This is a genomic window from Paenibacillus sp. FSL H3-0302 (assembly GCF_037982245.1).
Taxonomy (GTDB): Bacteria; Bacillota; Bacilli; order Paenibacillales; family Paenibacillaceae; genus Paenibacillus_AQ; species Paenibacillus_AQ odorifer.
On record NZ_CP150284.1, the window covers coordinates 3,229,598 to 3,690,970 of the forward strand.

General features: G+C 43.1%; 367 protein-coding genes, 7 pseudogenes and 1 other annotated feature (2 of these 375 only partly in view). Of the genes and pseudogenes, 286 read left to right on the top strand and 88 right to left on the bottom strand.

Annotation, left to right across the window (positions count from 1 at the left end; translation table 11 throughout):
- Window positions 1-605, bottom strand: a pseudogene (locus tag MHH50_RS14420) (DUF2935 domain-containing protein) (it extends 36 nt beyond the left edge of the window).
- A gap of 325 nt (window positions 606-930) precedes the next feature.
- Here MHH50_RS14420 and MHH50_RS14425 point away from each other — a divergent pair.
- A complete protein-coding gene (locus MHH50_RS14425) occupies window positions 931-1,482 on the top strand; it encodes a GNAT family N-acetyltransferase (protein ID WP_076125801.1) in 552 nt (183 codons plus the stop codon).
- 190 nt (window positions 1,483-1,672) lie between these two features.
- Here MHH50_RS14425 and sleB read toward each other — a convergent pair whose 3' ends face one another.
- Window positions 1,673-2,266, bottom strand: a complete 594-nt coding sequence (sleB, locus tag MHH50_RS14430; RefSeq protein ID WP_254847639.1) for a spore cortex-lytic enzyme — start codon at window positions 2,264-2,266, stop codon at window positions 1,673-1,675.
- Between the two features lie 223 nt (window positions 2,267-2,489).
- Here sleB and MHH50_RS14435 point away from each other — a divergent pair, with 223 nt between their 5' ends.
- Window positions 2,490-3,041 (top strand): YdhK family protein, encoded by a 552-nt coding sequence (locus MHH50_RS14435; RefSeq protein WP_076125797.1) that lies wholly within the window; start codon window positions 2,490-2,492, stop codon window positions 3,039-3,041.
- Window positions 3,042-3,132: 91 nt separating this feature from the next.
- On the opposite strand, the gene MHH50_RS14440 is transcribed toward MHH50_RS14435, so the two are convergent.
- Both MHH50_RS14440 and MHH50_RS14445 read right to left on the bottom strand, forming a co-directional pair.
- Window positions 3,133-4,767: an MDR family MFS transporter gene (locus MHH50_RS14440; RefSeq protein ID WP_340034509.1), complete on the bottom strand. Its 1,635-nt coding sequence runs from the start codon at window positions 4,765-4,767 to the stop codon at window positions 3,133-3,135.
- 29 nt (window positions 4,768-4,796) lie between these two features.
- A complete protein-coding gene (locus MHH50_RS14445) occupies window positions 4,797-5,225 on the bottom strand; it encodes a MarR family transcriptional regulator (protein ID WP_036678010.1) in 429 nt (142 codons plus the stop codon).
- Window positions 5,226-5,493: 268 nt separating this feature from the next.
- Between MHH50_RS14445 and MHH50_RS14450 the strand changes: the two genes are divergently transcribed.
- From MHH50_RS14450 to MHH50_RS14480, 7 genes are all read left to right on the top strand, one after another.
- Window positions 5,494-6,555, top strand: a complete 1,062-nt coding sequence (locus MHH50_RS14450) for a MoxR family ATPase (RefSeq protein WP_076125793.1) — start codon at window positions 5,494-5,496, stop codon at window positions 6,553-6,555.
- Between the two features lie 2 nt (window positions 6,556-6,557).
- Window positions 6,558-8,357, top strand: a complete 1,800-nt coding sequence (locus tag MHH50_RS14455) for a peptidase (RefSeq protein ID WP_340034511.1) — start codon at window positions 6,558-6,560, stop codon at window positions 8,355-8,357.
- Window positions 8,358-8,393: 36 nt separating this feature from the next.
- On the top strand, window positions 8,394-8,855 hold the full coding sequence (locus MHH50_RS14460; RefSeq protein WP_076125878.1) for an NUDIX hydrolase: 462 nt from the start codon (window positions 8,394-8,396) through the stop codon (window positions 8,853-8,855).
- Window positions 8,856-8,927: 72 nt separating this feature from the next.
- On the top strand, window positions 8,928-9,998 hold the full coding sequence (locus tag MHH50_RS14465; RefSeq protein WP_076305501.1) for a stalk domain-containing protein: 1,071 nt from the start codon (window positions 8,928-8,930) through the stop codon (window positions 9,996-9,998).
- A gap of 172 nt (window positions 9,999-10,170) precedes the next feature.
- Entirely contained in the window at window positions 10,171-12,036 is a 1,866-nt protein-coding gene (locus MHH50_RS14470) for an acyltransferase family protein (protein ID WP_340034512.1), read from the top strand.
- Window positions 12,037-12,126: 90 nt separating this feature from the next.
- Complete coding sequence (locus tag MHH50_RS14475) at window positions 12,127-12,633, top strand: sigma-70 family RNA polymerase sigma factor (RefSeq protein WP_076125785.1); 507 nt, start codon at window positions 12,127-12,129, stop codon at window positions 12,631-12,633.
- A gap of 1 nt (window position 12,634) precedes the next feature.
- Entirely contained in the window at window positions 12,635-13,522 is an 888-nt protein-coding gene (locus MHH50_RS14480) for an RsiV family protein (protein WP_076125783.1), read from the top strand.
- An 898-nt stretch (window positions 13,523-14,420) separates the two neighbouring features.
- Here the strand turns inward: MHH50_RS14480 and MHH50_RS14485 are convergent.
- Window positions 14,421-15,005 carry an AAA family ATPase gene (locus MHH50_RS14485; protein WP_076190412.1) on the bottom strand — a complete coding sequence of 195 codons (585 nt, stop codon included), beginning with the start codon at window positions 15,003-15,005 and terminating at the stop codon, window positions 14,421-14,423.
- Between the two features lie 231 nt (window positions 15,006-15,236).
- Here MHH50_RS14485 and MHH50_RS14490 point away from each other — a divergent pair, with 231 nt between their 5' ends.
- Window positions 15,237-16,793, top strand: a complete 1,557-nt coding sequence (locus MHH50_RS14490) for an ABC-F family ATP-binding cassette domain-containing protein (protein ID WP_036677991.1) — start codon at window positions 15,237-15,239, stop codon at window positions 16,791-16,793.
- 92 nt (window positions 16,794-16,885) lie between these two features.
- On the opposite strand, the gene MHH50_RS14495 is transcribed toward MHH50_RS14490, so the two are convergent.
- From MHH50_RS14495 to MHH50_RS14505, 3 genes are all read right to left on the bottom strand, one after another.
- Entirely contained in the window at window positions 16,886-17,014 is a 129-nt protein-coding gene (locus MHH50_RS14495; protein ID WP_340034513.1) for a hypothetical protein, read from the bottom strand.
- Between the two features lie 54 nt (window positions 17,015-17,068).
- Window positions 17,069-17,935 (bottom strand): helix-turn-helix domain-containing protein, encoded by an 867-nt coding sequence (locus tag MHH50_RS14500; protein WP_340034514.1) that lies wholly within the window; start codon window positions 17,933-17,935, stop codon window positions 17,069-17,071.
- Between the two features lie 231 nt (window positions 17,936-18,166).
- Complete coding sequence (locus MHH50_RS14505; RefSeq protein WP_076281129.1) at window positions 18,167-19,828, bottom strand: ribonuclease J; 1,662 nt, start codon at window positions 19,826-19,828, stop codon at window positions 18,167-18,169.
- A 129-nt stretch (window positions 19,829-19,957) separates the two neighbouring features.
- On the opposite strand from MHH50_RS14505, the gene MHH50_RS14510 reads away from it, so the two are divergent.
- From MHH50_RS14510 to MHH50_RS14535, 6 genes are all read left to right on the top strand, one after another.
- A complete protein-coding gene (locus MHH50_RS14510; RefSeq protein WP_312149516.1) occupies window positions 19,958-20,434 on the top strand; it encodes a GNAT family N-acetyltransferase in 477 nt (158 codons plus the stop codon).
- A gap of 117 nt (window positions 20,435-20,551) precedes the next feature.
- Complete coding sequence (locus tag MHH50_RS14515) at window positions 20,552-21,085, top strand: TetR/AcrR family transcriptional regulator (RefSeq protein ID WP_143759822.1); 534 nt, start codon at window positions 20,552-20,554, stop codon at window positions 21,083-21,085.
- Window positions 21,086-21,098: 13 nt separating this feature from the next.
- Window positions 21,099-21,425 (top strand): multidrug efflux SMR transporter, encoded by a 327-nt coding sequence (locus tag MHH50_RS14520; RefSeq protein ID WP_036677974.1) that lies wholly within the window; start codon window positions 21,099-21,101, stop codon window positions 21,423-21,425.
- A 17-nt stretch (window positions 21,426-21,442) separates the two neighbouring features.
- Window positions 21,443-21,802 carry a multidrug efflux SMR transporter gene (locus MHH50_RS14525; protein ID WP_076125771.1) on the top strand — a complete coding sequence of 120 codons (360 nt, stop codon included), beginning with the start codon at window positions 21,443-21,445 and terminating at the stop codon, window positions 21,800-21,802.
- A gap of 290 nt (window positions 21,803-22,092) precedes the next feature.
- Window positions 22,093-25,605 carry a discoidin domain-containing protein gene (locus MHH50_RS14530; protein ID WP_340034516.1) on the top strand — a complete coding sequence of 1,171 codons (3,513 nt, stop codon included), beginning with the start codon at window positions 22,093-22,095 and terminating at the stop codon, window positions 25,603-25,605.
- A gap of 292 nt (window positions 25,606-25,897) precedes the next feature.
- Complete coding sequence (locus MHH50_RS14535) at window positions 25,898-26,239, top strand: DUF1801 domain-containing protein (protein WP_076125767.1); 342 nt, start codon at window positions 25,898-25,900, stop codon at window positions 26,237-26,239.
- Window positions 26,240-26,319: 80 nt separating this feature from the next.
- Here the strand turns inward: MHH50_RS14535 and MHH50_RS14540 are convergent, their stop codons facing one another.
- Window positions 26,320-26,742 carry a MarR family transcriptional regulator gene (locus tag MHH50_RS14540; RefSeq protein WP_256715771.1) on the bottom strand — a complete coding sequence of 141 codons (423 nt, stop codon included), beginning with the start codon at window positions 26,740-26,742 and terminating at the stop codon, window positions 26,320-26,322.
- A gap of 276 nt (window positions 26,743-27,018) precedes the next feature.
- On the opposite strand from MHH50_RS14540, the gene MHH50_RS14545 reads away from it, so the two are divergent.
- Window positions 27,019-28,542, top strand: coding sequence for an MDR family MFS transporter (locus tag MHH50_RS14545; RefSeq protein ID WP_340034517.1), 1,524 nt, complete (start codon window positions 27,019-27,021; stop codon window positions 28,540-28,542).
- Between the two features lie 79 nt (window positions 28,543-28,621).
- Here the strand turns inward: MHH50_RS14545 and MHH50_RS14550 are convergent, their stop codons facing one another.
- Entirely contained in the window at window positions 28,622-29,707 is a 1,086-nt protein-coding gene (locus MHH50_RS14550) for a helix-turn-helix transcriptional regulator (RefSeq protein ID WP_076190407.1), read from the bottom strand.
- 128 nt (window positions 29,708-29,835) lie between these two features.
- Here MHH50_RS14550 and MHH50_RS14555 point away from each other — a divergent pair, with 128 nt between their 5' ends.
- The 14 genes from MHH50_RS14555 (at window position 29,836) to MHH50_RS14620 (ending at window position 45,137) form a co-directional block, all read left to right on the top strand.
- Window positions 29,836-30,915 carry a saccharopine dehydrogenase NADP-binding domain-containing protein gene (locus MHH50_RS14555; protein ID WP_340034519.1) on the top strand — a complete coding sequence of 360 codons (1,080 nt, stop codon included), beginning with the start codon at window positions 29,836-29,838 and terminating at the stop codon, window positions 30,913-30,915.
- 35 nt (window positions 30,916-30,950) lie between these two features.
- Window positions 30,951-31,517: an adenylyl-sulfate kinase gene (gene cysC, locus MHH50_RS14560; protein ID WP_076274453.1), complete on the top strand. Its 567-nt coding sequence runs from the start codon at window positions 30,951-30,953 to the stop codon at window positions 31,515-31,517.
- 165 nt (window positions 31,518-31,682) lie between these two features.
- Window positions 31,683-32,453 carry a flavodoxin family protein gene (locus MHH50_RS14565; RefSeq protein ID WP_076184551.1) on the top strand — a complete coding sequence of 257 codons (771 nt, stop codon included), beginning with the start codon at window positions 31,683-31,685 and terminating at the stop codon, window positions 32,451-32,453.
- A 76-nt stretch (window positions 32,454-32,529) separates the two neighbouring features.
- Window positions 32,530-34,914 carry a polyprenyl synthetase family protein gene (locus tag MHH50_RS14570; protein WP_340034520.1) on the top strand — a complete coding sequence of 795 codons (2,385 nt, stop codon included), beginning with the start codon at window positions 32,530-32,532 and terminating at the stop codon, window positions 34,912-34,914.
- Window positions 34,915-35,080: 166 nt separating this feature from the next.
- On the top strand, window positions 35,081-35,578 hold the full coding sequence (locus MHH50_RS14575) for an RNA polymerase sigma factor (RefSeq protein ID WP_076125874.1): 498 nt from the start codon (window positions 35,081-35,083) through the stop codon (window positions 35,576-35,578).
- A gap of 17 nt (window positions 35,579-35,595) precedes the next feature.
- Window positions 35,596-37,077 carry a DUF4179 domain-containing protein gene (locus tag MHH50_RS14580; RefSeq protein ID WP_340034521.1) on the top strand — a complete coding sequence of 494 codons (1,482 nt, stop codon included), beginning with the start codon at window positions 35,596-35,598 and terminating at the stop codon, window positions 37,075-37,077.
- Window positions 37,078-37,135: 58 nt separating this feature from the next.
- Entirely contained in the window at window positions 37,136-37,762 is a 627-nt protein-coding gene (locus tag MHH50_RS14585; RefSeq protein WP_076190403.1) for an HAD family hydrolase, read from the top strand.
- 223 nt (window positions 37,763-37,985) lie between these two features.
- Complete coding sequence (gene nhaC, locus MHH50_RS14590) at window positions 37,986-39,353, top strand: Na+/H+ antiporter NhaC (protein ID WP_076190402.1); 1,368 nt, start codon at window positions 37,986-37,988, stop codon at window positions 39,351-39,353.
- A 94-nt stretch (window positions 39,354-39,447) separates the two neighbouring features.
- A complete protein-coding gene (locus MHH50_RS14595; protein ID WP_076309392.1) occupies window positions 39,448-40,668 on the top strand; it encodes a GNAT family N-acetyltransferase in 1,221 nt (406 codons plus the stop codon).
- 84 nt (window positions 40,669-40,752) lie between these two features.
- Window positions 40,753-41,073 carry a hypothetical protein gene (locus tag MHH50_RS14600; RefSeq protein ID WP_340034522.1) on the top strand — a complete coding sequence of 107 codons (321 nt, stop codon included), beginning with the start codon at window positions 40,753-40,755 and terminating at the stop codon, window positions 41,071-41,073.
- Between the two features lie 303 nt (window positions 41,074-41,376).
- Window positions 41,377-43,410 (top strand): hypothetical protein, encoded by a 2,034-nt coding sequence (locus MHH50_RS14605; protein WP_340034523.1) that lies wholly within the window; start codon window positions 41,377-41,379, stop codon window positions 43,408-43,410.
- Window positions 43,411-43,413: 3 nt separating this feature from the next.
- Window positions 43,414-43,743, top strand: coding sequence for a hypothetical protein (locus MHH50_RS14610; RefSeq protein WP_076220658.1), 330 nt, complete (start codon window positions 43,414-43,416; stop codon window positions 43,741-43,743).
- 433 nt (window positions 43,744-44,176) lie between these two features.
- A complete protein-coding gene (locus MHH50_RS14615; protein ID WP_076307777.1) occupies window positions 44,177-44,512 on the top strand; it encodes a hypothetical protein in 336 nt (111 codons plus the stop codon).
- A 13-nt stretch (window positions 44,513-44,525) separates the two neighbouring features.
- The gene (locus MHH50_RS14620) at window positions 44,526-45,137 is read left to right on the top strand and encodes a pentapeptide repeat-containing protein (RefSeq protein ID WP_312150615.1); all 612 of its coding nucleotides are present in this window, start codon (window positions 44,526-44,528) and stop codon (window positions 45,135-45,137) included.
- A gap of 362 nt (window positions 45,138-45,499) precedes the next feature.
- Here the strand turns inward: MHH50_RS14620 and MHH50_RS14625 are convergent, their stop codons facing one another.
- Window positions 45,500-46,375: a deoxyribonuclease IV gene (locus MHH50_RS14625; RefSeq protein ID WP_076190399.1), complete on the bottom strand. Its 876-nt coding sequence runs from the start codon at window positions 46,373-46,375 to the stop codon at window positions 45,500-45,502.
- A 200-nt stretch (window positions 46,376-46,575) separates the two neighbouring features.
- Window positions 46,576-47,607 carry a M23 family metallopeptidase gene (locus MHH50_RS14630; RefSeq protein ID WP_340034524.1) on the bottom strand — a complete coding sequence of 344 codons (1,032 nt, stop codon included), beginning with the start codon at window positions 47,605-47,607 and terminating at the stop codon, window positions 46,576-46,578.
- A gap of 191 nt (window positions 47,608-47,798) precedes the next feature.
- Here MHH50_RS14630 and MHH50_RS14635 point away from each other — a divergent pair, with 191 nt between their 5' ends.
- From MHH50_RS14635 to MHH50_RS14670, 8 genes are all read left to right on the top strand, one after another.
- Window positions 47,799-48,554, top strand: a complete 756-nt coding sequence (locus tag MHH50_RS14635) for a response regulator transcription factor (protein WP_076125728.1) — start codon at window positions 47,799-47,801, stop codon at window positions 48,552-48,554.
- The gene (locus MHH50_RS14640) at window positions 48,551-50,302 is read left to right on the top strand and encodes a HAMP domain-containing sensor histidine kinase (RefSeq protein ID WP_340034525.1); all 1,752 of its coding nucleotides are present in this window, start codon (window positions 48,551-48,553) and stop codon (window positions 50,300-50,302) included. The genes MHH50_RS14635 and MHH50_RS14640 overlap by 4 nt, the downstream gene beginning before the upstream one ends.
- Window positions 50,303-50,497: 195 nt before the next feature.
- Window positions 50,498-51,364: an SDR family oxidoreductase gene (locus MHH50_RS14645; protein ID WP_340034526.1), complete on the top strand. Its 867-nt coding sequence runs from the start codon at window positions 50,498-50,500 to the stop codon at window positions 51,362-51,364.
- Window positions 51,365-51,578: 214 nt separating this feature from the next.
- Window positions 51,579-52,124 (top strand): CueP family metal-binding protein, encoded by a 546-nt coding sequence (locus MHH50_RS14650; protein WP_076278438.1) that lies wholly within the window; start codon window positions 51,579-51,581, stop codon window positions 52,122-52,124.
- Between the two features lie 414 nt (window positions 52,125-52,538).
- Window positions 52,539-53,051, top strand: a complete 513-nt coding sequence (locus MHH50_RS14655; RefSeq protein ID WP_076125721.1) for a DinB family protein — start codon at window positions 52,539-52,541, stop codon at window positions 53,049-53,051.
- A gap of 280 nt (window positions 53,052-53,331) precedes the next feature.
- Window positions 53,332-54,240 (top strand): NAD(P)/FAD-dependent oxidoreductase, encoded by a 909-nt coding sequence (locus tag MHH50_RS14660; RefSeq protein WP_340034527.1) that lies wholly within the window; start codon window positions 53,332-53,334, stop codon window positions 54,238-54,240.
- Window positions 54,241-54,541: 301 nt separating this feature from the next.
- A complete protein-coding gene (locus tag MHH50_RS14665; protein ID WP_340034528.1) occupies window positions 54,542-56,023 on the top strand; it encodes an Lsa family ABC-F type ribosomal protection protein in 1,482 nt (493 codons plus the stop codon).
- Between the two features lie 180 nt (window positions 56,024-56,203).
- A complete protein-coding gene (locus MHH50_RS14670; RefSeq protein WP_340012603.1) occupies window positions 56,204-58,993 on the top strand; it encodes a glycoside hydrolase family 3 C-terminal domain-containing protein in 2,790 nt (929 codons plus the stop codon).
- 229 nt (window positions 58,994-59,222) lie between these two features.
- Here the strand turns inward: MHH50_RS14670 and MHH50_RS14675 are convergent, their stop codons facing one another.
- The 5 genes from MHH50_RS14675 to MHH50_RS14695 form a co-directional block, all read right to left on the bottom strand.
- A complete protein-coding gene (locus MHH50_RS14675; RefSeq protein WP_076125712.1) occupies window positions 59,223-61,811 on the bottom strand; it encodes an ABC transporter permease in 2,589 nt (862 codons plus the stop codon).
- Complete coding sequence (locus MHH50_RS14680) at window positions 61,808-62,494, bottom strand: ABC transporter ATP-binding protein (RefSeq protein ID WP_076125710.1); 687 nt, start codon at window positions 62,492-62,494, stop codon at window positions 61,808-61,810. The genes MHH50_RS14675 and MHH50_RS14680 overlap by 4 nt, the downstream gene beginning before the upstream one ends.
- 82 nt (window positions 62,495-62,576) lie before the next feature.
- Window positions 62,577-63,566 (bottom strand): HAMP domain-containing sensor histidine kinase, encoded by a 990-nt coding sequence (locus MHH50_RS14685; RefSeq protein ID WP_076280659.1) that lies wholly within the window; start codon window positions 63,564-63,566, stop codon window positions 62,577-62,579.
- The gene (locus MHH50_RS14690; RefSeq protein ID WP_076278442.1) at window positions 63,553-64,239 is read right to left on the bottom strand and encodes a response regulator transcription factor; all 687 of its coding nucleotides are present in this window, start codon (window positions 64,237-64,239) and stop codon (window positions 63,553-63,555) included. Before MHH50_RS14690 ends, MHH50_RS14685 begins: the two co-directional genes overlap by 14 nt.
- A 493-nt stretch (window positions 64,240-64,732) precedes the next feature.
- On the bottom strand, window positions 64,733-68,212 hold the full coding sequence (locus MHH50_RS14695; protein WP_340034529.1) for a sugar-binding domain-containing protein: 3,480 nt from the start codon (window positions 68,210-68,212) through the stop codon (window positions 64,733-64,735).
- A 476-nt stretch (window positions 68,213-68,688) separates the two neighbouring features.
- Here MHH50_RS14695 and spoVB point away from each other — a divergent pair, with 476 nt between their 5' ends.
- Window positions 68,689-70,245, top strand: a complete 1,557-nt coding sequence (gene spoVB, locus MHH50_RS14700; RefSeq protein WP_076302059.1) for a stage V sporulation protein B — start codon at window positions 68,689-68,691, stop codon at window positions 70,243-70,245.
- 1,205 nt (window positions 70,246-71,450) lie between these two features.
- On the opposite strand, the gene shc is transcribed toward spoVB, so the two are convergent.
- Both shc and MHH50_RS14710 read right to left on the bottom strand, forming a co-directional pair.
- The gene (gene shc, locus MHH50_RS14705; RefSeq protein ID WP_076309402.1) at window positions 71,451-73,343 is read right to left on the bottom strand and encodes a squalene--hopene cyclase; all 1,893 of its coding nucleotides are present in this window, start codon (window positions 73,341-73,343) and stop codon (window positions 71,451-71,453) included.
- 135 nt (window positions 73,344-73,478) lie between these two features.
- Window positions 73,479-73,925, bottom strand: coding sequence for an OsmC family protein (locus MHH50_RS14710; protein ID WP_076125698.1), 447 nt, complete (start codon window positions 73,923-73,925; stop codon window positions 73,479-73,481).
- 190 nt (window positions 73,926-74,115) lie between these two features.
- Between MHH50_RS14710 and MHH50_RS14715 the strand changes: the two are divergent.
- The 11 genes and pseudogenes from MHH50_RS14715 to MHH50_RS14765 all read left to right on the top strand — a co-directional run.
- Window positions 74,116-74,283 (top strand): annotated as a pseudogene (locus MHH50_RS14715) (formylglycine-generating enzyme family protein); the annotation flags it as partial.
- Window positions 74,284-74,399: 116 nt separating this feature from the next.
- The gene (locus MHH50_RS14720; RefSeq protein ID WP_256717452.1) at window positions 74,400-74,729 is read left to right on the top strand and encodes a hypothetical protein; all 330 of its coding nucleotides are present in this window, start codon (window positions 74,400-74,402) and stop codon (window positions 74,727-74,729) included.
- Between the two features lie 225 nt (window positions 74,730-74,954).
- Complete coding sequence (locus tag MHH50_RS14725) at window positions 74,955-76,310, top strand: extracellular solute-binding protein (protein WP_076307788.1); 1,356 nt, start codon at window positions 74,955-74,957, stop codon at window positions 76,308-76,310.
- Between the two features lie 57 nt (window positions 76,311-76,367).
- Window positions 76,368-77,267: a sugar ABC transporter permease gene (locus tag MHH50_RS14730; protein WP_076125692.1), complete on the top strand. Its 900-nt coding sequence runs from the start codon at window positions 76,368-76,370 to the stop codon at window positions 77,265-77,267.
- Window positions 77,267-78,106: a carbohydrate ABC transporter permease gene (locus tag MHH50_RS14735; protein WP_076125690.1), complete on the top strand. Its 840-nt coding sequence runs from the start codon at window positions 77,267-77,269 to the stop codon at window positions 78,104-78,106. The genes MHH50_RS14730 and MHH50_RS14735 overlap by 1 nt, the downstream gene beginning before the upstream one ends.
- Before the next feature lie 103 nt (window positions 78,107-78,209).
- Window positions 78,210-79,976, top strand: a complete 1,767-nt coding sequence (locus tag MHH50_RS14740) for a sensor histidine kinase (RefSeq protein ID WP_340034530.1) — start codon at window positions 78,210-78,212, stop codon at window positions 79,974-79,976.
- Entirely contained in the window at window positions 79,966-81,570 is a 1,605-nt protein-coding gene (locus MHH50_RS14745; protein WP_340034532.1) for a response regulator, read from the top strand. Before MHH50_RS14740 ends, MHH50_RS14745 begins: the two co-directional genes overlap by 11 nt.
- 202 nt (window positions 81,571-81,772) lie before the next feature.
- Window positions 81,773-82,165 (top strand): hypothetical protein, encoded by a 393-nt coding sequence (locus MHH50_RS14750; RefSeq protein ID WP_076125684.1) that lies wholly within the window; start codon window positions 81,773-81,775, stop codon window positions 82,163-82,165.
- Window positions 82,152-82,637: a nitroreductase gene (locus MHH50_RS14755; protein WP_076184571.1), complete on the top strand. Its 486-nt coding sequence runs from the start codon at window positions 82,152-82,154 to the stop codon at window positions 82,635-82,637. The genes MHH50_RS14750 and MHH50_RS14755 overlap by 14 nt, the downstream gene beginning before the upstream one ends.
- Before the next feature lie 18 nt (window positions 82,638-82,655).
- A complete protein-coding gene (locus MHH50_RS14760) occupies window positions 82,656-84,395 on the top strand; it encodes an ABC transporter ATP-binding protein (protein WP_076278449.1) in 1,740 nt (579 codons plus the stop codon).
- Window positions 84,382-86,241, top strand: a complete 1,860-nt coding sequence (locus MHH50_RS14765) for an ABC transporter ATP-binding protein (RefSeq protein WP_340034533.1) — start codon at window positions 84,382-84,384, stop codon at window positions 86,239-86,241. The genes MHH50_RS14760 and MHH50_RS14765 overlap by 14 nt, the downstream gene beginning before the upstream one ends.
- A gap of 318 nt (window positions 86,242-86,559) precedes the next feature.
- Here MHH50_RS14765 and MHH50_RS14770 read toward each other — a convergent pair.
- Together MHH50_RS14770 and MHH50_RS14775 are read right to left on the bottom strand one after the other, a co-directional pair.
- Window positions 86,560-86,775 (bottom strand): annotated as a pseudogene (locus tag MHH50_RS14770) (TetR-like C-terminal domain-containing protein); the annotation flags it as partial.
- A 430-nt stretch (window positions 86,776-87,205) separates the two neighbouring features.
- Window positions 87,206-88,336 carry a glycosyltransferase family 61 protein gene (locus MHH50_RS14775; RefSeq protein WP_340034534.1) on the bottom strand — a complete coding sequence of 377 codons (1,131 nt, stop codon included), beginning with the start codon at window positions 88,334-88,336 and terminating at the stop codon, window positions 87,206-87,208.
- A 352-nt stretch (window positions 88,337-88,688) separates the two neighbouring features.
- Between MHH50_RS14775 and MHH50_RS14780 the strand changes: the two genes are divergently transcribed.
- Window positions 88,689-89,669 carry an aldo/keto reductase gene (locus tag MHH50_RS14780; RefSeq protein ID WP_076125870.1) on the top strand — a complete coding sequence of 327 codons (981 nt, stop codon included), beginning with the start codon at window positions 88,689-88,691 and terminating at the stop codon, window positions 89,667-89,669.
- A gap of 460 nt (window positions 89,670-90,129) precedes the next feature.
- Here MHH50_RS14780 and MHH50_RS14785 read toward each other — a convergent pair whose 3' ends face one another.
- Window positions 90,130-90,993 carry an AraC family transcriptional regulator gene (locus MHH50_RS14785; RefSeq protein WP_076125669.1) on the bottom strand — a complete coding sequence of 288 codons (864 nt, stop codon included), beginning with the start codon at window positions 90,991-90,993 and terminating at the stop codon, window positions 90,130-90,132.
- Between the two features lie 143 nt (window positions 90,994-91,136).
- Here MHH50_RS14785 and MHH50_RS14790 point away from each other — a divergent pair, with 143 nt between their 5' ends.
- A complete protein-coding gene (locus MHH50_RS14790) occupies window positions 91,137-92,633 on the top strand; it encodes a glycoside hydrolase family 43 protein (protein WP_340034535.1) in 1,497 nt (498 codons plus the stop codon).
- Between the two features lie 565 nt (window positions 92,634-93,198).
- On the opposite strand, the gene MHH50_RS14795 is transcribed toward MHH50_RS14790, so the two are convergent.
- Window positions 93,199-94,107, bottom strand: coding sequence for an AraC family transcriptional regulator (locus tag MHH50_RS14795; protein ID WP_076190385.1), 909 nt, complete (start codon window positions 94,105-94,107; stop codon window positions 93,199-93,201).
- Between the two features lie 156 nt (window positions 94,108-94,263).
- Between MHH50_RS14795 and MHH50_RS14800 the strand changes: the two genes are divergently transcribed.
- From MHH50_RS14800 to MHH50_RS14920, 25 genes are all read left to right on the top strand, one after another.
- A complete protein-coding gene (locus tag MHH50_RS14800; protein ID WP_076280650.1) occupies window positions 94,264-94,854 on the top strand; it encodes an SDR family oxidoreductase in 591 nt (196 codons plus the stop codon).
- 15 nt (window positions 94,855-94,869) lie between these two features.
- Complete coding sequence (locus MHH50_RS14805; protein ID WP_076184577.1) at window positions 94,870-95,853, top strand: aldo/keto reductase; 984 nt, start codon at window positions 94,870-94,872, stop codon at window positions 95,851-95,853.
- Window positions 95,854-96,142: 289 nt separating this feature from the next.
- Complete coding sequence (locus MHH50_RS14810) at window positions 96,143-97,957, top strand: hypothetical protein (protein ID WP_340034536.1); 1,815 nt, start codon at window positions 96,143-96,145, stop codon at window positions 97,955-97,957.
- 170 nt (window positions 97,958-98,127) lie between these two features.
- A complete protein-coding gene (locus MHH50_RS14815; RefSeq protein WP_081390433.1) occupies window positions 98,128-100,488 on the top strand; it encodes a glycoside hydrolase family 95 protein in 2,361 nt (786 codons plus the stop codon).
- Between the two features lie 179 nt (window positions 100,489-100,667).
- Window positions 100,668-101,561: an ABC transporter permease subunit gene (locus tag MHH50_RS14820; RefSeq protein ID WP_076190487.1), complete on the top strand. Its 894-nt coding sequence runs from the start codon at window positions 100,668-100,670 to the stop codon at window positions 101,559-101,561.
- Window positions 101,562-101,579: 18 nt separating this feature from the next.
- Window positions 101,580-102,443: a carbohydrate ABC transporter permease gene (locus tag MHH50_RS14825; protein ID WP_076125649.1), complete on the top strand. Its 864-nt coding sequence runs from the start codon at window positions 101,580-101,582 to the stop codon at window positions 102,441-102,443.
- A gap of 171 nt (window positions 102,444-102,614) precedes the next feature.
- Window positions 102,615-103,640 carry a response regulator gene (locus MHH50_RS14830; protein ID WP_076276512.1) on the top strand — a complete coding sequence of 342 codons (1,026 nt, stop codon included), beginning with the start codon at window positions 102,615-102,617 and terminating at the stop codon, window positions 103,638-103,640.
- 128 nt (window positions 103,641-103,768) lie between these two features.
- Window positions 103,769-105,466, top strand: a complete 1,698-nt coding sequence (locus MHH50_RS14835) for a histidine kinase (RefSeq protein WP_340034537.1) — start codon at window positions 103,769-103,771, stop codon at window positions 105,464-105,466.
- Between the two features lie 209 nt (window positions 105,467-105,675).
- The gene (locus tag MHH50_RS14840) at window positions 105,676-107,238 is read left to right on the top strand and encodes an extracellular solute-binding protein (RefSeq protein WP_076309414.1); all 1,563 of its coding nucleotides are present in this window, start codon (window positions 105,676-105,678) and stop codon (window positions 107,236-107,238) included.
- Window positions 107,239-107,297: 59 nt separating this feature from the next.
- A complete protein-coding gene (locus MHH50_RS14845) occupies window positions 107,298-108,497 on the top strand; it encodes a glucuronate isomerase (protein WP_076309415.1) in 1,200 nt (399 codons plus the stop codon).
- Between the two features lie 16 nt (window positions 108,498-108,513).
- On the top strand, window positions 108,514-109,545 hold the full coding sequence (locus MHH50_RS14850) for a glycoside hydrolase family protein (RefSeq protein ID WP_340034538.1): 1,032 nt from the start codon (window positions 108,514-108,516) through the stop codon (window positions 109,543-109,545).
- Window positions 109,546-109,592: 47 nt separating this feature from the next.
- Window positions 109,593-110,759 (top strand): glycoside hydrolase family 88 protein, encoded by a 1,167-nt coding sequence (locus MHH50_RS14855; RefSeq protein WP_076190378.1) that lies wholly within the window; start codon window positions 109,593-109,595, stop codon window positions 110,757-110,759.
- Window positions 110,753-112,555, top strand: coding sequence for an alpha-L-fucosidase (locus tag MHH50_RS14860; RefSeq protein ID WP_340034540.1), 1,803 nt, complete (start codon window positions 110,753-110,755; stop codon window positions 112,553-112,555). The genes MHH50_RS14855 and MHH50_RS14860 overlap by 7 nt, the downstream gene beginning before the upstream one ends.
- Before the next feature lie 238 nt (window positions 112,556-112,793).
- Window positions 112,794-113,537, top strand: coding sequence for a metal ABC transporter ATP-binding protein (locus tag MHH50_RS14865; RefSeq protein ID WP_303047199.1), 744 nt, complete (start codon window positions 112,794-112,796; stop codon window positions 113,535-113,537).
- The gene (locus MHH50_RS14870; RefSeq protein ID WP_036677866.1) at window positions 113,530-114,372 is read left to right on the top strand and encodes a metal ABC transporter permease; all 843 of its coding nucleotides are present in this window, start codon (window positions 113,530-113,532) and stop codon (window positions 114,370-114,372) included. Before MHH50_RS14865 ends, MHH50_RS14870 begins: the two co-directional genes overlap by 8 nt.
- Window positions 114,369-115,289 (top strand): metal ABC transporter substrate-binding protein, encoded by a 921-nt coding sequence (locus tag MHH50_RS14875; RefSeq protein WP_036677864.1) that lies wholly within the window; start codon window positions 114,369-114,371, stop codon window positions 115,287-115,289. The genes MHH50_RS14870 and MHH50_RS14875 overlap by 4 nt, the downstream gene beginning before the upstream one ends.
- Before the next feature lie 213 nt (window positions 115,290-115,502).
- Window positions 115,503-116,393, top strand: coding sequence for a hypothetical protein (locus tag MHH50_RS14880; protein WP_036677862.1), 891 nt, complete (start codon window positions 115,503-115,505; stop codon window positions 116,391-116,393).
- Window positions 116,394-116,614: 221 nt separating this feature from the next.
- Window positions 116,615-118,537, top strand: coding sequence for a BglG family transcription antiterminator (locus MHH50_RS14885; RefSeq protein ID WP_254847602.1), 1,923 nt, complete (start codon window positions 116,615-116,617; stop codon window positions 118,535-118,537).
- 143 nt (window positions 118,538-118,680) lie between these two features.
- Entirely contained in the window at window positions 118,681-118,998 is a 318-nt protein-coding gene (locus MHH50_RS14890) for a PTS sugar transporter subunit IIB (protein ID WP_340034541.1), read from the top strand.
- Window positions 118,999-119,021: 23 nt separating this feature from the next.
- Window positions 119,022-119,345, top strand: coding sequence for a PTS lactose/cellobiose transporter subunit IIA (locus tag MHH50_RS14895; RefSeq protein WP_051490993.1), 324 nt, complete (start codon window positions 119,022-119,024; stop codon window positions 119,343-119,345).
- A gap of 59 nt (window positions 119,346-119,404) precedes the next feature.
- Complete coding sequence (celB, locus tag MHH50_RS14900) at window positions 119,405-120,703, top strand: PTS cellobiose transporter subunit IIC (protein ID WP_340034542.1); 1,299 nt, start codon at window positions 119,405-119,407, stop codon at window positions 120,701-120,703.
- Between the two features lie 42 nt (window positions 120,704-120,745).
- Window positions 120,746-122,218 carry a 6-phospho-beta-glucosidase gene (ascB, locus tag MHH50_RS14905; protein WP_076278465.1) on the top strand — a complete coding sequence of 491 codons (1,473 nt, stop codon included), beginning with the start codon at window positions 120,746-120,748 and terminating at the stop codon, window positions 122,216-122,218.
- Between the two features lie 216 nt (window positions 122,219-122,434).
- Window positions 122,435-122,755: a metalloregulator ArsR/SmtB family transcription factor gene (locus MHH50_RS14910; RefSeq protein ID WP_038571021.1), complete on the top strand. Its 321-nt coding sequence runs from the start codon at window positions 122,435-122,437 to the stop codon at window positions 122,753-122,755.
- Between the two features lie 2 nt (window positions 122,756-122,757).
- Window positions 122,758-123,174 carry an SRPBCC domain-containing protein gene (locus MHH50_RS14915; protein WP_076184590.1) on the top strand — a complete coding sequence of 139 codons (417 nt, stop codon included), beginning with the start codon at window positions 122,758-122,760 and terminating at the stop codon, window positions 123,172-123,174.
- A gap of 103 nt (window positions 123,175-123,277) precedes the next feature.
- Complete coding sequence (locus MHH50_RS14920) at window positions 123,278-126,442, top strand: ATP-binding cassette domain-containing protein (protein WP_340034543.1); 3,165 nt, start codon at window positions 123,278-123,280, stop codon at window positions 126,440-126,442.
- A 68-nt stretch (window positions 126,443-126,510) separates the two neighbouring features.
- On the opposite strand, the gene MHH50_RS14925 is transcribed toward MHH50_RS14920, so the two are convergent.
- Together MHH50_RS14925 and MHH50_RS14930 are read right to left on the bottom strand one after the other, a co-directional pair.
- On the bottom strand, window positions 126,511-126,906 hold the full coding sequence (locus MHH50_RS14925; RefSeq protein ID WP_076184592.1) for a cupin domain-containing protein: 396 nt from the start codon (window positions 126,904-126,906) through the stop codon (window positions 126,511-126,513).
- Between the two features lie 20 nt (window positions 126,907-126,926).
- Window positions 126,927-127,247 carry a carboxymuconolactone decarboxylase family protein gene (locus MHH50_RS14930; protein WP_076125630.1) on the bottom strand — a complete coding sequence of 107 codons (321 nt, stop codon included), beginning with the start codon at window positions 127,245-127,247 and terminating at the stop codon, window positions 126,927-126,929.
- A 169-nt stretch (window positions 127,248-127,416) separates the two neighbouring features.
- Here MHH50_RS14930 and MHH50_RS14935 point away from each other — a divergent pair.
- From MHH50_RS14935 to MHH50_RS14945, 3 genes and pseudogenes are all read left to right on the top strand, one after another.
- Window positions 127,417-127,842: pseudogene (locus MHH50_RS14935) on the top strand (MerR family transcriptional regulator).
- A 208-nt stretch (window positions 127,843-128,050) separates the two neighbouring features.
- Window positions 128,051-130,009 (top strand): RICIN domain-containing protein, encoded by a 1,959-nt coding sequence (locus tag MHH50_RS14940; protein ID WP_340034545.1) that lies wholly within the window; start codon window positions 128,051-128,053, stop codon window positions 130,007-130,009.
- 158 nt (window positions 130,010-130,167) lie between these two features.
- Complete coding sequence (locus MHH50_RS14945; protein ID WP_340034546.1) at window positions 130,168-131,094, top strand: VanZ family protein; 927 nt, start codon at window positions 130,168-130,170, stop codon at window positions 131,092-131,094.
- A gap of 24 nt (window positions 131,095-131,118) precedes the next feature.
- Here the strand turns inward: MHH50_RS14945 and MHH50_RS14950 are convergent, their stop codons facing one another.
- Window positions 131,119-132,177, bottom strand: a complete 1,059-nt coding sequence (locus MHH50_RS14950; RefSeq protein ID WP_076217596.1) for a PocR ligand-binding domain-containing protein — start codon at window positions 132,175-132,177, stop codon at window positions 131,119-131,121.
- 203 nt (window positions 132,178-132,380) lie between these two features.
- Here MHH50_RS14950 and MHH50_RS14955 point away from each other — a divergent pair, with 203 nt between their 5' ends.
- Window positions 132,381-133,517: a glycerol dehydrogenase gene (locus MHH50_RS14955; RefSeq protein WP_076280637.1), complete on the top strand. Its 1,137-nt coding sequence runs from the start codon at window positions 132,381-132,383 to the stop codon at window positions 133,515-133,517.
- Window position 133,518: 1 nt separating this feature from the next.
- Window positions 133,519-135,279: a dihydroxyacetone kinase subunit DhaK gene (dhaK, locus tag MHH50_RS14960; RefSeq protein ID WP_076278470.1), complete on the top strand. Its 1,761-nt coding sequence runs from the start codon at window positions 133,519-133,521 to the stop codon at window positions 135,277-135,279.
- 70 nt (window positions 135,280-135,349) lie between these two features.
- Here dhaK and MHH50_RS14965 read toward each other — a convergent pair whose 3' ends face one another.
- On the bottom strand, window positions 135,350-136,129 hold the full coding sequence (locus MHH50_RS14965; protein ID WP_076125864.1) for a GNAT family N-acetyltransferase: 780 nt from the start codon (window positions 136,127-136,129) through the stop codon (window positions 135,350-135,352).
- 149 nt (window positions 136,130-136,278) lie between these two features.
- On the opposite strand from MHH50_RS14965, the gene MHH50_RS14970 reads away from it, so the two are divergent.
- The 7 genes from MHH50_RS14970 to MHH50_RS15000 all read left to right on the top strand — a co-directional run bounded on the left by MHH50_RS14970 (window position 136,279) and on the right by MHH50_RS15000 (window position 142,666).
- Window positions 136,279-136,980 (top strand): hypothetical protein, encoded by a 702-nt coding sequence (locus tag MHH50_RS14970; RefSeq protein WP_076125619.1) that lies wholly within the window; start codon window positions 136,279-136,281, stop codon window positions 136,978-136,980.
- Between the two features lie 74 nt (window positions 136,981-137,054).
- Window positions 137,055-137,711, top strand: a complete 657-nt coding sequence (locus tag MHH50_RS14975) for a sigma-70 family RNA polymerase sigma factor (RefSeq protein WP_249267686.1) — start codon at window positions 137,055-137,057, stop codon at window positions 137,709-137,711.
- The gene (locus MHH50_RS14980; protein WP_340034548.1) at window positions 137,708-138,613 is read left to right on the top strand and encodes a hypothetical protein; all 906 of its coding nucleotides are present in this window, start codon (window positions 137,708-137,710) and stop codon (window positions 138,611-138,613) included. The genes MHH50_RS14975 and MHH50_RS14980 overlap by 4 nt, the downstream gene beginning before the upstream one ends.
- 176 nt (window positions 138,614-138,789) lie before the next feature.
- Window positions 138,790-139,764: an AraC family transcriptional regulator gene (locus MHH50_RS14985; protein ID WP_076280634.1), complete on the top strand. Its 975-nt coding sequence runs from the start codon at window positions 138,790-138,792 to the stop codon at window positions 139,762-139,764.
- 130 nt (window positions 139,765-139,894) lie between these two features.
- Entirely contained in the window at window positions 139,895-140,884 is a 990-nt protein-coding gene (locus MHH50_RS14990) for an ABC transporter substrate-binding protein (RefSeq protein WP_076218121.1), read from the top strand.
- Window positions 140,885-140,952: 68 nt separating this feature from the next.
- Entirely contained in the window at window positions 140,953-141,546 is a 594-nt protein-coding gene (locus tag MHH50_RS14995; RefSeq protein WP_076303753.1) for an AAA family ATPase, read from the top strand.
- Window positions 141,547-141,655: 109 nt separating this feature from the next.
- The gene (locus MHH50_RS15000) at window positions 141,656-142,666 is read left to right on the top strand and encodes an AraC family transcriptional regulator (RefSeq protein WP_076280633.1); all 1,011 of its coding nucleotides are present in this window, start codon (window positions 141,656-141,658) and stop codon (window positions 142,664-142,666) included.
- Between the two features lie 99 nt (window positions 142,667-142,765).
- On the opposite strand, the gene MHH50_RS15005 is transcribed toward MHH50_RS15000, so the two are convergent.
- Window positions 142,766-143,848 carry a GntR family transcriptional regulator gene (locus MHH50_RS15005; RefSeq protein WP_076125610.1) on the bottom strand — a complete coding sequence of 361 codons (1,083 nt, stop codon included), beginning with the start codon at window positions 143,846-143,848 and terminating at the stop codon, window positions 142,766-142,768.
- 308 nt (window positions 143,849-144,156) lie between these two features.
- On the opposite strand from MHH50_RS15005, the gene MHH50_RS15010 reads away from it, so the two are divergent.
- From MHH50_RS15010 to araA, 3 genes are read left to right on the top strand one after another with little or no spacing between them, the layout of a single operon-like run.
- Window positions 144,157-145,764, top strand: coding sequence for an FGGY-family carbohydrate kinase (locus MHH50_RS15010; protein WP_076125608.1), 1,608 nt, complete (start codon window positions 144,157-144,159; stop codon window positions 145,762-145,764).
- Between the two features lie 16 nt (window positions 145,765-145,780).
- The gene (locus MHH50_RS15015; RefSeq protein WP_076278474.1) at window positions 145,781-146,476 is read left to right on the top strand and encodes an L-ribulose-5-phosphate 4-epimerase; all 696 of its coding nucleotides are present in this window, start codon (window positions 145,781-145,783) and stop codon (window positions 146,474-146,476) included.
- A 32-nt stretch (window positions 146,477-146,508) separates the two neighbouring features.
- Window positions 146,509-147,933: an L-arabinose isomerase gene (gene araA / locus MHH50_RS15020; RefSeq protein ID WP_038571054.1), complete on the top strand. Its 1,425-nt coding sequence runs from the start codon at window positions 146,509-146,511 to the stop codon at window positions 147,931-147,933.
- Between the two features lie 82 nt (window positions 147,934-148,015).
- On the opposite strand, the gene MHH50_RS15025 is transcribed toward araA, so the two are convergent.
- Together MHH50_RS15025 and MHH50_RS15030 are read right to left on the bottom strand one after the other, a co-directional pair.
- Window positions 148,016-149,158 carry a glycosyl hydrolase family 8 gene (locus MHH50_RS15025; RefSeq protein WP_076125606.1) on the bottom strand — a complete coding sequence of 381 codons (1,143 nt, stop codon included), beginning with the start codon at window positions 149,156-149,158 and terminating at the stop codon, window positions 148,016-148,018.
- Between the two features lie 49 nt (window positions 149,159-149,207).
- On the bottom strand, window positions 149,208-150,182 hold the full coding sequence (locus MHH50_RS15030; protein ID WP_340034549.1) for a glycoside hydrolase family 43 protein: 975 nt from the start codon (window positions 150,180-150,182) through the stop codon (window positions 149,208-149,210).
- 327 nt (window positions 150,183-150,509) lie between these two features.
- On the opposite strand from MHH50_RS15030, the gene MHH50_RS15035 reads away from it, so the two are divergent.
- A complete protein-coding gene (locus MHH50_RS15035; protein WP_052097044.1) occupies window positions 150,510-151,409 on the top strand; it encodes a glycerophosphodiester phosphodiesterase in 900 nt (299 codons plus the stop codon).
- Window positions 151,410-151,532: 123 nt separating this feature from the next.
- On the opposite strand, the gene MHH50_RS15040 is transcribed toward MHH50_RS15035, so the two are convergent.
- Complete coding sequence (locus MHH50_RS15040) at window positions 151,533-152,018, bottom strand: nucleoside deaminase (RefSeq protein ID WP_076190361.1); 486 nt, start codon at window positions 152,016-152,018, stop codon at window positions 151,533-151,535.
- A gap of 150 nt (window positions 152,019-152,168) precedes the next feature.
- Here MHH50_RS15040 and MHH50_RS15045 point away from each other — a divergent pair, with 150 nt between their 5' ends.
- The 5 genes from MHH50_RS15045 (at window position 152,169) to MHH50_RS15065 (ending at window position 155,951) form a co-directional block, all read left to right on the top strand.
- Window positions 152,169-152,618 (top strand): OsmC family protein, encoded by a 450-nt coding sequence (locus MHH50_RS15045; protein ID WP_038571065.1) that lies wholly within the window; start codon window positions 152,169-152,171, stop codon window positions 152,616-152,618.
- A gap of 37 nt (window positions 152,619-152,655) precedes the next feature.
- Window positions 152,656-153,018, top strand: coding sequence for a hypothetical protein (locus tag MHH50_RS15050; protein WP_340034550.1), 363 nt, complete (start codon window positions 152,656-152,658; stop codon window positions 153,016-153,018).
- Complete coding sequence (locus MHH50_RS15055) at window positions 152,999-153,946, top strand: LLM class flavin-dependent oxidoreductase (protein WP_340034551.1); 948 nt, start codon at window positions 152,999-153,001, stop codon at window positions 153,944-153,946. Before MHH50_RS15050 ends, MHH50_RS15055 begins: the two co-directional genes overlap by 20 nt.
- An 18-nt stretch (window positions 153,947-153,964) precedes the next feature.
- Window positions 153,965-154,990 carry a helix-turn-helix domain-containing protein gene (locus MHH50_RS15060; protein ID WP_340034552.1) on the top strand — a complete coding sequence of 342 codons (1,026 nt, stop codon included), beginning with the start codon at window positions 153,965-153,967 and terminating at the stop codon, window positions 154,988-154,990.
- A gap of 166 nt (window positions 154,991-155,156) precedes the next feature.
- Complete coding sequence (locus MHH50_RS15065; RefSeq protein WP_076125594.1) at window positions 155,157-155,951, top strand: SDR family NAD(P)-dependent oxidoreductase; 795 nt, start codon at window positions 155,157-155,159, stop codon at window positions 155,949-155,951.
- Between the two features lie 45 nt (window positions 155,952-155,996).
- Here the strand turns inward: MHH50_RS15065 and MHH50_RS15070 are convergent, their stop codons facing one another.
- Window positions 155,997-159,023 (bottom strand): ATP-binding protein, encoded by a 3,027-nt coding sequence (locus MHH50_RS15070; RefSeq protein WP_340034553.1) that lies wholly within the window; start codon window positions 159,021-159,023, stop codon window positions 155,997-155,999.
- Between the two features lie 806 nt (window positions 159,024-159,829).
- Between MHH50_RS15070 and MHH50_RS15075 the strand changes: the two genes are divergently transcribed.
- From MHH50_RS15075 to MHH50_RS15095, 5 genes are all read left to right on the top strand, one after another.
- Window positions 159,830-160,177, top strand: a complete 348-nt coding sequence (locus MHH50_RS15075) for a VOC family protein (RefSeq protein ID WP_076190357.1) — start codon at window positions 159,830-159,832, stop codon at window positions 160,175-160,177.
- Window positions 160,178-160,477: 300 nt separating this feature from the next.
- Window positions 160,478-161,089 carry a hypothetical protein gene (locus tag MHH50_RS15080; RefSeq protein ID WP_143764969.1) on the top strand — a complete coding sequence of 204 codons (612 nt, stop codon included), beginning with the start codon at window positions 160,478-160,480 and terminating at the stop codon, window positions 161,087-161,089.
- Window positions 161,090-161,187: 98 nt separating this feature from the next.
- Entirely contained in the window at window positions 161,188-162,069 is an 882-nt protein-coding gene (locus MHH50_RS15085) for an aminoglycoside phosphotransferase family protein (RefSeq protein ID WP_340034554.1), read from the top strand.
- A gap of 251 nt (window positions 162,070-162,320) precedes the next feature.
- A complete protein-coding gene (locus MHH50_RS15090; protein WP_076125859.1) occupies window positions 162,321-162,770 on the top strand; it encodes a DUF1569 domain-containing protein in 450 nt (149 codons plus the stop codon).
- A gap of 120 nt (window positions 162,771-162,890) precedes the next feature.
- Window positions 162,891-163,131, top strand: a binding site (T-box leader).
- A gap of 47 nt (window positions 163,132-163,178) precedes the next feature.
- Window positions 163,179-163,988: a GNAT family N-acetyltransferase gene (locus MHH50_RS15095; protein ID WP_076278482.1), complete on the top strand. Its 810-nt coding sequence runs from the start codon at window positions 163,179-163,181 to the stop codon at window positions 163,986-163,988.
- A 47-nt stretch (window positions 163,989-164,035) separates the two neighbouring features.
- On the opposite strand, the gene MHH50_RS15100 is transcribed toward MHH50_RS15095, so the two are convergent.
- Window positions 164,036-164,749, bottom strand: a complete 714-nt coding sequence (locus tag MHH50_RS15100) for a MerR family DNA-binding transcriptional regulator (RefSeq protein ID WP_076218106.1) — start codon at window positions 164,747-164,749, stop codon at window positions 164,036-164,038.
- 157 nt (window positions 164,750-164,906) lie between these two features.
- On the opposite strand from MHH50_RS15100, the gene MHH50_RS15105 reads away from it, so the two are divergent.
- The 3 genes from MHH50_RS15105 to MHH50_RS15115 all read left to right on the top strand — a co-directional run bounded on the left by MHH50_RS15105 (window position 164,907) and on the right by MHH50_RS15115 (window position 167,659).
- Window positions 164,907-165,788: an alpha/beta hydrolase gene (locus tag MHH50_RS15105; protein WP_340034555.1), complete on the top strand. Its 882-nt coding sequence runs from the start codon at window positions 164,907-164,909 to the stop codon at window positions 165,786-165,788.
- Between the two features lie 251 nt (window positions 165,789-166,039).
- Window positions 166,040-166,675 (top strand): glycoside hydrolase family 11 protein, encoded by a 636-nt coding sequence (locus MHH50_RS15110; protein ID WP_076190353.1) that lies wholly within the window; start codon window positions 166,040-166,042, stop codon window positions 166,673-166,675.
- A 153-nt stretch (window positions 166,676-166,828) separates the two neighbouring features.
- The gene (locus MHH50_RS15115; RefSeq protein ID WP_340034557.1) at window positions 166,829-167,659 is read left to right on the top strand and encodes an SUMF1/EgtB/PvdO family nonheme iron enzyme; all 831 of its coding nucleotides are present in this window, start codon (window positions 166,829-166,831) and stop codon (window positions 167,657-167,659) included.
- A 104-nt stretch (window positions 167,660-167,763) separates the two neighbouring features.
- Here MHH50_RS15115 and MHH50_RS15120 read toward each other — a convergent pair whose 3' ends face one another.
- A complete protein-coding gene (locus MHH50_RS15120; protein ID WP_340034619.1) occupies window positions 167,764-168,618 on the bottom strand; it encodes a LysR family transcriptional regulator in 855 nt (284 codons plus the stop codon).
- Window positions 168,619-168,749: 131 nt separating this feature from the next.
- On the opposite strand from MHH50_RS15120, the pseudogene MHH50_RS15125 reads away from it, so the two are divergent.
- Window positions 168,750-169,747, top strand: a pseudogene (locus tag MHH50_RS15125) (zinc-binding dehydrogenase).
- Between the two features lie 23 nt (window positions 169,748-169,770).
- Here MHH50_RS15125 and MHH50_RS15130 read toward each other — a convergent pair.
- From MHH50_RS15130 to MHH50_RS15145, 4 genes are all read right to left on the bottom strand, one after another.
- Window positions 169,771-170,340, bottom strand: coding sequence for a hypothetical protein (locus tag MHH50_RS15130; RefSeq protein WP_076125581.1), 570 nt, complete (start codon window positions 170,338-170,340; stop codon window positions 169,771-169,773).
- A 142-nt stretch (window positions 170,341-170,482) separates the two neighbouring features.
- Complete coding sequence (locus MHH50_RS15135) at window positions 170,483-171,730, bottom strand: ATP-binding protein (protein ID WP_076278484.1); 1,248 nt, start codon at window positions 171,728-171,730, stop codon at window positions 170,483-170,485.
- Window positions 171,727-172,419, bottom strand: a complete 693-nt coding sequence (locus MHH50_RS15140) for a response regulator transcription factor (RefSeq protein ID WP_076278485.1) — start codon at window positions 172,417-172,419, stop codon at window positions 171,727-171,729. Before MHH50_RS15140 ends, MHH50_RS15135 begins: the two co-directional genes overlap by 4 nt.
- Before the next feature lie 165 nt (window positions 172,420-172,584).
- On the bottom strand, window positions 172,585-174,669 hold the full coding sequence (locus MHH50_RS15145) for a subtype B tannase (protein WP_340034558.1): 2,085 nt from the start codon (window positions 174,667-174,669) through the stop codon (window positions 172,585-172,587).
- Between the two features lie 252 nt (window positions 174,670-174,921).
- Between MHH50_RS15145 and MHH50_RS15150 the strand changes: the two genes are divergently transcribed.
- Window positions 174,922-175,425, top strand: coding sequence for a DUF1572 family protein (locus MHH50_RS15150; RefSeq protein WP_036677310.1), 504 nt, complete (start codon window positions 174,922-174,924; stop codon window positions 175,423-175,425).
- A 70-nt stretch (window positions 175,426-175,495) separates the two neighbouring features.
- Here the strand turns inward: MHH50_RS15150 and MHH50_RS15155 are convergent, their stop codons facing one another.
- Complete coding sequence (locus MHH50_RS15155; RefSeq protein ID WP_076125575.1) at window positions 175,496-176,365, bottom strand: AraC family transcriptional regulator; 870 nt, start codon at window positions 176,363-176,365, stop codon at window positions 175,496-175,498.
- A gap of 123 nt (window positions 176,366-176,488) precedes the next feature.
- On the opposite strand from MHH50_RS15155, the gene MHH50_RS15160 reads away from it, so the two are divergent.
- From MHH50_RS15160 to MHH50_RS15195, 8 genes are all read left to right on the top strand, one after another.
- On the top strand, window positions 176,489-177,547 hold the full coding sequence (locus MHH50_RS15160) for a Gfo/Idh/MocA family oxidoreductase (protein WP_076125574.1): 1,059 nt from the start codon (window positions 176,489-176,491) through the stop codon (window positions 177,545-177,547).
- Window positions 177,544-178,401 (top strand): sugar phosphate isomerase/epimerase family protein, encoded by an 858-nt coding sequence (locus tag MHH50_RS15165; protein ID WP_340034559.1) that lies wholly within the window; start codon window positions 177,544-177,546, stop codon window positions 178,399-178,401. Before MHH50_RS15160 ends, MHH50_RS15165 begins: the two co-directional genes overlap by 4 nt.
- A 24-nt stretch (window positions 178,402-178,425) precedes the next feature.
- Window positions 178,426-179,319 (top strand): sugar phosphate isomerase/epimerase family protein, encoded by an 894-nt coding sequence (locus tag MHH50_RS15170; protein WP_036677301.1) that lies wholly within the window; start codon window positions 178,426-178,428, stop codon window positions 179,317-179,319.
- Window positions 179,320-179,463: 144 nt separating this feature from the next.
- Window positions 179,464-180,597 carry an amidohydrolase/deacetylase family metallohydrolase gene (locus MHH50_RS15175; protein WP_340034560.1) on the top strand — a complete coding sequence of 378 codons (1,134 nt, stop codon included), beginning with the start codon at window positions 179,464-179,466 and terminating at the stop codon, window positions 180,595-180,597.
- The gene (locus MHH50_RS15180) at window positions 180,551-181,663 is read left to right on the top strand and encodes a DgaE family pyridoxal phosphate-dependent ammonia lyase (RefSeq protein WP_340034561.1); all 1,113 of its coding nucleotides are present in this window, start codon (window positions 180,551-180,553) and stop codon (window positions 181,661-181,663) included. The genes MHH50_RS15175 and MHH50_RS15180 overlap by 47 nt, the downstream gene beginning before the upstream one ends.
- Complete coding sequence (locus MHH50_RS15185; RefSeq protein ID WP_340034562.1) at window positions 181,656-182,411, top strand: KDGP aldolase family protein; 756 nt, start codon at window positions 181,656-181,658, stop codon at window positions 182,409-182,411. The genes MHH50_RS15180 and MHH50_RS15185 overlap by 8 nt, the downstream gene beginning before the upstream one ends.
- Window positions 182,404-183,420, top strand: coding sequence for a sugar kinase (locus tag MHH50_RS15190; protein ID WP_076302086.1), 1,017 nt, complete (start codon window positions 182,404-182,406; stop codon window positions 183,418-183,420). Before MHH50_RS15185 ends, MHH50_RS15190 begins: the two co-directional genes overlap by 8 nt.
- Window positions 183,421-183,633: 213 nt before the next feature.
- Window positions 183,634-185,535: a hypothetical protein gene (locus MHH50_RS15195; protein ID WP_340034564.1), complete on the top strand. Its 1,902-nt coding sequence runs from the start codon at window positions 183,634-183,636 to the stop codon at window positions 185,533-185,535.
- Between the two features lie 139 nt (window positions 185,536-185,674).
- On the opposite strand, the gene MHH50_RS15200 is transcribed toward MHH50_RS15195, so the two are convergent.
- Window positions 185,675-186,214, bottom strand: coding sequence for a GNAT family N-acetyltransferase (locus tag MHH50_RS15200; RefSeq protein WP_076302088.1), 540 nt, complete (start codon window positions 186,212-186,214; stop codon window positions 185,675-185,677).
- Between the two features lie 294 nt (window positions 186,215-186,508).
- Between MHH50_RS15200 and MHH50_RS15205 the strand changes: the two genes are divergently transcribed.
- The 24 genes from MHH50_RS15205 to MHH50_RS15320 all read left to right on the top strand — a co-directional run bounded on the left by MHH50_RS15205 (window position 186,509) and on the right by MHH50_RS15320 (window position 219,400).
- Window positions 186,509-187,402: a LysR family transcriptional regulator gene (locus MHH50_RS15205; RefSeq protein ID WP_076278492.1), complete on the top strand. Its 894-nt coding sequence runs from the start codon at window positions 186,509-186,511 to the stop codon at window positions 187,400-187,402.
- Window positions 187,403-187,521: 119 nt separating this feature from the next.
- Window positions 187,522-188,028 carry a GNAT family N-acetyltransferase gene (locus MHH50_RS15210; protein ID WP_076133225.1) on the top strand — a complete coding sequence of 169 codons (507 nt, stop codon included), beginning with the start codon at window positions 187,522-187,524 and terminating at the stop codon, window positions 188,026-188,028.
- Window positions 188,029-188,041: 13 nt separating this feature from the next.
- On the top strand, window positions 188,042-188,899 hold the full coding sequence (locus MHH50_RS15215) for a transporter substrate-binding domain-containing protein (RefSeq protein ID WP_076125557.1): 858 nt from the start codon (window positions 188,042-188,044) through the stop codon (window positions 188,897-188,899).
- Between the two features lie 33 nt (window positions 188,900-188,932).
- Window positions 188,933-189,718 carry an amino acid ABC transporter permease gene (locus MHH50_RS15220; RefSeq protein ID WP_076125555.1) on the top strand — a complete coding sequence of 262 codons (786 nt, stop codon included), beginning with the start codon at window positions 188,933-188,935 and terminating at the stop codon, window positions 189,716-189,718.
- Window positions 189,715-190,425, top strand: coding sequence for an amino acid ABC transporter permease (locus tag MHH50_RS15225; protein WP_076125553.1), 711 nt, complete (start codon window positions 189,715-189,717; stop codon window positions 190,423-190,425). The genes MHH50_RS15220 and MHH50_RS15225 overlap by 4 nt, the downstream gene beginning before the upstream one ends.
- Entirely contained in the window at window positions 190,422-191,174 is a 753-nt protein-coding gene (locus MHH50_RS15230) for an amino acid ABC transporter ATP-binding protein (protein ID WP_076125552.1), read from the top strand. Before MHH50_RS15225 ends, MHH50_RS15230 begins: the two co-directional genes overlap by 4 nt.
- 11 nt (window positions 191,175-191,185) lie before the next feature.
- A complete protein-coding gene (locus MHH50_RS15235) occupies window positions 191,186-192,202 on the top strand; it encodes an LLM class flavin-dependent oxidoreductase (protein WP_340034565.1) in 1,017 nt (338 codons plus the stop codon).
- A 53-nt stretch (window positions 192,203-192,255) separates the two neighbouring features.
- Window positions 192,256-193,437, top strand: coding sequence for an amidohydrolase (locus MHH50_RS15240; protein WP_076190342.1), 1,182 nt, complete (start codon window positions 192,256-192,258; stop codon window positions 193,435-193,437).
- Complete coding sequence (gene solA, locus MHH50_RS15245; RefSeq protein WP_076190341.1) at window positions 193,434-194,606, top strand: N-methyl-L-tryptophan oxidase; 1,173 nt, start codon at window positions 193,434-193,436, stop codon at window positions 194,604-194,606. The genes MHH50_RS15240 and solA overlap by 4 nt, the downstream gene beginning before the upstream one ends.
- Window positions 194,606-195,085 carry a DinB family protein gene (locus MHH50_RS15250; RefSeq protein WP_076190340.1) on the top strand — a complete coding sequence of 160 codons (480 nt, stop codon included), beginning with the start codon at window positions 194,606-194,608 and terminating at the stop codon, window positions 195,083-195,085. Before solA ends, MHH50_RS15250 begins: the two co-directional genes overlap by 1 nt.
- A gap of 75 nt (window positions 195,086-195,160) precedes the next feature.
- Window positions 195,161-196,507, top strand: a complete 1,347-nt coding sequence (locus MHH50_RS15255; RefSeq protein WP_076125544.1) for an LLM class flavin-dependent oxidoreductase — start codon at window positions 195,161-195,163, stop codon at window positions 196,505-196,507.
- 207 nt (window positions 196,508-196,714) lie between these two features.
- The gene (locus MHH50_RS15260) at window positions 196,715-197,608 is read left to right on the top strand and encodes an ABC transporter permease subunit (protein ID WP_081383282.1); all 894 of its coding nucleotides are present in this window, start codon (window positions 196,715-196,717) and stop codon (window positions 197,606-197,608) included.
- A 6-nt stretch (window positions 197,609-197,614) separates the two neighbouring features.
- Complete coding sequence (locus MHH50_RS15265; RefSeq protein WP_340034566.1) at window positions 197,615-198,511, top strand: carbohydrate ABC transporter permease; 897 nt, start codon at window positions 197,615-197,617, stop codon at window positions 198,509-198,511.
- A gap of 30 nt (window positions 198,512-198,541) precedes the next feature.
- Window positions 198,542-200,227 (top strand): hypothetical protein, encoded by a 1,686-nt coding sequence (locus MHH50_RS15270; RefSeq protein ID WP_076276554.1) that lies wholly within the window; start codon window positions 198,542-198,544, stop codon window positions 200,225-200,227.
- A gap of 102 nt (window positions 200,228-200,329) precedes the next feature.
- Entirely contained in the window at window positions 200,330-202,120 is a 1,791-nt protein-coding gene (locus MHH50_RS15275; RefSeq protein WP_076190337.1) for a sensor histidine kinase, read from the top strand.
- A complete protein-coding gene (locus MHH50_RS15280; RefSeq protein WP_340034568.1) occupies window positions 202,120-203,724 on the top strand; it encodes a helix-turn-helix domain-containing protein in 1,605 nt (534 codons plus the stop codon). The genes MHH50_RS15275 and MHH50_RS15280 overlap by 1 nt, the downstream gene beginning before the upstream one ends.
- Before the next feature lie 10 nt (window positions 203,725-203,734).
- The gene (locus MHH50_RS15285; protein ID WP_340034569.1) at window positions 203,735-206,542 is read left to right on the top strand and encodes a glycoside hydrolase family 2 TIM barrel-domain containing protein; all 2,808 of its coding nucleotides are present in this window, start codon (window positions 203,735-203,737) and stop codon (window positions 206,540-206,542) included.
- Between the two features lie 840 nt (window positions 206,543-207,382).
- The gene (locus MHH50_RS15290; protein WP_340034570.1) at window positions 207,383-210,031 is read left to right on the top strand and encodes a glycoside hydrolase family 2 TIM barrel-domain containing protein; all 2,649 of its coding nucleotides are present in this window, start codon (window positions 207,383-207,385) and stop codon (window positions 210,029-210,031) included.
- Window positions 210,024-212,129 (top strand): hypothetical protein, encoded by a 2,106-nt coding sequence (locus tag MHH50_RS15295; protein WP_076125532.1) that lies wholly within the window; start codon window positions 210,024-210,026, stop codon window positions 212,127-212,129. The genes MHH50_RS15290 and MHH50_RS15295 overlap by 8 nt, the downstream gene beginning before the upstream one ends.
- A gap of 211 nt (window positions 212,130-212,340) precedes the next feature.
- Complete coding sequence (locus tag MHH50_RS15300) at window positions 212,341-213,273, top strand: sugar ABC transporter permease (protein ID WP_197740348.1); 933 nt, start codon at window positions 212,341-212,343, stop codon at window positions 213,271-213,273.
- Window positions 213,274-213,278: 5 nt separating this feature from the next.
- A complete protein-coding gene (locus tag MHH50_RS15305; RefSeq protein ID WP_051490964.1) occupies window positions 213,279-214,163 on the top strand; it encodes a carbohydrate ABC transporter permease in 885 nt (294 codons plus the stop codon).
- A gap of 142 nt (window positions 214,164-214,305) precedes the next feature.
- Window positions 214,306-215,736: an extracellular solute-binding protein gene (locus MHH50_RS15310; protein WP_081383668.1), complete on the top strand. Its 1,431-nt coding sequence runs from the start codon at window positions 214,306-214,308 to the stop codon at window positions 215,734-215,736.
- A 101-nt stretch (window positions 215,737-215,837) separates the two neighbouring features.
- A complete protein-coding gene (locus tag MHH50_RS15315) occupies window positions 215,838-218,300 on the top strand; it encodes a hypothetical protein (RefSeq protein ID WP_340034572.1) in 2,463 nt (820 codons plus the stop codon).
- A gap of 59 nt (window positions 218,301-218,359) precedes the next feature.
- The gene (locus tag MHH50_RS15320) at window positions 218,360-219,400 is read left to right on the top strand and encodes a cache domain-containing protein (RefSeq protein WP_076184644.1); all 1,041 of its coding nucleotides are present in this window, start codon (window positions 218,360-218,362) and stop codon (window positions 219,398-219,400) included.
- A gap of 356 nt (window positions 219,401-219,756) precedes the next feature.
- Here MHH50_RS15320 and MHH50_RS15325 read toward each other — a convergent pair whose 3' ends face one another.
- From MHH50_RS15325 to MHH50_RS15335, 3 genes are read right to left on the bottom strand one after another with little or no spacing between them, the layout of a single operon-like run.
- Entirely contained in the window at window positions 219,757-221,523 is a 1,767-nt protein-coding gene (locus MHH50_RS15325; protein WP_179086777.1) for a sensor histidine kinase, read from the bottom strand.
- The gene (locus tag MHH50_RS15330; protein ID WP_076307826.1) at window positions 221,516-222,799 is read right to left on the bottom strand and encodes a response regulator; all 1,284 of its coding nucleotides are present in this window, start codon (window positions 222,797-222,799) and stop codon (window positions 221,516-221,518) included. Before MHH50_RS15330 ends, MHH50_RS15325 begins: the two co-directional genes overlap by 8 nt.
- Window positions 222,800-222,816: 17 nt before the next feature.
- Complete coding sequence (locus MHH50_RS15335) at window positions 222,817-222,981, bottom strand: hypothetical protein (RefSeq protein WP_179089032.1); 165 nt, start codon at window positions 222,979-222,981, stop codon at window positions 222,817-222,819.
- 88 nt (window positions 222,982-223,069) lie between these two features.
- On the opposite strand from MHH50_RS15335, the gene MHH50_RS15340 reads away from it, so the two are divergent.
- The 5 genes from MHH50_RS15340 to MHH50_RS15360 all read left to right on the top strand — a co-directional run bounded on the left by MHH50_RS15340 (window position 223,070) and on the right by MHH50_RS15360 (window position 234,110).
- Window positions 223,070-225,244 (top strand): alpha-amylase family protein, encoded by a 2,175-nt coding sequence (locus tag MHH50_RS15340; RefSeq protein WP_076307827.1) that lies wholly within the window; start codon window positions 223,070-223,072, stop codon window positions 225,242-225,244.
- A 63-nt stretch (window positions 225,245-225,307) separates the two neighbouring features.
- A complete protein-coding gene (locus MHH50_RS15345) occupies window positions 225,308-227,473 on the top strand; it encodes a GH92 family glycosyl hydrolase (RefSeq protein WP_076307828.1) in 2,166 nt (721 codons plus the stop codon).
- A gap of 417 nt (window positions 227,474-227,890) precedes the next feature.
- Window positions 227,891-228,988: a hypothetical protein gene (locus MHH50_RS15350; RefSeq protein WP_076307829.1), complete on the top strand. Its 1,098-nt coding sequence runs from the start codon at window positions 227,891-227,893 to the stop codon at window positions 228,986-228,988.
- A gap of 25 nt (window positions 228,989-229,013) precedes the next feature.
- Window positions 229,014-233,939, top strand: coding sequence for an S-layer homology domain-containing protein (locus MHH50_RS15355; RefSeq protein WP_076307830.1), 4,926 nt, complete (start codon window positions 229,014-229,016; stop codon window positions 233,937-233,939).
- 30 nt (window positions 233,940-233,969) lie between these two features.
- Complete coding sequence (locus MHH50_RS15360) at window positions 233,970-234,110, top strand: hypothetical protein (RefSeq protein ID WP_179086778.1); 141 nt, start codon at window positions 233,970-233,972, stop codon at window positions 234,108-234,110.
- A 117-nt stretch (window positions 234,111-234,227) separates the two neighbouring features.
- Here the strand turns inward: MHH50_RS15360 and MHH50_RS15365 are convergent, their stop codons facing one another.
- Together MHH50_RS15365 and MHH50_RS15370 are read right to left on the bottom strand one after the other, a co-directional pair.
- Window positions 234,228-236,969, bottom strand: coding sequence for a hypothetical protein (locus MHH50_RS15365; protein WP_076307831.1), 2,742 nt, complete (start codon window positions 236,967-236,969; stop codon window positions 234,228-234,230).
- 68 nt (window positions 236,970-237,037) lie between these two features.
- On the bottom strand, window positions 237,038-237,934 hold the full coding sequence (locus MHH50_RS15370) for a 2-dehydropantoate 2-reductase N-terminal domain-containing protein (protein ID WP_339187013.1): 897 nt from the start codon (window positions 237,932-237,934) through the stop codon (window positions 237,038-237,040).
- 161 nt (window positions 237,935-238,095) lie between these two features.
- On the opposite strand from MHH50_RS15370, the gene MHH50_RS15375 reads away from it, so the two are divergent.
- The 11 genes from MHH50_RS15375 (at window position 238,096) to MHH50_RS15425 (ending at window position 254,669) form a co-directional block, all read left to right on the top strand.
- On the top strand, window positions 238,096-238,674 hold the full coding sequence (locus MHH50_RS15375) for a TetR/AcrR family transcriptional regulator (RefSeq protein ID WP_076278503.1): 579 nt from the start codon (window positions 238,096-238,098) through the stop codon (window positions 238,672-238,674).
- A 476-nt stretch (window positions 238,675-239,150) separates the two neighbouring features.
- The gene (locus tag MHH50_RS15380) at window positions 239,151-239,714 is read left to right on the top strand and encodes a TetR/AcrR family transcriptional regulator (RefSeq protein WP_076130598.1); all 564 of its coding nucleotides are present in this window, start codon (window positions 239,151-239,153) and stop codon (window positions 239,712-239,714) included.
- Window positions 239,715-239,787: 73 nt separating this feature from the next.
- The gene (locus MHH50_RS15385) at window positions 239,788-240,975 is read left to right on the top strand and encodes an MFS transporter (RefSeq protein ID WP_254848961.1); all 1,188 of its coding nucleotides are present in this window, start codon (window positions 239,788-239,790) and stop codon (window positions 240,973-240,975) included.
- Between the two features lie 5 nt (window positions 240,976-240,980).
- On the top strand, window positions 240,981-242,192 hold the full coding sequence (locus MHH50_RS15390) for an FAD-dependent monooxygenase (protein ID WP_340033091.1): 1,212 nt from the start codon (window positions 240,981-240,983) through the stop codon (window positions 242,190-242,192).
- 142 nt (window positions 242,193-242,334) lie between these two features.
- A complete protein-coding gene (locus MHH50_RS15395) occupies window positions 242,335-244,077 on the top strand; it encodes a histidine kinase (RefSeq protein ID WP_340033092.1) in 1,743 nt (580 codons plus the stop codon).
- Complete coding sequence (locus MHH50_RS15400) at window positions 244,032-245,669, top strand: response regulator (RefSeq protein ID WP_340033093.1); 1,638 nt, start codon at window positions 244,032-244,034, stop codon at window positions 245,667-245,669. The genes MHH50_RS15395 and MHH50_RS15400 overlap by 46 nt, the downstream gene beginning before the upstream one ends.
- Window positions 245,666-247,408, top strand: a complete 1,743-nt coding sequence (locus MHH50_RS15405) for an extracellular solute-binding protein (RefSeq protein WP_076302101.1) — start codon at window positions 245,666-245,668, stop codon at window positions 247,406-247,408. The genes MHH50_RS15400 and MHH50_RS15405 overlap by 4 nt, the downstream gene beginning before the upstream one ends.
- Before the next feature lie 227 nt (window positions 247,409-247,635).
- Entirely contained in the window at window positions 247,636-250,986 is a 3,351-nt protein-coding gene (locus tag MHH50_RS15410) for a glycoside hydrolase family 9 protein (RefSeq protein ID WP_076307835.1), read from the top strand.
- Window positions 250,987-251,161: 175 nt separating this feature from the next.
- Window positions 251,162-252,067, top strand: a complete 906-nt coding sequence (locus MHH50_RS15415) for an ABC transporter permease subunit (protein ID WP_305953568.1) — start codon at window positions 251,162-251,164, stop codon at window positions 252,065-252,067.
- A gap of 13 nt (window positions 252,068-252,080) precedes the next feature.
- The gene (locus tag MHH50_RS15420; RefSeq protein ID WP_081383287.1) at window positions 252,081-253,016 is read left to right on the top strand and encodes a carbohydrate ABC transporter permease; all 936 of its coding nucleotides are present in this window, start codon (window positions 252,081-252,083) and stop codon (window positions 253,014-253,016) included.
- Between the two features lie 90 nt (window positions 253,017-253,106).
- Window positions 253,107-254,669, top strand: coding sequence for an ABC transporter substrate-binding protein (locus MHH50_RS15425; protein ID WP_076130604.1), 1,563 nt, complete (start codon window positions 253,107-253,109; stop codon window positions 254,667-254,669).
- Between the two features lie 102 nt (window positions 254,670-254,771).
- Here MHH50_RS15425 and MHH50_RS15430 read toward each other — a convergent pair whose 3' ends face one another.
- From MHH50_RS15430 to MHH50_RS15445, 4 genes are all read right to left on the bottom strand, one after another.
- Window positions 254,772-256,532 (bottom strand): ABC transporter ATP-binding protein, encoded by a 1,761-nt coding sequence (locus tag MHH50_RS15430; RefSeq protein ID WP_076307836.1) that lies wholly within the window; start codon window positions 256,530-256,532, stop codon window positions 254,772-254,774.
- Window positions 256,532-258,283, bottom strand: a complete 1,752-nt coding sequence (locus MHH50_RS15435; RefSeq protein WP_076307837.1) for an ABC transporter ATP-binding protein — start codon at window positions 258,281-258,283, stop codon at window positions 256,532-256,534. Before MHH50_RS15435 ends, MHH50_RS15430 begins: the two co-directional genes overlap by 1 nt.
- A 119-nt stretch (window positions 258,284-258,402) precedes the next feature.
- Window positions 258,403-259,458 (bottom strand): HAMP domain-containing sensor histidine kinase, encoded by a 1,056-nt coding sequence (locus tag MHH50_RS15440; RefSeq protein WP_081383288.1) that lies wholly within the window; start codon window positions 259,456-259,458, stop codon window positions 258,403-258,405.
- A complete protein-coding gene (locus tag MHH50_RS15445) occupies window positions 259,455-260,129 on the bottom strand; it encodes a response regulator transcription factor (RefSeq protein ID WP_036677195.1) in 675 nt (224 codons plus the stop codon). Before MHH50_RS15445 ends, MHH50_RS15440 begins: the two co-directional genes overlap by 4 nt.
- 325 nt (window positions 260,130-260,454) lie before the next feature.
- On the opposite strand from MHH50_RS15445, the gene MHH50_RS15450 reads away from it, so the two are divergent.
- Window positions 260,455-261,420, top strand: coding sequence for an aldo/keto reductase (locus MHH50_RS15450; protein WP_076307838.1), 966 nt, complete (start codon window positions 260,455-260,457; stop codon window positions 261,418-261,420).
- A 36-nt stretch (window positions 261,421-261,456) separates the two neighbouring features.
- The gene (locus MHH50_RS15455; protein ID WP_076130608.1) at window positions 261,457-262,308 is read left to right on the top strand and encodes an aldo/keto reductase; all 852 of its coding nucleotides are present in this window, start codon (window positions 261,457-261,459) and stop codon (window positions 262,306-262,308) included.
- A gap of 116 nt (window positions 262,309-262,424) precedes the next feature.
- Here MHH50_RS15455 and MHH50_RS15460 read toward each other — a convergent pair whose 3' ends face one another.
- Window positions 262,425-263,921, bottom strand: coding sequence for a glycoside hydrolase family 43 protein (locus MHH50_RS15460; RefSeq protein ID WP_076190317.1), 1,497 nt, complete (start codon window positions 263,919-263,921; stop codon window positions 262,425-262,427).
- Between the two features lie 174 nt (window positions 263,922-264,095).
- Between MHH50_RS15460 and MHH50_RS15465 the strand changes: the two genes are divergently transcribed.
- The 8 genes from MHH50_RS15465 (at window position 264,096) to MHH50_RS15500 (ending at window position 276,803) form a co-directional block, all read left to right on the top strand.
- Window positions 264,096-265,010, top strand: a complete 915-nt coding sequence (locus tag MHH50_RS15465) for an ArsR family transcriptional regulator (protein WP_076130610.1) — start codon at window positions 264,096-264,098, stop codon at window positions 265,008-265,010.
- A gap of 154 nt (window positions 265,011-265,164) precedes the next feature.
- A complete protein-coding gene (locus MHH50_RS15470; RefSeq protein WP_179086782.1) occupies window positions 265,165-266,184 on the top strand; it encodes a phosphotransferase in 1,020 nt (339 codons plus the stop codon).
- Between the two features lie 71 nt (window positions 266,185-266,255).
- Entirely contained in the window at window positions 266,256-267,179 is a 924-nt protein-coding gene (locus MHH50_RS15475; protein ID WP_076278090.1) for an aminoglycoside phosphotransferase family protein, read from the top strand.
- Between the two features lie 227 nt (window positions 267,180-267,406).
- Window positions 267,407-270,058, top strand: coding sequence for a discoidin domain-containing protein (locus MHH50_RS15480; RefSeq protein WP_076307840.1), 2,652 nt, complete (start codon window positions 267,407-267,409; stop codon window positions 270,056-270,058).
- 285 nt (window positions 270,059-270,343) lie between these two features.
- A complete protein-coding gene (gene ppsA, locus MHH50_RS15485) occupies window positions 270,344-272,959 on the top strand; it encodes a phosphoenolpyruvate synthase (RefSeq protein ID WP_340033094.1) in 2,616 nt (871 codons plus the stop codon).
- Window positions 272,960-273,051: 92 nt separating this feature from the next.
- A complete protein-coding gene (locus MHH50_RS15490) occupies window positions 273,052-273,660 on the top strand; it encodes a TetR/AcrR family transcriptional regulator (RefSeq protein ID WP_076133162.1) in 609 nt (202 codons plus the stop codon).
- A gap of 172 nt (window positions 273,661-273,832) precedes the next feature.
- Window positions 273,833-275,161: an amidohydrolase family protein gene (locus MHH50_RS15495; RefSeq protein ID WP_340033095.1), complete on the top strand. Its 1,329-nt coding sequence runs from the start codon at window positions 273,833-273,835 to the stop codon at window positions 275,159-275,161.
- A gap of 205 nt (window positions 275,162-275,366) precedes the next feature.
- Entirely contained in the window at window positions 275,367-276,803 is a 1,437-nt protein-coding gene (locus tag MHH50_RS15500; RefSeq protein ID WP_340033096.1) for an amino acid permease, read from the top strand.
- Here the strand turns inward: MHH50_RS15500 and MHH50_RS15505 are convergent.
- From MHH50_RS15505 to MHH50_RS15515, 3 genes are all read right to left on the bottom strand, one after another.
- On the bottom strand, window positions 276,800-277,432 hold the full coding sequence (locus tag MHH50_RS15505; RefSeq protein ID WP_076278553.1) for a LysE family transporter: 633 nt from the start codon (window positions 277,430-277,432) through the stop codon (window positions 276,800-276,802). The genes MHH50_RS15500 and MHH50_RS15505 overlap by 4 nt on opposite strands.
- Before the next feature lie 119 nt (window positions 277,433-277,551).
- The gene (locus MHH50_RS15510; protein ID WP_036677170.1) at window positions 277,552-278,073 is read right to left on the bottom strand and encodes a DUF3231 family protein; all 522 of its coding nucleotides are present in this window, start codon (window positions 278,071-278,073) and stop codon (window positions 277,552-277,554) included.
- A 967-nt stretch (window positions 278,074-279,040) separates the two neighbouring features.
- Window positions 279,041-279,589, bottom strand: a complete 549-nt coding sequence (locus MHH50_RS15515) for a TetR/AcrR family transcriptional regulator (protein ID WP_076303704.1) — start codon at window positions 279,587-279,589, stop codon at window positions 279,041-279,043.
- Between the two features lie 184 nt (window positions 279,590-279,773).
- On the opposite strand from MHH50_RS15515, the gene MHH50_RS15520 reads away from it, so the two are divergent.
- The 3 genes from MHH50_RS15520 to MHH50_RS15530 all read left to right on the top strand — a co-directional run bounded on the left by MHH50_RS15520 (window position 279,774) and on the right by MHH50_RS15530 (window position 282,616).
- The gene (locus MHH50_RS15520; protein WP_339243553.1) at window positions 279,774-280,775 is read left to right on the top strand and encodes an NADP-dependent oxidoreductase; all 1,002 of its coding nucleotides are present in this window, start codon (window positions 279,774-279,776) and stop codon (window positions 280,773-280,775) included.
- A 231-nt stretch (window positions 280,776-281,006) separates the two neighbouring features.
- The gene (locus tag MHH50_RS15525; protein WP_339243555.1) at window positions 281,007-281,759 is read left to right on the top strand and encodes an SDR family NAD(P)-dependent oxidoreductase; all 753 of its coding nucleotides are present in this window, start codon (window positions 281,007-281,009) and stop codon (window positions 281,757-281,759) included.
- Between the two features lie 284 nt (window positions 281,760-282,043).
- Window positions 282,044-282,616 (top strand): TetR/AcrR family transcriptional regulator, encoded by a 573-nt coding sequence (locus MHH50_RS15530; protein ID WP_076184953.1) that lies wholly within the window; start codon window positions 282,044-282,046, stop codon window positions 282,614-282,616.
- Window positions 282,617-282,837: 221 nt separating this feature from the next.
- Here MHH50_RS15530 and MHH50_RS15535 read toward each other — a convergent pair whose 3' ends face one another.
- Window positions 282,838-284,547, bottom strand: a complete 1,710-nt coding sequence (locus MHH50_RS15535) for a glycoside hydrolase family 2 TIM barrel-domain containing protein (RefSeq protein WP_340033097.1) — start codon at window positions 284,545-284,547, stop codon at window positions 282,838-282,840.
- Window positions 284,548-284,696: 149 nt separating this feature from the next.
- Here MHH50_RS15535 and MHH50_RS15540 point away from each other — a divergent pair, with 149 nt between their 5' ends.
- The 9 genes from MHH50_RS15540 to MHH50_RS15580 all read left to right on the top strand — a co-directional run bounded on the left by MHH50_RS15540 (window position 284,697) and on the right by MHH50_RS15580 (window position 295,513).
- Complete coding sequence (locus tag MHH50_RS15540; protein WP_076130490.1) at window positions 284,697-285,539, top strand: AraC family transcriptional regulator; 843 nt, start codon at window positions 284,697-284,699, stop codon at window positions 285,537-285,539.
- A 113-nt stretch (window positions 285,540-285,652) separates the two neighbouring features.
- The gene (locus MHH50_RS15545; protein ID WP_076130491.1) at window positions 285,653-286,435 is read left to right on the top strand and encodes an ABC transporter ATP-binding protein; all 783 of its coding nucleotides are present in this window, start codon (window positions 285,653-285,655) and stop codon (window positions 286,433-286,435) included.
- 255 nt (window positions 286,436-286,690) lie between these two features.
- On the top strand, window positions 286,691-288,673 hold the full coding sequence (locus MHH50_RS15550; RefSeq protein WP_340033098.1) for an AraC family transcriptional regulator: 1,983 nt from the start codon (window positions 286,691-286,693) through the stop codon (window positions 288,671-288,673).
- Window positions 288,674-288,778: 105 nt separating this feature from the next.
- Window positions 288,779-289,783 (top strand): iron ABC transporter permease, encoded by a 1,005-nt coding sequence (locus MHH50_RS15555; protein ID WP_254847692.1) that lies wholly within the window; start codon window positions 288,779-288,781, stop codon window positions 289,781-289,783.
- A complete protein-coding gene (locus MHH50_RS15560) occupies window positions 289,776-290,774 on the top strand; it encodes an iron ABC transporter permease (protein WP_340033099.1) in 999 nt (332 codons plus the stop codon). Before MHH50_RS15555 ends, MHH50_RS15560 begins: the two co-directional genes overlap by 8 nt.
- A 313-nt stretch (window positions 290,775-291,087) precedes the next feature.
- Window positions 291,088-291,771: a MarR family transcriptional regulator gene (locus MHH50_RS15565; protein ID WP_340033100.1), complete on the top strand. Its 684-nt coding sequence runs from the start codon at window positions 291,088-291,090 to the stop codon at window positions 291,769-291,771.
- 234 nt (window positions 291,772-292,005) lie between these two features.
- Window positions 292,006-293,358 carry an MATE family efflux transporter gene (locus MHH50_RS15570; RefSeq protein WP_076130493.1) on the top strand — a complete coding sequence of 451 codons (1,353 nt, stop codon included), beginning with the start codon at window positions 292,006-292,008 and terminating at the stop codon, window positions 293,356-293,358.
- 208 nt (window positions 293,359-293,566) lie between these two features.
- A complete protein-coding gene (locus tag MHH50_RS15575) occupies window positions 293,567-294,445 on the top strand; it encodes a LysR family transcriptional regulator (protein WP_340033101.1) in 879 nt (292 codons plus the stop codon).
- 168 nt (window positions 294,446-294,613) lie between these two features.
- On the top strand, window positions 294,614-295,513 hold the full coding sequence (locus MHH50_RS15580) for an NAD-dependent epimerase/dehydratase family protein (protein WP_340033102.1): 900 nt from the start codon (window positions 294,614-294,616) through the stop codon (window positions 295,511-295,513).
- Between the two features lie 95 nt (window positions 295,514-295,608).
- Here the strand turns inward: MHH50_RS15580 and MHH50_RS15585 are convergent, their stop codons facing one another.
- A complete protein-coding gene (locus tag MHH50_RS15585) occupies window positions 295,609-296,586 on the bottom strand; it encodes a biotin--[acetyl-CoA-carboxylase] ligase (protein WP_076190305.1) in 978 nt (325 codons plus the stop codon).
- Window positions 296,587-296,833: 247 nt separating this feature from the next.
- On the opposite strand from MHH50_RS15585, the gene MHH50_RS15590 reads away from it, so the two are divergent.
- The 11 genes from MHH50_RS15590 (at window position 296,834) to MHH50_RS15640 (ending at window position 310,606) form a co-directional block, all read left to right on the top strand.
- On the top strand, window positions 296,834-297,385 hold the full coding sequence (locus tag MHH50_RS15590) for a biotin transporter BioY (protein ID WP_076217672.1): 552 nt from the start codon (window positions 296,834-296,836) through the stop codon (window positions 297,383-297,385).
- A 118-nt stretch (window positions 297,386-297,503) separates the two neighbouring features.
- On the top strand, window positions 297,504-298,937 hold the full coding sequence (locus MHH50_RS15595; RefSeq protein ID WP_076278529.1) for a helix-turn-helix domain-containing protein: 1,434 nt from the start codon (window positions 297,504-297,506) through the stop codon (window positions 298,935-298,937).
- Window positions 298,938-299,098: 161 nt separating this feature from the next.
- Window positions 299,099-299,806 carry a purine-nucleoside phosphorylase gene (gene deoD, locus MHH50_RS15600; RefSeq protein WP_076130497.1) on the top strand — a complete coding sequence of 236 codons (708 nt, stop codon included), beginning with the start codon at window positions 299,099-299,101 and terminating at the stop codon, window positions 299,804-299,806.
- Between the two features lie 47 nt (window positions 299,807-299,853).
- Entirely contained in the window at window positions 299,854-301,158 is a 1,305-nt protein-coding gene (locus MHH50_RS15605; RefSeq protein WP_340033103.1) for a purine/pyrimidine permease, read from the top strand.
- A 15-nt stretch (window positions 301,159-301,173) separates the two neighbouring features.
- Window positions 301,174-302,355 (top strand): NupC/NupG family nucleoside CNT transporter, encoded by a 1,182-nt coding sequence (locus MHH50_RS15610; protein WP_340033104.1) that lies wholly within the window; start codon window positions 301,174-301,176, stop codon window positions 302,353-302,355.
- A 20-nt stretch (window positions 302,356-302,375) separates the two neighbouring features.
- Window positions 302,376-303,563, top strand: a complete 1,188-nt coding sequence (gene deoB, locus MHH50_RS15615) for a phosphopentomutase (protein ID WP_076278532.1) — start codon at window positions 302,376-302,378, stop codon at window positions 303,561-303,563.
- Window positions 303,564-303,910: 347 nt separating this feature from the next.
- Window positions 303,911-305,653: an alpha,alpha-phosphotrehalase gene (gene treC / locus MHH50_RS15620; protein WP_340033105.1), complete on the top strand. Its 1,743-nt coding sequence runs from the start codon at window positions 303,911-303,913 to the stop codon at window positions 305,651-305,653.
- 50 nt (window positions 305,654-305,703) lie between these two features.
- Complete coding sequence (gene treP / locus MHH50_RS15625) at window positions 305,704-307,674, top strand: PTS system trehalose-specific EIIBC component (RefSeq protein ID WP_076130501.1); 1,971 nt, start codon at window positions 305,704-305,706, stop codon at window positions 307,672-307,674.
- A gap of 164 nt (window positions 307,675-307,838) precedes the next feature.
- Window positions 307,839-308,558 (top strand): trehalose operon repressor, encoded by a 720-nt coding sequence (gene treR, locus MHH50_RS15630; protein ID WP_076130502.1) that lies wholly within the window; start codon window positions 307,839-307,841, stop codon window positions 308,556-308,558.
- A gap of 312 nt (window positions 308,559-308,870) precedes the next feature.
- On the top strand, window positions 308,871-309,881 hold the full coding sequence (locus MHH50_RS15635; protein ID WP_076130503.1) for a phosphotransferase: 1,011 nt from the start codon (window positions 308,871-308,873) through the stop codon (window positions 309,879-309,881).
- A gap of 137 nt (window positions 309,882-310,018) precedes the next feature.
- Entirely contained in the window at window positions 310,019-310,606 is a 588-nt protein-coding gene (locus MHH50_RS15640; RefSeq protein ID WP_076184931.1) for a DUF1349 domain-containing protein, read from the top strand.
- A 351-nt stretch (window positions 310,607-310,957) separates the two neighbouring features.
- Here the strand turns inward: MHH50_RS15640 and MHH50_RS15645 are convergent, their stop codons facing one another.
- Complete coding sequence (locus MHH50_RS15645; protein ID WP_303047864.1) at window positions 310,958-311,083, bottom strand: hypothetical protein; 126 nt, start codon at window positions 311,081-311,083, stop codon at window positions 310,958-310,960.
- A gap of 70 nt (window positions 311,084-311,153) precedes the next feature.
- Between MHH50_RS15645 and MHH50_RS15650 the strand changes: the two genes are divergently transcribed.
- Window positions 311,154-311,345, top strand: coding sequence for a hypothetical protein (locus MHH50_RS15650; RefSeq protein WP_076130505.1), 192 nt, complete (start codon window positions 311,154-311,156; stop codon window positions 311,343-311,345).
- Window positions 311,346-311,437: 92 nt separating this feature from the next.
- Here MHH50_RS15650 and MHH50_RS15655 read toward each other — a convergent pair whose 3' ends face one another.
- The gene (locus MHH50_RS15655) at window positions 311,438-312,250 is read right to left on the bottom strand and encodes a class I SAM-dependent methyltransferase (RefSeq protein WP_340033106.1); all 813 of its coding nucleotides are present in this window, start codon (window positions 312,248-312,250) and stop codon (window positions 311,438-311,440) included.
- A 307-nt stretch (window positions 312,251-312,557) separates the two neighbouring features.
- Window positions 312,558-313,241 (bottom strand): metalloregulator ArsR/SmtB family transcription factor, encoded by a 684-nt coding sequence (locus MHH50_RS15660; protein ID WP_076281814.1) that lies wholly within the window; start codon window positions 313,239-313,241, stop codon window positions 312,558-312,560.
- A 166-nt stretch (window positions 313,242-313,407) separates the two neighbouring features.
- Between MHH50_RS15660 and MHH50_RS15665 the strand changes: the two genes are divergently transcribed.
- From MHH50_RS15665 to MHH50_RS15695, 7 genes are all read left to right on the top strand, one after another.
- Window positions 313,408-314,811 (top strand): MFS transporter, encoded by a 1,404-nt coding sequence (locus tag MHH50_RS15665; protein ID WP_339187058.1) that lies wholly within the window; start codon window positions 313,408-313,410, stop codon window positions 314,809-314,811.
- 18 nt (window positions 314,812-314,829) lie between these two features.
- Window positions 314,830-315,189 (top strand): iron-sulfur cluster assembly accessory protein, encoded by a 360-nt coding sequence (locus MHH50_RS15670; protein WP_340033107.1) that lies wholly within the window; start codon window positions 314,830-314,832, stop codon window positions 315,187-315,189.
- 23 nt (window positions 315,190-315,212) lie between these two features.
- A complete protein-coding gene (locus tag MHH50_RS15675; RefSeq protein WP_076217679.1) occupies window positions 315,213-315,497 on the top strand; it encodes a hypothetical protein in 285 nt (94 codons plus the stop codon).
- A gap of 155 nt (window positions 315,498-315,652) precedes the next feature.
- Window positions 315,653-316,450, top strand: coding sequence for an AraC family transcriptional regulator (locus MHH50_RS15680; RefSeq protein ID WP_254848963.1), 798 nt, complete (start codon window positions 315,653-315,655; stop codon window positions 316,448-316,450).
- A 208-nt stretch (window positions 316,451-316,658) separates the two neighbouring features.
- Window positions 316,659-317,969 carry an NtaA/DmoA family FMN-dependent monooxygenase gene (locus MHH50_RS15685; RefSeq protein ID WP_340033108.1) on the top strand — a complete coding sequence of 437 codons (1,311 nt, stop codon included), beginning with the start codon at window positions 316,659-316,661 and terminating at the stop codon, window positions 317,967-317,969.
- Window positions 317,970-317,994: 25 nt separating this feature from the next.
- Window positions 317,995-319,044 (top strand): NAD(P)/FAD-dependent oxidoreductase, encoded by a 1,050-nt coding sequence (locus MHH50_RS15690; protein WP_076307853.1) that lies wholly within the window; start codon window positions 317,995-317,997, stop codon window positions 319,042-319,044.
- Window positions 319,045-319,069: 25 nt separating this feature from the next.
- Window positions 319,070-320,017, top strand: coding sequence for an ABC transporter substrate-binding protein (locus MHH50_RS15695; RefSeq protein ID WP_340033109.1), 948 nt, complete (start codon window positions 319,070-319,072; stop codon window positions 320,015-320,017).
- A gap of 131 nt (window positions 320,018-320,148) precedes the next feature.
- On the opposite strand, the gene MHH50_RS15700 is transcribed toward MHH50_RS15695, so the two are convergent.
- Window positions 320,149-321,327, bottom strand: a complete 1,179-nt coding sequence (locus MHH50_RS15700; protein ID WP_312151162.1) for a serine hydrolase domain-containing protein — start codon at window positions 321,325-321,327, stop codon at window positions 320,149-320,151.
- Window positions 321,328-321,659: 332 nt separating this feature from the next.
- On the opposite strand from MHH50_RS15700, the gene MHH50_RS15705 reads away from it, so the two are divergent.
- Window positions 321,660-323,579 (top strand): AraC family transcriptional regulator, encoded by a 1,920-nt coding sequence (locus MHH50_RS15705; protein ID WP_340033110.1) that lies wholly within the window; start codon window positions 321,660-321,662, stop codon window positions 323,577-323,579.
- A 273-nt stretch (window positions 323,580-323,852) separates the two neighbouring features.
- Window positions 323,853-327,149 (top strand): chitinase N-terminal domain-containing protein, encoded by a 3,297-nt coding sequence (locus tag MHH50_RS15710; RefSeq protein WP_340033111.1) that lies wholly within the window; start codon window positions 323,853-323,855, stop codon window positions 327,147-327,149.
- Window positions 327,150-327,286: 137 nt separating this feature from the next.
- On the opposite strand, the gene MHH50_RS15715 is transcribed toward MHH50_RS15710, so the two are convergent.
- Window positions 327,287-327,940, bottom strand: a complete 654-nt coding sequence (locus tag MHH50_RS15715; RefSeq protein ID WP_248548635.1) for a hypothetical protein — start codon at window positions 327,938-327,940, stop codon at window positions 327,287-327,289.
- A gap of 305 nt (window positions 327,941-328,245) precedes the next feature.
- Between MHH50_RS15715 and nikB the strand changes: the two genes are divergently transcribed.
- The 8 genes from nikB (at window position 328,246) to MHH50_RS15755 (ending at window position 336,141) form a co-directional block, all read left to right on the top strand.
- Window positions 328,246-329,160 (top strand): nickel ABC transporter permease, encoded by a 915-nt coding sequence (gene nikB, locus MHH50_RS15720; RefSeq protein ID WP_340033112.1) that lies wholly within the window; start codon window positions 328,246-328,248, stop codon window positions 329,158-329,160.
- Between the two features lie 32 nt (window positions 329,161-329,192).
- Entirely contained in the window at window positions 329,193-330,029 is an 837-nt protein-coding gene (gene nikC / locus MHH50_RS15725) for a nickel transporter permease (RefSeq protein ID WP_139330157.1), read from the top strand.
- Window positions 330,026-330,811 (top strand): ABC transporter ATP-binding protein, encoded by a 786-nt coding sequence (locus MHH50_RS15730; RefSeq protein WP_076126508.1) that lies wholly within the window; start codon window positions 330,026-330,028, stop codon window positions 330,809-330,811. The genes nikC and MHH50_RS15730 overlap by 4 nt, the downstream gene beginning before the upstream one ends.
- Window positions 330,812-330,848: 37 nt before the next feature.
- A complete protein-coding gene (locus tag MHH50_RS15735) occupies window positions 330,849-331,697 on the top strand; it encodes an ATP-binding cassette domain-containing protein (RefSeq protein WP_076217688.1) in 849 nt (282 codons plus the stop codon).
- An 18-nt stretch (window positions 331,698-331,715) separates the two neighbouring features.
- Complete coding sequence (locus MHH50_RS15740; RefSeq protein WP_076277352.1) at window positions 331,716-333,389, top strand: nickel ABC transporter substrate-binding protein; 1,674 nt, start codon at window positions 331,716-331,718, stop codon at window positions 333,387-333,389.
- Window positions 333,386-334,141, top strand: a complete 756-nt coding sequence (locus tag MHH50_RS15745) for a methyltransferase domain-containing protein (RefSeq protein ID WP_340033113.1) — start codon at window positions 333,386-333,388, stop codon at window positions 334,139-334,141. The genes MHH50_RS15740 and MHH50_RS15745 overlap by 4 nt, the downstream gene beginning before the upstream one ends.
- Window positions 334,142-334,148: 7 nt before the next feature.
- Window positions 334,149-334,898, top strand: a complete 750-nt coding sequence (locus MHH50_RS15750) for a class I SAM-dependent methyltransferase (RefSeq protein ID WP_076306592.1) — start codon at window positions 334,149-334,151, stop codon at window positions 334,896-334,898.
- 253 nt (window positions 334,899-335,151) lie between these two features.
- Entirely contained in the window at window positions 335,152-336,141 is a 990-nt protein-coding gene (locus MHH50_RS15755) for an alpha/beta hydrolase (RefSeq protein WP_076277355.1), read from the top strand.
- 82 nt (window positions 336,142-336,223) lie between these two features.
- Here MHH50_RS15755 and MHH50_RS15760 read toward each other — a convergent pair whose 3' ends face one another.
- Complete coding sequence (locus tag MHH50_RS15760; protein ID WP_081386336.1) at window positions 336,224-336,832, bottom strand: TetR/AcrR family transcriptional regulator; 609 nt, start codon at window positions 336,830-336,832, stop codon at window positions 336,224-336,226.
- A 107-nt stretch (window positions 336,833-336,939) separates the two neighbouring features.
- Between MHH50_RS15760 and MHH50_RS15765 the strand changes: the two genes are divergently transcribed.
- The 5 genes from MHH50_RS15765 (at window position 336,940) to cydC (ending at window position 345,352) form a co-directional block, all read left to right on the top strand.
- On the top strand, window positions 336,940-338,787 hold the full coding sequence (locus MHH50_RS15765) for a hypothetical protein (RefSeq protein WP_340033114.1): 1,848 nt from the start codon (window positions 336,940-336,942) through the stop codon (window positions 338,785-338,787).
- A gap of 550 nt (window positions 338,788-339,337) precedes the next feature.
- The gene (locus MHH50_RS15770; protein WP_076126520.1) at window positions 339,338-340,702 is read left to right on the top strand and encodes a cytochrome ubiquinol oxidase subunit I; all 1,365 of its coding nucleotides are present in this window, start codon (window positions 339,338-339,340) and stop codon (window positions 340,700-340,702) included.
- The gene (locus MHH50_RS15775) at window positions 340,699-341,715 is read left to right on the top strand and encodes a cytochrome d ubiquinol oxidase subunit II (protein WP_076126522.1); all 1,017 of its coding nucleotides are present in this window, start codon (window positions 340,699-340,701) and stop codon (window positions 341,713-341,715) included. Before MHH50_RS15770 ends, MHH50_RS15775 begins: the two co-directional genes overlap by 4 nt.
- Window positions 341,716-341,783: 68 nt before the next feature.
- Window positions 341,784-343,628: a thiol reductant ABC exporter subunit CydD gene (gene cydD / locus MHH50_RS15780; protein ID WP_076281797.1), complete on the top strand. Its 1,845-nt coding sequence runs from the start codon at window positions 341,784-341,786 to the stop codon at window positions 343,626-343,628.
- Window positions 343,625-345,352: a thiol reductant ABC exporter subunit CydC gene (cydC, locus tag MHH50_RS15785; RefSeq protein WP_076279705.1), complete on the top strand. Its 1,728-nt coding sequence runs from the start codon at window positions 343,625-343,627 to the stop codon at window positions 345,350-345,352. Before cydD ends, cydC begins: the two co-directional genes overlap by 4 nt.
- Window positions 345,353-345,502: 150 nt before the next feature.
- Here the strand turns inward: cydC and MHH50_RS15790 are convergent, their stop codons facing one another.
- On the bottom strand, window positions 345,503-345,994 hold the full coding sequence (locus MHH50_RS15790; protein WP_076277361.1) for a DUF1036 domain-containing protein: 492 nt from the start codon (window positions 345,992-345,994) through the stop codon (window positions 345,503-345,505).
- A gap of 273 nt (window positions 345,995-346,267) precedes the next feature.
- Between MHH50_RS15790 and MHH50_RS15795 the strand changes: the two genes are divergently transcribed.
- Both MHH50_RS15795 and MHH50_RS15800 read left to right on the top strand, forming a co-directional pair.
- Window positions 346,268-346,861 carry an RNA polymerase sigma factor gene (locus tag MHH50_RS15795; protein ID WP_076277362.1) on the top strand — a complete coding sequence of 198 codons (594 nt, stop codon included), beginning with the start codon at window positions 346,268-346,270 and terminating at the stop codon, window positions 346,859-346,861.
- 85 nt (window positions 346,862-346,946) lie between these two features.
- The gene (locus MHH50_RS15800; RefSeq protein ID WP_076126537.1) at window positions 346,947-347,771 is read left to right on the top strand and encodes a hypothetical protein; all 825 of its coding nucleotides are present in this window, start codon (window positions 346,947-346,949) and stop codon (window positions 347,769-347,771) included.
- Between the two features lie 198 nt (window positions 347,772-347,969).
- On the opposite strand, the gene MHH50_RS15805 is transcribed toward MHH50_RS15800, so the two are convergent.
- The gene (locus tag MHH50_RS15805; protein WP_076279706.1) at window positions 347,970-348,992 is read right to left on the bottom strand and encodes an MBL fold metallo-hydrolase; all 1,023 of its coding nucleotides are present in this window, start codon (window positions 348,990-348,992) and stop codon (window positions 347,970-347,972) included.
- Window positions 348,993-349,147: 155 nt separating this feature from the next.
- Here MHH50_RS15805 and MHH50_RS15810 point away from each other — a divergent pair, with 155 nt between their 5' ends.
- The 33 genes from MHH50_RS15810 to MHH50_RS15970 all read left to right on the top strand — a co-directional run bounded on the left by MHH50_RS15810 (window position 349,148) and on the right by MHH50_RS15970 (window position 396,129).
- Window positions 349,148-350,158, top strand: a complete 1,011-nt coding sequence (locus tag MHH50_RS15810; RefSeq protein WP_076279707.1) for a fumarylacetoacetate hydrolase family protein — start codon at window positions 349,148-349,150, stop codon at window positions 350,156-350,158.
- A gap of 91 nt (window positions 350,159-350,249) precedes the next feature.
- Complete coding sequence (locus tag MHH50_RS15815; RefSeq protein ID WP_076279708.1) at window positions 350,250-350,831, top strand: TetR/AcrR family transcriptional regulator; 582 nt, start codon at window positions 350,250-350,252, stop codon at window positions 350,829-350,831.
- Between the two features lie 362 nt (window positions 350,832-351,193).
- Window positions 351,194-352,141, top strand: coding sequence for an ABC transporter permease subunit (locus MHH50_RS15820; RefSeq protein ID WP_036677080.1), 948 nt, complete (start codon window positions 351,194-351,196; stop codon window positions 352,139-352,141).
- A gap of 13 nt (window positions 352,142-352,154) precedes the next feature.
- Window positions 352,155-353,024: a carbohydrate ABC transporter permease gene (locus MHH50_RS15825; RefSeq protein WP_036677077.1), complete on the top strand. Its 870-nt coding sequence runs from the start codon at window positions 352,155-352,157 to the stop codon at window positions 353,022-353,024.
- A 66-nt stretch (window positions 353,025-353,090) separates the two neighbouring features.
- Window positions 353,091-354,677, top strand: coding sequence for an extracellular solute-binding protein (locus tag MHH50_RS15830; RefSeq protein WP_036677074.1), 1,587 nt, complete (start codon window positions 353,091-353,093; stop codon window positions 354,675-354,677).
- Window positions 354,678-354,867: 190 nt separating this feature from the next.
- Window positions 354,868-356,607 carry a histidine kinase gene (locus MHH50_RS15835; RefSeq protein ID WP_076217656.1) on the top strand — a complete coding sequence of 580 codons (1,740 nt, stop codon included), beginning with the start codon at window positions 354,868-354,870 and terminating at the stop codon, window positions 356,605-356,607.
- Entirely contained in the window at window positions 356,604-358,229 is a 1,626-nt protein-coding gene (locus MHH50_RS15840; RefSeq protein ID WP_340033115.1) for a response regulator, read from the top strand. Before MHH50_RS15835 ends, MHH50_RS15840 begins: the two co-directional genes overlap by 4 nt.
- A gap of 84 nt (window positions 358,230-358,313) precedes the next feature.
- Complete coding sequence (locus MHH50_RS15845) at window positions 358,314-360,545, top strand: FAD-dependent oxidoreductase (RefSeq protein ID WP_340033116.1); 2,232 nt, start codon at window positions 358,314-358,316, stop codon at window positions 360,543-360,545.
- Between the two features lie 17 nt (window positions 360,546-360,562).
- A complete protein-coding gene (locus MHH50_RS15850; RefSeq protein ID WP_076126551.1) occupies window positions 360,563-361,771 on the top strand; it encodes an SGNH/GDSL hydrolase family protein in 1,209 nt (402 codons plus the stop codon).
- A gap of 295 nt (window positions 361,772-362,066) precedes the next feature.
- A complete protein-coding gene (locus MHH50_RS15855; RefSeq protein ID WP_340033117.1) occupies window positions 362,067-367,673 on the top strand; it encodes a hypothetical protein in 5,607 nt (1,868 codons plus the stop codon).
- A 341-nt stretch (window positions 367,674-368,014) separates the two neighbouring features.
- On the top strand, window positions 368,015-368,956 hold the full coding sequence (locus MHH50_RS15860; protein ID WP_076217652.1) for a hypothetical protein: 942 nt from the start codon (window positions 368,015-368,017) through the stop codon (window positions 368,954-368,956).
- A 108-nt stretch (window positions 368,957-369,064) separates the two neighbouring features.
- Window positions 369,065-375,862: a stalk domain-containing protein gene (locus MHH50_RS15865; protein ID WP_340033118.1), complete on the top strand. Its 6,798-nt coding sequence runs from the start codon at window positions 369,065-369,067 to the stop codon at window positions 375,860-375,862.
- Window positions 375,863-376,069: 207 nt separating this feature from the next.
- The gene (locus MHH50_RS15870) at window positions 376,070-376,747 is read left to right on the top strand and encodes a response regulator transcription factor (RefSeq protein WP_076126558.1); all 678 of its coding nucleotides are present in this window, start codon (window positions 376,070-376,072) and stop codon (window positions 376,745-376,747) included.
- The gene (locus tag MHH50_RS15875) at window positions 376,744-377,751 is read left to right on the top strand and encodes a HAMP domain-containing sensor histidine kinase (protein WP_076217650.1); all 1,008 of its coding nucleotides are present in this window, start codon (window positions 376,744-376,746) and stop codon (window positions 377,749-377,751) included. The genes MHH50_RS15870 and MHH50_RS15875 overlap by 4 nt, the downstream gene beginning before the upstream one ends.
- 83 nt (window positions 377,752-377,834) lie before the next feature.
- A complete protein-coding gene (locus tag MHH50_RS15880) occupies window positions 377,835-378,557 on the top strand; it encodes an ATP-binding cassette domain-containing protein (RefSeq protein ID WP_256716027.1) in 723 nt (240 codons plus the stop codon).
- Window positions 378,554-379,327 carry an ABC transporter permease gene (locus MHH50_RS15885; RefSeq protein ID WP_076281787.1) on the top strand — a complete coding sequence of 258 codons (774 nt, stop codon included), beginning with the start codon at window positions 378,554-378,556 and terminating at the stop codon, window positions 379,325-379,327. Before MHH50_RS15880 ends, MHH50_RS15885 begins: the two co-directional genes overlap by 4 nt.
- Entirely contained in the window at window positions 379,324-380,082 is a 759-nt protein-coding gene (locus MHH50_RS15890; protein ID WP_076126564.1) for an ABC transporter permease, read from the top strand. The genes MHH50_RS15885 and MHH50_RS15890 overlap by 4 nt, the downstream gene beginning before the upstream one ends.
- A gap of 190 nt (window positions 380,083-380,272) precedes the next feature.
- Window positions 380,273-380,857, top strand: a complete 585-nt coding sequence (locus MHH50_RS15895) for a TetR/AcrR family transcriptional regulator (RefSeq protein WP_248548656.1) — start codon at window positions 380,273-380,275, stop codon at window positions 380,855-380,857.
- A 69-nt stretch (window positions 380,858-380,926) separates the two neighbouring features.
- Entirely contained in the window at window positions 380,927-381,796 is an 870-nt protein-coding gene (locus MHH50_RS15900) for an NAD(P)-dependent oxidoreductase (protein WP_076217647.1), read from the top strand.
- Window positions 381,797-381,859: 63 nt separating this feature from the next.
- The gene (locus MHH50_RS15905) at window positions 381,860-382,912 is read left to right on the top strand and encodes an LLM class flavin-dependent oxidoreductase (RefSeq protein ID WP_076281786.1); all 1,053 of its coding nucleotides are present in this window, start codon (window positions 381,860-381,862) and stop codon (window positions 382,910-382,912) included.
- Between the two features lie 60 nt (window positions 382,913-382,972).
- The gene (locus tag MHH50_RS15910) at window positions 382,973-383,914 is read left to right on the top strand and encodes an alpha/beta hydrolase (protein WP_076281785.1); all 942 of its coding nucleotides are present in this window, start codon (window positions 382,973-382,975) and stop codon (window positions 383,912-383,914) included.
- 306 nt (window positions 383,915-384,220) lie between these two features.
- Entirely contained in the window at window positions 384,221-385,147 is a 927-nt protein-coding gene (locus MHH50_RS15915) for an ADP-ribosylglycohydrolase family protein (protein WP_076281784.1), read from the top strand.
- A gap of 44 nt (window positions 385,148-385,191) precedes the next feature.
- A complete protein-coding gene (locus tag MHH50_RS15920; protein ID WP_340033119.1) occupies window positions 385,192-386,841 on the top strand; it encodes a DUF6138 family protein in 1,650 nt (549 codons plus the stop codon).
- Window positions 386,838-387,047, top strand: a complete 210-nt coding sequence (locus MHH50_RS15925; protein ID WP_340033120.1) for a hypothetical protein — start codon at window positions 386,838-386,840, stop codon at window positions 387,045-387,047. Before MHH50_RS15920 ends, MHH50_RS15925 begins: the two co-directional genes overlap by 4 nt.
- A 397-nt stretch (window positions 387,048-387,444) precedes the next feature.
- A complete protein-coding gene (pnuC, locus tag MHH50_RS15930) occupies window positions 387,445-388,125 on the top strand; it encodes a nicotinamide riboside transporter PnuC (protein WP_076217644.1) in 681 nt (226 codons plus the stop codon).
- A complete protein-coding gene (locus MHH50_RS15935; RefSeq protein ID WP_340033121.1) occupies window positions 388,122-389,132 on the top strand; it encodes an AAA family ATPase in 1,011 nt (336 codons plus the stop codon). The genes pnuC and MHH50_RS15935 overlap by 4 nt, the downstream gene beginning before the upstream one ends.
- Before the next feature lie 26 nt (window positions 389,133-389,158).
- Window positions 389,159-390,046, top strand: a complete 888-nt coding sequence (locus MHH50_RS15940; protein ID WP_076277376.1) for an NUDIX domain-containing protein — start codon at window positions 389,159-389,161, stop codon at window positions 390,044-390,046.
- A 2-nt stretch (window positions 390,047-390,048) separates the two neighbouring features.
- A complete protein-coding gene (locus MHH50_RS15945) occupies window positions 390,049-390,600 on the top strand; it encodes an NADAR family protein (protein WP_340033122.1) in 552 nt (183 codons plus the stop codon).
- A gap of 59 nt (window positions 390,601-390,659) precedes the next feature.
- Window positions 390,660-390,935 (top strand): hypothetical protein, encoded by a 276-nt coding sequence (locus MHH50_RS15950; RefSeq protein WP_340033123.1) that lies wholly within the window; start codon window positions 390,660-390,662, stop codon window positions 390,933-390,935.
- A gap of 261 nt (window positions 390,936-391,196) precedes the next feature.
- Entirely contained in the window at window positions 391,197-393,152 is a 1,956-nt protein-coding gene (locus tag MHH50_RS15955; RefSeq protein ID WP_340033124.1) for an AraC family transcriptional regulator, read from the top strand.
- Between the two features lie 122 nt (window positions 393,153-393,274).
- Complete coding sequence (locus tag MHH50_RS15960; protein WP_340033125.1) at window positions 393,275-394,252, top strand: iron ABC transporter permease; 978 nt, start codon at window positions 393,275-393,277, stop codon at window positions 394,250-394,252.
- Window positions 394,249-395,262, top strand: a complete 1,014-nt coding sequence (locus MHH50_RS15965) for an iron ABC transporter permease (RefSeq protein ID WP_076179405.1) — start codon at window positions 394,249-394,251, stop codon at window positions 395,260-395,262. Before MHH50_RS15960 ends, MHH50_RS15965 begins: the two co-directional genes overlap by 4 nt.
- A 9-nt stretch (window positions 395,263-395,271) precedes the next feature.
- On the top strand, window positions 395,272-396,129 hold the full coding sequence (locus tag MHH50_RS15970) for an ABC transporter ATP-binding protein (protein ID WP_076190254.1): 858 nt from the start codon (window positions 395,272-395,274) through the stop codon (window positions 396,127-396,129).
- A gap of 546 nt (window positions 396,130-396,675) precedes the next feature.
- On the opposite strand, the gene MHH50_RS15975 is transcribed toward MHH50_RS15970, so the two are convergent.
- Entirely contained in the window at window positions 396,676-397,587 is a 912-nt protein-coding gene (locus MHH50_RS15975) for a YafY family protein (protein ID WP_076126589.1), read from the bottom strand.
- Window positions 397,588-397,686: 99 nt separating this feature from the next.
- Between MHH50_RS15975 and MHH50_RS15980 the strand changes: the two genes are divergently transcribed.
- From MHH50_RS15980 to MHH50_RS15990, 3 genes are all read left to right on the top strand, one after another.
- Window positions 397,687-398,628, top strand: a complete 942-nt coding sequence (locus tag MHH50_RS15980) for an alpha/beta hydrolase (protein WP_340033126.1) — start codon at window positions 397,687-397,689, stop codon at window positions 398,626-398,628.
- Window positions 398,604-399,209, top strand: a complete 606-nt coding sequence (locus tag MHH50_RS15985; RefSeq protein ID WP_340033127.1) for a YdeI/OmpD-associated family protein — start codon at window positions 398,604-398,606, stop codon at window positions 399,207-399,209. The genes MHH50_RS15980 and MHH50_RS15985 overlap by 25 nt, the downstream gene beginning before the upstream one ends.
- Window positions 399,210-399,421: 212 nt before the next feature.
- The gene (locus MHH50_RS15990; RefSeq protein WP_053781983.1) at window positions 399,422-399,610 is read left to right on the top strand and encodes an alpha/beta hydrolase; all 189 of its coding nucleotides are present in this window, start codon (window positions 399,422-399,424) and stop codon (window positions 399,608-399,610) included.
- A gap of 20 nt (window positions 399,611-399,630) precedes the next feature.
- On the opposite strand, the gene MHH50_RS15995 is transcribed toward MHH50_RS15990, so the two are convergent.
- Window positions 399,631-399,948 carry a hypothetical protein gene (locus MHH50_RS15995; protein WP_076302981.1) on the bottom strand — a complete coding sequence of 106 codons (318 nt, stop codon included), beginning with the start codon at window positions 399,946-399,948 and terminating at the stop codon, window positions 399,631-399,633.
- A gap of 347 nt (window positions 399,949-400,295) precedes the next feature.
- On the opposite strand from MHH50_RS15995, the gene MHH50_RS16000 reads away from it, so the two are divergent.
- Window positions 400,296-401,789: an SMI1/KNR4 family protein gene (locus tag MHH50_RS16000; RefSeq protein WP_340033128.1), complete on the top strand. Its 1,494-nt coding sequence runs from the start codon at window positions 400,296-400,298 to the stop codon at window positions 401,787-401,789.
- Between the two features lie 366 nt (window positions 401,790-402,155).
- Entirely contained in the window at window positions 402,156-403,634 is a 1,479-nt protein-coding gene (locus MHH50_RS16005; RefSeq protein ID WP_076279728.1) for a serine hydrolase domain-containing protein, read from the top strand.
- Window positions 403,635-403,843: 209 nt separating this feature from the next.
- Here the strand turns inward: MHH50_RS16005 and MHH50_RS16010 are convergent, their stop codons facing one another.
- The 4 genes from MHH50_RS16010 to MHH50_RS16025 all read right to left on the bottom strand — a co-directional run bounded on the left by MHH50_RS16010 (window position 403,844) and on the right by MHH50_RS16025 (window position 406,343).
- Window positions 403,844-404,194: a hypothetical protein gene (locus tag MHH50_RS16010; protein WP_036677002.1), complete on the bottom strand. Its 351-nt coding sequence runs from the start codon at window positions 404,192-404,194 to the stop codon at window positions 403,844-403,846.
- A complete protein-coding gene (locus MHH50_RS16015; RefSeq protein ID WP_036677000.1) occupies window positions 404,184-404,423 on the bottom strand; it encodes a helix-turn-helix transcriptional regulator in 240 nt (79 codons plus the stop codon). The genes MHH50_RS16010 and MHH50_RS16015 overlap by 11 nt, the downstream gene beginning before the upstream one ends.
- Before the next feature lie 292 nt (window positions 404,424-404,715).
- Entirely contained in the window at window positions 404,716-405,285 is a 570-nt protein-coding gene (locus MHH50_RS16020) for an MFS transporter (protein WP_340033129.1), read from the bottom strand.
- A gap of 134 nt (window positions 405,286-405,419) precedes the next feature.
- A complete protein-coding gene (locus MHH50_RS16025) occupies window positions 405,420-406,343 on the bottom strand; it encodes a 2-dehydropantoate 2-reductase N-terminal domain-containing protein (RefSeq protein WP_340033130.1) in 924 nt (307 codons plus the stop codon).
- 148 nt (window positions 406,344-406,491) lie between these two features.
- Here MHH50_RS16025 and MHH50_RS16030 point away from each other — a divergent pair, with 148 nt between their 5' ends.
- The 3 genes from MHH50_RS16030 to MHH50_RS16040 all read left to right on the top strand — a co-directional run bounded on the left by MHH50_RS16030 (window position 406,492) and on the right by MHH50_RS16040 (window position 408,508).
- Entirely contained in the window at window positions 406,492-407,043 is a 552-nt protein-coding gene (locus MHH50_RS16030) for a TetR/AcrR family transcriptional regulator (RefSeq protein ID WP_340033131.1), read from the top strand.
- A 407-nt stretch (window positions 407,044-407,450) separates the two neighbouring features.
- A complete protein-coding gene (locus MHH50_RS16035) occupies window positions 407,451-407,684 on the top strand; it encodes a transcriptional regulator (RefSeq protein ID WP_076106729.1) in 234 nt (77 codons plus the stop codon).
- 383 nt (window positions 407,685-408,067) lie between these two features.
- Window positions 408,068-408,508: a hypothetical protein gene (locus MHH50_RS16040; RefSeq protein WP_340033132.1), complete on the top strand. Its 441-nt coding sequence runs from the start codon at window positions 408,068-408,070 to the stop codon at window positions 408,506-408,508.
- A 138-nt stretch (window positions 408,509-408,646) separates the two neighbouring features.
- Here the strand turns inward: MHH50_RS16040 and MHH50_RS16045 are convergent, their stop codons facing one another.
- Genes MHH50_RS16045 through MHH50_RS16060 form a run of 4 tightly spaced genes read right to left on the bottom strand, consistent with a single transcriptional unit; the run spans window position 408,647 to window position 410,933 of the window.
- On the bottom strand, window positions 408,647-409,114 hold the full coding sequence (locus MHH50_RS16045) for an SRPBCC family protein (protein WP_076277576.1): 468 nt from the start codon (window positions 409,112-409,114) through the stop codon (window positions 408,647-408,649).
- A 23-nt stretch (window positions 409,115-409,137) separates the two neighbouring features.
- Window positions 409,138-409,881, bottom strand: coding sequence for a pirin family protein (locus tag MHH50_RS16050; RefSeq protein WP_340033133.1), 744 nt, complete (start codon window positions 409,879-409,881; stop codon window positions 409,138-409,140).
- Between the two features lie 13 nt (window positions 409,882-409,894).
- The gene (locus tag MHH50_RS16055; RefSeq protein WP_340033134.1) at window positions 409,895-410,746 is read right to left on the bottom strand and encodes a DsbA family protein; all 852 of its coding nucleotides are present in this window, start codon (window positions 410,744-410,746) and stop codon (window positions 409,895-409,897) included.
- Window positions 410,736-410,933: a hypothetical protein gene (locus MHH50_RS16060; RefSeq protein ID WP_076279732.1), complete on the bottom strand. Its 198-nt coding sequence runs from the start codon at window positions 410,931-410,933 to the stop codon at window positions 410,736-410,738. The genes MHH50_RS16055 and MHH50_RS16060 overlap by 11 nt, the downstream gene beginning before the upstream one ends.
- Window positions 410,934-411,085: 152 nt before the next feature.
- Between MHH50_RS16060 and MHH50_RS16065 the strand changes: the two genes are divergently transcribed.
- The 3 genes from MHH50_RS16065 (at window position 411,086) to MHH50_RS16075 (ending at window position 414,008) form a co-directional block, all read left to right on the top strand.
- Complete coding sequence (locus MHH50_RS16065; protein WP_076217626.1) at window positions 411,086-411,460, top strand: helix-turn-helix domain-containing protein; 375 nt, start codon at window positions 411,086-411,088, stop codon at window positions 411,458-411,460.
- A 441-nt stretch (window positions 411,461-411,901) separates the two neighbouring features.
- Complete coding sequence (locus MHH50_RS16070; protein ID WP_076281769.1) at window positions 411,902-413,302, top strand: MFS transporter; 1,401 nt, start codon at window positions 411,902-411,904, stop codon at window positions 413,300-413,302.
- A gap of 115 nt (window positions 413,303-413,417) precedes the next feature.
- A complete protein-coding gene (locus MHH50_RS16075; protein WP_254847688.1) occupies window positions 413,418-414,008 on the top strand; it encodes a TetR/AcrR family transcriptional regulator in 591 nt (196 codons plus the stop codon).
- Between the two features lie 162 nt (window positions 414,009-414,170).
- Here MHH50_RS16075 and MHH50_RS16080 read toward each other — a convergent pair whose 3' ends face one another.
- A complete protein-coding gene (locus MHH50_RS16080) occupies window positions 414,171-415,988 on the bottom strand; it encodes a GAF domain-containing protein (protein ID WP_340033135.1) in 1,818 nt (605 codons plus the stop codon).
- Window positions 415,989-416,194: 206 nt separating this feature from the next.
- On the opposite strand from MHH50_RS16080, the gene MHH50_RS16085 reads away from it, so the two are divergent.
- The 24 genes and pseudogenes from MHH50_RS16085 (at window position 416,195) to MHH50_RS16200 (ending at window position 445,061) form a co-directional block, all read left to right on the top strand.
- Window positions 416,195-417,787, top strand: coding sequence for an ABC transporter substrate-binding protein (locus tag MHH50_RS16085; RefSeq protein ID WP_076277581.1), 1,593 nt, complete (start codon window positions 416,195-416,197; stop codon window positions 417,785-417,787).
- 25 nt (window positions 417,788-417,812) lie between these two features.
- Window positions 417,813-418,760 (top strand): ABC transporter permease, encoded by a 948-nt coding sequence (locus MHH50_RS16090; protein ID WP_076217622.1) that lies wholly within the window; start codon window positions 417,813-417,815, stop codon window positions 418,758-418,760.
- Window positions 418,761-418,776: 16 nt separating this feature from the next.
- On the top strand, window positions 418,777-419,673 hold the full coding sequence (locus tag MHH50_RS16095) for an ABC transporter permease (protein WP_076279734.1): 897 nt from the start codon (window positions 418,777-418,779) through the stop codon (window positions 419,671-419,673).
- Between the two features lie 24 nt (window positions 419,674-419,697).
- Window positions 419,698-420,681, top strand: coding sequence for an ABC transporter ATP-binding protein (locus tag MHH50_RS16100; RefSeq protein WP_076217620.1), 984 nt, complete (start codon window positions 419,698-419,700; stop codon window positions 420,679-420,681).
- Window positions 420,682-420,690: 9 nt separating this feature from the next.
- Entirely contained in the window at window positions 420,691-421,674 is a 984-nt protein-coding gene (locus tag MHH50_RS16105) for a dipeptide ABC transporter ATP-binding protein (protein WP_076217619.1), read from the top strand.
- A 30-nt stretch (window positions 421,675-421,704) separates the two neighbouring features.
- Window positions 421,705-423,000 carry a CapA family protein gene (locus MHH50_RS16110; protein ID WP_076217618.1) on the top strand — a complete coding sequence of 432 codons (1,296 nt, stop codon included), beginning with the start codon at window positions 421,705-421,707 and terminating at the stop codon, window positions 422,998-423,000.
- 20 nt (window positions 423,001-423,020) lie between these two features.
- Window positions 423,021-424,445 carry an amidohydrolase gene (locus tag MHH50_RS16115; protein WP_076217617.1) on the top strand — a complete coding sequence of 475 codons (1,425 nt, stop codon included), beginning with the start codon at window positions 423,021-423,023 and terminating at the stop codon, window positions 424,443-424,445.
- Between the two features lie 25 nt (window positions 424,446-424,470).
- Window positions 424,471-425,889 carry a M20 family metallopeptidase gene (locus tag MHH50_RS16120; protein WP_076217616.1) on the top strand — a complete coding sequence of 473 codons (1,419 nt, stop codon included), beginning with the start codon at window positions 424,471-424,473 and terminating at the stop codon, window positions 425,887-425,889.
- Window positions 425,890-425,932: 43 nt separating this feature from the next.
- Window positions 425,933-426,814, top strand: a complete 882-nt coding sequence (locus MHH50_RS16125) for a DMT family transporter (RefSeq protein ID WP_076279737.1) — start codon at window positions 425,933-425,935, stop codon at window positions 426,812-426,814.
- Window positions 426,815-426,978: 164 nt separating this feature from the next.
- Complete coding sequence (gene aspA, locus MHH50_RS16130) at window positions 426,979-428,403, top strand: aspartate ammonia-lyase (RefSeq protein ID WP_076217614.1); 1,425 nt, start codon at window positions 426,979-426,981, stop codon at window positions 428,401-428,403.
- A gap of 16 nt (window positions 428,404-428,419) precedes the next feature.
- On the top strand, window positions 428,420-429,820 hold the full coding sequence (locus tag MHH50_RS16135; RefSeq protein WP_076217613.1) for a M20 family metallopeptidase: 1,401 nt from the start codon (window positions 428,420-428,422) through the stop codon (window positions 429,818-429,820).
- Window positions 429,821-429,900: 80 nt separating this feature from the next.
- Window positions 429,901-431,091, top strand: a pseudogene (locus MHH50_RS16140) (NADP-dependent malic enzyme); the annotation flags it as partial.
- A gap of 23 nt (window positions 431,092-431,114) precedes the next feature.
- Complete coding sequence (locus MHH50_RS16145; RefSeq protein WP_305953995.1) at window positions 431,115-431,933, top strand: alpha/beta hydrolase; 819 nt, start codon at window positions 431,115-431,117, stop codon at window positions 431,931-431,933.
- 1,092 nt (window positions 431,934-433,025) lie between these two features.
- Window positions 433,026-433,877, top strand: coding sequence for an aldo/keto reductase (locus tag MHH50_RS16150; protein ID WP_076307878.1), 852 nt, complete (start codon window positions 433,026-433,028; stop codon window positions 433,875-433,877).
- Window positions 433,878-433,930: 53 nt separating this feature from the next.
- The gene (locus tag MHH50_RS16155; protein ID WP_076279739.1) at window positions 433,931-434,914 is read left to right on the top strand and encodes an aldo/keto reductase; all 984 of its coding nucleotides are present in this window, start codon (window positions 433,931-433,933) and stop codon (window positions 434,912-434,914) included.
- Window positions 434,915-434,973: 59 nt separating this feature from the next.
- Window positions 434,974-435,762 (top strand): glucose 1-dehydrogenase, encoded by a 789-nt coding sequence (locus tag MHH50_RS16160; protein ID WP_076279740.1) that lies wholly within the window; start codon window positions 434,974-434,976, stop codon window positions 435,760-435,762.
- Window positions 435,762-436,082, top strand: coding sequence for a putative quinol monooxygenase (locus MHH50_RS16165; protein ID WP_076217609.1), 321 nt, complete (start codon window positions 435,762-435,764; stop codon window positions 436,080-436,082). The genes MHH50_RS16160 and MHH50_RS16165 overlap by 1 nt, the downstream gene beginning before the upstream one ends.
- Before the next feature lie 235 nt (window positions 436,083-436,317).
- Window positions 436,318-438,150 carry a beta-glucoside-specific PTS transporter subunit IIABC gene (locus MHH50_RS16170; RefSeq protein ID WP_076279741.1) on the top strand — a complete coding sequence of 611 codons (1,833 nt, stop codon included), beginning with the start codon at window positions 436,318-436,320 and terminating at the stop codon, window positions 438,148-438,150.
- A 59-nt stretch (window positions 438,151-438,209) separates the two neighbouring features.
- Window positions 438,210-439,652, top strand: a complete 1,443-nt coding sequence (locus tag MHH50_RS16175; protein ID WP_076306613.1) for a 6-phospho-beta-glucosidase — start codon at window positions 438,210-438,212, stop codon at window positions 439,650-439,652.
- 172 nt (window positions 439,653-439,824) lie between these two features.
- The gene (locus MHH50_RS16180) at window positions 439,825-440,613 is read left to right on the top strand and encodes an SDR family oxidoreductase (protein ID WP_076217606.1); all 789 of its coding nucleotides are present in this window, start codon (window positions 439,825-439,827) and stop codon (window positions 440,611-440,613) included.
- 80 nt (window positions 440,614-440,693) lie between these two features.
- Window positions 440,694-441,401, top strand: coding sequence for an SDR family oxidoreductase (locus MHH50_RS16185; protein WP_076279743.1), 708 nt, complete (start codon window positions 440,694-440,696; stop codon window positions 441,399-441,401).
- A gap of 42 nt (window positions 441,402-441,443) precedes the next feature.
- Window positions 441,444-442,295 (top strand): aldo/keto reductase, encoded by an 852-nt coding sequence (locus tag MHH50_RS16190; RefSeq protein ID WP_076279744.1) that lies wholly within the window; start codon window positions 441,444-441,446, stop codon window positions 442,293-442,295.
- A 382-nt stretch (window positions 442,296-442,677) separates the two neighbouring features.
- On the top strand, window positions 442,678-443,847 hold the full coding sequence (locus MHH50_RS16195) for an MFS transporter (RefSeq protein ID WP_076220729.1): 1,170 nt from the start codon (window positions 442,678-442,680) through the stop codon (window positions 443,845-443,847).
- A gap of 53 nt (window positions 443,848-443,900) precedes the next feature.
- The gene (locus MHH50_RS16200; protein WP_081386221.1) at window positions 443,901-445,061 is read left to right on the top strand and encodes an FAD-dependent monooxygenase; all 1,161 of its coding nucleotides are present in this window, start codon (window positions 443,901-443,903) and stop codon (window positions 445,059-445,061) included.
- A gap of 120 nt (window positions 445,062-445,181) precedes the next feature.
- Here MHH50_RS16200 and MHH50_RS16205 read toward each other — a convergent pair whose 3' ends face one another.
- Entirely contained in the window at window positions 445,182-445,730 is a 549-nt protein-coding gene (locus MHH50_RS16205) for a TetR/AcrR family transcriptional regulator (RefSeq protein ID WP_076220730.1), read from the bottom strand.
- A 229-nt stretch (window positions 445,731-445,959) separates the two neighbouring features.
- Between MHH50_RS16205 and MHH50_RS16210 the strand changes: the two are divergent.
- Together MHH50_RS16210 and MHH50_RS16215 are read left to right on the top strand one after the other, a co-directional pair.
- Window positions 445,960-446,161, top strand: a pseudogene (locus MHH50_RS16210) (aldo/keto reductase); the annotation flags it as partial.
- 72 nt (window positions 446,162-446,233) lie between these two features.
- Window positions 446,234-447,397, top strand: coding sequence for an MFS transporter (locus MHH50_RS16215; protein WP_076280412.1), 1,164 nt, complete (start codon window positions 446,234-446,236; stop codon window positions 447,395-447,397).
- Window positions 447,398-449,097: 1,700 nt separating this feature from the next.
- On the opposite strand, the gene MHH50_RS16220 is transcribed toward MHH50_RS16215, so the two are convergent.
- From MHH50_RS16220 to MHH50_RS16275, 12 genes are all read right to left on the bottom strand, one after another.
- On the bottom strand, window positions 449,098-449,625 hold the full coding sequence (locus MHH50_RS16220) for a putative immunity protein (RefSeq protein WP_081383441.1): 528 nt from the start codon (window positions 449,623-449,625) through the stop codon (window positions 449,098-449,100).
- Window positions 449,626-449,640: 15 nt separating this feature from the next.
- Entirely contained in the window at window positions 449,641-451,518 is a 1,878-nt protein-coding gene (gene asnB, locus MHH50_RS16225) for an asparagine synthase (glutamine-hydrolyzing) (protein WP_340034621.1), read from the bottom strand.
- A gap of 147 nt (window positions 451,519-451,665) precedes the next feature.
- A complete protein-coding gene (locus MHH50_RS16230; protein WP_340033136.1) occupies window positions 451,666-452,604 on the bottom strand; it encodes an alpha/beta hydrolase in 939 nt (312 codons plus the stop codon).
- 278 nt (window positions 452,605-452,882) lie between these two features.
- Window positions 452,883-453,095: a DUF896 domain-containing protein gene (locus MHH50_RS16235; protein WP_036676956.1), complete on the bottom strand. Its 213-nt coding sequence runs from the start codon at window positions 453,093-453,095 to the stop codon at window positions 452,883-452,885.
- A gap of 62 nt (window positions 453,096-453,157) precedes the next feature.
- A complete protein-coding gene (locus MHH50_RS16240; protein ID WP_248548678.1) occupies window positions 453,158-453,574 on the bottom strand; it encodes a MarR family transcriptional regulator in 417 nt (138 codons plus the stop codon).
- A gap of 189 nt (window positions 453,575-453,763) precedes the next feature.
- Complete coding sequence (locus tag MHH50_RS16245) at window positions 453,764-454,858, bottom strand: HAMP domain-containing sensor histidine kinase (RefSeq protein ID WP_036676951.1); 1,095 nt, start codon at window positions 454,856-454,858, stop codon at window positions 453,764-453,766.
- An 81-nt stretch (window positions 454,859-454,939) separates the two neighbouring features.
- Window positions 454,940-455,578, bottom strand: coding sequence for an ABC-2 transporter permease (locus MHH50_RS16250; RefSeq protein ID WP_076126625.1), 639 nt, complete (start codon window positions 455,576-455,578; stop codon window positions 454,940-454,942).
- Between the two features lie 17 nt (window positions 455,579-455,595).
- Window positions 455,596-456,231 (bottom strand): ABC-2 transporter permease, encoded by a 636-nt coding sequence (locus MHH50_RS16255; protein WP_340033137.1) that lies wholly within the window; start codon window positions 456,229-456,231, stop codon window positions 455,596-455,598.
- Window positions 456,224-457,093, bottom strand: coding sequence for an ABC transporter ATP-binding protein (locus tag MHH50_RS16260; RefSeq protein ID WP_076126629.1), 870 nt, complete (start codon window positions 457,091-457,093; stop codon window positions 456,224-456,226). Before MHH50_RS16260 ends, MHH50_RS16255 begins: the two co-directional genes overlap by 8 nt.
- Entirely contained in the window at window positions 457,090-457,470 is a 381-nt protein-coding gene (locus MHH50_RS16265; RefSeq protein ID WP_076126630.1) for a GntR family transcriptional regulator, read from the bottom strand. The genes MHH50_RS16260 and MHH50_RS16265 overlap by 4 nt, the downstream gene beginning before the upstream one ends.
- Window positions 457,471-457,626: 156 nt before the next feature.
- Window positions 457,627-458,304: a succinylglutamate desuccinylase/aspartoacylase family protein gene (locus MHH50_RS16270; protein ID WP_076280406.1), complete on the bottom strand. Its 678-nt coding sequence runs from the start codon at window positions 458,302-458,304 to the stop codon at window positions 457,627-457,629.
- 180 nt (window positions 458,305-458,484) lie between these two features.
- Window positions 458,485-459,783 (bottom strand): alpha-glucosidase/alpha-galactosidase, encoded by a 1,299-nt coding sequence (locus tag MHH50_RS16275; protein WP_076132990.1) that lies wholly within the window; start codon window positions 459,781-459,783, stop codon window positions 458,485-458,487.
- Window positions 459,784-460,040: 257 nt separating this feature from the next.
- Between MHH50_RS16275 and MHH50_RS16280 the strand changes: the two genes are divergently transcribed.
- Complete coding sequence (locus MHH50_RS16280) at window positions 460,041-460,904, top strand: AraC family transcriptional regulator (protein WP_340033138.1); 864 nt, start codon at window positions 460,041-460,043, stop codon at window positions 460,902-460,904.
- 10 nt (window positions 460,905-460,914) lie between these two features.
- On the opposite strand, the gene MHH50_RS16285 is transcribed toward MHH50_RS16280, so the two are convergent.
- Window positions 460,915-461,373: the 3' portion of a GrpB family protein gene (locus MHH50_RS16285; RefSeq protein ID WP_076184982.1), read on the bottom strand. It continues 66 nt past the right edge of the window; only the last 459 of its 525 coding nucleotides appear in the window; the start codon falls outside the window, past its right edge — the gene reads right to left on this strand; the stop codon is at window positions 460,915-460,917.

Genomic DNA, 461,373 nt, shown 5'->3' on the forward strand with positions numbered 1-461,373 from the left:
AAATGCATCAATTATATACAGGAATCGTTCTGCTTCTCGGAATACATGATCCGCAAGCAATGGATGGATGATGCTCTTTATTCGGCATTCCTCAATAAGATCACGTGCCGTTTTCTTAAAGTCACGGAGAGATTTAACTGAGACTTTATTCTCGTCAAGTTGCTGACTGAGCAGGGGTTTGGTTTTCATTAATAATTGCGTCTGATAAAAGATCTAACCTACCCTGATTCAGTTCTTACAGTCGATTTCGAAAATAGTTGGCTTCCCTACTGACATGATCCACTAATAAGGGGAAGTTCGTTCCGCCTGGAAGCTTACATTGTAGAATTAGACCTAGTATTTTCCTTTTAAACGCCCAGATATGTGATGCTGCACTATGAACTTCCTCATTAAACTTCCATATTACTACTGGATCAGAATCCACAGTGAATCCGAGTGATTTATTCTCTATGGCTTCGAATGTGGCATAGAAATGGTTTGCTTCATTAATTAGTTGCGTGTCTTCACAACGAAACCCAAGGTTTAAGAAAAAAAGAGTGTTCTTTGATGATTCGTGACCAGAATCTTATTTCATCTAGAGGTCTCGAAACAAAAGGATCCGGCATATCTGAGTACACCCCCCATTTTCATACAATTATAATCTGCGTGAGGTTTGTACTATATCCGCAAAAGTTAAGACGAGTATATAGAAGTACAGTAGGTACGCTTAACTTAATTATCAAATATAAATGGTGACATTATATAAAAATTAATTCTAATCGAATATGGCATATATCTAGAGCGAGGTCGTAATTATACTAAAAAAGAAGTGACAATAGACAAGAAATTGTGGAGGTATGATGGAGATTAAGCTTGTTCCAGTAACCATAATATTTGAGTGATCTCCATAAATATATTCAGGAATTCGACAGAAGGTAAGGAGGGAACGACATGAATATCACAATCACCTTAACTGACAGTGCCTCGAAGTTTATTATTAACAACCTTTACCCACTATACTTACACGATCTATCAGAAATATGGGGGACGATTCCTAATCGATACGGGGTATTCGAGGAGGACGAGACACAGTCACTGCAGGAACAGAATAAAGTCTTCGACATTTGGTGGGAGAAAGCTGGCATTTTGTATCCTTATTTAATAAAAGAAAATGATATTCCAATAGGGTTTGCATTAGTTGCTACACCACCATATACTCCGTCTGCTTGTGAATTCTATTTGAATGAATTTTTTATTCTACGGCCTTTCCGTGGTAAGGGGCTCGCTGAATATGCGGCTAAGGAAGTCTTTAAGCTTCATTTGGGTAACTGGGAGCTACAAACGAATCCCACGGATACAAATAGGAGAGCACAGCATTTTTGGAGGAAAACTTTAAAAGAATACACTGGGGATAGTTATTTAGAGGAATGCGGGAAGTCATATGATGATGAATTAAAGATGATTTTTACATTCAATAACCAATCAGAATTATCGAATCCATAAAAGGGGATTTCGAAGTTATGTTTAAGAATTCATTCCTAAAAGCAAAAGCTTATAAGTACAATTCACTGCAATATTTGGTGGCTTTAGTGCTTGAAATGGATGCTAACACAACCGAATAGGTTTAATAATAAAAGCCGATCTAACTATCGTAGTTAGATCGGCTTTTGTTGATCTTAGCTATTTGATGTAATTAACTCGCAAATATATGCTTACCAATTTTTAAGTTTTGCGGACGTGACCAAATCCATGCACTAGTTGCTGTATCGGGATTGAAATAATAGATTGAATGGTTTGTGGGGTCCCAACCTCGAACAGCATCAAGAGCAGCTAAATAAGCTGTCTGATTTGGTGTAAGCCAATACTGGCCGTCAGATACGGCTGTGAAAGCTCCTTTTTGGAATACAACTTCTTTAATATTGTCAGGAAATTGACTAGATTGTATACGATTCATGACTACTGCACCCACTGCAACTTGTCCAACATAAGGCTCACCGCGAGACTCACTGTAGATAACTTTAGCCAAAATATCCATTTCATTAATATTAAGTGTGTGTTTTTTTAAAATATTCCAAGTTTTTGTCCCCGAAATTCCATCAGCGCTTATGCCATAGGCCTTTTGAAATTTAGCAACCGCTGCTTTCGTTTGTGATCCGTATACCCCATCTAAGGGCTCAGTATAGAAATCAAGGGTTTTTAATCTATATTGTAGATCCCATACATCTCCTGAAGAACTTCCTATGGTTAATAGCGGAGCTGCATTAGCAGAACCGATCATAGTAGCCATGCTCACCAGACCCAAAAGAAGCAACAAAGTGAATATTTTAGTCTTCATTATAGTAGCCTCCTTTCAGAAAACATTATAAATATAGTTTAATCATTGAGACAACACTCATTTAATGGAAAATAAATTACTGTTTTACAAACTGTAAATCCTTAGTTCCGTTTGTGATTTTCTGAAATGGGTAAAATAATACTTATAGGCAGATAAAATTTCGGAGGTCTTTTATATGAAAAAGCAATTATTTCTACTAGTCGTCGCAGCTGCTTTCAGCTTAAGTGCTTGTAGTAATGACAATAGCTATGGCAATCAGATGTCTTCTAACGATACACAAATGGAACATAACTCACATTCAAGTTCAGGTGAAGTTCCAAAAGATCTGAGGGTAGCGGAGAATCCTACTTACAAAGTAGGAAGTGAAGCTGTGATCCAAACTGACCATATGGAAGGGATGAAGGGAGCCATTGCGACAATTGTGGGAGCTTATGAGACGACAGCATATAATGTTTCCTATAGACCTACTACAGGAGGTCAACCGGTTACAAATCATAAGTGGATTATTCATGAAGAAATAAAAGAAGCAAAGGATATATCCTATCAACCAGGCTCAGAGGTTATTATGGAAGCTGATCATATGAAGGATATGAAGGGTGCAACGGCTCAGATTAACTCAGCAGAAAAAACCACTGTCTATATGATTAATTACAAACCTACTACGGGTGGAGATGAAGTGAAAAATCATAAGTGGGTAACAGAAGATGAGCTTTCACCTGTAAAATAATAGATCAACACAAAAACTGCAACTTACTCAGTTACGCATGAGTACGTTGCAGTTTTTGTTGTTTTATAGTCAGCTTCAAAATAATTTGCGGTTAGGTTTTATCCACTGCAAGTTTTGAAGATTTCATGTTTGAAAGGTCCTGTTCAGCTTCTTCAGGAACTGGCATTTGGTTAGAAGTACGAAGTGGAAGCTCCTTCAGGAAGAAGACAAGCACGAAAGCTACAACAAGCACAATGGTCCCGGTTAAGAACACGGATGACAATGTCTGTCCTAAAGCATCACGTATACCCTCAATCATTTGTAAGAAGACAGGCTGTACATCGGCTGGCAGACTAACTTGAGTCTGTTCAAGCAATGGTTTGTTCATTAATGCCTGTGGATTAGCGAAGGAGAGCATTTGCTCAGCAAGTTTTGGATCTATCTGTGTGAAATCCGGTGCTGATGACGATTGCAGAGCTTCCTTCAAGTTTTTGGTAAGACTATTGGACATAACGGTACCCATGACTGCGATACCGATCGTACCGCCTAAATTACGGAATAATTGTGAGGAGGCCGTTACTACACCCAGTTCTGTGTGTGAAACCGCATTTTGAGTAGCTAGTGAGAATACTGGCATCCCCAATCCTAACCCAAGACCAAACACAATCATACTTAGGACAGCCATCGGTACATTATTCATAAATACCATAATTGTCATACCAGCAATCATAATGGGTATTCCAATTAATGCGTAACGTTTATACTTCCCTTTTTTCGCCATCTTTTGTCCGGTAAGGGCACTGGCTACAACCATAACGATCGACATTGGCATAGTAACATACCCTGCATATGTCGCGGAGATCCCCAGAACACCTTGTACGAAGAAGGAAAGATAGATCATAGCTCCCATCATACCGAAGTTCATAATAAAACCAATAATATTAGATATGGTAACTACACTATTCTTAAATAGATGAAGCGGGAGTATTGGATTTTTAGCTTTGGATTCGACAAAAATAAAGAGAAGTGCCGAAACGACTGTTCCCGCCAACAGGCCGAGAATTTGCGAAGAACCCCAATCATATTCTGTACCTGCCCAGGTGAAGGCAAGCAGTAGAGGCACGATGGTGGTTGTCATTAGCAAGGAACCTAAATAGTCGATGCTGGTTGACTCCCCGCGTTTGCCTTTAGGAAATAAGGTAAGAATCATGACGAAGGCTACTACACCTAGCGGTAGGAAGATCCAGAACAGCCAATGCCAATCCATATTGTCGATCAAAAAGCCTCCAAGCGTTGGTCCAAGCACACTGGAGAAACCGAATACGGCCATCATCAACCCCATCCATTTACCACGTTCACGCGGAGGGAATAAGTCACCTACGGCAGTAAATGCGGTGGATTGAATAATACCTGCACCTACCCCTTGAATCCCACGATAAATGATAAATTGATAAACATCGGAAGATGTTCCTGTCAGAAAAGCCCCAACCATAAATAATAGAATACCTGCTAATAGAAAGGGTTTACGTCCGAACATATCAGATAACTTACCGACAAGAACGGTTGCTATTGTTGATGTTAATAAATAAATGTTAATAGTCCAAGTATAGTAATCCATGCCATCAAGAATTGCGATTATACGCGGCATAGCAGTACTTGTAATTGTCTGATTAATCGCTGCGAACAGCATTGCAGCCATAATAGCTATCATAATACTAAGTTTTCGTTTGCTGGATAAATGTTCCATTCGATTGTTTCCCCGCCACTTTTTAAATTTTATCTCTTGTCTAAATCAGAAATTATAACTGCGAAAATTCTTCTTAAATGCTCAATATCTTCATCGGGCAGTATCTTAAAGTAAGATTCCATAAGTTCTTGATGGCGTTCCTGCACCTCTTTAATCGTTGCTTCTCCTTTCTGCGTAATGGTGATGTGTACCACTCTTCGATCATCCTTGGCGCGTTCCTTATTTACGTAATCTTCAGCGATTAATTGGTCTGTTACGCCTGTAATTGCTGCTGAGGTAATACCAAGAGCTGCAGCAATCTGTGATACGTTTTGTGGACCGTTCTTAGATAAAGTCCTGAGGGTTTTGAACTGTGTAATATTTAGGGGGTAGTCTTGTTTGTTCCAATCTTGAGAGATTCCTTTTAAAAAGGATTTGAACATAGTAGAAATCTGAAGAAAATCTTCATTATTAGCCAAATCACGCCTCCTAAAGTTATGAAATAGGGCGGAATAAGTAATTCCATTAAATTTTAGATAACAACTAAATGATTAACTACTTAATTATTAAAGCGTGAAACAATATATCATCCTTTTTTATATCTCGTCAAGAAAAGGTTTGTTTTTTCGAATGAAATAGAGTGGGTTGATAATATTGTTGTTGAAGTTCGTTCCTGAGCTAATGAATTATTTGTTATACTGTGTATAGTTATCGTTATTATCAATACATTAAAAAAGGAGCATTTATTTGAATCTAGCAACGCCTGTAACACCTATTCAACTTATGCAAGTACTTCTAAACGTTTCTGTGATTCGCCCTGTTTTTATCTGGGGGGCGCCTGGTATTGGGAAATCTTCGCTAGTAGAAGCTTTTGCTGATCAGGTGGGTCTTCCTTGTGTGTCTCTATTAGGTTCTCAATTAGCACCTGAAGACATCATTGGAGTCCCGCAAATCGTTAACGGTAAGAGCCAATTCTGTCCTCCAAAAATGATTGCTCGGGATGAACCTTATTGTTTGTTCCTGGACGAGCTTAATGCCTGTTCTCAAGAAGTGCAAAAAGCTTTTTATAGTCTCATCCACGAACGCCGCATAGGCGATTATCACCTACCTGAGGGCTCTATAGTAATAGGAGCTGGTAACCGTGCACAAGATAGTGCAATTGTTAAACCTATGTCCTCCGCGCTTATCAATCGGATGTTCCATATACAGTTAAATGTATCGTTTCAAAATTGGATCTCTTGGGCATATGAGCATAGCATTCATCCTATGGTTATTGAATATCTGGAATTGCGTCCCGATCATTTGTGGAGTGCACCTCCAAAGACTGAAGAGCCTTTCTCCACGCCACGCTCTTGGCATATGCTTAGTGATGCACTACATGAGTTTGGCGATGATATAAATGCGGATACCGTGGGGATTTTAGCGAATGGTTCACTGACACCTGCTCACGCCACACAATTTAGGGCTTTTTATAAAAATCTAACTGGAAAATATGAACTTAATCAAATTATAGATGGTAAATCCTCATTTCCAACGGCTCCAGAAGATCGGGATCTCCTGTATTTCCTGGCGCAATCCTTGCGTGCCCAGATTATCAAAGAACTCCCTCCGATTAAAGATAACGTACGAGATGGACATCGCCAATTTGCACACACTGTTAAAAAGCTGATTAAAGACCTGTCCGTCATTAGCTTTGAAATTGCACAGCTAGTAGTTGCTAAGCAGGAGCAAAGTGATAATATTCCAGATTGGTTAATGGTTGAAATTGTACGTGATTTACCACGTCTTGCAATAAAAGAGCGGGGGTAAATATGGCTAAAAAAACAACTCCAGATAATCCCGCTTTGAAAAATTTTAATGAAGCATGTTCGTTAATCGCGGATCATCCTATTTTTGCGCCGTTATCTGTTCGAGCTTCGATTATTCATAATGAAAATAGTCCCTATCCTGAAGACGGCTGGGCAATTGTCACTAATAACGGTTATATTTACACTCATCCTAAACGGCGTGGCGAGGTTGCTGAATGGATGTACGTTTTGGCACATTGTTTTCTTCATTTAGGTCTTGGACATTTAAAGATTAAAGAGAATCAAGTGGCGTGGAACGTTGCATGTGATGTGTACATAGCAAAGTTTTTAAATGACTTGAAGCTTGGGAAAGTACCCGCAGATATGGAGTCGCGAATTGATCTTACAATTAAAGATGAACAACAGCTTTACGAGCAGTTTATGATAAAAGGAATTCCGGACACCTCCAGATATTTTGGGACTGCGGGTGTTTCAAAACTGGATATGAATGTTAGAGAAACCACCAAAAGATACTGGGGAAAAGCACCGGATTGGGAAGCCTATTTTGCTTATGGGTTATCTAATGCTGTGACGAATGCAGTAAGTGTTGCTGGAGGCCATGCTAATACTATTAGTGACCCTACACTTTCATTAACCGCTCCACAACGTGCAAAACGATGGTTTATGGACAGATATCCTTTATTAGGTGCGCTTGCCGCCGGCTTTGAGATTATAGAAGATCCAGCGATATGTCGGCGATTTGATATTTCCATAGCTGCCATTGACGTTATTGAGCGCAAAATATTTATGAACCCTGCAGCCGGACTAAACGATGAGGAGTGTATTTTCGTGATAGCGCATGAGCTTCTGCACGCGGGGCTTCAGCATCACGAGCGATGTCTTGGCCGGGATCATTATCTTTGGAATGTGGCTTGTGACTACGTAATAAATCTATGGCTAGTAGAAATGAGTGTAGGGGAGTATCCGCGAATTGGACTCTTATTAGATCCTGAGCTTAAAGGTTTATCTGCTGAAACGATTTATGATCGTATGGTCGGAGATATCCGCACTTATAAGAAACTGGCAACCTTGAGAGGGAATGGACTTGGTGACATTTTAGATAACGGTTCATCAAGTTTTTGGGATGCGAGAGAAGGACAGACACTAGATGATTTCTGTAAAAATGCTATGCAACAAGGACTTATGTATCATGTAGAGCATAGTCGCGGTCTTTTGCCATCAGGCCTAGTTGAAGAGATTAGAGCGCTGGGCCAGCCACCTATTAAATGGGATGTAGAGCTTGCTCGTTGGTTTGATCATTATTTCTCACCGCTTGAGAAGACCAGATCTTATTCACGAATTAGCAGACGTCAATCTTCTACGCCTGATATCCCTCGACCACAGTGGGTTCATAGCGGTGCTGCAGATGATGGCCGCACTTTTGGAGTTATTTTAGATACCTCAGGCTCAATGGATAAAAAGCTTCTGGCCAAAGCATTAGGGGCCATTTCAAGTTATGCGCAGGCTCGTGATGTTCCTTTTGCACGGATTATCTTTTGTGATGCTTGTCCTTATGATGCAGGTTACATGCCCCCGGAGGCTATCGCGGATCGGGTACAAGTGAAGGGAAGAGGGGGAACGATCTTACAACCAGCTATTGATTTGATTCAACAAGCTGAGGATTTTCCGAAAAAAGGACCACTTCTAATTATTACAGATGGTTATTGTGACAAGCTGACCCTTAAAAGAGACCATGCTTATATCTTGCCCAAGGGAAATGACTTGCCTTTCTCACCCAAAGGACCTGTATTCAGAATTAATTAGGGCTTAGAATAAATTTAGAGCGAGGTAACAATGGATATGAATCCCCCCAAACATATTCTTTCAGCAGCTACAGTTGTATTCAATGATCAAGAAGAAATCTTATTAATAAAAGGTCCACGTAGAGGATGGGAGATGCCAGGCGGACAGGTTGAAGAGGAGGAGTCCCTTATAGAAGCAGCAATCAGGGAAGCCAAAGAAGAATCGGGCATTGATATAGAGATTAATAAGTTCTGCGGAGTTTTTCAAAATGTTGATCGATCTATTTGTACTAACCTATTTCTAGGGAAAGCCATCGGCGGCGAACCTGCTACTAGTTCCGAGAGCTTAGAAGTTGGGTTTTTCTCGATAGAACAAGCATTGGAAATGGTCACATGGAAAAACCTCAGACTGCGGCTGGAGTATTGTCTAAATGATGAGGTGCAGCCTTTTTACGTAGAGTTACGGGGTACAGAAGTTGAGGAAATTATATTTAAATTAGAAAACCAGCAAACTTTTTAGAGGTCCTCCTGCGTCCTAGCTAATGAGTGTCATCGGAAGGCACTTATAAATAGAGATGGAGGATGACGAGATATGAACAAAAGAACAAAAAATCTATTTAAAATGAGTGCAGTTGGATGTGTAGCCATTATGGGAGTGAGTGCAGCTTCTTTACCGGTTCATGCTATGGTTTCCACACAAGTAACAGCTAATGTTTCTGCGGCTTTACCGTTGAAGGCACCAGCCCTTGCTGGCATAAAAGTGCAAGAAAAAGTACTTAACACAACAAGTAAATACCTGATTGCAGATTTAAAAGTACCACAGCTAACAGGAATGCTGGATACTCATTATCAAGATGAACTGAACGATATTATCCTCTCTCATGCTGAAAAGGATCTGGCACAGTGGGAGAAAGACGCCGCAGAAATGGGCAAAAAAGCACAGGCTGATCAAATGGAATTTCATCCTTATACTCTTTATATTACTTATGATCTGAAATCAGATGGAACAGGTTCTCCAGCAGGCGTTATCTCCTTGACTGTTACTACTGAAGGTTCTGAAGGTGGAACAAGCATGCCGCGGATCGATACTTATAATGTGAAAAATATAGCTGAGGCAGAACCTGTTGCACTAACGGATGTACTGGGCGCTAACTACAAAGAGAAGCTCGATACAGACATTCTGACAGCGATTAAAAAGGATTCAGATAAGTATTTCTTAGAAGAGTACACAGGAACTTCAACTGAGCAGTCGTTCTATATCGATAAAGGTGACTTAATAATTGTATTCCCTAAATACAGCATTGCGCCAGGTTATGTAGGTTCACCAGAGTTTCGGTTCAGCTTAAATCATAGTTCAACGGATACAACTAAGCTTGATTTGAAAAAAGTAGCTACTTTCACGAATAAGAAAGGCGTGCTCATGGTATCGCTTCGTGATGTGGCCAGTCAACTAAACTATGAATTGAAATGGAATCAGTCTACCAAAACCGCTGAGTTGATGAAAGGAGCACAGTGGACAAGTGTTACGCTTAACAAAGATTCATACTTCTTCGCAAAAATGACTCCTAAAGCTTTAGGTGCCGCACCTGTTCTGCAAGATAACAAAACCTATGTACCTGTTCAATTCGTATCAGAAATTCTTCAGGTTGAAGTTCAGAAATAACCATTTAGAAGTTTGTGAAAGTAGTTTGATTTATTAAAAACATCCCGCAGGGTAATTCTTGCGCGGGTGTTTTTTTTACTTTTGATAACAGATTAGCCAGTTTAAAGAACTTTTTGAGCTGCTCCTGCGTCCTGCCTATGAACAACAAATTAAGGGTAAGGACTGAAACAGAATGAATGACAACAAGCGTTATATGCCTGGTATTGATGGACTAAGAGCTTTTTCCGTACTCGCTGTCATAGCCTATCATTTGAATTTGAAATGGGCTGGGGGTGGACTGCTGGGAGTGGGAATCTTTTTTGTGATCTCGGGTTATCTCATCACAGACCAAATCATTAACCAATGGGAGCGTCATCGAAGATTGGACCTTCTGGACTTTTGGATACGTAGAGCACGGAGGTTGCTGCCGGCGACGATAGTCATGCTGATCGTTGTCACCATATGGCTCTTAATCATAGATCCCACGAGATTAAATGGGCTGACAGGAGATTTCATGTCATCACTATTTTACGTTAATAACTGGTGGTTAATATTTCATGATGTTTCGTACTTCGAAAGTTTTGGACCTCCTTCTCCGATCGGACATTTATGGTCACTTTCTATTGAAGAACAGTTTTATATTCTATGGCCGCTGCTGCTCGTATTAGGACTAAAGATCATACCTCGTCGAGGTAAACTTATTGCCTGGATTCTGGCTTGTGCTGCTGTCTCAGCTTTAGCCATGGCTATGTTCTATGTACCGGGCACAGATCCAAGCAGGGTCTATTATGGAACAGATACTCGCATATTTGCACTTCTAATTGGAGCGGCGCTTGCCGTTGCATGGCCTAGTCAGAAACTTAAAAATACAGTCACAGAAAGATCTCGTTATATGTTTGATATCATTGGTGCTCTGGGACTGCTGGTATTAATAGTGCTAGTTTACCGGGTTAACGAGTTTGATGAATCACTATATCGGGGTGGATTTTTGATCATCTCTATCATTACTGCAGTAGTGATTGCAGTGCTTGCTCATCCTGCCAGCTCTCTTGGACGGAAAATGGGCTGTAAACCCTTGCGATGGATAGGTGTACGTTCATATAGCTTATACCTTTGGCATTATCCCGTAATAATTCTTACCAGCCCTAATGGGAATCCAGATGAGAGCGGCGTGCTTCGAATTATCCTTCAGTTAGCAGGAAGTTTTCTACTGGCAGCCTTATCATACAAATATGTCGAGGAGCCGCTCCGGCGGGGATCATTAAGAAACATTTGGAACAATTGGAGTGCAAAACAACGCCGCAGCTACCGCCCAGTCTTTCTTATGACCATGATCTTTTTGATTCTTATTCCGATTGCCTGCAATGGATATTTATCCAACGCTGAATCTGACACACTTCCAATCGAAGTTGCAGATAAGCAGAATGTACAGCAAGAGGGAATAGCGCAAGATCCAATAGATCACAACTCATTGGCACCACCCGTAGAAAAAGATACGACTGATGTTGAAAAGCAAAAACCTGACACTGAAGAGAAACAAGTTGAACCAGAAGGAAACATAGCGGTAACCGGGAAAAATCAAACTGGAAAGAATATTACGGCCATTGGCGATTCTGTCATTTTGGATGCAGCACCATTTTTGGTAGAAAGTCTCCCTGGTATTGTTATCGATGGAAAGGTCGGCAGACAGATGATGCAGGCACAGGAGGTGGTTGATCAGCTTAGAGCACAAGGACGCTTAGGGGAGCGGATGATCATAGAGCTGGGGACGAATGGAGCTTTTAACTCCAAGCAATTACGTAAACTACTAAACTCGTTAAGCGATGCGGAGCAGATTCTTTTGGTCAATACACGTGTGCCGAGAAAGTGGGAGCAGACTGTGAATTCCACCCTTTCAAAAGTTTCCAGTGAATTCAGGAATACGACCATAGTAGACTGGTACTCAGCTAGTGAAGGAAAAGACGACTACTTCTACAAAGATGGTGTTCATTTGAAACGTGAGGGTGCCAAGTATTATGCATCAATTCTAATTAAAGCTTTGGAAAAAGAAAATAAATAATTTATTTGGAATCTCCAAACTTTTTTATACTCACCAAACGTCTTACTCCTGTTACAACACCAGATCACAAACAGAGAAGGATAATCGACCATGTTGAATAGGAAAACCGAGAAAATATTGACGCGATGTATCAAAGAAAACAAAGAAAATGTATACCGGCTTGCTTACAGTTATGTGAAAAACAAAGAGGATGCCCTCGACATTGTGCAGGATTCTATTTATAAAGCGATGACACGAATGGATTTGCTAAAGGATCACGATGCCGTGAAAAGCTGGTTTTACAGGATTGTCGTGAATACTTCCTTAGACTTTTTGCGCAGAAACAAGAAGGTTCAGACGATGGAGCCAGAGATAATAGAAACCTATAGTCCGGCTGTTGAGGATAGCTATACAGATATGGATTTGAAAAGAACACTGGAAGAGCTGCCGGCGAAATACCGAAGTGTGATTGTGCTTAGATATTTTGAGGATATGAAGATTAATGAAGTGGCTGAAGTTCTTAATGAGAACACCAATACAATAAAGACAAGGCTGTATCAGGCCCTTCAGTTATTGCGGGTGAAGCTGAATGATGAAGCCTTAAAGGAGATAAAGTAAGATGGACGAAAGAATACAAGAATTACATAAAGAGTATACCGATATTCCCATTCCGGATGAACTTGATTTGATTGTAAACCGTTCTATAAAGCAGTCACTTAAAGCCAATAGAAAAAAACACACGACAACTAAGTGGGTGGCCAGTGTTGGTGCGGCCGCAGTTATTTTTCTAGTAGCCATAAACACCAGTACAACCGTAGCTAGTGCATTATCTTCCATTCCAGGCGTAGATCGGATAATAAAAGTACTAACTATTAAAGAATACGTTGTAGAAGAAGAGAACTACGATGCAAATATCAAGGTTCCAGCCGTTACGGATATGGAAAACAAAGAACTGGAGCTTGGATTGAACAGCAAATATTTAAGTGAGAATAAAGCACTATACGAAAAGTTCCAAGCGGAGATCGAAGCGTTGAAGGAACAAGGTGGGGGCCATTTGGGGCTGGATGTAGGTTATGAAGTGAAAACGGATAATGAGCGCATTTTCTCCATTGGCAGATATGTTGAGGAAACCGCTGGTTCATCTTCAATGGAAGTTACTTTTGATACGATAGACAAAGAGAACCAGATCCTTATTACATTGCCAATGCTATTTAAAGATGATCAATACATTGAACGCATCAGCGAAAATATTAAAGAACAGATGATTGCCCAAATGAAAGCAGACTCTGAGAAAGTTTACTGGATCCCTGAGTATGGCGATGATGTACCAACGGATCAGTTTACCTCCATTACGAAGGATCAGAGCTTTTATATCAACACCGAAGGTAAGCTTGTGATTGTGTTTAACAAATACGATGTCGCACCGGGTTATATGGGCTCCGTTGAATTTGTGATACCAACCGCGGTGCTTGCTGATGATTTGGTCAGTCAGAAGTATATTCAATAAAAGAATTTTGGGAATAACGTGATCTGAGTCAGAAACCCTGCACAAAAGGTGATAAAAGTGGAAATAACGATATCTGGGTCCGATAGTCTAACCAAAACTCTTCGTCCAAGCCTCAAACATCGTTTGCTCTCATTATTTGACGCGAACGCTGCTGCTATCGGACTCAGCTGACCCTAAACGCAGCATTATCGCACTTTTGCAATTCTATCGGACCGCATCGTCGCTATTGGCACGAAAACCATCCCCCAAGCGCACTTTTCTAACGAATAGCTACACTGGGGTCCGAAACTCTGCACAAAAGCTGATAAATGTGGGAATAACGTCATCTGGGTCCGAAAGTTTAGCCAAGGCTCTTTGTCCAAACCTCAAACATCGTTTGCTCTCGCTATTTTACGGGTGACGCAGCAGCTAACGGACTCTGCTGACCCTAAGCGCAGCATTATCGCACTTTTGCAATCCTAACGGACCGCATAGTCGCTATTGGCACGGAAAACACGCCCCAAGCGCACTTTTCTAACGAATAGCTGCACTGGGGTCCGAAACTTTGCACAAAAGGGGATATAAGCGGAAATAAGGTCATCTGGGTCCGATAGTCTAACCAAAACTCTTCGTCAAAGCCTCAAACATCGTTTGCTCTCATTATTTTACGGGGGACGCAGCAGCTAACGGACTCAGCTGACCCTAAACGCAGCATTATCGCACTTTTGCAATTCTATCGGACCGCATAGTCGCAATTGGCATGAAAACCACGCCCCAAGCACACTTTTCTAACGAATAGTTGCACTGGAGTCCGAAACTCTGCACAAAAGGTGATAAATGTGGGAATAACGTCATCTGGGTCCGAAACTATGCGCAAAAGCTGATAAAAGTGGAAATAACGTCATCTGGGTCCGAAAGTTTAGCCGTATATAAATTGTTCTACTGCCGCAACAGTAGCATTAATATCCGGGTTAGAATTGTCGATCAACGCAATATTTTCAGCCGGGAGCGGCCATTCTACCGTACGGTTGCCAAGAGAAGTGCGGAATTCATTCCAATGCTGGAACTTCCATTCATCTAGTGGTGATTGTCTGTCTTGAATTCGTTCAAGGTACAATTCCTCGTTGGCTAACCCTACCAAGACAACCTTGACCTCAACATCATGAAGGGAACGCCCGATCCGAGCTAACTCATGGCTGATCCAGTCAGGATTGGCCGCCTCTTTGGTAAAGGGACCAACTACAAAAGCATCGACGTCCAAGCCTATATTATCCAGCGCAGCATCCATAGTGATTCGATAACCTAAATCGCGGCATAACCTTTTGTACTCTGCTGAGTCTCTATCTGCCGGATCCAGTCCGTGTAAAGTCATTATCGCGTCAGCAGCAGGCCGTAGTAAGATATCCATATCGAAAAAAGGTATTTTGCGCCGCGAAGCAATCGCTTTAGCTAACGTTGTTTTGCCTGCTCCAGCTGGACCAAGAAAAAATACAAGTTTATTCATTTCTAATTCTCCTTAGTTCTCAAGTCAACTCCAATGTGTATCTATGCATACTATCATATAAAAGATGACGAGCAATCGCCAGCGTAATCCCATTCTCGGCAAGTGACGGTCCACAAAACTAAAATTGCTCGCGGATTAGCCCATAAAATGATATTTTTTTGCTTCTCCATTGAGTTTTTAGCTAATCCTGCTTATAATATAGCGAGAAAAATAAGAAAAAGGTGTCCATAAATGAGCATATTAAATGTTGAAGGATTAAGTCATGGCTTTGGAGATCGTGCGATCTTTAAGGATGTTTCATTCCGTCTCCTAAAAGGCGAGCATATCGGATTATTCGGCGCTAACGGCGAAGGAAAATCCACTTTTATGAATATTGTTACAGGCAAACTGCAACCTGATGAAGGTAAAGTCGAATGGTCCAAGCGGGTGCGTGTTGGCTACCTCGATCAGCATGCAGTGTTAACCAAAGGAATGACGATTCAAGATGTACTCAGAAGTGCTTTCCAGTACCTGTTCGATCTTGAGCAAGAGATGAACGATATGTATGGCAGAATGGGTGACGTTTCACCTGAAGAGCTGGAAAAGCTGCTTGAAGAAGTAGGTACCATCCAAGATACACTTACAAATCAAGACTTTTACATGATCGATGCGAAAGTACAAGAAACCGCGCGTGGACTAGGGATCACTGACATTGGATTGGATCGCGATGTAGCCGATCTTAGTGGTGGTCAACGTACCAAAATCTTGCTTGCTAAGCTATTGCTTGAAAAACCAGATATTTTGCTCCTCGATGAGCCTACGAACTATCTGGATGAGCAGCATATTGAATGGCTGAGACGTTACCTTCAAGAGTATGATAATGCTTTTATTCTGATCTCACATGATATGCCATTCTTGAACAGTGTTATCAACCTGATCTACCATATGGAAAATCAAAAGCTGACCCGATATGTGGGTGATTATGAGCAGTTCCAACAAGTCTACGAAATGAGAAAACAACAGCTTGAATCTGCCTATAATCGCCAGAAGCAAGAAATAGCAGAGCTGAAGGATTTCGTAGCTCGTAACAAAGCCAGCGTGGCTACCCGTAACATGGCGATGTCCAGACAGAAGAAGCTCGACAAGATGGAGATCATCGAGATTGCCAAGGAGAAACCGAAACCACAGTTTAACTTTAAAGAAGGTAAAACTGCAGGCAAGATGATTTTCGAAGCAAAAGAATTGGTTATCGGCTACGACTCTCCATTGTCCAGACCGCTTAATTTGTTGATGGAGCGTGGACAGAAGATCGCGTTGGTTGGGGCAAACGGAATTGGTAAAACAACTTTGCTGCGCAGCATTTTAGGTGAAATCTCTGCTTTGTCCGGTTCGGTAGAACGTGGATATCATCAGGAGATTGGCTATTTTGAGCAAGAGATGAAAGAAGGCAATTACAAGACTTGTATTGAGGAAATCTGGGATACATTCCCGTCTCTGTCACAATTCGAAGTACGTGCTGCTCTAGCTAAATGTGGATTAACCACGAAGCATATTGAGAGTAAGATTGCTGTACTAAGTGGTGGGGAAAAAGCTAAAGTGCGTCTATGTAAGCTCATTAATAGCGAAACTAATATTCTCGTATTAGATGAGCCGACGAACCACTTGGATATCGATGCCAAAGATGAACTGAAACGCGCTCTAAAAGCATACAAAGGAAGCATTCTTATGATTTCTCACGAACCCGATTTTTATCAGGACATCGTAACCGATATCTGGAATTGCGAAGATTGGACAACGAAAGTATTCTAAGTATACGAGTTCAATTAACGAATCTTAAACAGGATACCTTACTTCGATACTCCGAAGGGTATCCTGTTTTTTATTCCGAGGCACTATCTGCATTAATTGTGGCGATTAAAATTGGCGTATGAGTAGAAATCAAGATCATCATGTGGAGTGATTCCACTTTCAATGCAGATTCCCAGATAACAAATCCGTAAAAAATTGATGGCCGCCTTAATGATTTTCATAATTAACACAAAGAATAGATCACTCCTCAAAACTTTCCGTCCGATAAGAAGACTTTAGGCTTCAAACTTCAGATTCTGTGGTTCCGTCGGAAATTCTTCTGTCCGTGCACGGGAATCAGTGACGGGAACGTCCAGGTCTACTTCTTCAAATGTGCAGTCATCTAGCCAAATCTTTCCTGATCCCGATAGGAGAATACCAATGTTGATACAATCCGCCTCTGCCGGGATATCCAGCACACAAGCGTAAAAATTCCAGGAAGCAGTTCCTTTAATACTTCTGTACTGCATGTTGTCAAAACCCAGCATATTCTGGAGCTTGTCATCAATACGCATCCATAAGCCGCACCAGTCGCTGACTTCTTCGGTCCGGATAAAGCCGGCAAACCGCATCCGCTTCCCAAGATAATTTTTTGCATCAAACTGCTGCATTAGAGTACCAAATTCGTTCTCTTCAGGTGGTTCAGTTTCTGCGCATTCCAGTGATACAGAGTTCCTTCCCTTATGGTAAATCTGCATATCTAATGATGCCTTATATTTGCTGGGGGATGTTCCGGTGATGAACCAACCTTTAATTTCGGACATGGTAAATTCCTCTCTTTCCTGAATCAATAGTTTTATCTGCGACCTGTATTGGGCTGGGGGGAGAGCATAAAGTCCTTTAAAAGCTCTTGTAAAAGCCTCTTGACTATCAAAACCATAAAGCAGTGCAATATCTAGAATGCGTTCTTCGGAATAGAGCAGCAGTTGGGCAGCAGAACTCAACCTACGGGAACGAATGTATTCAGCTACACTTTTGCCGACATATTTCTGAAAGAGCCGGTGGAAATGATATTTGGAGAATCCAGCCACTTTCGCAATTCCGTCCAGATTCAATTCTTCTTCCAAATGGTTCTCAATAAATTCAATACTATTGTGAATCATCTTGTAATACAGCCTAATCACCTCCCTGGTATTAATATACCTCACCTATTTAAAGGGATTTTGATAATTCTTGCTTAGTTGTACTTCAGTATGTAGAGATTTGCATCTGAACCTAATACTATCAGCAGAAGATATAAAAGGAGAGTATAAAACTATTAAACACAAAAAAGGCGAATTCTTACTCATAATGGAGTAAGAATTCGCCAATATCTATTCGATTGCATTCCTACATTAAACCTCAATGATGATTGGAAGAATCATTGGCCGTCGTTTCGTTTTTTCGTATAGGAACTTACTTAATGATTCTTTGATGGTCTGCTTGATGATATTCCATTGGCCGAGATCCGTTTCGTTCATTTTTTTAAGGGTCGATGTTACATGCTGGTTGATCTCGTCCATTAAATTATCGGAGTTACGGACATAAACGAATCCCCTGGAAATAGTGTCTGGCTCGTTTAATAGACGTCCATCGGTTTGGCTCAGTGTAATCACTGTAATCAGAATGCCGTCTGCTGACAGCTGGCGACGATCGCGAAGCACAACATTTCCAATATCTCCGATCCCAAGGCCATCTACTAGAATTTGCCCAGCAGTCACTCGACCGGATTGGCGGACAACACCAGACGATGACTCAACGATGTCTCCATTTTTTAGAATAAAGATATTTTCCGGTTTGACGCCTACCGCCTCCGCTAACAAGCTGTGATGATGCAGCATACGGTATTCACCATGAATCGGAATAAAGTATTCAGGTTTCATTAGAGTCAGCATTAGCTTAAGCTCCTCTTGGCTGCCATGCCCGGAGACGTGAAGCTCACTGCGTGAACCATAGATGACTTTAGCACCCAGCATATATAAATTATCGACAATCCTTGAAACATTCCGTTCATTTCCCGGGATGGGATTGGCTGCGAGCAGCACCGTGTCCCCAGCCTGGATCTCCATCAATCGATGGCTTGAGTTCGCTAAGCGGGATAGTGCGGCCATGGGCTCTCCTTGACTGCCTGTACATAAAACAGTTACCTGTGCCGGAGGGAGCTTAGCAGCTTCTGCAGGTTCGATCAGCATATCGTCCGGAATGTTCAAATAACCGAGTTCTTGGGCCACTCTGACTACATTTACCATACTTCTGCCGAGTAAGGTCAATTTACGTTCAGTTAAATGAGAAGCATCAATGATCTGCTGTAGACGATGTACATTTGAGGCGAAGGTAGAAATAAAAATTCTACGGTCTGCTTTTAAAAAGGCTTCTTCTATGTGAGCGCCAACAAGCTTTTCAGAAGGGGTGAAGCCAGGACGCTCAGCATTAGTGCTTTCTGACAGCAAGATCTTTACACCGTTTTTCCCAATATCGGCCATTTTATGTATATCTGGATACTGCTTGTTGACAGGCGTCATGTCAAATTTGAAGTCTCCTGTATGAACTACGGTACCTTCAGGTGTATCGAATACTACGCCAAGGCAATCTGGAATACTATGATTTGTATTAAAAAATGTTGTAGTAATGGCTCCCAGGGTTAACGTAGATTCTGAATTAATACAATGGAGTTTCGTTTGTCGTAAAATTCCATGTTCCCTAAGTTTATTTTCGATTAATCCTAAGGTTAAACGGGAAGCATATATTGGGATATTCAACTGTTTAAGCAGGTAAGGAATCCCGCCGATATGATCCTCATGTCCGTGAGTCACCACCAACGCTTGTACCTTATCAATATTATTTAATAAATACGAAACATCAGGAATAATTAGGTCAATCCCTAAGAGACTTTCATCTGGAAATTTAGAGCCGCAATCAATAACGACAATGTCATCTGCGTATTGCAGGATATACATATTTTTACCGATTTCATGAACCCCGCCTAATGCTGCAATCGAGAGCTGCTTAGCTGCCATTTTCATTGAAGCCCCTCCTAAATAAATTTCTCTATATTATGTTTGAATCCCATTATAATTATCCATTCTGAAGCTTGATACAATATAATAACTGAAGAAAGCTAATCGAAAGATAGGAGAACGTTACTCATGAATATCAGACTATTACAAATGAAAGATAATAGCTCCATTGAAAAGGTCATTAGGGACTGCCTAATTGAGTTTGGCGGGAATCGCTCGGGTCTAGCCTGGGAGGATGACAGCCTGCATCATTTATCAGATGATTATAATCATAGTGAGAATCGGGCTTATTGGGTTGTCGAAGAGGGAGGGGAAGTATTAGGGGGTTGTGGCATTGCTCCTTTCGGGAATGATGACAAGATATGTGAGTTGCAAAAAATGTATTTATCTCAGTCGATTAGAGGTAACGGGATAGCCAAAGAACTTTTAAATACAGCGTTGGACTTTGCTAAGCTTCATTACAACCAATGTTATTTGGAGACACTTCAAAACATGCACGCAGCTAACCGTTTCTATATGAAAAATGGATTTGAGCTTTTGGATGAACCGCTTGCGGGGTCGGAGCATTTCGCTTGTGATGTTTGGTATATTAAAAATTTAATGTGAATTGCTTTAAAAATGTTGGAGGCCTGGATTACCAGGCTTTTTTTGATCTAAGGTAATGATTTTTTATTTGACAATAAAACCGTCCAGACGGTATAGTAAATAACAGAGGTGATTATCGTGAACAGTAATTCAAAACGAAGTAGTATTTTATTAGCAGCTTCTATAGTAGTTAAAAATAATGGGGTGGAGAAGCTTACGCTTGAAGCCGTTGCCAAAGAAGCGGGGGTCAGTAAAGGTGGACTGCTGCACCATTTTCCGAATAAGGAAGCTTTAATAAAAAGTATGGTGGAAGAGTTAACAAGTGATTTTTTCAGTAATGTTCAAGAAAGAGTAGCGAATACATCTAGAGAAACGGGGAAGTGGGGACGAGCGTTTGTTCAGGCGATTGACGACGATCTTAAGGAAGAGCAAGAGATTAGCACCGCGCTTTCGGCTGCTCTTTTTACGAATCCGGATATCCTTAAGAAATTTCAAGATCAATACTCAGTATGGCAAAACAATATAGAGAACGATGGAATAGATCCTGTACGTTCCACAATTGTCAGGCTGGCAGCGGACGGTTTATGGTATTCAGAAATGTTCGGATTAGGAGCTTTAGATAAGGATTTACGAGATAAAGTAATTAAAGAATTAATAAACATGACGGAGTAAGGAGGGGCTATTGTTGAATTCATATGTGTTACTGGCAACAGCGATTATCTGCGAGGTATTTGGTAGCTCCATGCTTAAGGTTTCTAACGGGTTTAAAAAGATTTTACCTTCAATAGGAGTCGTACTCGGCATGGGTTCAGCCTTTTATTGTCTTTCTTTAGCGCTTTCAACGATTCCACTAGGGACGGCTTATGCTATTTGGTCGGGGGTAGGTACGGCTTTAACTGCGTTAATTGGAGTCATCATTTATAAAGAAAACTTCAATCTGAAGAAATTACTCGGCCTGATTCTTATCATTGGTGGAGTAGTCATTATGAAACTTTCTGGTGGATCTCATTAGAGCTTGGAGGAAATGTTATGAACAAGAATAAGGGTTTTTGGGTACTTGGGGTAGCTATTATAAGCGAAGTAATAGGTACAACTATGCTGAAAATGTCAGAAGGGTTCACACAAATATTGCCTACTATAGGTGTTATTATTGGTTTTATTATCGCATTTTATAGTTTGTCCATAAGTCTCAAAGTTTTACCTTTAAGCCTAGCTTATGCGATTTGGGCAGGTGTAGGTACAGTTCTAACCGCCATCGTTGGTATCGTAATATGGGGGGATCCATTTAGTATGCTTACACTTGCAGGCATAGTATTAATAGTTGGAGGTGTGGTTTTATTAAACTCTCCAGATTCAGCTAATGAAAAAGAACTTAAAACGACAAGTTAATCTTCATAAAAAACTAGGGCCTGAGAAATCAGGCCTTTATTTGATGGACGTGATGTTAATAGATTCCATATTTAGGGTAGTATCGCGATATTGGTATCACATATCTTTTCCGTAGAATTACATCTTATAGCTTGATCCGCTCTTTCTCTATAATGAGAGTGTCTCACATTGAAAGGAGGATCGGTTGTTATTTAATGTGCTATGAGATGAATTTGATTGTAAACGCTATCATTTGAGCACTCCGATAAGGCGACACGTTAGTGAGTATCTACATTAAGAGGAGGATTATAATGCGCAACAAGTATGTCGTATGGTCGCTTGTAGTAACCCTGTTGATTTCAAGTTTATACCTGGCAGCGGGTCCGTTCACATTTGTTAGTGCCTCTGGTGGTGCGAATTTGATGCTGGGCAAAACTGTGACGGCTAGTGGTCAATCACAAACGTATAGTCCAAACAATGTGAAAGACAGCAATCAAGAGACGTATTGGGAAAGCAGCAATAATGCATTTCCGCAATGGATCCAAGTAGATCTCGGTACAGAGACAAGTATTGACCAAATCGTATTGAAGCTGCCAACGGGCTGGGAGACGCGTACGCAAACACTCGCCGTTCAAGGCAGCACAAATGGATCTACATTCACTGACATTGTTGGTTCAGCTGATTATGTGTTCAATCCTTCAGCAGGAGGGAACACCGTTAATATTGATTTTACAGCAACCAGCACTCGTTATGTACGCCTGAATGTAACAGGCAATACGGGTTGGCCAGCAGCGCAAGTATCTGAATTCGAAATTTATGGAGCTAGTACACCAACACCGACGCCAACAGCCACACCAACGCCAACAGTTACACCAACGCCAACAGCCACATCGACGCCTACAGTCACACCAACGCCAACAGCCACACCAACGCCAACAGTCACACCAACGCCAACAGTCACACCAACGCCAACAGCCACACCAACGCCAACGGCCACACCTGTTGCGGGCAGTAATATCGCGGTTGGCAAATCGATTACCGCATCTTCTAATACGCAATCATTTGTGGCAGCAAATGCTAATGACAACAACACCAACACATACTGGGAAGGTGGCAGTAATCCTAGTTCATTGATACTTGACCTGGGGTCAAACTACAACGTTTCCTCCATCGTTCTAAAGTTAAATCCAGCCGCTGCATGGGGAGCACGTACCCAAACGATTCAAGTGCTCGGTCACAATCAAAACACAACGACATTTGGGAATCTGGTGTCAGCACAATCGTATTCGTTTAATCCAGCTTCAGGAAATACAGTAACCATTCCTGTTTCCGCAACTGTCAAACGTCTACAGCTTAATATTACTGCCAACTCGGGTGCTCCAGCTGGACAGATCGCCGAATTTGAAGTATACGGTACTCCAGCTCCGAATCCGGATTTGGTGATTACTGGCATGTCCTGGTCACCAACGAATCCGGTTGAGTCTAATGCGATTACGCTGAACGCAATCGTAAAGAATATCGGCAATGCCAGCTCTCCAGCTGCTACTGTTAATTTCTATTTAAATAATGAGCTTGTAGGCTCAGCTCCGGTAGGTGTACTAGCAACTGGAGCATCGACAACAGCATCGATGACACTTACCGCAGGAGTTAAGCCTGCCGCAACGTATTCAGTTAGTGCCAAAGTTGATGAAGACAACCTAGTTATCGAACAAAATGAAGCGAATAACAGCTACACGAACCCAGCGTCACTTATTATCGCTCCAGTGTCCAGCTCTGACTTAGTGGGAACTGTTACATGGACACCAAGTAATCCTGTTGCTAATAACAATGTAGCGTTTAATGTAAATCTTAAGAATCAAGGAACCATTGCCTCTGCAAGTGGTTCACATGGTATAAGCGTTGTTCTTAAAAACTCTGCGGGTTCCACTATTCAAACCTATAATGGATCTTATAACGGTGCCTTAGCAGCGGGGGCATCAGTTAATGTTGCGATTCCAGGGACTTGGACAGCGATTAATGGTAACTACACAGTCACCACTACTGTTGAAGTGGATGCTAATGAGATAGCTGCCAAGCAAGCGAATAATGTAAGTGTTTCTAATCTCGTTGTCTATGCTGCGCGTGGTGCAAGCGTGCCGTATAGCCGATATGATACCGAGGATGCTACTCTCGGGGGTGGCGCGACATTGAAATCCGCGCCAACCTTTGATCAAGCATTAATCGCTTCTGAAGCTTCTGGCCAGCGTTATATAGCTCTTCCTTCGAATGGTTCGAACTTAGAGTGGACGGTCAGACAGGGTCAAGGCGGCGCAGGTGTAACTATGAGATTTACAATGCCTGACTCTGCAGATGGGATGGGATTGAATGGTTCACTGGATGTGTATGTGAATGGAGCGAAAGTAAAAACAGTTTCCTTAACCTCATACTACAGCTGGCAGTATTTCTCAGGTGATATGCCTGGCGATACACCTAGTGCTGGACGTCCACTATTCCGTTTTGATGAAGTTCACTGGAAGATGGATACACCCCTCCAACCTGGGGACAAGATTCGAATCCAGAAGAACAATGGAGATAGCTTGGAATATGGTGTGGATTTCCTTGAAATTGAATCTGTTCCAACAGCAATTGCCCGCCCAGCTAACTCCGTATCTGTAACAGATTACGGTGCTGTGGCAAACGACGGACAAGATGATCTGGCAGCTTTTAAAGCTACTGTAAATGCAGCCGTGGCAAGCGGAAAGTCTATTTATATTCCAGCAGGAACCTTTAATCTTAGCAGTATGTGGGAGATTGGTTCTGCTAGTAATATGATCAATAACCTCACTATTACTGGTGCTGGTCTCTGGCACACCAATATTCAGTTCACCAATCCTAATGCTGCGGGCGGTGGTATTTCACTCCGTATTTCAGGTAAGCTAGATTTCAGTAATGTATATATGAATTCTAATTTGCGCTCACGTTATGGACAAAATGCAATTTACAAAGGTTTTATGGATAACTTTGGAACCAACTCTATTATCCATGATGTCTGGGTAGAGCATTTTGAATGCGGAATGTGGGTAGGCGACTACGCTCATACACCTGCGATTTATGCTACCGGGCTGGTAGTTGAAAACAGTCGGATTCGGAACAATCTTGCAGACGGCATCAACTTCTCGCAAGGAACTAGCAATTCAATTGTACGCAATAGCAGTGTGCGAAATAATGGTGACGATGGTCTTGCAGTATGGACCAGTAACACAAATGGTGCACCTGCTGGTGTGAATAATACCTTCTCGTATAACACCATTGAGAATAACTGGCGTGCGGCAGCGATTGCTTTCTTTGGAGGAAGTGGTCATAAGGCTGATCATAACTATATCATTGATACAGTTGGTGGTTCCGGCATACGTATGAATACCGTTTTTCCAGGTTATCATTTCCAGAATAATACGGGTGTAGTTTTCTCAGACACAACCATTATTAACAGTGGCACGAGTAAAGATCTTTATGGGGGTGAACGTGGCGCAATTGATCTTGAAGCATCAAATGATGCTATCAAGAACGTTACATTTAATAACATAGACATCATTAATACCCAGCGTGATGCGATTCAATTTGGATATGGTGGTGGATTCGAGAACATCGTGTTCAACAACATCAATATTAACGGTACAGGACTTGATGGAATAACAACTTCACGGTTCTCAGGTCCACATAAAGGTGCAGCTATTTACACCTATACAGGCAATGGTGCTGCAACCTTTAATAACCTGACAACCTCCAACATTGCTTATCCGAATCTGAATTATATTCAGAGCGGTTTTAATCTAACGATTCATTAATTTTATGTACGAGGTTAAGGGAGAAGCTCTTAGGAGCTTTTCCCTTTTTAGCTTGTAACGAGCTGGATATCTCTAAATTGCCAGAAGGATAATGACTACATGAACAAGAAATTAATATAAGGGGAATTTAAACTATTAAATTTTTGAAATTCTTTTGCGGATGTGTTGATTTCATCATCTTATGTTCGTCATAGCAGATGCGTCGGATCTCAAAGGACCTCCTGATTTTGTTAAACAACTTACTGCGCTTATTCAGGCAAACCATTTAATTACTTAAAGGGAGAGATGAAAAATGAATCAGGAAGTAATCGATTTTATTGAAGCGCTAAAAGAATCATGGCAGGTGGAGTTGTCCACCTCACTACGTGAGGTTGTTCATCAGGCTATACCGGATGTGCAGGAACGTATTCAGTATAAGAAACCTCATTTTTTGAAAAATGGAAAATACGCTGCGGCCATCTCGACATCAAAAGACGCAGTCAGCTTTGTAATCTTTAATACAACCGAGCTAACGCTTCCAGAGGGAGTATTTGAGGGACCACCTGAAAGGAAAACCCTGAAGCTTCGAAAAGGAGACACATTTGATTCTGCACAATTGGTCTCTTTAGTTGCTCAAGCTTCAGCTTCTCTTTGATCCATACTTATATTAAAAGGACGATATCTCAAAGTCATTTGACTTCATGGGATATCGTCCTTTTTGTCGATTATACAGTCTTAGTTACTCGTTGTAGTGCTGAGATAGTGAATCTGCTCTTCCAGGATGGTACTTGCTTTGCCTAAAAATGTTGTTATAAGCTCAAGCTCCTGCTCAGTAAAGGAAGACGCCAGTTTAACCATCTTAGTGTGCAAAGGAAGGTAGGCATTTCCAACCTCGTTATTCTCATATAAAGGAACAATGATCACCTTACGACGGTCATTGAGGTCATGTTCTCTGCGAACAAAGCCGTTTTTTTCAAGTCGATCAACTAATGTGGTAATGCTGCCTGTAGTAAGTCCAGTTAATTTGGATAGCTCGCCGGCGGTGATAGGACCTTTTTCATGAAGGATATCTATAGATAGAAAATCGTTATTGTATAACCCTAGAGAAGTTGCAACTTTTTGCTGATACAAAACCGTTCGGCTGCCTAGGCCCCGCATGCGTAAAGTTAAGTCTTCCTGCTGAATTGTAACTTGATTGTGTCGATCTCTTGACAAAAGAGGACCCTCCTTTTAAAATGTTTATATCTTGATGGTCGAGATAATTAATGAACAAGATGCTTGATGAACATATAATTAATTGTCTTGATTTTATCGAATTATTCACTAATTTGCAAAGGGTATAACATCACGTGGTTTGGAATGAAGCCTGTGCACAATCCTTTAACAATTAGAGTAGAACTAAACATTTGGGAAAAGTGGAGGAGAAAAAGGAGCATGGAAAAGAAAAATAAAGTTGGGGTTATTATAGTAGCTCTATTGTTGGCTACACTTATGGCATCAATGGATAATACTATACTTGCAACCGCAATGGGAACCATTGTAGGTGACCTTGGCGGCTTTGACAAATTGATGTGGGTTACGTCCGCTTATATGATAGCTGAGATGGCGGGTATGCCGATTTTCGGTAAATTATCGGATATGTATGGACGTAAGCGATTTTTTATTTTCGGTATTATTGTTTTTATGATTGGTTCAGCTTTATGTGGTACGGCAAATTCTATTGTTCAGCTTAGTATTTATCGGGCAATTCAGGGTATTGGTGGAGGGGCACTCGTTCCTATTGCATTCACGATTATGTTCGATGTAGTGGCCCCAGAAAAACGGGGGAAAATCGGTGGGTTATTCGGTGCTGCCTATGGTATTTCCAGTATTTTTGGTCCTCTTATTGGCGCTTATATAGCGGATTATATTCATTGGTCTTGGGTCTTTTATATCAATTTACCCATTGGTGTTATTGCATTCTTTATGATCGCTTTTTTCTACAAAGAATCTGTTGAGCATTCCAAAGAAAAAATTGATTATCTTGGGGCTTTTACACTTGTAGCTTCAATCCTTTGTCTCATGTTTGCGATTGAGCTCGGGGGTAAGAAATATGCTTGGGACTCGACAATGATTCTGGGATTGTTTATGGCTTTTGTTGTGTTTTTAATTGGTTTTATTGTTATCGAACGTCGTGCAGAAGAGCCAATCATTACCTTTGGCATGTTCAAGAATCGTCTCTATTCTACGAGTAATGTTATGGCGATATTTAGCGGAGCGGCATTTATTACAGCCTCGGTGTACATTCCAATTTATATTCAAGGGGTTCTTGGCGGGTCTGCCACAAATTCGGGGCTTGTTCTACTTCCGATGATGATTGGTTCTGTTATCACTGCTGCTGGCGGAGGATTCTTGCTCTCTAAATTTAATTATCGCACGATCATGATTTCTACGTTAGTACTCCTTGTAGCAGGTATGGCTCTACTTACCACACTAACACCAGACTCCTCCCGGTTTATGGTCACTATTTTTATGTTTCTGGTGGGTCTTGGCATAGGTTCATCATTTTCTGTTCTAAGCAATGCAGCGATTCATGGATTTACAGCAAGACAACGGGGTTCTGCAAGTTCGACACTTAGCTTCACACGGGAGCTGGGAATGACACTTGGCATTACGGTATTTGGTATTATTCAAAGTCACATTTTTTCGAATAAACTAGCTTCCGTGTTCAGTAAGGGAGGCGCGGCACCAGAAGGTGTTAATCTAAGTGATCCAAGTACAATTTTGACTCCCGACACACGGGCCAAAATTCCCTCTGAGGTTCTTGATAAAATCACCGAACGATTATCTTCTTCTCTTGTTCATACCTTTGCTTGGGCGATTATTCCATCAGTTATAGCTCTAATGGCAGCATTTGTGATGAGCAGGGAGAAGTTTGACCCTGCTACGGAGCTGGAAGAATTTACGGCATCGCATTAAGGAAATAAAAGATAAAAATTAAAGCCCAAGTCCTTTGTTAATAAAGGCTTGGGCTTTTTTGATAAGAAGCTCGGCGATCCTATTTCTCTGAAATGCTATAACGAGAATGTAAATGCCAGATAAGCTCTCTACGGCTGCTGACACCTGCTTTAGCAAAAATGGATTTTAAATGATCCTGAACCGTGTAAGCAGAAATATGTAATTCAGCAGCCAATTCTTTAGTAGATAATCCGCGAATTACTCCTTCAAGTAAATGCTGTTCCCGTTTCGTCAGATCATACGCTTCTGCAATGATAGGAAGCATATCTGCTGGACGTGCAGGCTCGAATGAAATGGCAATTTGCGTCTGACCGTCGTATGCATGAAGCCGGCTAGCCCGGATCACTAGATAAGGTCCGTCTGACATCCGGATACAGGACTTTGCCATCCCCGAAGATTCAGAGGGACTATTGATTGCTTGTGTGCTCACCGCCCGAATTGGTCGTGGCAGGATATGGTGATCAATTTTTTCTAATGAACGAAGTTTCTCTAACCAGCGGTCTGCTGTAGGATTGGAGGAGAGGAGCACTAGTTGATCAGAAAGGACGGCAATTCCGGAACCGTAATCTTCTTCCAGCCAAGTCTGATTTCTCTCAGGCAACTCAAGACTGAAAGCCCGCATTCTTGCGGCAATCTCAGGAAGCATTAAGGCTATCCGTACACAATCTTCCTGTGAAAATACAGGCTGACCCGACTTTCTGTAAAGTGTCAGATACCCCCAACACGCATCTCCATGAACAAGTACAGCGCGTAATTCATCCTCAAATCCTGCCGGAGACAGTACTTTTTGATAGCGGGCACTCAAATCTGGCTGCCCTTCGGTTGCTTCATATAAAGTAGCTACATGCACTTTACTATGAACCATTTGCTCATAGGGATTAATATCGTCTTCACCGTATTCGATCTGGAACAAGTGATGATGAATGGATTCCACGTTATCTTCTGTAACCGCACCTGTCGAGAGTAGTGTCTGTGGATCAACATGGGTACAGCAGGCAGCATCAAAGGGTACAGCCTCGCGTAAAATCGACAGTAATGAAGTACGGTAGCTATGTGAAGATTCAGAAACAGTACCTAACCGTATGATTTGTTGTTTAATATGATTAAGTTGTCTTATGGTTTTCATAGGTCAGCCCTCTAGTCATGGAGTATAAAAACAGGTATCCCACATTTATGGGATAGTGAATGTAAACCATATCCGTATAATTGAGAATGGTTCTTAATTATTTCTATTATATAGGATGCGGTGATAAAATGCAGAGAAAAGAAGATATTGTAGTCGTCGGTGGATATGGCCATGTAGGGCGTACCATTTGTGAAATCTTAGAGAAAAAATATCCTGGAAAAGTATATGCTGCAGGGCGAAGTCTTGTAAAAGCAAAGCAATTCAGTCAAGCAACTGATGGGAAAATTAAGCCGATGCAGTTGGATATTAATAAACCTTTACCTACTGATAAGTTAGAACGAGTGAAATTAATCATTATGTGCTTAGATCAAACGGATACGGATTTTATAAGAGCTGTGTTTCGAAGCGGTATTCATTATGTGGATGTATCTGCGAACGGTTTGTTTTTGAATGAAATTGAGAAATACAAGAGGGAGGCTGAAGACAATGGGTCAAGTGCTGTCTTAAGTGTAGGACTTGCTCCCGGCATCACTAATCTCCTGGCCCTTGAAGCAGAGCGGCAGATGAATCAGATTGAGGAGATAGAAATTGCGATTATGCTCGGATTAGGTGATTCTCATGGCAAAGCGGCGCTAGAATGGACAGTTGACAGTTTAGCAGCTAAGTTCGAAGTGAAGCAGGATAATCGCCAGGTTGAGGTGGAGAGCTTTACAGACAGAAGGTTGTATCATTTTGGTGATGAGATGGGTAACCGATATGCTTACCGTTTTCCATTCTCAGATCAACAGACACTTAGCAGAACACTAAAATCATCGTCTATCTCTACACGATTTTGTCTTGATTCAGCTGTAGTTACTAAAATACTGGCAATAACGAAAAGAACTGGAGCCGTTCGCTTACTACAAATAGGCTGGCTGAAGAATTCAATTGTTCGTGCTATGGGGCGGCTGCATTTGGGGGATGATGGGTTCGCTATTAAGGTTGAAGCACATGGAAGAAATTCAGAAGGTAAAATACTTCATGCGGATTTTTTATTACAAGGAAAGAATCAATCTATCATTACGGCAAAAGTAACAGCGGCAGTAGCAAAACATCTATATGATTCACCACCCTCAGGTGGAGTTTACCATATTGAGCAGATGACTGATATAGCGTATATACAGAAGGAATTAGGATCAGCCATTTCTCTCAAGACTGCGGTAAACTAGTATAATATTAATCATATAGAAAGGGGCGTTTTAGAATGAATAGAAAAGATTGGGAGCTGTTGAACGGTCATAAAGCGGGCGTGTTTTGGTTCACAGGATTATCAGGTTCAGGAAAAAGTACACTAGCACAACAAGCTGAAAAAGAATTGTTTAAGCAAGGCATCCGATGTGCTGTGATCGACGGCGACCAGCTAAGAAAAGGTTTGAATATTGATTTAGGCTTTTCAGAAGAGGATCGTAAAGAAAACATGCGTCGCGCAGCCGAAGTAGCATCTATGTTTTTGGAACTAGGCTTTATAGTGCTTGTCCCGATGATTTCACCTTCTTCAGCTGCTAGAGAAGCGATTAGATATCGTTTTCAGTCTGGCGAGTTTGCAGAGATTTATGTGCAATGTTCATTAGAAACCTGCGAACAACGTGATCCTAAAGGGCTGTATAAGAAAGCTAGAAAAGGTGAAATTCGTGAGTTTACAGGTATTGATGCTATTTATGAAGCCCCTGAACATGCCGAATTGACAGTTAACACAGAGATTTACGATATGGAGAGCAGTGTGAATCTGCTAGTTGATTTTGTTACACATAATTACGCTAAAAAGATATAGAGGGAAGTTAACAGAAGCCTGGTCAAGTCGGGCTTCTTTTTTTGCATTCTCAAATGGAATTATATCGCATAAAAGGGATCAAGGTGCTACAATATGAATGAATAAAAAAATATTCATTCATATTGATGAGTGTTATTCAAAATATGCATATATGGAGGGGTTCAAATGAAAAAAGTTACTGCATTTATTGGGAATCAACAAAAGCATGCGACCTTTGAAGCGGTTTGTGAATTTGGCAATAATTTAAAAGCATATGGTGATATTGAATTTGAGTATGTCTTTTTAAAAGATTATCGGCTTGAATATTGCCGGGGCTGCAAGATATGTTTCAATAAAGGTGAGGAATATTGTCCACTAAAGGATGATCGCGATGTATTGATGGAGAAAATGATCCATTCTGACGGAATTATTTTCGCCACGCCTAATTATGCATTTCATGTATCGGCACCGATGAAGAACCTCTTGGACCGGCTTGCTTTTGTATTTCATAGACCTCGATTCTTCGGGAAAACCTTCACGGCTATTGTCAATCAGGGGATCTTTGGAGGCAGCAAAATTGTGAAATACCTTAGTAATATGGGCGAGAATTTCGGATTTCAAGTTACAAAAGGCTGTGTCTTGACTACTTTGGAGCCAAGAACAGAAGTTGCGCAGAAAAAAATGACGAGAGAAATAAAGAAAGCCTCCGAAAGATTCTATAAGGACCTTATGTCGCCCAAGACTCCAGTTCCTTCTTTTCTCAGATTAATGCTGTTTCGAATGTCACGTACAAGTATAAAAACAATGCTTGATGATCATTCCAAGGATTATCGTTATTACAAAGAACAAGGCTGGTTTGAGTCGGGTTATTATTATCCTGTTTCATTGGGTCCTATAAAAAGGACAGCGGGTCTGATCTTTGACTTTATTGGGAAACGTATGGCGAAGAATTCGTAACCATAAAGACACTTCTCCGTATAAGATATGAACATGACCGACAATTAACCAAAAGAGAAGTTGAGGTAATCCACCTATGAATGTGAATGTAACCGATCATGCCGATTCAGCCTATTCGCTAGCTGAGCAGAGGGCGGCTCAGTATTTTGTTTCACTGCACATGCAGTTCAAAGAAAAAACTTATGTATCTACTCTCACTGAAGATATTCAATTATGGAAAAAACATCATATTCATCGCCGCTCATGGTTGTCATTTTTCTCTAGAGGGAAAAGGAAACCTGATTCGCAGGATTATCATAGGTATATAGGCTGGCTGAATCTTAACGGTAAATTGGATGATTATTTAGATCGCAGCGTGTCCTATTTATATATGAGGGATCTGGGCAAAGCCTTGGATTCTACTGATACACAAAACAGGATTCAGCGAATGGTTGCTGACATTAGATCTCAATTGATCCCAGACGATTCAACAACGATAAGAGATCAATCGGAATTTATGAGTTTGGCAGGAGTATATCGCTGGGCGCAGAAAGAAGGCGTCGAGACCGCCACCATCTGGGTGATCGACAAGCTAAAGAACGTATCAACCCATATTCCGCAGGAAATGAATGCCGAACAAGCGCAGCGTAAGTTAATTAAGATCATTATCGGGGTCATTCTGCATGTAATGGAGGAAATGGGGGAGAGTACCCCACCTTTGGAACGTTCTAAGAAGCTTAGTGAAGCCATTAGACTTGGTTATTCTTATGGGCTGACTTACCCTTTTATTGATGATCTTCTCGATTCCAGTGTCTTAACGGTTCAAGAAAAAGAGCAATTTTCCCTCATGATACGCGACGCTATCCTTACTAGATCTGTGCCTGAGCTTGGAGAATGGTCCGGAGAGAACATGGAATTCATTCGATACGTACATTCGGAGCTTAGTGAAGCTTTCGAATATATTAAAAGCTATCAACGTCCAGAAATGCAGAACATATTCTTCGAGCAATCCTTTGTGTTTTTTCAATCTCAGGAGCTGGACCGTGTTAAGGAACTTTCCAATGCTAAATACACCAATGAAGAGCTTTATATCCCCATTATCTTAAAATCCTCTTCTTCCCGTTTAATTGTCCGATCCGTTATTAGTGCACCTACAGATGATGGATTTGATCAACGCACTTTTTATTATGGTCTTTACAATCAACTGGCTGATGATTTTGCAGATATGTTTGACGATATGAAAGAGGGAGCGGTAACGCCGTATACCTATTTTCTGAAATACCGTGATCAACGTTCAGATTTGATAAACCCTTTTGAATTATACTGGACCGTCATCTCTCATCTAATCCATTCCGTATATCACTCCGATGCCAAAACCCGTGAAGTGATTCTAGATCGAGCAATTAACGGTTTGAAGCGTTGTAAAGTACGTGTGGGTACTGAAAAGTATAAAGAGATTATGGAGATCTTTGCTTCGGGTCAACCCGAATTTAATCGACTCGTGCAGCAAATGGTGTTGAAAGCTGATGATGTGGATTTTTTTGACAAACTACTAAGAGATCAAATGCTTACGAATTTAAAAAACAACAAGCAGGAAAAGGTGGATTTTCACAATACGATTCAAAAGGTTCGTGGTGAAATCAACAATCAATTGCCGATTAATAAACCTGTTGGGACACCAGCTATGAAAGAAATGTTAATTGATGCAGCCAATTATAGTTTAGAGGGTGATGGCAAGCGAATACGACCTATTCTGACTTGGGTTATGGGGGTGAACGAATACGGATTAGACAGCGCGGCAATTGTGCCGCTTTTGAGGTCTTTGGAATATATGCATACTGCATCCTTAATTTTCGATGATCTGCCCTCTCAGGATAATGCCCCCACTCGAAGAGGCCGTTCAACTCTACATGAGGTGTATAATAGCGCAACGGCGGAATTGACAGGACTCTTTCTAATTCAGAAGTCGATTGAGGAACAGGCATCCCTTTCTACATTCGATGCTAAATCCGTAATTGCTTTAATGCAATATTCAGCTCAAAAGGCGGAAGATACCTGCATGGGGCAAGCGATGGATTTGAATTCTAAAGGGAAAGCATTGACGCTAGAGCAATTAAATATGATTTGTTTCTATAAGACGGGCATTGCGTTCGAAGCTTCACTAGTTATGCCAGCGATTCTCGCACAGGTTAAGGAGATAGAAATTGAAGCTTTGAAGAAATTCGCTTATCATGCGGGGATTGCTTTTCAGATTAAAGATGATTTACTCGACTTGGAAGGGGATTTACAATTACTGGGTAAGCCCACAGGGCAGGATGTTGAGAATAACAATGCAACGTTTGTCTCCATTCTGGGTTCAGAAGGCGCTAGAAAAGAGATGTGGGAGCACTATTGTCTTGCCATGGAGGCGCTAAAAGAGATCCCCCGCAATATCAATTTTTTAAAACATCTATTGAATTATATGGTTAATCGTGATCGATAAATATGAAAATGGAGTATTGGCATCTTTGCCAGCACTTTTTTATGAAAAAAATCAATCGTTTTTACGTTCAACTCCGTCTTACTTATAAGAACATCAGAACGATGACTTTATCCTAATACCGACACTGACAAAAAAAGAGGGGGTGTGGTGAGTGGTGGATAGGACGATGGACGAGGTCAGAATGGTTGATTTTGCCCGAATGGATGAGGAAGTTTTCTTTAAACGCCTGTATGTGGAGCATCGGAAAATGTACACCGTCGCTTATAGTTATCTACGGACAGAAGCGGACGCGTTAGAAGTTGTACAAGAGGCTTCATGTCGAGCCTGGATGAAACGTAAGAAGCTTAAAGATGAACAGTCATTTACACCTTGGTTGATTCGAATTACGATCAATTGCTGTATGGATGAACTACGACGAAAAAAACGAGTGATTCCTACGGAGAAGCTGGCAGAGGTTGCAACTCAGGAAATGAAAAGTAACGACCGGATTGATCTGGAACGTGCTCTGAACCGATTAAAGCCCAAATATCGGCATGTGGTACTTCTTAAATATTACAATGACATGACTACAATCGAAATCGCAAAAGTGCTAAAAAAACCTGAAGGTACAATCAAAACCTGGTTACGCGAGGGACTTAAACAGCTTCGTAATGTGCTGAAGTGATATGGGAGGTGAACGGAGTGACAGATAAAGAAGATCGTATTTTGCAGAAAAATGTTGATGAAATGAATCAGAATACTGAAACTTTACAGGAAATGAAAATTTATAACGCGATGCGAAAGGGAATTAGGGAAGGAAAAAAACGTGAGAAACGCCGCGTTTATACCGCAGGTTTGGGAGTGATCGCAGCTGCAGCCGCAGCCCTTTTATTTACATACTCTTCAATCGGGTTACCGGCCAAGGAAGTGGCTGAACCTTCAGTTCAAACCGCCAGCCCTAAAAATACAGATGATTTTGCAGCTTATCGTTCATTTTCAAGGTTAGAACCAGCGCTTGCTAGTGCTCTGGAAGAGAATCTCGTGATGCCGGTGGGTCAGAGCGCGGAAAACAAGGGGTACCGAGTGGATGTAACTGGTGCAGTAACAGATGGAAGGAAGGTGTATATTCTATACAGTGTTCAGAACAATACAGACAAAGAAGTTATACATGCGAATTTTGCGCTTCAATATGAAGGCATACAGGAGTCGAATCTACATAAAGGTGCTGCACTAAGTATGCTTGCCAGCGATAACCGAATTCAACCAGGCCAGTCTAAGGATTTTATATACACTACTAGTCTTTCACCAACGGTTAAATATCCAAAGGAAGTAAACTATAATGTCATTCTCACTGAAACTTCAGATAAGGCGCTACAATCCAGTAGTAATAAGTACCGGACTAATCTGGATGTTGCTTTCGAACTTAATCCTGATATGCTCAAAGCACAGGAAAGAATTCTAAAAACGGATAAAACGCTGACAGTTGACGGGCAAAAGATTAAAGTGAATCTAGTGCAATATACACCGCTTAGTACCTATGTAGATTTGGAGTATGATCCGAACAATGATAAACAAATTTTCCAATTGATTAATCCAGTTCTGATTAGTACAAATGGGGGAGCTACCGAAAAATTATTTTACCCCGACATCATCAACTCTGACAATTCTGAAGTCTATTCGGACAACACCAAGTTTACACTGGTGTTCAGGAACAGCCAGAGCAGTCTAAACCGTCAGCCAGACACCGTTTCATTAAAAACCTTTGGTATCTCGGCAGTGGAAAAGAATAAAATGAAAATTGTTGTCGATCTCAATAAGCAGCAAATCATTGAAGCACCGGGAAGTGGCCTTGAGCTTGTTGTTCCAACGCAAGAGAATTATGCAGATGAAGGAGAGATCTTGTTGCGGCATACAATTACTGATGCCGAATATTTAAAATACTACACTAGACTTGCTGAGACTTTTACTGATGCGGAAGGAAATGTGCATAAAAGAGCAATCAAAACAACTTCGGCAGGAAACTTCGGTGGCTACATGACTTCAAAGGATGGTACAGCCGTGGATGAAATGCGTTATACTTTTGGAAAGGGAGCGAAAGATTATCCTCAACCCCTAACGATTACGCTAGAGAAATATATTAATCCGATTATGGATACGCAAGCCGTAGAGTTATTTTCTAAGTAATAGATTAAGCTTAACGATTAATAATCTTGTATTTGTTGTAATCCTATAGGAGGTAGTTATGCGTAAATATAACACTGTAATCTTTGATGTGGATGGAACCCTAATTGATACAGAAATCGCTGTTCTGAGTTCTCTGCTAAAGATGTTAAAGGTGGATCATAACAGAGAGTATGAATTGTCAGAGCTCTATTTTGTGTTAGGTATTCCCGGTTCAGCTTCATTACCACAACTTGGGATCGAAGATATTCATGAGGGCAATGAGAGATGGAATGTTTTCATGAAAGATTTCTATGATACTATTAACATCTTTGACGGAATTGTAGATGTAATGAGTTCATTACAGTCAAAAGAGATCGTTCAAGGAATTGTTACTTCCAAGACAAGAGATGAGCTAAATGACGATTTCGTTCCATTTGGCTTAACTAAATATTTATCATATACCGTTATCGCAGAAGATACAGCAAAGCATAAGCCACATCCAGACCCCTTGCTAGAATTTATTAGAGTATCAAAAGCAAACCCTGAATCATCTATTTACATAGGGGACACGATTTATGATTATGAATGTGCACGAGATGCTGGTGTCGATTTTGGATTAGCTTTATGGGGATGCAAGCAGCATGAGCATATTCCCGCGAAATATAAATTTGAAACTCCGCAGGATATTTTAAAGCTGCAATTGTAAAGTGAATAGGGTGAATATATAGCAGAGCGGCATTTTGCCCTCTGTTTTTTTAATGGAAAAACCTTCATTGTATGTTCTTAACATTGACTCTTCTCTATCTTATCGTTAATATTACCTCTGTGCTTCATTGCCCAAAAGCCTAAAAGCTTAAAAGCTTAAAAGTAAGGAAGCACCGCAATCTCCGAATTTTATCCCAATCACAATGTTAAGGAGCACTATCGTTATGGACCGTCAGCTTAGTTTTTCAAAAAGTATGATTATTATCGCTTTTATTTTTGCACTTCTTTTTGTATCTATTTTCCTATTAAAAGCAGAACCTCATATCCCTCTTCTCGCAACCACAGTTGGCACAGCAGTCTTATTGGGTTTATTTGGCGTGTCATGGAAAGATATTGAGGCAGCTATCATTAAAGGCATCCAAACAGCTATAATGCCCATTCTTATCCTCATGCTGATCGGAATATTGATCGCTGTATGGATGATGAGTGGTACGGTGCCTACACTTTTATTTTATGGTATGGATTATATTAATCCGAACTACTTTGCAGTAAGCGCGTTATATGTCACAATTGTCGTCTCTATGTTTACTGGAAGCTCATTCACCACCGTTAGCACGATCGGCGTAGCTTTGATGGGTATTGCTTTGACGACAGGGATTTCTCCCACACTTGCTGCTGGAGCGATCATTTGCGGAGCTTGTTTTGGTGATAAAATGTCACCTTTATCTGATACTACAAATTTTGCACCTGCAGTGGTAGGTATATCCTTGTTTACACATATTCGTAATATGATGTACACAACGATTCCAGCGCTTATTATAACTACTGTCTTTTTCTTGTTCGCACCAAAAGCCGATGCGATTGATTTATCGTCGATTCAGGGGATTAAGTTTGCTCTACAAGATGGATTTCATATCCACTGGTTAACGTTGATCTCACCACTTGCCGTTATTATTTGCTCAATCAAACGAATCCCAATCCTTCCTACACTGATGGTTGGCATTGTCACTGGTCTTCTGGTGACCGCTATTATTCAGCAGCAGGCAGAAATCGGTGTCTGGTTCAGTGTGATGCAGAATGGATACGAAAGTACTATTGCCAATGAAACCGTTGCTTCTATCGTTAACCGAGGTGGAATGCAATCAATGATGAGTTCCGTTTCACTTATCTTGATTGCTTTATCATTAGGCGGGCTAATACAACATTGTGGTGTCATAGAGGCTTTTTTTCGCAAAATCATTCAACCCCTCAAACGTAAAAGCAGTATCGTGCTTATGAGCGGCGCATCATCCATTGCGGTTAATGGGATGACTGGTGAACAGTATCTTTCTATTTTGTTGCCTGGTCAAATGTTCAAAGATGAATATAATCGCCGAGGCATTCCAGCAAAGACACTATCCCGTACGTTAGAGGATTGTGGAACCCTTGTTAATCCTTTAATTCCTTGGGGAGTTAGCGGTGCTTTTTTCGCTGCTACACTAGGTGTGCCGGTAATTGAATATATACCTTATGCCACCCTTCTGTGGTTAAGCCCATTCATTACGTTTGCGTATGCTTTGATCCCGCAGCTGCAAAAGAATTCGCTAGGCTAACCTTCTCTGAAAGAATGTATTTATTGAACGGATATAAAGAATAATAAGAGTGATTTCTGATTTATATCTGGGGAATTCAGCGGGGGTATTGCTAGTGAGTCGCAATAAGTTGCAGGATAGAATCAGGTTAGCAAATGTCGAGACTAAACATGCAGAGCAATTTAATAATTTATTACGTTATGTATTTCAAGTGACGAATCGTGATTTACAAATCTTTGGTTGGGAAAATCGTGAAATCACCCAAGCGAAGCTGCCAGTTCTAAAGTATGCTGATGTGGTCGGTTGGTTTGATGGTGATAAATTGATTTCACAGTTAGCAGTATACCCATTTCAAGTAAATATTTTTGGGCGAATTTATGAGATGGGTGGCCTGACGGGTGTTGGAACCTATCCCGAATATGCTAATTTAGGTTTAATGAATAAGCTGATGTTGCATGCATTAACTAAAATGCGGGGCCGCAAGCAATCAATTTCTTATCTATTTCCGTATTCTATTCCGTATTATAGGCGGAAAGGCTGGGAGATCATTACCGATAAAATCTCATTTGAAGTTCCGGATACCCAGCTGCCGAAAACTAAAAAAGTTCCTGGGAACGTGGAGCGGGTAACTATTGAACATCCAGATATCAAGGAGATATATGATCAGTTCTCCATGCAGCATCATGGAGCTATGCTTCGAAATAAGTTGGCTTGGGAAGAATATTTACGCTGGGATCTGGATGAAATGACAGTGGGCATCTACTATAACAATGAAGATTTGCCCACAGGGTATTTGTTGTATTGGGTTGCTGAGGAGATCTTTTACATCAAAGAAATGGTATATATTAACGAAGAAGCTCGCGTGGGATTATGGAACTTTATAAGTGCACATTTTTCGATGATTACTCTTGTCAAAGGGGATATTTATAAAGGGGAGCCGCTTTTCTTCGTTTTAGATGATGGTGACATCAAGGAAACCATTGCTCCTTATTTTATGGCCCGGATAGTGGATGTGCAATTATTTATCGAACAGTATCCGTTTAAAAAACAGGATAAAGATGGTTGCCTTATCTTCACCTTGAGTGATCCGATGCTGGAATGGAACCGGGGTACATTTACACTTAATGTGGATAAAGATGGAACAGGTGTTTTGCACGCAGGAGGGACTAACCCTTCCTTGTTGATTGACATTCCTACTTTAACCACGATGTTAATGGGCTATAAGCGACCTACCTATTTGGCTAGGATCGGTCGGATCCAGGCAGATGAAGCTACAGTTCAATTCCTGGAAGGGTTAATCAGGCCAGAACATCCTTATTTCTCTGATTATTTTTAAAAAGCATACTCTAATGAGTGTGCTTTTTTGTTCTTTTATAGTAGAATTGATTCTCGGCAACACTAAATGATATGGGGTGTAAGAATGGCGATTAATTTCACCAAACCAATGATCCAAAGGTTAGAACAAGAAATCATAGAGGTAGAGAGCAAGCTCAAAAACGTGAAGAACAAAAAAGAAAAATCCAAAATCAAAATTAATCAATTAGAACAGGATATGAAATTTAGCAAGTCTCACACAGATTTGAGCAGTAAAATGACGCGAATCAAAAAGCTTAACGATGAGATTAAGAACATGAATCGACTGCAAGCTGATCTTTCCAAAGAATTAACAGCAAAGAAAAACTCGTTAAAAAAACTCCAGGTAAATGCATCTATAGTGACCAGTGATCCTACTAAAGGATAATCGATCATTTAGACGCTAGAAAAGAATAACGTAAATAACGCTATAGCGTTCAGTTAACAGGTTAATTATAGGGAGCTACTACTATAATCAACCTGTTTTTTTGCTGTCTACTTATTCTTACAGCAGTGATTAGAATAAAAAATAAAAGAAAGGATTTAAAGTAAAATAATGGGAAGTTAAGCCGATATATTGGTGTGTGCTCCAAATACTTAAGTTTTTAAAGATGAAGTAGTACATAAAGACCTGAGGGGGCGAAAAAAGTAGTGCATTGGATGGTCTAAGTGTAAGAACTGGAGGTCATAAATGGCATTGGACAAAATGGTATTTAAAGAAGATGAAGTCGAACGCCTGCGGACAAAAATCAGACTGGTAAGCCAAGATACCAACCGGCTGTACTTGCAGCTGAGAGGTCAGACCAATAACTGGGGTGGTATTCCGCTAGGTTCAGATTTGATACGAGCTCAGACGCTTATCAATGAACTGACGGTAGAAGCTGAAAAGCTTGAAGATATTATTCGTCTTGCACTAAAAGGTGTTCAAGGCGCACAGGATGAGAACAAGAGGCAGGCTAATCAACTTTTTCAGCAGTTTAGCACTCTTGGAGGGATGTTCGGAAAACTTGGGGGAGGCAGTGCAAGTGGGCAGTTTCCGATCCCAACGTATGCCCAGAAGATGGTCACGAAACTGATCACCTCGGTTGCTGCTTTAATGGGACGGGATGAGTTGAATAGCGATCCTTTGGTGCAGAAACTCCAAACAACGGTTAAGAATTCCGGGCCGGGAACGGTCGACTCTATTGCAGCCCATAGCAAGCTGAAGGATATCTACCAGGCACGGGATCAAATTGCAAAAGCGCAGACCGCATATAAAGTCTATCAAGCGTTTGGAAACAAGACTCAAATGGACGCAATGCATAACCTGGCGGAAGACGCACGCCAAAAGCTGAAATATCTAGGCATAGACGAAGTCCATTACCAAGCAGGTAAGGACCTAAGTGGGTATTTCAAGAAACCAGCGGTTAAGGCGTGTGATTATGATCCGTCAATTACTACCAGCAGCGTAGCATTAGTTCAGAATGAATCGTATCTGCTGATGATCCGAATGGCGATGGAATCAGGAGAACAGGGAGCCTGGGCTAAGCGCCAACTCGTAGGGGAACGACTAAATATTCCACCGATGGAGCTGCCAGATGGGACACCGATTACCGCATATAACAATAAGAATGAGATAACACTCAACTATTTTAAAGCGCATGTATTAAAACCTAACGAAACCAATTCAATACTGGCGTATTATTCATGGTTGGAATCAACCTACGGAATGACCGAGTGGCGAAAAAAAGTGGTACAAGCGGATGCGGTTACGCGCGCATTTATGGGATCACTTATCGAGGAAACCGTTATGGGTGTTGTGGATACAGTAACGTTTACATTCCATTTTGTCATTGACCCGGAGAAGACGACACAGGAAATGGCAGATACAGCATCTTATCTCATGCAACATCCAGAAGTATTGGCAGAAGCAGCGAAGAAGATGTATCATAACTTTAATGAGGGAACGCCGGAGGAAAAGGCTTCCATGCTGGGTGCAGCTGCTTCTGTATTGGTACCGGGGCTATCTGTGACTAAGGGTACAAAGGTAGGAAAAGTGGCCGATGGGGTACAAGATTTTGCTACTAAAGCGATGGAAGGCGTGAAGGACCTTAATAAAGTCCTCCAGAATTCCGGTCACTTGGCTGAACTCCCGAAATTCAAGTCATTTTTAAGCACGCCAGAAGGTGTGCCTTTCAGTGTAGGAAAGATCCCCATGGATTCAAATTCACTGCCCAAAACATTTGTGCAGGAGCATTATATAAATGAGATGAATGGGTTTGGGGATGTGAAAGGTGGTAAGATTGAGGGGACGGGTGAAGTTCCTAAGATTAAAAGTGCTAAAGAGGTTGAGATTGTAAACCAAAGAGGAGAATCACTTGGTGAATTTGATGAAATTGATCTGGTGAAAAAGATTTTTTACGAGGACAAGTCTGCTCAAGGTCTTGACAGAGTTAATCCTAAAACGGGCTTACCTGCACAAACTCCACAGCAATTTGCTGACAAGCAAATACTGACAAAAACTCGAAATCGAATTAATGAACTTCAAAATGCAACTTCTACACGGGCAACAAAGAATGGATCGACAGAAATACCAGATCTCGATAGTATTAAGAATATTCGAGAATTTGTTTTCAGATTAGATGGAAATACACCTGAATTGAAACAGGCAGTTGAAAACAGTTTGAATCAGCTTAGAAAAGAATTTCCTGATTATAAATTCAGTGCTGTTTTTGGAGGTGAATAACAGATGGCAATTAGTGTAATGATCCTTGATCCACAAAACGATTTTGAAAAACACTTCTTTCTTCCAGTTGCTACGGAATCCTTTTTCAAAGAATGTTGGATACCTGCCATCCAATCCTTAGGATTAAGATGGGTAGATCTTTTTTCAACAGGAGTTGATGTAGAAGAGGAAGATTTGCCAAGTATTCTTGCTGAACTTGATCAATTAAAAGAGTGGGCGGATCAGAATCTAGAAGAAGAACAGAAAACCAAATTATTTGAAAGAGTAGAAGGAATCAAGGAAAAGTTACCCAATGCATTTCAACGTAAAGACGCAGTTGTATTTATAGGATAGTTTTGATGTCACAATCCTATGTTCTCTTTAATACTTAGTAAATATTGTGGGGGCTACCCAGTGCCGAATGAACTCATCATTCACGCAAGAACACATCTCACCCAAGTAATACCCGTATAATGATTTCTCGATTTCGTTTGTACGCACATCAAATGCTTTAATTTTATAACCTAAACAACGCTATTCCGTTACATTGGACAGGTCGATTATGGTCAGATACTACCATGATTGACCTGTTTTTTTGTTGTCTTCGTTTTCTTTCGGTTTTTTCAAATTTACTCGCAACTGTAGAATACGCCGCCCCGATAGAGAGAAAAAAAGGCAAAGCATCATTTGGAACAGTTAGCCCGACTATTAATATTGTCAGAACTTATCTGCAAATTGTTCGCAACAATCTGGCTACTTGCCGCGTGGTAAGATTAGGGATCAAGGTTTGAAAGAAAGAGAGACAGGAATAGATTTGGAACAACAAGGTAAACTAGGGAAAATAGTACGTGACCCACAAGGAAATGGTGGAGCGGAATTTATTGATACAACAAATAACATTAAATGGAACGTTAAAAGTTTCCTATCTTACCCAAATGGTCATACATCACCTAAAAAAGGTGCATTTACAGTAAATAATGCGATGAAAGCGATTAATAAAGAACTGGATAAAAACTACAATATAATTGTGGATAAAAGAGACATGATTCTTGAACATGTCGAGCAGTTAAAAGAAGCAATAGAGAAATCTGGAATATCAGATAGGATTATTTGGTATCCATAGCTGGAGGTTAGGTATGACAACTGAAAACAAAGATATTATGATTCGATTAGAATCACATCGTATTTGGATTGAAACTATTGGAGAACAAGGTGAGAAACTAGGTATAGACGAAATTGATTTGCGTAATGTGGAATTATCACATTATCCATTAGACCAAGCAAATATTACTGCTTGTAATTTTGATGGTATGAACTTAAATCGTAAAGATTTCTCTTTATCTTTACTTAGTTCATCAACTTTTATATCTACAAGTTTAGAGGGGGCAGACTTTTGTAAATCTAATGTCTCATATGCGGACTTTACAAATGCTAAGGTTAAAGGAGCTAGATTTGCTGATTGTGAATGTATTGAGACAGTGTTTATTAAAGCTGATTTATCAGATGCTAATTTAGTTGCTGGACTTTTTGATGAAACGGATTTTCGGAATGCAATATTATTTAATGCGGATGTACGGTTAGCTACGTTTGAAGGAGCATTGCTAAAAGGAGCTATATTAACTGGAGTTCGGGGGCTTAAAGAGGCTTTTATTAAAAGCATCAATATTGGGTCTCCTGAACAACCGAATATTCTAGTAGGTGAAGAAGCTAAAAAATGGTTAAACGATAACATTTTGAGTTATGAGTAAATTTCAAAACAATGTTAGATAAGTTAATTTTTACGGAATAATACAACCAACAAAGCAAAAACTTAACCATTCAAACACTTGATAAACTTTTAAAGCTCGTTCCCGCTTGTACCATAAGTAGAAATGAGTTTTTGTCAATTATAGGAACCCAAAAAGCTGGGATAATAAAAAAGTTTAGAATGTTTATCACATCTTGAAAACAGAATAAAAGATTAGAGTTAGTTTACTTGATCATTCTTATTACGAAGAAAAATTGCAAAAATAGAGTGTTTCATCCGAAGTTAAACCAATTTATACCCTAACTAATGGGAAGCCTAAAGTCGAATAGGTCGATTATGGTTAAACCGCGTAGCTGGCGGTTTTTATTTTTTTACCAGCTCATTTGTTTCTCCCCTTAACAAGGAAATCTCATGCTTATAGGGTGCGTTTACATATTTCTTTTCACCGATGGAGGGAGTCTCTAGGAGTTTGGGGATAGTTGTTAGTTGAGGATGGTGGACCACATATCTTAGCGCCTGAAGGCCGATATATCCGTACCCTATATTTTCGTGCCTGTCTTTATGTGAGCCCATAATATTCTTTGAATCATTGATGTGAATGACTTTTAGGCGCTCTATTCCGATCAATCGATCAAATTTATCCAATATGCCATCAAAATCTTCTTTTACGTTATAACCGGCATCATGGATATGGCAAGTATCCAAACAAATTGATAGACGCTCATTATGGGTCACTCCATCAATAATAGCTGCGAGTTCTTCAAAAGAGACTCCACATTCACTACCTTTTCCAGCCATAGTTTCTAATGAAACCTGAACATTTCGTTTATCTGTTAGCACTTCGTTTAAGCCTTCCACGATCCGAGAGATTCCAGCTTGAGAGCCAGCACCAACATGGGAGCCAGGATGTAGGACGATTTGGGTTGAACCCAAAGCTTCTGTTCTTATGATTTCTGATTGAAGAAACTCTATACTATGCTCAAAGACCTGTGCCGAAAGTGTATTTCCTAAGTTAACAATAAATGGAGCGTGTACAATAATATTAGAAATACCGTTATCTCTCATATGAGCATGTCCTGCTTCAATATTCAAAGCTTCAATGGGTTTGCGGCGTGTATTTTGTGGGGCTCCGGTATAAAAAAGGAAGGTGGTCGCTCCATAAGAGGCTGCCTCTTCACTAGCTCGAAGGAGCATTTTTGTTCCGGTCATAGACACATGAGAGCCTAGGAGTAAAGACATCGGGGTTGACACTTCCTTTCCTCTGAAAAGAGAGCCATATTTAGTCACTATATATCCTATATGTCTATTATTATTTGTGAATTACCCGGATTATATGTATTGGTATTACAAGAAAGTAGGATGTTTTTTAGGGAAGATCAAGGTTGTCTCATCTGATTTATTATTTATGAGTGACAACCTTAGCGACCCGGAATTTAGCGCTAATTAGCGGCGGAAATAGTCTCACCTTGAATTGGTTTTAAATTTTTCTCCCATTTAACTCTGATTGCCCGGGAAGTGAATAGATCAGCTCCATCTGAGATTTGGAAGTGTAGATGGGCCTCGCTCGTATTACCAGAATTACCTGTTAAGCCAATAACTTCACCTTTTTCGACTTTATCCCCCGGTTTTACAGTAACTGTCCCTTGTTTGAGATGCGCCAAATGACTATATTCCCCGCCATGATCAATGACAACGATATTTCCGGTAGCTTGATTCGGATTCATGACCCCAACTGGCTCATTGTCTTTAATGTCATTCACAACCGATACAACGGTGCCGTCCGCTGGAGCGAGAATGTTTTTGCCAAAGGCATAATAGCTTTCATTTTTTAGTGGATCTCCTGTATAGGAATAGTTATCTTTGGTTTGGATAAAATCGTAAGCGTACCGCTGGATTTCTAACTCATAATGATAATTCACAAGCACATTCTCACCACCCCAAAATACATACCAATCTCCCTCAAACGGCAGTGCGTATTCATGTTTGCTTAGTACATTGTCGGTTTCAGGAGAAGGGGTAAGCTCTTGAACTTGAATTAATGTAATCGTCCCATCCGGATCAAACATCCCGACAAGCCCCTTATTGCCAGCATCACTAACCCATGTGCGTCGATCAAATCCATTAAGCTGCATGGTCGATGCCTTTTCCAATGTATGGATACCCTTAGTGAATTCTTTTCCTGTCTCTGTTAATTCTGCTTCACTTATTTCATCTTTTAAAGGCTGATTAAAGCGGGCATACAACTCCTTGTACTTCCCGTCCAGTAGAATCTTTGATAGTTCATCTGGAGCAAATCCGCTCAGAATGGCAGCTGTGGCCGGGCTTGTTGTCTGCTCCGCCTTTTCAGTAGTCGGCACATCTGCATTCTCTCCTCCACAGGCAGCCATTAATAAAGACAATGACCCTACAGCCAAGGCAGTTCTTGTATTCAAAATAACTTTATGAATGATTTTTTTAGGTTTTTTGTTCATATATGTCGCCTCCCAGTATTACGATTGTAGCAGTCTATCCTTAGCTCTTCTGAAATTCTATATTAACACTTACATAATTTACTAGCTGTTTAATGAATACGAATTAAGCTTCCGTTAAGATTAGTAAGATTGCTAGCCAAAAAAATCATGCTATGATGTTAAAAACGTCTATTGTGAAAGGGAAAATTTATATGAATGAGGCTTCAATTTTATTGGTTGATGATGAGGTATCGCTTTTAGACATTATGGAGACAGTGCTGCGTAAGGAAGGCTACGCCAATATAGATACAGTGCAAACAGGTGAAGAAGCAGTAAGTGCCTGTGAATCCAAAAAATATGATTTAATTGTGCTGGATGTAATGCTGCCCGGACGAAGTGGTATCGAAATCTGCCCTTTTATCCGTCAGACGACAGATGCCCCTATTCTTTTTCTGACTGCTCGAACGTCTGATTTCGATAAATTAACGGGATTTGCTATAGGCGGAGATGATTATATTACCAAACCCTTTAACCCGCTTGAAGTGGTGGCTCGTATAAGAGCACAACTGCGGAGATATTTTGCTTCTGCTAACCAACAGGCTACTGGCAAGAGTGTAGAAATAGTCCCCCATAAATCTGCAAATGTATATGATTACGGAAGGTTTAAGCTAGATGAGACAGCGGGAGAACTCCTGGTAGAGGGTCAGTCTGTTGCTTGTCCGGCACTTGTATTTCAACTGCTGGTCTTCTTATGCAAACATCCCAATCAGATTTTCAGCAAAAGTGAGTTATATGAGAAAGTATGGGGCGATGAAGCACTGAGCGATGATAATACGGTTATGGTTCATATTCATCGAATTAGAGAACGTATCGAAGCAGACCCGTCCGATCCAAAATTTATTGTTAACGTTAGGGGTCTTGGTTATAAGCTGGTGAAGGTAGACCGCCAGGAGTTGTCCATGCCATGAATATCAAACGTCGGTTAACGTTAAGGTTCGTTCTACAGCTAGCAATTACGGGAATGGTTGTTCTCGCTATTGCAGCAGTAACGTTTACTTGGATGCTGTTGCGTTTTCTCGATATCAGTATTACGCGTGATTTTGCTAATGTTGGCTTAGAGCAACTGGTTGAATCCTCCAAAATCGATGAGAAGGGCATTCAATTTTCCCCGAGCTTGCTGGAGCAAGTGAAGAAGAATAAGGGCTGGCTGCAAAATATCGATGAAAATGGAAAAGTTGAAAGTGCCTACAACACTCCAAAAGATGTCCCAATTCAATATGGACCGGGTGAAGTAGTCGCCTATTGGACAGGGACTCAGCCTTTTCCGTATACTCTGGCTGTATGGATTCAAGAGAAAAATGGGAGACAATTCACACTTCTTTATGGCGCGCCAAATATACTAGATCCTCTGTTAAAAAAAATGAGCGATGGTACATTTGATGCAGTAGATGGAGATCTGGTTCTGCCTGATTCGATTGAAAGAGAAATTAAATCATCACAGGCTTTTGTTCAACTCATCGATTCATCGGGTACGGAGCTGCTCTCCTATAATAGGCCAAAGATGATTCCCACCAAGTACTCAGTGCCAGAGCTAGCACTACGCACTCTCTACAGTGAACGTTACGGCTATCATGTCCGATCTTCTTTTGATAAACAAACGGGCCAAACATGGATCGTTGGACAACCGAACGTAAAGGGTGCAGATACAGGACAAAAGGTATGGGTACCTGAAGAGGTTAAAATTGTCATTAAAGGCACATTAGCAATGCTCGCGGCTTTATTGCTTGCATTTATATTGCTATCTTTATGGCAAGCTCATAGGTTTGGAGCGCCAATGCTGCATATGCTTGTATGGCTCGATTCTATTGGAAATGCCATATATACAGAGCCTTTGGACCGTAAAGGAAATCGTCGTAGTCGAACACACGTAGGTAAATGGAGGCGGAGATACCGGGTTTTTTCTGATGTAATGGTCTCCATAGAGAAATTATCTGCTAATTTGCAAAGAGATCAGACGTTGCGGCAACAAACAGAGAATTTGAGGGAAGAATGGATCGCAGGTGTTACACATGATTTAAAAACTCCTTTATCTTCTATAACTGGTTATGCCCATTTACTGGCGGAGCCTTCGTATGATTGGTCGAAAGAGGAAGTTCGCAAGTTTACAAGGACGATGCTGGATAAATCAGCCCATATGGACATGCTGATCAGTGATCTTGCCATGACCTATCGGCTAAAAACAGGGATCAAGCCACCAGAGCTGATGGAAGTGGAATTGAACTCTTGGTTACATCAAACCCTTGATCAAGCTGCTGCAAATCCCGAATACGGGAAGCAGCGAATTATATTTGTGCCGGCACCAAACGAAGTGAGAGCCCGATTGTATACTCCATGGCTAGAGCGGGTTGTGAACAATTTGACTGCGAATGCTTTACTTCATAACCCCTCGGATACGATTTTAACGGTTTCGCTTACTATGAATGATTTGGACAGTGGATTTACTATTCAATTTTCCGATGATGGCGATGGAATGGATGAAGTCACACTTAACCGATTATTTGAACGTTATTATCGAGGAACGGACACCGTATCTAGCTCCAACGGATCCGGCCTTGGCATGGCGATCTCCAAGGGATTAATCGAATGTATGGAGGGCAGGATTGCTGTTGAGAGTAGCCCTGGACAAGGAACCATTATTAAGTTGAGTTGGAGCTAATCATAGAACCAGCGTTTTTCCTAACGGAAATGACGGTGGTTTTTTTGTTCTGAATATAATTTTTTAATTCTCCTGTTTATTATCCAGCCAGAGTTGGGATCATAAATAAGTTGACATCCAAACTGATTGTAACTACAATAGTTACAGGTAGTGGTTAAAATAAATTTATCATCCTAATTTGAGGAGGAAGTAAAAATGAAAATAGCAATAACAGGAGCAACAGGTCAATTCGGATCATTGGTGATAGAAGCTTTACTTAAAACTGTACCCGCAAGTGATCTTGTAGTTAGTGTGCGGAACCCAGAAAAAGCAAGTGATCTTCAGGCACGTGGAGTGGAAGTCCGTCATGGTGATTTTGATCAACCTGAGACGCTGGAATCAGCATTTGCCGGTGTGGATCGATTATTAATCGTATCTGCAGATGGTGATAATGAAACCCGGATTCGTCAACATAAAGCAGCTGTTGCTGCTGCGGAAAAAGCAGGCGTCGGCTTCATTGCCTACACAAGTGTAGGACAAGCAGACAAGAGTGAGCTATTTCTTGCTGAAGTTCACCGCATCACCGAAGAAGCTATTCGCGCAACAGGCATTCCTTACAGCTTCCTCCGTAATAACTGGTATTTGGAGAATGAGATCGGCTCCATTCAAGGTGCTCTAGCAGGTGCCCCATGGGTGACTTCAGCAGGGAATGGTAAAGTTGGCTGGGCTACACGCGGAGATTATGCAGAAGCTGCAGCAAATGTTCTGACAGGTGACGGACATGAGAACACAGTGTATGAATTGTCTGGCAACCCTTTAACACAAGAGAAATTGACTGAGATCATAGGCAGTGTAATCGGTAAAGAAATCAAAGTAATCCAGGTTGACGACGAGGCTTATGCCAAGACCATGTCGGAGGTGGGTGTCCCAGAAGCTGCGCTTCCAATAGTTGTAGCTATACAACGTGGGATTCGTGAAGGTTGGCTTAATATTGAAAGTAGCGATTTAGAGAAACTGCTGAAACGTTCAGCTACTCCTCTTGCGGATGTCATTCGTGTTATGGTCGGTAATTTACAAGCATAATAATATAAAAGATAAAAGGCTTCCTCGAGGTTGAAAAACCAGTGAGGAGGCCTTTTTTTCTGTGTTGATAGAGGATGAATCAAATACATAACTTTTCACTATTTTGCCTTGTTCATAATTGTGTTAGTTTAGTCTAACTAGTTATACTAAAAGAAATGGAAGATACTTTGAGTGAGTACATAATCTGGCGAATAAGCGAAGGAGATGATTACAAATGAAAAGAAATATCTTGGTGGTATCGGGAGCGGCGGTTGTTGCATTAGGTGCGTATTTGTTATTGGGAGGTATCGATAAGGATACGCCTTCAGCACAAGATACAACCGACATTAAGCAATTAGTGCAAGAATATAGTTCAAGCAGTCTGGAAAACCTGTCCGCGTCTATCACTTCTGAGCAACTTATTGTAACCGATAGTAACAATAAAGAGAAAACTTACGACTTGCCTAAAGATGAGTTTTTTGTTTCTATAGCTCCATATGTGGAGAATACGCATCCTTGCGCAACACATAGCTTGACTGGCTGCCAAGGGGAATTAACGGATGATGAGTTTAAAGTATATATCGAAGACAGCGAAGGCAATGTGATTGTGGATCAAGAAATGAAATCGCTATCTAACGGATTTATTGATCTTTGGTTGCCCCGGGACAAACAATATAACGTAACCATTGAGCAGGACGGAAAAACAGCAAAATCTGAGCTTTCCACTTTTAAGAGTGATAATACATGTGTTACCACTATGCAATTGGCAGAAAGTATCTAAAAAGTTGCAGAGAGAAGACTTGAAAAGCGAATGCTCAGCAGGATGTTTCTTAAGCGATGTCGAAGTCGTTATTGATAATCCAATTAGATCTTCCTTCTGATGTATTCTGTATTGGACTTTCGCCAAATGTCCATCGTATCGGACTCCATTGCAGCTATTTTAAATTTTCGCGGCATTTCTCAAGCTTATCGGACTGCATAGCTCTTATTGGCTTGAAATGGCGCAGAATTGGAGTGTATTTAGGGAAATAACTGCATCTGGGTCCGATAACCTCGTGAAATGTCATAAATCTACGAAATAAGTGCACCTCGGTCCGATCCACCGGAGAGTTAGAAAGTGTTTGGGTAAAAGGAATCCAAACTATCACACGAATGATCAAAAGAAATTGCTTTACAGAAGAGAGGAGAGAGATGAATGGTTAAAGAGCTGATCATTGGGGATGTTTTGCAAGAGCTGGCTGGTACACGTCGGATACTGGAGAAGCTGCCTCAGGAGAATATGACATGGAAACCACACTCTAAGTCAATGAGCCTGGGTGGGCTGGCCACACACCTCGTTAATCTTCTGAGCTGGCAATCCGCAATTCTACTTTACTCGGAGTTTGATTTGGCATCTGTGGCATATCGACGAGAAGCACTGGAGAGTCCCGACGCGGTTCTACAAGAGTTCGACCTGAAAGCTCGTGAGATTGAGGAATTAATTACTGCAAGCAATGTGGAGATGCTCGGCGCGGAGTGGACCTTGCGGAACGGGGAGCAGATCATCCGTCGTCAGACACGGGCAGCTGCGCTTCGTACCATCGGATTGAATCATATGGTTCACCACCGGGCGCAGCTTGGAGTTTATCTGCGGCTGCTTGACGTGCCGGTACCTGGTCTTTACGGACCCTCGGCTGATGATTTAGAATTAGCAAACGGTGAAGGTTGATAAGTGAGGAAGCCCTGCACTGCCAAGTAAGTTCAACATATAGCTCTTACCTGATATATTGGAGTATTAAGTTACTTCCAAACATACGGTAATGGGCTTATTTACTTTTTTCTAGTATTACACTAAATAAAATTCACGGAGGTTCGGAAAGTTTGGGTTGACACTTTAGTTAATCTAGAGATATTATAGATTCATTAAGTCTATGATGGAACGAATATTTTTTTTGGTTTAATAATAGACAAAAAGAGTCTTTAATATCTGCATATAGGAGATGATTCATATGATTTACGATTGCATTATTGTTGGTGGTGGACCCGCAGGCTTGAACGCAGCCCTTGTTCTTGGTAGGGCAAGAAGAAAAATAGCTTTAATTGATAATAATCAGCCAAGGAATGCTGTTACCCATGCATCACATGGTTTTATTACAAGAGACGGGGTTACACCAGCCGAGTTTCGTCGCATTGCGTATGAGGAGGTACTACGTTATCCGTCAGTTGAGCATATCCAGACTGAGATTATTTCGATTAACAAAATTGATTCTGGATTTGCGGTACATGATTCGTTTGGTCATCATATTGAAGCTCGCAGATTGATTTTGGCGACTGGGTTAAAAGAGGTCCTTCCTGAGATAGAGGGCTTACGACCATTATACGGAAAAAGTCTGTTTAATTGCCCGTATTGTGACGGCTGGGAATTACGAGATCAACCCCTTGTCGTTGTTTGCGAAAATCCACATGTTTTTCATATGGCTAAAATGCTGCTCAATTGGAGTAAAGATTTGGTTATCTGCACGAACGGCAAGACATTCCTTTCAGATGAACAGAAAAAAAGTCTTGAGGCTAAGGGAGTTGTAGTCAATGAACAAACAATTTCCTCTTTTATAGGGCATGACGGGCAACTTCAGGCGGTTCGTTTTGCAGATGGTACTGAGATCTTAAGAACGGGAGGGTTTATTTCTCCGAATTTGATCCAAACGGCATCAATCGTAGATCATTTGACTGTAGAGCGGAATGATTCTGGTGGGTTTAGCACGGATGGGTCGGGGAGAACCTCGATTCCAGGATTATATTCGGCTGGAGATGTTTCTTATTTTATGCCTTCTCAGTTAGTGTTTGCCGCGGCTGACGGGAGTCGGACAGCTATGAGTGTAAATATGGATCTTATAGAAGAAGAATTTGAACTTTTTTAACGAATTATGGGTAGGAAGTTGAAAATAATAAATATGCATGATAACATAATTACAAATTAATGATCGGAGTTGAAAAGTATAGTGTAGTAATTATTCTTGCGTCCCATGATGAATAAAACAACAACAATGGTTTATTTCGTTTGTTTTATTCTTTGTATGCAAGAAAGTTACTACTTCTTTTCACTCGAAAATATATCCATATCTAACTCCATTTGGGGCTGGATTTGCTGTATTTATTTGAGTCACAAGAAAGTAACTTTCTTGTGGCTTTTATTTTGTTAAAATACAGGAGGATTATTTTATGTCATTAATAAATGTCACAAATCTAACCTTTGCCTATGAAGGCAGCTACGATAACATATTTGAGAACGTAAACTTTCAAATCGATACCGATTGGAAATTAGGTTTCACAGGGAGAAATGGTCGAGGAAAGACTACATTTCTTAGCTTATTGCTTGGAAAGCATGAATACAGCGGTAATATTTCTGCTCATGTCAGCTTTGAATATTTCCCCTTTCAGGTGAATAACAAGGAGCTTAACACCATAGATGTGATCAGCGAGATTTTTCCGGATTATATTCATTGGAAGTTAATGCGTGAGCTTTCTTTGCTAAAGGTTTCTGAGGATGTGTTATATCGTCCCTTTGATTCATTGTCTAACGGAGAGCAAACGAAAGTGCTGTTAGCCACATTATTCATTAAGGAAAATAGCTTCCTGTTGATTGATGAACCTACAAATCATCTAGATATGACAGCAAGAAAGCTTGTCAGTGATTACCTCAATACGAAAAGTGGATATATTCTGGTTTCACACGACAGATCCTTTCTTGATAATTGTGTGGACCACATTTTATCAATCAACAAAACCAATATAGAGATTCAAAAGGGCAATTTTTCTAGCTGGTGGGAGAATAAAGTCAGACAAGATAACTTTGAGATAGCGGAAGACGAAAAACTTAGAAGAGATATCAAACGCTTGTCAGCCTCATCTAAACGAACAGGTAACTGGTCACATGAGGTGGAAAAAACTAAAAATGGAACTAGAAATTCTGGATCTAAGTTAGATAAAGGTTATGTTGGGCACAAGGCCGCTAAAATGATGAAACGCTCTAAAGCCATCGAGCAAAGACAGCAATCTGCTATCAACGAAAAGTCTAAGCTTCTTAAAAACATCGAAAATTCTGAGAACTTAGAGATTACGCAGCTTGCTTATCATAAACGTCATCTTGAGGAGCTGGACAATGTTTCGGTTTTTTACGGAGAGAAAAGGGTATGTTCAGAAGTAAGCTTTACCATTGAGCAGGGGGAGAGAATTGCACTCTCGGGTAAAAATGGTTCCGGCAAATCAAGTATCATCAAATTGATCTGCGGTGAGGATATAGATTATACCGGCACCTTCACTAAGGATAGCCAGCTTATCATTTCCTACGTATCACAAGACACTTCAGATCTACGGGGCGATTTAACAGATTATGCTAGAGAGAATGGGATAGATGAAAGTCTTTTTAAATCTATTCTGCGAAAGCTTGATTTCTCCAGAATTCAATTTGATAAGGATATATCCACTTACAGTGGCGGCCAAAAGAAAAAAGTCCTGATCGCCAAAAGTCTTAGTGAAAAAGCTCATTTGTATATTTGGGATGAACCGCTTAATTTTATTGATGTTATTTCACGTATGCAAATTGAGGAGCTATTGCTTGAATATACACCAACACTCGTTTTTGTGGAGCATGATCGCGAATTTTGCCATAATGTTGCCACGAAGATCATTGAACTTAGCTGATATTTTTAACATCGATTGAAAATTTCCAACTCTAACAGACCAATATTATTATATTAATAAAGATAATTATTATATATATTACAGTTATCCAATGTACTATAATGGTATAGTTAAACTTTATGATATGTAATTGATGCCTAAAGAAACAACCTATAGAATTGAACAACAGGAGGAAACAAGTTGAGTACACAGAGTGTGGGAATTCCATTAGAAGGTTTTGCAGAATTTAGCCGAACGGTAGCAGCAGAAGGTGCGGTACTGTTGAAGAATGATTATCAGGTGCTTCCGCTTGCTGAAAGTGATAATATTGCTGTTTTTGGCAGAACTCAAGTGAATTATTATCGCAGTGGTACTGGTTCGGGCGGTAGTGTTCATGTTACTTATACGACCAACCTGCTGGGCGGTCTTCGCAGTAAAAAGAACCTTACGGTCAACGAAGATTTGGCAGCAGTATATGAGAAGTGGATTGAGCAAAATCCGTTTGATAATGGTGGCGGCGTTTGGGCTGCAGAGCCATGGAACCAGAAGGAAATGCTTTTATCCGACGAATTGGTAGCTGAGGCTAGAAGTAAATCGAACAAAGCAATCATTGTAATCGGACGTACAGCAGGAGAAGATCAGGATAATGTCGATGGTTCAGGAAGCTACCAACTAACAGCTGATGAAAAGGCGATGCTGAAGCAGGTAACTACATATTTTGAGCAAACGATTGTTGTACTGAACGTCTCTAATATTATTGATATGAGCTGGCTGAACGATGAAAGCTATAAAAATCCGATTTCGTCTGTCATCTACTCTTGGCAGGGGGGAATGGAAGGTGGTAATGCAATTGCGGACGTGCTGGCTGGAGAAGTAACTCCAAGCGGAAAATTAACAGACACGATCGCATATTCCATCAACGATTACCCGTCAACACACAACTACGGTAATGAATTTACAAACCTTTATCAGGAAGATATCTATGTTGGTTATCGTTATTTCGAGACATTTTGCCCAGAAAAGGTTCAATATGAATTTGGTTATGGAATATCGTATACCACGTTTAAGCTCGAGCCAGAAGAAGCTAAACTTATTTACAAAGCTGGCGAACTTAATGTTGAAGTCGGCGTAACCGTAACTAATACAGGAACTACCTTTGCTGGAAAAGAGGTTGTTCAGGTTTATTATGAAGCTCCACAAGGAAAATTGGGACAGCCTGCTAAAGCTTTGGCAGCCTTCGTAAAAACAGAAGTCCTTCAGCCAGGCGAAGCTCAACGTCTTACCGTGAGTTTCCCTGTTCATTCAATGGCTTCCTATGATGATGCTGGTGTGTCAGGGCATGCTTCCGCTTATGTGCTAGAAGAAGGCACGTACCGCATATTTGTGGGAACGAGTGTTAAAAAAGTGGAGGAAGTCAAAGTTGAAGGGAATAGCGGCTATGTCGTGGAAACTCTTCAAGTTGTGGAACAGTTACAAGAAGCTCTTGCACCCACGCAAAGCTTTACAAGAATGCAACCTGGTGTTCAAAAAGCAGACGGTTCATATGAACTTGTTTATGCAGAGGTTCCAACACGCAAGATTTCGTTAGCAGAACGGATCGAGAGCAATCTACCAACAACGATCTCCCAGACAGGCAATCAAGGGCATAAATTAAGAGATGTATTTGAACAAAAAGTTAGTATGGAAGCTTTTATTGCCCAGCTTAGTGACGATGATTTGGCTGCCATTGTACGGGGTGAAGGCATGAGCAGCCCTTTAGTTACACCGGGTACAGCTTCTGCATTTGGAGGAGTAAGTGATAGTCTATATAACTTAGGAATCCCTGTTGCATGTACGGCAGATGGTCCTTCAGGAATTCGTATGGATAGTGGAGCGAAAGCGACTCAGGTTGCGATCGGAACGCTTCTTGCAGCTACTTGGAATGCCGCATTAGTCGAAGAGCTGTATGTGTTAGAAGGACAAGAGTTGGTAAGAAACAACATAGACACCTTGCTTGGACCAGGTCTAAATATTCGTCGCAGCCCGCTTAATGGCCGCAACTTTGAGTATTTTTCTGAAGATCCTTTGATCTCTGGGGTGTTTGCCGCTGCATGTACACGTGGGATTATGAAAGGTGGCTCTAATGCCACGCTGAAGCATTTTGCCTGCAATAATCAGGAGAAACATCGCAGTAAAGTGGACGCTGTTGTGTCGGAACGTGCGCTTCGCGAGATTTATTTGAAAGGTTTTGAAATTGCAGTGAAGCAGGGTGGAGCGAATTCAATTATGACCTCCTATAACCCTGTTAATGGACATTGGGCCGCTTCAAATTACGATTTGAACACTACAATTCTCCGCGGAGAATGGGGCTTCAAAGGTATTGTCATGACAGACTGGTGGGCCATCATGAATGATGTCGTTAATGGTGGAGCTGCAGACCGGAAATTTACAAATTGGATGGTCCGTGCACAAAATGACCTGTACATGGTTGTAGCTAACTATGGCGCCGAAATTAATGGATGGAATGACAACACCATTGAATCCTTGGAAAATGGATCTTTGACTAGAGGAGAGCTGCAACGTTCTGCAATGAATATTTGTGAGTTCATCATACATGCTCCAGTATTCTCGAGAAAACAGCAAATTGTTGAAACAGTTGAGTCCTTTAAGGCTAATCCTTCACTTACTGCAGAACAAGTACAATCCTTATCTCAAAATCCACAGGTTAAGCCAGCCGTTGAAGGATCGACTTTCTTTGAAGTTGGCCAAGCTGGACAATATCGGATCCTCGTGCATATCATGTCAACAGAGCCTGAGCTGGCTCAAAGTGCATGCAATGTTAATTTGAATGATCAATTGATGACAACCATTCAAACCAACGGGACAGAAGGTCAATGGATTAGACAAAAGCTTGTGAAAGTAGAACTCGAAGCAGGTCTTTATGAAATGAAACTGGAATTCATTAAACCAGGTTTACAGATCGACTGGATCGAATTTAATAAAGTTGACTAAGTAGCTCTAAATATAAGTTAAAGGAAAAACCCTGCGCTAATGCAAATCCTCCAATAAGGATGTTTACGATAAACATAATTGTTTAGGCACACAGCCGAACGATTACTGTTGAATTGTAAATAATCTATATTGGAGGATTTACTTTTTGGTGAAGTTTAAATTTGAATACATAGAAAGCCGTATGTCCACAATTTTGCAGTAAAACCTGATCTTAATATCGGTATTAAAATCAAGCCAAATCATCCCGAAGCGCGTCAATGATATTTTCTTTTTTTATCTTGCTAATGGCATACAACATTGTAATAAACACGATAAAGATTACGCCAAACACGCTAATTGCCATACTGCCCCACGGGAATACAAAATTAAAGTTATCTATCCTTTCTACGGCCACTAACCCTTCATAAATCAGCCACGAGATGATTCCCGCTATTGGAATTCCGAACAGCAACGTCCTCATCCCATAAAAGAAACACTCAAAACTCATCATCTTATTGAAATCGCGGTCGGACATCCCCAACGAGCGGAGCATGGCAAGTTCCCGCCTGCGCAGTCTGATATTTGTGGAAATAGTATTGAATACATTTGCAACCGCAATCAGGGAAATCATAATAACAAAAACATAGGTGAACACATCAATAACAAATATTAAACTGCGGTATTGTTCAACTATTGTATGGACATTGTAAAGGGTATAAGCAGACATCATTCCCGTGTCCTGAATGATCGCTTCCATTTCAGCCACCGATTGCGAGGGATTATTTGAAAGAAAGGCCAGGCCCATTTCCGCATGGGTATCCGGGCTTTTAAAGTTCTCTTTGAGTGAATAGGGAGCTACCACCATAAAAACGTATGGCCGCTGCTCTAAAGATTGCCTTGGAGGCGGATCCACCGGGTACGTATCGACAAACGTAATGTTTATGCTTTGCCCCTGTTCCATCATTTGCTTGTCATTTGTTTGGGGGGCGACACTAAATGTCATGGAATGATTTGCAAACATATTAAACACTTCGCTTGGCCTTTCATTATTATCAATACGCTTTTTGGCAACGGCAATCATCTTCGCGTCCTGCCCGGTATATTCATCTGCAGACAAACCCAATTCTTTGATAAAACTCAGATATTTGCTGTCCTCAATAAACTGGATGTCCATGGGTAGTTGAACCGTTTCGTCCGGCGTAGTATACCCCGCGTATTCCCGGTAACGGTCTGAAAAATCGCTTGCCTTAATTACGGATGTATACACATAAACGGTTTGGTACGAGCTTTCATAAACCCCGTCAGAGGTTTTAAGTTTGTTGTAAAGCGGGATCATTTCGCTGTCGTCCGTCACCTGAGTGGTAAAAAGAATGTCATAGTCCATGTCCATTATCAACTGTTCTGAAAGTCGTTTTAGAGTTGTTCCAAAAGCACTTCCCGATACAAACAGCACGACGCTTAAAGTGAGCGATAACACAATGCTGCGATAACGTTTTTTGTTTCTTTTAAAGTTTTTTAACGCAAGTGTACCCTCCAAACCGTAAATACGCTGTGCAAATTTTGATGTTTTTACCGCTTTCGATTCGGTTTTGACCTCGTTGGTCTGACGAATATTCTCCATCACGGGAGTATTTGCAGCTTTTCTGGCCGGGATATAGGCTGAAATCAAAATGGTAACTAAACTGACTGCTGTAGCTGCGACAATTGCGGGGACAGACAACGATAGGGTTAAAGGCACGGTGCTGTGGAAAGTTTTCCCGAAATTCTCGGCAACCATAGGAATTACAAGTCCGATACTGCCTATGCCGACCATAATGCCAATAGGTATGCCGACTGCACCAATGCAAAGTCCCTCAAATAGCACAGAATTTCGCAGTTGCCTTGCCGTTGCACCCACTGATGCGAGAATCCCGAACTGGCGTGTGCGTTCGTTCAGCGAGATGTTGAACGAGTTATAAATCAGAAAAATCGAGCCTATCATTATTATGGCAACCAAAATGCCGCCAACTGAGTACAGAAGCGTGTTGAACAGTTTATTGTCCGAAGCGCCCATGAAGCGCAGTACATCATCGTTAAAGACATAAGCTCCTGCTCCGACTGTACTGCTTGCGTAAGCCGTTACACCGTGCGGATTTTTCAGTGTGACAAATATACTGAAGTTGTCCGCTTGGTCTTTAGGATCTGCTTTCGTTATCAAGGTGTATCCCGGTGCGGAATGTTCCTCAAAACTGGGTCTTTCGCAGATACCTACAACCTTGTAGGTTCTCTCTGATTTTGGAACAAGGGTTTCTTTGTCCTCTCCCGATTCACCCCCGGTCTGATAAGGGTCGTGTTGGCCGAGATTCTTGTTTCCATTCAATCGGCTTCCAACAGAAAGTGAAAGTGTGTCGCCCAACTTAAATCTAACACCGCCCTTTGCAGTAACGTGAGACGGGACGAGAATCTCCTTGCTATTTTCAGGAAGCCTGCCGGAAATCAGGCTTGTGGGTAAGGTATCAAAGGCTTCCTCACTGAATCCGGCGATGAAAAGATAGGGCTTTTCAGGGCTTTTCCCGCCTTCAAGCGTTGCATAACCGATATTTTCAAATGCTGCGCTGTTTGCAACTTTACTGTCATGGGTTCTCTCTTGCACGAAAGAGGAATCAACATCCAAAAACTCAACGTGCCAACCGCCGTATTTCGCAATAGAACCGTTTACCAGATAATTTAACAGGGAAGTGCCAAAGGTAGCGACAGCCGTAATCATGGCGGCGGACAGAACAACTCCGATCACCGTGACAATCGTTCGGGAACGGCTTTTTTTCATACTTTGCAGTGTGACTTTGTTAAAAATATTCATGGCCGAACCACCTGTTCATCCCGCGTTACTTTGCCGTCTGTTATACCGATAATACGGTCTGCTTGCAGGGCAATATTTTCGTCATGGGTGACGAGGATCAGGGTCTGCCCATATTTTTTATTGCTTTCTTTGAGCAGCTTGATGATTTCATGTCCATTTCGGCTATCTAAGCTGCCCGTGGGTTCGTCGGCAAGCATGACCGCCGGGGCATTCATCAAAGCGCGTCCTATGGAAACACGCTGTTGCTGACCACCTGAAAGCTGATTGGGTAAATGCGTTTTTCGATCTTGCAACCCAAGCATTTCGAGCAGGTCATTTAGCCTTTCCTCGTTGACCTTGCGCTTGTCCATAAGGATAGGCAAGGTGATGTTTTCCACTACATTCAGAGTGGGAATGAGGTTGTGAAATTGGTAAATCAGTCCAACTTGCCGTCTGCGGAAGATGGCGAGTTTTTCATTGCTTTGGCTATATACATCTTGCCCGTTCAAATATACCTTTCCGCTTGTCGGTACGTCTACGCCCCCGACGCTGTGAAGCAATGTAGATTTGCCCGAGCCGGACGAACCGATGATTGCGGTGAATCCTCCCTTTTCAATTGTAAGTGAAACATGGTCAAGCGCAGTAACTTGATTATTTCCCTTACCGTAGACTTTGCATAAATTTTCAATTTTTAAAAACTCCATTATGTGAGTCTCCTTTCTGATGGGTTACCCATATAATAGAACCTTCAACTTACATCTCTGTGACTTTCAGGTGAGAGATCTGTCACTTTGAGAAACGAATGGTAAAGATTGCGCCGCCTTGCGGGTGGTTTTTTGCGGTAATCGTTCCTCCTTGCCGCGTTATAATCATCTTGCAGAGAGCCAATCCAATCCCGTATCCTGTAGCGTTTGGGTTTTTCCCGCGATAAAACCTGTCAAACAAGCAGTGCAAATCTTCTTTCTGAAAACCCGCACCGCTGTCGTGGATGGCAATCTCGGTAAATAACCGGTTATCCGTACAATCAATCTCAATCCTCCCGTGCTCGCCTGCACTTTCTATACAATTTTTGAGGATGTTTTGAATTGCTTGCGAAATCCAACCTGGATCGCCTTGAATAAGTACTACTTTCGGCACGTCTATTTGCAAATCAATATAGCGCAGTTCTATTGGGATTAGGAACGGGCGAAGGGCGGAGCGTATCAAGCTATCTACATCTATCTGCTCGTTTTGGAATACCACAATGCCCGCGTCCAAGCGAGATAATTTTAGTAGAGAAGTAATCAGCCAATCCATCCGCACAAGCAATTCTTCTGTTTCTCGTATAAATGCTTTCCGTTCGTTTTCATTAGGGCTATTCTCTAACAAAGACAGAATGAGGTTGGCTGATGTGAGTGGGGTTCGGAGTTGGTGGGCTATGTCGGCCAGCGAATCGGCAAGATGTTCTTTTTCTTTTTTCAGCGCATCGTTTTGCTCCCGAATGCGCAGTAGCATTTTTGTTATCTCGCTGTGCAGAATAGAAAGCTCGCCCTCGTCCGACTCTTCAATGTACAGAAGGTCAGCATTATGAAGCACAAGGTCGATTTGATGTGAAATCCGTGCAATGCTTATGTATCGGGCTTTGGTAAACACGAAAAACGCTATGCCAAAAGCGGCGGTAGAGGTAGTGGTAAGGATTCCCGCCGCCATATTGATTGCAAATCCCAGCGTCACAGCGGAGGTGGCAATTAAGGAGAACAAAATGACAAAATGTCGAAACTCTCTATTCCGAAGCATACTCGTTCCCCAATCTATATCCCGTCCCACGAACAGTCAGAATAATTTGCGGACTTGCTGGATCGTTCTCTATCTTCTCCCGCAAACGTTTGATGTACACGGTCAGTGTATTGTCATTGACAAACTCGCCTGCAGCGTCCCACAATTCGTCAAGCAGCCTGCCTCTCGTGATAATACTTTTCGAATTGCTAATAAACATCAGCAACAAGCGGTATTCTAATGCTGAAAGAAAGACTTCGCTACCGTTTTTCTCCACAATGCCACTTGCCATATCGACATGAAGCCCGTGAATTTTAAAATCAGATATGGAACGCCCACTTTTTCGCAAGGCGGCTCCAATTCGTGCAATCAATTCACGCGGACGAAAAGGCTTAGTGATATAGTCGTCCGCGCCCATGTTCAGCCCGGTAACAACACTTGACTCATCGCCAGAAGCCGTCAGAAAGATTATGGGAATATCTTGCGTTTTTTTGATTTCCGTGCAAACCGCAAAGCCATTTCCATCAGGCAAAGAAATATCAATCAACGCCAAGTCAAATTTATTTCCGGCAAGCGCGGTAAGGGCTTCACTCCGCGTAGGGACATGAGAGACTGTAAATCCCTCTGAGCGGAGCAGAAGCACAAGGTTTTTAGCGATTGTCTTATCGTCCTCAACCAAAAATATCTGGTTCATTTATTTGCACCGTCCTTTACTTTACTGCAACTATATCGTCCGTTAGCCGGGTTTTTAGCGTCAATTGGAACAAGGCAAGTATTTCCCATTTTTTCGCTGATTCCTTTGTCGTTATATAATCTATGCATAACACCTCCTTAGATCTATTATATTTCTTTTGACAGAAACATACAGTCCGAGGTATAAACAAAAAATAAAGGGTGTGTAAACTTATATTAAAGGCAGAGATATGAACGCTAAAATGTAATAGGGTTAAATAGTATGAAGCTAAATGTAACAGGAAGAAATCTCTCGAAAGAAAAGAGTCTGCAAATTAAGGATGAATTTCAAAAGCAATGTCTGATAAAAGGTTTAAAACAAGAAAAAAGCCGTAGGACTTGATAATCCTACGGCAAATCTCAAAAGCCGAAAACATCCTTATTGAACCGTGACAAATGCGCAGGGGATTTGTTCTGTAATAAAGCTATCCATCTAGTTTAAAGTTGAAAATACCTTACTCTGCTTGGAACTGGAACCACTTAAAATCAAACTGGCTCCCCGGTAGAAATATAAAGGTGACGGTTTGCGGACCGGTTATGCGCTCCAATACAAATTCTCTTTCGCAATAATCACTTGACTGTGTAAACTCCACAAGCTGTCTCTTTTCACCCTCTGGTCCGCTAAATAGAATATGCAGAGTATTTTTATCGATAGGCGAATGCCCGCATAAGGTTAGTTTAGTGCTTCCAGTATGACCGAAGTCCATATCTTTAAAGATGAGAGAGACGTTGTTACCAATATTTTTGATTTGTCCATCTGCCAGCGTAAAGGAATCCCCATAAATCTGATTGTATTCCAGAACGTTAAGTTGTTCGTACGCTTTTAAAGGCTTGTTAAACTGAAAGCCCTTGAGATGAATCTTTTTATGAAGAACAAAACAAAGGGTGGTGACACCTTTTATTCGCTCAGGTAATGGGTAGGTCTCCTCTTGATATACATTCCATATGGATGGTTTTTGATAGGTTACCTGTGTCAGCAGAGCTGCGTTTGGAGCATCCGGTGTACCTTTCCATATATCAATCGTATATTTATCGTTATCTAGCGCGAAGATAGGAAGGGTAAGTTCAGTAGCTCCATAATCACCGAAATCGATGTTGTCAAAACAGATCCAGCTTTCTCCTTCTCTTGCAGTAGCCACTCCGCGTTCATTCCCATTTGTTAAGTTCCGGCTCGTATTGCTATGATAACCAGCGGAAACAAACTCATAAGGATTCAAAAAGGCAGCTCCCATATCTCGAATATGGAATTCCATAAGCGAATACAGGCGCACTTGATCTGCACCGTTTTTCGTTGCACACCGTACATAGACGTCTCCGTCTCCCAAAGCCGAAATTACTGCTTCATGCCCATTTGCCTCAAGAACGGCTATATTAGCGTCAATACCGGCAGCATTCGTAACTCGCCATTCAATTTCCTGATAGGTTGCGTTCTCTGGATGAATTTGCACACGAACCGGAAGTGAACGGGTGTCCTTCGTTAGTTGATTTCCTTGCGGGCATATGATTTCCAGCTTGCGAACGGGAATTTCATCTGATAAATAGTTTTGGGATAACTCGCTCACATCCGATAGTGATTGTGATGAGTGTTGATAAAGTACAAGCTCTTCGTCCTTAGAATGATCTAGCTCTCGTGCTTCAGAAGTCAGTGTAAGCTCAGCAGACTGTAAGCCATGGGAAGATGCACGTACAACGATTGTACCTGACTCCAATGAAGAGGCAATGACCGCAAGCAATTTGCCGCTGAACATCCGGCGACTTGTTCCTTTATATGAATCGTAGTCAGTGCTGTCACCATTATCCAAACCAACAAGACGCCCCGGTCCTTCTACAGTGATTTGAATACGATTATTGGCGTTCTCCACGGGACGTCCTTCTTGATCGAGGGTCGAGATCTCCACAAATACCAAGTCCGATCCGTCAGCAGTCATCTGAGTTTTATCAGGATTCATGACCACAGTGGCCGAATCTCCGAAAGAAGTTACCGTATCATCAGCGATCTGTACTCCGTGTTCATCATAAGCGACTGCTCGGAGAGTACCTTTGCTATAGGGGAGCTGCCATTCCCCAAGCAGCTTTTTACCATGTTTATGGTCAATGTTAACCGTGCCCATGGATTGATCATTAAAGAACAATTCGATTTGTGGTGCGTTGGAGCATACTCGCACATCAATAAGCTGCCCTTCAGAAAAATCCCAGTACGGAAAAATATGAATCATCGGGGCGACCTTGTAATCCGTCCATTCTGCTTGATAAATATAATAGGAATCCTTTTTGAATCCTGCGGTATCCAGTTGACCGAAATACGAGTTTTTAGTGAAGTACGGAGTCGGCTCCCCAATATAGTCAAATCCAGTCCAAATAAATTGTCCAGGTGAGTAGGTCGCATCACGATCTGCGATGATGCAAGCTTCTGTGTTTTTGGCACCCCAGCTAGTAGAACTGTTCCCTAAGGCTGAGCATTGTTCATCATCGTCAGACAATACAGACTGAGCATAAGGGAAGTGGTAGATGCCTCTGCTCTGTACAGTAGACGAAGTTTCACTACCATAAATAATCCAGTCGGGATGTTCCTCATGATGCTGGTCATAGTATTTTTCGGCATAGTTATACCCTGCGAACTTCACTAGATCTGCGCATTTCTGTGCATTCTCCCATGGCATATAGTTGGAACCGATAGTAACCACTGCATTTCCTTTAGGGTCATGAACCTGCACCAGATCACGTAATTCTATGGTTAACTCTTGGCCGCGTTCATCGGCATGGGTGTCGTATATTTCATTTCCGATACTCCACATGAGCATGGAGGGGCGATTTCTATCCCGGCGTACCCAGCTGGCAATATCTTGTTTCCACCAATCCGGATAAAATCTGGCGTAGTCAAAAGGAGTTTTACTGCGTTCCCACATATCGAATGCTTCGGAAACTATGAGCACGCCCATCTCATCCGCTAGTTCCATCAGTTCAACGGCTGGCATATTGTGGGCCGTACGAATAGCGTTTACGCCCATCTCCTGCAGGAGGATAATCTGTCTTTTTAGAGCTGCCTTATTCACCGCAGCCCCCAAACATCCCAAATCATGATGTTGGCATACGCCATGAATCTTCACCTTTCGGCCATTCAAAAAGAAACCTTGTTGGCTGTCAAACTCCATCGTACGGAATCCGAAGGTTTGGATTTCTTCTTCTATTACCTGATCATTCTCCAGCAGTTCAGTTTTTAGGGAATAGCAGTAAGGCTGGTTAATATCCCAGAGCATTGGATTATTGACGGATAAGAGGGCAGAGCTGGATACAGCAGACCCGACTTGTACTGGACTTTCATTTTCTACATGAGAGATACAGATACCTGAAGCGTCCAGTATACTGTGACGAATTATGTAGTGTTTTTCGCTTTGCAATAGATCATTGCACAAGACTTCGGTATCTACCTCAACATTCCAGGAATCCTCTTTTTTGTGAGTAGAGATATAAATACCATCAGGCACAATATGTGTCCCCGGATACGTCTTCAGCCATACACTGCGATAGATGCCCGCACCAGAATACCAGCGTGAATTAGGAGACTCATGAACCACTTGAACATAGATTTCGTTGATACCTTCAATAATGTATGGCGTGATATCTATTTCAAAAGTGGAGTATCCATTTTTCCAGACGCCTGCGATATGGCCGTTCACATAGAGAGTGGAGTCCATGTATACGCCTTCAAAACGAAGCGAGACAAGACTATTTGGCACTTTCTCATCTATAACTATGCTTTTACGGTACCAGCCTTCTCCGCTTTGATATAGATTATGTGTATCAAAAATTAGCCAGTCATGGGGTAAGGTTACGTCGATCCACTCCGAATCAGCTGCTATCACCGATTCTAAAGTGGACTTAAGCGGCTGTTTGCTGAATAACCAGTCATTATTTAATCTTGTTTTCTGACTCATGAATGAAGTTCTCCTTTATCTTTGGAAAATTTAGAAGTGGTTATTAATGATGTGAATGATTTCCGTAAAGCCTTTTGTATTCTTTTTTATCATATCAAAGATTTTGCTAAAAGACATTCACGAAGAAGAGTGAAAAAACTGTTATAACAAAGCTATTGAAATCGCATTCAAAATGATAACATGCTATTGGTAAATTATCTATTTATTTCTTAATATATCTTTTATTGCGGAGGATGAAATTTATACAAAAACAGTACTAATGAATGATGCAAAGAAGTATCTCTGATCTATGAAAAAGATTTTCGCTACAGAAGCTAATGAAAGTGAAGTGAGGGAAATTGCCTGGTACACCGGCTAAGATGTGTTGGGCTTATCGCTGATTTAATACTTTACAAATACTTGTCTGCATGTACTTGTGTTTGTTCGAATAAGTTAGAAAGAAGGACAGGACAAACCATAGGTGGAGATGCGTATAAATGGGGATGCGTAAACAAAGTTTTATTCGTGGCACGTTCATATTAACCGTGTCGTCATTTTTCACAAAAGGGCTTGGTTTTTTGAACGGAGTCTTGCTGGCACGTTTTTTGGGAGCAGAGGGAGTAGGGCTGCTTATGATTGCTCATCCACTGCTTCCCTTATTTATTACGCTGACAGAGCTGGGGCTTCCTGTTGCGATTTCAAAGCTTGTATCGGAAGCTGAGGTTAAGCAGGATGAAGCGCGAGTAAAGCGGATTCTCACAGTATCCTTAAGCATTACGGGTACGTTGAGTATTATATTAACTTTAGTGGCTCTGTTTGGCTCCAAATGGATCGCATCGATTTTTTTGGCCGATCAGCGGGCGTATTATGCTATGGTTGCTATTACGCCGATCATTCCAATTATTGCGATGTCTGCTGTACTGAAAGGTTATTTTCGTGGAAAACAGAACATGAACCCACTTGCCTTTTCCGATATTATTGAGAATCTGGCGCAAATCATTGTCATTATCGGTGTTGTCAACGTATTGTTGCCCTACGGTATTGCCTATGCGGCTGCTGGTGCAATGGCTGCCTCCGTTGTTGGGGAAGGTTTTGGTTTGCTCTATTTATTCGCTGTTTTCAAATGGGCAAATCGAGGTAAGATCAAAACCTCTCCACCACCTACGTCAAGAATTTCAATTAAAGGAGACAGTACGTTGAGAGATTTGCTGCGCATCGGCTTACCGATGACAGGCAGCGGTTTTATTCATTCTCTCTATCATGCCTTTCTACCACTGCTGATTACGAAAAGTCTAGTACTGTTTGGTGTGGGTGTTGAGATGGCGACCAAGCAATTCGGACTTCTGGCGGGTTATGCTCTTCCCATGTTGTTTCTCCCCAGCTTCTTCACACAATCGTTGTCGACTGCATTAATTCCGGCGATCAGCGAAGCAAGTGTGAGCAACAATAGCAAGCTTATGCATAGTCGGATGGATATGGCTATGCGATCCGCGCTTATAGTAGGTTTCCCATGTACAATCATCCTGTACTTATGGGCTGTACCCTTAACAACCATGATCTATCATTCGCCAGAAGCGGGCGAGCTGTTAAAGTTAATTGCACCCTTATTTTTTCTTTATTATTTCGGAGCGCCACTGCAAGCAATTTTGCTTGGTTTGGGGAAAGCATCAACGGTTATGTGGAATCATATTCTTACGAATGTCTTTGAAGTGATTGCGATCTTTGTTCTAGGTTCTAATATTGGAATCGAAGGGGTGGCCATGGGATTCGGACTGGGGCTCTTGCTGCTGACACTGTTGAATTTTTTATCTGTGGCAGGAACGATCGGATTTTATTTTGACTTTCGTATTGTATTCAAGGTGGGAGCAGGAGGAATTGTCATGGCGCTTAGCGGGTTGGCGGCTCACGGAATTCTGGAGCGATTGGACCTGGGGCAGATTATTCAACTGTTCGGAGCGTTGCTTGTTTCGTTAATCACCTATGCAGCAACATTGCAGGTAACCCATGCGTGGGAAAGGGCACCGAAACCACCAACGATTACACCTGTTTCTTGAAAGGAGATATTTCGGTAGCATGCTCCAAAAAGTAAATTGAGTAATGATGCAACCCTCTTTGTACCAGTATGGGGGCGGATGAAGGTCATGGATGGGGAGCAGCGAGATGTTTAACTGTATTTTGTGCAGCTATAATCGTTCAAAACAGTTGTGTATTGAAAATAACTGTATTTCTTACATCTATTCTCACGAGTTAAAGCCTATTAGGTGATTTCTCTTGATTTTAATTGTATAGAATGCAGTTAAAGTCGGAGTTATTCCCTAGCAATATGGATTAAGTGTATAAAATACAGTTATCTCATTAGATTGCGTTAAAATCTTGCGCTACAAATATACGGAGTGGGGATATCAGAAGTTACAGTCATAATTTGCTCAGGCAAACCGCCAGTGATCCAAAATATCAGGCAACGATCCTTGATTATCGGAGATTGCTGCCTAATTGACCATGTGTTAACTACGCTCAATTGCCTCAAAGCAAAAATGGAGTCTATCTCATAAGTAATTTAAGTAATTCCTATTGGGATGATTCATATGGCAAGTTGGATTGATTAGGTAACATTTTGCGCACACGTATTTGCTATCGGACACAGCTGACCTTAAGAGCAGATTTAGCTTACATTTGGAATTTTATCGGACCCCATCGCAGTTATTACCATGAAAAAAACCAAAAATGGCTCTCTTTTTGAGGAATAGTTGCACTGGAGTCCGTAACCTAACTAAAAATCCTAAAAACAAGCAAATAGCGTCTTCTGAGTCCGAAAAGCTCTAAACTTGATCAAGACTGGGTGATTTAGGTAGGTGCAACGGATAAAAGCATTCGACCCCCGGTTCATAACAGCAAAGCAACAATTCTCCTATAACGGATGATCGCTGCTCTGCTGTTTTTTACTAAAAGAAATAGTAGGTGGTCTTTATGGAAAGAAAACATGTAGTATAGTTTGAACAGATGAATACGTACTGGAGCAAGTTATTGGAGAGGGTAGGGGAGCTGATATACCAATCCCATGGCATTTAATGAATGATTTGGTTGCGTTACTGGTTCGTACCCGTTTACGGACTGACTGAAATGGAGATGTATACTATTAAGTAAGTACTGATAAGGAGAGTTTGTCAAAAAGGACGGCAAAAGGTGCGATTCAAGCTTTTACGAGACAGTTAAAAAGTGGAGCAGGAGAACGCTAGTTATTACCGAGTATTACCGAGTATTATCCTTGACCGTATTTTTTTCTGTAATGAGTCAGTGTGAGTAGTGGCCAGATATACTGATAACTATGATAATTGGAATAAAAATTACCGGGGAGACCAGCGCCAGTGGGATAAGAAGTTTTCCAATCCTCTTCATGAATAGACGTGATTAGTCTTTGAATTCCTTTTTCCACCGCAGCTGTTGGCTCTGGCTGAACGGCGATAATCGCATCAAGTGCCCAGGCGGTTTGTGAAGGTGTGCTTTCTCTTAAAGGAACATATTGTAGAAGACGGTCGCTGTGACAAGACTCCCCCCAACCGCCGTCCGAGTTCTGAATGCTTAGAAGCCACTTCACTCCTTTTTGCAATGTATCATGATTTATAGGCAGCCCAACAGCCTGCAGGCCTGTTAATGATGCCCAAGTGCCATAAATATAACAAACACCCCATCTTCCATACCACGAACCATCCTTCTCCTGATGTTGAATCAGCCATTTTGTACCCCTTTTAATGAACTCGTGTTGTGTATTTAAACCAGCGAAGTTTCCGAGAAACTCCAAAGTTCGTCCGGTAAGATCTGCTTCCGAAGGATCAATGGCTGCAGATTTAGCACCATCGATAGCGAGCCATGTGAGCATTTCTTTATTGGTGTTTTTTTCGAATGCCGGCCAGCCGCCGTCGTTATTTTGCATCGATAGGACCCAATTCAGTCCGCGATTCCATGATTCCAGATATGAAGGGTGAATGGTTGATAAGCTTCGGATGGCTCGCAAGGCTGCCGTTGTATCATCTACGTCCGGATTGATTGTATTAGACTCAGAGAATCCCCATCCACCGGGAACTATATCCGGATTATGGATGCTCCAATCAGCAGTTTTATGATGCTGTTTATCCAGAAGATAAGAAGCAGCGTGTTTTATTCCTTTGTGATCAACTGGAATTTGTGCCTCTTGTAAAGCATAGGAGATTAACGCTGTATCCCATATTGTAGATGGAGAGTTTTGAATTGTAGTATTATGATTTGATTGGCATTGCAGCGCGGTGAGACCTCGAATGGCCTGTGTAATTATCGGATGCTGCCGATCATAATCGAGAGCAAGCAGGGCAAAAACCATAAGAATTGTACTGCTGGCATAGCTGTAAAAGGTACCGTCGGATTCGATTCGCTGGAGCATATATTGCTCCGCTTTGTTTTTGGCAGCTTCATGTATGTAGTGTGGACTCCCGAGTAATCTGCTCAAACCCATTTGAATAACATCCTGCATCTCCTGATATCCACGGGTAGGCGATTCATCTCTATCCAATCGTGTCTCCATAAGATCTGACAGATCAGGAGCATGGGTTGTAGTGATCGAAAATCGCCGATCGGCCATAATGAGCATAGGAGTGAGGTGTACCCTAGAGTAGCCAGAGAATTCGAAATAGTTAATTGGGAAGTAAGACGGAAACAAAAGCACCTCCAGTGGAATCGAAGAAATTGCTAAAGGCCACTTGCTTTGACCCGTTGCGGCGAGAATGACTCTAGTTAAGATACTTGTGACCTTGCCTAAACCACCTTTAGACAGTATATAACGCTTAGCCCGAAGTATTGGCTCGTCTGTTATCTTACTGTATCCAGAATAGAGCAGGGCATAATAAGCTTCGACTGATGTGGATAAGTTCCCAGCTTCTTCGTCCTTATATAACTGCCAGCAACCCTCTCGCTGTTGTGCATCAAGAATGCGATCATGTAGCTGCCGAATGAGCGTTTCATTCTGTAGGTTCAACACCCTAAAGAGAATGATCATATAAGCATCGATCACAATCCCGTTCTCAAAACAAAAATGCCATGAGCCGTCATCCTTCTGCTGTTGTAGCAAGAACGTTGACAAACGTTCGATTTCTTCATCTACTTTACTTAGTATATCCGTCATGTTTTGGGTTCCTCCGAAGGGCATCATTTTTAACATTATATGAAGTCGGAGAACAGGACATGAAAAAGAGCTGCTTAGTCGCTTTTACGCAACTTTGCAGCCCTTTTTACATTCCCTCTTAGCATTATTAAACGGTTAATTTTCAATCACAATACGATTTAGCTTGAGATTAACCGGAGCTGCAATGGTGTCACCTACAGGGCATTTGCTCTCCAGAAATTGTACGAACTGTTCGACCTTCTCAGCAGGGGATGGAGTCTTTATGTAGAATGTATACCGAATATCGGAATAGCCAGGACGTACTTCAGAGCGGTTGAAGAATCCGTCGAGATCCAAGTCACCTTCCACATCTACTCTGAAATCTTCAAGCTCCACCTCAAATTTAGAGGCGTAGACCCGAGCTACAATGGATTGGCAGGCACCCAAAGAAGCGAGCAAAGCTTCAACAGGATTCATTCCTGTATCCGTACCCCCTAGACTTGTCGGTTCATCGATGACCAGCTCGAATTGTCTTGCATTAGTAACGACCTTTACGCCGTCTTGCAAATGAGCAGTTGCTTTGAAAGTTTGAACATTTGGCATGTGTTTACACTCCTTCTTGTGGACAAACTAAGGATGATTTAATGTTTCTTATTTTTTGAAATTCATAGTATGTTTCTAGGAATTGTATAGATTATAGTTCTATTCTGTATACCCGTCAATACATGATTAAAATTATAGTTAGGAGGCAGCTAGAGTGTCGACCGAAATTGAGGGCTATTTGGACTATCCTATGGTTGCAATTCCAGGGGGAAAAATAGAATTAAGAGACGATCGGATAAAGCGTAGATGGAAAGTACAATTCAAACCGTTTCTTCTTGCACCCTATCCTGTAACTATGGATCTATCCAATGCTATAATTAATAACTCATCTCAGGGAGATCTAAAGCCGGTTGTGAATATATAGGTGAAGATGGTATACACATTACTTGGGATAAGGAGTCAGACGGCTTCCATCTTACCCGGTCTTATTAATGGGCTATGGTTTTGTAAGTGGAATTAGAGGAGGGAATAATTATGCGCGAAGGGCACATAGATAAGCACGGTTATAACGAGCATCGAGAATACGGAGAGCATGAAGAAATGAATATAAATGGAGTCAAGGAGGGTTCGGAGCATCCTCACAAAAGCGCTCAGACCTTTCGTCGTGCTAGGGCTATCGCATTTTTGGACAAGCTAATGATTAATCGTTCGGCGTTGCAGCAGCAGCTAAACGAGTCAGAGATTGAATCGGCAAAACAAGTCATTAGTGGTGAACTAAAAGCTACGGAAGCGATCATCGATGAGTTCATACATATGTTTCAGATTCATGAGATAACTTCTGATAATAGAGAAGAGAGAAGATAGAACCTAAGCCACTCAGCTATATAGAGGTGTTCATTCCCTAAGTTTTGATATGAATGAAAAAAAGACTTCTGAAGAAATCAGAGGTCTTCTTTATGTGTAGCAAATAAAGAAAAATGTCTAATGTAAAGAGAATACATCATTAAGTAAAACGCTTTCATGTTCACTCGATAAATTGATTTATATAATTAGTCCTGTAAGCAATATAAAAATGGGGGGCGAAAAAGAATGAAAAAAGTCAACAAAAAAAGGATTAACCTAACTCTAACAGTGTTGATGGCTATGTCCATGCTTATCACTGCTTGTGGTGGGAACAACGGGAATAACGTGAATTCTGAGGCTAATGTAAACGCAGGCAAAACGGGAAAAACCTCTGCGGCGGAAGAGAAGCTCAAGATTACTATGTGGTCCCAATTCGCGGATCCAAATTCTAAAGACGGCGGGTTTGTTGGTTTTTATAAAGCACTTAAAGCAACCCAGGCTAAATTTCCTAATGTTGAAATCGAGCATGTGGGTGTTGGGGGCGAATCTTATAAAACAAAAGTGAAAGCGGCTTCAGCCGCCAATGAGCTGCCCGACATTTTTTACACCTGGGGTGGCGGATTCTCTGAGCCATTTATAGCGGGGAACCGGATTTTGTCCATTGATGATCTCGCAAAAGATGGAACGCTGGACCAAATTGTACCAGGTACGACAGACAATTTCATCTTCGATAGCAAGCTTTACGGTCTGCCGATCAATATAGCTACTGCTCAAATGTACGTCAATAAAGAACTATTTGAGCAAGCAGGAGCGAAAATTCCGGAAACATGGGATGAGCTTGTTGCTGCGATTGAAGCACTAAAAGCAAAAGGCATTCAGCCGATTGCACTTGGGGCTAAAGACAGATGGCCAGCAATGCAATGGAACGCGATTCTAGCCATCCGGATGGCAGGCGTGGATGCTGTAAATGCCGCTTTAACGAAAACAGGATCATTCGACACAGCTGAATTCACAGAAGCTGCTGCGAAATACAAACAATTGATTGATGCGGACTCCTTCGGCAAACATTTTGTTGGAACTTCTTATGATGACGCGACAAATATGTTCCTATCAGGCAAAGCAGCTATGATGTTCATGGGCGCTTGGGTCAACGGACAGATTGAAGATGATAACTCTCTGGTCAAAGGTAAAGTGGTACCGATTAAATTTCCAACCATTCCAGGGGGGAAAGGAAATGCTGACGAGTGGTTCGGAGGTTCGGGTGAAACATTCGTGCTCAATGCCGATCTGAAAAACAAGGAAAGAATATGGGAAGTATACAAGTTCTTTATTGAGACCATGTCTAAAGAAGTATTTCTGGCTGGTTCAGGCTCCTCAGCATGGAAAGTTGATGTAGGTGACACTTCTCAAATGAATCCACTGGCTCTGCAAATTGGTGAATTGTCCTCATCAGCAACTGGTTTCTCCTACTGGTGGGATCAAATGCTGAATGGTAATGACACTGAATCTATGTTCGGTTCGCTGATGAAATTCGTCGCCGGAAAAACAACACCTGAAGACTACACGAAAGAACTACAGAGCAAGGTCAATCAAGGACAATAATCTGCGTCAGGCGGCGAGAATTGTTCGCCGCCTGATCGATTTAAGGTGGAGTGAAGTATGCATCAAGTATTCGGAAACAAAAAGGCTATCGCCGTATTTGTTGTTCCTGCTTTGATTTTATACATTCTTGTTGGCTTTTTCCCGATCCTTCAGTCTATGTATTACAGTCTGCTGGACTGGGATGGGATACAACCGGCTAAATTTATTGGTTTAGCTTCTTATAAGGATTTATTTTTTGCAGATACGTACGGCATGGATTTTAATCATTCGATACTTAATACGTTGTATCTGGCAGTTCTTTCTGTTTTCATGCAACTTCCGATAGCTCTGGTGCTCGCTCTGGTTCTTGCCAGAGGGGTGTGGGGTGAAAAGCTGTATCGTACTTTGTATTTCATTCCAGTCTTGGTATCTTCCTCTGTCATCGGGGTTATGTTTCTGAAAATCTATCAGCCTGAATATGGCTTGCTGAATACGATACTCAATCAACTAGGCTTGTCCTCCTGGACACATGATTGGTTAACGGAAAGCGGAACTGCACTAATAAGTGTTATGATTCCAATCGTTTGGCAATATATCGGCTACCATATGCTTCTAATGTACGCTGCCATCAAAGGGATTCCTGAAGATTTGTACGAGGCTGCGAAAATTGACGGAGCATCAAGTATAAGAACCGCCTTCTCTATCACTATTCCACTTATTTCACCGATCCTGAAGGTATGCGTCATATTTGCTGTTTTGGGATCATTGAAGTTTTTCGATTTAGTCTTCATTATGACCAATGGCTACCCTACACCGGAAACTAGTGTTCCAAGTACATTGATGTATTCGTCGATTTTTAATCGCAATATGTATGGGTACGGCAGCGCGATGGCCGTGTTTATGGTTGTGGAATGTCTCTTTTTCTACTTAGTTCTACAAAAACTGATCAGAACCTACGATGATAAGGAGGAGAGCTAATGACAACAACACATAACCGCCGCTGGCCAAAGGTTGTTTTGCAGATTGCGTTTCTAATCTTCGCAGTTATTCAACTGTATCCGCTCGTGTGGCTTGTATTTTCCTCCTTTAAAACAAACATAGAAATTACAGGCTCAAATGTGATGGGCTTGCCTAATGAGTGGCGGTGGGCGAACTACGACTACGCACTTTTTAAGGCGAATATCGCACGTAACTTTTTGAACAGCCTTATGTATACAACGGTAACTGTCATTATTTCTGCTCTGTTATCGGCAATGGTTTCTTTTGCTGTCGCAAGAATGAAGTGGAAGCTTAATAATGTGGTGCTTACTTTCTTCATGCTGGGATTGATGATCCCTGTTCATGCTACGCTGCTACCTGTCTTTCAGATGTTAAAAATGACAAGCTTGCTGAATACGCCTTGGGCCTTAATCATTCCTTATACCGTTAGTGCACTTCCTACTACAATCTTTATCATGATTGGTTTCTTTAGAGCGCTGCCAGGGGAGTTGGAAGAAGCCAGCGTTGTAGACGGCTGCAATATTTATCAGGTTTTTTTCCGTATTATGCTTCCGCTTGTAAAGCCGGCTATCGTAACCACTTCCATCTTTACTTTTTTATCCGCTTGGAACGAACTGATGTTTGCCAATACATTCATTAATGATCCTGACTTAGCAACAATTACCGTCGCCATCAATTCGTTTAAAAGTGCCTATGCCACAGAATTTGGACCTATGTTCGCAGGAATGGTTGTGGCTACACTACCCATGATCATTATCTACTTGTTCCTAAGTAATCAAGTCCAAAAAAGCATTATTGCCGGGGCAGTTAAGGGTTAAAGCAATGGGATAGGAATCTTTCGAAAAATGCTATACTAGTGTCGTATTGAAGAAGCTATAAATAAAAGTCCGTATTCGCTTAATGTCGGCCAGGAGGTTACCGATGAGGTTTGCACGTATCCGATCACAAATCGTTTTTTACTACTTGGTCTTATTAGTGGTTTCCATGATTGCAAGCGGTATTATGTACCAACGAATCAATGAGAAATTCACCGAGGAAAAGGTAGGTGAGGTATCGCTTCAAACCTTGAACGCCATGAATTCCGGAATCGAATCACTTCTTGACAGCACGAATAATTATTCCAAGATGATCGTGTCGAACAATACGGTTCAGGAAATTTTGGGCAGTGATCTGGCGGGTAACGACATCGGAATTTTAACTTACAAGCTAGAGGTTGCTCTGTCAGATTTTATGCTCGCAGAGCCCTCTATCTCTTCTGTGTATCTATTCGATAATGCAGGACGTAAGTTTGCGATTGATTTGCAGTCTGCAAAACCGATCAGAACGGATGGGATCGAGTCAGCGGAATGGTACTCCGAGGCGGTCGCCTTAGACGGAAAAGCAATTTGGAGGAAAAATGCCGGAGGTATCTTCAATTTTGAGACGAAGGAACCCCAGCAGGATCCACAATATATTTCTCTGATTCGCATCGTAAACGACATGAACACTTCCAAGAAAATAGGAGTATTAGTCGTGAACATTACGGTTCAGGAGCTGAAAAAAAGCTATGAACGTTCGATCAACGATAATAAACCTGATTTAATGATCGAAACTGGATATGAGACACTCCTTGATTTTTCACGGCCTGAATTATCGAACTATACAAACTCTTCTATGCTTGATGTGCCGCTCGGCAGTAGCAAAATCGTAAAGATCAAAGATCATAATTATCTGATCTCTTCTCTGGTTTCAATGGATCGTGGTTGGAGGTTTACTAGCGCTCAGCCTCTGGGGGAATGGGAAAGCCCCTATCGTCAATTTAATCTGATGCTGTTAATGATTATGTTGTTTAATTTCATTTCTATATTTTTAGGTTCCGTCTGGATTTCTAGATTCATTACTACACCTATTTTACATATGCTGCGATCCATGAAAAAAGTGGAGATTGGAGATTTCAGTTTGGTTCGGTACGAGGCGAGAACGGATGAGCTGAACCAGTTGAAAGATAGGTATAACAATATGATTATGACCATTGAGCAAGCGCTGAAGCGGGAGAAAGAAGAACAGAAATTGATTCGGAAACTCGAATTGGATATTTTGCAGCAGCAAATTAAACCACATTTTTTATATAACACGTTAGAATCAGCTGGCTATTTAACTTTGTCAGGAAATAATAATGAGGCGTACCAGATTATTTCTGAGCTTGCAGCCTTCTATCGTCAGAGTCTTAGTAAGGGCAGTGATGTAGTAACGTTAAGAGAAGAAGTAGAGATCACTAAAAGTTATCTGAGTATACAAAATATTCGCTATCCAGAAATTTTCATCAGTGAAATTGAGGTGTCGGAAGAAGCTGAGTATGTTCGGATACCCAAATTGACGCTTCAGCCGCTTGTAGAAAATGCGCTTTATCATGGTATTCGCCCTTTAGGGGAGTGTGGTAAGATTCGCATCCTTGCCCGTATTCAGGGGAATCGACTGAAGCTAGTCGTGGAAGATGATGGTGTGGGGATGAATGAAGACAAACGTCGGGAAATGCAAGCTGAGCCCTATGGGCAAAATGAGTCCAGTTTTGGGTTGCGCGGTACTTTGATGCGTTTGAAGCTGTACTATGGGGCGGACATGAATTGTAGTTTGGTCAGTGCACCGGGAGAAGGAACTCGGATTGAATTGGAACTACCGCTTGAGGAGGGGAATAGTCATGGAGCTTGAACTGCTCAGAGCCATTATTGTGGATGATGAAATTAATGCGAGAAAAATTGTTCCCATCATTATAGATTGGCAAGCAGTTGGTTACAGATTCGTAGGTGAGGCCTCGAATGGAAGCGAAGCGTTAGATCTGATCGAAACCATGAAACCGGATGTAGTATTTACAGATATCAGTATGCCTTTTATGGATGGACTGGAATTAAGCCGGTTGATAAAAGAAAGGTATCCGCTAGTCAAAATTGTGATCATCACTGCACATCCCGAATTCGAATATGCAAAAAGAAGCCTGGACATTGGAGTGCAAAATTTTATCTTGAAGCCGCTCCAAGCCGAGGAGGTACGAAGAGTTGCGGTAGATCTTCATGGGAAAATCCGGGAAGAGACAGAGCGGTGGAACGAATATCAGGAGCTGAATCGACAGTTAAAAGAACACGCCGTTCAACTAAAAGAAAAATTTCTAAATGATTTGCTATCAGGCCTCTGGGACCCCGATCAGTTGGATAGCCGATTCCATTACTTTTTTCCTGAATCAGCGAACAGCTTGTTTTCAATCATGCTTATTGAACTTCAAATTCCCTTAGAAGAAGGGGAGGAACAACGAATCCTGCAGTCTTTGCGTTGTAAGAGGTTTATTGATTACGCGCTTGAAGATTATGAGGGAATCGAAGTTTTTTTTGATAACAGTCAACGGATTGTCCTTCTTAATAGAAAAGATAATCAGAATCTTACGAAGATTGGAGAGTGGCTGGCCCAATCGCTCCATGAAAAGCTTGGATGTAAAGCTTGCATTGGCGTAGGTAGTACCTGTACGGATTTCAATAGGATCAAAGAATCCTATAAAGAGGCGCTGGAGGCAGTTAGATATGGTAAGTTAAAGGGCAGTAACGCCATCTATTTTTTTAATGATGAAATTCATTTCGGGGGCCGATCCTGGGAAGCTAAGACGAATGAAATTGAGGAAATTTTGTTTTTTGTAAAAGCTGGTGTCTTAGACAAGGCTGTGCAATCCATTGAGAAAATGTTTCAGGATTTGGAGAAGTCCAAGGCTTTTTCTGTGGAACGAGCTAGGCTGGTTTCGGCCCAATTTGTCTCCACATTAATCAATTCACTCGCTGAAATGGGAGTTATACTAGATAATAATCTTTCTTTCGATATTTCGCCATATAAAAGGATTTTTGAGCTCGATAGCCTGCCAGACATGCAACAGACATTACTTGAACTCACAGAGAAGATAACCTCTCAAGTAACCCGGGCACGAAGCAAAAAAACTAATAATATTATCCATGAAGTTAAAGAATTTATTCAACAGGAGATGCACATTCCGGAGATGTCTTTATCCTATGTATCGAATAAATTCCACATGAATTCCAGTTACTTTAGCCGGATCTTTAAGCAGGACACAGGGATTAGCTTTACGGATTATCTTCTCAAGTGCAGAATGGAAAAAGCGGTGAAGCTTCTGAATGAAACGGATTGGAAAGCTTATCAAATTGCTGAAAAGGTCGGCATTAAAGATCCATTTTACTTCAGTAACTGTTTTAAAAAAGTAATGGGAGTATCCGTTCAGGAGTATAAGAAAAATAGCTTTTCCCTATAAATCACTCCGTTGAATTTGATAATTTTTCTCTTTAAGCCCGCACTTTATGCGGGTTTTTTATTGTTTTTTTTAGATATAAAGTAAGCAATAATGATGTTACAAAATGGAAAAATGATCTTGACAGAAATGGTTTCTATCGTATACATTTGTATACATGAAGAGCGCGTATACAAATGTATACACCGCAAAAGGAGGAAATAAAATGCGTGAAGGACATGTCGGCAAACGTGGCGGTCATAGGGAACATGGAGAGCACAGAGATCGTGAGGGACGTGGCGAACACAGAGATCGTGGCTTTATGAAACATGGGATGACGGAATCAATGGATCCACATCCTAAAAGTGCTCAAACTTTTCGCCGTGGCAGAGCCATCGCTTTTTTAGATAAGCTTATGGTTAACCGGGCTACATTACAGCGGCAGTTAAATCAGCCTGAGCTTGAATCGATTAAACAAGTGGTTAGCGGTGAATTAAAAGCAACGGAAGCGATCATTGAAGAGTTTAAACAAATCTTTCAGATTCATGAGATCGCTCCAGAAGATACAACATCAAAAGTTAATAAAGAGGAGAGTAAAGAAAAAGATGAAAATAACTGAGCTCATTAAAACCCGTAGAAGTACAAAACAATTCAAACAGACTCCAATTCGTGAAGAGGAGTTACATTCATGGCTGGAGGCTGCAAGTTACGCTCCTAATCATCGTATGACCGAACCTTGGGAGCTTCTTTTCATCGGACCCAATACTAGAGCGAAATTAAAGCATAAGACGGATTTTGGCAACGCACCTGTTGTTTTTGCAGTTCTGTCTAAGCCTGCCGCAACTGCGTTTGAACGCGATGAGAATGTTATGGCTGCTGCTTGTTTCGTACAAAATTTCTTATTAGCTGCACATGAAGCAGGTGTAGGTACGTATTGGGCTTCGCTGGGGGCTTTGCCTCATAATCGTGAGATTCTTAGTGTTCAAGAAAATTACGATGTTATTGGGATATTTGGAATGGGGTATCCGGAGGAAGTGCCGAATGCGAAACCCAGAACACCGATTAGTTCTAAAATCACGTATTTATCTTAAACAATTGAAGGTGGCGGAATGTGGAAGCTTAAGCATTATTTGAGGCCATATTGGGTGTGGTGTGTGTTGGCACCATTGCTGATGCTGGTCGAAGTAACTATGGATTTACTGCAGCCCACGCTCATGGCGAGCATTGTGGATAAGGGTGTCATGACAAAAGACTTGTCTCACATTTTCTCGACCGGACTGATCATGCTTGGTGTAGCATTTATCGGTCTAATTGGTGGGGTGGGCTGCACTATTTTTTCGAGTATTGCTTCTCAAAACTTCGGAAATGATTTGCGGATTAGCTTGTTTGAACATATTCAGAAATTTTCTAATAAGAACCTGGATCAATTGAAGACGGGCTCACTGATTACACGATTAACAAATGATGTGGTACAGCTGCAAACCTTTGTGCAAATGATTTTGCGGAGTATTCGATCTCCCTTGCTATTAGTCGGAAGCTTGGTGATGGCGATTCGGATAAGTCCTATGCTGACCCTCATCCTAGCCGTTGCCGTGCCACTCTTGAGTTTAATTTTGTATGGGTTAATCCGACTTTCTTTTCCTTTGTTTCAGAAAATGCAGGTCAAATTAGACGGTGTGAACACAGTGTTGCAGGAAAATTTATCAGGCATTCGTGTAGTCAAAGCATTCGTCCGCGCTAACCATGAACAGAAACGCTTTAATACAGCTAACAAGGATTATACAGAAATTGCGATAAAAGCGGTACGGTTAATGTCATTAAATATGCCGCTAATGATGCTTGTACTAAATGCCAGTATTGTTGCTGTACTATGGTTTGGGGGAGTGCAAAGCTGGAACGGTGGGCTGCCAGTTGGTCAGCTGATTGCTTTTATTAACTATATAACCCAATTGTTGATGTCAATGCTGATGTTAAGCAATATGTTGACCTTCTTCTCACGAGCCAAGGTTTCTGCCGATCGGGAGAATGAAGTATTTTCCACCATTAGTGAGATTAAAGAAGTTGCCAACGCTAAAAAAGATGCCATACACAACGGTCGGATTGTATTTGACAATGTATCTTTTGCTTATGATCCTTCGGATGAAAATCTAGTGTTAGACGATATTAATTTCACTGCGGAGCCAGGAGAAACAGTGGCCATTCTTGGTGCCACCGGTACTGGTAAATCATCATTGGTCAGCCTCATTCCCCGGTTTTACGAAGTGTCCTCTGGATCCATTACAATTGATGGCTCCGACACTCGTATGATTGCTCTGGAAGATTTGCGTAGCAGAATCGGATTTGTTATGCAGCAGGCTATTCTGTTCAGCGGTACTATCCGCGATAATATCCGATACGGCAGACCGGATGCCACAGATGAGGAAGTGGAAGAAGCAGCAATAGCCGCTGAAGCTCACAGTTTCATTTTAGAACTTCCACAGGGTTACGATACAGAGCTCGGCCAGCGTGGCATTAACCTGTCCGGTGGGCAAAAGCAGCGGCTTTCGATTGCACGGGCACTTTTAATTCAGCCAACAATCCTCATTATGGATGACAGCACTAGTGCGCTCGATGCAGCGACAGAGTCACGAATCCGGCAGATGTTAAAAACACGGCTGCGCAGCAGCACGAATATTTTGATAGCTCAGCGTGTCACCTCTGTAATTGATGCTGATCGTATTCTGGTATTAGAAAATGGCCGAATTGCTGTACAAGGTACACATGATGGGCTTATGAACAGCAGTGAAATATACAGAGATATCTGGAGATCACAGATGAAGGGAGAGGAGGTGCCTTATGTCAAAGCTTAATAACGGCATGAACACCACTCCTTTTAATCGATCAGGCGGATTCGGACCTGGATCTGGGCCTGGATCTGGCCCCGGACGGGGCGGAGCTGTGCCAATCGTACGTGCTAAGAATCAAGCGAGCACTCTCAAACGCATCTGGACTTATTTGAACCGCCAGCGTTTCGGGTTAATCATTGTATATGTATTTACTGTGTTGAATGCAATCCTTTCGTTGATCGGGCCTTATCTAATCGGTAAAGCGATTGATACTGCCGTAATTCCTCACGATTATCAGGGTCTTATTCGCTTTTGTCTACTCCTAATAGGTATTTATGGGCTAAGCAGTGTGGTTGCTTGGGTGCAAGCCTATGTTATGACATCCGTTTCACAGAATACCGTGTTTGAGCTGCGTCGTGATCTGTTCAGCAAATACCAACAGCTACCTATTAAGTTTTTTGATACGCAAGCTAACGGAGAACTAATGAGCCGGGCAACCAACGACATAGAGAGCGTATCCAGTACACTTAATCAGAGTGTGACCCAGTTATTAAACAGTTTGATCACCCTAAGCGGTTCACTAGTGATCATGTTAATGATGAACGTTCCGTTGACCGTAGTTTCACTGATAACGATCCCTCTTGTGTTATTGTCCAGCCGTAAAATCATAGGTTTAAGTCGAACTTATTTTAAAAATCAGCAACGCCATCTAGGTGAGTTGGGTGGATTTATCGAAGAAACCATCAGCGGACAAAAAGTAGTCAAACAATACAGCAGGGAAGAGACAGAAGTGAAACGGTTCCGCAAAATCAGCGGAGAGTTGAATAAAGTCGGCATTAAGGCACAAATTGTTTCCGGATTAGTGGGACCGGTCATGAACATGATTAATAACCTTGGATTTGCGATCATTGCCGGGGTGGGTGGCTGGATGGCTTTTCATAACATGGCTACGGTTGGCGTAATCGTTAGCTTCCTTACGTATTCCAAACAGTTCGGACGCCCGATCTCCGATCTTGCTAACCAGTACAATCTAATTCAGTCGGCAATTGCTGGTGCGGAGCGTGTGTTTGAAGTTATGGATATGCCATCCGAATACGGTGACGGTGATGAACAAAGTGACGATCTGCCAAGGTTAAAAGGGAACGTTGTTTTCAAGGACGTTTCATTTGCTTACAAGCCGGATTCACCAATTCTGAGTGGGGTTACGTTTGAAGCAAAACCCGGAGAGAAAATTGCGCTTGTTGGCCCAACGGGAGCTGGAAAAACGACCATTGTCAACTTGCTGATCAGATTCTATGATTTAAGCGGCGGCTCCATATTCATTGATGGCCGCGATATTGGAGAGCTGGATAAAAATGCACTTCGTAGTCAATTGGGAATGGTATTGCAAGACGCGCATGTATTCTCGGGAACGATTCGGGAAAATATTCGCTTTGGACGTCTTGATGCGACAGACCAAGAGGTAGAGGAAGCGGCAAGATTGGCCAATGCAGATGCCTTTATCAATAGACTGCCGCATGGATATGAGACTATTCTCCATGCGGAAGGCAGTAATTTGAGCCACGGCCAGCGTCAGCTTTTAACGATTGCCCGCGCCATTCTAGCTGATCCAGCTATTTTGATCCTAGATGAGGCAACCAGCAGTGTGGATACGCGTACGGAAATGCATATTCAACAGGCGATGGAAAAGCTAATGAAGGGACGAACAAGCTTTGTGATCGCCCATAGGCTTAGTACCATCCAGGATGCTGATCGTATACTCGTTATTCAGGGTGGCGGAATTGCCGAGCAAGGCAGTCATAAAGAGCTTCTTGCGCTGCAAGGTGTTTATTACGAGCTGTACAATACCCAGTTCAAACGAGCGATTTAAAAGAATCTTTACTTGAACTGATAACATTTGTAAGTAGATGCTTTTATCGGACTCCTCTGACCTTAAAGGCAAGATTTTCTGATTTTCAGAAGATTAAAGGACCCCACTGCAGCTATTGGCATGAAAAACACAAAATATAAGTCACTTTCTAAGGAATAACGTCCTTGAGGTCTGAAGCCCTGTTTCAAGAGCTGAAAACTACCAAATAACGTCATCTGGGACCGAAGTCCTTAAAAAGATGTGTAATCTATTGGCGTAATTAATGCCCGATAAAAAAGAGCGGCGTTTCACCTATTATAGGAGAATCGCCGCTTTTTTTTATAAATTCCTCTCTAATAACGTTCCGAGTTGTTCATCCAAGACTTGATAGGTCACAGGTCTTTCATTCTTGAACCACCATTCCACTACCCCTGCATAAGCCGATGCAACAAAACTAATAATAACCTCTTCATGTAACCCTTCGTTTATGCCTTCGGTGGTAGTTACTTCATGTCTAAACTCATCGAGAAGAAAGCTTAAGAAACGATTTCGGAAATAAGGAGCACCTTTTCAATAACAGCCTTTTTGAGCGCATCTTGAGTTTTGAATTTCAGAAGGAAGTCACAATAGAACAGAGGATCATATTATTGAAGTACTCAATTATTCTCAATCGATAAATTGATGCTGGAGGGTGGGGGCATTTTAAACGGGTCTTTCCTGAATGAAGATTTAATTGATGAGTTGAGCCTGGTTATAGTTCCCATCGCAGATGGTGCCTCTAATTCTGTGACCTTATTTGAAATGGATGCATCTATGAAACAACAGCCCCCAGCAAATTTTAGCTTGAAGAGTGTAGAAAAACTTGCGGATGATGGGCTATGGTTGAAGTATGTAACACGGCGTGATTAAATCTATGTTTCTTAAAAAGCGCAAAGCAAAATATGCTTTGCGCTTTTTGAATTCGAGAAAGTAGTAAGCATTCTTCTCATTCCAAGCCTGCCAGATGCATCGTTTGTTTCAGACGATCTACGTTCACATAGATGTCCTCCAGTCCTGGAAAACGAATCGCAGGATCGGGTACACCTTGCCCGTACACCATATAATATTCGAGATTATTATGGTTGCTGATCATCCAATAGGTTGGAACAACATGCTGGGCATGGAAAATTTCAATGACCTGTGTTCCAGGCTGGCAAAAAGCCAGATTAGCGAGTCCAGCACCATGTGGACCTACGATTACTTTCGCTGAGGCGAATAATTGGATTTGCTGGGCAACCGTCCAGTCCTCTAGACAAATCGGTACGATATTAAAATTCTCAAGGCAGCGGATGACATCATCTTCATTAACCAACCGTCTTGAGCTTGCTTTTTTTCGTGAGATATAAAAACGTTCTGGAGTGACTAGTGTTGTTTCTCTATGCGGCAACAAAAATCTTCGCAGTGTATCCGTGGTCCAAGGAGGATAATGTGAATTCATCATTAAGGAAGGGACAAGTAGCCGGTCAGCCTGAACATATACTTCTGAATTCGTCCGGATCACCAATGACTCGGATATCCCAAGCATGGCCCACGTTTGTTCCACAAAGGGTCCATACGGATTTGGATTCATGATAATAGTGGAGTAAGTGATTCCGCTCGATTGAAGCATCGCTAATCTAGGAAGCACATCATACATCCAATGAAAATAGTTATGGTCTCCGCAAAAGGTTAACACCGCCGCGGTCCCGGCAAAATGTTGAAGCTGCGGATCATTCCACCGGCGAAACACTGGGTGCTCATCTGCTTCAAGCATCCTATATTGCTTGGCGTCATATTCTTGGGAAAGATCAAAGATCAATTTCCCTTCTGGTGTTAGAACAGCACCAGATTCTCCCCATACCTTCCCTCTGGAAATGGTGGCAACGTATCCGCCAAAGGGCTTTAAACAATAAGGTGTTAGTGCTGGAGCAATGCTCGTTTCAATGCTTTTAGGCGCTCTGAACTCAGCCGCCCGTCCGAAGTCAAAAGGAACGACATTCCCCGCTTCCTTTGTACTGTTTTCGTTGTGGGAAGTAAAGTCCCAGATGCTTTGGTAATATCCTTGGGGTGGTACCCCTTGTGCAGAAAATAACATCATGTCACCTCATATTCCCAAGTAGAAGCGCAGAAACCTTATTAAGCTATTTTATGAAATGAACAATCTTCGGACACAGACTTACACGGAAAGAGGCGGATGAACAAGATTTGATTCAAATGCTGTTATTACTTGATTAATAGGCTTGACATGGACCAGGATTGAATATAAATTCAGTTTATTCAAACGCCGTTTAAATCATCGATTAGGTGCAATGTACTGCCGGAAGTGTTAACTATTCCGCAGTTCCTTTTCATCGGTATGCGTTGGAGCTGTTTTATGAATTAATATGTAACCCTTTAAGACAGGGCAATAGGATATTACAATTTAATTGGAAAGTGTGGATTCGAGATAAATGAAGTATACAAAACTTGGAAAAACGGGGCTGGATGTATCCCAACTGTGTTTAGGTTGTATGAGCTTTGGCGTTGCCGAACGTTGGATCCATCAATGGGTGCTTGATGAGAAGCAGAGCCGTGTTATCATAAAAAAAGCGCTTGACCTGGGTATTAATTTTTTTGATACAGCGAATGTATACTCCGATGGAACGAGTGAAGAAATCGTTGGACGAGCGCTTAAGGATTATGCCAATCGAGACGAGATTGTTTTAGCAACTAAGGTCTTTAACCGTATGCATGAAGGTCCGAACGGAGCAGGATTATCCCGGAAAGCAATTATGAGTGAGATTGATAAGAGTCTCAAGAGATTGGGAACAGATTATGTAGATCTATATCAGATTCATCGCTGGGATTATCACACACCTATAGAAGAAACGATGGAAGCTCTTCATGATGTAGTGAAGGCTGGTAAGGCAAGATACATAGGTGCCTCAGCAATGTATGCTTGGCAGTTTCAAAAAGCGTTATATGTAGCGGAGAAAAACGGTTGGACCCGATTTGTATCTATGCAAAATCATCTCAATCTTATCTATCGTGAGGAAGAACGAGAGATGTTGCCGCTTTGTAAGGAAGAGAATATTGGTGTTATTCCCTATAGTCCCCTTGCATCAGGAAGACTTACGCGAGACTGGGCGGTATCAACTCATCGTTCAGAAACTGATCAGATTCAAAAATCTAAATATGATGGAACTGCCGATACCGATCAATTAGTCGTGGAGCGAGTTGCGACAATCGCCGAAAAACACGGTGTTCAACGGATTCATATCGCTCTTGCTTGGTTGCTTCAAAAAGAACCAGTTACAGCACCTATCATCGGGGCTACAAAAACATCGCATCTCGAAGATGCCGTAGGTGCGTTATCCATTACTTTAACCTCTGAAGAAATTGCGTTTTTAGAGGAGCCTTATGTACCACATTCCATCGTTGGTTTTAATTAATAAAAAATCAATGGGGGAGGATAATCCCGTAGAGCCGAAGTCAGCGTTGTTTACCAACGTTTAACTGTATTTCGTACAGCTATATTCCTTCAAATCACTCAGCTCGGGGATATAAGTGTACTTCGTACATCTATTTCCTTGATTTTCTACCCATTAGGTAGGTTTGGTTGTTTTTAGTTGTATAAAGTGCAGTTAAAGTATGAAGGTTCTTTCTGCGTACGGAATAAGTGTATAGAATGCAGTTATTTTCCAGATTCCATTAAAACGTAGAGCTACATGAATGCGGAGAGTAAATTCCGATCGCCTCAAGTTCAAGGTTTGCTATAAGCGATTAGCGACCATTAGTCTGTTTATATTCACTTGCCCATAATCTGATCAGGTAATGCGCATTAATTCAAAAACACCAGGGAGTGATTTTCCAATAATAGGAGAATCGCTGCCTGGTGTTCTTTTTTTACCCTCAAAGCTTGTTCCTATAGACCTTGGGTGACATCCCATAGATTTTAGTGAATTGGCGAGTAAAATAATTACTATCACTAAACCCGCATTCATGTGAGATTTGGGTGATACTGAGATTAGAATGCTTTAATAACCCGCAAGCCCGTTCCAGACGTAAACGATGAAGATAAGCGATCGGGGTTGTCTGATAGTAGGAGCGAAAGATCCGGTTTAAGTGTCTGACTGATATGTCCGAATGTTTGGCGATCTGATCCAGTGTTAACGGCTCAAGATAACGATCTTCCATATATGAGAGTGCATTCGCCAAATGCATCAGATGGTTCCCCTGAATCCCTTTTTCCTGTGGGTCATAATGTCTGGACAAATAGACGACCAGTTCCATAAACTTGGAGCCCAGCATGGTCTGATAACCCTGTAGCTTGTTGTGATATTCTTCAATCATACCCGCAATGAGAAAAGAGACATACTCCAGGTTAGGAATCGGCAAGCTGAGTTTGCTTGTGTAGGAATGTTTATGACGATACAGGGGTTCCAACACAAATAAGGCTTGAAAGCCGTTGGATGTCCGCAAATCCGCTCCGGCCGTCGATAGCAATTCAGGCTGAAACATAACATTGCAGATCTTGAAATCCTGAGGATCTTTAAAAGCATGCGGGGTCGAACCATTAATTACAAACACATTTCCCTTTTTGATAAAAGACTCCTCAGTATTAACAATATGTGTAGCTGTGCCACTCAATACAATTACGAGCTCTGAAAAGTCCGCATGTCTATGTAGATCGGTGTCTTCGTCGTGATAGCCGTATTGAATAAAAAATGGAAATTGACGATCAGATGTAAACCATTTTAAATAAAATTCACTCAACTCGTTACCCTCCAAAAGCTTGTCTAGATGAATGTCTATATCATGCTATTTTAGGACCGAATAATCAAGGCTTTCTATCCAGTTGAAGCAGTATAATCCTTGACATAGGTTTCAGTGATTAAGATAGAGAAGGAGAATATTACATGAAATATAACAATCCGATTATCCCGGGGTTTTATCCAGATCCAAGCATTTGCAGAGTAGACGAGGATTATTATCTGGTAAACAGTTCATTTGCCTATTCTCCGGGAATACCCATTTGGCACAGCAAGGATTTGGTGCATTGGAAGCAGCTTGGGTACTGTTTGACTCGTGAGAATCAGCTTCAATTTGATGAATCCGTGGTGTCCGGAGGTGTTTGGGCGCCGACTCTTCGTTATTATAACGGTCGTTTTTATATGGTTACGACAAATCAGGATAGCGGAGGTCATTTCTACGTTTGGGCGGATGACCCGGCAGGCGAATGGTCGAATCCACTTTATGTGGAGCAAGAAGGCATTGATCCCTCCTTGTTTTTTGACGATGGAAAGGTTTATTTCACAAGCACAGGCTCCGAGCAAGGGATGGGGATCTACCAATGTGAGATTGATATTGAAACGGGTCAAAAGCTTAGCGATACACGCTTGATCTGGACTGGTAGCGGAGGGAAATTCCCTGAGGGTCCACATCTTTACAAAATAAACGATTACTACTATTTGATGTGTGCGGAAGGTGGGACAGAATATGGACATATGGAGACTATTGCAAGAAGTAGATCGCCATATGGGCCTTATGAATCGTCTCCTCACAATCCCATTTTGACACATCGAAGTTCAGATTACCCCATTCAAGCTATAGGGCATGCCGATTTAGTTGAAGCACAGGATGGTAGCTGGTGGGCGGTATTTCTGGGGATTCGACCAGTAGGTTATCCTTACCATCATCATCTTGGCAGAGAGACATATTTGGCTCCTGTTCAGTGGACGGAGGAGGGGTGGCCAATGATTGGTGATAACGGAGTGGTTGGTTTAGAAATGGAAGCTGACCTGCCTTCACCAATGCCGTGGGAAGAAGAGCCTGAAACCGACGATTTTGATCAATCTGACCTAAGAATGAGCTGGAATTTCATACGTAATGCTAATAAGGTGGATTGGTCATTGCAGGAACGGGGAGGGTGGCTAGCTTTACGTGGATCAGATGTGAGATTAAATGAGAAGGGTACGCCTGCTTTTATTGGCTGTAGACAGCGGCATTTGAATTGTGAAATTACCACCAAAATGGAATTTCGCCCTCTTGAGGGTGACGAAGCTGGTCTTGTAGTTTTTATGGATCAGAAGTATCACTACGCAATTGGACTAACGCAGATGGAAGGTGAAAATGTTATTACGCTGCGCAGACAGGTAGGGAGCATTAGTGATGTGGCATATTCTTCGGCTTTCGAAGGAACAGGGGTAGAATTGAGAATCCAGGTATTACCTGAAAAATATATATTTTACTATCGAGGTGTGGATCAAATATGGCATCTGCTTGGCGAAGCCGAGACACACTTGATATCTACTGAAGTCGCAGGCGGATTTACTGGAGTATTCTTCGGCATGTATAACTACTCTCCTTATGGAACAACTGCTTATTATGATTGGTTTAGCTATCAAAAGAAATAAAAGGCGGTCGGCTACGTGATCGTCAGAAAAAGCAGTGTTAGCTTGTGAAAAATACAAAGCAGCGATTCTCCAAGTATGGATGAATCGCTGCTTTGTGGTTTTTGGTTGTTGGATTTAGTTGTTTATTGGTTGTTGTTGATGTTGTTTTTTGGTTGTTGTTGTTGTTGTTGTTGTTTGGATATCGTTGTTTTTTTGTCGTCGTTGGTTGTCTGCCTCAGCTTGTATTTATCAACCTCTTAGGCTTAAGGACTCAGAGGACGTTATTTGCGTATTTATCACTTTTTAAGCATAGTTTCGGACCCCAATGCAGCTATTACTTCGAAATAGATTCTTATTGAGTGTTTTTTGAGCCAATAGCGGCTATGCGGTCCTTTAGCATCCCAAATGTGAGATAATACTGCGTTTAAGGTCCCCTGGGTCCGATAGTGACCAGCAGATAGGATAAGCCTGATAGGATAAGCCTGATAGGACCAGCCCGATAGAATCAGCGTGTGCGCAAAGGTTACCTATACATGTTGGTCTTTAGCGGATAGTTCCATATTGTGAATGAAGAACACGTTCGCTTTTATCCTATGAGCATATTTTCCTTCAAACGCTTGATGTCTGCTCTAGGGGGTGAACCAAACATCCGAGAATATTCGCGGCTGAATTGTGATGCACTTTCATAGCCAACACGGAACGCGACATCCGCTGCATCCGCTGATTCAGATAATAAAAGGCGGCGAGCTTCCTGTAAGCGCAGATGCTTTTGAAACTGAATAGGACTCATGGCAGTTACCTCTTTGAAGTGTCTATGGAACGAAGAAATACTCATATTGGCTGTTTCAGCAAGCTCTTCAATCCGCAAAGGTTTATCACAGTTCTCGATAATCTGTTCGATGGCCTCCCGAATGCGGTAGGTGCTGCTACCTTCCATCGCAATTTGAGCGAGTGTAACTCCATAGGGTCCCTGCAGAAGCCGGTATAGAATTTCATCAGTATAAATCGGAGCCAAAAACGGAATGTCCTTGGGATCATCCAGCAAACGTACCAATCTCAGGATCGCATCCAATAGTGATAACTCTATCTGCCCGACATACATAGCTCGCTTAGCATTTTCTTTCGGAGCGAGTTTAAATTCGGAATCATTTAGTACTTTCAAAATCTGACTCTGCGTGAATTCTAGCTTAAAGCTTAAATAGGGTGCGTTGGGAGAAGCTTTTATAATCTGACCGATAACGGGTAAATTCATTGATGATATTAGATAATTTGCGGGACCATACTCAAAACGCTCCTTGGCCAATAAGATCTCCTTTGTTCCCTGCGCAATGAAACATAAAGAAGGTTTGTATACTCTGTATACTGGCTCGGTCACATTGGAGTTACGAATCACAAACAATGAGGGGATAGCGGTCTCATATACTCCATCCTGGCTCGAATGATGTTCAATCAATCTGGCGAGTTCTTCTTTCCGCTCTAGTAATTCTTTAGACATGTGCTCCTCCTAATGTTTTGTTCTTATTCAATTATAAAGTAAAAACATCTTTTGTGTTAGTGATAGTGAGAGGAATAGGCAATCATTTAAGATAATTGAGATAACGGCGTTCACTTCATTTATCGCATAATTAGAACTAAGAAAGGGGTTTTGAAATTGAGCAATGTTTTGATCATAGGAGCTAATGGCGGAATTGCACGACATGCGATTGATTTGTTTTTGAACGAAACCGATGCCCGCTTAACACTTTATCTCCGTAACTCGGACAGATTAAGCCATATAACATCCAGCCGTGCTCGAGTAGTTGAAGGAGATGTGTTGGATAGTGAGCAATTAAAAGAAGCGATGATCGGGCAAGATGTTGTTTATGCTAATCTGGCAGGTAATTTGGAGAAAATGTCTAAGACCATCGTTGAAGCAATGAACACCACTGGTCTTAAACGTTTGATTTTTATCAGCTCAATGGGCATTTACGATGAAGTTCCAGGAGAGAAGTACAGCAGTATATTGGATCCATATCGTAAATCTGCAGAAATTATTGAAGCTTCAAATCTTAACTATACAATTCTGAGACCTGGATGGTTTACCTATAAAGACGAGATAGACTACGAAATAACTCAGAAAGGTGAACCTTTTAAAGGGAGAGAAGTGTCGCGAAAAAGTGTGGCTGCATTAGTTGTTAAATTGGCCGAGTCACCAGATATGGAAATTCGCCGCAGTTTAGGAGTAAACAAACGCAAAATCTAAAGGAGACACAAACTAATGGAATATACAAAACTTGGTCGTACTGGTTTGGATGTATCTAGAATTTGTCTTGGTTGTATGAGTTACGGAGTACCTGAACGTGGAATGGCTCCGTGGTCGCTAAATGAGGAGCAGAGCAGACCCTTTATTAAAAGAGCACTGGAGCTTGGCATCAACTTCTTTGATACGGCTAATGTATACTCTGACGGAACAAGCGAAGAAATTGTCGGACGTGCCTTAAAAGAATTCGCTCGCCGCGATGAGGTAGTCATTGCTACAAAGGTGTTTTTCCGGATGCATCAGGGACCAAATGGAGCAGGACTTTCACGCAAAGCGATTATGACCGAAATAGACAACAGTCTAAAACGGCTGGGCACAGATTATGTGGACCTATACCAGATCCATCGTTGGGATAATGACACTCCTATCGAAGAGACCATGGAGGCCCTTCATGACGTAGTAAAGGCAGGTAAAGTTAGATATATTGGAGCGTCCTCTATGTATGCTTGGCAGTTCTTGCAGGCACAGCATGTTGCTGAGCGTAACGGTTGGACTAAATTTGTCTCTATGCAAAATTACTTGAATCTACTCTACAGGGAAGAAGAACGGGAAATGTTGCCTCTTTGCCGGGAAGAAGGAATCGGTGTGATCCCATGGAGTCCGCTTGCTAAAGGTCGACTAACCCGTGATTGGAATGAACAAACAGCTCGTTCAGAGATAGACGAAGTCGGAAAGGCATTTTATGCAAAAATGGCTGAGGCTGACCGCAAGGTTGTTGAGGTAGTTGCCGAAATTGCGGCAAAGCGCGGGATTCCACGTGCCCAAGTAGCGCTTGCTTGGGTTCTGCAAAAAGAGCAAGTAACATCGCCTATCATTGGTGCAACCAAAGCAAATCATCTGGAGGACGCCGTTGCAGCGGTATCAGTGAAGCTGGAGCCAAGTGAAATAGCGAGTCTGGAAGAGCCTTATGTGCCACACCCAGTTATAGGAAATCTAAGCTAGATAAAAAGCGTGATACCCTTGGGGATCGCGCCTTTTTTTTACCTAAGCTAAACTTTCATCTACCATTTAGTGCCTTTAGAAACTTGTCTTTAGTTTGGCTTAATCGTTGCTCAGCACCATGCGGGTGCAAGGGTTTGCATAAATAGGTGAATAAGAAAACACATTCCAATCGATAAAAATGACATGTTAATTCTTCTTAAGCCAAGGTAATATGTATCCGATATGTGAGAGTGAATATAGAAAAGGAGATGAACTCTTTATTATTAATTCCACATTGAAGCATACGCACATGAATACTGAAATTGGCCAACCAGCCATCCTCAATCCAAGTCAGGTGTACCCGACGGTTTCCTTCACACCGTGTGTTAACGGAAGGGTTGCCTGTGAATTGATTTTTGATAGAACGAAACTGGTGACTGAGTTGCCTGAGACTCCTATGGTTAAAGACTCGTTAATGGAATGGACACCGTTAGGCACGGCTGATCTACTGGGTACTTATGAACTGCGAATGACCCTCAAGCAGGACGGAAAAGCTCCTCAGTATGACTCATATTATTTTACCGTGCTGGATCCAAAGAGCATCCCCGCGGGACAGAGCACAATCGCTTTCCTTGGTAACGATGGAATGATGATGTATATCGGTGATTATCGAGGTAATCGGATCTTGGACTTTTCTAATGCGGGTTATAGGGGTGGTGGTGTTGAGATCCCGAATATTCCCGTTAAGTCGACCGTTCTACCCTTGGACGGAGACGCGACGGACCGTATTCAGGTGGCAATTGACCAGTTGGCTATGCTCCCGCTCGATAAGAACGGATTCCGCGGGGCAGTCCTTTTGAAAAAAGGCAGATATGAAGTCGGAGGCACGTTGTTCATTAAAGCAAGCGGGATCGTCCTTCGCGGTGAAGGTCAGGACAAAGAGGGCACTATTCTCTATGGTACCGGAGCGAAACTGCGAAATCTAATTGAAATTGGTGAAAATGCAGATCTTATGCTGGACAGCAACTCGAAGCAGATGATTTCAGATTTGTATGTGCCCTCAGGCTCGCGTTCTTTCCATGTAGAAGACGGGGGTGCTTACAATGTAGGCGATCAGATCATAGTCCGCAGAATAGGTAATAAAAACTGGATTCACGAAATTGGTATGGATAACATCTATAAGCGCCCGGGTGGAACCGTAACCCAATGGTCACCGTTCAATCTGGATTTTGACCGAGTCATCACTGCTATTGTAGGTAATACGATTACGGTCGATGCCCCATTGGCGAATGCTATCGAACGTCAGTGGGGCGGCGGAGAGATCTATAAATATACAGACCATGCCCGCATTCAGCAGGTGGGGGTAGAGAAAATGAGGGTAGAGTCCGATTTTGACCCAAGCATTATAGATATTAAGATGGATAACGATACAACAGATCCTTATTATGCGGACGAAAAACATGCTGAACGTTTCGTCGTGTTCAACAGTGTGAAGAATGGCTGGGTTCGAGAGGTGAGAGGTTACCATCTGTCCTATTCTCTCGTTCAAATGAAGCGTTATTCCAAATGGGTTACGGTTCAGGACTGTCAAATGTACGATATGATCAGTGTGGTTACTGGGGGTCGCCGTTATGTCATACATCAGATGGGCCAGCTAAATCTCGCTCAACGTATTTATACAGAGACGGCGCGGCATGCGTTCACCGTCGATAGCTGGGTACCGGGGCCGAATGTATTTCTGGATGGAGAAGCTGTTAAAAATTATAACACCAGTGAACCTCATCATCGCTGGTCAGTCGGAGGCCTGTTCGATAATATCAAAGCTCCCATCTCTATTCGGGATAGGGCGTGGTTAGGCAGCGGACATGGCTGGGCAGGTGCGAATTATGTGACTTGGAATACACAAGGAGAGCTAACTTTACAGCGGCCACCAACCGCTCAAAACTACGCCATTGGCCATGTTGGTAGCAAGATACCCGGACTGGTTCCTAACGATTATGATTCCCGGCCCCGTGAAGATGGATATTGGTGCAGTTGCGGTCAACATGTCGTCATTAATAGTCTCTACAAGCAGCAGCTGATGGAACGTTTAGGTCGAAATGCGCTCAGTAATATAAAAAAATAATTTACAGTAGGGTGCGGAATTTTCCGCATCCTTTTTAGTGTGGATCATAAAAAAACACAACCCCTAACAATCTATGCCATGGAGAGACATCAGGATCAAGAGTAGCATAGGAAGTGGAGTTACTGACGAATGATATGACCTGAAAATAGGAAAGGCCAGGTGAACAAGAGTTGAGTGAAAGAAGACGAGCGAAACAAGAGGTGGCATTACCGGCAACCAAGCAGGAATCAGAACGTCTTCGATTATGGTATACAAACCCGGCGTCAAATTGGAATGAGGCTCTTCCCATAGGAAATGGGCGCCTCGGGGCAATGGTGTCCGGTATGATCGGCCAAGATAAAATCCAGCTTAACGAAGATTCAATTTGGTACGGCGGCCCTGGACGTGCAGCTAATCCTGCAGCTCAGCCATATTTAACAGAGATTCGGCAAATGCTGAAAGACGGCAGGCAGGCGGAGGCAGAACATTTGGCACGAATGGCTATGACTGCTTCACCAAAATATGAGCAGCCGTACCAGCCACTTGGAGATTTGATTTTAAAGTTTCTGGATTCCAGTGAGGTTATAGAAGAATATGAGCGGGAGCTCGACTTGGAGCAAGCGGTCGTTACGGTATCGTACCGTTGTGGCGGGGTTCGCTATTACAGGCAATATTTTATAAGTGAACCGGACGGTGTATTGGTAGTCCGATTGACAGCTGACAGACTTGGCAAGATCACGTTGGCTGCGAATCTTATGCGTCGTCCGTTCGATACCGGCTGTAGCACTGGTCCTGCAAACACAGTTTTAATGAATGGGGAATGCGGAGCGGATGGCGTTCGCTTTTGCACAGCACTAAGGGCAGTTCAACAAGGGGGCCGCCAGAGGCTCATCGGGGATTTCATCTCTATTGAGGGGGCAGACTCCGTCACCCTTATGCTGGCAGCGCAGAGTACCTTCCGTGTAGATCAACCTGAAAAAGCCTGTCTAGAGCAATTGGATCAAGCTACGGCTCAGTCTTTTGCAACTCTAATAAAGCAGCATAAGGAGGAATACAAGTCCCGGTTTGCTCGATTTTCAATCGATTTAACTAGGGATGGAGACCCGTTCGCAGAGCTTCCTACCGATAAGAGATTACAGCGTTTACAGCAAGCAAAAGATGAAAGAAGCAATCCCAATGAGTCTGGTGATCCGGGACTAGTTGCACTATATGTACAGTATGGGCGCTACTTACTGCTTTCCAGTTCTCGACCAGGTACGTTGCCTGCTAATCTGCAAGGCATATGGAATGATAGCTTTACCCCGCCATGGGAATCAAAATATACAATTAATATTAACCTCCAGATGAATTACTGGCCTGCCGAAGTCCTAAATATGGCTGAATGCCATGAACCGCTGTTTGATCTGATCGAACGGATGCAGTTGAACGGTCAAGAAACGGCAAAAGAAATGTATGGCTGTCGCGGTTTTGTTGCTCATCATAACACTAACTTATGGGCGGAAACCCGACCAGAAGGCATCCTAATTACCTGCACGGTCTGGCCAATGGGTGCTGCTTGGTTATGCCTTCATTTGTGGGAACACTACCGGTTTGGACTGAACCTTTCTTTTCTCAAGGAAAGGGCCTATCCAGTGATGAAGGAAGCAGCGATTTTTCTGCTTGATTACATGGTAGAGGAAGGTGGCTTACGAATTACTGGGCCTTCTGTCTCCCCGGAAAACCGCTTCCTACTTTCGGACGGAAGCAACGGCAGCCTCTGTATGGGACCATCCATGGATTTGCAAATCGCATATACATTGCTATCCGCCTGTTCAGAAGCGGCATTAATTATCGGAGAAGAAGATACAATGTTTCTCTCTGAACTACATGAGACGCTTGAACACATTCCACAGCCGAGTGTGGGCAGTCATGGACAGATTAAGGAATGGCTGTTTGACTACGAAGAGCAAGACGCAGGTCACCGGCATATTTCTCAGTTGTTCGCATTACATCCGGGGGAACAGATTGACATGAGGCACACCCCTGAGCTTGCCGCAGCAGCCCGGCGAACGCTTGAACGCCGCCTTGACGGAGGTGGAGGTCATACCGGCTGGAGCAGGGCATGGATCGTCAACTTTTATGCCCGTCTCGGTATGGGTGCGGAAGCCTATGAGCATTTAATTAAACTGTTAGCCTCCTCCACGTATTCGAATCTTTTAGACTGCCATCCACCCTTTCAAATAGACGGCAATTTTGGTGGAGCAGCAGGGGTAGCAGAAATGCTGCTGCAATCCCACCGAGGAGAACTTCGACTATTACCTGCCCTTCCCAAGGAGTGGTCTTCAGGCAGCATAAGGGGGATGAGAGCAAGAGGTGGTTTTACCGTTGATCTTTCTTGGAGCCAAGGAAAGCTGGATGAAGCGACGATTCACTCTACGGTTACCGCTGAATATCGAATTTCGTCTGCTGTTCCGCTCGATCTGCCAGAACAATCTCTTATTAGCGATGGTCAGGGATTTGAATATACTTTTTCTTCAGTTGCAGGGAAGTCCCGCAAGATTCGTGCACAATAGTCAATCGTAATAAAACACAGGCAAGCCGAAAAATCTCCATTTTGAAGACCTGGATATTGGATTAACATTAGCCATACAACAAAACCCAAACTGCAACCAAAGGAGCGATATTTATGCCACAACAAGTGCCAGCCGCATTGCCAGCGAGCAGGCCAGATCTTTCCCCATTCCAAAGACGAATGACCAATTTGCGCAAATATAAGGCGCTATATCTCATTTCACTTCCAGGCATTATTTTTTTTATCGTATTTAAATACTTACCCTTGGCGGGTTCCATCATGGCCTTTCAAAACTACAACATATTCAAAGGTTTTACAGGCAGTCCGTGGGTTGGCCTTGATCAGTTCCGGCGGATGTTCACCTATCCAGAGTTTTTGAGAATTCTTGAAAATACTATCCTGATCGGCCTATATGATATGGTCTTTGCGTTTCCGGTTCCCATAATATTCGCCCTCCTTCTTAATGAAGTGAGAAAAGCTTTCTATAAACGGATTTTGCAGACCGTCGTTTATTTGCCCCATTTTCTCTCATGGGTCATTATTGGGGGGATTATGATTGGCATTTTGTCCCCAACGACAGGTATCGTGAACCAGATCTTAAATACTTTTGGGCTCGACTCCGTTTATTTTCTGGGCGAGGACTCGTATATTCGTACCATCCTGGTTGGAACAGGCATATGGAAAGACAGTGGATGGGGAACTATTGTTTATTTAGCCGCACTCGCTGCTGTGAATCCTGAGCTGTACGAAGCGGCTCGGATTGACGGAGCAAATCGTTGGAAACAAACCTTATCTATAACGATCCCGACGATCTTGCCCACTATCATGATTATGTTTCTGCTTCATATCGGTAACTTCCTTGATTTTGGCTTTGAGCGAGTGTTTGTATTTATCAATTCGCTTAATGAGACCAATGGAGATATTCTCGATACTTATATATACCGAGTGGGTCTTATTGATCAGCAATACAGCTATACAACAGCTATAGGCCTCTTTAAATCGGTCGTCGGACTGTTGCTAGTCATGATCGGGAATACGCTTAGTAAAAAAGCATCAGGGGATGGACTTTACTAGAAAGGAGTCGAAGAGTAAATGAAAAATAAAGGTCGCCTATTTGACGTTTTCAACTATATATTTCTGATGCTGGTCGGGTGCTTGATGGTCTTCCCTCTGCTGCATGTGCTCGCCAAATCATTTAGCAGCACTCATGCCATTAATGCAGGCGAGGTTAAGCTATTCCCTGTAGATTGGACGCTCATGAATTATCAAGTTATTCTTGGGGATACCTCCATCTGGAGAGCTTTCATGGTAAGTATATTTATTACAGTTGTCGGAACGCTTATTAATCTGATTTTAACTGCATCACTGGCCTATCCTTTATCCAGATCCGAATATTCGATGCGCAAAGGAGTTCTGATTTTAATCCTAATTACGATGATATTTCACGCTCCGCTCATACCGAACTATATGGTCATCAAAAACTTGCACTTGATCGACTCTTTATGGGTATTAATCATCCCATCGGCCATCAGTGCATATAACCTGTTCATCATGCGTTCTTTTTTCTCAGCCCTGCCTACTGAGCTGATAGACAGCGCGCGAATGGATGGAGCGGGAGAGCTGCGCACGATGTGGAGCGTCATCCTTCCTTTGTCCAAACCTGTTATGGCAACTATGGGCTTGTTTTACGCGGTATCCCATTGGAATTCTTATTCATCGGCGTTGTATTTTATCAATACACGAGCGCTTTATCCACTTCAGCTGCGGCTTCGGGAAATCGTACTGAGTAACGACCTTGGGCAAGCGGGCAGCTTATTAGAAAACGTAAATGAAGTATCTCCGGCAGGTGTGCAAATGGCAGTTATTGTCGTCTCCGTCATACCGATTATTATCGTGTATCCGTTTCTGCAAAAGTATTTTATCAAAGGGATGTTAATCGGATCTATTAAGTCTTAAATTAATCAGCTTGCATCATCCTTTAAAAGAAACAGCCATCTGCTTATCAAAATATGGTAAGATATAATCCAAACTCAAAAATGGAAGCGTTGCCAATAATCGCAACTTCAAATCAATTTCATACCACAAGACAACTGATTCTGATTCCATTCCGGAAGGGATTTGATACAAGTGCGAGTATTGATTGTAGAAGATGAGCCTGTCATTCAAAAAGGATTGGTGAAGATGGTCCAGCGTTATCCGGTCTCATTCACCGCGATTTATACAGCCGACGACGGCGAAGCAGCCTTAGAAACGATCCAAAAGCTAGAACCGCATTTAGTGCTGACAGATTTGCGCATGAAGCGGATGGATGGCCTTGATTTATGTGAACGAATTCACCGTGATTACAGTCATGTCCAGGTGGCAGTCATTTCCGGGTACAATGACTTTCAATATGCACAACGAGCAATGGCCTATGGCGTTAAACGGTATTTACTGAAGCCGGTTCTCCAGCAGGATGTGCATGATATGCTGAGAGAACTGATATCCGGCATGACAGGCAGCATTATTCCTGTTCATAAATACGTGGATTGGGCCGAACAGCTGGAACAACACATCTGGCTGCTGCAACGTGATGAGACAAACCGTCTGCTTGATGAAAGAGAAACATCGGGTTTATTTGAAGGATTGAACGTCTTTAGCATGGATGCAGTGCTGAATGATTGTCTGCAAATGATCGTAGATCGCTTGGAACGCCGAGGCTGGAAGCCTCCGTCCCGGTGCTGTGGAGATGTGAAAGCCGCCAATACGAAAAAAGAAACGATGTTAGCATTTGTCGCGATAATAAACGGTATACTTGCGGAGCTGCAGCTTACTCGCAAAGGCAACTATAAGGACCCGGTTGAAGAAGCAAAAGCTTTCATTGATAAACATCTGGCTGAGGATGTGTCGTTAGAAGAAGTAGCCAAACGGGTGGGACTTGCCCGCACCTACTTCAGCGCATTATTCAAAAAAATGACGGGGGAAACCTTCGTACACTATCGGATCCGGAGACGAATGGAGGAAGCGCGCAGACTTCTTGCCGTACCCACCATGACAATCAGTGACATCTCGATTCATGTAGGTTACGAGGATTATCCTCATTTTACGAAGACATTTAAAAATCTCGTGGGTGTGTCACCTTCGGAATACCGTGCTTCGTTTGGCATTGAATAATGAGAGCAACCCTCAGCCGGAAGCTGCTATTTTATTTTACCATTGTCATCTTACTTTCCCTGTCAGCGCTGGGGATTTCCTTTTACAGCATTTCTGCCAAGCAATTGCAGTCAAGCACTGAAAACCAAATGATTCAGATCGTAAATAATGCAGTTCATCATACCAATCTCTATATTTCATCCTATCAACGGTCGACCGTGGCGCTACTAACGGATTTGAGAGTTAAAAGATATATTGATCTATCAGCAGATCGTGAGGAATATGAAAATTACCGCTACACGACCGATATTCGCGATGCTATTGTTGAACCTGTATGGATTCGCAATCCCGAGATTGAAGCCCTATATATTATCGGGTATTCCGGGAATGCGCTTTATTATTATAATGGCGGTTCAGCGCCATCTTTTACACAGGAAGACACCGCTAGACAGATCCGGTATTTCAAAGAACATACAGATGTCAGTGGACAGTTGAATGTAATCAATTACAGTATCCGTGGGGATCAAACGCCGATGTTGACCTTAATCCGCAGCATTCGCGGTCTTCAGTCACCAGAGATGAAAGGATTTGTAGGCATCGAAGTCAAAGCGGAGGAGCTCTCTACGTTATGGAAAGGAATCGATCTTGGTCCCGAAAGCTATTTTTTTATTGTAGATGGCGAAGGCAGGATTCAATATCATAACGATCAAAACAAAGTAGGGACGTTGATTCCCGATAGTCTTGGCAAGCAAATTGAGCAAGCAGGAGAGGCGATGTTCCGCAGTTCGGCAGAGGGCGTGGAAAAATCTTATATCAGCCGTAATGCGGAATATTCCGGTTGGCATCTGGTTGTATCCATCCCAGACACTCAGCTGCAAAAGCCGCTAATTACCATCCGGAATTATATTATTGTTGTCGCGATTTTGACATTTATGATAGCGCTGTTTCTGGCAAGCCGATTTGGTAAGTCCGTTACTACACCCATCCGTATACTGATGAAAGGAATGAGCCAGACCGAAAAAGGGAATTGGGAATTAATCTCCCTTCCGAAAAGCCAGGATGAGGTCACTGGGCTTATCGTTCGTTACAATCTGATGGTAACCCGCCTGTCAGAGCTTGTGGACACCGTGTATCAGTCAGAACTGAAGAACAAGGAAATGGAAGCTGAGCGGCAGAAGGCCGAATTCCAATCCTTACAGCTGCAGATCAACCCTCATTTTTTATACAATACGCTCGAAACGGTGGTCTGCTATGCAGTAATTCAGGATTCAGATGAAATATCAGAAATCGTCGGAGCCCTGTCCTACATGCTGCATTATTCGGTGCGCACCAATCTTGAAGAGATAACCGTAGCAAATGAGCTGAAGCATGTCATCCATTATATGGTCATTATCAATCACCGGATCGGAAGGCCGTTTGAAATCGATGTGCGGATAAAGCCTGAAATGCTTCTGCGCAAAATGGTTCGCTTGACCTTACAGCCACTTGTGGAAAATGTGTTCCAGCACGCCTTTCGGTATGGTGTTGAAGATTATCACACAATTACGATTGATGCTGGAGAGGATGGCGATATCTTCTGGGTCAGCATTACGGATAATGGCAGCGGGATGACCCCGGAGCGGCTTGAAGAACTTCGCCTCAAATTGAGTGAAAATCGACTTGCCGATGTGGAGGAAGGGAAAGGAAGCCCAGGCGGCATCGGTGTGCAAAATGTTCATCGCCGGATTCAGCTTGTCTTCGGAGAAGAATTCGGCGTTGACGTAGAAAGCAGTCCAGAATGCGGAACACGCATGATCATGAGAATGCCGATTTCCGGAAGGAAGGAACATCAAGTACTTAATGCATAGGTGCTAATCACCGAAGAGAAAGAGGATCAAAAGGCTGTCCTGAGGTCCGAGCCGCGGACTTTTGGGGATGGCCTTTTTTTAAAACGATAACCGATCACAAAAAAACACATCCCACAATAATCCACCCCATGGGAGTGCTGTTGATACAGCTTTATGATGGATACAGGTAAACCAAATACCTTTTTATACTAATAAGGGGGATTATCCAGATGAAAAAATGGGTTAGTCTGATCCTATCCACGGCGCTTGTCTCAAGTCTCGTCGCAGGATGCGGAAGCAATGAAACATCGGACGGTAACGTCGATGCAGCAGGCGAATCAAAACCGCTTAAATTTAGTATTTCGTTAAACACAAGCGGAAACGCTTACACGGAAAGTTCTAAAGACATTAACACCGATAAGTGGGTCAAGGAGTTAGAGAAACGGGCGAATGTCGATTTAGACATTAAGTTAATTCCTTTGAAGGACTTTGATTCCAAAATGGCTGTTATGTTTGCCGGCGGTGATATCCCGGATGTGGTTCAAAATGTCGGAGGGGCTACGGATAAATCGATGGCTGGGTCGGTTCAGGCTGGTGTTTTTATGCCGCTGGATGATCTGCTGAAGGAGAATGCGCCCAACCTGATGAAGGTTGTCCCGCAGGAAGCATGGGATGAAGTCAGCTACGATGGAAAAATATATGGCATTCCGACTTGGCTCAGCAATCCGTCTCGACGTGCCACTTTTATCCGAACTGATTTATTGGAGAAAACAGGCCTTCCGGTACCTGTGACGATTGAGGATTTCTTGAATGTGCTACGCGCTTTTAAGAAACTCGGTGTGAGCGCTCCTTATCAGATGCGTGAGAACTTCAAGTATGCTGATATCGCATTTGGTGCATATGACGCGCTTGGCTATCAGTTTACAGAGGATAATGGAGAGATCGTACCCAAATTTTATAATTCCGAGAATATGGAAAAAGCACTGAACGTATACAAGACGATGTATGACGAAGGCCTCATTCAGAAGGATTTTGCGACAATTCAAACGGCACAGTATGGTGAAAATATTGCTGCAGGCAATGCAGGGATCTGGACAGCTAATGCGCAGAATCTTCTGGATTTCCGGACCCAGATCGCCGCATCCAATCCGGAAGCGAAAGTGGATATTATCTCGTCGCCAACCGGTGACAATGGACAAAAAGGATACGGTTTGTATAGTTCGGTCAATACCTCACTGTATATCAACAATAAAGTCAGTAAAGAAAAGGCTGCCCGGATTATCCAAATGTTTGAATGGATGCAGACCCCGGAAGCCAGTAATTTCTATAGCTTTGGGATTGAAGGCGAGAATTACACGGTAAAAGACGGAAAAGTTGATTATAAGCTGCCAGAGAACAAGGCTGCCCAAGATGAAGAGAAATTCCGCACACAGCTGCGCTGGGTAGGGGACGGAACAATCAACCGCGAACGAACTGAGCTGCTTACGGGTGGTAAAGATGTTTTGAAAGCATTGGATGAAACTCTGAGTAAAGAAGGCTTAGGGGGCATCGGATTTGTACCTGATCTGGAGTCTTTCAGCAAGTTCCCTGATCTTGCCTCCAAACGTCCCGATCAGGCACCAAAACTGATCATAGACCATATGGTCAAAATGATTTATGGCAAAGAACCGATTAGCGATTTCCCAAAAGTCATCGAGGAATATAAGCAAAAGGGCGGCGAAGAAATCTTAAAAGAAGCAACAGAACGCTACAAAAATAATGAGGGAATCCTTAATCAGCAAAGCCGGAAATAGATAGATTCTCAGGAAGCCTCTTCATTCGAAGGGCTTCCTGCCAGTTAGGAGGGAGAACAATGAGTCAAACTGCTCTGTGTGATGAAATCATGCGTCTGCCTGTAATCGATACACATACCCATCTCGTCGGCGATAAGCTAAACGCGGCTGACTTCTGGGAAATAGCCGATTATTTCTGGTTGAACCAAGAGCTTCAGTCAGCAGGATATCCGGCGGATGCGGACCAACTTTCGAAAGAGATGCGGACTGACTCTTTTGTTAGAGCTTACCACGCTTCCCGTAATACGATGATGAATCGTGCTTTTACAGCAATCATGAAAGATTTGTACGGTATCTCCATCACTGATTCAGAGTCGGTGTTCAAAGCGGATATAACGGTTAAACAGAAAAGTAACGATCCCGGCTGGGCGCAAAACGTAGCTGACCGTCTGCATGTGCAGCGGTTTATTGTAAACCGTCCGGAGCATGCCAACTTTGCACACATGAGAGAAAACGCTCTACTGATTCCTCGAATTGACTCCTGGCTGCCTGAGCTGGCAAAGGATATTACAGATGCCTCTGATCCCAGCCGGGAAGCGGCTTATACTCAAGCGGAAAAGTTTATTAGCGAGCAGTTGCACTCATATCAGACGATGGGCTGTCCGGGAATCATGACTACGTTGCCAGCCTTTGAAGCCAATGCTCATGATGTTTACAATCTTAGCAGCGTAACTGAACCGGATGAAATCATGATGCTGCTCCTTCATCATATCTGTTCGGAACTGCAAGTAAGAGGAATGTTCTTGCAGCTGTTTCTCGGCGTCGAACGGAGATGGTGTAATACATCGGCTGCGCCAGTTAACGATCCGCTACGGATTGTTAAACTGTATGGTTTGTTTGAACGGTATTCCATTCCGTTTGAGCTGGTGGTGGCTTCAGAATTAAATAACCTGGATATTGTGCAGGCTGCATGGAATTTCCCTAACGTTCATGTAGGTGGGATGTGGTGGTATAACTTCAGACCCAGTACTTATTTGCAGAGCATGCAGTATCGGTTGGAGGCACTCGCCCCGCTCAAGTGTTCGCTCATTGTCTCGGATGCGCGCTGTATCGAATGGACATATGGCAAGCTGCTGATCGTTAAAAAAATACTTGCGCGCTTTTTGGAAAGTCAAATAGCGGAAGGCTGGATCAGCCGGGAGGAGGCGCTGAATATTGCGGCGGAATGGCTACATGGCAGTGCTGCTAAACGTTATGGACTAACAGATGTAAAGCAATAAGCCGTGGAGGGAGAAAATGACTTTTTCATTGATGGACCGAATGTTGCCTGCTCCTTTGAACGGAGGGTTCCGCATGGAGGATTGGTGGGTGTGGTGCGGATCAGCTGTGCGTGGCGAGGATGGGCGTTTTCATTTATTTGCATCCCGTTGGCCGAAGTGGCTGCCGATGCATCCGGGATGGTTACTCCGCTCAGAAATTGTCCGCGCATCTGCCGATAACGCGGAAGGACCTTATACGTACGAAGAAACCGTACTACCCGCAAGGGGAGCGGAATACTGGGACGGACGAAGCACCCATAATCCGCATATCCTTCGTTATGGTGATAAGTATCTGTTGTATTATATGGGTTCAACTCATCCATTCGCTGAGCCGCAGCCTAATGAAACAGTGGAACTTGACGACTATCGGGTGATTGCCGCTCGTGCCAACAAACGTGTTGGCTTAGCTATAGCCGACAGTGTATTCGGACCATGGATAAGGATGGACGCACCTATTCTGCCTACACGTCCGGGCAGGTTTGACAGCTTTCTCACATCCAATCCGGCTCCTTGTATCCGCGAAGATGGCTCCTTGCTATTGGTATATAAAGCCCGCAAATACGAGGGCAATTCCTATGGACAGATGACGCTTGGCATTGCCGGTTCATCTAAGGACGAAGGGCCATATAAAGTAATTAACAACGCACCGCTGTTTCCACCAGAGCGGTCTCATATTGAAGATCCATTTATCTGGCGGACCACGGACGGGTACCAAATGATCGCCAAGGATATGGATGGCCGGATATGTGGAGAAAAGCACGGTGGGATATTTGCATCATCTACGAAAGGAACCGACTGGCAGCTGGCTGATTCAACGCAATCGTATTCCCGGCGGGTACTCTGGGAGGACGGCACAGAGCAGTGGATGGGCAGCTTTGAACGTCCGTTCCTATTATTTCAAGAAGGGGTCCCTACCCATTTATTCGCTGCAGTAGCAGATGGACCGGGAGGGTTTCGAAATGCGAAGCACACTTGGAATATGGTAATTCCAATACGGACAACGCTTTAAGAAATTAAATTTCATAAATATTATCAGTGTTTACAGGAGGAACTAAAATGAGTGAAGTTATACCAACTCAACAAACTCGCGGACTGGTAATTTCGGAGTCTACTCTGGAATGGGCGGATGGCGCTTGGCAACAAATTGTAAATAAAGTGGAAAAGACTAGTAAGCGAATTGGTGTTAGTTTTCCGCATGCTTCCGTGAGCGGAGTATACGACAACATGCGTCCATCGTGGTGGACAGCAGGGTTCTGGCCGGGTATTTTGTGGCAGATTGCCGCAGAAGGTAATCATCCGGCGCTGCAAGAAATCGCCGAGCAAATTGAAGAGAAATTGGATGAACCTCTTTATGCCCTTACCGTACATCATGATGCTGGTTTTATATGGACACTCTCAGCTTTGGCCAATTACCGAGTGACTGGTAATGAACGCTCCAAGCAGCGCGGGTTGATGGCTGCTGCTCAACTGGCCAGCCGCTTTAACCTGAAAGGGTCATTTATCAGAGCCTGGCATGACACGGAGAAGATAAACCGGGCGGGATGGTCCATCATTGATACTGTAATGAATCTGCCCTTACTATACTGGGCATCGGAAGTTACAGAGGATCCGCGTTTCCGGCATATCGCCGCTGCGCATGCGGAAACGGTAGTTGAGCATTTTTTACGTCCGGATGGATCAAGTTATCATATTCTGGAGTTCAACCCGGAATCAGGCGAAAAAATCGGCGCTATGGCCGGCCAAGGTTATGCGGAAGAATCCGCTTGGGCACGGGGCAGCGCATGGATGATTTACGGTCTTACTTTGTCTTTTCACTATACCGGAGAGAATAAGTTTCTAACGGGAGCTAAAAGAGCTGCGCACTTCTTCTTAGCTAATCTTCCGGAGGATCATGTACCTCACTGGGATTTCAGGGCACCTGATGCAGGCGAAAAGCCGCGTGATACCTCTGCTGGTGCATGTGCGGCATGTGGCTTGATTGAGCTGGCAAAGATCGTACCACAGGCGGAAGCCTCTTTTTACCTGCGAGCCGCAGAACAAATCGTTCGCTCACTTTATGAGAATTATGGGACTTGGGACATTCCGGAAGAGGAGGGTTTGATTCTTTCTGGAACATCCAATCTTCCAGGGGGTGTGCACATTGATACGCCACTGATCTATGGCGATTATTTCTTCGTCGAGGCTGTATCTAAACTCCGCGGAGCCGTTCTTCAGTTATGGTAAGGAACGGAAAAACAACAGAAAACCTTCTCGATGATCCGTATAGTATACAGTCGGTCGAAACTCCGATAGATAATGAGCAGGCTCGGCGTATGGAATGGTGGCAGGAAGCCAGGCTCGGCTTGTTTATTCACTGGGGCCCTTATGCCCTGCCTGCGGGTGAATGGAAGGGAAAAGAAATACAAGCTTCTTACAGTGAGCATATTATGCTACGCGCGAAGATCCCAGTGGCTGAATATGAGGAAATGGCCGCAGCGTTCAATCCATCAGCTTTTGATGCAATGAAGTGGGTACGGACTGCCAAGCGTGCTGGCCTAAAATATATCATCTTTACAGCTAAACATCACGACGGCTTCGCGATGTATGACTCAAGTGTATCCGAATATTCGATCGTCAAGCACACCTCATTGGGCCGTGATCCCCTTCGGGAACTAATGGAGGCATGTCGTGCGGAAAAAATGGTACTCGGAATTTACTACTCTCATGCGATGGATTGGCATGATCCAGACTCTCAAGGGAATACCTGGGATTATCCACTGAATATCGGCGCTTACGATGACGTTCAAACGTGGATAAATGATACCGATAAACGAACCCGCTTTGAACGATATTTGCACAGCAAATCAATCCCTCAAGTCCGTGAGCTGCTGACGGACTACGGCAAAGTTGGTTTAATGTGGTTTGATTGCGGAGGCAAACTGACCCGTGAGCAAGGAGAAGCGTTTTTGGCGGCGGTTCATGCAATTCAGCCAGAATGTTTGGTCAATAGCAGAGTATGGAAAGCACCACTTGGAGATTATTCAAATACATCTGATAATCAACTTACGACTCGTAACCTTGGTAAGTACTGGGAGAATATTATTACGTTAAACGACTCATGGGGGTATAAGAGATCCGATCACCATTGGAAATCCCCTGTAACTATCATCCGCCAGATCATCGATGTTGTAAGTAAAAATGGAAATCTGGTAATCAATATCGGCCCAACAGCAACAGGGGAATGGGATTCGGTATCCGAATCCATTTTGCTTGATGTAGGAGATTGGTTAAATACCAATGGGGATAGCATTTACGGTGCTGGAGAATCGCCCACAGCCAAACCGTCATGGGGCAGATGCACTCTGAAAGGAAACACATTATATCTGCATGTTTTCGATCTTAAGAAGAGAAATAAGCTAATCGTCCCCGGTCTGAAGACCGCTGTTCAAAAGGTATTTGCTTTAGATGGAGGGGAGGAGCTGATTTTCACAAAGCTATCTGAGCAGGATCTGGAAGTCGAACTCCCCAGCTTACCGAACTTTGCCGAAAATTCTAACAACTTGCCGCTGGTCATCGCAATTGTCTGTGCAGAACCTGTAGAAGGTAATCCAGTCCGATTATTGGACTTTGGAGAAGATACCTTACAAGAATTAGGGGTATTTGAAAGTGAGATCGTTGGTCCAACCCTCCGTTACGATACAGGAAAAAAAGACCATGATAATCTGTTGGACTGGAAGGATAGAGAGGATACCGCAATTTGGCATGTCCGGACATTAGGTCCGGTAAGATTTCAGGTTAGTATCGAATATCGCAGCGAAGAAGGAGAGAATGGTGGTGGCGGAGACTACCTCATCAAGGCAGCGGATCAAATTTTACAAGCTAAAGTTCATTCTACTGATGGGGTTAGTAATTTTCAAAGCTTTCAAGTAGGTGAGCTGTATTTCCCCACGGCAGGAGAATATACGATTCAATTGCAGGCAGAGCGTATTACAGGGGGTTATTTGATCCAGCCTAGATGTTTAAAACTACTGCAACTATGAGATTTTTATATTGAAAAATGCAAAAGAACTCAAATCACTTGGGTTCTTTTTTTTTGTTGATTTAAGGAATGTTGTTGACATATTGCCCTCGGGTAAATATATTGTATATAAGAATAAAAGTTTACCTAGGGAAACAAATTGGATCATAGGAATCATTGTTTCTATTGGGAAATAAATTAACAGGATGAACAGAACAGTGCTACATATGAACTTAACAGAGATAAGGAGTTTTTTTATGATTGAAATCAGAAACCTAAACGTAGATTATTTCGGTAATTCTGCACTAGAAAATGTAAATATTGATATCCCCTTTGGGTATACAATCGGAATTATCGGACCAAATGGTGCGGGGAAATCTACATTCATCAAGTCATTGTTAGAGGTGATAAAGAAGAGAACAGGATCAGTTATGGTGGAGGGAAAAGATGTTTCTGAGTACAAACGGAAGATCGCATATGTGCCGCAAAAGAATGACATTGATCTTTCTTTTCCAATCACGGTAAGGGATACAGTGCTGACTGGAACTTACCCTAATTTGCGAATCTTCCAGCGTCCCGGAAAAACAGAGCGGCAAAGAGTCGAGGAATGTATGGCGATGGTGGATATAAGTGATCTTGCGAATAAACAAATCAGCAATCTGTCCGGGGGACAACTCCAAAGAGTTTTTATCGCCAGGGCACTTGCACAACAAGCAAATGTATTTTTTTTAGATGAACCTTTTGTAGGCATAGATTTAGTCAGTGAGAAAATCATTGTAAAGCTGCTAAAACAACTTCGCGAAGAAGGAAAAACCATACTCATCGTTCATCACGATTTGCATGAGGTCGAAGAATATTTTGACAAAGTCATCATTCTCAATAAGAAATTAATTGCTTTTGGTGACGTTAAAGACACCTTTACGCCAGAGAATATCCTCAGCGCCTATGGTGCCTCCTTAGGTAATCTGGTGATCAAAGGGATGGGGGCGACAGATCATGATTGATTATTTCTCAGGAGTATTAAACATTCCGATATATGCACTTAACGCGGGATTATCTGCTATCATTCTTGGAATTGTATCAGGGGTTTTAGGAAGCTTTATTGTACTTAGAAAGATGTCATTAATGGGAGATGCGTTATCACATGCGGTGTTACCCGGGGTGGCGTTATCTTATATCTTAGGCATCAACATTCTTCTTGGAGCTTCACTATTTGGACTATTAGCAGCGGTTCTCATTCAATTTATTACAAGTCGCAGCAATATTAAAAGTGACACCTCTATCGGCATTATTCTCAGCTCATTTTTTGCGCTAGGTATCGTCCTAATTACTTTTGCCAAAAGCGGGCTTGATCTAACTCACATTCTGTTTGGTAATATTCTGGCCGTCCCACAGTCGGAGTTAATGCAGTCCTTTATTATTATGATTGTTGTTATTGCCATCATTTCATTGCTGTATAAAGAGCTTTTAATGAGTTCGTTTGATCCGGTTGTTTCCAAAGCCTATGGGTTAAAAACAGGGTTCTATCATTATTTATTGATGATGCTCCTATCTGTGGTTACCGTATCTTCGTTATCTCAAGTAGGAATTGTGCTTGTGATTGCAATGCTGGTTATTCCGGCTGCTACATCCTATCTCTGGACGAATAAGCTGTTCCACATGATTATCCTGGCTTCTACAATCGGCGCTGTATCAGGGATTATAGGTGTAATTGTAAGCTTTAAATTCAATTTACCTACAAGTGCCACGATTGTTCTGGTCGGCGTAAGCATGTTCGGAATTTCATTTATAATCTCACCCAAAAATAATTTTTTCAGGAAAGGGTTGAAACAAGGATGAAGACCATAAAAATACTCTCTTTGACAATGTTTATCGTACTTCTTACCGCATGCTCAAAGATTAGTGAAGGAGATGCAGACCATGATAAGCTGCAGATTGTTGCAACGTACTCCATTATCGCTGATATGACCGAAAACATTGTAGGGGAGAAAGCTGAAGTTTACAGTATGGTACCCATCGGAACAGATCCGCATATGTACGATCCATTACCCAAGGATACAAGTAAGGTTTCTAGCGCAGATTTAGTGTTTTATAACGGTTTGAACCTAGAAACAGGTAAGGGGTGGTTTCAAGATCTTCTAGATGTGACTAATAAAAAGGATGTTGCTTTTGCAGTCTCAGATGAAGTATCTCCAATGTACCTAACAGAAAAAGGAAAAGAAACACAGGTAGATCCTCATGCCTGGCTGGATATTCAGAATTCAATAAAATATGTAGATATCATCACAAAACGTGTAATCGAAAAAGATCCCGACAACAAAGAATTTTATCTTAATAATCAATCGGAATATGTTAAGAAACTGAATGAATTGGATCAATATGCAAAAGAAGCGGTCGAAAAAATTCCACAAGAGAAACGTATCCTTGTTACCAGCGAAGGAGCATTCAAATATTTTTCCAAAGCTTACGGATTTGAATCAGCTTTTATCTGGGAGATCAATACGGATAGTCAAGGAACGCCTGAACAAATGAAAAACATAATTAAGATCATTGATGAAAATCAAGTGCCTGCATTATTTCTGGAAACTAGCGTAAATCCAAAAACAATGGAAACTATCGCAAATGAAACGGGAGTACCGATACACTCTAAGATTTTCACCGATTCTTTAGCTAAGAAAGGCGAAGAGGGCGACACATACATTAAGATGATCAAATGGAATATTGATAAAGTTATAGAAGGTTTATCTCAATCCTAAATGCCGGCTCCAAGCCTATATTAACCGACCTAAGATTCAGTTTTTTAGCTGATGATTATGTCGGTTTTTTATTGAATAAAATCTACATTCGAGCCTCGAAATATTACGTTTACGCCATGGGATAACCTGCTACAGGAAATATCTTCTTGTCTACTTTTCAAAAAAATCTTGGTAAGGTAGAGGCTAACACTTAATAAGAGGTGAAGAGTTGTCATGATTAAGAAACACTGTTTGTTCTGTGATGAGATTGTTTCCATTGAACCAGAAGGCGATAACGATAGATATATAGGCTGTTCTTGTTCACCAGGCGGGTTTTATAGTCTACGTAGAGACAGCTACGAACCCATTAATTCGCTCCCGCATCAAAAGAAACGCGACATGCTTCATGTAGTATCTGCTTACATACGTGAGCTGACTGATTGTGATGAAAAGATCACTATATCTGCTGATGATTTAGAGTCCATTGTAAATTCACCCAAAATACCTGTGAGCATTGAAGATAAAGGAAACCGTCTACTGCAATATTTATATAGACATTCTGAAGGCCCGGGGGAAGCGGTTGTCATTCAACCCCTCTCTAGCAGCTATAACTTGACGTATTCTCCCAATCTGCAAGAGCTGGTATACATCATAGACAAGTTGATAAGTGATCAGCTTCTGATCAGGGAAGGCATGACCTTTAAGCTTACTGAAACCGGCTGGAATGAAGCTGCGGAAAGCGCTGGAGGTAAAAAACTAAAACCTTGTCTCGTGCTCGTGTCGGATGAAGAAAATTTGTCTACAACATGGCTGGAGAAGTTATTGCCCAAAATAGAACAGTGTGGTTTCCTGCCGCGCTTATTAACACATACGAAAACTCAAAACGGCGAAAAATACGAGTTGGATCAAATCGCAGAAAGCAAACTGATTATCGCAGATTTAACGGGGCAATCCCCAGAGGTGTATTTTTCAGCGGGATATGCACTTGGTTTAAACATACCCGTATTATGGACCGTAAACAGTATTGAGGCGGATAAACTTTTTGTACAGCTTAAGGATATTCGTCCTATTGTGTGGGATTCAGCAGAAGAGCTAGCAATTATACTGCAGCAGAAGTTGAGTTAACCCGCAAATTTCTTGCCATGACTCGTCAAACGAAGCTGAAATTTAAACAGGTGTCTTCTTAAATGAGGACGCCTGTTTCTTATGTTACTGTAAGAACACTATCAAATTTTCTTAGGAAGTGATATTGTAACCGATATAAAAAAATGAGCAAATGTATGTAAATGTATGCTTCAGTTAATATTAGCTCATATTCATACTCTGGATAAGAAAGAGGGATACAATTGTTTTCAAAACGGCAAAAAGAAATACTTTTATACTTAATTAATTCTAATCAACCTGTCACAGCTGCATGGATTGCTAAAGAACTGAATGTTAGCGATCGAACGATCCGTAATGATTTGAAAGAGTTACAAAATATATCCGCCATAGTAGGACTAAAAATAGAGTTAATTCGTGGGAAGGGCTTCGTTGTAAGAGTCTTCGATAAAGATATATTTTCCCAAAAATTAAATGAGTTAACTAATGATAAAATCAATCCTTCTACAGTAGACTTTTCTGAACAAGATAATAGGGTTCTTTATTTGTTGAGTCGGTTTTTATTAGAAAATAAGTATATCAAGTTGGCCACTATTGAAGATGAGATGTTTGTATCTAAATCGACAATCCAAAACGATCTAAAAGAAGTGCGTAAGATACTGGAAAAATACAACCTGAATTTAGTTAATCGGCCTCATTATGGCCTGTTTATAGAGGGCGATGAATTTAAGAAACGAATATGTTTGTCTAATTTTTTATACAAAAGAGAAGAAAACTCCGATCCAACTTTCGATAACTTTACTTTGTTTGACAAAGAGGTATACACGAAAATCAAAGAAATAATCATCGGCAAAGTAAATAAATACAAAATTGAGATTTCAGATATTTCCTTGGAAAACCTCGCTATTCACTTAATAATAGCTTGTAAACGTATCGAAGAGGGATTTTTAATCGAACAACCGTCGGTAAATCTTATGGAAGAGTATCCTTTTGAAAAAATTGTTGCCCATGAAATTGTTAAAGACATAGAAGATTTCACGGATCTGCTCTTTTCCGATTCAGAGATTAATTATATTATCATCCATTTGGTTGGAACAAAATTGCTGCCGAAAGAAAATCTAACGGAGTACAGTAAGTTCGATGAAGTGGACTCCATTGTCAGCTGTATTTTGAAAAGTTTACAAACTGAGTTGAATTGGGATTTTGGCCATGACCATGAATTTATTCAAGCCCTGACCCTTCACATTAGGCCTGCGATGAATAGATTAAGATACAACATGAATTTTAGAAATCCTCTGTTAAATGATATTAAGACGAGTTTTCCAGCCGCATTCGAAGGAGCACTTATTGCGAGTAAATGTATTAACTACTATTTGGATTCAGAAGTTGGAGAACATGAGGTTGCTTACATTGCCTTGCACATTGGGGTTGCTTTAGAAAGAATGAAAAATAAAAACAAAAAAATAAAACGAGTTATTCTTGTATGTGCGTCTGGTGTTGGAAGTGCCAAATTACTTTATTACCGATTGATCAATTCATTTGAGAATCTATTGCAGATTGTAGACACAATTAGTTTTTACAAATTAGCAGAAACGGACCTATCCTCGATTGATTTTATTATCAGTACAGTTCCGATCAATGAAGATATAGGTATTCCCGTCTATGTTGTAAATACCTTTCTAGAAGCTAAAGACCTCAAAAGAATCAAGGACGTCTTACTGTCTTCAGAACAGGTGGCAGAAACTCATTCTTACCTTGACGCATCTAGAGTATTCGTGAAAAAAGAATTTACCACAAAGGAAAGTGTGATTCATTTTTTAAGCAATGAGCTAACAAAACAAGGACTTGTACCAGAGCATTATGAATCCTTAGTAGTTGAAAGAGAGTCCTATGCACCCACTAGTTTTGGAAATCTTGTCGCTGTTCCACATCCTTCACTTCCTGTTACCTCGGAAACCTTTTGGACAATCTGTACGTTAAAACGTCCTATTCGTTGGAATGATAAGCAAATGGTGCAATTAATTTGTTTATTAAACATTAAAGAAGGAAACAATGTCGACCTAGATAAAATGTATAAAAAGCTAGGATCATTGATAGAGGATAAAGAGATTGTTGTGCAGATCCTTGCTAAGGACTCTGTGGAAGAAATTATACAATTACTAAACTAGAGTGAGTGAGAAATTAGGTACTGCCTTACTATTTGCAATGTAACCGTTTCCTGTTGATTTGGAAAAAGGTAAGCTTAAAAAGAAAGCGATTTAAGTTTACACTAAAGGTGTTCAATAAATGATAATTTTAGGGGGAAGTCAATATGAATACAATTATGTTAGTGTGTTCAGCAGGAATGAGTACAAGCCTTTTAGTAACAAAAATGCAGAAGGTTGTTGAAGAAAAAGGGTTGGATGTCGATGTTTTTGCTAAATCAGCATCTGAAATTGATATTACTTTGCAAGAGAAAAAGGTTGATGTCTTATTGTTAGGACCTCAGGTGAAATATATGAAAAAGCAATTAGAAACAAGATTAGCAGATAAAAACATTCCTATAGAAGCTATTGATATGTTGAATTACGGAATGATGAACGGTGAAAAAGTACTTGAACAAGCCATGCAATTAATTGAAAGTAAATAGAGATAAGAGAGGAGTAGAGAGAAATGGTAGATGAAGTGAAAGAGGAATACTATACTGTGGCTTTTAACATTATCAGTAATGTAGGCGCAGCTAAAAGCTTAGTAATGGAGGCGCTTTACGCAGCCAAAGAGGGAGAATTTAAAGAGGCACAAGAAAAATTAGAAGAATCAAAGCAATTTTTTAGAGAAGGTCATAAAATGCATAAATCATTAATCAAAAGAGAAGCAAATGGCGAACAGCTTCAATTCTCACTGATCCTTATGCATGCTGAAGACCAACTAATGAGTGTAGAGACCATTTCTTTACTTGTTACGGAAATCATTGAACTTTATAAGCTTTCAAAATAGGATCAAAAAGAAGTGGCATCGCAATAAGAAAATACTTCTTCGGGAGCGTGCAAGAAACTATGGATAAAATAACGAAATTTTTAGAAGATAAGGTAATGCCAGTTGCAGGTAAAATCTCTGGTCAGCGGCATTTACAAGCGCTTCGCGATGCAATGGTTTTAACTATCCCGTTTATTATTATCGGTTCCATTTTTTTAATCTTAGCAAACCTGCCAATTCCAGCCTATTTAGAATTCTTGGTCGCCCATCCAAATATCAAAACAGCTTTACTATATCCGTACAATGGTACATTTAACCTTGTCGCATTAGTTGCAACATTTGCCGTGGGATATAGACTAGCAGAGAGCTATAAAGTGGATCCGCTTTCTTCAGGGGCTGTGGCATTATGTTCATATTTTGTGGTCACTCCATCAACTTCTTTCACAGTAGATGATGTTGTTACAAAAGCAATGAACGTGAATTATTTTTCGAGTCAAGGTTTATTTGTAGGATTGTTAACCGCAATCTTCGCAACAGAAATATATCGCAGAATCGTACAAAAAAATATAGTTATTAAAATGCCGGATGGTGTGCCGCCAACAGTTGCTAAATCCTTTACAGCGATTATTCCTGGTTTCTTTGTTATCGTGAGTGTCTGGGGAGTTCGCCTACTTGTTGAGAACTTTACTGGTTTTGATAACGTGCATACCATTGTTGCCAAGCTTCTTCAACAACCATTAACCACTGTTGGAACAAGCTTAGCGGGAACAATTGTTGTGTTCTTGTTAATCAACTTATTATGGGCAATCGGATTACATGGTTCCACCATTGTAGGTTCTGTCATGTTGCCTATCTGGTTGCAATTGACCTCAGAAAATGCTGCAGCCTACGCAGCGGGTTCACCCGTCCATAATATTGTTACAGCAGAGTTCAGATATCTTATCTTTATCGGTGGATCTGGTGCAACTCTAGGACTAACGATTGCTATGTTATTCTTTGCGAAGAGCAAACAGCTGAAACAAATGGGTCGACTGACGATTGGACCAGGACTATTTAATATCAATGAGCCGTTAATCTTTGGGATGCCTATCGTATTAAACCCAATGATGTTAATCCCATTTCTTATAACACCGATTGTTACTGTTTTGATAACCTATCTCTCCATGGATTTTGGATTAGTAGCGTTGCCAATAGGTGTACTGCCTCCGGGAACAATGCCATTAATTATCGGCGGATATTTGATGACAGGTAGTATCTCGGGAATGATCTTACAAATTGTACTGTTTGCAGTAGCGTTTATTATTTACTATCCGTTCTTTAGAATAATGGATAATCAAAAATATAAAGAAGAACAAGATGCCCTTATCCAACAGGTTTAATCCGTAGCATATGTTTTATTTAACAACAAGGAGGGTTTACACATGTTTGAATTGAAAACGACATTTCCAGAAAACTTTTTATGGGGAGGAGCAGCAGCTGCCAATCAACTAGAAGGAGCAAGTAATGTTGGCGGTAAAGGGCTTTCTCTAGCAGATGTATATATTTTTGACGAAAACACCCCTAAAAAAAACTGGTCTGACCAGTGGCACCTCATGACTCATAAACAAATAGAAGAAGCACAAGATCCCGCAAGTGAAAAGTATTATCCCAAAAGACATGGGGTGGATTTTTATCACCACTATAAAGAAGATATTGCTTTATTGGCCGAAATGGGTTTTAAAGCCTTCCGTATGTCCATTGCTTGGACTCGTATTTTTCCAAATGGGGATGAATTAATCCCTAATGAAGAAGGTCTTGCATTTTATGATCGTGTGTTTGATGAATTGAACAAATATGGAATTGAGCCTATTGTTACTTTATCCCATTATGAAATGCCACTTCATCTAACAACTAAGTATGGAGGTTGGGTGAACCGGAAAGTTATAGATTTCTTTGTTCGCTATGCAACCACTGTAGCTGAAAGATACAAGCATAAAGTGAAATATTGGATGACTTTTAATGAAATTAACTGTGTAGTACACCACCAATATGTAAGTTTAGGGGTTATCGAAGAAAATCACCCGAATATTGAACAAGCAATGTTTCAAGGAGCGCATCATCAATTTGTCGCAAGTGCACTTGCAACCAAAGCGTGTAAAGAAAGTAATCCTCAAGCAATGGTTGGATGTATGGTTAGTTATCAACTTCTTGTTCCTTATAGTTGTGATCCTGACGACGTTCAAGCCACAGTTGATAAACAACGTACCTCTTTATTCTTTACTGATGTACAAGCGAGAGGTTACTATCCGGCTTATACCGCTCGAATGTTTGCAGAAAAAAATATAGTTCTGAAAACAGAGCCCGAGGATGAACAAATCATGAAAGACTATCCAGTGGATTATGTATCCTTTAGCTACTATATGTCTGGTGCAGTCAGTGCACATCCAGAAAAGATAGAAGGCGCAGAAGGGAATTTGCTTACAGGCGGAGTGAAAAATCCTTATTTACCATCGAGTGATTGGGGTTGGCAGATTGATCCTAAGGGTTTACGAACTGCAATAAACCAATTGTATGACCTCTATCAAAAGCCGGTACTTGTTGCAGAGAATGGCCTAGGTGCCTTAGACGTATTACAAGAAGGCGATGTTATAGAGGATGATTACCGAATTGATTATTTAAAAGAACATATTAAGCAAATAAAAGAAGCCATTGCAGATGGTGTAGATGTAATGGGCTACACAAGCTGGGGTTGCATAGATATGGTGAGTGCAGGAACAAATCAAATGTCCAAACGTTATGGTTACATTTATGTGGACCAAGATGATATGGGCAGAGGTACAAAACGTCGTATAAAGAAAAAATCATTTTATTGGTACAAAAATGTTATCGCTACTAATGGAGAACAATTAGATTAATTATTAAATCGTAAAACGAAATGATTTATCTGGAGGCATTATCAAAAGCAGTCCTAAGCTGGACTTGCTTTTGGTAATGCTTTTTTTACTGAATTGTTGACATGTGACCATTTGGTGTCTTATAATCAATTAGACACCAAATGGTGTCCTATTAGGTAATAATGATGGATACTAGGTGACATTACAGGAAATATTACGGAAAAGGTGGGGGTGGTTGTGAGCGACAATAGTCAAGTGAGGGATGTTTATGACGCTGTTGCGGATCCAACAAGACGAAAACTTCTTCAAATTCTGGCTGATGTTGATGAATTACCTCTGTATGAGATAACGATTCATTTTGAAATGGGTCGTACAGCCGTTTCGAAGCATTTAAATATACTTAAAGATGCTGGTCTCGTAATTGCTCGGAAGGTTGGCAGAGAGACGAGGTATCGGTTGAATGCCAATCCTTTGAAAGAAATTCAAGATTGGGTATCTTTTTATGAAGGATTCTGGAAACAAAGAATTGATAAATTAAAACTTATATTGGAGGAATAACTATGAAACCAGATGTATCATTAGATTTTCAATTTACAAGTTCGATCGAGAAGGTATGGAATGCTTTAACGGATTCGGATACGCTTGCGAAATGGATCTGGAGTAATGATTTTAAACCCGTCGTTGGTCATAAATTTCAATTCCGTGCTGAGCCAAATGAATGGTGGGATGGAATTGTAGATAGCGAAGTACTCGTCGTGGATGAGCCGCATACGTTATCTTATACTTGGAATAGTGCGGGAGAAAGTACTACTGTTACTTGGACTGTGAGTCAAGATTCAGAGGGGAAGGTTAACCTCCATCTAGATCAATCAGGATTTAGTGAGGAGACGAAAGCCCGCCAAGGAGCTATCGAAGGTGCTAAATATGCTTGGACAAATATGGGTGGTCAGCTCGAAAAGGCATTAGCAGAATTGTAATTTCAAGAATAGGGCGCTTTTCTGGAATAAGGAAAGTGCCCTTTTTAATGGAATAAATCATGGCAATACTAGATGAAGAGAATGGAGATGAGATGAGCTTACTATGAAAATAAATCAATTAATTGCGAACAATATTAACAGATTAGAAACGGTACTGCCAGTTGATGAGTCGTTAGGAATTGCTGGTTTGTCTGGATCTGGTAAAACAACTTTTTGTCAAACGATTGGGGAAGAATCAAAAAAACGTCTCGTTTCCTTACTGCCAAAAGCTGAATACCAGTATTTATTCCCCAATATTATGGAGACTAATTTCAGTGCGATCAAAATGGAAGCAATGCCACTTGTTCTTTTTCTTGGTAGATCATCCATATCTTCAAATCCTCGGTCAACCATTGGCACACATACAGGTGTGTTTACTGAAATCCGTGTCACTCTTGCTGAACAATATAATCTCTCTCCAGAGGTTTTTTCATTTAATAATGAGTTGGGTTGGTGTCCTGATTGTAAGGGTCGTGGAACTACAAAAAATGTCGAGTGTAAAAAGTGTCAGGGGAAACGCTATAATCAAGCAGCTGAACAATATAAAATTGAATTATTGGATCAAGCAAAGAGTATTTCTGATCTAAACGACTTAAGTATAGAGACCATTTTATCACAGGCAGATATTCTAAAAATAAGTGAAGGTAAACAACAAATTCTGAAAAATATAATCAATATGAATATTGGTTATTTAACATTAAATCGTATTATGGGTACATTATCAGGCGGAGAATTAACACGACTTTACCTGGCAGAATTCATGGCAACAAGTGAAAATACCGTGATTATCATTGATGAAATCTCCGTGGGTCTCGATCACCAAACGCTATTGAAGATTTTAGCGGAGATTAAACAATTGGGATATAAAAATCAAATTTGGCTCATTGACCATTCTGACACGGTGCTGGACACAGCGGATAAACACTTGTTCTTTGGACCTGGCAGTGGCAAATACGGCGGGAAAATAGTTGAGGAATCACCACGTCCTGAGCCCATCAATAGAGAACTAAATCAGGCAGCACCTGCAGAATATTATCAATTTCATGATCTTTATTGTCGTAATATTCAAATGGCCGAGATTCAGATTCCCCAGAATAGACTGGTAACTTTTACAGGTGAGTCCGGGTGTGGTAAATCTACACTGGTTAATGAGTGTATGGTCAAAGATTTTCTAAAGCGTTATTCCAAAGATAAGCTGGTGATCGTAGGGCAAGATCGAAATCAGTCGATTACCAGTCGCTCGACCGTTGCCACTTTTCTTGATATTAAAAGGAAACTCACAAAGTACAGTGAGGATATTGATGATATTTTTGAGCGCTCGATTGAAGATATTATTGTTGAACTGCCAAATGAGGACATTGCTCATAAAAGACTAAGCTTATTGATCAAGCTTGGACTTGGTTATTTGACGTTGGAGCGAAAAACACAGTCCTTATCCACGGGTGAATTTCAATGTGTCCATTTAGTTTCTGAGCTGTTTGCGGGCTCAAGAAATCCACATACACTTTTTATTTTTGACGAGCCTTCCAAAGGTTTATCACAAAATATTTTAAATCAATTCATTGACAGCATTAGGGACATTCTGCAGGATGAATCTGTCTCCATAATCATGATTGAACATAATTCCTATATGTTAGAGAACTCTGATTTTATCGTTGATTTTGGCAAAAGACAGCTTGCACCTGTGGAGCATCTTGATGTTCTCAGTCATGATGATTATTATCGTCAACAAAATCCTGCTGATAGTGTGGCACCTGCGCACATTTCTTCAACACTCCAGCTACAAAATGGAATTGACTATTTAAAAGAAGGTCAGATCTCCTATTTTAAAAATGCAGAGAACATCTATAAAGGTGGCATCTTAAAAAGCTTATCCTCCATGGCCCGCCTGATTTATGGTGAATATGAATCGGATACGATTGCGCCTGTCATCGCCATTGATCTGGAACGACACTTGTATAGTCAGTTTACTTTCCTTTATGAAATGGGTGGCTTGATCAACCATATTGTGGCAGCGCATCCCACTAATAAAGATACAAAAAGCTTTGATTTCTATCAATCAGACAATCATTGTCCAAGCTGTAAGGGCCGCCGTGTGATTGAAGAATTTGACTTTGATATTGTTCTTCAGGACAAGAACGTACCCTTTTGGGACGGTTCATTACATCCAGATGCGATGGAGATTCTGAAATTCTATCAATTACCAAAAATAAAATTCATCTTTGATGAGTTAAAGAATGAGCTCGGACAGGATATTAGCAAAAGTTATAATGAGATGACAGAAGCTGAAAAACACACCTTTTTATACGGGTATTGGGAAAAGTCCTTCTATGATAAAGCAGCTAAAGCCTCGAGAACTTGGGATGGCTTTAATACCATTATCGGGAACTATATGGTTATCTCGAAATCGATTATTAAAGAGCATATTAAAGCATCCAAAAAAATGATTACCTGTCCAATTTGTCAAGGAACGGTATTAAATCATCATAAAAAGCTTAAATACGGCGACACTGATATTCGTGAGATTATCGGGATGCCCCTTGATCAAGTTATTAGCACTGTTGGCGAATTACAGGTACTAGAAAAAATGAAAGCCATCGTGGGCGGCGATATGGTTTTGACAGAAGAGGTCTCTCTATTACCTAGGGAAACACAAGTCGCTCTAAAAATGCTTGAACTAGAGTTAGGAAGTTTTGCGCAATATGAAATGGTGTTACAAAATGCCATGCCATTCTGGGACAGCATTAGCGGCAGTATCGAAACCATCAGCAGGAAAAACCGGATTACGATCTGTGATTTTGCCAATATCCACGAAACAAGAGAAAATATCATAGATAAGTATTTCACTAATGGAAAATATAAAAAGCTGACTTATGTCTATGAAGCGTTTGGTTACAAAAAAATCGTCACCTTAATTAATAAGGTTAAAGCAAGCCATCCCTGTCCATTCTGTAAAGGGAAAAAAGTTATTTCGGAAGATGGACTTCATGATGGCGTATATAAATTAACGATTCCCTGTGTGAGTTGTTATGCCAGTGGAATCAATGATGAAGGGCGTAAGGAAGTCGTTGAAGGTATAGATGTTCAAACTTGGCTAACGGGTAAAGTAAGTGACGTTATTTCTGAAAGCTTAAATATTGAAGCTGTTGCTGATATTCCAATTTTCAATCGTATTCGTGAGTTGAATAAACAAGAGATGATGGCAGTTTACCAATTTCTTGAGCAATAAAGTTTAGTTTTCTCAAAAAGACGATATAGAAAAGAAACGCATCGAGTCTATAGACTCGATGCGTTTTTTTATAATTGATTATAAAGCTCATCATCAACAGGTTCTAACCATTCTGTTTCTCCGGGTGAAATGGCTAAGTGGACAAACCAACTGTCTTTTGTAGCACCATGCCAATGTTTTACGTTCGCTGGAATATTCACAACATCCCCGCTTTGGAGGAATTGAGCTGGTTTGCCTTTTTCTTGATACCAACCCTCACCACCGGTAACTAATAATACTTGTCCGATTTTATGGAAGTGCCAGTTATTGCGAGCTCCCGGGGCAAAGGTTACGTTCCCAATAGGCGCATTCAAAGGTGTCGCATCAGTATAAATCATCTGCAAGTATGCATCGCCTATAAAATTAGCTTCAACCTTTTGTCCGAGTGGAAAGATAGTACTGTTGCTTAGTTGCTCATTAGCCATAATAAAAAAACCTCTTTCGTTTAATTTTTATAAATTTCTTTGGCAATATTAAATGCCGACCAAGCTTTAGGCCACCCTATATAAAACGAAAGGTGCGTGATGATTTCCGCTACTTCATCTTTTGTGACTCCGTTTGCCTTTGCTTTATGCAGATGTGGAGTTAATTGTTCAAAGTTTCCTCCTGATATTAATGCTGAAACTGTAATCATGCTGCGGTCACGTGCAGATAATTCTTTCTCTCTTGACCACACTTCACCGAATAAGATATCATCGTTCAGTTCAGCAAATTTCGGAGCGAATTCTCCTAACAAGTCTCGTCCTGCTGTTTGTTTTTCAGCCATATAAGAACATCCCTTTCATCGATGATTAACTGCTTCAAAATGAAGTATAGACCTTAAAGTACACTTTAAGGCAAGCCATAAAAATGGATTCATACTCCGACATTTGGTTTTTTATTAATTTAAGTATATCCTTTGAATAGAAACAAAATTAGAAATGGAGGTGGGGATCATGCCTTATTCCATTGGAGAATTTGCAGAAATCGTCGGTGTTAACAAGAGCACACTCAGATATTATGAATTGGAAGGCTTACTTACTCCACATCGAAGTGACAATAATTTACGTGAATATACAGATCAGGATATAGGTTGGGTTTAATTTTTGCTTCATTTAAAAGATTCAGGAATGACGATGGCAGAATTGAAGCAATATACCGAGTGGCGGGCTATGGGGGACGAGACAATTCCTGAACGGAAAAATTTACTTGAACAGCGTAAGCAACAAGTGGAACAAGAAATTAAGGCATTGCAACAAAACTTGGATATACTGAACCGTAAAATTGTATTTTATAATGATCAACTAACGGGGAATAAATACGAATTCGTCCTTTATCACAATGAAAAGATACCACATCAAGAAGAAAAAGTAGATTCCTAACAAGTTAAGAGGCAGATGAACAACTTTTGATTATCAAAGGTTGTTCATCTGCCTCTTCTAATTTCAAAACTTGAAATCGAAGATGAGAGTCTATTTGTGTAATCATATTGCATGATCCGGTCGAGATATTACATTCTCATTTATCCGTTTATTAATTATATTGAAGCTGTATTCGTTTAAAAAAACCAGAGTAAAGGAGAAATTACTTTTGAGAAGAGAACTGAGGAAGGTTTTGTCTTTTTTGTTGGTTTTAGTGACAGTGGTTGGCACAGGGATTAGCTTTGACGGCAATATTGTAAACGCTTTCGGTCCTAATGTCTTATATGTACCACCAGCAGATTCACCATCCTATGGGGCTTTATCACCTAGGGCAATCCAGCTTAAATATAGTGGCATCAACAATAATAAAATGTATGCTACATTTGAACAAACCTCTAATACCACCCCTGTTTTCCCTATTTATGAAAGCGTTGACAATGGTGTCACTTGGAATCAGGTTGGAGAAGTGGAGGATACTCAAAACGGTTGGGGAATGTTAAATTGCCCTGAATTGTTTGAACTCCCCCAATCTATAGGTAACATGCCTGCAGGTACTATGCTTCTTGCAGGAAATTCTGTGCCAAGCAACAAAGCAGCTACCAAGTTGGAATTATATAAAAGCAATGATTTAGGTAGAACATGGACATATGTAAGCACCATTGCTGAAGGTGGACGAAACGATATTGGTTACGATCCCATTTGGGAGCCTTTCTTTTTGGTTCACAACAACAAACTCATTGTTTATTATTCAGATGAACGTGATCCTGCCCATGCCCAGAAGTTAGTTCATCAGACTACGTTGGAGGGTACGAACTGGGGACCTGTGGTAGTTGATGTGGCATTTGCAGACAGTAAATTACGTCCAGGAATGCCTACAATCGCTAAGCTGGGCAATGGTAATTACGCAATGACCTATGAGATGGTCGGATACCCGGGCGTGCCCAATTATTTGAAAATTTCAGCAGATCCTGAGAGCTGGAATCTAACTGAAGTAGGATCTCTTGTAGGGTACGGAGGAAGTCCCTATATTTCTGCTTTGGGAGATGGGAGACTCGTATTAAACGTTGCAGGAAAAAAAGAAGTGCTGATCAACTCTTCTAGAGTGGATGCATCCGGAAGCTGGGTTCCATATAATCCGCCCGTAGATGCAGGGTATAACCGCCAACTACTGCCGCTTAGCAATGGCCGCTTATTTATCCCTCAAGCCGGATTTTTTAGTGGGAAAAACACGGTGAAATATGGTGATATGTCCGTAGGTTACTACAAATTAATTAATGTGAAGAGTGGGAAGGCTTTAGGTGTATTGGAAGGTGGAACTGCGAATGGCAATCCGCTCGTCCAATGGAGCAGCGGGACTAATTCTTTGGATCAATATTGGCTTATTTCCACAGCGGAAAGTGGGTATGCTCCTAACGGTTACAAATCCATTGTGAATGCAAAGAGTGGAAAGGTCGCCGGTATATTAGAAGGATCAACAACAGAAGGAGCTAAAGCCGTTTTATGGACTGAAAACCATTCCGATGACCAGCAGTGGACTTTACAAGCCTCTGGTAACTACTACAAGATTGTTAACCGTAACAGTGGTCAGACGTTAGTTATAGCGCAGGGTTCTACTGAAGAGGGTACCCAAGTTATACAGCAGACTGATGCAGGCAGCACTGATCAGCTGTGGGAGTTGGTTCCAGATGAAGGACATATTATGGTGGACAGTTATCGAATGGTTAATGAGAACAGTGGTAAAGTGTTGGGTATCTATCAAGGTTCGATGGCGGATGGAGGGAAGGCGGTTCAGTGGACCAGCGGAATTTCATCCCATGACCAAAATTGGTTTGTAGTCAGCACAGCTGATGGTTATACGAAGCTGGTCAATACTAATAGTCGTAAAAACCTGGGCATTTTAGGAGGTTCATTAGCTAACGGTGCTCAAAGTGTACAATGGAATGATAACGGATCGAATGACCAGCAGTGGACTTTGGAGTCCTCAGGTGATTTTTACAATATTATTAATCGTAATAGTGGAAAAGCTCTGGCAGTAGATCAGGGTTCGACGACAGAGGGGGCAAATATTATTCAAGCAAATAATACAGGTTCTGCTGGCCAGCACTGGAAACTAGTCTCGAATAGATAATTTATGTAACCAAAAGTCATCGACCTTAAATTAAGGGTGATGACTTTTTGTCGATATAATCTTTGAATGACTAAATCGTCACCTTCAGTGTCACGGGAATGTCACTTTGGAGAGATATACTATTTCCATCGACATATGGAGGGAATTGTGAAGTTATTATGGGAGTGAAATTACGAAAGATTCTTATTATAGGAACTATTTTATATACACTGTTGATCTTATATTTTTTGTTTTTTGCTTTCAATAGAGTAGAGCATGCAACAAGCCAGTATGAATATACGTTTATGTTGATTCCAGAAAGTGTTCCGCTTCTTTTTCCTGATCTCTTTGACCTATCCTTTTCTTGGGTTTATGACTTTGGGAACATCGCTGCTTTTATTCCTTTTGGCGTATTATTCCCTTTGCTGTATCGTACACATTTTAAGAAGTTTATTTGTTTGTTTATCTTAACAATTTTTATGCTGGAAAGTCTTCAAGCTTTAACTTTTTTGGGTTCCTTTGATGTAGCCGATGTCATCTCCAATACGTTAGGGGCAATGATCGGATTTTGTGCATATAAGATTGGATTTTCCCCGGAAATCACCAGGAGATTACTTTTTACTTCGGCATTATCTGTTGTTGTGCTATTGGTTGGAATCATGGGAATCTCTGAGATCATTGATTTAACTCTGAAGAAAAGTGAAAGACCTGTGCAGGGATTACAAACGTTGGAAAAGCTTACGGGAAGCATGCCTATCACGCATAATCTTCCCAGTTTCACTATCGCAGGTGAAAATATAATACCAAAAATGAATTTGTACAGCAGTGAAGGTGAAGAAATTAAAAAATACACCTATACTTTGGGTGATAAAAAAGAGGTATGGTTATATTTCAGCTTTGGATTCCCGCAAAATGAAAATTCTAGCAGTGAACTAATGATTATAGCTGATGGTAACATGATCCTTCAATCCAGTGAACAATATAGTTCCCAAGCTGAACTCAACAATACGGCATTAGTTACCGTAAAAGAAATAACCTTTATCCTTAAAGGGAATGTGAAGTTATGGGATGTAGGATTTAGTGAAATGAAGCATTGGTGGGAATGAGAAACTAACCCTTCGTTAATTTTATTAACGGAGGGTTTCTTTTGCTGATCGCCTCATATACATATTCCGATATACAGCCGGGGTGAGGTTCTCGTATTTTTTGAAGGTTTTAATGAAATAGCCCGTGTCGCAAAAGCCCAAATCATCACTGACTTGATTGATCGGGGAATCCGTGGATTCCAGCAGTTGCTTAGCCCATTCAATCTTGAGTCTGGCAATGAAGATGGAGAAATTCTCTCCAGTTTCTTTAGTGAAAATACGGCTGAAATAACTGGGGCTGATATGACAAAGCTTAGCCATCTCTTTGAGGCTGAAATTCTCATTTTTGTGAGCATAAATGTAATTAAAAGCAGGCTGAAGCACAGAATTTACTGAGACGAACTTTTGTACACCATTCTTTAATTTGGTCTCGATCAAGGCCCCGGATAACTCCTGCTGTATGGATTGGATTTTTCGATACGTACGGTCTGACTCGTCCATTGCTTCAGCAGAAGCGGGTTCTTCTATATTGGTGGTCAGAACCTTTTTGTACAAATCCACAGTAGTATGCTTTTGAATGGCTTCCTCCACGATATAGGTACTTAACTGCAGCAGCAGCTCAACACACTTTGTTACTTCATCGTAGGATAAAACAGGCAGTGCCTGGTAATCCTCTTTGAGTGCTTTAAATTTCATGTTCGTCTCCACATTCGGAGGGCGAGAGACAATTTGCTCCAGTTGTGGCACGTCAGGTTCACGAAGCTTGAGCTGTCCGGCCATAATTGCACCTAGATATTGATTATCTATAATGATCGGAATCGCGATATCTATAATATTGAAATGACATAAATAAATAAACGGTTTGTTCTGGCGAACCGCTTCAATCCCAGCGCGGGCATCACATTTTTGACAATATTGAGAGAGATGGGAGTCCTGGCGCACACCTTGACAGAATGGCTGGCAATAGCTGTGCTTGGTCACGGGAACACCCTTGTAATCAACAGTAAGAATAGCCATTTTGGTTACAAGAGATAAGGAATCCTGGAGCTTTTCCCATTTCTTCAAATCAATAATTTCTTCTAGATTGAACCGGGATTTTGACATCACAAAATTCTCCTATGTAAGTTATAGAATCTTAATGAACATTATACAGAATAATTCAACACAATGACATGAAAGTTCGATTTTTCACGATTATGACAAAAAAATACGATAAGAAAACGCTTTAATAAGCTTTTATTGTTTCATGTTTCTTAAATTAGAGCAATCTATAATGATAACTATAAACAACTGAGGAGGAACGAAAAATGAGAAGAGCATTTATCAGTCCGACGAAATATGTACAAGGTGAGAATGAATTATTGAACTTAGGTTACTTCGTAAAAACATTTGGTGATTCTGCTTTGTTAATTGCCCATCCAGATGATGTAACACGTGTGAAAGACAAACTGGAGTCAACTAAACAGAAATTTAATATAACTCTTGTTGAAAGCGGCTTCCACGGGGAATGCTCAAGACAAGAAGTCGCCAGATTACAAGCGCTAGCCAAAGAACATCAATGTTCATGTACGATTGGCTTGGGTGGAGGTAAGGCGATTGATACGGCAAAATGTGTAGCTGAAGGAGAAGCGCTGATTATCGTTCCAACGATAGCAGCAACTGATGCTCCGACAAGCCACTCAGCGGTGCTCTATACTCCGGAAGGTGAATTCGATGATTATGCTTATTTCAAGCAAAGCCCGAGTGTAGTCATGATTGATACAACAGTTATTGCCAATGCACCTACAAGATTTCTTGTGGCAGGTATGGGAGATGCACTTTCAACCTATTTTGAAGCAAGAGCTACTGCAAATTCTTACTCCAATGTGAATGCAGGTTTACCTTGCGGAGTTCGTGAAGGGGTTTGCGGTGAAGCTAAAGGAACAGTAACAGCGTTGGGACTTGCGAAGCTCTGCTATGAGACATTGCTTGAGAATGGATTCAAGGCGAAGCAAGCTTGCGATCTGAATATCGTAACCCCAGCTTTGGAGAATATAATTGAGACGAATATTCTTTTATCGGGTCTTGGGTTTGAAAGTGGTGGTTTGGCAGCGATTCATGCGATTCATAATGGGTTAACTGCTTTGGAAGGAACTCATCATTATTATCATGGTGAAAAGGTTGCCTTCAGCACGATTGCTCAATTGGTTCTTGAAAATGCAGACCGGACTGAATTAAAAGAAGTGTTGGACTTCTGTCTTTCGATTGGCCTCCCAGTATGCTTAGCGGATATTGGTGTTGAGCATGTAACCTATGAGGAACTGCTTGAGGTTGCTAAAAAAGCTTGCATTGCTGAGGAATCTATCCATTCGATGCCGTTCCCAATTACGGAGGATGCGGTTGCATCAGCAATTATGGCAGCCGATCAATTAGGCCGTCAATATAAATCAAGTAAGGAGCTTTAAGATGAAAAAAATAATAAACAAGCCGGAGACTCTGGTTAGGGAAATGTGTAACGGGCTTGTCTTGGCGCATCCCGAGTTGGATTTCGATCCTAAATTCAAAGTGATTTCTAAGAAAGAGATCAATCAAAGTAAAGTTACCCTGATCAGTGGTGGCGGAAGCGGACATGAGCCGGCTCATGCCGGGTTTGTAGGAACCGGGATGCTGGATGCAGCTGTATGCGGTGATGTGTTTGCTTCTCCATCCCAAATTCAGGTTTATCAAGCGATTCGCCGCACAGCAAGCACCAAAGGTTCGCTGCTTATTATCAAGAATTATAGCGGTGACATCATGAACTTTAAAAATGCGGCCCATCTAGCAACTGAAGACGGTATCGAAGTGGATTATGTCAAAGTAGACGACGATATTGCCGTTGAAGACAGCCTTTATACAGTAGGGAGAAGAGGCGTAGCCGGAACAGTGCTTGTTCATAAGGTAGCCGGAGCAGCAGCAGAAGCTGGATTGTCCTTAGCGGAAGTGAAAGAAGCGGCGCAACATGCAATTGATCATGTGCGCAGCATAGGCTTCGCCTATACCTCTTGTACCGTGCCTGCCAAAGGTACTCCGACATTTCATATTGAAGAGAACGAGATGGAATACGGGGTTGGCATCCATGGAGAACCTGGAATACGCAGGGAGAAAATTGTACCCGCAGATGAATTAGCACAGCGAATGGTTACCTCTTTGCTAGACAACTTCCAAATGAATGATCAGAAGCAGGAGGAAGTAGCCGTATTAATTAATGGTTTTGGCGGCACCCCGCTGCAAGAGTTATATTTGCTGAACAATTCTGTCATCCGCGAATTAACCGCTAAGAATAAGCAAGTGTTTAAAGTGTTTGTTGGTAACTACATGACCAGCATTGACATGGCAGGTGCATCGGTGACGATAATGAAGCTGGATGAGACACTGAAGAAATGGTTATCTGCGCCTTGTGATACACCAGCCTTGTCGATTAAAGGCCCTTTTGAGCCTGTGAACTATACTGAAGTAATCCAAGAAGAGAAAGCAGACAGCAATGTATCCTTTAAGAATAATACGGATGCTGCTGCAGCGGTGATTAAGAACAATCGGTTTACTTTGCAAAATATCGTCTATCTGCTCGATCAAATGAGCCAGGTTATTATCGAGAATGAAGTTCCGTTCTGTGAGCTTGACTCCCACGCTGGAGACGGCGATTTCGGGATGAGTGTAGCTAAGGGCTTTAAACAGCTGAAAGTCGAGTGGGAAGATATTTTAGCTCATCATCTCACTAATATCGGTGAGTTCCTTGACGCCTGCTCCATGGTCATTATGGAATATTGCGGCGGAGCATCCGGACCGATCTGGGGATCAGGCTTCCGCGCAGCGAGCAAAAATGTTCAGCAGAAGGAAGAGCTGACCATTCAGGAGTTTGCTGATATGATGCAGGCTGTTGTCAAAGGGATTCAAGATACGGGTGAAAGATCTTTTGGCAGAGGGGCTGTCGTCGGAGACAAGACATTGATTGATGCGCTTGTACCGTTTGCAGATGCCTGGACCCAAAGTGCAGAACAAGGCGACGATATCAAAGTGGCGGCAAATAAAGCAGCGGAAGCAGCTGTCCAAGGTTCTAAAAATACTATAGAAATCGTTGCCCGTATGGGAAGAGCCGGCACAGTGGGGGAACGCAGCATCGGTTATCCAGATGCGGGTGCTCATGCGCTGGGGGTTATTTTCACAGAGCTGGCAAAAGCAATGAAATAAACAAGGTTAACTGGCGTATCACCTAAAATTTAGAAAAAACGTACTGCATTAGCTGCAGTACGTTTTTAATTTAAATCATAAATTCAACGATGTATTGTTGGCAAATGAGTTCGTATCCCAGAGATTGATATAGAGAAATGGCTCCTACATTCTCCTCAAAAACATTCAAATATACGTTAGCTGAAATGGCATGTCCTTGGCGTGTTAGCTCTGCACAGACTTTTTTACCATAACCATTTCTTCTCCAGGCCACATCTGTTCCGATATTTCCTAGTTCAACGTAATCCTCACTATATATATGGTATCCTCCTACAGCAATCAGCTCGTCTTGTGCCATCACACCATAGAACGGATTCTGTAATTCTTCTTTTGAAAAAGCCATGGTTTGCAGCTCGTTCATCTTTGCTTCAATTCGCTGGAAATGAGCAGGTCCTAAGTGCATAACATGCTTGTCCGCTGTTGGTAGAACATCTTCATGAATATGTTTCATAAGAAGCAATTTTTTGGGAGGGCTGTAGAACTCAAGCTGAGAAGCAAAGACCTGCAGCTCTTGTTCGTTAATAATAAAGCTACCTACCGCATGGTTATGTAGATGTAATTCATCTTTCATGAACGCCAACATTGAGCTGAGACAAAAGGATTGCTGAACTGGATATACAGAAAAAGCATTAAACGGAAGGCCACTTAAAAAGGCTAATACTCCAAGCAACTCGCCCTGGTCAGAATACTGACCGTAATGCACTGTGTTTTGTCTGCGAAAAGTAAGGTATGAATAATATAAAAAATGCTGTTCCTTATTAATCGAGCTTAATATAACATCTAACTCTGCTGCTGTTAATTTTCTATACATATACGACCTGCCTCCATTAACAATTGCTGTTGCTATTTCCTCTTGCCGAATTTGCACAACCTTTTCTAATATATCATAAATCAGAACTTTAATTGCTTTATTGCTGGGTTGAGTCAAGTATGATACTATTGTCCCCTTAGAAACATAAAATGAGATATGAAGGTTTTCTTGAAAGGATGATATATATTAAGGCAATCTTAGTTCGGTACTTCGGAAATCCGCAAGATCGAACCGCCATGTTCAACGCTGCTTCCTTAGTCATCGATGCTTTTATTGGTATAGGCAAGTTAATTCTTGGGTTATATCTATTGTCCGGATGGTTCATCACAAATGCACTTTATTATCTGATCCTTTGTATAGCCAAAGGACAGGTGCTTCATAAATATACATTAGCTAAAAAAGTCAGTTCAGCACAGCAAAGGTATTCCATGGAGCTTTATGTTTATAAGCGTGGCGGTGTTTTTCTTTGTCTTCTAGGGGTTTCATATCTGTTGGTCTGCCTGCGGATTTATCTAGTCGGAGACGCTTTGGTTTATGAAGGTTACATTGTATATCTGGTAGCACTGATCGCTTTTACAAAACTTGGTTTTGCCATTCATGGAAATATTGTTAACCGTCATCTCAAAAATCCCATTATATCAACATTAAAAATGATTAGCTTTACTGATGCCTTAGTCTCCATTGTTGTCACTCAAATGGCTGTGCTTACAATGAAAGGCTCACCTCAGGCATTAAACGCCAGCGCGTTGTTTGGCATGGGATGTAGTGTTTTATTTTGTCTGGGGGGGATCTGGATGATGCTCCGTAAGACAAAGGCTCCAATGAAGGAAGTAGAATTAATTAAAAATTAGATGATATCATAACTTCCCCTTATCCCTTAGGATGAGGGGTTATTTGTATTTTTATGTCATATTATCAGCGTTGAATGCCGAAGCTTATAGAAAATTATATTTTTATGCAACCTAAACACTTCTTTTCCTACTTTATAAGTGAATGCTTAATCAAATCGAACGGAAGTGATGGAGTGGAAGATAGTGAAATCATACAATTGTATTTTGCACGTAATGAAAGGGCAGTAGAAGAAACATCGAAAAAATATAGAAATTATTGTACTCGGATCGCTCATAACATTTTGTCTAATGCTGAAGATTCGGAAGAATGTGTTAACGATACCTTTCTTGGTGCATGGGAAGCAATACCGCCGAAGTCTCCTGCAAAGCTGTCCTCTTTTCTGGGGAGAATCACACGAAATATTGCTTTGAACAAATACGATTATTACATGGCTAAAAAACGGAATAAAAAATTCGATACGATTCTTAATGAATTAAACGATTGTTTATCCTCTTCAGACAACGTTGAAACCCAATACGAGGAAGCACAAATAGCCGAATCTATAAGCAAATTTCTACACAACATTAAGGAAGATCAGCGGAATGTTTTTTTGAGGCGTTACTGGTATTCTGATTCTTTGGCCGATATTGCCGCACGCTTCTCAATCAGTGAAAGTAAAACCAAATCAATTCTTTTCAGAACACGCAAAAAACTCCAAATATATCTTCAGAAAGAGGGTTATTTCCTTTGAATAATAAAGAGCTCTTCAAAACAATCGGTTACATAGACGAAAATCTGATAGAAAAAGCCAACTCCGCGAGACGCACTAATAAAAAAGCTTATGTAAAGTGGGGCTCACTCGCAGCTTGTGCTGCATTGGTGTTAGGTGTGGTCGTTTATAAATTTCCGCAGACTCCGTTGCCTAATTCACCACAAATATCACAGCAGACACCAGTCTCGTCTCCCACAGGGGTTCGCAAAATTCTGAATTACAATGGATACCGTTATGCATTCGTAGCAGATGGCGCTCAGTTTAAGTTCACAGGTATGGAGCCTGACAAATCGCTTGGTGCATTAGAGTTTGATCTCAACCAAGAGCCCGGAAAGAATGACGGGGATAAGAATGCGGAAAAAGATTATGCCGCTACGTTCGCTATGGGTGGAAAGCTGTATGAAATCCCAACATACCCATCCCATTTTCGTATTGCAGTTAAGGATGAGCAATATTATTATCTAGCTGAAATTGTGGCGAAGGTAGACGATTCTGCAATGAGCGCGAAGGAGTATCTAGATCTGGCTAATCTGAAGGAGCATGCAAAAGATATCTATATTCTGAATCATGTGGGGAATGACGTGCAAAAGACTATCACTGATCATCCTATTGTTGAGTCCATTATCGAAGGTTTGTACAGCGCAAAAAAAACAGAGCTAAGCATTAAGGAATATGAAGCTCTTGCAGCGGCGCAATCCCAAGGAAAATCATATCAATTACAGTTCAACCTCAAAGACGGGACTTATATCGCCATGTATATCATTCCCGAATTAAAGGTGGTGTCTATGGGTGATGCTTATTATTATTTGCCTGATACCTTTTTTGATCAAACCAGCGACCTCTTTTCAGGGCTGACACAAGAAGTGCTACCGCTTTACTGAGAAGGCGGAGATAAGAGATCCTTAAAAACTGTACATTGCAGGTTATCTAATATCTCGCATATAATGATCTAAATGATAATCGTTATCATTTAATAGAAGAGAAAAGGTGATCTGCTCATGATAAAACATAATATTGGGATTACGGAGTGCAGCTTACCTGCTGAGTGTATAACAGAATGACAAGTTCATCTATTCATAACATCTATAACGGGTATTTCGATGCTTTGTTTGAGGCTCCGTCTATGAGGGGCACTACAGAGAGGAAACATTTTGCACAATCCAGTACCCAAGGATACGTCGATAGAGTGATCACACCCTCCGGGATCGAAATTGTTGATAGTGATTACCGTTTTGCTGATGATCGCCTAGTTCGGGTTCAATCCGAAGCGGCGATGATTGAGTTAAGCTTTTGTCTGCAGGGAAGCGGGGAAGTTCATGTAACAGATACCAGCCATGAGTTAATGCCCGATAGTTGTTCATTGCAATTCATGCAGGATTTCCAAGCGGAATTTCACTATCGGAGTGCTGAACCTATCCGTTTATTGTCCATAGGTGTACCGGTTACACTATTCGATTCATGGATGGCGGATCAAAGCTCTTCACATGCTCGCAGCTTATCCGGGCTGTTAGATTCACGTGCTTTTCGAATGTTCCGTATGCCTATTCTTCCAGAAACCACCCGATTATTGGTGCAATTGAGAGACTGTCCATATCATACCTCCATGCGCCGGTTGTACGTAGAGGGGAAGGCATTAGAACTCCTATCTGTATATTTTGACGCATTTCTTTTTGAGCAGAAACATACTAAACGGAGTTTGCATTTATCACGTAGTGACCGAGAAAACATTCGGAAAGCCAGGGATATCATCCTTGACCACATGGCAAACCCACCTTCGCTAATCGAATTGTCCAAGCTGGCAGGCATTAACGAATACAAATTAAAAGTTGGATTTAAGGAAGAGTACGGAACAACTGTATTTGCATATTTACGGAACAAACGTTTAGAAAAAGCATGGGAAATCATAAGTACCGGGGAAATTAGTGTCAGCCAAACGGCGACGATGGTAGGTTACAACAACTTTAGTCATTTTGCCGAAGCTTTTCGGAAGCAGTATGGAATTAATCCTTCAGAAGTAATTAAAAAACGATAAAAATTAAATAAATATCCGCCAAACCGTTATTCAATCCCTCTGCCGGTAGTTCTGTCCTATCAGCAGAGTGTATGATCGGACTTGCTAGAAGTGAGAATGATTATCAATAGATTGGAGAGGGTTGGAAAAAATGTTCAGTTTAAAACGAATCTCTTTTGTCGGAATCGCCTTAATCATGATGGTGATGCTGTACGGGTGTGGGAATTCAGGTCAGGAGGCTAAGGTAGAAAATTCTCAACCTGCGGTAAATTCAGAACCCGTCGCTACTAATTCGACCGAAACACGTACCCTCAAGGATGCTAAAGGAGATGTTGTAATACCGGTGAATCCGGTTAGAATTGCCGATGTATCCGGCTCAACGGAAGAACTTCTGGTGCTTGGATATAAACCTGTTATTACTGGGAATACGGATATGGCTAATTCATTAGAAATCACTCCTATTCTCAAAAAAGAACTGCCTGATGTAACTCCCGCTGGATGGTTTCAGACGGAAGTCAACTTAGAAGCGATCATTGCAGCAAGCCCTGATTTGATACTGGCAGGACCTACCCAAGAAAAAATCTATGATCAACTAAATATGATTGCTCCAACAGTGAGGGTGCCTTATGGTTTTAACGCTTTTAGAGAGCGATTTGCATTTGTTGCGGAGGTGCTTGATAAGAAAGCGGAAATGGAAACGTGGCTGAAGGCCTATGATCAACGTGCTATACTACTACATGATCAAATCACTGAGATAACCAAGGAAGAGACGTTTGCGGTAATCGAAGCTACAGAGAAAGAAATACGCATCTATTCCCGCACAGGTATTGCGGATATGATTTTTAATGATCTAGGATTACCCCTCGCGCCAGGTACACCGGAGCCAGATCCATGGGGAGGGAAAGTGACAAGTCTAGAAGCACTGTCTACCTTTAATCCAGACCATATCATTTTATTATCCGATAATGACCAGAATGTTCTTGACCAAAGCAAGGTCTGGAGTAATCTGAAAGCTGCAAAATCGAATAATATATATCGCATGACAAGCAGACAAAATTATAATGAGGCTTTCTTTGCTTTAGGAAAAGAAGCATTGTTGGAGCAAATAGCCGAACAAATCAAGGAACATATCAAACAGTAAAGGATAATTTAATCTTTTCTCGAATATTCTCTGAGTTGCAATGATTATTATTTGAAGGGATGATTAAATTGAAGCAAGGGATATTAGTTTTTCTAAATGGAACTTCAAGTTCCGGAAAGACCTCCATATCGACTGAACTGATAAAACAGAAAGAGATTCCTTTTTATCATTTATCAATTGATGATTTTTTTAATAATTACAATGATTTTATTAATAATAAATTTCCAGATGAACCTCCAAGAGAAATAGATCATCAAGTCGTTTCCCAAATATTGGATGATTCCATATTCTCAGTGTACCACTCGACAATTACATTGTTAATAAAAATGGGTTTTAATGTAATAGTAGATACCGTAATCGACAATGATAAGAGGTTTAATGTGTTTCTTGAGCAATTTTTCGATCAGCCTACGTTATTTATAGGTGTAATATGCTCGAAAGAAGAACTCATAAGAAGAGAGCAAACAAGAGGAGATAGAAAGATTGGACTAGCAGCTTCACAGTTTAGCAAAGTATATTGCTTTGATGAATATGACCTCGAAGTAAATACGGAAGAGATGAATTCGATAGAATGTGCCGAAAAGATATTAAGTTTTATTAAGTCCAATAAGGAATACTCGGTATATAAGAAATTAAGTAAAAGAAATGTTAGTGTTTCCTAGGTGGCGTATCCAGATAACACCATATTCAAGCGGGTCAAAAAAGAGAGGATCCTTTATAATAATGAGAATTATTCTCAATATTATAAAACTTGATCGGAGAGCGGTAGCAATGACTGGAATAGATTATCATCACAATTTCAATCTTTTTTTCGATGGGCTTGAGCTGCCGCGGCAGAATAGAGATCGTACAGAGCACATGGCACTACATTCGCAAAGGGGAGAAGGGTTCGTTCGTCGATTCGTCCCACGCTTTGATATCAATGTGGTGGTATCCGATTTTACCTTTCGCCAGGATTACAGCATGCCTTTGGTAACCAAAACAGCAATGGTTGAACTTAATTATTGTTTACAAGGGAAAAGAGAAGTCTCTGTAGATGGTGTCCAGTATGAGTTTGTTCCGGGAAGCTGTACGCTACAACTCATGAATGAAGTTGGCTCTCAATTTGAGTTTCAGGGGAATGAATCTTATCTTATGTTAGGCATAGGTATTCCTGTTTCGACTTTTCATCACTTCATGGAAGAAGGCGGGGGTGGGAGATCCGCTGATTTTGACCGCATTCTTGGCCAAGCGTCTTTTCGTGTATTCCAGGAAACGATGCAGCCGTCTACTGCTATCGTGCTTGAGCGAATGCTGGCAGCTCTTCAAAACCGCAGCACCAAAAATCTGGAGATCGAATGTAGTACATTAGAGCTTTTGTCGTTGGGCTTTCAATCGATTCTAACAGAGGGTACTTCTGGGACAACAAAGCTATCGAAAAGCGACATGACAAAAATTAGTGAAGCCCGGGACATCATGTTGCAACGGATGATAGATCCGCCAAGCCTGTTGGAGCTCTCCCGATTGATTGGAATGAATGATAACAAATTAAAATCAGGCTTTAAAGAAATGTTCGGAACAACTGTATTTGGCTATTTGCGGGATATAAGGTTGGAGAAGGCTCTACACCTATTGCAACAAGGTAATTTGAACGTTAATGAGACATCCTGTGCTGTAGGTTATTCCAACTCAAGTCACTTCTCAGAGGTGTTTCGGGAGAAATACGGGATCAATCCCGGCAAGCTTGTGAAACAGTTTGCTTCTTCTGTACTGTTGACTTCAAAACACGAATCGAACCTTTAAAGAATACGGAGATAACAGTTGCAAATAACCCACCAGTCACGACTGGTGGGTTATTACATTTACATATGAAGAGAAACGCAAAATCCCTCAGAATTTATTCTATCTCTCGACTACTGTTTCTCCTTCAATTAACACAGGTTGATAATAAGTATTGTTGGGAAGATCCTTTTTTCCTTGTAATTTTTTAATGACCCAATCCGCTGCATCACGGCCCATAGTTTCTTGGGGATGTGTTAAAGTGGTCAGTTTGATGTTTGCATTTTGGGCAATATAGGAGTTGTCCTGGCCAATAATTGATAATTCCTCTGGTATAGAAATGTCTAGCTGTCTGCAAGCATTGACCACTTCCAGACCAACCTCGTCGTTGTAGCAGACAATCGCAGAGAGGGTATCTCTATTTTTATTTAGGAAATCCTTCAAGTTCGTAGCTAAGGTTTGTTTGGTCTCGGTGTTGAACGAAAATATTTGCTCTGGATAAAACCGCAATTTAGCTTCTTCGAGGGCTTTGATATAACCCTTCATTCGATATTTGCCTTGTAAATCATCCATTTTTGCGATAAGTCCAATTTGAGAGTGGCCTTTGGAGATCAATTCTTTTGTTGCCAGATAACTGGACTGCACATCGTCAAGACAAAGGAAGGGGAGCTCTATTTCCTCATAAAAAGCATTAATCATAATGAGTGGAATATCTTGCTCCTTAAACGACAGATAATACGCAATATTGGGATTATACAGATTACTTTTCGTAGGTTCAATAATTAAACCATCTACGCCGTAGGACAACATCATTTCGAGAGCTTTTTTTTCTTGCGCAACATCGTTATTGGTACTAGCCAATAGTAGTGAATAGTTATCCTCATTCATTCGGCTTTCAATCCCCCGGATAATAGAAGGGAAGATGTAGTCAGAGATATAGGTCGTAATTACACCGATCGTCTTCTTATGGGAACTCCCGCCGGTCTTTGTGCGATATTGGTTGCTGACATACGTGCCAGAACCTTTTTCGCTGCGGAGGAATCCTTCGTTGGATAGCTCTAAAATGGCTTTTCTAACAGTCTGTCTGCTAACCTCGTACAAGGACTGCAAGGCAGACTCCGTAGGAATTTGTTCGCCTACATTGTAATCTCCTGAAAGGATCTTGCTTTTTATATCCTCTATAATCACTTGATACTTTGGTTTCATGTAATTCCTCTTTCCATACTTGTTCGCTTTATAATTCGTAAATTTCGTTAAGTTGTATGTACAAATTATAGCATGACTACGAATTAAATATAAAGGGGCTCTTTTTTTATGAAAAAATGTAAATATTTCGTACCTTTAGATCATCATAAACAAACTAAGTCCGGAGTTAAATTATTATCTTCTCCATATTTGTATGTATATATAACTATTTTATTGACAAATGTACGTACAAAAATTTATACTAAAGCTGTCAATTAAGAAAGCGAATTCTTTTATATTAAAAAAGCGCTGTCAGAGAGGTGACCAACGTGATATCGAATCGATTAAGCATCGAAGAAGCAATCAATAAGGGAGAAACTTCGCTAGGGATTGAATTTGGATCCACGCGTATTAAAGCAGTACTTATTGATCATAGTTTCCAAACGATCGCTTCTGGAAGTTATGAATGGGAAAATCAGTTGAAAGACGGCTTTTGGACGTACAGCCTAGAAGATATTATCAAAGGTCTACAAGATGCTTATCGTGAGATGAAGCAAGAAGTTCAACAAAATTACGGAATCACCCTCCAAACCGTTGGTTCAATCGGGTTTTCTGCAATGATGCATGGATATATGGCTTTTGACGAACAGGATCAATTGCTCGTTCCGTTCCGGACTTGGCGTAATGCAACAACGGGTAAGGCAGCCAAAGAACTGACAGATGTATTTAAATTCAATATTCCTGAACGTTGGAGTATTGCTCATCTTTATCAGGCGATCTTAAACAAAGAAGAACATGTGCCGCAGATTCGGTTTGTTACAACGTTAGCAGGATACATTCATTGGTTATTGACCGGCAACAAAGCACTTGGTGTTGGAGATGCTTCAGGTATGTTCCCGATTGATGAATCCATAGGAAATTATAATGAATCTATGATACAACAGTTTGACGAGCTTATTGCTGGCAAAGGTTATTCGCTGAAGACCAGCGACCTTCTTCCTAAGGTGTATGTTGCCGGTGAGCAAGCAGGTCTATTAACCGAAGCAGGAGCCAAAATTCTGGATCCATCATTGCAATTACAAGCTGGGATTCCGCTTAGTCCTCCAGAAGGGGATGCAGGAACCGGTATGGTTGCTACCAATAGTGTAAGAAAACGTACCGGGAATGTCTCCGTAGGAACCTCTGTTTTTGCCATGATCGTATTGGAAAAAGAGCTTTCCAAGGTTTATCCGGAAATCGATATGGTGACTACGCCAGACGGAAGTCCAGTAGGTATGGTTCATGCTAATAACTGTTCAAGTGACCTTAACGCCTGGCTCGGATTATTCCGTGAGTTCTATGAAGCGATGGGGCAAAAGGTCGAAGCTGACAAATTGTACAGCGTACTGCTGAATAAAGCTTTGGAAGCAGACCCAGATGCCGGTGGATTGCTCAGTTACGGTTATTTCTCGGGTGAGAACATTACGGGGTTAGAAGAAGGTCGTCCGTTATTTGTACGTTCGCCTGAGAGCAAATTTAATCTGGCTAACTTTATGCGTACACATTTGTTCAGCGCCTTTGGTGCTTTGAAAATTGGAATGGACATTTTGACGAAAGAAGAGAATGTAGCTATTGATAGTATTTTAGGACACGGCGGTATATTTAAGACTCCGGTTGTTGGCCAAAGAATGATGGCAGCTTCACTGAATGTTCCTGTTTCCGTAATGTCGACAGCTGGAGAAGGCGGCGCATGGGGAATGGCTATTCTTGCCTCCTACATGATGAACAAAAATCAGGAAGAAAGCTTGGAAGACTTCCTCGATCAAAAAGTGTTCAAAGATGTAAAGGGAGAAGAAATTCATCCCGATGCAACCGACATTAAAGGTTTTGAAACCTTTATCGAACGTTATAAAAAAGGTCTGGCGATTGAGCAATCCGCTGTTGATAATTTAGTCTGAAAATGGAGGGATCAAGATGTTAGAACAACTTAAAGAAGAGGTTTTTCAAGCCAATCTGGAATTGCCGAAACATGGACTAATCAAGTATACATGGGGAAATGTGAGTGCAATTGATCGCGAAAGTGGATTATTCGTAATCAAACCTAGTGGTGTAGATTATGAAACAATGAAAGCCAGCGATATGGTAGTAGTTGATCTGGATGGCAATGTGGTTGAAGGGGAGATGAGACCTTCCTCCGATACCCCTACTCACGCAGTACTTTATAAACATTACTCCGAAATTGGCGGAATTGTGCATACACATTCCACTTGGGCGACTATCTGGGCACAAGCAGGACTTGACGTTCCTGTAATGGGAACTACGCACGCTGATACATTCTATGGCTCCATTCCTTGTGCGCGTTTCTTGACGCAAGAGGAAATTGATCGGGGTTACGAAGCGGAAACAGGTAATGTAATCATCGAAACCTTTGAACAACGCGGGATAGATATTATGGCGGTTCCCGGTGTTTTGCTTAAAGGCCACGGACCCTTTACTTGGGGGGGAAATGCAAAATCCGCTGTAATGAACAGCGTAGTGTTGGATGAAGTATCGAAAATGAATTTATTTGCTAGAGAGTTGAACCATTTTGCGGAAGAATTGCCACAACGTATTCTAGATAAACATTACTTGCGCAAACATGGGAAAGACGCTTATTACGGTCAAAAATAATCAAATCACAAAATTATGAAAAGAGGATGAATATGTCAACAGCAGTAGCAAAAGAATTTTGGTTTGTCGTAGGTTCGCAACATCTTTATGGGGAAGAAGCATTGGCTGAAGTTAAAGCGCACGCACAAACGATGACAGATGCTTTGAATAAAAGCGGAGTTTTGCCTTACCCACTAGTATTGCAGGATTTGGCTGTCAGCGCAGATAAAATCACCAACATTATGAAAGAAGTTAACTACCGTGACGAAGTTGCCGGTGTCATCACTTGGATGCATACTTTCTCACCTGCAAAAATGTGGATCCGCGGAACAAAAATGCTGCAAAAACCTTTGCTTCATCTAGCTACGCAATATAATGAAAGTATTCCATGGGCAACAATTGATATGGACTTCATGAACTTAAACCAAGCAGCTCATGGTGACCGTGAATATGGTTTTATTAACGCCCGTTTGAACAAACAAAACAAAGTGGTTGTAGGCTATTGGGAACGCCCTGAAGTTCAAAAGCAAATTGCAGAATGGATGGACGTAGCCGTTGCTTATAACGAAAGCTTCAATATCAAAGTTGCTCGTTTTGGTGACAACATGCGTAACGTGGGTGTAACTGAAGGAGATAAAGTTGAAGCCCAAATTCAATTTGGCTGGACGGTTGACTACTTTGGTATTGGTGACCTGGTTCAAGTCATTAATGAAGTTAAAGAAGAGGAAATCGATGGTTTGTTTGCTGAATATGCAGAGCTGTATGAATTCGACTATGGCACTAACAGCAAAGAAGCTTGGGAAGCTAGCGTAAGAGTTCAAGCAAGCTATGAAATTGCTATCAAACGTTTCCTTGATCAAGGTGGCTACAATGCCTTCACCTCAAACTTCGAAGATTTACATGGAATGAAACAACTTCCAGGACTTGCTGTTCAACGTTTGATGGCACAAGGATATGGTTTTGCTGGAGAAGGAGACTGGAAGACTGCAGCTCTCGACCGCTTGCTTAAAGTGATGAGCCATAACCAATCGACTGGCTTTATGGAAGATTACACTTATGAATTGACAGTTGGACAAGAATCTATTCTTCAATCCCATATGCTTGAAGTAGATCCAACTTTGGCAAGCAACAAACCAAAAATCATCGTGTCTCCACTAGGTATTGGTGGTAAAGACGATCCAGCCCGTTTAGTATTTGACGGCAAAGCAGGAGACGGTGTAGTGGTTTCCATGGCTGACTTCGGTACGCATTACAAACTTTTGATTAATGAAGTGACTGCTTTTGAACCAACTGTTCCAGCTCCAAACCTTCCAGTAGCTCGTGTGCTTTGGAATGTTAAACCAAACTTCCAAGACGGAGTTAAAGCTTGGATCGAAAATGGTGGCGGTCACCACACCGTTGTTTCATTAACTCTTACAACAGACCAAATTATTGCTTACGCAAAACTTGTGAACTTGGAATATGTAGTTATTAAATAATAGCAAAGCTTTATTACGATTAATAGGACTCCATTCCTCGGCTTTTTGAGGAATGGAGTCCTATTGTTTTGTTCGATTTACTTCAATAAATGCGATAGTTTCCACTTAGGGCCAGTAAACTAAAGAAGTACAGACAGTTATCATAATAACGACGTTGTCCAGTTCGCAAAGGTGTATCCCAAAACAAACGGACAAAATGCTCTGCCTCCGGGCCATCAGAAGCAAGCGAAGCCATAGCGTTGGTCGCCAAAAGGCCTACCGGATGCAGCGCCGGTTCGTCGAATGCCTGTCCCTCAATGGTATACCTCCGGTAATTGGAAACTTCGATATTCCTAAAAAAAGCTTGAATCCGGTTACATTGATCGACCTGCCAGCTGTCCTTTTGGAACCATGCCCAGTCCAAACCGATATTAGCCGCAACCCGGTAAGCATCACTGAAAAAATGACTGAAATCACCATGAGGCTGGGGTTCTGCCGGGGTGCCGTTAAAATTAGCATATTCGGGAGCGAGACCAGTTATAGGATTACATGTAGTGTGTAGATATGAGCGGCTGGCTTCCGCCGCTTCTCGCCAAAACATGTGGTCACCTGCATCAGCCCACAAAGCGAACAAATCATAGAAATGGGGGAGATGGTAAGATGGATCACTGAAGGTGGATTCCGGTACGAATTTAATCAGTTTCGTTTCCGCGTCCCACATTGAGTCACCAGCGCCTGTTTCAGTTTTATGTACACAAGCACGCAATATTATTCGAGCCTGCTCGGAATAATTATAAGGTTCCGGACCGTTCCCCCAACGTTTTGAGGCAAAAAACAAAGCCATGGCGAAAAACTCTTCCCCGTCCGGTGCGGGTCCTTGAGAAATTCTTGTACCGTCAGGCTTGCAGTGCCAAGCAAAGTAATCGGCATAACGGCCTTCTTTGTGCTGCATAAACGTCTTAGAGAAGTTCCATAAACGATCAAACTCATCTTTTTTATTCATTTGAACAGCCATCATCATCCCGTAGGACATTCCTTCAGACCTAACATCCAGATTACCTGTATCCAGAATATAGCTTTTATCCTCGTCCAGCGGATAGTAGATTCGTACGTTCGGATCTCCGTAAAACAAATCACTCCAAGTTTCTTCGAGTTTAGCGTTGATTTCATCTTCAGAAAAGCCGAGCTCCTTAAATAAATTGCGATATTTCCCCGTATAAAAAGCACCTTGTTGTGTTATTGGCATGATATTTCCCCTCCTATGCACTACAGCATGCACTCCATTTCAATAAAAACTAAGGATGGATGGTTTGAATGGTACCATCATCGTTGTATTTCAGCTCCGTATATTTTACAGAACGCTTGTTGTCAGCACCACCAGATAAAGAACTATCATGATAAAATAAATACCATTTCTCTTTAAACTGAACAATAGAATGGTGTGTTGTCCAGCCCAGGACGGGTGTAAGTATTTTTCCTTGATATACAAAAGGCCCAAGCGGATCTTTACTGATAGCGTATACAATATTATGGGTAGTACCCGTGGAATAAGAAAGATAATAATAACCGTTATATTTATGAACCCATGGACCTTCAAAATATCTTCTCTCTTCATCTCCAGCAAGAATCGGATTTCCGTTCGTATCGACGATGGATATTTCTCTAGGCGCACCTTCAAAGCTCAGCATGTCCTCGCTCAGCTCCGCTACGATAGGTCCTAGAGCAGGTGCCGTTTCAGCCGGTCCCTCTGCATCCGTAACAAATGAGCCGGTTTGCCATTTTTCAAGTTGACCGCCCCAAAGACCCCCAAAGTATATATATGATTTGCCACTATCATCAACGAAAACAGCGGGATCAATGCTATAACTGCCACGAATGTAGTTCGGTTCAGGTGTAAAGGGTCCGGAAGGTGACGCTGAGGTTGCAACCCCAATTCGGAAAATATCGTCATGGTCTCGGGCTGGGAAAAACAAATAGTAGGTATTGTTTTTGTATGCTGCATCCGGAGCCCACATTTGCTGTTTAGCCCATGGGACATCCTTCACATGAAGCACTTCACCGTGGTCGATACAAGGGGAGCCATCTCCATCAATAGACAGAACATGGTAATCCTCCATATTATATTGGTCACCGTTGTCATTAGAGATCATATCGTGATCCAGGTCATGAGAGGGATAAATATAAATCTTGCCTTCAAATACATGAGCAGAAGGGTCCGCAGTATAAATATGAGTTACGAGAGGTTCATTGGGTTGCACTGGCTTTGTCAAGTCATTTCCTCCTATAAAGTTAATCGCTTACAAAGTTAATGGTATAAGAACTTTAGGACTCTGTATATATAGCAACTATAGTTTATACCCCACAAAGTTTAGATGTTGCTTTCTTGACCTTGCAGACCCTTTCCCATTTATGCTGCCTCGCAATATTTTCTCTAGATAATCTGGTACAATAGAAATCTCCAAACTTTATCCTTACAAATACAATGAGGTGAGATTAACATAAGGGAATATAAATCATAATTTTACACAAGAATGAATGTTAGAGCGAAAGACACCAAGTATTCTACATTATATTTTTAAAAAGATGAGGTCAGCTTAATGCAAAAAATTCAAAATTCCAGAATCTACTTTATAGGTATACATGTGCTTTTATTAATCTTATTGTTCACCTCTTTGTATGCTTATTCCCCCTGGATTCGCATTAAAGTAAAGGAAATTATCATGCCTGCGGATAAAGTATATACCATCGCTCACCGTGGTGCTTCAGGATATGCTCCTGAGAATACAATACCTGCATTCGAGCTAGCCATTGATATGAAGACCGATTATATCGAGTTAGACATTCAGTTAACAAAAGATCATGTTCCTGTTGTTATTCACGATGGGACCGTAAACCGTACCACGAATGCTAAAGGGTATGTAAAGGATTTTACTTTAGAGCAGATCTCAAAATTAGACGCGGGTTCATGGTTTAATGAACAATATCCCATGTTCGCTAGAGATAAATATGTAGATTTACGTATTCCGACACTAAAAGAGGTATTTGAAAGGTTCGGAAAAGAAGTGGACTATATGATTGAGATTAAAGATCCCACGTCGAATTCGAACATCGAGGCATTGTTAAACGAAGAAATTTTAAATTATGATCTGTCGGCTCATGTTGCTATTCATTCATTTAGTGAAGCGAGTTTACGTAGATTCCATTCCATAAATCCAGCAGTCCCTCTTTATCAAATTGTATGGTATGATTTCCCTGTTTATAAAATATCAGAATCCTATGTGAATAGATTAAAAACTTATGCTGTAGGCATAAGTCCTAACTTTCAAAAAATAAATGCGGCATATGTCGCGCAGGCAAAAAATTCAGGGCTAAAGGTGTTTCCATATACTGTGAATTATCAAGTGAATATGGATAAAGCCGTAATTTGGGGTGTAGATGGTGTACATACAAATTTCCCTGACCGCTTTAGCGAAGTAATTAAGAATAATAAAAGGTAAAGGGATGTGAAATTACCCTTTTCTGGGCATAAATAAAGCTGTCGAGACTTTCTCGACAGCCTAAGAACCTTTATACAAAGGTTCTTTTTTTACGGAAAAATCAATTATTTTTGTTTCGTCATACTAATGAAGTCTTTTCTCGTGAAATTGTAGATGAAGCTCCCGTACTTGTTCTGCAAGATCGGGTACAGGGCCATCTACGAACGCATCGTGAATAACCTCCTGAATACTTAAATTACGGACGGGTGATGCTGCAATTCCCATATCATTTAACCACGCCGATAATTGCTTCGAGGAACTTGCATATACAATTCGTCCTAAATGAACCCACCCGTGTGCCGCTGCACACATAGGGCAATGTTCTCCGGAGGTATACACTGTTGCCTGCTTACGTTCTTCCAGTGTCATATTCTGAGCTGCCCAGCGGGCTAAAGCGAATTCGGGATGCTGAGTATGGTCACCGCTACCTACATGGTTGCGGTCTTCCGCCAGCACTTCGCCACTTGCTGATACAAGGACGGAACCAAAGGGTTCGTCCCCAGCTTCGAGTGCAATTTGGGCAAGTTCAATACAACGCTTAAGATGTTTGATATCCGTGTCGTTTATCATGATGGTAGAACCTCCTGAATTTTAATTTATAGATAAGTTTCATGAATAGTAGGCCTGAGCCTGTTTGTTCACCACATTCTTCTATGTTAGCATGTAAAGTATTCGATGAAAAATATATCATGCATATCAAGCTAGGGAGGATATATAAAAATGAAGCACCCGTTTATATTGAACGCCGTATGGAACGGTGGCCGTAACAGTGACGGAACTATTGAAGCTGGACAGCTTAAGACTCAAATTTCCATTCCGAAGGAAATGGGAGGACCCGGAGTAGGAACGAATCCGGATGAGATGCTTTTGGGAGCAGCAGCAACCTGTTATCTCATTACACTTGCAGCAATGCTGGAGCGGGCAGGGCTTACGACTTCAGAGCTGACGTTAACCTCAGAGGCGACGGTCGATGTAACGAATAACATTTTTACATATGAAGCCATCAAACATTCACCCCTAATCACCCTTACCAAAGATGCGTCACAGGACGATATCGATAAAACCATCCGAATTGCCCATAAAGCAGAAGGCTCCTGCATGATCTCCAGAGCCGTTGCAGGAAACGTAGAAATCACGACAGAGCCAACGGTGCTGACTGCAAGCCTATAAAATTGAGTCCTAGGTAATCAGAGAGGAGACGTTAACTTTGAACGTTGAGTTATATAAGGATTTGATCAAGGATGAGCGCGGAAATTATTACGTGGCTGTACAAAAAGAGGGCAACGAGCTGACTTTGGTAAACGCAATGCTAGAGCGGTCTTACCAAGAGGTGTGGGAATTTAATGAAGCTTTCAAAAAGAAGTACGCGGAATACGAGCATCAGTTCATCGGCAAAATGATTATGGATAAGCTGCGGCACGATGTTGTTTTTGCCTCCAAAGAAGACGGCCATGGCCGAATGTATGATCTGGCTACGGTGACAGTTGATTACAAGCTTATTTTTATCGATATGATCGAATTTTACCGAAACCCTCGAGTAGGACTTAACCATGACAACAACATCCATTAAGCTTAGTGTATTAGATCTCGTACCTGTTTTTAATACGGTGGATGCTAGTACCGCATTGGGACAAGCAGTGAAGCTGGCTCAGACAGCAGAAAGACTGGGATATACTCGTTATTGGGTTGCTGAGCATCATGATATGCCGGGATTAGCATGTACCTCTACGGAGGTGCTTTTATCGCATATTGGAGCGAAAACAGCGCACATTCGCCTTGGCTCAGGCGCTTTATTGCTGCCACATTATAAGCCGCTAAAGGTAGTGGAAGCATTTCATTTGCTGGCCAGCTTGTACCCGGGACGCATCGACCTTGGATTAGGGAGAGCTCCCGGCGGTACGGCTGAAGTAAGTTTAGCACTGAGTGGCAATTTTCTCGAAAATGTTTGGAAAATGCCAGAACTCCTTAAAGGAGTCACTGAATTATTGCAGGGTAACTATTCCTATGAAGGACGTTCAATAACCGCCCGTCCGGTCCCTCCCGTATCTCCAGAGCTATGGCTGCTGGGTACAAACAAGAAAAGCGCGGCATATGCTGCCGAGTTTGGAGCAGGTTATGTGTTCGGCCAGTTCATGAGCGATGTAGCAGGGGAGGAGGTTTTGCAGGCTTACCGTGAAACCTTTACTCCTTCTTCACTTTCTCCTGAACCGCAGGCCATGGTTGCTGTTGGCGTCATTTGCGCCGAGACTGAGGATGAGGCAGAGCGATTGGTCTCATCTGGTACGACATTATTCCAACAAGAAGGTTCTGCCGAAGCGAAGTCTGAGCCCTTGGAACGCAAGCTGCTGGTAGGTACTCCGGAAAGTGTTAAAGGTAAGTTGGAACGGTTATCTCTTTTGTATGGAGTTAATGAATTCATTATCGTTACCATGATTCCAGATTATGAGAAACGGTTACATTCGTTCGAACTGCTTGCCCAAGCGTGCTGGAGTTCTTAATAAAGGAGGTCCATATGTATGAAGTCTCATACCTCTGAACAAATTAAAATCCCACCAGGATTTTGGGCTGGATTAAGTCAATTAGGAATAACTGCACAAGATGTAGCCAGCAAAGCAAATCTTCCACTTAGCCAGATCACAGAGTCAGAAGTCACCACCGCCCAATATTTCGCAGTCTGGCAGGCATATTCCGATCTCATTGGGGATACAGCCGAAGGAATCATTAAGCTTGCAACCGTCTTTGAAACTACACAATATCCGCCGACGGTTTTAGCAACATACCATGCTAAGGACTATCGCGATGCTCTTAAGCGAATGGTACGATACAAACAAATGTGCCCTCCTGAAAGCTTGCGTTTTACCGAAGAAGGCGAGCTATGTACAATCGAATTGGAATGGCAGCATCCCGGGCATTTTGGTCCACCGCTGCTACTAGGCCTCACTTTGGCATTTCTTCTAGAGCTTGGGCGGCGAGGCACAGGTCTACCTTTGACAGCACAGCTTGTCGAGTTTTCACAGCCTATAGGAAATGTAAAGATTCTTGAAGCTTATTTCGGCTGCCGAATTCAGATAGGTGCTCAATATAATCGTTTGACGTTGCGTCGAAATGATTTGGATCGGCCTTTTATCTCGTACAACGAAGAGCTGCTGGAGATTCTGACTCCCGTTTTGGACCGGACGCTTGCTGAACAGAAGGGCACTCGCTCTATAACCGAGAGGGTCAAATGGATCATGAAACGCAGCTTCAGCGGAGGACGCCCTGACATTCAAGCTGTTGCGAAGGCATTAAGTATGAGTGACCGTACGTTGCAACGCAGGCTTACTGAAGAAAACACAAGCTTCAAGCAATTGCTGACACAAGCTAGACATGAGCAAGCACGAGAGTATCTGGCAGATCCATCGCTTGATATTAAAGAAGTGGCTTTCTTGATTGGATATGAAGACCAGAACTCGTTCTACCGTGCCTTCCGTCTTTGGGAAGGTGATACTCCTTCAAATTGGCGTACTGAACATTTAGGTTTAAACTTGATACCCTCTTCATAAAGACAGTATTTTCAGAGATTTATCATTGGCGTGTTAAACAAGAACTTTGGCGCAATCCGCTAGTTACTGAACAACCCCGGTACGATAATATAATCCTAGCCGGCACACAGGACTATTCTTGAAATGACAACTACTCAGCACGCCGTGATAAAAGGAGAAATGTAATATGGATATGGGATTAAATAATAAAACAGCTTTAATTACAGGATCAACAAAAGGTATTGGCAAAGCAATCGCCTTTGAACTTGCTAAAGAAGGAGTTAATGTACTAATTAATGGACGGAATTATGATCAGGTAGAACAAACTGTAAATGAAATAAAGTCAAATTTCCCGGCTACCTCTCCACAAAATGCTACAGCGGATATTGTGAATATTGAACAAAGAGAAGCCTTATTCGAAAAATACCCTAATATAGATATTTTAGTTAATAATATGGGTATCTATGAAATTATGAAATATGAGGACGTTGACGACGAAATATTCGAAAAATACTTCCGTACTAATGTCCTTGCTGCGAATGGATTAACAAAATTCTATTTACCTAAAATGTTACAAAAAGATTATGGCCGCATTCTCTTTATTGCTAGTGAAGAAGCCATTATGCCTTCAGGCCAAATGCCTCAATATGCAATGACCAAATCAATGTTATTATCATTGTCAAAAAGCTTATCTAAGTTAACGATAGGAACTGAAGTTACAGTCAATACAATCATGCCAGGACCAACACTTTCTGAAAATGTGCATCAAATTATTGATGGGATATACTCCAATGAAGATATGACTTTTTCAGAAAAAGAAAGAAAATTCATGACTACAAATCTTCCTCAATCTGAAATACAACGATTTATTAAACCTTTTGAAATAGGCAGACTAGCAGCATTTGTATGCAGTCCTTATGCCTCTGCATTTAAAGGTTCTCCAATTCGCATGGATGGGGGAATGGTGCCGACTATTTTTTAAGCTTACTCTAAAAGGATATAGATAACGATACAAAAAAGCCACTCCTTATGGAGCGGCTTTTTTGCTTGAAAAGTTATCACTGTCCTCTGGTACAACAAAGGATACCAAGGTGCCTTCTCCAGGCTTACTCTGGATCGAGAGACCTTGACCATATAATTGACTTAACCTCCTATGGGTGTTGGCCAGCCCGATGCCACCTTTGCCTTCCATCATTGGCTTCAGCAGTAAAGAGAGGGTCCCGGAATCCATACCTTGCCCATTATCCTCCACCTCAATCTTTACAGCGTTGTGCAGACGGATAATACGTATTTCAACAGTCCCACCCTGTTGGCGCTTAAGTATACCGTGCTTAACAGCATTTTCTACCAACGGTTGGATGGATAGAGGAGGAATTAGGATGTCAATATTCGGATCTACCTTCCAGACAACAGATATCCTTTCTGCAAATCGAGTCTGTTCAATATACAGATAAGATTCTACCAATTCCAGTTCATGGGAGAGGTTCACGAGCTCTCCGACATTTAAAAAGTCAAAACTGATTCTTAAGAAAGAAGTAAACGCGCCAATGAGCTCCTGCATTTTTTTAGTATCCAAATCACTGAGTGCGGCAATAGAGTTCAACGTATTGAATAAAAAATGCGGTTGTATCTGTGCTTGTAGATAGGCTGCTTCTATGCGCACCCGTTCATTGAAGGATAGCTTCATCGCAGTTAAAGCCCGAATACGGTATTTAAGCTCCACTGCATCCACAGGTTTTGTGACATAATCATTGGCACCGGACAAAAATCCAGTATAAATATCCTCAGGCTGACTACGGGCAGTAAGCAGTAGAATCGGAAGCTCATATAAGGAGTAACGAGTACGAACCTTCTGTGTTAATTCGTATCCCGACATCTGTGGCATCATAACATCGCCAATAAGTAAGTCCCAGTTCCTTTTATCCAACAATTCCAATGCTTCATGGGCTGAGTTCACGGTAGTTATGATATAAGGTTCGGTTTCAAGAATACCCTTTAGTACATTCAGATTGACAGGATCATCATCTACCACCAGAATATTTACCTTCATCTCTGTAAAAAGCGGCGGAATTTTTTCAGAGTGATTACTTGGCTGGTGTTCGGAAATTCCCCACTCAGCCATCTGTCTATGAATCTCATCTGCCATATACGAAACTGTAGGTTCCGTCTGTCTTATTATCTGTTCGCTGTAAGAATCGGCAAGAGAGAGTGTGAAACTAAAAGTTGAACCTTTACCAAGCTCAGATTGAATGCTTAGGCTGCTCCCATGCAGTCCTACCAGCTGCCGGCATATGCTTAATCCCAGCCCAATTCCACGCCCGTCATTTATTCCGTGAGGGCCTTGCTCATAGGGTAGAAATATTCGTTCCATAGTCTCTTCAGTCATGCCTACTCCGGTATCTGTCACATAGATAAGAACCTGTCCGTCCTGTTCCTCAGCCTTAACAGCTACAAGTCCTGCTTCGGTGTATTTGAGCGCGTTGTGCACCAGATTTAATAAAACCTGCACCAGTCTTTTCTCGTCCGCAAGAACTGGCGGCATAGCTTCCGGGATATCCATAGATAGCTGGACTGGCTTACCTTCAATCATATATTGAAGCATACTAATCACACCGGGAACTACCGATTGAACCGAAATAGGTTCCTGTTGTAAAATAACACGATGCTCTTGAAGACGGACCACATCCAGTAGATCACCAAGCATATGAGACATACGGCGGCTGATTGTAATCAGCAGTTCCATATCTTGACGGCTACTTTCGAAAAGTCTGTCCTTTTCTTTTGTGACAATATTTTGCGCGATATTCATGATTCCGTGAAGCGGTGTACGCAGCTCATGTGAGGTATTAGCGAGAAACTGGTCCTTAAGTTTGTCTGCTTTTTTCAGCTGCTCATTTAGTTCCATGTTCTCTTTAGCATTTTGAAAATACTTTTTAAACCAATAAGCTGAGAAGCCCACGATGGCTGCGATAATATCCAAAGGATAATAGACAATTGAATAGTGTCCGTTACTATCCCACAAATTCCATAACAAATTAGAAACGATCGCCGCACCTGATAACAGCAGAAAAACAACATCTTTATCATCTTGCTTTTTGAACAATAAGCGCCCTAAGCTATAGAGCAACCAAATGAAGGGAATATACTGGAACACTTGAATGATTCCCAAATGAATGGATGTGCTGACTAAATAAGCAGGGACAATAAATATAAACAAGGTATAAAGGAAAAGACACCATGTGTAAGCACGTAACCACTTGTTGACTTTGGTACCTGAGGTGAATTTCCTGAAAACAAGCAGAATAAAAAGGTTTTGCCATAAGAAGGCGATCAAACGGATTTTTAAGGACCAAGTATAATTAATCGGCAGTAATGAAAGCACTAAGTTGTCATTTCGAGCTAAAAGGATTACAGCTACAGATAAGGTCATTAACCCTACAAGAAACAGAGCACGTTCTTTAGGATTAAATAAGTACAGAATACAGGCATAAAGCCCATGCAGTAGTAAGATAATTGCTGTAAGCATTTGAAATCCGACAGTGTAAAAGTATGTCCGGTCAATGAGTTCCTGAGAGCCAAAGAAAATAGGGCCTTTTATACCGCCCTTATAGGGGTGATCAAAGTTAGCTACGTGAATAAATACATCTATCACTGTGGTGTTTTTTGAAAAATAAGCTGCTGTATATGAGGTGGTTTTGGGTACATATGTATCGGCATCAAGAGCTATTACCCCATTATTGAGAATAGGAGTGCCGTTAATCTCCACACTGGAAGCGGAATAAATTTGTTTGATCCAGAAAGAGACAGGTTGCTGAAGCGGGTCTACCAAAATTCGCAGACGATACGTACCATAACCATAAGAAGAATTCTGATCGCTTCCCATAACATGGCTCCAATTTCCAGGAACTTGAAGCGAGTGGGATAGCTTTAGTAGAGTAGAAGTCTTCGATGAAACGAATTGCGAAGGATAGAAGCTCCATTCACCATCCAGCCTGAATAAGTTAGCCTGCTCCAGATCCTGGCCGCGTAAATCCAGTACCCCATTGTTAATCACAGGTATAGTGTCGGAAACCTTAAATAGACTCAACCAAATGCAGCGTAGGCCAAAGAGAATGCTTATAAAAAGTAGAATGATAGCTAATTTGTTTAGGATAGTTTTATTTTTCATGAGAACATTATAGCAAATAATTCTAATCTAGAATCTAAAATGAAGATTATTTACATAAGAAGGAGAAGTAGTGAGCAACGGACACTGCGTGGGGCTAAGAGGAATGTTCTCCACATGGAAGATGCATGATGTATCTCCTTGAACATTTGCGTACTCGAACACACGAACACACGAACACTCGGATACTTGATTGGTGCTTCTCTGTTGGGCGTCTGGATTACCGGATGTGCTATTTGGCTGCTGGTTTGGCGTCTGTGATACCGGTTGTGCGACTATGCTGCTTGTTGTGCGTATTGTATTCCCACACGCTCTCTTCACCATGAGCGATCGGACTCAGATGCAGCTATTCGGCTGAATTTTGACTTTTAAGAAGTGTTTCGGACCCCAGAGGCGTTATTTGTTCCAAACATGCGCGATATGAGGGCTTTTCGAGCCAATAGCGACTATAGAGTCCGATAGGTTCTCAAATGAGCCGAATTATGGTTAATAGCGACTATAGGGCCCGATACACTTCACTCCTGCTTCCAATATCATTTTTCATAAGCTTGGCTCCTCGTTTATTGGTGAATGTGATTTTGAATACCCCGTTAGTACTAACCTTCGGTGTAATGACTGGAGGTTAACGGTGGATTCTCCTTAATCCTAAAGGGTATATTATTAGAAAATTCAATGCAGACAGGAGTGTAGATACGATGATTAAAGGTTTCGGAGGAATATTCTGGAGAACTAAAAATCTTGAAGCTACAAAAAAGTGGTACAGTGAGGTGTTGAAGCTTGACATTGAGAATTGGAATGGGACTGTGATAAAACCTCAAGTGGGAAATGAGACTATTTTTTCTTTCTTTACCGAGGATGACAGTTATTTTCCAATAGAACAACAAGTGATGTTAAATTTCCAAGTGTATGATCTAAATGAGACGATTAAGCATTTTGAACAGATTGGTGTACCTCTTGCAAAGAAAATAGAGATTAGTGAATTTGGAAAGTTTATTTGGATTGAAGACCCAGAAGGTCGACTGATCGAGCTTTGGGAGAAGTAAGGAGTTGCACATCATTGCTATTGAGCTAACAGGTGCGTTAGTTTAATAAAAACGCTCAGTTCAACATCTAATTGTAAATGTATTAGGGAATAAAGTTGTCAAATCCGTGGGGAATATTTCTTCAAAGTTTTCAGCTCCCAGGAAGAACTTTAACTTTTATATTCTGAGGTGCGGCGCTTGCGCTGCATCCACGGCCAACGAAATACTATTGTCAACCCAAATAGGGAGCATACCGTCGAGGTGTACTCCCTATTTCATTGAAGGAATTGGAAAATTAGTGCAACATTTCACCTATAACTTATGTCAATAAAGAAGTTATGTAATAAAATCATAAGAGTAGGTGGTAAATTGAAACTTCGTTTAATCACGTTAATATGTTTATTCACTTTCGCATTCTTTATTGCAAATGGACAAGATGCTAAAGCTTTATCCTGTGTCGAGTTAGGAAGTCCCCAAGAAGCCCTAGAGGTCTACGGCGGAGCTATTTACGGTGAAGTAAAACAAATAAAGGTCGATTTGAAACAAGAAGGATTTACGGGGACAAAAGAGAAAATCAGATATATATTAGTGGATGTTGAACGAAGTTGGAAAACTGAAGTTGACTCTCAAATTATTGTGAGAACAGACTACACTTGGGGTTTTGATTTCAAGGAAGGTAATAAATACTTAATATACATTAGCGAAGTGGATGGCGAATCAAGCAGTAGTCCATGCAGTTCAACAATTGAAATGAATAACCTTAACCAAGCAACAGAACTATTCGGTGAAGGACTTCGACCCAAACAGCAAGTACACCTAGAATATAAGATGTGGTTAATGTTTGAGCAGGATATTGATTTGTATATTGTAATTGCAATAGGACTAGTAGTGATTTCGGTCATTTACCTGAGAGCAAGAAGGAAAAAGGGCTAAGTGTAATTTTATTGCACTAATGGTTAGGATAGTTCAATAAAATTAAGAATAAGATAGCTGAACTAATTACTATTCATTCATAACATGTGAGGTGCGAGTTGAACTTAGTAGAAACAATCATAAAAAGATTTAACCTTAATGTATTAAGTATAGATAATGTTCCTGAGTCCTTTAGTTCACAAGTATACAAGCTGAATCTTACTAATGGAGAAACGGTGTATGCGAAGATCCCTTATAACAGGGATAAACTATATCGCGAATATCGTATGCTTGAACTGTTGAGGGAGGTATTACCGGTTCCAAAGGTGTTAGACTTCTGGAGTGGGGATGACTTAATTTCTGGTGCATTACTTTTATCTGAGATTAAAGGTATACCATGTACAGGTGCTATTGACGATGAATTAGCATTTCAAATTGGAGTACTTCACGCAAAGCTGCATGAAGTTAAAATGCCGGGATATGGTGTGGAAGGATTAGACGGTTTTCAATTTTTTAATCAGAACAATTGGAGACTTTATATAAGAAATAGCTTTGAAAAATTTATAGAACCTTGCAAGGAAGTCCTTGAGAGAGGACTTTTCGAAAAATGTATTAATTACTTTGAGGGTGCTTTCTCAGTTTTACCTCCTCCTGATGGCCCGTGTGTTGTTCATATGGATTTTCGACAAGGTAATATACTAACAAATAATAATATGGTTGTTGGAATTATTGATTTTGAGAGTGCACGGGGTGGATCCTCTGAAATTGATTTCACAAAAATTAACCGATATGTTTGGGAAGTGAATCCTCAAAGTAGAATTTCGTATAAAGAGGGATATTCAACAATTAGTCCTCTAATGGATTTGGAAACAATACTACCCTTTTATGATTTTTACGATGCTTTTGGTGCTGTTGTCTGGTGTAAAAATAGAGGGATTGAAAAGAATAGGGCGTTCCTAAAGGAAAGTATTTCTGTATTGCAGAAATCCGTAGGTTGTTGAACTAACGGGAAACGATATTTAAAGACAGTTTAAGACGAGGAGCTACCTCCATGATGGATAGCTTTATTACGTTAAAGGACATGATAGTGAATAAAGGATAGAATAATGGAAATGGCGAATATTAGATCGGCAGTATACTGTAAAATTATTATGATGCAATCATGAATACAATAGCTTATCGTGATATATGGATCATCAGAACTAATAATGAAAAAATCGAAAACCCAAAAAACGCAATGGGAAGTGTGTTTATGGAAAATATATATAACAAATTACATACAGCGGAAATACTGAGCCGTATCGAGAATTTAAGTCCAAATTCAAACCCACAGTGGGGAAAAATGAATGTTTCTCAAATGTTGGCTCACTGTTCAGCATTTCAAGACATCGCAAATGGAAACTCCTTTCCTCCTAGAAGTTGGCTAGGAATATTAATAGGAGGGTTTGTGAAATCTATTTTTTACAATGACAAGCCAGTACCACATAATATGTCAACAATTCCGACCATACTTATTTTAGATGATAGAGATTTTGGAAAAGAAAAAGAAATACTGAAACAAAAGATTATAACTTTTCAAAGTAACGGTCCGGAGAATTGTTCATCCCATCCACATCCTTTTTTCGGGAAATTCACTCCGGAGCAATGGGGTAAAGGGATTTATAAACATCTAGACCATCATTTAAGACAATTTGGTGTTTAGTATTTTTTCGCAGTGAATAATAATTGTTTAACGGAGACGAGCACTCATAATCGCCAACTCACATATTTTTTATTGACATAAAATCCCTATTACTTTATATTGTATCTAATTATATTGCAATCAAATGCGACGAAGAGGACAAGTAAATCCGGATATGTCGATCAGAGAACTGCCGGTTGGTGCGAGGCAGAGGACACCCGAATCGAACAATCGCCTCAGAGCTGGCTCCCGAAATCATAGTAGGCGGGCCCGGGATTCTGCCGTTACAAAGAAGCATCGTTGTTGGACGATGGCAGCAGAGAGGGTGTATTCATAAATACACCAATCAGGGTGGTAACGCGGAATCTACTCCGTCCCTAATGGGACGGAGTTTTTTGCGTTCTTATAAATAAATAAGGAGGAGTAACAATGTTTCAAAAAATCAATGTCTCCGATCGAATACTTAGCCAGGATATATTTATTGCTGATGAGGTTCAATACAACCTGATTCACCTTATTTGCGAGTCGAAGAGTTCTACTTGCTTAAAAGATTCTGATGAAACAATGATTTATGCCCAGTCAACGGGACATAACGCATGGCTTTGGAGTTCTAAGGATATTGTCGAGGATAAGAAGGCCGTTCTCTACGAAGAACTTATAGAATTTCTTAAAGAGACTACATTACCGGGAGTATCTGGAGAACCAAAAACAACAGAACGTTTTGCACAGCTGTATTCTCAGGCAAATCATCTTCAATATGAGTCCACGATGACTATAGAATCTTATTTCTGTACAGATCCAAAGAAACCGTTGAACGTAAAGGGTACAATGCAACAAGCAACGAGAAAAAACCTGGCCATTGTAGCAGAGTTTTTGGCGGGTTTCTCAGAGGGGGCTTATGGGGTTAGGGTGAACCCAGAAGCTAAAATTCTAGATGCCAAGAGGATGATTGAGACAGGGGACTTGTATATATGGTTTGTAGACGATAAACCTGTATCGATGGCGTACATTGCACATAGGTCGGCAAGATATTCCAGATTAAATGCGGTATACACACCACCTTCTTGCCGGAAAAAGGGTTATGCAAGTGCACTAGTAGCAGAGTTATGTTCCGTTCTTTTATCGGAGAATTTAGTGCCCATGCTTTATGCTGATTTAAAGAATCCTGACTCGAATAAGGTTTATCGAAATATTGGTTTTGTGGAAAGCGGGAAGATTGTTGACATCAAGTTCAAATAGGCACAAAAGGGCTACCGCAAGGTAGTCCATTTTCTATGATCAATATGTTACTCGGCATTACTTTTATACAATTTCACATAGTTTGTAAGTTCAGCTATCGCGAAAAATTGCTTCATTAATTGAGAATTCAATTTTTGTAAGGCAAGCTGAAAGGATATCTCCACTTTTTTGTAGTTATGTGTTTCTATTTCATTCAAAAGCTGTTTCATATTCTCGATATAATAAACAGTTTTCCTTAAACTGCTGATAAGAATAATTTTTCTTAATTCCGTTAAAGTGAAGACTCTGTAGCCATTATCTTTGTTCCTATTCGAAGAGATTAGCCCTTCTTGTTCCCAATGCCGAATAGCTGATGGATTAACTCCTGCCATTTGTGCAACTTCACCAATCGTCATTGAATCTGATACAGTTAAATCTTTGTATTTAGATAAATCAACATCCCGAAACATGCGTAAGACTTCCTCTAACCTTTCTTTTTCCACTTGGGTATTATGTTGCTCTTGATTGATTGCCCAAAGAGCAGACTCCATCTGCTGGCCTTTTATCTTCCTCATCACATCGTACACAACCGGAATTTCATATCCCTGCAATAATGCCCGAATGGTAATAAAAGCTTGCACATGGATGGAAGTGTAACATCTGCGGTTGCTGACGGTCCTTGGTACATCTGGAATTAAACCTTGATCTTCGTATCTCCTTAAAGTAGTGGTACTCACATTTAATTGCTTAGCTATCAGTGTAGGTGTATATATCTCTTCCATAAACATCATCACCCCAAAACATTAAAGTTGAACATTCAAGTGCTACAACAATATTAAATCGAATTTAGGTAGATATATCAAGGGAGGTAGAGGGATAAACCGAAAGATTGCATGAATGTTATATGATACTTTTATAGAACATAAAGGAGTGAGTTCATTGAAAAAGATAATACAATTAGCAAATCAATCAGAAATAGAAGTAGATATGGCAGGACTTCCAGATTGCCCAACCCTCATGTTACCCATCGCTAAAAAATCTGTGTACAATCAGGAAGCAGAAAACTTAAAGCTGTGGGGAGTAGATCCCGAATTAGGTAAACATTTTGTTGAAGGATTAGCGGACACTTTTCAAGTGCTTTATTTCGATTATGAAGGTCATCTATTTCAATATCCAGAGGAAAATCTAACAGCAGATCATATTGTGAAGGATCTTCTCCACATTGCGGATGAAATGAATGTTACAAGCTTTAGTTACTACGGTTATTCCTGGCTTGCGTTGATTGGATTGCAAATGGCTATAAGAACAGATCGCTTGGAGAGTTTGGTAATGGGAGGTTTTCCACCCTATAATGGCCCCTATCAAGAAATGAGGGTTGTGACCCATAAAACACATACACAAGCTTTGAGTAACCAAAATGATCCTGTGGAAAGCCCAGCAGGACCGGAGAGTCCAAACCAAATGGATTGGGACAATATAAAGGTTACCATAGATACCCGTGTTACAGCACAATTTGTCACTCTATATCAGAGCCTCACAGCCTTTGATGATCGCAGTATTCAACATTTGCTTAGTCTCCCTAAACTAGCTTTTGCAGGTGGAAATGATACGATCGTTTACGGTGAAAATTTCGGGAACGTTACCGTTGACATCGTCGGGTTGTTAAAAAGAAATAAGGAGATGCTGGCTGATTTAGGTTGGGATGTTGAAATCCTTACGGGAGCCGAGATGGACCATACAAAAGCTATGCAACCAGCAGTAGTCTTACCACTGATTAAGCCTTGGTTTATGAACGTGTTACTAAAAAATACTGGATTGTAATTGTGGCAGATACAAAAATCCAGTGAATAAGGTATCCCAAAAGAACAATACTTTTTAGGGTAAAATCTTTAATTTGAAGAGATTAAATAGTAAACGATCTATGATAAGATTCCATATGTAATCGCTTACATTAATATATATGGAAGGAAGTGGTGTTGCGAATCTGCCCCACAAGGAATTGCTTCGACTACTAGAAATACAGACAAGCAGTATGTAGGTATGTAGTGACAAAAAATTTCAGGAGGTAGATTATGTTTAAATTTAACAAGAAAATCGTGACTGTAATTATGGCAGCTACAATGAGTTTCAGCTTGTTTGCAGCAACCTCAAGTGCAGCGACAGACTATTGGCAAAATTGGACCGATGGTGGCGGAACAGTAAATGCTACTAATGGATCTGGTGGGAATTACAGCGTTACATGGTCAAATACTGGTAACTTTGTTGTTGGTAAAGGTTGGAATACTGGATCCCCATCTAGAACAATAAACTACAATGCAGGCGTCTGGGCACCATCCGGCAATGGGTATTTAACTCTGTATGGGTGGACGAGAAACTCCCTCATAGAATATTACGTCGTTGATAGCTGGGGCACTTATAGACCTACTGGAACTTATAAAGGTACCGTGACCAGTGATGGAGGCACATATGATATATATACGACTACGAGAACGAACGCCCCTTCTATTGATGGTACGGCAACCTTCACACAGTTTTGGAGTGTAAGACAATCCAAGCGAGCAACGGGAAGCAATGTTGCGATCACTTTTGCCAACCACGTTAATGCTTGGAAAAGTTACGGAATGAATCTGGGCAGCAGTTGGTCTTATCAGGTGTTAGCGACAGAAGGATATCAAAGTAGCGGGAGCTCAAACGTAACAGTATGGTAACTTGAGCATCGGACCAGCTCAGGCATCTCCAGATGATTAAAATAACTATTAATCACTATCATTGCTAAGGTTGTCGGTCCACAGCCGGCAGCCTTAGATCATTCAACAAATGATACTTAACTACATACCAGTGGTTGGAAAGGAGATATATCCATGAGAAAACTATTAATTTCTCTTTTAATAGTAGTTGTTATCAGCGCTTGTTCGCAAGAAAAGCCTGAACATAAGGATACTTATGTATTAGTCAAAGGCGGGACTTTCATTAACACAAATTCCAACTACAAAAGTACAACTATATCAAATTTCTATATTGGCCAATATGAAGTGACTCAGAAAGAGTGGGTTGAAATAATGGGAAGCAACCCTTCAGCATTCAAAGGCGACAACTTGCCAGTAGAAATGGTTAATTGGTATGACGTAATAGATTACTGTAATAAAAGAAGTATAAAAGAGGGGTTCAAACCCTATTACAATATAGATAAAAATAAAAAAGATCCGAATAATAAGAGTGATAACGATAATTTAAAATGGACAGTAACGCTCAATGCAGGAGCTAATGGTTACCGATTGCCTACTGAAGCAGAGTGGGAATATGCTGCAAGTGGAGGACAGTTGAGCAAAAGTTACACCTACAGTGGAAGCAATAAAGCAGATGAAGTAGCATGGTATTGGCAAAATGCTGGAGACAAATACTTATCAGCAGGAGATTGGAACTGGCCGATCATAGAAAACAACCACAACAAAACAAAATCTATCGGTGGCAAAAAACCTAATGAGCTAGGTCTTTACGATATGTCAGGGAATGTAAGGGAATGGTGTTGGAACTGGTACGGAGATATAGATAGTAAGAGCGGTTCTTTCCGGGTTGTAAAGGGTGGCGGGTGGATCGGCGGTATCAGCAACAACGAGATTTCTTTTCGGGGAAAGTTCGAAGCGAATGGTATGGGTCCTGATCAAGGTTTTCGAGTAATTCGTGGTGAGTAGAGGGGAATAAGACATACCAAGTATAATCGGAAAAAGCTGAAAAGGGTTTGATTAATAAACAAGCTTTGCGCTCGAATATAACCAAACCCCAATATGTATGTTTGCTATATTTCTTCGATCATTTGGATTAGTTTTGACAAAGCACTAGAAAAAACCGCGTTCCGGCGATACACAAACCATACCTGCAAATCTCGATATCCTTCAGGCAGACGGTGGGAAGTAATTACTCCCGCCTCTTCAGCCTTGGAAATCGAAGATTGGGGCAGCATAGACACGCCGAGTCCAGCGGTAACCCCACTTAGAATTACATCTAACGTTCCGTATTCCATAATCTTATAAGAGCTCATCCCGCTTTCATTTAGGAAACTCTCAGCTTTGGCGCGATGTGTACATCCAACGTCGAAAAACAACATTGGCTTTGTAAGCAATTCGCGCATATCGCTCTTACCTGGTTGCGAGATAAGCACCAGCTCCTCTTCGAAAGCAACAACATGTTCTATATCAGGCTGGTCAATGGGCCCATAAACAAAGGCTCCATCTAGTTGGTAATCAAGCACCTTTTGTAAGAGTTTATGCGTTTCTCCCGTTATAAGCGATAGATTAACCTCGGGATATCGTAAGTGATATTCGGTTAGCAGAGGCGTTAGATGAGTAGCCGCTGTTGTTTCGATGGAACCTAAACGGAGCGGACCAGCAGGGTGCTCAGAGTATTGTGTGGTTATCACAGCCTCGTCCATTAGTAATAATATTTTGTCTGTATAGGCCAGTAAGTTCTCACCTGCCGGCGTTAACGTCATCCCTCGATTGGATCGACGAAATAGGGGGATTTTCAGCTGAGCTTCTAGATACTGAATCCGGTTCGTCACATTTGATTGGACATAATTCAAGACTTGAGCAGCCTTCGTTATGCTACCCTCGCGAGCAACCGCTTGAAATATTCTCAAATCTCCACTTTCCATTTCCTTTGCACCTTCTTGGTATGATGATTTATGATAGTCACCTTCAGTTTTGATCATTTTACTGGATTACACCCACTATGTAAAATTTATTATAGATTCATTAATAACAACTTGAGGAAGGGGCTTAGATGATGAAAGCCATTATACATGCTGGAGAAGGTGGCCTGAAGGGCTTGAACTATAAAGAGATTATGGATAAAAGACCGGGGATTGGAGAAGTGAAGGTTAGGTTAAAGGCTGCAGGGCTAAACCACAGGGACTTGTTTATCATGGATGCCAGAACAAAACAGGATGTTCCTTTGATTATCGGTTCTGATGGTGCGGGGAGAATTGAAGCAATAGGTGAAGGTGTGCTTGATCATAATGTAGGTGAAGATGTCATCATTAATCCGTGCATCGGATGGGAACATACCGATAATGTTCCAAACGTTCCAGCCATTGTTGGGGGACCTTCAGAAGGCACATTCGCTGAGTCAATCATCATTCCTGCGCAAAATGCCATCAGCAAGCCAGCTTACCTGTCATGGGAAGAAGCCGGCGTGCTGCCCTTATCTGCCTTAACAGCCTATCGGGCGCTATTCACTAGAGGCCGCTTAAAGAAAGGTGAACATGTTCTTATACCTGGCATTGGTGGTGGGGTTGCGACTTATGCCATGATGATGGCTTCAGCGGTGGGTGCACGTATCAGTGTCACTTCACGCAGTGAAACGAAAAGACAAGCTGCACTCGCTCATGGAGCTGATCATGCGTTCGACAGTCATAGCAACTGGAAGGAAAGCATGAAAGGAGACACCGTTCATCTCATCCTCGACAGCATTGGGCCTGCGACGTTCCCACATTACTTTGATATTATTAAACCCAATGGACGTATTGTTACGTTTGGTGCAAGTTCAGGAGATCGAATCGAAATCCCGACGCGAGCCATATTTTTCCCGCAAATTAGTATCATAGGTAGCTCAATGGGAAGTAGTGAAGAGTTTGCGGATATGCTTCAGTTTATGGAACACCATTCGATTCGACCTATCATTGATCGAGTGTATCCTAGTATCCTTTACAAGACACAGTTCAAGCCTTTCACCGAATGCAGCAGGGAGAACAATTTGGTAATATCGCGATAAGAATAGAATGAGCGGAGTCCCTTATAACTGGAATTCAAATGCCGAATATATCAATTTCGGAGACAGGAAACCACTTTTTCGAAGCCACATCTTTAAAAAATACTTGAATAGTGTAGGTGCCCTTTGTAGTAAAGGAATATGTATACTCATTGGTTTTGAACCAAAAGTTTTCTTCGCTGTTCTTAATTTGTTGAGCATCAATGGTTTCTGTTTTATCCGCAGGATCGGTGATCACAACCTTAATATCTGAAATTTCTGTTTTTAAATGATCCACCTGTAATAGAGTCGAAAATGCAAAACGTGACGGGCTTTTTACTTTACCAAAAATCTCTCCGTTATTATCGAGCATAACCATGTTTATATTAGGCTTATAGATTCGAACGGTTTTACCTGATTCATCCAAGGCGAATAGTGCAAATAAATCTTTAGACAACTGTTCAGTCGTCAAGGAAATCGAACCTTCGGACAATATTGCGGGCTGTTTTTGAAGCACATTATTCAAATATAATGATACTTCAGATGAGCCAGCTGCAGCATAAATCACGGTTCCCGGTAAAATCATGATGCAAAATCCTAAAAGAATCAGCTTCCTTATTTTTCTCAATGATTTTCCCTCCTATAGAGCTTTATGTTAATTATACCCATAAGATGGAAGATAGTTTCTTTTACACAATTAATAAAATATAAGAAGGTCAGTAGAGGGAAATACCCTTACCTGACCTTCTTGGTGTTAAATGAGAGAGTTATTATTTGAACCGTCTAATGGTAAATTGAAAAGCTGTTCCTTTTCCCGGTTTGCTTGTAACCGATATTTTTTCTCCCAGACCATTTACAATTTCCTCGGCGATAGCAAGCCCAAGACCACTTCCTTTTTCATTATGGGACTGTTCGCTTTTGTAAAATCTTTCAAAGATATAAGGGAGGTGCTCTTTTGCAATGCCGGGTCCATTGTCTGATATCTGCACAGTTACAACCCTCGAATGCACAATAGCATCAAAAGTTATTTTCCCATCCTCCTGAACGTATTTCATGGCGTTATCCATCAAAATATTGACTAATTGCAACACTTTATCTTTATTAGAAAAAACATCTGGAAGGTTTCTGGCGTTATCTGTAATCTCAAATACAATGCCCATTTCATCGGACAAGAAAGAGTATTTAGACTCAATAAGCATGACTAATTCCTGAGTATCTATTTTTTCTTTATTCCAAGTTTCTTTTTTATTTTGCATTCTTGATAATTCCAGTACATCATAAATCAATCGTTGCAAGCGCGCACATTCGGATAAAATAATTCCATAGTATTTATTTGTTTTTTCTTCATCTTGAATCATTCCATCTGCCAGCGTCTCCGTTAAAGCTCTGATAGAGGCAATGGGAGATTTCAGCTCATGGCTAATATTCGCTATATAATCCCGACGAGTCTTTTCAAGCTGCTTCATCTCCTTTAGATAGGAGGATATAAAGAAGCTGATTATTAGTGTGCCTAACAGAAGGGTACCTGTAAAAACGTAATAGAAGCCATTCAATACCGCCTGAAATTCACTACCAGGTTCTAATAAAAAGACGACTCCGACCGCTTGTTTATCCTGAATAATAGGTGCACCTACGACAATGGATTTACTCGGAAACCCCTTAATATTTTTAATCGCAGCGAATTTATTGTACTTAATTACTTCGGGAATATAATCTATAAGGGCATCCTTGAATTCTTCCGATGTAACATTGAAAAAAAGATGCTTATTTTCGTCACCAGGTGAAAGGTCATTCCCCTCTAAATCATACACCTTCATAAGATACGGTTTAAAACCTCGAATGCTCATCTCATTTTGTGCCATTTCAGCAGCTATAGCAGAGGCCTGAGGCAGCATATCTTTTAATTTATAATTCAAAAAAAGCTGTTTAATAATCAAGGTTCCTCCAAGTTGTCCTAAAATGAAACAAAAGAGGATGGCCAGATATATCACTTTTTTGTTGGAAGTTACTTTTTTCATGTGGAAGTCTCCATTTTGTAGCCCATCCCATAAACAGATTTGATTTCAAATCCCAAATTCTTTTCAGGCAGTTTTTTTCTCATTCTTTTTATGAGATTATCAACGGCTCTAGTATCACCGAAATAATCATAACCCCAGACCTTATTTAAGATTTGTTCTCTTGAAAGCACCTTGTTTTTATTAATTGTAAAATAGATAAGCAATTCGATCTCTTTAGGTGTAAATTCCATTCGTGATCCATTAATTTTGATATTAAAAGCATTTCGGTCAATCTTCATTTCTCCCAGCGTCAGGATGGCGTCTTCACTTGGAAAGGTGTAATGAGTGCGTTTTAAAATGGTTTTTACTCTTGTGACGACCTCCCGGGGGGAGAACGGTTTTGTAATATAGTCATCTGCACCAATTTCCAAACCTAATATGCGGTCAGTTTCCTCACCTTTTGCGCTCAGCATTATAATCGGGACGTTACTAGTCAAGCGAATCTTACGGCAGACCTCTGTCCCAAAAAGTCCAGGCAGCATAATATCTAGAATTAAGAGATCAAAATGCTGATCTTCCAATTTGTAAAGAACTTCCTCACCATTGTATACGGATTCATATTCCATATTTTCCGCCTGTAAATAAGCAGATATGCTCTCATGTACAGCTATATTGTCATCACAAATTAGTATGTTCACTTTACCCTGCATAGCTACCACCTTTATTCCGATATCTTGGACCTTATTGTATGTAAATTGTCTAAAAGGAGCAAGGAAGACTGCATGTTGGTGAGGGAAATAATCGCATTCTAAATGGAATGGAAAGAGACCGATTGAAGGATCGGCCTCTTGTAACCAGAATAAGTTACTGTTCTATTATTTATTACTGTCCTTATAGATGTTAGAAGTATCTATACTTATGGTGTGCGTTCCAGCATCCCATTCCAAATTAAAATCAAGTGATTTTGCAATATCCCTCAGCTTAAAATACTCACTACCGCCGATATTATAGCCCGTTACTGAAATCTCTTGTCCGTTCAAAGTTATCTTAGTGGCTGTCATAACACCGGTCTTTGAACTAGTATTTACAGATGCTGAAAATTCAATGCCCGTCGGAGTGTACGTTTTGTCAGATGTAATGTTTAAAGTATTTGTATTTTCATCTGATGTCACTTCAAACTGTTGTGTAGTGTTGTTTACAACCATAGCAATGTCCCGTAATTTAAAATAGTTGCTGCCGTCGATATTGTACGCGTTAACAGATATCTTGTTACCATTCACCAACAATGATGATTTGGAAGGAATGGCAGCTGCGGATGCTTTTGGCGAAGTAGCACTAACCTTGTCCGCCCAAGCAAAAAGCTCATCCAGATCGTAATCTCCGCTGTGTGGAATATCCCAAGCCATTGCAAAGTCAACGTTTGAACCTTTGTTCTCAAGCTCTGTTGCCAATATAGTAGAAACAGCGAGGGAGGTATCACTATCCTTGGTTCCCATCCGAATCCGCCAATTATTTGTAGTGGTTGTTCCCTCAGTGCTGATATAGTTCATTGGATTCATCATTTTCACTAGATTCTGGTCAGCAAGTGTTCCCCCCGCTGTATCATGCTCCAAACCGAACTGAGTAAAATGCTGGGCAGCGACATTCGCTGTGCCGAATAGATCGTTTTCACCATTGCTCAGGTCTAAACCGTCAAAGGCTCCAGGCAGTTTCATTCTGCCCAAGTATGCGAGATATTGATCATAGTCGATATCCGTAACAGTGCCATTTTCAATGGTGATCCAGGTTTTGCCGGACAGATCTGTACCCGATTTTAACGCTTTTTGCGCTGAAGCGATCACAAAAGCTTTGATGTAATCTTTAAAGGTGCCATTGCCGTCCGCATCCATCTTCAAAGCTGTTCCGTCAGTATTCGTAAGTCCTAGACTATTGACGTATTCAGGGAACATAGCTTCCAGTTCGTTAGATACCTGAATCTGATCCTCCGTCAATGTTCCTTCTACCAACGTTCTTTCCATGTTAAAATCCGTATTTCCGGAGAAATCAAGTTTTTCATAAGTGTTAATTCCGTTGAATTGCCACTCATAAGCTGCATCTGCGTTATCTAGATTCGTAATCGGCGTGTAGGCCGAAACGGCAAAAACGTCGTCACGCTCATCAGCTGCTCCGATCGCTTCCAAATAAGGCTCATATTCCGCATTGTTGCCGGTAGCACCCAGTAATGCGGAGAGCGCGCCGCCAGCACTTGTGCCGTTAGAGATGATCTTCTCGGCGTCACCAGGCATAATGTCGTCGTTAAAGCGAAGGTAGCGGACAGCCGCCTTCAGATCTACGATAGCTGCGGGTGCCTTACCAGTGTAAACACCTTTTTCGTCCTTTGTAGTTCTACCGCGAGCGCCTGGAGATGCGACCACATAACCTTTGGACAGGGCAACTGCGATAGCACTGGGAGATTCAGATGAAGGTGTTCCTGCGTTTTCGTCTTTACCCGCAGCGGGTTTATTCAATTCCGTTCCTGTATCGGCGCCTGGGGCTGCTGCGGATTCCTTGTCTGTTTTCGGAGCGCCGTTCTGTGGACCTGCCCCCATACCCATTCCTTTACCTGTTTCAGTACTACCTGGCTGAGCAGGCATATACCCGCCAACCTGGTTTGGGAAGAAGATAGGTGCGGTATCGGCGGTGTAACTACCGATCGACTTACCCTGGAAGTATTCCTCAGGGACATAGACGTTCATAGTTTCATAATTAATATCTACAGGGTTCTTTACATAAACGATATTCTCATATGCCCGATAAGTGACGGATTGACCATCCACCGTTATGGTCTTTGTAGTATAGTTAGTCGCATTGAATTTCAAGCTATACTCGCTGTTAGTTGCTGCACTTGCAGATCCTGTAGCGAAAGAGAGGCTCATCAGAGAACATGTGAGGATAGGGGCAATCCATTTTTTAAGTTTCATTTCGTATCTCCTTTTTCTAAAAATAGTAGATAATCTCATCAGTCTCTTTTGTACTAATCTGAATGATCCAGTGTCATATACCAACTCCTTCTTTTAAGGCCAACAAACGTTATCAATTAACTCTACTCAGGAGCTCGGATAAGAATGTAACAAAACATTGTGGCATAAAAATAGCATTGGTACTGGATTTCATTTGACAGTAGAGATGAGTTTGGTAAAATTTACATAGGTTATATCAATAGGAGGTTAGCAATGGATATCGCCATTGAGTTAATTGAAAGTATGTTGGTTAAATTTAGATCGGAAAAGAAATGGACGCTCCAAGCAATCGAGCAATGTACCCAAGAGGATATTACATGGTCCCCAACCGTGGAAAGTAACAGTATTGCAAATTTGGTTGCTCATATTAGCGGAGCAGTACACTCACGAATTGAAACCATTCTTTTAGATATTCCTGATACAAGAGATAGAGAGAGGGAGTTTGAAAGAGGTCTAGAAATGACTAAAGAACAAGCTATAACCATGACCAGGGATGCTTTTGATATTATTATCCAATATCTTGAACGGCTCCAATCTAACCCGGAGTTATTGATGTCACAACCCTTTCTTAATTTGCCACCACTTACATATAGCCAAGTAAATAACGAGACCACTGCTCTTAATCTCATGATAGCGATGGTGAGAGAAGTCCATTATCATACAGGCCAAATCATCTATGCAGCAAAAATAAGAAAGGGACAGCTTGTATGGCAATAATAGTTTAACTAGAGGAACGTTGCATACACTAACAAAGGACTGCCAAGAGGCAGTCCTTTGTTCACTCTAACTAGAATCCCCTCACACTGCTAGGGGTTACTTTTTTATGCTTTTTGAAGGTGCGGCTGAAATAGTAGATATCGCTGAAGCCGGTAGTGGTAGCGATTTCAGAAATCGTTAGCTGGGTATGGCGGAGCAAATAATCTGCACGGTCTAAACGGACAGCATTTACATATTCCGATATCGTATGCCCAGTTAGTTCCTTAAAGAGACGGCTGAAATGGAAGCGGCTTAGCCCCGTTAGCGCCGCAAGTTCGTCAACTTGAATCGGTTCCTGGTAATGGGTATCGATATAACGCAAAACAGGTGCGAAGCGTTCAACGGTCTGAATACGCCTCTCTTGCTCAGCTTGTGAGAGTACGGTGACGATATGTCTGCGCAACAACAGCGTTAACAGGCGGTATAGCTCGGACTTGACGGCCAGCTCGTAACCAAATTCGCGACGTTCCAGTTCCCGAATAATCGCCAAAGCACAGTCAGTAATATGCTGATCCCCCCGGATATGGTTACGTAACAGCAGCTGGTTCCGCTGAATCGGGGCGATGAACTTGGTTTCGGCAGCGTCGCTTACCGCACTATGCAGCAAAGAAGTATCTGCAATAATCGCATAATACAATAAATCAGAAGAAGCGCTTACCCCATAATGCAGCTCGTTGCTGTTCACAGCAACTAAATCGCCAGCCCGAACGTTGATCGGTGTTCGTCCGCACTCAAAAACAGCCTCACCACTCTCAATAAATATAAACTCAAGATGCTCATGCCAATGATGGGGGAACAACATAACTCCTTCTTGGTGGAAACGCTGGGTATGTACTTTAATCGGAAACTCGGGATCCGGCATGTCCATGGGTTCCTGTAGATGTTTATCATAGTCCAACATTTATAGACTGCACCTCCTATAGCACAATTGTACAAATGAAACCGCAAGGCTCTGCATGGTGTTTAGGGTTGAAATCATTATAATACGAATCATAACCTATGCAAAATAAAGGAGCGAGTGTTAATGGATAAGATCAAAATTGGCGTAATAGGTACGGGCTCTATCTCCGGCATGCACTTAAGTGCTTATCGGAATAATCCGCAGACAACCATATATGCGGTATGTGATCTGAATGAAGAACGTGCACGCGAAGTGGCTACAGAATATAACGTCGAGAAAGTATACACGGATTACCGTGAATTACTGGCCAATTCCGAAATAGATGCAGTAAGCATCTGCACATGGAACAACTCTCATGCCGAGATCAGCATCGCGGCGCTTGAGGCAGGCAAGCATGTGCTTGTGGAAAAGCCGCTTTGCCGTACGGTTGAAGAAGCGCTTCAGGTCCAGCAAGCTGTGGAAAAGAGCGGCAAGATTTTGCAAGTAGGCTTTGTACGACGTTATGACTCCAATGCCCAGCTCCTTCAGACGTTGGTGGAACAAGGAGAATTCGGCGAAATTTATTATGCAAAAGCAACGACGTTCCGGAGACTAGGCAATCCCGGCGGCTGGTTCAGTGATATTGAACGCTCCGGCGGCGGACCGCTGATCGATATTGGTGTCCATGTGATTGATCTATGCTGGTATTTGATGGGCCGTCCGAATCCAGTATCGGTAAGTGCTAATACCTACCGGAAGCTCGGCAATCGTTCTAATATTAAGAATCTCTCATTCTATAAAGCCGCCGATTACGACGCAGCGAACAATACGGTGGAAGATTTAGCGAATGCACTGATTCGCTTTGAGAATGGAGCTTCGCTAATGGTCGATGTCAGCTTTACACTGCATGCCAAAGAAGACGAGCGTTCGGTACGCCTGTATGGTGACAAGGGTGGTTTTGAAATTGATCCTGAGATAGTCATTGTTAAAGAACAGGCGGATACGATCGTCAATACCTATCCGCAGACCGATAATAAGGGGTTTGAGTTCAACAGTGCATTCCAGAATGAAATTAATCATTTTGCGAGCAACATCAGTACCGGCTCTACACCAATTAGTCCTGTGCAAGACGGCGTTACAATCATGAAGATACTCGGCGCGATCTATGAATCCGCAGCCAAAGGTGAAGAGGTGAAACTATGAAGTTAGGAATCAGCACTTACAGTTTGCATTCGGCTTTTTCAACGGGTGAGCTCACGCTTGAAGGAGTCATTGAGACGATCGCCGATCTGGGCGCAGAACATGCGGAGATTGTACCTTTGGGTATCAATTTGGTTGAAAATCCTGAGCTAATAGATCAGATTGTACGAACAGCAGCGGGTCGTGGACTAGATTTATCCAATTATGCTATCGGGGCGAACTTTGCCGGGCTGGAGACAGCGGAAATGCAGCGGGAAGTCGAGCGGGTAAAGCGGGAAGTAGACGTGTGCGCGGCATTAGGCATTCAGCGGATGCGGCATGATGTAGCCTCCTCAAACGATCTATCCATCACGCATTTTTTGGAAGAGCTTCCACGTTTGGCTGAAGCCTGCCGAGAAATTGCCGATTATGCCGCAGGTTTAGGCATTACGACCAGTGTGGAGAATCATGGATACTTTATTCAGCACAGCGATCGTGTACAGGCGCTGGTTCATGCGGTGGGTAGAGACAACTTCCGTACAACACTCGACATTGGGAACTTCCTGTGCGCAGATGAGAACCCGCTAATAGCTGTACCTAACAACATCAAGCTTGCTTCAATGGTGCATTTCAAAGATTTCTATATTCGTCCGCAAGACCGCCAGCCTGGCGAAGGTTGGTTCCAATCCTCCGGTGGGAACTGGTTGAGAGGTGCCATCGTTGGTCAAGGAGACATCGATATGCCGAGTGTAATTCGAATCGTTAAGGAAAGCGGTTACGATGGATATATCTCTGTAGAATTTGAGGGAATGGAAGAGTGCCGTAAGGGAACAAGACTGGGGCTGGAATACATCAAGCGGGTTTGGAACCAAATCTAATTCATTATACTGGAGGATTATGCCATGGTTAAACCAATTATCACTAATAAAATCGGTGTTATCGTAGACAGCTTTCAGGTTGGAGTGAAAGAGGGATTGCGCAAGGCAAAAGAAGCTGGGGCAGATGGAGTTCAGATTTATGCGGTACAAGGCGAATTTGATCCCGCTACTCTCTCACAGTCAGCACGCCGTGAATGGAAGGATTACATTGCATCGCTGGGTTTAGAAATCTCTGCCCTCGTTGGAGATTTAGGCGGACATGGCTTTCAGGACCCTGCCCAGAACCGTGCCAAAATTGAAAAGTCCAAGCGCATTATGGAGCTGGCCAAGGAGCTAGGTACAGATATCGTAACTACACATATCGGTATTGTTCCTTCTAACCCTGCCAGTAAAATCTATGAAACCATGCACATTGCCTGTGAGGAACTTAGCAGATATGCACATGAGATGAATTCTTATTTTGCGATTGAGACTGGGCCAGAACCCGCTGCACGTCTGAAGACGTTCCTCGACGGTCTGGGTTCCAGAGGGGTTTCCGTTAATTTTGATCCGGCCAATATGGTCATGGTGACTGGTGATGATCCGGTGCAAGGTGTTCATACTCTAAAAGACTACATTGTACACACCCATGCTAAAGATGGTCTCAAGCTTGCCGATATCGATCCACGCGATGTTTACGGTCAATATGGTTATGAAGCACCAGCATTAGACCATGAGAAAATCGCTGAAATGGCCGAGACCGGCTCGGCATTCCGTGAAGTTCCGCTCGGAGCGGGTTCTGTTGATTGGAACAACTATCTGCAAGCATTGAACGACATCGGTTATACAGGATTCCTGACCATAGAACGGGAAGTTGGCACTAATCCGGAGGAAGATATCCGCCAGGCTGTGAATTTTTTAAAGGGTTTTCGGGTCTGAACACGGTAGTGATAAAGAATAAATAGTTCATTCAAACAGTCCCTGTGAAAAAAGATCCTACATCCATTGGGACTGTTTGTGTTATAGATTGTGCGGGAAAGACCTAGGACGGTAATGTTCTGAATTTGGAAAGAAGGTGTGACGATGACAGCAGAACGTTTGCTCCTCCGCCGGGCGAAAGTCCTGAATGGAGCGGAAGTGGACATTGTCATAGCTGATGGCAACGTAGTCCAGATTGTTCCCGGAGGCACCGCCGAAGACCATGGTTTCAAGGTCGTGGAAGCCAATGGGGCGTATGTCTCTAGCGGCTGGATCGACTTGCATGTACATGCGTTTGCAGAATTGAATCCGTATGGAGACGAGATCGATGAAATCGGAATCAAATGTGGCGTGACTACCCTCGTGGACGCAGGTAGCTGCGGAGCGGAGCGTATTGGTGAGCTGGCAGAGGCGGGGAAAAAGTCAGCAACGCAACTGCTTGCTTTTCTTAACATTTCAAAGATTGGCCTGATGCGAATTGACGAGTTGTCCCAACTAGAGTGGATTGATCATGAAAAGGTGCTTCAGGCGGTAGTTGCTTATCCTGAATTTATCGTAGGCTTGAAGGCCAGAATCAGCAAAAGCGTAGTGGGTGACAATGGCATTCAACCGCTTCAACATGCACTGGAGCTTTCGGAAAAGACCGGGCTGCCACTGATGGTACATATAGGCTCCGCACCGCCGGATATCCGTGAGGTTTTACCGCTACTTCAACGCAACGACGTGATAACCCATTATCTAAATGGTAAAAGCAACAATTTGTTCGATAAGGAGAATCGACCGCTCCAAGTGCTGAGAGATGCTATTGAGCGTGGAGTTCACTTGGATGTGGGACATGGTACGGCTAGCTTCTCGTTCGCTGTGGCCGAGGCGGCCAAACAAAACGGTATTGATCCGGATACGATCAGCACAGACATATACAGAGGCAACCGTATCAATGGTCCCGTCTACTCCATGGCGAATCTGTTGAACAAATTCCTTGCACTGGGATATTCCCTTGAAGATACAATTGCACGGGTGACAAGCAGAGCAGCCCAGTGGCTGGGACGCCCGGAACTTGGGGAGATTCGGATCAATAACAAGGCGAATCTGACCCTTTTTCGTGTGACGGATAAGAAGATTGAACTGGTAGATTCTGAGGGGGAACGCCGGGTAGCACAGCAAACCATTCAAGCAATAGGAGTGATCTTAGGTGACAAATACATGGAATGCGAAATACGGCCTGAAAAGAGTTATTAATGCAAGCGGCCGGATGAGCATCCTCGGGGTATCGGCACCGACCGATACGGTGATGGAAGCTATGCGTCAAGGCGGACAGAGTTATGTGGAAATCGCCGATTTGGTGGATAAAGCGGGAGATTACGTTGCACGTCATACAGGTTCTGAAGCAGCGGTGATCGTGAACTCGGCTTCCAGTGGAATTGCTTTATCCGTGGCGGCGCTGGTAACCCGCGGTAATATTCGTACAAGTCTACGGCTCCATCAGGATAGCATTGTTAGAAATGAAATTGTGATGCTAAAAGGTCATAACGTACAATACGGTGCACCAGTGGAAACCATGGTTTATCTCGGCGGCGGTAAAGTAGTGGAAGCAGGTTATGCCAATGAAGGACGGGCGGAGCATTTGGCTGCTGCGATCTCGGAGCAGACTGCGGCTATCTTGTATGTCAAATCTCATCATGCCGTTCAGAAGAATATGATCTCTGTAGAGGAAGCTTGGGCTGTGGCCCAAACTCATAACGTCCCGCTTATTGTAGATGCTGCAGCGGAAGAGGATCTGCAGAAATACGTGCAAATATCCGATCTGGTCATTTATAGTGGCTCCAAAGCCATAGAAGGTCCAACATCCGGACTTGTGGCGGGAAAACGTCTTTATATTGAATGGCTGAAAGTGCAGCTTCACGGCATTGGCCGCAGCATGAAGGTTGGTAAGGAAACATCCTTCGGCCTGATGCAAGCGTTGGATGAGTATGCTCACAAACAGGATACAAGCGAAAAGGAAAAAGCTACGCTCCAATTGCTGATGCCGCTCGACGGGCTTCCCGGAATTCGGGTAACTATCGTGCAGGATGAAGCAGGCCGGGCGATTTACCGTGGACGCATCCATGTGGACCCGAATCAGTGCGCAATAACAGCACTTGAGCTATCCCAGCAGCTTCAACAAGGTGAAGTGGCTATTTACACTAGAGACTATGGGGTAAGGCAAGGTTATTTTGATATTGACCCGCGTCCGCTAATGGGTGATGACATAGAAATGATTACAGCGAGGATAAGGGAATTGACAGGAGGGGCAAGCAATGTCTGAAATTAACAAGCGGTTCTATAAAGGTCGGGTGGCCTTAAACGTATTGGCTAAGGATATAGAAAATGCCAAAGAGGTATTTGCTGCTGCCGAAGGTTATGTACTGGTCGGTGTATTGTCCAAAGACTATGCAACGGTAGAAGAAGCTGTGCAGGCGATGGAGGCATATGGGCGGGAAATTGACGGTGCGGTATCAATAGGACTAGGTGCGGGTGATAATCGGCAAGCTGCTGTTGTTGCAGAGATTGTCAAATCCTATGCTGGCAGCCACATTAATCAGGTATTCCCAGCAGTTGGTGCGACCCGTGCCAACCTTGGAGCGAAAGAAAGTTGGATTAACAGTATGATCGCACCAACGGGACAACCTGGTTTTGTGAATATCTCCACCGGCCCGGCCAGTGCGGCACAATCTGTACCCGCTGTAATTCCCGTAAATGCGGCCATTGCATTGGTTCGGGATATGGGCGGAAATGCTTTAAAGTATTTTCCGATGCAGGGGCTGAGCCGTAAAGCGGAGCTAATCGCAGTGGCCAAAGCCTGTGCGGAAGAGGGGTTTGCGCTGGAGCCGACCGGCGGTATCGATCTGGACAACTTTGAAGAGATCTTGTCTATTATATTGGAAGCGGGAGTGCCGCAGGTGATTCCCCATGTCTATACATCGATCATCGATCCGCAGAGCGGAAGAACGAGAGTGGCGGACATACAACAGCTGTATCGGACAATGAAAAAGCTGGCGGATCAATATGCCTAAACATATCGCCGCTTTTGGTGAAATAATGATGCGGCTACAGGTACCGGGCTTTGAACTGTTATCTCAGGGTAACCTGCTGAAGTATTCGTTCTCCGGCACCGGAGTCAATGTACTGTCCGCATTGTCCCGATACGGACATCGGGGGACTTTGGTGTCCAGACTGCCTGCGAATCCTATTGGTGACGCAGCAACAGCCTATCTTCGGCGACTGGGCATCCAGCCGGAGCATATCCAACGCGGGGGCTCAAGTATAGGGATGTACTTTCTTGAAAACGGATTCGGGGCTCGCCCCTCCCGAGTGACTTATTCCGGTCGCCCGGAGAGCAGCTTCAATACTGCTCCTCCGGGTACTTATCCATTCGCAGAGCTGGCAGACCTCGCGGATGCTGTTCATTTCTGCGGGATAACACTGGCAATGAACGATGATGTGCGAAAAGCGATGAAAACTTATGCAAAAACGGTTAAGCAACACGGTGGTCTAGTCGTTTTTGACTGCAATTACCGCCCATCGCTCTGGGGGGAGAGAGGCTATGAGCTGGCGCGCTCCCATTACGAAGACATGCTGCATTTGGCCGACATCGTGCTGATGAATGAAAAAGACGCAATGCTAATCCTTGGTATGAAGCCCGAAGGAACTTCAAGAGAAGAACAACTTCAGGAGCTGATTCCCACAGTAGCTTCACGCTACAGTCTAAGTACGGTAGCAGGAACGCATCGGTCCATCCATGATGATAACCACCACTCGTTGCGCGGTTATATCTTCAAAGCCGGTTGCTTCGCTTATTCCGAGACCTTAACCTTTCCGGTGCTTGATAGAGTCGGGGCTGGAGATGCATATGCCAGTGGTATAATTCATGGTGAGCTGGAAGGTTTTGATCCTCAGCATACTGTAGCCTTTGCGGCCACGGCCGGTATGCTAGCCCACACAGTAGAAGGAGATTCTCCGCTGGCCTCCGAGCAAGAAGTTATTGGTGTATTGACGGGTGCTGTAAGAGATATATTGAGATAAAGAAGAAGCTGCCTTACAGGAGAACAGGCCTGTGCGGTGGCTTTTTTTATCGCTGCAAACACTGTACTTTTGTTCAGGCCAAGAATCAGATCCAATGGTTACAGGCTATATTTGGCTTAATTAGATCTTTTTAAATAGGTGTAAAATCTCATTTTTTGCAACTTTATCCTCTATCCGGCGTCAAAGAAGAGAGAATAAGAAGGGAGAGCCTATATGAAAAAGTTAAATCTACTAGCCCTTTTAGCAGTTATTTCAATAATCTTTGTTGGATGTACCAATACAGGGAATAAAGATAAAGGGAATCAAACGCTAATCGATCTGAGTTCTGTGGACTCCATTACAATCCATAATGATAGCGGCGGATTAATAACCATAACGGACCAAAAGCTAATAGAACGTTTCAATAAAGCTATACATACTGCTGAGTATGACAACGCGAAGCTTGATATTGCAGCACCTGATTATGAGGCTATTGTTGAATTGAAGAATAAAGAAAATGAAAAGTTCTCATTCTGGATTATGGGCAATAATAATGGTCTTTTCACCAAATCAGGAGTAAATGGGCATTACAAGTTATCTGAAACGGATAAGACTGCTTTGCTTACCTTATTTCAATCAAATGATCAGCATGTAGAATCCGATAATCTAAAGATAGATGAGACCATCAAGCGAATCACATTAGCAAACGCTCTAGCACATGGTTCAGTGAATGCTAACATAAAGGATGAATATACAGATCATGAAACCATAGATATTTTCGTCCGAGCCATCCGTACCGCTGAACAAATACCAGGGAATTTAAATACCGCAACGCCTAACTACGATATCGTTCTAATCTCAGATAATAATAAATATGCCTTTCATTTATGGATTAACGAGACAAGCGAGCAAGGCATGTTAATGAATGTGAACAAAACGGATACAGGCTACACACTTACTAAGGAATCAACTGCCGAGTTAAAGAAGATTCTGTTCTCGGAAGCAAAATTTAATGGTTTGGAGTTTAATACAGAACGGAACTCTATTGGAGATCTGGTGGCCAAACCGATTGGCCTATCCGAAAATAACTATCTGTTAAACGGTGGAGCAGTAGTTGAACTGCAAGGGATAGCTTATCATACCATTCATCTTTTCTATGGCGACCATAATGCTGTCAACGCTTTGTTAGCCCATGATCCTGCTTCGGATGAGGTAAAGGTGAAATGGAGCGACGAGCTCAACGATTCCAATAATCGCTGGAATAATGCTTTTATGAGCAACTATAATATGCTAATCCCGCTGGATGAGGATCATCTATTATTTCTGGAATCGGATGTGACGAAAAAAGCTGGGCAATATCATTTGTCCTCATATAATGTTCTTACAGGAAAGATTGAACGACTTCGGGAAAACTTCTGGCCGCTTTCTGATGATTATGATTACATTTATAAATTTCAATGGAAAGCTGATGAGCAAAAATTGTTTATGCAGAGTTATCTCGGCAATGTATGGATCTTTGATCTGAAAACAGGAAAGGACGATGTTCATCTTCTGAAATATCGCGTAATCCCACATTCGACGACCGGGGCGCCATCCCTGTTCCTCTCACCAACTTTTAAAAGATTTGTACATGATGATGAGAGCGGCGAATTAACCTTTTACGATAATAAAGGAGTTTCTCTTCGTACTGTTCCGTTACCACAAGAGCAATATGTACCTTCTGAGAAAATAAAGTGGAACCCGGCGGGCACGATTGCCTGGATGGATACAGCAGAAGTCAACGAAAACCGAATTCTTGACATCGATATCGATTATCTGAAAATAGCTGCACAAAAAATTAATTTTTATAATCAGGATGGTCTTTCCATCGGCTCCATTAAGACTGAAGGCAACCATGAAGATACAGCTATTGAAGTTGTGGGGTGGATGGACGCTAATGTAGCCGTGATAAAATCCTATACTGTAGAACTTATACACAAGGATAATGTAGGGCTTAATGTTAAGGATGTTTCTTATTATCTCTATGATGTAAAAAAGAAGCAGAAGGGGCAAGCTTTTCATCCATCCCTTCCCGTGCTACCGTTACTACAGATCTTCGAATGGGCGATGCCGATAATACGGGGGAGATCACTGTGAGTTTTAAAGAAATCACTTATAAAAAAGAAAAATAAAGAAGCCTCGGGAGTTTACCGTAACGATCACACAAGATCATTGGGGAAGCTTTCCGAGGCTTCTTTTTATATTTAAAAGACAAATATTTAAGAATTCTCGAATTCTATATTTGTCCCGCTGTAGAACGGACGGAGGACAGCAGGTCTAGCCGGAAGCCTTGTACTAGAGTGTCACCGTTCATAAGATCGGTCTCATATGCACGATTAAAGCCTAAGCGCTGGTACAGTTTGATGGCTGAAGACATCATTTCCGAGGTGTGTAGGTTCAAGGTGGTGGCACCCAACTGTAGTGATCTCCGTGCAGCATCGCGAATCAGAAGGGTTGCAACGCCAAGACCACGAGCGGATGGAGATACGGCTAGCAGACGTAGGATAGGGGAGTGAATCCCTAGCTCCGGTTTCCCGTAAGCCGTTTCCGAGGAGCTGAACAAGAGTGCGCTACCAACGATTTTCTTGTCGATTTCTGCGATGATCCGTACGAGCGGGGTATCACCATGAACGGAATCAAGAAGCGATTTCCGATACTCCAGCCACAACGGCTCAGGCATGATCTTCGAATATTGATGGTATGCATCTAACAGCACTTCGGCGATAGCATTACAATCTTTATTCTCAGCTTCACGGATAATGATCTTTTGTGACATGTTTTTGCTATCCCCTTTCAGACAAATGTTATGTTCATTCGAATGAAATTATTATATATGATAATTCCCAGTTGAATAAGAGGGTTTTTATAATTCTGATATAGGAATAGAAAAGTTCTATATGAAATAAACATAATGTTTGATTCAAAATCCGATTGATTTACACGGAATTAATAGTTGACAAAAAATAGGGCGATGACTAAGATATAAACAAAATCTATAGGTAAGCATCGCTATAATTCATTGTTTTTTCATCGGAATAGTAAAATTAATAAAAGCATAGGGGGATTAGGGATGAACATTGAAAATATTGAGGCCTTTGTCTACATCAATCATTATGGAAGCTTCAATAAGGCGGCCGAAGTCCTATATATCTCACAGCCGACAGTAACGGCCCGGATCCAATCGCTAGAAAGGGAACTGGATTGCAAAGTGTTTGATCGGTTGGGGAAGCAGATTAACCTGACGGATAAAGGTAAACAGTTTCTACCCTATGCCCAGCAGATTCTCCAGATTTATCAGAACGGAAAATATCAGGTTCAGGCTAAGGGGCACATTCCAAATGAACTGAGAATCGGCAGTACGGTCTCGGTTTCCAATTATTTAATGCCCCATCTGATGCTTCATTTAAAGCGCAGATATCCTCATATCACAATCAAGCTGATGACAGCTTCTACGGAAGTATTGACTGAAAAGTTAAAATCGAAGGAGCTTGATTTGGCTTTTATCCGTAAGGTCGTTAATCCGGCAATTCAAACCTTTCCTTTCTGCGAGGACCCCATCTCACTGTATGTACATGAGGGACACCGCTTTGCTAAAGCACAGCGGGCTTCACTGGAGGATATCCGCCAGGAAACGTTGGTTTTTTTTGAATGCGGATCTTTGGATTGGATGCGGCTGCATCGTGTATTTGAGAGTATGGAACAACCACCGAAGATTGAATATCAGGTAGATAACCTGGAGACAGCCAAAAAGCTGGTATTGAAAAAAGCAGGCATCTGTTTCCTTCCCGCCCTCAGTGTGCAGGAGGAAGTGGCGGTTGGGTCACTGATCCGGGTGGATATTGCGGAGACGGAAGGTATCTCCTTGCGAACCAGCCTGATTTCGCTAAATGGAGAGAACGCAGAATTCATCGAAACCCTGCTTGAACTCGGGATTGGAAAAGTGGGAGATCGACTAATTGTATAGATGTATTAAAAAACTCTATTAGCGCATGGACACATGCAGTGATAAAGTTAATTGCATATAATCACGACTATTTCGATAGGGATTATAAAGTTACTTTTCGAAAGGCTGGAGGGCATGTGATGAGTGAGGTATACAGGCTGGCAGAACTGAAGGATGCGGAGCAATTGCTAGATGTTACATATCGTGCCTATCAGCTGATTCGTGAACTCGGGCTGCATTGGCCGGCGGCCACAGCCGACTTGGCGCTTATTGAAGACAATATAGCTACGAATGAGTGTTATGTGCTTGAAGTTGACGGAACGATAGTTGCGACCATAACCCTTTCAAAGGAAGAAGAGATTAAGAAGATTAGCCCATTGCCTTTTATCAAATGGTTTGCTGCCCATCCAGATTATAGTAACAGAGGTTATGGTGGAAAACTTTTGGATTGGGTGGAAGAGAACATTATTGCTGGTCAGTTAGGTTCGGCTGCAGTCACGCTGGCAACGGCGAAGAAACATCCGTGGTTGGTTCAAATGTATGAACGCCGGGGGTACGAACGTTTTTTAGAACTGGATCAGCAGAACGGTGACGGCATTATGTATCTGATGAAAAAAACACTTACAGACAAACCACAGTTCATTTAAAGGGGATAAAACAATGAAAAAGTCCATTTCACTAGTATTTGCATCGGTATTGACACTGGCGATTGCTGGCTGCGGAAACAACAGTAACAGCGCTAGCAGCAATCAGAATGGAAATGCAGCAGAAGCTGCGGCACCGGCAAAGGATTCGGCAAAGGTAACTAAGATCATTGTGGGCACGGGTACTGCTTTTCCGAAAGTCTGCTTCATAGATGAGAATGGTAAACTCACCGGATTTGATGTGGAACTGCTCAAAGAAATCGATAAGCAGCTGCCAGAATATGAATTCGAATTTCAAACCATGGATTTCAGCAATCTGCTGCTGAGCCTGGAAACCAAAAAAATCGATTTGGTCGCCCATGTCATGGAGAAAAATCCGGAACGGGAGCTGAAATACTCTTTTAACAAAGAAGCCTATGCCCACTGGAGAAACCGCATTGTAGTGGCAAAGGATAATAATTCAATCCAATCGCTTGATGATCTCAAAGGGAAAAAGGTGCTTGTAGGTGCAACGAGTGCACAAGCACAAATACTCGAGAACTACAATAAAGAGAATGACAATGCGATTGATATCGTGTATCAGAATGGTGCAGCGAATGATACCGTCGCACAGATTAGTACTGGGCGTGTGGACGCTACGCTGGCTGCAGATTTTGTCCTGCCGATCATTGATCCGCAGAGTCAGCTAAAAGCTACGGGCGACGAGCTATCCTCCGCGGACATTCTCTATGTTTTCCGTAAGGATGATGCCGATTCACAAAAGCTGTCAGATGCGATTGACAGTGCGATTAAAGAGTTGAAGACAGACGGCACACTAGGCAAGCTTAGTACGGAATGGTTGGGTGCGGATGTTACAGCGGATTCGGTGAAATGATTGAGCCGGTGAGCACGGGAAGGGGGGGAATATATGGGCGCACAGTTTGATATCAGCTTTGTATTTTCGTTTTTGCCTAAGTTACTAGGGACTTTAAGCACCACGCTTCTGATTGTCGCCTGTTCTCTACTGACAGGAATTCTTGTCGGCTTTCTCGTAGCTCTGCCAAGACTTTATAAAGTGCCTGTGTTAAAAACCATCTCCGAAATCTATATTTCTTTTTTTCGGGGAACTCCGATTCTTATCCAGCTCTTCTTGTTTTATTATGGTCTGCCCGAAATTATGAAGCTGGTTCATGTCGATATGACCCGGACTCCGGTGCTTGTTTTTGTGATTCTTACTTACGGGCTGCATACGGGGGCATACATGTCCGAAATGATCCGGGCTTCTGTAATGGCGGTGGATAAGGGGCAGGTAGAGGCTGCTTATGCTACAGGGATGACGGGGTTTCAAGCCTTTACGCGAATCGTGCTGCCGCAGGCGCTCGGAATCGCAGTTCCGGTATTCTCCAATCTGGTGATTGCTCTACTGAAAGATACGTCATTGGCCTTTACTCTTGGGGTGATGGAAATGTCAGGTAAAGCACAGACGCTAGGCAGCTTAACTCAGCATTTTATTGAAACGTATATCGCGCTTGCGCTAATCTATCTGGTCATCAGCTTTACAATCGAGAAACTGCTGCTTATAGCAGAACGCCGGCTGCTGCGGCATGAGAAACGGAATACACCGGAGAAAAAATCGTTCAAAATCAACAAAAGCTGGTCCTACCGCCGCATCATTGCTGAACTTGGACCGGGTAAAGGAGGTAGCGGATTATGAAGCTGGACCCATCTTTTATCTGGACTGCTCTGGTGCAAATTTTAAGTGCAATTCCTGTGACCTTATCTATTACTGCTGTCTCAGTACTCATTGGATTTGTGATTGGTGTGGCTGTAGCGTTGATCCGGATATACAGAATTCCGCTGCTGTATCCGCTGGCTGTCGGTTATGTTACGTTCATCCGCGGGACACCGATGCTGACGCATCTTTTGCTTATCTATTTTGGGCTTCCCGTGTTAATCGATGGTCTGGCAGTGCAGTTCGGCTGGAGCTTCAGGTCGGTAGCCATTCCGATGATCGGTTTTGCCTATATTTCATTCTCGATTACAGCGGGAGCCTATATGTCCGAGGTCGTCCGTTCCGGTCTGCTTGCTGTGGATCGCGGTCAGCTGGAAGCGGCCCATTCTATCGGAATGACCACGCCCCAGGCACTGCGGCGGATTGTTTTTCCTCAGGCGCTGGCGGCGAGTCTACCTAATCTGTCAAATTCGGTAATTGGTATGCTGCATGGATCTACCCTTGCTTTTACCGTTTCGGTGGTGGATATCAATGCTAAGGCGCAAATTGTAGCTTCAACGAACTGGAAGTTTTTTGAGGCTTATCTGGCGGCAGCACTGATTTTCTGGGGACTTACGTTCCTGATCGAACGCGTGACGTCGCTGATTGAAAAAAGAATTAATCTGTACAATCGAGGTGGAGTAGCATGATCAAGCTTGCGCAAATTTCGAAGTCATTCGGTCGGAATCAGGTGCTCAACAATATAGATTTAACGGTGACGAAGGGTGAAGTTGTCGTCATTCTCGGTCCCAGCGGCTCAGGCAAAACGACACTTTTACGCTGTGTGAATTATCTGGAGAAGCCAAGCAGCGGAGAGATCGCCATCGGCGATTTCAAAGTGAACTGCAAACATCCCCGCAAAAAGGAGATTCATCTGCTCCGGCAAAAAACGGCAATGGTGTTCCAGCAGTACAATTTATTCCGCCATAAAACCGCGCTGGAGAACGTGATGGAGGGACTGCTGATTGTCAAAAAGCTTCCGAAGGACGAAGCGAAAAATCGGAGTATTGCCCTGCTTGAAAAGGTTGGTCTTGGCAGCAAGCTGGACGCCTATCCAAGTCAGCTGTCCGGAGGCCAGCAGCAGCGGGTTGGCATTGCCCGTGCCTTGGCGCTCGAGCCGGAGGTTATATTGTTCGACGAACCCACATCGGCGTTGGACCCAGAGTTAGTGGGTGAGGTGCTGGCCGTCATCCGTAAAATTGCCAAGGAAGGCATCACAATGATTGTGGTGACTCATGAAATGGGCTTTGCTCGCGATGTGGCGAATCATGTGGTTTTTATGGACGGAGGCGTCATTGTTGAAGAAGGGACTCCGGCAGAGCTGTTTAACCATCCGCGCGAAGAAAGAACGAAGCAGTTCCTGAAGCGGATCACACCTGAATTTAACTATTCCATATAGGAGGAAAAACAATGGTTATTACAATCAGCGTACTTGATCAAAGTCCGATCTATCCGGGAGAAACGCCGGAGGAAGCATTCCAGCATACGATCAAGCTGGCACAATTGTCCGAAGAGCTTGGATTCCACCGGTTCTGGGTTTCGGAGCATCATGACTCCGAGCAGGTAGCCGGTTCTTCCCCGGAAGTACTTATCTCACATCTTCTGGCTAAAACAGAGCGAATCCGCATTGGCTCCGGTGGCATCATGCTCCAGCATTACAGCCCATATAAGGTAGCGGAGAACTTCAATGTGCTGTCTACACTGGCTCCTGGACGAGTGGATCTCGGTGTGGGACGTGCTCCCGGTGGACTCCCACGTAGCACACAGGCACTACAGCAGGGAAAAGCTGAAACCCCAGACCTGACGGACAAAATCATCGAGCTGGAAAAGTATGTACATAACCGCCTCGAAGAAAACCATCCGCTGGCAGGGTTGAAGGCAGGTCCCCTTCCTGGTATTCCTCCTGAGTTGTATGTCCTTGGCGCGAGTGTAAGCAGCGCGGAAATTGCCGCTGAACTGGGGTTACCGTACGTATTCTCCCTGTTTATTAACAGCGATAAGGCGGTAGCGCTGGATGCCATTCGTGCTTACCGCAGCGGTTTCGCTTCTTCACAGGGCAGACAACCGCAAGCGATTATCGCTTTAGCGTTAGTGGTGGCTGAGACTGAGGAGGGAGCGAAAGAACTGGCAGGTGCGCATAAGCTGATCCGGATTCAACTGGCGAGCGGGAAGAAGCTGACAGTAGGGACCTTGGAACAGGCGGAGGAATTTGCCCGCCAGAGCAATGAGGCCTACACGATTGAAGAGCTGGAACCGGAGATTACCAAGGGAACAAAATCATCTGTCCGTGAACAGTTGTTGGAACTTTCAGAGGCATCCGGTGTCGAGGAGTTCATCATAACGACGAATGTACAGCCCTTTGACAAACGGCTCCGATCCTTTAAGCTACTGAGCGAAGCAATCGCTGAAGTGGCTGCAGAGGCATAAAGCGGGCGGGCTCGGTATCACACAGGAAATCGTGTAAAGGAGGGTGACTGTATATGACAAGTAAAGCTAAAGAGTTGAGTGCGGAAGCGCTTGAAGAAGAATTAATCGGGATACGCCGTCATCTGCACCGGCACCCGGAACTGTCCAATGAAGAATATGGCACAACAGAATATATTATTTCCTTGCTGGAGCGGGCAGGAGTCAGGATCGTAGAATACGGTCTGTCTACCGGCGTGATCGCAGAGATTGGCGGCAAAAAGCCCGGTTCGGTCATCGGACTGCGCGCAGATATTGATGCCTTGCCAATCCAGGAGGAAAGCGGAGTATCCTTCGCTTCATTATATCCCGGCAAAATGCATGCCTGCGGGCATGATTTCCATACGGCTGCCTTGATTGGTGCCGCCTATCAATTGAAACAGCGAGAGCAGCAATTACAGGGAACGGTGCGCCTGTTATTCCAACCAGCGGAGGAGAAGGCGCAGGGTGCACAGCGAATCATTGCTAGCGGGGCACTAGAAGACGTCCGGGCAGTGATCGGGCTGCATAACAAGCCAGACCTGCCAGTCGGAACCATCGGTATTAAGGGTGGTCCTTTAATGGCAGCAGCTGACGGGTTTGTGATTGAAGTGCAGGGTGGCAGTTCTCATGCTGCCGTTCCGGAAGCTGGCATAGACCCGATTGTAGCGGCTTCGCATATTGTGACGGCATTCCAGTCCATTGTAAGTCGCAATGTCAGTCCGCTGCAGAGTGCGGTGGTCAGTGTGACGCAGATTCACAGCGGCAATTCATGGAACATTATCCCCGAAAAAGCGGTGCTTGAAGGGACGATCCGCACCTTTGATGAAACGGTGCGCAGCAAAGTGCTGGAGCGGTTTCAAGAAGTGGCGGTCGGTGTAGCAGCGGCTCTTGGAGCAGAAGCTACCGTTCGCTGGATAGAAGGGCCACCTCCGGTTATCAACGATCCCTCCCTAGCAGCGCTTGGAGTTGAATCGGTCGAAGCTCTTGGCTACCGAGCGATTCAGCCAGAGCTTTCTCTGGCTGGAGAGGATTTCGCCTTCTATCAGCGCGTGGTACCCGGACTGTTCGTTTTTGTAGGTACTGAAGGAAGCCAGGAATGGCATCATCCGGCCTTCAATCTGGATGAACGTGCACTCCCTGTGGCAGCACGTTTCCTTGCGGATGTAGCTGTACGATCCCTAGTGCAGTACAGTCCCGAAGGAGGTGCAGAATTATAGCTGAACATAACAGTTACGATGTAATTATCGTCGGCGCAGGCTCGATGGGCATGAGTGCCGGTTACTATCTTGCGAAGCGCGGAGTGAAGACGCTGCTAATTGATGCCTTTGATCCTCCACATACACAGGGAAGCCATCACGGGGAAACGCGGCTGATCCGGCATGCTTACAGTGGTGATCCCGCCTACATTAATTTGGCTCTGCGGGCAGATCATTTATGGCAAGAAGCCGAGCAGTTGAGCGGAATAGAACTGCTTGTCCGCTCGGGCGTTTTGAATCTCGCAGATAGTGCAGTGTATTCCTTCAGCGGTCGTCTCGCGGAAGCAAAGAAACGGAAGGTGCAGGTCCAGCATCTGGATGCCGGAGAGATCCGGCGGCGCTGGCCGGGATTGAACATTCCGGAAACATTCGCAGCAATGTATGAACCAGATGCCGGGTATTTGTACAGCGAGCGCTGTATCTCCGCCTACCGCCAGCTTGCCCTTGGACAGGGTGCGGAACTGTTGACGAACACTTCGGTAGTAAACATCACCGCCCGCGAAAGCAGTGTAACAGTTCATACAACAAACGGCGATTATCACGGAGCGTCAGCTATCCTTAGTGCCGGAGCCTGGTTTGGTGCGTTAGCGCCTTTTGTGCATTTGCCAATCAAGGCGATCCGCAAAGTTGTGGGCTGGTTTGAGAGCTCACCTGCTTTTGCAGCCGGTAACTTCCCTGGCTTCACGCTAGGAGCTGAGGAAGGTGGCTATTATGGCTTTCCCAGCATTGCTGGAGCCGGTCTGAAGATCGGCCGGCACGATACGGGGCTGGAATGGAAACCAGGCACACTACTTGCTCCCTTTGGCAGTGAAACCAGCGATGAGCAAGACCTCCGAAGAGTACTGGAGACTTACATGCCGGGTGCAGCTGGCCGATTACTTAAAGGATCTGTATGCAAATATGAGCATACACCTGATGAAGATTTCATTATTGACCGCCATCCGCTCCACTCCAATGTGCTGGTAGCCGGAGGGTTCTCAGGGCATGGTTTTAAATTTTCTAGTGTTGTAGGTGAAATACTTGCTGATTTGGCGACAAGTGGAGCTACCAACCACAACATTCAACCTTTTGCGTTATCACGTTTTACACCTGATCATTCGCAAGCAGGCCTAATTTTGGAGGGGATTTAATGAGCAAAGTTCAAATTAGCAATTTTTTAAGTACGCACAACCAACTGGTGCATGCAACCGCAGGGTTATCAGAGGAACAGCTGAAATGGAAGGCAGCACCAACGAGTTGGAGTATTACTGAGGTGTTAGCCCATCTAGCTGATCACAGCATTGTGGTTTCGTTCCGTATACGTGATATTCTCGCTGCTACAACTGCGCAGCTGCCAGTCTTCAATCAGGACACTTGGGTCAGCGGCCAGTACGCCAATAGTGGTAGTGCTTCCGATAGTCTGGAGTTGTTCCGCAGCCTGCTTTATTATAACAGTCTATTGTTTGAACGACTCAGCGCAGAGGATTGGGAGAAAAGCGGGGTTAACTTCAAGGGGGAAAACGTTAAAATTTCCGATATCGTCCATAGCTTCACCGCACATGTAGAGAGACATCTTGGCCAGATTGAGCGAATCAAGCAGGGCGCAGCCAATGCATCGTTCGTGCAATGAATACTTTCATAGTTAGTTTTGCATGAAGTAAAACCTGGGAATCGTATGCTCACAAAACTTTTAGGAGGAATGAACATGACCAAACCAAAACAACTGAAGCTAGGCGCACTGCTGCATGGAGTAGGAGGCAGTACGTCGATGTGGCGCCATCCTGATGCTAAGCCGGATGCAAGTGTAAACTTTGAATTATACAAAGCGTGGGTACAGAAGGCAGAAGAAGGCAAGCTGGATCTGATCTTCATCGCAGACGGTTTGTACATTAATGAAAAGTCCATTCCGCATTTCCTTAACCGGTTTGAACCGCTGACCATTCTTAGCGCACTCGCCGCCGTCAGCACCAACATCGGTCTGGTTGGTACCCTTTCCACCTCCTACAGTGAACCGTTTACCGTCGCGCGTCAATTCGGCTCACTGGATGTAATCAGCGGTGGCCGGGCCGGCTGGAATGTGGTGACTTCACCGCTGGAAGGCTCTGCCTCGAATTACAGCAAAACAGAGCATCCTGACCATGGCAAGCGTTACCGTATTGCTACCGAATATTTGCAGGTGACACGCGGATTATGGGATTCCTGGGAGGATGATGCGTTTGTTCGAGATAAAGAAACAGGTGTATTCTTTGATCCGCAAAAAATGCATACCCTGGACCATCAAGGAGAGTTCTTCTCCGTGAAAGGACCGCTCAATATTGCTCGTTCGAAGCAGGGGCAGCCAGTCGTGTTTCAGGCAGGTTCCTCAGAAGTTGGTAAAAATTACGCCTCAAAGGAAGCGGATGCTATCTTCACTGGCCACGAAACGCTAGAAGATGCCCAGGCATTCTATAGCGATGTTAAGACACGGGTAGCTTCATTTGGCCGGGATCCGAATGAGGTGCTGATCTTTCCTGGTATTGCACCAATCATTGGCGACACATCAGAGGAAGCAGAGCGTAAATATCAGGAGGTTGCTGGTCTCGTGACGATTGAGAATGCACTGAACTATTTGGGCAGATTCTTCGAGCATCATGATTTCTCGCAATATCCGCTGGATGAACCGTTCCCTGAGCTTGGCGAGTTGGGGCGTAATAGTTTTCAGAGCGGCACGGATAAAATCAAAAAGGACGCGAAGGAGAGAGGCTTAACACTAAGACAGGTCGCCTTACAATCCGCTACCCCGCGCAGCAGCTTTATTGGCACACCTGAGCAAGTGGCTGATCAGATTCAAACCTGGTTTGAGGGTGGAGGAGCAGACGGATTTATGATCGCAGCTGCTGTTCCTAATGGACTGGAGGAATTCGTCGATCGGGTAGTGCCGATTCTGCAAGAGCGGGGCCTGTTCCGCACTGAATACGAAAGTAGCACCCTGCGTGGAAATCTCGGTATTCCATTGCCAGAGAACCGCTATTCCAAGGCTTCACAACCGGTAGGGCAAAAAGCCGTACATTAACAATAATAATTTGAATCGAATAATTAGCTTTCGTCATAAAAAATGTAACGCAGCCGTTTAAGGCTGCGTTTATTTGCGTGCGAGCGGAGCTTGTCTAACAACGTAAGCGCTTTAAAGAACCAATCAGAGCAATAGATAACCAATCACTGTTATATAGGCAGGGTTCCCGCTGCACCTTATGATAGAAATATCAAGGAGGGATGTAAATTGTACGCTAAGTTCTACAAGTACCGATGGCAATATTTAATGATTCTTCCGGGAGTGCTGTTGCTATTTTTGTTCAGCTATATTCCGATGGCAGGGATTCAGGTCGCCTTCCGCGACTTTCAGATTGGCACCTCGATCTGGAACAGCACATGGGTGGGATTAGACAACTTTTCTTTCCTGCAAGATCCCCAGTTTTTAACTGTCGTCAAAAATACGTTATATATATCTGTGCTTAAGTTCATCTTCGGATTCCCGGCACCGATTCTACTGGCACTGGTGATTAACGAGGTAACCCGGCCTGTATTTAAGCGATTCGTGCAATCGGTCAGCTATTTGCCTCATTTTTTCTCATGGATTGTAGTCGCTTACATCCTGCAGTCTTTTCTGACTTTGGATGGTGGGCTGGTCAATCAGTTCATCGAGAAAGCAGGTGGTGATCCTGTATTTTTTCTAGGTTCCACGGAGTGGTTCCGGCCCATGGTTATATTAAGCGGCTTGTGGAAAGAGACCGGATGGAACACGATTCTCTATTTGGCTGCGATCACAACGATTGATCCGCAATTGTATGAATCCGCCAAAGTAGAGGGTGCAGGAAAGCTAGCCCAGATTCGGCATATCACCTTCCCGGGTATTCTACCGACAATATCGATTGTGCTAATTCTGAGTATCCCAAGCCTGATTTCAGTAGGGATGGATCAGATTTATCCGCTGATGAATTCTGCTAATCAAGGGGTCGCGGATGTACTGGATACGTATATCATCCGCAACGGATTGCAGCAGGGATATTTTGGAATGGCGACCGCAGTGGGGTTGTTATCCTCAGTGATCAGCTTGATATTGGTTGTTTCGACTAATCAGTTATCTAGAAAAATAAATGGTGAAGGATTATGGTGATGGCATATGAAGCTCAGCAGAGGTGAAAAAATAGCTCAATACGTCATCGTCATAGTACTGGCAGGTCTGTGCTTGTCTGTACTATATCCATTCCTGTACATGCTGGCCATCTCACTGAATGACGGTGCAAGTGCGGTCAAAGGTGGCGTGTATCTATGGCCCAAAAATTTCACATTAATTAATTATGAGATTGTATTAGGAAATGAGATTATCCGCCAGTCTTATCTAATTACAATCGCTAGGACAGTCATTGGCACATTCGCAGGACTTATCGTCACACTTCTGGTGGCCTTTGGCTTGTCCTACCGCGGCCTTCCATTAAGAAGCACGATTCTAGGCTATATTCTTTTAACCATGCTATTCAGTGGAGGACTGGTTCCTTTCTATATTCAGCTTAATAATCTTGGGCTTATCAACACGTTCTGGGTGTATATTTTTCCCGGGCTGTTCTCGGTCTGGAACATGTTTGTCATGCTGAAGTTTATACAGGGAATCCCTGAAGCTCTGGTAGAATCCGCTGAAATAGATGGAGCCGGTCCTGTTCGTACTCTGATTCAGATTATTATTCCACTCTCTCAACCTATGCTTGCCGCACTTGGATTGTTTACCGCAGTGGGACACTGGAATGACTGGTTCGCCGGTGCTTTCTTCGTCACGAAGCAGAACCTGATTCCGGTGCAGACCTTCCTGCAGCAATTGCTCGCTGCTCAGGATTTATCCGCTGTCCTTGGCTCGAATACCAACCAGGAAGCTTTGGCGAGAAGCTCACAAATGCAGAATATTACACTGATGTCGATTAAGATGGCAGTCGTTATGGTGAGTGCAATCCCCATCCTGTGCGTGTATCCGTTCCTGCAGAAATATTTTGTGAAAGGAGTTCTTGTAGGGTCAGTAAAAGGCTGATTTTCAATAATAGAACAGGGGGAAAAATCAATGATATTCAAAAAAACGGGTCTAGCCGCTTTGGCTGCAGCAACCTTACTGATGTCTATTGCCGGATGCTCCGGATCAGGTGAGAATACTGCGAACAAGCCTGGAAGCGACAATGAAACGTCAAGTAACCTGCCCGCCAGTGGCTCGACTTCCTTTAATCTCTGGCTTGGATGGACGGCAACCATCAATAATGATAGTTTGGTCCAGAAATATTGGCGTGAACAGGAGCCTGGAGTAAATGTGAAGCTGGAAACCACTCAAGGCGACGCAATGACTGCACTTAATTTGAAGATAAACACAGGCGGCTTTGAAGATGCAGCTATCTTCAGCCGAAACGAAACGGTCAAAAGCGCGATGAACCGGTCGAAACAGCTTATGCCGCTAGAGCAGTATTTCGACATGCCTGACAAATATCCAGGACTGGCGTCTATTCCAAAGCAGTATCTGGAACTTATGAAGGATAATGAGGGTCATATCTGGTCCATTCCTACCTGGTTTGACCAAAACCCGGAAGATCCGTGGCCAGGCTGGGCATCTCAAGCCTGGATTGTCAGAAGTGATGTGCTGGAGAAAACAGGTATGACCAAAGAGGACTTAGCAACGTTAGAAGGAGTTGAGACCTTCCTTCGGAAAGCTGCAGAAGAGAAGGATGCTTCCGGCAAATCGCTTATTCCTCTATCATTCCTAATGGACACTAGTGATAATCTGGGCTGGAGCGATGAAAACGCGATTTTGACAGCATTCGGGGTGACTACAGCAGGTAATGGCGTTGACAAACGCGGCGATGATTTTGTATTCGCTTACGACGATCCCAATTATAAAGCAGCGTATCAATGGATGAACAAGATGTACCAGGAGAAGTTGATCGATCCAGAGGTCGTCACCAGCAAAAAAGAACAGTATACAGAAAAGAACAAATCAGGTCGTATTGCCTTCAATGTCGGCAGCTTCTGGAACATTCCTGCCTCAGCCTGGGAGACATTGGACGGTCCAACAGAGCCAGGGTGGTTTTACGAAGCGATCCCTTTTCCTAAAGTGGATGGTGTAGAGAAAGTCGGAATTAATCAGGTTACCAATCCGAATCCAGGCTATGATGTCTATGTTAGTGAAAAAACCAAAAATCTGGAAGCTATTCTGAAATTCTTCGATTATACCTTGCAACCAAAACCCGAGCAGCAGCAGGTCATTAATGAAGGACCGGCGGGATTATACTGGGATTGGATTGATCAACCGTTGGGCAAATGGAAATTCACAGACGAAACCTACAAGACGAGCCGCAATTCCGGAGACACCGCACAAAAAGCTAAAGTCACCCCTGAGCTTTACATGACTGCCTCTTACAGCAATGAATGGTACCCATGGTGGAACACAGAGGATGCAGGAAAAGCCGGAGCTGCTAAGACCATTAAGTTCACTGAGGCTATCGGCAAAATGGGAACGATCCGCGTGGCAGAGCCTTATGATCTATTCCAGATGAAACAGGGCGGCGCATGGGAGAAATATTCACCGGAGATCGAAAATATCCGCAAGGAATATCGAGCCAAGCTTTTAATGGCCAAAGACGAGGGGCAATTCGAAAAGAATTGGAGCGATTTCCAAGCAGCACTAGAGAAGCGTGGGCACTGGAGTGAAGTCAAGCAGGAGTGGCTGGATACGTACAAGGAGGAAGTAACAGCCTTGCAATAGACAACCGTGATGCTCTTTCAGTCGCGGATCGTAAACGATAAAAAATTAATGGAGCACCTCTCACTTGGAGGGGGCTCCCTTTGCACTTCATGGGGGGAATCTATGATTAAACAACAAATAGAGAAATGGATCATCCGTATGACCCGTTCCATGAACCTGAGGAGTAAAATTGTATTATTCTACGGACTCATTGTATTTCTCCCCACCGTACTGCTGGCTGCAGGTGCAGGGTACATGATGCTTCATACGGTGCGGGCCAATTATATGCTTACGATCAGGGAAGCCGTTCGGCAAAGTGCGCAGAGTATTGAATTCAGGAAGCAAAGCTATGATCTGCTGGCTACCCGAACGGCTACGGATGGTGAGCTGATCTCTAGATTAGCCAGGGACTATGCGGATATCGATGAACAATTGGGTACGGTCAATTATGTGGACCGATCCTTTCTGCTCACCAGCAAATACTTGCCAGGTATTGAGAATTTCCGAATCTATCATACCAACGATACACTAGTGCAAGATGGAGGGCTTCTGTGGAAGCCGGAAGAACGGAGCCTTTCGGGAATTCGAGAGCGGGATTGGTATACGAAAATGCTTCGCACAACAGACAATCTGGTATGGACTAATGCAGCTGACGACAGGACTAAGCTAGTGGTATCCCATAAAATTCTGAACGCGTATGGAGATGTTTACGGGATTGTGTACCTGTTACTGAACTATAACGGTGTCTTCATGGAATCGTTCGAACATCCTTTTGAAGGGGCCGGAGAATTGTATATCGTTGACGACAACGAACGCATTATTGCATCCTCGGAGCCCTCTGAAATTGGCAGCCGGTTATCCTCATCCTCCTTAGGTCAGTACTGGAACAACTCGTTGGAAACCTCAGCAACAAAAAGCGGGATGATGCTGATCACTCAGGAGATTAAGTCTGGCTGGACGGTTGCCGCACTTGTGCATCTTGACCGACTGGAGGAGCAGTCTACGCGGATTATGTACTATATCGGAGCAGGTATTGCATTTTTCCTGCTGCTGTCCATCTTTCTAATCATGATTGTACTTAAAAATGTGATTTGGCGGATCCGCAAGCTGGGCACCAGGATGACAGATATCTCACAGGGCTATTTCGAAGTTACAGTGAGAAACCGTGACAACGATGAGCTGGGGGAGCTTGAGGTATTGTTCAATTCCATGTCTGGCCGTTTGAGAAAACTGGTCGAAGAACATACAGAGGCCATGCTCAAAGAGCGGGAGCAATCATTCAGGGCGTTGCAGGCACAGATTAACCCTCATTTTATTTATAATTCGTTAAGCCTGATCCGTTGGCGGGCATTAGATCAGCAGGACGAATTGCAAATCCGAACCATAGATGCGCTGACGACATTCTATCGGCTGGCACTCAATAACCGGGTTAATGTGACGCTGATCCGTGACGAAATTGAGCATCTGAAAGCGTATATCGAAATTCAGCAGCTGCGTTATCCCGGTCAGGTATCCGTAGAGTGGCTGGTAGAGCCGGACGTTCTTGACCTGTACAGCATTAAGCTGATCCTACAGCCAACGGTCGAGAACTGTTATCTGCACGGGGGCATCACAACTAGAACTCATGCTTTTATACAAATTACGATCAAACGAGTGGAGAATACGGTGCAGTTTCAGATTTTTGATAATGGAAAAGGGATTGGCAGTGAGAAGCTGGAACAGATCCGTGCCGGCAGCTACACGGGTACGCAAAACGGATTCGGGATGAACAATATCCGTGAACGTCTTGCATTGTATTTTGGCACAGAGGGCCGCTTTGAGATTAAAAGTGTAGAAGACGAATGGACTTGTGTAACCATTGATATCCCTGTTTGCAAGGAAAGTCCTGAGATAAAAAAGGGGGATGGAGCTTAATGCGGGCATTAATTGTCGACGACGAGCCTATGCAGATTCAAGGGCTTCTTCGTCATATTGGCTGGAAAGCTCTGGGGTATGAGGAACCGTTAACTGCATTATCTGGTGAAGAAGCACTAACGATTCTAGGAGAAACTCCTGTGGATGTGCTGATCGCTGACGTCTCGATGCCCGGTATGACAGGGATCGAACTGCTCGCCAGATGCAGAGCGGATTATCCGTTACTCCAGTCTTTACAGACTGTGATGATCAGTGGATATGACGAGTTTGAATTTGTGCAGGAGGCTATACATCTGGGAGCTAAAGCTTACGTTCTGAAGCCCATCAAGACGGAAGAACTCGAAATGAAACTGGCTGCGTTCAGAGAAGTAGTTGAGAAGAAAAAACAGATTGAACAGGAAACCACTGTACTTAGGGAGAAAGTTACAGAGAGCTATGAGGTGCTGCAGGAACGTTTCGTCAAAGATATGGTCGAAGGCTGGATCCACAGTGATGAGCTGCTCGAATCCTGGCGGCGCCTGCTGGATCTGCCTAATGGGGAATGGCAGGCAACATTATTCCTGTTCGGATATGACCGCAGGTTCCTAGATAATCCGCATGATGCCAAGGATCGGATCCTGCTTAGCGAAGGGCTATTGAACTGCGTTAAGACTGGTCTATCTGGTTTCTCCGGTACCTATATAGGGAAGACAGGAGCGGATGAACTGGCCGTCATTGTGCTGAACGCAACGCCATTGGTGCGGGCAAGACTTGAGAAGCAGCTTGCGTTTATCCAAGATATCCTAAGAGAGCAGTATAAAGCCTCCGTCTCGGTCGGAATCAGCAGAGAGTGTTTGTTCTGGACGGAAATACCGTTGCTGTATAAGGAAGTAAGGCATATGATGAGCGGTGCCAGGCTGGCCGGCTACGGACAAATCCTCTATTTCGACCGGAACTTGATGAATGAATATCATGATTTCAGGTTGCGTGAAGAATACATTCCGGAAATCGTTAAGCTACTGGACAGAGGAGAGAGCGATAAAGCTTCCGCTTATTTCAATCATGCTTTCGAAGGGTTACTTGCACGAGAGCCTGTATCCTTTTCCTATGTGCAGGCTTTCGGAATGGGTTTGCTTAGCGAGCTAGCCAGAAAACTGAAGCGTGTACATGAGAAGGAAACAGAGATGAACATCCTCATGTGGCAGCGGTTGATCGACTGTACAGGCGTAGATGAAGTCAGGAAGGTCGTACTGGAATATTTGGCGCAATATGCTAAGCTTAATCAAAGAGAGCAGGTCGCTCAGCAGCATAACCTTATCCAGCGGGTCGCCTGCCAACTGGAGGAGCATCTGCATGAGAACATGACTGTTAAGCAGCTTGCTGAGCAGTTCCACTTGAATCACAGCTATTTAAGTGTTCTCTTCAAGAAAGAAATGGGCCGGACGATTTCCGACTTCGTGCAGGAAGCGCGTATGAACAAAGCCAAGGAACTGCTTCGTGACCCCAATATTAAGGTTTACGAGGTTGCCGAGCAGGTGGGCTTTCAGACCGCGGCTTATTTTGCCTTCCTTTTTAAGAAAACAACCGGCACTACACCTCAGGAGTTCAGAGATTATCATTATTAGGAGTGATATTTTGCAGACAAAGATCAGCCTGGAAGGCGAATGGAAGTTGCAATTGGATGAGGGAAAACAAGGACTGCTGGCATTGCCTTTTACAGATGTTATCACACTGCCCGGAACAACGTCCTACGCACGCAAAGGTCCGAAGAACGAGGATGTTTTAGTAAGCGCATTAACGGATGAGTATTTGTTTGAAGGGCAAGTCTGGTATTCAAAAGAGGTCGTCATTCCGGAAGAACTAGCCGGCAAAGTCTGCTTCCTATTTTTGGAACGTACGAGACTGACGACTCTATGGCTGGACCATCAGGAAATAGGCAGCCGTAACAGTCTAAATACCCCACATATATATGAGTTGCCGCAGCTTCAACCTGGGAATCATACGCTCACCATCCGCGTGGACAATACTGGTTACCCAACCAAAGGTGGACATTTAACGTCGCAGGATACCCAAACCAACTGGAACGGGATTACCGGACGTATGGAGCTTCAGTTCTATGGTGAGTCACGGCTCAGCGGCATCCGGCTCGATCCGGATCTCTCAGCCCGCTCAGTCCGAATCACGGCAACCTTGGACAGCAGGAATGAATCTATACTTACAGTGTCTGCTCAGAGCTTCAACAGCGACAATACACATGCTGTGGACGAGCGGGAGTACCCAGTCTCACCGGGTAGTTTTTCCGTCAACTATGAGCTAGGTCAAGACGCGCTGCTCTGGAGTGAAGGCGCTCCCAATCTTTATAACATAAACCTTGTTTTGAAAGACAGCGATGGATATATAACGGACCGACAGGAGCTCGTTTTTGGATTGAAGGAATTCCGGGCAGAGGGCGATAAGTTTACAATCAACGGAGAAAAAACCTTCCTCCGCGGCAAACATGACGGCCTGATCTTCCCGCTTACCGGTTATGCCCCGACTGACGTCGAGGAATGGGTAAGAATCCTGGGCATCTCCAAGTCTTACGGCATCAATCATTATCGCTTTCATACCTGCTGTCCGCCGGAAGCTGCTTTCACCGCAGCGGATATGCTCGGTATCTACATGCAACCAGAGCTTCCCTTCTGGGGAACAATCACAGAAGAAACCGATGAGGGCCATAATCAGGCGGAGCAGGACTATCTGATTAGCGAAGGCTATGCCATTCTTCAGGCTTTTGGCAATCACCCCTCCTTCGTGATGATGTCGCTTGGCAACGAGCTGTGGGGCAGCAAAGCCAAGATTGATTCCTTCCTAAAGGACTATAAAGCATTTGATAACCGGATTCTCTATACACAGGGGTCCAATAACCACCAATGGGTGCCAGAAATTCTGGAACATGACGATTTCTTCAGCGGCGTGCGCTTCTCCAGAGATCGGCTGTTCAGAGGCTCCTATGCGATGTGTGATGCTCCATTAGGTCATGTCCAGATTGATCTGCCAGGCACGATGAAAGACTATGACGATCAGATCGTCCCTCAGGATCTCTTCAACGGAGAGGGGATGGAAGCTGCCGCTGGCGGAGAGATCCAGATCCAGTATGGTACGGAAGCCAAGACGGTGAAGGCTGGAGACGCTTCCGCAGAATGGATACCGCACATTCCGGTAATCTCGCATGAGATCGGACAGTATGCTACCTATCCTAATTATGAGGAAATCGATAAATACAACGGTCCGCTCAAAGCTGAGAATTTCATAATTTTCCGTGAACGACTGGAAAGTAAAGGGCTGGGTCATTTGGCTGCCAAATATTTCGAATGCTCGGGGCAACTGGCAGTAGCTTGCTACAAAGAGGAACTCGAGGCGGCATTCCGCTCCCGGCGGCTTGCGGGCTTCCAACTGCTTGATTTGCAGGATTTCAGTGGCCAGGGAACGGCGCTGGTGGGTGTCCTCGACGCCTTTATGGATTCCAAAGGAATGATAAGTCCTGAGGACTGGCGAACTTTTTGTAATGATGCCGTTCTGTTGGCAAGATTCCCCAAGTATAACTATGTCTCTGGTGAATCGTTCGATGCCCATGTCGAACTGAGCTGTTTCCGCAGTGGTATGCCGAGTGCATTTGAACTGTATTGGGAGCTTACCGAGGATAACGGTATACTCGCCTCAGGTTCAACCGAGGTGGACGTACCTGCAGGAACGAATTATATCGATATCTGCGATCTGGCAATAAAACTACCTGTAGTTGACCGGATGAGTACTATCGTATTGTCCCTCTCCATACAGGGAACAGATATCCGTAAGAGCTATGACCTGTGGATTTATCCAGTGAAGAGTGGCAACATGCTGGAGGGTGTCCATGTCTTCGACAAGCTATCTGATGATGCACTTGCATTGCTGGAGCAAGGTGAGAATGTACTGCTTATGCCGAAACCGGAATCTCTCAAAAATGCTGTTGAAGGTTATTACTGCACAGATTTCTGGTGTTATCCAATGTTCCGCTCGATCTCAGAGAGCATGAACCGGCCAGTACCCATTGGTACTATGGGGCTGTTGATTGATAACAACCACCCGGCGCTGCGTGAGTTCCCGAGCGAGGAATATTCTACTTATCCTTGGTGGAGTATTGTTGAGAATTCGAAATCGCTCATCATGGATGCAACTGACCGCAACTGGAATCCCGTAGTGCAGACTATCGATAATTTTGAACGCAATCATAAGCTGAGTTTCCTAGTGGAATGCAGTGTAAGAGCAGGCAACCTGCTGATATGCGCATTGGATGCTGTTAAGGTTAGCGATACGCCGGAAGGCAGACAGTTCTTATCCAGCCTTGCGGGTTATATGAAATCAGACGATTTCAAACCACAGTACAAGGCCAATGTTGCGGAGCTACTAGAGCTGATCCAATAGGCAGAGGCAGGCGATTACTGAGCTACTTATCGCATTTCATATGGATGAACAGTCCAAGGGCGCTATACTAAAAACTACTTTTTTATTGAGTAAGACAGAAGGTTTCATCGTAAAAAACTCTAGAGCAGCGTTTCTCATAATAAAGAGAGATTCGCTGCTCTTAGTTTTTTGCTGCTTTTAGTTTATTGGTAGCCGCCAGCTTCAACTGTGTCATCGTTATCTGAGTCTCTGAGGGTTTCGGACCCAGATGACACTATTTGCTAATTTTCAGCCTTTTGAACAACATTTCGGACTCCAGTGACGCTATTGCTTAAAAAGAGGTCCATATGTGTTGTATTTCATACAGATAGTGGCTATGGGGACCGTTAGCCCACCAAAAGTACAATAATACTGCTTTTAGCGTCATCTATGTCCGATAGGTGGTGCTACATTGTTGCAATAGTTCTTAAAACTTCTATCGAACAAAAAGTAAAGGAGTTCACCAAGCAGCCTTTCGCGGCTGAAGGGAACTCCTTTTTTCGCGTTCGACGTATTACACGTATTGGTAAAGCACGGGAGTCAGAGGCTCCGAAACAAAACAAGCCTTAAAAAGTCACCTCTATAGATGATTGCTGATAACCCTCACTCCAGCCTAGAGGGGTTGTTTGTGTTTATCAGCAACTGAGCAGTTTTACAAACGATTTCACAGGGTTGGAGACCTTTGAAAACATTAACCCGGTGCTATCATTGGTAATGAAGCTACACACCTAAAGTTGTAAGCGCATTAACGAATGGCGCCAGAGCCGCTCATCGTCAGGAACAGCGCCAAATTTAGCAGGGTTTGGGGGAACGGGAGAAGACATGAATGAAATTCTATTGAACGATTTGAAGTGGGAAGTCAAAGGGTATTGGCCCTGGGTTCCGCTAAAGGGCACCAGTATGGAGCTGGGACAGGAATTGATGGGGGTTACGGACTGGATGCCTGCCACTGTGCCGGGTGGAGTTCACTATGATCTCTTCAGACAGGGCTGGATTACCAACCCTTATCAAGAGTTAAATAGCCTGAGTTGTGAATGGGTGGAGAGCCGCTGGTGGGTTTACCGTACGACCTTGAAGCAGCCTGAGCTGAGAGCAGCCAGAGTTGAACTGGTCTTTCAGGGACTGGACTATGAAGCCTCGGTATACGCTGATCATTTACTGCTGGGTGAACATAAAGGTATGTTCGAGCCGACTGTATTTGATGTTACAGACCTGCTCTCCGGGCGGGAAAGCCTTGAAATTTCAGTGCTGTTGAAGCAGGCGCCAGATGAAATGGGGCAAATCGGCAAAACCTCGGCTACCTTCACGCAGAAGAGCCGTTTTAATTATAAATGGGATTTCTCTACCCGGTTGGTCAATGTCGGAATCTGGGATGATGTGGTATTGAGGGTACATCAACAGTGCTCTTGGGATGATGTGTCGATCACTACAGATGCGGAGTTTGGCGAGAACGATAGAAATCAGATCTCGTCTGGTCGAATCACCATTCAAGCAGGAATCAAGCGAATGGCTGGCTCTGAAGATGATGGGACACTGACAGCGAGCATCACCTGTACTGATCCGGAGGGGGATCTGCTGCTGGTTCAATCGCGACCAGTTCGAGCTGGAGAGCTTCTGAACGCGGAGCTGGAAATACCCGAACCTGAGCTATGGTACCCAAACGGTTATGGAAAGCAACCACTGTACAATCTTGAACTAAAGCTACTGGATGAAGCTGGAACGGAATTGGATACCCAGACTTTTCAAACGGGCATTCGCAAGCTCGATTATATCCACAATGTAGACAGTCCAGACAACGCCCTACCATATACAGTGGTGATTAACGGAAGCAAGATCTATATGAAAGGGGTAAATATGACCCCTCTGGACCATCTCTACGGGAATGTAACGGTTGAACAATATCAACTGATGATTCGTCTGATGAAAGCAGCTCATATTAATCTCGTTCGGGTATGGGGCGGTGGAATCATTGAGAAAAAGGCTTTTTACGACTTATGTGATGTAAACGGCATTATGGTCTGGCAGGAGTTCATTCAGTCCAGTTCAGGTATTGACAATATCCCTTCGAAGCAGCCGGAGTTTTTGGAGCTGCTTCACAAGACTGCCTGCACAGCGCTCTGTGACAAACGCAATCATGTATCGCTAACGGTATGGAGCGGCGGCAATGAATTAATGAGTGAGCCAAATAAGCCTTCCGACAGCAGCGATTCCAATCTGGCGATGTTGAAAGAACTGGTAGAACAGTATGATCCGCAGCGACTCTTCCTACCGACCTCAGCTTCCGGCCCGGTAGAATATATTACGGATGCAAAAGGTCAGGGGCATGATGTGCACGGTTACTGGAAGTATATGGGAAACCCTTATCACTACGAGTTATATGGCAGCAACGATAATCTGCTGCACAGCGAATTTGGGGTGGACGGTCTGAGTTCTCTCAAAAGTCTGGAGAAATTTCTGAGTGAGACCAACCGGCGACCGGTTTCTATGGAGAACAACGCGATATGGAGACATCACGGGGAGTGGTGGGATACGCTGAGCCGTGAAGAAGAAATGTTCGGCAGCATGACAGATTTGGAGCAGTTCTCTGCCTGCAGCCAGTGGATACAGGCGGAAGGAATCCGGTTCGTGCTGGAGGCTAACCGCCGCCGTAAGTTCCGAAACAGCGGCAGCATTGTCTGGCAATTCAACGAGCCGTGGCCGAATGTGTCCTGCACTAACCTTGTCGATTATTACGGTGAAACGAAGATGGCCTACCATTGGGTGAAATCTGCCTTCCGTCCGCTACATGTTTCGCTGGACTACCGCAGTCTACTGCTTACACCAAGCACCGGATTTCAGGGAGATGTATACGTGCATGGAGGAAATGGACGCAGGGTAGAAGTCGACGCGGAAGTCTTCGATGCAGTCGGACGGTGCATCTATCAGCAATCATTTGAGGCAGAGGGAAACAAAGATCAGGCTGTCGGCGCTGGGGTGCTGAATTTCAACGTGCCAGAGCATGAGGATGCTTTATATTTCGTCAGATTGTCCTACCAGGAGGTCGATGAAGCACCACAGCAGAATTTATATGTATTCTCTACCAATAAAAAGCATCCATATGCTCCCGCGCTTGCACTTACAGGAGGCAATCTTGAGGTGCGTCAGGATAGTTTATGGCAGCCGACGGGTGCTCAGGAGAAGAGCCAGCAGGCCCGTTTCACAGTCCAAAATACCGGTAGTGAAGTTTTGCTGCATATCCATGCAGAGGAAAAGGGAGACCGCTACTGGATGGAAGCGGATGAGCAGTTCCATACCCTCTTTCCGGGTGAGACCAAAACAGTAACGGTTACTTGCACTCCTAAACTCTCAGGAGGATTCCTGTCTGGGGAAAATTATAGGATCACAGATGGCTTGCCAGAAATTAGATTCATGTCGTTCCTAACAGCACAGAGCAGAATGATACAGGTTGGAGGAGAAAAAAATCGTGAGTAAAACATTGTGTTTTGTACCGGAGGCATATGTTCCGCTAAGTCGGTTTATTCAAGCCGAGGGATCTACACCTGTCGCTATACCTGTTAGCAGAGCAGTGGCTGATTACTTAAGGCTGCACAACGCTCCACTGCTGCTTGCTTGCTTGCGAGGCGGCGAAGTAGCTTATCAGAAAGCGAATTGGTCAACCCTCCATGAAGACACTGTTGAAGCTGAAGCAGCAGAAGAGATCTCCGAGAAAGGGGAGGGGGTATTTGTATTAGTCAGTCCTTTGCTGACCAATATGCTTCCTGTAGTGTCTCACTGGGATAATAGCGTTGCTGAGGGAAAAGGCGGCTTCCGTTATGGCGGAACAGATGGCATAGGGACATTGCGGATGGACGAAGCCGGGGAAAAGGTTGTTTCCGAGCATGCGCGGCTCTACAATAGCGACCCAGATAGCCCTTATGTATACAATACGGAAGATCATCAGCTTTTCGGAGGCAACGAGGGGAATAAGAATCTTAAAACTCCGCAATTCGAGCATTATATCGGTGACCGCTACAGTCTCTATGCTGTAGATGATCTAGTTGCAGTTTCCCTGAGCGACCGCATCCTTAAGACCTTCGGATTTCCGGTGGTTTTCCGCAATGCATCCACAGACAATGCTGCACTTTTAAGCAATGCGCCTGTATTTCAGCTCATCAGCGGCAGTCTGCTAGTTATAGAGAATGACCAGCATAGCCTTGCTTCCTATATTCTGCCGCCCTTCTGGAGTGCGGCAAATGTTAAGGGATATCCACTGTTGTTCAATGGTTATTATGATGCCAATGAGAATACCTTCAGCACGGTAGGTCCCTCATTTCTGGAAATCATCGGCAAGACTCTGGCCAGCACCGGCAAAGGTGTTGTCGGCATTCTGTGGAACGGAGGAGGATATATCGGCAGCCGTTCCTTGCAAGGCTCCATCTATGCTGGCATTGGGGCGGCAATTACCAGAGGTCAAGAAAGTTATGGCGGTGATGCAGAGCAGGTAGTGGCTGTAGGTGGTTCGCGCGGCGGCTTAACTGCGCTGCTGGCTGGAGGCAATCCGCTTTGCTTACCCTATCGGGTGCGCTACACACTGTGTTATGCACCGCCGTTGATTCTGAACGGGCTCACCCGTGAGTTTGCCGAAGGAGCTTGCCCACTGATCTGGCATGTGGCGGAAGTAGACACCGGTTACCGGGAAATCTGGAAGAAAGATTGGCAGCATCCACAGAACGGCAGCACGGGAATCGAGACTCTGCTACAGACTCTGACGGGAACTATTGACTCTGCAAGTCTAAAGGAAACGACCGGACTGGAATCCGAATTTTTTCTGGAGGGTCTTAAAGCGAGTGGCACAAAGCTGCTGATTAACCATGGCACGCATGATGCCTTTACCCTTAGCCGCTTCAGCTTTTCCTTCGCGGCTTTGGTTCGGAGTCACGGGATACCGCTTCGCCATGAGATCGGATACCGCTTCGGCCATAACAACTGCACGGATCTTTACGAGCAAGCTACTCTATGTCTAATAGCTCTGCTACAGGAACAGGAGCTCGAATTCACGGGCACGGTGCATTATCGCAGACGCAGTCCGGCTGCGGGAGAGTGGGAACAGACCGAACGTTTTGTCCCAACTCATCAACCCGTTTTTCTGGAAGCACCTAAGTTCGTAGCGGTGGGTAGCCCTGTGGCTTGGACTCTTTATGGAGAGCCGGGAATGGAATACCGCCTGGATCTGGGAATCCTAGATCAGCAGGCTTGGGAACAGAAGCAGCAGGTAGTTCGAAATGAGCGCATCACACTGGCGTCCGGTGTATTGCCGGACAAACAGCATCCGCTTGAACTCTGCTCGTGGCAGGATGGCGTAAGCCAGCTCACTGACGGACAACATGCGGGCTTTTATCTTTATGAGCTGTCATACAGGCTCAAGGGTGAGCAGAAGTGGAGCGTAGTTTCTCCCTCCCGTGTGCCACAGCCCGGCGTAGAGCCTCAGTCGGTGCTTCGTATTTTGGAGGAGCAGCCCAATCCGGCGAGCGAAGCGTTTCGGGCGGAAGCGGCCGTCCTCTGCATCAGCGCAGGGTTAAGTGAGGCCTAAACGATTCACCATAACATGAACATAAGCGGTGTGCGGCCATTCCGGTGCGTGCACTGCTTTTTTTTTGCCAACAAATAAGTAGCTTTACAAACGCTTTCGCAGGGTTACCGGATTTCGGCGCTCAGTAGGAAGCGCTATCATTTAGGTATAACAACTATACAACGCCTGACCGGATTAAAGCTTGATTCCGGGAGGAAGGAAGGACAGGAGCATGATTGGAAAAACCAGTGAACTAAATCCTTTAATGACAGAGAAAAAGAAAGGTTATCCTGTACGGCGTTTATTCAAAGATTGGTCATCCTGGATATTAATTGTACCCACACTGTTTGCCTTTTTCTTTTTTTCCTGGCAGCCGCTCGTGAAGGGCATTGTGCTCTCTTTTTTCAATACTGAGGGTTATAATGCCGTAAGCTTCGCCGGACTGCAGAATTACAAGGACGTTATACAGAACTCGGCGTTTCAACAGACATTGACCAACTCTTTTGTGTATGTGTTCTGGTCACTACTGATCGGTTTTGCCGTACCCATTATTGTCGCTGTCGTGATTAATGAATTGAGACATGGGAAGTCATTTTTTCGCTTTTCGGTCTTTTTTCCGAGTATGGTTCCCGGCATTGCCGCTTCGATGTTATGGATGTTTTTGTTTGAGCCCGGAAAGGGTGGCGTGCTGAATATTATGCTGAGTGCCATGGGATTTCCGGTGCAGCAATGGCTTCAGGATCCGCAAATGACGATAATGCTGATTATCTTCACGATTACCTGGCGAAATTTCGGGGGAACAGTGCTGCTTTATCTGGCAAGTCTACAGAGTATTAATCATGATCTGTACGAAGCAGCCTCGATTGACGGTGCGAATGTATGGCGGAGATTCAAAAGTATCACCATTCCGCAAATCTCTAGCATGATCGGACTGATGATGATTTTGCAGATCAGCGGTGTATTCCAGATCTTCAATGAACCCCTGGTAATGACTGAGGGTGGACCGAACAATGCCTCAATGACCTTGATGCTGCAAAGCTATTATTATGCGTTCCGGAGTTTTGAAGCAGGCCATTCAATGGCGCTCGGGGTTATTACTTTTCTAGTCCTGATGGTGCTTACCATTATTTATTTCCGGCTGGATAAGAAATTGAACAGGGAGTAGAAGCTATGAAAACTAAAGAAGCATATGGCATTATCGGCAATATAGAATACAGATCACCTTGGGTGCGCCTGCTGTATTGGTGCATGTTCATTCTGATGATTGTGCTGGCCGCTGTCTGTATTTTGCCTCCGGTCTGGATTATGGTCTCAAGTCTGAAGGACATCAAAGAGTTTTATGCAATCCCGCCCACCCTGATCCCCCGCTCGTTCAATGTTGGCAAGCTATGGGAGACCTGGCAGGAGTTTAACTTCCTCAGTTATTATCTGAATACGGCTTATCTGGCCGCAGGTTCTGTACTGTTCTGCCTTACTTTTAACGGACTGGCCGGATATTTCTTCTCCAAGCTAAAGCCGCGGGGCAGTGCCCTGCTGTTTGCACTGATCGTGTGGACCATGATGGTGCCGAATACAGTGGGCATGGTGCCGCTGTTTAAGAATCTGATTGATTTTCCGCTGTTGCACTTGAACCTGACCAATACTTACTGGCCGATGTGGTTTATGGCTGCTGTGAATCCGGTGGTAATTCTGATCTTCAAAAACTTTTTCGATACCATCCCACAAGCGCTGCTGGAAGCCGCCAAAATTGACGGAGCGAGCACAATCGGTATTTTTATTCGAGTCATTCTCCCGCTCAGCGGACCAGTTATGGCTACAATTACAATCCTTACGATGAACAGTGTTTGGCAGGACTTCTTCTGGCCCTTTATGGTGCTGAAGGATAAATCGACCTGGTCGGTCATTGTGGCTATTTACAATCTGAAGGCGACATTGCCGCAGGACATACAGTTTATTGCGTTGACTTTTGCGATTCTGCCGCCGATTATCCTGTTTATTTTTTTCCAAAAGTACATTATGAACGGGCAATCCTTCGGCGGCAGTATTAAAGGGTAACATCACCCGATCACAAACCATTTCACAGTTTTGCCCCGTAGGGTGCTGCAGAAGGTGCATGTTAAGATGATTTCAGATTCAAAAAGAAAGCGCTTTACATGTTGCGAAGAATGCTTTAACAATAAGACTAGGGGGAATTACATTGAAAAAAGGACACACCAAGAACCTGACAGCTACACTGGCACTTACGCTGCTTTTTTCTGCCGGACTGGCTGGCTGTGGAGGCGGCTCCAATGAGAAGAATGCCGGAGGAAAGACGGAGACAGCGGGCAATCAACAGGTGACGATCAAGGTCAGTAACTGGCCAAAGCCGAATGAGGAAGCCAAAATCGCCCAGTATGAGCAGGTCATGGCGAAGATGAAAGCCAATTATCCGGAAATTATTGTGGACAAAGATGAATGGGGTTATGATGTCAGCTCATTCCTGCCAAAAGCGGCCAGCGGCCAGCTTCCGACGGTATACGAAACCTTTTTTACAGAAACAAGCAAAATCATCAAGGCAAATTACGCGGCTGACATAACGGATACGATGAAAAAATATGGCTACGACAAGGCGATCAATCCAGATCTGCTGAAAATGGTTACCAAGGACGACAAGTATTATGGGATTCCGAAGGATGGATACGTCATCGGTATGCTCTACAATATGAATCTTTTCAAGGAGGCTGGACTGCTGGACGACAAGGGGATTCCTAAATTTCCTAAAACATATGAAGAGCTAGCAGAAACTGCGCAGATTATTAAACAAAAGACCGGTAAAGCCGGAATGTTCTTGCCTACAAAAAGTGGTCAAGGCGGTTGGATGTTCATGAACATTGCCTGGGCATACGGAGCAGAATTTGAAAAACAAGTGGACGGGAAATGGCAGGCGGTGTTCAATTCGCCGGAAGCAGCAGCGGCCCTGCAATATGTGAAGGACTTAAAATGGAAATATGATGTACTGCCCGACAACAATCTGGTCGATGTTACGAACGATATGTTCCGCTTGTTCGGAACCGATCAGGTCGCTATGAGCTTCGGCACGAATGACTGGTCACCGGTCATCCAGCAACAGACTAAGATGTCCAAGGACAATGTGGCAATGTCCGCGCTTCCAGTAGGACCAATCGGGAAACCTGTAACCCTGCTCGGTGGCGGCCTATATATGTTCTCGCCGAATGTAACACCTGAGCAGATTGATGCCGGATTCAAATGGCTAAAAACCTACGGATTTACACCAGAGTCCTCTGAAGAGGCACTGACCGGTTGGGATATTGAGAAGAAGACACTGAGCGATCAAGGGCTGATCGTAGGGCCTTACGGGCTGCGGATTTGGACTGATGAGAAACGGATTGGAGAAGAACAAAAGATTCTCGACAAATACAACAACGTCAATCTGGATTTGTTCCGTGATTATATGGACAATGGCAGCAAAGGCATGCGGGCGGAAGAACCAGTCAACGCACAGGAATTGTACCAAAAGTTGGATATCGTACTGCAAACCGTACTGACGGACAAGAACGCAGATCCGCAACAGATCTTGGATAGGGCTGCCGAAGAATTCCAACGTGATTATCTCGATAAGGTTAAATAAAACGCAGACCAACGGCGACGTCGTCCTTCTGAAGGGCGGCGATGCCGTTTCTGCGTAGATTGCCTTAACTACTTAAATGAGATAAAGGAGATATGCATAACATGGCAGCAAAAGAATGGGGAGACTGGGGAGCACGCTGGATCTGGCCGCAGGAGGAGCAAGGATCAGCGGATAGGGAACAGCAGCACGAGCGTGCGTACTTTCGCAGAGTGTTCGAACTGCCAGCTGGTATCGGAAAGACCTGCACCCTGGATTTGGCCATTACCGCAGACAGCCGCTACAGGCTGTTCGTCAATGGGCAGCGTTTATGGGCCGGTCCTTGTAAAGGACATGGTCATATACAGTATTATGAAGAATTCAGTCTGGACAATGTTCTACAACCAGGTTTAAATGTGCTTGCTGTTATGGTCGTTCATTATGCAGGGACTACGCCCTTTGAACTGGGCGAAGACGGACCTTTGTCCGTCTGGCGCTCGCAAAAAGGCGGGCTGCTTGTGGAAGCGGCAGTTACACAAGGAGGGCAGCTAGTACAGGAGCTAAATACGGATAGCTCATGGAAAAGTATTAAGGATCGCAGCTATAAGTTCCAGCAGTTTCCGATCATACGCTGGATGGGTGGACTGGAAGAAGTGGAGGGTGACGCAGCGCTGCTGGATTGGACACTGCCCGAATATGATGACAGTGCCTGGCTTGCTAGCGGAATTGTGCAACCGGTGCGGGATGAATATGGCCAATTAACCCCTTGGCAGCTGGCCCGGCGTCCGATTCCGCTGTTGTATGAGCGGGAGCAATTTTTTCTGAAGCTGATGCGTAGCAGTAGCGGGGAAGGGCATGCCTTTTTTGAGGAAGGGCATAGTCTGGAGCTGCGAAATGGAGATGGCGGCGCTTCACCCAACGCAGTACTGCCTTCCGCTGGAATAACAATAGAAGCAGGGCAACATTTTTGGTTGGAGTTGGATGCTGGCGAGCTAACCGCAGGGTATTTGCAGCTTAGACTTCTTGGAGGCAAAGGTAGCCGGATTACCCTACTATGCGCTGAGTGTTATGAAGAAGAAACGGGGGATGATGAGATTCGCCGCAAAGCTGTCCGCGATAATACGAAGGAACATGTATTAAGAGGGGGCTACGACAGCTATCACCCGGCAGGTTACGGCATCTCTGCGCGGATGGAAATCTACGAACCGTTCTGGTTCCGTACCTTCCGCTATGTACGGCTGGAAGTGCAGGCTGGTGTCGAGCCTCTAACGATTTCCAGCTTTAGCTATAGGGAGACCGGATATCCACTGCAGCCGGAAGGAAACTTTCACTGCTCCGATGAACAATATAACCAACTATGGGAGCTCAGTGTACGAACACTTCAGCGCTGCATGCATGAGACCTACGAGGATACTCCGTATTATGAACAGCTGCAGTATACCATGGATACCAAACTGATGATGGAGTTTACGTACCTATTATCAGGGGACGATCGGTTAGCGCGGAGAGCTATGGAAGATTATAAGGCCTCTCAGCTACCAAACGGGATGCTGCAAAGTCGCTATCCCTCTGTGCTGCCGCAGGTCATTCCTTCCTTCTCCCTATATTGGATCGGAATGATTCATGACCACTACAGATCCTTCGGGGATATGGCCTTGGTGAATCAGTACCGGTTAGCGCTGTTATCTGTGCTGGACTGGTTCGATCAACATCTGACTCCGGAGGGTCTGGTGGACAGAACGCCCCGCCAATATTGGAATTACTTCGATTGGGTGGAGGAATGGCCGCTCGGCGCACCGGATTGTACGGATGATGCACCCGCAACCGTACTGAGCCTGATGTATGCGGCCGCGCTGGAGCAAGCGGCTGAATTGCTTGCAGCCAGCGGTTGGACACAGATTGCTGGTGAACTGCGTCAACGCAAAGCGGCGGTCAACGCTGCGGTAATGGATTGCTGCCGGCTAACGAACAGTCTGCTGTTCCGCGACAGTCCGGAGGCAACTGCGGGAACGCAGCATAGCCAGCACACGCAGGTCTGGGCGGTTTTAGCGGGCACAGTGGATGTTGTAGAAGGGGCGGCACTGCTGGAGTCAACGTTAACAGACACATCACTGGCTAAGCTTTCGTTGCCGATGAGCTACTATCTATTCCGCGCGCTAGAGAAATGCGGAATGTATGACCGCTCGTTCGGACTATGGACACGGTGGTTGAAGCAGTTGGAGCTTAATCTCACTACACTTCCAGAAATAGATTCAACTGGCACCAGAAGTGACTGCCACGCATGGAGCGCACTGCCGATCACTGAGTTCACCAGAGGGATATTGGGTGTCCAACAAGGAATAGAGGGAATAACTATAAAGCCCCACTATGGAGAACTGCGGCAGGCCAGCGGAACCGTAAGTACAAGTATCGGCCCAATAAACATCAAATGGGAGATCCGTTCAGTAACAGGACAGGAGATCTTCCACATGAAAGCTTTTTGGCAAGCCGGATCGGCAATTACAATAATTCTGCCTAATCATGAAGTGCATGAGACAGATGAGGGTTCCTTTTACAAGGAGATCGACATTAGTCACCTTAGCTGTTAGTCTGATTTCAGTTGATTTTGTTTTCATGATTCATACACCGGAGGGGATGGGGAAGTCATATGTTCAGATCGTTCGGCCGCAATATCCGCCTAATCCTGGTGTTGTTCATTACTGTCTATATTGTCGCTTCGAGCTTCATTCTGTACCGTACTATGGAGCATAGAAGCCTTGACATGCTGCGGCAGCTATCCGTTCAGTACACTGGCCAGCAGCATAAGAATACACTTCTGTTCATGAACTGGCTGGAGGAGACCTCGAAGCTTATATCCAACAACCAGGTGGTGCAGAATGCGCTGAAAAAACCAACATATGACGGGGCAATCTCTCCGATACTTGAGGGCATACGTTCTTCCAGTAGTGACATTCTCGGCATTTACATTTGGGGAGAAGCAGGGGGAACTTACTCCTCAAGCAATGTTTCCGGGTTGCTGCCCTTTGCAGAGATCAAAAAAGAACCAGGGATGGAACAATTTCTAAATAACCGAGAGCAGGCTTTGCGCTGGACGGTGCTGAACCGGGAGCATCTAATGAATGCACCTTCGGATCTGCGCGACCGTCTGTTACTTGAAGTAAAAATTCAGGGTTCGATGGGAGACATCCTTGGTCTGCTCTCGCTCGAAGTGGAGATTGACAAGCTTTACAGCTTCTACCTATCTGGCGAGAATACAATCTACGGGGGAAATGAAGTTTACCTACTGACCGGAAACGGGAAGCTATTGAGTGCTGCCGATGTCCCGAAGGAGCGCCTGCAGGAGATCAAAGCAGCACTAGTTACTTCGGAAAAAGCTACCTTGCCTGAGCCTGTGACACAGGGTATCGATCAAAAAAGTACAGGCAGAGGTGATGCAGATCTGCTGGAGCGGGAAACGGCTGACGGCCTGATTTTGCTCTATCCACTACCGGAATCGGCAGAGCGGATTGTCACCTATATCTCAGCAGATGGCATGAATGCAGAGCTGCGAACGTTTAAGTATTTAATGCTCGCCCTGAACCTCGTAGTGTTCATAGTGTTCTGGCTGCTGATCTCAGTGCTTAGCGGCAGTATAGTTAATCCACTGAAGCAGTTGTACCTGAAGATTAATTCAACAATGAAAGACTAAGATAAGATGGAGTCTGAATCATGAAAATCGCTAACCGAAGTGTATTTCATACATCTAGCGTGGGCAATAAACGGATGAAGTAAGATATAGTTGTATTCAGTACACTTATTATTCGGAAAGTTAGTTGCTTCCAACAGAATTGGAACGTATAGATGTACCAAATACACTTAAACTTCTGCTCTCTGCAAAAAAAGGGTGCTTTAGCTGTATTAAATACAACTAAAGCACCTATAATTCTCGAAAGTATCTTTAATTTGCCACTACTCAATCGTCTTTTTAAGCAAAGTAGAAGTCCCTTCTACCCACTCAAAAAGGATCGATTTCTTTGTTATGTCCGCATTTATAAACTAAATTCGCTAATTGGGCAGTTCCTTCTTCAAGTTGATCGTAACCGTGGTGCCTTGCCCCGGCGTGCTGGAGATACTTAAACCATATTGAGGACCATATTCAAGTTTAATTCGTTCGTCCACATTTCTTAGTCCATACCCGCTCTGAAACAACACATCTTCCTTGGCTTGGCTAAGCGTCGCACCGTTGGAAAATCCCACCCCGTCATCAGTCACTGTGAAGCGAATCTCATCTGCCACTAATTCGCCTTTAATCCAGATTCGGCCCATCCCGCGTTTCTCGCTGATGCCGTGTTTGATCGCATTCTCTGCAATAGGCTGAAGAATCAGCTTCAGAATGCGAACCTTGCGCAGCGATTCCTCAATCTCGTATTCAATCTCGAACTTATCCGGAAACCTCATTTGCTCAACTGTCACAAAACTCTGCACCAAGCGGATTTCTTCGTCCACGGTCACGAACTTGTCGCCTTTATGCAGGCTGATTCGAAAAAAGGTAGCTAATGAAGAAATCAGCCGTTCGATATCGGGCTGCTTCTTCAGTCGGGCAATCCAGGCAATTGCATCCAGTGTGTTGTAGAGAAAATGGGGATTGATCTGTGATTGAAGTGCGGTTAGCTCAGCTTTCCGTTGCTTTTCTTTCTCCTCATCTTTCTCCAGCATTAATTGGCTGATCCGCTCCACCATCTGATAGTAGCTGTTCTCAAGCTGAAAAATCTCATCAACCTGACCGCGCTGTTCATAAACAGCGGCCAGATCTTTTTTGCCAAACAGGCTCAGCTTCTTCTTCAAGTTCAGCAGTGGACGGGTGATTTTGGCTGCCAGATAGAAGGAAAAAATCAGTAGCACAATAAAGGTAACGCTGGCGAACAGAAGCGCATTTTGATTGCCTTTGGCGATTCCCGAGAGCAGTTTGTGATTGGAAATCACACTGGTGAATTCCCAGCTGACCCCAAGTGTCTCCAACCGGGGATTCAAAGGATAAGTAGCAATGATGTAGGAATTTTCGTTATCTGACCAGGTACGATAGCCTTCTTTTTTACCTGGGCGAAGAGGGGCGTTTTCCTCCAAAAAATTGCCCAAGAGCCGTTTGTCGGGGTGAGAAATAATCCGATTGTCGGAAGTCAGGAAGGAGTAGCCGATGCCAGTGAAGCTGGAGGAATACAGGTCCGCCAAAGCAGCCTCCCTGACATAAATGATCACGACCCCGATATTTTGTCCAGTATTGAAATTGCGGAACTGCTGGCCGAATGGAATATACGCATTGCCTTCTCCATCCCGTTTGATCTCACCGACAACAGGCATGCTGCTCTCCTGAATGCGTTTGATGAACAGGGCTTCAGGCACTTCCAGCATCTGCTCCTTAGACTGGTAAGAATAAAGCATATTATCGTTGGTGCTGATAATTACATTACCCACCAGGTCGTTCTGGGCCAGCATACCGTCGATGATAGCTCCAATTCGCGATTCCTTGTCAGCTGACGGCAGGGAATCGTTATTGATGATTTGGTAGATATCACTGTTCACCAGAAACCGCAGAAACAACATTTGAATGTCATCGACCATGAGCTCCACGCTAAGCCCAATTTGGCGCTGAGTCTGAACGACATGGCGGTACAGATCCTTTTGCAGGTAGGTATAGGAATAAAAATTGAAAATAACGAGCATCAGCACCAGATGCATAGACAGTCCTGCTAACAGAACAACAACAATCCGGCTTTTGATCTTGAACCGCCTCATCCAGGAATCCATCCGGTTGGCTAGTCTCCGCTTACCCATAGGTTTTTGCATATTCACTCGGCGGGATGCCCGTCATTTTTTTGAAGATCTGGCTAAAGTATTTGGAGTCGGTGAAGCCGACCTGATTGCCAACCTCGTACACCCGATACTTCGGATTGCGCAGCATACGTTTGGCTTCCTCGATACGGTATTCCGTCAGACATTCGTAAAAAGTTTTGTTCAGATCTTTACGGAACAGATGCATCAAATGGGTTGGACTGACGAAGACCGCCGCAGCAACCATCTCAACGGTAATGTTTCCGGCAAAGTGCTCCCGTATAAAAGCGAGTGCGTCCCTGATTTCGCGCCGGCACCGAGCTCCAGCCTCTTCTTCAGCATACAGCACACGTTCAATGCCAGAAAGGGCACGCTGCGCAGCAAGTACAGCCTGCCGGTATGAATCTACGATCCCGTTCCATTCTCCCGCAGGTTTACCTATGCCGACGCTTAAGGCCTGGCCGAAGTGCTGTTGGCTCCATTCAGATAGTTGTTTGCCCAATTTTCGTGCAGAATCTCCGGCCAGCTCTGGTTCCCCGGTCCGAAGGATCATAACCCACTCCAGATGGCTGTCCCGGAATAGACACAGTTGCTCAAAAGAATGCGCTTCCAGAATAGTCGCCGCTGCATCCTCCAGCGCTTTGCCTACAGTATTTCCTTGAAGGCCGTTATCAGGAGGAAAGGTAATGGACAGCGGTAGGATAGCTTTTCCAGGTTCCAATTGCAGTTCCAGTAATTTTATCTTATTTGAAATAAACTCTTCGTCATGCAGTTGGTCATGCAGCAAATCCTGCCAGAACTGCTTGGAGATCGAGGCCAATTCCTCATTAAGCTGTGAATACCGCTTGGAGAGTTGCTTTTTGCCAAGGATTTCATCCCCCACGCTTCGAACTGTATTTGCAAGTTCTTCTATATTAATGGGCTTTAGCAAATAGGTGGAGGCGCCATAACGCAAAGCAGCCTGAGCATATTGAAATTCGTCATAACCGCTGAGCACGACAATCCCTACGAGCATGTCCTGTTCCCGTATTTTTTCGATGAGCTCAAGACCGTTCATATACGGCATACGAATATCGGTAATGATCACATCTGGACGGTGCAGTAGGGCAAGCTCCAATCCTTCCTCGCCATTGCTGGCTTCTCCTATGATCTCGACGTTGTATTCTGCCCAGTCTATGGTCTGGGTGATGCCCATGCGGACCAGATATTCGTCATCCACTACAAGCGCTTTCAACATTGGCTTCACCTCGAAGTAGTTTCTAATATGTCTTACAGCCATTATAAACATGAAACCTCTTAAAGAGGAGGTATAATTTCTGAGGTTGTCAGGATCGCAAACGATTTCGCAGTATATTCCCCGGTGACTCTGCGCAGTGACTGCCACGTAGCGTAAGGATCAAACATTTCAACAGCTTCGCAAACCGTTTCATAGGATTCCATCCTAACTTTTGCAAAATCCACTGTGATAGACTTTAAGCGTAAAAGAGCAGTAAGCGCTTTTATAAACATAGAGAGATCGAAATTGAACGTTGTAGGAGGAGTACACTAGATGCAAGATTCATTTATTCCATTTGGGTTTCAATATTACCGTTCCCCGACCCCCTTCCGTGATCAATGGGAACAAGACCTAAGCAATATTGCCGGACAGGGCTTCAATTGTGTGAAATATTGGGTACAATGGCGCGCGAGTGTGTCCAAAGAAGGGACCTATCATTTCGATGATATTCAGGAGCTAATGGATATTGCGCAGAGGAATGGTTTGAAGGTCATTTTGAATGTAATTTTCGACGTGGCGCCGGCCTGGTTCTATAAAAAATATCCTGATTCCAAAATGGTTACAGCGGACGGTTCCATTCTGGAACCAAGGGCGATTAACTGCCGCCAGATCGGCGGAGCGCCGGGGCCCTGTTATCATCATGCAGCTGCCGCCGAAGAAAAGGCAAAGTTTCTGGCGGAGACGGTGAAGACTTTTAAGGATCATCCGGCGCTCTGGGTCTGGGATTTATGGAATGAGCCTGAACTAACCACAGGAATCAAGCGCAAGCTGTCTTTTGACAACCAGGTGTGTTATTGCGAGCAATCGCTGTTGGTGTTCCAAGAACGGCTAAAAAATAAATATGTTACTTTGGAAGCCCTCAATGAATCATGGCAGCGGACTTACGGGAGCTGGGAGGAAGTAGAGGCACCGCGTGGACAAGGCGTATTTAATGATCTGGTGGACTGGCGCCTGTTCATGTCCGGTACTTTAACGGATGAGCTGCAGAGCCGGGTAGATATAGTGAAGTCACTGGATCTTTTGCATCCTGTTATGGCCCACACTGTGCCCGCCCCTATCTTTAATATGATTACAGCGGGTTCGGACGACTTCAAGCTGGCTGAGCCCTGTGACTTGACAGGCAATAGCCTTGGGTCCTCGGCCTGGTCTGCTGATCTACTGATCTCTGCCGCCAAAGGTAAACCCATTATCAATTCGGAGATTCATGCTTTGCCAGGCAATACTGCAATGAAGCCGCGTCAGCCGGACCTGCGGGAAATGAAACGGCATATTCTGACCCCGCTCGCTCGTGGCATCACGGGATATTTGTTCTGGCAGTACAGACCAGAGATATTGGGACAGGAGGCCCCTGCATGGGGCAGTGTATATTTGGACGGAAGTCCAACCCCATGGTACAAGGATATGGCTCATCTAAATAAGCTGGTGCAAAACAATAAGCAAGAGCTGATGCATGCAAAACGGCGCGGAGACGGGATTGCCATTCTGTTCAGTCCGCAGAACCAGGTTGCTAACTTTGCGGCACATGATCATCTGGACACCTACAACGATTCCTTACAAGGCGCCCATAAACTACTGCATGAGCTCAATTATAAAGTTGAATTTCTGCATGAGACGGATGTTAACGAGAAGACACTGGAGCAATACCACTGCTTGTGGATGCCTTATCCTCTATATTTGAACCGCAAACTGTGTGACATCCTACGCGAGTGGGTGGAAAAGGGCGGGATCTTGATTTCGGAATGCTCGTTCGGTGCACTTCAGGCAGAGAATGGCTGCCACAGCTATACGGTGCCCGGTTATGGATTTGACCAGGTGTTCGGGGTCCGTGAGACTTGGATTCATTCCGCTGAGAACCTGGATCACAGCTATCATCAGGTTGCGTTCGAATCACGGACAGCGATTCCGTTGCGGAATGTTATGGAGCACAGCAAGGCGGAGGAATCGGCAGCAGACGATACGGCGCACGGATCCTATTACAAATCGGATATCGAGCTGGAAAGCCATGTGAAGGTACTGGCTGAATTTGCCGAGGACCGCATGCCTGTGTTGACTACCGCCGCTTATGGCAACGGGCGTGCCGTATGGTTCGGTACCTTGCTTGCGGCTGCCTACTGGCAGGATGGACATCCCGGAACGCTTCAGCTGGTGCGGGATCTATTACAGAAGGAACTAAAGCTGCAGCCGTATGTACAAGCAAGCGGCGGTGTCCGCGCGGATCTCTCCGAGTGGGAAGGTGAGCAGGACCGAGGGGCATTTCTTTATGTTCATAATGAAGGGGATATGGCGGTTAAGGCTGACGTTACGCTGGGTATTGTTTATACTTCTGTCGAACCGTGGTTTGATGATGGCAGCGCTGAAATTCAACCAATGAATCTATTGAAACCCACAACTACAAAACTGACTGTGCGGGTGGAAGCTGGAGATGTTCAAGTATTCCGATTATCTTAACCGGTATCAGTAAAGAGCGGAGAATATAGAGCCGGTGAAAACTGGCTAAAGGAGTGTATCTATTTGGGTTGGTTAGATTATGTAAATCCATTACAGGGGACGGAGTCAGATTTCCGGTATTCACATGGCAATACACTGCCACTTACAGCGATGCCATTTGGTATGGCGGCTTGGTGCCCGCAAACCTATGAAGCAGGTGGAACCTGGTTCTTCCACCCGCGCCATCGCCACCTAGAGGGCATCCGGCTGACCCATCAGCCCAGCCCGTGGATCGGAGATTATGGGCATCTGATCCTGTTGCCGCAGACAGGTCCACTGCTCCTCAGTCCCGGTTCACGTTCTTCTTCCTTCAAAACGGAAGAGATGCAAGTGTCCCCTCACTATTTCGATGTGTTTCTTCAACGTTACCGCACCCGGCTTGAGCTGACTCCAACCGAACGTTGTGCAGCGATAAGAATAACTTTCGCTGAGAGGCAGCAGAACAGGCTTATTATAGCACCTCTGAAAGGTGAGTCACATCTCACCTTCCAGCCGGATAAACGTAGAATCACCGGCTACACAAGAGGCCATACCGCCGGGGTGCCCGATAATTTCGCGATGTATTTCGTGTTCCAGTTCGATAGGGATTTTCACATGGAGGAGTCGGGAATCTTTAACGGAGATTATCAGCCACTGGGGACCCATGAAGGGACTGGCGAACGACTGGGCGCTTATGTAGGAATAGCTGCACCGGAATCTGGCATAGTGGGAGTGAAGTGCGGGACTTCCTTTATTAGCGGAGAGCAGGCGCTGCTTAATCTGAACCGAGAGATTGGGGAAGACGGCTTCGGAGAGATCTTGAATAGAGCAGAGGCAAGCTGGGAAGAACGGTTGGGGCGCATTGTTGCTGAAAGCGCAGATGAAGAGAACCTCCGCACCTTTTACAGCTGCATGTACCGAATCTGCCTGTTCCCGAGAACGTGGCATGAATATAACGAGCAGAACGAGAAAATCCATTACAGCCCTTTTAATGGCAGCATCTGCCAGGGTCCAATGTATTCGGATATCGGGCTGTGGGATGTATACCGAACCAGCCTTCCTTTATACAGTATCTTATTCCCATCTTTATTGGGTGAGATTATGCAGGCGTGGACATTGGCATACAAGGAGAGCGGCTGGCTGCCAAAGTGGCTGTCACCAGGGGAGCGCAGTGCCATGCCAGGCACACTGATTGATGCCGCAGCTGCGGATGCCGTGGTTAAGGGCATCGGCGGATTTGATACAGAGGTACTGTATGAAGGTCTTCTGAAGCATGCAGATCGTCCATCAGTGGACGAGAAGCTGGGCAGAAGGGGCCTTGAATTGTACTTGCAGCAGGGTTATCTGCCGCATGACCGTTTCCATGAAAGTGTAAGCAACACGTTGGATTATGTATACGGAGATTTCTGTATTGCGCAGATGGCCAAAACACTTGGCAAAATGGATGATTATGAGCGTTTTATGGCTCGGGCACAGAATTATAAGCTGCTGTTTGATCCAACAGTTGGGTTTATGAGAGGTCGCAATGAGGACGGTACTTGGCAGGAAGCATTTGATCCTCTGGAGTGGGGTAATCCGTTTTGTGAAGGCGGGGCTTGGCAGGGGAGCTGGGCTGTGCCCCACGACTTCCCGGGACTAGCCGGGCTGATGGGCGGTGAAGAGGCTTTTGTCCAGCGTCTGGATCAGTTGATGGCTGAGGAACCTGTATTTAAAGTGGGATCCTATGGTTTGGAAATACACGAAATGTCGGAAATGGCCTCCGCCGATCTGGGGCAGTTTGCCATCAGCAATCAGCCGAGCTTCCACATTCCTTATATATTTGCCAGACTCGGTGTGCTGTGCAAAACGCAGTATTGGGTCCGCAAAACCATGGCCGAACTGTTCAGCAGCCAGATGGATGGTTTACCCGGCGACGAAGATAACGGCAGCATGGGTGCTTGGTTTATTTGGAGCGCCATCGGCCTGTACCCGTTAAGTCCCGGAATTCCTGAATATGTGCTCGGCAGCCCGCTTTTTGATAAGGTAACTATTCAGCTTGAAAATGGGCAGCAATGGATCATTGAAGCAGAGAACAACAGCCCCGCCAATGTGTACAGCAAATCGGTCCACTGGAACGGATCGCTATGGGAGCACCACTCTCTGTCACATGACGAGATTGTCAAAGGTGGAGTCTTGAATTTCTGTATGTTTTCGGGCACAGATCAGTCTTAAGAACAATGCAAAGCAGTCTGGAAAATTCCGGACTGCCTTTGTTTTTATTAGATGATTTTACAATCAAAAAAAATTGAGGAACACACTGAATCAGTGATGAATGCAAATCGACTTTTCTATAAATCACTCCGATCCCGTAATTGCATGGATATCATGCTTGATATACAACAATCTGCTGCTCAATCCCGACAAACGCGCTGAATTCCTGCACATTGTACAACATTCCACGTTCGAATACGTAACTTCTCTATTCTCCGACAGCATTTTTTTATAGGGCGAAAACTGGGCTTTACGGTCAAATCGTGAAATGGCAAACCATTTCGCAGCTTTCCCGCCTGTTATTTCAACGTAAACATGTCTAATATCGAAGAGAATGAAAGCGCTTAACATCGAGGATGAGAGAGGAGGAAATAACTTATGACTCTAAAACTTCATTCCAAAAGAAATCAGCTAATCGTTATTCTGACCGCTCTGTTAGCAGGAAGCCTGCTGCTGATTGGTGCGAAGAAGTTGCAAGCTCCACAAGCAGAAGAAATGCTTCTGACCCTTAACGGGCAGGAGGCCACAGCAGCGGAGTTCAACTGGCATCTTCAAATGAATCGGGCACTGATTGTTGATTATTTTAAACAAACTTACAACGCCGACTATTCAATAGACTTCTGGTCTGCCTACTATTCCGGCGAAAATCCAATGCAGAAATGGATTAATACAGCTCAAACTCAGCTTTTGACGAAGCGGATGGAGCTACAGCTTGCTCAAGAAGCAGGAGTCGTAACGGATATCAGTTTTGAAGGTTTTCTCAAGGAGATGGAGCGCGAGAATAATCGGCGGAGTCAGGCAGCAGCGAATAAGGAGGTGGTGTATGGTCCTCTTCATCTGGAGGCGCAGGCCTATTTCAATTATTACATGAGCAACCTTGAGGATGCCACGATTGAGGCAATGCGCAGTAACGGAAGTATCGTGATTTCAGACGAACAGGTGAAATTGGAATATACAGCAAATCTAATTGCGAAATATTCTCTGCCGGGAACGATTCGTCTGGAATGGGCAACGCTTTCCTTTGGCCCAGAAACAGAGTACAAAGATCAGCAAAAAGCCTTAGAAAGAATGGAAAAGCTCCATGCAATAGCAACAGCGACAGCAGCAACAGATTCTTCAGGCACAGGCTTCCAAGACCAGGCAAAAGAGTTTGGCGTAAACGTTGGCGAGGTGAAAATAACAAGTGCTTCACGGCGAACAGCAGCTCTGGAAAATCCAAAGGTATTGCTTACCGCAGAGCAACTGGCGCCGGGAGAGATTAGCAGTTTGTTTGCTGAAAATGGGGCTATCCATCTACTTTACTGCCTGTCGGCAGATGATGCAGTTGTTCAACCGCTCGATCATGTGAAGGATGCCATCGCACTGAATTTGGCGCAGCAGAAGTATAGATCCATTGTGGACGAAAAGCTGTCCGAAGCTGTCGTGGAATGGAATTACCCGATGGCTGAAGGTCTCGCAAACCAAACCATCCAATAAATGTTCAAGGGGGAATAATACAATAATGTTCAAAAAACTCGCAAAATCACTGCTTATAATGGTGCTGATCTTCACAGCGCTGCTTCCCGTAATGGGCGTTTCTGCCCATGCTGAAGAGACGAATGCCGATGATTTCTCAACCCTACCGGCAGCGGAACACAGGTCCGAGAACTGGCTGATTGACAGTAGTAATCCTCAATTTTTCGGAGGAGATGCAGCCCGGCTGGTCAGAACCTCCACGGAGACTGGCTATGCCATTTACCCTTTGACTGGAGTTCAGTCGTTTACGCTTCAAGCGTATTATTTCTCTGGTTCCACGGCTGTTATCAAGTTCTACGGATCGCCAGATGCAGATATCTGGACGGAGCTTCCAGCCATCAACGACAGTCCCACCGCAACCGGTTCTGGCTGGTACGGAACAATATATACACCCTCGGGGGCGCTGCCGGATGGTGTCAATTATCTCAAAATTGAAGTCAGTGGTGACCTCGATACCTGGCTGATGCAGCTTGGGCACCTTACACTCTCCAATGTGTCGCTTGCACCACAAACGATTGTTGATGAGCTTGACGACATTGCACAGCTTTATGCACACAGTACAAATTGGTCTTTAGATACAAGCAATCCCGCTTTTTTTGGTGGAGATCATTCTCGTGCGGTGAGAACAGCAGACTCAGCAGAATCACTCGTGTACCATTTGCATAATCTGCAACATTTCACAGCCCGCATGCATTCCTTTGCCGGGTCTAGCGGGACTATCAAGTTCTATGGTTCGGCGGATGCATCCACTTGGACAGAACTTTCTGCTGTTCATGAACCTCCACAGGCCACTGGTGATGCGGCTTGGACCGGGACGAATTATACTCCGGCACAGGGGATTCCTTCCGGACTTCATTACTTAAAAATAGAACTTAGCGGTGATTCCGCACCCTGGCTGATGCAACTAGGATCGGTCACCTTATCCAACCGCTTGCCTGGAGATGGAGGGAGCAGCGGTGGAGACGGAGAATATTATGTGGATTCATTTGCAGGCAGCGACAACAACGATGGAAAAACACCGGAGACTGCCTGGAAGACCTTTTCTATAGTGAATCAGACTACCTTTGAGGCTGGGGATCGGATTTTATTAAAGAAGGGTGGAATCTGGAACGAACAATTATATCCTAAGGGCAGCGGCACAGATGAAGAACCGATTACAATATCTGCCTATGGGAGTGGAAGCAAACCGATTATCAATGGTGGAGGCATGGCCGGAGCAGCTGTATACCTACGTAACGCCTCGAACTGGGTGATTCGGGATCTTGAGGTCACTAATTATGCTTCCGAGAGGGGAACTGTTTACCGGGAAGGTATTATGGTGGAGAATGCCAATGGAGGAACATTAAGTAATATCCGCATTCAGGATAACTATGTCCATGATGTATCAAGCAGTTTCCGTTATCCGACGGTTTCCGGAGCCGAAGGTGGCCCGCATGCGTTTGGAGGTATCTCCGTATATGTGGGTGGAACGACGGGCACGGACAAGTTCGATGGGGTATGGATCGAGGGCAATACAGTGGAACGGATAGGCCGGACCGGTATTGTGGTATGGGATCAGCGTTTTAACGGAGCAGACTATGCTACGGTCAATGTTACGATCCGTGGAAATTATGTCAAACAAGCCGACAGCGACGGTATTCTCACCTTCGGTGCGGATGGAGCGGTGATTGAGCATAACATAGCGGAGGAAGGCGGAAATTATTCCGAAGAAGGCGAGTTTAACGGCTCTGCCGCAATTTGGCCGACTCGCGGCAAGAATAATATCGTCCAGTTCAATGAGTCTTTTAACACGAACAAACCAGAGGGAGATGGTCAAGGCTTCAATCTGGATATCGATACGATGGACAGTGTGGTTCAATATAATTACAGCCATGGCAACAAAGGCGGATTCATGCTTTTTGTCGATGCCCGTTTGACTCCAGGCGTGCTGACAGGCTCCTCTAACAATGTAGTCAGATACAACATCAGCCAGAATGATCTAACGCATACGTTTAATTTTGCAGGCGGGGTTACGCCAGATACACAAATCTATAACAATACTATCTATATTGGAGCTGGGCAAAACACCAAAATTATCGATCATGAATGGGATGACGCAGGAAATATTAACGCTCCGTATTCTTTTAGGAACAATCTGGTCTACAACCTTGGTCAAGGAGGTTATAATCTGCCAGGGGTGAACGGTAGCTTCGACCATAATCTATTATATGGCAACCATCCAGTAAGCGAGCCGGAAAATACCAATCCTATCACAGCAAATCCACTCTTAGTTGCTCAGGGCACCGCCGGAATTGGTTGGAATACAGTGGACGGTTACAAGCTGAGAGAGGGGTCTCCTGCACTTGGGGCCGGTGCTGTCATTGCAGACAACGGTGGGCGGGACTACTGGGGCAATCCCGTTTCAGCAGCAACTCCACCGAATATCGGAGCTTATAATGGACCCGGACTTGATCCTGCTACGCTTCCAGAAGCCCCTGTAGATGATCTGCGACTATATTTTCAAGGTTTAAAAATTGCTCCTCATATTACAGATGGTAATAACGGCGGCATATCGCTGCAACTTCAATTTACGAACAGTTCCAGTGTGGATCCTCTGAGAATTAAAAAGATTTCCTGGACCCTAGGGGAAGAGACTGGTCAGATCAGCGGTAGTGAATCGCAATTGTCTGAAATTGCCCCAAATAGTGGATTTACTTATTCAATTCCACTGCCGGGATTCTCTGAAGGGGTTAAATATCCTCTTGAGTTGACAGTTGAGCTAGAAGGTTATGAGACAGTTCACCTCAAGCAAAACATAGATATTAACCGGATGCAGCATCAGTCCGATACACGAAGTCCAGCTCTGATTGATCTTGCGGACGGAACCCCTTTGCTCAACGGATATAAGGGTGCGGATGATCTTAGTGGAACAGCGCAACTACGCTGGGATGAAGAACACATTTATTTGACCGCCGATATCCGCGATGATGTATTCAGCCATAATGCCGCCGGGATTAATATTTGGCAAAATGACAGTATTCAGTTCAGTCTTGCTCCCGGTGTACCGGGCGATAGTCAATCCTGGTATGAATACGGAATCTCGCAAACACCAGAGGGGCCGCAAATATATCGTTGGCTGTCCATGAAAGGTGCAGCTACCGGAGTGTTGACTAAGGGAACTTTAAGTGTGACCAGAGATGAGGCGACCAAGGTTACCTCATATGCACTGGCACTACCTTGGAGCGAAATAAGCCCGATCCGTCCAGCGGCGAGCGATATCTTAAGCTTCACCATGCTGGTTAACGATAATGATGGCGCGGGTCGAAAAGGATATATTGAATGGGGATCAGGCATTGGCGCTGCGAAGGACGCCTCACTTTTCCGCACCTTCCAGTTTATGAACGTAGAAGGTGAAGAAGAGACCCCACTGAGTGATAATGCCGATTTGAGCGTTTTGAGTATGGACGGTACAGACATCCCTGGGTTTGACCGTAAGAAACTGACCTATACAATAAATGTGCCCTTTTCCAAGACAGCGGTGGCTGTAACTGGGACACCTTCTGATGCAGAAGCCAAATTGACGGTAACAGGCGGAAGTGAGCTTAAGGTAGGAGATAACAGAATCGATGTTAAAGTTACCGCTGCGAACGGCATAACAACTAAGACATACACTTTGAATGTAGTGCGGAGTGAAGAAGGTGGGGGAACAGATACGCCCGGCAATTCGTCCGGCAGCAATAATAGTGGCAACACAAATGAGAGTAGTGGAGGAAAAATAGTTAATCCAGTGAATATAATTTCAGCGGGCCGTATTCGCATTCAGGGTTCACCCGGTGCTGAAGGAATGAAAATTGCACAGCTTCCCACAGGAGAACTCCAAAAAGCGATGAAGGGAGTGCAAGATGGAGCTTTAGTACTTGAGCTTGCTGAAGAGGATGCGACTGCCAGTGGTGTGGCTTTTCAAGTGCCCATTCCCGAACTAAAAGATAATGTTACTTCCCTAACTGTAAAAGCAGGTGCTGCCACAATAACACTTCCAATTAACACTTTAGGTGAGAATATTCCAGAGGGTGCCCGGCAGTTGGAGCTATCTATCCATTTTGTTGATGCGTCAACCCTTCCAGTTGCCTTAAAAGAGAAATGGAAAACGCATGCTTTGTTCCGGATCTCAATGACGGTAGACGGTAAGTCCAAAGAAACATTAAGCCCTTCTGCGGCAATGAAGGTATCATTTGGATATGAATTAAACCTTGGTGAAGTCCCACATCAAGCCATCGTCTACTCTGTTACCGGCGAGGGAGTGGCCGAAGTGGTCAAAAACTCCAAATACGTATCAGGAACAGGCAAAACAACGTTTACAACAAGGGATTTTGGACTCTATGCTGCAGCTAATGCAAATATCCACTTCTCCGATGTTGATTCAGGCTCCACAGTCATCTTGGAAACTTTGGCTTCCCGTGATCTTATTCATGGCACAGGCGGGGGCAAATTCGAGCCTGCCCGGCAAATTACAAGAGCGGAATTTGTTCAACTGTTAGTATCAGCGCTAGAACTTCAAGCCGAGAGTAGCAGTACTTTCAAAGATGTGAGTTCAAATGCTTGGTATTACCAAGCTGTCTCAACAGCTCAGGCGCTAAAGCTTGTTAACGGACGTAGAGAAGGCGTATTTGCCGCAAAAGAACCTATTTCCCGCCAAGAAATGGCTGTTATTCTGTTTCGCGCTCTGAGCTTAACTGCTCTCCAGTCGGATATCTCCGGCAAGGCAGCAACTTTTGCCGATGAGAATCAAATCGGTTCTTACGCGATGGATGCGGTTGAGTACCTGCGGGAGACAGGAATTGTCAACGGTTATACCGACGGTACCTTCAGACCACTGAGCCTGACCACACGTGCGGAAGCCGCTGCTTTAATTTACAGAGTAATGGAATTGTAAGCACCACAAAAGAGCTGGAGCCAAGTTCACTTGGCTCTAGCTTTTTTTGCTTTCGAAAATGATAATTGGGACGGTGACGGCAGCTTCAAAATCACGATGAATCTGGCTGAGCTGGCGAACAGCAGCGGGATCACACGTAGCAAAGAAATGACCGTAGTCGTTAAGGAATAGAACAGGGACAAAAAATCACAAATTCAGGCAACCAGTCGCCGAAAAAACAGGGATGACTGGTTGCCTTTTTTGAGTTATAAAATGCATTATAAGGGAACTGGAATCTTGAATATTCCTTTAATTACTATACTTTTTCAAAGCATCTGCCATATCCAATTTATATTGATCTACTTTTTTTAAATTATCGATAGTTGCTACAACCATTTGGAAAAGATACTCAGATGTTCCTCCTAATTTTAGATTGTTACGTATTAAATTCATTACAATGTCCAAAACGATTGATGACGGAATGAGGACATCTGTAAGTCTAAACGTATGAGAAAAGGATTGTGACCCTAAAGGCCATGGTAAATCAATCGAAAAAGAAACCGGCACTTTAATATCCAATTTGAAATTTTTCATATTTAAACCTTTTTCAAGTTGATTCTGGATCTCCCCAAAAATATAATCGTTAAAAATCTCAGAAAATTTTGTAAAAGTAAAGTTGGAAACGTCTCGGCAAAGATCCACGAGCTTACGAGGATTGAACTTGATTTCTTTCACTGTCATAACAACAGGAGGGATGATTGCTTCTTGAATTATAGCTTCGACTGCTCCTCTTAACCCTTTGAAAAATTCATCTTTTACTTTACCGGCACCGATTAGAGAAAAAATGTTAAACGTTAATACGTCAGCGGCTTTTTCAGCGATTTCCATTACTGGTTCAATCAGTTCTTTCATTAGTTTTTCTTGCATTAGCTTAATTATGAAATCGGTAATAGTATTTATTATCTTGGCTATTTCATTTAGCCAGCGTTCGATTATGGCGAGTAGTTCATCGATCAAGGCTTGAAACAACGCTGGAATCAGTTTTAGAGCGAATTGAATCATATGATCAGTTAAATGATTTATCAAAATTTTGGCTATTGCTTCTATTTCAGCCATTTGAGGCATCCACATCGGATCGCTTTGCAAATGGTTGGCAAAGTCCACGGCGTTACCTTTTATTGGAGTAAATATGTTTAAAGCATTCTCAAAAAGCTGTTCTTGTGCTTCAGGTGTCAAAGGCGCTACCATTTCCGCAATAATTTTAACAGCTGCCTCCAACGGTTTCTTTAAAATATCTTGAGCTCCAAGTGGTCCAAGAACATTTGCAGCCTGACCTGCAGCTTCGCGAAGAAGACCCTCGATTTGTTTATTAACTGAAGTCTGAATTCCGTCCATAACATGAATTACGCTTCTTCCAAGCATTGTGAGTAATACGCTGGATAATGCTTCTTGCATAGTTTTCATATCAAAATTTTGAAATCCATTAACGATCTCTGGAATCAGAACATCAGAAGTTAGTTGTATGCAGGGAATCAGGGCTTGCTCAAACAGTATCTTAATCTCTTCCTCGCCAGCCAAAGTGTTCGAGATTGCAGTTTTTCTAGCACTTATTTCCGTATCCACATAATGATCGAAAGCTTGGTTTATGGCTCCAAGCGTTGATCTATAAGAGTTTTCCCCTGTAGTCGAAGGAAATGAGGGACTAAATAAGAACTTCATTGCATCTTGGGCAGTTCCTGAAACGGCAGGTTTCAGAATTGCTGCTATCTCCCGAACGCTATCTACATGTTGAATGGCAATCGTCAAAGGTTTATCAAGTAGAAATGAAAGAAGATCACCCTGGTTCAAATTTGTGTCAGACGGACGGTTCAAATCTGTATTAATTGCACTTTTGACAGCGGGAGGAGGTTGGTAAGACAATTGTGCCGTAAAAGTAGGCATGGTTGCTTTATCTGCCGCTTCCACTGCAAGGGGGAGCAATAAAGCTGATACCCACAAAGCAGAAATACTTCGGACAAACTCCTTCTTAAGCTGCTCGTTTTGAATTAATGCTGATAATGAGTCTAAACGAACAAAGATTTCATGGTTATCCGGCACTAACTGAAAAGAATTAAAACCTTTCAGGCTTTGAATGACTTCTGTGGTTTGTTCAGCTGGTAAAGAAGCAAGGCCAATTAAACGAAGGATCTCTTCCTTAAAGAACACATTCATAGTCAAGAAGAACAACGATTGGAATTGCCCTCCAATAAATGTAAGAACGGTTTGCGCTAGTTGTTCGGTATTGCTCCCGGTACCTTCATTTAATTGTCTACTGACCTCATAGGCTGATTTCACTCCTATCCTCAGCATAGTACCGAGCATTAATGCTTGTTCCTGCTGTGTGTCAATAGCTTTATTAACAATGCCCTCAATTAAGCCGTTCCCATAACGATTGACCAGTTTTGCAGGATCGGGGAATTTAAAATTGATGCCACCTCTATAGCCACCCCCCGCAATAAATCCCATTCCCGCCTCATAGACAAATTGGAATCCAGATTCCCCTAGAGTAGCTGTCTTATGTAAATTACCAAGCATAACAAAATTGGCATACGCCATAAAACCAACCGCAAATTGGGCATACAAATAACCTTCGAGCTCTGATTCTTCTAACAATAGCTCAATCAATTCACCGGATAAACCATTTCCTGACGGTTTATTCTTCAGGATTTTCAATAACTCTTTAACGGTCATATTCATGCTTAATCCAGCCGCTACCGCCGCTTTAAGAACGGCTTGAAGTCGACCGACTAGCCCGGCTTCGTCGAATAGATCCAGGGGCGTTTGTATCTGTACTTGGAGAAGAAGTGAAACTTCGGCACTCCCCAATATTTTTAATTCAGCCCATTTATTTAATAAATTATTGATTTGTGCCATAGCCTGTGCGCCTAACTTATAGTTCATTCCTCTTCTCAAGCTACCCTGGCCCGCAACTAAGGTCTGTCCCTGAATATTTCCCCAGTCTTGAGTTGTTGTACTTAGTTGAAAGATCTGCTGATCTTGATTCAGTGGCAATCTAACACCTCCATATTTACGTTGTTTTAGTATTAAGTAATATGGGCTATGAACTCATTTGATAACTTTTATGGAAAAATTTGCTTGGACAAAAACGAAAACTTCTCATGAAACTTTTCATCCAATAACATTATTTCTGCTTTTCTGCTGATAGCTTGGTTTCCAAACTTAACATCAATGATAAATTCATCACTCAGCATCTGCCGATACCGGGATATAATCTCTTCTTCCATCAATTCTCCCATTGACTTCGTTTCGGTCGGGATTACAGGGATTCCAGCTTGCTCTACCAAGTGAAGATTTTGTTTGATATCTGTAGCTACTTTGCTAAGAATGCTTTCACTTATTGCTGTCTCAATATCTACCATTCCTTCATTCGTATAAAAATGCTTGTTGACTGCAGCGAGTGCAGCATGTGAAACATGAAATGCTTGAATATCTTTTTGTATTTCATAATGCATTTCAGCTGTTTCGAATATCAAAGCAAGCTCCTTAACTCTTTCGGTCGTTTGTCCATTTATTTCACCAAAATAAGTTTTGGAACCAAATTGAGCGTATAAAATATCCTCTTTAATGTCTCCACCTGCACCAGGGAAACCTGGAAGTAACCGATCACCTACGATCTCTAGCCAGGAATTATAACCAATAGTGTTGGTCAGTGTAATTATTGTTTTGCTCTGATTATTTTTGATCGCAGACAGGGCAGATTCTGCCTGATCATATCGTACAGGAACAAAGATAAAATCATAGATGTCATCATCTGCAAGCTTTTCGACCGTCTTAATGGATAGTTGCTTTATCATTCCGTTGTCGTTGTATCTCAAACCCTTCCGCTTAAGTTCATCCAGCCTTTTTCCCCGAGCCAGTAAAGTGACGTCAAACCCCGATTGTGCAAATCTAAGAGCGTATAAACTGCCAATCACACCCGCCCCAAAAATTAGAAGTCTATTTTGTTTTATGTTCACTATTATCATTCCTTCCGACTAACTAGACACTGATTGTTTAAGCAACATCTGTTTGATAAGATAATAGTATGGCAAGTTTATGCTTACAACCGTCAGTGTAAGAAAAGAGTTGCATAGACAACAAATTCCGATAATTGATGTTTTAGAAAGGGGATATTCAGATGGTACATCAAGAAGATCCGAGAGTAATACGGACTCGCCTGTTAATAAGAGAAGCTTTCAGAAATCTTTTACAGACTAAAGGATTTGATTCAATGACAATAAAAGATATCTCACAGAAAGCTACGATAAACCGGGCTACTTTTTATGCTCATTATGAAGATAAATATGCATTACTCGATGAATTTACAGAACAGTCTTTTCATCAAATGATTCCTGAACAAGTAATAAATGCACGGGAGTTTTCAGATGAAATATGTAACCAGCTGATCTTGTTGACTCATCAGTACATCGTTGATTTTTATCAGAAATGCAGAATGGATTCCAAATCCATTGCTAAGCTGGTGGATGAGAAAGTAAAAAATATGCTGCAGCAAATCATTGAAAACATATTTCTGAGAGGGGATAAATACGATATTGCAGACCGCCAACATACAAAGATCATTTCAGCAATGACAGGTTCAGCGATCTATGGCGCTGCATTTTCTTGGTTAATTGAGGGGGAGGCTGATCAGACCGATTTACTTGTGGACATTGTTCGTCCTTATGTAATGAGTGGCCTGGGACTCTTGATAAGATAGAATAGGAGCGCTTACAAGTATTACTCTCGGGACAAATCCCACGAAAATTAAAATTTAATCACTTCGCCAAGATTATTTATTTTTTATTATGTTTATAGTTGATAAAATCAAGAGAAAAAGAACAAAGAAAAAACAATGATTAACTTAGCTTTGATATCCATGATTTATATGTGAAAATTTAAATAAAAAGGATCATATTGTACATATCGCACATAATTAATCAGTCATCGAATCCTTAATTGCAAATATCCACGAAAACTAACGCTTCGGACCATTCCGAAGCGTTAATTTTTGTATGCGCAAGTTATGTTTCGTCATCTACCGCATGCCTAAATCCAGAAAATAATAATTTTCAAATTAACTATTTTAAATTTTATGAAAATGATATAAGATAGTGTAACAAATGAAACGATACGTATCGTTCTATAATTACATCCTTTTAATAACTTAAATAACATCTAGGAGGTGAAATGAATATGAACGTGAAAAACAAAGAACCTCGAAGTAAAAAAGAGATTCTTACTGCAACACTTGAAATGTTAGAATCCAACAGTTATTCATCTTTAACGATTGAGGCGATTGCAGCACAAGCTGGAGTAGGCAAAACAACAATCTATAGATGGTGGGAAAATAAAGCGCGTCTTGTACTGGACGCTTTTCTAATGACCGTAGAATCAGAGTTTGAATTTGATAGTAATAAATCCATTCAGGATAACTTCAAACAACAGCTTGAAGCTTTAGCTCGTATCCTCAATAGCAAAATCGGGAAATCCACTTTGACTATAGTTACAGAGAGCGAAGAAATCGCGAAAGATTTTTACGTATTGTTTTTAATGACAAAAAGAAATGAAGCCAAACAATTACTCCAAGCAGCCATAGATATGGGAGAATTGAAACCAACAATCAACCTGGATATAACTTTAGATCTGCTTTATGGTCCCATATACTTTCAAATTCTCATCTATAAACAAATTCCGGATGCGGATTACATAAACGATTTGTTGATCCATGTCTTGGAAGGCATCACTATTGCAAATTAATAGTAAACCGGGGGATATTTACTTTATGAATCAGACGATAGACGTTCAGAATTACAATAAGAACTATTCATTAATGACGATTATTTTATTTTGGTGTGGATTAGTTATTTTAACTAGCATGTATATTACAATTCCATTATCCGAAGTATTTTCACATGCCTTTCAGATTAGCTCGAGTGAGGCGGCTTGGATTGGGAGTTCATTTTCTCTTTGTTATGCTCTGGGCTGTCTTTTGTATGGACCTTTTTCAGACAGATATGGACGTAAAGTATTTTTAGTAGCCAGCATTATTGGGTTAACCGTAGTTACGCTTGCATTAGGATTTGTGGATAGTTTTTACGGGCTTATTATGCTCAGAGGAGTGCAAGGCCTAGTGGCTGCTGCTTTTGCACCTATTGCGCTAGTGTATGCAGGGGAGATGTTCCCGCCTCATAAAAGACTAACAGCCGTCGGATTTATAAGCTCAGGACTGTTAATGGCAGGTATAGTAGGCCAGGTTTTTAGTGGGATTGTTAACGAAGCTCTTGGCTGGCGTGCTATTTTCTTTATTTTGGGGATTGTGTATGGTATTACTTCAGTGATAGTAATGAGGTTCCTTCCTAAAGATGAAATGCTAAGACCGAAAGAAAATGTTCTGCGGAAGTTTAAACAAATGACAATTCTGCTAAAACAATCACAATTGCTTTTGGCTTTTGCGATAACCTTTATGCTTCTATTAACTTTAGTTGGCATGTACACCGTTTTGGGAAGTTATTTAAGCTCAGCTAAGTTTGGTCTTTCCTCACAGGATATCCTTTATATTCGTGCATTTGGAATCGCGGGGATGCTTTTATCACCCTTTTCCGGAAGAATTGCTCAAAAACTTGGAATGGCCGCTGTTCTAAGGGGAGGCTTAGCTTTAGCTGCAATTGGGTTGCTTGCTCTAGGTTTTAGTACGAACCTGCCACTTCTTGTCCTAATGAGCGTTGTATTTGTGGCTGGTATCGCGCTGGTAACTCCCGTTATCATCTCAATCGTCAGTCAATTAGGGGGAAATGCAAGAGGGTCTGCGATTTCATTCAATGCATTTATTCTATTCCTAGGCGCTAGCACAGGCCCGATATTAGCTTTGAAATTACTAAAAACAGAAAATTATTCGTTATCCTTTACTATATTAGGTTCTATTCTTTTATTAGGTTTTTTAATCTCTCTTTTTCTTAGATTATCGGCTAGGGTTCCAGTAGTGAAAAATGAACGGGCTGCTACTTTACCCACAGAGTGATAGGAATGAATAAAGAAACAGAGATTTGCATTGTTGGTGGTGGACCTTCTGGTCTCTTTCTAGGGCTGCTGTTAGCCAAAAACGGAATTAGAGTTACCGTACTGGAAAGTCAAACAAGCTTTAATCGCAAGTTCAGAGGAGAAGTTCTTCAACCTCGATTTGTAAGGCTCATGAAAGAGTTGAATCTGGAACAGCGTCTTGAAAAGTATGAGCATATAAAATTATTTAATGCTGAAATATGGAATAATAAGAAATATATCACTCAAATTGATTATGAAAAAGAAATGCCGGAGGCACCTTACGCAATTAAAATAAAACAATCCGTCCTGTTAACTTTTCTTTATGATCTAGCAAAGGATTTTAGTAATTTTGAGCTCATTTTTAACGCAAAGGTCACTTCAACTATTAAAAGTGCAAATCGAACAGTCGGAGTAAACGCCTTAGTAGATGGACAAATGACTGCGATCCATGCTTCTTTAGTAGTCGGAGCGGATGGACGGATGTCCACGGTTAGGAAGACAAGCGATTTTTCTTTTAAGTATAAAAAAGAAGATTTTGATTTAATCTGGTGCAAAATATCGACTAATGAGTTCAAGCTAAATCAAAAACTCCTTTTCAGATTGTCTGATTTTAGTAACTTCATAGGGCTTCCTTATTCCTCTGATTGTGTGCAGATAGGTTTTACAATGAGGAAAGACCAATGGAATTCCATAAAAAGCAAAGGCATCGAACCATTAAAGCTTGAATTCATAAAGGCCTTTCCTGAGCTTAAAGAAGACATTGAAAAGATCATTGATTTCAAATCGTTTGTTTCTATCCAATCAGAGACTTTTATGGTGGACAATTGGCATAATAAGGGTTGTATTCTAATCGGTGATTCTGCACATTGTTCCTCACCACTCGGAGCTATCGGATTGTCCTTGGCTTTTGAAACAGCGCTGGTCGCTGCTGAACTTATTGTTGCATCAAAATTAGAGCCAAATCATGAATACAAGTGTTTAGATCGTTTGCAGCCCATTCGTAATCAGGAAATTCGTTTTGTGCATTTTGCTCAACAGTTGATAATCAGCATGACCGTTAAATCCCCTAAAGGGGTTAAAAAATTCTCGCTAGCCTGCATGAAACTGATGGGAAATAGCAGGATCGCAAGATATTTAATGCGGAGATTCTTTTTGGGGAGTCCTAAAATAACGGTTGATAATGCCTTCAAATTTTAACGCAGCCTCATTCCTAAGTAGAGTTCATTGGGAATGAGGTTATTTTAATTTGCTGAAACGCAAAGAATTTGTATAGAAAACGCTTTCTATCCATTGTAAAATACAGGTTGAGGTGTAATTACAAAACAAGGATGGAAATCCCATGCGGATCAAATTTAATATTTTTCAGAAAATGTTAGTGTTGTTGCTGATTCTGCTAACTCCGGTCGTGGCGCTGTACTATTATTCTACCTCTAAGAGCATCAACGTCATACAGGAGGAGCTTATCAAAGCCAGCCTGAACCGGATGGAGCTTTTCGTGGCACAACTGGATGCCAGCATTGAGAAGTTCGACTTAGTCTCCGCACCTATGCTCGTTGACACGAACGTGCTGGAATACCTTTACAACCTCAACATGAGCGATTATTCCCTAATGAAGACAAGGCTGCTGATCCAAGAGAAGCTGTCGCTGGCCAGCGCATCGGGCAACTGGCGCAATGACGTGACCGTCTATTTCCCGCAACGAGACGATAGTATTTCTTCTTCCCCCTCCTATGAATATGACCTTAAAGAGTTTGAAAGCCGATTTTCGCTAGGGTGGAGCTACAGCGAAGATTTGGAAATTGGCTCCGGTTTTACTCGAACTTATGTCACTACGGGTTACAAACCAGCCCGTCCGGACGATCTGGATGTTGCCGTTCGCATTAACCTCTACAAGTGGAGCTTTGAAAATTTGCTTGATACCTACAAATCTGGTCACTCTGACAACCCGTTTTTTTACAAAGAAGGACATGCCATCATCGCCAGCCGATCCGCAGATGGGCCCAAGATGGACCAAATTATCGCGGAATTAGGCGACAGGATCAATAGCCGGGATTCAAGTTTTTTAATTCATTCCTTCGACGACAGGCCTTATCTGATTACCTATTATTATTCCAATATTCTTGAGTGGCATCTCGTCGATTCTGTTCCACTTAACCAGATTATCGGACCTATCAAGCAACAGAGGTTATTATTTGGAGCTTCTTCGATTATTTTGCTCCTATCCTGTATTACCGCCGCGTCTGCTTTGTACTGGAACGTACATCGACCTATCTTCCAACTTGTGCGTGCGGTGCAGCGGATTAAGGAAGGCGATTACGCGTACCGGCTACCGAAGAAATCAAACAATGAATTCACGTTCCTGATGCAGAACTTTAACGAGATGGCGACGCAGATCCAAGATCTCATCGAGAATGTCCTACAATCGCGTATCCTTGCGCGCGATGCCACGCTAAAACAGCTACAAGCACAGATCCATCCTCATTTTCTGTACAATTGTTTGGGTTTCATCATTAATATGACCAAAATGGGAAAGAATCGGGCAGTTATAGACATGGCGTATCATCTGGCCGACTATTACCGGTATACGACGCGAATGGATAATCAAGGAGTCAGCCTGGGTGAAGAACTGGCGTTCGTGCGTATTCACCTCGAGATTCTACGGCTTCGCAATGAGACACTGTCCTACAGCATCGAACTGCCTGAAGAGTTGGCGGAGCTGCGAATTCCCCGGCTTCTTATTCAACCAATCGTGGAGAATGCGATCGTGCATGGACTTGAGAACGTCGAATATCCAGGCCGGGTTGAAATTAGAGTTTACGTCAATGAAGACCAATTGCACTTGGAAGTGGAGGATAACGGAAAAGGATTAAATAAAGAACGGATGGACCAACTGCAAATGGAGCTTCATATTCCGGCCAGCGAATATGCAGGCTGCGGTCTTTGGAACGTATATCAAAGACTGCAAGGCAACTTCGGTTCAGACGCTCAAATTGAGTTTTGCCCGTCCAGACTGGGTGGTCTAAACGTGAGGCTGAATTGGAGACAGGGGATGAAAGAAGAAACGAAGGAGGAAGAGCATTGAATAGCCTGCTTGTAGTTGATGACGAGAAACATTATGCGGACAGTCTGGCAGATACGATTCCATGGGAGACACTTGGTATCTCCCGCGTTTGGAAGGCTTACAGCGCGAGCGAGGCACTTGCTCTGATAGACTCCTTCCCCATTGACATCCTTATGACGGATATCCGTATGCCACGCATGAACGGCTTGGAACTGATTGAACAGGCCAGGCTTCGTATTCCAGGGCTGAAGTGCCTGCTGCTCACAGGTTATGCGGACTTCGATTACGCCCGAAAAGCGATTGAGCTGCAAGCGCTCGATTACCTGATGAAGCCCGCGAAGGACGAGCAGCTACTTACGGCAATGGGCCGGATCATTAAGCAGCTTGAGCAGGAGCGATCAATCGAACAGGGCTTCCGTATCTACCGAGACAATAGTGCAGAACTGAAAGCAGGGTTGTTGCTCAAAGTGCTCAGCGGAAATCTGAATGGCAAGGCGCTTGCGGAGAAGTTAAAGCTGTTTGACCTCCCTCTTCCAATACCAGGTCATGTCTCGATGTGCCTTGTTCGGTTGGGTTCCCCTTTCGACGGACAAGATCTCTATTCGCAGTCACTGATCCGGTTCGCGGTAACAAACATGCTGGAAGAATTGCTGATGGACCGCTATGACTGCTGGTCGGCTGCGGATGATGAAGGAAACCTGCTCGCTCTGGTATACGACCTATCAGGAGCACCACCCGAACCGGAATGGGTGCTTGAGCGGATAGAGCGATTAAAGAAAGAAGTACAGCGTTTGCTTAAAGGTGAAATTTCTGTAGGAGAAACCGACTGTCTATTCCCGGAAGAACTGCAAGCTAGTTATATGACAGCTAAATCGCGATTGGATAGTGACAGTTTTTCGGGTGGGCAGGTGCCAGAGCGGAATGAAGAGGAAGCGCGTCTTATGCGCAAGCTCTATGAAACGCCTCTGCTGACACATCTTTTGGAAACGGAGCAATGGGAAGCGGCGGAAGCTAAGATCCGAGCGTTCGTGTCACCGCTTATGCATACGGGTTCACCTTACCTCATGCGCGACGTCTTTTTCTTTCTCTCCAATGCCTTCCAGTATATCGCGAATCGCAGTGGCAGGACGCTGGCCCAAATGCTCACTCCTGAGCAATCGGCTTTCGTTAAAGGAAAAGCAATGCTGCACGCGTCGCAGCTGGAAAGCTGGGCGCTCGACTTACTACGCACACTTCGCGATAAGCTAGGGGAGGAGACCGAGGACCACAGCCAGGTGATCGTCCGGAAGACGCAACTCTACATCCAGAAGGAGCTGGACAAGGACTTGTCACTTACTTTGCTGGCCAAACGCGTCTTCGTACATCCTAACCATCTGTCAAAAATCTTTAAGCAGTGCACAGGCACTACCGTATCCCAATATATTTACGAGCAGCGTATGCTCAAAGCCTGCGAGATGCTCAAGCATACAAATAATAAAATCTACCATATTGGTGAAAGCATTGGCTATCCCAATACTAACTGGTTTATTCGGAAATTCCGTGACTATTATCAGGTGACGCCCCAGGAATTCAGGGACAGATACCGATCGGGAATGGAGGGATTGGGCCGGTGAAGAAGCAAAAAAGAAAGGCCATCTTTCTATGGGCAGTTCTGAGCGGAGTGCTGCTAGTTTCCGGCTGTTTAAGTAGCACAGGGAAAACGGCACAGAACAGTACATCCAATGGGGAAAAGAAGCCGGTATGGGACTTTAAATACGATCCGCCTATAACGATCACAACAGGAATCGTAGACGAGAATCGGCCTAACGCATTCAAGCCAGATGAGAGCCTTACTGACAACGTGCATACCCGCTGGATGGAAGATAATCTGGGAATCGTCACGAAGTTTGATTGGATTGTCAGCAAGTTCGAAGATGCAGATACCAAAATTCGGCTCGCGCTGGCTGTGAATGGCAAGCTGCCGGACACCCTTAGCGCAGAAGGAGACATCCTGAAGTATCTGCTCAAAGCCGACAAGTTGCTTCCGCTGGATGATGCCATCGAGAAGTATGCTCATCCTAAGCTAAAAGAAGCGCTGGAGAAGTACGCTTATACCATGGCAGAAGTGACCAAAGACGGCAAGATATATGGACTTCCCCGTTTTAGTGCAGGAGATGAGGGAACGGTCATGTGGATCCGTAAGGATTGGCTTGAGAAACTGTCGCTGAACCCGCCTACGACGATAAGTGAGTTGGAGAATGTGCTGAAGGCATTTTCTGAACAAGATCCTAATGGGAATGGCGAAGATGACGAAGTTGGTCTAGCGGTTCCGCTGAAGGAAGGTCCCTGGAGCTGGATGGGGCAGACAGATGCGATTGCCGGAGCTTTTTCAAGGCAGATGATTAGCACGTCTGACATCAAACTGTTCTGGAATGAAGACGAGAAGGGCAGCTTGATCTTTGGCGCCGTACACCCGGATGCTAAGAAATACCTGGAAACGATGGCATCCTGGATGGCGAAGGGCTATATGGACAGGGATGCAGGCATGCAGGACCCGAGCCAAGCGTCCGAACTGGCGGTTAACGGAATGGCCGGTGTCATGTTCGGCCCGTTTTGGATGGGAGCCTGGCCGCTCGGCGATACAGTGAAGGTCGATCCCGAAGCGGCTTGGCAGGCTTACCCCCTTCCTGCCGGACCAGATGGGTTAAAGGGCAAGGCACAAAAGCCGTTGTACGGTATCTACACGGTGTTCAGCAAGGATTTCACGAATATGGAAGCCTGGTTCGCTTATTATAACAAATTGCTTGCCAAAAATTTCGGCCCGGATGACCCGTACTTCGATCCCCGATTCGCAAAAGGGTTTCACGAAGGTTACGATTATGTGATCATGAACGACAAGGTCATTACTGTCAATTTCGCGACTGAAGGCGTGCCAAATGATAAGTGGCCGCTTGCGGACGGGTCTTCAATGGATATGCGCTGGATGCTCTATCCGCTGACAGGTGGCGCTCCAGCCTTGCCTTATATGAATGCGGATGCAATCAGAAAATTATCTGAAAATTCGGAAGCCATAGTGACGACGCCGATCGAACAAGCCATTAAAGGTTTAAATTCGGCTCAACTTACGGCGGCTGGGGTGGCGATTGCCGAGCAGGGACTCGAAATCCCAAACCGATACCACGGACCTTTAACGGACGGGATGGAGAAACACGGAGTGTTCCTGCAGAAACTCGCAACGGAGAGTTATCTGAGCATCATTTATGGCGAGAAGCCGATCTCCTACTTTGATGAGTTCGTAGCCCAATTTTACAAGAATGGCGGCGACGTAATCACGAGAGAAGTAAATAATTGGTACATGGAAAACAAGCCATAATATTGTGGCTTGTTTTCTTCTATGTTCCTTTATTTCTTCTATATAACAGGATTAACTTCGTGAATTAAAATGATTTTATTAGAAAGCGTTTTCAAAAAAAGAGGTGATGGTATACGAAGTTAATCATAGAGTAACTCTCACTAACTAAGTGTAAACTTTCGAACTGATTTTTGTATGAAGCGGAGCGAAGCAGTTTATGCTCACAAAACTTTTTAGGAGGAGAGGTAATGAGGAAAAAAGTAAGCGTGTTTCTGGCATTAACTATGTTTGTGACTATCTTTTTTTCAAATCCGATCAAGACTAATGCGGCAACCCCCGAAGCGCCTGCAGGGTGGAGAGACTTACTAGATTACCAAATATTCAGTAATATATCCGACGGCTGGGCAGGAGATAGCGGGTTTGGATTGGAGACGGAGAACAGCAAGCTTCCCATTGATTCTACAGCAATGTACAATGGATTGCCTTCATTATTGTTGAATGCGAAGACGCCTACCAGTCCTTCCTGGTACAACGCTTTAATTACGGTTGCCGGCTGGAAAGCATATGACTTTACCTCTTATCATCCAAATGGATTCCTTGAGTTTAATATCAAAGGAAATGCGGGCGGAGAGTCCTTTTTACTGGGCTTCAAAGACCGGGTATTCGAAAGAGCTGCCGGCAATGAAATTACCACTACAGTAAACATTAACAACTACGTCAACATTACTACAAGTTGGACCCATGTGAAGATCCCGTTAAAGGATCTAATTCAGGTCTCCCAAGGAATTGATGTATCTTCCATAGATGCATTATCCATCAAGAATAATGGTTTTCAACCTTTAAAAGTGTGGCTTAATGACATTAGGGTTACGTCTCCCGATAAGGAGAAAGAGTACGCCCCCATCAAGGTCAATCAATTAGGGTATCCCGTAGATGGAGTAAAGCAAGCGCTTGTAACCGGTTTTGAGGATGTGCTCACGGTCGATGCAGGTACTCCGTTTAACATTATTAACGCCACAAATAATTCGACAGCTTACTCCGGAACGCTTGTACTCACCAAAAATTATGATGCTATCGATAGCGGGGAGCGTATTTTTACCGCCGATTTCACAAATTTAACGATTCCGGGAAAATATTATGTTTCAGTGCAGGGTCTTCAGAATTCGCCCAAGTTCACTATCGGCGAAGCTAACGAAATCTATGAACCCTTTTTAAATGACGTAACGAGATACTTCTATTACCAGAGAACCGGGATTAATATTACCAGCCCATACACTCAAAATTATCAAAGAACAGATTTTACTCCTGACACCGCAGTACCTTTAATGTCCAACCCTTCCATCAAAAAAGATGTTTCCAAGGGATGGTACGATGCGGGCGATAAAGGCAAGTACGTTAACGCAGGAGCCAAAGCCTTGTCGGATCTCTTCTGGGCCTATGAAATGATGCCGGAGAAATTTACAGACAATCAATTTAATATTCCTGAGAGCGGAAACGGCATTCCCGACATCCTGGATGAGGCAAGGTGGGAACTGGAATGGATGCTCAAAATGCAGGATGCTGCAACTGGCGGTTTCTATGCGCGAGTGACCTTTCAGGATGACGACAATATGGTAGACAGAGAAATTATCGATAAGGATACGGTAAGCTCGCGGACTGATATCAAAACGACCGCCGATACAGCTACCGCAGCCGGTGTATTGGCACATGCCTACTTAATTTATCAGAATATTGATCCGGCTTTTGCCCAAAGTTGCTTGGATGCGGCAATAGACGCATGGGGGTACCTGGAAGCACATCCGGAAAATATTCGGACGCCTAACACGGGCAGATGGCCTTACGATGTGACGGATGACGCTTCGAATCGTCTGTGGGCTGCAGGCTCCCTGTACCGATCGACCGGCGATGCCGAATACAATGATTATTTCCTGGCGAATTACACCGATATGGGAATATTTTTTGAGGATACCCTTGATTTCGCCAGTGGTTGGGCAAACACCTGGAATACAGGCTTCTTCAGTTATCTGAAAGCCGCTAATCCGGACTCCGGAGTCTTAAGCTGGTATTCGGATAAATTCCAGCAATGGTTCAATGACAAAGTGAGCAGATATAACGATAGCCCTTGGAAAAGCATCATAAAAGATGGTAACTACTATTGGGGAATCACCATGCAGGTTGCGGACACACCGATGGAAATGATCATCGGTACGAAGTTACTGGGAACTTTTGAGAGCAACCGCGCTATCATTAATGAGATTAACAATAGTCAGTTAGACTGGATTCTTGGCCAGAACCCGGTCGGCGTATCTTTTGTATCAGGTTACGGTGATAACAGCGTGAAATATCCGTTCAGCATCATGTATAGAACAGATGGATTACCTGGTGTACCTAAGGGATATCTTGTCGGAGGACCGAATAAATACTCCAATGACATAACCGTAGGAAACCAGATATCAAGATTTGCAGCCAAAAACTATACCGATAACTTCCAAGAATGGACTACAAATGAACATACCGTTTATTGGAATTCAGGGTTGGTATTCATTGCCGCATTCGCAACCGGAAATAGCAGCAACTCGACCATTAGTCCAACGACTGCTGCCTTTGATAAGAAAACAGCAAATCAAGCTGATATTCCGGTGACTCTAACGTTGAACGGCAACACGCTCACCGACATTAAGAACGGTACGACATCTCTCGTTGTGGACACGGACTATACCGTTTCGGGCAACACGGTCACTCTACACAAGAGCTATCTCGCTCAGCAGCCAATCGGCAAGGCGAACCTCACTTTCCTGTTTAACGCCGGTTCATCTGCTACGCTATCCGTTGCTGTGAACGATTCGTCGGTTATTAACTCGACGATCAGTCCGACGACCGCTGCCTTTGACAAGCAAACCGCGAATCAGACCGACATTCCGGTGACCTTGACGCTGAACGATAACACACTCATCGGCATTAATAATGGCACGACTGCCCTAGTTGCTGGTACGGACTACACCGTATCAGGCACGACAGTGACGATTCAGAAGGCATATCTGGCTGCCCAACCGGTGGGAACAACGACGCTGACGTTCAACTTTAGCGAAGGAGTAAGTGCGAATCTTGCGGTCTCCGTGGTCGATACCCCCACTGCCGAAAGTGGTTCTATCAAAGTGCAGCAGTACAATTCTCCTGTTACGGCAACGAGCAATTCGTTGAGCCCTCGGATAAAGCTGAAGAACACCGGTACCACTGCCATCAATCTGTCCGATGTGAAGCTTCATTATTATTACACGATCGATGGGGAGAAGGACCAGAATTTCTGGTGCGATTGGTCCACTGTCGGCAGTAGCAACGTAACTGGCGACTTCGTCAAGTTGCCGGCTCCTTTGACAGGAGCTGATCATTATCTGGAAATCGGCTTTACGAGCGGAGCCGGAAGTTTGGCAGCTGGAGCCAGCATTGAGCTTCAGATCCGCGTGAACAAGACCGATTGGACGAACTACACGCAGACGGGAGATTACTCCTTCGATCCGACCGATTCGACTTACACCGATTGGAGCCATACAACTGGCTATATCGCAGGCGCTCTTCAGTGGGGAACAGAACCTCAATAAGTAACGTCACAATTGACGTTACGGCTCAATAGTGAAAACCTGAACTCCCCATTACCGCCTAAACAACGGTGTGGGGAGTGTGTAAGACAGTGAAAGGAGTGCAACAACTCTATTGAAAGCTATGCCGCTTCCTACAAATAGGAAACCAATACGTACTGTACGTAATTTTTCCATCGTGAAGAATCTTCGTACTTACTGGATGTTCTACGCAATGATGCTGCCGGGAATCGTTCTGCTTGTAATAAATAACTACATCCCTTTGTTCGGGATCGTTATTGCCTTTAAAACAATCAATTACCAGGACGGAATCCTGGGAAGCCCATGGACAGGGATGAAGAATTTCGAATATTTGTTTGCCTCGAAGGATTCGTACATCATCATTCGCAACACATTGCTTTATAATTCGCTGTTTATTGTATTGAACATGGCGCTTCCTCTAGGGTTCGCCTTGATGCTTAACGAGATGAAAAACCGCTTCCTCTCGAAGCTACACCAAACGATCATGTTCCTGCCATACTTCCTGTCGATGATCGTCATCTCGTACTTAGTGTATGGGTTCATGAGCGACGAGCGAGGATACTTCAACGGCACGTTGCTGCCGGCGCTTGGTCTTGATTCCGTACGCTGGTACTTCACGAAAGAAGTGTGGCCGATCGTTTTGCCGATCATTAACACGTGGAAAAACATGGGGTACTACACGGTTGTGTACATGGCAGCAATCATTGGTATCGACGAGGAGTACTACGAAGCCGCGACAATTGATGGGGCAAACAAGTGGCAGCAGATCAAGAAAATCACGATTCCCTTGATCATGCCTGTCCTCACGATTATGACTTTGCTGCAGGTTGGCCGGATCTTCAATGCCGACTTTGGCCTATTCTTCCAAGTGCCACGTGAATCGGGGGCATTGTTCCCTGTGACAAACGTTATCGATACCTATGTCTACCGCACCTTCCTGACCGTTGGGGATATCGGACTTTCCTCAGCAGCAGGCCTGTTCCAATCAGTCGTTGGTTTCATCTTGGTTTTTGTATCTAATTGGGTCGTTCGCCGCTTTAACCGCGAGAACGCGCTGTTCTAAGAGAGGAGCCCTTATGACCAATACAATGAGTAAATCCTTATCTGGGTCCAATCCAAAGAATCAGCTGTCGGGATGGGCGTCAACCCTCATCAACATCTTCTTTGTCATCTATTCGGCGCTCTGTATCCTACCGCTTTTGCTGATTCTTTCGGTATCGTTCTCCGATGAGCAGTCCGTTATGACACACGGATATCGATTTATGCCCGAAAATTTCAATCTGGCAGCCTATCGATTCCTAATGAAAGATATCAGTCAAATCGTTCATTCCTATGGAATCTCACTAACCGTCACGGTGATAGGTACGATATTAAGTGTCATCATAATAGCTCTGTATGCGTACCCCATTTCACGGAATAATTTTCCGCAGGCAAAGTATTTTACATTTTTTGTTTTTCTAACGATGCTGATTTCCGGCGGCTTAGTCCCTTGGTACTTGGTATACGTACAGATGCTGGAATTAAAAGATACACTTTGGGCACTGATCATGCCGCTGATCATGTCCGCATTCTGGGTACTGATCATGCGCACTTTCTTTAAGGAGACCGTACCTGAAGCTGTGCTGGAGTCAGCAAAAATAGATGGGGCAGGGGAGCTACGGATATTTATCCGAATTGTATTGCCATTATCTCTGCCGGTTCTGGCAACCGTTGCACTGTTCCAAACACTGACATACTGGAACGACTGGTTCCTAAGCCTAATGTTTATTACAGACAACCACAATATATCCGTGCAGTACTTTCTTTACAAGATGATGGTCAACATCCAGTACTTATCCAGTAACCCGAACGCGATGGCTGAAATTACCCGAGCTGGCGGAATGATCAACTTCCCAAGTGAAACCGTGCGTATGGCGATGGTGGTTGTAGGTGTTGGACCTATCGTATTTGCTTACCCGTTCTTCCAGAAATACTTTATCAGAGGTCTGACAGTAGGCTCCGTTAAAGGTTAAGATTGCCGATCACTTACGTGGGCACGGAAACGGCTAAAACCAGTATATGGTTTAGCATATCATTCTATTTTATGGGGGGATTACTTGAAAATGAAGGATACGAAAAGCAAGGCTTCACTGCTTCTCACACTGATGCTTATTTCAGCATTAGCCACTACGGCTTGCGGCAATTCAAACAACTCGAACAACGCTACACCAGATAATGCCGGAAAAGAAAGCGCCGCACCGAGCTCATCAGCGAACTCAACCACCGATAACACATCCAATGAGCCCTCGAAGCTGGAGCCTTATAAAATAAAGCTGGTCTACGAAGGAGCTCCACAGGCGGACGAGGCTATCGTAGAGGAAGCGCTGAACAAGATCTTGACCGAAAAAATCAACGCGACAGTAGATATCGCACCAATCGATTGGGGAGCATGGGATGATAAGACTAACCTCATCATCGCTTCTCGAGAGCCCGTAGACATTCTATTTACAGCCTCATGGAACGGGTATGCAAAGAACGTTGCCAAAGGTGCTTACTTAGATCTCGGTCCCTTGCTCGATCAGTATGGCCAGGGCATTAAGGATAGCTTGGATCCAGCTTTTCTCGATGGCTCCAAAATCGGCGGCAAAAATTATGCAGTCCCTACGAATAAAGAATTGGCATCGTCAGGGGGCATTGTGTACCGGAAGGACATTGCCGATGAACTCGGCATCGACATGAGTAAAGTGCAAAAAATCGAAGATTTAGATGCCGTTTATAAGATCGTTAAAGAGAAGAAGCCAACCATGTATCCGCTGTATACAACGGGTGGCACGTTCGCCTCTCACTCCTTTGTGGAATTGGATTTTTTAGGTGATACGACGATACCTGGCGCTATCGATAAGAATGGCACGGAAGCGACAGTCAAACCGGCCGAAGAGTATCCACAATACTTAAATGCATTAAAAGTAACCCGTGATTTCTTCCAGAAGGGGTATCTTAACAAAGATGCGGCCACTTCCCAAACGTCATCCCTTGATGCTTATAAGACGGGCAATGTATTTTCCACTGTAGAACCTCTTAAGCCAGGCAAAGCAGAAGAAATCGCATCCGCGACAGGACTTGATGGCAAGCTTGCACAAATTACTTTAACAGGTAAAACGGTCGCCACATCGGAGACTACCGGCGCCATGTTAGCCATCTCATCAACGTCTAAGAACCCGGAACGCGCCATGATGCTGATTAACCTGCTTCATACAGATCAAGAAATTATTAATCTGCTTAACTTCGGTATTGAAGGTACACACTTTACACTTAATGGTAATGTTATGACGCAGACAGAGAAGTCAGGACAGTACGCACCGGGCGTCGCTTGGGAGCTGGGAAATCAATTCCTGAACTATGTCTGGAGTTCGGAAGCTCCAGACAAGTGGGAGCAGTTCAAAAAGTTCAACGAAGGCGCTAAATCATCGCCGGCACTGGGCTTCACCTTTGACAGCGAGCCAGTCAAATCCGAAGTCGGAGCACTAGCAAACGTTCTAAGAGAATATCAAAAGATGCTTGAGACCGGCTCGGTTGATCTGGACAAAGAATTGCCGAAATTTATCGCCGCCCAAAAATCGGCCGGCCTAGATAAAGTCATTGCTGAAAAGCAAAAACAGCTTGATGAATTCCTTGCCAGTAGATGATATGTGTTCATAGCAAATAAAGGACCTACTCATTGTTCTGGATAAAAACAATGAGTAGGTCCTTTTGACTTTCGTTATTTAATTCACAGTGTCAACTAGGCTTTAAGAGGCTTGGTCGAATTGGCTATTATAAAGCTCCGCATAAAAACCATTTTTGGCAAGTAGTTCTTCGTGGCTGCCGCTTTCCAGGATATCGCCTTCCTTCAGAACCAGAATCACATCGGCGTTCTTAATGGTTGAGAGTCTATGCGCAATAACAAAAGAGGTTCTTCCCTCCATGAGCTTATCCATTGCCTGCTGAATCAAGAGCTCTGTTCTTGTATCGACTGAGCTTGTAGCTTCATCGAGGATGAGCATTGGTGCATTTTTGAGCATCGCGCGGGCGATCGTAAGCTGTTGCTTTTGGCCCGTGGATAAATTAACTTTGTCATTTAGTATGGTATTATAACCGGCACTTAAGGTCTGAATGAAATGATGCAAGCCTACCGACTTACAAGCATCTTCAACTTCTTTATCGGTTACACCTGTTTTGTTGTACACTAGATTTTCCCTGATAGTGCCCTCAAAAAGCCAGGTGTCCTGCAAGACCATACAGAATAGATCATGGATGTTTTCTCTTGTTAAGCTGCTGATGGGGGTATCATCAATATATATTTCTCCGCCCTTTAATTCATTAAACCGTATTAGAAGATTTATCAGTGTAGTTTTACCTGCGCCGGTAGGGCCGACTATAGCAATTTTTTGCCCAGGCTTAATCTCTGCAGAAAAATCTTTAATCACAAGTTTATCTGAATTTTCATAAGCAAATTGCACATGTTCAAAATCAACTTTGCCCACAGCAGTTTTAAGATGTCTTTCTTTATGACTTTCATTGTCCATTTCGTCAGCATCGAGGAACTCAAAGACACGTTTGCTTGCCGCGGAAGCCGATTGCAGACTTTGTGCGGCTTGAGCAATCTGAGAGAGCGGTTGTGTAAAGTAACGGACATACAGTATAAAGGCTACAATGACCCCAAAGGATATCGTTCCGTTCATAGCAAGTACAGCACCAACTACACAAACGGCCACAAAACCTAGATTGCCTATAAACATCATAATCGGCATCATAAGACCGGAGAGGAACTGCGCTTTAAATGCACTATCTTTAAGATTCATATTCAGGGATTCAAATGTATTGCGCATTTGCGATTCACCATTGTAGGCTTTCACTACAGTATGTCCTGTATATACTTCCTCCACATGGCCATTGATTTTCCCTAAGTATTCTTGCTGACTTTGAAAATACTTTTGGGATTTTTTCATAATTGCCGCTATGAGGCCAAAGCCAATGATAGTTGCAACAACCGCCGTAATAGTCATGATCACATTTGTTTTGAACATCATGATGATGGATCCCGTAAAGAGGGCAAGGGCAGTTACCAGTGTGCCGACGCTTTGGTTTAAAGCTTGCCCGATCGTATCCACATCGTTGGTAACCCGGGACAGGATGTCACCGGTTGTAGAATTATTATAATAAGAGATCGGAAGTTTGTTCATTTTGCGTGAGAGATCGGCTCTTAAGTTTTTGGAGACCTTTTGCGTAACTGCGGACATAATTAATCCTTGTACCAAAGATAACATAGCGCTAAGGATATAGATAAATACAAGGAAAAGGCCGATAGAAGTTACTGCTTCCATATCAATTCCGGTGACGAGGCCGGCCGTGATCAAGTCTGTCATCTCCGAAAGCTTATCCGGTCCAAGCAGAGTCAGAACCGTACCGATTGCTGCACTAATAATAGCTATAAGAACTACAGGGATATATTTTCTGCAATAGTGGAGAAGTTTGCTCCACGTGTTGAGTTGCTCTTTGCTTTTGTTCATTAAGCTAGCTCCTCCTTTGAAAGTTGTGAGTAAGCAATCTCTTGGTAGACATCACAGGTCTGCATCAATTCATCATGTGTTCCCATGCCTGCCATTCGTCCGGCTTCCAGTACAATGATTTTGTCTGCATCTTTGATTGTACCGATCCGTTGGGCAACGATTAGTATCGTTGTACCGCTGGATTTTTTCTTCAATTCACTTCGCAATTTGCGATCCGTCTTATAATCAAGCGCTGAGAAGGAATCGTCGAAGATTAATATTTCAGGACGACGGGCAATGGCTCGGGCAATGGAAAGACGTTGTTTTTGACCGCCAGACAAGTTCGTACCGCCTTGAGAGACATGAGCCTCGTAGCTTCCTTCCATCTTTTCAACAAAATCTGAAGCTTGAGAGGTGTAAATGGCATCAACAACATCAGAGGACAGATCACTGCCATTATCGCCAAAAGCAACATTAGAGCTCACCGTGCCGCCAAACAAAATCGCTTTCTGAGATACATATCCCATTTTATTGCGCAGTGCAGTTTGCTCATATTGGTTAACATTAATACCATCCACCAACACTTCACCTGCTGTAGCATCATAAAAGCGAGGAATCAGGTTCACGACGGTACTTTTTCCGCATCCGGTTGAACCGATGAAGGCTACAGTTTCTCCTTTTTTCACCGTAAAGCTGATATCTTTAATAACGTATTCTTCTGCATCCGGATATTTAAAGCTGACATTTTTGAATTCGACCTCACCCAACCGATTTGCCTTGGAGGAAGTAAGTGATCCGTTCTCTAAGCTTGGCTTAGTATCCAGCACTTCATTGATTCTTTTAGCGGATACATGGGCACGAGGCATCAGGATAAAAATCATGATCAGCATCATGAATGCCATAACCACCTGCATCGCATAGGATGAGAAGACAATCATATCTGAAAATAAGCCCATCTTCGCCGTACCATTGGCATTTTGAATCAAAATAGCACCAATCCAATATATTGCGAGACTTAAACCGCTCATAATCAGAGAAATACTTGGCATCATCATGGACAGTACATTATTGGCGAATAAATTCGTTCGGGTAAGCTCGCTGTTGGCTACGCTAAATTTATCTTCCTGGTAACTTTCCGCATTATACGCACGAATGACACGAAGGCCGGTAAGATTCTCTCTTGCAACACGATTAAGATTATCAGTCAGTTGCTGCAATTTTTGGAATTTCGGAAGCACTAGCACGATCACTATGCCGACAATAAGAATCAATACCCCAATGGCGACACCGGTAGCAAGCGACCACTGCCAACTCTTGCCTGTAATTTTGAGCATTGCCCAAACGGCAAGGATGGGAGCCTTCACCAGCAGTTGCAGACCGATGACAATCAGCATTTGCACTTGTGTAATGTCATTTGTTGAACGGGTAATTAAACTAGCTGTAGAGAAGTTGTTGATTTCTTCCATAGAGAAAGACTGTACCTTATCAAACAATTTGGAGCGTAATCTTGAAGAGAAGTTGGCGGCAATTTTAGCGGCGATCCCTGCCACTATAATTGATGTGGCTAAGCTGCCGAGGGCACAGAGCAACATCCAGCCTCCGGCTGCAATGATTTCGCTCATTTCACTCCCTGGTATCTGTACAAGACGAGTAATCTCGCTCATATAACCGGGCAATTCCAGATCCAGCCATACCTGTGTGACAATAAATAGGATGCTGATACCGATTAGGGCCCATTCCTTCGGTTTTAAGTACTTAAGTATAGTTACCATACATCTGACTCCTTTATGTGGCGTTGCTTAAATGATAACGAAAGAAGATAAACTGAAAGTTAACTTTTCTGAAAAATAAAAAAACCCTGAAAGAACGATGAGGTTCTCCAGGGCTCGTACTACATTCCAATCGGAATCGTAACTGTAAATGTGGTTCCTTGTAATGGAATGCTTTCGCAAGAAATGGTTCCATGGTGTAGATGAATGATTTTTTTAACAATTGCTAATCCAAGTCCATTGCCTGCAGTCGAGTGGGAAGTATCCTGCTGATAAAATTTATCGAATATCTTGGGAAGAGCCTCAGGATGAATACCGCTTCCGCAGTCATGAACTAGAATCACCAGGTTATCTTCGTTTTTCTTCATCTTAACTTCAATTTCACCATGCTCAGGAGTGAATTTGATCGCGTTATCCAATAAATTTAACCAAACCTGATTTAAAAGCTCTTTATTGCCGGAGAGTTCATAATCCTGAATATTAACATTCAGCTTCAGGTGCTTCTTCTCAAATTTGGCAGCCAGTAAAAGCACAGACTGGCGAATTTGTTCCCCAACATTAAACCGCATTTTGTTTGTCAGAATCTTTTGCGTCTCAACCTGCGTCAGCTCCAGTACATTCGAAGCAAGGGAGGCAAGTCTGGTCGATTCCTCAATGACAATATCTAGATATTCATCACGTTCCTCTTTAGTAAGATCATCATTCTTTAAGACTTCAGCAAACCCTTTAATAGATACAATCGGTGTTTTGAATTCATGGGAAAAATTGTTTACAAAATCAGTTCGCAGAATTTCGATACCCCCAAGCTCTTCAGCCATACGGTTAAAGTTCTCTGATAGAATTTCAAACTCTGGCGGGCTTTTGAGCTGGAGCCGCATGGAGAAGTCACCACTGGCAAGACGCTCTGTGGCCTCTATAAATATCCGGATGGATTTTACCATTTTCCGGCTTGTGATGGCTGATATCGTGGTACCGATAATTGTACAAGCGATTAATACCATTATGGGTAGTACGAATCCATCCTGGGCAAGCTCTTCGTTCAACAAACCAAAAACCTGTGCGAGAAAGAAGAGTAGTCCTGTAATCACAACGGTAATAAGAAAGATGAAAAATATGATAAGAGAAAAATAGATGGGAAGGCTGATTCTGTTGCTGAGCTTGTTACTTATTTTGCTCACTGGCTTCGCACCGCCTTGTATCCAAGACCTCTGACGGAAACCAGTTCAAACTCTGGATAAGCGTCAAACCGTTTCCGCAAACGATTGATATGCACATTAACGGTTGTATCCGTACTTTCACTTTCCATGCCCCATATCTCGTCCATAAGCTGGATGCGCGTGAAAATCCGTTCAGGATAGGACAACAACTTATACAACAAATAGAATTCTTTTTGCGGAAGCGTTTGTTTCTCGTCCTCCCGGGTTACTGTCAATGCGTCATAATCAAGGATCACTTTACCCACTACTAATTTACGGGCACTTGCGATTTGTGAACGGCGAAGCAGCGCTTGGATTCTGAGCAGCATTTCTTCGGTATCAATGGGTTTGGTCATATAATCATCAGTTCCAATCCGGAACCCCTTTTTCTTATCTTCAGGCAGCTGTTTTGCTGTAGCCATAAGAATGGGGACCAAGCTATCGGCATCTCTTACTTCCTTGGCGAATTCATAACCATCCATATTAGGCATCATGATATCCAGAATGATTAGATCAATATGCTGTGAATCAAGGACCTCCAAAGCTTTAACTCCGTCTTCAGCAGTTACAACATCATATCCTTCGCGTTTCAGAACAGCTTCAAGAAGTCTTCTTACATGCTTATCATCTTCAACAACGAGTATGTTAATCATTACTGTTCACTCCAATAGTAGGTTTGTATCCATTATTACCTGTGGGGAATTTGTTTTAAAGGGAGCAGAATCAATATTTATCTAATCTTAAGATTTGGTTTGAAATCCTTGTAGTCGATATAAAGTGACTCATACATAGGGAGGATTCAATGAAATGAGAGGAATAGGCAATGATTTAATACTATTATGATATCTGTTTTGTGAAAAATTGTTGCATACTAAAATAGTACCCAAACTAATTTAGCTGGATTAACGTGCTGAAAATAATGCAGACTACGTCGAGCGTTGAACTTTGACTGAACTTCATGCGAAAGGAAGATCACAGATGCAAATGCGTAAATTAGGAAATAGTGGCTTGGAAGTTTCGGCAATAGGGTTTGGCTGTATGGGAATGGATCATGCCTATGGAAAGCCAGCAGATCGTAATGAAATGGTTAAATTAATTCGCAGAGCAGTTGAACTAGGATGTAATTTCTTTGATACTGCTGCTTTTTATGGAGATTCCAATGAGGAATTAGTAGGCGAAGCCCTTGCACCACAAAGAGATCAAGTTGTGATTGCAACTAAATTCGGAATTTTAGGACAAGAAGCTGTAGACGGTCAACCTCAACTTATTTTGAATAGCACACCAGATTCTATTCGTGAACAAATAGAAGGTTCATTAAAAAGGTTGAAGGTCAATTGCATTGATTTATATTATCAGCACCGAGTGGATCCAAATGTCGAACCTGAAGCTGTCGCTGAAACAATGAAAGATTTAATAGCTGAAGGGAAGATTAATACATGGGGTGTCTCAAATGCACCGATTGATTATATGAAACGAGCAAATGCTGTATGTTCGATTACTGCAACCCAAAATCAGTACTCCATGATGTGGCGTGAACCGGAAAAAGAGTTGTTTGAACTTTGTGAAGAATTAGGAATTGCTTTTATCGCTTACAGTCCATTAGGAAATGGTTTCTTAAGTGGTAAATATACCAAGGAAACCAAATATGATGAAGGTGACTATCGAAGTTTCATGGGAAGATTCAAACCTGATGTGATTGATCATAATCAAGTGTTATTAGATTTAATTACTCAAGTTGCAAAAAGTAAAAATGCAACACCAGCTCAAGTCGTACTCGCGTGGGAATTAGCTCAAAAACCATATATCATTCCAATTCCAGGCACTACAAAATTAAACAGATTAGAAGAAAACCTATATGGAGCTGATCTCAAATTAACAAAGGAAGATGTAGATAGTCTAAATGAAGCTTTGTCTAAAATGGATATTGATAGTTCACACTTTTAAATAGAGCTATATCATCAACTAATAGGAGGATTTTTTATGCAAAAAGTTATTTTGAACAATGGTGTTGAAATGCCGATACTTGGTTTTGGGGTTTTTCAAATTCAAGATGCAGCTGAATGTGAACAAGCTGTTTACGATGCGATCATGTCAGGTTATCGACTGATAGATACCGCAGCCTCATACCTAAACGAAGAAGCGGTGGGAAGAGCCCTCAAACGGAGTGGAGTACCAAGAGAGGATCTATTTATTACTACGAAATTATGGGTTCAAGATACAGGATACGAACGTACAAAGGAAGCATTTGAAAAATCCCTTTCAAGATTGCAACTTGATTATTTGGATTTGTATTTAATTCATCAGCCATTTGGTGATGTGCATGGTTCTTGGCGGGCGCTGGAGGAATTGTACCGTGAAGGAAAAATAAGAGCGATTGGCGTAAGTAACTTCCAGAACGATCGTCTGATTGATTTGATTATTCATAATGAAGTAACTCCTGCAGTTAATCAAGTTGAGACACATCCCTTCTGCCAACAAATTGAAAGTGCTGCATTCATGAAAGAAAACAATGTTCAGATTGAATCATGGGGTCCATTTGCTGAAGGTAAAAACAACATGTTTCAGAACGAAGTTTTAGTATCAATAGCCCAAAAATATAATAAATCTGTTGCCCAAGTGGTTTTACGCTGGTTGACGCAAAGAGGAGTTGTTGTGATTCCAAAGTCTGTCCGGAAAGAAAGAATAATTGAAAACTTTAATATCTTTGACTTTGAATTAAACTCAGAGGATATAGAACAAATTGCGCTGTTAGACACAAAAGAGAGCTTGTTCTTTTCACATAGAGATCCTGTAATGGTAAAAGCGTTAAGTACAAGGAAGCTGGATATCTAATTTTTCTTAGGATCTTGTTGGTTTTGATAAAAGAGGGGTTAACCATAATTAAGGGGTTAACCCCTCTTTTATTTATAAGACCCTTAGCCTTGAACAGTTCATTTTAATTTGAAGGTTTAAGAATAAAGGCAGCTAAAGCTTGTGAATATCGCATTATAATCTTGATCTTCTCCAGTGGCGTACAAACCAATAAGCACACCTGTGAATCCTCCGGCTATTTCAGAGGATAGATATTTGGTTTGCGCAGCTCCGAGTAAGATCTCAATACCGTCTACCTGGATATAAAATTGATAATGCGTTGGACTGCTTTTGACAACTAATGAAGCATGGTTGCACTGACCTATATTTTTTGTTTTTTCAATGGATTTGATATCTCCGATATTCAGCCGTTCGATAATCTCATAACCCTCTGGATGTTTACGCAAGGCCAAATCATAATGGTGATTTTCGTCCATGTAAAGTGTAATTCCGGCTTCACCATTCGTAAGGCTGACTTGGCACGAAATAATTGCGTTAAAATCTTTTTGACGAATACCAATAAATGTCGGAGTAGCCGGGATATCTAACGTAACTGCAGTTCCTTTAAGCTTTATTTTATCAGCTTCTAACCGATAATTTTCTGTAACCGGGTGACGCAGGTAACACCAGTCTAAATTCCAATCTGTGTTCTCGAACGTAAAGACTCTTTTCTCCTGCTGAATGACTGTGTCCGCAATACGATCAGTCTCGAAACTTATAAGTGTGGTACCTTCATGACCTGCTGTAAACCATCCATCCTCGCCAAAGGTAATCGGAGTTAGAAAAACCTCGCGCCCCAAATGGTGATAGGTAAGATACTGGCCAGTCTGCCGGAATCCAAGATGTAACAGCCACCAATCCCCCTCATGGTCTTGTACCAAATCTCCATGTCCAACTCCCTGAAGCTCGTAACCGCCTAAATTTCGATTAGTCAATACGGGGTTATGCGGGTAGGCTTCGAATGGGCCAGTAGGAGAATTGCCCCTTGCATAAGTAACCATATGCCCATATTCGGTTCCACCCTCAGCAGCTAGTAGATAGTATTGTCCATTAATTTTGTATAAATGAGGACTCTCCAAATAACGCCCACCGGATCCTTGCCAGATTGAACGGCTTGACGACAGCTTCTGCCCAGTTTCAATTTCAATTTCACATTGGACTATACCATTAACTCCGTAATCGTCTGTCCCATTACTCATGAAATACGTTTTGCCGTCTTCAAAATACAAATCCGGATCAATACCGCCTTGATCTACATTAATCGGATCAGACCATTCGCCGTAAATATTGTCAGTCCAGACATAGAAGTTCTGGCGCAGAGTGTCATTAGTGGTCGTCATGTAGAATCGTCCATTATTGTACCGCAGGGTGGGGGCGAATACACCACCGGAGCTGTCCACAGTATCCAGTTGAATCTGGTTCTTTCGGGTTAAGCAATGACCGATTTGGGTCCAATTAATTAAATCTTTGCTTTCAAAAATCGGAACACCGGGAAAATACTGAAAGGAACTGCAGACCAAATAATAAGTGTCTTCAACTTTACATGCGCTGGGATCAGGATAAAACCCTTTGATGACCGGGTTATTGTATTTCATTTCTCCACCTCATTAATAAATTCATATAAATAAGAATTCAATATATTTAACTACTAAGAAAATTAAACACTATTGCTTATAGGTTTTCAATGAATCGGGGTTGAAGATGTACGTTATATTTATTAAATTAATATATATGTAATTTCAATAAGCACAGGTCAGGTGATTATGATGATGATCAAAGCAAACGGCGAAGCAAAATTCATGGCGTTATATGAAGCGCTGGCAAGCGAAGTCAGATGGAGGATTATGAGCCTCATTGCAGATAATGAAATGAATGTGAAGGAGATCGCGGCTAAGTTAGAGCTTAGTCCTTCCATAGTTACTATGCATATCCGAAAGCTCGAACAAGCTGGACTTACAGGAAGTCACAGGATACGCCTAAACGGAGGAACGCACAAAATGTGTTTCCTTAAACAAAAAAGAGTTGAAATCGAACTCCCCACTGCCACTCAAACCCCGAGGATCAGAGAGCAGACCATTTCAGTCGGTCATTATACCTCGTTTGATGTCCATCCTACATGTGGTCTTGGGACACAAGAGAAAGAGATTGGGGTTTGGGACGATCCCCGCTATTTTCTCGATCCCGAGCGGGTCAACGCCGGCATTTTGTGGTTTGGGAGAGGTTACGTAGAGTACAAAACGCCTAACTACTTACTTCCCGGTCAAATGCCCGAGGCCATCGAGATTTCAATGGAAATTGCTTCTGAAGCGCCAGGCTTGAAAGATCATTGGCCTTCGGATATTGAGTTCTTTTTTAACGGTGTGAAGCTTGGAACTTGGACCAGTCCGGCAGACTTTGGAAGAGCGGCACGAGGCATATATACTCCGGATTGGTGGCATCGGAATGTAAATCAATACGGGTTATTGAAGACGATCCGCATTGACACTTCGGGCACATTTATTGATGAAGAAAGGATGTCGGACATTACTGTCGCAGATATTTTGCTACGGGAACAATTCTGGACGCTTCGGTTCGCAGTTGACGAGAAGGCTGTTAATGTTGGTGGTTTGACACTTTATGGGGCTGGATTCGGTAACCATGACCAAGATATTTTAATTCGTGTGTACCTAGGAACGATGACCTAATGAAGCAGGATAGTTCAGTTATAGTTGTTTTCTCCATCCTGTTTATCTGCTGGAACTGGTAAAATATCCATATATTGAAGAAGTTGAGAGGAGAGATATTCTGAATTATAACGAGGTTATTAAAATCGCTGATACACACTTACTTCCATTAGTGATGGAATTGTACGGATTGGAAGGTTATGAAATCAGGCTTATCAATGCACATGAAGGAGGACGGAATGTCGCATATAACTGTGATAAAGCTGATTCTGAAGCAAAAATAATCAGAATTGCCTTTTTAAGTGACAGAAGCCGAGAAGATATTTTGGGTGAAGTGGAATATATCAGGTATTTGTACGAGCATGGCGGCAGTGTTTCGAATGTGGTCAACTCCCAGAAGGGGAATCTGCTGGAAACGATAACTCTTAATAATCATACCTTTTTTGTCTGCTTGTTTGAAAAGGCCAAGGGGGGGATGCTCGCGGAAAATAATTATCAGTATCGGGAAGGCGTTCCTATTACGGAATACTATTATAACTGTGGTAAAGTTCTTGGGAAAATGCATCAATTGTCGAAGGGTTATACACCTGTCCATTCCCGGTATTATTTTTTTGATAAATACAATGCCGATTATATAGATAAGCTAATACCTGACTCGTTACCTCTGTTGAAAGAGAAACTGGTAGACCTCCTTACAACCTTAGAAGGGATGGACAGGGATCACGAGTCTTTTGGGATGGTTCATTTTGATTACTGCGATGGGAATTATATGATCGATTTTAATACAGGGCAAATAACTGTTTTTGATTTCGATAACTCCTGCTTTTGTTGGTATATGTATGACCTGGCAAATCTCTGGACACTTGGAGTGGGCTGGATACAATTTGAACAAGAAACTGATAAACGCAAACAGTTTATGGATGATTATTTTAAAACAGTCCTTGATGGCTACAGATCCGAGACCAGGATCGAAGATTCGATGTTAGACACATTGCCATTGTTTATCCAAGTAACCCTCATGGAAAACATCGTTGATGCATTCGAGGTAATGCGGAACAATGGTGAAGACCCGGAATGCGATGAAGAGCTGTCATATCGTATAAAATGTCTAGAAGACGATATCCCATATGTAGGATTTTTCCATGAAATTTACTCATGTGATGAACCCTTTGAGTATGAGAAACGAGATATTTAGGATGAGGGTGTTTTTGATATGCTGCGGATAAATTCATATGTAGACTCAAATAAGCAGGAGTTGGAGTAAATATGGCTTACGAAAAACCGGAATTGACCATGAGTGAAATTGAAAAAGTACTGTGGAATCATCTTGGACAGGGAGCGGCTGAGATTACACCGTTGTCTGGCGGCAATATAAGCAACGTGTTTTCTTTTATTTTAGAAGGAAAAGACTATGTTGTGAAATTCAGCGATTTGGAACGAGCATATGAGACCGAACAATTTGTATCTAATTTGCTACTCGACCAAGGTATCCCTTTCCCAAAATGTTTGGGGTTAGGGAGGACTAATCAGTTAACCTATTTGATCATGGAGCGAATGGAAGGTCGCAATCTATCCGATTGTACAGCAGAGGAACAAACCCGTCTGATGCCGGAAATTATCGGCATTTTAACAAGAATGGCCGAAACGGATATTGGGGGAACTAACGGTTATGGTTGGATCGGACCTGACGGCAATGGTTCCTATTCATCTTGGAAAGACTTCGTCATTGCCGTAAATGCGGAAGATCAGACGGGGACATTCTGGGAAAATTGGCATGAACTCTTCCGCACGTCTTGCTTGGAAAGAGACGTATACGAAGAAATCTATAGTCGTTTGATGACCTATGTACCCTATAATGAATCTAATAGAAGCTTTATACACGGAGATTTTCAACAGTGGAATATGTTGTCCAACGGAACACGGATAACCGGCATTATTGATGGAAATTGCATGTATGGCGATTCTCTCATAGACCTTGCGGTTCTCGACAAGCATATGCCTTGGTGTGATGTTATTAACACATATCAAAATTATCAAAAGAAAGCTAGAATAGTGACCCCGAATTTTGAGGAGCGGCTAATCGGTGCCTATTATTTTAAGGGACTCGATGGACTTCGATTCTATGCTAAGATGGGCTGGACAGAGGCTTATCAGGACACACGGCATTTTCTTTTAAACCTAAAAGCGTAATAACTGAACACTTTACCTTATCCTATACATTTAATAGCCGCATAATTGCGGCTTTTTGTATATAAATATCAAATTTCTAGGAGCAAATTCTCCACTGGGATTATAGCCTAGGCTGACAACCTGTAATAAATGCACCTGAACTTGCCATTAATCCACTATCTATAGCTTTGTCCAACTTGATAAAATGTAAGCGCAATCATTTAATCAATCGATTGGAGGAGTATGGCATGAAAAAGATTGGGGCAGGTTTTATATTCTTACTTGTGATGTGCGCAGCCTTATCCACAACTACGTTCGCGAAACAGCCTTATTCATCCTATTGGTTTCCGGAGCAATTGCTTCAGTGGAGTCCGGCATCCGACCCGGATGCGGCATTTAACCGGAGCACAGTCCCGCTGCAGGACCGTTTTGTAGCAGATGGAGTCAACGCTCATGCAACCAAAGCGCCAAAAGTCATGGCTTTATCAGCACTGAACCCGGGAACAAGCGGAGTTCCATCGCAGGGTTCAAGCAAATTCGAAGCTAACACATTTACCTATTGGCAATATGTTGACAAGCTGGTCTATTGGGGTGGTTCCGCGGGCGAAGGGATCATCGTACCTCCAAGCGCTGATACGATCGACGCGGCTCATAAAAATGGCGTGCCGATCATCGGAACGGTGTTCTTCCCACCAACCGTATATGGCGGGAAGTATGAATGGGTCAAGCAGATGCTTCAGCAGAATAGTGACGGATCCTTTCCTGCTGCTGACAAGTTGATCCAGGTTGCGAGCCATTACGGATTTGACGGCTGGTTTATTAACCAGGAGACTGAGGGCGGAACGCCGGCTGACGCACAGCAAATGAAAGCTTTCCTAAGTTATCTGGAATCGCACAAGTCAAATTCTATGCACATCGTATGGTATGATTCCATGACCAATGAGGGCAGTATTAGTTGGCAAAATGCACTTAACGACAAGAATGCGATGTTCCTGCAAGACAATAAAAAGCAAATAACAGACAATATGTTCCTGAACTTTTGGTGGAAGGATCTTAAAAGCTCGGCAGAGAAGGCTAGAAGCTTGGGCAGAAGTCCTTATGACTTGTATGCAGGCATCGATGTCGAAGCCAAGGGTTACGATACAAAGGTGAACTGGAATCTGTTGTTTCCGGATAAAGATCCTGCCGTTACTTCCCTTGGTATTTACCGCCCCGATTGGGCTTTTAACAGCGCAGAGAGTATGGAAGATTTCTTCGTACGCGAGAACAAATTTTGGGTGGGTCCAAACGGGAATCCGAGTAACACCTCGAGCGATCAAGCCTGGAAAGGTATCGCTAACGATGTGATCGAATCATCACCAATCAATGAGCTGCCTTTCACCACCAACTTCAACACGGGAAGCGGACAGAAATATTTTGTAAGAGGGAAGCAGGTGCGGGATAAAAGCTGGAACAACCGGAGTCTGCAGGATATTCTTCCCTCCTGGCGTTGGATTGCAGACAGCAAAGGTACCCCGCTTTCACCAGTGCTCGATTGGTCCGATGCCTATTACGGCGGCAGTTCGTTGATGGTATCAGGCGTACTGAACCCTAACAATGCGACACATCTGAAGCTCTACAAGACCAACCTTAAGATCGAAGCAAGCACAAAGCTGTCTATTACGTACAAAACACAAAATAAGCCAAGCCTGAAGGTTGGTCTTTCATTCGCAGATCAGCCCGATCAAAATATCTTCCTTAATGTGAAGGATAAGACATCGCCAGACTGGACAACTGAAACATTGAATTTGACCCCATACAAAGGGAAACGGATCGTAGCGTTGTCACTGTATTTTGATTCTAAGAATGCGATTAATAATTACAACATTCAAATTGGCCAGCTCTCCATTCAAAATGCTAATGACCCGATCAAACCACTACCCGCGGTTCGCGATCTTAAGGTCACTCAAACTGATTTTCGCAATGGTATTTATGGAGATGCCAGATTACAGTGGAAACAGCTTGACCAACAGGTCAAGCAATACGAAATCTATCGAGTGCTTCCAGATGGCAGTGAGATGTTCATAGGTGCAACACCAAATCATGTGTTTTACGTTCCTGAGATGCGAAGAATAGACAAAGAAACTATCACAGTATTGAAGGTTGTTGCCGTCAATGGAAGATACGAGCAAGGTCAATCCTCTAGCGTGAAGATCAGCTGGCCGGATTATCCAAAGCCGACTGCGGAGTTCAAAACTGATCGAACCCTAGTCGCTCCAGGCGAGAGCGTAAACTTCACCGACCTGTCGACTGAAGTGACAGAAGGATGGTCATGGACCTTCGAAAGCGGAAACCCCGCGGTCAGCACATCAAAGAACCCAGTTGTGACGTTCGCTCAGGAAGGCGTTTATAGTGTGACGCTGACTGCAACTAACAGCTCGGGCCAAGACACAATTACGAAAAAAGCGCTTATCACAGTGAGTAAGGAAGCTGGAGCAGTGAAAAATCTGGCACTTGGTAAAACTGCAACAGCCGATCATGCCTGCGGGGAAAAGGAAGGGGCACCTAACGCCGTAGATGGTAAAGTGACGGATAACAGTAAATGGTGCGCAATTGGCAATCTGCCCCATTGGCTTCAGGTCGACCTCGGCGCCGAACATCAACTCAGCGCTTTTGTCATCAAGCATGCTGAGAGCGGAGGAGAATGGTCCGGTTTTAATACCAGTGATTATACGATTCAGGTCAGCAGTGACGGAACGAACTGGACGGATGTCGTCAACGTCCAAGGAAACTCGGCTGCCGAGTCGACTGATTCAATTGCGTTAGTAAAAGCCCGCTATGTAAAATTATTGATTCTCAAACCTACGCAGGGAGCCGATACGGCAGCGCGAATCTATGAGTTTGAAGTGAAGGGATTATAATATACCCTATTACGTCATTCTAATATTAAAACAAATAAACCGTAGGCCACTTGAGGGGCTACGGTTTATTTGTTCTAACACTAATGATAGCTGAAATCAAAAAAAGAACCTGATTTATCTCATCAGATTCTTATATATTGCATATGAAAAGACACGATGATATAATCAATTCACGATTGAAATTCTATAGTTAGGCGTAAAAATTGCATCTTATATATTTAGTTTATCATGCCGTTAAATTCTTGTCAATTTTTTTCTCAATTTAATAGTTAGGAGCGATAATAAATGCGTTCTTTAGTTCTCGGTTTTCAGGAAGTGGACAATACACAGCTTTTGCTCGTTGGCGGAAAAGGGTTAAATTTAGGGAAACTATCACAAATAGAAGGTATACAAGTACCAGAAGGATTCTGTATTACAACAGTAGGATATCACCAAGCCCTCGAACAGAACCAAACGTATCATGCTTTGTTGGATCAACTAACTATGCTGAAAGTAGAAGATCGGGATCAAATCGGTGAAATCAGTAGGAAGATTCGGCAAATCATTGTGGAAGCAGAAATTCCTTCCGATGTTGTGAAGGCAGTTTCTCACTATCTCACCCAGCTGGGTGATGAACATGCTTATGCAGTGCGTTCTAGTGCGACCGCTGAAGATTTACCACATGCCTCTTTTGCAGGTCAACAAGATACCTATTTAAATATCATCGGCATAGAAGCAATCCTTCAGCATATCAGCAAATGTTGGGCTTCTCTATTTACGGATCGTGCCGTAATCTACCGTATGCAAAATGGATTTGACCACAGTCAAGTTTATTTATCCGTTATCGTTCAAAGGATGGTTTTTCCACAGGCTTCAGGGATTTTATTTACCGCTGATCCGATTACTTCTAACCGGAAACTGCTATCCATCGATGCTAGTTTTGGACTTGGCGAAGCTCTGGTCTCTGGCTTGGTATCTGCCGATGGTTATAAAGTAAAGCAAGAGAAAATTGTCGATAAGAGAATAGCAACCAAAAAATTGGCTATTTACGGACTAAAAGAAGGCGGAACAGAGACCCGGCAGATCGAAATCGATCAGCAAGAGACTCAAACACTTACTGAACAACAAATTTTACAATTAGCAAGGATAGGCAGACAGATTGAAGCTTATTTTGGTTGCCCACAAGATATCGAATGGTGTTTGACCGAGGATACATTTTATATCGTCCAGAGTCGGCCAATCACGACTTTATTCCCCATCCCAGAAGCGAATGATCAAGAAAACCACGTTTATGTATCTGTTGGTCATCAACAAATGATGACAGATCCCATGAAACCGCTGGGATTGGCCTTTTACCTGTTAACGACTCCTGCACCTATGCGTACAGCTGGCGGAAGATTGTTTGTTGATGTCACACCAAGTCTTGCTTCATCTGGCAGCAGAGAAATGATCATAGAAGCCTTAGGTAAATCTGATCCCCTCATAAAAGACGCACTCATAACCATCGTAGAGCGAGAAGATTTTATAAAATTCTCGGCAGATAATGAAAAAGCTTCTACTCCGAGTAAAAGCAATGCAAGCCTGCCACCTAGTGATTCTCAAGTACAACTCGAAAATGATCCGACAATCGTTTCTGACCTCATTAAGAGCAACCAAGCCTCGATAGAAGAGTTGCAACAAATCATTCAAACCAAATCAGGGGCGGAGTTGTTTGATTTTATTCTGGAAGATATGCAGCAATTAAAGAAGATTCTATTCAACCCACAAAGTATGCGTGTGATTATGGCGGCTATGGATGCTTCAGCGTGGATCAATGAAAAAATAAATGAGTGGTTGGGTGAAAAAAACGCAGCGGATACGCTTTCTCAATCTGTACAAGGCAATATAACTTCAGAAATGGGTCTGGCGCTACTCAATCTCGCTGATGTGATTCGGCCTTATCCGGAAGTCATTGATTACTTACAGCAGGTTAAAGATGAAAATTTCTTAAATGAACTGGTTAGCTTTGAGGGTGGGCAGGAAACCCAAGACGCTTTCTATGACTATCTCAGTAAATACGGAATGCGATGTACCGGAGAAATCGATCTTACAAGAACTCGTTGGAGCGAAAAGCCAACTACACTTGTCCCCATGATTCTCAGTAATATCAAAAACTTTAAACCTAATGCTGGCCATCGGAAATTTGAGCAAGGTCGACAGGAAGCTTTGAAAAAAGAACAAGAGCTATTAGATCGATTGAAGCAATTACCCGATGGTGAACAAAAAGCGAATGAAACAAAACGAATGATTGATCTCATCCGGAATTTCAGCGGGTTTAGAGAATACCCAAAATACGGCATGGTTAATCGCTATTTCGTTTATAAACAAGCTTTACTGAAAGAAGCTGAACAACTAATACAATCGGGAGTTATTCCTGAAAAAGAAGATATATACTATCTCACTTTTGGAGAACTATGCGAAGTTGTAAGCACAAATAAATTGGATTACCAGATCATCAGCAAACGCAAAGAAGAGTACAAATTATTTGAAAAACTAACTCCACCACGTGTTATTACGTCTGAAGGTGAAATCATTGCGGGTAAGTATAAACGAGAAAACCTCCCAACTGAAGCTATTGTAGGTTTAGCGGTTTCTGCCGGTGTTATAGAGGGACGTGCGCGTGTCATCTTAAACATGGAGGATGCTGATCTAGAAAACGGAGATATATTAGTTACCTTATTTACTGACCCTAGCTGGACTCCATTGTTTGTATCTGTAAAAGGCCTAGTTACTGAAGTTGGTGGACTAATGACCCATGGGGCAGTTATTGCGCGTGAATATGGCTTGCCAGCAGTTGTCGGAGTGGAGAATGCTACCAAATTGATAAAAGACGGGCAACGAATTCGTGTGCATGGAACAGAAGGCTATATCGAGATATTGTAATGGCTGAATCACGAATGTGGTTTGACAAATTCAATCTTTTGAATTATTTTTAATAGTGAATTTTAAATTCATTATTAAAGGTGAGGGGCAATATGCAGTCTAAAAAAGATGAAGTGAAACAGGAAATTGAATCCGCCGCTTTAAAGGTATTTTTCCAAAAAGGCTTCTCTGATGCCAAAATGAATGATATTGCCGATGAAATTCAAATTTCTGTTGGAAATATTTATACTTATTTTAAAAATAAAAAAGAGTTGTTCTATTCGGTTGTTCCGCCGTCTTTAGTGGACTATTTGAAGAATGTGTTAGTGGAAAATATTCGCATCGATAACCAGACTTTTTTTGATGATGTTAATAATGAGAAAAAATCAGCTATCGTTCAAGAGCAAATAACTATATTAACCCAGTACAGCAGGCAGATTGTTATTATTTTTGAAAAGAATAAAGGGACCGTATATAGCAATGCCAAAAACGAGCTGATCGATCTGATGATCGAAACTAAAAGGCCCTATATTAAGGATCATTATAAAAGATACGAAATCGGAACCGAAGAAAATATGATTCTGCTGAAGATCATCGCGAACAATGTCATCAATATGATTCTGGATTTATTAAAGCACGAGATGAGCGCCGATAGCCGGAAACGGATTTTTGAGGCATTAAGCTTATACTGGCTGCATGGACTAAAAAGCTTAAACGAATAACGTCAATGCGCCGAATTTAGGTGTGGGGTGGAACTGGCGCACAACACTGCAATGAGGGACAACCAAGTGGATATGCACATTTAGCATCTACGAGGGTCCCTATTTTTTTAATCCAATAATGAATAATGAATTCACTATTTAAAGGTGTAATCATGAAACGGGGGAAGCTACGATGAAGATAGGTTATGCGTTTAAGGACTGCAATGTTATTTATGGAGATGCAATAAAAGGCACAGAAACCCATATGACTATTTTGATTCAGGAAAACGGATTGATTCAAGAGATCGGGAAAGCAAGCGCTGTAACTGTCCCGACCCATTACCAAACGATCGATTGTTCGGGGAAATATGTGATGCCCGGTCTCATCAACGCGCATGTTCATCTTTTTGCCGATGGGAAGCCATTTACGCTATCTGCCAGTGAAGGGCTGCTGAATTTTGCGTTTCATCATATTTTGGATACGAGACTGGGCAGAAACGTGTTGAAGAAATGGATGAAAAAAAATGCCCTAACCGCACTGCATTCCGGAGTAACAACGATGCGTAGCGTAGGTGAATTTTTTTATACTGATGTTCTTTTGAGGGATGAGATTAAGGCAAATCAATTTATTGGACCTAATCTTTTGGTATCCGGGTATTTCCTGAGCGTAACGGATGGCCACGGTGCACCTTATTTGGCTTTGGTCGGTGATTCACCATGGGAAGGGAGAAGAAATGTAAGAATCAATGTAAAAAACGGAGTGGACCTAATCAAAATATGTGTAACTGGCGGGGTTACCGATGCCAAAAGGGTCGGAGAAGCAGGCCGCTTGCAAATGACGGAAGAAGAGGTGGCTGCGATTTGCGAGGAAGCTCATAAAATTGGGATGCGTGTGGCGGCACATGCAGAAAGTACCGAAGGTGTAAGAGTTGCGTTAAAGGGTGGGGTGGATACTATTGAACACGGCGCGGAGATGGATGAGGAAATGATCAGGCTGTACAAAAATAATCCCAGAGCCTTAAAGGGCTACACCGCTGTGATCCCTACTTTACAAGCAGCTTATCCCAGTGCGAAATTAGATCCGAGCCTGACAAAGTTGAATACAACCATTAAGGAAAATGCCCGGCTTGTGTATGACTCAATGTTAAAAGGGCTACAGCAGGCTATAGAACATGATATCAAAATTGGTGTGGGCACGGATGCCGCTATGTCTTATGTAACCCACTATGATCTTTGGCGTGAGCTTGATCATTTCATGCGACAAACAAAGCTGAACGCAAGTCAGGTTATTGAACTAGTAACCAAATCAAATGCAGAGATTTTGGGAATCGATCACCTGACAGGTTCTATAGATGTTGGCAAATATGCGGATTTAATCATGATGGAGCAAAACCCATTGGAGAACATAAAAGCTTTGTCTGATGTAGCTATGGTTATGGTCAGAGGGAATTTAATACAAACACCCTCTGTGAACAGAATTCAAGCAGTGGACGAGCTGCTGGATACGGTTTGGAGTATTTAGGAGTGAGATAAATGATTGTAGAAGCACGTTTGGGTATCCTAGCTATTCTTAAAAGAACAGCGCCCGGTATGAATAACTATAAGCCTGTCAGCCTTTCTGGTCGGGAAGCTTATTTATTATGATTCCTGTAAATAACGGACCCGCCTGAAGGGAATTCTAGAGATGAGAGACATCTCAAATTCTAATCAGGATGAGGACAGAATTCATGAAGCAACCTTCCAGTAAAACTGAAGAAGAAGATAAACTGAAATGGTGGCAACTAAGCTTGTTAGGCATTGCTGGCACTATAGGAACAGGGTACTTTTTGGGTTCAGGTCTAGCAATTTCTATGGGAGGGCCAGCAGTGCTGCTAGCCTACATTTTAGCTGCTATTGGAACATATGTCGTATTTGATGCACTGGCTCAGATGACAGCGGAAGATCCGGAGCAGGGTTCATTTCGATCCTATGCAAAAAAAGCATTTGGAAATTGGGCAGGGTTCGGGAGCGGCTGGGTATATTGGTTTTCGGAACTGTTGATTATGGGAAGTCAGCTCACAGCATTGTCCATATTCTCACGATTTTGGTTCCCGCCCGTACCGATGTGGGTGTTTGCTGCCGGTTACGCTGTTGTGAGCCTGTTGATTGTGTTTTTTGGCAATAAGGGCTTTGACAGGGTTGAAAATATTCTGGCCATCATTAAAGTGGCGGCTATACTAATGTTCCTTGTTATTGCTGCCGTACTTCTGACGGGTTGGATCGGAGGTTCTAAGTTCTCACCGAAAGTTCCACTTGGGTTTAAAGCGTTGTTTCCATCTGGAGGTATCGGGTTGTGGTCTGCCTTTATTTTTGCTTTTTATGCCTATGGTGGCATTGAGGTGCTGGGAATTATGTCCTACAGGCTAAAGAAACCTGAGGAAGCTCCAAAAGCAGGAAAGGTGATGTTGCTGGGACTGGCTACGGTGTATGTTCTATCAATCGGGCTTGCAGTAATCATGGTGCCGCTTAGAGCTTTTAATCCAAAAGAAAGTCCTTTTGTGCTCGCGCTCAGCAGCGACCATCTGACCTTTGTTCCGCATTTGTTTAACGGGGTGTTGATCATAGCTGGGTTCTCCACGATGACAGCTTCGCTTTATGCCATTACCTCGATGATGATCACTCTTTCACAGGAAGGGGATGCACCCAAGGTTTTTTCGAAGAAATGGAAGGATAAATATCCGTTTTTTGCCCTTTGTTTAATAGCTGGAGGTTTAGGGGGTGCCATTATGATGTCATTGTGGTTGCCAGGAAAAGTATACGAATACATTACAACTGCTGCCGGACTGATGATCCTCTATAACTGGTCCTTTATATTGCTCTCCTCCCGCAAGCTGCTTAAGCCCAGTCTTCTAAATGGGGTGAAACGCTGGCTGGGCTTAGTGCTGATCGCTACTGCTGTAGCAGGTACGCTATTTCACGCGCTCAGTCGTCCAGGCCTCTACATCAGTCTGTTAATTGTTTCACTGATTGCGTTGAGTGATTGGATTGTTCAACATAACCATAACAAGAATGGCGGTTCTGTTAAGGATCACAGTACGGACGAACAGTCCAATGAATATCATTCTTTACCGGGCGATCCTGAATTTCGGATTAAGGGCATCAGGATGCGAAAAAACAAGGTTTAATAAAAAAAGAGAAGTCGGGCAGCCTGTACACCAAAATAAAAACCAAAGCCAATCAGCGACAGACCTGACAGAACGGAGATCGCCTTCAATACCCGAACAGTTAGAAATTTACGAAAGAGGCTGGAGGCGGCAGCCATGACTACATCCCAGAGTAAAATCCCGAGGACGATCGCTCCACTGTAGATCAATAACTGCTGCATTGGATACTCGCTAACCACCTTAGCTAATATTGAGCCGTATATACCCAGCCAAAAAAGGATGGAGAGGGGATTAAACAAGGACATCAGAAATCCCGAAAGATAAGATTTGGACAGTGAGACATCGTTTCCCCTCATCTCAATCCCTGAAATTTCTCTTGTATTTTTAATGCTGTCTACACCTGAATAGACGAGGACAAAGAATCCGAACAACCATAAAAACACTTTAACAAACGGAGCATCCAGCAGATGAATGAGGCCAAAATAAACAAGCAGCATATAGATGATATCGGCACTAACCGCCCCTAAACCAACTATCCAGGCAGGCATAAATCCTCCGCGGAGTCCCTTGTCCAGCTGTGCTGCATTAATGGGTCCGAGAGGTGCCGAGAGGGATAATCCTAGAATCATATAACCTATAAATACGTTAATGTTGTCCTCCTCCTTTATATAGATAACATATTCCAATAAAGGTCGTAGTAGGACAAGCAAAAGAAGGCCCGCGAGTGATTGCAGGCCTTCTTTTATAAGAAGCTGAAGAGTGAGTAGGATTACGCCTTAACGGATTCAGGTCTTTTGACAAGAAGAGGTGGAGGAATCAACCAGCCCTTTTTCTTAGTCAAATGTAGAATTTTAAGGCCGATGGCTGCTTTGGTAAGGTGATATTTAGCAAACAAAGCCCCTATATCTTCTCTGATCGATTGTCCCATTGCCTGACTACATGCCACAAGTCCAACAGCATTATCAGCTGCAAGTTTGGCAGCAATTTCAGGATCTGTGAAACGTGCCCCTACAGGAATATCTTCAAGCTTGGCATCGGGCCGATTTGGCATTACTGGTGCAGATGCAATACCTTGCTCTGAGAGCAGTGTATCACACTCACTGATTTCAAGCTCCGCTTGATCAATTAAAGCTCCTAATATTTTTTTCAGGTCATTGTCACCAGCGTGATACATATAAGCTCTGTAACAAGAGAGTGCTCCCTTTGCTACCATTGAGGCTTGCCAAACCGTAAAAATCTCTCCATAATGCATCGGTTCTTCTTTGGGGTTACCGCCTAGAATCCCTGTCATAAACAGTCTCCTTTATTGTTGAATTTGAACAAACATTAGCATGCCCACAAAAACACGGAAATTGCAGCTTTTCGGATAAAATAGGTATGTAAATTTGAGGCGTCGTCATTCGTGCAAGTTTAAGGATAAATGTGAAAATAAGGAACGATAAAATTGAACACGAGTTGTGGAGGAATCAAATGCTTTTCAACGTGATGATTGGAAGTATAAATGCCTTTTGCATTCAATGAAGTTGCTTATCACTGGAGATGGTGGAGTGTATCTCCAACCGAGGCAGGGATTGATGGAGAGTCATTGAGACTTCCAACACCTTTGGTAAGTACTCAGCTAATCAAACAAAGGATAACCTGTATGCCAGGAATATTAATGCAACGGGTAATCATAATACAACAGCGGTAGAACCGAGCGCAGGCAGTCGGGGATGAGTATCGAGAATAGGAGGTGGTTGGTCTCTTAGAGTTGCTTGGACTTACAAGCTTGCGGAATAGAAGCCGAGAAAAAAAGCTAAACTTTTTAGAGCTAAAGGGAATTGTAGGGGCCTTTTTTATGATTAGGATCCTGAGCTGGGACTGTATTTACAGACTCGTCAAAAAATTTATACCTTTAATTTGTTTCAAATAAAAAGCCGGTTTCAGGATGAGCCTGAATAACCGGTTTTACATTTTTTTAGCAAATCATCTTTAGGAGAGTTAGAAGAACCAATAAAGGATTACGCCGTGCGGCGCATATCTAGCACCAGCCACAGGTTCCAGAGTCGTCCGTAACCCGCACATGTTGGCATGCTCAGTGAGGAGTTCCGCGTATTCCACCGGAGCAGGACTTCGCAATGATAATTTTATTCTGAGTTTACGAAAATTGGCGGAACCGGACAAAAGTGGGAGAGTAACTGCAGTACTTCAGAAGACAGAAGCTTCTGGACCATGTTTATGATTGAAGAATAATTTTTTTAAAACTAAGGGATTTGAATTCATAGACCCTGTTTGATTAAACTCCAGATGCGTTCAAACCTGTCTTGGTAGTCAGGTAAATTCCAGGATTCTTTGAAGGATGGGAGGCTAAATACTGCAAACGCAGAGAGAATCGCCTCAGCCCGTTCCAAGTGGGGATCGTGATAGTCCATGAAGCCGTCAATGATTTGGTAGGAATCCCAGAGAACATCGCGTAATACCAGTGGATTGCTATCCACGTATTGAGTATTCAAGGCAAACATCTTGGGATTCTCGTTATAAGCGCGTTTTTTTGCGTTAACAAATGCCCATAGCCAATCGTGAAGCAATTCTTGCGGTTTAGTTAAATTAGTCATATCTAATTTAATTTGTTCTGAAATCATCCGGTTGAACCAGCTCTTAGATACAGCTGCCCAGAGCTCTTGCTTATTTTTAAAGTGCTTATAGAGCGCTGCATGGGTGATACTTAATTCATCCGCAATTTGTGAGAGTGTCACTTCAGATTTTTCCGTGCGTTTAATTAATGCCTCAGCTGTTTCAATAATGAGCTCTTGAGTGATTTTAGCCACCGTCCTGCTAACCCTTCTTTCTTCAATAAATTCCTTTTTATCGTTAATACACTTGCGAGTATTCTAACATATAAAATATTCAGTAACAATTGTTGATTTTTGTAACTTATTGTTTTATGCTTGTTGTGTAAGTTACAAAAACAAATAAATGTTACTTTTTTTAACGCATAGGAGGTCATTAATTATGAAAGCAGCACAGATCACCAAATATTCAAAAAAGTTCATAGTAAAAGTGAACGATATTCCAATCCCAGAAATAAGTGATAACGAAGTCTTGGTTCAGGTGAAAGCAGCAGCAGTTAATCATTTGGAATTGCTTATTGGTACCGGAAGTGTAAAGCTGATTCAGGATTATGAATTCCCATTAGTACTTGGTAACGAGCTGACGGGTGTTATTGAAAAAGTGGGTAAGAAGGTGCAAGGTTTCAAAGTTGGCGATGCAATTTATTCACGTCTGCCACTACAAAAAATCGGTGCCTTTGCGGAATACGCGGCAATTAATGCAGATGCCATCGGGTACCTACCCACCAATCTGAATTTTGTGACTGGTGCTGCTGCGCCATTAACAGGATTGACAGCCTATCAAGGATTAAATGAAGAATTAAATGCTAAAGCTGGCGAAAGCGTGTTTATCCCTGGAGGGTCTGGTTCGTTTGGCCAAATGGCCATTCCTATCGCCAAAAGCATGGGGCTCAAGGTCATCATCAGTGGAAATCCAGAAGCACGTGAACGGACAATGGCCGCTGGTGCAGACCAATATATTGATTATACGACTACGAACTATTGGGAACAGCTTAGTGATGTTGATTATGTGATGGATACCTTGGGACCCAGCGAATTTGATCATGAACTTTCAATTATTAAAGCAGGAGGCCGCCTTCTTTCTCTGCGGACCGGTCCTAACAAACGTTTTGCAGAAGATTTGGGCTTCTCTGGCTGGAAACAAAAGCTCTTCACCATCGCCGGGGCTAAGTATGATCATAAAGCGAAGAAAAAGAAGATTCAATATCATTTCATTTTTGTTCGCAGTGATGGCGAACAATTAAAGAAAATTACGAAGATTATTGAAGATAATGGGATTGTACCAGCAGTGGACCCTACAGAATTCCACATAGAAGATATTAACGAAGCACTGACTTTTGTTGCTGAAGGTCATCCTAAAGGAAAAGTTATTATCAGATTTTAAGAAGGGTCTCAATTGTTGTCAAAAAATTCTTTACTGATCATTCTAGAATTGATATACTGATGCAAATTAGAGTTAATAGTGTAGTTTTTACCTTAACTAGAATGATCGTTCTTGAATATTTTGAAGAAATTTATTAAGGGAGGGGGTGAATGAGATACAAGTTTAATCGTGAATATAAACTCTATTGAAATGTTGTTAATTGATCAAAAAACTTAAAAGGGAGAGAATAATATGAAATATACAGTGATTACAGGAGCAAGCTCAGGAATTGGGTATGAAACAGCATTGGCGTTTGCTGCACGCGGTAAAAATTTAATTTTGGTAGCTAGAAGATTAGATAAATTAGAAGAACTTAAATCAACAATTCAGAATATTGATCCTAATGTAGATGTTATTGTTCGTTCAAATGATCTGTCTATTACAGAGCAGGCTTACACACTGTATAACACTTTGAAGGAATACCAAATAGAAACCTGGATTAATAATGCAGGACTTGGTGAAGCTTCTTTTGTGGTAGAACAGAATTTAGATAAAGTTGAAATTATGTTACGTGTTAACATCGAATCCTTGACGATCCTTTCAACACTATTTGTGCGAGATTATGCTGATGTAGAAGGAACTCAGTTAATTAACGTATCATCCGCACTCGGATATGCCATTGCTGTTGGGAGCGTTGCTTATTCTGCATCTAAATATTATGTTAGTGCCTTCACCGAAGGGCTTGCAAAGGAACTAGAGCTTAAAGGCGCGAAATTAAAAGCAAAGGTTTTAGCACCAGCAATAACTGAAACGGAATTTGTAAAGAAATCTATAGATGCTGAAGAATTTGATTACAAAGCAAACATGCCTAAATACCACACTGCCAAACAAATGGCGAGTTTCATGGTAGAGCTTTATGATAGCAATGATATGATAGGGATTGTTGACCAGAACTATGATTTCAATCTGAGAGATCAAATCTATCCAATTATATCTGAGTTTTAAATCGAATTAGATATTAGTCACTAAAACGATCGTTGAAGAAACTGGAGCAAAAAGAACTGGCTTCCCTATTCTTAAACGTGGGGTACAACTTTTTTGCATACGCTGGAAAAAGATTGGACTCTGGATTGTTTATAAGCAGACAAAGTAAGAATTCTTCGGTAAGCATCAGTTAAGTTATCATGTTATGAATAAAATCAAGCATCTTGCTTGATTTTATTTACGTTTTATATATTAGTTTGCGGATCGTTTACTTAAATGTATAATGATTGCTTGAGGTGATTACAATGGCAAGAAGCAAAGAATTTGAAATTAATGAAGTACTAGATAAAGCGATACAACTATTTTGGATGCAAGGTTACGAGAAAACTTCAATGCAAGATTTGGTAGACTGTATGGGAATTCACAGAAGAAGTATCTATGATACATTTGGTGATAAGCACGCCTTATATTTGACGGCACTCCAACGGTACGAATCTACTCAAAACAAAAAAATGAGATTCTTGGTTGAGAAACAAGAACCCGTAAAGGAGATCATTCGACAATTTCTAGAATCTTCGATGAGGAGCGAAGGAGAACCTCAAGGATGTTTCATAGTTAATTCGGGTGTGGAGTTGGGAGTACTGGATCCGGAGGTTGCATCCTTTGTTGAGAATAGCTATTCAAAAACGGAGAAGTTGTTATATGACCTCGTTCAGACTGGCCAGCAAAGAGGTGAACTTAGAATTTCACTGGAGCCCGAGGCTATTTCCCATTATTTAATGAATGCCTGGTTAGGACTACGTACAATGGTAAAAACGGCAACGGACCATGGGAAATTAACAAGTATTATTCATACCATACTGATCACTCTAGATTAAAACTCCTTTATCTATCTGCAGTGTAAGAGGACAAGCACTTGTATCGAATGCCGAAAATAGACAATCAACTTACTGCTACCCGAGTACGCAAAGAATAGAACCGACTTAATACGCCCAGTTTAACTATATAAATACCGCGTCCGACACCAACTGTAAGGAACTAAGAATGCAGACACTAAAAAAACCCATGTTGACGATGGGCTTCTTAGTCAATGTGGATATTAATCTGTCCAAGATCGATAGATACGGCGCACTTCACGGAAGGATTGTTTAGGTTTGCGGTATTCATTAACCAGACCCTTGTTGTTGAAGCCGCGGGCACGGTCGCGAAAGTTCTTGCTGCTGCTCTTCAGATCGCCGCGGATGTCTGCAAACTGCCAGATGTAAGTCCCGCCAATTTTCGAATCATTTTTGAAGATCGCCAGTGCTTCAGTTACAATATCTGCCTGATAATCCTCGCTGAACAATCTCTGCTCCCAGCCCACATCCCCAAATAGTCCAGCACCACCGAATTCGGTCATGAGCACTACCTTGTCACCGGCTCCCATCTGCTCCGCACGCACATGGAACTGTTCCAGCATGTCTTTAAAGCTGGCTGTATCGCCTTCGTACCAACCAAAATATTTATTAATACCGATAACATCGAATAAAGGAAGTAGAATATCTTCGAGTGGATGCATCGTAGCGTAGGTGACAAGCCTAGTACTGTCGAGTTTCTTCACCAATCCGACTAGAGCTTGTGTGAAAGCATATGCTTCTTGCGTCCGGGTATCAATCTCATTATGAACGGACCAAAAGATCACACTTGGGTGATGCATATGCAAGCTGATCATTTCTTCAATCATAGTCAGTGCACGCTCCTGGAAGAGCGGCTCACTTACTGTTTCGTTCGGCAGAAAGGCTCCCCATATCGGAATTTCGCTCCAGTATACAATCCCTTGCTCATCGAGTAGATCAAGCCAATATGGGCTTTGGGGATAATGAGAACCCCGGACGGAATTGCAACCTAACTCCAAAATGATACTGAGCTCCTTGTGCATCAGCTTCGGAGGGAAGGCGAAACCCCACTCAGGATGCTCTTCATGTCTATTCACCCCCTTAAGATAAACGGGTGAACCGTTAATTAGAATCCGATGATCCTTTGTTTCAATATAGCGAAAACCGATCCGTTCAATCTTGTCGTCTTCCTCTGTCCGCAGTTGAAAGGTATACAGTTCTGGAAGACCTACGTTCCACAAACGTACTTCAGGCATAAGCAACTTGAACGTATGACTGAGGGTCTGGCCAGTTTCAATCTGTACTTCTTCCGAGTGCAATTCATGTCCGCTTTCGGAGAATGTGATCTTTGTAGTGTGCTGCTCCTTAAAGAAGGAATGGAGCCTCACCTGAACAGTGACATCGGCATCTGGTCCATGCAGTTCATAATCAATCTTCAGTTGTTCGATGTAAAGTTCAGGCAAATATTGCAGCTCCACCGACCGTATGATTCCCCCATAATGAAACCAATCCACCTGCTCCGTAGGAATCGTAAGTCGGTCCAAGGTGCTGTCCGTCCGGACGATAATCTCATGTTCTCCTGCCCCTAAGGAAGGAACAATAAATTCAAAAGGTGTAAATCCTCCATAGTGATATCCAAGGTGCTGCCCGTCCAAATAGACGTCGGCGTGGCCCAGCACGGCATGAAAGATGAGTCTGACATGCTGCGAATTCACAGTCTGTATTTTTTTACGATACCAACCGACACCTTCATAATCGTACATTCCCAGTTCATTATTCCAGCACGAGGGCACATAAAGAGACTGCCAAGAATGTGGAAATCGCTCAAACCATTTTTCTTGAACACCCGTATTTAACGGATCCTTCATGAAATCCCAAGGCCCATCCAACAGTGCAGTTCTCCGAATTTGATACTCGCTAAAAGTCCTTAACAAGTGTGTTCCTCCTTTTTTTCCTGTAATGTATTGTGAATTTCAGACATCTTGATAATATGGATAGTAACATTTGGAGTTTAAGCATTGAATAGAAAAAAACGTTACCGTCTTGTTTAAATCGCTCTTTTAGCAGCAGGAGGGGATATTAATTGGAAGAAAATGATTACAAGCTGAATGACCTCACAGTGCATATCCATTTTGTACTCGACAAAGCTACTTATCCCGGCTGGGAGGACATCCGTAACATGGTAAATGTGCACAGCTTGTACTGGATTCATGAAGGTAAAGGGGTTTTCCTGACCAATGTTGAGCACAAAGTAGAGGCTGGAATGCTAATCTATTTAAAACCAGGCCTTAAACTGTCCATGCGCTCGCAGATGGATGCTCCACTTCGCATAACGATGCTGCTCTTCGATTGTGCAGAGCTTAGTTATGATGCGGTATGGAAGGAAGTCAAGCCAATCGTAAAACTGAGACTTCCCTTCTTAAGCCAATATAACCAACAGCAAGCTGAGGAAATTAGCCAGCTGGTCTGGGGGATTCACCAGGACTGGCTACCCGGACTAACCGATGGCATAGCTGTATCCCGGGCTAAAATGCAGATCCTGCTGCATAAGCTGCACCAGACCGTACAACCGGACTGGAATCTGATGGAGTCTGGAGCTTTTGCCGCCTTCGAACAGATCAAGAAAACACTCGAGAACGACTATAAGGATCATCACCGGATCGAGAAATTAGCGGAGAAATACGGCATTTCGCCATCTTACTTGCGGAAGATGTTTCTGAAATTTACGGGGATGGGGCCGAAGGAATACCATATGCACTTACAGAACCAGCAAGCTTGTCGTTATCTGGTTTTTACCGATTATCCAGTTAAGGAAATCGCCAAATTATGCGGGTACTACGAAGAATATCATTTCAGCAAGATTTTTAAACAGCTTAACGGGATCCCTCCGACAGTATACCGAAACAAACAGAGAATCAAAGATTAATTGTCCCTTAGAACCATTGGCGAGAAAATCTTGCGTTTATGTTTTTTTACGGAAAGGGCTGTACCGTGATAGTATGAACTCATTGAGGCATGTTTAAGGAGGGGAAATTCGGCATGATTATATCACTCAAAAATGTATCATGGCAACGTGATACGACAATGATCTTACGCGATATGAATTGGGAAGTGAAGCAGGGACAACACTGGTGTATCGTCGGTCTGAATGGATCAGGAAAAACGACGATGCTAAACGTCGTGAACGGCTATATCTGGCCGACAACAGGACAAGTCGAGGTGCTGGACCATCGCTTTGGCGATGTGGATTTGAGAGAGCTACGCAAACGAATCGGTTGGGTAAGCACCTCCTTGCAGCAGAAGCTGTACGGCCATCAGACTGCCCTGAACATCGTCCTAAGCGGAAAATTCGCGACGATTGGTCTGTATGATAAGACGAATGAAGAGGATCAAAAGCAAGCCGAGGAGTTAATGGAGTTTCTAGACTGCTCTTCTTTGGCTGGTCGTACATATGATACCTTGTCGCAAGGACAGCGTCAGAAAGTCCTCATTGCACGCGCACTAATGGCCAATCCAGATCTACTAATCCTTGATGAGCCGTGCACGGGACTAGATATTTTTGCCCGTGAACAGCTGCTGCAGATGATCGAGAAGATAACAAAGCAACCTGGTGGACCAACCTTGCTGTATGTAACCCATCATATCGAGGAGATAACACCATGCTTCACGCACACGCTGCTGGTAAAGAACGGTGAAATCTACAAAGGTGACGAGACAGTAAACTGCTTGCAGTCAGATGTTTTGAGCGATTTCTTCGATACTCCCGTTGAAGTACAAGAACATCATAATCGCAAATGGCTTACACTTGCCGGTGATAAGTAAGACCCGTTATCTGGGAATTTGCTGTTATGTATCAAGACACATGGCACATACTTATTTCTACTGTTCGCAGGCAGTAGCAGGATTAAAAAAGACGAGTTAACCAATCAACGGTTGCTCGTCTTTTTTATGCTCAATTACTAACGCTATAGCTGGAAAATAGTTATGCGATTATCATTGCAAATGATAATCGTTATCATATATGATGAAGGAATAAATCTCTCCACATGGAGTGAAAGAGAAGGGGAGAGTAAGTCGGTGAAATTGAATGAGCAAGCTTTGCTATGGAATCAGGCATTCGTCAAAATCATAGATGTCCGGCATACAAGAATGGAACAAGGCGAGGAGCTACATGCGTACAGAATGCCTTCAAGCGCCTTCTTATATGTGACTAAAGGCAGCGCACAGCTCCAGCTGGATGGCATCGCACACCGCGTCAATCAGTATTCCTTGATCCATGGGGGCAAGGGTTTCAACCTTGATATTACGGCAGATGAGCTGCTGGACTATTATATGATTTTGTATAAAGCGGTACTGGCACTACCAGCCTGTCAAGAAACGGTCAAACTGATGGAGCAGCATAATCCGTTTCAAATGCAATATGTGTTTAAGCCCCATTACCCGATCTCCATCTTCCATCATGTCACCTCCATGAGTAAGGAGTGGCATCGCTCGGAGCTACTCGATAAGCTTCAAGTTAAAGCGATATTTTATCAAATGGTCTATGAAATACTAGAGCAGATGGAACGCCAAAATGTCATAGCCGTCAAGCCTGACTTAGTGGCCCAAGCGGTACGTTATATTCATGAGCACTATCGGGAACCGATTACGCTTGAGACGCTGCTTGAACACCTTGGTTGCAGCTCCAGACAGCTGCTCCGCGCCTTTAAGAAACAAGTGAGAACGAGCCCGATCGACTATTTGATTCAATTGCGGATGAGTAATGCGAAGCATTTGCTTCTTTCCACCGATTTCACATTGAAGGAAATAGCAGAGAGCGTAGGTTATACCGACAGCTATTATTTCAGCCGTATCTTCAAGAAATACGAAGGTGTTTCGCCCACCAGCTTTAAAGAAGCTGCATTAGAACAAGAGCAGCGTCGAAATAATCCATCCCTAGTGTTTAGATCTCCCATTGTTGCTAGTGGGCAGCAACGTTATATTGATAATGTATTTGAGAATCATTATCAATATAAGAGAGAAGGGGAAATACCGATGTATCGTAAGTCGAGAACAGCAATGGCAGCAACCTTATTATTTTGTTTCGCCCTTTGGTTAAGCGCATGCACGACAGGGGGGACGAACGTCACACCAGTGAACAGCAGCTCACCGAGTAGTAATGTAGCAGCTTCCGCAAGTCCGGCTGCAAGCCCGTTGTCGGATGCAGCCAATGACACAAGAGTGATTAACCATGCGATGGGGGAAGAAACGCTCACCGGTACCCCTGAGCGTGTTGTCATATTGACTAATGAAGGTACGGAAGCACTTTTGGCAGTCGGCATCAAACCGGTCGGAGCCGTTCAGTCTTGGATTGGCGACCCTTGGTACGACCATATCAAGCAAGAGATGGAAGGCGTCACCGTTGTCGGAGACGAGCTTCAACCCAATATTGAATTGATCGCGAGCCTCAAGCCGGATCTGATTATTGGCAATAAGATTAGACAGGAGAAAATTTACGATCAATTAAAGCAGATTGCTCCGACGGTATTCTCCGATGATCTGGCAGGAGATTGGAAAATTAATTTCAAGCTCTATTCCGAAGCCTTAAACAAGCAGAAAGAAGGAGAACAAGCGATGGCGGCCTTCGACAAACGTGTCGAGGAAGTCAAAGCGAAGCTAGGCAGCAAAGCGGATACAAAGGTATCAGTGGTCCGGTTTTCCGCCAATCAAGTTCGCATCTATCAGAAGCAAACATTCTCCGGCGTGCTCTTGAGCCAATTAGGTGTTTCACGCCCGGAATCGCAGGATAAAGACTCCTTTATAGAAGTGATGTCCAAAGAGACGATACCTAGCATGGACGGTGACGTGCTTTTCTACTTTGTATCAGAAGCTCCAGGTAAAAACGATGCAGCGAAGGTCGTGGAAGAATGGAAAAAAGATCCACTATTCCAAAACTTGAGCGTTAATAAGAACAACAAGGTAATTCAAGTCGACGAAGGCATCTGGAACTCGGCAGGCGGATATGAAGCGGCCAATCTGTTGTTGGACGAACTCGTTAAATATTTTGATGTGAAATTATAAAGACGTAACGAATGAACAAGCTGACGCTGTATTCGCGTCAGCTTGTTCACGATTCCGGCAGTTTAGTTGTTTGGGCTGCCTATGAATAGGAGGTTCAGTGCAGGCGTGAATGGTTCTTTCCTAAGCAAACGAAAGCTCGCCGGCCTAGTTGTTGGCGTTATCCTGCTGCTGATTAGTATGTTGTGCAGTGTATTGTACGGTCTTCATCGCTTTGAATTGAAAGACCTGTGGCAGGCTTACAATCATTTTGACGGTTCCAATGAGCATCTTATTCTGACAACAGCTCGTGTTCCCCGAACCTTGATTGCGGCACTGGTAGGGGCAAGCTTAGCCGTAGCCGGGGCGGTCATGCAGGTTCTGACAAGAAATCCATTGGCATCGCCCTCCGTCTTCGGTGTAAATGCGGGTGCTGTGCTATTTATTGTCATCGGGCTGCTGGCGTTCGGATCCTCGTTAACGATGAGTGGCATGGTCTGGCTTGCTTTTGCAGGTGCGGCCGCAACATCGACAGTCGTCTATCTGCTTGGCTTGCAAGGTGGTGGATTCGAACCGGTAAAGCTGACCTTGGCCGGCGCTTGTATGGCAGCTTTCACTTCCTCTATTACATCCGGCATTATTCTTATTAATAAGCAATCGCTGGAATCTGCCCTATTCTGGATGATTGGCTCTGTAGAAGGAAGAAATATTGAGCATTTGTTGATGGTACTGCCTTATATGATAACAGGGTTAGTGATCTCACTGCTACTCTCGGGCTCGTTAAATATTATGGCGATTGGTGACGATAGTGCGAAAAGCTTGGGGCAGAGGCTGACGCTGGTACGGTTGCTGTCGGCTACGGCAATCGTACTACTGGCCGGAAGCTCGGTAGCGGCCGCTGGTCCAATTGCTTTCATCGGACTTATCGTACCTCACTTATGCAGATACATCATTGGGCATGATTTCAGATGGTTGCTTCCTTATACCGCATTAGGTGGAGCGATCCTTCTGGTGACTGCGGATTTAGCATCACGATTTATCCTGGACTCCAAAGAAGTTCCGGTTGGCGTCGCTACGGCGATAATTGGAGTTCCCTTTCTGATCCTAGTAGCCAGGAGGAAACAGCATGCTTAATCCGCGTACAGCGAAACACACGTTCATGTTCATAGCTCTAGCTTTTATTATTGCCGCCTTGTCGCTTTTGAGCTTATCGGTTGGGGGAGTTAGTGTTCCATTAAAAGAGGTACTTGCATCTCTTGCCGGGCGAAACGCAGAAGCCAGCGATCTGATTATTATGCAGTTCCGTCTGCCACGAATAACAGCCGCTATTCTAATTGGTGCAGCATTGGCAGTTGCCGGGGCGCTATTGCAAGGCGTCATTCGCAATCCGCTCGCTTCACCTGATCTGCTGGGCGTAACCGGAGGGGCATCGGTAGCTGTGGTTGCCTTCATGACCTTCGTCACCGGCTACAGCATCCACTGGATACCGTTCATTGCCATCGGTGGCGCGTTGATTGCGGCTATCATCAATTATGTATTTGCTTGGAAAAAAGGGGTGTCACCATTCCGGCTGGTACTGATCGGCATTGGCATTTCTACCGCAATGGGGGCGCTCACCACATTCCTGCTTATTAGCGGTCCAGCGTATTTAGCCGCTCAAGTGTTAAATTGGATGACGGGAAGCATCTACGGTACCAATTGGAGCTATATCAAGGTGCTCTGGCCGTGGGTAGCGATATTTATTCCTTTGTCGCTGGGTCTGGCGAAGGAATTAAATGTGCAATCTTTAGGTGAAGATGTAGCTCGCGGGCTTGGAAGCAGGCTCCAGCTAAGCCGGATGATTCTCTTATTTTATAGCGTTGCACTCGCCGGCGCTGCGGTCGGTGTAGCGGGGACGATATCGTTCATCGGATTGATGGCGCCGCATATCTCTAGGAGGCTTATCGGAAATTCTTATAAGATGATCATCCCGGTATCCGCATTAATAGGTGCGATCATTCTACTGTTGGCGGATTTGGCGGGAAGAATGCTTTTTCAGCCGCTGGATATTCCAGCAGGCGTATTCACAGCAGGCATTGGAGCTCCTTTTTTCATGTATTTGCTATTTAAACGAAAAAAGGATTAAATCTCCTATTAGAGAAGAAAGGGGAACGAAGGAGGAAACCGAACTTCTGTTTTAGAAGCAAAATACAATATCGAGTTTGCCATTTTGGTTATTGGTTAGAATATTTTTGTGAATCTGATAAAGACCCGCGCCTAGCGCGGTTTTTTATTTTGTTTGCAGGTTTTTAGCCACTTCCGGGAAACAGTCAAACCACATATTAACGGTACCTGTAAAAAACATTTTGACATATCTAACAGGTACCGTTATAATACAAATCAACAGGTACCGTTATAAAGTTCAACAGGTACCATAAAAACTTAATGGAGGATTCATTATGGACATGAATACTGAATTGTACGAAAAACTCGCGAAACTGCAATGGCTGTTGCAAAGGCAACACTTGAAGTCTCATGCCGCGGTTGGTCCTATGGCCGACGCATCACGTGGGCAAGGGAGGATATTAGCGTTTCTTCGGATGAAAGACGGTATCAGCACCAAAGACTTATCCTATATGTTGGACATCCGTGTATCATCCCTCAATGAATTGCTTGGTAAACTGGAGAAAGCAGAATACATCACCCGTAAACCCTCAGAAACAGACAAACGTATCATGTTGATTTACCTAACGCAAAAAGGACAAGAGGAAGAGAAACAAGAGATAGACAGCGGCAACATATTTTCTCGCTTATCGCCAGAAGAGCAGATAGCTTTCGGGGATTACCTAACTCGCGTCATTACAGCTTTGGAGGAAGAACTTGGATCGGGCGAAGAACGTGATGTGATGGCTATGTGGATGGAAGCTGCCAAGGCGCGCATGGGAACAGAGGAATTTGAAAAAATGATGGCTATGCGCGGACAAATGCACACAATGTGGGGAAATTCTAGGGACGAACGCTTTAGCGGAAGGTTCCCTGGATTTGGCGGAGAAGGGCGTGGTGACATGCGCGGATTCGGCTGGCCTTCCAGCGATGACAGTAATTCGTCACCTGACAAGTCACATGGCCCAGACGATAAGTAATTAAAGTCTTTTAGCAAACAGTAGCTGAGGCGCTGCCTTTCCACCAGAGAAAGATGAACGGCAAAGGCAGCGTAATGTGAAACTGAAGAATAGTCAAATTTCGTACGCCAAATCTGAAAACTCGTCGTTAGGGTACAGGTTTGCTTGTTGCTGCGTCACGGATCATATTGGACCGATAGTTAGAATTCTAAGTAATTTCAAAAAACAAAATAAAGAAAGATAGTGGTGAACCTTATGGATGCAGAAAACCTCCATTACTTTGAAAAAGCACCTGTCGCAAAAGCCGTAGCTCACTTCGCAGTACCGATGATGCTAGGCATGTCGATGAGTGTCATATACTCCATTTTGAATGCCTATTTCCTTGGTACACTGGGCAATACTGCGATGTTAACCGCACTCGCACTAACTTTACCGTTATTCGCCGCCATTATGGCGCTAGGTAACTTGATTGGTATCGGTAGCAGTGCATTCATCTCCCGTTTGCTGGGAGAGAAAAAATATGATGATGTAAAGCATGTGTCTTCATTCGCCTTTTACAGCAGTTTAGCTCTCGGTCTTATTTTGATGGCTGCCGGCATCCCGTTGATCGATTCAATCGTTCATGGCTTGGGAGCGACGCCTGACTCCTTCGGGTTCACGAAGGACTATGTCACGATTATGCTTATTGGTTCACCTTTCGTCGTTCTATTCTTCACGCTGGAGAATATCGTGCGCTCGGAGGGGGCAGCGATCACTTCGATGATCGGCATGCTTCTCAGTGTTGTTGTGAATATTATTCTCGATGCGCTAGTCATTTTCGTCTTCCATTGGGACGTGATCGGGGTTGCATCTGCTACAGTCATTTCTAACTTGGTTGCAAGTGCATTCTACGCCTTCCACATGGGATATAAGAGCCAATTCTTAACCATCTCTGTAAAATGGTTCAAAGCTTCCAAAGACATTCTCAGCAATGTATTTAAAATTGGAGTACCCGTTTTTGTTATGAGTCTCTTCATGGGTGCAATGTCACTTATCTTTAACCGTTTTCTGGTCGAATATGGGGAGCAGGCCATTGCGGCCTTCGGAATTTCATCACGATTATTACAATTTCCAGAGGTTATTCTGATGGGCTTATGTGAGGGAGTCGTGCCGCTGATTGCCTTCTCTTTTACAGCCAATAAATTACGCATGAAGCATACCATTACATTCACAATCAAAGTGACTGTGGCATTAGCAGCCGTGTTCGGCATTATTGTATATCTGATTTCCGACCACTTAATCGGTTTATTTACGAATGACCCGCAATTAATTGAACTGGGCAGCTATATTCTTCATGTAACGTTCTTATCCCTGTTCATTTCAGGAACGACCGCGTTGTTTACGGGGATCTTCCAAGCGACAGCACAAGGAACCGCCGCCTTTATTATGTCAATTATTCAAGGTGTTACTCTGATTCCAGTATTGTATATCGCTAATCGAATGAACGGTTTCCACGGAGTAGTCTGGTCGCTCGTCATTTCAGATGCTGTTGCGTTCCTTGTGGGTGCCATCATGCTGTATGTTCTGCGGAACAAATTGCAGCCTGATTTAGATACTTTAGTACAGTAGAATCCTAAGCTTTAAGTTGATATTTTTAGTTCATCTAAAAAAACCTTGAATCAGCAAGGTTTTTTTGGTGCATTGGGCTTACAAGTCCACTATAGCTTTTAATTACGGGGCTTATTGTAAAATGATATAATTTTGAACACTAAGGAACATCTCATCAATCTTGTTCAAATTCTGATTAATATACATTTCTAAAGGTGGTTCATACAGTATGGTTGATTTCGAATGGTATAGAAGCTTTTGCACAATATATAAGTATAAATCGATTTCCGAAGCTGCAAAAACCCGTATGATGACGCAGCCAGCCATGAGTCAGCACTTAGCCGCCTTGGAAGCGGAGGTGGGAGAAACTTTATTTATTCGTTCGACTAGAAAAATCACCCCTACAGAGCGGGGGAAGGAGTTATATTCACAGCTCGCTCCGCTCATAGAGTCATTAGAGAATACGACGATGAGCTTTAAAATGGCTTCTTTACCTACGCAAAGTGTAATCAAGCTTGGAGCAGCGCATGAGTTTTTTAGTGAAAAAATACTGCCACAGCTTCCTAAATACAATACTTGTACCCTTTCGCATTTTGGAACCGCCGAGCAATTGCTAGAGCTGCTGAAGGAAGACAAGTTAGATATCCTCATTATGTCAAAAAGGTTCCCAGCTCCCGGTATCGAGTATTTGAAATTGATGGATGAGGAGTTTGTTATAGTAGCTCCAATCGATTATGAAATCCATGAATTTGATAATCTGAAGCTTGAAGAGCAATGGCTCTCTGAACAGAAGTGGATCAGCTATGGTCTGGAATTGCCGATAATAAGAAGAATTTGGAGAGAACATTTTAAGAAACGTCCTGAAATTAGACCTGTTCACATCATTCCTAATTTACACATGATCCTAAAGGCTGTTGAAATCGGTATGGGCTTGAGTGTTATACCTACATACCTCTTGCAAAATTCATTAAAAGCAGGCAAAACAAAAGTTGTGTTTAAGCATTTAAAAGTAGAAAACGAGTTATATATCGCATATCAGTTAAAGAATAAGCATTTGCCTCAGTTTCATGAGATCATTTCTGTCATAAGAGAAACGAAGATGGATTAGCTAGTATCATTTATAAAAATATTTATTAATACGTCGTTATTTCGTAATTTGTTTTATTTATACCCTGAAGCTTACAATAATGTAGTAACAAAATTAAAAATAATTGAGGCTGGTGCCATACTTGGTCGAATGAACAAGCGTCAACATCATAGATGAGGAGGAATTGTTATGAAAGTGTTTGTTACAGGAGTTTCAGGATATATTGGCGGATCGGTGGCTAAAGCTTTGTTAGATAACGGGCATACTGTTTTCGGACTGGTTCGCAATCCCGATAAGGTGGAGGCGTTAAGAGTTATTGGTATAGAGCCTATACTCGGCACGTTGGAAGATACGGGTACTCTAACGAAATATGCTAAGCTCAGCGACGCAGTAATTCACACGGCCGATTCGGATCATTTGTTGGCAGTTGAGACGTTCATAGCTGCTTTGCGCGGAAGTGGAAAACCATTTTTGCATACATCAGGTTCAAGTGTGGTTGGGGATGATGCCCGTGGCGAAACAGCGAGCGAACAAATTTTTGAGGAGGAAACACCATTTGTGCCTATGGATATTAGGGAAAACCGGGTAGCGATCAACAACCTCGTACGCAAGGCTGGAATTGAGGATTGGGTAAGAAGCATCGTGATAGTCCCATCTATGATTTATGGTAATGCACTAGCGTTGCCTGTGGAAAGCGATCAATTGCCGCAAATTATTCGCAAATCGAGAGAGTTGCAGGCAGGCGTTCACGTAGGTAAAGGCGTAAACCGCTGGTCCAATGTCCACATCAAGGATTTGGTCCAACTGTATGTATTGGCACTTGAAAAAGCACCATCCGCGTCGTATTTCTTTGCCGAAAATGGAGAGGAATCTTACGGGGACATCGCCAAATCGGTCAGCGAGGCGTTAGGCTTTGGAGGCAAGACCATAAGCTGGCCCGCAGACAAAGCGATAGCAGAGCTTGGAGACTGGGCACGCTTTGCAATCGCCTCTAACAGCCGTGTAAGTGCCACCCATGCAAGAAATTTACTTGGTTGGGCTCCAAAGGAAGAGTCGCTGCTTAGCTGGATAAAAAATAATATACAATAATTAAAGTAGAATAATCTTAAAAGGAAAAGTTTTCGCTTATAAACGCAGCGGGAAAACACAAAAAAGTCACCAATTTGGTGGCTTTTTTTGAACAGTTAAATTTTAATGCTAACTTCTCCACTTGAAAGATATTCCTCGTCACCATTCTCATATCTGACTTTCAGATGGCAATCGTCATCGATATCAATGGCTGTTGCTTTACGTTGTTCATTATCCTTTATCACGGTCACAGGTTCGCCAAGTGAAATTAACCTTTTTTTGTATTCGGAAAGAAACAATCTGTCCGTTAAATGTTCATAATATCTCATGAAATGGTTTAGTACTTCTGCAACGAGACGGTTGCGCAGATCACCATAAGGATTGTTTTCTGAAATTACAGTTGTTGCAATCTCGGTAAGATCATTGGGAAAGCCTTCGGAAGGGAGGACTACATTGATACCGATGCCGAGGACAGCATAATCAAGCCAGCCGTTTTCCAATGACACGGATGCTTCGGTAAGGATCCCGCATACTTTTTTACCTTCCATAAAAACGTCATTTACCCATTTAATCTGCGTTTCTTTACCGGATACGCTCTCGATAGAAAGGGCTACAGCTACTGCGGCGCAAGTGGTCAATAAAGCTGAGTCTGTTGCGGACAGCTTGGGACGCAGCAGGATGCTCATATAGATACCCGTTCCAGGTGGAGAAAAAAATTTCCGGCCCATTCGCCCGCGACCAGCTGTTTGTTCTTCCGAAAGAATCACTTTACCTTCAGCTTCTCCATTTGAGGCAAGGTTTTTTACGGCTTCATTCGTGGAAGATATGGTCTTAAAGACTTCAACACGTAACTTTTGCCCCTGAGTATCCAGGTACTTTGAAATTGCACTGGCTGATAAGATATCCGTTTGTGGTGACATGGAATATCCTTTATTGGTTACAGCTTGTATGGAATAACCGTCTGTCTGTAAAGATTTTATGGCTTTCCAGACCGCGCTGCGCGTCACGGATAACTGAACGGCTATTTCCTCGCCGGAAAAATATTCACCCTTATTACTGTCGAGCAAGGCAAGAATATGTTCTTTTACTGTCATGAACTTAAACCTCCAAAAGTATAACTCTCCGACCAAAACCCATTGAATAGATTAACATCCAACGATTGCGACTGAATACTCTAATTCTATATAACAATAGGAAAAACTCAAGCATGGTATTTTATTCCATTGTAAACCATATATAAATTTATGGTTTACAATAAAGAATAACTCCATTATAATTCAGCTTACTGGACGTATTTACTAACCAGAATACAATCATTGATATCCAATGGAGGTCATTTTTTTGAAGACAAAAGAACTTATTTATGCTGCATTATTCGCAGCACTTATCGCGGTATTGGGGATGATACCGCCCATCCCCCTCGGCTTCATCCCCGTTCCGATCACTGCCCAGACGCTTGGCGTCATGTTGGCTGGATGTTTTCTGGGGAAACGGATGGGCGCCCTCAGTCTCATTATTTTCATCATACTAGTAGCCATTGGGCTGCCTGTACTGACTGGCGGTCGCGGCGGAATCGCGGTGTTAGTTGGACCTTCTGCAGGATACATATTTAGTTTTCCAATCGCGGCCGGCCTTATTGGCTGGTATTCCGAAAAAATCTGGCCGAAGGTTCGAACTTGGAAGCTGGTAGCTATCAACATAATCTTCGGTGTATTACTAGTGAGTCTGATTGGTGCCCCTGTCATGGCATTGTTAACCAATACTTCGATCTGGGCTGGTCTTGTCGGAGCGTTGGCCTTTCTTCCGGGAGACATCATCAAAGCCGTTATTGCAGCCGTCATAACGATGCAGTTGAAAGCAATTAGCCCTATTGAAGAAAAAACACAAATATAATGTGATTTGAAACTCGGGTAAATAAAACCCGGGTTTTTTTATTGAAAAATAATAGGGTATGGTTGCGAATTTGTTTATACTATAAAAATTAAAACGAAATTGAAGTGGGTGTAGAAAAATGGATAAGGGATTTAATTTAGCTAGTCAACTATTAACGCTGCTTGATACAGAACATAGATGGTTTACCTTAGCGGAAATCGAAAAAAGTTTAGGGATCTCTGATAAGACCATCCGGAAGATGGTGGAGGAAATCAGCAAGCAATTACCATCTACTGTAACCATTGAGGTTTCTAGAGGAAAGGGAATAGTTCTTCAACGTGATGGGCGAAGTACGATTAGTGAAGTGATTTCTTCTATGTTCAGACAAACCATCTTTTATCGGCTGATGGATTTTTTGTTTACGAATGTGGGTCGACTGTCAGTGGAAGAGCTCTCCGAAGCCATGTTTATGAGTACCTCGTCTTTAAAGAAATTGATTGTGCAATTAAATAATGATGATCTAAAAGCTTATAAGCTACGCATTAGTTTTTCTACCCCCATGATTAAAGGGAATGAAATGAATATTCGATATTTTTATTGGAAGTTATATTGTGATGCGTATGAGTTTACAGGCTGGCCCTTTGCGAATGTTGATTTTGCTTATATTAATCAGTTAATCACAAATATAGAAAATGAGAATAACATTGTATATTTTATCAATTCCAAAAGGAGATTATCGTTTTTGTTGGCCATTGTTATAGAAAGAGTGGCTAAAGGAAAATGTGTAAAAATCGACGAAAATGCTTACCCTTGGGAAAAGGGGATGTTTTATTTTCCAGTGAAAACTATTGCAAAACGTCTTGAGGATATGCTGTCCCTTGAATTTCCAAACAGTGAAATATTCTTTATGCAATCCATGGTTAGTCTCAGCCAATATCATTATTATGAAGGGTCAGAGATCACTCCGATGAAAGAAGTCGAATTACACAAGGATAAAGAAGAATATCAAATGGGGAATCTGCTTCTAATGTTATTAGCAAAGGTATACCCGAACTTAGATATGCAAGAACGGTTTATTTTGGAGATTTACGGTTTCTTTGACAAGCTATTAATCGAAAATGCCATTCCTGAATGGATGATGATTTCAACAAGTCATTTAACAACATATGTTCAAAAGGAATGCCAACAGATTTATCAAGAATTGCAAACCTGTATGCAAACGTGGAATAAAACTTACCCTTCCGTTTTGTTTAATCATTTTCATTTAACAAAGCTAACCTTAATTGTCCGCTCGAGTTTACGTTATAAAAGTAAGAGGGCCTTTTTAGTGATCGGGGAAGAATTTTCAATTCGTCATTACATAGCAGATTTGATAAAGAAGGAAATTGGAGATCAGTTGATCCTTAATACTTCCATAATGAAGGGCTTGACCGACGAGATCATGCAGCAAAATAATATCGATCTTGTCATTAGTAATATCCCGGTTGCATTAACGACAGTGCCTGTTGTTATTATTTCCACGATCCCCTCTAAAAGAGATTTAGACAACATTCGTAAAGAACTGCTTTTATAATTTGACCAATTATTTTCCGTAAGCTCCGTAAGTTTTTGGTCTAGTTTGTAATGTTAAAAAACCTTATGCTCAATCTAGTTTCGAAACTGATTTTACTTGAAGGCAAGTGGAAAGCGATTTCGGTAAACCTCAGTTTACTATTAAAAGTTGGAGGAAGAACTATGAGTAGGCATTTAGGTGCAAATAAGGGAGAAATAGCAGAGCTCGTTTTGCTGCCAGGAGATCCTTTACGTGCAAAGTTTGTGGCAGAACACTTTTTAGAGGAGGCTTATTGTTATAACGAAGTAAGAGGGATGTATGGATACACTGGATTATACAAGGGTGTGCCTGTGTCGGTTCAGGGGACAGGGATGGGAAATCCATCGATGAGTATCTATGCAACAGAATTGATCGTCGATTATGAAGTTAAGAAATTGATTCGCATTGGTACATGTGGCGCGATGCAGGAAGATATCAATATCCGCGATATTATATTAGCCCAAGCAGTATCTTCAGACAGTAATATGACGGAAAAGATCTTTCATGGCTGTAATTTTGCACCAACGGCAGATTTCTCATTGCTAATGAAAGCATATCAACAAGCACAAGCTAAAAATGCAAAGGTGTTTGTTGGTAACATCTATAATTCTGATGAATTCTATCGTGAAAATTTAGATCGGCTTCATAAGTTCATGGATTTCGGTGTATTAGCTGTAGAAATGGAAAGTACCGCCCTATACACTTTAGCCGCTAAATATGGTGTAAAAGCGTTATCGATTTTGACCGTTGGCAGTCAATTGTTAAGACAGGAGCACCTAACTCATAAAGAAAGTGAACAATCCTTTTATGAAATGGTCGAAGTAGCTCTTAACACAGTCGTTGAAGGCTGATTTATTGATAAGAGTGCAGTGTTGTTAGAAAAGAGAGTGAGAAAGAAATGAAGGTAATACTGTCAGGATTGCAGTGGATGATTTTTATGATCGCTGGTGCAATTGCTGCACCCATTGCTATCGCAGATTTATATAACTTAACACCCATAGAGACTTCTGGACTCATTCAGAGCACCATGATTACTTTAGCAATAGCTGGATTTTTACAAGGCCTGATGGGTCATAAATTCCCTATTCATGAAGGTCCAGCAGGGTTATGGTGGAGCATTTTTACCATTTACGCGAGTTTAGTGGGGGGACTCTATTCCTCTAACAACGGCGCTTTACAGGCTTTAAGTGGAGCGATGATCATTAGCGGAGTGTTGTTTATCCTAATTTCAGCATTTAAGCTAATGGATAAAATCGCTCGTCTTTTTACTCCAACCATCACCTTTATTTATTTACTTTTATTGATCTTTCAATTAAGCGGATCTTTTATGAAAGGGATGATGGGGATTACCATCGCCCACACCATGTTAGATGTTAAAGTATTCATCCTTAGTGTGATCGTGGTCTGCATTACCTTTTGGTTAGGCAACAGCCGCTTTGTATTACTAAGCCAGTTTTCAATAATTCTCAGTATAGTGATAGGCTGCCTATTATTTATAATCTGCGGTAGTATGCCGGCGGTTTCTCGTGCGGATACTCTATTTAAGCTGCCGGAAATATTCCCATTTGGAACACCCCGATTCGATGCCGGGACAATTACTACTGCATTTTTACTAACCCTATTATTAATAACCAATGCAGTGGCATCCATCCGTTTGATGGAGACCGTTATGAAACCAAAGCAAGGGGATCATCGTCGTTATTTGCGCGCCGGGTTTAATTCTGGAATTACGCATCTTATAAGTGGTGGTTTAGGAGCGGTCGGCTCAGTCCCTATTTCGGGAGCGGCGGGATATGTTGAGCAAACAGGGATGAGGGAGCGCAAATCATTTTTAATAGGCTGCAGCTTAGTGATCTCAATATCCTTGTTTCCGCCTATGATGAATTTCATATCTGCGATTCCAGCTCCCATAGGCTATTCTGTTACCTTCGTCATTTTTGTGAAGATGGTCGGACTAGCGCTAAAGGAATTGAAAAAGGTTATTCATGAAGAGCGAACATTTATTGTCAGTGGGCTTTCCCTTTTAGTGGGTGTAGGTTTAATGTTTATTCCTGCATCAGCTACGGCCCATTTATCTCCGATCGTGATAGCCATTTTAAATAATGGATTAATATGCGGGAGCCTGTTAGCGATTATTTTGGAACAAGGGTTAATGTGGAAAGATGCATTTCGATATGAGGATTCCAAGAAAATTAACCGATAATTTGGAGGGCTAAAAATGCATTATCTAATTTCTATTGCTGGTCTGGTTATTGTTCTATTACTGGCATGGCTAGGAAGTAACAATAAGAAAAAGATTAAATATCGTCCGATCATTGTAATGATTGCTATTCAAATAGGTTTGGGATTAATTATCCTAAAAACGAGCATTGGAGAATTTTTGATTAAAGGGTTTGCTGATAGTTTTGCAAAATTACTTGGATACGCCAATGAAGGTACTGACTTTGTGTTTGGCGGCATTGCAAATGAAGGGGCGCATACATTTTTCCTTTATGTTTTGATGCCCATTGTTTTTATGTCAGCATTGATAGGGATTTTGCAACATTACAAAATACTGCCATTCATTATAAAGTATATTGGACTGGTATTGAGTAAAATAAATGGCATGGGTAAATTGGAATCTTATAATGCAGTTGCAGCCGCAATTGTCGGACAAAATGAAGTATTTATTTCGGTGAAAACCCAGCTTGGACTATTGCCAAAACATCGCTTGTATACATTATGTGCGTCTGCAATGTCTACGGTATCCATGTCAATCGTTGGTTCCTATATGACGATGCTAGAACCTCGGTATGTAGTAGCTGCATTGATATTAAACCTATTTGGCGGATTTATCATTTCATCCATCATTAATCCGTATGAAGTTACACCTGAAGAAGATATTGTTGAAGTTCAGGTAGAAGAAAAACAAACGTTTTTTGAAATGCTAGGCGAATATATTATGGATGGCTTTAAAGTAGCCATAGTAGTTGGGGTAATGTTAGTTGGTTTTGTGGGAATCATAGCTTTAATTAACGGAGTCTTCAGTGGCATATTCGGAATCTCGTTCCAAGGAGTGTTAGGCTACGTCTTTGCACCCATCGCCTTTCTTATCGGTGTGCCATGGCATGAAGCTGTTGAGGCCGGTAGTATTATGGCGACAAAGCTTGTTGCGAATGAATTCGTTGCTATGCTTGACTTTGTTAAGATTCAAGAAGGTTTAAGTGGCCGTACTACAGCCATTGTCTCCGTTTTTCTAATCTCATTTGCTAACTTTGGGTCGATTGGTACCATTGTGGGTGCAGTGAAGGGATTGAATGAAAAGCAAGGGAATATCGTCGCACGATTTGGATTAAAGCTGTTATTTGGCGCCACACTTGTAAGCGTTTTATCAGCTTTGATTATCGGTATCATATTCTAGTTGTAGCAAGGAGTATTAACATGAAACAAACACCCCGGTTTAAGCGGATTTTCGTCATCGTTATGGATTCTGTAGGCATTGGTGAAGCTCCAGATGCTGAAAAGTTTGGGGATGCAGGATCACATACATTACGGCATATTGCAGAAAAAATGAATGGGCTACATGTTCCTGCGTTATCCAAGCTAGGGTTAAGTCATATTGACTCAATACCCGGAGTTCCCAAAGTGGAGCGCCCTTTAGCTTATTGGACCAAAATGCAGGAAGCTTCTAATGGAAAGGATACGATGACAGGTCACTGGGAAATCATGGGCCTACGAATTGATGTTCCTTTCAAAGTGTTTTCTGAAGGGTTTCCTTATGAATTAATTAATGAATTAGAAGAAAGAACAGGACGAAAGGTGATTGGGAATAAACCCGCTAGTGGTACAGCTATTCTCGATGAGCTTGGACAAGAGCATATGAACACAGGCGCACTCATTGTCTATACTTCAGCAGATTCCGTGATTCAGATTGCGGCTCATGAAGAGGTTATTCCTTTGGAAGAACTGTATCAAATCTGCGAGATTGCCAGAGAGATTACTTTACGTGAGGAGTACATGCTAGGCAGAGTGATTGCTAGACCCTTCCTCGGGCAGCCCGGAAATTTCAAAAGAACATCGAACCGTCATGATTATGCCTTGAAGCCTTATGGAAGAACCGTGATGAATGAGCTCAAGGATGCCGGGTTCGATGTACTAGCGATTGGCAAGATTTCAGATATATACGATGGGGAAGGTGTCACCAAGTCTTTCAGAACAGTGTCTAACATGGATGGCATGGATAAACTCATGGAGACCCTTCATACTGATTTTACAGGACTTAGTTTCTTGAATCTTGTCGATTTTGATGCACTTTATGGCCATCGTAGAGATCCGATCGGGTATGGGAAAGCGCTAGAAGAATTTGATGATCGATTACATGAAGTTCTAGCGGAGCTATGTGAAGATGATCTTCTTATAATTACGGCAGACCATGGGAATGATCCCATTCATGCGGGCACGGATCACACCCGTGAATATGTTCCTTTACTCCTCTACAGTAAGAGTTTCAATCGACAAGGGGAGCTGCCTATATCGAGGACTTTTTCGGATATTGGAGCAACAGTTGCTGATAACTTTGTTGTGACCATGCCCCAATTTGGTAAGAGCCTCCTACAGGAGCTTAAATAAACTATAATTTGAATAGACACTTTGAATAGAAACAGGATACCTAACTTGTATTAGTAAAAGGTATCCTGTTTGTTTTTTTGTCTACATATCTTTGTATCTAAAAAGCTGCCGAGAAAGCGGCTTTTTTTGTTATTACGGATCAAATATTAGGGTAATAATCAATTATTAAAGGGGTTAATTTTAGAGCCACCTGTCGTTAACCCTTTTTTCGATGAATCGCATTCTAATACAACGTTATAAATAATCTAGTTTCTACTCATGCCACTCCTTCGATAGTAATAGTATTGACAACCTGTATATACAGGTTTAAACTGTGTGAAGTGTTTGAACTTGTATATACAGGTTTAATGGTTGAAATAAAGGAATTCTTTTTGGAGGTGTTCAACTTGAGTCAGTCCCAGTATTCGGAATGGTGGCGCCGCTCCACGGTGTATCAGGTGTACCCGAAAAGCTTTAAGGACACTACAGGCAACGGAACAGGAGATATTAAAGGACTTATTGAGAAATTAGATTATTTGCAGAAGCTTGGAATCGATATTGTCTGGTTACAGCCGGTTTATGTTTCGCCGCAACATGATAACGGTTACGATGTAGCAGATTATGAAAATATTAACCCGGATTTCGGTACGATGGAGGATTTTGACGAGCTAATACAGGAACTGCATAGACGCGAAATGAAGCTAATGATCGATATCGTGGTTAACCATACCTCGACTGAACATGAGTGGTTCAAACAGTCCATTTCAAGCAGGAACAATCCTTTCCGTGATTACTATATCTGGAAGGACCCGGCTCCGGACGGCGGCTTACCCAACAACTGGCAGTCGAAGTTCGGGGGGCCTGCCTGGCAGTTCGACGAAGCGTCGGGACAATATTATCTTACTCTCTTCGATAAAACCCAAGCGGATCTGAACTGGGAGAATGAGAAGGTACGTAGAGCAGTGAATGATATGATGTTATTCTGGGCTAAAAAGGGTGTCGACGGCTTCCGCATGGATGTAATTAATTTAATCTCCAAAGATCAGCGCTTCCCTAACGATGACGGGAGTGTTCCACCGGGGGATGGACGTAAATTCTATACTGACGGTCCACAGGTCCATGCATACATCAAAGCAATGTATGAAGAGGTGTTTGGTCCGTTTGAGATGGTGACTGTAGGAGAGATGTCCTCAACTACACTGGAGCATTGTATCCGGTACTCAAGTCCCGAAGAGCGGGAATTTTCCATGACCTTCAATTTTCATCATTTAAAAGTCGACTATCCGAATGGACAGAAGTGGGAACTGATGCCTTATGATTTCGAGGCAATGAAACGGTTGTTTGCGCAGTGGCAGACCGGAATGCAGAAAGGTGGAGGCTGGAACGCACTATTTTTTAACAATCATGATCAACCGCGTGCTCTTTCCAGATTCACTGATGATAAGGTCTACCGTGTGGAAAGCGCCAAGCTGCTCGCGACAACTCTGCATGGCCTTCAGGGAACACCTTATGTATATCAAGGGGAAGAAATCGGTATGCCGAATCCGGTATGGAAAAGTATCGATGAGTTCCGCGACATTGAGTCACTAAATATGTACCGCATTCTGTGTGAACAGGGGAAAAGCCCGGAGGTTGCTCTCAGCATTCTCCAAGAACGTTCGCGGGACAATTCACGTACGCCGATGCAGTGGGATGACAGCCGGAATGCCGGATTTACCACTGGTACTCCATGGTTGAAGGTAGATGAGCGGTATCCAGACATCAATGTGCAGAAGGAACTGGAAAACCCCGATTCCATCTTCCACCATTACCGCAAACTGATTGCACTACGCAAGGAGTATGGAGTATTCATAGAAGGTATTTTCAAGAGACTCGATGAAAGACATCCTGAAGTCTTCGCTTACGCCAGAACAGGAGTTGGAGAGACACTTGTTGTGATCTCGAACTTCAGCAGTAAAGAGATCTCTTTCCGCTTTAAAGATAATCACTGGACTGAATTGTCGCAAAGTGGTAAGGACGAGCTTCTGATTGGGAATACAGCAGATGCACCATCATTAACACAAGAGCTTCAGCTTAGTCCTTATGCTTCCTACATGTGGTTAGTCCGCTAGCGAGGTGTACTTGAGAAGGAGCACACATCAATTTTGTAAGGAGTGAAGATATGGCTATAGACCGCAAAAATGTTGAAGATATTGTACGGGCGGTTGGGGGCAAGGAGAATATTGAGGTTGCGACGCATTGTGTAACCCGGCTGAGATTCTCGCTGTATGACGAGAGCAAGGTGGATTCGGAAGCCCTGGACCGTAACGAACTCGTAAAAGGACAATTCTCTACGCAAGGGCAGTTCCAGATCGTTATCGGACCAGGAACTGTAGATAAAGTATACGATGAAATGATTCAGATCACTGGTGGTGCCCGCTCTTCCAAGGATGACGTGAAATCAGCGGCAGCACGGAAACAGAATCCACTGCAGCGGGCGATCAAAACACTGGCTGATATTTTCATTCCGATTCTTCCGGCCATCGTAACCGCAGGTTTGCTGCTTGGGATTAATAATATTTTGACCGGACCTGGTATCTTTTTTGATAGTAAGTCATTGGTAGATGTCTATCCTGCATGGAAAGACATTGCTGCGATTATTAACACGATTGCCAGCACAGCCTTCACCTTTTTACCAGCCCTTATCGGTTGGGCAGCTGTTACACGTTTCGGAGGCAGTCCTCTGCTCGGAATCGTGCTGGGTCTCATTCTCGTACATCCGGATCTATTAAGTGCCTACAGTTATGCAAGTGCTTCAACTGAGGGAACCGTTCCGACCTGGAATTTGTTCGGCTGGCATTTGGAGAAGATCGGTTATCAGGGGCAAGTATTGCCTGTACTGGTTTCGGCCTATATTCTGGCTAGACTGGAGAAGTTCCTCAACCGCCGGGTGCTTGATTCCATTAAACTACTGGTCGTTGCTCCAGTGACCCTGCTGGTTACAGGTTTTCTGGCCTTCACCATTATCGGACCCGTTACGTTCGCCATTGCCAATGCTATCACCTCGGGTTTGATCTATGTATTTGATCATTTTGCGCTCCTTGGTGGTTTAATCTATGGTGGATTCTATGCACTTCTGGTCATCACTGGGATGCATCATACTTTCTTGGCAGTCGATGTTCAGCTCATCGGCAGTGAGGGAGGCACCTTCCTCTGGCCGATGCTGGCGCTCTCCAATATTGCGCAAGGCGCTGCGGCACTGGCGATGATGTTCGTTGTTAGAGAACAAAAGGCAAAAGGTTTGGCGGCTACGTCTTCCGTCTCTGCATTCCTCGGCGTGACTGAACCGGCAATCTTTGGGGTGAATATCCGCTATCGCTATCCTTTCATCTTCGGGATGATCGGCTCAGCAATTGCCGGTATGCTCCTTACCGTTAACCAGGTTCGAGCTTCATCCATTGGCGTAGGGGGAATTCCCGGTTTCCTTTCGATTTTCCCGAATCAGTGGGGCGTTTTCTTTATTGGCATGGTTATTGTTCTCGTTGTGCCATTTGCCGCCACAGTATTGTACGGACGTTCTGTAGTGGGTCGTTCCGAAAAGAACACAGCTACAGAGGCTTCTAGTACTACGAGCGAACCAGAGGAATTGAGTAGCCGTCATTCCGTTCAAGGGTCACAGGAATCAGTTAATATTCTGGAGCTTGTCTCCCCGCTTAGTGGAACTGCAGTATCGCTGGAACAGGTGCCCGATCCTGCCTTTGCTGAAAAGCAAATGGGTGAGGGAATTGCAATCGAACCTTCTGAGGGGAAAGTATATGCTCCCTTTGATGCTACAGTAGCCCATGTGATTAAGAGCAAACATGCGCTTATACTGGAGCATGCCAGCGGTGTTCAGGTATTAATCCACGTTGGAATTAACACGGTGGCGCTTAAAGGTAGCGGTTTTACCAGCCTGAAGAATATTGGTGATAAGGTGCAAGCAGGAGAGCTTCTACTAGAATTTGATATGGAAGCTATCCGCGCAGCAGGTTACCCGGTGATTACTCCAATCATCATTCCTGCAGGTCAGGAGATGGTCGAGAAGATCGAGGAGAAGACCGGACCAGCTACGGCCAAACAAACAAGCATCTTGACTATTCATCTCAAGGGTTGATAAAGGCTATATTGGCAAAGACTTTATACTTTAGAAAGACAGCCCCTTGGGGGCTGTTTTTCTATAAATATAAGAATTTATATGTTCAACGCTATAAATTCCCTTCCAATTGAATCGATGCTTCCAAAGGCATGACGTGATACAATAAAGGGCGGTGATCAAAATTGAGAGAAAATAAATATTTGCAAATTTATAATGAATACAGCAACCAAATCCATTCTGGACAACTGCTGCCGGGAACCAAGCTGCCTTCCGAAAGTGAACTCGCCGAAGCTTACACCACTTCACGAGAGACCGTGCGCAAAGCGCTGAATCTACTTTTCCGTGAAGGATATATTCACAAAATTAAGGGCAGAGGCTCCTTTGTGCTTGACATGACCCGAATGGATTTCCCTGTTACCGGTTTGATTTCATTTAAAGAGATGGCCGATACCCTGGGTACTGCCTCACGGACACTGGTAGAGCGGACGATACAAGAGCCGGCAGGCTCCGCAATCGCCAGACATCTGCAGATTCCACCTGAAACTCTGATTTGGAAGGTTGTTCGCGCCAGAGAAATTGAAGGTGAACGGATCATTTTGGATAAGGATTATTTTCGTGCGGATATTGTTTCCTTTCTGAGTGAGGAAATCGCGGAAGGCTCAATCTATGAATATCTGGAGCTGGAATTGGGGCTTAAGATCAGTTATGCGAAGAAGCTGATATCCGTTGAGCCTTCTACTGAGGAGGATCATAGACTGCTCGATTTGAAGAATTTTACGCATATTGTAGTAGTACGAAACTATGTGTATTTGGAGAACACGGTGCTTTACCAATATACCGAGTCTAGACACCGGCTGGATAAATTCCAGTTCGTGGATTTTGCTCGAAGGGTGAGGCGATAAGCTGATCCGAGGGTGTCCCAGTTATCAGTGTATCCGCTGGTGCCTTGCATAGCATGGCTCTGAAAAGCGATGAAAACGTATGGATATGGGGAGCGAACAATGAGGGCCAGCAGAACCTGTTGCAATTTCGCTTGTAGAAGAATCTTATTAGATTTGAAGAGTAGGGAATTTCATGCCTAAGTGGCAATGAATTCCCTATTTTTATAGGTGAGTCAAAAAGAGAAAACTCTTTTCATATTCATTCTTTATCATTACAGCTATCCGTCTAGACTGTTAAAATGATGGAAGTATGGTAGACAAAGGAGATAAGCAATGAATAATGGCTTTCGGATCAATACTGAGGAGAACCGACACCGAACTCTGAGGCAAGTAAAACAAGCGGCGTTTCATGCTTTACAGGAATATGAAATAGACTGGAACTCCATTCACTTCATTCAAGTATCCGAACATGTCACCTTCCGCATTGTAAACGATGTGGGGGAACAGTTCTTGCTCCGCATTCACCCGGATAACAAACAACGCGAAGGAACCATTTCAGAAATTGAGTGGTTGTTCGCTTTGAAGAGTAAGGGCCTCCTCTTGCCCGAAGCTGTAATCAATCGTGAAGGGACCTTTATTACGGAAGCGTCGGTGTGTGACGGACAACGGTTTTATTCGAGCTTAATGAGATGGGTCGAGGGAAAGCATGTAGACAAAAGCGAACTAACGGAGCAGGGCATCCGTAAAATAGGATCATTGATGGCAAAGCTTCATGAGGCCAGCTCTGATTTTAGTCCTTCCAGCGGTTTTACTCGCCCTTCTTGGGGTGTACTGAGCTTTAAACGGGACTGGGATCACCTAAGTCTACATCGCAAACATTTCATATCGGATGAGGGTTTTAAGTTATATTCCGCAGCCGCCACTAAAGTGGCAACATGTCTCGAAACGTTCACAAGACATGAACAAAATTATGGGATGATCCACGCGGACTTACATAATGGAAATGTCATTTTTCGGGATAATGAACCGTATCCTATCGATTTTGGCAGGTGTGGCTTCGGCTATCATCTTTACGATATAGCTCAGGCTATTATGGGATTATACCCAACACAGAGAGCTTATTTCGTCGAAGGATATCAGAGAATCAGGAAGCTGGAAAATGAATATATAATGAAGCTAGAGTGCTTCTTAGTCATGGCAATAATCGAAGCCTATAGCTTTCATGCAGAGAATCCGCTAGAGACCGAGGGTTTGATTGAAGAGCAGCCATATGCTCAAGCGATTTTGAGAGCGTATGTAAACGGGACAACCTTTTTATTTAATTCTCTGGATACTTCAAAATAAAAGATTAGAAAATGTAGTGCGTTATATTTTTCAAATGGTATTATTAGGATGAACTGCTGAAAACTGTTTAAAATGTATTTGGAATCTTAGCAATGAAAATGGTTGACAAAACTTTATAAAAAGTGAGGAGTAGAGCAATGAACTTTGATAAAGAACAGCTTTTTTGGATAAATCCAATCAATGATTATTCTATTACAGAAAACAGGATTGAATTTGTAACGATGCCGAATACAGATTTTTGGCAACGAACCTATTATGGTTTTAGAAATGATAATTCACCTGCACTGTTAATGAAAACTGCTGAGAAGTATTTTTCATTTATAGTAAGAACAGATTATGATAGTACACATAGATACGAGCAGTGTGGGATAGTCATCTATCAGGACAGTGATAATTGGTTCAAGGCATCGGTAGAATATGAAAATGAGGAATTCCAAAGACTTGGAAGTGTGGTTACAAATCACGGATATTCAGATTGGGCAACAACTGATATCGATGCAAACATTAAAACTATGTATTATAGACTAAGTCGACGCGAAAGTGATTTCTGTATTGAAAGCTCTTTGGACGGGACTATATTTGAACAGATGCGTATTTTTCATTTGTTTGAAGGGAATGAGGAAATAAATTTTGGCTTATATGCTTGTAGCCCAGAGAATTCTTCATTTAAAGGTGTTTTCACCGAAATGGAAATTACAGAGTGTAAGTGGTTGGAGCATAAATAGTCGTTTACGCAGCTGAAAGTGAATATTACTCAAAAGGGCCTTCCTAAAAGGAAGGTCTTTTTTTATGAGCGGCTATAAAGTTGTCATCAGTTTGCGATTTCTATAGTTATCCATGTGGTAAAATTAGGATAATTGGATCTTGGGAGGCGAGGACATTGAGTCTTGTGATGATCATTTTATTACTGTTCTTAAATATTCCAGTATATAAATTTTTATTTCGCGTGTTCTTCGTGAATAAAGATGATTATAGCGAATCGATTAGGCATACTTTTACACCTAACATCATTTCATTATTCCGGGGAGAGTATTGGAAGGATAGAATGAATACGGCAAGGCTTCAGTTTTTTATACTCATTTGCGGTGGGATTGTTGTTTTGGAATACCTTGTTTTGCATAAAATAATTGATATTTTTCGTTAACTAGAACTTCATTTAGAAACTTCTGCTTATGGTGAGCAGGAGTTTTTTTATCTTGCATAAGCACCACCCTATTATGGAAAACTTATGTAGTGCGAATAAACAGCATGAATCTATTTTGCGAGGTGATAATGATGACAAATCAAGATCCGCAGGAGCTTCTTAAAAGTAAACACAAGCTGGATGAGCAGAAGAGGCAGTTCACAAATTTTGCCCGAAGTGCTTCCGGTCATGGTGAAGCAGAAGCAGGCCAGGAATTCAGTAATGACCGAGTGCCAGATGATCAAAACCGCATGAAATCTGTTGAGAACAGACAAGATTGATCTTAAAAAGCTATCAAATAAGCCGATCCTTTTCTGGATCGGCTTAGAAAAATAATTTTTACGTTGTAAGGTTGTTCAATAGGTATCAGATGCTAGAGTTTTCTTGCTTTAATTACAAAAGTTACAGGAAGCATCTTTGCTTTTTTTGCAAAATCGCTTTTATCGTCCCGCGACTGCATAAGTTCATCATCAGATTGCTCAATCATTTGCTCAATAACAAATCCAGCTTTAGATAGCGCATTCACATAAGTTGATAATTTACGATCCGATAAAGTTAGCGTACTTTCATCAAGAGATACTGAATACCAAGATTCATCGAAATAACATTTTTTAAAAACAAGCATATCATTTTCTGCAACAACACATTTGTGTATAGGGTGAGACCAGCTGAAAATAAATGATCCATTTTTTTTAAGGTAAGAGGCAATCCGGCTAAAAGTACCCTCAAGGTCAGTTGTCCAGCCTATGGCATAGACCGAATATACAAAGTCAAAATAATCCTCTGGCAGGCCACATTCTTCTTCCATGGGTGAGCAGATCAATTTTGCTGAAAGACCGTGCTCCGTCAAAAGTTGCCTAGTCTTTTCGATTTGGTTCTCTGCTATATCCGTACCCCATAGTTCAGATGCATTTCGTTCACCCAGATATTGCAAAGATTGACCGCTTCCACAGCCTATCTCCAGCAACTTTTTCCCTGAGACATCACCAAAAAGTTGGCATTGTTCTTCCGATACAAATGCTCCATAAAGAGGAAGTGCAGTAGCTCCTAAAACTTCATTTCCTTTTGTATCCCAAAATAAGCTGTTTGTTTCATGAATAGTATTCGTATCCATATCGACCGAGATGGCGACGCCAACCTCACCAGCGCCTATAACGTTTGTTCTATAACCAGAATTTTTGTCCATGCAGACACCCGCCCAAATATAGATTATATAAACCTAAACATATCTCCCGACTTGCGCGTAATCCCAATAACATATATCGAACACGAACAAGCTGAGGGATTAACATAGAATAATCTATCATTTTTCTATGAACTTAACTATCCATAATTTTCCACTAAAACTCCTATTTGTGAAATAAAGCATGATATGACCGTATCAGAAAAGGAAAGTTATGCCCCACGAATTTGTTACAATATGTAAAACCGCTGCAGGGTACCACTTCAAATTATGAATATTTCAACGGGAACACCTTCCCTTAGTGGCGCGGTCATTCGGCATGGCAGCTTGGAAACAAGAGCTTATTTTGTCTAACCGTATAAACACAGTTTCTTCCTCCCGCTAATATGTACTCCCCCCGTTCAATATGAACATTATTACCTAGAACAGTTTTAAATAGATGTAACTCATTTTTGCATAACCCGGTACATACAGCAGCAGCTTCACAGATCGGGCAATGTTTCTCAATGAATAAAAGACTGCCATCATCCTGCTCCTTAACCTCGGCCATATACCCTTCACTTGTTCGAATCTCGGCCAGTTTCTCCAGCTTCTCTCTAACGTCTGCTGTATCACCAAGATGCTGAAGATATTGTTCTTGCATATTCTTATTTCGAACAGCCAGCAGCTTGTCCAGCCCCTCATTTCCGAAAGCTTCTTTCATGGAATGAATCAGACTGACGGATAAATCCGAATATCCGCTTGGAAAAAACCGATCGGCCGCGGGTGTTAAGATCCATAGCTTGGTGGGTCGCCCCATGGGACGGGACTCTTCTTTATTAGTAACCAGCCCTTCTTCTTTCAGCGCATTCAAATGTTGACGAATAGCCATTCCAGATAGCGAAAACTGGGAGGAGAGTGCCATAACATCCATTCCCCCTTGCTGCTTTAACAGATCAATGATCGCTCTTCGGGTCTTGGTTGAGACATCCTTTTTGGTTTGATTTCGGCTCAAGGTGCACCTCCTTTTGAAGCAACTAAATCTACATCATAGACTACATTTTAAACAAAAATGTTGACAAAGTCAAAGCTGAACTGTAGCTTAGACATTATAAACAAAAATGTTTACTAAGTGTCCGGATACGATGTATACATACCAATTTTCTTGGAGGTCACATTTCATGTCGTCTAATCATCAAAGTATTTTCAGCCCACGTTATTTTGCACTATCCATAGGTATTATTCTGTCAGTGATGGCCGTTGGATTCGAAGGCCTGTCCGTAACCACCATTGCTCCTTCAATTGCTGGAGATTTGAACGGCCTTAGCCTGTTTGGCTGGATATTCAGTACGTATCTGCTTGCGCAGATTATCGGAACTCTGGTCGTCGGTCGAATCATAGATAGAAGAGGACCTGCAGTACCGTTCACTATCGCACTTCTTTTGTTTATCGTTGGGTTGATTGCTGCCGCAACATCAGGCGATATGTATACCATGATAGGATCACGGGCCATGCAGGGTCTGGGTGCCGGAGCTATGATGACTTGTGTGTACACAGCAATATCCTTAAGCTACCCGGATAAATTACGCGCCAAAATACTCGGAGCATTTGGTACGGCCTATGTTCTTCCGTCCATGCTCGGTCCATACGTTGCAGGTCTTATCGCAGATCAGTGGTCCTGGCGGTTTGTTTTCTGGGGAATATTACCGATCCTGATGATTTCAGCACTGCTTAGTTTACCTGCGTTCACGAAATTAAAAACACCGAAGACGCAAGGGGATATCGGAGCTTCATCAACTTGGAATGCGTTACTGTTAACGATGGGTACAGGGATTTTCTTAGTTGGTCTAAGCATGCTTCCGAGCATTATGGGATTTGTTTTAGTCATTATCGGCTTAGTACTTATGATATTTCCGCTCCGCAAACTGCTACCGAAGGGAACTCTTACGCTTCGAAGAGGCATGCCAGCTATTCTGGCAACACGTGGGCTGTTCTTCGCTGCCTATACCAGCACACAGAATTTCTTGGTATTGGCTCTAATCGATGTGAAAGGAATAACGCCTTCTCAGGCCGGATTGATTGTAGCGAGTGCTGCGTTGAGTTGGTGCGTCATAGCGTATCTGCAAGGACGATGGGATTCGGCAGATCAGGGCCGTGGACGGCATACGCGAATTATTCTGGGTGTATTGCTGCTTGCCATAGGGATTACTATCGTATTTTGGATACCCGTTGTGACCGTTACCGTAGCAGTTATTGGACAGATCATCGCTGGAATCGGCATTGGATTGGCGCATCCGATTAGCGGTGTTGTGGCGTTTTCTCAGACAGGAGAAGGAGGTGTCGGCAACACCTCGGCTAATCTGCAATTTGCGGATTCTTTTACACCCGGTGTAGTTATCGGGATCGGCGGTTCCATCCTTGTGGTTTGTCAGGCTGGCGGAATGTCACTCCAATCCGGATTAATTGTAGCAATGGGTTTCCATCTCTTGTTGATTGTAATGAGTTTATTTGCGAGCACTCGGATCTCACCAGTAGCTGAACAGATAGGAACGGGTATCCAATCTTTAGGTTTGAAAAACAAATAAACGAAGGAGGAGTTCACAATGATCATCGAGGTCAGTGACAAAGCATCAGAAAAAATCGCCGAAATCTTATCAAGTGCGAATATCCGAAATCCATTTCTAAGAGTGGGTGTTGATGAAGGGGGATGCAGTGGACTATCCTATACCCTAGTCGTGGATGAGCAGCAAGCAGAAGAGGATATTATATTAAATAAACAAAATTTTAGTATATTGGTTCACCCGAATAGTATTCCATATATTGACGGGCTTGAAATTGACTATGAAGAGAGTGGAATGGTAGGCGGATTCACTATGAATAACCCTAATGCAAAAGCTTCATGTGGATGCGGAGCCAGTTTCAGAATGGCCAATTATCGTGGCGAAATAAAAAAATGTGATTAAACAGCAGAAAGGAGAGAAGAGGAATGATATCATTTGCAGTATCCGAAAAAGCATTGGATTCATTTAAGAATGAATGGGGTTTGGAAGAGGGGCAATATGTAAGAATTTATGCAAAATATGCCGGTGGAGGCTCTGATGCTTTCACTGTTGGAATTAATGCAAGTGCTACACCGATCGATCCCGCATGGGTTCAATCCATTGGCGGATTTCATTTCTTTGTTGAAAAAACTGATGTTTGGATTTTACAGGATGAACTTCTTCAAATTGATTGTAATGAAAACGGCATATTTTCAAGCAAAATCTCCTGAGCATCTTCTTGGGTTGCAGTGTACAGTAGAATATCTACTACACTTCTAGCAATTTCGCATACTATTGTCTATACTGTTTTAAATAAATATCAGAATTGGATCTGATTTTTATAAGAAGCATGGTGCTAGGAAGCAGGTGCAGAGCATTGATAAATTTGGACAAATTAGCAAAGGCATTTACTAAAGGTGTCTATGAAATAGAAGATAGAAGCCGCTTAGTCATCCAGCCCAAAAGCTTATTAAGTGAATTCACCACCGTTAAGCATGGATTTCTATTTATCATTCGCGGGGGAGCCAGAATATGTGTGAATGGAACGGTATATGAATTACGGCCAGGATCAGTTTTTCATGCTGCTCCGGGCATGCAGATGGATTCGCAGGTTATAGGACAATCTGAGCTCGAGTATTACTCCCTTTTTTATAAATTGGATATGCCGGAAGAATTGAATAGTACTCACGAATTTGACTCTCATTTCAAGCTGGAGCCGGGAGCGAATCTAAAAATTATTGAATTACTAATTATGCTCCATCAGAATGCCCATCCATCCGGAGAAATTGGGAAGCTGCGTATCAAGGAGTTGTTCTTAAGCCTGATGCACCAGGTTCTGATTGCGTGCAGTTACAGAGAGAACGATCGTTCTCCGAATCAAAGAATGGTAGACGAAGCCCTTGCGTATATTAAACTTCATTATATGAATTCACTTACACTCGGTGAGTTAGCGGAACAGCATGCAATGAGTGCCAACCGCTTCTCTTACCTCTTTCATAAATATACGGGACTACGACCCATCGACTATGTCGTTAATTATCGTTTGGAACGGGCCTGTGAATTACTCAAAGCAGGTAATTTTCCTATCCGCGAGATTGCTGACCGTGTCGGTTATGACAATCCACTATATTTCAGCCGATTATTCAAAAAGAAATTCGGTGTTTCTCCCTCTGCCTATAAATAATGTACATAATGAGCTTCTTGTACTTGAACTACGTCTGCAGCTACTGGTGATAAGCCAGAAGTGCAGACTTTTTTTATTTAGATTAAATAATGATGCATGCTGGATTTGAGATTTGTACATTTGAATTTATTTAAATTTTTGATAAACTCACCTTTGTAACTGAGAATCATTATCAGTAAATTGGTTTATAAATGAAAGGCTGGTAGATATGACAGAAAAAAGACCCAAACAATTATGCATTGGCCTGTCCTTAAATGCAACCTGGATGAAAGGAGACGGTTGGCGGCACCCGGATAGCAGAGTTGAAAAGATGGAGTCTATTGATTACTATATTGATTTGGCAAAAATGGCTGAGAATTCAAAGCTCGATTTTCTTTTCAGAGCTGATTATCTGTATGTTAGCCCGCAGATGTTAGGAGATTCCTCAAATTTCGGCAGCCCAGACCCTGCATTGTTTTTTGCAGCGATAGCTCGTGAAACCGAGCGGATCGGACTGGTAACGACGATTTCCACTACTTTTAATCCGCCGTATGTTGTTGCAAGGCAGCTGCAGTCCTTACACTGGCTGAGCAATGGACGCGCCGGCTGGAATATTGTCACTTCTATTGAAGGCGCCGATAATTTCAGCGCCTCACCCATGCCGTCACCGGAAGAGAGATATGCCATGGCTATGGAGTTCACGGATGTTGTATGCAAGCTTTGGGAGAGTTTTCCGAATGAAGCGATTGTTATCGACCGTCAGTCAGGTATGTTTTCGGATAAGGATAGAGTGACTGCCATTAATCATTCCGGGGAATTTTTCAGTGTAAAAGGGCCGCTTACTTTGCCTGCTCACAAGTCAGGAACGCCGCCGCTATTCCAAGCTGGGGCTTCGGATATTGGACGGAATTTCGCCTCATCTGTAGCTGATGCTATTTTTGCTGCAATGCCGGATATCGAATCGGGAGTGGAACTAAGGAATGATCTGAGAAGAAGAGCGGCTGAGCAGGGCCGTGATCCGGATGCTATCAAAGTTTTGCCGGGCTTATATTTTTTCCTGGCCGATACGCGCGAAGAAGCACTTGAATTACATAAGGCTGCACATGCGAATTTAAGCCTTGAACGCAGACATGCATCGCTTAAATCGGTGCTGGGTCTTGATTTAAGCGGTTATCCCTTAGATAAGCGAGTAACTGCCGATATGTCACCCGATTCCAGTCAGGCCGTCCGCAGCCGGACTCATGCCGAATTGATACGGCGGTATATGATCAAAAACCAGCCTACAGTGAAAGAAATCTTGGACAGGCCGGAGGTTGTCGGATCTGCACACTGGGTATCTGTCGGGACAGTCGAGGATGTGCTGAACGATATTATTGAACGGTTTGAAGCGGGGTCTATAGATGGCTTCATCGCCCTGCCAGGCGGTTCGGAACAATCTATGGAGCTGTTTTTTGAGAAGTTGGTACCGCAGCTGGTTGAAAGAGACTTATTCCGGAGCGAATATACGGGTAGCACTTTCCGTGAGCATTTAGGGATTTAAAAAAGAGAAATGAGGCGATTGAACTATGCATGAAGAGGAATTGTTTGATGTTACGATTATTGGCGGCGGTCCGGCTGGATTATTTGCTGCATTTTATAGCGGACTCCGTGAAATGAAAACCAAAATTATAGAATTCCAACCTGTGCTTGGCGGCAAAGTGCATGTCTATCCGGAAAAGATGATCTGGGACGTGGGAGGCTTACAGCCTATTCTTGGCTCGCAGCTTATTGAACAAATGGTTGGTCAAGGGATGACTTTCCAACCGGAGGTTGCCTTTAATGAAAAGGTCACATCCATCTCGCAAGATGAAGCAGGTTACTTTATTTTACACACAGCCGCAAACCAGAAGCATTTCACTAAAACTGTCATATTGGCCATTGGAGGAGGCATTTTGAAGCCAGTCAAGCTCGAAATCAAGGGTGCCGAAAGATTCGAAATCACAAATTTGCATTATACGGTGAAGTCACTTGCCCGCTTTAAAGAGAAGACTGTCCTAATATCGGGAGGCGGCCATTCTGCTGTAGACTGGGCGAATGAACTGGCTCCGATTGCCAAAAAGGTGTTTCTGACGTACCGGAAAGAGAACTTAAAGGGGCATGAAGCCGATATTTCACGCTTGGCAAACAATGGCGTAGAGTGCTTGTTAAATACTTCAATCGAAAAGTTGATTGCCACACCGGATCACGAAAGAATAGGGACTGTACTGCTAAAAAGTAATGACAACGGAGAGGGATTTGAGCTGTCTGTCGATGAGGTCATCATTAATCACGGTTATGAGCGCGACAAAGAACTGCTGGTGAACAGTGAAATTAAAATGGATCTGTGGGAACACCGGATTTCAGGATCAGTAATGAGCGGGACATCCGTGCCGGGTATTTATGCGGCAGGGGATGTTCTACATCATGAGGGGAAACTGCACCTGATCGCGGGGGCATTCCAGGATGCTGCCAATGCGGTAAACCAAGCCAAACAATACATCACACCGGAGGCAAATTCGTCCGGGATGGTGTCTTCACATAATGACCTGTTCACGCAGAAAAACCGTGATTTAATGAAGCATTTATACAGACAGTAATGATAACAACTCAAGGGGGAGCCAAATGAAAAGACTATATGGATGGATTGCATCCTTAATTATACTAGCAGGATTACTGGCTGGGTGTTCCGAAACTTCAGTCACGCCTACACCAGAAGTTGGCAAGATCGAAGAAGCAGGATGGCCAAGAACAATTGCGGATGCCAGCGACAATGGAGTGGTGCTCAAGACACGACCTGAGCGTATAGCGGTTCTGCATCCCTTGTATTTAGATTACTTTTTTGCTCTTGATACGCCTCCAATCGCATCAACTAACGCAGCGGAAGCGATGAAGGATTTTGCTACTTTACAGCCTTACGCTGGAACTGCTGAAATCATTGATTTGGGCAGCAGCAATGCGAATCTGGAAATGATCATGGAAGCAAAGCCTGATGTGATTGTAACCTTCAAGGGTTCTGTTGATAGCAATTATGAAGAGTTGAATAAGATTGCACCAGTCATCTTAATTGACTACACCGATACCTGGGAAAAAAAGACGATGCTGTGTGCTCAGATTGTTGGTAAAGAGACATTAGCGGAACAAGCCATTAAGGAAACCCAAGAAATGATTGCAAAAACAAAAGAACAGCTAAGTAGTCTTGAGAATAAAACCTTTGCTTTACTACGGGTCGACGGAAAAGCTAATTTTAATGCTCAAGGCTCTAAAAACACGATGTACTACAATCAAACTGTAGGCTTCGGGTTGTTGCCACCGAAGGGATATCCTGAAGAGGGAGGGGCCCTTTCTCTGGAAGGGATATACAGCATGAATCCTGATTATATTATTATCCAGCATGATATGGATATCGCAAAGGCAGCCATCAAGGACAAGGAAACTTCGAACGTGTGGAACTCACTGGAAGCAGTGAAAAACAATCATGTTCTAATCTTTGATAACTCACTCAATAGCGCAAGTATCCTGGCTGTCCGTTTGGCTGCAGATCATTTTCTGCAATTGGCGTCTGAACAATAAATTTATTAGTAGATCCCATTTACGTTGAAAATTCATTAATAAAAACGAAATTCGCGCTGATAAACTTTATAGTTTCTTTATATTTTAAAAAAAGACACGCACGATTTCACATATCGTACGTGTCTTTCGTCTTATTTTAAACTACTAAACACTATATTGCGTAGCTTACGCGTGATCGACATAGTACCAGCATCTTTTTTCTGGACCATAAATAGTATTGATAAATCATCTTGAGGACTGTTAGTAAAATAGGCACCTAACCAACCATCCCAACCATATTCGCCAATGCTACCAATGAACCCGGCTTTCGCAGGGTCAGTCATAATACGCATCTGATTCCCGTAGCTGTGACCACACAAGGTATGCCAATTATCGAAACCTTTCTGTTGCCTATTTGTTAATGATGCTGAGGTCAAAAAGTCAATTGATCTAGGTTTCATGAGTTGAACCCCGTTAAAGGTCCCTTGATTTAACAGCATCATTGTAAATTTAGCTGTATCATCAATAGTTGATGCTAAGCCCGCACCTCCTGATTCAAACGCTGGCGTCCGATCCATCTGATGAATGATACCAAGATGATTTCCTGAGTATAGTTTCAATCGTCCTGCACCATCATCCTGATATGTTTTGGCTAAACGGTTTCTCTTATCCTCTGTCAACCAAAAATCTGTATCCTGCATATCCAAAGGATTAAATAGTTCCTTTTTCAAGAATTGCCCAAACCGCATTCCACTAACTGCCTCGATAATTGCACCTAGTATATCTGCCGAAGCTCCATATTGCCAGTTTGAGCCTGGATCAAACGATAGAGGACCTTGTCCCATTCGACTGGCAAATTCCAACGTACTCATTGGATTTCCACTTAACAAACGGGAGTCCAATTCTTGAAAAAGTTCATATGAATGTTGACCAGCTAAATCAGGACCATCATAAAGAATTCCCGATGTCATATTTAGTAAATCGTGAATATTGACATCACGGCTCGCCTGAACTAATTTACCATAACTAACGACCAACTGGTTCTTGAAAGTAGGTATGTACTTGCTGATTGGATCAAATAAGTCAATTTCTCCTCGTTCTAGCAACATCATAATAGCAGTGGCAGTGACCGGCTTTGTCATTGAATATAGTCTATAAATTGAATCCCTTGTAATAGGGCGTCCCGTCTCAAGATCAGCCAATCCATCATTGTGATAAAAAGCTTCTTTACCATTCTTAATTACCATAATGCTTGCACCTGCGATTTCATAATTGTTTATACTCGCTTTTAATGTTCCTTTTAATTGGGCGATTGTGTTTATATCCAGCATTCCCCGAACAACCTCTTTTCTAAATAAATTTCACTAGCCAAGTAATAGATTAATCCTGTATTTATTTGTTAACCATGAGTAAAAGAAATCTCATACAAATCAATATACAGAATTAAAAAATACAAATATATATAAAATTCCCGCAGTTCAATACAGAATTATTATTATATTGACTTATAGCAAAGAGACGATAACGGTTGACTACCGCATGTCGCTCCACCATCTACAATTGAAAGAGGAACGTAGTAGAGACAAATAAACGAAATAAGCTGTTATTGATAATGGTTATCATTTATGATGAGGATTAGACAGATAACGGAGGGGTAGTCATTATGCACAAAAGCAATGAAATATTGCTTTGGGACCAAGCGACGGTCAAGTTATTGGATGTGCGCCATATTGAAAGGGTTCAAGGCGAAATTCTTCATAAGTACAAGATTCCTGCCAGTATATTTTTACTTTCGGTACAAGGGAGCGCTCAAGTTCAGTTAGATCACTCTGAATTTTCTTTTACAGGATTTCAAGTCCTGCATAGCGGGAAAGGGGCGATACTTAATATTGTTCCGACAAGTAAGAATTTTGTTTACTATATCATTTATTACCGTGCATGGATTCAAGAGGAGGATCTGTTCCAATCACAATATTGTTTTTCCCCTGATGCACCCATTTTACTTTATAACAAAATGCAATTGATGTATCAAAAATGGAACGAGCAAGAAGAGAGACTCAACGTAAAATCACTTTTTTATCAATTCATTCATCAGGTTTTAAAAGAATTACATAGAAAAGAGACTGAGGCGAAACAGACCAGTGTTGCAGTCCAAGTAATCACCTACATTCAGGAGTACTATGCGGAGCCAATTACATTAGATTCTCTTGCGGAAGTATTTAATTTCAGTGCTTATCATTTGTCATCCTTGTTTAAAGAGTACACAGGCATGAGTCCGATTGATTACTTAATTCGGTTTCGGCTTGAACTTGCAACAGAGCTTTTAATGACAACAGATGCTTCGGTCGGGGAAATATCAGCAAGCGTTGGTTATAAAGACGTATATTATTTCAGCCGAATTTTCAAGAAAAGAAAAGGTGTATCCCCTGCACATTTTAGAACAAAAGAGTCACTGCGGCCAAAAGTTGCTGAAAGTCCATTAAACTTCCCCATATCCTCTATTTTTGAACCCATCGTTCAACAGTATATTAATAATGATAATCATTATCATAATACGGAAAAAGGGGAATTACATATGTTTAAAATGACAAAATCTCAGACGACGGCTGCTTTACTGCTTTGCGGTTCTCTATTATTAGGTGCTTGCTCAAGTGGGACGGGTACTGCTACGAAGGAACAAAGTAATGGGAATGGAACCGTAAATCAAGCAACATCAGAAGAAAGTACGAACACTCGAATAGTATCAACGCCTAAGGGAGATGTGGAAGTACCAGCAGAGCCGAAAAGAGTGGCGGCTGACCAATATATGGGGCATTTATTGAAATTAGGAATTGTACCCATCGGAGCAAGAACGTTTATGCTGGATGAAGGCTGGATGGAAAAAGCGGACATACCCAAAGAAACGATCGAGAAAATTGAGGATTTAGGGGATTTCCCTTTAAATCTGGAAAAATTAACGATGCTAGATCCGGACTTAATTATCGGTTCGATCGATGAGAACATAGAACAATATGAGAAAATTGGGACCACTGTTTTTCTGCCTTATTGGGAGGGGTTAAAAACAGCAGGGCCGCTTGATAAATTTAGGAGTGTAAGCAAAATATTCGGAAAAGAAAAAGAAGCTGAAGAATGGATTACGGAATATGAACAGAAAGTAGCTGAAGCAAAGTCTAAACTTGCCGGGGTTATCAAGGAAGGGGAAACCGTTTCGATTGTTCAGTTTTCACAAAAGGCGGTATACGTCTTAGCGGCAAAGGGAGGAAACTATGGTTCTTCCACTATATACAATATGCTTCAGCTGCCTCCAACAGAAAGTGCAAAAAATATGGCGGAGGGATTTGAATCGATTTCATTAGAAGTGCTTCCAGAATATTTAGGTGATTATGTTTTTGTTTATAATGGCGATGCGGATGCTACCAATAAAGCAATGGAAAGTAACATATGGAAAGGCATCCCTGCAGTGAAAAATGGCAAAGTTTATTTGTACGGTGATAATTATCATGATGAATTCGTAATGGAAGATCCTTTTTCATTAGAGCTTCAGCTTGATACGATTGTGAATTTGTTACTTGGTTATCAGTAAATTAGGAGAGAGCGAAACGGAGCATTTATCCGTTTCGTTTTTTTTTGCTAATATGCCGATAGTCCAATCCTTCATCATAAGCCTCAGCAACTGTGACTTTTTTCATAATACCCTTTCTATATTCGACCCGTTTTATAGGCCAAAAGTATAATTTTTACAGCAGTTTACATAAATCTATCTTTTTTTTAATTGTTTTGAGATAGGATAGTAGATGTCTAGCAGGTGGGTATTTATGGTAATTACTCACCGGACTATATCTTGAGGAGGAAGGGTATGAAGGAGAAGAATTCAGTTTGGAAAAAGAGGCTGATGAACAGCACTCTAGCTGTGGCGGTGGCCGTACCACTTCAGCTGTTCACGTTCGGAGCCGGTTCGGCGGTATTCGCAGAAGGACCAAACGATCCTGCGCCGTACATTGAGGCCAAAGTCGTCAATGAGCATGCAGGCCAGAAGATCCTGTTCGACAACACCCATGAGCAGACTGCGGGAGCAGCCGATTGGGTGATTGACGGCGCTTTTTCAGACTTTGGGAATGCCCTTGCCCAGGAAGGCTATTATGTTAAAGAACTCCGCAAGACGACTCCAATTACTTTGAGTGATCTTTCCGATTATGATGTCTACATCGTCGCCGAATCCAACGTGCCCTACAAAGCAAGCGAGCAGCTTGCGATGGCGGAATATGTGGAGGATGGCGGCAGTATTTTCTTCATCGGCGACCATTATAACGCCGACCGCAACAAAAACCGCTGGGATGGTTCAGAAGCTTTCAACGGCTACCGCCGTGGAGCGTGGGACAATCCAGCTAAAGGCATGAATGCCGATGAGGTCGCTTCTGCAGCCATGCAGGGTGTGGTTAGCTCTGACTGGCTGGCGGACGAGTTCGGTGTCCGTTTCCGCTACAATGCGCTTGGCGACATTAACGCAACCAACGTCGTGGCTCCCGATCAAGCCTTCGGCATTACAACGGGCGTATCAGCGGTAGCTATGCATGCCGGTTCCACGCTGGCCATTCTAGACCCAACCCGTGCGAAAGGTATCGTCTACCTGCCGCAAACCAATGCTGCCTGGGCCAATGCCGTAGACCAGGGGGTCTATAACGGCGGCGGTGTGGCAGAAGGTCCCTATGTGGCAGTTGCTAAAAAAGGCGCCGGCAAGGCAGCCTTCATCGGTGACTCATCTCCTGTAGAGGATGCAACACCGAAATACCTGCGCGAAGATACCGGCGCCAAGAAAACAACTTACGATGGCTTCAAGGAAGTGGACGATGCCACACTGCTGGTTAACACCGTGAACTGGCTCGCCGAGCAGGAGAGCTATACGGATTTCACCCAGGTGAATGGCCTGACGCTAGATCAGCCGACAACACTGCTGCCATTCGAGGAGCCGGCGCTGTCCACTGAGCCGCAGCCGGAGCCTTGGGCTCAACCTAATGCTGGCTACAAATGGTATGATCGCAGCACCTTCAAAGCAGGCTCCTACGGCGGACCGGCAGCCACTGCAAGTGCGGTTTATAACTTCACGCACCAGGCTGTGCTGCCAAATGCACAGAATTTTCAGATTCGGGTGAGTGCAGATAATCTTCCTGCAGGCACAAGCGTATCCGGCTTCCAGGTAGGTGTCTACCAGGTAAGCAGCGGCGCCCAAATCGCCAAGATTCAGAACAGCGACGGTACCTGGCCAAGCAGCTACGGCTATAGCTCCTCATTCAATCTGACAGCTGATCTGAACGGTCATGCCTATAAGGATCTGACGATCCAGATCAAGCCGGGCACCACAGCTGCATCCAATCTGCGCCTCCGCCAGAACAGTACAAACCTCAAGACTGAATCGGTGACGCTGGGCAATGTTCCTGCTGAACCGCTTCCGGCTGAGGAAGATCCCATTCCGGCTACAATCTCTATCAGCGACTCCCGGGCTAAGGCAGCCGGATCACTGGTAACGGTGGAGGGGACCGTGACGACTGAGCCGGGTATCTTCGGCGGACAGTCCTTCTATCTCCAAGATGGAACCGGTGGGGTTTATGTCTTTCAGAGTCAGAGCGGCTTCCACGTTGGCGATAAGGTCAAGGTAACAGCGTCCACCGCATTGTACAACACAGAGCTGGAGCTGACAGAAGCAGTGCAAATTGCGAAGACGGGCACGGCGACACTGCCGCAGCCGATTGCGGCGAGTATGGTGAATGATGCCAACCAAGGCCAATTGGTTCAACTGAACGGTGTGACCGTGGCGAACATTATCAACGCTACGCCAAGCGGCTCCTTTGAATTCGACGCCGTCAATGCCGACGGGACAAGCAATCATGTGCGCGTGGATGCCCGGACAGGCATTACTAAGGATAACTTCCCTTATACAGAAGGACAGAAACTTAATATTACAGGTGTTTCCGCAATTTTTAAAGGCATCTACCAGCTCAAGCCGAGAAGCCTCGATGACTTCGCCGCAGCAGCAGAAGAGGGGGCTCCGGTAACAACGGCGACGCTTTCTGCCGAGCCTAATGCTTCCGGCTGGTTTAACCAGCCGGTCACCGTTACCCTGAAGGCGAATACAAATACAGCTAATGTTTATTACTCGCTGAACGGCAACAAGGAAGCTGAGTACAGTACACCTGTGGACCTGAAGGATGATGGGCGGCATACATTGACATACCATGCTGTGCCGGCAAAAGGCAAAGTGGAAGATCTAAAGACGCTGAACCTCAATATTGATACGGCTCCACCGGTTGCCGAACTGAAAGAATCCGGTCATGAGGTGAGAGATGTAGAAGAAGGAGCACAGCTTTCCTTTGAATTGACTGCTGACGATGTATTGTCAGGTGTCACCTCGAAACAGCTTCTATTAGATGGAAGACCGATTGCCGAAGGCCAGACCCTGAGCGCCGCCGATTTAGGCGCCGGCCCCCACACCGTGAAATACATCGTGCATGACGCGGCCGGCAATACGACTGAAAAGAGCAATACGTTCCAGGTTATTGGCGGCCAGGTGATTGCGACTGGTAAGCCAGGACAAGCTGTGCTATCCTCCAACAGCAGCTATGCTAATGGACTTAGTGATGGTAACTATACAGTCACCATGAACCTATGGTGGGGTAATAACGGCACGAGTTACAAACTCTATGAGAACGGCACACTGATTGATTCCAAGACACTGAAAGATGTATCGCCGGCTGCCCAGACGGCAAGTACAGAGCTTCATGGTAAGGTGAACGGCACTTATGTTTACACTGCGGAGTTAATCAACAAATATGGCACGACCAAGAGCGATCCGCTTACGGTCACCATAAGTGACTCCGCGCCGGGCAAGCCGATACTATCCGAAGATAACTGGGACGGAGATGGCACCTATAAGGTGTCGATGAATCTGTGGTGGGGGACTAACGCTACAGAATACCGCCTGTATGAGAACGGGGAGCTCATCGACTCGCAGCCGCTGAATGCCCATACGCCTTCGGCACAAAGTGCAGCAACCACTATCAGCGGACGCACTGCCGGTGTGTACGAATATCGGGCGGAGCTGGTCAACGCGGCGGGAGTGACTGCCAGTGATACGATCAAGGTAACGGTCATCCGCTAAACAGACTGACAGTAACAATAAAAGTAAAAAACGAAGAGCGCCGGATTCCAGGCCGCTCTTCGTTTTTTACATTACCATTAGTTCAATTGTGCCTCGCAAAAAGCCCTGGTTCGCACCAGGGCTGCAAATCATGTGGATTATAGGCCGCTATCATCGGTAGTTTCGTAACCATAGTCGAAGGTCTCGATAGTACCATCATCATATTGAAGTGTGAGCTGGTCAATAATAATCGTATGTATTGTATTCTGATATGTAAAATCACTGAAAATAAATAAAGTATCATTGGGCTCAACCGGCCCCACATATTTAAGCGAAAAGCTGCTCTTACCGTTCAGCTGATCATTGGAAGGATCGCCTACTGGATTAAACGTGCTGATGTGGGCAGTGTAATAATTGATCCTTTTTCCAGTTAAGTTGTCAGCTTCCCAAGTAAGCTTAACAGCATCGGCAGAGTTCGTACTATACTTGAATTCTAATGGCGCACCAATCCCTTGACCGGATGGGGTATCTGCTACTGACAGATCTTCAGAGTCATCACCAACGGGTCCAGTATCATCGTCCGAAGGCATATCTTCCAAGACAACGGCTTCCGGGGAAGGTGAAGGTGAAGATTCAGTAGGATCTGATTCAATAGGATTGGATCCAGTAGTGTTGGATTCAGCAGCAATAGCAGCTTTATCTGCGGTACTAGGCGGTATTTCTTCGATAACGGGATTACTTGCCACAGTCTGCCCATTCAAGCGTGTTTCAACGCTAGGGGCCACGTAAATTCCTAAAAGAAAAGCTATCATAATGGATAAAACATAGATGAGGACTAGATTGAACCGACTCAAATACACACTTCCTTTATTGTTATTTTTAATATGAACCTACTTATAATGACATGATTCCTAAGGATTTGACAATATTATTGTGAAAAATAGTTGCGACTGTGCAGAGACCAAATGTTTAAAGATCAACTCATTTAATAGGGGTTGATTTTTTTATGTCCTACATAAAATAAATCAATTTAAGACTATTAATTTAAAAAGATTATGCTATAATCGTAATTATTACGATTAAGATTTTGGAGTTGAATGCCATCAATCGATACTTGTTGCAACGCTTATTGCAGCTCATCCCCGTGCTGCTCGGCATCTCTTGCATTACCTTTGCGCTGATGCATTTAACACCAGGTGATCCAGCGGAGATCATGCTGCGTGCTGACGGCATCAAACCTACGCAGGAAGCTATTGAGGCGACCAGACATACACTTGGTCTGGATGGTCCTGTACATAAGCAATATTTTCACTGGTTGAACCGGGTATCCCATCTCGATTTTGGCTTATCTTACAGCAACGGTCGTCCAGTGTTCACAGAGCTGATGAGTCGTTTTCCGGCAACTATACTGCTCAGTGCCTGTTCCGTATTGTCCGCTATTCTTATTGCCCTGCCGATAGGAGTGGGGTCTGCATTATATCCGGGTAGAATGCTTGATCGACTGGGAAGAGTATGTGCAATGCTCAGTGTTTCAATGCCAGGATACTGGCTAAGTCTGCTTCTGATTTATTATGGTGCGGTGAAGTTTAAGCTATTTCCTGTGATGGGAATGGATGGGGTATCCAGTGTCATTCTACCTGCCTTCACACTAGGATTTGGTATGGCAGGAGTCTACATCCGCTTGATTCGTTCCAGTCTCCTAGACGTTTTGGGCAAGCGTTACATCACAGCAGCTAGAGCTAAGGGGCTGCAGGAATGGAGAATAATCATTCGGCATGCACTTCGTAATGCGCTTCTTCCGAGTCTTACCCTCCTTGGGGTTAACATAGCGGGGCTATTAGGCGGTTCCGTTATTGTTGAAACTATATTTTCTTGGCCGGGAATTGGTAAGTATGCCGTTGAGGCGATTTTTGCGAAAGACTATATTGTCATTCAGGGTTACGTATTATGGATGGCTGTTGTCGTTGTCCTGATTAACTTGACAGTGGATTTATTACATCTGCTGCTGGATCCGCGAATCAGGCTGCGGTGACGATTTAGAAGGAGCGGATTGTCATATTTCGTATTAGCTTATTTAAGAATAAGGGAGCAAGGTTAGGAGCGGGCATAGTACTTTTGTTCATATCCGTTGGACTCTTTGCCCCATGGCTTTCACCTTCCGATCCGCTGCAGATTCACATGGAACACAAACTGGCTATACCTTCCTGGCAATACCCGCTCGGTACGGATCATCTGGGACGCTGTGTCTTATCCCGGTTAATCTATGGGACCCGAACCTCCCTAAATTATTCGTTTATGGTGTTGATCGTTGTTTTTGCGATTAGCATCCCTGTTGGTTTACTGGCTGGTTACGCTGGCGGCAAGATCGATCATTTGATTATGCGGATCATAGATATATTGCTTGCCTTTCCCAGCTTAATCCTATCACTTGCTATTACAGCCATGCTAGGTCCCAGTATGAAGAATCTGCTAATCGCATTTGCTGCTGTCTGGTGGACGGGGTATGCCAGAGTGATACGCAGTATGGTCCTTCAAATCAAGGAAAGTGAATATATTACAGCGGCCAAAGCGTCAGGCACTTCTCATTTACAAATTATTTTCAGGCATATTCTGCTGAACGCAGCCCGGCCTATTCTGGTTCTTGCTTCTATGGAAGTGGGTACGATTATGCTCTCCATTGCGGGTTTGTCCTTTCTGGGTTTGGGAGCTCAGCCGCCTACACCGGAATGGGGAGTAATGCTGAACGACAGCCGTGCCTATATTCAAACGGAGCCGCGGTTGATGCTATTTCCGGGAATGATGATCATGCTGGCGGTTCTGGGCTTTAATCTGTTGGGAGAAGGCTTGCGACAACCAGAGCGTGCTTTCAATTCTGTAGTAAAGTGGGGGGCCAGAATATGATGGCAGAGTCTCCACTGCTGAAGGTCAGTCATTTACGCACCTGCTTTCACACAGGCAGTTATAAAGTTACAGCGGTTGATGATGTCAGTATCGAGGTGAAATCCCGGCAGATTGTCGCACTTGTAGGTGAGAGCGGCAGCGGTAAAAGTGTTACGGCAATGTCCATATTAGGATTAGTAGATTCTCCAGGCATAGTTGAGAGTGGAGAAATCTGGCTTAAGGGTAACAATCTACGTGAGTGCTCCAGCCGTCAGTTACAGAAACTTCGGGGAACAGAAATGGCTGTTATCTTTCAAGATCCTATGAACGCGCTGAATCCGGTACTTACTATTGGCAGGCAGATCATGGAGACGATTAAACTGCACAAGCGTATATCGGGAAAAGAAGCAAAGCTGCTTGCCATGAGGCAGATGGAGCAAGCAGGGCTCAGCGAGCCTAAATTGCTTTTCAATAAATATCCTTTTCAAATTAGCGGTGGTATGTGTCAAAGAGTAATGATCGCCATCGCCCTGGTATCCGGAGCACAATTGCTAATTGCAGATGAGCCTACAACGGCATTGGATGTAACCATTCAAGCCCAGATTCTTAAAGAGCTAGACCGAATCAGATGGACGAACAATGTCGGCATCCTATTAATTACCCATGATCTTGGCGTTGTTGCGGAGCTTGCAGATTATGTATATGTGATGAAGTCCGGGAAGATTGTGGAATCAGGCAATGTGTTTGAACTCTTTTCTAATCCCGTGCATCCCTATACTAAATACTTAATGGAGTGCAGATAACAACGGTAATATTACATTTTTCAGGGACGTGGTGATCTTGAAGTTATTGAAAGCGGTAAGCCTGAACAAGAAATATGGGATGGAAAGGGGGTGGTTCACACGTAATGCCAGAAGTGTTCATGCCGTCAACAACCTGTCTCTCAGTCTGGAGAGCGGTGAGACCCTTGGTTTAGTGGGGGAAAGTGGCTGTGGTAAGAGCACTTTGGCCAGACTTCTGCTGGGACTGGAGAAACCATCCTCCGGAAGAGTTATGTACCGGAACGAGGATTATACGGATTGGACCTTTAGCGAAATGCGCATGATCCGCAGGAAGATGCAGATGGTGTTTCAGAACAGTCTGGCTTCATTTAATCCGTTGTTTACGGTAGAGCAAATTATCGGGGAGCCTCTTCGAAACTATGGAGAGAGGAAGGCTGGAGCCCGCAGGGCCACGGTAGCAGACACACTTGAGCTTGTGGGACTTGAAAGGCGGCATATTCACCGCTATCCGCATGAACTCAGCGGCGGACAGCAGCAAAGGGTCGGAATTGCGCGCGCAATCGCCTTGCGGCCGGAGTTGATTATCTGCGATGAACCTTTCTCAAGTCTCGATGTCACCCTGCGAAAGCAAATGATGGATCTGCTGCAGGAATTGAAGCATGAGCTGGGATTATCCTATGTATTCATTACACATGACTTGTCAGTTGTAAATCGTTTTTGCGACAGTGTGGCTGTGATGTGTCAAGGGGAAATTGTAGAGAAGCAATCGGGTGCAACCATGTTGCAGCAAGCAGACCACCCTTATACAAAAACATTGCTCTCCTCGGTACCTGTGCAGGACCCCCGCTTAAGAAAGAAGAGACTGGGAGAGGAGTGGCAACCCAGCCATTCCTATGATGTTAAGTAGAGAAAGGATGTACCAAGAATGAGAACGAACCCTAAGACAAAAAACCTATTATCAAAATCGTTATTCTTTATGCTTCTTGTAATAGTTGTGTTGATATCAGGTTGCAGCAACAGTAATAACAGCAATTCTACGGCTAGAGCCAATAATACCGCCAATAATGAAGCTGCACAAGGATCTGAAGCTCAGGACAAGACAGTCACTGTTGCTATATCGTCTGATGCCGGTATAGACCGATTGGATGCCGGTGCCTATGATGGTTCGATGAATGTGCACGCGATGATATATGAGGGGTTAGTGGAGTATGGTGAAAAAGGCGAAATACTGCCGTCGCTTGCGGAGTCTTGGGATATTTCAGAAGATGGGAAAGTATATACGTTCCATCTTCGCCATGACGTCAAATTCTCTGACGGTACGGAGTTTAATGCCGACGCAGTTAAATTCTCCTTCGAACGCTGGATTAAGGATCCAGCCAATTCGTTAAATGTAGCAACTGCGATGCAATCCCTTGTTGTTGTGGACGAACATACGATCACAATGACATTCAACAAAGCGTATTATCCCTTCTTAACCGAGTTATCCTTTGCAAGACCGGTCCGAATTATCAGCCCTTCCGCTGTGGAACCCGCAGGAGATATTACGGGTAAATTCATTAAAGCGATTGGAACTGGCGCATGGATGGCAGAGAGCTACAAAACAGATCAGGAAGCCATACTCGTCAGAAATCCGAAGTATTGGGGAGAAATGCCGAAGCTGTCGAAAATTATTTTGAAGGTAATCCCAGATCCACAGTCCAGAGTACTAGCGCTGCAAGCTGGAGACATTGACATTGCCGGGGGACAAATGGGAAAGATTCCAGTCGAAAGCGTGCCAGTGATTGAAGCGGATTCTTCACTAACTTTGCAAAAAGCACAAGGAACAAACTCTCATTTCATGATCTTTAACTACAAAACGCCCGCACTTCAAGATCTGAATGTGCGAAAAGCTATCAATTTGGCAATTAATAAAAAAAGCATTGTCGAAGATCTTATGGACGGTATCGGCAGTGAAGCTCAAAGCCTGTTCCCGCTGACAGTTCCTTATGTGACGGAGTCCAATAATACTTGGTACGGCTTCAATCCGCTGGAAGCGAAGCAACTGCTAGCAGCTGCCGGTTACACGGATTCGGACGGAGATGGAATTGTACAGAAGGACGGAGCGCAGCTTGAGCTTAACTTCGTGCTGCAGCAGGCTGAATATCCCGAATGGAAGTCCATCAGTGAACTGGTTCAGTCTGAGTTAAAGGAGATTGGCATTAGAGTGAATCTTCAGGTTCTTGAGCCGAATGCTTATTATGATGCCTTATGGACAAGCAAAGCCTATGATCTAATCATGTACCGGACTTATGATGATGCTTATAATCCGCATGCATTCTTGCTGTCCCTATTTCATAAAACAGCTGACGCATCTGCTGTCGTATGGTCTGATCCTGGACTAGAATCACTGATTGACACAGCAGTAGGAACAACCGATATTCAGGAACGTCAGACCGCATATGACTCCATTTTCTCCAAATTGTATCAGGAGGCTATGTTTGCAGCTATTTATTTCCCTGACGATATCTTGGCAGTAAATAATAGAGTGACTGGATTTAAACCGGGGTACTCCACCTTTATGCCGGTCTTCTGGAATCTACTCGACATAGGAGAAAAATGATGTTAAAAGAGATTTCGAAATACTGGACATCAAGCTCGGAGAGTTATGACAAAGTCATACAGACTCAATTCCGCAGCAAAAAAACCATAAACCTCTGGAAACAACTGCTTATTAAAGGGTTGGGAACAACTCCCCAGCAAAAGGTGCTGGATGTGGGAACAGGGCCTGGCTTTTTCTCCATACTCTTATCACAGATGGGTCATCTGCCTACAGCGGTGGATACCTCTCAGGGAATGATCGATAGAGCTTCACGAAATTTTGAGAGTTATGGATATAAAGTTCCAGCTTATGTCGCTGATGCTGCCGATTTGCATATGGAGCTAGAGAATAGCTTTGAGGCAGTGGTCTGCAGGGATGTAGTATGGACGCTTCCTGATCCACAGAGGGCTTATGCTGAATGGTATCGGATTCTAAAACCGGGCGGGACCCTGATTGTTTTTGACGGCAACTATTTGTATAAAGAGAGCAAGACTGTATTCCGTAGACTTTGGTATGCCTTGTCCTGGACACTGATTCTGCTCACAGAACAAAGAGTCCGCCAGCGAAGCAGTCAAGATAAAAGCCTGCTAAGCGAGTTGCCATATGTTAATGTATTACGGCCTGAAGCTGACGAGACAGCGCTGAAACAGGCCGGGTTCCGAACCATAGATGTTCACCGGAACTTTATCCCTGCCCGTGCGATGCCGCTAGATTATTTGAAATACGGTTACCAGAATGTAAACCGGTTCATGATACTTGCCAAGAAGGAGTGAATGATAAATGGGTATACAACAAGAGGTGGAAATGTATTGGGAAGGCGAAGCCGAGCTGTACAGCGAAGGCATTCAGAAGGAACTCAACGGATTCCAGCGGGAAGCCTGGCTGAAGCTTATTCTCACTAATGCACCGCAGAAGGAAAGACTGCATGTCCTAGATATTGGCTGCGGTCCTGGCTTCTTCTCTGTGATTCTTTCGAGTGCCGGGCATCTGGTTACTGCGATCGATTGTACCGACAATATGCTGGAAGAAGCACGTGCCCACTCCATTCGGGAAGGTGTAACCGTTACTTTCCGCAAGATGGATTCGCACAAGCTTGACTTTGCTGCGGAGAGCTTCGATCTGATCGTGTGCCGCAATGTCACCTGGAGCCTTACCGATCCGCAGTCAGCCTACAAAGAGTGGAGAAGAGTACTTAAGCCTGGGGGACGGCTGCTGGTTTTTGATGCCAACTGGAATCGCCATCTCTGGGACGAAGAGATGCAGCAAAAGCGAGTAGAGGATCAGCAAAACTATGTAGATAAGGGCTTTGGTGAACTCCCGCATCATAAGGACATAGAGGAGACAGACCGTCTGAGTCTTGTATTGCCGCTGACCAGAGAATGGCGTCCCGAGTGGGATATACGGACTCTCAAAAAAGAAGGCTTCGCTAATATTTTTGCTGAAGAGAATTTGAACGCCAAAGTACTGGATGCGAAACAGCAAGTCTTAAACCGGTCAACACCAATGTTCATGATTTGTGCTGAGAAATAATAGAATAGTGAGAACCTACACATATAATGAAGTAAACAATAAAAGCAGCGATCTCTAAATGAGAGGCGCTGCTTTTTGAGCAAAAGACAATAACATTATTTCATTTCCGATTTGATGTTGATCTAAAAACTCTTTTTTTTGACTTGTTCATATTCCGTTCATATTGTCGTCACGAAGGGTACATCTTGATTGATTACACTTTGAATATGTCGTCAAGGCGGCACTTCAGATACAGGGACAAGGAAGGGAAGAGATGAACGTGGCAAATAAGGTGGAATTAAAAACAACAGGGACTAAGAGCCACAAGAAACGGAACCTATGGTTAAAAATAATCGGAGGTATTGTAGGGGCGCTCGTGTTGTTCATGGGCATCGTTTTTATCGTTGATTCTATTAGCGATGGGGTAGAGAAAAAGAAAATCGAATCGTATGGCCAGTATGTCAATGTGGATGGAAAAAAAATGAATGTGCTTATTCAAGGCAGCGGTGAACAAACGGTTGTACTCCTACCGGGACAAGGAACCCCGACGCCTGCACTTGATTTCAAATTGCTGATCGATGAAATTACCCCTAATTATAAAGTCGTGGTGGTCGAGCCTTTCGGTTATGGTTTGAGCGATGAAACCGAGAAGGAGAGAACGACTGAGAATATAGTAAGTGAGGTTCACGAAGCAGTGCAGCAACTGGGTTTAGACCGTTACATTCTAATGGGACATTCCATCGCGGGACTTTACGGAGCGACCTATGTGAACACATATCCGGATGAAGTTCTTGCTTTTGTCGGCATCGATAGCAGCGTTCCCAATCAACCCGGAATGGATGTCAAATTACCTTTGAACGCCATGAAATTTCTTCAAAAATCAGGTCTAATGAGATTGGTCCAAAAAGTGAGCGGAGATCCCTATGAATCGCTTGCGTTCGATGAGCATACCAAAGAACAGATGCGTTTGATTTCGAATCAAGTCGCGACCAATCCAACGTTGATGAATGAACTGGGCCACCTCGGTTCCAATTTCAAAAATGGAGAAAAACTCACAATGCCAAATGACTTGCCGCTGCTTCTCTTCGTTCAATCGAACAACGAGCACAATAAACAGTGGATTCCGCTGCATGAGGAGCAAGTCAAACAATCCGCACAGGGCAAAATGATCCCAATGGAGGGGTCACATTATCTGCATCATACAAAATACAAAGAAATCGCTGAGGCATTCAAAGAATACATGAAACAAATTCAAATTCAATAGTAGGGTTGATAATTAAACTGCGGAGCCGAACTTGGTTCCGTGGTTTCTTTGTTTTTTCATTTATAAACACGATTTTTAAACCTTATTCCTGGGACATTGGAGTATGGTATACCTCAACACAAATTTTGGTCATTTCGTCAATGGATTTTGCAAAGTCTGATTGTATCCATTTAAGGAGAACATTATAGAGGGCCCCCGCTTTAAAGTATATTCGGTACACATTCTCGTCGCTTTTGTCATGAGCAGTAGAAAGCATCATTTCATTCAAGCAATCCAGAATTACATGATCAAACTTTGCACTCTGAAGTGCTTTGTAGATGTTCCGCTGCTGAAAAATAACTTCAAAAAGCACTTTGATAAATTTTTGAGGTTCTTTAGCTTTGCCTGTTAATTCATTGGTGTAAGGTAAGAGTTTTTGATTAATTTCGAAAATAAGCGAATCGACCAAATCCACCAGGATCTCTTGCTTGGAGGAATAGTTGTTGTAATAGGCTGTTCGAGAAACCCCTGCGCGCTTCACAATATCGGTGATGGTGATTTTGTCAAAAGGCTGTTCCTGGATCAAGAAGACTAATGCCGTACAGATGGCTTCTCTTGTCAAACGGTTGGTTTCTTTATTGGAACGATGCTGAGAGGTATTTGGACTGTATAATTCATGATTTGAGATGACATTTCCCCTCCATTTGTACATTCTGATGTTCGTTTCATTGTTTTTCATGAGTATTTTCAATATGCTAAAACCATAAGGCATTACAAATGTAATGTCAAAATAATCGTTAGTTAAAATGGGAGGGCGTCATGTTAGAAATCTTATATAGACGATTGTCAGCGGTGCTGCTTTTGATCCTAGCACTATGTGCTACGGTATTCATTGGCAAAGAAACGGTAATCTCAATCGTGACCATCATCTTTTTATTAGCAGAATTAGGCATCTCTTTTTTACTATTAAAGAAGCGTGAGAAGTTACATGTAGTATTTATTAGTGCGATGGTGGCAGAAGGGTTATTCTTACTAACAAGAAATTTTTGGCTGCTTGCGTTTTCTATCCTCTTGCTGATCATAGCGGGCATATGGAGAGGACTCTTGGGGCAAAAGGTAAGCAGAAGAGTTACTCCGTTTCTAGTGGTTCGTAAAGTGTTATTCAGCATTGCTGCACTTATCGTTACTGCACTTTGGGGTATTGGAGTCTATGCAAAACCTATTACAACACCTGTAGCATTAGCTGCTGATACGACAGTGACGATCGATGAACGTAAATTGGATTCTGCAGCAGTGATGCTCAAAGATATTGAAGTAATGAATTCTTTTGGAAGCCGTACAACCGGCTCTGAGGGTCACAATCAGTTTATTGCTTGGCTGGAGCAACAGGTAACGGATATGGGGCTGCAAGTATTTCGTGATCGCTATACTTTTGACCGATGGGAAGAAAAGAACAGTGCTTTAATGATTGATCAGCAGGCAATTCATGTCTCTTCAGCTTTTCCCTATTCCGGAGAAACTGACGAAAAAGGTGTAACTGGGGAGCTGGTGTATACGAAGCGTGGTGAATATGGCCAGGCCAGCGGAAAAATTGCTGTCATTGAAATTGAGAATTTCAGAAATTTTCCAAGTGGGATCGTTATGAATATGCGGGATTCATCACCAATGGACAACCAAATTGCCCCAAATGAAGGCGATCTGGTCCTCACTACAGCTTTAAAAGAAGCTAAATTGGAGCAAGCGAAGGAAAAGGGCGTAAAAGCTGTTGTTTTAGTCTGGAAAGGGGTATCTGACGATAAGGTTGAAGAGCAATATGTACCTTTTACCACCGATTATGCTGGAATCCCTGCGATTTGGGTGAATGAAACGGAAGGGAAAAAGGTGATCAGCGCAGCTCAGGAGCATAAAGAAGGTACGGTTATTTTAGAAGCGGAAATACAAAAAGATGCCCCAACAGAATCCTTTTTTGTGAAAATTGACGGTAAGAATAAAGACGAAGCAATTATCGTAAATACTCATACGGATGGGATAAATGTGGTGGAGGAGAATGGCGCTGTGGGCATGCTGTCTATGATTCGTTACTTACAGCAGGAGCAGCCGGAACGTACGATGATATTTGCTTTTGTGACAGGGCATTTTAGATTACCGGAGTTCAAAGGGGCCTCTCAGGCAACTTCCACCTGGATGGAGGGGCATCGAGAGCTGTGGGATGGCAAGAATGGCCATTTAAAAGCTGTAGCTGGAATTACGGTCGAGCATTTAGGCAGCATGGAGTGGAAGGACGATGATTCGGGTTCCTATGGTCCAACTGGACAAATAAGTACAGAATATACCTATGCGGGCAATGAAATGATGGCAGCCATTTGGCTGAAGGCTATTGAAAAGACAGATAGCACACGTACTGTATTATTGCGTGGACATAACAAGTTTGAGTTTGGAGAGAGTCAGCCCTTATTTGAAGCAGGGATACCGGTGATTGGTTTCATTCCAATGCCCGACTATCTGCTCGTGGATAGTGACAACAGAGAGAGGGACAAATTTGATGCAAAGCTAATGCATACGCAAATTGTATCGTTGCTGAAAGCGGTCAAGCTAGTGGACGGAACGGAGACGACTAAGCTTGGGAAGTCAGATGGGTATTCTTTTTTCTACGGTCGTACTAAATGATATTGGCAGATCAAGATTTGTCATGACGAAGATGACATTAGCTTTAATTCAAAAAACACTGATGATTTGAGTCAGTGTTTTTTTGTTGCAAAAGGGGGATATATTACGGCTCAAAATGAGAAAATATCGTTTTTTTGCCAGCATCGAAGTAGGAGGGAACTTGTGACATCACATATACACTAATCAATCAATAGCTCCTTCGGGTACTTTTTGTGTTATTCACTGAGTTGTCAGAAAGATTTGACCCTTTCTTGAACGTTTAGGGATTAAGAGATATCTGTGATTGAATTACTTGCAATTTAAGATAAGATGATTTTAATTATTAGGTCACATTATAATTTTGACTGCTCAGTATCAGATAAATCGGGCTCGCCAACTCTTGCTTTGTGAATTTTTTCTCTTTTTACATAGCAAAGAACGATGAACGTCATACTAAAACGAACAGGCAACGATGTCGCTGAACCTTGCTAAACCTGATATTGAATGCAGCCAACAGTTAGCAGGCCTAATCATAGAAAAATGAACAGTGTTTTGAAGGGAGCAGTAAAGAATGGCAATTGATACGGTGCTATGGAGCAGGCTGGTGACAGGCTTGACTCTCGGGTTCCACGTTATTTTTGCGACGATTGGCGTCGGTATACCGCTAATGATCGCTATAGCAGAGTTTATCGGGATTCGGAAGAAGGACCCCCATTATACACTTATGGCAAAGCGGTGGTCTCGAGGATTTGTCATTTCTGTGGCGGTTGGTGTCGTGACCGGTACAGCGATTTCACTACAACTGGCCCTGGTATGGCCGAATTTTATGAAACTGGCTGGGAATGTCATTGCACTTCCGTTATTCATGGAGGTGTTCGCGTTCTTCTTTGAAGCTATCTTCTTGGGCATTTATTTGTATACGTGGGGTCGGTTCAAAAATCCGTATATCCATTGGCTGCTGACGATACCGATTGTCGCCGGGGCAGGCATGTCTGCCGTTTTTATTACGACGGTGAACGGATTCATGAACCAGCCTGAAGGCTTTGTCATGGAAGCAGGCCAATTCACAGCGATTAACCCGGTGCAAGCGATGCTGAATACGGCGACGTTCTCCAAAGTGTTCCATGTATTAAGCTCGGCCTATTTGACTGGAGCTGCCTTGTTAGCCGGGATTGCAGCCTTCGCGATGCTGAGAAAAGGTGTGTCCGCATACCACAAAAAATCTTTAAATCTAATGATGGCAGTCGTTTTACTATTCGGTTTGCTGAACACGTTAGCCGGTGATGTGTCCGCCAAGTTTTTGGCCGAGCATCAGCCAGAGAAGCTTGCAGCGGCAGAGTGGCATTTTGAGACGAGCAGCAGTGTGGATTTGGTGCTATTGGGATGGCTGAATGCAGAGCATGAAGTTCTAGGGGCTCTTCATCTGCCGAAGCTGCTCAGCTTCCTGGCCTTTGGAGACTTTAATGCAGAGGTGACGGGGCTCGAGGAATTCCCCAAGGAAGAATGGCCACCGCTTCTCGTTCATTATCTGTTTGATTTAATGGTCGGAATTGGATTTACTCTGCTCGCGATTTCGTTTCTATATTTTCTGTTTGTGTTCTGGAAAAAGCGTAATGAGCTTAACAAGTGGATGCTTCGCATCATCGCACTGAGCGCCCCTCTCGCTTTTCTGGCTGTTGAGCTGGGATGGTTTTATGCAGAGATTGGCCGACAGCCGTGGATTATCCGTGGATATATGCGTGTTGAGGAGGCTGCCACGTCTTCACCGAATGTAAGAATTATATTCTTCGCCTTATTGCTCTTGTACATCGTACTCGGCAGTATGTGTGTAATCGTGCTGAGACGCTTGTTCAACAATAATCCGGCAGAAGCTGAGATGGAGAAATGGATGAAGGATCATCCTAATCAATTTACGGAAAAGGGGGGCACTGAATGATGAGTTACGAATTGATTGGCATCTCGGTGCTCTGGCTGTTTTTGTACGGCTATTTAATTATAGCTTCCATTGATTTCGGAGCGGGCTTCTTCGCCTTTTATGCACGTTTAACAAAGCAGGATCATCTCATTAATCGTCTGATTTCCCGATATTTATCACCCGTATGGGAGATTACAAATGTATTTTTTATCTTTTTCTATATTGGCATCGTCGGTTTTTTTCCGGACACAGCCTATTATTATGGCTCCGCGTTACTTGTTCCGGGAAGCATTGCGGTGATTCTTCTTGCGATTCGCGGTTCATTCTATGCTTTTGAAAATTACGGTTCCAAGAAAAACATAGTATATCTTTTTTTGTACGGAGCTACAGGTTTGCTTATTCCAGCATCGTTGTCAGTGGCGCTAACTTTGTCTGAAGGCGGCTTTATCGTGAAGCAGGGGGAAACGGTTTCTCTAGATTACTGGGCGCTGTTTACCAATCCGTTATCGTGGAGTATCGTTGGACTGGCAATCGTGTCCGTTTTGTTCATTAGCGGCTCATTTCTGACATTTTACGCTTCTCGGGCGGAGGATCATTCCGCGTTGAAGCTGATGCGCAACTACGCCCTGTTTTGGAGCACACCGACGATAATCCTCGCACTGACAGCATTTATCTATTTGGGTCAACACAATGAGCGGCATTTTCAAAATATGATGGATTTATGGTGGTTGCTGGCACTTTCCGTTGCTTTCTTCATGATCGCGATGTGGCTATTATATAACGGACGCCGTTACGGATTAGCTTTTATATGCGTCATGTTGCAGTTTTTCTGTGCCTTTTTCGCTTATGGGATTGGGCAATACCCTTATATTCTTGATCCGTATATCACGATTCAGAGCAGTGCAACTTCACCGGCAATGGGCTTAGCGTTAGTTATTGTGTTTATCGGCGGTCTATGCCTGTTGATCCCATCCCTTATTCTGGTCTTCAAACTCTTCCTGTTTGATGCGGATTATGTTAAAGGGAAAAAATAAAGCTGATTAATCCATTACGGTATGTTTGAGGTTTCCCTACAAGCCTATAGATAAAGGAGGTGTGATCTGTGAAGAGGAAATCCAGTCTGATTTCTCAACAAATGTCTTCACAAAGGAAAAACATGGCTCTCCTCGCAATCATTTCACTAGCGCTTGGTATAGCTATTGTGAGTCAGGCTGGACTGCTTGCTGAAGCAGTCCAACGGATTTTTGTCGAGAAAGCTTCATTTTCATCGGTTATCCTGTTGCTCGGCATACTTCTAGCTGTTATGGCTGTGCGCACACTGTTGTCTTATGGAAACGGTATAGTTGGCTTACATATGGCTGCCACTGCTAAGACAAATATGCGCGCTGCCGTGCTGCAAAACTTGACTCATGCCTCCATGCCTTCAACCCTTCGTGGACAGACAGGAGGAAAGGTCAGTGTTGCTCTGGATGCTGTGGATGAGGCCGATAGTTATTTCAGTCAATACATGCCGCGTATGATGGAAGCTGCTATCATCCCGGTTCTGATTTTGGTCGTTACATTTATCCAACATGCCAACACAGGTTTCATTCTATTGTTTACTGCTCCGTTCATCCCGCTGTTCATGATTTTGGTAGGGCTGAAAACGAAGAACAAATCCGAAGAAAAATATGCGCAACTGGCTGAGTTCTCAGGGACGTTTCTGGATTCTCTTCAAGGACTGGTGACATTGAAAATATTTGGACGGGCTTACCGTCAGCAACAGGAGATCGAGCGCAGTAGCTTGGGTTATCGTGATGCCACAATGGGCATTTTGAAGATTGCGTTTACGAATACCTTCATGCTGGAATCGATCGTAATGCTTAGCATTGGCATTGTCGCTCTTGAACTGGCCATCCAGTTGCTCGTTTTCAAAGCTATGACGTTCCACACCGCCTTTCTCGTTTTGCTGCTCGTTCCCGAGTTTTACAACCTGTTAAAGAATACGGGAACGGCCTTTCACAGTGGCCGGACAAGTATGGGAGCGGTTCGTAAGGTGGAACAGATGCTTGAGGAAACGGCAGGGGGGAGCAAAAACCTGAATAGCAATGAAGGCGCAGGGACATCCACTGGAATCGACGTGATAGCCAACATAGATAAGGTTGGTGATAGGACCGACAGAATAAGCAAATTGGAACTTACCCATTCTGGAGACCTTTTAATACCGCCGTCCATCGTAATTGACCAACTCCGGTTTCAGTATGCTCCAGATTCATTCAAGCTTGAGACGGGTCGGATCCAGTTTAAACCGGGAGAACATATTGCGATTGTAGGTAAAAGTGGTTCCGGTAAAACGACTTTGCTCCATCTCATTGCCGGTCTGCTGAAACCAGAATCTGGAACGCTTCTGGTGAATGGAAGTCCACTCTCGCAATACGATGAAACTGAATGGTTCGAACATGTTAGCTACATTACGCAGCATCCGTATATTTTTGCAGGCACATTTTCTGAAAATATTGCGATTGGTGCTCGTGGGAGCATCTCCAGGGCAGAAATTGAGCGGGCGGGGGAAGAAGCAGGACTCGCTGCGCTTACAGCCCAATTAGAGCATGGATTTGATACCTTTGTTGGTGAAGGAGGCCGGGGACTGTCTGGTGGGGAAAAGCAACGGCTTGCCTTAGCACGCGCTTTTTTGAAGCGTCCTGCTATCATTTTGTTTGATGAACCCACAGTTGGACTGGATTTGCACACCGAGCGGGTACTGCAACGCTCCATAGCCAAACTGGCAAAAACGGCTACAATGATTACGGTAGCTCACCGATTATATACGATTCAACAAGCCGACAAGATTTTGTTTATGGACAATGGAGTGTTGGTGGACTCGGGACGACATGACGAGCTTCTGGAGCGCCTGCCTCAGTATGCCGAGATGATTGATGTAGAGCGGAAAGGGGGGATATCCTCATGAATGAACTGGCTGTTCTGTCAAAGGCGATGATTCAGGAGCGCAAGGATATCATTCTTTCGATTTTGGGTGGATTTATCGCCGGCATAGCCGGTGTGGCACTCTTTTCTGCGAGCGGATATCTGATTTCGCAAACGGTATTTGCGCCACCGCTTTATACTTTAATTGTACTCACCTCCATGGTCAAACTGCTGGGTCTGCTTCGGGCGGCGAGTCGTTATGGAGAACGCTTGTATTCTCACCGGGCGACATTCTCCATGCTTAGCCGTTTACGTACATCCTTTTTTGCCAAGCTTATTCCTTTAACGCCTGGTATATTGAACAAAAATCGAAGCGGGGATCTGCTTGCGCGGATCGTTGGGGATGTGGAAAGTTTGCAAAATTATTTTTTGCGAGTCGCTTATCCTCCGATCATGGTCGTCATGGTGTTTTTGGCTACGGTGCTGTTTACTTCTACCTTTTCGATCTGGATTGCCGTTTTGTTTGTACTAGGTATGCTGATAACGGCATTCGTTGTACCGGGAATTGTGTTACTCGGGCAGCGGAGAATACATGGACGCGTTCGTGAGCAGAGGGCGCAGCTGTCTACGGAAGTTACCGAAGTGTTGTACGGTTTCCGGGATTTGAAAGTATACGGTCAATTGGCACAACGGGAGGAACAGCTTCAGCACGCTTCCGCTGTATTGGCAACTGAACAGCAACGAGCAGCCGGGCACTTGTTGCGCGGGCAATCGATGCACACTTTTGTTACGTTTCTCGTTTCCTGGGGAGTGCTGACGCTCGGCGCCTATTTAATTATGGAAGGAGCGCTTGCAGGCGTATTTCTTGCCATGTTGGTCATGGCATCCCAAACCGTATTTGAAGAAGCGGCGGCTATGGCCACATTACCTGCGTATAAAGAGGACAGCGAACACGCAGCCAAACGACTGACGGAAACAGTTCAGACCTTTGATGAGCAGTCCTCGCAGCCAAGTGGCACATTGTCTGTTGATCATGCCGTTACGATGGAGCTATCCGATGTTACGTTTCAATATGAAGGGGAGTGGAGACCGGCGCTCAGGGATGTATCCCTGCACATTTTACCTGGTTCCAAAACGGCGATTGTCGGGCCGAGTGGATCAGGAAAATCAACGATTATCGAATTGCTGCTCAAGCTGCGAACACCAACGGCCGGTGATATACGGTTAAACGGCATTTCGGTGAAGGAACTGGATGAAACGAGCATTTGGCAAACGGCTACTGTAGTGTTTCAGCAAAGTCATTTCTTCCGGGGAACGATCCGAGACAACCTGCTGCTGAATGGAGAAGAACATGCAGACGAACAATTGTTGGATGTGCTAGCAAAAATGCAGCTGCCCGATACATCGTTGACCGATATGGTGTATGAAAAAGGGGAGAATCTGTCAGACGGCGAGAAGCAGAGGTTGGCTCTGGCGCGAGCGATGCTCCGTAAAGGACGGGTATGGCTTCTGGACGAACCCACTTCATCGCTGGATTATGTGACAGAGCATCATGTTTTGAAGCATCTCTACGCACAGGCGGCTAATGATACGCTTCTCCTGATTTGTCATCGGCTAACCGGATTGGAAGAGATGGACCAGATTGTGGTCATGGACCAAGGCAGGGTAGTCGAAACGGGGTCCTATTCGGAGTTGATGGGGCAAAAAGGCTATTTTTATGAGATGAAACAAATCGAACAGCAAATGATCGGAGAAGTTGAGGACTGATGATTTAGTGACCTCGACTTCCCTAAACTTCATCTCCTGAAACTATCTTACTTAAAAAAATCAGAAGTAACCCGCAGGAAACAGTTCTACAGGTTGCTTCTGATAAATTCTAAAAACTATACCCTCGCCTTGTTTTCAAAGTAACCTATTCTATAAGCCTCGCAAAGGTCTAATAACCCTACCGATTTTACCCACCTTACCGGGTAACTTTCTTATGCTCGATCTATCCAATTTGAATTTCAGAGATCCTTTTTTTGACAATATAGCATTTCTTAATTTTGATGAATTATTGGTTCTATTCGTAAAAGTTAAAGTATAATTCTGAGAATTCCCAACTTTGAGTTCACGGAAGCCTACCCTGTTACAGCCTGTGCCCTGGCATCTTTCTATCCAACACATGTTGAAGACCGCATTAGGAATATACGTGTAGAAATTACCGCTCCACGTATTTCCGGAATTGTCATACGCGTAATAATAGTAACTTTGATTTGCGGATGATCCAGTTACTATAAGTGAACTTCTGCCTGGGACTAATCGGTACCACCCTTTTTTAACATAAGTGGTAGGGCTACAAGTCGGATCATAGTGAGCAATAGCAAGCCAAATATAGTTAGAGGTATTATTTTGTACATAAAGACTCATTTATATCACTCCATTCAATAGATTTAAACACAATGTTAATATATGTAAAAATATATAGAAGTGAAATAGACAGATTGAGCGTTAAAAAAAGATAGGCTGTACAAGGGAAACGTAACTATTAAATCAAGCGGACTGCACTAAATTGATAGGTGGTTTACGGAAAAGGATCGTACAAGCTCCTTGCGAAGCTCGATTTAGATTGTAATGATTTTTATTGCTGTCACATTTTAGGTTGAGCTCTTCGTTGTATAGAGTGAAAGGGGGGGAGACAGCTTGAATGATACGGAGTTAAATCAGATCATTGCAGATGTGTTGGATGGGAACACAGAACAATTCGAGAAAATCATGGAGATTTATCAAAAACCGATTTTTCTCTACTGTTATCACATGCTGGGCAATTATGCCGAAGCCGAGGAAAACGCACAGGAGGTATTTTTGAAGACCTTCCGCACCTTGAAAAAATATACCCAATATCAGATGGATTTTGGCGCCTGGGTATACAAGATTGCCTACCATCAATGTATCGACATCCTTCGTAAGCGAAAGTTGGTGAAATATTTGCCTTTCTTTTACCAAGATGAGAAAGAAAATAATGAAGTCGATTTGCATATTGAAGCCAACTATTTTGATGAATCCGTACATCAGGCCATGGCAAAATTATCGGCGGAAGAGCGTAATTTGTTAATCTTACGTTGTGTCGAGGATAAAAGCTATCAGGAGATTGGATTGATTCTCGGTAAAAACAGCGCCAGCCTTCGTAAAAGGTACGAACGTACATCTGCAAAATTTCGAAAGTATTACGCTCAAGTGAAGGGAGTGGGAGTGTATGAATATGGACAGGGATCGGGATTTGAAAAAACTGTTTGATGACCCGCGCATTCCCGACGCCGACTTGACAGGAAAAGTAATGAGAATATTACATGCTAAGCCAAAAGAAAAGGAGAGGTTTTTTATGAAATATAAAGTTGTTTTGACTGCGTGTGTAGGGATGATGTTAATGGCCTCCACAGGTTATGCGGCAGTTCAATATCATTCTTTGACGAATAAGGATGGCGAAGTCGTATATGAGACTAAATCGACGAAAGATTACGGAAAAACAGAATCGAAAGATGATATAGAGCGTTACAAGGCATTTTATGAACTTAAGGATAAGGTGCTAAAGAACGGGGAAGCTGGGCTGTTCTATATGGTTGCCAATAATCCGAATCATGAAACAATTCTTGGAACGAAGGTGACTATCTTCCAAGATCTTTCTCAATTGAGAGATAAGATTACGGATAAATCCATTAAGATCGCAGACAAAGTCAATGGAAATTATACATTCCAAAAGGCGGACGTAATCTTTAAAAATGCTCAGGAAGTGAATCCTCCTTCTTCGGAAGAAAAAAAGAAAATGGCAGAAAAGCTGAGAAAGCAGGCGGAAGAATCCAATCAGGGATATGCCATGATGCAGGTTGAAATGACAGATCAGTTTTTCCTTCTCTTTGCTACGTATCAAAATGGCGAAGATAAAATCGGGGTTAATATCACTAATCTGAGTGGAAAGAGCGATCCTACAATGTATATTGACGAGAAGGTTGAATTTAAGCAGGAGAAGGTTCAAGTGAAGGGAGTAGAAATGCTGCATACAGAATTTGCTCCTTCGCAGACGCACGAGCTGAAATGGGTATACGAGAGCCCAGACAAAAAGCTGAAATACGCCTATACTTTACGAGGTGACCTAAATAAAGTAAGCAAAGAAACCCTAATGAAACTTGCCGAAGGCTATTTGGAATAATAAATACAACAACAACGGGAATCTCCTCCCATCCAATTGGGGGGATTCCCCTCTAGTAAACCATAGTCCTTCTTCATTTTTATCATAATCGTTTCTAAGCACCGATTTTAATTCCGTGGAACAATGCAAAAGAACGGCCGCTGTTCGCATCATTTACGACAGGGCCGTTTTTTGTTTTCATAGGTTAGCTGTAAATTGCTATTCTTGCCAAACACTCATAGGGTCCCATGGCTTGATCTGATTGTCATATTTTCCAGCCAAAAAAGCTTTCATGTCTTCCAGCTTAGCAGGCACCTCGTTCCAAACTGGAAGGGGTGGTAACCCTCGTTTGCTTTTCAATAGGATATCCACTGTAACATACAAGCGTTCTGGCTGTATCCAATGAAGGAAGCGGGAAATATCCATTTGCTTGGTCAGAGACAAGGAATCGATTTCATCATTGTAATGCTTGTTGAACTCGCTGATCAGGTTCAAGAGGTAGTCTCTCTGCTCCTTTACGAAATCCAAGCCGCAAATGGCGCCATGTCCTGGAACAACGATTTCGGGTTTAATTTCATCAATAATGCGATCAAGCACTTTAACCCAATTGAGGGTTCCCTCTTCACTGTATGCCGTACATCCGTTAAACACGACATCGCCAGCGAACAGCACTTTTTCTTTTGGCATCCACAACAGCAAGTCACTATCAGAGTGGGCTGGAGCTACGTTGTAAATCATAACTTCCGTATCGCCAAGACGGATGTTGATATCGTCCTTTATCTCAATATTCGGGAGCACCCATTCTACGCCTTCCAGGTCAAATCCTTCAAATTCCGCTGCAAAAAACCGCTCGCCCGGAGTCGATTCCGGAGAATTCTTTCCTCTTCTAATGACGCTGTCCATCCAAGCGATATTTTCGGTGAGACGCTCTCTGGAGGCTTCCTTGTGCATAATAATACAAGCATCTTCAAACACTTTGTTTCCCCAGGCATGGTCGCTGTTATAGTGCGAGTTCACCACATATGCGGGAGAGCCGCCGTTGCTTACATCCATAAAAGCCTCCCGCATTTCCCGCGCATGGAACAAATCGAAAAACGTGTCATACACCAACCCGTCACCCTTGTTGATGAATCCGGCATTGGCCCAACTGATCCCACGATACGGCGAAATACCAGCAAAGACGCCATCTGCGACTTCAAAAAATTTAACGCGAGGTTTTTGGATAATACGTCCATACTTCATAAAAATTCTCCTTTACGTATATGTTTTTGGGGTAAAGCATGCCTTTATTATAGAGAGTGGAAAACATAATTGCAAGCATGTACTTGCATGCATTTGTTCCATGTAATATGATGTAACAGAACAACATCACACTACATGTATGGAGGCGCTGCAACATGAAGCTAGTAACCTTTCAAACCAAAATATCCCAGGAACCTTTGTTTGGGCTTGTAATTAACGAGAAATTTGTCGTGTCTTTTGCCGCAATCATGAAAAAGCAGGGAACATTCGTTGACAGTCTTGAAAGTATGGACAGCTATCTTCATTATTTGCCGGCAAGTTATGATGCCGCTAAGGAATTAATGCAATATGCGGTCGAACAGTCGCATCAATTTAATGAAAATGAAATCTGCCCGATTGTAGCGGTAAACCTGCTGCCGCCAGTTCCAAATCCGGCTGCGCTTATCGATTTCGGACTGACACCAAGACATCTGAGAAATGCTGGCGTAAATCTGCTGCAAAGAGAATATACAGGGCCGGAAAGAGAAGAGCTTAAACAAAAAATTGCTGAAAAATTCCAGCAAGATCCGAACAAAGTAACTTTCAGTTATTACAAATGTAACCATAATGCATTAATTGGCGATGGAGATACGATTCATTGGCCTTCGTACTCTTCCTACCTGGATATTGAGCCGGAGCTGGCCTTTGTTACAGGGATGGAGAACTGCATTGCAGGTTATGTTATTTTTAATGACAGTACTGTCCGCGATGTGCAATGGCCGGACTTCCAGGGGCTGACCGGACCGACGCGCTGCAAAGATTTTGATCGCAGCAAAGGAATAGGGCCATTTCTGGTTACGCCGGATGAAATCGACAATCCGCTGGTACTGGATGTGAATGTATGCATCGGGGAGAGACTGCACTGGAAGGGGAGCACATCCGAGTATGCTGCACACCCTGCAAAAGTGATGGAGGAGGTTCTCAAAGTTTTCACGCCGCTCCCGGGCACGATTATAGGAATGGGGACGATACCGGATTGCTGCGCAATCGAGACCGAAGAATGGCTGTTGCCCTCTGACCGAATCCAGATTACATTTGATAAATTAGGCACGCTCACGCAATTGGTGCCTGATCATGTCAAGATTACGGAACCAAGCCGCTGGGAAAAAAGAAGCGATTTGCCTTAAAAAACGTTTATCAAAATGATGAACCCCAACCCTGCTGCATATGCAAAACTTGTAGTAGAATAGGATTAACATATGCAAAAGGAGAAATACAATGCAAACTTCAGACAGAATCATTGAAGCCGCGACACAGCTCATCAAAAAGAATGGCTATCGGGGAGTAAGCACCAAAGCCATTGCAACGGAAGCTAAAGTCAATGAATCTACGATTTTTCGGCAATTCGGTAGCAAGCAAGGCATATTGGAAGCCATCATTGAAAGACATTCGGATATTCCGCAATTTGAGAAGCTGTTAAAAGAGGAAGCGACCGATAATCCGGAAGTCGATCTGCTGAATGTAAGTCAGCAGTACCGTTTGTTTTTCCATAAAAATGCGGACATCATTTTGATTGGCATCCGCGACAAAGGAATGCTTCCCGAATTAGACAGAATGCTCGCCGATCCGCCGGCGAAGCTTCACTCCTTGCTGGTTGAATATTTTGAACGCTTGCAGAAGAAAAAAGTTATCGCCAGACAGGATGAGCGTCTTGTCGCAATGTCTTTTCTCTCGATGTGCTACGGATTTCAGATGAGTGAACTGATTCACCGGCAATATCAATCCCAATTCGTCACCGAGGAAGAGTTCTACAAGCATAGTGTCTCATTGTTTGTTAAAGGAATTTTGGCTCAGTCATAAGCATTATTGATTTATCCCATTCATCTAATGGAAGAGCATGCAGCGACGGTTGATGATGTGGTGATTATTTTTAGTAATGGAAAATAAAATACGTGGATGCATTATATAGAAACTGACCATTAATTAAGCCCAATTTTTTTAGGGGCTTTTTTTTTGGGGACTCAGGATTGTATTTAGTCTATACCCAAACTTTCGAGTCAGAGTTATTGTACGAGCTTAAATGCAAGACAATCATGCCTATTGCATTGGAATTATCCAGGGCTGTACTTACTTAATATCTTATAAGAAATTCTTGAAATTACAGAAATTTATCCAGTAGGGGGATGCTATTATACAAATACAAATAAAGACGAGGTGATGATATGCAAGCAAAATTGGCAGCGGACGCCATTCCCCTCCCCAAAAAGCGGAACTCATGGATAAGGACGATAAAAAAGTATAAAGTGATGTACGCTCTCTTGTTCCCGGCATTAGTTTACTTTGCCGTATTCAAATACATTCCTATGGCGGGAATCATTATTGCCTTTAAAAACTATAACCTAGCTTTGGGACTATGGGATAGCCCATGGGTGGGATTTAGAAATTTTACAGATTTTATGAACGGCGTTTATTTCTGGGACATCATGAGAAATACGATTATCATATCCCTGTATAAGCTGTTGTTCGGTTTCTCAGCTCCTATCATACTTGCTTTGCTGCTCAATGAAGTTTATACCCAATGGTTTAAGAAAATCGTTCAAACGATCACTTATTTACCCCACTTTCTATCATGGGTCATTGTTTATGGAATGATGGTGGCATTATTAGCCCCAGGGGATGGTCTTTTTAACATGATATTGAAGGAAACTGGAGTTGAACCCATCTCATTCCTAACGGAACCTGCCTGGGGCAGACTGCTGATCATCTTATCTGAAATATGGAAGGATATTGGATGGGGAGCGATATTGTACCTTGCAGCATTAGCAGGAATCGATCCAAGCTTATATGAAGCGGCTAGAATTGATGGCGCTTCCAAGTGGAGACAGCTATGGCATGTAACACTTCCCGGCATTCGAGGCGTGATGATTCTGATGCTGATCCTTAAATTAAGCCATATTCTGGATGCTGGTTTTGACCAAATATTCATGTTTGCCAACAGCTTTAATCAGGAGAAGATCGACATTATCGACACATGGGTATACCGTGAAGGGCTCGAGCGACTTAAGATTGGCTTGGCTACTGCTGTGGGATTATTTAAAGCGGTCATCGGATTTGTTTTAGTGTTGGCAGCGAATAAGCTCGCCAAAAAATTCGATGGGCAAATTTGGTGAGGTGGTTATCAAAATGATCAATTTGACAATCGGAGAAAAGGTCTGGCAAGCATTCGTTTATTTTATTCTTATTTTGCTAGCTCTACTTTGCTTACTACCCTTTCTATATGTGGTTGCTGTTTCAGTAACGCCAGAATCGGAAGTGCTAAGAAGAGGAATTGTTATTATACCAGAAACCTTTACCTTTCTAGCCTATAAAGAAGTATTCATTTCTCATGGTATTGGGCAGGCGTATAAAATCACATTGTTTCGAACGATTGTAGGCACTGCTCTCAATGTGTTCTTTACGGTAATCGCGGCATATCCGTTATCCAAAAAATATTTGCCGGGTCGCAGCCCATTTTTACTATTCATTGTCTTTACTATGATGTTTGGAGGAGGATTAATTCCGACTTATTTACTAGTCCGCTCTCTGGGATTGCTAAACAGTCCGTGGGTATTGATCATTCCAAATCTCATTAGTGCATTTAATCTGGTGATCATTAAAGGCTTTTTCGAGCAATTGCCTGCTGAAATCGAGGAATCAGCGAGGGTAGACGGTGCAAGTGAACTTCAGTCGTTATGGCGGATCATTTTACCTCTGTCCTTGCCCGTCCTTTCCACAATTTCATTATTTTACGCAGTCGGGCATTGGAACAGTTACTTCGATGCTATTGTTTATATCAATGATTCCAACTTAATGCCGCTTCAAGTGATCTTGCGCAACATCCTGCTTAACGTCGCAACACAAAGTGCTGATTCGCTTGCCAATACCGGAGCTGTTAGTACGTTCGCTATACAAATGGCAGCAGTTGTCGTAACTACAGTTCCGATTTTGATCGTTTACCCATTTATGCAAAAGCATTTTACCAAAGGTGTGCTCTTGGGATCGGTTAAAGGTTAAAAAGATATTCCAACCTGAGTTGTTACGGGGAAACCGTGATAATATAGAAGCAAAGGAGAGGTCATTATGCAACGTAAAGCGATTACATTTGCTATTCTGACAGCAATGGTCGGTGTGGGAACAGTATTGTCAGGCTGTGGGGAACAAAAAGAGGTTACATCGACAGCTTCGGGTAATTCACAAGGCCAGTCTAGTCCCTTTGAAACCAAATTGAAAATTTCGATGTTTAACCAAGGAACTTTCAATGCTGCTGCTCCGATTCCTCCCCGTGAAGAAGATATCCAACGCCAAATGTTGGAGAAAGCAGTAAATATCGACTTGGAAATGATGATTCCTCAATCAGGGCAAGCAACGACTAAATTAAATACGCTCATTGCTGGCGGAGATATTCCAGATTTGATCTTTTTGAAGAGCCGGGCTGATCTCGCGCAATATTATGACCAAGGCGTTCTTGCGGATTTGACACCGTATCTGGATCAATTTCCTGAATTGCAGAAACGTTTTAGCAACGACTCCTGGGAGGCGATGTCCTATCAGGGAAAAACCATTGGAGTTCCAGGTTATGATAATGTAAACGGTATTAGTCGAAGCTTCTTTATCCGTAATGATTGGCTGAAAAAGCTGAATATGGAAGTGCCAACAACACCTGACGAGCTATTTGAAGTTATGAAAGCCTTTACAGAGAAAGACCCGGACGGCAATGGTAAAAATGATACGTACGGATTCATAGGCGGTATGAATAAAGAAGGCAATCTGCAAACCTATGGCTTCGATAGTTTGATGTGGATGTTTGGTGTCAATCCTCCCTCAGCCATTGATGTGAAAGACAATGAACCAGTGTTCCTGTTTACCGACCCAAAAATGAAAGAAGCACTCGCTTATATCAATAAAATGATGGAAGCTAAAGTTGTAGATCCAGACTGGGTGACGATGAATACTCCCGATTTATTGGACCAAAAGTTATTTAAGGGTAAAGTTGGCTTTATGATAAGAGATGCCCGCAGGCTGGAACCAGATTATCAGCAAAAAATGAAAGAAATCAGTGGAGAGGTGCCGGAATGGATCGTCATTCCTCCAATGACAGGTCCTTATGGTGATCAAATTGTAGAGAGAAAATCGTTCCAAGGCAATTCATGGGCCATATCCAAGAAAGCGGATAAGGACAAAATCATTCGGATCTTGTCCATGCTGAATTATCTCTTTACGGACAAAGAAGCCTATCCGAATTTTGCATACGGAATTAAAGGGATTCATTGGGATTTGGTAGACGGCAAGATCAAAAATAAAACCTCCGAATTATCAAAGGAAATGAAAGAAAAGTACTTATGGGTCGATCATTATAGAATGCCGCGTCGTGGTGATGATGCTGAGTACTTCAGCTTCCAGAATCCGAAGACGGCAGAAGCTTTTGAGAACAATCAGAAATACGTGGCGGCTACGTTGCCCGGGAATTTATTGACTGAAGACCCGAACGATTCATTGGCTGCTGACCGCCAACGCTACATTAATGAAAGCTTGGTCAAATTTATGACTGGCAAAGAGCCTCTTTCGAACTGGGATAATTTCCTCAATACATTGGAAACTAAGTTTGACATGCAGAAGTATAAAGATTCAGTAATCAAGCAATTTAAAGAAGCAGGCTTAATCAAGTAAATCAAACGAAGAGAGCGGCTATAATTAGCCCCTCTCTTTATTGAAATATAAGAAAGTATAAGTTTTACTTTATACTTTATCCTTCTATTTTTCGAAGAAACGCTTATCGTCCTTAAAAAGGACGCCGAAGGCGTTTCTTCTTATCATATGCTATTATTTGTTTATTACAGATTTAAAAGGAAGATGATCGATGCGAAGAAGAATCAGCTTGCCTTTAAAACTATTTTTTATCGTGTTTGCATTTGTATTAAGCTGCATAATCTTGATAAGCCAATTGTCTTATCGTTATGTCCAAAAGGAAATAAGAACCTCTGACATTTATTACACCAACCAAATACTTGATAAGATTGATCAGTATTTCACAGTTAATTTTTCCTCCTTCCAGACGATGCTGTTCTCGGTCGAGTCATCGGTGAAAGCCAACATTGACAATCCGGACGTGATTAAAAAGCAATTAAGAGAGCTCTATGAACTCAACAGTAATTACGTCAGTAATATTTATTTGATCAAAAACGATTTATCTATTCTAGGCGGAAGTACACCTACCCGAATATTTGATGAACCTTTAGCTGAAAGAGAACCATTGTTTGATGCAGCTGACAAGAATAGAAGGATTACATTTGTCAGTGATCCTTACAAATCTAAATATTCCGGCTGGACAGTTACGATGGTCCGATATCTGAACAGTGCTCCGTTTCCTATGGCCATTGCAGTAGATTTAGATCTAAATGCCATTGAAGATACCTTGTTCAAGATTAATAAAAAAGAACAAATGAATTTGGCTCTAATCACCGCATCGGGAAAAATCATTGCCGGATTTTCGGAAAATAAAGGCCCCCTGAATGTTCAAGATCATACTTTTTCAATCGGTGAAACGTCAGCAGAAGAAATTCTGGATACTACAGAAACAAACCTTCAACTGCACACCAAGGAGGGGATTCAAGTCTCCCTTCTAAAAAAACCGACTGAAAAATTCAACTGGACCATCATCTCAATCAACGATGAATCACGCTTGAAAGCTGCTTTATCCAGATTGGAAACCTATTATATCGAGCTTCTAGCTGCTGGTTTTCTCTTAAGTCTGTTCGTTTCCTTCTTTATTGCCAAATATATAAGGAACCCGCTCTATGCACTCAAAACAAAAATGAAGCGGGTGGAGCAAGGCTCCCTCACAACTACAATATCGATTAACCGAAATGATGAGTTTGGAGATCTCTCCCGAGCATTCGATCGTATGCTGCAGCAAATTGTGGAACTGATTCGGGGAGCAGAGCTTCATAACGAACTTGAACGAAAGCTGGAAATTCAAGTGCTGCAGTCTCAAATAAACCCTCATTTTCTGTATAACACGCTTGGTTCTATCAGCAATGTCATACGACTCGGACAAATAGAGAAAGTAGATGTGGTGATCGAGTCTCTCATTTCAATATTGGAATATGGGATAGCTGACGCTTCGGAGAAGGTATCACTGCGTCAGGAATTGCAGAATGTATCAGACTATATCGCGATCCAGAACATCCGCTATAACCGAAACTTCCAATTAATCGAAAATATCGAAGCAGGGCTAATAGATTTTCCGGTTTTTCGAATGCTGTTGCAGCCCCTTGTGGAGAATAGTATCTTCCATGGTTATAACGGAGGGGGGATCGAAGGCCCTATTACTATTCATGCGTACAGGGAGGGTGGCAACGTCATCATAGAAGTAGTTGATCAGGGCGAGGGAATTCCAACTGATAAAATAAAGCATATTTTAATTTCAGAACCGGGGGATGTGGAATTGAAAAGGAAAAGAATCGGGTTAAACAATATTCATGACCGAATCAGACTTCACTACGGAGAACAGTTCGGGCTCCAAATCATAAGCATACCTAAGGAAATAACCCGGGTTCGCGCCTTATTCCCAGCAGGCTTGTTTAAAGGAGATGCATGATGATGAGAGACTACACCTGCTTCATTGTTGACGATGAAGATCTAATCATTCAGAGATTGGAATTGTTTTTTCACGAGCGCTCCCTTAGGGATAAGCGATTTCATTTAGTGGGAAAAGCGAATAATGGGCTGAAGGGGATAGAGGAGATCGTAAAGCTTAAGCCGGATATCGTAATATCTGATATCGTCATGCCGCGAATGGATGGGATTTCCATGATTGAGCAGCTAAAGCCAAAGCTTCCCCATACCCAATTCATTCTTTTGACCGCTTATTCATCCTTTGAATACGCCCAGAGAGCTATTCAAGCCAACGTATTGGAATACATTGTTAAGGTTCCGCTCAGAGATGCGGATTTGGGTCGAGCTTTAGATAAGGCAGCCGGGATTTTAAATGAAGTTAAGAAAAAAGAAGCGGAATTTCAATCTTTAAACGTATCCGTGCTTGAAAATAAATATAGAGTCCGCAAGCAATTTTTTAACGAGCTTATCAGAGGCGAAATCCCTTCTCATCGGGCATCAGATTTTGCCAATCGTATGCAGTTCCATTTCTTTCAAGCCAACTATCGCTGCTTTATTGTCGAAATGAATATGTATGAAAGTTTCCGAAATGATTATTCAGCGTCTGATCAGAACATATTGAGGTATGCGATTACAAATATAATCGAAGAAACGGTGATGAATGGTGGCAGTGGTGTAGCTGCGGATCTATCCGATAATCGGTTTATTGGCTTTCTATCCTGGGAAAATAATCGTAGTGATCTGGAAACGGAATATGATTGCCAGACATTGGGGGGGCAGATCGTCTCCCATTTGCATCAATATTTGAATCAAAGGGTATCCGTCGCTTTTGGAGGTCCACACCGAGGCTGGGAATCCATCAAACAAGCTTACACGGAAGCACAAAATGTGAGTGATGATTTCTATTATCATACAGAGAAAGTAGTAAAAACACCCATGCATCGGTTCCATTACCATAATGACAGAAAAGAAGAATTTCAGCAGAAATTGGCTGATTTTCTTGCTGGGGTGAAAAGAAAGGTTTCCAAGGAAGAGCTGGAGAAAGCATTTGCTGATCTGAACCAATTTGTTACGGACCATAAAATCCATAAGTCCATCATGGCGCCTATGTTAAGAGACTTGTACAGAGACATTATTGTGAAGTTTAAATCGGGAAACAAGTTGGCTACGGAAGTAGCAGAGTTTCCCATAGAATTTTTAGCTTTTCGGGAGCAGCTTGCCTATATTGGCGACTTTACCTTCGAATATGTACACGCCGGCCAACTTTTACATCGTATAGAAATCATGAGTGCTATGCGGTTTATAGAGAAAAACCTGAAACAGCGATTAACGCTCGAGGCGATTGCCGAGGAAGTGAATTTAGCTCCATCGTATTTTAGCAGCTTATTCAAAAAAACAATGAACGAAGGCGTTATCAGCTACATCAATCGTAAAAAAATCCAATTAGCTCTCGAGCTGTTAAATATTCAGGATTATTCTATATTGGAATTGTGCGAAGAAGTAGGAATTGTGAATGAAGGTTATTTTTGCAAATTATTTAAAGAATATACGGGTGATACTCCTAAGCAATATCGGATAAAAATGACACGGTATGAATCCAATTAAGGTTGCAAAAAATGTGTGATTTTTTCGCGAAATCATGTAAAAAAAAAGGGAGCAAAAGGATTACCATGATAGAAGGATCTAATCATGGAGGTTATCAAAATGGAGCTTATTAAAGCAGATGTAACCGTCGTCGGCGGAGGTATTGCTGGGATATGCGCTGCTATTGCCGCCGCACGCCAAGGGCTGCAAGTGTCACTTATTAATGATCGACCGGTTCTTGGGGGAAATGCGAGCAGCGAGGTCAGGGTTCATATCAACGGGTCGGCTTATCTCGGAAACAGTCCATCCTATTATGCACGCGAAGGAGGGTTGGTGGAAGAACTCAAGTTGAAGATTTTCCACTATAATCCGTTATACAACAAGAAGCTGATGCTTTCGCTTTCGGATACGGTCTTGTTGGATATGGTCTATGCTGAGCCTAACATTTCTCTATTTCTGAATACATGCGTGCATGAGACGGGCATGGAGAACGGCAGAATTAAATGGGTGGATGGTCTTCAATTGGCTTCCGAAAGGAAATTTCGTTTTGAAAGCCGAACCTATATCGATTGCTCCGGAGATGGAGTTGTCGGATATCAGGCAGGTGCTCTCTTCCGATGGGGGAGAGAAGCGAAACATGAATACAAGGAAGAATTGGCTCCTGAAGTGGCGGACCATTACACCATGGGCGATACGATCCTGTTTCAAGCCCGTGACGTAGGATATTCCGTTCCATACAAAAGACCTGGCTTTGCGTATGATATTACGAAGTTAACCTTTTTCGATAGTATCAGAAAAGGCTTAAATCATCGGGCTTTTCCAAGAAAAATCAACGGGCTTGGCGGATTGTGGTGGTTGGAATACGGCGGACATATGGATATTATTAAAAATAATGAAGACATCGCGTTAGAGCTGCGGAAATTGGTATACGGGATTTGGGATTATCTCAAAAATAGCGGTGAATTTGATGATGTAGACAATCTCATTTTGGATTATGTATGCCCGATCCCGGGAAAGCGGGAGTCGAGGCGGTTTATTGGGGATCACATGTTGTCTCAGAACGATCTCACAGCAAAGCCGCATTTCGAAGATGCTGTATCGGTCGGTGGATGGTATATGGATTTACATGCTAATAAGGGCATCTACGATGAGGGGCCGGCTACAGCTTGGAATTTCGTGCCTGGATTGTACAATATCCCTTTCCGCAGTTTATATTCACGAAATATTCCTAATCTCATGTTCGCTGGTCGCAATATAAGTGCTACCCATGTGGCTTTCGGATCTACAAGGGTTATGGCAACCTGCGGTTGTATGGGGCAGGCGGTTGGAACAGCTGCTTCGTTGTGCTCGAAATATGAGGTAGACCCTGCTGCTATAGTCGAAGCTCATATGGGGGAGCTGCAGGCGCTATTGCTTCGAGACGGACAAACCATTGTAGGCCTTCAAGAGGAATTGGATCCTTACTTCGCTGACGGATTAACTATTCGTGCCTCGTCTCAGCGCAGCTATGACAATCTTCATCCAACCGAAGAGATTTCCTTGGAGAAAGGGTTATGTTTGGTCTTGCCGATTCAGACATCCGTGGCTGAAAGCGTACGGTTCAAAATTAAAAATAGCTCCAAGCATTCGGAAACTCTACATGTGAAGCTTTTTGGCGGGGAACGAAAGGAAAACTACATTCCAACCAGCGAGTTGAGAGACTACCACTTGGTTATTACAGCCGGTCATGACGACTGGATTACGCTAGACTTGGACTGCAAGAAACCGGCTGACGACAAAATCTACATCATATTGGAGGGCACGGCGAGCCTTGCCATATACGGTAATGAAGAGAAATTGACAGGAGCGGTCAGCTTCCACTATAGGCCGGAAGAGCCGTCCAGGCTGAAGAAATTCAATAAGAGCATTTGCTTTAAGGACCTGGTGCCAGCTCAGAATATGTATAGTCCTGAGAATGTTGTCAATGGCTACTCCAGACCTTATGGCCAACCGAATGGCTGGATTTCTGAACATTCGGAAGGACAGGAATGGTTGGAATTCTGTTTTGCAAGCCCCAAAAATCTGGACGAAATCCATCTTGTTTTTAATTCGCAGCTGGATTTGGAGCATTTCAACGACCCGATTGAGTCCCTTATCCAAGATTATGATATGACCTTGACCTTAGAAGACGGAACCGAGAGGACAATCATAACTCGTGGAAATTATCTCACGTTGAATAAACATAAGATAGATGCGAATGGTGTAACCCGAATCCGGATTAATTTCGGCGCAACTTATGGTTCGCCTTATTTTGAAGTGTTTGCTGTGAAATTGTTTGCTCCTAAAATCGATAAATGAGGACAGGTGAAGTCACGATGAAGGAATTATTCCCTCGTAAAGGGCTCCCCAATATAATTCAAAAATTGGAAAATGGGGATACCGTAACAATCGTCTATTTCGGCGGCAGTAATACACGTTCTGAAGGCTACAGGGTTATGACGGCGGATTGGCTTCGTAAGCAATATCCTAAGGCGGATATCCGCTCTGTGAATGCAGGCATTGATGGGACAGGATCGGATTTGGGCTGTGCCCGTTTGGAGACAGATGTACTGCGTCATCGACCTGATCTAGTATTTGTTGAATTTGTCGGTAATGATGGCGGAGATCCCGAATCCAAGGCGCGGATCGAAGGGATTGTCCGTCAGATCCGCAAGCGGAGCCGGTTTACTGATATCCTGTTCGTTTATACGCTGAAGGAGCGGGATGTGGCCTTATTTCAGTCTGGAGAATACCAGAAGGGGGCTCTAATGCAAGAGGAAGTGGCCGACTATTACGGTATTCCTTCGATTCATCTGGGCGTAGCGGTCAGTCACTTGGTGTCGGAGGGAAAACTCGTTTTCACCTCAAGGGAAGACGTGTCCATTTCCGGAGCCGTTGTTTTTACACATGATTCGATCCATCCGACTATTCCCGAAGGACATCAGATTTACACGGATACGATCACCCGGTCATTTGAAAAAATTAGAGAACTTCAGGATCATCCAGGAAGGTCAGTACATCACTTACCTCAGAATCCGTTGGTCCCGGCTAATCCTTGGGAATATGCGAGCATGCTGTCATTGGATAGTCTTACCGATTTTTCCGCAGGATGGTCTTACATGACTCCCGATGATTGTGCTTTAGTACGCGAGTACAATTGGTTGTTCCCCGGCCTGTGGCGAGCAGTCGATCCTGGAGAGGCTATTACGGTGCAGTTCGAGGGAACTCATATCGGGTTATTCGATATCGGGGGGCCTGATTCTGGCAGATTGAAGGTGTCGGTGGATGGTGGGGAACCCTTTATTGTCGATCGATTCACACTACACAACGATCATAATCGTAATCAGTATGTATTCTTGCCGGAGCTCCCGAATGGGAAACATACGGTGCGCTTCGAAGTCGATACCGAAAAGACAGACAAAGCGGCTGTATTTGAGGCATGCGGCAATGAACGAAGTATTGAGCATGTTCGGCAGCATCCAGATTGGTATGATCAAACGGTGATCCAGCTTGGGAAGTTGTTATTGGTGCAGCCGCCATTATAATTAATCATAAGGTTTTCTCCAATTGAAAGACCTATATCATACTGACTGCAGTTGAGCGGCCAGTTATGATGTAGGTCTCTTTTTAAAGGAAGACAATGTCGTTTCTTCTTGCTTAAAATCTTATAAGAAATTCTTGAAATCAAAGAAATTTCACAGTTATGTGACATGCTATGATAAAAACGACGGAGCGGGATTAGCCAGAAGAATACGGCTGATTGCTTCTTTATGATCTTCGAACAAAGGAGGGTTTTATTATTTTGAAAGCGTTATCAACTTAAGGGAGGCTGTGAGTTGTATGATAAAAAGGAAGCTGTTTTTCTTAATCGTTTTCATCGTGACGATATTAGTTCCTTTCAGCCTAGACGGAATAAGGACCGCTTATGCAGAGACCTTACCGTATAAGACGATTATTATCGATGACGGGAGCATCACGATCAATGATGTGGTGACACCTGATGTGGGTAACGAGAACAACGGATATTCAGCTCCGAATTGGACCACAAGTACAGGGGTGAAGGGGTATGATAACTCCAGCTCCAAATATACGAGTACAGCAGGCAGAACGATATCATGGAATCCACGATTGGAAGCAGGAACGGCGAGAATTTCGTTATACAAGCTTAACTGGGAAGATAAAGCGGATAGCAATGTAAAAATTGAAATCGTCCACAATGGAACGACGGATGTTCTCTTTATGGATTTGAGACCTTCATTTGGCTCTTCTGTGGGATGGGTTGATTTGGGAGAGTACTATTTTTCCGGAGTTGGTAACGAATTTGTTAGATTAACTCGGTCTACCAGCACAACCAGCACGATACTTACTCGTGCAGATGCGGTCAAGTTCGAAGGGAATATTCAGCAAAAAGAGCCTCATAAGACGATCATCATTGATGATGGAAGCCTCACGATTGATGATGTCGTCACCACTGATGTAGATAACGCAAATAACGGGTTCTCCGCTCCTGATTGGACTACAAGTACGGGAGTGAAGGGATATAATAATTCCAGTTCCAAATTTACCGATGCAGTAGGAAGAAGCATCACATGGAATCCGCGATTAGAAGCAGGGACGGCGAAAATTTCATTCAACAAGCTTGATTGGGCGGATAAAGCAGACAGTAATGTTAAAATCGAAATTGTTCACAATGGGATTACGGATGTTATGTTTATGGATCTGAGACCCTCGTCGGGGCCATCGGCCGGATGGGTTGATTTGGGGTCCTATTATTTCAGTGGTGATGATAGCGAATTTGTCAGACTGACTCGAACACAACCTACGACCGGAAAAATCATTACGCGGGCCGATGCGGTCAAATTTGAAGGGAATATACGGCAGCAAGCTCCGCCGTTGCCTCCGCTGCGCAGCCGTACATTGGCGAATCTCAGTTACACGGAAAAAGGCAGCATCGAGAATGCCAGCTATAAGGCTACCTTTTATGAAGCTGCTTGGGATGAAGGCAAAACCATCGTTCGTGATATGTTCTACAAGGATACGGATACGGGGAACTGGGTGCCTGTCAATAATGTGGCGGAAAGACTTGAAGAACAATGGGTCTTATTGGATGGGAATGCGGGGAGTCGAACCAATTATTACGATACGATGAACAAACGCTGGATTACATTCGACGAGATCAATTTCCCAGACAGCCACACGGCGATATTAACCGATTCTTCACATGAAAGCGATTACGATTTACAAGTGAACTGGTCCATGTCAGGGGACAAACCTGATGTTTCCTTCGCCTTTACACCTCGCAAGGATGGCAATTATGTAATCGGTTATCAGTCCTTCACAACAGAGCAAATCTCAGACGTCAATGAAGTGTTAAATGGTTTTAGATCACACGCCAAAATGGTAGGTTCAGTGGAATCAACAAGCTTAAGGGAACTAAGCGCTCCGATGAGTCTAATTGAGAAGAATGACGGTTCGGGGAATCCATTGACATATGGGGTATTTGTACCGTCGGATGAGCTTCCGGTTGAATTTGAACCGACGGGAGGCGTTACGAAGCAAAGGCTTGGCATGAGCCTTGTCAACAACGAAGGTAGCGTGCAGCCAATCTTGTATGCTCCTCAATTAGGGACCTATTCGCAAATGAACGCAGAAAGCACTTATCAATTTCATATGGGACTAATCGCTCAAAAAAGCAAATTGTATGAGTCCTACGCGGATATTCTTCGCAAAGAGTACGGTTATTCTGCATACCGGGAAAATGTATCAGATCAGTCACTTACTGACGCGATGTTCAATATGATCGATTTACTTAAGATAGAGCCGCAAGGGGATGACTCTGTTGATTATGTCCCGTCACCCAGCGGGTGGTGGAGCCGTGCCAAGGGCTTTATTGACATCGAAAACGAGGATAGCGTTCGAACAAGCTCGAATGCAGTTCTTTTGGGGGCTTACTATTTGACTGGGGATGACCAGCTCTACGATACGAGAGCATTGCCGTCCGTCCAGTATGGCTTATCGCGAAATGGTATAGGCTGGTCGCCTACGCAAAAGCCAGTATACGGTGTGCCGTCGTTATGGAAAATGGCAACCTTGCCGTTTGATTTTTCAAGCGTAACCGCTCTCAATCAGATGATGGGTACTTCGGCAGGAATTGGAGCACTGGCACAGGAAGAATACCTCGTGCGTGATCCTGACCAGAAAGACCGTGGTCCTGTCATTCAACCCCTGATGATGTATCGTATGACGGGAGATACGCAGTATTTACAGGCTGCCAAGGATGCAGCCGACAGCTATATCATGCAGCAAATTGATACGCCTGCATCCGTCAATGTGAGTAAAAATGAGTTCATTTATTATTATAGCAAGCTGTGGATGGAGATCTTGGAGCTTTACGAGGAAACTCAGGATCCCAAATACTTGAATGCTGCTTATAAGGAAGCCAAACGGTATGCAACGATGTTTGTTGCTCGTCCGGTTCCTGAAGGTAGAGTTACGATTCCGCAGCCTGAGACGTATAATTACGCGGAGTCGTTCCATTGGCCGGAAAGTGGTAAATATCAATATCCTCGGATCAAGCTCCCAGAAGATGTAGCCGGAGGCGTACAAGCGGATAGTTGGCTTGTTTCTCCCAATGGATTGACGTTTGAAGCGGGAAGTACAACTGGCTATTATCGGATGAATGCTCAGGAAGCTCCATTCATGCTGAGATTGTCGCTCTATACAGGTGATAAACTGCTGCAGGATATTGCTCATAATGCAGTTATTGGACGATATTCAAGTTATCCAGGTTATTACTATAAGGGCTTCGCCGTTAGCCAACTTGAGCCAGAGTTTCCTCTGGAAGGCCCAAGCGGGGCTACATCCATCTATTATCACCATATCCCGGGACAGCTCGGGCAAACGATGGATTATTTGATCAGCGAACAAACGTTGAAATCAAATGGTAGTATTACATTTCCTTCTGTTTTTGAAACTAATTTTTTATGGTTCAAATATCACCTCTATGGAAATAAACCAGGGATTTTTTACGGTAATTCCGACGTTTGGCTCTGGATGCCCAAGGGGATTATCAAGACCAACCATCCTCAATTGAACTGGATAACGGGAGAGAGCGGGAATAAATTCTACATCGGGTTAAGCAACGAATCATCAGCTGAAGTCCAGACTCCGATCGAATTGAATGCGCAAATCATTGGGTTCAACCCGGCACAAGATTATACCGTAACCATCATCCGCGACAATGGCACACCAGAGCAAGCGGTTATGAGTGGTGGAATCATTCAAGCCACGGTTTCAAGCAAAGGAATAACCGCTATCATTGTAGAAGGACTCAACATTGATGTTCCGCTGCACCAGGTCAGAACTGCTGATACATCGGATGCAAGCTATTTCTACGATATCCACAGTCCAATAGATGCGGTTAAAGGTATGCTGATCGTCAAGCCCGACGAAACGGCCTATGATGCTTATGTGCAGGCAAAAACGACAAAACCAGCGACGATCCATTATTCCTTGGATGGCGGAGTAACGTATACAACCATTCCAGATACGATCTATCCGATGGAATGGTCGATACGGGTAAACGATTTATCCCAAACCTTCACTTATTATGTGGAATCGGATGGGAAACAGACCCGCAAGCGGATACTCTATTTGCCTGATCAAGTACAAGAAACTCCAGTTCAACCGGATTGGCAGGAGAGTTCATCGATCATTGTGGATAATACGGAGGCAGAGACAGAAGGCGTCTGGATACGGGATACAACAGCTAACGACTATTACTATGATAACTATGTGTACGCCAAATCGACTGCCGGCACAGCGACAAGCAGAATTAAATGGCGGCCTGAGCTGCCGGAAAGTGTTACTTACAGTGTGTATTACAAGCTTCCGCAAATAACCGCTACAAGTGAAAATTGGGCAACGAATGCCTCATTTACCGTTTATTATAGTGGAGGCTCCGAGACGGTTACCGTTGATGAGACAACGGCCAATGGGACTTGGGTGCACCTGGGAGATTATCCTTTTGCAGCAGGCGATAGCGGATATGTCGAATTAACCAATAAGGCCAACAAGTCACGGGTAGTTGCCGATGCGATGATGTGGGTGGATCCAAACAGTATGCCGCAATTGGAGTCTGTGGTGATCCTGTCGGATCGGGGTGAACTGCAAATGACTCAAACCGCACAACTAAGCGTAACCGGCTATTTGGATAACGGTCTGATTGGTGATCTATCACAGGCAAATGTGCAGTATTTCGTTGATCGAACCGATCTGGCTGAAGTGGACAGTAGCGGTATGTTGACCCTTCTAAGTCTCGACGGAGAAACGGATCATATTGAGGTATGGGCCACTGTAACGATTGACGGGGTGACCTTAACAACACCTTCTATGACAATTGCGATCAGGGACTTAACGGTTATTGTCGACAGCACGAATACGACTGGGTTATACACGACAGAAGGATCTTGGAGCCAAAGCAATTTAGCTGGATACAAAATTGGGGTTAAGTCCCGTTATTCTACCGTTCAAGGTTCATCAGCGACGTGGAAAGGCCATTTCCCAGAGGGGAAATATACGGTCTCCATTTACAAGCTCGTCCATACGACGGCAAACGATAACTATGTCAAAGTGGAAGTGAAGCATCAGTCGGTTACCGAGGTCACGTATATTGATGCAACCATTGGCTCGTCAGGTTGGGTTAATCTAGGAACGTTCGACTTTACTGGAGACGGCAGCGAGTACGTTCGTCTAACTAGGGTTACTCCGACAACGGTAGATCCGCCAACTCTACCTGCCGATATGATTTATACGAGGGCTGATGCAGTCAAGTTCGAACGGCATTCCTTTAGCCCGGAATTGCTTGCAAATGGAGTGCCAGGTAAACCGACACTTTCGAATAATAGCGGTGTTGCGACAGGTATAAATGATGGCAATTATGAGGTTACAATGAATATGTGGTGGGGAAACAATGGCTCACTGTATAAGTTGTACGAGAATGGTCAATTGATCCAAACGAAGTCACTGGCCGATGTTTCGCCAGCCGCCCAGACTTCCATTATTCCTATTCAAGGAAAGCCGAATGGAACCTATGTGTATACATGTGAGTTATCGAATTTGTATGGAACGACTTCATGTGATCCACACACCGTCACCGTGGCTGAGGCGAATCCCGGCAAGCCTGTGTTGTCTAGTGACAACTGGGATCAAGATGGCGACTATAGTATTACTGCTAATATGTGGTGGGGCACGAACGCAGTACAGTATCGATTATATGAAAATGGCGAACTTATTGAAACGCAATCTTTATCTTCACAAACACCAAGTGCTCAATCGGCCATTTCACAAATTTCAGGGAAATCTCCTGGCATCTATCAATATCGCGGTGAGTTTATGAATGGAAGTGGAACAACGGAAAGTGATACGATACAGATTATTGTAAAATAAACTTATGAGCTGAGTGGATGAGAACAATCCATTCGGCTTTTTTATTTCCTGGAATTTAGTATAGATCTATACAAAAAGCTAATCTTTCAAGGCTCTCAACTGGGTGATATCTACATAATACTGCTCATGCTAGATTAGCAGGGCGTTTTCAACCAAACGTGGTAATTTGAACATGTCAAATTTGTTCTAATTCAGTCTAAATAAGCGCTTATATTAGGGTGTGGCTAAACTTACAATAATGTCTAACCATTTAAATTTGGGAACTTCTCCTGCAATGGCGAAGAATTTCACTGTCATGGCTTTCATGCAAAGCTAGGTTGAATATTGGAGAGGAGGCTGTCATGGGGATTACAAGACGAAAACCAACAGTGATTATCTTGTTTACCGCTCTGATTGTTCTTGCTTTACTCATGTTGGGCTTAACTAACAAAAAGGTGGAACTGCCTGAAAATTGGATATTTACAGTAGATGGATACGCCGTAACAGAGGAAGAATTTCAATCTTTTGTCAAAGAGCAGAGAGCTATAACGGTAGACTATTTCTTCAGAACTTATGGGGCCCAAGTAGATGAGGGCTTCTGGACACATCAATACGGCAAAAATCATGAAACCCCCTCTGAATACGCCAAAAATTCTGCGATGACAGCATTGCTAATGTCCAAGCAGGAGCAATTTATTGCAGACAAGCGAGGAATCGCCCCTTACCAAAGCTTTGATGAGCTTAAATCCGACATGCAAGAAGAAAATGTTAAGCGAGCTAAGATGGATGATTCAGGAGAGACTTACTATGGGTTGCCTCAGTTTGATTTATATCAATACATGCAATATTTAAGTGGCGCCCGTTGGCCGGATTTGATAGAAACCCAGGTAAAGAAAACGAAAATGAGCGACGCCCAGTTACAAGTTGAGTATGCATCAAAAAGTGCGGATTATATTCGTGTAGCTGATAAATTAACGGCTGCGTTAGCGACAGCGGGACAAGTCAAAGAAGAGAAAGTGCTAAATCGTTTAGATATATCCAAAGAAGATACCGAGTCTCTTAAGTTCTGGGAGTCTTTAGCTGCTGCTTCTGTAGGTGAGACAGTAATCGGTAAATATATGGGTGAGGATGTCGTTGCTACATTAACCACAAAACCGGAAATCACCAAGCTTAAACTGGAAGAAGTGAAAGATTCCATTCTATACGGATCGGCGGAGTCTGACTTGCGCGCGTTAATTGCAAATACGAATGAATTGAAGATCGTGTATAACGGTAATCGATTCAGTGAGTTTGTAGTGAACTAGAATAGTTAGTTTTTAAGTTTATAAAAATCTATGTCTATTGAGACTTCCATAGATACAGATTTTTTATAAAGTATAAATTTATTAATTTCAAAGGGAGGAAATTTTGGAATGATACGATGGAAATGGATGCAAAAAGCTTTGTCGATAGTTACAGCTACAACGTTGGCATTCCCTGCTCTGTTCGGCTTGGCACCTTCATCCGAAGTGTCAGCTGCGGGAGGGAGCGAATCTTTTGACTCCGTTGTACTAGAATTGACACAAGCGGCAGGTCAAACAGGTAGGGTAAATCTTACGTATAAAGGTTCACCTTTAAGCAGTCTGGTTAAAGGACCGGTTATTGACGAGGTAAGTTATGATTCCAGCAATTCGCAACTTTTAACTGTTAATAATCAGGGGAACATTACGTTATCTAACGGTTATACATTTGCGTCGCCAGATGCTCCGGGCGTCCCGGTGACAATCACGGCCAGGGCGGGTTATTACCCTGACTCAGAAGTGTTATTCATGGAGGACTTCGAGAACAACAATGGTCCGATGACATCTATGAGCAAATTAGGCTCGTCATTCACGCTGTCCGATGCACAGTCCCGTTCTGGATTGAAAGCGATTACACCTTCGGATGATACGAATAATGAAAAGGTAGCTCAAGATGTGGCATTGCCGGCTGGCAGCAATTATAAGATGACGGCATGGTATTTTGACCCGTATCCTAATGAGGAGAAGACTGCGACGGATAGAACGCAATTTGCTATTGTAGATGGCAAAAATGCCACCTTTGCCGGGACATTCTATCAAAGTTCAGAGGCAGATGTTATTCATAACCCAACGAAATATACTTGGGCTTATGCACCATCATCAGCGGGTACAGCAGGCAACCGTTGGAAAGATAGCGGGGCTTTACGTTCCACAGGCTGGCATAAATTCGAGTGGCTTATTACACCAAATGGTGCGACGTTACAAATAGACGGAACATTAATATCCGATTCAGCGCAAAGTGATATTTACAGAGCTATGAAGAGCGGTACAACCATTCAGCCTAAAATAGCGGGAGGATGGAATAGCCAGACAGGGAACAAAGCTTATATTAAAAATAAACATCTAATCGACGATTTTTATGTTGTAATAGATGTGGCTACAACAACAGGAACCAGAACATTAACAGTGAATTTGGTACCTCCCGGCGGATTGCCAAATTTAGAAATAAGCACTCAGCCAACAGCGGCAGAAGTGAAACAAGGTGAGACAGCAACATTTAGCATTACGGCATCAGCCGCTGCTACTGCTTATCAATGGTATGTATCTGATGACGAGACTGGCTTGAGCGGGACAAAAGTCAGCGGAGCTGACAAGGCAGTATTAACACTTTCCAATGTGGACGCAGCTTCACAACAAGGCAATTTTTATTATTGCGAGGTTTCCTCGGCAGAGGGAGTTGTGGTGAAATCCCATGCTGTACCGTTGTTGATAACCACCAATACGCAGGTGAATGCACCAATTAATCCAACGCTTGACTCGGACACGGGTATTTATAGTGGTGCTTCCAATTACGGCGATACTCTAGTAACACTGTTCAAAGACGGTGGACCTGTGGGTTATTATTTATCGAAAAATGGGGGACCCGACCAGCCTAACAATCATGAAAGGCATCATGTTCTGCCCTATGCAAGGGCACTCGGAGTGGGCAACTACACTGTTACAGCTATTGTCATAAATAATGCGGGAGATATCAGTGAAGAAGTTGCAGCATCCGGAATATTAAAGATCGAGAAATTGCCTACACCGGCAAATGCCAGATGGAACGGCACATACGCTACATGGGATCGCGTCGCTAACGCATCTGCCTATTCGGTTCAACTCTTCAGTAATGGAGTGGTTAATGGAAGCCCGATTGCAGCAACAAGCAATGATACGGCTTTGTCTCCGACTTTAAATGATACATTTAAAGTAAAGGCAAACGGCAACGCAACGTCACGATTCTTGGACTCTGATGAATCAGGGGAGAGTGCACAATATTCAGCGAACATTGCGCTAATTCGCCAGAACGATACATTACGGGCAGGAGATAGAACGCGGTTAATGGTTGACACAGCTGATGTGTTCGTTGCTGATAACATCAGCTTCAGTCCGGCGGATCAAGACAAGGATAAGATTGAAGTTGATGATGCCGGATTCGTGACGGTTAAGAAAGGTTATATTCCGACAGGGAACGAAGAAGTTACTGTACATGTGAGCGTTGATTACTTCAATAAGGCTGACACTAAGTTTTACGATGGATTTGAAGGGGAGAAGAAATTTTCAAATGGTGCGAACGGATATGTTCACAGCGATGTGATGTCCCGTACCGGAGGAAAGGCCGCGACATCAAGCGGCGCCGGTCAGGTGGCGACTGTTCCAGGTACCTATAATTATGCCCCTGCAACCGGTAAGACAACAATCGTTACTGCTTGGTACTATGATGATGGCAGAGCGGCTTCCAATGACCACGCTGTCTTTGGCTTAACCCCATCGTCCAATGAACATATCGCAATAAATTATGGCAATGGAGATGGTGACTGGGCGGCAAATCTGACCAATTACGCAGTCAGGCCTGGTTCATCCGGGAGATTCTATCCTGTAGATGTCCAGCGAAGCGAAGGCTGGCATAAATTCCAATGGTTCGTTACATCAACAGGAACAACCTATAAAATCGATGGACAAGACATTCAAAGGCAAACAACAGCTGGCGGAAATTTTGATACTCCAGTTAAGAACAATATTTCCAAGATCGACACATTGCAGCTTGCTACGAACTGGGGCAACAAGCCTGGAACGGTTAAGGATATACAGAACAGGCATTTTATCGATGACGTATATGTTATCGATAGTGGAATAGCAGCCCAAACCGGAACAGCTTCTATTACGCTAAAGCTCTTGCCTAAAGAGTATAGTCACTTGGAAGACAGCACATATGTTATTGGTCTGGATGACTATAATATCACCGTAAATCCTGATTTAGCAGATCTAGCTGGCGTGGAGATCGGCGCTGTAACACTGCAGCGGGATGTGGATTATACGGTAAGCGGTAATGTATTGAAAATTAACAAAGAATCATTCGCAAGAAATAATATCGTGCCGGGAAAATATACCATTAGACTGGATCTGAATCCTGCCGAAATCACATTCGAGTTGAACATTGTCCCCCTTGAAGTCCGTGATTATTATCTCTCCAATAACGGTGACGATCATGCAGATGGACGCACACCAGCTACGGCATGGAAATCAATCTCCATGATTAATGAATATGTATTTATGCCAGGTTCAACTATTTATCTGGATGCGAATAGCGTATGGAACGAACAAATCAGACTGCGCGGCAATGGTGAGGAAGGAAATCCGATTACACTTACAAAATATAATACGACCGACCCTAACCAACGCCCGGTAATTAATGGTGGAGGAACAGCGTCGAGCCCATCAGGCATTTCCTTAAACGGTACCATAGAGTTATATGACGTAAACTATTGGGTAGTCAGTGGAATTGAAGTAACGAACATCGGCAATGCGGCAGGTGACGGCCGCTCCGGTATCGCTGTAATGTCACGGATTTCCAAGCTGGGACAAGGTCAGTTTAATATTCAAGATTATGCTGATGCTCGTATGCAAGGAATCGTCATTCGAGATAACTATGTTCATGATGTTAATGGGCTGCACCAAGCAAATGGAGCAAGTAAGGTATCCGGCGGTATCATTATTAATGGTTATGTGGATATATTGGTTGAAGGCAACAAAACCCTTCGTTGTGATAACGAAGGTATTCGCAATAATGCCTACGGGCCAAGCAATCCTGGGACTAATAACACAGGCATTACTTGGAGTAATTCTAGCTATCCTTGGGCATCCAACGCTGTGTTTAGAAACAACTGGGTTTCTAGTTCGGTTGGAGATGGCATTGTCATGTCCGGCGGGAACAACTCCCTTGTGGAACGAAATGTGGTCACAGACAACGGTTATAGCTATTTAAGCGATAAGAGCGGCAATCTGGTTACGAACTGGGGGCCAAATAATACAACACCAACATATCTAGGTTCGCAAAACTATGCGGCTGCGTGGATTATGGCAAGTAAAGGCACCATCTTCCGCTATAATGAAGCTGTGGATAACCCTTATCATGCAAGTAATGACGGTATGGCTTGGGACATTGACAACTATTGTCAGGACAATGTGTATGAATACAATTACAGCCGAAATAACTATGGTGGTTGGTACTTACAGATGAATGCTGCCAAGGGCAATATCGTTCGCTATAATATTAGCGTGAACGACGGCCGCAGCCCCGATTTTAACAAGAGCTTTAACAGTCTAATATTGCTTGCAGGAGGTTCTTCAACGAGCGAGGAATTAAGTGGCTTATACTATAACAATGTCATCGTCACACCATTGAAGAATAGCAGTTCGTTAGTATTTGACCCGACAGCCTCCAACTTGCACATTTATTTCCAAAATAATATATTTGCCTACACTGGGGCAAACAACCAGGTTGGTCTGAAAGGCGGGGGAACATCAGCTCCATTTGCAGCCGGACGGTTTACGAACAACATTGTGTATCCGGCTAATCTTTTTGGCAGCATGAACGCAGGTGGAGGCGGATATCTAGGTGCAGGCGTAACAGCAACAGACAACCGCTATGTAACGGAAGAGGAACTGAATTCTATATTAAAAGATTATAAATCTGCACCTGAACATTGGATTACCAACAGAGGGACAGTGGATGCCAAGCTTGATTACGATGCGATGAACGGGTTCCGTCTTGCGGATGGTAATAACCTGGCCTATGGTGCAGGTGCCGAGATTGTAAGCCCATATGTGGATCGGGCGAATGCTCTGCCTCATATGACGGAGACAAAAGACTTCTTCGGCAATTCACTTAGCGGTAGAACGCCTTCCATCGGCGCGCACAACCCTTATGCGGTAACTTTTGATTCCAATGGGGGCAGCGAAGTTGCGGTGAAGTTCGCTGACATGGGCGGTACAATTACCGAGCCAACAGCGCCGACAAAAGATAAAACTGTTTTCGGCGGTTGGTATCAAGATAAAGGATTAAACGATGCTTGGAATTTCGATGCTGATCCTGTTACAAGGGATATTGAATTATATGCGAAATGGGCTGAAGACGCAGGTACGGCACCAACGATAATGACGAATTCGCTTGCGGATGGCAAGGTAGGACAACCTTATTCGGCAGTTCTTACCACTGATGGCGATAAGCCGATCAAATGGGCCGTTGTAGAGGGGCAATTACCATCAGGATTGAGCTTGGATGAAGATGTTGGTGTTATCTCTGGTACACCGGATCAATGGGGTCAATTTAAGTTCAAAGTTCAAGCAAACAATGACGTTGGCAGTGACACAAAACGGTTCAATATAGTGATCACTGAAGATGCCTCAGTTGATACAGCTCCGGAGATTATCACTAAGAATTTACCAAATGGCAAAGTTGGACAACCGTATACAGTAACACTAGCGGTATATGGCAGTGAACCGATTTCTTGGAAGGTCCAGGGAGGAGATTTGCCAGTAGATTTGAACCTAGATGAAGCAACAGGCGTTATCTCGGGTACGCCTCTAGAAGCGGGATATTACGAATTCACTGTTGCAGCAACGAATGATTTTGGTAGAGATGAGCGAGAATTGAGCATCGAGATTAAAGAAGATAAGCCAGTGGATACAGCTCCGGAGATTATCACTAAGAATCTGCTAAGCGGCAACGTTGGACAACCGTATACGGTAACATTAGCGGTTTACGGCGACAAACCGATTACCTGGAAAGTGAGTGATAATTATTTACCTGCTGGGCTGAATTTAGAAGGAGCTACGGGTATTATTTCAGGCGTGCCTACTGAAGCGGGAACTTACAAATTCAATATTACGGCTTCCAATCATGCTGGCATGGATACGATAGAGTTAACTATTGTAATTACTGCAAATGACAGTGGTGGCAATAATGGCAATAACAATGGCGGCAATTCAAATGGCCACAGCAGTACGCCGACTCCTTCGCCAGAGTCATCAGTAGCGGAGCGTATTGATGCTACAATCAAAGAGCAGCTGAAGAAGGGTAATTCCATTGCATTGACGATGTCAGCCGGAAAAGATGAGCTTGAGATTCAAAGCGATACGATCGGTGCGATTATTAATGCCGACAAACCGCTAATCGTTACGAATAACACCGTATCTGTTAAATTGTCCGCTGAATTGTTGAAGCAATTGAATACAGGAAAGCGGATGAAGGTTGTCATTAAACCTGTAGATGAAAGAGGCGGAGCTATAGGGCGGGGATATGAATTAAAGATCTTCGTGGATGGCCGGGAAGTAACGGATTATACAGGGCTTATACCCGTAACCTTCGATCTGTCAAAAGAGAAGCTGTCGACAAACGATCTTAACATGTTATGCGGTGTTATGCTTCAATTGAACGGTAACATGGAGCGTTTAGGCGGCAACTATGAGCGTGAGACAAGTAAATTTACTTTCACGGCAAAAGGACTAGGTTATCTCTTCGTTACAGCCAAGCCTGAACCTGTGAAATTGGAATTCACTTTAGGAAAGACAGGATATAAATTAAACGGAATCGAAATGAGTATGGACGTTGCTTCAACGGTAGTTAAAGGCAGAACGTTAGTCCCACTGCGCTTCGTTGCCGAGAGCTTAGGAGCAAACGTAAGCTGGGATAACGTTACGAAAACCGTAATGATTACTTTGAAAGGTCAGACTTTGTCGATTAAGATCGGTGAACTTGCACCAGGGATGGATGTAGCAGCTGAACTTGTAAACGGTCGTACTATGCTCCCATTACGTTTCATTACTGAGTATTTTGGTGCAAATATATTCTTCGATAATACTTCGAAATCCATTAGTATCATGAAGTAGTATTTCCTAAAATTAGCAGCTACGCTCGAAACCCTCTAACATGCACTGCCATGTTAGAGGGTTTTCTAGTGTGCGCCCGGCATAGACGATAACTTGGCGGTGAAAGTCCTCTATTAACGAACAATAAAATTGTCTTAACTGGAAACAATTCTTTAGATTGTGTTAATCTGTCTAATAGTGAACTCGGTTTAGAAAGAGGGAAGTTACTTGAAAAGAAACGTGTTATATATTGAAGATAATGAGAAGATAGGCAGTTGGGTAAAGGAAGAATTGGAACAACGAGGATTTTCAGTACAGTGGCTGCTTTCTGGTGAAGGAGCTGAAAAAGAAGTAAATCAGCATGAAATCGTTATTTTGGATATCATGTTACCCGGTTTAGACGGATTTACTGTGGGGAAACGATTAAAAAAGGCAGCTCCTGCTGTTCCTATTTTGCTGTTAACTGCTCGAACATCGATAGATGATAAGGTAGAAGGGTTACAATTTGCTGATGACTATTTAACGAAACCATTCCATACGGATGAACTAATTGCTAGATTAGAAGTATTAATCCGTCGAAAGGGCGGAACACATTCCGAACGCATTTCATTAGGGAATTATATTGAAGTTGATCCAGACATCCAAATGGTATTTGACAAACACACAGGAGAAGAAATTATATTGACAGGGAAACAACATCATATTTTGATGTACTTCTTACGCCACCCTAATCAAGTTTTACCAAAAGAACAAATCTATGAAGCCATCTGGGAAGAAGCTTATATCACAGGTGATAAAACATTAATGGTACATATTCATCGACTGCGTCAAAAGCTGGAACGCCATCCAGACTCCCCAGAGATTATTGAAACATTGAAGGGAATAGGCTATCGGGTGAAACTATGAAACAGACTAAATCATTATTTCGTCGTTTTCTAAAAGGACATTTTCTATTTATCTTTTTACCTCCGATCGTACTTATTTTCTTATCTGCGTTCATTGCGTCTCCTTTTAATGAAGAAGAGCTGAATAAGTTAAATTATTTTTACATTGTACTTCTTGTGTTTGGTTTTATTATTGTCGCATTTGTGGTAATCTCTTGGATTTTCTTCTTGAGACTTCGTAAACGTCTCACCTGCTTACAGGAAGTCATGTCATTTTCAGCTAATCATAACTCATTTCCTAAACCAATAGCTGTTCAAAGTGATCGTATGGATGAAATAGACCAGTTAGGAAGTTCTTTTAATTGGATGATTCAACAGCTTGAAGACAGTCGCAAGCGAGAACATGAAGAGGAATTGTTACGACATCGACTCATCGCGAATTTATCTCACGACTTACGAACGCCGCTTACCATTTTGAGAGGACATGTCACCCGATTAAATAAAGAATCAATGAGTCTAGAAGGACAAAACTCATTATCAGAGATGAACCATACGATTACTAGAGTCGGAGATCTAATGGATGATTTACTTTCCTATACATTGCTTACATCAGGAAAACATCCTTTTGAGCCCACTTCAACAGATATTGGACGTTTAGTAAGAGCATCTGTTGCTGCGTGGTATCCTGTATTTGAAGAAAAAGAAATCCGGATCGAGGTTGATTTACCGACAGAGAAGACTTTTTATTGGGAAGCAGATCCTAAATGGATGACACGTGTTCTGGATAATTTATTTCAGAATATTCTTCGCCATGCAGCAGAGGGGAAATATGTAAACATTGTGGTTGATGTAGAAAAAGAACAGATCATTGTTGCAGACAGAGGTCCGGGGATGGATAACTCTTCCTATGAGCGTGGGGCGGGGATAGGTTTATCGACTTCAAATTATATGTTGAATAAAATGAAGCTTAAAGCTGACTTTACATCAAATGAAAACGGCACAACAGTGGCTATTGGTAGAGCTTAACCTAAAGTTAAACCAGAAGTAAACAGCAGGATAACCGAGATGTAACTTTGCTTCTTTATAATTAGAACCATAACAGAAAGGAAGTGTTATGGTTGCTTACAATTAATAACTTAGTCAAACATCGCGGAACTGGGAAAATCTTATCAGGTATCAGTTTTAAAGCTAGACCTGGCAGAGTAACTGGTTTTCTAGGTCCAAATGGAGCAGGTAAAAGCTCTACACTTCGCATCCTGCTTGGATTAGATCGTGCTACCTCAGGGAGTGCACTAATCAATGGAAAGCCATTCGCAGAATTACAGAATCCTGTATCCACAGTAGGTGCCGCACTTGATGGATTTGGAGCTCATCGTATGCGAACAGGACGGGCACACTTGCGTTGGATTGCTCGTGCCGCAGGATTGTCTAACTCACGTGTCGAGGAAGTTCTGGAAATAGTAGGTCTTACTAATGCAGCCGGAAAAAGAGTTGGGAGGTATTCTCTTGGTATGGGGAGGAGACTTGGAATAGCAGCTGCGCTACTCGGTGATCCAAAAGTATTGATTTTAGATGAACCCGTAAATGGGCTCGACCCAGAAGGAATTCGGTGGATTCGGACATTTTTACGTGAACGTGCTGAGTCTGGAAATACGGTGTTGTTATCCAGTCATCTAATGGGAGAGCTTGCAGAGACGGTTGATGATGTGGTGATTATTAAGCATGGAACTATCGTTGCAGATGGAACATTGGAAGAAGTAATAGGTAACTATTCCACGCTGGAGGAAGCCTTTTTTGCCCTGACATCTGAAAATGCGGGTGAAGTTGTATGAGAGCATTCAACGCGGAACTCTCTAAATTGTTCTCTTTACCGGGTATTTGGCTTGCTTTTCTCATTGGAGCGTTTGCCCCAGCGCTTATTTCTGCCTTGGACAGCCTAGCACAAAAAGAGGAGATTATAGCTGGAGTTAGCACGCGGCTATCGGAAGTTGGCTATATCGGGTTAGCTCTTGGTGTGCAAGGCGTTATTATTCTTGGTGTGCTTGCTGTCAGCAGTGAGTATTTGACAGAGAGCAGTGAATCTGGTGGAGGACAACAGATTACAACGAGTTTAACTGTTGTTTCATCCCGAATTCATTTTTTATTGGCAAAAGCAGGTGCTGTGACTGTGATCAGCATACTGCTTTGTATTGTTGCTATTATGACAACTGTGTCTGCAACGCATCTTATTCTTGGTGAATATGCCCCTGCATTTGAATGGTCCAGACTTATCGGTGCCATTTGTTACTGGACATTCACTGCTCTTTTAGCACTTGGAATTACTTTTCTAACTAAGAATGGCATCCTCCCGCTTGCTGTGCTCATAATAAATTCATCCGTTGTATCATTTAGTGTCCTGTTGTATAGGGTTACAAAGTTGGCGTTTTACTTACCAGATAGGGCTGGCGCTGAAATGTTTATGTTTACGGACAACACGTCCACAGGCAGTTTATTCGACAGGTTTCACACCCCCTTCACAGGCGGTTTAGTCATGTTTGCCTGGGTAGTCGTTGTTTTCATTATTGCAGCTATTGTATTCCATAGGAGGGACGTTGCAGCATGAGTGTCTCATCTAGTAGAAAGATAACACAAATCCTGGGTGCTGAACTGGATAAATTAGTTACATTACCATTGATAGGGCTCACTCTTTTGGTTACATTCATTCTTAATTTAGGTTTAGCCGCTGCTTTTACTTCTGTTGATCTACAAGGGGCAGCAGGAACGCAAAATATACTGAATACAGGACTTTCTTCTATGGGATATCTTCAAGCAGGATTCATTATTCTTGGTATCTTAGCTACTTGTTCAGAGTATACAGGGGGACAGATTCGAACTACTTTAACTACGATACCTTGGCGAGGGTTTCAATTATCCACGAAGTATTTGGCCTTGACCATTATAACCATTCCTGCGGCGTCTTTTACTACTGCATCAGGTGTACTATATACCTTTATCATGATGAAAGACACAGCAGTAGTGATTGAAATAGACGAAATGATAAAATCATTAGCAGGTGCAACAGGCTATCTAACTTTAACCACACTTCTCAGTGCAGCTATAGGTGCTTTATTAAGACGAACTACGCCTGCTTTAGTGGTACTGCTTGGCTATTACTTCATTGTCAGTCCATTGTCGAAAGATTTTCTACACAATACTAAATATTTTTTTCCAGATACAGCAGGATATTATATGTATATGCCGCCTTCCTCCGATGAAATAAATGTCCTTACACCAATGGAAGGGACAGGTATTTCCCTGTTATGGACACTGATCTTTATTACAGCAGCTATTATATTTTACCGTAAACGAGATGCCTAATTCTGAGCTAGCTGATTTGATCATTAAACTAGAATAATATGAAACAAACATTGATGTTTGGATAAAAGATGTTTATGAGCAATTCAATGACTAAGTATTTGCTCTTAAGAACGGACACCAATATGAGTGTCCGTTTATTTTATAAATCTGGACTGATCAGTTCAGATATGTTATATTTCAATGACGGGAGGTGTTACTTATCGCTAGGACAAAAGAATTTAACAAAGATCAAGCGCTGCATCAAGCTATGCTGTTGTTTTGGAAAAAAGGATACGAAGCGGCTAGCATACCGGATTTACTAGAGGTGATGGGCATTAGCCGATCCAGCCTTTACGATACGTTTTCCGACAAGCAAACCTTGTATACAGATGCCCTTGAGCATTATAAAAAGGGGAATTTCAATAAGCAGGCTATTCTTGAACATGCATCTAGTGTTAGAGATGGAATTCTTCAATTTTTTGAGTATCATATTGCTTCAGCATACGATACCAGCCTGCCGGGCGGGTGTTTTGTTACGAATGTAGCTACAACATTGGAGTCGCCAGATGAAAAAATTAATGAGTTGATAAAGACTAGTTTTTTGGAATTAGAGCAAGCTTTTTGTGACCTTTTAGTAAAGGGCCAGCAACGGGGAGAAATTGATAAAACGACTGATATCAAGGCGTTGTCTTATTTATTGTTGAATTTACATCAAAGCATTAATATTATGGCCAAAGCAGATCAGAATCCGGAACGTGCAAAAGAGATGATTAGCTTTGTAATAGCAGGAATCTAATTTTTTTTAATTATTCCGGAACGATCATTCCGTTATTGAGAAACCCATCAAAATAAGGAGAGGTGTCTAATGAAAGTATCGTTTATTGGGCTTGGAAATATGGGGCTCCCAATGGCCCAAAATCTATTGAAAGCGGGTTATGAATTAGTCATCTTTAATCGGACCCCTGAAAAAGTTGAACCCTTAATGAAACAGGGAGCACGATATGCCAAAACACCGCTAGAGGCAGTGAAAGAAAGCAATCTTGTAATTACCATGCTTTCTGATGATGCTGCTTTGAAGGAGGTCGTCGAGGGACCAGATGGTGTTCTGAATGGATTGTCGGAAAATGGAATTCACATCTCTGCCAGTACAATCAGCGTAGATCTGGCTCGAAAATTATCCGTCTCGCATGCGGAGCGAAAGCAACACTTTGTGTCTGCCACGGTGATGGGGCGCCCAGATGCCGCTAAAGAAGCTAAATTGCGTATTATTTTAGCTGGTCCGGAACAAGCAAGACAACGGGTACTTCCCGTTTTAACAGTATTGGGTCAAGAGATAGTAGAGATTGGGGATCACGGCGAAGAAGGGAACGTTGTGAAAATTGGCGTTAACTTTCTAATTGCTTCAATGCTGGAAGCTTTGTCGGAAGTGCAGCTAATGGTAGAAAAGCACGGTATTGATTCGTCCCGATTTATGAATGTCGTGAATGCTCTTTTTCAATCTCCAATATATCAGAACTATGGAGCGATCATGAGCGAACAACGCTTTGAACCGGCCGGTTTTAAAATGAAGCTTGGGTTAAAAGATGTTGCATTGGCTATTGAGGCAGCGAAGTCCGTTCAAACTCCTCTACCTTTAGGTCAGCTTATCCACCATCACTTGTCTGAAGGAATTGCCAATGGTTATGGTGAGTTGGATTGGACGGCTTTAATCCGTTGTCTTGAGCATTCTTCTTAAAAAATTGGGTTGCACCGATGATGTCGGGCGAATTGCAAGAGAAAATATAAGGAGAGATTAACTATGGAAATAGGTGTTACTTCGTTCATAGAAACAAAGCCTGATACTGAGACCGGAGTTGTGATGAGTCACGCACAGCGATTACGAGAAGTCGTCGAAGAAATCGTCCTTGCGGATCAGGTAGGACTTGATGTGTTTGGCATAGGTGAGCATCATCGTGAAGATTATGCAGCTTCATCACCAGCAGTGGTGTTGTCTGCTGCAGCCCCCCTAACAAAGCGGATTCGATTGACGAGTGCTGTGACGGTCCTTTCATCAGCTGATCCTGTCCGTGTGTTTCAGGATTTTGCCACGCTTGACGGCTTATCCAATGGACGTGCCGAGATTATAGCGGGCCGGGGTTCCTTTGTTGAATCCTTTCCGCTTTTTGGGTATGACTTGCATGACTATGAGGATTTATTTAATGAAAACATCGAGCTGCTTCTGAAAATACGGGAATCTGAGAAAGTTACATGGAGTGGAGGACATCGATCAGCGATAAATAATCTGGGTGTATACCCGCGCCCTGTTCAGCACTCTTTACCCGTATGGATTGGTAGCGGCGGTACCCAGGAGTCTGCCGTGCGTGCAGGACTTCTGGGCCTGCCATTAGTCCTGGCTATTATCGGTGGAAACCCAACCAATTTTGCACCGCTTGTACAACTGTATAAAAAGGCGGCAGCTCATGCCGGACATGATGCATCACGGCTTCAGGTAGGTTCACATTCCATCGGATTTGTTGCAGAAGATACGGAACAGGCAGCAGAACTCTTTTTTCCGTCAACCCAGTACGGTATGAATAAGCTCGGCAAAGAACGGGGGTGGGCGTACTACGATCGTTCCAGCTATGATGCTGCCCGACGCTTTGATGGTGCGTTGTATGTAGGGGATCCGGAAACAGTCGCCCAAAAAATAATCCATCTGCGTAAGCATGTAGGGATTACACGATTCATGATGTATGTTCCCTTAAGTACGATGCCGCATGAGTTGGTTATGCGGGCTATAGAACTGCTCGGTACAAAAGTTGCGCCGCGAGTACGAGAGGAAATTGCCAAGTGGGAAGCTCAAATGGGATAAGGATTATCTATGAATAAGACGTAAACGAACGAATTCATTATTTTATTTGGAGGGATTATTATGAGTGTTGAACCACGTATACTACCAGAATTAAGAGAGGTTTATTCACAATTTCCTGGGTTTGAATTGGAGAAGAATTTAGAGTGGAGCAGGAGCTTAGTGTCAGCTGCATCCGTGGAAGGATCAGAGCATGTAAACACAACCAGGCGCAAAATCCCGAGGGATGGAGGCGAGATGCTGGTGAAAATTTATGAGCCTGCCGGGCGAACGAATGACTTGTTACCTGCCATGCTATGGATTCACGGGGGAGGATACGTGTTAGGACATCCGGATATGGACGACGAATTATGCGAACGTTTTGTTCAGACAGCTGAATGTATAGTCGTATCGGTTGATTATAGGCTTGCTCCCGAGCACCCTTATCCGGCGGCGATCGAAGATTGTTATGCTGGATTGGTATGGATGACGGAGGAGGCAGCCTTGCTTGGCATTGATGTGGATCGGGTTGCAATTGCCGGTGCTAGCGGTGGCGGCGGACTGACAGCAGCACTCGCGCTGATGGCGCGTGATAAAGGAGGACCGTCTCTTATTTTCCAAATGCCATTATACCCGATGCTTGACAACCGTAACATCACACCGTCCAGTCATGAGATTACGGAAGCAGGCGCAATCTGGAACCGAACAGACAACATAGCAGCTTGGAACATGTACCTGGGCGAGGAGAGCGATGTCAGAGGAGAATCTACTTATGCAGTACCCTCGAGAGCGGAGAACTTGGCAGGTTTGCCGCCAGCCTATACTTGTATAGGTCAGCTCGATCTATTCCGAGACGAGACAATGGAGTATGTGGCACGACTTGCACAAGCAGGTGTAGATGTTGAATTCCACCTGTATCCCGGTTGTTTCCACCTTTTCGAAATTTTCGCTCCAGAAACAGAAGTGAGTCAGCGCGCTATTCAGGGCTATATGGATGCGATGGCCCGGGCACTTCATCCTAGCTAATTATAGGGACTAAAATAAACTGCGAATACGCAGAAAAAGTTGAATGGTTATTTAAGTAGAGACACGTAATTATTCGGGAAAGATTCATAAAAAAGATGAGGTTGTTGATTTTAAAAACAGCCTCATCTTTTGTTATATATTATTGATTTCAAAAAAGGCTTAGATTACTATCGTATTGTTCATTGGAAGCTTATTTCTTCAATTTTTATTTACATGATGCAAAACAGTTTAAATATTGATAGGGTAGGCTTATATATTTGTAGACAGCTTGATCCAAATTATATCTAGTGATAAGGAGAATACAACATGTGGGATAAGATTAAGGGTGGGCTTTACGGCTTATTGATTGGAGATGCTCTTGGTGTCCCCTATGAATTCAGATCAGCGGAGCAGCTCCCACCTCTGGAGCAGATTGAGTTTACTCCTCCTGTGGGCTTTCAGCCCACCTACCGAGATGTTCCTGCCGGCACCTGGTCGGATGATGGTGCGCAGGCACTATGTCTGCTGGAGAGTCTGATCGATAAAGGTACACTGGAGCTAACTGATTTTGCTGACAAATTGGTCGACTGGTATCATGAAGGTAGATGGGCAGTAGCCCAACAAGTTTTTGATGTTGGAATACAAACCAGTCGTACGTTGTCTACTTATTACCAAGGAATGTCCCCTTACGAGAGTGGCAATACAGTTCCTGATGGGAAAGGGAATGGGGCGCTAATGCGCGTGCTACCACTTGCCTTGTGGCACAAAGGAACAGATAAACAACTCGTTCAGGATGCACATACTCAATGCCTTGTAACTCATGCACATATCTGTAATCAGGTATGTTGTGCCTTCTATGTGTTAATTGCACGTGAACTGTTGCAAGAGCAAGACTTCAATCTGTGCTACCGAACTGCTCTTAGCAAGCTTCGAACGATCTACCAGCAGATGCCTGAGCATGAACGGGAGCTCGAAGACAACATTCATCCAGATAAAGTATTCTATGGCGAAGGATCTGGTTATGTTGTGGATTCCTTGTTCAGTGCGTGTATGATCCTCCAAACCTGCACTTCCTACGAAGATGCCGTCAAACGAGCAGTTGCCTTAGGCAACGACACGGATACAACAGCCTGTATCACAGGTGGTCTTGCCGGAATCCGATATGGGTATGAGCATATCCCTCAGCGCTGGATCAACCAGCTGCGAGAGACAGATCTGGTTGATCAACTGCTGCTCCGTCTTCAATCTGCATGAGGAGTACTAGGTTCTATTAGCACTAACTATGAGGAGGAATGGGAATGAACGCAGCAGTACAGAGGTTTTTAGACGATGTGTGGAGCGAGATGATAACCATATACAACAAAGAGACTATAAGAATAAATGAATTCATAGGAAATCGTCCGCTCCAGGCAGGGATAAAGGATTATCTTCAGGTAGCTTGGCGTGACGGAAAAATACATATTGAAGTTGAAGAACCGTTCGATTGGACGGACAGCTCTTATGAAATCGAAGCAGGTCCTTATATCGGCGAACTCACGGATGAATTAATTAGATCTGAACTTTACCCGGCATTATGCAAGAGAGTGGAGGAGCTTTTTTTATCAGAGAAGTTAGGTCCTCGTTTTTTTGATTACCGATTCCAGATCGTACTTTCCTTTGAAATGGAGGACGAAGACTTAACACTTTGCGTGCATCTGGTTAACGAAGAGAAGCTGAACGAACTCCGCAAATCATTACAGAAGTTTATAACATCCAAAATCATGTCTGATCTTCCCGTATTGCCGAGTGTTGATGACCAGTTTTTCTTTTCTCATCACTTGATGAACCCTGATCTTATAAAGCAAGAAGAAAATGCGGTTGGCCCATTAATTGAGCATTTATCCGACAAGCTCAGAAGTAATAGGCGACGCTTAGACGAATGGACTGGCCAGTATACTTTGGCTATGGATAATTGGATTCAAAATATTTTTCTTCCATGCTATTTTGTGCGTACAGGCAGCTTTAGAATGGATTGGATACCTAAAGAGGATATGGCGCTTATGGAACCGAATGCAGATCAACTTTCCTTTTTTGTATATGCCGCTCTGCAAATTGGAAAAACGAAACCGGACATCCGGGAACAATATTTGAAACTAGCTGTCCAGCTTGGTTCAAAACACGCAGCGGAGTATATCCTGGGGGGAAGCGGGAAATTCACTCCAGTATATAAAGGGACCCGTGTTGAAGTTGATAATAATGATGTAACACAGAGCATTGAAGTCCGGATTTTGAACGAGGAGGAAGCAGCTTATGGAGAAGCATTGGATCACATTACCCAATTGCTGCAGCAGGGATTCCCGAAGGAATATCACCTGAAGCTGAAAAGCAAACTAAGGAACTATCTTCCTCTAAAAAAAATGGCTAAATCAGGTCTTCATCAGTTTTTTGCTGGTGCACTAGCCTATCCATCTCTTTTTCCTAAGCTGGCTGCGTATGCGGATATCGCTATGGAGCCCTATGCGTGGTACAAGGACACGGAACCGGGTGAAAAGTCGGTCATGCCTGGTACCTATGCTGTACTCGGATTAGGATTATATAGCAAGGAATATTTCTCACTCGTCTCTCGTTATATGGAGATGGTAGATTCGGAGCACCAAATGATACAGCATAGTTATGCGGAGACCTTTATTGATACGCACGGTGTGGAGGCTGAGCTTATGCCAGTTCTAGTCGACATTCTGCTAGCAGGAAATGAGGAAGCAAGATCTGTCAAAAACTTCGTGATCGATCGGGTCGAGCTTGCAGAAGCGCTGCTTCAAGAGCTGTCGCCTAAAGAAATATATGAACGGGAGCAGGTTCTATACCGGATATTCGGAAGCCGTGCAAAGCTGGAAAAATCCGTGAAGTCAGAGCAGACGGAGCTTGAGCTTAGAGTTATTCTATCGGAGCTACTGACTCTTATAAGTTGATTACGATATATAAAAATGGAATTCCCTATTGGTTCGGGCAGGAAGATGATGATGTTTTTATTGTGGCTTCAGTGGAGCCAAGTGGTTTATCATTTTATGCACAGATGAGTAATAGTGATTGGAGTTCTTGGATAGAGAGAGTTAAATTGGGGGCGACAAAAGTATTAGGATTTGATGTTGGTGAACCCGAAGACGGGTTTAAGTAATGAAGTACACAATTTAATTGTGGGGATGATTTCGTGTTTACTGAAATGGTAACTCAGTATTTACCTGTTCTCTTAGAAAAAGAGGGTGATTATTTATTGGAGTAGAAAGACGGAATAGTAAACCTTAAAAAACAGTCCACCTATTGGTACGTTAGTTGAACAAGATTAGAGGAAATCCCTTTTAATAGGGGTTTCTTTTTATTTTTACAAATTTAAAGTTAGTTCTGTTGAGAAGCCTTAAATAAGTACCTGCCTGTGGAAATAGGAAGAATTTGCTTGCCCTTCGCAGAATTTTCTGTTATTTTTGATAGTAATAATATGTTATTATCAAAACGATACTAAGTACAACTAATTTTTTCCGCTCTATGAATGAGTGGAAAAAGCGGAGGGATGCAAGATGAAAAAGGTGGCGGCTAACTGGAATCTGTTCGAAATTACGTGGTTGATACTATTTACCTCAATCGCTGTCGGGTTTACAGTGATTACAAAGGACTCTTTATTCGGATTCACGGTATTTATTACTGGGGTGTTATGCGTGGTGCTTGCAGCGAAGGGCAACCTGATGAGCTATGTTTTCGGCATGTACAATACCATCGGTTATGCTTATTTGGCCTATATTAACGGTTTGTTTGGAGAGGTTATGCTGAATCTGCTATTCTTTGTTCCAATGAATGTCATTGGCTTCTACATGTGGAAAAATAATCGCCAAAAAGACGGTAGACTGACCATGCGGCAGATGGATCTTAGAAGACTGCTCCTCGTTGGGATGGTCTGTGTAATCGGCTGTTTAGTGCTCGGATTTGGGCTTTCGTTCATTCCGGGACAGAATTCGCCTTACATTGATGCCACTACAACGGTGCTGTCTGTTGTGGCGACCTTCTTAATGGTTAGAAGATTCAAGGAACAATGGCTGGTCTATATCGTGCTAAATCTCTTTACGGTGCTGCTGTGGGCGATTCGCATGCTGGAGGGCAGCGGGGAAGGCCTGCTGATGATCGTGATGTGGAGCGCGTATCTGGTCAACGCAGTTTACGGGTACTATATTTGGAATAAAGGGGCGAAGGAGGTGGCGGCATGAACACGCTTGGACTAACACTGGGGAAGTTTGCCCCGCTGCATAAAGGCCATCAGTTCATGATTGAAACGGCGCTACAAGAGGTCGATGAATTGATCCTAGTCATTTACGAAACGACAGTCACTCCGATCCCGCTTCATGTCCGGGCAAATTGGATTCGCAGGCTCTATCCGGAAGTCCGGGTAATCGAAGCTTGGGATGGTCCGGATGGGTATTCGGATGACAGGGAACATGAGGTTCGGGAAGAACAGTATATACTCGGTTTGCTGAACGGAGAGCAAGTAACGCATTTTTACTCGAGCGAATTCTACGGCAAACATATGAGTCTCGCTTTGGGTGCAATAGACCGGCGGGTGGATGAAGCCCGAGAGCGGGTCCCGATCTCAGCGACGATGGTCCGTTCCAATCCATATCAGTACAGGGAGTTCGTAAGTGATCTCGTGTACCGGGATTTGATCACGAAATTGGTATTCGTTGGAGCGATGTCAACGGGTAAGTCGACGATCACCGAAGCACTGGCACAGCGATATTGCACAACGTTCGCAAGCGAATACGGACGCGATTATTGGACCGAACATCAGGTGGACCGCCGAATCAGCTTGGAAGCGTTCGATGAAATCGCGGTGGGTCATATCGAGCGCGAAGAACAGGCAATGCTTGCGGCGAACCGGGTTCTGTTCGTCGATACCAATGCGATCACGACGTATATGTTCGCCCTAGATTACCACGGCCGGGCCCCCGAGCTGTTAACCCGGATCGCTCTGGAGAACGCGCAACGTTATGATCTGTTCTTCTTATGCGCTGACGATATTCCTTACGACGATACGTGGGACCGCAGCGGGGATCAGAAGCGGCATGTCTTTCATAAACAGATTATCGCGGATTTGAAGGAGCGGCGGATCCCCTATATTACGCTGCGGGGGAGCCTGGAGGAACGTATACGCAAGGTAGATGAAGTGTTGGCAAAGTTCGAGCCCTACGGGAACTATTTCGGAGAGCTGAACGGTTAAATCAAATATAAAGGAGGCATACCCACTTGGATTTGTTGGATAAGGATGGACTTACGGAATCTGAATTTTTGAAGCAATACAAGGCAGGCGATTACGAGCGTCCTTCAGTGACAACGGATATGGTTATCTTCACTGTGACGGAAGACGAGGCTGACAGTTATCGCAAACTACCGGAAAAAGAGCTACGCGTCCTACTAATTCGCCGGGGGGCTCACCCCTTCCTGGGCAAATGGGCGCTGCCTGGCGGTTTTGTCCGACCGAATGAGACGACTGAGCAGGCAGCAGTAAGGGAACTATGCGAGGAAACTGGCGTAGAAGACGTTTATCTGGAGCAGTTGTATACGTTCAGTGATATCGGGCGCGACCCACGAACCTGGGTAATAAGCTGTAGCTATATGGCTCTGATCAATAGCGACAAGTTGGAGCTTAAGGCAGGAGATGATGCAGCAGACGCCGCCTGGTTCAAGGTATCCTATCGGCCGCTGCGGGAGCAAAAAGAACTGATTGTGGACGGATACATCAAGACACTTGAGTACGAACTCAAACTAAGTAGTGAAGAAGAAGAACTTTCGGCGGTCGTGGCGAGGACTATGACAGCGAAGACTACATCGACTGGCACGGATTATGAGATCGTATCGAATGACGGATTGGCTTTCGACCATGCGAAGATCATAGCATGCGCTATTGATCGGTTACGGGGAAAAGTGAATTACACCGATATTGCACTGCACTTGATGCCGAAGCTTTTTACCTTGACGGAACTGCAGCAGGTTTATGAGGTAATTATGGATAAAGAGCTGTTGAAGGCGGCCTTCCGGCGTAAAGTAGCCGATCTTGTAGTGGAGACCGATCATTATACCGAAAATGCGGGGCATAGACCATCCCGCTTATATCGAAGAAATTTGGAGGGTTAACGATGATTTACAATATCGATGAGTTAAGAAAAGCATATAACGAGGGAAAAAAGTTCAAATTCGTGTTTTTTTGGGGACATACACCGCCTAAGGACGGGAGCGTTGATAAAAGCTGCTTCAGCCAATGGTGGCTGTGCCCGTTCACGGTAGAGGGAACGCAGTACTCATGCGCCGAGCAGTTTATGATGGCCGAGAAGGCAAGGTTGTTCGGCGATGACGAAATGCTGGAGTCCATCCTTAAAGCTAAGCATCCAAAGGAGATGAAGGCTTTTGGACGTGCGGTCCAAAACTTTGACAAAGATATTTGGGATAAGGAATGTTACAGCATTGTCAAAAGAGCCAGCTTGGCCAAATTTTCGCAGAATCCGAAGCTTAACGATTATCTTAACTCGACGAAGAACCGCATCCTCGTCGAGGCTAGCCCGCGAGACCGTATTTGGGGGATCGGCATGGGCCAGTCCAATCCGGATGCGGAGAATCCCATGAAATGGCGGGGCAGAAATCTGCTGGGGTTCGCACTGACGGAAGCGCGGGACGAGTTGCTGCGGAGTTAGATTTATACAAGATTAAATTAATGGACTTGAGGAAATCAATGACAGGATGAGGGATGACCGTGAAATATACCGATTATATCTGCCTGAAAACAGGAAGATACCAATCAGTAGGAAAGTTTGGAGATAATATTTATGCATATGAGGTCCTTACGGGGGTAACCGACTCCCCGGAGTACCATCAAATTTCTAAGGCGGAATTCGATTCTTTTGAAACTTGGAGCCAAGAGTACATTTCGCATCTTAAAAAAATGTATGAAATCATTAACCGTCCCGTTATCTGCAGCGGCTACTTAGGGAGAGCGGAACTTGATCCTTCACTGCTTCGGAATATTTAGCTGTAAATAATATCTTCTACTGAGAGTATAGAAACGATTCTTCGCTCAGAGGACAAGAACAAAGTCTCACTGGAAGCCGCGCTGTGCGCGGCTTTTTTTATCGGTACATGTTCTTGTCTTTTGTTTAGGGCAAGAACTTGTCCCCAATGTCACTTAATGATGATATACTTACCTCATTAATTATGATATTGATAATCAATATCAATTGAATTGATAGGTGATATATAAATTGCAAAAGGTGAGATGAAGGAGCGCAGATAGATGCAAGACGAAGCAGCAGCAAGCCAGGTATTTACACCGGAGATGATCGATACGATGGCCCACATTTGGACACGTTCGATCATTACATTAATAGATGTGCGTTTTCAGAATGTAGCGTCCCAATACCCGTTGGAGCAGTATAAAATGCCTAGTAGCATGTTTATCTATGCATGTGGAGGAGAAGCACAAATTCAACTGAATGAAACCACATTTGGAATGGAACGCTTTGGTTTAGTTCACGGAGGGAAGGGGAGCCTGCTCAGTATTTCGCCTAAAGGGGAGAATGTGAAGACCTTTATGGTATTTTATAAAGCAGAATTACCTCTTTTTTTCAAGAGGCACCTGCAGCAATTACTGGAGGAAGTAAATCCATTTGTTCAACAGTATGGTTATACACCAAGTAATCCTATCTTGCTACTCGATTGGTTTCAACAGATGATGAATGGCTGGAACCGCGGCAAAGCGATGGATCAGCTGCAGGCCAAAAGTTTTCTATATCAATTGATACATGGGGTGTACAGAGATTTTGAGAGTGGTGAAATTCGGTATCTCCAGCCAGATCCAGCCTGTTCTGCCAAGATATATCTCGATAAACATTACATGCAGCCGATTATGTTCCAAGAAATTGCTGATATGTTTGGGATCAGTGGCGGGCAATTGACGCGGCTGTTCAAAAAAAAGGAAGGCATGAGCTTACAGGAGTACCTCATTCAGAGAAGGATTGAAGCTGCCTGCCATGACTTGAAACATACAGAAGCAACCATTAAAGAGATCGCAACAGGATCTGGTTTTGCAGATGAGAAAAATCTGTTTCGGATGTTTAAGAAGTATTACAAGATGACACCAAGTGATTATCGGAAAATAAACGCACTATCTATGCAGGTTGATGGTATTGATAATGATTCTCATTTTCTTTACTATGAGAGGGAACTAGCGGGTCTAGTCCAGTCTTATAGAGAAGGGGAATCAACCATGTTTGGAAAAGTAAGAAGTAAAGAAATGATCTTGGCGGCGACGATGAGCTTGATGCTGTTATTGTCGGCATGTGCGTCGGGAACGCCATCGAATAACGGGGGAACGGTGAATTCAAACCCTGTGCAGACACAACAGACGACACAACCGGAAGCTTCAGAAGCAGTCTCGCAGACGAGAACGATATCCACAGTAAAGGGTGACGTTAAGGTACCGAACAACCCTCAGCGTGTTGTAGTCGATTATTTGGTTGGTGATGTGGTGGCCCTAGGTGTAACTCCTTTAGGGGTGGCGAGAGCGGCAAGGGACGGGAAAGAGGCTGTTTTTGCTAACCAGATTACAGACTCTATTAAAATAGCTATGGAGCCGGAAGATGTCATGACTCTTGAGCCTGATCTGATCATTTTAGCATGGGGCGATGAAAATTATGAAGATTTATCCAAAATTGCCCCGACAATTTATGTCCCTTATGGTGATATGACTACAGAAGAGCGGATACATTTTATTGGTGATGTTTTGAACAAGCAGGAAGAGGCTAAGGCTGTTCTGAGTGCTTATGCCGGAAAAATAGAAGAAGCGAAGCTAGCCCTTCAGAATGCAGGTCTTTCAGACGTGACGATTACTATGGGGGAATTCAGTGATAAAAGTAACTACATCGCTGGAGCCAAGCATGCGGTTGGCGAGCTTGTTTATAATGGACTTAAAATGAAGGCACCTTCAAAAGTTCAAACTGATATTATTGACACAGATAAATATTGGGGAGATATCTCTATGGAGGTCTTGGCTGCTTACATAGGGGATTATCTAATCGCTATAGGAGATACGGAAGTCCCTACTGATAATGCGGTTTGGAAATCGCTACCTGCTGTGCAACATAATCGGATCATATCGGTGGGTACATCGCTATCTTGGTCCACGGATATAATGACTTCCAGTGCATTGATTGATCATATTGTAAATCAATTGCTGGCTATGGCTAGATAAGGATTTTGACGAGGTAAAAAGAAGTACTCCAATTTGTAAATATGACTATCAGTAGGTAAGGAAAGGAAAGCGTAATGAAAAACAAGCCTGAACAAAAACGCCGTGGGGCGGTGAATTTCACCATGTACATGGTGGTAGGGCTTGGATTAACGGTTCTCATGTCGGCGGCGTCGATTAGCTTCGGCGCCGCCGACATGAGGTTAGCGACTGCATGGGAGGCTATTTTCCGATTTGATCCAACGCTCACTGAGCATCAAATTATACAAACCCTACGTCTTCCGCGTACCGTAGCCGATCTGATCGTCGGATGCAGCCTTGCGGTATGTGGGGCTATTATGCAGGGAACGACGCGAAATCCGCTGGCTGACTCCGGGCTGATGGGCATCAGCTCTGGGGCAGCATTCGCGATTGCTCTTTGCCTGGCCTTTCTGCCGGGTTATTCGTATGGGCATATGATGCTGTTTGCTTGTCTGGGAGCAGCACTCGCGACCGGGATCACTTACTTCATCGCGTCACTGGGCAAGCGCGGGATGACGCCTCAGCGGCTGGTACTGGCAGGACTGTCCATCTCTATGCTATTTGGCGCACTCAGTCAGTATTTAGCGATCAATTATAATCTGGGTCGAGCATTAGCATTCTGGACGGCAGGCAGTACAGCGGGGGTTAAGTGGGGGGAATTGCTGATCATCTCACCGCTATTTGTTGGTGGTGTACTGCTGGCGCTGGCGCTATCTCCTTCTGTTACACTGCTCAGTTTGGGGGATGATGTGGCAAGTGGACTCGGTATTCGTAGCGGACTGGTCAAAGGTTTATCGACGATTATCGTGCTCGTGCTGACTGGATTGGCTGTTGTCTTAGTTGGTCCGATCGGGTTTGTTGGTCTGATTACCCCACATATTGTGCGATACACGGTCGGTGTCAACTATCGTTACATTATTCCGGCAGTTGCACTATATGGTGCGTTGCTGACCGTGTCGGCCGATCTGGCTGGCCGCTTGATCAATAAGCCGTTCGAAACACCGATTGGTATTATATTTTCTATCATTGGTGTGCCGTACTTTCTCTTCCTGGCTCGCAAGCAAAGGAGGGAATCTGAATGATCAAGCAGCGTTATACGGTGCAAAGGGGCATTATCGTCAATATAGTGCTTATGGTGCTCATCCTTATGTTTGCTGTCATTAGCATGAATTCTGGCAAAATGAATCTTTCACCGCTAGAAGTGCTGAATGTTCTCCTCGGAAACGGTACAGATAAGCAAAATCTGATCGTGTTCGATTTTCGCCTGCCACGAATCACACTGTCGATCTTGGTAGGTCTGGGAATGGGAGCGGCTGGGGTCGTGATGCAGAGTTTGCTGCGTAATGACATGGCTAGTCCAGGGACGCTGGGGATTAGTTCGGGATCGGGTTTGTTTGTCCTGTTCTTCGTCGTATTCATCGCATCGACAGGAAAGGGCTCCTTTATTGCCCTACCACTACTGGCCTTTGTTGGCGGATTATTGGCGGCGGGATTGATCTTCTTATTGTCGTATCGCCGTGGGCGAGATATTTCGCCAATCGGTTTGATCTTAACCGGGGTCGCACTCGGAAGCGGGTATGAAGCGCTGACCACCTTCCTGACTCTCAAGCTGAATGATTCGCAGATGGATTTCATGCTGCATTGGCTGGCGGGAAGCTTATGGGGCGCTGATTGGCGTTATATTTCCGTACTGGCACCATGGGTCTTGATTTTACTCGGCTATATTTTCTACAAGTCTCGCATACTTAACACCCTCCATCTGGGCAATCAGACGGCAGAAGGGCTGGGTCTTGCCGTGAAGCGGCAGTTTTTGGGGTTGTCGATCGCTGCGGTTGCTTTATCCTCTGGCAGTGTGGCCGTGGGCGGAAGCTTCTTTTTCGTTGGCTTGATCGCTCCGCATGTGGCAAGAAAACTGGTCGGGCCCGATCACAAATTGCTCGTTCCGGCTGCCAGCCTGACCGGAGGATTAGTCGTGGTGCTGGCTGACACGATTACGCGCACGGTTAGCTTGGGGGGAGATGTGCCGACGGGAATCGTCATTACGGTCATCAGTGTTCCGTACTTTCTTTATTTACTATCGAAGGCCAATTAGGAGGACGTCATGGAAAGTATTACAGCGCAACAAATCGATATTGCCTATAATGACACGCTTATCGTAAAAGAACTGAACTTGCAGATTCCGCGTGGACAGATTACCTCGATTATTGGTCCCAATGGATGCGGCAAATCAACCGTACTAAAGGCAGTCGGTCGGTTGCTCAAGACGAATAATGGTACGGTTTATCTGAATGGCGCCGATATCCGTACGCTGTCCACCAAGGAAGTGGCCAAGCAGATGGCGATTCTGCCGCAGACGCCGACCGCACCGAGCGGTTTGACGGTCGGTCAATTAATCGCCTATGGGCGTTTTCCACATCAACGGGGCTTCGGCAAGCTCTCCAAAGAGGATAAGCAAGTAGTAGCCTGGGCCCTATCGGTTACACAGCTTACAGCGTTTGAGCATCGTGAGGTCGATACGCTATCTGGCGGTCAGCGTCAGCGCGTATGGATTGCGATGGCGCTCGCCCAGCAAACCGATCTGATCCTGCTGGATGAACCCACAACCTATCTGGACCTGGCGCATCAGCTTGAAGTGCTGGAACTGCTCTATGAACTAAATCGCAGTCAACAGGTGACGATTGTGATGGTGCTGCATGACCTGAATCTGGCAGCACGCTTCTCCGACTATATGGTGGCGATTCGTGAGGGTCAGGTGGTGGAGCATGGTTCGCCAGAGCGTGTAATGACGGTACGGACGCTGCGTGAGGTATTTGCCATTGATGCCGAGATTATGCTGGAACCACGAACAGGGCGACCGGTGTATGTGACGTACGAGCTCTTGCGTGATAATCGTAGAGAACAAGGTGTGGATCAAGGATTCCCAAAAGCTAAGGAACAGAAGGAGGCGATTGCCACTTGAAAATCGCATAGCGTGTCCTCCTAGGCGCACGGAAATACTGGTGCAGTTAGGCATTGGATTTGCCGGTGTCATGATAGCCACGATTCAACGCGTATAGCCTTTGGTGTAGCTTCCACAAGTAACTAACTCCATGAAAGTGGGCTAAGGCTTGTTGCAGAGGGGAGAGATAATAATAAATAACAACATATCCTAAATTCACAGCCGCAGGTAACTAGCTTGCGGGCTTTTTTTATTATTCGGAGCACTAGATTACGTGATTAATTTGAGAGAACCAGTATATATAACTCTAAATGAAGCAAGGAGGACTATTGAAGGTATCAGAGGAATGCGCAACAAGCAGATTGCCCGGAAACTGCAGATGGGGACCGCAACACAGCAGTTGAGAAGATCAGCTGGTTCAGACTCAGGCGCACAATCACAATAGAATCTAAACGTGGCTGAAATCTTGGAACAGATGTATCACACGGTGAAGACAAATCGGGCTGAACCGTACCATAAATAGGGTGAAAAGTTGAGTTGAAGGTTGAAGCTTTAATGCTAAATATATCAGGAATAGTTCTCCATCATTTGATATAAATAATTTCGAAAGTCTTCAACATAGGTTTTGGGCTCTACAACTTTTAGATGAGTGCCGAAGCTTGCTAAAAGTTGAAATCCCATACGATTTTGTGGGACATAAATGGTTGCTAATAAAAATCCAGAATTATGGTCTTCAATACTTCTTCGACCATACCTTTCGATGATTTGATCTTTTATGCTAGGCGATATCCAGGCCTTAATCGTGACGAATTCAGGTAGATAATTTGCTTCGTGTACTTGCTCTGACCAATCGTCTCTAGGATGAAACGCGCGTTCATCCATAGTAATATGATCGATCCGAGATAACTTGAAAGTTCGATATCCCTGTCGATGTAAACAGAATCCTTTCAAGTACCAACTCGATTCGCTAAAATGCAGCTCATAGGGCTCGACCATTCTATTCGTTACAGCCCCGTCCTTATCTGTATAATCAAACGAAACCAGCCTCTTTTTTGAAATGGATTCTTGATATGTCTTTAAGGTTTCAAGAATCTCGGACCGACCTTCCCAATCATAAAACGACAGTTGAATGGAACGATTTAGAGACAATGGACTAACCATTGCCTCTATTTTTTTTATCGTTCTTTCAACTTCTTCAGTACGGAGGATTTGTTCCAATCCGCCGAGCGCAGTTAATATATTCTGTAAATCGGAGCTGCTTAAAAGGCGTTTATCAACCTTGTATTCATCCATTATGCCGTAGCCCCCTTTGACCCCATTGACAGAGTAGATCGGGATGTTCGATAAGCTCAATGTTTCCATATCGCGAAGGATCGTTCTTTTGGAGACATTGAATAGTTGTGAGAATTCCGTTGTAGAAACAACCTCTTTTTTCAGCAATATCATGATAATCGAAATGAGTCTCTCCACTTTGTCCATAATTGCCCTCTTTTTTTACATGATTTCAGAAAGGTGACACCTAGATGTCACCTTTTATTCATTATACTACAAGTATCACAAGAAGGAGGTTTTAATTCAATGTTTAATCCAACCGATTTTCCCAAGCCCACCCTTATTTCAGCCAACGGTGTGGAACTCGAAGTGTTTGAAGCAGGCCGAGAAAACGCAGGAAAACCTATTGTACTCTGCCACGGCTGGCCAGAGCATGCCTTTTCTTGGCGCCATCAGATGGACGCACTTGCCGCAGCGGGCTACCATGCCATCGTCCCCAACCAGCGGGGTTACGGCAACTCATCCCGTCCGACCGAAGTAACAGACTATGACATTGAACACTTGTCGGGTGATCTCATCGCGCTTCTCGATCACTATGGATACGAGGACGCTACCTTTGTCGGTCATGACTGGGGTGCATTCGTCGTTTGGGGACTGACCTTGTTGCATCCAAACCGCGTCAATAAAGTGATAAATCTGAGCTTGCCTTACCAAGAGCGCGGAGAAAAACCCTGGATCGAGTTCATGGAAGAAATACTTGGCGGCGATTTCTATTTCGTCCACTTCAATCGACAGCCAGGCGTCGCGGACGCCGTATTCGAAGACAATACATACAGGTTCCTTCGCAACCTGTACCGGAAGAACGAGCCTCTCAGAGCACCTGAGCCAGGTATGGCGTTGATCAATCTCGCCAGAGCAGAAACACCGCTCGGTGAGCCCGTATTGAGCGAAAGCGAGCTGGCCGTTTACGTCTCCGCATTTGAAACATCAGGGTTCACGGGCAGCATAAATTGGTACAGGAACCTTGACCGCAACTGGCGCTTAATGGCGAAAGTGAACCCAATCATCCAGCAGCCGACCCTCATGATCTACGGCGACCGGGATGTGGTTGCGAAGTCTGAAAACCTGACAAAGTTCGTGCCCAATGTGGAAGTGGTCAATCTGGATTGCGGTCATTGGATCCAGGAAGAAAAGCCGGAAGAAACAAACCAAGCGATTTTAAAATGGCTGGAACAATGGGAGATGTAGTTTTTTTCAACAACCAAGAAGAGTTTAACGATTGGTTAGAAGAACATCATGCTGAAGCTAGTGAAATTTGGGTGGGCTATTTTGGGATAAGTACAGGTCGTGCAAGCCTTACTTGGTCTGCATCAGTAGATGCCGCTCTTTGTTTTGGGTGGATTGACGGTATACGAAAAACCATTGATAAACAAAGCTATAAGATTCGCTTTACTCCGCGCAAAGTAAATAGTGTATGGAGTGCTGTGAACGTAAAGAAGGTAAAAGCACTAATACAGTTTGGAAAGATGAGACCTGAAGGAATGCACGTCTTTAACAACAGAACCGATGCACAAGGCTATTCCTCTGAACAAAGAAACGTGGAACTTGCTAAAGAATATGAAGAACAAATCAAGGCAAATCAAACAGCCTGGCTATTCTTCACTAATTTATCACCATCCTATAAAAGAGATTCAATCTGGTGGGTAATGAGCGCCAAGAAAGAGGAAACACGATTAAGAAGGCTTGGAATATTGATCGCTTCATCTGAAGAAGGGCTAAAATTTCAACATTGCAAAAAAATATATTACAGAATAAGGAAATATAAATAACAAAATAATGGTTAAAAGGATTTTTGGTACTGCATAAATCTGGGTCTATTGTTTCCCTGATCTATAGGAGAGAGGAGCTACTGTATTTCTCAATCAATTAGGGTTTAATTCTCATCAAAAGTCAGAACGTTTTAAATGCGAGGCATAAATCAAATCGCTAAATGAAGAAGGGATGAAACAGCTCATCCAAAATCGCAACCCCCTTCATTTTCATGGTACAGCCGACCCTCATGATCTATGGTGACCGGGATACGGTCCAGAGGTCTGAAAACCTGACAAAGTTCGTGCCTAATGCAGAAGTGGTCAATCTGGATTGCGGTCATTGGATCCAGCAAGAAAAGCCGGAAGAAACAAACCAAGCGATTTTGAGATGGCTGGAAGAGCAGAATGATGCTGAATAGAGTCGCTTAGCAAGCAAAACTTAGAAAAACAATAAGGACACCCAAACAGGCAAGGTCATTAAGTTAAGCTCAAAGGTAAGAACGGGAATAAAAATGGAATTCAAAACGGCATGGGAAAGCCCCGTGCCGATCGCTGTCAATACGAGTCCTGAATGAACTTCATTAACAATCTCTTGAATTTCAAGTACTGTCCATGGAGATGTCTCGTCCACGCTCAATGCATAATCAACATAGGTTAAGTTCGACGGAGTAACATCTGTTACTCCAGTAGTGTCAAATATTGAGTGGTCAGGCGCATCGCCAGCTTGCTGAACGTAGTAAGCATTAATCGTATCCAACGCGGCTTGTGGAGACAATGGTGCAGGTGTTTGTGTAGGTGTCTGCGTTCTATAGATGTTACGCTGAACCGTACCATAAATAGGGCGAAAAATTAGTTGTGAATGAAGTTTATATAGAGATAAAATTAACCCCTAAGATGACTCTTGGTTTTTTTTCATATGACTTAATACAACAATATTTACAAATTTATGATACGATATTGCTAAATCGGGAAATAGATGCTCCATATGTAAGATAGAATTAATTATTTATGGAACTGTTGAAGATGAATCATAACAAAATGATAGATGATCAACCAAGGATGTTTACTGAAACTATTATGACTCTGTAGAAGGGGGGCCACTATATGTCATTAGCTAATAAAAAAGAAGAGTGTTTACTTATCGAGACATTAAAATCGCATATACCTAATGTAGAGGAATTACTGAATCCAGCAGTTGAGGAATCAGAAATAAATCTTTTCGAGAGCATGATGAACTGCAAATTTCCAGAAGATTTCAGAAAGCTATACATGAATTCTAATGGAGAAGGAGAGCAGATTTTTGGCGTTATGGCTGGTCTTGGTTGGATGAACATTGAATCGATAGTAAGTAACTGGAAGTCCCTTTTGGAATCAGCGTACGATATTATATCCAGCAAATCAGATGTAATAAAAGACGGGAACTACAGAGAAGGCTGGATTCCTTTTGCTGAAGATGGTGGTGGCTCATTTTTGGCAATAGATTTAGACCCCGGAGAAAAGGGCGTTTATGGGCAAATTATCACGATAGATCATAATTCTCATTTTTCCTATGTTATTGCAGAAAGTTTGGGACATTTCTTTGAATTTATCGATTCGAGTCTCAGAAATAGTAGTATTGGTATTCGTGAAGAAGAAGATGTAATCATATTATCCCGTGAAAGTGGAAGTTTGTTAGATGATATTTTGGCTTTGACTAATTTGAATATCGAAGAGAACAGCCTTATCCCTGTAAGCGGATTTTGGGAAGAGTATTTTAAAGACGATGTTGAAAGTGGTTTTGTATCTTCAAAAACATTGAAAAAAAAGAGAATGGTATTTATTAGAGCTGATCAAGCTCAAAAATACGGAGCAATATCTTTGGATATTTTAACCCATATGGTTAATCTTAAAGAACTTATTATACATGCGGATGAAATTACTAATTTTGATGTACTTCAACGCTTGGCCTCTTTAGCAGAACTTGTGATAGGATCAGAAGCTTTTAAAGAGTCTGATTTGAAGTACTTGGTTTCTTTAGATGGGTTAAGGAAGCTAACATTAATAGGACTTCCATTAAAAGATATACATACACTGAAAGATATAAAGAAATTAAAGAGTTTGAGATTATGTAGAATGAACTCAATTGATAGGGGATTAATTGGAACTATAAAAAATTTGAAGGAACTAAGCTTAGAAGAAATGAAGGTTGGCGACCTGCTTTATATTTCAAACCTTAGTAAGTTAATAAAACTAGAGCTCAAACAAGTGACAATACCACATTTATCATTCTTAAAAGCTTTAAAGAATCTAACGGTTTTTGAGACAGATAGCTGTGCAATAGATGAATCACATATAGAGGTTATAGGAGAAATGAAGAAATTAAAGCAGTTCACTTATCCGGTTGGAGATTTAACAATACTCAAAAATTGTATGAGTCTAAAGCAGATTGGAGTAGATGCATCAAGACTTAAAGGTTTGGAGGAAATTTCAGACTGTAATATAGTCGATATAACTATATTTCATGCAACATCGAAAGAGAACGCGAAGTCCGTAGTTGCGGAGTTTAATAAATACTTTAAACTTCAGTCATATGGATGGCAGGTCACATGGAAAGATTAATGAAGCTTGCCTGCACTGAGCTTTATCATTATAGGGTGAAATTTTTATAAAAGAAAGGAGACTAGCCATATTGGTTAGTCTCCTTTCTTTTTGTCGTTAGACCAACGCTGATACCTAATAAAATAGTAATGATGAAGCAGAAAAATTGTAGACATAAGATTTAAACCATTGACCTTTCCGCTAAGTAATCAGAGGGGCCTTTTTTGCGAAACAAGAAATAATATACATGGGTCTGTGAAGTTTACAATTGTAATCTAATTATTGAACGTCTAGCATTAAGTATATTGGAGCGACGCATTAGGCGGATAAGGCGTACTACAGGTTGTTTATATTATCCTCGCATAATTTACTCGAAATGGAGAGCTTATGAAAAAGACTATTGTTTGTGTAATAGCGATACTTATCGTATTCTCAGGATTCGCAACACAAAGTTATGCGGCGTTGTCAGATACGCAATCTGCGGCAATACACGCGTTGCTGGATGATGCCCGTCGTATATCAGGTGTGCCGGGAATGTCAATCTCGATACTAGCTGATGATGAAATTTTCTACTTTTCTTCCGGGTATGCAGACCGTGAAAGTGGGTTGTCTGCAAGTGAGAACACACTATATGAACTGGCCTCGGTCAGTAAAGCCTTTACCGGCATGGGTATTCTGCTGTTGGAGGAACAAGGGCTGCTGTCAATGACTGACACTGTCCAAAAATATTTACCTTGGTTTACGTTAAAGTATCAAGGAAAACCTGTTGATATGCAAAGCCTTACACTCAATAACTTTCTTCACCATACTAGCGGCCTAACAAATGGTAAGCATTCTCAAAATATTCCACAAGGCAATACACCAGATTTGCTGCAAAAGACTGTGGAAATGCTGGTAGATGTTGAGTTGGCGTTCCCTCCCGGTGAACAGTACAACTATGGGACCGTTAATTATGACGTATTGGGTTTGGTTATTGAGATTGTGTCGGGACAAAGCTATGAAGACTTTATGAGGGAACAGGTATTTCAGCCGTTAGGTCTTCACCAGACGTATGTTTATAAAGAAGATGCTCAAGCCACCGGACAGTTGGCACAGGGCTACCGTTCTTCCTTTTTTATGACAACTCCATATAACGCGCCGGATTTTTCCGGGAATAAACCCGCAGGCTACATCATTTCTTGTACAAAAGATATGGCGCGTTGGATGGGCATACAGATGGGTATTGTGACGGACATACCCGAAATATTCCATACGGTTATCGAAAAATCACATCAGGGTGATATGTCTGTTCCGGCCGTCAACGAAATGTATTATGCGGCGGGCTGGACGGTAAACGCCAACCAAACGATTATAGAGCACCCCGGGGGAAATCCCAATTTTGGAACCGAAGTGATCATACTGCCAAATGAACGAACAGCCGTCTGCTTGCTGACCAATGGCGCAAATATCAATAGAAGCATGGTACTAAAAGTTAAAGAGATATTAGACGGCAATCTAACGCAGTCATATGAAATAAGCGGCACACAGCTTTTGGACATCATTTTATCGTCTACCACAATTATTTTTTGCCTATTGGCCGTTCTGTTCTTTCTCTTAGGATTACGCAGAAGAAAAATGAATGGGCGGCAGCCAATGACAAAAAAGCGAATAATCGTAACAGCTATTTTGCTGATGGCTACGATTGCCCTGTGTATAATGTGCTGTGCATTAGATTGGCCAACGATACTTATTTGGCAAACATATAGTGTTCTTACAGCCTTGATTTCTTCAGCATTATTAACAGCAAGCATTACATGGTTTGTATACACTCAACGGTATAATAGTCTCATAAGAGGTGGGGCAGAGCGCGGTTTTTTTGATTTATAAATACATGTTCTTGTCGCGATCAAAGGACAAGAACATGTAACCATTGCCGCTAGAAGCAGAGGGGGGAAGGAACATAAAAGGATATTTTTGATTTTAGCAATTTATTTTACAACCCGATTGCACCTATTGAACTTCCATATCACTTAGTTAGCATATTTATCAGCATTGTCTAATCCTCATCCTTAGCTGGTCCTCGCTCTGACCCTTCCTTACGACAAATCCTTTTTATACTGGATGGCCATGTAAATTCCACCAGCTAAAAACGCTAGCGCATATTTGAACAAGAAAAAGATGTTCCACATATACTCTTTAGGAAAAATCATGTCACATAGAATAATTGTCAACAGCATAAAGTAACTGCTTTTCAAAAAGATTTTATTTGTCCGTTCATCGTCTTGCCCAATCTTCTTATAAAATACATAGGTGAAAATCGCACTACCCATGAGCAGTAAAAAACCTACTCCAATGAGAATATTCCAATTTCCCGTAGATTGCTCAGCCCAGGACTTTAAAGGGTGGAAAATTGCGTTATGGATATCAGAAATAGACTTAATTTTCATTTTGATCATTTCCTTTCAAATAAGTAAAAACATCGTTAACATCAACATTAAAAAAATCGGCAATTCGAAAAGCCAATAGCAGAGTCGGCACATAATTCCCTTTTTCCATTACGAAAATGGTTTGTTTGGAAACCCCGACTTTCTCTGCTAATTCTTGCTGAGACATTCTGGCAAGTACACGATATTCATAAACCTTATTGGATATCGAATCACCGAAATCTTTCTTCATGACCATCACCTCTTGAATCAAATTATAAACTGATTTTTAACAAATGTAAAGTTTACTTATACTTCGTTACATAATATATTTATGTTTACCTGGACTACTTTGATTTAACAAAAGCCAGAATGCAGAAAGAACCTGACGAGATTCATGATTCCGCCTGGTTCACATATCGATCTAATGTAATTTATGGTTTTTGGTGGTGCATTTTATGATTTTCAGTGGTGCAAATCGATGAATGATTGCCACGATCGTGCAAGAACAATTCACAGTCAATAGCAGACGGATCGCAATCGGATTACTTAACGGATCTGGGATGGACGAAATCCATGCCTTTTAGCACACCAGGCAACAAACAGAGCAAGAAGGTATTGATAGGCATCACGATATCCACACCTTGCTTCCCCGCAGCCTGAGCAAGTGCTGTCTGCAACAATGTTGCCGCACCACCGAATGTCAGCCCCCACAGCGCAACAGAAATGAAGATAATAGTACCATGCTCACTCCAAAGTCCTAGTACAAGAGATATCAGAGCAAATCCGGTAAGACTGATGAGAACCAACGGACGCAACCAACGATCAATGAAAATCCCAATCACCCAGATTCCCACCAGTGCCATAATTCCAAAAACAAGCAGAACCTGTCCGAGATAGGGTTCAAGCCCCTTATCATCCAGGAAAGGAGAGATATAGGTATACAAAATATTATGAGCCAGCATCCAGGCAAGAACCACAACCAAGATAGGAATCACCCCAGGTGTGAGTAAAACTTTGAATACTGAAATGCGTTTATCAGCCGACTGTCCCGGATAATAAAGCAGCGACAGTCCAAGACTTGATAAATAAAGTCTTGGACTGTCGCTGTTCAATTATCATTTCCCGGTAGTTTATTCAAGGATGCTACGAAAAAACTATATATTTAGATTTTCATATTCAGATTAATGCCTGATTGAAGGATTTAATGAAAATAAATTAAAAAATACCATACTATTTTAACAAAAAATTACGGAACATGTATTTCCGATTTGATATCATGTTGACTTAAAAATTTCATTAAATCATTACTCAGCTGTACAATCTCATTGTTAGCATTATTCGCATAATCCGGCAACATCATATCCCTAACCATCTTAGTTCGTAGCCATGTCATAAAGAAGAGATCCAAAAATAAGTTTGGAAATTTAAGCACCATTTTAAGTATTGGAGGATCAATTAAAACGCCCGCTTTTTGTATTTCCCTAAGATACGCTTTTAAAGTGACTGTTATTTTGCGTGCCGTCTTTCTGGTTCTGGCTGTTTTTTTGTCAATAATCTTATTCTCAGAATGCAAAAAGCTCAACATGGCAATATCTGATACGGAATGTGTGATTAGATACGCTTGCATATCCTTTTTAATAACGTAGGGAAGCTTTGCTGTTTTAAATAGTTTTGCGAGGTTTTCTACGCGTTCTGTCGCTACACCATTAATTTCTCCAAATGCAGTTGCCGCTATAAACTTTGGTAGAAATCGCGCATGTAATACCCCATCTTTAATCTGTCCGCCGAAGCCGGGAAAAGCTGGTAAAAGTCTATCCCCTACGATATCCAGCCACGAAGAAAATCCAATTGAATTACTAATCATCGTAACTATATTTTTGCTTTGATTATCTTTTAGCGCTAACAATGCTGCTTCGGACCGATCATAACGAACAGTAACGAAAATAAAATCGTATACATCGTCATTTTCGAGCGTATCCATGACATTCACTTGTATCGATCTAACTGTACCTTTTTCTATATACTGCAGGCCATTTTCTCTTAATGATGTATATCTATTCGAATGTGCAAACAGGCTAACGTCAAACCCTGCTTCAATAAGCTTAATTGCGTACATGCTCCCGATGACACCTGCACCAAAAATTAAAATTCTATCTTGTTTTGCTGACATATAAACCACCCCAACTTATTAATATTCCCTATTGATTATCCGACAACGCGTTGTATGATGTGATTATAAATCTTCATTATTCCTTGATCAACCATCAGTTTTTTATGATTTGTCGGATGGTATTCTTATTCACTAGTAGGAGGGAAACATGAAAAAGCAACCCCAAATAACGGAGAAAACAAAACAAAAGTTTGTAGAAGTTTTTTGTGAGTTATATAGCCAAAAGCCGATTGAGAAAATTTCGATTCAGGAAATTTCGAATAAGTCAGGATATAACCGCAGCACCTTTTATCAATACTTTACTGACATTTACGAATTGTTAGACTCTGTTGAAAATGACCTATTGAATGAAATGAAAAAAGAATTGGCAAATAAAGAGCTATCGTTGGATACGGTTCAAGACACGCTTTATTGTCTGGATAAAAAAGAACATCTCCTGGTTCTTAATGCCCTTTTGGGTGATTATGGAAGTGTCCGTTTTTTAAAACGCTTAAAAAAAGAAATCGCTTTGAATCAATTAGAATTAAACGTTCCGCAAAACCAATCACTAACGCCATACTTCATTGAGTTTTACCTGACAACTGCTCTTTCTTTGTTTCGTCTTTGGCTCCAGCGTCAAAAGGATTTATCGTCAGAAGAATTTTTCAAGTTAGTGGAGAACCTATATTCAAGAGGGATTACGCCCTATTTTAAAGAATGAGTCTGTCATTCAAACCCAATCCATATGTTCTATAACAATAAAAAAGCGCGCATAAGCTTGTTTACACAATATACTCCATAAAAACTGACCTAACTTACTCTTAAGGTGGACGATGTTATAGACCACGAGATGGGGCGTTATTGCTTATATATGTACGGAGTGAGAGATATGAACATCTTAATCAATATAGCAATGAGGATTTAGCAGATTTTCTACACAGTGCTATTATGCATCATTAATCTCAATTGTGAACAGGAAAATTGGGCTAAAAATAGGAAAACCACAGATTGAACTAACGGGAAACATGGGGAACTTCATCGTTATAGGACCCTTTATGAAGTATATTCATGCTGGCAATGGACAACGCTTAAGGTTAAGTATTATCTTATGCGGGAGGTCATCACTTCTTGAAATTTGAACTAGGACGTTGCTTACTGAATGAACGATTGATGGAATCCGGGAAGTCAGCGGAATGGCTGGCAAAAGACTTGCTTTTTAAACCGGAACGAGTTTACGACTTTATTGAAAACAAAAGAGTGATGCCACTCAAAATTGCCATATCGATCGCCGATTCCATCGGTTGTGATGTTCGTGCCTTGTATGAATTAATTCCGAATGATAATGAAGTAAAGGGAGATTAATGGAATAAGTGGTAGGTTGCATTAAGACTACGAATGTGATCCATTAAGCTAAGATAATGGGAAACGATAGCTCTATCAAAATAAGAAGGCAGTTGATCATTGTGAGATACTGCTCGGCATACGCGCGTAACGCATTCAGCTTTCTTCCCAAAAGCAGGTCGAGTATGGTTTCTCCTCGAATATCGGGAATACCGGTATTGTAAGTCCAATTCTTGAACTCAGGGTTTTCCAAGATCCGGTGTACTCTCTGACGACGATTCTCGGGGTATTTACATTCACTTCAATGATTGGCACAGAGACACTGATTCCGGTATTTATGCAGAACATGCTGGGGTATAATGCTCTGGAATCAGGTCTTGCATTACTACCCGGGTGCGCTCCTGATGGGCGCCATGATGCCGGCTTCAGGCCGGTTGTTCGATAAATTCGGAATTCGCTGCCTTGCCATCACAGGATTTACAATTATCACTGTTACAGGTTTTTTGTTCACCCAGTTGGAAACCGGAACGATTTACGGCTATGTACTGACGGTTTATATGATTAGAATGATTGGTATCTCGCTTGTCATAATGCCGCTAATGACGGCTGGCATCAACCGCTTGTACCGCAAGCTGATCTCTCATGGCACAGCAATGAATAACACGATGCGCCTCGTCGGCGGTTCAATCGGAACAACTATTCTGGTTACGGTCATGTTCAATGCAATCACTTCAACAGGGCAACCTATGCCGGAGGATATGATAGGAGGTGTATACTCGGCATTTATGGTGGCAACCCTCCTGGCACTAGCCGGAGCAATCTTAACATTGTTTGTTAAAAAGTGAGCAGCAGTTAGCTGCGAAACACGAGTGATGGTAAGCATTGAATAGCTGCAGCCGTCAGGAACACAATAAAGCCCTTTTACCCCGGCTAAGGAGGTGAAAGGGCTTTATATTGCTTGCCTTCCAGTAGTCTGAATTAGCTTAAAGAGCTCCAACTGTAACCATTTCTCTTATAGAGGCAAGTGTTGTTTCAACGGCTTCAATATAGCTTTTCTCCATTTTATTAGAGAATTCTTTCTCTGCTGCTTTGTTTTGTTCTCCGCTTCTTAGTTCGAAGGTAAAGGTAAATCTTACAGATAAATTGCCATGTTCATCTTCTTCGATTTCATTTTTAATGAAGCCTTTAGTCGGCCCGCCCAGAGGTTCAAAGACGATCATCTGTTCAGGGAAAAAGTTAACCTGTTCATTCATTCTTTCACCGTACAGCACCACTTCCCGCAGAAGTGATCTTTCGTCCTTTTCTACTACTGTGCACTCTGTTATCGCACCTACAAAACGGGTTGCGTCTTCTGCTTTCATAACAAGACCTTGCCATACTTGATGTCTATCCAATACGGGATGATTTTTTGTACTATTGTTAACCGGGATGCTGCTGGATACTGTAAACATGGTATCACTCCTATTTTAGTAATTTATCTTTTTCTTCCACTGAAAGGTCCTGCCAGCGTCATCGGAGCATCTAGTTTAACCAGGAACAGCACAAGAGAAGAGTCCTCAAGAATTTGAATCGTTGACATTTCAGAGAGGGAATAAGTTACCGCATCTCCTTTATTTATTGTAATATCATTCATTGAAATGCTTCCATCCATCACATAAAGCCAAGGTTCCATGCCCTCTATGCTGGGAGGCTGCATTTCTGTTGCCGCTTTAGCATGGGCATCATAAACGATTACTTGTTGTCGAATTTCAAGTGGAGCCTCAACTTCTTTTGGTCCTGCCAGCAATGTCCATTCTCCGTTTGTAGGAATGACAACACGCTCAAAGAACTGAACTTTCGAAGGAAGATCAGCCTTTTCCGGCCGGATAAAGATTTGTAGCATATCGACGGTACTGTTCGGTGTGGACTCCTCATGAAAGAAGCTTTTACCCGCGTTCATCATCATTAGATGGTTAGAAGATACTTCAATCCGGTGTCCGGCCGAATCTTCGTGCAGCATCTTTCCTTTCCACATATAGCTAAAAATCTCATCATTGTTATGCTCATGCATTCTAACAAGCGCACCGGGTCCCAGAATTCCACGATCGATTCTGCTCAGAGGACCAAAAGCATAATCTTCAAGCGAAGGATCTCCCCAGATTAACCCCGGACGCATTAAACGAAGCTGAAAGAGGCCTTGCCCCATTTGATGCCCTTGATTAGCTTTGAGTACTTGCATGGAAATTCCTCCTTTAAATTTGTTCTAAGTCCCATACCCGTCCATGTCCGTTGACATCAGTTTGGGTAAGATCTAAATCGGCTGATTGATTGAGCAAATCTGTTTCCATGTCCGCTAAATCCCGGTTATAAATACTTGCCAATTCCTTAGTGGTCAATGGACCATAGTCCGTAAGCAATTCGCGGACTGAGCGTGGCTCATATTCTACTAAATCAGCCCCTAGCCTGGAGAAAACCTGTAAATAAGTGTCATACGGACGATATCCGTTCAACAGGAGAGTATCCGAATTATCTCCGGCTAACGCATCCAGTAAGCGAATGGCTACAGTCGGAAATCCAGTCACTCCATAGATCCGGCAGATGCGTAAATCCTTTTCGAAAAGCTTCTCAGCTGCCCCTGAATCCAGATCCCGTTTGAATTGTTCGACGTCAAGGCCTGGTATATCATCTGCCAACTGAATATAAACATCATGTTCCTGAATTTTCTTCCGCTCTGTATGAACAGCCCGGCGCAGTCTCCGCAAATAATCATCACCTATGGAACTGCCTTGCATCTGCGCTGCTTTGACCGCGATATTGGAAGGCCATGTGGAAAAATGGGGGTCGGTAATATCTAGCATGACCCGTTCATCACTGGGTTGACCCGTTTTTTCTGATACTAGTCTCCAGTGGGGTGCAACTTGCGCTGTGCTTCCGATTTGATTCTGAGCATCGTAAAAAGCAGACATATCCTTCGTTAGCCCACCCATAACATATTTAAATTGAATTTGCTCGCGATAACGTTCTTTTAATTGATAGGTTATAGGCTCGGATGCCCAGCACCATACACAAAACGGATCGGTAAATGCTATGATTTCAATCTTCATTTTCTTTCTGCTCCTCTTCTATCCGTGAACAAACACCAGTGTTAAGATCACAACCAATCGCTTCTTCATTATCCCAGTTGATTAGAGTAAGCTTAGAGGGACTGCTATTAAGTAAAGCATCATCATCTTCACAATCAAGCCGGGGAGCAGCACTTTCGTATTCAGCGATATCAATCTGTTGCGCCATGATGTTAAGCCTCCTTATATTTGCATTGAAACAACGTTTGTACCAGCCTCATTTGGTGTCTATGAAGTTATTATGTACCCATGCATCCCAATTGTGAAGTAAGCACAAAATTGTGGTATAGTATCAAAAAAGGTACTAATGGAGGTCTCAAAATGGATTATGAATTCGAAGCATGTCGCGTGATTCCTGTGCTTGAAATCATAACGGGAAAATGGAAACCCCTTATTCTGCGTCATCTGATTAAAGGAGGCACCAAAAGGTTTAGTGAGCTGAGAAGCTTAATGCCAGAGATCACTCAGCGTATGCTCACACTGCATCTGAGGGAGCTGGAGGAGCAGCATATCGTTAAAAGGAATGTCTATGCGCAAGTTCCGCCTAAGGTGGAGTATTCTATTACAGAACATGGTCTAACTCTGGAGCCCGTGTTGGCAGTTATGAATGAATGGGGTACCAAGCACCTGCAATTCATGCAAGAGATGGAGCTTGAGAAAAGGGCCGAGGAGAATGAAATATTGAATTTCGATTGATTGTGGTAAAAAAATATTGAATATATAACTTTATAATAAAGCACGAAAAGGATGTAAAATTACAAAAAAAGGGATCTATCTCCTCATATGATGTAATTCACTTCAATTTCGGTTCGGACTTGAGGCGATAGAGGACTGTGTAAGGCTGCTATTTACCGGCAGCCTTTTTAAATTGCCTAACGTTAGGAATTCATTGCTATTTCGTTTTGGCTTGACACTATATATAAAAGAGGATATTATCTTTTCGAATGTCAGTAAGCACTGACAGACATACTTGAGGTGAAAGGGGAACTATAAGCGTACTATCTTTTGGAATAAAAGAGTGAATTCAATCGGCAGGAATCGATCCAATTCTACATAAAGACTTATCCTGTTAGAAGGAGGAGCGAGTTTTTTTGTACTTAACGAAAATATATTACCTTTTAGAAGTGAGGCAAACTTATGCAAACTACAGATAGTATTCAAAAAAATAACGGTGAGCGCTTAATGCGAATTCTGGTCTTTACACTGATCATTTCCGTTATGAATGGAACGATGTTTAATGTGGTGCTTCCGGTGATCAGCAAACAATTTCAAATTTCACCGTCGCAAGTGAGCTGGATGGTGACCGGTTATATGATTGTATACGCAATAGGAACTGTCACCTTCGGCAAACTGACAGACAAATACAGCTTGAAGAACTTACTGACCTTTGGCCTCATCTTTTTAGCAGCCGGCTCCTTAGCGGGGATCTTGGCCTCCGCTTATTGGATGATGATCGTCGCACGTATCTTACAGGCAGTTGGGGCATCCGTCATTCCTGCGCTGGCCATGATCATACCCATTCGTTATTTTTCACCTGAAAAACGCGGCCGTGCGTTAGGCACTACCGCTATCGGAACAGCTCTTGGTGCTGCACTTGGTCCGATCATTGCTGGTTTGGTGTCCAGCGCATTGAATTGGCAAGTCCTTTTTGTAATTCCTTTGCTTTCACTGTTTACGTTACCTTTCTACCGGAAGTATTTGGATAATGAAAAAGGGAGTGCCAGCAAAATTGACTTTATTGGCGGAATTCTGTTAGCAGGAACAGTAGCTACTCTGCTGCTTGCGTTAACCAATGGAGGTATAGGTTATGCTGTAACCGGAATTGTTTTATTGATCTTGTTCATCTTACGTATTCGTCATGCTGCTGATCCGTTCGTAAAGCCGGTTGTTTTTAAAAACAAATCTTATTCCTTCGGTTTAGCCATTACCTTCGTATTGACTGCAGTAGGCTTCGGCGTTCCCTTTATGGTGCCGCAACTGCTGTCACAAGTAAACCATTTGTCAGCAGCCGTAACAGGGCTCATTATGTTGCCATCAGCCCTTGTGACCGCATATATGGGACGTAAAGGCGGTAAGTTAGCTGATGAAAAAGGCAATTCCTTTCTGTTGTCTACAGCCGCCACCCTTCTTATCATTGGTTTCCTGTGCTTGTCTTCCGTTGTAGGCATGTCACCTATATTTATTTCCCTATTCCTAATCTTAAGTGTTCCCGGTCAATCGTTTATGCAGATTGCCTTGTCAAACACCATTTCAAGAACACTGCCGAAGGAGCAAATCGGAATTGGTATGGGCTTGTTATCGATGTTTAATTTCATTGCTGCAGCTGTATCCACAGCGACTATTGGGAAGATTCTTGACTTTGGTACCCCAACTATTCATTTAAACCCGCTGCCGACAAATAGCGCTGCTTTCGTATACAGCAATATTTTCCTTGCGCTTGCGTTGCTGGTTGCTGTAATGGCCGTTTTATATTTCGTTCTATTCGGCCGCAGTTCGAAAATGAATACAGCCCAACGTGTGGAAAAGGGCCAAATGTAACCGGTATTAATGAGGTTCAGGTGTGCGCCGGTTGCCTTGACATTTCTTTTGTGAAGGGCTATTATCGCGAGGAATGACAGTCGGTACGAACTGGCTACAAAATGAGGTGGGAAAGTTGCGCAACAACAGCACTTTAAGCACTAGTGATAAATTGCTATTGGCAGCAATCGATTTAATCGCAAGCAAAGGCTACAAAGGAGTAACTACCCAGGAAATTGCTGCGACAGCCGGACTCAGTGAAAAAACACTGTTTCGGCAATTTGGCAGCAAACAAAATCTGCTCGAAGCTGCATTTGACCGTTTTCATTATGCTGAAGAAATGACAAAGCTATTTAATGAAAAACTGATTTGGGATTTACAGACGGACTTGTTATTGATCAGTCGAACCTATCATGAAATCATGAACCGTAACCGCAAAATGATTATGATCAGCATTAAAGAGATAGACAATTTACCGGGATTTCATGAAAGAACAATCAAACACCCCAGACAATTCATGGAGATACTATCGAATTATTTTAAGGTTATGTTCGAAAAAGGGAAGCTAATTGATACGAATCCAGAGCTTCAGGCGTACTCCTTCATTTCAATGAATTATGGGACCTTCCTAAACAACCTGGATAACGGCCGGTTTTTCCCTCATATATCACTTGAATCATTTATTGCGGAGAGTGTGAAGACATTTACTAGAGGCTTGGCGCCTTAAAGAGCAACCGTTTTATGAAAATAGGAGTAACGTAGTGAAGCGATCCTGAGACGTATATTGCAAGCCTTGATCCGAATGGAGCAGTGCTTGCCAATACGTCTCTTTTTGTATTCATTGTGTAATTGCTGAAGATGTTATATTCATTACTCTATTCGTCCCGTGCTAATGCTTTTGGTTAAAGGTATCTTTGAGATGATAAGCCATTTGAATTTTTAACATATCGTCTTTATTGTCGAAGCGTATGTTCAGCACTTGCTGGATTTTTTTGAGCCGCTGATAAAGCGTATTGATGTGAATACCAAGCACCGCTGCTGTATTGATTGCAATTTTATCCTCAGACATATAAATGTGCAAGGTTTGCTCCAACTGGCTACTATGACCCGGTGTGCTTTCCAGAGGGCCAAGGATGTCTGAGATAAACTGGTGGATCTCGGAGACATCCTGTCCAAGGAATAACCGGTTGATACCTATATCCTTATATTGAATACATCCAGATTGCTGCTTGCTGAACATATAGTGCAGGGTTTTTTGAGCTTCCGTATTGCTTTTGGCAATATTGACTATGCCTTTGTAAGGGGTACCCATTGCTGCACTCAGCACGTACTTGCTTGAACTGAACCGCCACTCCTGAATCATACGCTCCATGGATTGTTTAACCCATTCGGCATCTGCAGCATGGGGGAAGGAAGTTAGCATGATTACTTGATTATGAAGTCCAAACGCCATATGGGGTGTGCTATTAAAAGTCTCGTTCAGCTTGAACACAAGCCGCTGGATGTTAATTTCTGTCTGATACAGCTCAAATTGACCGGTTATCTCCAGTATAGAAACCGACATGTACCCGGAGAAATCAAGACCTAATTCAACTCCCTTGGCCATCAGCGCATCGTCATTCTGGTTCTGCAGCAACTTAGTGAAGATTTCTTTAGTCTCCTTATAGTAAATGTCAGTGAGGCTGAGTTTCTTGATCATCTCCAAGGCGAACAGCGAGCTGGATTGCTCAAGAGTCACAATGTCCATGCTGGCAATCAGTCCGGTAAGCCTGACCATGATGCACCCCAGCAGCACCTTATCGACAGTAACGGGATGCAGATAAAATTCCTGTTCATGGAAGCTGATTGTAAGCGGTACGTGATCCTCGGTATCCCAAAGCCCTGCAATATCATCAAATTCAAGCTGTATCTGCTGAGAATTGCCGTTATGGGAATGCTTGTTGAGCATATCCACGAAGGACGCCGGCATTTTGATCATGCGGTTCAGCTCTTTGACAATGGCATGTATGCCTTTGTTCTTCAGAGACAAAGCAGTCAAGGCCTCATGAACCTCCAGGCGTTTCTGCAAAATCTGGTTGTTCTCCTGAATCTGGCCGCTCAGCTCCGTAACCTCCTGCAATACATTCTGAACTTCGCTATACAGCTTTGCATTCTCCACAGCGATAGCTACCTGATCGGCAAATACTTTCAGTAATTCTAGATCATAGGCGGTGAACAAGCCCTCATCATCAAACCGGTGCAGCGTTAATGTCCCTCTTCGTTCTCCTCGTATGGTAACCGGAACAGAAATCATGGAACGGGCAATATATTGTTCATCGGTGAGCAGCTTATTACGGAAGTTCTGATTCTCCGGCGACAGGTGCTCCAGTTCATCCAGCATATCGTTCATATTGTAAATCCTAGCAATCCCATCATCAAATACCTTTCCCGACAATGATTCACCTCTGCGTGTATTATGCAGCAGCGAGCTTGCAATATTCCCCACATAAGCCAGTGGAATCAGCAATTGCCGTTTCTCGTCGAATAAGCGGAAGATTCCGCTTGTGCTGAGGGGAATGACTGTCAAAGCAATTTCTAGGATTCTGTTCAACAACTCATCGTAGTTAAGTGTTGAGGTGAGTGTCCGGATACCTTCAATAATATTTCTGAATTCACTGCTGCTGAACAGCAGCTTGCTGGAAATGACAGGGTTTACTTTCGGATTCAATTCGACATCTCCTCACCATTGCGTTAGAATACATGACATTAAAATCGAGATTATAGAGGTAACATACATATATTCTATACTAAATTAGAGGTTTTAAACATAGAAAATTGTCGATAAATCTATAGAATGAAGACAAGTCAGAGTAAATTTGTTTTTATGATAGTTTTTCTGACATATCATTAAACATTATTAAAGGGGGCGTTTCAATGAAAAAGGGTACGATGCTGCTGATGATTATGGCGGTAATGATGTTTCTGTATGGCTGCAGTTCTTCCGGTTCGAATTCCGGTTCCGGTGCAGCAACCGGCAATTCGGAAAGCAATAGCGGCGGTGCAGCGCTAAGTGATGAATTAAGAATCGCTTATCCGACTCAGCCGTCCACGCTAGACCCGCAGATGGTTACAGGTGGTGCAACCAAGGATGCTGCTCGTCCAATCTTTGAAACACTCCTCACCTTGAATTCTAAGTATCAGGTGGTCCCAATGCTTTCGGAAAGTTGGGACAAGAGTGAAGACGGTCTCGTGTACACCTTCCAGCTGCGCGAGGGTATTCACTTTCATAACGGGAAAGAGATGACTTCCTCAGATGTTGTAGCCTCCATGAATCGCTGGATTACCTTATCAACAGCTGCACAAGGAATCATCGGAGATGGCAGATTCACAACGGATGGAGATTATACCGTTGTCCTGACATTAAATAAACCTTCTCTGGATGTGTTGCTAGTAATGGCAACCTACAAGCAATTTCCGGCTATTATGCCTGCTGAAGTCATTAAGAGTGCCGACCCGAGTTCCGGTATTAAGGAATTCATCGGAACCGGGCCTTACAAGTTCGTAGAATGGAAACAGGATCAATATATTTCATATACCAGAAACGATGATTATCAACCGCTTGATACGGAAGCAGACGGACTTGGTGGCAAGAAGGTGGCTGAAGTTAAGGATATCCGCCTCTCCTTTGTCTCTGAGGACTCCACCCGCATGATTGGCTTACAGTCGGGAGAGTATGATGTTGCCAGTCAGCTTGGAGCCGACAACTATGACAGCATCAAGGATGATTCCAGCCTGAATACAACCCAGGTAATGACAACGAACATCAGCATGAACTTTAATAAGAAGCAAGGTCTGTTTACCGATTTGAAAATGCGCCAGGCCGTAAATGCGGCGCTGAATATCGATGATATATTCATGGCGAATCCGGGCATTCCGGAGTTCTACCGCATTGACCAATCGTACATGCTGAAGGAGCAGAGCGACTGGTACGTGGAACCGGAAGCAGGCCTTTTCAACCAGAAAGACCCGGAGAAAGCCAAATCTCTTCTGGCGGAAGCAGGCTACAATGGCGAAGAAATCCGCCTGCTGGCAACCCGTGAATATGGCTATATCTATGATCAGGCCGTTGTAATCAAAGATCAGCTTGAAAAAGCAGGGATGAATATTAACCTGGTTGTGTATGATTGGCCTACGCTCGTAGCGAAGTTAAACGAGTCCGCTGAATGGGATTTGAATCTTGGCGGTTATACCTCCGTAGTAACACCCTCCCAAATCTCGGCTTTAAATCCGAACTATTACGGCTGGACAAATGACCCGGCCATTACGGAAGGGCTCAGCAAGATGAACGCCGCTGCATCAGAGGAGGAAGAGCAGGCGATCTGGAAAGATGTTCAACAGACCGTGTGGGATTATCTGCCGACCATTAAGTTGGGTGATCTCTACACCTTGACAGCAACAACCTCGAAGGTTGAAGGGTACCACGATTTCGAAGGAATTGTGCTGTGGAATACCAAGGTCTACAAGTAATTTTCAGTCAAGGAGGCGGTACGGAGTGAAAGCATATTTGATTAAACGCCTGTTGTCTGTACTGCCGGTATTGTTCATCGTCTCGCTGCTCGTATTCATGATTATTCATTTGACGCCGGGTGATCCGGCGTCAGTCATGCTGGGAGACGAAGCAACACCGGAGGAAGTGGCGGCCCTGCGCGACCAGCTTGGTCTGAATCTGCCGCTCTACCAACAGTACTTTCACTGGATTGGCAATGCTCTGATAGGTAATCTGGGTTATTCCTATTTCATGCAGCAATCGGTTACGGAAGCGATTTTTGACCGCCTTGGGCCAACGCTTTCATTAGCAATTATGGCTCAATTGATTGCAGTTGTTATAGCGATTCCAATCGGTATTATCTCTGCACGGAAACGGGGTACAGCAACAGACCAGTCCTTAATGAGTCTGTCACTGCTTGGGTTGTCGATCCCAAACTTTCTACTTAGCCTGTTCCTGGTGCTGATCTTTACAGTCAATCTGAAATGGCTGCCGGTTGCCGGATACAGGCCGCTGAGTGACGGGTTATGGACGCATTTCAGGTATTTAATCATTCCCGCTACTGCGCTCGGCACGATTACAGCTGCGCTTATTGCCCGGATGACCCGTTCCTCGATGCTGGAGGTGCTGAATGCCAACTATATCAAGACAGCCCGGTCCAAGGGGGTCAAGGAAAGAGGCGTGATCTACCGCCATGCCCTGAGAAATGCATTCCTGCCCGTATTGACAGTCATCGGTCAGACCTTTGCTGGGCTGGTTGCGGGGGCTGCGGTTCTCGAAACCATCTTCAATATCCCTGGAGTCGGCCAGCTGATCGTCAACTCTGTCCAGCGTCGTGATTATTCTGTCATCCAGGGAGCTGTGTTATTTATTACCGTAGCTTTTGTATTTATCAACCTGCTGGTGGATCTGCTATACAGCGTCATAGATCCAAGAGTCCGGTTAAATGGCTAAGCAAGGAGGGCATGAAATGGACGCAATTGAGAATATGAATCTGCAAACTGTGAAAGTCCATATGAAAAAACAGCACCGGAGCCTGATGATGAGGAGGCTGCTTGCGAATAAATCTATGGTGTTCGGATCTATTATTGTCCTGATTCTAGTCATTGCCGCAATTGCGGCTCCATACATCACCAAGTATGACCCTTATGAAATGACTGTTGCAGACCGCTTGAAGGCGCCGGATACGAACCATTGGTTCGGCACGGATAACTTTGGACGCGATATATTCAGCCGGACACTTTACGGTGCCCAGGTATCCATGGGGGTAGGATTTGCCGTTGCACTTGCCACTTCAGCCATGGGGCTTGTGATTGGCCTGTACGCCAGCTACTACCGGTTCCTGGACAATATTCTAATGCGAATCTGCGACGGGCTTATGGCTTTCCCGGGTATTCTGCTCTCCATCGCACTGATGGCCGCGCTCGGAGCCAATGTCACCAATGTCATTATTGCGCTCAGCATTGTCTTTACTCCAGCAGTAGCCCGGGCTGTCCGATCTTCGGCGATTGTCGTCCGGGAGCAGACCTATATTGAAGCCATGAAGGCACAAGGGGCTTCCGGCAGCCGGATATTATGGATGCATATCGCACCGAATACGCTATCTCCGCTGATTGTACAATCCACTTTTATTTTTGCCGAAGCGATCATCGTGGAAGCTTCACTCAGCTTCCTGGGTACAGGAATTCCGGCGCCTTCGCCCAGCTGGGGCAATATTCTGTATGACGGCAAGCTGGTCATCATGAAGGCGTGGTGGATGACGGTGTTTCCCGGCTTAACAATGGTACTGTCCGTGCTTTCGCTGAATCTGTTCGGCGACGGGCTGCGTGACCTGCTGGACCCTCATACGCAGAATGTAAAAAAATAAAACACGGAGAGGAGAAGGCTATTCATGAACAATCAGCTGCTGCTGGAGGTCAAAGAGCTCAAAACGCATTTCAAGACAGAACGAGGCAGGGTAACGGCAGTTGACGGAATAACATTCCATGTCAATGAAGGTGAAATTGTTGGCATTGTAGGTGAATCCGGCTGCGGAAAAAGTGTAACCTCACAATCCATTCTCCGCTTGTTCGACGAGAAATACACAGCCAGCTATGAAGGCGAGGTGCTGTTTGAGGGCAGGAACCTGCTGAAGGAATCCCTTGGCGGGATGGAGGATATCCGCGGCAATGATATCGCCATGATCTTTCAGGACCCGCTCAGTTCACTGAATCCGGTCTACACGATAGGGTATCAAATCGCAGAAGCGGTCCGCATCCATCAGCAGGTATCCAAGAAGGAAGCCCGGCTGCGTGCGGTCCAGATGCTCCGGCTGACCGGAATTCCTTCCCCGGAGAGACGGGTGGACGAATATCCGCACCAGCTGTCGGGAGGCATGCGACAACGGGCGATGATTGCCATGGCACTCGCCTGCCGCCCGAAGCTGCTGATCGCCGACGAACCGACAACGGCGCTGGATGTAACAATTCAGGCACAGATTATGGACATGATTATGGAGCTGAACCGGGAGCTTAACATGGGCGTAATTCTCATCACGCACGACTTGGGCGTGGTTGCTGAATCCTGCAAACGGGTGGTAGTCATGTATCTGGGCCAGATCGTGGAGGAGGCAGATGTGCAGGATCTCTTCGACACTCCACTTCATCCGTATACGAAGGGATTGATGCAGTCTATTCCCCATATGGATGGGGACCGTTCCTTGCCGCTTCACGTCATCAAGGGTTCAGTGCCTTCATTAAATAATGTACCGAAGGGGTGCCGGTTTGCCGCGCGTTGTCCTTACGCCGATGAGCTGTGTCTGTCGAGGATGCCGGAGCTGAGCGAGGCGGACAACGGCCAGAAGGTGCGATGCTGGCATTATGAGCAAATCAAGTAAAGGAGGCGGATGACAATGACCGTTCAACAACCAAGACGCCCTTTGCTTGAGGTAAAGGGCGTCAAGAAATATTTCCCGGTAAAAAGCCCTCTAGGGGCAACCCTCCAGCAGGTCAGGGCGGTTAATGACATTTCTTTCAACATGTACGAGGGTGAGACATTCGGTGTTGTAGGCGAATCCGGCTGCGGCAAAAGCACTATGGGCCGCACCATTCTCCGGCTGACTGAACCAACGGAAGGCCAGGCAATTTTTCAGAACAAGGATCTGTTTGGACTCTCGGAGCGGGAGATGAAGCCGATGCGCCAGCAGCTGCAGATGGTATTCCAGGACCCGTATTCCTCACTCAATCCGCGCAAGCGGATTGGCGCTACGCTGGAGGAGCCGATGATTATTCACCGGATGGGGAATAAGCGGGAGCGTACAGACAAGGTGATGGAAATTCTGCAGAAGGTGGGCATGAATGCCGATCAATATTATCGTTATCCGCATGAATTCTCGGGAGGGCAGCGCCAGCGTATCGGGCTGGCCCGCGCACTGGTCATGAATCCCAAGCTGATCATTTGCGACGAACCGGTCTCTGCGCTGGATGTATCCATTCAGTCGCAGATCATCAATCTCATGCAGCAGCTTCAGCGTGAGCTTAAGCTGACCTTCCTCTTCATTGCCCATGATATCAGCGTGGTCCGGCATATCTCTGACCGGATCGGCGTGATGTACCTGGGGCAGATGGTCGAGCAGGCTCCTACAGACAAGCTGATCAGGACTCCGCTGCATCCTTATACCCAGGCCCTGCTGTCAGCGGTACCGGCCACGAAGCCGAATGAGGTCCGCGAGCGGGTGATTCTCAAGGGGGATTTACCTTCTCCGCTGAACCCGCCTGCGGGTTGCATTTTTCATACCCGCTGCCCTTATGTCATGGACCGGTGCAAGACGGAAGCCCCTCTGAATAAAGAGGTAACCGAGGGACATTTCGTAAGCTGTCATCTGCATTAGCAGGCTGTTTTAAGCCAGGGAGGGATTAAGATGGGAAGTATTTCTTTCATAGCCACCGGAGACAGCTTCATTACAAGGAGGCTGGCGAATCAGGGAGTAAAGTATACGGTTCTGGCTGAATTGATCCAATCGGCAGATGTGCGCTTCACGAATCTAGAAGTCACTACGCACAGGTATGAAGGCTTTCCGGGGGCGGTGAGCGGAGGCACCTGGGCGATTGCTCCGCCTGAGGTGCTGGCGGACCTTAAGGCATACGGCTTCAATCTGGTCGCCTGGGCCAATAACCACAGCCTGGATTATTCCTACGGCGGACTCGAAGCGACGGCTAAATATTTGGATGCCTACGGCTTCGTCCATGCCGGATGCGGAGAGAATCTGGCGAGAGCGGGGGAGCCCAAATATTTGGATACCCCCTCCGGCAGGGTGGCATTAATCGCGGTTACGTCCTCTTTTCACGAGTCGTGGCCCGCCGGAGAGCAGCGTGCCGATATGATAGGCAGGCCGGGGGTCAACCCGCTACGGCATGAAATACGGCAAGTGGTCACTGCAAGACGGCTGGAGGAACTGCGGGCCATTGCGGAGGTTACCGGCATCAATGCTGAATACCATTATGCTGTGGAGAGCGGCTACCGTGTGGCCTTGCCGGAGGGACAGCTTCCCTTCGGGAGCTATATTTTCGAAGCCGGTGAGAAGGAAGGTGTGGCTACTTCAGCGCATGCCGGCGATATGAAGCGGATTCTTAAGGCGGTATCGGAAGCGGCTAGGCAAGCGGATGTTGTTCTGGTCAGTATCCATACCCATGAAATGCAAGGCGCGCACCTAGATGAGCCGGCCGATTTCCTGCGCGAGTTCGCACATGCCTGTATTGATACAGGCGCACATGCAGTTATTGGTCACGGCCCGCATAAGGTATGCGGGATGGAGATGTACAAAGAGAGACCGATCTTCTACAGCCTGGGAAACTTTATCTTTCAGAATGAGACGGTGGCGCATTTGCCCGCTGATTATTATACAAAGTTTGGCCTGGACAGTTCCCACGGAACTGCTGATGCGTTTGATCAGAGGGGGCAGAATGATACCCGGGGAATGGCCGCCAATCTGCGGATCTGGCAGTCCTTCCTACCCCGCTGGACCATGGAGAACGGCCGGATTATCGAAATTACGCTGCACCCCATTGAAATGGGCTTCGGCCTGCCGCGTTACCAACGGGGCTGGCCTGAGTTATCTTCAAGTGATGCAGCGCTTCAGGATTTACAGAGGCTGTCCAAGCCGATGGGTACGAACATCCGGATTGCAGGTGGAACCGGAAAGGTAGAGCTACTATAAGAGGGTTAGGAGTGACGGCCATGGGTACCATTGAAATTAGATCTGAAGCTATTGAGCATATCAGCGGAACGATTGAGCATAAAAGAGAGCTGCTGGCCAGTATAAACGACCGGATCTGGGAATTTGCTGAAACGCGTTATGAAGAGGCGCGCTCCGCAGAACTGTTCGCGCAAATTCTGGAGCAGGAGGGCTTTGAAGTAGAGAGAGCCGCTGGAGGAATACCAACCGCGGTAATTGGCAGCTTCGGCACCGGATCCCCGGTGATCGGTATCCTGGGTGAATATGATGCTTTGTTCGGTCTTAGCCAGGAAAAGGGCCTTTCCAGCAAGCAGCCGGTGGTGGAAGGCGGAAACGGTCATGGCTGCGGCCATAACCTGCTGGGCAGCGGGGCCCTTGCGGCAGTCATCGGGGTGAGACAATACCTGTTGGACCAAGGATTGTCCGGCACTGTACGCTTCTACGGCTGCCCTGCCGAAGAAGGCGGGGGCGGCAAGGGGCTGATGGTTAAACGGGGCTTGTTCGAAGGGGTGGACGCGGCTATTACCTGGCATCCCGGTCCAGCCAATTATATTAATTCCGCTACGCTGCTTGCTACACGCCAGGTATACTTCCAGTTTAAGGGGCGGAGTGCCCATGCAGCGGCAGCCCCCCATCTGGGTAGAAGTGCGCTGGATGGTGTGGAGCTGACCAACATGGGGGTCAACTATCTGCGGGAGCATATGGAGTCTGACTGCCGGATTCATTATGCGATTACAAACACAGGCGGAATTTCACCGAACGTTGTGCAGGCAGAGGCAGAGGTGCTGTACAAGCTGCGTGTTCCCCGCTCCGAGCAGCTGGCAGATTTGTATGAGCGGATTGTGAGAATCGCCGAGGGAGCGGCTCTGATGACCGGTACTGAACTTGTGATCCGTCCCGACTCCGGCGCTTCTGAGCTAATCATGAACCGTACACTGGAGCGGGCAGCCTATGCGGTATTCCAGGAGATCGGTGTTCCTGACTTTGATGCGGCTGAGCTGGAATTCGCCTCCCGGATCCGCACGACGCTGACCGAACAGGATAAGCTGGATGGACTTCCTTCCGGTCTGGAAGGGAAGGCCCTGTCAGACCGGCTGGAGCCTTATTCCCCGCAGGACCACCTGGTCATGGGCTCCTCCGATCTCGGCGATGTCAGCTGGCAGATGCCGATGGTGCAATGTTATGTCGCTTCCATGGCCCTAGGCACACCGCTGCATACCTGGCAGGTGGTTAGCCAGGGAGCTTCGTCTTCGGCTCACAAGGCACTGCTCCATGCCGGAAAGCTGATGGGACTGACAGCGCTGAAGCTGTTCCTGCATCCGGAAGTGCTTGAACAGGCTAAGGCGGAGCACCGGCATAAGGTTACGGGCCGCAGTTACTTGTGTCCGATCGCAGACGATGTGGTTCCCGGTCCAGTCAAACGATAAATTCAATCTGATGGGAGTGGTATAGATGACCCCAATACAGGCGGAAACGCTAAGATTTATAGAAGAGTATATCGATCAGAAGCAGGAGCTGCTGATCTCTGTAAGTGACCGGATCTGGGAGTATGCCGAAACCAGATATGAGGAGCAGCAGTCCGCTGAACTTATGGCGGAGATTCTGGAGCAGGAAGGCTTTGAGGTCCAGCGTGCCGCAGGCAATATCGGGACTGCTGTTGTAGGCAGCTACGGGAGCGGGAAGCCGGTAATCGCTATTCTTGGAGAGTACGATGCCTTGTTTGGGCTCAGCCAGCATCGTGGAGAGAACGCAAATCATCCGGTAGTCCCGGGAGGCAACGGCCATGGCTGCGGGCATAACCTGCTCGGTACGGGCGCGCTTGCCGCAGCGATCGCCGTCCGGCACTGCCTGGAGCAGTATGGTCTTGCCGGTACGGTACGCTTCTATGGCTGTCCGGCCGAGGAAGGCGGGGGCGGCAAAGCCCTGATGGCCAGAAACGGCCTGTTCGAGAATGTTGATGCTGCATTGACCTGGCATCCGGAGGCAAGGAACAAGGTTACCAATCATACCTCTCTTGCAACCTGCCAGGTGTACTTTAAGTTCAAGGGCCGCAGTGCACATGCTTCCGCGGCCCCTCATCTGGGCCGTAGTGCGCTGGATGCCGTCGAATTGATGAATGTGGGGTGCAACTATTTGCGGGAGCATATCATTCCTGAAGCCAGGCTGCATTATGCCATTACCAACAGCGGCGGCATCTCGCCCAATGTAGTCCAGGCGGAAGCGGAGGTGCTGTACAAATTACGCACTCCACGTTCTGAAGATCTGGCAGAATTGTATGACCGGATATGCAATGTGGCGAAGGGCGCTGCTCTTATGACGGGTACAGAGCTTGAGATTCAATTCGACTCCGGCTCCTCAGAGCTTATTGTCAACAAAACGCTGGAGAAGCTGATGTATGAGCAATTCGTCCAGCTGGGCGGACCGGTTCATAATGAGTCTGAGCTTCAGTTTGCGGAAGCGATCCGCAGTACATTGACTAGTCAGGAGCGGACATTCAATGTGCCGGCCGGGCTGCACGGCAAGGCGCTGGCAGACCGGGTGGAAGAATACGATCCGCAGACCTCCATGCTCTGGGGCTCCACAGATGTCGGAGACGTCAGCTGGAAGGTGCCTACGGTTCAATGTGAAGTCACCTCAGTTGCACTGGGGACCCCTTTCCATACGTGGCAGGTGGTCAGTCAGGGCGGAATGTCCATAGGGCATAAAGGGATGCTGCAGGCAGGAAAGGTCATTGGCGCTACCGCACTTGAACTGTTCCTTCAGCCAGAGGTTCTGGCTGAAGCCCAGCGGGAGCATGCCTTGCGCTTGAACGGCAGAACCTATAAATGCCCCTTCCCCGATGACGTAACACCAGGACCTGTTAAGCGCTAACCTTTGGTTAATGCGGTGATACAGCAAGTAAGGGGAATGAACAATGAAAGTATCACGTGCCGGTACGGCTATGCTGGTTATGCTGCTGATTTTGATCTGGGGTGCTTCGTTTCCGGTCTATAAAATTGCACTGAATTATGCTCCACCTCTGCTGTTTACAGGTATAAGGACCTTGGCGGGAGGGGCGATCCTGTTTCTGCTGATGGTTCACAAACGGAGCGCACTGAGGTGGAAGGCCAACTGGCAGATATATATTCTTTCTGCGGTCTTGAACGTCATTTTATTTTTTGGTCTACAAATCATGGGGCTTCGTTATCTGCCTTCCGGCATGTTCGCAGTGATTGTATATTTACAGCCGGTTATGGTTGGTGTGCTGGCCTGGCTGTGGTTAGGAGACCAAATGTCAGCCTTGAAGGTGACCGGATTTCTGGCGGGGTTTGCGGGTGTTGCTGTGGCAAGTATCCAGAACTTAAGCGGGAATGCATCTGCAGCTGGGCTGCTTCTTGCCCTGGGTACAGCGATCAGCTGGTCTGTAGGCACGGTGTACGTCAAGAGAGTCAGCGGCCGGGTAGACTTCATGTGGCTTGCGGCCATGCAGTGCTTAATTGGAGGAGTGGTGCTGACGGGTGCCGGTTCCATTACTGAGACTTGGAGCGGCATTGTATGGAACGGCTCTTTTTTAATAAGCCTCCTGTACGCGAGCGTGTTTGGAGTTGCTGTATCCTGGATGCTGTATTTCTTCCTGGTGAATGCCGGCAACCTTCAAAAGATATCCTCTTTCCTGTTCCTTGTCCCCATAGTTTCCGTAACCCTTGGTGCGTTGCTGCTGAATGAGCCGTTAACCGGATTTCTACTGGCCGGCCTAATGCTGATTGCCTTCAGCTTGTATTGCATCAACCGGCAGCCGAAAGTCAAAGATCCCTAAAAAAGAAGATAGAGAGATATAACTCTTGTTCATTTCTCACACTTGTGGATAGTTGCCCCAGTACCGTCCTATGGAACTGCGGACTAACCATAGCGGGAAGTGAACCTCGATGACGCTTCATACCCGCAGAGCTCAAACGCCCAAGTAATCTAGGAGGCAAGGAAATGACAGAGGAAGCATTTCGGATTGAAAGGGATTTTCTTGGAGAGAAACAGGTTCCGCTTGATGTATATTACGGTATCCAGACGGTGCGCGCCCTGGAGAACTTCCCGGTTACCGGTTACCGCATTCACGGGGAATTGATTGTTGCACTGGCTATGGTTAAAAAGGCGGCTGCAGCCGCGAACATGGAGCTCAAGCAGTTGACGCCGAGACTCGGCGAAGTGATTATACAGGCTGCAGGCGAGATTATAGCGGGACAGTGGCATGGTTCGTTCATCGTTGATCCGATTCAAGGCGGAGCAGGAACCTCCATTAACATGAACGCGAATGAAGTCATTGCGAACCGGGCCATTGAGCTTCTCGGTGGACGTAAAGGTGATTATAGGGTTGTTAGCCCAAATTCTCATGTCAACATGTCACAGTCAACTAATGACAGCTTTCCTACAGCGATTCACTTGGCGGTTCTCTCCATGCTGGAGAAGCTAATTGGAACTTTACACGGGCTGCATGCGGCGTTCGAGAGGAAGGCAGCGCAGTTCGATCACGTGATCAAAATGGGACGCACCCATCTGCAGGACGCTGTTCCGATCCGGCTGGGGCAAGAATTCCAGGCGTATGCCAGTGTACTGGGCCGGGACATCCAGAGGATCAGCAGAACGAAAGAGCTGCTATATGAAGTGAATCTCGGTGCGACTGCTGTGGGGACGGGTCTCAACGCAGACCCGCAATATATTGTAAGAGCTGTGGAATCGCTTGCGGACATCAGCGGGTTCCCGCTGATTCGTGCGGGACACTTACCAGACGCTACGCAGAACACGGATGCCTATACTGAAGTGTCTGCTACTCTGAAAATCTGCATGATCAATATGTCAAAGGTAGCCAATGACCTGCGGTTAATGGCCTCCGGCCCGCGGGCCGGATGGGGTGAGATTACGCTGCCCGCCCGGCAGCCGGGTTCCTCAATTATGCCGGGCAAGGTAAATCCGGTGATGTGCGAGCTGGTTAACCAGGTGGCATTTCAGGTCATGGGAAATGATCATACGATCTGCCAGGCTTCAGCAGCCGGGCAGCTGGAGCTGAATGTGATGGAGCCTGTGCTTGTATTCAATCTCCTCCAATCCTTAACAATCATGAATCAGGCATTGGATGTATTTAACACCCTCTGTGTGCAGGGAATTGAAGCTAATGAAGAACGCTGCCGAAGTTATGTGGATCAGAGCGTAGGCATAATGACAGCGCTCAACCCGCATCTGGGTTATGAAACGGCGGCAAGAATCGCCAATGAAGCAATTGCCACCGGGAAGTCCGTCCGCGAGCTCTGCCTTCTGTACAATGTGCTGTCGGAGGAGGAGCTGGATCTGATTCTCGATCCCTACCAAATGACCGAACCTGGCATTGCCGGTAAGGAACGTTTGGAATATAGCTGAAAGTGACGTGAGGATTATGGATTATTATCAATTTATATCGGATATCATCGACCAGAAGCAAGGGAAGCTCACGGAGGCCAGTGATCAAATCTGGGACTTCTGCGAAACACGTTACCAGGAGCACCGCTCAGCGGAGGTCTTATGCAAGGTACTAGAAGAAGAGGGCTTCAGTGTTCAGCGAAGCGCGGGAGAGATAGAAACGGCTTTTGTGGGCACTTACGGCAAGGGGGCGCCTATAATCGCCATACTTGGTGAATTTGATGCCTTGTCAGGGATGAGCCAGGTTGCCGGTGTAACCTTCAAAGAACCTTTGCAAGAAGGTGCAAACGGACATGGCTGCGGACATAATCTGCTGGGTGCAGGCTCGCTTGGCGCTGCGGTTGCCGTCCGGCATTATCTGGAGAGAAGCGGCCTGCCGGGAACCATCCGTTATTACGGCTGTCCTGCTGAAGAAGGAGGCGGCGGTAAAGCCTATATGGCGCGGGCGGGATTGTTCAAGGATGTCGATGCAGCCTTTACCTGGCATCCATGGGATGAGAATCTGGCATATAACAGCAGAATGCTGGCCACCTGCCAGATCCAGTTCACCTTCAGGGGCAACAGCTCGCACGCATCTGCAAGTCCCCATCTGGGCCGCAGCGCACTGGATGCTGTCGGACTTATGAATGCAGGAGCCAACTATCTGAGAGAGCATTTGATTTCTGAGGCAAGGCTGCATTATGCCATTACGGATGCCGGCGGACACTCGCCCAATGTTGTGCAGGCCAAAGCCTCGGTATTGTATAAGCTCCGTGCTCCAAGAATGAGCCAGGTGAAGGAAATGATCCAACGGGTATGCGATATCGCCAGTGGAGCAGCCATGATGACCGGAACCCGTGTAGAACATCAGGTGGATGGTGCCTCCGCAGATCTGATTCCTAATTTCACCTTAAGCCGGGTGATGCACCAGTGCTTCACTGAACTCGGTGGTGCGGCTTTTACAGAAGATGAGCAGCGGTTTGCCCGGGGGATTCAGGACAGCTTCTCGGCGGAAGAAAAGCGCATAGTGCGGAACGGAGGCGGAAGGATTCTGTCGGAGCAGCTTCAGCCGTATTCAGAGGAGCAGGGATATGTGTATGCTTCGACAGATGTGGGGGATGTCAGCTGGATTGTGCCTACAGGGCAGGTCTATGTGACCACCTGTGCATACGGCACCCAGCCGCATAGCTGGCAGCTGGTGGCACAGGGCAAATCTTCTGCAGCCCATAAAGGCATGCTGCTGGCAGGCAAGGTGCTGGCTGCTTCAGCTATACATGTGCTGCAGCATCCCGCAGTGATTGCTGCTGCGAAATCTGAGCTGAAGGAACAGTTGGACGGAGAGGTGTACCAGTCACTGATTCCGCCGGAAGTGCAGCCGGCAGCAAGCAGAGCGGTCTAGCAGAGAAAATCGAGACCATCAAGAGTGTGAAGGGGTTGGAAAGAGTGAAGGACAACGGGATTCTAGGGACCATGAGCTTCAGCATGTCCGAGCAAATATTCGCAGCTCATCAAGGGGGGAAATTATCAGTAGAGCCTAAGCAGACTGTACACAACAGTGTGGATTTGGCAAGAATCTATACTCCCGGTGTTGCAGAAGTCTGCTCTGCAATTCATAGGGAACCGGATAAGGCCCACACATTAACTATCAAGAAGAATACCGTTGCCGTGATCTCAGACGGAACTTCCGTGCTGGGCTTGGGGGATATCGGGCCATATGCAGCCGCTCCTGTAATGGAAGGCAAAGCCATGCTGTTTAAACAACTGGCTGGGGTGGATGCTTTTCCGATCTGTCTGGACACTACCGATACAGAGGAAATCATTCGTACGATTCAAAGAATCAGTCCTATATTCGGCGGGATCAATTTAGAAGATATTAGCTCTCCAAGGTGTTTTGAAATAGAGCGCCGATTAGCTGATCTGTTGGATATCCCTGTGTTTCATGATGATCAGCATGGTACTGCGATCGTGGTGCTTGCCGGATTGTTCAATGCGCTGAAGGTGGCAGGCAAGCAGATCGATCAAATTCGCGTTGTCGTCAACGGTATCGGAGCGGCGGGAATGGCGATATGCCGAATGCTGCTAAGAGCCGGTGTCACCAGACTCGTCCCCGTGGACCGGGAAGGAGCTATCGTACTAGGCGGCCGTTATTCTCAGCCCATGTGGCAATGGCTGGCGGAGCGGCCAGAAGTGGAAGCCATTCCTGGGCTGCTCAAGGAAGTTATCAGGGATGCGGATGTATTTATCGGGGTGTCCAGAGGAGGGGTTCTTACGGCTGACGATGTGCAGTATATGGCTCCCGGCAGCATCGTCTTTGCCATGGCCAATCCGGACCCGGAGATTGCACCGGAGGAAGCTCTGCCTTATGTTCAAGTATTCGCTACAGGACGCAGTGACTACCCCAATCAAATCAACAATGCCCTTGTTTTTCCCGGGATTTTCCGTGGAGCCCTGGACTGCCGGGCTTCCTCCATTAATGAAGAGATGAAGCTTGCTGCTGCCTATGCCATAGCTTCAGCCATTCCGGATGCAGAATTAAGCCCGGTGAATATTGTTCCTGCTGTATTGGACAGAGAAGTCGTCGCGAGAGTGAGAGTTGCTGTGATTAGAGCAGCTGTTTCATCTGGGCAAGCGAGAGTTATGCCTGTAGACTTAATGGATGGAGTGTCGTAATCCAAATAATAACGGGAAGGGCTGTGTATTTTATTGTCATTAACTGCAAAATTGTAGGTGAAGGATTCCCGGTAGTTATTTTGCATGGCTGGTCTTTGGATCACAGCGTAATGTCTGGCTGCCTAGAGCCGAATTTTGTGAAACGGCAGGGCTGGAAAAGAATCTACATCGATTTACCAGGAATGGGAGCATCGAAAGCTCAAGCAAACATTCGTAATTCAGATGATATGCTGCAAGCGGTTCTTGACTTCATAACTTTACAAATTCCTGATGAACCTTTTTTGATCTTCGGGTATTCATACGGCGGCCTTATTGCACGGGGTGTTGCACATTATCTTCAAAAAGATGTACGTGGCATGCTCTTAATTGCACCAGTAATTGTAAGTGAACCGTCGGAAAGAAACTTGCCGGAGAAAAGAGTCATCAAGGCCGATAGTTCATTGCTGTCGCGTCTCCCCCTGGAAGATGCCTCTGAATTTGCTGCCGTGTCCGTTATTCAGGGAGAAGAGGAATGGGTCAGGTTTAATCGCGAAATTCTCTTACCCTCAAGAAAAGCGGATCACTCATTTTTAACTCAAGTCCGCAACAATGGATACGGGTTCACATTTGAAATGGACACTGATACAACGATAAACGAGTATCCTGTACTTATTATTACTGGTCGTCATGACCATATTGTCGGATACAAGGATGCATGGGGTATATTGGATGAATATCCAAACGGAGCTTTTTCATTGCTGGATTTGGCTGGACATCATCTACAAATAGAACAGCCCAATATATTCAATGCCTTAGTAAACAATTGGCTTGATGAACTTGAGAGCGGATATATAAATTGCTGAGTTATACCCTTGTAAGAGGAAATGAAACTCTCCACTTGATTTTCAAGCAAATTCCGGATCAGGTGTATAGGAAAGTTCAGTGTCTTTTTCAGAAATATATTTCAGAATTTCGATAACTTCCTTTGGTCTATCTGTTTTTAAATGAAAGTTAATTTTTAACTCAGTGTAGTTTCCCATGATGAATTATTCAAATGCAACAGATGGACATATTTGGAGAAAAAATAGGCGGTATCAATAAATCGATATTCTACCGAAGAGGTTTATCTAAATGATGGAAAGGTCGCCTACCTTAAAAAAAATGTCGTCTCATTAGTGAGGAGGATTTGTGTCCTTACCTCCGATGTAGGAGAACAAGAACATAGTCCCATTGGAACCCGCGCCTAGCGCGGGTTTTCTATTTTAAGGGATCAAGTTCTTGTCCATTGCTCAGGACAAGAACTTGGTACTATTGCCGATTCGATTAATATCTAATTATTAACTTGTTCCGGTTTCCAGCTCAAATCGGTAATCAAACTTTAGTTGGCATTACAGAAATTATTGGAAGTTTTTAATGAATAAGTACCGAAAGCTCAATTAATTGTACAACTTGTCTTTTAACTGACTGGACTGTCCAATGACACAAAGTTACCTATATTATGACGGATTTTAATTTATGTATAAACAATGATGTTTTAAGCTAAGTAACACCTATATTAACAACCAGGGGATAATATATAATCTGCTTCGCTGCCTTTGTACAATAATAAACCACAATGTAAATCGTTTTGAGTACTAATACACGAATCATGATGTTTTAGTGATTGATGCTATGCTATCTATGTTTTATCATACACATATGGGCATTAAACCATTATTGTGTATTCAGAAGGAGATGATGATATATAGCATTTAATAACAATAAAGTGAAAGTGGATGGAATCTTTATTTCCAGATGAAATGGATAAATAGCCTGTAATGACCGGTCATTAGGTATTGTACTAGAGGTGAATATGTCATCAGTGCAGTTCAGACAGAACACCGTATTAATGCTATTAATAGAATCAGTGACCTTGCTACTTTTCATAAAAAAATAAATGTTCAGGAGAAAAATATATGGAAAAAGTAATTTTGAACAATGGCATAGAAATGCCGATTCTCGGCTTTGGTGTATATCAGATAACTGATGCAAATGAATGTGAACAAAGCGTTTATGATGCTCTTATGGCAGGTTACCGTCTGATTGATACCGCTGCAGCATATCTAAATGAAGAAGCGGTAGGACGAGCAATCAAACGAAGTGGTGTGCCTAGAGAGGAAATATTCGTTACTACAAAAGTTTGGATTCAAGATGCAGGTTATGAGAATACAAAAAAAGCATTCGCAAAATCACTAGAAAAATTGCAATTGGACTATTTGGATTTGTATTTAATTCATCAGTCTTTTGGTGATGTGTATGGTTCTTGGCGTGCTATGGAAGAATTGTATCGTGAAGGTAAGATCAAGGCTATCGGAGTATGTAACTTCCCTATGGACCGATTGGTAGATTTGATTGATCACAACGAAGTTACTCCTGCTATAAACCAAATTGAAACGCATCCGTTCACCCAGCAAGTAGAAAGTTCTCTTTATATGAAAGAGAATAATGTTCAGATCCAGTCATGGGGTCCATTTGCTCAAGGAACAAATAATATCTTCCAGAATGAAGTTTTAGTTTCAGTGGCTGAAAAACATAAAAAATCCGTGTCTCAGGTAATTTTACGTTGGTTAACCCAAAGAGGAGTCGTTGTGATTCCAAAGTCTGTTCACAAGGAAAGAATCATCGAAAACTTCAATATCTTTGATTTTGAATTAAGCCAAGAGGATATAGAGTTGATTGCTACATTAGATACGAAAAAGAACCTGCTCTTTTCATTTGACGATCTGGAAAGCGTCAGATGGCTCAGCAACGTTAAGTTTGATATTTAATGCTCAGATACCACTCAACGAATCATTACAACAACTAGAAAGAGGGATAAAAAATGGAGTATACAAAACTTGGTAATAGCGGATTGGATGTATCGCGAATTTGTATGGGAACGATGGGCTTAGGTGTAGAATCCAAGCGTTGGCCTCAAAAATGGCTGATTGATGAGGAGAATAGCCGTCCGATTATTAAAAAGGCACTAGAACTCGGGATCAACTTCTTTGACACAGCAAATGTGTACTCAGACGGTTTGAGCGAGGAATTTTTGGGACGCGCTATAAAGGATTTTGCAAATCGGGATGAAGTCGTTCTTGCAACAAAAGTGCATTACCCTATGCACGACGGTCGAAATGGTGCTGGTCTTTCCCGGAAGACAATCATGAGTGAAGTTGATAAAAGCCTTAAGCGCCTTGGAACTGATTATATCGATCTCTATCAGATTCACCGCTGGGATTATAACACCCCGATTGAAGAAACGATGGAAGCGTTGCACGATGTTGTGAAAGCCGGAAAGGCAAGATACATTGGTGCTTCCGCCATGTACGCATGGCAGTTCCAAAAGGCATTACATGTAGCTGAGAAAAATGGCTGGACAAAGTTTATATCCATGCAGAATCACCTTAACCTCATGTATCGTGAAGAAGAAAGGGAGATGCTCCCACTTTGTAAGGAAGAAAAAATCGGTGTTATACCATATAGTCCTCTTGCATCAGGAAGATTGACGCGTGATTGGAGTGAAACAACAAAACGTTCGGAGACTGATCAAGTTCAAAAAAATAAATATGATGCAACAGCCGATACCGATCGAGCAATTGTAGAACGTGTTGCTGAATTGGCAGAAAAACATGATGTGCCACGCGCTCATATTGCACTTGCTTGGTTACTGCAGAAAGAACCGGTAGCAGCTCCAATTGTAGGCGCTACAAAAATATCTCATCTCGAAGACGCAGTAGCGGCCCTTTCTGTTTTCTTAACACCGGAAGAAGTAGCATACATGGAAGAACCATATGTACCGCACACAATCGTAGGTCACAATTAATACGTGTATGACGACATTTATAGGATAGCTAACTAGATTTGGAAAGTGAGGACTAATCAATGGAAAATGTAAAATTAACATCAAAAGTATTAGAAGGACGCGTAGCACTCGTTACAGGTGGAAGTGCTGGAATTGGTTACGGAACTGCTAAGCGTTTGGCCGAAGCGGGAGCATTTGTCTACATTGTCTCGCGGCGTCAGGAACAGATTGAACAGGCTGCAGTTCAGCTCGGATCATCGGTGCGAGGCATCGCAGTTGATGTTACGAAAAAAGAGGATTTAGAGCGTCTTGCCGAGACCATTCTGAAAGAGCACGGTGCCCTCGATATCGTCTTCGCCAATGCTGGCGGAGGTAGAGCTATCCCCTTCGATGATCTCACCGAAGGGGATATCGATCACTTGCTCGGCGTTAATATCAAGGGAGTTATTCTTACCATTCAGACCATGCTTCCGATTCTTAAGGACGGAGCTTCAGTTATTCTGAATGCTTCGATTACCGCTGACATGGGTCTTCCTGGTTTTGCAGTTTACGCATCTACCAAGGCAGCTGTACGTTCGCTGGCACGCAGCTGGACCACAGATCTTAAGCATCGGGGAATAAGGGTGAATTCTGTTAGCCCAGGCGTTGTGCCAACTGAGGGTTACCGCACCGAACAGTACATGACTGATGAACAGGTTGCTGATTACGCAGATCGGGTTATAAGTGAGATTCCGGTAGGGCGTGTCGGAACACCTGAAGATATCGGTGACGCAGTGGTCTTTCTAGCCTCTGAAGCGAGTAGCTTTATTACTGGTATTGATCTGGTAGTCGATGGCGGCCAAACGCGAGTATATGCGGGGAATAACTAATGAAAACAACCTTGAAATCTGACGAACAGCACATCATTTGCGAATTACAATGCGAAGCGTCGAACCGCGAAAAGGTAAAAGAACTACTCTTAGAACTTGTCGAACCAGCACGTTCTGAGGTGGGGTGCCTTTACTACGACTTATACCAAAAAATTGAAGAACCCAACACCTTCTACATTCTAGACGGTTGGGTTAATGAACAAGCTGTTGATGAGCACACTCAGCATCCGAATGTGCCAAAAGTTATGGAACATTTGAGCCCTTTACTTCTCTATCCTCCGAAGATCACGCTGAGTAACCGCGTGAGTGATCCGTCATAATTACTAAATTAACTATCCGTCTAACAAAAATAGGAATTCGTACTTTATGTTAATGTTCAATTGATTTCTTCCGTCTATGAGCCGAGCTAGAACTTATCATAGTATTCTAGCTCGGTCTTTTTTTCAAAGGTATTATCCCTATATTTGTAGCTATTTGTGCATCGAAGTTTCTACATTGTAATTTAGTTAATTGTAATATTTGCTTCTTATGACATTACAAAAAGGATGCTGGAAAATGAGTAATCAAAACATTGCGAAAGAAATAGTTCACTTGGTCGGTGGAGAACAAAACATATCTAGCCTTGTGCATTGTGCAACACGGCTACGTTTTAATTTAAAAGATAATAAACTGGCAGATAAAGAGAATCTCAAAAAATTAAGTGGAATTCTCGGCGTGGTGGAAAGTGGTGGACAATTTCAGATTGTGATAGGAAGTCATGTCTCGGAGGTTTATAAAGAAATTTCGAAGACTACAAATACGGATGCCTCAGAAAAGTCTCCAAATGAGAAAAAGGGAAGTATTGGAGCCCAAATATTTGAAGTTATTTCCCGCAGTTTTTCACCTTTGCTTGGAGCCCTTGCTGGTGCAGGTATGCTTAAAGCATTATTAACTATTTTAACAATGACTGGGATATTATCAGCAGAAAGCGGGACTTACTTTATTTTATCAGCTGCTGGAAACGCTGTCTTTTACTTTCTCCCAATTTTTCTTGGTATAACCATTTCGACGAAGTTTGGAGCAAATCCATACGTTGGCGGAGCCATTGGAGCTGCATTACTAGAGCCGAATTTTACAAGTTTAGTTAATAATTCGGGTGACGTCTCTCATTTTCTAGGTATTCCAGTGGTTATGATGGATTATTCTTCTTCTGTGTTCCCTATTTTTATCGCAATTAGTATATATGCTGTTTTAGATAGATTCCTAAAAAAAATCATTCATAAAGACATACAAATGTTTATGGTTCCTATGTTGTCATTAGTTATCATCGTGCCATTGACTGTTATTGCTTTTGGTCCTTTTGGTGTGACTCTAGGGAATTTGATTGGGCAGGGGATCAGCTTTTTGGCTACTCAAAGTGGAATCTTAACAGGCGCTATAATGGGTGGAGCGTTTACTTTCCTTACCTTATTAGGACTTCATTGGGGACTTACTCCAATTGTTTTAGCTAACTTAGCTGGTGATGGAGATCCACTTCTTGCAATGGCTTCTGCAGCTATCTTTGCACAAATAGGAGTTTCTTTTGGTGTTTTGTTGAAAACAAAGGACAAAAATTTAAAAACACTAGCTGGATCTATGTTATTACCTGGTGCATTGTCAGGTGTAACAGAACCAATTATTTATGGATTAGTGCTTCGTTACAAACGTACACTTCCTTATATTGCGGTTTCAGGAGCGGTCGGAGGAGCAATTGTTGGCCTTGTTGGAGCTAAAGCAATATCATTTTCATTTCCATCTTTTTTAGGTATTCCAGCATTTTCACCAATGGGACTATACACGATTGCTATCCTAATTTCATTTGCTTGCGCAACACTTCTGACAGTAGTTTTGGGATATGAAGATAAACAGAAAAATGTCGAAGCAAACAAGACAGAGTCTGAACAGCAATCTTTAAAGCAAGAGGTTATTCTCAGTCCATTAACAGGAGTGATTAAGCTATTGGCGGATGTGGAGGATGAAGCTTTTGCCACAGAAGCTATGGGTAAAGGGATATCGATTGAACCAACTGTGGGTAAAGCTGTATCACCTGTTAACGGTGTTGTTACAACCGTTTTTAGGACTGGACATGCAATTGGTATCACGTCAGACAAAGGTGCAGAATTACTCATTCATATCGGAATCAATACCGTCAAATTAAAAGGAAAATACTTTTCTCCGGTTGTAAATGAGGGGGATCGGATAATTCAAGGTGACCTACTAGTAAACTTTGATATTGAGAAAATTAAAGAAGCTGGATATCTAGTTACTACCCCAATAATTATTACAAATTCAAGCAGCTATACTGATGTTATTGATACTAATAAAGAAACCGTCCAGGAAAAAGATGATTTATTAACACTAATCATTTAATTATTTTCAGTAGAAATGATAGACAAAATATATGTATGGGATTAAGGAGAATGATAACTATGAATTATGAAGAAAAGAAGTTTCCAGAAGGATTCTTATGGGGCGGGGCTACTGCAGCAAATCAATTGGAAGGCGGATTTTATGAGGGTGGAAAAGGGCTGAATATAGCTGATGTTCTACCTGGGGGAAAAGAACGGCTCAACGTATTGAAGTCACCAGGTTTCGATTTTGAAATTGATACAGAAAAATATAGTTATCCAAATCATGAGGCTATAGACTTCTACCATCGCTACAAAGAAGATATCGCGTTATTTGCAGAAATGGGATTCAAAGTATACCGTATGTCCATCGCTTGGACAAGGATATTTCCTAATGGAGATGAGATGGAACCAAATGAAGCAGGCTTAGCTTTTTATGATCGTGTGTTTGATGAATTGCATAAATATGGTATTGAACCGATTGTCACGATATCTCACTATGAAATGCCGATAAATCTTGTGAAAGAATATGGAGGCTGGAGAAGTAGAGAAGTAGTAACCTTCTTTGAAAGATATGCAAAAGCAATTTTAAACCGTTACAAAGAAAAGGTGAAGTATTGGCTCACATTCAACGAAATCAATTCTGGACTTGAATTACCGATTTTCGGTCTTGGTTTTGCGATTCAAAATGACGAAGACAAATACCAGCCAACTTTTCAAGCTTTCCATCATCAATTTGTTGCAAGTAGTTTGGCGGTTAAGGCCTGCCACGAAATTATTCCCGATGCGAAAATAGGATGTATGATTATATATGCACCTATATATGTCTATGACAGTAAACCTGAAAATGTAATGTATGGTCTACAAAAGTCACGTTTTTTTAATAATTTCTGTGGTGATGTTCAAGTAAGAGGGGAATACCCAGCTTTTATCAAACGTTACTTTAAAGAACATAACATTAATATTGAAATTCAACCTGATGATTTACAGCTTCTGAAGACGTATACAGTTGATTTTATTAGTTTTAGTTATTATATGTCACTGACCGAAAAGGAAGAAAAGTTAGCTACTGATATTGGAGAAGGAAATATCTTAGGAGGAATGAAAAATCCGTTTTTAAAAACTAGTGAGTGGGGATGGGAAATAGACCCTATCGGATTAAGAATTTCACTAAATGAGTTATATGACAGATACCGGAAACCACTTTTTATTGTTGAAAACGGTTTAGGAGCAAAAGATAAGGTAGAAGAAGATGGTTCAATTCATGATGATTATCGAATTGATTATCTTCGCGAACATATTAAACAGATGCGTGAAGCTATTGAAGATGGTGTTGAATTGATGGGATATACGCCTTGGGGTTGTATTGATCTAGTAAGTGCTTCAACAGGAGAAATGTCTAAACGTTATGGATTTATTTATGTCGATAAACACGATGATGGTAACGGATCACTAGAGCGGAGTAGAAAGAAGTCTTTCTTCTGGTATAAAGACGTAATAGAAACAAATGGGGCAAAACTTTAAAAATTGTTAATTAGAAACTATACAATTTCGTTTGATTCGTGCACTAATACACAATTTAGGATGACTTAGTTATTGACCATATTCTGGTACTAGATATACTTATTCACGAGAGCGTAGTAAATCACAAGTGTGAATTTGGTGAAATCAATAAGTATAATAAAGGAGAATAATCATGGGAAATCGGTTTGATGGTAAAGTAGTATTAATTACAGGTGCAGGCTCTGGTTTAGGTCAAGCCTCTGCATTACAAGTAGCAAAGGAGGGAGCAAAGCTATCACTAGTTGATTTAAACTCGGCAGCTTTAGAAGAAACAAAAGGTAAAGTGCTCGAAGTTACACCTAATGCAGAAGTGCTCTTAATCACTGCTAATGTGGCAGATGAAAAAGCAGTTGAAAACTATGTCAAAGATACAGTCGAAAGATATGGAAGAATAGATGGTTTCTTTAACAATGCAGGAATCGAAGGGAAACAAAACCTCCTAACAGAGGATTACGATTTTGAAGACTTCCAAAAAGTCATAAGTATTAACTTAAGCGGTGTATTTTATGGTATGAAATATGTATTGAAAGTTATGAGAGAACAAGGTTATGGCTCGGTTGTCAATACGGCTTCAGTTGGTGGCATTCGTGGTGTGGGAAACCAAACCGGTTATGCGGCTAGTAAACATGGTGTGGTTGGGTTAACAAGAAACTCTGGTATTGAATACGGTCAATACGGTATAAGCATTAAAGCCATTGCACCTGGCGCAATCCTGACACCAATGATTGAAGTATATTTAAAACAAATCGATCCAGTTAATTGGAAAGAAGCAGCAGACGAATTAGTTCAACCTAATCCAATGAAGCGTTTCGGAAAACCAGAAGAAGTCGCTTATTTAGTTTCGTTCTTACTTTCTGATCAAGCAAATTTCATCAATGCAACCGTAATTCCAATTGATGGTGGACAATCTAATAAATATTAATTGAACTATAAAGAGTGGTTGAGTATTTTTTGACCACTTTTTATTTGCAATTGCATTTTAGGAAAGAAAAGAGGTTTCAAATGCCTAATGATAAAAAAGTTGCTTTAGTCACCGGCGGAAATCGAGGAATTGGTTATGAGCTCGTCAAACAATTGGCTTTGAATGGTTTTAAGGTTATTTTGGCAAGTAGAGATCCAGAAATGGGTCAGGAGGTTACACAAAAACTAAATGAAGTAGATCTGGATGTTACGTTTGTAAGGATGGATGTCGACGATCAAGAAAGCATCCGTCAGGCTGCAACTGTAGTCAATGAGAAGTATGGGAAACTAGATGTATTAATAAATAATGCTGGTGTGTATTTGGATGAGAATGAACGGCTATTAACGATGAATCCTAGTCTTCTAGAGCACACGATGGACATTAATTTCTTTGGTGTTTATTATGTCATCCGTGCCTTTCTCCCCCTCATGAAAAAGCGTGGCTATGGGAGAATTATTAATGTTTCTTCTGAAATGGGAGCGATGCGGGATATGTCCTCTCAAGGAGCAGGGGCCTATAGGCTGTCTAAGCTTGCCTTGAATGGATTGACGCAATTGATAGCTGCAGAAGTCAAAGGAGATATCAAAATAAACGCTGTCTGTCCGGGCTGGGTAAGTTCTGATATGGGTGGTCCATCTGCTCCAAGAACTCCAAAACGAGCAGCGGAGTCTATACTCTGGTTAGCGACTATTGGTCCTGAAGGACCTTCTGGTGGGTTTTTCAGAGATGGCAAAGAACTCGAATGGTAACAATAGATATTGGTTAATCAAAGAAATGCGGAGGATTAAAATATGCAAAAAGTTATGTTGAACAACGGTGTGGAAATGCCTATCCTTGGATTTGGTGTTTTTCAAATTCAAGATGAAAAAGAATGTGAACAAGCTGTTTGTGATGCCCTAATGGCAGGATATCGTTTAATTGATACGGCTGCAGCTTATCAAAATGAAGAAGCTGTTGGAAGAGGAATTAAACGTAGTGGTATTCCAAGAGAAGAAATATTTGTAACTACAAAACTGTGGATTCAAGATGCTGGTTATAATAGTGCAAAAAAAGCATTCAAAAATGCATTAGATAGGTTGCAGTTAGATTATTTAGATTTATATTTGATTCATCAACCTTATGGTGACATCTATGGCTCTTGGCGAGCGATGGAAGAATTATATCATGAAGGAAAAATCAAAGCGATTGGAGTTAGTAACTTCCAAAATGATCGCCTCTTAGATTTAATAATGAATAATGAAGTTAAACCTGCTGTAAATCAAGTGGAGACACATCCGTTTTTTCAACAAATAGAAAATGCCCAATTTATGAAAGAACAAAATGTTCAAATTCAGTCTTGGGGTCCTTTTGCTGAAGGGAAAAAAGATATCTTTAAAAACGAAGTATTGGTAACAATAGCAGAAAAATATAATAAATCAGTTGCTCAGGTAATATTACGTTGGCTAACTCAAAGGGATATCGTAGTTATTCCAAAATCAGTACGTAAAGAAAGAATTATCGAAAACACTAATATATTTGAATTTAAATTAAAACAAGAAGATATGGAACTGATTCAAACATTGGATACAAAAGAGAGTTTGTTTAATCGTCCGAATGATATGGCAAGAGTGAAGTCGTTAAACAGCATGAGATTTAATATCTAAAGACTTAATAAATAAGAAATATAATACGTAAAAAAGAATACTAAAAGCAAACCAAAAGTATAGTTCCTTCTAGTAAGGGATTATGCTTTTTTTGTCGTAGATAATTTTTCAAGTACCCTCGTAATATTCCCTATAACATTCATATTATCGCAATTATAAATTTAATATACACAATTTTAATTGAAGTGTGCACTAGTGCACATTTTTTAGGAGTTTAGTAATTGATCATGTTCTATTTTTATATATAATAATACACATGAGTGGTTTAAGCCATTCAAATGAATTTAGTTACTGGTGCAAAGGAGAGAGAGCATCAAAAAAAGAATTTAAGAAAATGTTCTAAGAAAGATTGGAATTATAAAAATAGGTTGGAGATGATTAAATGTCTAAAAGAAATAATTTGTTTATATTTATATTAACCCTGGGTGTATTTGGTATTTTGAATACTGAAATGGGTGTTGTTGGAATATTGCCTCAAATTGCTGAACGCTTCCATGTCAGCGTATCTCAAGCAGGATTACTAGTGAGTCTCTTTGCACTTGCTGTTGCCATATCTGGTCCAATTTTGCCGTTATTGTTCTCTGGTATCAACCGCAGAAAGGTATTGTTATTTGTACTTGGTGTATTCGTTTTAAGTAACATTGTTTCTATATTTGCTCCAAACTTTACTATTGCATTAATTGCTCGCGTAATTCCAGCATTTTTACATCCAGTATATATCTCAATTGCTTTGACAGCAGCAGCTAGTTCAGTTAGTGAGAAAGAAGTTCCTAAAGCTGTTTCAAAAGTCATTTTGGGTGTGTCAGCAGGAATTGTAATTGGTGTACCCATCACAACATTTATTGCTAGTGCAACTTCGCTTGATCTTGCGATGACATTCTTTGCTGTCGTGAATGCAATAGCATTCATGGGTGTATTACTATTTGTCCCATCTATGCCTGTTAAGGAGAGACTTTCCTACGGAGCCCAACTAAGCGTGTTGAAAAAACCCATAATTTGGCAATCAATTACCGCTGTCGTATTTATAAATGCAGCAACAGCTGGGGTTTATAGTTACTTCGCGGAGTATCTTGAAACCATTACTCATATTTCTGGTACAGCCCTTAGTTTAATGTTAGTTATATTTGGTGTGGCAAGTTTGTTTGGGAATGTCTTAGGTGGAAAATTACTTTCTAAAAATGCTATTAAATCTGTAGTGATCTATCCATTCGTATTTGGAGCAGTATACATCTTATTATTCTTGATGGGCAAGTTTACTGCACCTATGATCATCATTGTTGTGTTATGGGGAATATTGTATGCAATATCAAATAATATTAGTCAATATTGGATTACATCTGCAGCTCCAGAAGCTCCTGAATTCGCTAATGGATTGTTTCTAACAGCAGGTAACTTAGGTATAACCATTGGAACGACTGTAGGTGGCTTATTTATATCTGGGATGGGGACCCAATACATCGTATTAGGAGGACTGCTGTTCTTGATATTGAGCTTAATATTTATCTTACTGAGAACCTTCATGTACAGTCCTAATAAACAACTAGCTAAATAAAGAATGCGATCTAAAACCATGAATCGCAGCAAGTGTTTTAAGGAGAAGATATAATGAGTGAAAGAAATGTAAGAAGGGATAATTCCCTTAGTAAATCAATCGATGAAACGTTTGACGAATCTATTCAAGAAGCAAACCAATCTGCTGTAGTTGTCGGTGCGTCGCTTTCTGGACTCATGGCAGGGATTGCTCTTGCGCGATCTGGATTACATGTAACCATTTTAGAGAGCGCTGGAGCAAAACCACGTAGTGGCGCTGTTCTTCAAGTTGACAGCGGAGATATTGATCGGACTTTAACAGCGAAAGCTTTAAGAAAACTTGCTTCTGGTGGAATGAAGTCTGTTGAAGCCTGGTCTTCTGTGCAGTCTCGATTGCGTGCAGAAGCTAAATCTCATCCTAAAATCGACTTGCGTTATGATACTCGCGTTCAAACTGTTAATCAGGACAACGACTCAGCTTGGGTTATGACGGATAAGGGTGAGACATTCCACGGAGATATTTTGATTGGTGCTGATGGTCACCGCAGCACTGTGCGACGTCATGTTGCACCACATAATCCGAACGCAACTTTTGCGGGATATGTGATATGGGTAGCTATTGTAGATGAGAATGTTATTCCTAAAGAACATCGGCCTAATCGTAATGCACCAAGGGTAGCTATGCCAGATGGTATCGGTGACTTTTTACTCGGTGGTATTGTTGCTGGAACAGATGGTTCTCATGATCTAGGCCATAGACGACTAGGATGGGCTTGGTACGATAACACTCAAAATGATTTGTTACGTCGTCTTGGATGTGTGGAAGGAACCGTTGTACGACATTCGCTCAATGCTACTGACATTCCAGAACAGACATTGATTGAGCTAGCTGAACAAGCTTCTCATAGATGGCCACAACCATGGTTAGACGCAATTCTTTATAGCATTCGAACACGTAACCTTACAGGAACACCGATTGCCGAATACGTTCCTGACAAACTTGTGAAAGGACGTATAGCTATCGTTGGAGATGCTGCACATGTACCTACACCACTGACTGCATCGGGATTTAATGCTTCATTACAAGATGCTGCTACCTTGGCAGACTGTGTTGCAAAGGGAATACAAGGAATTGCAGCAACTGAAGCTCTTTTGGAATATGAATCTCTCCGTTTAAAGGATGTACGTCAGATTGTGCAATCTGGACAATCTTTCAGTCGCTCTTTTGGACGATAATATAGTTACGTGATTTGATATGATGTTAGTGAAGCTGAAGATGGATTTAAAAAATCATATTTCATGCAAAAAAAAGGAGCAGTTTGCAAAACTGCTCCTTTTTTTTGATTTGTAAGATAACTATGAGAGATTACTTTCTAATAACATTCCGACTTGTTTTCCCATAACTTCAGGTGGATAAGGCATTCCATTTGTAAACCACCATTCCACGATCCCTACGTAAGCTGGCGAGATAAACTGTATAATAATATCTTCGTTAATTCCGCGTTTTTTCCCCTCCGTCATATCCCATCCATTCTTGATATCATCGGTGACAAACTCAAGGAAACGGCATCGGAAGAAAGGGGCTCCTTTGCTGGCTAGTAAGGCCGAAAAGAATGAATAATTTCGTTCGAAGTATGCGAACCAGCTCACATTGCCATCTAAAGTATCCATATCAGATTCCAATTCGCAGATTCTTTTTAATTCCTTAATATGTTCTTCGATAAGCTTATCCAACAGATCAAATTTATCCAAGTAATGAAGATAGATGGTTCTGCGATTAACATTTGCTCTATCAGCGATATCCTGGATTGTAATGTCATCAAAGTTTTTTTCGCTCATCAGTTCTATAACAGCTTTTTTTATAGCCTCTTGAGACTTCAGACTTCTTCTATCCATCTTAGACATTGTGAGAATCACCCAACTTTCTAAAAATTAAATACTCAATTTCTATTATTTTGTGTACTAATACTCGAATTATAGTGATTTGGTGTTGTTGATATTCTGTTTCTCTATATAATTATACACTCATGGTCATTAAACCATCAATGCGTATTTTCAATGGCTGGCAAAATAAAAAAGGAGATGATGATATGGGAGTCAAATAACATCTAAAAATAACAAAATGGCTTTATTCTTGCCTAAAGTAGTTTTGAACCATGGATGTTGAAATGCCTATTCCCGGCTTTGGTGTTTATCAGATAGAAGATTCAAATGAATGTGAACAAAGTGTTTCTGTGCCCTAATGGCAGGTTATCATCTGATTGATACCACTGTAGCAAATCTAAATGAAGAAGCGGTTGAGCCGAGCAACCAAACAGAGTGGCATGCCAAGAAAGTAAATAAGGCTTGTCATGAAATTTTCGCCATTACTTATTTTAATAAACTATAAAAGGTAGGGAAATAACATCATGAAGAACAATTGGAAAATTTACATGCTTGCCTTTATTAGTTTTTTAGTTGGAACTTCACAATTCAGCATCGTGGGAATGTTGGATAAAGTGGCTGCTTCCGTCGAGGTATCGGTATCGACAGCGGGACAGCTTATTACGATATTTGCACTCGCTAACGCAATCGGTACGCCTATAGTTATAATTGCGATAGCAAGGATGAATCAGCGTAAGCAATTGCTTCTGGCTCTCACTATCATAATACTGGGCAGCATATCTACAATCGCCCTCCCAGGATTCGGTTTCCTAGTAGCCTCTCGCGCTATACTCGGGATTGGAACAGGGGTATTCGTTGTCACCGCTTATTCTATAGCTGGAAAGCTTGCTCCTCCCGAACGTTCGGGAAGAGCAATGTCCAACGTCGCAATGGGCTTTAGCTCATCCCTTGTATTCGGTGTCCCTATCGGCCGAATGGTTGCTGCGTCATATGATTGGAAAACAATCTTCTGGGTCATCGGTCTTCTAAGCCTGCTGGCAGCATTCGCCGTCGCACGGTTAATTCCAGCAACAGAAGGGGAAGCATCCGTACCTCTAGGTAAACGTCTTAGCCATTTGAAGAATCCAAAAATTGCGGTTACCATTAGCGTGACGTTCTTAGTGTTTACCGGTTATTCTATAGTTAATACGTACATTACTCCTTTACTAACGGCTATCATGCCGATGATGGAACAGAAAATGAGTATAATACTCTTCACCTTGGGAATAGGAAGTTTAATTGGATCCAAGCTTAGCGGCTTTTTATCAGATAAAATTGGTAAAGTTCCTACGCTCATAGGTTCTATGGTCCTTCAAATTCTCGCTCTCACATTGCTGTCCATCAGTTCTGGAGGTGTTATCTTAGCTATCCTATTACTCATGATCTGGGAGATAGCATGCTGGACGTTCGGTCCAACCCAGAACTTTAATCTGATGTCACTTGCTCCGGAGGCTTCCGGCATCGTGCTTAGTCTGAACAGTTCCTTCGTACAATTCGGATTTGCCGCTGGCGCTGGCATTGGAGGAATTACCATGGGAGGATGGTCAGCTTTAGCGATCCCTTGGATCAGTGTTGTTTCAGTTGTGTTAGGGATCGTCGTCTTTGCTTTTTCTTTTAGGTATTCAACAATCTCGAAAAGTCATGCGTAGACAATGAAACTATATCCACATATCTGAATGCTGCACCAGTTGATAAAGCGATAAAGAAATCAGGTCAATGTCTTGATTTAGAGCCAAATTGAGAATATCGAGGCATTCGTGGATGCTGTATAAATGTGCGAGATGAAAAGAAAATAAGGTTGACATTAACGCAAAAAAATTTATGAATTATATCATCAATCAATCGTACTATATAAAATCGAAGATGTAAGGAGTATTCTCTGAGAAAGAGTTCCTTGTGATAGACATTGGATACTCTAGTGTCGTTTTAATTAATTTGGCTAACTATGGTTTGCTCTATGGGTGACCATATGACTCTCCAAACGCTAAAGATCTTACAGTACAGTTTTATGGAACTAGTTATATTGAAAATAAGGCGATTACCCATTCGATTTTGAGTGAGTAGTCGCTTTTTCCATATTTGCCTAGCTTTACGGAAATTATATATCTAATTTAAGTGATACTATAGATTAAACGTGGATCTGATTCTAATAAGTTAATCAGGAAAGGGTGATTTTATGAGCAATTCGAAAAGCAGACATATGATGAATAGATCCTATATTAAGGAAGTCATTCGTGAACTTAAAGTTATAGGGCATGAGGACGATCGAGCTAAAGAGATATTAATCAATACGGTGGTAAAAAGAGGGGAAGGGCCAAGGGTACGGAAAAGAGTACAAGCCTTGGTTTACAGCCAAGCAAAGTGTCGAGCTAAAGTAAGAGAATTGCCTGTTTCTAAGCCTAAGCGGTCGTCGATCATATTTGTGATATCAGAAAGAGGAAGAAGCAAGTTTTCCAGTAAGTACTTATGACTTTAAGCTCTATGAGTATTTTATTGAAGAGGGTAAATCCTTCGATACTTTTTTATCTTCGATAGCATAGAATTTTTCGAATGCTGTTTTCTTCCTAAATAACCCGCTATTTTACTGTGCTCTTGCCAATGTACTCGTTAAATTTTCCTCCGGATATATAATCAAATTAGTTTCACTCCAATTTCAATCTTTTCCTAACATCCTGTACTACTCCAGCTTTCTTACATATACAAGTGAAAGTGAAGAGAGCAACACGTAGTGACAGGCCTCGTGTTACTCTCAGTTCTAAATACTTTTTTTTACGACAGGTACGGGATCCCAAGTATCCGTTCAATAGGAAATAGTACTAAAAAGGAATAGGTGACGTTTGACAAAGAAGCATGATTATTGAAAACAACTCCAATTGAGTTTTTTTTGTGGCTAGAATAGGGGCTTTATCGGCAATGGGACCAAGTTATGGGACCAAGTTTTTGTCCTACAAGAACGAACGAAAGCAGGTATTCCCAAGCTGAAATACTATTCATAGACATATGTACAAAATACGGGTTTTGTGAGGAAGTAGTGTATAAATTAAAGGAACCAACCAATTTGATTCAAATTATTGCCAATTTACTGTCTATTAATGATTATCTAATCAATGTTCAAACCTGTTCAAAATAGCTGCCCTTTCCTAAGCAATTGATTCTTATTTAGTAATCGTATTATCTAAAACGAGTATTAAGCTTTAAAGCTCATCAAGTCTCGCATAAAACTTTAAGTACTAATAATGTTTTATTGTTTGCATTAGATTACATAACTCTCGATTATAAAAAGTTAATTATTACCAGTATTTAACTTTTTTAATCATCCTCATACATGTTCATCTTTAAAGCTTTAATTTCAAAGCAACTCTTCAGCTATCCTTAATTGTCTTTCCCGTTCTTTAGTAGCTGCCTCTGCAACTGAAGAATGATCTGATATGTAATTCACCAGTTTTACTGCATAGTCACTGCAAACCATAGCGTGTCCTCGCATATGTCCAGTTGCAATGGCTTGTGCAAAAGAACGGGCAGCATACTTACTAGCCTCGGTTGTGGACTCTTTGGCTAATTCATTGACAATAAATCCAACTTTTCTTAAGTCAAAGGCTCTAATCTCACCAGTTATACGCTTTTCTAGCGTTTCTATACCTAAATCAATCCGCGGGTCATTTACAAGCTGCTGGACCAGATGATCCAGGTGCTCAACTGCTACTTTCAAAGCCCATTTGGCCAGAAACTTCTGCGGCAGCTCTTCAAGCGTTTCTTCAAGCCGATTTCTTAATTCATGGTTATCTACAATCTTTATCTTTGGACTAGTATAAGTAAACATGTTAGTTTCTCTTAATTGCTGTTCATGTTTATTCCATGCATATTCCTCAATATTCAACGAATCACTCCCCCATTACAACACGGCACTATTTAACTGCTTCAGGTCTTCTTTTATAAAAAGAGTGTACCATACTGAGAAAATGTAAATTAGCCAGATTCTACGCGAATAGTCGCCTTTATTACTCCGATGCTGGGTAAACATCTCTTCGATGATATTCATATTGAATATTTCTTCAATGCCACTATAGCGGATTTGTTCAAACATTATATTTGAAATTGGTGTTTTGAGCCAATCACGAATGGGTACTTGAAATCCTAGTTTCGGGCGATTCACAATTGCTTCCGGAACGATTCCTTCCATAGCTTTACGCAAAGCAAGTTTTGTTGTTTTTTGCCCAATCCGATTGGACACAGGTATTTTACTAGCCGTTTCGAAAACCTCTTTATCTAAAAACGGGACTCTTAATTCTAATGAATGTGCCATGGACAGCTTATCTGCTTTTGATAAAATGTCTCCAGGTAACCAAAAATTCAGATCAATAAACTGCATTCTTGTCGTAGGGTCTAGGTGAGCTGTCTTATCATAAAAAGGCTTAACGATATCCATGGGATGTAAAAAGCTATTCTGAGCGTGTACCGATTCGTGAAGCAAGTTCATTTTACCGCTTTTGTTAAAAATATTAGCATTTCCGAAAAAACGCTCTTCTAAGGGTGTCAGACCCCGAAGTAAATAATTTTTGCCATAAAAATGATAGGGATATACAGATAATGATTTTCGTAACGAATCCTTTATGAAGTTAGGCATCCAGGTTATCGGTCTTAATGCATTTGGCTCTCTATAGATTCTATACCCTCCGAATAATTCGTCAGCGCCTTCCCCTGATAGGACCACCGTGACATGTTCTTTTGCAAGCTGGTTTAGATGATAGAGTGCAATAGCGGAAGGATCTGCAACAGGCTCATCTAGATGCCAGACCGTTTTCGGGATACTTTCAAAAAAATCTTTTTGCGATAAAATGTGAAAATAATGATCTGTCCCCAGTTTGGCTGCCGTTTGATTTGCGATGATTGTTTCATTGTTCAGCCCTTCAAATCCAATCGAAAAGGTTTTTGTTGATTCTTCTGCTCTCATCATTGCAGCTATTGCGGTGGAGTCAATTCCACTGGACAAAAAACATCCTCTATCCACATCACTTTGTAAATGAAGGTTTACAGACTCTTTCAATTTCCACTGAATTTCTTCGGCATAGTCTGCTAAAGATCGTTCTACCGGTTGAAAATGGGGTTCCCAATATTTCTCGATCTTCATTTCACCATCCGAGTTAACAAATAATCGCTCCGCAGGTCCTAATTTATGAATGTGTTCAAACATCGTATCAGGATGCGGGACATACTGAAAAGTTAAGTAGCTGAATAAACTTTGATATTGAAGCTTTCTGGGTACCCCTTGCACTGCAAGTATGCTTTTAATTTCCGAAGCAAATAAAAGATTATTTTCGTCTTTGTAATAATAAAAAGGTTTGATCCCGAAATGATCTCTGGCAGCAAAAAGAGATTGTTCCTTAAGATCCCAAATCGCAAAACTAAACATTCCACGTAAATGATGGACACAGTCCTTGCCGTATTCCTCAAATAAATGCACAATGACCTCTGTATCTGATTGCGTCTGAAAGTGATGTCCTTTTAGCTTTAACTGATTTCGTAGTGTTTTATAATTATAGATTTCACCATTAAAAACAATCCAAAGGGTACGATCTTCATTCGTCATCGGTTGATTACCATCACGTAAATCAATTACAGACAATCTGCGAAAACCAAGTCCAATGTGAGAATCGAGCCATACTCCCTCATGATTGGGACCTCGGTGATTCATAACCCCTGTCATTTGTTTTAAGGTTTCTTCATGTGGTGGCTGTCCATTATATTTTAATATTCCTGCTATTCCGCACATACTATGGTAGTCCTTCCTATAATAAAGATTAGGATATAGAGTGCCCATAATTGCTTTGATAAATTTATCATTTTTTTCTAAAGGATTCACTTATTTGAAAATACAAAAAAAGAAAAGCCTGTATTAGCAGGCTTTTCTCATTCATTCTTACTTTATCTCTCCCATAAAGCTTCTAAAGTTCTCGACGATATCTTTGGATCGGGTATGGTGCAAATAATGCTCCCCATCAAGCAACATCAATTTCCCGTGTAAGGAGTCTTTAATCTGTTCTTTATGCAGGGATTCCCAGCCTGGAACATCCGTATTTTCTTTCACTAGGAAGAAAATAACAGGAAGATCTTTTGGGAAATTTAATGTTTCCGTGGCTTTGAAATTACTTTTAAAATGCTCTGCTTCGCTGATGATATTTGGATTCATCATGTTTTTAAGTGAAATCATTCTATTTTGTTCTTTAGTTTCCTCATCATCACTCTGTGTAACGATTTGGGCTGGATTGAGCTTTACCAGCAATCTCATAAATCCTGAGTTTTTAAGCAGCTTATAGGTTCCTGATGGAAATTCTTCATCGTTGCCCCCTTGTGTGGGTACGCTGCTGTCGATGCCTACGAATGCACTAACTTCGTTTTCGTATTTGTTCACATAGTCCAGTCCGTAAATTCCCGCTATAGAATGTCCCATCAGAATATAACGATCTATCTTTAATTCTTGTAAGGCTTCATGAAGCTCACTCACGATATTGTCGACCGTTCGTTCTTTTGTGGTGACATCGCTTAGTCCATAACCAAACGGCTCAACTACTACAACTTTATAGAAAGGAGTCAGTTCATCTACAAGTGGTTTGAAATCAATTACTGGTGATGCGGTTCCAAACCCTGGGAGTAACACGACTGTTTCCTTGCCTTGCCCTTGTATGGTAACATTCATCTTTTTCCCGTCGACAGGTACAAGCTGACCATAGGGTTCTATTTTTCCTTTCTCCACTTTATTGCTGATCACATTGACTGTAAAAACGATGACCAGAAAAAGTGCTATGAGTATGACTATAGCGACTATTACTTTAAGTAAAATTAATAATGTTTTTTTCATACTTTCATTTCCTTCCTTGGTGTTTCTTTTAGTTTCTCCAACTTCTGCACCCCTTCATGTTATCCCTTATCTTTTGTCTATTTCATTCTAACAATCCAGTCTTAGATCCTGTGTAACGCAAGTTTAATTGATTCTTAACTTTCACCAGCTCCTAATGATAACGAATTAAGCTTCTGTTAAGATTTATATAACAAAAAACACCTCTAGATATCCGTCGATTAACCATAGGCTAATCTAACGTTATCTAAAGGTGTAGTTTCCACTTATTAGTTCATTGATTATTTACGCGCTGCACGAAGCTTCTCAGGGGTTACATCGTTTCCATCCGGATCTAAAATTGTCACTCCAGAAAGACTGTTACGAACTTGTCCACGAATTTCACGCAGATAGTCTTCACGCAATGCGATCTGTTCAACCCATTCGCCTTGTGTCAAGCCTACTTCACGTTCTTTCTTAGCTAATTCATTGATGCGAGTCAAACTTGTAATCATCTATGTTCCTCTTTTCTTAGTTTTAATTAGCTTACTAACGGTTATGGCGATTAGTTCCAGATTCAAGCTAAATTATCGGCCATTTGTTTCATAAGTCTTCTTAATAATAAACGCTCTTCAGGTATAATTCCGGCTAGTAATTTATCCAGCTGTTTGTTCCAGATCTGTTCCACAGGTTCGCAGAGATTACGTCCGGCTGGGGTTAGATACACTCGGCTAACTCTGCCATCTTCAGAATCTCTTTTTCGAACAACAAACCCATGATTTTCAAGAGATTTCACCATATTTGTTATGGTTGGAGGCTCACAATTCAAGCGTTCACTTAGCTGTATTTGTGTCATTCCATCTGTTCTCCATAACCGGCATAATAACTGTTCTTGACCCACATGAAGATTAAGTTCTCTAAGCAGCTCTGCATAATCTCTACGCATTTCCGCTGATATTCTATCCAGTAGTTCCCTTATCTCATCTTCTATCACAGATATTTCCTCCGTACTGCCTTACAAATTACTTAGCAAGCTAATAATATCACGATTTATTAAAAATTTCAAATAAATGTCCGGTAACGTTCATCCTGTCTGCTGACCAAACCATTAAAAAAGGAGTAAAACCACAAGATCACATAGATCTCGGCTTTACTCCTGCTCAGTCGACACTTGACTTCGTTCTCAATTATTTTGTGGAAGCCGTACTTCAAACATCGTCCGCACTACACTGCTTTGTGCAGAAACTGTTCCAGCATGTTGTTCCACAATGTTTTTAGTGATAAATAAGCCCAGTCCCGTACTCCCTGTGGGATGCGTTCGCGCTCGATCCCCGGTGTAGAACATATCAAAAATACGCGGCAGCTCTTCCGGATCAATACAATCTCCATAGTTAATGATCTCAATAACGACTTCATTTTCCTCTAAATACCCATGAATATCAATAAATTGACCGTCGCTTCCATATCGCGCTGCGTTGGTGAGGAGATTCTCAAATACACGTGCCAGCAGCTCACCGTCACCCTCTATCTTCAGAGGTTGGGTTACATCCAAGCGGGAAGTAAGACCATTTTTCTCAAAAACGGGATATAACTCTTCATTTAACTGCAAAAGAAGCTCACTCAGGTCGATCGAGGTTTTTTCAAGCGTAAGCTTACCATAGTTCATTCTTGTGATTTCAAATAGCTCATCAATTAATTTTTCCAAACGTTGAGATTTAGTATAAGCGATCGTTGTATAATGTCTGGTCTGTTCTGGCGTTAATTCATTGTCCTTCAGGATAAAATCCAAATAACCTATAACGGAGGTAAGTGGTGTACGCAGATCATGTGCCAGATTTAATACAAGTTGATCTTTACTGCTCTCCGCAAAGTCGCCCCGCTCAATAGCTTCCTGAAGATGGTCAATAGCCAGATTGATATCATGGCCAATAAGGCCGAATTCATCTTTAGATGGGATATCTACCCGCTCCGAGAAATCACCCGACGCCAGCTGATGGATCCCTTTCGAGATTTCCTTGAAATAATTTGCATATGGTTTAGTAAATATAAAAAAGAATAAGATGGCCAAAGGAATGAAGATAATCAAAAACGCATTAACATCACCGATATCCCGCATCAAGTAGCGAACTTTAGTCAATGGATTTTCTAATAAGACCTCTGATCGATAATATCTCTGCAGAATTTTATAGATTGAAAAGGTAATTCCACCGGATACAAGCATACTGGCCATCAGCAGCATAATCATTTTTGTGCGAAAGCTATAGATCATTTTAGGCATTGGTTGTATACCCTTCCCCTACTATTTATCTTTGTAGTGACAATGGTATATGAATTCATTCAAAATCTCAAATCCTTCGAATCAAAGATCTTTCCGCACAAAAATCCGCAGAGAAATGATATATGAACAGCTAAGCAAGAATATATAAGCCAGCCCTAGGATTATAAAGGGAATGACCGTACCTTTCACTCCAAAACTCAGCCATCTGTTCACATCAGGTATCCACTGGATCAAAAAGCTAAACACGTTCGGTCCAAACATAACAATCATCATAAAAACAAGATTAACCACTTGCGCTCCCTTTGCCCCTAACCAGTAATGAATCGGTAAATAAAGCATCGCAAGGAGAGGGAAAATGGATAACGTAATACCAACCTCTTGCCAAAAATGAGGGGTTACGGCTTTACCTGTTACAATAATCAGGAGATAGGTAAAGGACGTGGCTGCCAGCCCAACAAGTGCATACGGAAGGATCGAAAAATATTTGGCACGGACAAGCTCTTGTCTCCTTACAGGGAGATTAACGAGAAACCGTTGCGTCATCTGCTGAGTATCCATTGAGCAGGAGCTTATCAATAACAGCATGGGTGGCATTACCGTAAATAAACTGAAGCTATGATAGTTCGAGTAAGCTATAAAAATAAAAAAGGGGATTAGCAGCATCAGAAATTTACGCAGAAGAATGAAGTCTTTTTGAATTAAAAAAAATGATTTATACACTTTACGTCCTCCTTAGCTTATAACTCTTTCTTGCTAAACAATCGTAGTGAAATCCTATAAGAGCAGTACAATATGGAGAGATAAACAATCCCTATCAAACCAATCGACAACAGATGATCCTGCAGCTTTATGTCGGTAATTGTTAAGAAAAAGGATGAATTTGAGAGTGAAGATCCAGTGTTCAGGGTGGTAATCGTTATTACTACATTAAAAAGGATATTGAAGTAATAGTTTTTGGAACCAAGCCAATAATGAATCGGCAGATAAATAGACGCAGCCAAAGGAATCATAAGTAACGTTAAAGATACCCCTATCCAATAAAACGGGCTAATGGAATATCCAAATGAAAAGGAAATTAGTAACAAAGCTAAAGAGCAAACCAAACCGATGAAACAATAAGGAATAAGTGATAAGTATTTAGCCAAGATAATCTCTTGCCGTCTTACTGGTAACCCTATCACAAACTTTGTGTTGTTATTCTGTGCATCCATAGAACAGGAGTATACGAGCAACAGTAAAGATTGAAAAGTAGCAAACATGCTGGAGTTATCCAGTTGAACATATGCGATGAACAAGATACTCAAGAGAAATATAGGGATAAAATTCCGCAGGAGAATAAAATCTTTTCGAATCAGCAACAAGAGATTAAACATACAAAGCGTTTCCCTTTACCGTAAAATACATGATTTCTTCCAGAGTAGGCGTTTCGCATATGGCATGACCTCTAAAGAAGTGTTCCCCCTCAGAGCGATTGTTCAGAAGACCCTCGAAACCAACTTCCGTCTCTCTAAGCCCGATGAACCATTTTCGTACATCCCGATCAAGCAACTCTTTATTGCCTTTTACCAGCATATATTTGTTGGCTAGAGATTCTTTCATTTCATTAAATACTAGGTGCCCTTCGTTCACAAAAACAATATAGTCCGCGATCCGGTCCAAATCAGTCGTATTATGCGTTGAAAAAAGAATAGACTTCTTCTCATCTTGGATATGCTCACTAAGCAAATCAAGCAACTCTCTTCGGAATATAGGATCAAGTCCTGCAGTAGGTTCATCCATAATGAGCAGATCTGCACCATGTGATAAGGCAATGGCGAGCGAATACTTCATTTTCATTCCTTTGGAGAGCTCCTTAATCTTTTTCCGCGGGGAAAGCTTGAACATCTCTATGTATTTCCTATACGTTTCTTGATCCCAACGACTATAAAAAGGAGCAATAATCTTACTCATCTGATCGATGGTTAATTGATCGTAAAAGTAATTTTCATCGGAGACATAGCCAATCCGATCCTTATTCTCTGCTTCATGGATAGACATCTCCTGGTCAAAAATCTTGACGCTGCCATGATCAGGAAACACCATCCCCATCATCATTTTTATTAATGTTGTTTTCCCTGCCCCATTCGGTCCAATTAGCCCCGTGATATACCCTTCTTTAATACCGAACGTAAGTTCGCATAGGCTAAAATGGCCATATTTTTTAGATATTTGGTCCAATTGAATGACTTCTTTCATTCTGTCTCCTCCTCATAAAGCAATTTCAACATCTCACTAAACTCAGCAAAATTAATCCCCAGCATTTTACTCTCGTCGATAATCTCCTTCATTTTGTTCTCCATAATCCGTAGCCGTTGTTCCCGAATAAACTCCTGATCTGCACCAGAAACAAAGGAACCTTTCCCCACAATTGAATTGATAAGCCCTTCTCTCTCCAGTTCTTCATAGGCTCGTTTCGTTGTAATTACGCTAATCTGCAGCTCTTTGGCTAATAGCCGGATAGAAGGTAATGGGGTGCCAGACACTAACTCTCCTTGCAGAATCATCTGGCGGATCTGGCTGACAATCTGTGCATAGATGGGTTCACCGGAAGTGTTGGATATCAATATGTTCATGGAATCGTGCCCTCACTCCTAGTTTATGTGTTATCAATGTATATATGTAATATATACACTATACCCATTGTTGTCAATTAACTTTCTAGTATCGGCGAAAAAGCTGATTCCTAGGATCTAAGAACCAGCTTACACAGTTATCAGATATTTTCTCTATCACAATAATCCCGCACTTTTTAAAAAACGGCTAACAATATCTATCTGATAGCGAATCCGTAGCTCACGATCAAGGCTCCAGCAGGTTTCCACAGTAAATGCTTTAGCCCCTAATATACGGGTAACGGCTGCCCTTGAGGAGCCGGGGCGCTCCCGTAAACGGATATTAAAATGATAAGCGGTTTTGGGAATCGTTCGATTAATGCCTTTGATGACACGTTTTGCTGTACCTGTTCCTCGGCTTCCCGGAGTGACGATGATCGACTGGCCAAGTCGCTTCGGATTTTTTTGTGACAACCCATTTGCTTCATGAAGATCCAGAAACCAGGTGGGACGATATCTTAGTACTAGCTGTAGCAAAGCTGAAGCTAATGGATGTTTTGCCGCTGTTTTGCTAGAACGTGGAAAGGTGCGGTTTAAATCGGGTACACCTCTGATCCGTTTGCGGTAAGCTTTTTGATTCATTAGAGGTACTACAATGATCGTGCCCCGGTGTATATACAACCTTCTCTGGTTAAAACGTTCTACAATGATCTGTGCGGCACGAATACTTCCTGTCTCATTCCCATGTATCCCCGACACCACCATAAAGACAGGACCAGGAAGCTCACCTCTAATCACATAATAAGGAGTAGCATAAGCTGTGGACGATGCTAAGGTATAGCTTTCAACGATCATAAAGGATCACCTCCACATTTAGATAATCCATATATGTGTATTCCGATGTCCCCCAGTTGTCCTAGACAGATAAGCAAGAAGAAACGACGTGGTCTTTTTTAAAGATAGCATTCGTTTTTCGTAGAAATACAATCAAAAAAAGCCTGATTTCTCAGGCTTCCTTAGTCCTAACTAGTTAATTTATTTATACGCCGGGAGCCAGTCTCCATGGGCTGTGATCAGCTCGTCGCACATATTTGTAATGTCATCCATCGACAATTCAGCTGCTGTATGTGGATCAAGCATTGCGGCGTGATAGATATGCTCTTTCTTATGGGTAATCGCTGCTTCGATCGTTAACAACTGTGTATTAATGTTTGTACGATTCAGTGCGGCGCACTGTGGAGGCAGATCTCCCACGTAGGTCGGAGTTACTCCGCTTCTATCTACTAAACAAGGGACCTCTACACATGCTTCTTTTGGCAGATTGGTGATGAGACCTGTATTCATAACATTGCCACCTATTTTGAAAGGCACATTAGTTTCGATAGCTTCCATAATATAAGACGCATATTCATGCGAACGTTCATGTTTAAGTTCTTTGTTATTAACCAATTCTTCACGCATTTGTTGCCAACGTTCAATTTGATCTACACAGCGGCGTGGATACTCGTCGAGTGGAATTTGAAACCGTTCGATAAGCTCAGGGTAATTACGTTTGATAAAATAAGGATGATACTCTGCGTTATGTTCCGAAGATTCCGTAATGTAGTAACCGAATTTAAGCATCATTTCATAACGGACCATGTCTCCGTGATGTTCTTGTTGCTTCTCAGCGGCACGGCGTTTAATTTCCGGATACAAATCCTCGCCGTCTTTAGTAACCTCCAATAACCAAGCCATATGGTTAATCCCAGCGATCTTAGCCTGAACACCTGTCTGATCCATACCCAGATGCTCGAACAAGCCCGGAATACAATGCTGCACACTATGACATAATCCCACCGTCTTTACACCGCCATAGGTATTCATCACATTGGTCAGAACTGCCATAGGATTCGTATAGTTCATAAAGAGTGCGTCCGGACAAACCTCCCGTACATCCGCGGCAAAGTCCAGCATCACTGGAATAGTACGCAGGTTACGGAAAATCCCACCTATGCCAACTGTGTCCGCAATCGTTTGCCGCAAGCCATATTTCTTCGGAATTTCAAAATCTGTGATGGTGCAAGGATCGTAACCTCCCACTTGGATTGCATTAATGACATATTTAGCTCCACGCAAAGCTTCTTTACGATCCGTATAGGATTTCACAACACAAGTGCTGCCGCTGCTCTCTTTTATATTATTAAGCATATTCTCGGAATCTTTAAGGCGTTGTAGATCAATATCATACAGGGCAAGTTCAAACCCTTGCAGGGCTGGCGTTCTCATACAATCTCCCAACACGTTTTTGGCAAATACGGTGCTACCCGCTCCGATAAATGTAATTTTAGACATGTGAAATATTCCTCCTTATAGGTGAGGTGAACGGTATTAACATCGCAGTTTTATGGAATAGAGTAAACTATAATTCCCTTATAAACACTAGGATGTCAGATCATAACCGTCTGCTCTCTTCACTAATCACTATAAATGAGAGCGGTCCCAATGAGTATGGAGAAATACAAGAGATATATGGACGTTTGTTGCATTTGTATATTCAATCCTATAATCTAAATGTATTATAAAAGCAATCTTGGGGAGGTTCTAAGTAAATGGCTTCAGAGCATTATCATTTTACAGCAGGGTTTAATCTGGCTCCCGATGATCATGACCTATCTGTATTATTCAGCGGAGAAGGCAAGCCCGTTCCTGGCCATAAAATGGGCCCCTCTGTTCATGATTACTATCTCATTCACACAGTAATTGACGGTGAAGGTGTTTTTCAAAGTGGCAGTAATTCGCAGGGATGTAGTAAGGGGGATACCTTTGTTATTTTTCCGGGGGCGTTATTTAGCTATCAGGCAGACATGGATCGTCCGTGGACATATGTATGGGTGGCCTTACAAGGGGAAGCGGTTGAACAGCTACTACACGAAGTGGGAATTACAAGGGACAAGCCAATAATCCACTTAGATAACCTAATAGAGATACATAAAGTATATGAACATATTCGTTTATCCTTTCAGCAATCTGCTTATCCTCGACTGGAGAGCTTAGAAGCTTCGGGTTGGCTGCGGCTGCTAGTGCACAAATTCGGTATTGCGAACATAAGTTCGCTCCCCTCTCAATCGATAGAATTACCGGATGTTATCGACCGTCAGATCGATCAAGCGATCCGTTGGATTTCTCTACAGTTTCATCAACAGATCAGTATCGACCATATGGCATCGTCTCTAGGCTATCATAGGGCGCACCTCTCTAAAGTCTTTAAACAAAAGATCGGCATGTCTCCCAAACAATATTTATTAAAGGTTCGTATGGATAAAGCAAAAAAACTGCTAGGAGGCACGCTGACCATCGACCAGATCTCTTCCTCGGTCGGTTTCAATGACGCGTTATACTTCTCCAAGCAGTTCCGTAAGTGGAGCGGCATGTCTCCCAGTGAATTTCGAAATCATCTTCGAACGGGCAAGTGATTGATGTATCTTACGTTTCTTTCATGGCTTTAGATAAAATTGAGCTAACAAACGTTGTCTTTCCTTCACAATAAGCATCAATGTCATAACGATGTTGTTCTGCCAAGCGTTGTTTGACCTCTGCATACGCTTGACGCGCTGCTGTATTCGATCGCAGATAGTCTCTGAAAGCGATATGCTCCAAGTAGCCTTTTCCATCCTTAGGACATACATACAGATGATATTTCATAAATCCATCATCCTGAAGTCTTTGAAACGCTTCTCTTCCCTCTATTCCCAAGTTCCCTTGGTGTTCATATCCATGCTGTTGTAAACGTTCTATGATTTGTGGGAGTACATCGTAGCTGTCCATCACAAGATCAAGGTCGATGATAGGTTTAGCAGCTAGCCCTTCAATCGAAGTACTGCCCACATGCTCGATAGAAATAATAAGATCTCCGACATAAGATAAGAGCTGTTCTTTTAATCT

Coding starts and splice junctions, on each gene's coding strand:
- MHH50_RS15390 (WP_340033091.1), top strand. CDS start 240,981: ATGAATAAAGAAACAGAGATTTGCATTGTTGGTGGTGGACCTTCTGGT.
- MHH50_RS15835 (WP_076217656.1), top strand. CDS start 354,868: ATGCGAAGAAGAATCAGCTTGCCTTTAAAACTATTTTTTATCGTGTTT.
- MHH50_RS15670 (WP_340033107.1), top strand. CDS start 314,830: ATGATCATCGAGGTCAGTGACAAAGCATCAGAAAAAATCGCCGAAATC.
- MHH50_RS16100 (WP_076217620.1), top strand. CDS start 419,698: ATGAACAATCAGCTGCTGCTGGAGGTCAAAGAGCTCAAAACGCATTTC.
- MHH50_RS16015 (WP_036677000.1), bottom strand. CDS start 404,423: ATGAAGAAAGATTTCGGTGATTCGATATCCAATAAGGTTTATGAATAT.
- MHH50_RS14575 (WP_076125874.1), top strand. CDS start 35,081: ATGGACGAGGTCAGAATGGTTGATTTTGCCCGAATGGATGAGGAAGTT.
- MHH50_RS16155 (WP_076279739.1), top strand. CDS start 433,931: ATGGAGTATACAAAACTTGGTAATAGCGGATTGGATGTATCGCGAATT.
- MHH50_RS15150 (WP_036677310.1), top strand. CDS start 174,922: ATGGATATCGCCATTGAGTTAATTGAAAGTATGTTGGTTAAATTTAGA.
- celB (WP_340034542.1), top strand. CDS start 119,405: ATGGATAAAATAACGAAATTTTTAGAAGATAAGGTAATGCCAGTTGCA.
- MHH50_RS15255 (WP_076125544.1), top strand. CDS start 195,161: ATGACCAAACCAAAACAACTGAAGCTAGGCGCACTGCTGCATGGAGTA.
- MHH50_RS15760 (WP_081386336.1), bottom strand. CDS start 336,832: ATGTACAAATGGAGGGGAAATGTCATCTCAAATCATGAATTATACAGT.
- MHH50_RS15770 (WP_076126520.1), top strand. CDS start 339,338: ATGGCAATTGATACGGTGCTATGGAGCAGGCTGGTGACAGGCTTGACT.
- MHH50_RS15975 (WP_076126589.1), bottom strand. CDS start 397,587: ATGGACAAAGTGGAGAGACTCATTTCGATTATCATGATATTGCTGAAA.
- MHH50_RS15765 (WP_340033114.1), top strand. CDS start 336,940: ATGTTAGAAATCTTATATAGACGATTGTCAGCGGTGCTGCTTTTGATC.
- MHH50_RS15860 (WP_076217652.1), top strand. CDS start 368,015: ATGGGGATTACAAGACGAAAACCAACAGTGATTATCTTGTTTACCGCT.
- MHH50_RS14610 (WP_076220658.1), top strand. CDS start 43,414: ATGGCAATTAGTGTAATGATCCTTGATCCACAAAACGATTTTGAAAAA.
- MHH50_RS14695 (WP_340034529.1), bottom strand. CDS start 68,212: ATGAGTCAGAAAACAAGATTAAATAATGACTGGTTATTCAGCAAACAG.
- MHH50_RS15075 (WP_076190357.1), top strand. CDS start 159,830: ATGATTAAAGGTTTCGGAGGAATATTCTGGAGAACTAAAAATCTTGAA.
- MHH50_RS14975 (WP_249267686.1), top strand. CDS start 137,055: ATGCCGAAGCTTATAGAAAATTATATTTTTATGCAACCTAAACACTTC.
- MHH50_RS14760 (WP_076278449.1), top strand. CDS start 82,656: ATGTGGAAGCTTAAGCATTATTTGAGGCCATATTGGGTGTGGTGTGTG.
- MHH50_RS14730 (WP_076125692.1), top strand. CDS start 76,368: ATGCATCAAGTATTCGGAAACAAAAAGGCTATCGCCGTATTTGTTGTT.
- pnuC (WP_076217644.1), top strand. CDS start 387,445: ATGAAAAAGGTGGCGGCTAACTGGAATCTGTTCGAAATTACGTGGTTG.
- MHH50_RS15500 (WP_340033096.1), top strand. CDS start 275,367: ATGAAGCAACCTTCCAGTAAAACTGAAGAAGAAGATAAACTGAAATGG.
- MHH50_RS14435 (WP_076125797.1), top strand. CDS start 2,490: ATGAAAAAGCAATTATTTCTACTAGTCGTCGCAGCTGCTTTCAGCTTA.
- MHH50_RS15915 (WP_076281784.1), top strand. CDS start 384,221: ATGTGGGATAAGATTAAGGGTGGGCTTTACGGCTTATTGATTGGAGAT.
- MHH50_RS15825 (WP_036677077.1), top strand. CDS start 352,155: ATGATCAATTTGACAATCGGAGAAAAGGTCTGGCAAGCATTCGTTTAT.
- MHH50_RS16050 (WP_340033133.1), bottom strand. CDS start 409,881: ATGCAAGTACTCAAAGCTAATCAAGGGCATCAAATGGGGCAAGGCCTC.
- MHH50_RS15290 (WP_340034570.1), top strand. CDS start 207,383: ATGAATGAAATTCTATTGAACGATTTGAAGTGGGAAGTCAAAGGGTAT.
- MHH50_RS16190 (WP_076279744.1), top strand. CDS start 441,444: ATGCAAAAAGTTATGTTGAACAACGGTGTGGAAATGCCTATCCTTGGA.
- MHH50_RS15330 (WP_076307826.1), bottom strand. CDS start 222,799: ATGGCTGTAAGACATATTAGAAACTACTTCGAGGTGAAGCCAATGTTG.
- MHH50_RS16070 (WP_076281769.1), top strand. CDS start 411,902: ATGCAAACTACAGATAGTATTCAAAAAAATAACGGTGAGCGCTTAATG.
- MHH50_RS15375 (WP_076278503.1), top strand. CDS start 238,096: ATGGTACATCAAGAAGATCCGAGAGTAATACGGACTCGCCTGTTAATA.
- MHH50_RS15585 (WP_076190305.1), bottom strand. CDS start 296,586: ATGACAGTAAAAGAACATATTCTTGCCTTGCTCGACAGTAATAAGGGT.
- MHH50_RS14850 (WP_340034538.1), top strand. CDS start 108,514: ATGACTTTTTCATTGATGGACCGAATGTTGCCTGCTCCTTTGAACGGA.
- MHH50_RS16195 (WP_076220729.1), top strand. CDS start 442,678: ATGTCTAAAAGAAATAATTTGTTTATATTTATATTAACCCTGGGTGTA.
- MHH50_RS14765 (WP_340034533.1), top strand. CDS start 84,382: ATGTCAAAGCTTAATAACGGCATGAACACCACTCCTTTTAATCGATCA.
- MHH50_RS15235 (WP_340034565.1), top strand. CDS start 191,186: ATGGTTATTACAATCAGCGTACTTGATCAAAGTCCGATCTATCCGGGA.
- MHH50_RS15425 (WP_076130604.1), top strand. CDS start 253,107: ATGAAGGATACGAAAAGCAAGGCTTCACTGCTTCTCACACTGATGCTT.
- MHH50_RS14780 (WP_076125870.1), top strand. CDS start 88,689: ATGAAGTATACAAAACTTGGAAAAACGGGGCTGGATGTATCCCAACTG.
- MHH50_RS14775 (WP_340034534.1), bottom strand. CDS start 88,336: ATGATGTTATTTTCTGCACAAGGGGTACCACCCCAAGGATATTACCAA.
- MHH50_RS15450 (WP_076307838.1), top strand. CDS start 260,455: ATGCAAATGCGTAAATTAGGAAATAGTGGCTTGGAAGTTTCGGCAATA.
- MHH50_RS15805 (WP_076279706.1), bottom strand. CDS start 348,992: ATGAAGTATGGACGTATTATCCAAAAACCTCGCGTTAAATTTTTTGAA.
- MHH50_RS15325 (WP_179086777.1), bottom strand. CDS start 221,523: ATGGGTAAGCGGAGACTAGCCAACCGGATGGATTCCTGGATGAGGCGG.
- MHH50_RS16270 (WP_076280406.1), bottom strand. CDS start 458,304: ATGATCGTTGAAAGCTATACCTTAGCATCGTCCACAGCTTATGCTACT.
- MHH50_RS14825 (WP_076125649.1), top strand. CDS start 101,580: ATGAAAAATAAAGGTCGCCTATTTGACGTTTTCAACTATATATTTCTG.
- MHH50_RS15970 (WP_076190254.1), top strand. CDS start 395,272: ATGGAAAGTATTACAGCGCAACAAATCGATATTGCCTATAATGACACG.
- MHH50_RS14820 (WP_076190487.1), top strand. CDS start 100,668: ATGACCAATTTGCGCAAATATAAGGCGCTATATCTCATTTCACTTCCA.
- MHH50_RS16065 (WP_076217626.1), top strand. CDS start 411,086: ATGGATTATGAATTCGAAGCATGTCGCGTGATTCCTGTGCTTGAAATC.
- MHH50_RS14745 (WP_340034532.1), top strand. CDS start 79,966: ATGGAGCTTGAACTGCTCAGAGCCATTATTGTGGATGATGAAATTAAT.
- MHH50_RS16205 (WP_076220730.1), bottom strand. CDS start 445,730: ATGTCTAAGATGGATAGAAGAAGTCTGAAGTCTCAAGAGGCTATAAAA.
- MHH50_RS15475 (WP_076278090.1), top strand. CDS start 266,256: ATGGCTTACGAAAAACCGGAATTGACCATGAGTGAAATTGAAAAAGTA.
- MHH50_RS15700 (WP_312151162.1), bottom strand. CDS start 321,327: ATGCTGGATATAAACACAATCGCCCAATTAAAAGGAACATTAAAAGCG.
- MHH50_RS15470 (WP_179086782.1), top strand. CDS start 265,165: ATGGAATTGTACGGATTGGAAGGTTATGAAATCAGGCTTATCAATGCA.
- MHH50_RS15065 (WP_076125594.1), top strand. CDS start 155,157: ATGGATATGGGATTAAATAATAAAACAGCTTTAATTACAGGATCAACA.
- MHH50_RS15575 (WP_340033101.1), top strand. CDS start 293,567: ATGGTTGATTTCGAATGGTATAGAAGCTTTTGCACAATATATAAGTAT.
- MHH50_RS15965 (WP_076179405.1), top strand. CDS start 394,249: ATGATCAAGCAGCGTTATACGGTGCAAAGGGGCATTATCGTCAATATA.
- MHH50_RS14855 (WP_076190378.1), top strand. CDS start 109,593: ATGAGTGAAGTTATACCAACTCAACAAACTCGCGGACTGGTAATTTCG.
- MHH50_RS15520 (WP_339243553.1), top strand. CDS start 279,774: ATGAAAGCAGCACAGATCACCAAATATTCAAAAAAGTTCATAGTAAAA.
- MHH50_RS16105 (WP_076217619.1), top strand. CDS start 420,691: ATGACAATGACCGTTCAACAACCAAGACGCCCTTTGCTTGAGGTAAAG.
- MHH50_RS14735 (WP_076125690.1), top strand. CDS start 77,267: ATGACAACAACACATAACCGCCGCTGGCCAAAGGTTGTTTTGCAGATT.
- MHH50_RS14690 (WP_076278442.1), bottom strand. CDS start 64,239: ATGAACCAGATATTTTTGGTTGAGGACGATAAGACAATCGCTAAAAAC.
- MHH50_RS15215 (WP_076125557.1), top strand. CDS start 188,042: ATGAAAAAGTCCATTTCACTAGTATTTGCATCGGTATTGACACTGGCG.
- MHH50_RS15015 (WP_076278474.1), top strand. CDS start 145,781: ATGTTAGAACAACTTAAAGAAGAGGTTTTTCAAGCCAATCTGGAATTG.
- MHH50_RS15120 (WP_340034619.1), bottom strand. CDS start 168,618: ATGGAAAGTGGAGATTTGAGAATATTTCAAGCGGTTGCTCGCGAGGGT.
- MHH50_RS14845 (WP_076309415.1), top strand. CDS start 107,298: ATGAGTCAAACTGCTCTGTGTGATGAAATCATGCGTCTGCCTGTAATC.
- MHH50_RS14985 (WP_076280634.1), top strand. CDS start 138,790: ATGACAAGTTCATCTATTCATAACATCTATAACGGGTATTTCGATGCT.
- MHH50_RS15865 (WP_340033118.1), top strand. CDS start 369,065: ATGATACGATGGAAATGGATGCAAAAAGCTTTGTCGATAGTTACAGCT.
- MHH50_RS15990 (WP_053781983.1), top strand. CDS start 399,422: ATGGTACAGCCGACCCTCATGATCTATGGTGACCGGGATACGGTCCAG.
- MHH50_RS15225 (WP_076125553.1), top strand. CDS start 189,715: ATGAAGCTGGACCCATCTTTTATCTGGACTGCTCTGGTGCAAATTTTA.
- araA (WP_038571054.1), top strand. CDS start 146,509: ATGTCAACAGCAGTAGCAAAAGAATTTTGGTTTGTCGTAGGTTCGCAA.
- MHH50_RS15395 (WP_340033092.1), top strand. CDS start 242,335: ATGCGGATCAAATTTAATATTTTTCAGAAAATGTTAGTGTTGTTGCTG.
- MHH50_RS15205 (WP_076278492.1), top strand. CDS start 186,509: ATGAACATTGAAAATATTGAGGCCTTTGTCTACATCAATCATTATGGA.
- MHH50_RS16180 (WP_076217606.1), top strand. CDS start 439,825: ATGGGAAATCGGTTTGATGGTAAAGTAGTATTAATTACAGGTGCAGGC.
- MHH50_RS14505 (WP_076281129.1), bottom strand. CDS start 19,828: ATGGCAGCTAAGCAGCTCTCGATTGCAGCATTAGGCGGGGTTCATGAA.
- MHH50_RS15430 (WP_076307836.1), bottom strand. CDS start 256,532: ATGAACAAAAGCAAAGAGCAACTCAACACGTGGAGCAAACTTCTCCAC.
- MHH50_RS15855 (WP_340033117.1), top strand. CDS start 362,067: ATGATAAAAAGGAAGCTGTTTTTCTTAATCGTTTTCATCGTGACGATA.
- MHH50_RS15955 (WP_340033124.1), top strand. CDS start 391,197: ATGCAAGACGAAGCAGCAGCAAGCCAGGTATTTACACCGGAGATGATC.
- ascB (WP_076278465.1), top strand. CDS start 120,746: ATGTTTGAATTGAAAACGACATTTCCAGAAAACTTTTTATGGGGAGGA.
- nhaC (WP_076190402.1), top strand. CDS start 37,986: ATGGACCGTCAGCTTAGTTTTTCAAAAAGTATGATTATTATCGCTTTT.
- MHH50_RS14950 (WP_076217596.1), bottom strand. CDS start 132,177: ATGTCAAAATCCCGGTTCAATCTAGAAGAAATTATTGATTTGAAGAAA.
- MHH50_RS14680 (WP_076125710.1), bottom strand. CDS start 62,494: ATGGAGTTTTTAAAAATTGAAAATTTATGCAAAGTCTACGGTAAGGGA.
- MHH50_RS15480 (WP_076307840.1), top strand. CDS start 267,407: ATGAAAAAGATTGGGGCAGGTTTTATATTCTTACTTGTGATGTGCGCA.
- MHH50_RS16040 (WP_340033132.1), top strand. CDS start 408,068: ATGGGCGCCATGATGCCGGCTTCAGGCCGGTTGTTCGATAAATTCGGA.
- MHH50_RS15240 (WP_076190342.1), top strand. CDS start 192,256: ATGACAAGTAAAGCTAAAGAGTTGAGTGCGGAAGCGCTTGAAGAAGAA.
- MHH50_RS15095 (WP_076278482.1), top strand. CDS start 163,179: ATGTTTCAAAAAATCAATGTCTCCGATCGAATACTTAGCCAGGATATA.
- MHH50_RS16255 (WP_340033137.1), bottom strand. CDS start 456,231: ATGTTTAATCTCTTGTTGCTGATTCGAAAAGATTTTATTCTCCTGCGG.
- MHH50_RS16045 (WP_076277576.1), bottom strand. CDS start 409,114: ATGTTTACAGTATCCAGCAGCATCCCGGTTAACAATAGTACAAAAAAT.
- MHH50_RS15420 (WP_081383287.1), top strand. CDS start 252,081: ATGACCAATACAATGAGTAAATCCTTATCTGGGTCCAATCCAAAGAAT.
- MHH50_RS14875 (WP_036677864.1), top strand. CDS start 114,369: ATGAAGACCATAAAAATACTCTCTTTGACAATGTTTATCGTACTTCTT.
- MHH50_RS15830 (WP_036677074.1), top strand. CDS start 353,091: ATGCAACGTAAAGCGATTACATTTGCTATTCTGACAGCAATGGTCGGT.
- MHH50_RS15510 (WP_036677170.1), bottom strand. CDS start 278,073: ATGACAGGGATTCTAGGCGGTAACCCCAAAGAAGAACCGATGCATTAT.
- MHH50_RS16010 (WP_036677002.1), bottom strand. CDS start 404,194: ATGAAAATTAAGTCTATTTCTGATATCCATAACGCAATTTTCCACCCT.
- MHH50_RS14720 (WP_256717452.1), top strand. CDS start 74,400: ATGCGCGAAGGGCACATAGATAAGCACGGTTATAACGAGCATCGAGAA.
- MHH50_RS14500 (WP_340034514.1), bottom strand. CDS start 17,935: ATGATTCACAATAGTATTGAATTTATTGAGAACCATTTGGAAGAAGAA.
- MHH50_RS15035 (WP_052097044.1), top strand. CDS start 150,510: ATGCAAAAAATTCAAAATTCCAGAATCTACTTTATAGGTATACATGTG.
- MHH50_RS15715 (WP_248548635.1), bottom strand. CDS start 327,940: ATGATAGCTTTTCTTTTAGGAATTTACGTGGCCCCTAGCGTTGAAACA.
- MHH50_RS16125 (WP_076279737.1), top strand. CDS start 425,933: ATGAAAGTATCACGTGCCGGTACGGCTATGCTGGTTATGCTGCTGATT.
- MHH50_RS15640 (WP_076184931.1), top strand. CDS start 310,019: ATGAACTTTGATAAAGAACAGCTTTTTTGGATAAATCCAATCAATGAT.
- MHH50_RS15650 (WP_076130505.1), top strand. CDS start 311,154: ATGATGACAAATCAAGATCCGCAGGAGCTTCTTAAAAGTAAACACAAG.
- MHH50_RS14490 (WP_036677991.1), top strand. CDS start 15,237: ATGAGCATATTAAATGTTGAAGGATTAAGTCATGGCTTTGGAGATCGT.
- MHH50_RS14570 (WP_340034520.1), top strand. CDS start 32,530: ATGAATGTGAATGTAACCGATCATGCCGATTCAGCCTATTCGCTAGCT.
- MHH50_RS15445 (WP_036677195.1), bottom strand. CDS start 260,129: ATGATTAACATACTCGTTGTTGAAGATGATAAGCATGTAAGAAGACTT.
- MHH50_RS15270 (WP_076276554.1), top strand. CDS start 198,542: ATGATATTCAAAAAAACGGGTCTAGCCGCTTTGGCTGCAGCAACCTTA.
- MHH50_RS15060 (WP_340034552.1), top strand. CDS start 153,965: ATGAAGTCTCATACCTCTGAACAAATTAAAATCCCACCAGGATTTTGG.
- MHH50_RS14525 (WP_076125771.1), top strand. CDS start 21,443: ATGAACAAGAATAAGGGTTTTTGGGTACTTGGGGTAGCTATTATAAGC.
- MHH50_RS14480 (WP_076125783.1), top strand. CDS start 12,635: ATGGACGAAAGAATACAAGAATTACATAAAGAGTATACCGATATTCCC.
- MHH50_RS14640 (WP_340034525.1), top strand. CDS start 48,551: ATGAATATCAAACGTCGGTTAACGTTAAGGTTCGTTCTACAGCTAGCA.
- MHH50_RS14920 (WP_340034543.1), top strand. CDS start 123,278: ATGAAAATAAATCAATTAATTGCGAACAATATTAACAGATTAGAAACG.
- sleB (WP_254847639.1), bottom strand. CDS start 2,266: ATGGCTACTATGATCGGTTCTGCTAATGCAGCTCCGCTATTAACCATA.
- MHH50_RS15850 (WP_076126551.1), top strand. CDS start 360,563: ATGAAGGAATTATTCCCTCGTAAAGGGCTCCCCAATATAATTCAAAAA.
- MHH50_RS15170 (WP_036677301.1), top strand. CDS start 178,426: ATGGTTAAACCAATTATCACTAATAAAATCGGTGTTATCGTAGACAGC.
- MHH50_RS14650 (WP_076278438.1), top strand. CDS start 51,579: ATGAAAAGAAATATCTTGGTGGTATCGGGAGCGGCGGTTGTTGCATTA.
- MHH50_RS14840 (WP_076309414.1), top strand. CDS start 105,676: ATGAAAAAATGGGTTAGTCTGATCCTATCCACGGCGCTTGTCTCAAGT.
- MHH50_RS14890 (WP_340034541.1), top strand. CDS start 118,681: ATGAATACAATTATGTTAGTGTGTTCAGCAGGAATGAGTACAAGCCTT.
- MHH50_RS15820 (WP_036677080.1), top strand. CDS start 351,194: ATGCAAGCAAAATTGGCAGCGGACGCCATTCCCCTCCCCAAAAAGCGG.
- MHH50_RS16110 (WP_076217618.1), top strand. CDS start 421,705: ATGGGAAGTATTTCTTTCATAGCCACCGGAGACAGCTTCATTACAAGG.
- aspA (WP_076217614.1), top strand. CDS start 426,979: ATGACAGAGGAAGCATTTCGGATTGAAAGGGATTTTCTTGGAGAGAAA.
- MHH50_RS15340 (WP_076307827.1), top strand. CDS start 223,070: ATGCAAGATTCATTTATTCCATTTGGGTTTCAATATTACCGTTCCCCG.
- MHH50_RS15800 (WP_076126537.1), top strand. CDS start 346,947: ATGAAATATAAAGTTGTTTTGACTGCGTGTGTAGGGATGATGTTAATG.
- MHH50_RS16120 (WP_076217616.1), top strand. CDS start 424,471: ATGACCCCAATACAGGCGGAAACGCTAAGATTTATAGAAGAGTATATC.
- MHH50_RS14990 (WP_076218121.1), top strand. CDS start 139,895: ATGTTCAGTTTAAAACGAATCTCTTTTGTCGGAATCGCCTTAATCATG.
- MHH50_RS14675 (WP_076125712.1), bottom strand. CDS start 61,811: ATGAATATTTTTAACAAAGTCACACTGCAAAGTATGAAAAAAAGCCGT.
- MHH50_RS14790 (WP_340034535.1), top strand. CDS start 91,137: ATGAAATATAACAATCCGATTATCCCGGGGTTTTATCCAGATCCAAGC.
- MHH50_RS15460 (WP_076190317.1), bottom strand. CDS start 263,921: ATGAAATACAATAACCCGGTCATCAAAGGGTTTTATCCTGATCCCAGC.
- MHH50_RS14880 (WP_036677862.1), top strand. CDS start 115,503: ATGATTAAGAAACACTGTTTGTTCTGTGATGAGATTGTTTCCATTGAA.
- MHH50_RS15315 (WP_340034572.1), top strand. CDS start 215,838: ATGGCAGCAAAAGAATGGGGAGACTGGGGAGCACGCTGGATCTGGCCG.
- MHH50_RS14925 (WP_076184592.1), bottom strand. CDS start 126,906: ATGGCTAATGAGCAACTAAGCAACAGTACTATCTTTCCACTCGGACAA.
- MHH50_RS16030 (WP_340033131.1), top strand. CDS start 406,492: ATGAAAAAGCAACCCCAAATAACGGAGAAAACAAAACAAAAGTTTGTA.
- MHH50_RS15610 (WP_340033104.1), top strand. CDS start 301,174: ATGCATTATCTAATTTCTATTGCTGGTCTGGTTATTGTTCTATTACTG.
- MHH50_RS15305 (WP_051490964.1), top strand. CDS start 213,279: ATGAAAACTAAAGAAGCATATGGCATTATCGGCAATATAGAATACAGA.
- MHH50_RS14655 (WP_076125721.1), top strand. CDS start 52,539: ATGGTTAAAGAGCTGATCATTGGGGATGTTTTGCAAGAGCTGGCTGGT.
- MHH50_RS15140 (WP_076278485.1), bottom strand. CDS start 172,419: ATGCAGGGTAAAGTGAACATACTAATTTGTGATGACAATATAGCTGTA.
- MHH50_RS15675 (WP_076217679.1), top strand. CDS start 315,213: ATGATATCATTTGCAGTATCCGAAAAAGCATTGGATTCATTTAAGAAT.
- MHH50_RS14955 (WP_076280637.1), top strand. CDS start 132,381: ATGAGAAGAGCATTTATCAGTCCGACGAAATATGTACAAGGTGAGAAT.
- cysC (WP_076274453.1), top strand. CDS start 30,951: ATGAATAGAAAAGATTGGGAGCTGTTGAACGGTCATAAAGCGGGCGTG.
- MHH50_RS15560 (WP_340033099.1), top strand. CDS start 289,776: ATGCTTAATCCGCGTACAGCGAAACACACGTTCATGTTCATAGCTCTA.
- MHH50_RS15815 (WP_076279708.1), top strand. CDS start 350,250: ATGCAAACTTCAGACAGAATCATTGAAGCCGCGACACAGCTCATCAAA.
- MHH50_RS15165 (WP_340034559.1), top strand. CDS start 177,544: ATGAAGTTAGGAATCAGCACTTACAGTTTGCATTCGGCTTTTTCAACG.
- MHH50_RS14495 (WP_340034513.1), bottom strand. CDS start 17,014: ATGAAAATCATTAAGGCGGCCATCAATTTTTTACGGATTTGTTATCTG.
- MHH50_RS15645 (WP_303047864.1), bottom strand. CDS start 311,083: ATGCAAGATAAAAAAACTCCTGCTCACCATAAGCAGAAGTTTCTAAAT.
- MHH50_RS15100 (WP_076218106.1), bottom strand. CDS start 164,749: ATGGAAGAGATATATACACCTACACTGATAGCTAAGCAATTAAATGTG.
- MHH50_RS15730 (WP_076126508.1), top strand. CDS start 330,026: ATGATGGCAGAGTCTCCACTGCTGAAGGTCAGTCATTTACGCACCTGC.
- MHH50_RS15210 (WP_076133225.1), top strand. CDS start 187,522: ATGAGTGAGGTATACAGGCTGGCAGAACTGAAGGATGCGGAGCAATTG.
- MHH50_RS15690 (WP_076307853.1), top strand. CDS start 317,995: ATGCATGAAGAGGAATTGTTTGATGTTACGATTATTGGCGGCGGTCCG.
- dhaK (WP_076278470.1), top strand. CDS start 133,519: ATGAAAAAAATAATAAACAAGCCGGAGACTCTGGTTAGGGAAATGTGT.
- MHH50_RS15875 (WP_076217650.1), top strand. CDS start 376,744: ATGAAACAGACTAAATCATTATTTCGTCGTTTTCTAAAAGGACATTTT.
- MHH50_RS15045 (WP_038571065.1), top strand. CDS start 152,169: ATGAAGCACCCGTTTATATTGAACGCCGTATGGAACGGTGGCCGTAAC.
- MHH50_RS15710 (WP_340033111.1), top strand. CDS start 323,853: ATGAAGGAGAAGAATTCAGTTTGGAAAAAGAGGCTGATGAACAGCACT.
- MHH50_RS15185 (WP_340034562.1), top strand. CDS start 181,656: ATGTCTGAAATTAACAAGCGGTTCTATAAAGGTCGGGTGGCCTTAAAC.
- MHH50_RS15135 (WP_076278484.1), bottom strand. CDS start 171,730: ATGAAAAAAGTAACTTCCAACAAAAAAGTGATATATCTGGCCATCCTC.
- MHH50_RS14805 (WP_076184577.1), top strand. CDS start 94,870: ATGGAATATACAAAACTTGGTCGTACTGGTTTGGATGTATCTAGAATT.
- MHH50_RS16150 (WP_076307878.1), top strand. CDS start 433,026: ATGGAAAAAGTAATTTTGAACAATGGCATAGAAATGCCGATTCTCGGC.
- MHH50_RS16060 (WP_076279732.1), bottom strand. CDS start 410,933: ATGGCGCAACAGATTGATATCGCTGAATACGAAAGTGCTGCTCCCCGG.
- MHH50_RS14750 (WP_076125684.1), top strand. CDS start 81,773: ATGCGTGAAGGACATGTCGGCAAACGTGGCGGTCATAGGGAACATGGA.
- MHH50_RS14945 (WP_340034546.1), top strand. CDS start 130,168: ATGGGAGTGAAATTACGAAAGATTCTTATTATAGGAACTATTTTATAT.
- MHH50_RS15115 (WP_340034557.1), top strand. CDS start 166,829: ATGAGAAAACTATTAATTTCTCTTTTAATAGTAGTTGTTATCAGCGCT.
- MHH50_RS15195 (WP_340034564.1), top strand. CDS start 183,634: ATGAAAAAGTTAAATCTACTAGCCCTTTTAGCAGTTATTTCAATAATC.
- MHH50_RS16175 (WP_076306613.1), top strand. CDS start 438,210: ATGAATTATGAAGAAAAGAAGTTTCCAGAAGGATTCTTATGGGGCGGG.
- MHH50_RS16135 (WP_076217613.1), top strand. CDS start 428,420: ATGGATTATTATCAATTTATATCGGATATCATCGACCAGAAGCAAGGG.
- MHH50_RS14795 (WP_076190385.1), bottom strand. CDS start 94,107: ATGTCTAAAGAATTACTAGAGCGGAAAGAAGAACTCGCCAGATTGATT.
- MHH50_RS14810 (WP_340034536.1), top strand. CDS start 96,143: ATGAATACTGAAATTGGCCAACCAGCCATCCTCAATCCAAGTCAGGTG.
- MHH50_RS15635 (WP_076130503.1), top strand. CDS start 308,871: ATGAATAATGGCTTTCGGATCAATACTGAGGAGAACCGACACCGAACT.
- MHH50_RS15265 (WP_340034566.1), top strand. CDS start 197,615: ATGAAGCTCAGCAGAGGTGAAAAAATAGCTCAATACGTCATCGTCATA.
- MHH50_RS15355 (WP_076307830.1), top strand. CDS start 229,014: ATGTTCAAAAAACTCGCAAAATCACTGCTTATAATGGTGCTGATCTTC.
- MHH50_RS14470 (WP_340034512.1), top strand. CDS start 10,171: ATGAATGACAACAAGCGTTATATGCCTGGTATTGATGGACTAAGAGCT.
- MHH50_RS15920 (WP_340033119.1), top strand. CDS start 385,192: ATGAACGCAGCAGTACAGAGGTTTTTAGACGATGTGTGGAGCGAGATG.
- MHH50_RS15845 (WP_340033116.1), top strand. CDS start 358,314: ATGGAGGTTATCAAAATGGAGCTTATTAAAGCAGATGTAACCGTCGTC.
- MHH50_RS14660 (WP_340034527.1), top strand. CDS start 53,332: ATGATTTACGATTGCATTATTGTTGGTGGTGGACCCGCAGGCTTGAAC.
- MHH50_RS15175 (WP_340034560.1), top strand. CDS start 179,464: ATGACAGCAGAACGTTTGCTCCTCCGCCGGGCGAAAGTCCTGAATGGA.
- MHH50_RS15200 (WP_076302088.1), bottom strand. CDS start 186,214: ATGTCACAAAAGATCATTATCCGTGAAGCTGAGAATAAAGATTGTAAT.
- MHH50_RS15380 (WP_076130598.1), top strand. CDS start 239,151: ATGAACGTGAAAAACAAAGAACCTCGAAGTAAAAAAGAGATTCTTACT.
- MHH50_RS15530 (WP_076184953.1), top strand. CDS start 282,044: ATGGCAAGAAGCAAAGAATTTGAAATTAATGAAGTACTAGATAAAGCG.
- deoB (WP_076278532.1), top strand. CDS start 302,376: ATGAAACAAACACCCCGGTTTAAGCGGATTTTCGTCATCGTTATGGAT.
- MHH50_RS15320 (WP_076184644.1), top strand. CDS start 218,360: ATGTTCAGATCGTTCGGCCGCAATATCCGCCTAATCCTGGTGTTGTTC.
- MHH50_RS14625 (WP_076190399.1), bottom strand. CDS start 46,375: ATGTCTTTACTCCTAGGCTCTCATGTGTCTATGACCGGAACAAAAATG.
- MHH50_RS14635 (WP_076125728.1), top strand. CDS start 47,799: ATGAATGAGGCTTCAATTTTATTGGTTGATGATGAGGTATCGCTTTTA.
- MHH50_RS15160 (WP_076125574.1), top strand. CDS start 176,489: ATGGATAAGATCAAAATTGGCGTAATAGGTACGGGCTCTATCTCCGGC.
- MHH50_RS16095 (WP_076279734.1), top strand. CDS start 418,777: ATGGACGCAATTGAGAATATGAATCTGCAAACTGTGAAAGTCCATATG.
- MHH50_RS14710 (WP_076125698.1), bottom strand. CDS start 73,925: ATGCCAAATGTTCAAACTTTCAAAGCAACTGCTCATTTGCAAGACGGC.
- MHH50_RS14970 (WP_076125619.1), top strand. CDS start 136,279: ATGAGATATGAAGGTTTTCTTGAAAGGATGATATATATTAAGGCAATC.
- MHH50_RS16085 (WP_076277581.1), top strand. CDS start 416,195: ATGAAAAAGGGTACGATGCTGCTGATGATTATGGCGGTAATGATGTTT.
- MHH50_RS14475 (WP_076125785.1), top strand. CDS start 12,127: ATGTTGAATAGGAAAACCGAGAAAATATTGACGCGATGTATCAAAGAA.
- MHH50_RS16235 (WP_036676956.1), bottom strand. CDS start 453,095: ATGATTACAAGTTTGACTCGCATCAATGAATTAGCTAAGAAAGAACGT.
- MHH50_RS15250 (WP_076190340.1), top strand. CDS start 194,606: ATGAGCAAAGTTCAAATTAGCAATTTTTTAAGTACGCACAACCAACTG.
- MHH50_RS15275 (WP_076190337.1), top strand. CDS start 200,330: ATGATTAAACAACAAATAGAGAAATGGATCATCCGTATGACCCGTTCC.
- MHH50_RS15545 (WP_076130491.1), top strand. CDS start 285,653: ATGATTATATCACTCAAAAATGTATCATGGCAACGTGATACGACAATG.
- MHH50_RS15945 (WP_340033122.1), top strand. CDS start 390,049: ATGATTTACAATATCGATGAGTTAAGAAAAGCATATAACGAGGGAAAA.
- MHH50_RS15005 (WP_076125610.1), bottom strand. CDS start 143,848: ATGAAACCAAAGTATCAAGTGATTATAGAGGATATAAAAAGCAAGATC.
- MHH50_RS14860 (WP_340034540.1), top strand. CDS start 110,753: ATGGTAAGGAACGGAAAAACAACAGAAAACCTTCTCGATGATCCGTAT.
- MHH50_RS16005 (WP_076279728.1), top strand. CDS start 402,156: ATGAAAAAGACTATTGTTTGTGTAATAGCGATACTTATCGTATTCTCA.
- MHH50_RS15525 (WP_339243555.1), top strand. CDS start 281,007: ATGAAATATACAGTGATTACAGGAGCAAGCTCAGGAATTGGGTATGAA.
- MHH50_RS14620 (WP_312150615.1), top strand. CDS start 44,526: ATGACAACTGAAAACAAAGATATTATGATTCGATTAGAATCACATCGT.
- MHH50_RS16165 (WP_076217609.1), top strand. CDS start 435,762: ATGAAAACAACCTTGAAATCTGACGAACAGCACATCATTTGCGAATTA.
- MHH50_RS15230 (WP_076125552.1), top strand. CDS start 190,422: ATGATCAAGCTTGCGCAAATTTCGAAGTCATTCGGTCGGAATCAGGTG.
- MHH50_RS15465 (WP_076130610.1), top strand. CDS start 264,096: ATGATCAAAGCAAACGGCGAAGCAAAATTCATGGCGTTATATGAAGCG.
- MHH50_RS15580 (WP_340033102.1), top strand. CDS start 294,614: ATGAAAGTGTTTGTTACAGGAGTTTCAGGATATATTGGCGGATCGGTG.
- MHH50_RS14740 (WP_340034530.1), top strand. CDS start 78,210: ATGAGGTTTGCACGTATCCGATCACAAATCGTTTTTTACTACTTGGTC.
- MHH50_RS16000 (WP_340033128.1), top strand. CDS start 400,296: ATGTCATTAGCTAATAAAAAAGAAGAGTGTTTACTTATCGAGACATTA.
- MHH50_RS15705 (WP_340033110.1), top strand. CDS start 321,660: ATGCACAAAAGCAATGAAATATTGCTTTGGGACCAAGCGACGGTCAAG.
- MHH50_RS14455 (WP_340034511.1), top strand. CDS start 6,558: ATGGCTAAAAAAACAACTCCAGATAATCCCGCTTTGAAAAATTTTAAT.
- cydC (WP_076279705.1), top strand. CDS start 343,625: ATGAATGAACTGGCTGTTCTGTCAAAGGCGATGATTCAGGAGCGCAAG.
- MHH50_RS14755 (WP_076184571.1), top strand. CDS start 82,152: ATGAAAATAACTGAGCTCATTAAAACCCGTAGAAGTACAAAACAATTC.
- MHH50_RS16245 (WP_036676951.1), bottom strand. CDS start 454,858: ATGCCTAAAATGATCTATAGCTTTCGCACAAAAATGATTATGCTGCTG.
- MHH50_RS14685 (WP_076280659.1), bottom strand. CDS start 63,566: ATGCTTCGGAATAGAGAGTTTCGACATTTTGTCATTTTGTTCTCCTTA.
- MHH50_RS16055 (WP_340033134.1), bottom strand. CDS start 410,746: ATGAAGATTGAAATCATAGCATTTACCGATCCGTTTTGTGTATGGTGC.
- MHH50_RS15490 (WP_076133162.1), top strand. CDS start 273,052: ATGCAGTCTAAAAAAGATGAAGTGAAACAGGAAATTGAATCCGCCGCT.
- asnB (WP_340034621.1), bottom strand. CDS start 451,518: ATGTGCGGAATAGCAGGAATATTAAAATATAATGGACAGCCACCACAT.
- MHH50_RS15745 (WP_340033113.1), top strand. CDS start 333,386: ATGATGTTAAAAGAGATTTCGAAATACTGGACATCAAGCTCGGAGAGT.
- MHH50_RS16160 (WP_076279740.1), top strand. CDS start 434,974: ATGGAAAATGTAAAATTAACATCAAAAGTATTAGAAGGACGCGTAGCA.
- MHH50_RS15810 (WP_076279707.1), top strand. CDS start 349,148: ATGAAGCTAGTAACCTTTCAAACCAAAATATCCCAGGAACCTTTGTTT.
- MHH50_RS14460 (WP_076125878.1), top strand. CDS start 8,394: ATGAATCCCCCCAAACATATTCTTTCAGCAGCTACAGTTGTATTCAAT.
- MHH50_RS14510 (WP_312149516.1), top strand. CDS start 19,958: ATGAATATCAGACTATTACAAATGAAAGATAATAGCTCCATTGAAAAG.
- MHH50_RS14540 (WP_256715771.1), bottom strand. CDS start 26,742: ATGCGGGGCCTAGGCAGCCGAACGGTTTTGTATCAGCAAAAAGTTGCA.
- MHH50_RS15000 (WP_076280633.1), top strand. CDS start 141,656: ATGACTGGAATAGATTATCATCACAATTTCAATCTTTTTTTCGATGGG.
- MHH50_RS15655 (WP_340033106.1), bottom strand. CDS start 312,250: ATGGACAAAAATTCTGGTTATAGAACAAACGTTATAGGCGCTGGTGAG.
- MHH50_RS15090 (WP_076125859.1), top strand. CDS start 162,321: ATGGAAAATATATATAACAAATTACATACAGCGGAAATACTGAGCCGT.
- MHH50_RS15910 (WP_076281785.1), top strand. CDS start 382,973: ATGAGTGTTGAACCACGTATACTACCAGAATTAAGAGAGGTTTATTCA.
- MHH50_RS15935 (WP_340033121.1), top strand. CDS start 388,122: ATGAACACGCTTGGACTAACACTGGGGAAGTTTGCCCCGCTGCATAAA.
- MHH50_RS15665 (WP_339187058.1), top strand. CDS start 313,408: ATGTCGTCTAATCATCAAAGTATTTTCAGCCCACGTTATTTTGCACTA.
- MHH50_RS15410 (WP_076307835.1), top strand. CDS start 247,636: ATGAGGAAAAAAGTAAGCGTGTTTCTGGCATTAACTATGTTTGTGACT.
- MHH50_RS16115 (WP_076217617.1), top strand. CDS start 423,021: ATGGGTACCATTGAAATTAGATCTGAAGCTATTGAGCATATCAGCGGA.
- MHH50_RS15900 (WP_076217647.1), top strand. CDS start 380,927: ATGAAAGTATCGTTTATTGGGCTTGGAAATATGGGGCTCCCAATGGCC.
- MHH50_RS14915 (WP_076184590.1), top strand. CDS start 122,758: ATGAAACCAGATGTATCATTAGATTTTCAATTTACAAGTTCGATCGAG.
- MHH50_RS15755 (WP_076277355.1), top strand. CDS start 335,152: ATGAACGTGGCAAATAAGGTGGAATTAAAAACAACAGGGACTAAGAGC.
- MHH50_RS15750 (WP_076306592.1), top strand. CDS start 334,149: ATGGGTATACAACAAGAGGTGGAAATGTATTGGGAAGGCGAAGCCGAG.
- MHH50_RS14835 (WP_340034537.1), top strand. CDS start 103,769: ATGATTCAGATCGTAAATAATGCAGTTCATCATACCAATCTCTATATT.
- MHH50_RS15885 (WP_076281787.1), top strand. CDS start 378,554: ATGAGAGCATTCAACGCGGAACTCTCTAAATTGTTCTCTTTACCGGGT.
- MHH50_RS15495 (WP_340033095.1), top strand. CDS start 273,833: ATGAAGATAGGTTATGCGTTTAAGGACTGCAATGTTATTTATGGAGAT.
- MHH50_RS14535 (WP_076125767.1), top strand. CDS start 25,898: ATGAATCAGGAAGTAATCGATTTTATTGAAGCGCTAAAAGAATCATGG.
- spoVB (WP_076302059.1), top strand. CDS start 68,689: ATGGGGATGCGTAAACAAAGTTTTATTCGTGGCACGTTCATATTAACC.
- MHH50_RS15565 (WP_340033100.1), top strand. CDS start 291,088: ATGGACATGAATACTGAATTGTACGAAAAACTCGCGAAACTGCAATGG.
- MHH50_RS16275 (WP_076132990.1), bottom strand. CDS start 459,783: ATGTCTAAAATTACATTTATCGGAGCGGGTAGCACCGTATTTGCCAAA.
- MHH50_RS16265 (WP_076126630.1), bottom strand. CDS start 457,470: ATGAACATATTGATATCCAACACTTCCGGTGAACCCATCTATGCACAG.
- MHH50_RS16260 (WP_076126629.1), bottom strand. CDS start 457,093: ATGAAAGAAGTCATTCAATTGGACCAAATATCTAAAAAATATGGCCAT.
- MHH50_RS15145 (WP_340034558.1), bottom strand. CDS start 174,669: ATGAAACTTAAAAAATGGATTGCCCCTATCCTCACATGTTCTCTGATG.
- MHH50_RS14630 (WP_340034524.1), bottom strand. CDS start 47,607: ATGAACAAAAAACCTAAAAAAATCATTCATAAAGTTATTTTGAATACA.
- treC (WP_340033105.1), top strand. CDS start 303,911: ATGGTTGAAATAAAGGAATTCTTTTTGGAGGTGTTCAACTTGAGTCAG.
- MHH50_RS14895 (WP_051490993.1), top strand. CDS start 119,022: ATGGTAGATGAAGTGAAAGAGGAATACTATACTGTGGCTTTTAACATT.
- MHH50_RS16280 (WP_340033138.1), top strand. CDS start 460,041: ATGGCTTCAGAGCATTATCATTTTACAGCAGGGTTTAATCTGGCTCCC.
- MHH50_RS15350 (WP_076307829.1), top strand. CDS start 227,891: ATGACTCTAAAACTTCATTCCAAAAGAAATCAGCTAATCGTTATTCTG.
- MHH50_RS14965 (WP_076125864.1), bottom strand. CDS start 136,129: ATGTATAGAAAATTAACAGCAGCAGAGTTAGATGTTATATTAAGCTCG.
- MHH50_RS14930 (WP_076125630.1), bottom strand. CDS start 127,247: ATGGCTGAAAAACAAACAGCAGGACGAGACTTGTTAGGAGAATTCGCT.
- MHH50_RS15605 (WP_340033103.1), top strand. CDS start 299,854: ATGAAGGTAATACTGTCAGGATTGCAGTGGATGATTTTTATGATCGCT.
- MHH50_RS15775 (WP_076126522.1), top strand. CDS start 340,699: ATGATGAGTTACGAATTGATTGGCATCTCGGTGCTCTGGCTGTTTTTG.
- MHH50_RS14565 (WP_076184551.1), top strand. CDS start 31,683: ATGAAAAAAGTTACTGCATTTATTGGGAATCAACAAAAGCATGCGACC.
- MHH50_RS15025 (WP_076125606.1), bottom strand. CDS start 149,158: ATGCCAATAACACAACAAGGTGCTTTTTATACGGGGAAATATCGCAAT.
- MHH50_RS16215 (WP_076280412.1), top strand. CDS start 446,234: ATGAAGAACAATTGGAAAATTTACATGCTTGCCTTTATTAGTTTTTTA.
- MHH50_RS15890 (WP_076126564.1), top strand. CDS start 379,324: ATGAGTGTCTCATCTAGTAGAAAGATAACACAAATCCTGGGTGCTGAA.
- MHH50_RS15080 (WP_143764969.1), top strand. CDS start 160,478: ATGTCAATAAAGAAGTTATGTAATAAAATCATAAGAGTAGGTGGTAAA.
- MHH50_RS16230 (WP_340033136.1), bottom strand. CDS start 452,604: ATGAAAAAAACATTATTAATTTTACTTAAAGTAATAGTCGCTATAGTC.
- MHH50_RS14530 (WP_340034516.1), top strand. CDS start 22,093: ATGCGCAACAAGTATGTCGTATGGTCGCTTGTAGTAACCCTGTTGATT.
- shc (WP_076309402.1), bottom strand. CDS start 73,343: ATGACGGATATACTAAGTAAAGTAGATGAAGAAATCGAACGTTTGTCA.
- MHH50_RS14440 (WP_340034509.1), bottom strand. CDS start 4,767: ATGGAACATTTATCCAGCAAACGAAAACTTAGTATTATGATAGCTATT.
- MHH50_RS14425 (WP_076125801.1), top strand. CDS start 931: ATGAATATCACAATCACCTTAACTGACAGTGCCTCGAAGTTTATTATT.
- MHH50_RS16200 (WP_081386221.1), top strand. CDS start 443,901: ATGAGTGAAAGAAATGTAAGAAGGGATAATTCCCTTAGTAAATCAATC.
- MHH50_RS15985 (WP_340033127.1), top strand. CDS start 398,604: ATGGCTGGAACAATGGGAGATGTAGTTTTTTTCAACAACCAAGAAGAG.
- MHH50_RS14645 (WP_340034526.1), top strand. CDS start 50,498: ATGAAAATAGCAATAACAGGAGCAACAGGTCAATTCGGATCATTGGTG.
- MHH50_RS16170 (WP_076279741.1), top strand. CDS start 436,318: ATGAGTAATCAAAACATTGCGAAAGAAATAGTTCACTTGGTCGGTGGA.
- MHH50_RS15840 (WP_340033115.1), top strand. CDS start 356,604: ATGATGATGAGAGACTACACCTGCTTCATTGTTGACGATGAAGATCTA.
- MHH50_RS15055 (WP_340034551.1), top strand. CDS start 152,999: ATGACAACAACATCCATTAAGCTTAGTGTATTAGATCTCGTACCTGTT.
- MHH50_RS14605 (WP_340034523.1), top strand. CDS start 41,377: ATGGCATTGGACAAAATGGTATTTAAAGAAGATGAAGTCGAACGCCTG.
- MHH50_RS15595 (WP_076278529.1), top strand. CDS start 297,504: ATGGATAAGGGATTTAATTTAGCTAGTCAACTATTAACGCTGCTTGAT.
- MHH50_RS15110 (WP_076190353.1), top strand. CDS start 166,040: ATGTTTAAATTTAACAAGAAAATCGTGACTGTAATTATGGCAGCTACA.
- MHH50_RS15155 (WP_076125575.1), bottom strand. CDS start 176,365: ATGTTGGACTATGATAAACATCTACAGGAACCCATGGACATGCCGGAT.
- MHH50_RS15190 (WP_076302086.1), top strand. CDS start 182,404: ATGCCTAAACATATCGCCGCTTTTGGTGAAATAATGATGCGGCTACAG.
- MHH50_RS15385 (WP_254848961.1), top strand. CDS start 239,788: ATGACGATTATTTTATTTTGGTGTGGATTAGTTATTTTAACTAGCATG.
- deoD (WP_076130497.1), top strand. CDS start 299,099: ATGAGTAGGCATTTAGGTGCAAATAAGGGAGAAATAGCAGAGCTCGTT.
- MHH50_RS14585 (WP_076190403.1), top strand. CDS start 37,136: ATGCGTAAATATAACACTGTAATCTTTGATGTGGATGGAACCCTAATT.
- MHH50_RS14555 (WP_340034519.1), top strand. CDS start 29,836: ATGCAGAGAAAAGAAGATATTGTAGTCGTCGGTGGATATGGCCATGTA.
- MHH50_RS14465 (WP_076305501.1), top strand. CDS start 8,928: ATGAACAAAAGAACAAAAAATCTATTTAAAATGAGTGCAGTTGGATGT.
- MHH50_RS15980 (WP_340033126.1), top strand. CDS start 397,687: ATGTTTAATCCAACCGATTTTCCCAAGCCCACCCTTATTTCAGCCAAC.
- MHH50_RS15040 (WP_076190361.1), bottom strand. CDS start 152,018: ATGATAAACGACACGGATATCAAACATCTTAAGCGTTGTATTGAACTT.
- MHH50_RS15280 (WP_340034568.1), top strand. CDS start 202,120: ATGCGGGCATTAATTGTCGACGACGAGCCTATGCAGATTCAAGGGCTT.
- MHH50_RS15740 (WP_076277352.1), top strand. CDS start 331,716: ATGAGAACGAACCCTAAGACAAAAAACCTATTATCAAAATCGTTATTC.
- MHH50_RS14550 (WP_076190407.1), bottom strand. CDS start 29,707: ATGAAAACCATAAGACAACTTAATCATATTAAACAACAAATCATACGG.
- MHH50_RS15960 (WP_340033125.1), top strand. CDS start 393,275: ATGTACATGGTGGTAGGGCTTGGATTAACGGTTCTCATGTCGGCGGCG.
- MHH50_RS15435 (WP_076307837.1), bottom strand. CDS start 258,283: ATGGTAACTATACTTAAGTACTTAAAACCGAAGGAATGGGCCCTAATC.
- MHH50_RS15685 (WP_340033108.1), top strand. CDS start 316,659: ATGACAGAAAAAAGACCCAAACAATTATGCATTGGCCTGTCCTTAAAT.
- MHH50_RS14870 (WP_036677866.1), top strand. CDS start 113,530: ATGATTGATTATTTCTCAGGAGTATTAAACATTCCGATATATGCACTT.
- MHH50_RS14600 (WP_340034522.1), top strand. CDS start 40,753: ATGGCGATTAATTTCACCAAACCAATGATCCAAAGGTTAGAACAAGAA.
- MHH50_RS15570 (WP_076130493.1), top strand. CDS start 292,006: ATGGATGCAGAAAACCTCCATTACTTTGAAAAAGCACCTGTCGCAAAA.
- MHH50_RS15455 (WP_076130608.1), top strand. CDS start 261,457: ATGCAAAAAGTTATTTTGAACAATGGTGTTGAAATGCCGATACTTGGT.
- MHH50_RS15790 (WP_076277361.1), bottom strand. CDS start 345,994: ATGAGTCTTTATGTACAAAATAATACCTCTAACTATATTTGGCTTGCT.
- MHH50_RS15695 (WP_340033109.1), top strand. CDS start 319,070: ATGAAAAGACTATATGGATGGATTGCATCCTTAATTATACTAGCAGGA.
- MHH50_RS14485 (WP_076190412.1), bottom strand. CDS start 15,005: ATGAATAAACTTGTATTTTTTCTTGGTCCAGCTGGAGCAGGCAAAACA.
- MHH50_RS14725 (WP_076307788.1), top strand. CDS start 74,955: ATGAAAAAAGTCAACAAAAAAAGGATTAACCTAACTCTAACAGTGTTG.
- MHH50_RS14665 (WP_340034528.1), top strand. CDS start 54,542: ATGTCATTAATAAATGTCACAAATCTAACCTTTGCCTATGAAGGCAGC.
- MHH50_RS16185 (WP_076279743.1), top strand. CDS start 440,694: ATGCCTAATGATAAAAAAGTTGCTTTAGTCACCGGCGGAAATCGAGGA.
- MHH50_RS15300 (WP_197740348.1), top strand. CDS start 212,341: ATGATTGGAAAAACCAGTGAACTAAATCCTTTAATGACAGAGAAAAAG.
- ppsA (WP_340033094.1), top strand. CDS start 270,344: ATGCGTTCTTTAGTTCTCGGTTTTCAGGAAGTGGACAATACACAGCTT.
- MHH50_RS15905 (WP_076281786.1), top strand. CDS start 381,860: ATGGAAATAGGTGTTACTTCGTTCATAGAAACAAAGCCTGATACTGAG.
- MHH50_RS16025 (WP_340033130.1), bottom strand. CDS start 406,343: ATGTCAGCAAAACAAGATAGAATTTTAATTTTTGGTGCAGGTGTCATC.
- MHH50_RS14545 (WP_340034517.1), top strand. CDS start 27,019: ATGGAAAAGAAAAATAAAGTTGGGGTTATTATAGTAGCTCTATTGTTG.
- MHH50_RS15220 (WP_076125555.1), top strand. CDS start 188,933: ATGGGCGCACAGTTTGATATCAGCTTTGTATTTTCGTTTTTGCCTAAG.
- treP (WP_076130501.1), top strand. CDS start 305,704: ATGGCTATAGACCGCAAAAATGTTGAAGATATTGTACGGGCGGTTGGG.